The 461373-nt window shown below is 60.8% G+C and carries 358 protein-coding genes, 5 tRNA genes, 1 other RNA gene and 10 pseudogenes (1 of these 374 only partly in view); 180 read left to right on the top strand and 194 right to left on the bottom strand.

The annotated features are described in order from the left end of the window. A protein-coding gene (locus JN524_RS15180) for an MFS transporter (RefSeq protein ID WP_097090285.1) crosses the window boundary here: on the top strand, positions 1-762 show its end. Its footprint begins 861 nt before the window's first position; the window shows 762 of its 1623 coding nt (coding positions 862-1623); the start codon falls outside the window, past its left edge; it ends in the stop codon at positions 760-762. Positions 763-919: 157 nt separating this feature from the next. Here the strand turns inward: JN524_RS15180 and JN524_RS15175 are convergent, their stop codons facing one another. Next, positions 920-1288: a DUF427 domain-containing protein gene (locus tag JN524_RS15175; protein WP_202369852.1), complete on the bottom strand. Its 369-nt coding sequence runs from the start codon at positions 1286-1288 to the stop codon at positions 920-922. 222 nt (positions 1289-1510) lie between these two features. On the opposite strand from JN524_RS15175, the gene JN524_RS15170 reads away from it, so the two are divergent. Together JN524_RS15170 and JN524_RS15165 are read left to right on the top strand one after the other, a co-directional pair. Next, positions 1511-2536 (top strand): hypothetical protein, encoded by a 1026-nt coding sequence (locus JN524_RS15170; RefSeq protein ID WP_202369851.1) that lies wholly within the window; start codon positions 1511-1513, stop codon positions 2534-2536. Beyond that, positions 2529-2867 carry a hypothetical protein gene (locus JN524_RS15165; protein ID WP_202369850.1) on the top strand — a complete coding sequence of 113 codons (339 nt, stop codon included), beginning with the start codon at positions 2529-2531 and terminating at the stop codon, positions 2865-2867. The genes JN524_RS15170 and JN524_RS15165 overlap by 8 nt, the downstream gene beginning before the upstream one ends. Positions 2868-2978: 111 nt before the next feature. Here the strand turns inward: JN524_RS15165 and JN524_RS15160 are convergent, their stop codons facing one another. Further along, positions 2979-4385: a serralysin family metalloprotease gene (locus tag JN524_RS15160; RefSeq protein ID WP_202369849.1), complete on the bottom strand. Its 1407-nt coding sequence runs from the start codon at positions 4383-4385 to the stop codon at positions 2979-2981. Between the two features lie 279 nt (positions 4386-4664). Between JN524_RS15160 and JN524_RS15155 the strand changes: the two genes are divergently transcribed. From JN524_RS15155 to JN524_RS15145, 3 genes are all read left to right on the top strand, one after another. Beyond that, positions 4665-6629, top strand: coding sequence for a DNA topoisomerase III (locus tag JN524_RS15155; protein ID WP_202369848.1), 1965 nt, complete (start codon positions 4665-4667; stop codon positions 6627-6629). A gap of 99 nt (positions 6630-6728) precedes the next feature. Continuing rightward, the gene (locus tag JN524_RS15150) at positions 6729-7232 is read left to right on the top strand and encodes a GNAT family N-acetyltransferase (RefSeq protein WP_202369847.1); all 504 of its coding nucleotides are present in this window, start codon (positions 6729-6731) and stop codon (positions 7230-7232) included. A 511-nt stretch (positions 7233-7743) separates the two neighbouring features. Next, positions 7744-8073, top strand: coding sequence for a hypothetical protein (locus tag JN524_RS15145; RefSeq protein ID WP_003226040.1), 330 nt, complete (start codon positions 7744-7746; stop codon positions 8071-8073). A gap of 167 nt (positions 8074-8240) precedes the next feature. On the opposite strand, the gene cynR is transcribed toward JN524_RS15145, so the two are convergent. Next, positions 8241-9116 carry a transcriptional regulator CynR gene (gene cynR / locus JN524_RS15140; RefSeq protein ID WP_202369846.1) on the bottom strand — a complete coding sequence of 292 codons (876 nt, stop codon included), beginning with the start codon at positions 9114-9116 and terminating at the stop codon, positions 8241-8243. 119 nt (positions 9117-9235) lie between these two features. Between cynR and cynS the strand changes: the two genes are divergently transcribed. Both cynS and JN524_RS15130 read left to right on the top strand, forming a co-directional pair. Continuing rightward, entirely contained in the window at positions 9236-9703 is a 468-nt protein-coding gene (cynS, locus tag JN524_RS15135; protein WP_097090280.1) for a cyanase, read from the top strand. A 62-nt stretch (positions 9704-9765) separates the two neighbouring features. Continuing rightward, positions 9766-10425, top strand: a complete 660-nt coding sequence (locus tag JN524_RS15130; protein ID WP_202369845.1) for a carbonic anhydrase — start codon at positions 9766-9768, stop codon at positions 10423-10425. A gap of 181 nt (positions 10426-10606) precedes the next feature. On the opposite strand, the gene JN524_RS15125 is transcribed toward JN524_RS15130, so the two are convergent. From JN524_RS15125 to JN524_RS15115, 3 genes are all read right to left on the bottom strand, one after another. Further along, positions 10607-12109 carry an aldehyde dehydrogenase family protein gene (locus JN524_RS15125; protein ID WP_202369844.1) on the bottom strand — a complete coding sequence of 501 codons (1503 nt, stop codon included), beginning with the start codon at positions 12107-12109 and terminating at the stop codon, positions 10607-10609. Between the two features lie 200 nt (positions 12110-12309). Next, entirely contained in the window at positions 12310-13218 is a 909-nt protein-coding gene (gene glsB, locus JN524_RS15120; RefSeq protein ID WP_003226050.1) for a glutaminase B, read from the bottom strand. A gap of 181 nt (positions 13219-13399) precedes the next feature. Continuing rightward, on the bottom strand, positions 13400-15016 hold the full coding sequence (locus tag JN524_RS15115) for a L,D-transpeptidase family protein (protein WP_202369843.1): 1617 nt from the start codon (positions 15014-15016) through the stop codon (positions 13400-13402). Positions 15017-15166: 150 nt separating this feature from the next. Between JN524_RS15115 and JN524_RS15110 the strand changes: the two genes are divergently transcribed. Beyond that, complete coding sequence (locus tag JN524_RS15110) at positions 15167-15880, top strand: murein L,D-transpeptidase catalytic domain family protein (protein ID WP_027611721.1); 714 nt, start codon at positions 15167-15169, stop codon at positions 15878-15880. Between the two features lie 73 nt (positions 15881-15953). Here JN524_RS15110 and JN524_RS15105 read toward each other — a convergent pair whose 3' ends face one another. Next, positions 15954-17363, bottom strand: coding sequence for an MFS transporter (locus JN524_RS15105; protein ID WP_202369842.1), 1410 nt, complete (start codon positions 17361-17363; stop codon positions 15954-15956). A 103-nt stretch (positions 17364-17466) separates the two neighbouring features. Between JN524_RS15105 and JN524_RS15100 the strand changes: the two genes are divergently transcribed. Beyond that, a complete protein-coding gene (locus JN524_RS15100; RefSeq protein ID WP_202369841.1) occupies positions 17467-18354 on the top strand; it encodes a LysR family transcriptional regulator in 888 nt (295 codons plus the stop codon). Here JN524_RS15100 and JN524_RS15095 read toward each other — a convergent pair. After that, positions 18351-18971, bottom strand: coding sequence for a cell wall hydrolase (locus JN524_RS15095; protein ID WP_202369840.1), 621 nt, complete (start codon positions 18969-18971; stop codon positions 18351-18353). The genes JN524_RS15100 and JN524_RS15095 overlap by 4 nt on opposite strands. A 199-nt stretch (positions 18972-19170) precedes the next feature. Here JN524_RS15095 and JN524_RS15090 point away from each other — a divergent pair, with 199 nt between their 5' ends. Beyond that, positions 19171-20022, top strand: a complete 852-nt coding sequence (locus tag JN524_RS15090) for a CAP domain-containing protein (RefSeq protein ID WP_202369839.1) — start codon at positions 19171-19173, stop codon at positions 20020-20022. Positions 20023-20076: 54 nt separating this feature from the next. On the opposite strand, the gene JN524_RS15085 is transcribed toward JN524_RS15090, so the two are convergent. The 5 genes from JN524_RS15085 to JN524_RS15065 all read right to left on the bottom strand — a co-directional run bounded on the left by JN524_RS15085 (position 20077) and on the right by JN524_RS15065 (position 26636). Next, a complete protein-coding gene (locus JN524_RS15085) occupies positions 20077-20409 on the bottom strand; it encodes a DUF2790 domain-containing protein (RefSeq protein WP_202369838.1) in 333 nt (110 codons plus the stop codon). An 80-nt stretch (positions 20410-20489) separates the two neighbouring features. Then, on the bottom strand, positions 20490-20693 hold the full coding sequence (locus JN524_RS15080; RefSeq protein ID WP_047597593.1) for a co-regulatory protein PtrA N-terminal domain-containing protein: 204 nt from the start codon (positions 20691-20693) through the stop codon (positions 20490-20492). A 287-nt stretch (positions 20694-20980) separates the two neighbouring features. After that, positions 20981-24130 (bottom strand): CusA/CzcA family heavy metal efflux RND transporter, encoded by a 3150-nt coding sequence (locus JN524_RS15075; protein ID WP_202369837.1) that lies wholly within the window; start codon positions 24128-24130, stop codon positions 20981-20983. Positions 24131-24145: 15 nt separating this feature from the next. Further along, the gene (locus JN524_RS15070; protein WP_202369836.1) at positions 24146-25339 is read right to left on the bottom strand and encodes an efflux RND transporter periplasmic adaptor subunit; all 1194 of its coding nucleotides are present in this window, start codon (positions 25337-25339) and stop codon (positions 24146-24148) included. Positions 25340-25388: 49 nt separating this feature from the next. Further along, positions 25389-26636, bottom strand: a complete 1248-nt coding sequence (locus JN524_RS15065) for a TolC family protein (RefSeq protein ID WP_202369835.1) — start codon at positions 26634-26636, stop codon at positions 25389-25391. Positions 26637-27174: 538 nt separating this feature from the next. Here JN524_RS15065 and JN524_RS15060 point away from each other — a divergent pair. Together JN524_RS15060 and JN524_RS15055 are read left to right on the top strand one after the other, a co-directional pair. Then, the gene (locus JN524_RS15060; protein ID WP_202369834.1) at positions 27175-27849 is read left to right on the top strand and encodes a heavy metal response regulator transcription factor; all 675 of its coding nucleotides are present in this window, start codon (positions 27175-27177) and stop codon (positions 27847-27849) included. Beyond that, on the top strand, positions 27846-29261 hold the full coding sequence (locus JN524_RS15055) for a heavy metal sensor histidine kinase (RefSeq protein ID WP_202369833.1): 1416 nt from the start codon (positions 27846-27848) through the stop codon (positions 29259-29261). The genes JN524_RS15060 and JN524_RS15055 overlap by 4 nt, the downstream gene beginning before the upstream one ends. A gap of 253 nt (positions 29262-29514) precedes the next feature. On the opposite strand, the gene JN524_RS15050 is transcribed toward JN524_RS15055, so the two are convergent. The 6 genes from JN524_RS15050 to JN524_RS15025 are packed head-to-tail and all read right to left on the bottom strand — an operon-like array spanning position 29515 to position 35465. Further along, positions 29515-31257: an ABC transporter substrate-binding protein gene (locus JN524_RS15050; RefSeq protein WP_202369832.1), complete on the bottom strand. Its 1743-nt coding sequence runs from the start codon at positions 31255-31257 to the stop codon at positions 29515-29517. 47 nt (positions 31258-31304) lie between these two features. Further along, on the bottom strand, positions 31305-31577 hold the full coding sequence (locus JN524_RS15045) for a DUF2160 domain-containing protein (protein WP_027614647.1): 273 nt from the start codon (positions 31575-31577) through the stop codon (positions 31305-31307). 10 nt (positions 31578-31587) lie between these two features. Beyond that, complete coding sequence (locus tag JN524_RS15040; protein ID WP_096795652.1) at positions 31588-32388, bottom strand: carbohydrate ABC transporter permease; 801 nt, start codon at positions 32386-32388, stop codon at positions 31588-31590. Positions 32389-32398: 10 nt separating this feature from the next. Next, a complete protein-coding gene (locus tag JN524_RS15035) occupies positions 32399-33265 on the bottom strand; it encodes a carbohydrate ABC transporter permease (RefSeq protein WP_007961995.1) in 867 nt (288 codons plus the stop codon). After that, positions 33262-34371, bottom strand: coding sequence for an ABC transporter ATP-binding protein (locus JN524_RS15030; protein WP_202369831.1), 1110 nt, complete (start codon positions 34369-34371; stop codon positions 33262-33264). Before JN524_RS15030 ends, JN524_RS15035 begins: the two co-directional genes overlap by 4 nt. After that, complete coding sequence (locus tag JN524_RS15025; protein ID WP_202369830.1) at positions 34371-35465, bottom strand: ABC transporter ATP-binding protein; 1095 nt, start codon at positions 35463-35465, stop codon at positions 34371-34373. Before JN524_RS15025 ends, JN524_RS15030 begins: the two co-directional genes overlap by 1 nt. Before the next feature lie 340 nt (positions 35466-35805). Between JN524_RS15025 and JN524_RS15020 the strand changes: the two genes are divergently transcribed. After that, positions 35806-37650: a sigma-54-dependent Fis family transcriptional regulator gene (locus tag JN524_RS15020; protein WP_202369829.1), complete on the top strand. Its 1845-nt coding sequence runs from the start codon at positions 35806-35808 to the stop codon at positions 37648-37650. Positions 37651-37904: 254 nt separating this feature from the next. Beyond that, positions 37905-38777, top strand: coding sequence for an undecaprenyl-diphosphate phosphatase (locus tag JN524_RS15015; protein WP_202369828.1), 873 nt, complete (start codon positions 37905-37907; stop codon positions 38775-38777). A gap of 63 nt (positions 38778-38840) precedes the next feature. Here JN524_RS15015 and cysS read toward each other — a convergent pair whose 3' ends face one another. Beyond that, a complete protein-coding gene (gene cysS, locus JN524_RS15010) occupies positions 38841-40223 on the bottom strand; it encodes a cysteine--tRNA ligase (RefSeq protein WP_202369827.1) in 1383 nt (460 codons plus the stop codon). Between the two features lie 22 nt (positions 40224-40245). Further along, the gene (locus JN524_RS15005) at positions 40246-41946 is read right to left on the bottom strand and encodes a glutamine--tRNA ligase/YqeY domain fusion protein (protein ID WP_202369826.1); all 1701 of its coding nucleotides are present in this window, start codon (positions 41944-41946) and stop codon (positions 40246-40248) included. Positions 41947-42211: 265 nt separating this feature from the next. Here JN524_RS15005 and JN524_RS15000 point away from each other — a divergent pair, with 265 nt between their 5' ends. Together JN524_RS15000 and lpxH are read left to right on the top strand one after the other, a co-directional pair. After that, a complete protein-coding gene (locus JN524_RS15000; RefSeq protein WP_134785991.1) occupies positions 42212-42718 on the top strand; it encodes a peptidylprolyl isomerase in 507 nt (168 codons plus the stop codon). Next, the gene (lpxH, locus tag JN524_RS14995) at positions 42715-43467 is read left to right on the top strand and encodes a UDP-2,3-diacylglucosamine diphosphatase (RefSeq protein ID WP_202369825.1); all 753 of its coding nucleotides are present in this window, start codon (positions 42715-42717) and stop codon (positions 43465-43467) included. Before JN524_RS15000 ends, lpxH begins: the two co-directional genes overlap by 4 nt. A gap of 103 nt (positions 43468-43570) precedes the next feature. Here lpxH and JN524_RS14990 read toward each other — a convergent pair whose 3' ends face one another. From JN524_RS14990 to JN524_RS14955, 8 genes are all read right to left on the bottom strand, one after another. Then, positions 43571-45100: a DHA2 family efflux MFS transporter permease subunit gene (locus JN524_RS14990; protein ID WP_027614637.1), complete on the bottom strand. Its 1530-nt coding sequence runs from the start codon at positions 45098-45100 to the stop codon at positions 43571-43573. 237 nt (positions 45101-45337) lie between these two features. Continuing rightward, positions 45338-46540, bottom strand: a complete 1203-nt coding sequence (locus tag JN524_RS14985) for an HlyD family secretion protein (protein WP_202369824.1) — start codon at positions 46538-46540, stop codon at positions 45338-45340. A 14-nt stretch (positions 46541-46554) separates the two neighbouring features. Continuing rightward, complete coding sequence (locus tag JN524_RS14980; RefSeq protein WP_097088148.1) at positions 46555-48024, bottom strand: efflux transporter outer membrane subunit; 1470 nt, start codon at positions 48022-48024, stop codon at positions 46555-46557. Then, complete coding sequence (locus JN524_RS14975; protein WP_202369823.1) at positions 48014-48496, bottom strand: MarR family winged helix-turn-helix transcriptional regulator; 483 nt, start codon at positions 48494-48496, stop codon at positions 48014-48016. Before JN524_RS14975 ends, JN524_RS14980 begins: the two co-directional genes overlap by 11 nt. A gap of 183 nt (positions 48497-48679) precedes the next feature. Then, positions 48680-50002, bottom strand: coding sequence for a DUF308 domain-containing protein (locus JN524_RS14970; protein ID WP_202369822.1), 1323 nt, complete (start codon positions 50000-50002; stop codon positions 48680-48682). A gap of 94 nt (positions 50003-50096) precedes the next feature. Then, the gene (locus tag JN524_RS14965; RefSeq protein ID WP_202369821.1) at positions 50097-53771 is read right to left on the bottom strand and encodes a translocation/assembly module TamB domain-containing protein; all 3675 of its coding nucleotides are present in this window, start codon (positions 53769-53771) and stop codon (positions 50097-50099) included. Beyond that, positions 53768-55495, bottom strand: coding sequence for an autotransporter assembly complex protein TamA (locus JN524_RS14960; RefSeq protein ID WP_202369820.1), 1728 nt, complete (start codon positions 55493-55495; stop codon positions 53768-53770). The genes JN524_RS14965 and JN524_RS14960 overlap by 4 nt, the downstream gene beginning before the upstream one ends. Before the next feature lie 66 nt (positions 55496-55561). After that, positions 55562-56212, bottom strand: coding sequence for a GNAT family N-acetyltransferase (locus JN524_RS14955; protein ID WP_007961094.1), 651 nt, complete (start codon positions 56210-56212; stop codon positions 55562-55564). A gap of 327 nt (positions 56213-56539) precedes the next feature. Here JN524_RS14955 and xthA point away from each other — a divergent pair, with 327 nt between their 5' ends. Then, positions 56540-57352: an exodeoxyribonuclease III gene (gene xthA / locus JN524_RS14950; protein ID WP_202369819.1), complete on the top strand. Its 813-nt coding sequence runs from the start codon at positions 56540-56542 to the stop codon at positions 57350-57352. A gap of 162 nt (positions 57353-57514) precedes the next feature. After that, positions 57515-58849, top strand: a complete 1335-nt coding sequence (locus JN524_RS14945; RefSeq protein ID WP_202369818.1) for a substrate-binding domain-containing protein — start codon at positions 57515-57517, stop codon at positions 58847-58849. 144 nt (positions 58850-58993) lie between these two features. On the opposite strand, the gene JN524_RS14940 is transcribed toward JN524_RS14945, so the two are convergent. After that, complete coding sequence (locus JN524_RS14940) at positions 58994-60223, bottom strand: acyl-CoA dehydrogenase (RefSeq protein WP_041075051.1); 1230 nt, start codon at positions 60221-60223, stop codon at positions 58994-58996. Between the two features lie 157 nt (positions 60224-60380). Between JN524_RS14940 and JN524_RS14935 the strand changes: the two genes are divergently transcribed. From JN524_RS14935 to JN524_RS14925, 3 genes are all read left to right on the top strand, one after another. Further along, complete coding sequence (locus tag JN524_RS14935) at positions 60381-61310, top strand: LysR family transcriptional regulator (RefSeq protein WP_027614626.1); 930 nt, start codon at positions 60381-60383, stop codon at positions 61308-61310. Between the two features lie 178 nt (positions 61311-61488). Next, complete coding sequence (locus tag JN524_RS14930) at positions 61489-61887, top strand: MerR family transcriptional regulator (protein ID WP_202369817.1); 399 nt, start codon at positions 61489-61491, stop codon at positions 61885-61887. Between the two features lie 144 nt (positions 61888-62031). Beyond that, the gene (locus tag JN524_RS14925; protein ID WP_202369816.1) at positions 62032-62931 is read left to right on the top strand and encodes a hydroxymethylglutaryl-CoA lyase; all 900 of its coding nucleotides are present in this window, start codon (positions 62032-62034) and stop codon (positions 62929-62931) included. A gap of 629 nt (positions 62932-63560) precedes the next feature. On the opposite strand, the gene JN524_RS14920 is transcribed toward JN524_RS14925, so the two are convergent. After that, positions 63561-65255, bottom strand: coding sequence for an AMP-binding protein (locus tag JN524_RS14920; protein ID WP_202369815.1), 1695 nt, complete (start codon positions 65253-65255; stop codon positions 63561-63563). A 358-nt stretch (positions 65256-65613) separates the two neighbouring features. On the opposite strand from JN524_RS14920, the gene JN524_RS14915 reads away from it, so the two are divergent. From JN524_RS14915 to JN524_RS14900, 4 genes are all read left to right on the top strand, one after another. Continuing rightward, entirely contained in the window at positions 65614-66777 is a 1164-nt protein-coding gene (locus tag JN524_RS14915) for an isovaleryl-CoA dehydrogenase (RefSeq protein ID WP_041068789.1), read from the top strand. 13 nt (positions 66778-66790) lie between these two features. Next, positions 66791-68398, top strand: coding sequence for a carboxyl transferase domain-containing protein (locus tag JN524_RS14910; protein WP_134785980.1), 1608 nt, complete (start codon positions 66791-66793; stop codon positions 68396-68398). Between the two features lie 120 nt (positions 68399-68518). Further along, a complete protein-coding gene (locus JN524_RS14905; protein ID WP_202369814.1) occupies positions 68519-69334 on the top strand; it encodes a gamma-carboxygeranoyl-CoA hydratase in 816 nt (271 codons plus the stop codon). Beyond that, complete coding sequence (locus JN524_RS14900; protein WP_202369813.1) at positions 69334-71283, top strand: acetyl/propionyl/methylcrotonyl-CoA carboxylase subunit alpha; 1950 nt, start codon at positions 69334-69336, stop codon at positions 71281-71283. Before JN524_RS14905 ends, JN524_RS14900 begins: the two co-directional genes overlap by 1 nt. 39 nt (positions 71284-71322) lie before the next feature. Here the strand turns inward: JN524_RS14900 and JN524_RS14895 are convergent. Beyond that, positions 71323-71982: pseudogene (locus JN524_RS14895) on the bottom strand (LexA family protein). 131 nt (positions 71983-72113) lie between these two features. Here JN524_RS14895 and JN524_RS14890 point away from each other — a divergent pair. The 3 genes from JN524_RS14890 (at position 72114) to JN524_RS14880 (ending at position 75432) form a co-directional block, all read left to right on the top strand. Further along, positions 72114-72452, top strand: coding sequence for a DUF6124 family protein (locus JN524_RS14890; protein ID WP_202369812.1), 339 nt, complete (start codon positions 72114-72116; stop codon positions 72450-72452). Positions 72453-72930: 478 nt separating this feature from the next. Then, a complete protein-coding gene (locus JN524_RS14885) occupies positions 72931-74082 on the top strand; it encodes a M14 family metallopeptidase (RefSeq protein WP_202369811.1) in 1152 nt (383 codons plus the stop codon). A gap of 150 nt (positions 74083-74232) precedes the next feature. After that, positions 74233-75432 (top strand): MFS transporter, encoded by a 1200-nt coding sequence (locus JN524_RS14880; protein WP_202369810.1) that lies wholly within the window; start codon positions 74233-74235, stop codon positions 75430-75432. Here JN524_RS14880 and JN524_RS14875 read toward each other — a convergent pair. Together JN524_RS14875 and JN524_RS14870 are read right to left on the bottom strand one after the other, a co-directional pair. After that, positions 75429-75974, bottom strand: a complete 546-nt coding sequence (locus JN524_RS14875) for a cytochrome b (protein WP_202369809.1) — start codon at positions 75972-75974, stop codon at positions 75429-75431. The two genes, JN524_RS14880 and JN524_RS14875, sit on opposite strands and share 4 nt — an antisense overlap. Then, positions 75971-77065, bottom strand: a complete 1095-nt coding sequence (locus tag JN524_RS14870) for a catalase family peroxidase (RefSeq protein WP_202369808.1) — start codon at positions 77063-77065, stop codon at positions 75971-75973. Before JN524_RS14870 ends, JN524_RS14875 begins: the two co-directional genes overlap by 4 nt. A gap of 157 nt (positions 77066-77222) precedes the next feature. On the opposite strand from JN524_RS14870, the gene JN524_RS14865 reads away from it, so the two are divergent. Further along, positions 77223-77729, top strand: a complete 507-nt coding sequence (locus tag JN524_RS14865) for an RNA polymerase sigma factor (RefSeq protein WP_202369807.1) — start codon at positions 77223-77225, stop codon at positions 77727-77729. Further along, positions 77726-78481, top strand: coding sequence for an anti-sigma factor family protein (locus JN524_RS14860; protein WP_202369806.1), 756 nt, complete (start codon positions 77726-77728; stop codon positions 78479-78481). The genes JN524_RS14865 and JN524_RS14860 overlap by 4 nt, the downstream gene beginning before the upstream one ends. A 103-nt stretch (positions 78482-78584) precedes the next feature. On the opposite strand, the gene JN524_RS14855 is transcribed toward JN524_RS14860, so the two are convergent. The 7 genes from JN524_RS14855 to JN524_RS14825 form a co-directional block, all read right to left on the bottom strand. Further along, entirely contained in the window at positions 78585-79556 is a 972-nt protein-coding gene (locus tag JN524_RS14855) for a Csu type fimbrial protein (protein WP_202369805.1), read from the bottom strand. Next, positions 79553-81910: a fimbria/pilus outer membrane usher protein gene (locus JN524_RS14850; protein ID WP_202369804.1), complete on the bottom strand. Its 2358-nt coding sequence runs from the start codon at positions 81908-81910 to the stop codon at positions 79553-79555. The genes JN524_RS14855 and JN524_RS14850 overlap by 4 nt, the downstream gene beginning before the upstream one ends. 245 nt (positions 81911-82155) lie before the next feature. Then, complete coding sequence (locus tag JN524_RS14845) at positions 82156-82944, bottom strand: fimbrial biogenesis chaperone (RefSeq protein ID WP_202369803.1); 789 nt, start codon at positions 82942-82944, stop codon at positions 82156-82158. A 34-nt stretch (positions 82945-82978) separates the two neighbouring features. Beyond that, a complete protein-coding gene (locus tag JN524_RS14840; RefSeq protein ID WP_095138831.1) occupies positions 82979-83479 on the bottom strand; it encodes a Csu type fimbrial protein in 501 nt (166 codons plus the stop codon). 4 nt (positions 83480-83483) lie between these two features. Continuing rightward, a complete protein-coding gene (locus JN524_RS14835) occupies positions 83484-84020 on the bottom strand; it encodes a Csu type fimbrial protein (protein WP_027614606.1) in 537 nt (178 codons plus the stop codon). A 20-nt stretch (positions 84021-84040) separates the two neighbouring features. After that, positions 84041-84574, bottom strand: coding sequence for a Csu type fimbrial protein (locus tag JN524_RS14830; protein WP_096795681.1), 534 nt, complete (start codon positions 84572-84574; stop codon positions 84041-84043). Between the two features lie 104 nt (positions 84575-84678). Next, a complete protein-coding gene (locus JN524_RS14825; RefSeq protein WP_337248654.1) occupies positions 84679-85200 on the bottom strand; it encodes a Csu type fimbrial protein in 522 nt (173 codons plus the stop codon). Between the two features lie 287 nt (positions 85201-85487). Between JN524_RS14825 and zapE the strand changes: the two genes are divergently transcribed. Continuing rightward, positions 85488-86609 (top strand): cell division protein ZapE, encoded by a 1122-nt coding sequence (zapE, locus tag JN524_RS14820; protein WP_202369802.1) that lies wholly within the window; start codon positions 85488-85490, stop codon positions 86607-86609. Between the two features lie 223 nt (positions 86610-86832). Further along, the gene (locus JN524_RS14815) at positions 86833-88143 is read left to right on the top strand and encodes a protein kinase (RefSeq protein WP_202369801.1); all 1311 of its coding nucleotides are present in this window, start codon (positions 86833-86835) and stop codon (positions 88141-88143) included. A gap of 85 nt (positions 88144-88228) precedes the next feature. On the opposite strand, the gene JN524_RS14810 is transcribed toward JN524_RS14815, so the two are convergent. Beyond that, positions 88229-88933, bottom strand: coding sequence for a YebC/PmpR family DNA-binding transcriptional regulator (locus JN524_RS14810; protein WP_007961154.1), 705 nt, complete (start codon positions 88931-88933; stop codon positions 88229-88231). Positions 88934-89154: 221 nt separating this feature from the next. On the opposite strand from JN524_RS14810, the gene JN524_RS14805 reads away from it, so the two are divergent. Continuing rightward, positions 89155-90546, top strand: coding sequence for a type VI secretion system Vgr family protein (locus JN524_RS14805; protein WP_202369800.1), 1392 nt, complete (start codon positions 89155-89157; stop codon positions 90544-90546). Positions 90547-91139: 593 nt separating this feature from the next. On the opposite strand, the gene JN524_RS14800 is transcribed toward JN524_RS14805, so the two are convergent. Together JN524_RS14800 and JN524_RS14795 are read right to left on the bottom strand one after the other, a co-directional pair. After that, a complete protein-coding gene (locus tag JN524_RS14800) occupies positions 91140-92531 on the bottom strand; it encodes an FAD-dependent oxidoreductase (RefSeq protein WP_202369799.1) in 1392 nt (463 codons plus the stop codon). A 71-nt stretch (positions 92532-92602) separates the two neighbouring features. Further along, entirely contained in the window at positions 92603-93928 is a 1326-nt protein-coding gene (locus tag JN524_RS14795) for an MFS transporter (protein WP_202369798.1), read from the bottom strand. Between the two features lie 269 nt (positions 93929-94197). Here JN524_RS14795 and JN524_RS14790 point away from each other — a divergent pair, with 269 nt between their 5' ends. Next, complete coding sequence (locus JN524_RS14790; RefSeq protein WP_202369797.1) at positions 94198-95070, top strand: LysR family transcriptional regulator; 873 nt, start codon at positions 94198-94200, stop codon at positions 95068-95070. Between the two features lie 159 nt (positions 95071-95229). Here JN524_RS14790 and JN524_RS14785 read toward each other — a convergent pair whose 3' ends face one another. Then, the gene (locus tag JN524_RS14785; protein ID WP_202369796.1) at positions 95230-96090 is read right to left on the bottom strand and encodes a LysR substrate-binding domain-containing protein; all 861 of its coding nucleotides are present in this window, start codon (positions 96088-96090) and stop codon (positions 95230-95232) included. 113 nt (positions 96091-96203) lie between these two features. Here JN524_RS14785 and JN524_RS14780 point away from each other — a divergent pair, with 113 nt between their 5' ends. From JN524_RS14780 to JN524_RS14770, 3 genes are all read left to right on the top strand, one after another. Beyond that, positions 96204-97313: a 2-aminoethylphosphonate--pyruvate transaminase gene (locus JN524_RS14780; protein ID WP_202369795.1), complete on the top strand. Its 1110-nt coding sequence runs from the start codon at positions 96204-96206 to the stop codon at positions 97311-97313. Positions 97314-97458: 145 nt separating this feature from the next. After that, positions 97459-98286, top strand: coding sequence for a phosphonoacetaldehyde hydrolase (gene phnX, locus JN524_RS14775; RefSeq protein ID WP_202369794.1), 828 nt, complete (start codon positions 97459-97461; stop codon positions 98284-98286). Positions 98287-98480: 194 nt separating this feature from the next. Beyond that, a complete protein-coding gene (locus JN524_RS14770; RefSeq protein WP_134785965.1) occupies positions 98481-99035 on the top strand; it encodes a cytochrome b in 555 nt (184 codons plus the stop codon). Positions 99036-99160: 125 nt separating this feature from the next. Here JN524_RS14770 and JN524_RS14765 read toward each other — a convergent pair whose 3' ends face one another. Together JN524_RS14765 and JN524_RS14760 are read right to left on the bottom strand one after the other, a co-directional pair. After that, positions 99161-100081, bottom strand: coding sequence for a 1-aminocyclopropane-1-carboxylate deaminase/D-cysteine desulfhydrase (locus tag JN524_RS14765; protein ID WP_442964273.1), 921 nt, complete (start codon positions 100079-100081; stop codon positions 99161-99163). Positions 100082-100227: 146 nt separating this feature from the next. Then, positions 100228-102267 (bottom strand): oxidoreductase, encoded by a 2040-nt coding sequence (locus JN524_RS14760; RefSeq protein ID WP_202369793.1) that lies wholly within the window; start codon positions 102265-102267, stop codon positions 100228-100230. A 206-nt stretch (positions 102268-102473) separates the two neighbouring features. Here JN524_RS14760 and JN524_RS14755 point away from each other — a divergent pair, with 206 nt between their 5' ends. Further along, complete coding sequence (locus JN524_RS14755) at positions 102474-103604, top strand: carbon-nitrogen hydrolase family protein (RefSeq protein WP_202369792.1); 1131 nt, start codon at positions 102474-102476, stop codon at positions 103602-103604. Between the two features lie 3 nt (positions 103605-103607). Further along, complete coding sequence (locus JN524_RS14750) at positions 103608-104648, top strand: AraC family transcriptional regulator (protein WP_202369791.1); 1041 nt, start codon at positions 103608-103610, stop codon at positions 104646-104648. Between the two features lie 4 nt (positions 104649-104652). Here JN524_RS14750 and JN524_RS27340 read toward each other — a convergent pair whose 3' ends face one another. The 3 genes from JN524_RS27340 to JN524_RS14740 all read right to left on the bottom strand — a co-directional run bounded on the left by JN524_RS27340 (position 104653) and on the right by JN524_RS14740 (position 106908). Beyond that, complete coding sequence (locus JN524_RS27340) at positions 104653-104781, bottom strand: hypothetical protein (protein ID WP_272929682.1); 129 nt, start codon at positions 104779-104781, stop codon at positions 104653-104655. Between the two features lie 248 nt (positions 104782-105029). Then, positions 105030-105917, bottom strand: coding sequence for a DUF2242 domain-containing protein (locus JN524_RS14745; RefSeq protein ID WP_202369790.1), 888 nt, complete (start codon positions 105915-105917; stop codon positions 105030-105032). Positions 105918-106008: 91 nt separating this feature from the next. Further along, positions 106009-106908, bottom strand: a complete 900-nt coding sequence (locus tag JN524_RS14740) for a LysR family transcriptional regulator (RefSeq protein ID WP_202369789.1) — start codon at positions 106906-106908, stop codon at positions 106009-106011. Positions 106909-107028: 120 nt separating this feature from the next. Here JN524_RS14740 and JN524_RS14735 point away from each other — a divergent pair, with 120 nt between their 5' ends. Then, positions 107029-108231: an MFS transporter gene (locus JN524_RS14735; protein WP_202369788.1), complete on the top strand. Its 1203-nt coding sequence runs from the start codon at positions 107029-107031 to the stop codon at positions 108229-108231. A gap of 564 nt (positions 108232-108795) precedes the next feature. On the opposite strand, the gene JN524_RS14730 is transcribed toward JN524_RS14735, so the two are convergent. From JN524_RS14730 to JN524_RS14685, 10 genes are all read right to left on the bottom strand, one after another. Further along, positions 108796-110667 (bottom strand): SurA N-terminal domain-containing protein, encoded by a 1872-nt coding sequence (locus JN524_RS14730; protein WP_202369787.1) that lies wholly within the window; start codon positions 110665-110667, stop codon positions 108796-108798. Positions 110668-110903: 236 nt separating this feature from the next. Then, positions 110904-111176 (bottom strand): HU family DNA-binding protein, encoded by a 273-nt coding sequence (locus JN524_RS14725; RefSeq protein WP_002552737.1) that lies wholly within the window; start codon positions 111174-111176, stop codon positions 110904-110906. A gap of 147 nt (positions 111177-111323) precedes the next feature. After that, positions 111324-113720 (bottom strand): endopeptidase La, encoded by a 2397-nt coding sequence (gene lon, locus JN524_RS14720; RefSeq protein WP_027614583.1) that lies wholly within the window; start codon positions 113718-113720, stop codon positions 111324-111326. Between the two features lie 163 nt (positions 113721-113883). Then, complete coding sequence (gene clpX / locus JN524_RS14715; RefSeq protein WP_003223632.1) at positions 113884-115167, bottom strand: ATP-dependent Clp protease ATP-binding subunit ClpX; 1284 nt, start codon at positions 115165-115167, stop codon at positions 113884-113886. A gap of 112 nt (positions 115168-115279) precedes the next feature. Continuing rightward, the gene (clpP, locus tag JN524_RS14710) at positions 115280-115915 is read right to left on the bottom strand and encodes an ATP-dependent Clp endopeptidase proteolytic subunit ClpP (protein WP_007951559.1); all 636 of its coding nucleotides are present in this window, start codon (positions 115913-115915) and stop codon (positions 115280-115282) included. A gap of 92 nt (positions 115916-116007) precedes the next feature. Further along, positions 116008-117318: a trigger factor gene (tig, locus tag JN524_RS14705; protein ID WP_027614582.1), complete on the bottom strand. Its 1311-nt coding sequence runs from the start codon at positions 117316-117318 to the stop codon at positions 116008-116010. Between the two features lie 396 nt (positions 117319-117714). Beyond that, positions 117715-117790, bottom strand: a tRNA-His gene (locus JN524_RS14700). A 76-nt stretch (positions 117791-117866) separates the two neighbouring features. Then, positions 117867-117951: transfer RNA gene (locus JN524_RS14695), tRNA-Leu, on the bottom strand. Between the two features lie 57 nt (positions 117952-118008). Continuing rightward, positions 118009-118084 (bottom strand) — tRNA-His (locus JN524_RS14690). Positions 118085-118116: 32 nt separating this feature from the next. Next, positions 118117-118193: transfer RNA gene (locus JN524_RS14685), tRNA-Arg, on the bottom strand. 275 nt (positions 118194-118468) lie between these two features. Here JN524_RS14685 and folD point away from each other — a divergent pair. Further along, positions 118469-119323: a bifunctional methylenetetrahydrofolate dehydrogenase/methenyltetrahydrofolate cyclohydrolase FolD gene (gene folD, locus JN524_RS14680; RefSeq protein ID WP_003223627.1), complete on the top strand. Its 855-nt coding sequence runs from the start codon at positions 118469-118471 to the stop codon at positions 119321-119323. 229 nt (positions 119324-119552) lie between these two features. Further along, positions 119553-120491 carry a D-alanyl-D-alanine endopeptidase gene (pbpG, locus tag JN524_RS14675; protein WP_202369786.1) on the top strand — a complete coding sequence of 313 codons (939 nt, stop codon included), beginning with the start codon at positions 119553-119555 and terminating at the stop codon, positions 120489-120491. Positions 120492-120642: 151 nt separating this feature from the next. Here pbpG and JN524_RS14670 read toward each other — a convergent pair whose 3' ends face one another. The 3 genes from JN524_RS14670 to JN524_RS14660 form a co-directional block, all read right to left on the bottom strand. Then, positions 120643-120837, bottom strand: coding sequence for a hypothetical protein (locus JN524_RS14670; RefSeq protein WP_007965369.1), 195 nt, complete (start codon positions 120835-120837; stop codon positions 120643-120645). A 12-nt stretch (positions 120838-120849) separates the two neighbouring features. After that, a complete protein-coding gene (locus JN524_RS14665) occupies positions 120850-121056 on the bottom strand; it encodes a DUF6021 family protein (RefSeq protein WP_007965370.1) in 207 nt (68 codons plus the stop codon). Positions 121057-121146: 90 nt separating this feature from the next. Beyond that, positions 121147-121818, bottom strand: a complete 672-nt coding sequence (locus JN524_RS14660; RefSeq protein ID WP_202369785.1) for a peptidase C39 family protein — start codon at positions 121816-121818, stop codon at positions 121147-121149. Positions 121819-122064: 246 nt separating this feature from the next. Between JN524_RS14660 and JN524_RS14655 the strand changes: the two genes are divergently transcribed. Continuing rightward, positions 122065-122214, top strand: a complete 150-nt coding sequence (locus tag JN524_RS14655; protein ID WP_202369883.1) for a hypothetical protein — start codon at positions 122065-122067, stop codon at positions 122212-122214. A gap of 193 nt (positions 122215-122407) precedes the next feature. Here the strand turns inward: JN524_RS14655 and JN524_RS14650 are convergent, their stop codons facing one another. Together JN524_RS14650 and JN524_RS14645 are read right to left on the bottom strand one after the other, a co-directional pair. After that, on the bottom strand, positions 122408-123157 hold the full coding sequence (locus JN524_RS14650) for a TerC family protein (protein WP_202369784.1): 750 nt from the start codon (positions 123155-123157) through the stop codon (positions 122408-122410). Positions 123158-123186: 29 nt separating this feature from the next. Further along, the gene (locus tag JN524_RS14645; protein WP_007965379.1) at positions 123187-123429 is read right to left on the bottom strand and encodes a hypothetical protein; all 243 of its coding nucleotides are present in this window, start codon (positions 123427-123429) and stop codon (positions 123187-123189) included. A gap of 229 nt (positions 123430-123658) precedes the next feature. On the opposite strand from JN524_RS14645, the gene nhaR reads away from it, so the two are divergent. Then, a complete protein-coding gene (gene nhaR, locus JN524_RS14640; protein WP_086794737.1) occupies positions 123659-124558 on the top strand; it encodes a transcriptional activator NhaR in 900 nt (299 codons plus the stop codon). On the opposite strand, the gene JN524_RS14635 is transcribed toward nhaR, so the two are convergent. Continuing rightward, positions 124553-125716, bottom strand: coding sequence for an MFS transporter (locus JN524_RS14635; RefSeq protein ID WP_202369783.1), 1164 nt, complete (start codon positions 125714-125716; stop codon positions 124553-124555). The two genes, nhaR and JN524_RS14635, sit on opposite strands and share 6 nt — an antisense overlap. A 334-nt stretch (positions 125717-126050) precedes the next feature. On the opposite strand from JN524_RS14635, the gene sstT reads away from it, so the two are divergent. Beyond that, positions 126051-127283, top strand: a complete 1233-nt coding sequence (gene sstT / locus JN524_RS14630) for a serine/threonine transporter SstT (protein ID WP_139055773.1) — start codon at positions 126051-126053, stop codon at positions 127281-127283. Between the two features lie 240 nt (positions 127284-127523). On the opposite strand, the gene JN524_RS14625 is transcribed toward sstT, so the two are convergent. After that, the gene (locus JN524_RS14625) at positions 127524-128033 is read right to left on the bottom strand and encodes a DUF1993 domain-containing protein (RefSeq protein WP_134785954.1); all 510 of its coding nucleotides are present in this window, start codon (positions 128031-128033) and stop codon (positions 127524-127526) included. A gap of 125 nt (positions 128034-128158) precedes the next feature. Between JN524_RS14625 and JN524_RS14620 the strand changes: the two genes are divergently transcribed. After that, positions 128159-128803, top strand: a complete 645-nt coding sequence (locus JN524_RS14620) for a YceH family protein (protein ID WP_202369782.1) — start codon at positions 128159-128161, stop codon at positions 128801-128803. A 116-nt stretch (positions 128804-128919) separates the two neighbouring features. Here the strand turns inward: JN524_RS14620 and JN524_RS14615 are convergent, their stop codons facing one another. After that, on the bottom strand, positions 128920-129438 hold the full coding sequence (locus tag JN524_RS14615; protein WP_202369781.1) for a cupin domain-containing protein: 519 nt from the start codon (positions 129436-129438) through the stop codon (positions 128920-128922). 212 nt (positions 129439-129650) lie between these two features. Then, positions 129651-130469, bottom strand: coding sequence for a shikimate 5-dehydrogenase (locus JN524_RS14610; protein ID WP_202369780.1), 819 nt, complete (start codon positions 130467-130469; stop codon positions 129651-129653). Between the two features lie 257 nt (positions 130470-130726). On the opposite strand from JN524_RS14610, the gene JN524_RS14605 reads away from it, so the two are divergent. The 3 genes from JN524_RS14605 (at position 130727) to JN524_RS14595 (ending at position 131786) form a co-directional block, all read left to right on the top strand. Continuing rightward, positions 130727-131077, top strand: coding sequence for a hypothetical protein (locus JN524_RS14605; protein WP_007965394.1), 351 nt, complete (start codon positions 130727-130729; stop codon positions 131075-131077). A gap of 229 nt (positions 131078-131306) precedes the next feature. Next, positions 131307-131501, top strand: coding sequence for a hypothetical protein (locus JN524_RS14600; protein ID WP_025108897.1), 195 nt, complete (start codon positions 131307-131309; stop codon positions 131499-131501). A gap of 102 nt (positions 131502-131603) precedes the next feature. After that, entirely contained in the window at positions 131604-131786 is a 183-nt protein-coding gene (locus JN524_RS14595; RefSeq protein WP_135295393.1) for a hypothetical protein, read from the top strand. Here the strand turns inward: JN524_RS14595 and JN524_RS14590 are convergent. Further along, entirely contained in the window at positions 131783-132844 is a 1062-nt protein-coding gene (locus JN524_RS14590) for an AI-2E family transporter (RefSeq protein WP_202369779.1), read from the bottom strand. The two genes, JN524_RS14595 and JN524_RS14590, sit on opposite strands and share 4 nt — an antisense overlap. A 117-nt stretch (positions 132845-132961) precedes the next feature. After that, positions 132962-133648, bottom strand: a complete 687-nt coding sequence (locus JN524_RS14585; RefSeq protein WP_202369778.1) for a cysteine hydrolase family protein — start codon at positions 133646-133648, stop codon at positions 132962-132964. Between the two features lie 192 nt (positions 133649-133840). Between JN524_RS14585 and trhP the strand changes: the two genes are divergently transcribed. Further along, positions 133841-135175 carry a prephenate-dependent tRNA uridine(34) hydroxylase TrhP gene (gene trhP, locus JN524_RS14580; RefSeq protein ID WP_202369777.1) on the top strand — a complete coding sequence of 445 codons (1335 nt, stop codon included), beginning with the start codon at positions 133841-133843 and terminating at the stop codon, positions 135173-135175. Positions 135176-135293: 118 nt separating this feature from the next. Here trhP and JN524_RS14575 read toward each other — a convergent pair. Continuing rightward, positions 135294-136158, bottom strand: a pseudogene (locus JN524_RS14575) (LysR family transcriptional regulator). Positions 136159-136259: 101 nt separating this feature from the next. Here JN524_RS14575 and JN524_RS14570 point away from each other — a divergent pair. After that, positions 136260-137153: a DMT family transporter gene (locus JN524_RS14570; RefSeq protein ID WP_202369776.1), complete on the top strand. Its 894-nt coding sequence runs from the start codon at positions 136260-136262 to the stop codon at positions 137151-137153. Between the two features lie 135 nt (positions 137154-137288). On the opposite strand, the gene JN524_RS14565 is transcribed toward JN524_RS14570, so the two are convergent. Both JN524_RS14565 and JN524_RS14560 read right to left on the bottom strand, forming a co-directional pair. Then, the gene (locus JN524_RS14565) at positions 137289-137519 is read right to left on the bottom strand and encodes a hypothetical protein (protein ID WP_007965409.1); all 231 of its coding nucleotides are present in this window, start codon (positions 137517-137519) and stop codon (positions 137289-137291) included. Between the two features lie 92 nt (positions 137520-137611). Further along, entirely contained in the window at positions 137612-138325 is a 714-nt protein-coding gene (locus JN524_RS14560; RefSeq protein WP_202369775.1) for a FadR/GntR family transcriptional regulator, read from the bottom strand. Between the two features lie 366 nt (positions 138326-138691). Here JN524_RS14560 and JN524_RS14555 point away from each other — a divergent pair, with 366 nt between their 5' ends. Both JN524_RS14555 and gudD read left to right on the top strand, forming a co-directional pair. Next, positions 138692-140038, top strand: a complete 1347-nt coding sequence (locus JN524_RS14555) for an MFS transporter (protein ID WP_202369774.1) — start codon at positions 138692-138694, stop codon at positions 140036-140038. A gap of 35 nt (positions 140039-140073) precedes the next feature. After that, positions 140074-141417, top strand: a complete 1344-nt coding sequence (gene gudD / locus JN524_RS14550) for a glucarate dehydratase (protein ID WP_202369773.1) — start codon at positions 140074-140076, stop codon at positions 141415-141417. A gap of 108 nt (positions 141418-141525) precedes the next feature. Here the strand turns inward: gudD and JN524_RS14545 are convergent, their stop codons facing one another. Then, the gene (locus tag JN524_RS14545) at positions 141526-142398 is read right to left on the bottom strand and encodes a LysR family transcriptional regulator (protein ID WP_202369772.1); all 873 of its coding nucleotides are present in this window, start codon (positions 142396-142398) and stop codon (positions 141526-141528) included. A gap of 160 nt (positions 142399-142558) precedes the next feature. Here JN524_RS14545 and ampC point away from each other — a divergent pair, with 160 nt between their 5' ends. Beyond that, entirely contained in the window at positions 142559-143725 is a 1167-nt protein-coding gene (ampC, locus tag JN524_RS14540; protein WP_202369771.1) for a class C beta-lactamase, read from the top strand. A gap of 138 nt (positions 143726-143863) precedes the next feature. On the opposite strand, the gene JN524_RS14535 is transcribed toward ampC, so the two are convergent. Next, complete coding sequence (locus JN524_RS14535; protein ID WP_202369770.1) at positions 143864-144436, bottom strand: DUF4174 domain-containing protein; 573 nt, start codon at positions 144434-144436, stop codon at positions 143864-143866. 209 nt (positions 144437-144645) lie between these two features. Here JN524_RS14535 and JN524_RS14530 point away from each other — a divergent pair, with 209 nt between their 5' ends. After that, a complete protein-coding gene (locus tag JN524_RS14530) occupies positions 144646-145119 on the top strand; it encodes a GNAT family N-acetyltransferase (RefSeq protein ID WP_202369769.1) in 474 nt (157 codons plus the stop codon). A gap of 68 nt (positions 145120-145187) precedes the next feature. Here JN524_RS14530 and JN524_RS14525 read toward each other — a convergent pair whose 3' ends face one another. The 3 genes from JN524_RS14525 to JN524_RS14515 form a co-directional block, all read right to left on the bottom strand. After that, positions 145188-145973: a sulfite exporter TauE/SafE family protein gene (locus JN524_RS14525; protein WP_064586898.1), complete on the bottom strand. Its 786-nt coding sequence runs from the start codon at positions 145971-145973 to the stop codon at positions 145188-145190. Positions 145974-146184: 211 nt separating this feature from the next. Next, positions 146185-147402: an MFS transporter gene (locus JN524_RS14520; RefSeq protein ID WP_202369768.1), complete on the bottom strand. Its 1218-nt coding sequence runs from the start codon at positions 147400-147402 to the stop codon at positions 146185-146187. 177 nt (positions 147403-147579) lie between these two features. Next, positions 147580-148329 (bottom strand): hypothetical protein, encoded by a 750-nt coding sequence (locus JN524_RS14515; protein ID WP_202369767.1) that lies wholly within the window; start codon positions 148327-148329, stop codon positions 147580-147582. 234 nt (positions 148330-148563) lie between these two features. Here JN524_RS14515 and JN524_RS14510 point away from each other — a divergent pair, with 234 nt between their 5' ends. The 3 genes from JN524_RS14510 (at position 148564) to JN524_RS14500 (ending at position 151197) form a co-directional block, all read left to right on the top strand. Then, a complete protein-coding gene (locus tag JN524_RS14510) occupies positions 148564-149712 on the top strand; it encodes an aldose epimerase family protein (RefSeq protein ID WP_202369766.1) in 1149 nt (382 codons plus the stop codon). 164 nt (positions 149713-149876) lie between these two features. Then, entirely contained in the window at positions 149877-150698 is an 822-nt protein-coding gene (locus tag JN524_RS14505) for an aldo/keto reductase (protein ID WP_202369765.1), read from the top strand. 28 nt (positions 150699-150726) lie between these two features. Next, positions 150727-151197 (top strand): DUF1810 domain-containing protein, encoded by a 471-nt coding sequence (locus JN524_RS14500; protein ID WP_202369764.1) that lies wholly within the window; start codon positions 150727-150729, stop codon positions 151195-151197. On the opposite strand, the gene JN524_RS14495 is transcribed toward JN524_RS14500, so the two are convergent. Beyond that, positions 151162-153522, bottom strand: a complete 2361-nt coding sequence (locus JN524_RS14495) for a DNA polymerase II (RefSeq protein ID WP_202369763.1) — start codon at positions 153520-153522, stop codon at positions 151162-151164. The two genes, JN524_RS14500 and JN524_RS14495, sit on opposite strands and share 36 nt — an antisense overlap. A gap of 329 nt (positions 153523-153851) precedes the next feature. On the opposite strand from JN524_RS14495, the gene JN524_RS14490 reads away from it, so the two are divergent. After that, positions 153852-154292, top strand: a complete 441-nt coding sequence (locus JN524_RS14490; protein ID WP_027613875.1) for a CBS domain-containing protein — start codon at positions 153852-153854, stop codon at positions 154290-154292. Between the two features lie 92 nt (positions 154293-154384). Here JN524_RS14490 and JN524_RS14485 read toward each other — a convergent pair whose 3' ends face one another. Then, on the bottom strand, positions 154385-155008 hold the full coding sequence (locus JN524_RS14485; protein WP_202369762.1) for a glutathione S-transferase N-terminal domain-containing protein: 624 nt from the start codon (positions 155006-155008) through the stop codon (positions 154385-154387). 1154 nt (positions 155009-156162) lie between these two features. Here JN524_RS14485 and JN524_RS14480 point away from each other — a divergent pair. The 11 genes from JN524_RS14480 to JN524_RS14430 all read left to right on the top strand — a co-directional run bounded on the left by JN524_RS14480 (position 156163) and on the right by JN524_RS14430 (position 169047). Continuing rightward, a complete protein-coding gene (locus tag JN524_RS14480) occupies positions 156163-156987 on the top strand; it encodes an energy transducer TonB (RefSeq protein WP_202369761.1) in 825 nt (274 codons plus the stop codon). Between the two features lie 51 nt (positions 156988-157038). Continuing rightward, positions 157039-157746, top strand: coding sequence for a MotA/TolQ/ExbB proton channel family protein (locus JN524_RS14475; RefSeq protein WP_007966644.1), 708 nt, complete (start codon positions 157039-157041; stop codon positions 157744-157746). After that, entirely contained in the window at positions 157746-158147 is a 402-nt protein-coding gene (locus JN524_RS14470) for an ExbD/TolR family protein (RefSeq protein ID WP_003223575.1), read from the top strand. Before JN524_RS14475 ends, JN524_RS14470 begins: the two co-directional genes overlap by 1 nt. 205 nt (positions 158148-158352) lie before the next feature. Further along, the gene (locus JN524_RS14465; protein ID WP_202369760.1) at positions 158353-161064 is read left to right on the top strand and encodes a TonB-dependent receptor; all 2712 of its coding nucleotides are present in this window, start codon (positions 158353-158355) and stop codon (positions 161062-161064) included. A gap of 229 nt (positions 161065-161293) precedes the next feature. Then, positions 161294-163159 (top strand): extracellular solute-binding protein, encoded by a 1866-nt coding sequence (locus JN524_RS14460; RefSeq protein WP_202369759.1) that lies wholly within the window; start codon positions 161294-161296, stop codon positions 163157-163159. Position 163160: 1 nt separating this feature from the next. Continuing rightward, positions 163161-164225: a microcin C ABC transporter permease YejB gene (locus JN524_RS14455; protein WP_202369758.1), complete on the top strand. Its 1065-nt coding sequence runs from the start codon at positions 163161-163163 to the stop codon at positions 164223-164225. Continuing rightward, positions 164225-165247, top strand: a complete 1023-nt coding sequence (locus JN524_RS14450) for an ABC transporter permease (RefSeq protein ID WP_202369757.1) — start codon at positions 164225-164227, stop codon at positions 165245-165247. The genes JN524_RS14455 and JN524_RS14450 overlap by 1 nt, the downstream gene beginning before the upstream one ends. A 14-nt stretch (positions 165248-165261) precedes the next feature. Beyond that, positions 165262-166866 carry an ABC transporter ATP-binding protein gene (locus JN524_RS14445; protein WP_202369756.1) on the top strand — a complete coding sequence of 535 codons (1605 nt, stop codon included), beginning with the start codon at positions 165262-165264 and terminating at the stop codon, positions 166864-166866. Positions 166867-167062: 196 nt separating this feature from the next. Next, positions 167063-167584, top strand: a complete 522-nt coding sequence (locus tag JN524_RS14440; protein WP_027613866.1) for a DUF3455 domain-containing protein — start codon at positions 167063-167065, stop codon at positions 167582-167584. Between the two features lie 228 nt (positions 167585-167812). Next, positions 167813-168349 (top strand): sigma-70 family RNA polymerase sigma factor, encoded by a 537-nt coding sequence (locus JN524_RS14435; RefSeq protein WP_202369755.1) that lies wholly within the window; start codon positions 167813-167815, stop codon positions 168347-168349. Continuing rightward, positions 168346-169047, top strand: coding sequence for an anti-sigma factor (locus JN524_RS14430; protein ID WP_202369754.1), 702 nt, complete (start codon positions 168346-168348; stop codon positions 169045-169047). The genes JN524_RS14435 and JN524_RS14430 overlap by 4 nt, the downstream gene beginning before the upstream one ends. A 7-nt stretch (positions 169048-169054) precedes the next feature. Here JN524_RS14430 and JN524_RS14425 read toward each other — a convergent pair whose 3' ends face one another. Then, positions 169055-170137 (bottom strand): DUF1615 domain-containing protein, encoded by a 1083-nt coding sequence (locus JN524_RS14425; RefSeq protein WP_202369753.1) that lies wholly within the window; start codon positions 170135-170137, stop codon positions 169055-169057. Between the two features lie 276 nt (positions 170138-170413). On the opposite strand from JN524_RS14425, the gene JN524_RS14420 reads away from it, so the two are divergent. Together JN524_RS14420 and JN524_RS14415 are read left to right on the top strand one after the other, a co-directional pair. Next, complete coding sequence (locus tag JN524_RS14420) at positions 170414-172618, top strand: TonB-dependent receptor (RefSeq protein ID WP_202369752.1); 2205 nt, start codon at positions 170414-170416, stop codon at positions 172616-172618. Between the two features lie 339 nt (positions 172619-172957). Then, on the top strand, positions 172958-174493 hold the full coding sequence (locus tag JN524_RS14415) for an FAD-dependent oxidoreductase (protein ID WP_202369751.1): 1536 nt from the start codon (positions 172958-172960) through the stop codon (positions 174491-174493). A 131-nt stretch (positions 174494-174624) separates the two neighbouring features. Here JN524_RS14415 and hemB read toward each other — a convergent pair whose 3' ends face one another. After that, positions 174625-175599 (bottom strand): porphobilinogen synthase, encoded by a 975-nt coding sequence (hemB, locus tag JN524_RS14410; protein ID WP_027613860.1) that lies wholly within the window; start codon positions 175597-175599, stop codon positions 174625-174627. Between the two features lie 240 nt (positions 175600-175839). Then, positions 175840-176538 (bottom strand): glutathione binding-like protein, encoded by a 699-nt coding sequence (locus JN524_RS14405; RefSeq protein WP_202369750.1) that lies wholly within the window; start codon positions 176536-176538, stop codon positions 175840-175842. A 296-nt stretch (positions 176539-176834) separates the two neighbouring features. Between JN524_RS14405 and JN524_RS14400 the strand changes: the two genes are divergently transcribed. After that, a complete protein-coding gene (locus tag JN524_RS14400) occupies positions 176835-177509 on the top strand; it encodes a histidine phosphatase family protein (RefSeq protein WP_202369749.1) in 675 nt (224 codons plus the stop codon). Between the two features lie 133 nt (positions 177510-177642). On the opposite strand, the gene mnmH is transcribed toward JN524_RS14400, so the two are convergent. From mnmH to JN524_RS14380, 4 genes are all read right to left on the bottom strand, one after another. After that, positions 177643-178746: a tRNA 2-selenouridine(34) synthase MnmH gene (mnmH, locus tag JN524_RS14395; RefSeq protein WP_202369748.1), complete on the bottom strand. Its 1104-nt coding sequence runs from the start codon at positions 178744-178746 to the stop codon at positions 177643-177645. Continuing rightward, a complete protein-coding gene (selD, locus tag JN524_RS14390) occupies positions 178746-179780 on the bottom strand; it encodes a selenide, water dikinase SelD (RefSeq protein WP_202369747.1) in 1035 nt (344 codons plus the stop codon). Before selD ends, mnmH begins: the two co-directional genes overlap by 1 nt. A 196-nt stretch (positions 179781-179976) precedes the next feature. Continuing rightward, positions 179977-180342 carry a nuclear transport factor 2 family protein gene (locus JN524_RS14385; RefSeq protein ID WP_202369746.1) on the bottom strand — a complete coding sequence of 122 codons (366 nt, stop codon included), beginning with the start codon at positions 180340-180342 and terminating at the stop codon, positions 179977-179979. A 98-nt stretch (positions 180343-180440) separates the two neighbouring features. Beyond that, entirely contained in the window at positions 180441-190961 is a 10521-nt protein-coding gene (locus tag JN524_RS14380) for an autotransporter-associated beta strand repeat-containing protein (RefSeq protein WP_202369745.1), read from the bottom strand. 441 nt (positions 190962-191402) lie between these two features. Here JN524_RS14380 and JN524_RS14375 point away from each other — a divergent pair, with 441 nt between their 5' ends. After that, positions 191403-192362, top strand: coding sequence for a nucleoside-specific channel-forming protein Tsx (locus JN524_RS14375; protein ID WP_027613853.1), 960 nt, complete (start codon positions 191403-191405; stop codon positions 192360-192362). Positions 192363-192377: 15 nt separating this feature from the next. Next, a complete protein-coding gene (locus JN524_RS14370) occupies positions 192378-193400 on the top strand; it encodes a purine-nucleoside phosphorylase (RefSeq protein ID WP_202369744.1) in 1023 nt (340 codons plus the stop codon). 127 nt (positions 193401-193527) lie between these two features. Here JN524_RS14370 and JN524_RS14365 read toward each other — a convergent pair whose 3' ends face one another. The 3 genes from JN524_RS14365 to JN524_RS14355 form a co-directional block, all read right to left on the bottom strand. Then, on the bottom strand, positions 193528-194484 hold the full coding sequence (locus JN524_RS14365) for a quinone oxidoreductase family protein (protein ID WP_202369743.1): 957 nt from the start codon (positions 194482-194484) through the stop codon (positions 193528-193530). A 29-nt stretch (positions 194485-194513) separates the two neighbouring features. Then, a complete protein-coding gene (locus JN524_RS14360) occupies positions 194514-194687 on the bottom strand; it encodes a DUF1427 family protein (RefSeq protein ID WP_007969534.1) in 174 nt (57 codons plus the stop codon). A gap of 197 nt (positions 194688-194884) precedes the next feature. Beyond that, positions 194885-195652 carry an AraC family transcriptional regulator gene (locus tag JN524_RS14355; protein WP_237403056.1) on the bottom strand — a complete coding sequence of 256 codons (768 nt, stop codon included), beginning with the start codon at positions 195650-195652 and terminating at the stop codon, positions 194885-194887. 145 nt (positions 195653-195797) lie between these two features. On the opposite strand from JN524_RS14355, the gene JN524_RS14350 reads away from it, so the two are divergent. Both JN524_RS14350 and JN524_RS14345 read left to right on the top strand, forming a co-directional pair. Then, a complete protein-coding gene (locus JN524_RS14350; protein WP_027613849.1) occupies positions 195798-196025 on the top strand; it encodes a DUF6555 family protein in 228 nt (75 codons plus the stop codon). Positions 196026-196065: 40 nt separating this feature from the next. Further along, positions 196066-196338 carry a hypothetical protein gene (locus JN524_RS14345; protein ID WP_202369741.1) on the top strand — a complete coding sequence of 91 codons (273 nt, stop codon included), beginning with the start codon at positions 196066-196068 and terminating at the stop codon, positions 196336-196338. A gap of 22 nt (positions 196339-196360) precedes the next feature. Here the strand turns inward: JN524_RS14345 and JN524_RS14340 are convergent, their stop codons facing one another. The 3 genes from JN524_RS14340 to JN524_RS14330 all read right to left on the bottom strand — a co-directional run bounded on the left by JN524_RS14340 (position 196361) and on the right by JN524_RS14330 (position 198443). Next, positions 196361-196528 (bottom strand): metallothionein, encoded by a 168-nt coding sequence (locus JN524_RS14340; protein WP_003223525.1) that lies wholly within the window; start codon positions 196526-196528, stop codon positions 196361-196363. Between the two features lie 969 nt (positions 196529-197497). Then, positions 197498-197953, bottom strand: a complete 456-nt coding sequence (locus tag JN524_RS14335) for a DMT family transporter (RefSeq protein ID WP_202369740.1) — start codon at positions 197951-197953, stop codon at positions 197498-197500. A 4-nt stretch (positions 197954-197957) separates the two neighbouring features. Next, complete coding sequence (locus JN524_RS14330; RefSeq protein ID WP_202369878.1) at positions 197958-198443, bottom strand: DMT family transporter; 486 nt, start codon at positions 198441-198443, stop codon at positions 197958-197960. Positions 198444-198556: 113 nt separating this feature from the next. Between JN524_RS14330 and JN524_RS14325 the strand changes: the two genes are divergently transcribed. Further along, positions 198557-199492 carry a LysR family transcriptional regulator gene (locus tag JN524_RS14325; RefSeq protein WP_202369739.1) on the top strand — a complete coding sequence of 312 codons (936 nt, stop codon included), beginning with the start codon at positions 198557-198559 and terminating at the stop codon, positions 199490-199492. A 114-nt stretch (positions 199493-199606) separates the two neighbouring features. Here JN524_RS14325 and JN524_RS27510 read toward each other — a convergent pair whose 3' ends face one another. The 3 genes and pseudogenes from JN524_RS27510 to JN524_RS14315 form a co-directional block, all read right to left on the bottom strand. After that, positions 199607-200362, bottom strand: a complete 756-nt coding sequence (locus JN524_RS27510; protein ID WP_371917818.1) for a methyl-accepting chemotaxis protein — start codon at positions 200360-200362, stop codon at positions 199607-199609. 102 nt (positions 200363-200464) lie between these two features. Continuing rightward, positions 200465-201289: pseudogene (locus JN524_RS27505) on the bottom strand (cache domain-containing protein); the annotation flags it as partial. Positions 201290-201449: 160 nt separating this feature from the next. Next, complete coding sequence (locus JN524_RS14315) at positions 201450-202769, bottom strand: Na+/H+ antiporter family protein (protein ID WP_202369737.1); 1320 nt, start codon at positions 202767-202769, stop codon at positions 201450-201452. A 266-nt stretch (positions 202770-203035) separates the two neighbouring features. Between JN524_RS14315 and JN524_RS27500 the strand changes: the two are divergent. Then, positions 203036-204424 (top strand): annotated as a pseudogene (locus JN524_RS27500) (HAMP domain-containing protein); the annotation flags it as partial. Between the two features lie 102 nt (positions 204425-204526). After that, positions 204527-205282, top strand: a complete 756-nt coding sequence (locus tag JN524_RS27495; RefSeq protein WP_442964274.1) for a methyl-accepting chemotaxis protein — start codon at positions 204527-204529, stop codon at positions 205280-205282. Between the two features lie 124 nt (positions 205283-205406). On the opposite strand, the gene JN524_RS14305 is transcribed toward JN524_RS27495, so the two are convergent. From JN524_RS14305 to JN524_RS14290, 4 genes are read right to left on the bottom strand one after another with little or no spacing between them, the layout of a single operon-like run. Beyond that, a complete protein-coding gene (locus tag JN524_RS14305; protein ID WP_098968034.1) occupies positions 205407-206720 on the bottom strand; it encodes a sensor histidine kinase in 1314 nt (437 codons plus the stop codon). After that, positions 206717-207385 carry a response regulator transcription factor gene (locus tag JN524_RS14300; RefSeq protein WP_202369735.1) on the bottom strand — a complete coding sequence of 223 codons (669 nt, stop codon included), beginning with the start codon at positions 207383-207385 and terminating at the stop codon, positions 206717-206719. The genes JN524_RS14305 and JN524_RS14300 overlap by 4 nt, the downstream gene beginning before the upstream one ends. 3 nt (positions 207386-207388) lie before the next feature. After that, positions 207389-207700: a PepSY domain-containing protein gene (locus tag JN524_RS14295; RefSeq protein ID WP_202369734.1), complete on the bottom strand. Its 312-nt coding sequence runs from the start codon at positions 207698-207700 to the stop codon at positions 207389-207391. Then, the gene (locus tag JN524_RS14290) at positions 207700-208008 is read right to left on the bottom strand and encodes a PepSY domain-containing protein (protein WP_027614000.1); all 309 of its coding nucleotides are present in this window, start codon (positions 208006-208008) and stop codon (positions 207700-207702) included. The genes JN524_RS14295 and JN524_RS14290 overlap by 1 nt, the downstream gene beginning before the upstream one ends. A 216-nt stretch (positions 208009-208224) precedes the next feature. On the opposite strand from JN524_RS14290, the gene JN524_RS14285 reads away from it, so the two are divergent. The 5 genes from JN524_RS14285 to codA all read left to right on the top strand — a co-directional run bounded on the left by JN524_RS14285 (position 208225) and on the right by codA (position 213516). After that, entirely contained in the window at positions 208225-209304 is a 1080-nt protein-coding gene (locus JN524_RS14285) for a patatin-like phospholipase family protein (protein WP_202369733.1), read from the top strand. Positions 209305-209399: 95 nt separating this feature from the next. Further along, complete coding sequence (gene queD / locus JN524_RS14280; RefSeq protein ID WP_007915588.1) at positions 209400-209756, top strand: 6-carboxytetrahydropterin synthase QueD; 357 nt, start codon at positions 209400-209402, stop codon at positions 209754-209756. A 175-nt stretch (positions 209757-209931) separates the two neighbouring features. Further along, positions 209932-210744: an alpha/beta fold hydrolase gene (locus tag JN524_RS14275; RefSeq protein ID WP_202369732.1), complete on the top strand. Its 813-nt coding sequence runs from the start codon at positions 209932-209934 to the stop codon at positions 210742-210744. A 238-nt stretch (positions 210745-210982) separates the two neighbouring features. Next, positions 210983-212254, top strand: coding sequence for a cytosine permease (codB, locus tag JN524_RS14270; RefSeq protein WP_202369731.1), 1272 nt, complete (start codon positions 210983-210985; stop codon positions 212252-212254). A gap of 14 nt (positions 212255-212268) precedes the next feature. Further along, a complete protein-coding gene (gene codA, locus JN524_RS14265; RefSeq protein ID WP_202369730.1) occupies positions 212269-213516 on the top strand; it encodes a cytosine deaminase in 1248 nt (415 codons plus the stop codon). Between the two features lie 154 nt (positions 213517-213670). Here codA and JN524_RS14260 read toward each other — a convergent pair whose 3' ends face one another. Then, a complete protein-coding gene (locus JN524_RS14260; RefSeq protein ID WP_202369729.1) occupies positions 213671-214651 on the bottom strand; it encodes a diaminopimelate epimerase in 981 nt (326 codons plus the stop codon). Positions 214652-215020: 369 nt separating this feature from the next. On the opposite strand from JN524_RS14260, the gene JN524_RS14255 reads away from it, so the two are divergent. After that, complete coding sequence (locus tag JN524_RS14255; protein WP_202369728.1) at positions 215021-216172, top strand: MFS transporter; 1152 nt, start codon at positions 215021-215023, stop codon at positions 216170-216172. A 90-nt stretch (positions 216173-216262) separates the two neighbouring features. Here the strand turns inward: JN524_RS14255 and JN524_RS14250 are convergent, their stop codons facing one another. The 3 genes from JN524_RS14250 to JN524_RS14240 form a co-directional block, all read right to left on the bottom strand. Further along, entirely contained in the window at positions 216263-218686 is a 2424-nt protein-coding gene (locus tag JN524_RS14250) for a TonB-dependent siderophore receptor (protein ID WP_202369727.1), read from the bottom strand. Between the two features lie 98 nt (positions 218687-218784). Continuing rightward, the gene (locus JN524_RS14245) at positions 218785-219768 is read right to left on the bottom strand and encodes a FecR family protein (protein WP_202369726.1); all 984 of its coding nucleotides are present in this window, start codon (positions 219766-219768) and stop codon (positions 218785-218787) included. Positions 219769-219808: 40 nt separating this feature from the next. Next, positions 219809-220309: a sigma-70 family RNA polymerase sigma factor gene (locus JN524_RS14240; RefSeq protein ID WP_003223490.1), complete on the bottom strand. Its 501-nt coding sequence runs from the start codon at positions 220307-220309 to the stop codon at positions 219809-219811. Between the two features lie 214 nt (positions 220310-220523). Between JN524_RS14240 and nhaA the strand changes: the two genes are divergently transcribed. Continuing rightward, positions 220524-221726, top strand: a complete 1203-nt coding sequence (nhaA, locus tag JN524_RS14235) for a Na+/H+ antiporter NhaA (protein ID WP_202369725.1) — start codon at positions 220524-220526, stop codon at positions 221724-221726. 138 nt (positions 221727-221864) lie between these two features. On the opposite strand, the gene JN524_RS14230 is transcribed toward nhaA, so the two are convergent. Continuing rightward, a complete protein-coding gene (locus JN524_RS14230) occupies positions 221865-226334 on the bottom strand; it encodes a hemagglutinin repeat-containing protein (protein WP_202369724.1) in 4470 nt (1489 codons plus the stop codon). 113 nt (positions 226335-226447) lie between these two features. After that, positions 226448-228175 (bottom strand): ShlB/FhaC/HecB family hemolysin secretion/activation protein, encoded by a 1728-nt coding sequence (locus tag JN524_RS14225; protein WP_202369723.1) that lies wholly within the window; start codon positions 228173-228175, stop codon positions 226448-226450. A gap of 343 nt (positions 228176-228518) precedes the next feature. Between JN524_RS14225 and JN524_RS14220 the strand changes: the two genes are divergently transcribed. Both JN524_RS14220 and JN524_RS14215 read left to right on the top strand, forming a co-directional pair. After that, complete coding sequence (locus tag JN524_RS14220) at positions 228519-229640, top strand: HlyD family secretion protein (protein ID WP_202369722.1); 1122 nt, start codon at positions 228519-228521, stop codon at positions 229638-229640. Next, entirely contained in the window at positions 229637-231229 is a 1593-nt protein-coding gene (locus tag JN524_RS14215) for a DHA2 family efflux MFS transporter permease subunit (RefSeq protein WP_202369721.1), read from the top strand. The genes JN524_RS14220 and JN524_RS14215 overlap by 4 nt, the downstream gene beginning before the upstream one ends. 137 nt (positions 231230-231366) lie before the next feature. On the opposite strand, the gene JN524_RS14210 is transcribed toward JN524_RS14215, so the two are convergent. From JN524_RS14210 to JN524_RS14200, 3 genes are all read right to left on the bottom strand, one after another. Continuing rightward, positions 231367-231807, bottom strand: coding sequence for a carboxymuconolactone decarboxylase family protein (locus JN524_RS14210; RefSeq protein ID WP_027614017.1), 441 nt, complete (start codon positions 231805-231807; stop codon positions 231367-231369). 97 nt (positions 231808-231904) lie between these two features. Continuing rightward, positions 231905-233347 (bottom strand): mechanosensitive ion channel domain-containing protein, encoded by a 1443-nt coding sequence (locus JN524_RS14205; protein ID WP_202369720.1) that lies wholly within the window; start codon positions 233345-233347, stop codon positions 231905-231907. 208 nt (positions 233348-233555) lie between these two features. Then, complete coding sequence (locus JN524_RS14200) at positions 233556-234422, bottom strand: pirin family protein (protein WP_202369719.1); 867 nt, start codon at positions 234420-234422, stop codon at positions 233556-233558. 291 nt (positions 234423-234713) lie between these two features. On the opposite strand from JN524_RS14200, the gene dkgB reads away from it, so the two are divergent. Continuing rightward, positions 234714-235517 (top strand): 2,5-didehydrogluconate reductase DkgB, encoded by an 804-nt coding sequence (dkgB, locus tag JN524_RS14195; protein ID WP_202369718.1) that lies wholly within the window; start codon positions 234714-234716, stop codon positions 235515-235517. A gap of 4 nt (positions 235518-235521) precedes the next feature. On the opposite strand, the gene JN524_RS14190 is transcribed toward dkgB, so the two are convergent. From JN524_RS14190 to JN524_RS14160, 7 genes are all read right to left on the bottom strand, one after another. Beyond that, positions 235522-238740 (bottom strand): transporter substrate-binding domain-containing protein, encoded by a 3219-nt coding sequence (locus JN524_RS14190; protein WP_202369717.1) that lies wholly within the window; start codon positions 238738-238740, stop codon positions 235522-235524. Positions 238741-238748: 8 nt separating this feature from the next. Then, positions 238749-239381 (bottom strand): response regulator transcription factor, encoded by a 633-nt coding sequence (locus tag JN524_RS14185; protein ID WP_202369716.1) that lies wholly within the window; start codon positions 239379-239381, stop codon positions 238749-238751. A gap of 144 nt (positions 239382-239525) precedes the next feature. Further along, a complete protein-coding gene (locus tag JN524_RS14180; RefSeq protein WP_202369715.1) occupies positions 239526-239960 on the bottom strand; it encodes a chemotaxis protein CheY in 435 nt (144 codons plus the stop codon). 136 nt (positions 239961-240096) lie between these two features. Then, the gene (locus JN524_RS14175) at positions 240097-240813 is read right to left on the bottom strand and encodes an MgtC/SapB family protein (RefSeq protein ID WP_202369714.1); all 717 of its coding nucleotides are present in this window, start codon (positions 240811-240813) and stop codon (positions 240097-240099) included. Positions 240814-240993: 180 nt separating this feature from the next. Then, positions 240994-243693, bottom strand: coding sequence for a magnesium-translocating P-type ATPase (gene mgtA / locus JN524_RS14170; RefSeq protein ID WP_202369713.1), 2700 nt, complete (start codon positions 243691-243693; stop codon positions 240994-240996). Between the two features lie 587 nt (positions 243694-244280). Continuing rightward, the gene (locus JN524_RS14165; protein ID WP_202369712.1) at positions 244281-245618 is read right to left on the bottom strand and encodes a lysine N(6)-hydroxylase/L-ornithine N(5)-oxygenase family protein; all 1338 of its coding nucleotides are present in this window, start codon (positions 245616-245618) and stop codon (positions 244281-244283) included. Between the two features lie 134 nt (positions 245619-245752). Next, positions 245753-246235, bottom strand: coding sequence for a sigma-70 family RNA polymerase sigma factor (locus JN524_RS14160; protein WP_027614027.1), 483 nt, complete (start codon positions 246233-246235; stop codon positions 245753-245755). A 322-nt stretch (positions 246236-246557) separates the two neighbouring features. Here JN524_RS14160 and JN524_RS14155 point away from each other — a divergent pair, with 322 nt between their 5' ends. From JN524_RS14155 to JN524_RS14145, 3 genes are read left to right on the top strand one after another with little or no spacing between them, the layout of a single operon-like run. After that, on the top strand, positions 246558-247730 hold the full coding sequence (locus JN524_RS14155) for an efflux RND transporter periplasmic adaptor subunit (protein ID WP_202369710.1): 1173 nt from the start codon (positions 246558-246560) through the stop codon (positions 247728-247730). Next, positions 247731-249704, top strand: a complete 1974-nt coding sequence (locus tag JN524_RS14150) for a MacB family efflux pump subunit (protein ID WP_202369709.1) — start codon at positions 247731-247733, stop codon at positions 249702-249704. A 7-nt stretch (positions 249705-249711) separates the two neighbouring features. After that, positions 249712-251103: an efflux transporter outer membrane subunit gene (locus JN524_RS14145; RefSeq protein WP_202369708.1), complete on the top strand. Its 1392-nt coding sequence runs from the start codon at positions 249712-249714 to the stop codon at positions 251101-251103. A gap of 195 nt (positions 251104-251298) precedes the next feature. On the opposite strand, the gene pvdP is transcribed toward JN524_RS14145, so the two are convergent. Beyond that, the gene (gene pvdP, locus JN524_RS14140; protein ID WP_202369707.1) at positions 251299-252918 is read right to left on the bottom strand and encodes a pyoverdine maturation tyrosinase PvdP; all 1620 of its coding nucleotides are present in this window, start codon (positions 252916-252918) and stop codon (positions 251299-251301) included. Positions 252919-253172: 254 nt separating this feature from the next. On the opposite strand from pvdP, the gene pvdM reads away from it, so the two are divergent. The 5 genes from pvdM to JN524_RS14115 all read left to right on the top strand — a co-directional run bounded on the left by pvdM (position 253173) and on the right by JN524_RS14115 (position 261142). Next, on the top strand, positions 253173-254543 hold the full coding sequence (gene pvdM / locus JN524_RS14135) for a pyoverdine-tailoring dipeptidase-like protein PvdM (protein ID WP_202369706.1): 1371 nt from the start codon (positions 253173-253175) through the stop codon (positions 254541-254543). Beyond that, positions 254540-255820, top strand: coding sequence for a pyoverdine-tailoring periplasmic protein PvdN (pvdN, locus tag JN524_RS14130; protein ID WP_202369705.1), 1281 nt, complete (start codon positions 254540-254542; stop codon positions 255818-255820). The genes pvdM and pvdN overlap by 4 nt, the downstream gene beginning before the upstream one ends. A gap of 38 nt (positions 255821-255858) precedes the next feature. Beyond that, positions 255859-256767: a dihydropyoverdine dehydrogenase gene (gene pvdO / locus JN524_RS14125; protein ID WP_202369704.1), complete on the top strand. Its 909-nt coding sequence runs from the start codon at positions 255859-255861 to the stop codon at positions 256765-256767. Between the two features lie 146 nt (positions 256768-256913). Beyond that, positions 256914-258563, top strand: coding sequence for a cyclic peptide export ABC transporter (locus tag JN524_RS14120; RefSeq protein ID WP_007968743.1), 1650 nt, complete (start codon positions 256914-256916; stop codon positions 258561-258563). Between the two features lie 116 nt (positions 258564-258679). Continuing rightward, complete coding sequence (locus JN524_RS14115) at positions 258680-261142, top strand: TonB-dependent siderophore receptor (protein WP_202369703.1); 2463 nt, start codon at positions 258680-258682, stop codon at positions 261140-261142. A gap of 901 nt (positions 261143-262043) precedes the next feature. Here JN524_RS14115 and JN524_RS14110 read toward each other — a convergent pair. The 4 genes from JN524_RS14110 to JN524_RS14095 form a co-directional block, all read right to left on the bottom strand. Further along, positions 262044-263003, bottom strand: coding sequence for an alpha/beta hydrolase (locus tag JN524_RS14110; RefSeq protein ID WP_202369702.1), 960 nt, complete (start codon positions 263001-263003; stop codon positions 262044-262046). Positions 263004-263070: 67 nt separating this feature from the next. Further along, positions 263071-278067 (bottom strand): non-ribosomal peptide synthase/polyketide synthase, encoded by a 14997-nt coding sequence (locus JN524_RS14105; protein WP_202369701.1) that lies wholly within the window; start codon positions 278065-278067, stop codon positions 263071-263073. Beyond that, the gene (locus JN524_RS14100) at positions 278067-290387 is read right to left on the bottom strand and encodes a non-ribosomal peptide synthetase (protein ID WP_202369700.1); all 12321 of its coding nucleotides are present in this window, start codon (positions 290385-290387) and stop codon (positions 278067-278069) included. Before JN524_RS14100 ends, JN524_RS14105 begins: the two co-directional genes overlap by 1 nt. A 243-nt stretch (positions 290388-290630) precedes the next feature. Further along, complete coding sequence (locus JN524_RS14095; protein ID WP_134785888.1) at positions 290631-291365, bottom strand: thioesterase II family protein; 735 nt, start codon at positions 291363-291365, stop codon at positions 290631-290633. Between the two features lie 132 nt (positions 291366-291497). Between JN524_RS14095 and JN524_RS14090 the strand changes: the two genes are divergently transcribed. Beyond that, a complete protein-coding gene (locus JN524_RS14090) occupies positions 291498-292631 on the top strand; it encodes a cupin-like domain-containing protein (RefSeq protein WP_202369699.1) in 1134 nt (377 codons plus the stop codon). A gap of 177 nt (positions 292632-292808) precedes the next feature. Here JN524_RS14090 and JN524_RS14085 read toward each other — a convergent pair whose 3' ends face one another. Then, positions 292809-293981: an MFS transporter gene (locus JN524_RS14085; protein ID WP_097087672.1), complete on the bottom strand. Its 1173-nt coding sequence runs from the start codon at positions 293979-293981 to the stop codon at positions 292809-292811. Between the two features lie 241 nt (positions 293982-294222). On the opposite strand from JN524_RS14085, the gene JN524_RS14080 reads away from it, so the two are divergent. The 4 genes from JN524_RS14080 (at position 294223) to JN524_RS14065 (ending at position 298219) form a co-directional block, all read left to right on the top strand. After that, positions 294223-295023 (top strand): SDR family oxidoreductase, encoded by an 801-nt coding sequence (locus JN524_RS14080; RefSeq protein ID WP_202369698.1) that lies wholly within the window; start codon positions 294223-294225, stop codon positions 295021-295023. Next, positions 295016-296842, top strand: coding sequence for a glycoside hydrolase family 15 protein (locus tag JN524_RS14075; protein ID WP_202369697.1), 1827 nt, complete (start codon positions 295016-295018; stop codon positions 296840-296842). Before JN524_RS14080 ends, JN524_RS14075 begins: the two co-directional genes overlap by 8 nt. A gap of 390 nt (positions 296843-297232) precedes the next feature. Further along, entirely contained in the window at positions 297233-297622 is a 390-nt protein-coding gene (locus tag JN524_RS14070; protein WP_202369696.1) for a hypothetical protein, read from the top strand. Between the two features lie 93 nt (positions 297623-297715). Further along, a complete protein-coding gene (locus JN524_RS14065; RefSeq protein ID WP_202369695.1) occupies positions 297716-298219 on the top strand; it encodes a hypothetical protein in 504 nt (167 codons plus the stop codon). On the opposite strand, the gene JN524_RS14060 is transcribed toward JN524_RS14065, so the two are convergent. After that, positions 298214-299197: a GlxA family transcriptional regulator gene (locus tag JN524_RS14060; RefSeq protein WP_202369694.1), complete on the bottom strand. Its 984-nt coding sequence runs from the start codon at positions 299195-299197 to the stop codon at positions 298214-298216. The genes JN524_RS14065 and JN524_RS14060 overlap by 6 nt on opposite strands. Positions 299198-299286: 89 nt before the next feature. Here JN524_RS14060 and inhA point away from each other — a divergent pair, with 89 nt between their 5' ends. The 3 genes from inhA (at position 299287) to JN524_RS14045 (ending at position 302639) form a co-directional block, all read left to right on the top strand. Then, complete coding sequence (gene inhA, locus JN524_RS14055) at positions 299287-299973, top strand: isonitrile hydratase (RefSeq protein WP_202369693.1); 687 nt, start codon at positions 299287-299289, stop codon at positions 299971-299973. A gap of 206 nt (positions 299974-300179) precedes the next feature. Beyond that, on the top strand, positions 300180-300971 hold the full coding sequence (locus JN524_RS14050) for a CPBP family intramembrane glutamic endopeptidase (protein ID WP_202369692.1): 792 nt from the start codon (positions 300180-300182) through the stop codon (positions 300969-300971). A 102-nt stretch (positions 300972-301073) separates the two neighbouring features. Further along, complete coding sequence (locus JN524_RS14045) at positions 301074-302639, top strand: methyl-accepting chemotaxis protein (protein WP_003223402.1); 1566 nt, start codon at positions 301074-301076, stop codon at positions 302637-302639. A gap of 316 nt (positions 302640-302955) precedes the next feature. Here JN524_RS14045 and JN524_RS14040 read toward each other — a convergent pair whose 3' ends face one another. Continuing rightward, on the bottom strand, positions 302956-303333 hold the full coding sequence (locus JN524_RS14040) for a c-type cytochrome (protein ID WP_202369877.1): 378 nt from the start codon (positions 303331-303333) through the stop codon (positions 302956-302958). A gap of 249 nt (positions 303334-303582) precedes the next feature. Here JN524_RS14040 and JN524_RS14035 point away from each other — a divergent pair, with 249 nt between their 5' ends. Continuing rightward, positions 303583-304281, top strand: coding sequence for a hypothetical protein (locus JN524_RS14035; RefSeq protein ID WP_064389790.1), 699 nt, complete (start codon positions 303583-303585; stop codon positions 304279-304281). 79 nt (positions 304282-304360) lie between these two features. Next, positions 304361-305752, top strand: a complete 1392-nt coding sequence (locus tag JN524_RS14030; protein WP_202369691.1) for a surface-adhesin E family protein — start codon at positions 304361-304363, stop codon at positions 305750-305752. Positions 305753-305799: 47 nt separating this feature from the next. Here the strand turns inward: JN524_RS14030 and JN524_RS14025 are convergent, their stop codons facing one another. Continuing rightward, entirely contained in the window at positions 305800-305985 is a 186-nt protein-coding gene (locus JN524_RS14025) for a hypothetical protein (protein WP_202369882.1), read from the bottom strand. A gap of 1070 nt (positions 305986-307055) precedes the next feature. Beyond that, positions 307056-307736 (bottom strand): alpha/beta family hydrolase, encoded by a 681-nt coding sequence (locus JN524_RS14020; protein WP_202369690.1) that lies wholly within the window; start codon positions 307734-307736, stop codon positions 307056-307058. A 95-nt stretch (positions 307737-307831) separates the two neighbouring features. On the opposite strand from JN524_RS14020, the gene ccoN (JN524_RS14015) reads away from it, so the two are divergent. From ccoN (JN524_RS14015) to JN524_RS13935, 17 genes and pseudogenes are all read left to right on the top strand, one after another. Beyond that, complete coding sequence (ccoN, locus tag JN524_RS14015; RefSeq protein WP_202369689.1) at positions 307832-309256, top strand: cytochrome-c oxidase, cbb3-type subunit I; 1425 nt, start codon at positions 307832-307834, stop codon at positions 309254-309256. 10 nt (positions 309257-309266) lie between these two features. Further along, positions 309267-309875 (top strand): cytochrome-c oxidase, cbb3-type subunit II, encoded by a 609-nt coding sequence (gene ccoO / locus JN524_RS14010; protein ID WP_003223389.1) that lies wholly within the window; start codon positions 309267-309269, stop codon positions 309873-309875. Between the two features lie 3 nt (positions 309876-309878). Beyond that, the gene (locus tag JN524_RS14005; RefSeq protein ID WP_202369688.1) at positions 309879-310076 is read left to right on the top strand and encodes a cbb3-type cytochrome oxidase subunit 3; all 198 of its coding nucleotides are present in this window, start codon (positions 309879-309881) and stop codon (positions 310074-310076) included. Beyond that, a complete protein-coding gene (ccoP, locus tag JN524_RS14000; RefSeq protein WP_098967986.1) occupies positions 310073-311026 on the top strand; it encodes a cytochrome-c oxidase, cbb3-type subunit III in 954 nt (317 codons plus the stop codon). Before JN524_RS14005 ends, ccoP (JN524_RS14000) begins: the two co-directional genes overlap by 4 nt. A 482-nt stretch (positions 311027-311508) precedes the next feature. Continuing rightward, the gene (ccoN, locus tag JN524_RS13995; protein WP_007969186.1) at positions 311509-312951 is read left to right on the top strand and encodes a cytochrome-c oxidase, cbb3-type subunit I; all 1443 of its coding nucleotides are present in this window, start codon (positions 311509-311511) and stop codon (positions 312949-312951) included. Next, positions 312951-313559: a cytochrome-c oxidase, cbb3-type subunit II gene (ccoO, locus tag JN524_RS13990; protein WP_024164411.1), complete on the top strand. Its 609-nt coding sequence runs from the start codon at positions 312951-312953 to the stop codon at positions 313557-313559. The genes ccoN (JN524_RS13995) and ccoO (JN524_RS13990) overlap by 1 nt, the downstream gene beginning before the upstream one ends. A gap of 6 nt (positions 313560-313565) precedes the next feature. Then, complete coding sequence (locus tag JN524_RS13985; protein WP_003175465.1) at positions 313566-313751, top strand: CcoQ/FixQ family Cbb3-type cytochrome c oxidase assembly chaperone; 186 nt, start codon at positions 313566-313568, stop codon at positions 313749-313751. After that, a complete protein-coding gene (gene ccoP, locus JN524_RS13980) occupies positions 313748-314731 on the top strand; it encodes a cytochrome-c oxidase, cbb3-type subunit III (RefSeq protein ID WP_202369687.1) in 984 nt (327 codons plus the stop codon). The genes JN524_RS13985 and ccoP (JN524_RS13980) overlap by 4 nt, the downstream gene beginning before the upstream one ends. 90 nt (positions 314732-314821) lie before the next feature. Beyond that, positions 314822-314967: pseudogene (locus JN524_RS13975) on the top strand (VapC toxin family PIN domain ribonuclease); the annotation flags it as partial. Positions 314968-315189: 222 nt separating this feature from the next. Next, positions 315190-316605 carry a cytochrome c oxidase accessory protein CcoG gene (gene ccoG, locus JN524_RS13970; protein ID WP_202369686.1) on the top strand — a complete coding sequence of 472 codons (1416 nt, stop codon included), beginning with the start codon at positions 315190-315192 and terminating at the stop codon, positions 316603-316605. A gap of 11 nt (positions 316606-316616) precedes the next feature. Continuing rightward, complete coding sequence (locus tag JN524_RS13965) at positions 316617-317156, top strand: FixH family protein (protein ID WP_202369685.1); 540 nt, start codon at positions 316617-316619, stop codon at positions 317154-317156. 131 nt (positions 317157-317287) lie between these two features. Beyond that, positions 317288-319738 carry a heavy metal translocating P-type ATPase gene (locus JN524_RS13960; protein ID WP_139055685.1) on the top strand — a complete coding sequence of 817 codons (2451 nt, stop codon included), beginning with the start codon at positions 317288-317290 and terminating at the stop codon, positions 319736-319738. Between the two features lie 22 nt (positions 319739-319760). Beyond that, on the top strand, positions 319761-319973 hold the full coding sequence (gene ccoS / locus JN524_RS13955) for a cbb3-type cytochrome oxidase assembly protein CcoS (protein ID WP_202369684.1): 213 nt from the start codon (positions 319761-319763) through the stop codon (positions 319971-319973). Beyond that, complete coding sequence (locus JN524_RS13950; protein WP_123587760.1) at positions 319966-320649, top strand: sulfite exporter TauE/SafE family protein; 684 nt, start codon at positions 319966-319968, stop codon at positions 320647-320649. Before ccoS ends, JN524_RS13950 begins: the two co-directional genes overlap by 8 nt. 170 nt (positions 320650-320819) lie before the next feature. Then, positions 320820-322202 (top strand): oxygen-independent coproporphyrinogen III oxidase, encoded by a 1383-nt coding sequence (gene hemN, locus JN524_RS13945; RefSeq protein WP_202369683.1) that lies wholly within the window; start codon positions 320820-320822, stop codon positions 322200-322202. Positions 322203-322361: 159 nt separating this feature from the next. After that, a complete protein-coding gene (gene fnr, locus JN524_RS13940; protein WP_003223347.1) occupies positions 322362-323096 on the top strand; it encodes a fumarate/nitrate reduction transcriptional regulator Fnr in 735 nt (244 codons plus the stop codon). A gap of 78 nt (positions 323097-323174) precedes the next feature. Next, positions 323175-323723 carry an adenine phosphoribosyltransferase gene (locus tag JN524_RS13935; RefSeq protein WP_003223345.1) on the top strand — a complete coding sequence of 183 codons (549 nt, stop codon included), beginning with the start codon at positions 323175-323177 and terminating at the stop codon, positions 323721-323723. Between the two features lie 90 nt (positions 323724-323813). Here the strand turns inward: JN524_RS13935 and JN524_RS13930 are convergent, their stop codons facing one another. From JN524_RS13930 to JN524_RS13875, 12 genes are all read right to left on the bottom strand, one after another. Continuing rightward, on the bottom strand, positions 323814-324962 hold the full coding sequence (locus tag JN524_RS13930) for an acyl-CoA dehydrogenase family protein (RefSeq protein WP_202369682.1): 1149 nt from the start codon (positions 324960-324962) through the stop codon (positions 323814-323816). Positions 324963-325122: 160 nt separating this feature from the next. Next, complete coding sequence (gene recR, locus JN524_RS13925; protein WP_007965550.1) at positions 325123-325725, bottom strand: recombination mediator RecR; 603 nt, start codon at positions 325723-325725, stop codon at positions 325123-325125. Positions 325726-325791: 66 nt separating this feature from the next. Beyond that, entirely contained in the window at positions 325792-326826 is a 1035-nt protein-coding gene (locus JN524_RS13920) for an NADP-dependent oxidoreductase (protein ID WP_095138663.1), read from the bottom strand. Between the two features lie 272 nt (positions 326827-327098). Then, positions 327099-327437: a YbaB/EbfC family nucleoid-associated protein gene (locus tag JN524_RS13915; RefSeq protein WP_003223337.1), complete on the bottom strand. Its 339-nt coding sequence runs from the start codon at positions 327435-327437 to the stop codon at positions 327099-327101. A 67-nt stretch (positions 327438-327504) separates the two neighbouring features. Then, entirely contained in the window at positions 327505-329592 is a 2088-nt protein-coding gene (gene dnaX / locus JN524_RS13910) for a DNA polymerase III subunit gamma/tau (protein ID WP_202369681.1), read from the bottom strand. A 249-nt stretch (positions 329593-329841) separates the two neighbouring features. Then, positions 329842-331791 (bottom strand): hypothetical protein, encoded by a 1950-nt coding sequence (locus JN524_RS13905; protein WP_202369680.1) that lies wholly within the window; start codon positions 331789-331791, stop codon positions 329842-329844. A 228-nt stretch (positions 331792-332019) separates the two neighbouring features. Beyond that, an RNA gene (gene ffs / locus JN524_RS13900) (signal recognition particle sRNA small type) lies at positions 332020-332116 on the bottom strand. Between the two features lie 147 nt (positions 332117-332263). Beyond that, positions 332264-333427: a zinc-binding metallopeptidase family protein gene (locus tag JN524_RS13895; RefSeq protein WP_202369679.1), complete on the bottom strand. Its 1164-nt coding sequence runs from the start codon at positions 333425-333427 to the stop codon at positions 332264-332266. Between the two features lie 171 nt (positions 333428-333598). Continuing rightward, on the bottom strand, positions 333599-335956 hold the full coding sequence (ligA, locus tag JN524_RS13890; RefSeq protein ID WP_202369678.1) for an NAD-dependent DNA ligase LigA: 2358 nt from the start codon (positions 335954-335956) through the stop codon (positions 333599-333601). Positions 335957-336103: 147 nt separating this feature from the next. Then, entirely contained in the window at positions 336104-336967 is an 864-nt protein-coding gene (gene zipA / locus JN524_RS13885) for a cell division protein ZipA (protein ID WP_027613270.1), read from the bottom strand. Between the two features lie 259 nt (positions 336968-337226). Beyond that, positions 337227-340715, bottom strand: coding sequence for a chromosome segregation protein SMC (gene smc / locus JN524_RS13880; RefSeq protein ID WP_202369677.1), 3489 nt, complete (start codon positions 340713-340715; stop codon positions 337227-337229). A gap of 2 nt (positions 340716-340717) precedes the next feature. Further along, positions 340718-341377 carry a GntR family transcriptional regulator gene (locus tag JN524_RS13875; protein WP_007961062.1) on the bottom strand — a complete coding sequence of 220 codons (660 nt, stop codon included), beginning with the start codon at positions 341375-341377 and terminating at the stop codon, positions 340718-340720. Between the two features lie 267 nt (positions 341378-341644). On the opposite strand from JN524_RS13875, the gene xdhA reads away from it, so the two are divergent. The 4 genes from xdhA (at position 341645) to guaD (ending at position 347784) form a co-directional block, all read left to right on the top strand. Then, positions 341645-343099 carry a xanthine dehydrogenase small subunit gene (gene xdhA / locus JN524_RS13870; protein WP_202369676.1) on the top strand — a complete coding sequence of 485 codons (1455 nt, stop codon included), beginning with the start codon at positions 341645-341647 and terminating at the stop codon, positions 343097-343099. Then, positions 343092-345491, top strand: coding sequence for a xanthine dehydrogenase molybdopterin binding subunit (xdhB, locus tag JN524_RS13865; RefSeq protein ID WP_096797080.1), 2400 nt, complete (start codon positions 343092-343094; stop codon positions 345489-345491). Before xdhA ends, xdhB begins: the two co-directional genes overlap by 8 nt. A 117-nt stretch (positions 345492-345608) precedes the next feature. Beyond that, positions 345609-346466 (top strand): xanthine dehydrogenase accessory protein XdhC, encoded by an 858-nt coding sequence (gene xdhC, locus JN524_RS13860; protein ID WP_202369675.1) that lies wholly within the window; start codon positions 345609-345611, stop codon positions 346464-346466. Positions 346467-346479: 13 nt separating this feature from the next. Further along, complete coding sequence (gene guaD, locus JN524_RS13855; protein ID WP_202369674.1) at positions 346480-347784, top strand: guanine deaminase; 1305 nt, start codon at positions 346480-346482, stop codon at positions 347782-347784. A 146-nt stretch (positions 347785-347930) separates the two neighbouring features. On the opposite strand, the gene JN524_RS13850 is transcribed toward guaD, so the two are convergent. Further along, positions 347931-348695: a GntR family transcriptional regulator gene (locus tag JN524_RS13850; RefSeq protein ID WP_007961054.1), complete on the bottom strand. Its 765-nt coding sequence runs from the start codon at positions 348693-348695 to the stop codon at positions 347931-347933. Between the two features lie 357 nt (positions 348696-349052). On the opposite strand from JN524_RS13850, the gene JN524_RS13845 reads away from it, so the two are divergent. Next, the gene (locus JN524_RS13845; RefSeq protein WP_202369673.1) at positions 349053-350243 is read left to right on the top strand and encodes a benzoate/H(+) symporter BenE family transporter; all 1191 of its coding nucleotides are present in this window, start codon (positions 349053-349055) and stop codon (positions 350241-350243) included. A gap of 120 nt (positions 350244-350363) precedes the next feature. On the opposite strand, the gene JN524_RS13840 is transcribed toward JN524_RS13845, so the two are convergent. Beyond that, complete coding sequence (locus JN524_RS13840) at positions 350364-350708, bottom strand: YggL family protein (protein WP_003223308.1); 345 nt, start codon at positions 350706-350708, stop codon at positions 350364-350366. A gap of 234 nt (positions 350709-350942) precedes the next feature. On the opposite strand from JN524_RS13840, the gene dacB reads away from it, so the two are divergent. Next, entirely contained in the window at positions 350943-352403 is a 1461-nt protein-coding gene (gene dacB, locus JN524_RS13835; RefSeq protein WP_202369672.1) for a D-alanyl-D-alanine carboxypeptidase/D-alanyl-D-alanine endopeptidase, read from the top strand. Positions 352404-352514: 111 nt separating this feature from the next. Here the strand turns inward: dacB and JN524_RS13830 are convergent, their stop codons facing one another. Both JN524_RS13830 and rlmKL read right to left on the bottom strand, forming a co-directional pair. Further along, complete coding sequence (locus JN524_RS13830; protein WP_202369671.1) at positions 352515-354902, bottom strand: sensor domain-containing diguanylate cyclase; 2388 nt, start codon at positions 354900-354902, stop codon at positions 352515-352517. Positions 354903-355052: 150 nt separating this feature from the next. Next, on the bottom strand, positions 355053-357323 hold the full coding sequence (rlmKL, locus tag JN524_RS13825; RefSeq protein WP_095138649.1) for a bifunctional 23S rRNA (guanine(2069)-N(7))-methyltransferase RlmK/23S rRNA (guanine(2445)-N(2))-methyltransferase RlmL: 2271 nt from the start codon (positions 357321-357323) through the stop codon (positions 355053-355055). 532 nt (positions 357324-357855) lie between these two features. On the opposite strand from rlmKL, the gene rmf reads away from it, so the two are divergent. Beyond that, on the top strand, positions 357856-358071 hold the full coding sequence (gene rmf / locus JN524_RS13820) for a ribosome modulation factor (protein ID WP_003223300.1): 216 nt from the start codon (positions 357856-357858) through the stop codon (positions 358069-358071). Positions 358072-358357: 286 nt separating this feature from the next. On the opposite strand, the gene JN524_RS13815 is transcribed toward rmf, so the two are convergent. Beyond that, positions 358358-359377, bottom strand: coding sequence for a quinone-dependent dihydroorotate dehydrogenase (locus JN524_RS13815; protein WP_134785856.1), 1020 nt, complete (start codon positions 359375-359377; stop codon positions 358358-358360). Between the two features lie 223 nt (positions 359378-359600). On the opposite strand from JN524_RS13815, the gene JN524_RS13810 reads away from it, so the two are divergent. The 8 genes from JN524_RS13810 to cobA all read left to right on the top strand — a co-directional run bounded on the left by JN524_RS13810 (position 359601) and on the right by cobA (position 371515). Continuing rightward, positions 359601-360812: a CmpA/NrtA family ABC transporter substrate-binding protein gene (locus JN524_RS13810; protein ID WP_202369670.1), complete on the top strand. Its 1212-nt coding sequence runs from the start codon at positions 359601-359603 to the stop codon at positions 360810-360812. 15 nt (positions 360813-360827) lie between these two features. Then, entirely contained in the window at positions 360828-361403 is a 576-nt protein-coding gene (locus tag JN524_RS13805) for an ANTAR domain-containing response regulator (protein ID WP_202369669.1), read from the top strand. A gap of 559 nt (positions 361404-361962) precedes the next feature. Next, on the top strand, positions 361963-363174 hold the full coding sequence (locus tag JN524_RS13800; RefSeq protein ID WP_202369668.1) for a nitrate/nitrite transporter: 1212 nt from the start codon (positions 361963-361965) through the stop codon (positions 363172-363174). Positions 363175-363181: 7 nt separating this feature from the next. After that, the gene (locus JN524_RS13795) at positions 363182-364855 is read left to right on the top strand and encodes a bifunctional protein-serine/threonine kinase/phosphatase (protein ID WP_202369667.1); all 1674 of its coding nucleotides are present in this window, start codon (positions 363182-363184) and stop codon (positions 364853-364855) included. Between the two features lie 375 nt (positions 364856-365230). Then, positions 365231-367684 carry a nitrite reductase large subunit NirB gene (nirB, locus tag JN524_RS13790; RefSeq protein WP_103369346.1) on the top strand — a complete coding sequence of 818 codons (2454 nt, stop codon included), beginning with the start codon at positions 365231-365233 and terminating at the stop codon, positions 367682-367684. Continuing rightward, positions 367681-367998 (top strand): nitrite reductase small subunit NirD, encoded by a 318-nt coding sequence (gene nirD, locus JN524_RS13785; protein ID WP_027613287.1) that lies wholly within the window; start codon positions 367681-367683, stop codon positions 367996-367998. Before nirB ends, nirD begins: the two co-directional genes overlap by 4 nt. Beyond that, positions 367998-370712, top strand: coding sequence for a nitrate reductase (locus tag JN524_RS13780; RefSeq protein ID WP_202369666.1), 2715 nt, complete (start codon positions 367998-368000; stop codon positions 370710-370712). Before nirD ends, JN524_RS13780 begins: the two co-directional genes overlap by 1 nt. A 14-nt stretch (positions 370713-370726) precedes the next feature. After that, entirely contained in the window at positions 370727-371515 is a 789-nt protein-coding gene (cobA, locus tag JN524_RS13775; protein ID WP_202369665.1) for a uroporphyrinogen-III C-methyltransferase, read from the top strand. A gap of 70 nt (positions 371516-371585) precedes the next feature. Here the strand turns inward: cobA and JN524_RS13770 are convergent, their stop codons facing one another. The 8 genes from JN524_RS13770 to ppsA all read right to left on the bottom strand — a co-directional run bounded on the left by JN524_RS13770 (position 371586) and on the right by ppsA (position 379761). Then, on the bottom strand, positions 371586-372635 hold the full coding sequence (locus tag JN524_RS13770; protein WP_202369664.1) for an OmpA family protein: 1050 nt from the start codon (positions 372633-372635) through the stop codon (positions 371586-371588). A gap of 107 nt (positions 372636-372742) precedes the next feature. Beyond that, positions 372743-373333, bottom strand: a complete 591-nt coding sequence (sigX, locus tag JN524_RS13765; protein ID WP_011333251.1) for an RNA polymerase sigma factor SigX — start codon at positions 373331-373333, stop codon at positions 372743-372745. Between the two features lie 87 nt (positions 373334-373420). Next, a complete protein-coding gene (locus tag JN524_RS13760) occupies positions 373421-374245 on the bottom strand; it encodes a mechanosensitive ion channel family protein (RefSeq protein ID WP_007916401.1) in 825 nt (274 codons plus the stop codon). Positions 374246-374247: 2 nt separating this feature from the next. Next, the gene (locus JN524_RS13755) at positions 374248-374496 is read right to left on the bottom strand and encodes a hypothetical protein (RefSeq protein WP_003223293.1); all 249 of its coding nucleotides are present in this window, start codon (positions 374494-374496) and stop codon (positions 374248-374250) included. Positions 374497-374559: 63 nt separating this feature from the next. Continuing rightward, positions 374560-375555: a zinc transporter ZntB gene (locus JN524_RS13750; RefSeq protein ID WP_027613291.1), complete on the bottom strand. Its 996-nt coding sequence runs from the start codon at positions 375553-375555 to the stop codon at positions 374560-374562. A 24-nt stretch (positions 375556-375579) separates the two neighbouring features. Continuing rightward, on the bottom strand, positions 375580-376071 hold the full coding sequence (gene rraA, locus JN524_RS13745) for a ribonuclease E activity regulator RraA (protein ID WP_202369663.1): 492 nt from the start codon (positions 376069-376071) through the stop codon (positions 375580-375582). A 226-nt stretch (positions 376072-376297) separates the two neighbouring features. After that, positions 376298-377287 (bottom strand): alpha/beta fold hydrolase, encoded by a 990-nt coding sequence (locus JN524_RS13740; protein ID WP_027613293.1) that lies wholly within the window; start codon positions 377285-377287, stop codon positions 376298-376300. Positions 377288-377385: 98 nt separating this feature from the next. Beyond that, positions 377386-379761: a phosphoenolpyruvate synthase gene (gene ppsA / locus JN524_RS13735; RefSeq protein ID WP_096797095.1), complete on the bottom strand. Its 2376-nt coding sequence runs from the start codon at positions 379759-379761 to the stop codon at positions 377386-377388. Positions 379762-379935: 174 nt separating this feature from the next. Here ppsA and ppsR point away from each other — a divergent pair, with 174 nt between their 5' ends. Beyond that, a complete protein-coding gene (ppsR, locus tag JN524_RS13730) occupies positions 379936-380754 on the top strand; it encodes a posphoenolpyruvate synthetase regulatory kinase/phosphorylase PpsR (RefSeq protein WP_007960912.1) in 819 nt (272 codons plus the stop codon). Positions 380755-380848: 94 nt separating this feature from the next. Here the strand turns inward: ppsR and JN524_RS13725 are convergent, their stop codons facing one another. Beyond that, a complete protein-coding gene (locus JN524_RS13725) occupies positions 380849-382264 on the bottom strand; it encodes an aminotransferase-like domain-containing protein (protein WP_202369662.1) in 1416 nt (471 codons plus the stop codon). A gap of 91 nt (positions 382265-382355) precedes the next feature. Here JN524_RS13725 and JN524_RS13720 point away from each other — a divergent pair, with 91 nt between their 5' ends. The 4 genes from JN524_RS13720 (at position 382356) to JN524_RS13705 (ending at position 387406) form a co-directional block, all read left to right on the top strand. Then, on the top strand, positions 382356-383276 hold the full coding sequence (locus JN524_RS13720) for a DMT family transporter (protein WP_202369661.1): 921 nt from the start codon (positions 382356-382358) through the stop codon (positions 383274-383276). Between the two features lie 40 nt (positions 383277-383316). After that, entirely contained in the window at positions 383317-384045 is a 729-nt protein-coding gene (locus JN524_RS13715) for an alanyl-tRNA editing protein (RefSeq protein WP_202369660.1), read from the top strand. A 278-nt stretch (positions 384046-384323) separates the two neighbouring features. Further along, entirely contained in the window at positions 384324-386069 is a 1746-nt protein-coding gene (locus tag JN524_RS13710) for an ABC transporter permease (protein ID WP_202369659.1), read from the top strand. Positions 386070-386083: 14 nt separating this feature from the next. Further along, on the top strand, positions 386084-387406 hold the full coding sequence (locus JN524_RS13705; RefSeq protein ID WP_134785845.1) for an ABC transporter ATP-binding protein: 1323 nt from the start codon (positions 386084-386086) through the stop codon (positions 387404-387406). A 23-nt stretch (positions 387407-387429) separates the two neighbouring features. Here JN524_RS13705 and prpD read toward each other — a convergent pair whose 3' ends face one another. The 6 genes from prpD to JN524_RS13675 form a co-directional block, all read right to left on the bottom strand. Then, the gene (gene prpD, locus JN524_RS13700; protein WP_202369658.1) at positions 387430-388914 is read right to left on the bottom strand and encodes a 2-methylcitrate dehydratase; all 1485 of its coding nucleotides are present in this window, start codon (positions 388912-388914) and stop codon (positions 387430-387432) included. A gap of 179 nt (positions 388915-389093) precedes the next feature. Beyond that, the gene (prpF, locus tag JN524_RS13695) at positions 389094-390296 is read right to left on the bottom strand and encodes a 2-methylaconitate cis-trans isomerase PrpF (protein ID WP_202369657.1); all 1203 of its coding nucleotides are present in this window, start codon (positions 390294-390296) and stop codon (positions 389094-389096) included. A gap of 54 nt (positions 390297-390350) precedes the next feature. After that, the gene (gene acnD / locus JN524_RS13690) at positions 390351-392945 is read right to left on the bottom strand and encodes a Fe/S-dependent 2-methylisocitrate dehydratase AcnD (RefSeq protein WP_202369656.1); all 2595 of its coding nucleotides are present in this window, start codon (positions 392943-392945) and stop codon (positions 390351-390353) included. A gap of 192 nt (positions 392946-393137) precedes the next feature. After that, positions 393138-394265, bottom strand: coding sequence for a bifunctional 2-methylcitrate synthase/citrate synthase (gene prpC, locus JN524_RS13685; protein WP_123586194.1), 1128 nt, complete (start codon positions 394263-394265; stop codon positions 393138-393140). A gap of 146 nt (positions 394266-394411) precedes the next feature. Then, the gene (prpB, locus tag JN524_RS13680) at positions 394412-395302 is read right to left on the bottom strand and encodes a methylisocitrate lyase (protein WP_083366502.1); all 891 of its coding nucleotides are present in this window, start codon (positions 395300-395302) and stop codon (positions 394412-394414) included. Next, complete coding sequence (locus JN524_RS13675; RefSeq protein ID WP_202369876.1) at positions 395299-396021, bottom strand: GntR family transcriptional regulator; 723 nt, start codon at positions 396019-396021, stop codon at positions 395299-395301. Before JN524_RS13675 ends, prpB begins: the two co-directional genes overlap by 4 nt. Positions 396022-396377: 356 nt before the next feature. Between JN524_RS13675 and rloA the strand changes: the two genes are divergently transcribed. The 4 genes from rloA to pabB all read left to right on the top strand — a co-directional run bounded on the left by rloA (position 396378) and on the right by pabB (position 401040). Next, positions 396378-396914 carry a retropepsin-like aspartic peptidase RloA gene (rloA, locus tag JN524_RS13670; protein ID WP_025110318.1) on the top strand — a complete coding sequence of 179 codons (537 nt, stop codon included), beginning with the start codon at positions 396378-396380 and terminating at the stop codon, positions 396912-396914. A gap of 5 nt (positions 396915-396919) precedes the next feature. Next, positions 396920-398455, top strand: coding sequence for an osmotic stress tolerance membrane protein RloB (gene rloB / locus JN524_RS13665; RefSeq protein WP_007960894.1), 1536 nt, complete (start codon positions 396920-396922; stop codon positions 398453-398455). Then, positions 398455-399441, top strand: a complete 987-nt coding sequence (locus tag JN524_RS13660) for an alpha-L-glutamate ligase-like protein (protein WP_115990341.1) — start codon at positions 398455-398457, stop codon at positions 399439-399441. The genes rloB and JN524_RS13660 overlap by 1 nt, the downstream gene beginning before the upstream one ends. Positions 399442-399696: 255 nt before the next feature. Continuing rightward, the gene (gene pabB / locus JN524_RS13655) at positions 399697-401040 is read left to right on the top strand and encodes an aminodeoxychorismate synthase component I (protein WP_202369655.1); all 1344 of its coding nucleotides are present in this window, start codon (positions 399697-399699) and stop codon (positions 401038-401040) included. Between the two features lie 108 nt (positions 401041-401148). Here the strand turns inward: pabB and thrH are convergent, their stop codons facing one another. Beyond that, entirely contained in the window at positions 401149-401766 is a 618-nt protein-coding gene (gene thrH / locus JN524_RS13650; RefSeq protein ID WP_202369654.1) for a bifunctional phosphoserine phosphatase/homoserine phosphotransferase ThrH, read from the bottom strand. Positions 401767-401929: 163 nt separating this feature from the next. On the opposite strand from thrH, the gene JN524_RS13645 reads away from it, so the two are divergent. From JN524_RS13645 to JN524_RS13635, 3 genes are all read left to right on the top strand, one after another. Next, on the top strand, positions 401930-402670 hold the full coding sequence (locus JN524_RS13645; RefSeq protein ID WP_202369653.1) for a phosphoadenylyl-sulfate reductase: 741 nt from the start codon (positions 401930-401932) through the stop codon (positions 402668-402670). 527 nt (positions 402671-403197) lie between these two features. Beyond that, positions 403198-404736: an NCS1 family nucleobase:cation symporter-1 gene (locus JN524_RS13640; RefSeq protein WP_202369652.1), complete on the top strand. Its 1539-nt coding sequence runs from the start codon at positions 403198-403200 to the stop codon at positions 404734-404736. A 53-nt stretch (positions 404737-404789) separates the two neighbouring features. After that, positions 404790-405518: an aspartate/glutamate racemase family protein gene (locus JN524_RS13635; RefSeq protein WP_027613303.1), complete on the top strand. Its 729-nt coding sequence runs from the start codon at positions 404790-404792 to the stop codon at positions 405516-405518. Between the two features lie 132 nt (positions 405519-405650). On the opposite strand, the gene JN524_RS13630 is transcribed toward JN524_RS13635, so the two are convergent. Beyond that, entirely contained in the window at positions 405651-406577 is a 927-nt protein-coding gene (locus JN524_RS13630) for a LysR family transcriptional regulator (RefSeq protein ID WP_202369651.1), read from the bottom strand. A gap of 126 nt (positions 406578-406703) precedes the next feature. Between JN524_RS13630 and JN524_RS13625 the strand changes: the two genes are divergently transcribed. Continuing rightward, entirely contained in the window at positions 406704-407450 is a 747-nt protein-coding gene (locus JN524_RS13625; RefSeq protein ID WP_095138624.1) for a 3-oxoacyl-ACP reductase family protein, read from the top strand. Between the two features lie 78 nt (positions 407451-407528). Here the strand turns inward: JN524_RS13625 and JN524_RS13620 are convergent, their stop codons facing one another. Further along, positions 407529-408224: an HAD-IA family hydrolase gene (locus JN524_RS13620; protein WP_027613306.1), complete on the bottom strand. Its 696-nt coding sequence runs from the start codon at positions 408222-408224 to the stop codon at positions 407529-407531. Between the two features lie 246 nt (positions 408225-408470). Here JN524_RS13620 and JN524_RS27490 point away from each other — a divergent pair, with 246 nt between their 5' ends. Continuing rightward, positions 408471-413249 (top strand): RHS repeat-associated core domain-containing protein, encoded by a 4779-nt coding sequence (locus tag JN524_RS27490; RefSeq protein WP_202369650.1) that lies wholly within the window; start codon positions 408471-408473, stop codon positions 413247-413249. Next, complete coding sequence (locus JN524_RS13610) at positions 413246-413677, top strand: DUF6896 domain-containing protein (RefSeq protein WP_202369649.1); 432 nt, start codon at positions 413246-413248, stop codon at positions 413675-413677. The genes JN524_RS27490 and JN524_RS13610 overlap by 4 nt, the downstream gene beginning before the upstream one ends. 150 nt (positions 413678-413827) lie before the next feature. On the opposite strand, the gene JN524_RS13605 is transcribed toward JN524_RS13610, so the two are convergent. The 4 genes from JN524_RS13605 to JN524_RS13590 all read right to left on the bottom strand — a co-directional run bounded on the left by JN524_RS13605 (position 413828) and on the right by JN524_RS13590 (position 415567). Then, positions 413828-413998 (bottom strand): hypothetical protein, encoded by a 171-nt coding sequence (locus JN524_RS13605; protein WP_169844085.1) that lies wholly within the window; start codon positions 413996-413998, stop codon positions 413828-413830. A gap of 124 nt (positions 413999-414122) precedes the next feature. After that, positions 414123-414548, bottom strand: coding sequence for a YMGG-like glycine zipper-containing protein (locus tag JN524_RS13600; RefSeq protein WP_202369648.1), 426 nt, complete (start codon positions 414546-414548; stop codon positions 414123-414125). A gap of 135 nt (positions 414549-414683) precedes the next feature. After that, positions 414684-415052, bottom strand: coding sequence for a glycine zipper domain-containing protein (locus JN524_RS13595; protein ID WP_202369647.1), 369 nt, complete (start codon positions 415050-415052; stop codon positions 414684-414686). A 326-nt stretch (positions 415053-415378) separates the two neighbouring features. Further along, a complete protein-coding gene (locus JN524_RS13590; RefSeq protein ID WP_007960727.1) occupies positions 415379-415567 on the bottom strand; it encodes a hypothetical protein in 189 nt (62 codons plus the stop codon). 239 nt (positions 415568-415806) lie between these two features. On the opposite strand from JN524_RS13590, the gene JN524_RS13585 reads away from it, so the two are divergent. Continuing rightward, positions 415807-416085, top strand: a complete 279-nt coding sequence (locus JN524_RS13585) for a hypothetical protein (protein WP_202369646.1) — start codon at positions 415807-415809, stop codon at positions 416083-416085. 64 nt (positions 416086-416149) lie between these two features. Here JN524_RS13585 and JN524_RS13580 read toward each other — a convergent pair whose 3' ends face one another. After that, a complete protein-coding gene (locus tag JN524_RS13580; RefSeq protein ID WP_202369645.1) occupies positions 416150-416470 on the bottom strand; it encodes a YbjQ family protein in 321 nt (106 codons plus the stop codon). 1018 nt (positions 416471-417488) lie between these two features. On the opposite strand from JN524_RS13580, the gene JN524_RS13575 reads away from it, so the two are divergent. The 3 genes from JN524_RS13575 to JN524_RS13565 all read left to right on the top strand — a co-directional run bounded on the left by JN524_RS13575 (position 417489) and on the right by JN524_RS13565 (position 419759). Then, positions 417489-418250: a hypothetical protein gene (locus JN524_RS13575; protein WP_202369644.1), complete on the top strand. Its 762-nt coding sequence runs from the start codon at positions 417489-417491 to the stop codon at positions 418248-418250. 88 nt (positions 418251-418338) lie between these two features. After that, complete coding sequence (locus JN524_RS13570; protein WP_202369643.1) at positions 418339-418779, top strand: hypothetical protein; 441 nt, start codon at positions 418339-418341, stop codon at positions 418777-418779. Between the two features lie 104 nt (positions 418780-418883). After that, a complete protein-coding gene (locus tag JN524_RS13565) occupies positions 418884-419759 on the top strand; it encodes a hypothetical protein (protein ID WP_202369642.1) in 876 nt (291 codons plus the stop codon). A gap of 31 nt (positions 419760-419790) precedes the next feature. Here the strand turns inward: JN524_RS13565 and JN524_RS13560 are convergent. Next, positions 419791-420516, bottom strand: a pseudogene (locus JN524_RS13560) (phage portal protein); the annotation flags it as partial. Positions 420517-420563: 47 nt separating this feature from the next. On the opposite strand from JN524_RS13560, the gene JN524_RS13555 reads away from it, so the two are divergent. After that, the gene (locus JN524_RS13555) at positions 420564-420920 is read left to right on the top strand and encodes a GPO family capsid scaffolding protein (RefSeq protein ID WP_202369641.1); all 357 of its coding nucleotides are present in this window, start codon (positions 420564-420566) and stop codon (positions 420918-420920) included. A 42-nt stretch (positions 420921-420962) separates the two neighbouring features. On the opposite strand, the pseudogene JN524_RS27485 reads toward JN524_RS13555, so the two are convergent. Together JN524_RS27485 and JN524_RS13545 are read right to left on the bottom strand one after the other, a co-directional pair. Next, positions 420963-421061: pseudogene (locus JN524_RS27485) on the bottom strand (tail fiber assembly protein); the annotation flags it as partial. A gap of 456 nt (positions 421062-421517) precedes the next feature. Further along, positions 421518-421796 (bottom strand): annotated as a pseudogene (locus JN524_RS13545) (phage baseplate assembly protein V); the annotation flags it as partial. A 269-nt stretch (positions 421797-422065) separates the two neighbouring features. Between JN524_RS13545 and JN524_RS13540 the strand changes: the two are divergent. After that, positions 422066-422620: a hypothetical protein gene (locus tag JN524_RS13540; protein ID WP_202369639.1), complete on the top strand. Its 555-nt coding sequence runs from the start codon at positions 422066-422068 to the stop codon at positions 422618-422620. After that, positions 422617-423156 (top strand): hypothetical protein, encoded by a 540-nt coding sequence (locus tag JN524_RS13535; protein WP_202369638.1) that lies wholly within the window; start codon positions 422617-422619, stop codon positions 423154-423156. The genes JN524_RS13540 and JN524_RS13535 overlap by 4 nt, the downstream gene beginning before the upstream one ends. Before the next feature lie 143 nt (positions 423157-423299). On the opposite strand, the gene JN524_RS13530 is transcribed toward JN524_RS13535, so the two are convergent. Both JN524_RS13530 and JN524_RS13525 read right to left on the bottom strand, forming a co-directional pair. Beyond that, complete coding sequence (locus JN524_RS13530) at positions 423300-423878, bottom strand: hypothetical protein (protein WP_202369637.1); 579 nt, start codon at positions 423876-423878, stop codon at positions 423300-423302. A gap of 68 nt (positions 423879-423946) precedes the next feature. Next, positions 423947-424305 (bottom strand): annotated as a pseudogene (locus tag JN524_RS13525) (phage virion morphogenesis protein); the annotation flags it as partial. A gap of 62 nt (positions 424306-424367) precedes the next feature. Here JN524_RS13525 and JN524_RS13520 point away from each other — a divergent pair. Together JN524_RS13520 and JN524_RS13515 are read left to right on the top strand one after the other, a co-directional pair. Continuing rightward, positions 424368-424949 (top strand): annotated as a pseudogene (locus JN524_RS13520) (site-specific integrase); the annotation flags it as partial. 144 nt (positions 424950-425093) lie between these two features. After that, on the top strand, positions 425094-427367 hold the full coding sequence (locus JN524_RS13515; RefSeq protein ID WP_202369636.1) for a KAP family P-loop NTPase fold protein: 2274 nt from the start codon (positions 425094-425096) through the stop codon (positions 427365-427367). Between the two features lie 222 nt (positions 427368-427589). Here JN524_RS13515 and JN524_RS13510 read toward each other — a convergent pair whose 3' ends face one another. Next, the gene (locus JN524_RS13510) at positions 427590-427793 is read right to left on the bottom strand and encodes a hypothetical protein (protein WP_202369635.1); all 204 of its coding nucleotides are present in this window, start codon (positions 427791-427793) and stop codon (positions 427590-427592) included. Between the two features lie 190 nt (positions 427794-427983). Further along, a tRNA-Ser gene (locus JN524_RS13505) sits at positions 427984-428073 on the bottom strand. Positions 428074-428368: 295 nt separating this feature from the next. Between JN524_RS13505 and JN524_RS13500 the strand changes: the two genes are divergently transcribed. The 3 genes from JN524_RS13500 to JN524_RS13490 all read left to right on the top strand — a co-directional run bounded on the left by JN524_RS13500 (position 428369) and on the right by JN524_RS13490 (position 431102). Further along, the gene (locus tag JN524_RS13500) at positions 428369-429058 is read left to right on the top strand and encodes a crotonase/enoyl-CoA hydratase family protein (protein WP_064586733.1); all 690 of its coding nucleotides are present in this window, start codon (positions 428369-428371) and stop codon (positions 429056-429058) included. Between the two features lie 217 nt (positions 429059-429275). Then, positions 429276-429998: a 1-acylglycerol-3-phosphate O-acyltransferase gene (locus JN524_RS13495; RefSeq protein WP_202369634.1), complete on the top strand. Its 723-nt coding sequence runs from the start codon at positions 429276-429278 to the stop codon at positions 429996-429998. A gap of 132 nt (positions 429999-430130) precedes the next feature. Next, the gene (locus JN524_RS13490; RefSeq protein ID WP_027613314.1) at positions 430131-431102 is read left to right on the top strand and encodes a magnesium and cobalt transport protein CorA; all 972 of its coding nucleotides are present in this window, start codon (positions 430131-430133) and stop codon (positions 431100-431102) included. Positions 431103-431201: 99 nt separating this feature from the next. On the opposite strand, the gene JN524_RS13485 is transcribed toward JN524_RS13490, so the two are convergent. From JN524_RS13485 to JN524_RS13475, 3 genes are all read right to left on the bottom strand, one after another. Beyond that, positions 431202-431924, bottom strand: coding sequence for an amidotransferase (locus JN524_RS13485; RefSeq protein WP_202369633.1), 723 nt, complete (start codon positions 431922-431924; stop codon positions 431202-431204). 95 nt (positions 431925-432019) lie between these two features. Further along, entirely contained in the window at positions 432020-434164 is a 2145-nt protein-coding gene (locus JN524_RS13480; RefSeq protein ID WP_202369632.1) for a 3-hydroxyacyl-CoA dehydrogenase NAD-binding domain-containing protein, read from the bottom strand. 24 nt (positions 434165-434188) lie between these two features. After that, positions 434189-435394: an acetyl-CoA C-acetyltransferase gene (locus JN524_RS13475; RefSeq protein ID WP_150369867.1), complete on the bottom strand. Its 1206-nt coding sequence runs from the start codon at positions 435392-435394 to the stop codon at positions 434189-434191. A gap of 638 nt (positions 435395-436032) precedes the next feature. Here JN524_RS13475 and JN524_RS13470 point away from each other — a divergent pair. Next, positions 436033-436800, top strand: coding sequence for a c-type cytochrome (locus JN524_RS13470; protein WP_202369874.1), 768 nt, complete (start codon positions 436033-436035; stop codon positions 436798-436800). A gap of 130 nt (positions 436801-436930) precedes the next feature. On the opposite strand, the gene JN524_RS13465 is transcribed toward JN524_RS13470, so the two are convergent. From JN524_RS13465 to JN524_RS13420, 10 genes are all read right to left on the bottom strand, one after another. Further along, a complete protein-coding gene (locus tag JN524_RS13465; protein WP_202369631.1) occupies positions 436931-437734 on the bottom strand; it encodes a transglutaminase family protein in 804 nt (267 codons plus the stop codon). Further along, the gene (locus tag JN524_RS13460; protein ID WP_027613321.1) at positions 437731-438681 is read right to left on the bottom strand and encodes an alpha-E domain-containing protein; all 951 of its coding nucleotides are present in this window, start codon (positions 438679-438681) and stop codon (positions 437731-437733) included. The genes JN524_RS13465 and JN524_RS13460 overlap by 4 nt, the downstream gene beginning before the upstream one ends. Positions 438682-438693: 12 nt before the next feature. Next, a complete protein-coding gene (locus JN524_RS13455) occupies positions 438694-440103 on the bottom strand; it encodes a circularly permuted type 2 ATP-grasp protein (RefSeq protein ID WP_027613322.1) in 1410 nt (469 codons plus the stop codon). 495 nt (positions 440104-440598) lie between these two features. Further along, a complete protein-coding gene (locus tag JN524_RS13450) occupies positions 440599-440946 on the bottom strand; it encodes a ribonuclease E inhibitor RraB (protein WP_007960698.1) in 348 nt (115 codons plus the stop codon). Between the two features lie 213 nt (positions 440947-441159). Further along, positions 441160-441393 (bottom strand): hypothetical protein, encoded by a 234-nt coding sequence (locus tag JN524_RS13445; RefSeq protein ID WP_007960696.1) that lies wholly within the window; start codon positions 441391-441393, stop codon positions 441160-441162. 214 nt (positions 441394-441607) lie between these two features. Next, positions 441608-442483, bottom strand: coding sequence for a polyamine aminopropyltransferase (gene speE, locus JN524_RS13440; RefSeq protein WP_041068886.1), 876 nt, complete (start codon positions 442481-442483; stop codon positions 441608-441610). 228 nt (positions 442484-442711) lie between these two features. Beyond that, the gene (locus tag JN524_RS13435; RefSeq protein WP_003223221.1) at positions 442712-442903 is read right to left on the bottom strand and encodes a PLDc N-terminal domain-containing protein; all 192 of its coding nucleotides are present in this window, start codon (positions 442901-442903) and stop codon (positions 442712-442714) included. Between the two features lie 71 nt (positions 442904-442974). Continuing rightward, the gene (locus tag JN524_RS13430) at positions 442975-443505 is read right to left on the bottom strand and encodes a hypothetical protein (protein ID WP_134785829.1); all 531 of its coding nucleotides are present in this window, start codon (positions 443503-443505) and stop codon (positions 442975-442977) included. 158 nt (positions 443506-443663) lie between these two features. Further along, complete coding sequence (locus JN524_RS13425; RefSeq protein ID WP_027613325.1) at positions 443664-444182, bottom strand: ankyrin repeat domain-containing protein; 519 nt, start codon at positions 444180-444182, stop codon at positions 443664-443666. Between the two features lie 97 nt (positions 444183-444279). Then, positions 444280-446118, bottom strand: a complete 1839-nt coding sequence (locus JN524_RS13420) for a long-chain-acyl-CoA synthetase (RefSeq protein WP_202369630.1) — start codon at positions 446116-446118, stop codon at positions 444280-444282. A 377-nt stretch (positions 446119-446495) separates the two neighbouring features. Between JN524_RS13420 and JN524_RS13415 the strand changes: the two genes are divergently transcribed. Continuing rightward, positions 446496-446774, top strand: a complete 279-nt coding sequence (locus JN524_RS13415; protein WP_027613327.1) for a DUF3509 domain-containing protein — start codon at positions 446496-446498, stop codon at positions 446772-446774. A 171-nt stretch (positions 446775-446945) separates the two neighbouring features. On the opposite strand, the gene mtnC is transcribed toward JN524_RS13415, so the two are convergent. From mtnC to aroC, 5 genes are all read right to left on the bottom strand, one after another. Further along, positions 446946-447629 (bottom strand): acireductone synthase, encoded by a 684-nt coding sequence (mtnC, locus tag JN524_RS13410; RefSeq protein ID WP_202369629.1) that lies wholly within the window; start codon positions 447627-447629, stop codon positions 446946-446948. A gap of 4 nt (positions 447630-447633) precedes the next feature. After that, entirely contained in the window at positions 447634-448179 is a 546-nt protein-coding gene (locus tag JN524_RS13405) for a 1,2-dihydroxy-3-keto-5-methylthiopentene dioxygenase (protein WP_027613329.1), read from the bottom strand. A gap of 92 nt (positions 448180-448271) precedes the next feature. Further along, positions 448272-448898, bottom strand: coding sequence for a methylthioribulose 1-phosphate dehydratase (locus JN524_RS13400; RefSeq protein ID WP_123586173.1), 627 nt, complete (start codon positions 448896-448898; stop codon positions 448272-448274). Next, positions 448895-450040, bottom strand: a complete 1146-nt coding sequence (locus JN524_RS13395; protein WP_202369628.1) for an MFS transporter — start codon at positions 450038-450040, stop codon at positions 448895-448897. Before JN524_RS13395 ends, JN524_RS13400 begins: the two co-directional genes overlap by 4 nt. A 31-nt stretch (positions 450041-450071) precedes the next feature. Next, positions 450072-451163 (bottom strand): chorismate synthase, encoded by a 1092-nt coding sequence (gene aroC / locus JN524_RS13390; RefSeq protein ID WP_202369627.1) that lies wholly within the window; start codon positions 451161-451163, stop codon positions 450072-450074. Positions 451164-451293: 130 nt separating this feature from the next. On the opposite strand from aroC, the gene JN524_RS13385 reads away from it, so the two are divergent. Both JN524_RS13385 and JN524_RS13380 read left to right on the top strand, forming a co-directional pair. After that, complete coding sequence (locus JN524_RS13385; RefSeq protein WP_202369626.1) at positions 451294-452247, top strand: alpha/beta hydrolase; 954 nt, start codon at positions 451294-451296, stop codon at positions 452245-452247. A 99-nt stretch (positions 452248-452346) separates the two neighbouring features. Continuing rightward, positions 452347-453138 carry a hypothetical protein gene (locus tag JN524_RS13380; protein WP_202369625.1) on the top strand — a complete coding sequence of 264 codons (792 nt, stop codon included), beginning with the start codon at positions 452347-452349 and terminating at the stop codon, positions 453136-453138. An 83-nt stretch (positions 453139-453221) separates the two neighbouring features. Here JN524_RS13380 and prmB read toward each other — a convergent pair whose 3' ends face one another. Next, positions 453222-454130 carry a 50S ribosomal protein L3 N(5)-glutamine methyltransferase gene (gene prmB, locus JN524_RS13375; RefSeq protein ID WP_047292951.1) on the bottom strand — a complete coding sequence of 303 codons (909 nt, stop codon included), beginning with the start codon at positions 454128-454130 and terminating at the stop codon, positions 453222-453224. Between the two features lie 238 nt (positions 454131-454368). Between prmB and JN524_RS13370 the strand changes: the two genes are divergently transcribed. The 5 genes from JN524_RS13370 to JN524_RS13350 all read left to right on the top strand — a co-directional run bounded on the left by JN524_RS13370 (position 454369) and on the right by JN524_RS13350 (position 457140). Next, positions 454369-454959 (top strand): cysteine hydrolase family protein, encoded by a 591-nt coding sequence (locus tag JN524_RS13370; RefSeq protein ID WP_003223193.1) that lies wholly within the window; start codon positions 454369-454371, stop codon positions 454957-454959. A 130-nt stretch (positions 454960-455089) separates the two neighbouring features. Next, the gene (locus JN524_RS13365) at positions 455090-455410 is read left to right on the top strand and encodes a hypothetical protein (protein WP_007914024.1); all 321 of its coding nucleotides are present in this window, start codon (positions 455090-455092) and stop codon (positions 455408-455410) included. A gap of 74 nt (positions 455411-455484) precedes the next feature. Further along, positions 455485-456042: a Smr/MutS family protein gene (locus tag JN524_RS13360; RefSeq protein WP_096797013.1), complete on the top strand. Its 558-nt coding sequence runs from the start codon at positions 455485-455487 to the stop codon at positions 456040-456042. A 77-nt stretch (positions 456043-456119) separates the two neighbouring features. Further along, a complete protein-coding gene (gene folE, locus JN524_RS13355; protein WP_003442011.1) occupies positions 456120-456665 on the top strand; it encodes a GTP cyclohydrolase I FolE in 546 nt (181 codons plus the stop codon). 103 nt (positions 456666-456768) lie between these two features. Next, positions 456769-457140 carry a glutathione S-transferase N-terminal domain-containing protein gene (locus tag JN524_RS13350; protein ID WP_007960660.1) on the top strand — a complete coding sequence of 124 codons (372 nt, stop codon included), beginning with the start codon at positions 456769-456771 and terminating at the stop codon, positions 457138-457140. A 115-nt stretch (positions 457141-457255) separates the two neighbouring features. Here the strand turns inward: JN524_RS13350 and JN524_RS13345 are convergent, their stop codons facing one another. After that, a complete protein-coding gene (locus JN524_RS13345; protein WP_202369624.1) occupies positions 457256-458422 on the bottom strand; it encodes an aminotransferase-like domain-containing protein in 1167 nt (388 codons plus the stop codon). A gap of 82 nt (positions 458423-458504) precedes the next feature. Here JN524_RS13345 and JN524_RS13340 point away from each other — a divergent pair, with 82 nt between their 5' ends. From JN524_RS13340 to JN524_RS13330, 3 genes are all read left to right on the top strand, one after another. Further along, complete coding sequence (locus tag JN524_RS13340) at positions 458505-458951, top strand: MarR family winged helix-turn-helix transcriptional regulator (protein ID WP_202369623.1); 447 nt, start codon at positions 458505-458507, stop codon at positions 458949-458951. Between the two features lie 291 nt (positions 458952-459242). Next, the gene (locus JN524_RS13335) at positions 459243-460592 is read left to right on the top strand and encodes an NCS2 family permease (RefSeq protein ID WP_027613339.1); all 1350 of its coding nucleotides are present in this window, start codon (positions 459243-459245) and stop codon (positions 460590-460592) included. Between the two features lie 88 nt (positions 460593-460680). Then, positions 460681-461307: a LysE family translocator gene (locus JN524_RS13330; protein ID WP_003223174.1), complete on the top strand. Its 627-nt coding sequence runs from the start codon at positions 460681-460683 to the stop codon at positions 461305-461307. Positions 461308-461373 lie beyond the last annotated feature (66 nt).

Genomic DNA, 461373 nt, shown 5'->3' with positions numbered 1-461373 from the left:
AACAGCCTGCTGATCATCAGTGTGGTGATCGGTGCGCCGTTCTTCATCATTTTCGGCTGGCTCTCGGACAAGGTCGGACGCAAACCGGTGCTGATGCTCGGCCTGCTGCTGGCGACCGCCCTGTACTTCCCGATCTTCAAATCCTTGGCGCACTACGCCAACCCGGCAATCGATCAGGCCAGCCGTCAGGCGCCGATCACCGTTCTGGCCGATCCGGCCACCTGCACCTTCCAGTTCGACCCGGTGGGCAAGGCCAAATTCGACAGCCCGTGCGACAAGGTCAAGACCTTCCTGGTCAAGCAGGGCCTGCCCTACTCCAGCGTCGCCGCCCCGGCCGGCAGCGGCGTGCAGGTGAGCATCGGCGACGTGAAAATCGACGGCTATGACGAATCCGCCCTGCGCGGCGCGGTGACCCTCGCCGGCTACCCGCAACAGGCCGATCTGCAGCAGATCAACAAGCCGATGATCGTCGCCCTGATCGTCGCGCTGATCATCATCTCGGCCATGTGCTACGGCCCGCTGGCGGCGCTGATGGTCGAACTGTTCCCGACGCGCATCCGCTACACCTCGATGTCCCTGCCGTATCACATCGGCAACGGCTGGTTCGGCGGTTTCCTGCCAACGGTGTCGTTCGCGCTGGTGGTGTACACCGGGGATATTTTCTATGGGCTGTGGTACCCGGTGCTGATTACCGGGGTGAGTCTGGTGGTGGGAATGATTTGTCTGCGGGAGACGAAGAATATCGATCTGGACAAGAACTGAATCTGAACCTGCACACATGATCCTTTGGTGAAAAAAACCTGTGGCGAGGGGATTTATCCCCGATGGGGTGCGCAGCGCTCCCCGTGAAAAATGGGACTACTGCGTAGTCCATCGGGGATAAATCCCCTCGCCACAATCAAATCTCTTCACCCAGGAACTAAGCGTCAGCCTTGATCACCTCAAACTTCACCTGATCCGGATAAAACGCCACATAGTCCTTGATCTGCTCCACTGAGATCTTCGGTTTCTCATACGTCCACACCGCATTCGCCCCCTCATGCCCCGGCACCTGCAGGCTGAAGTAATTAGCATCGCCCTTGTACGGGCAATAACTGGTGTGGTCGGTGCGGGCGAAGTATTTCTCGTCGATGTCCTCGCGGGGCACGTAGTACACCGGCGGGTAGTTGGCTTCATGGAGAACCAGCACGTGAGAGGACGCCGCGACCTGGATGCCGTGGAATTTCACCAGCAGGCAACCGGAGAGTTCTTGAAGTTTAATGACCGGGTTCAGATCTGTGCTTTTCATCTTGACCTAATGCCTATTCGGGGAGCCGACGCACGCTTCGTGAAAACGATCCTTCAGGTATAACTCAAGTTTCGCCCTAAAGACGAATTCACAGCCCAATGGTACCGCCATGGTGTCACACGACATTAACCTGCTTGGTCAAACGGCGTTCCTGTAGTAGCTTTGCGCCACATATCCGAGTCGCCAAGCCGGCATGCCTCACTACACAAGGAAGTTCGACTTTTGACTACTCGTCACGCCACCGCCGCGGACTATCTGGAATACATTCGGTTTGTCCACGAAGACCCGATTTCCGCCATCCAATCCGAACCGAACCAAGCTTTTCAGGCAATTTTCGATCAGAAGCTCGCGAACCTAGCCAAAGAGGGCGCCATTTTTGACCTGAAAGGGCAAACGCCACATGCCCGTATCGTGTCGGACTTATGGGAAGATCTGCGCAGCGGGTTGAGCGACTTTTTTGGAGACAGCCTGGAACTGGCCATCGGCGAACTGGACAACATGAGCGTCAATGCATTTTGCTCCAGAAGTGAAGAAGGTCATTTCGCAATTGTCATCAACAGCGGCCTGATGACATTGTTCAACAAGCTTTCAAAAATCTCCATCGCAGTCACTGATCCCGAGTCTATCGAATACTGCAGCCGAGAACTGGATACCCAAAACGCCCGAGCCATGCTTATTGGGTTTCAGAAAGAAGTTTGCCAACACTATCGTGAAACACGAAAGCCGCTCGGACCTCAAATTCTGCTCAAAGGTGACGCCGATGAACGTCACGGCATGCAACTACACATATGGGAAATGTTCGTTCTGTGCCACGAGGTCGGCCATGTCCTGTGCGGCCATTTGACGGACAAAGAGTTGATGATCAGCGACGTGATTACCGAAACGCCGCCCAATGCTGCCGATCACAGTGCTCGTGAAATGGAGGTCGAAGCCGATTGCATCGGTTTGCTATTACTCAAGGAGTATGTAGCCAAAGTAATGCCGAATGCCTTTCCACTCGGTGACGACCGTCTTTTATTGAGTCATTTGATAACGCTGTTCAATCACCTGTCTGAACTCGGTATCCGCGAGTCTGCAAGTCATCCGCCTTCATTAACCAGGCTGTGCAACATGGTTGAATTTGTTTACGGTGAGGCACTTGCTCAAACCCTTCAAGACTCCTATCGCGACAACAGTCTGATACGCAAAATATTTGGAACTCCACTAATCCCGGGCCGGACCTTAAAGGGACTCTTTTCTTATGCCTGAAAAAAACGAAGTACAAATTTTATTCGAAGAACACGCACCGGGTGTGAGCGCCGACTTTGTCCGACAACGCGGCTTGATAGACCCTCTGTCCTCACCCGTGGTGATCGCCGCTGAAGTCGCTGTCGCGGCATTCCCTTTTTTGTGGAAGGTATTCATGGCTTGGCTGGAGCGCCACACTAACGGCAAAGTCACCATCAAATACAAGGCAGATGAGAACGTCGAGATCACCGTCGAGCATACGAAACTGAGCCAAAAACAAGTTCAAGCAATCGTCGAGCAAGCGAAAGAGAAGGCCAAACCCGCGCTTATAAAGTTCGACTTTCACCAATAAAGCTGATGGCGGCGAGCAAGTCTGCGGATCTCGCGCCTGACGGAGTGTAAGTCAGGCATCGCTGCGGCAAAAAAACCGCAGCGGATGATCGCTGCGGTTTTTTGTTTCAGATCAAGCAACAATATCAGTCGCCAGCGCCTGCCCCACCACACCCACGGCAAAGTCAACCTGCCCCTGCCCGGTCAGATCGACCAGCAGCCCGGTCTGACCGTTCTGCGCGTAGTAAGTCAGGATCGCATCGCCCGCGTGGCCGGTGAAACTGCTGACGAAGTTCAGTGACGCCGCCCCCGTGGCAAACGCGGCGATGCCCGAGAGGTCGATCTTGTCCACGCCGCTTTTGAAATCCATGATCCAGTCCGGCTGGTTGTCGGTCGAGTCGCTGGCGGCGCCGAAGACGAAGGTGTCTGCGCCCTCACCGCCCCACAACGTATCACCGCCGCCGCCACCGTAGAGAATGTCGTTGCCGGCACCGCCATGCAGAACGTTGACCGCCGAGTTGCCGATCAGCAGGTCATTGCCCGAACCGCCAACGGCGTTTTCCACTGTCACGCCGTAAGCAATCGACACGTTGCCGACCAGCCCGCCAACGTCAGAGAACGAACCTTCATTGAGGTTGATCTTCTGGTTCTGGGTGAAGCCGGAGAAGTTCAGCGTATCGTTACCGCCACCGTCCCACACTGAGAACACAACTTTCGACGCCGCCGATGTAGCGCTGTAGAAATCGCGGCCGGCGTTGGAGCCGAAACCGTAGGTGGTGTCATCGGCGCGGGTTGCATAGTTGGCGCCGTAGAGTTTCTGCACCGCCACGATATCGTCGAGCAACGGTGCCGAGGCGTAGGCGCCACTGCCATCCTTGCTGAAGTTCTGGTCGGTGTTGGCTTCGCTCCAGTAGCTCATCAGGCTGTAGCCACGGGTGTCTTCGGCGTACTTGGCGTCGTTGTAGGTCGGGCTGCCGTTGCCGGCGTTGTAGGCGCCCGGGTGCGACAGGCCGAGGGTGTGGCCGATTTCGTGGGTCAGAGTCTGACGCCCGTAGTTGTTGGTGTCCGGGGTCTTGTTGACCTGATATTGATTGTTGATCAGGTACCACGACTGACCGTCATAGCTGCCACCGCTCGGCAGGTAGGCGAACGCCGCGCCGCCAGTGCTGACGTCGTAGTTGCCGAAGGTCATGTGGCCGTCGCCACCCTTGCCCTCGGTGAAGGTCACCTTGGCCACGTCAGCCCAGGATTGCATGGCCAGCACGGCTTGAGCTTTCTGCTGCGCGCTGAACTGGCTGAAGTTGCCGAGGTTCGGGTTGTAGTTCGCCGGTTTCTCGGTGAGGAAGGTGTAGGTCAGGGAGATTTTGCCGTCGCCGTTCTTGTCGTGCCACGACAGGTTTTTGCGCAGGATTTCGTCGGCTGCCTGATCGGCGGTGAACGACGGTTTGCCGTTCACCAGGCCGACGCCACGGTCATACAAGTGGCTGAAGGCGTTCACTTCGTCATAGGCGCTGCTGGTTTTCGCTGTGGCTTGAGCCATGGTGGGACTTCCTTGTTTCAGAGTTGGCAGTACGCGTCGAGCACGGCGATCCACTAGCTAGATCGTCCGCTCACTCGCGTTTCTGAGAAGCCCGGTGAACCTGACACGGGCGTCAACTGCCCTGCCAATCGATTTCTCGATAGCCGCGCGCGACGTCCCGGTAATACCGGTCATCCCCGGCAACGTTTTGATCTGTATATCCATACAGATAAAAGTTGCTCCGGGCGCCAACTGCGGCCATTCTGTGCACCTCCAGTGAATTGATCAACGACGGTGGTTATGCGGCTGTACCTCTGTGAAAAACCTTCCCAGGCCAAAGACATTGCGGCCGTGCTCGGTGCAAAGCGCCGGGGCGACGGCTGCTGGCTGGGAACGGACGTCACGGTGACCTGGTGCATCGGCCACCTGCTGGAAACTGCCCCGCCGGATGCCTACGACGCGCGCTACAAGCGCTGGGTGCTGGCGGATCTGCCGATCATTCCCGACAAGTGGAAAATGACCGTCAAGCCGCGCACCGCCAGCCAGTACAAGGCGGTCAAGCGCCTGCTCGGCGAGGCCAGCGAACTGATCATCGCCACCGACGCCGACCGTGAGGGCGAGATGATTGCCCGGGAACTGGTCGAGCACTGCCGCTATCGCGGGCCGATCCGCCGCTTGTGGCTGTCGGCGCTGGATGAAGCGTCGATCCGCAAGGCCCTGGCCGCGCTGAAGCCGGGGGCGGAAACCTTCAGTCTGTATCACTCGGCGCTGGGGCGCTCGCGGGCGGACTGGCTGATCGGCATGAACATGAGTCGCCTGTTTACGCTATTGGGCCGTCAGTCCGGCTATCAGGGCGTGCTGCCCGTCGGCCGGGTGCAGACGCCGACACTGCGGCTGGTGGTGGATCGCGACCGCAGCATCGCCGACTTTGTGCCGGTGCCGTATTGGGCGATCGATGTGCAACTGCTGCACGATGGCACGCCGTTCACCGCGCAATGGCGTGCGCCCTCCGACGCTTGCGACGATCAGGATCGCTGCCTGAATCAGGCACTGGCCCAGCAGGCAGCCGCCGCTCTGAACAGCGCCGCCAGTGCGCGGGTGGTCAAACTGCGCACCGAACGCATGCGTGAAGTGGCGCCGTTGCCATTCGATCTGGGCACCCTGCAGGAGGTCTGCTCGAAGAAACTCGGTCTCGGCGCCCAGGAAACTCTCGACATCGCCCAGGCCCTTTACGAAACCTACAAAGTCATCACCTACCCGCGCAGCGATTGCGGTTTCCTGCCGCTGAGCCAGCACAGCGACGCACCGGGGATACTCGCAGCACTGCGTCAGGCCGACCCGAGCCTTGACGCGCTGAACGGTCACCTCGACCCGCAGCGCCGTTCCCGGGCGTGGAACGACGCCAAGGTCAGCGCCCACCACGGCATCATCCCCACCGCCGCGGCAAAAAATCTCGAACGCCTGAGCGGCAAACACCGAGCGGTCTATACCCTTATTCGCGCGCGTTATCTGGCGCAATTTCTGCCCAACCACGAATACGATCGCACCCAGGCCGATTTCGATTGCGCCGGGGAAGCGTTGCGTGCCGTCGGCAAGCAGATCATCGAACCGGGCTGGAAGCGCGCCTTGCCCGAAGCTCTCGCCCCGGCCAAGGGTCGTGAAGCACCAGCTCCGCAAACCCTGCCGGCGCTGAGCCAGGGTATCGATTGCGCCGTGGCCGGCGTGAACTTCAAGGATCTGTGGACGCAACCGCCCAAACCCTACACCGAGGGCGATCTGATCAAGGCGATGAAAAACGTCGCCAGACTGGTGGAAGATCCGCTGCTCAAACAGAAACTCAAGGACACCACCGGCATCGGCACCGAAGCCACTCGCGCCTCGATCATTCAGGGTCTGCTGGATCGCGGCTATCTGGTGAAGAACGGCAAGGCGCTGGCCGCGACGCCGGCAGCCTTCAGCCTGATCGACGCCGTGCCCCGGGCGATTGCCGATCCCGGCACCACCGCCATCTGGGAACAGGCGCTGGACATGGTGCAGAGTGGCGAGATGAGCCTGGAAGAGTTCGTCACCAAACAGGCGGCGTGGATGAGCAAGCAGGTCACCCGCTGTTCGGCGCTGAGCCTGACCATCAGCGGCCCGCCACCTGCCGGCAAGGCTGCTGCGCCGTGGAAGAAGAAACGCAAATCGACGCGCGTTAAAACCGCCGGGGCAGCTGTGGCGAGGGGATTTATCCCCGATGGGCTGCGCAGCAGTCCCCTGGTTTAAGGAAAAGCTGGGGCTGCTTCGCAGCCATCGGGGATAAATCCCCTCGCCACAAGGTGTGAGTTCACATTATCGGGTTCATCACCGCAGGGAGTTAACCCAATGCCCACCATCGAACTGCACCCCGCCCACCGCGACGAACTGCAAACCATCGAAAACCTCATGCAGTTCTACATGTACGACTTCAGCCAATGGCTACCACTGAAACTCGGCGAACACGGTTTCTTCAGCATTCAGCAGAAAGACGATTACTGGCGCAATCCCGCTACCCAACCGTTCCTGATCCGCGTCGACGGTGAACTGGCCGGCTTCGTGACCGTGGATGACGACACCCATATCGACGGCGCCGAACACAACATCGGCTACTTTTTCCTCACCCGACGCTTTCGTGGCCAAGGCGTCGCGCAGTTTGTCGTCTCTGCCCTCTTGAGCCGTCTGCCCGGTCAATGGCAGATTTTCCACATCGACGCCAACCTGCCTGCGCAGCGCTTCTGGGCCAGGTTGATCCCCGAATTGACTGGCGGCGCAGTCACCCGCCAGCAGCGCACCGTAGACGGTTACCCCTGCACCTTCTACGTCCTGCGCGCCCCTGCATCCGTTGCCTGAACGGATCTTTTCTCATTCCAAAACAGCTTTGTCCGACAATATGTAGTGAATAAAAATAATCACTACAAAACCGTTGACGGCACCGTTTTGCTTTTGCATGATGAAGACGTTCCCCGATCGGGAACATCGGTAACACGCTTGAGCAAACTCGTCTGACCGCCGAGTTGTTTTTTCCGGATACACGCTGCCCACAAGGCAGATTGAAGAAGCTGACCTGGCCTGAACGTCCAGTACAAGGACGAGAAGCGCTGGCGAAAATTCTCAAGACGCTTGTGGTCGACCCTGAAAACGTCGTCAAGGAGCCTCCCGGTTTTCGCTGCTTCTCCTCGTTGTGACGCTATTGCGTAGCAGTTATTCAACACGACTACATGCAACAGACGCATGACCCCGTACTTCACACGGGCGACCGCTGACGTCCTGGTTTCGGTGCCAGGGATCAACTAACCGATGGGCTACCTGTATTAGCGAATCAACTTTGAAAGATCACCAGACTGGTCAAGGGGCAAACATCATGAATCTGAACAATCAACCTACTATCGAAGAACTGGCTCGTATGTTCGCTGCGCAAAAAGACAGCCACGACAGCCACATTCTCTGGATCAGCAAGTCGGGTCAGGTACATATCGACTGCCTGTCGCCCCATGCTGGTGAAGAAGAATTCGACCGCAGCCACCAGAACCTGCTGGCCCGCCTGAAGATGTACCGTCGCGGCCACGGTTATGTCGGCAAGAAAGCCGCGGCCGACAAGGACTTCATCGGCAATGTGCTGCAGACGCTGAAACAGGCGTGGGATTCGATGCAGAACAAGAATGAAGTTCGGGTGATTGATCGGTTCTACTGATTTACAACTTCAATAAATAAAAGGGCCTGCTTCCAACAGAAGCAGGCCCTTTTTATTGTTCCCCTAGAAACTCACCGTAGGAGCTGCCGAAGGCTGCGATCTGTTGATCTTGATCTTAAAAACAAGATCAAAAGATCGCAGCCTTCGGCAGCTCCTACAGAGAGATATCATTGGCGTTGCAGGACGAGATTCATAAATGCCACTGCCGCCGCACTGTGATAATTATTCCTGCGCCGCAACAACGCCGCCCCACGCTGCGGCGCTTCGTTCTCGATCCGCAGCCTGCGTAGTGCCCGGTCCTCGGTCGCAATGGCCTCGGGCAACATCGTCGCCATCGGCGAATGCCGCACCACCTCCAGCAACGTACTTACCGAGTTCACCTCGATCCGCACCTGCGGCGTGATCCCCTGCTGACGGAAATACTCATCGATCGATAACCGGGTGATGAAATCTGGCGCCAGCAAGGCGAAATCCAGTTGCGCAAGATCACGCGATGTCAGCACCGCACTGCTGTCGTACAGCGGATGCTCGCGCCCGACCATGATCCCCAGGGTTTCAGTAAACGCCGGAATGCACTCGATGTCCGGGTGGCGCACCGGGGTAAAGGCAATCGCGATGTCCAGCGAGTCATCCGCCAGCCCCGCTTCGATGTCGTCCATCGACAACTCGAAAATCTGCAGATGGATACCCGGATAGCGTGCGGCGAAATCACGTACCAACGGCCCGACCAGATAGGCCATGAACGTCGGGGTCATGGCCAGCCGCAAGCGCCCACGCGACAGATCCTTAACGTCGTGCAACGCCCGCTTGCCCGCTTCCAACTCCACCAGCACGCGCCGCGCACACTCAATGTAAGCCTCACCGGCATCGGTGGGTTTAACGGTGCGCGAGGTGCGGTCGAACAGGTTCACTCCAAGGGATTCTTCCAGTTGGCGGATCTGTTGCGACAGGGTCGGCTGCGACACATGCAACGCCTCCGCCGCTCGGGTGAAACCGCCATGGTCGGCCACGGCCAGCAGATATCGCAAATGTCGCAACAGCATGGGATCACCATCTATAGGCAGGACTTATGCGAAGCATTGTATATCGGTCTTGGACGCTATGAATCAATCGGCAGAAGATTGCTCCCACACAGCAAGCCAACCTTGAAAGGAGTGACACCATGCAACAGTCCCACGCCTACAACGATGCCAGCCTGGCCCTGACCACCCGTATTCTCGACATCAAGGCCCGCAAGAATCTGTCATGGCAGGATCTGGCCGACGGCACTGGCCTGAGCCTGGCCTACGTCACCGCGGCCCTGCTCGGCCAGCACCCGTTGCCGCAAGACGCCGCGCAAGTGGTCGGCGACAAACTCGAGCTGGACGCCGACGCCGTTGCCGCCCTGCAGATCATCCCGCTACGCGGCAGCCTCAGCGGCGTGCCGACTGACCCGACCATCTACCGTTTCCACGAGATGATCCAGATCTACGGCACCACCCTCAAAGCCCTGGTGCACGAGCAGTTCGGCGACGGCATCATCAGCGCCATCAACTTCAAGCTCGACATCAAGAAAGTCGAAGACCCGGAAGGCGGCTCCCGCGCCGTGGTCACCCTCGACGGCAAGTTCCTGCCGCTGCGTCCGTTCTGATCCGCCGCGGCCCGCACCCCGTGTGCGGGCCGACCGCTCTCTTGTTCAACGAGGACACGCCCATGAAAGCCCTGATCGACGGTTTCCTGAAGTTCCAGAACGAAGCCTTCCCACAACGCACCGAACTGTTCAAACACCTGGCGACCACCCAGCAACCCGGGACCTTGTTCATCACCTGTTCCGACAGCCGTGTGGTGCCGGAACTGCTGACCCAGCAAGAACCTGGCGAGCTGTTCGTGATCCGCAACGCGGGCAATATCGTGCCGTCCTACAGCCCGCATCCGGGCGGGGTTTCGGCGACGGTGGAATATGCGGTGGCGGTGCTTGGGGTGACGGACATCGTGATCTGCGGCCATTCGGATTGCGGCGCGATGACCGCGATAGCCAAGTGCAAATGCATGGATCACCTGCCCGCCGTCAGCGGCTGGTTGCAACATGCCGAGTCGGCGAAAGTGGTGAACGAGGCGCGGCCGCATGCCGATGACGCGGCGAAATTGAGTTCGATGGTGCGGGAAAATGTGATCGCGCAACTGGCGAATATTCAGACCCACCCGAGCGTGCGCCTGGCGCAGGAGAAAGGCCTGCTGAACCTGCATGGCTGGGTGTATGACATCGAGACCGGCTCGATCGATGCGCTGGCGGCGGACCGCCGCACGTTTGTGCCGCTGGCTGAGCAGCCAGCGACTTGCGCCATTCAGGCAAACACCAGCGCAGCCGCCTGATACTCATACTGTGTAGGAGCTGCCGAAGGCTGCGATCTTTTGATCTTGTTTTAAAGGCAAAATCAAAAGATCGCAGCCTTCGGCAGCTCCTACAAGGACAGGGTCAAGTTAAGGATCAGCGTCAGCGTCAGCGTCAGCGTCAGCGTCAGCGTCAGCGTCAGCGTCAGCGTCAGCGTCAGCGTCAGCGTTTTAGGGTGAGATCAACCTGCGTCATACGGCTACGAACCGTAAACACCCCATCCCCCGAAAGAATCGCACTGCGTGCAAACAGGCGCCCGCTCTCCCAGTTCGAAAGCCCCAGTTCCGGCTTGTTCAGCGCGTACTGACCATCGACCCAACGGGTAATCCCGTTGCCCACAAACGGCGCGTTCACCGCGTTGTAGAAGCGTTCCTGGACAGCAGCATCCTCGCTGATCAACGACACCGTGAACTGCGGGCTGTAACGGTTGAACAGCGCGATCGCCTGATCCAGATCGTCGACAATCATCAGGCTGACTTCCGGGGTTTCTTCCCATTCCCACTCGCGGCCCAGTTCGGATTCCGCCAGCGCTTCGGCCAAAGCTTCGGTCTGATAACCCTCGGCGCGATAGACCTCGACCGTCGCGTTCTGCCAGTCGGCCGGCAGGTAACTTTCGCTGCCTGTGACGATGTGCAATTTGCAGCCCTGCCCGCGTGCGCTGCCCGCCTGCTGCAGCGCATCGAGGAACAGCGGGATCAGCTCGACGGCACGATCACGTTGAATCAGGCAGACGTTCAGCGTGTTGCAGACTTTGCGATCCAGCGAGTTGCGCACCACGGCGGCAAAACGTGTGGCATCGGCGTGACGATCGGCTATCAGCCACGCGCCACCAGTGCCGTGCAGGCTGACCGCCGTGCCCGCCTGCTGGGCGATGCTGCCCAACTGGCTGACCGCGCGCCCCGAACCCCGGGCCACCGCCAGCGACAGACGCCGGTCAGCGAACATCGCCCAACCGGCGGCGTGATTGACGCTTTCCACCAGCGACACCGCCCCCGCCGGCAGACCGGCTTCGGCCAGCGCCGGGTTCAGCGCGTGAGTGACGATTGCTTGCGCGGTGCCCAATGCATCGCTGCCGATGCGCAGTACTGCGGTGTTGCCGGTGCGCAGTACGCCGGCGGCATCGGCGAACACGTTCGGCCGCCCTTCGAACACGAACGCCACGATGCCCAGCGGCGACACCACTTGCTCGACCTTCCAGCCGTCGTGTTCGACGCTGCTGATGACCTTGCCGCGCGTGGCCGGCGCATCCCGCCAGGCGCGCAGACCGGCGATCATGTCGCGGCGCATGCGCTCGTCGGCGAGCAGCCGGGTGGTGGAGCGGCCACGGGCCTTGGCGCGTTCGATGTCGGCCAGGTTGGCGGCTTCGATCAGGTTCCAGCACTCTGCGGTTTCCAGGCGTTGTGCGAACAGATCGAAGAAGTGACTGATGGCTTCGTCGGACACTGCCGACAATGCAGTGAATGCCGCTTCAGCACGCTCGATTGCCACCGCAGCCGCTTGTTGATCGACCACCGGAATCAGCAACAGCTCGCCACTCACCTGCTCGACCAGCAGATGGTCACCGGGCTGAAACCGCGCCGCCAGTTCGGGGCTGACCACGGTCACGCGGTTACCAGCGAAAGGGATCGGCGTGCCAGCGACTAGACGTTCGAGCGCAAGAGACATGAAGCGGATTCACCATATGAGGGGCGGCCGGAAAATGTAGCGGATTCTGCGCTGAAACACACCTTCTACAAACACCACCGAACCTGTGGGAGCTGGCTTGCCAGCGATGAGGCCGGCAAGCCCCGCATTGATGTTGCTGAACCACCGCTATCGCTGGCAAGCCAGCTCCCACAGGGTTTTGCAGTGTTTGGAAGATTGGGTCAGAACACCGACCAGCCAATCCGCGAACTGAGCATCTCCAACGCCGCCATCCCCGCCAGCGAGTTACCGGCAGCGTTGAGTTCCGGCGACCACACGCACACCGTGAACTGCCCCGGCACCACCGCGACGATCCCGCCGCCGACCCCGCTCTTGCCCGGCAGGCCTACGCGATAAGCGAAGTTGCCGGCCTCGTCGTACAGGCCGCTGGTGGCCATGATCGAGTTGACCTGCTGAGTCTGGCGCCGGGTCAGGATCTGTTCGCCGCTGTGCTTGCAGAAACCGTCGTTGGCGAGGAAGCAGAATGCGCGGGCCAGATCGATGCAGTTCATGCGCAGCGCGCAGTGGCTGAAGTAGCTGCGCAGCACCGCTTCGACGTCGTTGTGGAAGTTGCCGAACGATTGCATCAGGTACGCCATGGCCGCGTTGCGGGCGCGATGCTGGTATTCGGATTCGGCGACCTTGCCGTCGACGATCACCTGCGGATTGCCCGACAGGCGCCGCACGAAGTCACGCATCGACAGGGCTGGCGCGGCGAAACGCGACTGGTTGATGTCGCAGATCACCAGCGCCCCGGCGTTGATGAACGGATTGCGCGGGCGCCCGCGTTCGAACTCCAGTTGCACCAGCGAGTTGAACGGCTGGCCGGACGGCTCGTGCCCCAGGCGCTCCCAGATCGCCTCGCCGGAATGCTCGATCGCCTGCACCAGACTGAACACCTTGGAAATACTCTGCACCGAGAACGGCGTCTCGGCATCGCCGGCGCAATACATTTCGCCGTCGTTGCCATACACGGCGATGCCCAGCTGATTGGCCGGCACGGTGCCGAGGGCAGGAATGTAGTCAGCCACTTTGCCCTGCCCGATCAGGGGCCGGACAGCGTCAAGAATCTCGTTCAACAGCGCTTGCATGCCGGGTTCCGAAGTCTCGCCCCATGGGATTGCGGGGACACTGGGGCTAGACGCCGCGCAGCCTTCAGAAATCACACAAACCCTGTAGGAGCTGCCGAAGGCGGCGATCTTTTGATCTTGATCCTGCCACTCAAAATCAAAGTCAAAAGATCGCAGCCTGCGGCAGCTCCTACAGGGGGCGTCAATGTGCCCGATCCAACCCTGCGAGCAATGCGTCGTCACGGCTGTAGATATCCGGCGCATAACGCACCTGTCCATCCTTGCCGACCTGCGCCGTCCAGTAGGTCATCAGGATTGGCACCGGTGCCGACAGGCGGAATTCGTGGGTGCTGCCGGTAGCGAGCAAGGTGTCGGTGCGGGTGCGTTCCGCCGGGGTCAGCAACAGATCGCGCAGTTGCATCGGGTGCTCGACCCGCACACAGCCGGAGCTGAAGGCGCGCGGGCCTTTGTCGAACAGGGCCTTGCTCGGCGTGTCGTGCAGGTACACCGCGAACGGGTTGGGGAAGCGGATCACCAGTTGCCCCAGCGGATTACGCGGCCCGGCCTCCTGGCGTAGCATGATGTTGCCGGGGTTGTCCCAGTCGATATCCGCTGCGGCCAACGGCTGGCCATGGGCGTCGAGCACCTGCAGATTCTGCCGGCTGAGGAAGGTCTGATCCTTGCGGATCGCCGGCAGCTTGTCTTCTTTCCAGATGGTCGGCGGCACGGTCCAGGTCGGGTTCAGGGTCAGACGGGTGACCCGGGATTTCAGCAGCGGGGTCTGCCGTTCGGCGCGTCCGACCTGGGTACGGGTCTGCCAGACCGGCACGCCGCCCTGATACAGGGTCAGCTCGGCGGCGGCGACGTTGACCAGCAAACCGTCGGGCTCCATGTCCTGGGCCAGCCAGCGGAAACGTTCAAGGTTGACGCGCAATTGTTCGCGGCGCGTCAGCGGGCTGATGTTGAGCTCGGCAATCGTCCCCGGCCCGACTACCCCGTCGGCCTGCAACGAATGGTTGGCCTGAAAGCTCTTCACCGCTTCCACCAGCACGCCCTCATAGGCATTGCCGGGCGTGCCGATGGCGTGGGTCAGATAGCCCTCGTTGTACAGGCGCTGGGCCAAGTCCGGCACGCGTTTGTCCTCCATCGCCGGGCGCAGCAGCGGGCCGTTGCCCACCGACTGCCAGTGCGGCAAGGCTTGCAGCCGCTGGCTGGCGTAGAGGTGGCGCAGGCTCTGGTATTGCGCCAGACGCGGGCGCGCCAGATCGAACGCGGTCTTGATGTCGTGCAGACCGGGAACGGCGATCGCCAGCAATTCCGCCTGACGATCACGCGGGGTGTCATCGGAATGCCACAGCGGTTCGAAATGCGATTGCAGCAGACGACCGTAATGCAGATCCTGCAGGGCTTGCAGATAAGAGCGGCTGATGTCGATATCGGCGCACAACTCGCCGTCCTGCGGCGGATTGGCCGCCACCGGGTAGCGCTTGGGATTGAGGCCATCATCGGCCAACAGCTGCAACTGCGCGCGCAAGGCCGGCAAACGCCCGGACTCGCTGGCCCACACCGGCAGCCAGTCCTGCTGCTGATAAAACGCCTGCAATTGCGTCAGCGCCGAGCCGCTCAGGTGCGCGGCAATCGCCGGGCACGCCTGGGGCAAACCGATCAGCACCGCTTGCAGCGGACTTTGCGGCTCGAGCGGCATTTCCGCCGGCGGCGTCGGCAGGGTCTGCAACGGTGGCAGCGGCTCATCGGCGCAAGCGACAAACGGCGCAGCGAGCAAACAAATGCTCAAGTAGCATGCGTACTTTTTGAACAACTGCTTTACTCCAATCCGTGGCCGTCTGAATGACGGTCAACCTTACATCAGGTGCGCTGAACAGTCAGGCTCGAAACAGGGGTCTGTCGGGTATGACTGGGAGTCAGGAGCCAAAGTGCCAAATAAGTAGCAAGTGAGGACACTTTATAAATGTTGACGTATTTGCGCCGACTTCTGCTGACCACCGCGACCCTCGTCGTCGTGAGCAGCCCCGCTTTCGCCGCCGGCAAACCATCGCCGGTTCTCTTCACCAGCCTCGCCCACGCCGCGCCGGAACTCAATCCCCAAGCGCTGAAAGGTGCCTTGAGCGCCATGCAATGCGCAGTGAACAATGGCGCGAGACCCTCACGCCACCTGGCGATCATCGATTATTCGCAGCCCTCCACCGCCCGCCGGCTGTGGATCTTCGATCTGAACAGAAAGAAACTGGTGCTGCGCGATCTGGTCGCCCACGGTTCAAATTCCGGGGAAAACTTCGCCACCCAGTTCTCCAACCGTGAAGGCAGTTACCAGTCCAGCCTCGGGCTGTTCCGCACCCAGGAAAGTTACGAGGGGACTCACGGTTATTCGCTGCGCATGGACGGTCTGGAACCGGGCTTCAATGATCTGGCCCGCGACCGCGCCATCGTGATCCACGCCGCCGACTACGTGAATCCGTTGTGGAGCAAGCGTCAGGGCCGTATCGGGCGCAGCCAGGGTTGCCCGGCGGTGCGCCCGCAAGTGGCGAAGCAGGTGATCGATAAACTCAAGGACGGCCAGTTCATGTTCTCCTGGTACCCGGACCAGCGCTGGCTGAAGTCCTCGCCGTACCTCAACTGCCAGCCGCAGCAAGTGGCGAGCATCTTGAGTACCCACGCCAGCTGAGAATCCTGTAGGAGCTGCGGCACGCTGCGATCTTTTAAAGGCAAGATCAAAAGATCGCAGCGTGCCGCAGCTCCTACAGGGATTTGTTTCCGTCAGCAGCGCTATGGCCGGGCTGACCGCTTCCACGGGTGATCCGGGTTCGGCTGATGATCAGGGCCATGACCATCAGCGCCGCCGCAACCCCGAACGTGCTGTGCAAGCCACTACCGATGACTTCGGCCGAGGCTTGCGTCGGGTCGCCCGTAGCGAAGGCAAACACCGCGCCCATCACCGCCGCGCCGGTGATCAGACCGAGATTGCGTGACAGCCCGAGCAAGGCCGATACCACGCCGCGCTGAGCCTGACTGACCGTCGCCATCAACCCGGTATTGTTCGCCGCCTGGAACAACGCGTAGCTGCTGGCAATGACCGCCATCGGCAGCAGATATGCCGCCAGACCGAGACTCATCGGCAACAACGCCAATAAACTGCATCCACCGGCCAACCCGAGCAACGCCCCCGGCACCACCCGCTGCGCGCCGAAGCGGTCCACCAGACGCCCGGCCGGCACCCCGCCGCATGCCGCCAGCAGCGGGCCGACCGACAATGTCAGGCCGACCACGGTGCTGCCCAGTCCCAACCCGCGGCTCAGGTAAAACGGCCCGACCACCAGCGTGGTCATCATCACCGTCGTCACCAGCAACGTCAGCGCCAGGCTGCTGCTCAGACGCGCGTCGGCGAACAATGACAGACGAATCAGCGGCGCCCTGGCGTTCATCTCGACCGCGATAAACACGCCTGCGCCGCACAGGCTGACCAGCAGCAACATCAGGGTGAATCCATCAACCGTCATCGCCAGCGCGTAGGCCGCCAGCGTCATCACCAACACTGCGCTGCCGAGATAATCAAACGCCACTCGCGACCGCGCCGGGCGATCCGCCGGCAGAAAGCGATAAACCAGCCACGCATTGAGCAGGCCCAGCGGCACGTTGAGGACAAAGATCGACGGCCAGCCGACATGCGCGATCAGCAGACCACCCAGCGATGGCCCGAGGCTGGTGCCGGTGGCCGACATCGTCGCCAGCAAACCCATCGCACTGCCCGCCCGCGCCTTGGGCACCGCATCCGCCACCAGCGCCACCGTCAAGGCGAACATGATCGCCGCGCCAAGGCCTTGCACTGCGCGTGCGCCGATCAACCAGCCCAACCCCGGCGCCAGCGCACAGCACAACGAAGCACTGGTAAAAATGCCGATGCCGATCAGCAGCAGGCGTCGCCGCCCGAACACATCGCCCAGACGCCCGACGCTGACAATCAACGTGGTGACCGCCAGCAGGTAGGCCAGCACGATCCACTGCACCTGTTGAAACGTCGCATCGAACGCTGCCGCCAGCGTCGGTAATCCGGCATTGGCGATGCTGGTGTCCAGCGACGGCATCAGCATCGACAGCGCCAGACTGGTCAGCGCCCAGCGGGCTTGAGGGGGCAAGGGGGATCCGGGCATCGGGCGCTCCTGGTGCAAAGGTCAGACGGCATAGCCTGAGTCTCGACACGGCAAGGCGCAAGACGCATGCTTTGCACTTGATACCTGCATGGAACGCCATATCATGAGCACACCGGATCTGAACCTGTTGATCACCCTCGACGTGTTGTTGCGCGAAGGCAGCGTCGCCCGCGCCGCGCACATTCTGCGGCTGAGCCCGTCAGCGATGAGCCGCGCCCTGGCCCGGCTGCGCGAAACCACCGGCGATCCGTTGCTGGTGCGCGCCGGCCGAGGTCTGGTGCCGACCCCGCGAGCGCTGGAATTGCGCGAACGGGTCAGCGCTCTGGTGCAGGAAGCCGAGGCGGTGTTGCGCCCCGCCGAAGTGCTCGATCCCGGCCAGTTGCAGCGCACCTTCACCCTGCGCAACACCGACGGATTTGTCGAAACATTCGCCGCCGCGCTGCTCGCGCGCATCGCTGAAGAAGCACCCGGCGTGCGCCTGCGCTTTGTGCAGAAAGCCGACAAGGACAGCACGCCGCTGCGCGAAGGCCGGGTCGATCTGGAGACCGGCGTGGTCGACGACAGCACCGACCCGACGCTGCACAGCCGCATTCTGTTTGAGGATCACTGGATCGGTGTGGTTCGTGAGGGCCATCCGTTGAGCTCGGGCAAGATCAGCAGCAAACGCTTTGCCGGCGGCCAGCACATTCTGATCTCACGGCGCGGGCGCAGCAGCGGCCCGGTCGACGAAGCGTTGCTCACCGCAGATCTGACGCGGGATATCGTTACTTCATTCGGGGGCTTTTCGGCGGCGCTGACGCTGGTCCGCGAATCGGACCTGATCGCCTCGGTTCCTGAGCGTCACACCAGCAAACTGCGCATGGGCCTGCACAGCTTCGCCCTGCCCTTCAGGATGCCGCCGATCAGCGTGTCGATGCTCTGGCACCCGCGCATGGACGCCGACCCGGCGCACCGCTGGCTGCGCAACTGTGTACGGGAAGTCTGCGTTTAACGCGCGTCGCCGCCGGCCGGTTTATAGAACAGGAATTTGCCGACTTCGGCGGTCTTTTTGTATTCCTTGGCCCAGCCGGGATGCACTTTGCGATCATGAAAGTACAGCGCACCATGGGTGCGATCCGGCAGTTGGCGGTTGAGCGCCTTGCCGGCGATGTCCTTGGCCAGGGTGTATTCGGCGTCTTCCTTGACCTGATCGGCCTTGCCATCGCACCACCAGGAAAACTGGCAGCTCTTGGTTTCCGAACCTTGCTTGACCACTTCGCACACGGTGCCTGGAAAGCCGTCGTGCCCCAGGCGATTCATCACCACATTGGCCACCGCCTCCATTTCCGGGGTGTCGCGGCCCTTGGCTTCCCAATAGATACTGCGCGCCAGGCAGGTGATCGGATCGTCCAGCGGCGCGGTGCCGGCGGGGTCAACCGCCTGCACTTCGGTGGGGGTGATCGCTTCGGATTTGGGTGCTGGCGCCGCACTGACTTTGTCGGCGGCCTTCTCTTCCAGCACCTGGGCTTTCTCTTCGGCCTTGGCCTTGATCGGCGCCTGTTCAGTGGCGCTTACAACACCGACCATCAGGGTTAATGCGAAACAGCCAGCCAACCATTTCAATCCCATGTCAGTTCTTCCGGCAACGCCCGTTCCGGGCAAGGTGTTTCGTGGGGGAGACGCCCGGTTCCCGGGGCCTTCGGAGAGTGTAGACGGCAAATACCGACGTAACGTTCCGCAGAAAAAACCGCTCGATGAAGAAAAAGACATTGCACTGACCGGGGGCCTTTCGCGCATCATGAGCGCACTCAGCTCAAGGGAGATTTCCATGCGCTTCATGCCATCCGTCTTGCGTTTTGCCGCGCTGTCCGTGGGCCTGGCCGTGGCCGCCTCGGCCATGGCTGCCGACGAGTCGCAACTGATCGAGTCGATCAATGCCTACCGCAGCCAACCGCAGCGTTGCGGCAGCCAGGCGTCCAACGAGCTGCCACCGCTGTCGGCCGACCCACGGCTGAGACTGCCGGCCGCCGGTGCGGTCGATCTGCAACAGGCCATGGCCAGCGCCAGCTACCCGATGGTCAACGTGCAGGCGATCACCCTCAACGGCCCACGGGATGCAGCGTCGGCGATGAAGGCGATTGAGGAAAGTTTCTGCCAGGTGGTGCTGGATCCGCAGTTCGTCGATGTCGGGGTCAGCCGTGCTGATCGTGACTGGCGTATTGTGCTGGCGCGACCTCTACTGTCGGCGAAGCTCGGCGATGCGCAAAGCGAAGGCCAGAAGTTGCTCGAACAACTCAACGCCGCTCGCGCCCAACCGCGTCAATGCGGCGGCCAGGCCTTTGCCGCTGCCGGGCCACTGGCGTGGAACGCGAGCCTGAGCACGATCTCCCAGGATCACAGCCGCGACATGGCCAACAACAACTATTTCGACCACAAGGACCGCGACGGCCGCACACCCGGTGACCGCGCCGAACTGGCCGGCTACAGCGGCCAACTGGTCGGCGAAAACATCGCCGCCGGGCAAGACACCGTGCGCAAGGTCGTCGACGGCTGGCTCGCCAGCCCCGGCCACTGCGCCAACCTGATGAACCCGCAATACAAAGAACTCGGCGCCGCCTACGCGACCGATCCGAAGAGCAGCGCAGGGATCTACTGGACGGCGATGTTTGGTGCGCAGTAATCCGCTAGCTGATGCACCACTCCTGCGACAGCGCCTGCAGGCATCAGGCGCTGGTCAGCCGCCGCTATTGCGGCACACGCCCGCCACGCTGTACTTGAGCGTATTGAGCTGCCCACGCGAATCTTCGTAAGTCATGGCCGTAGGCACCACCGAGCACGCTGGCTGCGGTTTCACCACACTGACGATTTTCACCACATCCAGCTTCATTCCGTATTCGTATTCGGTGACCACTGGCGCCGCTTTGCCGCGTTCAGCCGCGTATTGCTCCATGGCTTTGGCGTTGGCGCTGAAAGCGCGCTCGAAGGTGCGATCACCGCCGCCCTCGGCCAGTGCATTCACGGACAGCGCCATGACGCCAGCGAACACTATCGACTTAAGCATTTTCATCTCCATCTCCTTCCCATCCAGACTCAAAAAAAGCCCGGCACCGATGCGCGATGACGGGCTTGTTTCAGGTTCACGCTGCGTTAAAGATCCTGAGTTTTCTGCTCTTTCTTTTCATTGACTACCACCGGGTTGGCAGCGGCTTTTTCCTTGGCCACGAACAGCTCCACGGCGCGATCATTGGCGCTCATCATCCGGTCGAACGTGCGGTCACCACCGCCTTCGGCCATGGCCAGGGACGACAGCATCAGAGCAGTTGCAAAGGCACTCAGTCGGGCGAATTTCATGGTTGATTCCTCATTAAGTAACTGACGGGATCAAGGTAACAAGGCGCACCTTTCGTGACGGTGGCGAGGGGATTACAGATTCGTAATGTGCCAAGTTCGGCAGACACACAGGAAATCTCAGGCCTGAGAAATACCTTGTGGCGAGGGGATTTAGCGAAACGTCGCACCGCCCCGATGGGCCGCGCAGCGGCCCCGCTCTTCATCCAAAAAAAGCGGGCCTGCTGCGCAGCCCCATCGGGGGGGTGCGACGTTTCGCTAAATCCCCTCGCCACAAAGCTAGTGTTGTTCTACCGGATGGGCACTACGCCCTCATCCCGGCGATGGGCGATCTGGTACAGCGCGGGCAAGATCAGCAACGTGAGGATCGTCGAGGACAGAATCCCGCCGATCACCACCGTCGCCAGCGGCCGCTGCACTTCGGCGCCGGTGCCGGTCGCCAGCGCCATCGGAATAAACCCCAGCGACGCCACCAGCGCGGTCATCAACACCGGTCGCAAGCGTGTCAGCGCGCCGACGTTGATCGCCTCCGCCAGCGACCGCCCCTCCTCGCGCAAATTGCGAATAAACGCAATCATCACCAACCCGTTGAGCACCGCTACCCCGGACAACGCGATAAATCCCACGCCCGCCGAAATCGACAACGGAATATCCCGCAGCCACAGCGCCATCACCCCACCGGTCAACGCAAACGGAATCCCGGTAAACACCAGCAACCCGTCCTTCAGATTGTTGAACATCATGAACAGCAAGCCGAACACCAGCAGCAGCGCCACCGGCACCACGATTTGCAAGCGCTTGGCCGCCGATTGCAGTTGCTCGAACTGCCCGCCCCAACTGGTCCAGTAACCGGCAGGCACCTGCACCTCGCGCTCGATCAGCGCACCGGCCTCGCTGACGAACGAGCCGATATCGCGCCCGCGCACGTTGGCGCTGACGATCACCAGACGCTTGCCGTTTTCGCGGCTGACCTGGTTCGGCCCGAGCACCAGATCGAGGCTGGCGACGTCCTTCAGCGCGATAAACCCGATCTGATTCGCCGTACCGCTCAGCGCCGGCACCGGAATCAGCAACGCCGACAAGCCGTCGATGTCCTTGCGCATCGCGTCGGACAAACGCACCACCATGTCGAAGCGCCGATCACCCTCGTACAAAGTGCCCGCCTGCCGTCCCCCCACTGCGACGGCGATGGTGTCCTGCACATCGCCAACGTTGAGGCCATAACGCGCCGCCTTGTCGCGATCGATGTTGATGGTCAGCACCGGCAGCCCGGTGGTCTGCTCGACCTTCACTTCAGAGGCGCCATTGACCTTCTGCATCGCCGCCGCGATCTTCGCCGCCGTGGCGTTGAGCACGTCCATGTCATCGCCAAACACCTTCACCGCAACATCGCTGCGCACACCGGAGATCAGTTCGTTGAAGCGCAACTGGATCGGCTGCGACAGCTCATAGTTGCTGCCCGGCAATGTCGCGGCGGCTTGTTGCAACTCGGCCATCAGGGTTTCGCGGGACTTGTTCGGGTCTGGCCACTGGTCCTTGGGTTTGAGCATCACGTAGCTGTCGGAGATGTTCGGCGGCATTGGGTCGGAAGCGATTTCCGCCGTACCGGTGCGGGCGAACACCCGTTCAACCTCCGGCACTTTGGCCAGGATCAGCGTTTCCAGGCGCTGCTGCATATCCACCGATTGCGTCAGGCTGGTGCCCGGCACGCGCAGCGCTTGCAGGGCAAAATCCCCCTCACTGAGGCTCGGCACAAACTCGCTGCCCATGCGGCTGGTGAGCACGCCGCTGAGCACGATCACGCCCAACGCCGCGCCCACGGCCGCCGTGCGATGGGCCATGACCCAGGCCAGCGCCGGCGCATACACCCGACGCGCACCGCGCATCACCGCGCCCTCTTCTTCCTTGACCTTGCCGGTGACGAACAGCGCAATCGCCGCCGGCACGAAGGTCACCGACAGCAACATCGCACCGAGCAGCGCGATGACCACGGTGAACGCCATCGGGTGGAACATTTTCCCTTCGACGCCGCTCAGGGCGAAGATCGGCAGGTACACGACCATGATGATCAACTGGCCGAAAATCAGCGGGCGCCGCGCCTCTTTCGCCGCCGCAAACACTTCCTTGAAACGCTCGGCACGAGTCAGCAAACGGCCGTGATGCTGCTGTGCGTGAGCCAACCGGCGCAGGGTGTTTTCGACGATCACCACCGCACCGTCGACGATGATCCCGAAGTCCAGCGCGCCGAGGCTCATCAGGTTGGCGCTGACCTTGTTGCTGAACATGCCGGTGAAGGTGAACAGCATCGACAGCGGAATCACCATTGCCGTGATCAACGCGGCGCGGATGTTGCCGAGGAACAGAAACAGAATCGCGATCACCAGAATCGCGCCTTCGATCAGGTTCTTTTTCACTGTGGCGATGGCTTTGTCGACCAGGTGCGTGCGGTCGTACACCGGCACCGCGATCACGCCTTGCGGCAGGGATTTGTTGATCTGTTCAAGTTTGCTCGCGACCGCTTGCGAAACGGTGCGACTGTTCTCGCCGATCAGCATGAACACCGTGCCGAGCACCACTTCACGGCCATTTTCGGTGGCGGCACCGCTGCGCAACTCACGGCCGATTTCCACGCTGGCGACGTTCTTCACCCGGATCGGCGTGCCGTCGACATTGGCCATGACGATGTTGGCGATGTCCTCGGTGCTCGCCACTTGCCCCGGCGCGCGGATCAGCAACTGTTCGCCGCTGCGCTCGATGTACCCGGCGCCGACGTTGGCGTTGTTGCGCTCCAGCGCGGTGATCAGATCGGTGAGGGTGAGCCTGTACGCGGCGAGGCGTTTCGGGTCGGGCGCGATCTGATATTCCTTGGCAAACCCACCGATGGTGTTGATCTCGGCGACGCCCGGTACGTTGCGCAATTGCGGCTTGATGATCCAGTCCTGAATCACCCGCAGATCGGTTGGTGTGTAGGCTGTGCCGTCATCCTTCAACGCGCCGTCCTGCGCCTCGACCGTCCACAGAAAGATTTCACCGAGGCCGGTGGAGATCGGCCCCATCACTGCTTCCGCGCCTTCGGGCAATTGCTCCCTGGCGATCTGCAGACGCTCGTTGACCAGTTGGCGGGCGAAGAACAGGTCGGTGCCGGCCTTGAAGATGACCGTGACCTGCGACAGCCCGGAGCGCGACAGCGAACGGGTCTGCTCCAGCGCCGGCAAACCGGCCATCGCGGTTTCAATCGGGAAAGTGATGCGCTGCTCGGTTTCCAGCGGCGAGAACCCGGCGGCGCCGGTGTTGATCTGCACCTGGACGTTGGTGATGTCGGGCACGGCGTCGATCGGCAGTTTCTGATAACTGGCGATGCCGAGGCCGGCCATGAGCAGAACGGCGAGCAGCACGATGATGCGCTGCTCGATGGCAAACTGGATCAGGCGTTCGAACATGGGGACCTTCCAGAATTAATGACTGTGCTCGGCTGAGGCTTTGCCCAGCTCCGACTTGAGGACGAAGCTGCCGGCGCTGGCGACTTGCACGCCCGGTTCCAGCCCTTGAGTGACTTCCACGTGGCCGGCGGCACGGCTGCCCAGTTCCACCGCCTGCGCCTTGAAGCCGTCGTCGGTACGCACGAACACCGTGGGTTTGTCCTCGACGGTCTGGATCGCGGTTTCCGGCACGGCGACTTTGGCCTGGCGGCTGTCGGTGGCGACCCGCGCGGTGACGAACAGCCCCGGACGCCATGAGCCCTGCGGGTTTTCCAGGGTCACGCGTACGGTCGCGGTGCGGGTTTGTTCGCCGAGCAGGCTGCCAACGTAAGCCACGCTGCCGCTCACTTCGGCTTTCAATTCCGGCGCGCTGACGGTGACCGGTTTGCCCACCTGCACCTGGGTCAGATCCTTGGGTGAAACGCCGAAGGTCACCCACACCCGCGACAGATCCGAGAGGGTGAATGCGGCAGTGGTTTCATCAACCACCTCGCCCGGCGTCAGGTGTTTTTCCACCACCACGCCGTCGAATGGCGCGCGCAGTTCGTAGCGATTGCCGCCGGTGGCTACCATGCTGCCGCTGAGCACGCTGATTTTTTGCCGGGCGTTGTTCATGGCGATTTCCGCCTCTTCCAACGCCTGCTTGGCCTGGAGGAAATCCTGTTCGGCGGAGATCTTGTCCTGCCACAGCTTCTTCTCGCGCTCGTAAGTGGTGCGTGCCAAGGCCAGACGCCGTTGTGCGGCGGCCTGTTCACTGCGCTGATCGGAGATCTGCTGACTGGCGATCACCGCCAGCAACTGGCCCTTCTTCACCGGTTGCCCGAGGTTGACCGCCACCGACTCGACCACCCCCGGCACGCGCGGCACGACGTGCGCAGTGCGGTCCTCGTCGAAGCGCACTTCGCCGGGGAACGACAGGCCGAGACTGATGCTCTGCGCCCGCGCCTCGGCCAGTTGAATGCCTGCGGCGGCGATCTGCTCGGTGCTCAATCCGATGTGGCCTTCTTCGGCATGTTCGCCTTCGGCGGCAGCGCCCTCCTCGGCGTGATCGGCGTGTTCGGAGGCCTCATCGGCATGCGCGTCGATATTTGAATTGGCCGGCCACATCGAACCGAGGCCAATGCCCAGCGCCAAGGTCGCCACCGCGACCACCATCAGTTTTTTATCCATGGAAACTCCTCTGCGCCGTGCCATCGCGCAGTTGTCTGAAAAGTGAAATTCAAGGGCTGACGCTGAGGTCGCCGAAGATCCGTTCGAGGCGCACGCGGGCCTCGGTCGCCTCGCTGACGGCCTGGATGTATTGGCTGCGCGCAGCGATCAGGGTGCGTTGGGCATCGAGTACATCGAGGAAAGCGAACTTGCCCATTTCGAAACCGCGTGTGGCGCTGTCCACTGCGCTTTGTGCGGCGGGCAGGATGCTCTGGTTGAACGCGTTGACTTCGCCGTTGGCGGTCTGCCATTGCTCAAGGCTGGTCTGGACTTCGGTGCGCAAACGCAACTCGGTGGCGTTGCGCAGATCCCGCGCCTGATCGGTGCGGCGTGCGGCGGCGAGCACGTTGCCCTGATTGCGGTTGAACAGCGGAATCGGCATCGACAGCCCGACCACGTTGACCCGTTCGCGCTCGGTTTCGCTGTACTGACTGCCGATGCTCACGGTCAGGTCGGGAATGCGCTGCGACTTTTCCAGGCCCAACGAGGCTTCGCGCTGATCGATCTGCAGTTTCGCCAGACGCAGCTCGGCGGTCTGGTTCAGACGCTCGAGCAAACGGCCGGGCGGCGGCAGCGTGGCGAGGTTTTGCGTCGCGGCTTGGACGTTGGTCGAGGTCGGCAACGGTGCGCCCATGACCTGCGCCAGTTGCTGATAGGCATTGGCCTGATCACGTTCGGCGCGGCTCACCTCCAGGCGCACTTCCGAGAGCTGCACCTGTGCTCGCGTGCCTTCGACCGGCGACGATTTACCGGCCTCGATCCGCCCCTGAGCAACGCGCACACCGTGCTCGGCCAGTTGCAGCGACTGGCGCGCCAGCTGCAAGCGTTGCTGCGCGGTTTGCGCGCTGTTGAACGCCTGGAACACATCGGCGCGCAAGGCATTGCGCTTGCGCTCCAGCTCGATGCCGGCGGCGTCCTGCGCACGGCTGGCGACATCGATGCGCGCACCGCGTTTACCGCCCAGCTCAATCGGCTGGCTGAGCATCACCGTGGTGGTGCGCGAGTTGCGCCGGGTGTCTTCGGCCTCCCACGACACCTCAGGATTGGGGATCAGCCCGGCCTGCTGGCGATCGCCCTCGGCAATACCGATTTCCCATTGCGCGGCAGCGAGATCGGGGTTACCGGCGAAGGCACTTTGCAGCGCCTGATCCAGTGTCAGGGTCGATGCGCTGGCCAGGCTGCTGCACGCCAGCAACAAGAGGCCGCTGGCGGTTTTGTTCAGGCGTGATCGCGCCGTCAGTTTGATTAAACCGGGCAATGGAGGACTTCCTTTAATTCAGGATTTTTCGATGCCGCCACGTTAGGGTTTTGAACTTATCGACAAGGTGACTGGAACATTACAAATCCGTTATCCACGGTTCAGCAAAGTTGTTTTGTTCTAGGATGCGAAGTGCAAAAGGCTTTGCTGCAATACATGGAAACAAATACTCGGTAGTTATCTGCTGAACAGTACTTGTCGGAATCAAACTTACGAGAATCACGTGGTCCGCGCTGCGGCGGACTGTCGCACAGCCCCGGTTTAAAGCATTGGGTTGTTGACCCTGTAGCCGCTACAACCTTTATCGTTGCGGACATCCCCTTACCCCAGCCCTCTCCCGGGGGGAGAGGGGGCCGACCGAAGTGTCTCGCGTTTTTTATCGACCTGTTACATCAAGTCGATTATGGATTCAGTAAAGTTTTTTCACGTTGGCGTAGTTCTGAAATATCCCGCATTCAGTCCCCTCTCCCTCGGGGAGAGGGTTAGGGTGAGGGGTTGCCTTAATTAGATATCCATTAAATAAAAGTGGTGATAGATCATGCGAATCCTTGTCGTCGAGGACGAGCTTAAAGCTGCCGAATACTTGCATCAGGGTTTGACCGAAAGTGGTTATATCGTTGACCACGCCGCCACCGGTGCCGATGGATTGCATCTGGCGCAACAGCAGGCGTATGACCTGATCATTCTCGACGTGAACTTGCCGGAACTGGACGGTTGGGGCGTGCTGGAACAACTGCGCCGCACCCACTCGACGCGGGTGATGATGCTCACCGCGCGCGGGCGGCTGGCGGACAAGATTCGCGGTCTGGACCTGGGCGCCGACGACTACCTGGTCAAGCCGTTCGAGTTTCCCGAACTGCTGGCGCGGGTCCGCACCCTGATGCGCCGCAGCGAAAACATCCCAGTGCCGCAGGTGTTGAAAGTCGCCGATCTGGAACTCGATCCAGGCCGGCATCGGGCGTTTCGTGGCGAGCAGCGCATCGACCTGACCACCAAGGAATTTGCCCTGCTGCACTTGCTGATGCGCCAGTCCGGCGAGGTGCTGACCCGTACGCAGATCATCTCGCTGGTGTGGGACATGAATTTCGACTGCGACACCAACGTGGTCGAAGTGTCGATCCGGCGCTTGCGGGCGAAAATCGATGACCCGTTCAACAACAAGCTGATCCACACCCTGCGCGGTGTCGGCTACGTGCTGGAGGCGCGGGAATGAAGCCGGCCAGCCTGTCGATGCGCCTCGGTCTGACGGTGAGTATTCTCGGCGCGCTGTTGGTGGTGTTTCTGGCGATCCTTGCCTATTTCGCCCTGACTCATGAGCTGAATGCGCTGTCGCGCGACAGCCTGCAAAAGAAGATGGCGCAGGTGGAACACAGCCTGTCGCTGTACGTCGACGCCAACGAAGTCAGTGGCAAGCCGCACATTCTGCTCGATCAGGTCATGGGCCACGACAACCTGACGCTGACGATTTATGACCGTTCGAACCTGCGTACGCCGCTGCTCAAATCCGGCTCGGGACTGAAGGATCCACGCGCCGAATTGCGCGCAGTACGAGGCACTACCGAGCAGTTGGCCTATAGCGACAGCATCGATGACGAGGGTGCGAAGTTCCTTACCGCGTCGAAGCTGATTCGGCTCAAGGACGGCAGCAGCGTGCCGGTGCTGCTATCGATGGACAACGCGCACGATCAGGCGCTGCTCAGCGCCTATCTGCGCTCGACGCTGATTGCCTTGCCGCTGTTGCTGGTGTTCATCGGCCTAACGGCGTGGGGCGCGGTGCAGCGTGGACTGGCGCCGCTGCGCGAGTTTCGCAAAGTGGCGGCGAGGGTCTCGACGCAGGATCTGGAGCATCGGCTGTCGGTGGTGAACATGCCGCAGGAGTTGAGCGAACTGGCGCAGGGCATCAACTTCATGCTGCATCGCCTCGATGCCGGGGTGCAGCAGTTGTCACAGTTCTCCGATGACCTGGCGCACGAGCTGCGCACACCGATCAACAACCTGATGGGCAAGGCCCAGGTGACGCTGTCGCGCGAGCGCACGAGTGAGGAATACCAGGACGTGCTGGTGTCGTGTACCGAGGAGCTGGAGCGCGTGGCGCGGATTGTTTCCGACATGCTGTTTCTCGCGCAGGTCAGTCACCCGTCGGCGCTGGCGCCGTTTGAAGCGGTGGCGCTGGAGGCGGAAGCGGCGAAGGTTGCGGAGATGTTTTCGCTGGCGGCGCAGGACAAGCAGATTCATTTGAATGTTGTTGGTTGCGCATCAGTGTTGGGCGATCGGCTGATGATCCAGCGGGCGATTTCCAATCTGCTGTCGAATGCGCTGCGTCATTGCCCGAACGGCAAAACCATCACCTTGCTGATCGAGCAAGGCGCGACGCAGGCTTCACTGCTGGTGAGCAATCCCGGCGCCGGCATCGAGGCGCAACACCTGCCGCACCTGTTCGACCGCTTCTACCGCGTCGACAGCGCCCGCTCGCGCTCACAGGGCAGCACCGGGCTGGGGCTGGCGATCGTGCGCTCGATCATGAGCCTGCATCAGGGGGTAGCGGAGGTGAAGAGCTTGCCAGGTGTCATGACCGTGTTCCGCCTCGGTTTTCCTGCGGCGACACCCATGGCCCCATCGCTTTGAAGAAACTCAAGCATGAAGCTGGCATTGACCGATGTCCTGTAGGAGCTGCCGCAGGCTGCGATCTTTTGCCTTGGCCTTTGAAGATCAGGAGCAAAAGATCGCAGCCTGCGGCAGCTCCTACAGAGTGTCGGGGTGTTTTTGGGTTTTGTGGACACCACTGAATCCTGTGGGAGCTTGCCTGCAAGCGATTACGGTAGATCAGGCAAAAAAAAACGGCACCTTACGGTGCCGTTCGCCTTTCACAGTTCTCCTGTCACTTACGCGCATCCGCCCAGGATTTCAGCAGTTCGTTGTAGCTCACGGTCTCGCCCTTCGGCTTCTCGTTGGCCAATTTCGGTTTTGGTGCGCCCGGTTGGTCGAACCAGTATTGCGCATCGCGTTCCGGGTTCATTTTCGGGGCGCACACCGCTTGGGCCTTGGAGCGTTCGAGACGGGTCATGATTGCGTCCTGATCCTTGGCCAGGCCGTCCAGCGCCTGTTGCGGAGTCTTCTCGCCGCTGGCCGCTTCGGCGATGTGGCTCCACCACAGTTGCGCTAGGCGCGGATAGTCCGGCACGTTGGTGCCGGTCGGAGTCCATTGCACGCGGGCCGGGCTGCGGTAGAACTCGACCAGGCCACCGAGTTTCGGCGCCAGATCGGTCATCGCCTGCGAGTTGATGTCCGACTCGCGAATCGGCGTCAGGCCGACGATGGTTTTCTTCAGCGACACGGTTTTCGAGGTGACGAACTGCGCGTACAGCCACGCCGCGAGTTTCTGTTTCTCAGGCGTGGATTTCATGAACGTCCACGAACCTACGTCCTGATAACCGAGCTTCATGCCCTCCTCCCAATACGGCCCGCGCGGCGACGGCGCCATGCGCCATTTCGGCGTGCCGTCGGCGTTGACCACCGGCAGGCCCGGTTTGGTCATGTCGGCGGTGAACGCGGTGTACCAGAAGATCTGCTGAGCGATATTGCCTTGGGACGGCACCGGGCCGGACTCGGAGAAGGTCATGCCCGCCGCTTCCGGTGGCGCGTAGGCCTTGAGCCAGTCGACGTATTTCTGCGTGGCGAACACCGCCGCCGGGCCGTTGGTGTCGCCACCACGGGTCACGCTGGAACCGACCGGGTGACAGTCCTCGACGCGAATCCCCCACTCGTCCACCGGCAAGCCGTTGGGCAAACCCTTGTCGCCGCCACCGGCCATGGAGAACCAGGCATCGGTGAAGCGCCAGCCCAGCGACGGGTCTTTCTTGCCGTAATCCATGTGGCCGTAGACGCGTTTACCGTCGATTTCCTTGACGTCTTCGCTGAAGAATTTGGCGATGTCTTCATAGGCCGACCAGTTCACCGGCACGCCCAATTCGTAGCCGTACTTTTCCTTGAACTTGGCTTTCAGATCGGCGCGTTCGAACCAGTCGGCGCGGAACCAGTACAGGTTGGCGAACTGCTGGTCGGGCAGTTGATAGATCTTGCCATCCGGCGCGGTGGTGAACGAGATGCCGATGAAGTCCTTGATGTCGAGGGTCGGCGAGGTGAAGTTCTTGCCTTCGTTGGCCATCAGGTCGGTGATCGATTCGGTCTTGCCGTAGCGAAAGTGCGTACCGATCAGGTCCGAGTCGTTGACCCAGCCGTCGTAGATGTTCTTGTCCGACTGCATCACCGTCTGCATTTTTTCCACCACGTCGCCTTCTTGCAGCAGGTCGTGGGTGAGCTTGATCCCGGTGATTTCAGTGAAGGCCTTGGCCAGCACCTTGGACTCGTATTCGTGGGTGGTCAGGGTCTCGGAAACCACTTTGATTTCCATGCCGCGAAACGGCTCGGCGGCCTTGATGAACCACTTCAATTCTTCGAGCTGCTGATCGGCCGTCAGGGTCGACGGTTTGAACTCGCTGCCGATCCATTTTTTCGCAGCGTCTTCGTAGGCATCGGCCCAGGCAGATGCGCTCAAACCGCTGAGTGCCAGCACGGCTGCCAATGAAATGCTATGTCGCAGCTTATTGTTTTTGTCGAACATAGAGACCTCCAGTTTGAGTTACGGAGCACGATTGCCGAGCGACTCGACTAGCCCCAGCGCATCACAACCAACAGCCACACCAGAGACAGCGCGGACGCTACCCAGATGCTCCAGTCGGTGACGCCGATTACCAGCAGATGCAGGTAGGCGCTGCCGAGAAGACCGATGAACAAGCGATCGCCACGGGTGGTGGCAATCGGCAGAAAACCGCGTCGCAGGATGCTCGGCGAGCGCAGTTCCCAGGTGGTCATGCCCACCAGCAATAGGCCGATGGCAATAAAGAACCCCGCCGTGGGGGTGGTCCAGCTCATCCATTCCATCATGCGTTCCTCAGACCCGACCGAGGGCAAAGCCCTTGGCCACGTGGTTGCGAACAAACCAGATCACCAGCATGCCCGGGAGGATGGTCAACACCCCCGCCGCTGCCAGCACGCCCCAGTCGATGCCCGAGGCCGACACCGTGCGCGTCATCACCGCCGCAATCGGCTTGGCATTCACCGAAGTCAGCGTGCGCGCCAGCAGCAGTTCGACCCAGGAAAACATGAAGCAGAAAAACGCCGTGACGCCGATGCCGGAGCCGATCAGCGGGATGAAAATCTTCACGAAGAACTTGGGAAAGCTGTAGCCGTCGATGTACGCGGTTTCGTCGATTTCCTTGGGCACCCCGGACATGAAGCCTTCAAGAATCCACACCGCCAGCGGCACGTTGAACAGGCAGTGCGCTAGCGCCACGGCGATGTGCGTGTCGAACAGCCCGATCGACGAATACAACTGAAAGAACGGCAACAGAAACACCGCCGGTGGCGCCATGCGGTTGGTCAGCAGCCAGAAGAACAAGTGCTTGTCGCCGAGGAAGCGATAGCGCGAAAACGCATAGGCCGCCGGCAGCGCCACACTCAGCGAGATCACCGTGTTCAGGCTGACGTAATACAGCGAATTGAGATAACCGGTGTACCAGCTCGGGTCGGTGAAAATCACCTTGTAGTTGTGCCAGGTGAAATCCTGGGGGAACAGGGTCAAGCCGCCGAGAATTTCGGTGTTGCTCTTGAACGACATGTTCAGCAACCAGTAGATCGGCACCAGCAGAAACAGGATGTACACCAGCAACGGAACAAGCTTTCTTTTGCTCATGGCCGGGCCCTCAGCGGTTGGCGTCGGAATGGGTCATGGCGGTGTAGAACAGCCACGAGACCAGCAGGATGATCAGGAAGTACACCAGCGAAAACGCCGCCGCCGGCCCCAGATCGAATTGGCCGACGGCCATCTGGGTCAAAGTCTGACTGAGGAAAGTCGTGGCATTGCCCGGCCCGCCGCCAGTGAGCACGAACGGCTCGGTGTAGATCATGAAACTGTCCATGAAGCGCAGCATCACCGCGATCAGCAGCACGCTTTTCAACTTCGGTAATTGAATGTGGCGGAACACCGCCCAGGCCGAGGCGCGGTCGATCCGCGCCGCCTGGTAATACACGTCGGGAATCGCCCGCAGCCCGGAAAAACACAGCAACGCCACCAGCGAAGTCCAGTGCCAGACGTCCATCACCAGCACCGTGACCCAAGCGTCCATGGTGTTGGCCGCGTAGTTGTAGCTGATGCCCAGTGCATTCAGGCTCGAACCGAGCAGACCTATGTCGGCGCGACCGAAGATCTGCCAGATGGTGCCGACCACGTTCCACGGGATCAGCAACGGAATCGCCAGAATGATCAGCACCACCGACGACCAGCGGCCCTTGGTTGGCATGGTCAGGGCGACGGCGATACCCAACGGGATTTCGATCAGCAGCACGCAGGCCGAGTAGATGAACTGGCGTAGCAGCGAGTCATGCAGACGCGGATCGAGCAGCACCTGTTTGTACCAGTCGGCGCCGACGAAGTAGCGGCTGGACTGGTCGAAAATGTCCTGCACCGAATAGTTGACCACGGTCATCATCGGGATTACCGCACTGAACGCCACCAGCAGAAATACCGGCAACACCAGCCACCAGGCCTTGTTGTTCTGCACCTTGTTCATGGTTGCACCTCGTCGTCGGCTTCAAGCAGAAACTCATCGGCATAGACCATCAGCCACTGTGCCGGAAAACTGATGTACGCCGTGCCCTGCGGCACCGGTTTGTCTTCGGCCAGACGCACCTTGAGCGGCGCGCCGTCGAGGTCGAGAGTGAGGATCTTGTAGGTGCCGAGGTCTTCGACGTGAACCACCCGCGCCTGCATCGCCTCGTCAAATGGCTCGTCCCAGACATGGATGAACTCCGGGCGGATGCCGACCTTCAGATTTTTCCACTGACCATGTTCGATATGCCGTTGCAAAGCGTCGGACAGTGGCAAGTGCGTCGAAGCGAAACCGACCCCGCCCGGCTGCGGCTGCACCTCGATCAGGTTCATCCCCGGGCTGCCGATGAAGTAGCCGACAAAGGTGTGGCTCGGCCGCTCGAACAATTCCCGGGGCGTGCCGAACTGCACGATCTGTCCGCCGTACATCACCGCGATCTTGTCGGCGAAGGTCGAGGCCTCCAGTTGATCGTGGGTGACGTAGACCATGGTGATGTTGAACTGCTCGTGGATCTGCTTGAGCTTGCGTCGCAGTTTCCACTTCAGGTGAGGGTCGATCACCGTCAGCGGCTCGTCGAAGAGGATCGCCGAGACGTCGTCACGCACCAGACCACGGCCCATGGAGACTTTCTGTTTTTCGTCAGCGGTGAGGTTACGCGCCTTCTTGCTCAGCAGGTTTTGCAGGTCGAGGACTTCGGCGATTTCCTGCACCTTGCTGTGCACTTTCGCCTCGGCCATGCCCTGATTGCGCAGGGGGAAGGCCAGGTTGTCGAACACGGTCATGGTGTCGTAGACCACCGGGAACTGGAACACCTGAGCGACGTTGCGCTTCTCCGGGGTCAGGTCATTGACCGCTTTGCCGTCGAACAGCACGTGCCCTTGCGAGGGGCTGAGCAGGCCGGAAATGATGTTGAGCAAGGTCGATTTGCCGCAACCCGAAGGGCCGAGCAAGGCATAGGCGCCGCCCTGCTCCCAAATGTGGTCCATTTCGCGGATCGCGTAATCGTCAGGCCCGCTCGGCTGCTTGCTGTAGCTGTGGGCGAGGTGCTGCAAACGGATTTCGGCCATCAGGCAACCCTCGCGACACGCCGGCCCGGTGCCTGCACCAGACGGCCCTGCGCATCGAACACGAACAGTTTGTGAGTCGGGATGTAGATGCGGATCGGCGCATCGACGTCGTATTCGTGAACCCCCGGCAGGTGCAGCACCAGCAGGAAATGCTCGTTGCGCACGTGCAGGAAGGTTTCCGAGCCGCTGATCTCCGCCACTTCGACGGTGACCGCCAGCTCCAGATCGTCATCGTTGCTCGGCACCAGTGAGATATGGCTGGGGCGTACGCCAAAGCGAAACTCGCCCTCGCCCACCGGGCGCAGGTCGACGTTCAACGGGAAATGCACGAAGTTGGCGAAGCTGACTTCGTTGCCGGCGATGCGCCCGGGCATCAGGTTGATCGGCGGCTCGGAGAACAGCTCGGCGGCCAACACGGTTTGCGGCTGGTGGTAGACCGAGGTCGACGGGCCGCTCTGGATCACCCGGCCTTCGTGAAGAATGGTCGTGGTGCCGCCCAGGGCCAACGCTTCGTTGGGCTCGGTGGTGGCGTAGATCGCGATGGTGTGGCGGGCCTTGAACAGCTCGCGCATCTCTTGGCGCAGCTCTTCGCGCAGCTTGTAATCGAGGTTGACCAGCGGCTCGTCGAACAGGATCAGCTCGGCATCCTTGACCAGCGCCCGGGCCATCGCCGTGCGCTGCTGCTGACCGCCGGACAGTTCCAGCGGATAGCGCTGCAGAAACTTCTCGATGCGCAGCATCTTCGCGGTTTCCAGCACTTTGCTATGAATGATTTCTTTGGAAACACCGGCCTGACGCAGCGGCGAGGCGATGTTCTCGAACACGGTCATGGTCGGGTAATTGATGAACTGCTGATAGACCATCGACACGTTGCGCAGGCGCACCGGGCACTGGGTGACGTCGACGCCGTTCATCAGGATCCGGCCGCTGTCGGGCTTGTCCAGGCCTGCCATCAGGCGCATCAGGCTGGTCTTGCCGGACAGCGTGCGGCCGAGCAGAACGTTGAAGGATCCGGGTTCGAATTTCAGGCAGGCATCGTCGATCCAGGTCTGGCCCTCGACGGTACGGCTGACGTGCTCCAGGGTGAGTGACATGGCTCGGCCTTTTTTATTATTGGAGTCAAGCGATCTGTGCAGCAGAGCGACATTCGTGCCAGAAATGGCAAGTGGTTGATTTGTCGTGAAAAGGGCTGAAAACGCGGGGAATGGGCGTTCATTGCTGAACACATTTGAACAGTCGGGCGATTGACAATGAACAATAGTGAACAACACTCTATGAACTGTTCACACCCCCTGTAGGAGCTGCCGCAGGCTGCGATCTTTTGACTTTTGTTTTTAAGAACAAGATCAAGAGATCGCAGCCTGCGGCAGCTCCTACAGGGAAAATGTGTGGGTCATAACAATAATAAAAGCGCTGCATCAGAGGCTGACCACCATGGCCGCACCTGCCCCGCCGCTGTCCCACGACGCGATTGTCCAGAACTCCTGGCAACGTTGCCGCGCCTTCGGTCTTGACCACCAGAGCGCCCCGGCCTTCGATCAATTGCCCGCCGCGGGCATCGCGCAGCTGCTCGACCGTCACCACGCGCTGGTGCAGACCACCCATCAGGAAGTGCTGCCGTATTACGAGAACATCCTCAGCAACTCCAATTGCCTGATCATGCTCGCCGACCATCAGGGTCAGGTGCTGACCTCCTGGGGCACTCAGCGCTTTATCGAGCCGAACCTGGCCCGAGGGTTTAGCGCCGGGGCGAGCTGGATGGAACGCTGCAGCGGCACCAATGCAATCGGCACCGCACTGGCCTGCGAACAAGCGGTGCACATCGAGCACGATGAACACTTTCTGAAAGCCAACCGTTTCATGACCGGTTCCGCCGCGCCGATTTTCGATGCCGAGCGCAAGGTTATCGCGGTGCTCGACGTGTCCAGCGACAGTTACCTGCCGCCCTCGCACACGCTGGGCATGGTCAAGATGATGAGCCAGACCGTGGAGAACCGGCTGATCCTCAACCTGTTCCATGGCCAGCACTTTCAACTGACCTTCAACACCGGGTTGAACAATCTCGACAGTCAGTGGGCGGGTTTGCTGATTTTCGATGAGAGCGGGCAAGTGTTGTCGGCCAATCGCCGGGCGGACAATCTGCTCGGCGTGCGCCTGTCGCGGGTCAGTGTCGAGAGCCTGTTCAACGTGTCGCTGCTGGAGCTGTTGAATCAGCCCGACGGCTTGCCGTTCGCCCTGCAGACCTCCGGGCGCAACCGTTTTCAGTGTTTGTTGAAGCGACCGCAACAGGCAGCGGTTCAGCCTCGGGTATTTGCTGAACCGAAAAGCGCCGAAACGTCGCTCAAACCCTCGGGCGCCATCAGCCTCAGCACCCTGCACTTCGGTGACAGCCGGGTGGAAAAAGCCGTGCGTCAGGCCGAACGCCTGCTGGAGAAAGACATTCCGCTGCTGATCCACGGCGAAACCGGAGTCGGCAAGGAATTCTTCGTCAAAGCCCTGCATCAGGCCAGCTCGCGCAGCAAACAGGCATTTATCGCCGTCAACTGCGCGGCGATCCCCGCCGAACTGGTGGAGTCAGAACTGTTCGGCTATGAAAAAGGCGCGTTCACCGGCGCCAACCAGAAAGGCAGCATCGGCCTGATCCGCAAAGCCGACAAAGGCACGCTGTTCCTCGACGAAATCGGCGACATGCCGTTGCCGACTCAGGCGCGGTTGTTGCGAGTGTTGCAGGAGCGTTGCGTGCAACCGGTGGGCAGCAGCGAATTGTTCGCGGTGGATCTGCGGATCATCTCGGCGACCAACCGCTCTTTGCGCGAACAAGTGCAACTGGGGCGGTTTCGTGAGGACTTGTATTACCGCATCGGCGGTCTGACCCTCGAATTGCCGCCACTTCGCGAGCGCAGCGACAAGCAGGCGCTGTTCAAACGCCTGTGGGAACAACATCGCGAACCGACGCAATGGGCCGGACTCAGCCGCGAAGTGCTGGAGCTGTTCGGCCGGCATCCGTGGCCGGGCAATCTGCGTCAGGTCAGCAGCGTGATGCAAGTGGCGCTGGCGATGGCCGAGGAGCAACCGGTACGGCCAGAGCATCTGCCGGATGATTTTTTTGTCGATCTGGAGATGGAGCCGGTGGAGAGCGTGCAGCCGCTGGGGCTGGATCTGAATGATGTGGAAGCGTTGAACCGGGAGTTGAAAGCAGCCGGGGGCAATATTTCGCATCTGGCGCGGCGGTTGGGGGTTAGTCGCAATACCCTTTACAAGCGGTTGCGTCAGGCGTAATGACGCGTAGTCTGAGCGAACCTCATCGCTGGCAAGCCAGCCCCCACAGGGTTTCGGGTTGTACGCAACAACGGTGAACCACAATTAAACCTGTGGGAGCGGGCTTGCCCGCGATGGCGTCAGACCATTCACCACACCACCACTAAACCGCCCCCATTGACCGAACCGACTAGACTGTGACGAAATGTTTCAGTTTTTTGCCCCGCCTTTGATCCACACACCTCCCTCCTCCTGATCCTTACAGGACACGTGCTTTGACCAACATCTGTTCCACCGGCCTCGATATCGGCTTCGCTTCGCTGGACTACCTGCAGATCGGCTTCCTCGGCATCATTCAAGGCATCACCGAGTTGCTGCCCGTTTCCTCCACCGCGCATATGCGCATCGTCCCGGCCCTGCTCGGCTGGCCGGATCCCGGCTCGGCGTTTTCCGCAGCGATGCAACTGGCCGCACTGGCGGCGGTGGTCAGTTATTTCTGGCGCGATGTCCGCCAAGTGGTCGGCGGCAGCGTCGATGCGGTGCGCCAACGGGATTTCAACAACCGCTGGTTCATCCTCGCAGTGGCGATTGTGCTGGCGACCATCCCCATCGGCATCGCCGGTATAGCGTTGTCATCGACACTCAATGCCTGCAACTCACCCTTGCGCGGCCTGATGGTGATCGGGATTTCCTGCGTGGTCATGGCGGTGCTGCTGGCGGCTGCCGAACTGACCTGCCGCCATCGGCGCAGCGTTGACGAAATGCGTCTGCGCGATGCGCTGATCGTCGGTATCGCACAGATTGGCGCGCTAATTCCCGGGGTGTCGCGCTCCGGCTCGACACTGACGGCAGCGCTGTTTCTCAACTTCCAGCGTGAAGAAGCGGCGCGGTTTTCATTCCTGCTCGGGCTGCCGGCGATCGCCCTCGCCGGTCTGAAGGAGTTGTGGGTGTTATTCCATGCCGACCTTCCCGCTGCCGTTTGGGGGCACCTGATTTTCGGTCTGGTGATTGCCAGCATCTCGGCGTTCTTCGCGATCTGGGGCCTGATGCGTTTTCTGGAGAAGTTCTCCACCTGGCCATTCGTCATCTACCGTGCGGTGCTGGGGATTTTCCTGATCGTCGCGGTCAGCACCGGCGCCTTGAGCTAAGGCCCCGCCAGAAAAAACAAAACCCGCACTCGGCGGGTTTTGTTTTAAACGCGGATCAGGCAATCAGTCAGCCAGACGCCAGGTCGTGCCGCCCTTGCCGTCTTCCAGCACCACGCCCATGGCGGTGAGCTGGTCACGGATACGGTCGGATTCGGCCCAGTCTTTGCCGGCGCGTGCCGCCAGACGTGCAGCAATTAGCGCATCGACTTCAGCCGCATCGACACGCCCTTCGGCGCCCGCCTGCAGGAAGTCATCCGCTTCCAACTGCAACACGCCCAACACGCTCGCCAGTTCTTTCAGACGTGCCGCCAGACCTGCCGCTGCATCGAGATCGCTCTCGCGCAGACGATTGATCTCACGCACCATCTCGAACAGCACCGCGCAGGCTTCCGGCGTGCCGAAGTCGTCGTTCATCACCGTGGTGAAACGCTCGACAAAGGCTTCGCCGCCGGCCGGAGCGACGCTCGGCAGTCCTTTCAACGCGTGGTAGAAACGCTCGAGTGCGCCCTTGGCGTCCTTGAGGTTGTCTTCCGAGTAGTTGATCGCGCTGCGGTAGTGGCTCGACACCAGCAGGTAACGCACGACTTCCGGGTGGTACTTGTCGAGCACGTCGCGAATGGTGAAGAAGTTGTTCAAGGACTTGGACATCTTCTCGCCATTGATACGGATCATGCCGCAATGCATCCACGCGTTGGCGTAGGTCTTGCCGGTGGCCGCTTCGCTTTGGGCGATTTCGTTTTCATGGTGCGGGAACTCAAGGTCGCTGCCGCCGCCATGAATGTCGAAGGTCTCACCGAGGCAGCAGGTGGACATCACCGAGCACTCGATGTGCCAGCCCGGACGCCCGGCGCCCCACGGCGATTCCCAGCTCGGCTCGCCCGGCTTGGCGGCTTTCCACAGGACGAAATCCAGCGGATCTTCTTTCGACTCGTCGACTTCGATGCGTGCACCGATGCGCAGGTCTTCGATCTTCTTGCGCGACAGCTTGCCGTAGCCCATGAACTTGGCGACGCGGTAGTACACGTCGCCATTGCCCGGGGCGTAGGCGAAGCCCTTGTCGATCAGGGTCTGGATCATCGCGTGCATGCCCGGAATGTGATCCGTGGCGCGCGGCTCCATGTCCGGCTTCTTGATGTTCAGGCGCGCTTCGTCTTCGTGCATCGCCGCGATCATGCGCTCGGTCAGCGCTTCGAACGACTCATCGTTCTCGCGGGCACGATTGATGATCTTGTCGTCGATGTCGGTGATGTTGCGCACGTAGGTCAGGTCGTAACCGCTGAAGCGCAACCAGCGGGTCACCAGGTCGAACGCGACCATGCTGCGGCCGTGGCCGAGGTGGCAGTAGTCGTACACGGTCATGCCGCACACGTACATGCGCACCTTGTTGCCATCCAGCGGCTTGAAGACTTCTTTGCTCTTGGTGAGCGTGTTGTAGATCGTCAGCACTTTATATTTCCTTGACGCTAAATCACTGGCCCCACGAATCACGCAGGGTCACGGTACGGTTGAATACCGGCTGACCTGGTTTCGAGTCCTTGATGTCGGCGACGAAGTAGCCTTCGCGCTCGAACTGGAAACGGTCTTCCGGCTGTGCATTGCCAAGCGATGGCTCAGCACGACAACCGGTCAGCACTTGCAGTGAGTCAGGGTTGATGTTGTCGAGGAAACTCGCGCTGTCTTCGGCCTTCTCCGGGTTCGGAGAACGGAACAGGCGATCGTACAGACGCACTTCGCACTCGATGCTGGCAGCGGCCGGCACCCAGTGGATCACGCCCTTGACCTTGCGGCCTTCAGGGTTCTTGCCGAGGGTGTCCGGGTCGTACGAGCAACGCAGCTCGACGATGTTGCCGTCGGCGTCCTTGATCGCTTCGTCGGCACGGATCACGTAGCTGCCACGCAGACGCACTTCGCCGTTCGGCTCCAGGCGCTTGTAGCCCTTTGGTGGTTCTTCCATGAAGTCATCGCGGTCGATGTAGATTTCACGGGCGAACGGCAGCTGGCGCACGCCGAGTTCTTCTTTCTGCGGATGACGCGGCAGTTCGAGGTTTTCGACCTGACCTTCCGGGTAGTTGGTGATCACCACTTTCAACGGACGCAGCACGCACATGGCACGCGGCGCGTTGGCGTCCAGGTCCTGACGGATGCTGAACTCGAGCATGCCGAAGTCGACCACGCCATCGGAACGGTTGGTGCCGACCATGTCGCAGAAGTTACGGATCGATGCCGGGGTGTAGCCGCGACGGCGGAAACCCGACAGGGTCGACATGCGTGGGTCGTCCCAGCCGTGCACGTGCTTTTCATCGACCAGTTGCTTGAGCTTGCGCTTGCTGGTGATGGTGTAGTTCAGGTTCAGGCGGCTGAACTCGTACTGGCGCGGGTTGGCCGGCACCGGCAGGTTGTCCAGGAACCACTCGTACAGCGGACGATGGCTTTCGAACTCCAGGGTGCAGATCGAGTGGGTGATGCCTTCGATGGCGTCCGACTGACCGTGGGTGAAGTCATAGTTCGGGTAGATGCACCACTTGTCACCGGTCTGGTGGTGATGGGCGTGGCGGATGCGGTACATGATCGGGTCGCGCAGGTTCATGTTCGGCGAGGCCATGTCGATCTTCGCACGCAGCACGCGGGCACCGTCCGGGAACTCACCGGCACGCATGCGCGCGAACCAGTCGAGGTTCTCTTCTACCGAACGGTCGCGGAACGGGCTGTTCTTGCCAGGCTCGGTCAGGCTGCCACGGTATTCCTTGGCCTGCTCAGGGGTCAGGTCGTCGACGTAAGCCTTGCCGGCCTTGATCAGCTCGACCGCCCAGTCGTGCAACTGGTCGAAATACTGCGAGGCGTAGCGCACTTCGCCGGACCACTCGAAGCCCAGCCATTTGACGTCGCTTTCGATCGCGTCGATGTATTCCTGGTCTTCCTTGGCCGGGTTGGTGTCGTCGAAACGCAGGTGCGTGACGCCGCCGAACTCCTGGGCCAGGCCGAAGTTCACGCAGATCGACTTGGCGTGGCCGATGTGCAGGTAGCCGTTGGGCTCAGGCGGAAAACGGGTGACGATCTGGGTGTGCTTGCCCGAGTCCAGGTCTGCCTGGATGATCGGCCGCAGGAAATTGACCGGCACGGCAGGGCCGGACTTGGCATTCGAGGTAGGGTCGACAGTGGGCTTGCTCATAGGATCCTTGACTTACATGTGCGCGGCCGCAAAGGGGGCCAGACAAAACAAAGCCGCTATCATAGCCGATGCTGTCAAGGGCCTGACAGAGCGCGGCCTATAAAGGAGCGCATTTAATCGCCGGGATTTGAAAAACAGCCTCGAAATTCGCGCCTGTCACGCTAAACTGCGCACCTTGGCCGATGGGCTGAACCGGTATAGGGCGCAAATGTCCCAATACCCACGAATTCCTTATAAAACGCTTCATTGAAAAAGAGCACCGATCATGACTCAAGTCAAACTGACCACCAACTACGGCGACATCGTCATCGAACTGGACGCTGAAAAAGCGCCGATCACCGTTGCCAACTTCCTTGAATACGTTAAGGCCGGTCACTACGAAAACGTAGTCTTTCACCGTGTGATCAAGGGTTTCATGATCCAGGGCGGCGGTTTCCAGCCTGGCATGCAGGAAAAGAAAGACAAGCGCGCCAGCATCCAGAACGAAGCCGACAACGGCCTGAAGAACGAGAAGTACACCCTGGCCATGGCCCGCACCATGGACCCGCATTCGGCCTCGGCGCAGTTCTTCATCAACGCCACCAACAACAGCTTCCTCAACCACACTGCCAAGACCGCTCAGGGCTGGGGTTATGCCGTGTTCGGTAAAGTCGTTGCCGGTACCGACGTAGTCGACAAGATCGAAGGCGTGGCCACCACTTCCAAGGCCGGTCACCAGGACGTGCCGAAAGACGACGTGATCATCGAGAAAGCCGAGATCATCGAAGCGTGATATTGCTGATTTCAGACTTGCATCTGGAAGAGGAGCGCCCGGACATTACCCGGGCGTTTCTGGATTTGCTCGCCGGACGCGCCCGCTCGGCGAGTGCGTTGTACATCCTCGGCGACTTTTTCGAGGCGTGGATTGGCGACGATGCCATGACGCCCTTCCAGCGTTCCATCTGCCAGGCCCTGCGCGAACTGAGCGACAGCGGCACGGCGATCTTTCTGATGCACGGCAATCGCGACTTCCTGCTCGGCAAGGCCTTCTGCAAAGAAGCCGGCTGCACCCTGTTGAAGGACCCGAGTGTCGTGCAGTTTTACGGCGAGCCGGTGCTGCTGCTGCACGGCGACAGCCTGTGCACCCGCGACGAAGCCTACATGAAGCTGCGGCGCTACCTGCGTAACCCGATCACCCTGTTCATCCTGCGCCACCTGCCGCTGAGCACCCGCCACAAACTGGCGCGCAAGCTGCGCAGCGAAAGCCGCGCGCAGACGCGGATGAAGGCCAATGACATTGTTGATGTCACGCCTGAGGAAATTCCGCGGATCATGCAGCAATACGCGGTGAAAACCCTGATTCACGGGCATACCCATCGTCCGGCGATCCACAAGCTGCAGCTCGGCGAGCAAGCGGCGAAGCGGATTGTGCTGGGGGACTGGGATCGTCAGGGTTGGGCGTTGCAGGTGGATGAGAACGGGTTTGCCCTCGCGCCGTTCGACTTCGCCCCGCCGCCAGCCCTGCCCGCTCCCGCAATCTAAAAGCCAAGATCAAAAGATCGCAGCCTGCGGCAGCTCCTACAAGAAAACGCATTCCAATGTAGGAGCTGCCGCAGGCTGCGATTTTTTAGCGATCACCGCACAATCAATGACCGGACGCAGCCGGCCCGGCCTTCGCCGCAAACGGTGGCTTCGCCAGCCACACAATCAGAATCAGCCCCATGAACCCCCAGCCCAGCAACGTGAAGTAATCCACGGTGGAAAGCATGTACGCCTGGCTGGTGAGGATCTGATCCATCTGCGCGTACGCCGATTGGCTCGCGCCGCCTAAATGGTTCAAGGTCTCGCGGGTCGCCGGTTCGAAGGTACTGATGCTTTCGCTCATGTACGCATGATGCTGATCGGCGCGGCGAATCCAGATCCACGTGGTCAACGATGCCGCAAAGCTGCCGCCCAGGGTGCGCAGGAAGGTTGCCAGGCCTGCGCCGTCGGCGATCTGGCTTGGCGGCAGGTCGGACATCAGGATGCTCAGGGTCGGCATGAAGAACAGCGCCACGCCGATACCCATGAACAGCTGCACCAGAGCGATGTGCTGGAAGTCCACCTCGTTGGTGAACTCGGCGCGCATGAAGCAGCTCAGGCCAATCGCGAGGAACGCCAGACCGGCCAGCAGGCGCAGGTCGAACTTGTTCGCGTACTTGCCGACAAACGGCGACAGCAACACCGGCAGAATCCCGATCGGCGCCACGGCCAGACCGGCCCAGGTCGCGGTGTAACCCATCTGGGTTTGAAGCCACTGCGGCAGGATCAGGTTGATGCCGAAGAAACCGGCGTATCCAAGGACCAGCACCAGCGTGCCGATGCGGAAGTTGCGATGCGCGAACAGGCGCAGGTTGACCACCGGATGCTGGTCGGTCATTTCCCAGATCACAAACACCGCCAGCGCGATCACCGAAATCGCCGCGCCGATGATGATGAAATTCGACTCGAACCAGTCCAGGTCATTGCCCTTGTCGAGGATCACCTGCAACGCGCCGACGCCGATGATCAACGTGATCAGGCCGACGTAATCCATCGGTTGGCGACTGGTTTCCACCGGGCGCTTGGCCAGTTGTGAGCGCACCACCATCACCGCAAAGATGCCGATCGGTACGTTGATGAAGAAGATCCACGGCCAGCTGTAGCTATCGGTGATCCAGCCACCAAGAATCGGACCTGCAATCGGTGCGACCACTGTGACCATCGCCAGCAACGCCAGGGCCATGCCGCGCCTCGCGGGGGGATAGACCGCAATCAACAGGGTTTGCGTCATCGGGTACAGCGGCCCGGCCACCAGGCCTTGCAGCACGCGGAAACCGATCAGTTCCGGCATCGAGGTGGAGATACCGCAGAGGAACGAGGCCAGCACGAACAGGATAGTGGCCCAGAGAAACAGCTTCACCTCGCCGAAGCGCCGACTGAGCCAACCGGTCAGCGGCAGTGCGATCGCGTTGCTCACGGCAAACGAGGTAATGACCCAGGTGCCCTGCTCCGAACTCACCCCGAGGTTGCCGGAAATTGTCGGCAACGCCACGTTGGCGATGGTGGTGTCGAGCACTTGCATGAACGTCGCCAGCGACAGGCCGATGGTGCTGAGCAACAGGCTGGGCGGCGTGAAAGAGGCGTTATTGCTCATTGTGAATCCTTTGGAACCGGGTTGGCGCCCTGTCTGTTACAGACACAGCAGCCCTTGTGGGAAAAAATCAATGTTGCAAGGAAACACTGTGGCGAGGGGATTTATCCCCGATAGGCCGCGAAGCGGCCCCTCCTTTGATTCAGAAAAGCCGGGCCTGCTGCGCAGTCCATCGGGGATAAATCCCCTCACCACAGTAAATCTCATCACCTTGAGAACCTGTTCCCACAGGGGAAAGATTCAGCGTTGCGCGGTCTTGCTCACCGCAGCGCTGTTGTCGTGGATCAGCTGCGCAATCATCGCGTCGGCTTCGGCCAGTTGGCGGTCGTAGACGTTGGTGCTGAACGAGGCCTTTTGCGGTGGTTGCTGGGCCAGCACCGGACCGCTCTGGTCATGCAGGTTCACTTCAACGTTGGTCGACAGACCGACCCGCAGCGGATGCTTGGCCAGCTCTTCGGCGTTGATGTGAATCCGCACTGGCACACGCTGGACGATCTTGATCCAGTTACCGGTGGCGTTCTGCGCCGGCAACAGAGCAAACGCGCTGCCGGTACCGGCGCCGAGGCTGTCGACGGTGCCGCTGTATTTCACGCTGCTGCCATAGATGTCGGACTCGATGTCCACCGGTTGACCGATGCGCATGTCACGCAGTTGGGTTTCCTTGAAGTTGGCGTCGATCCACAGTTGATCCAGCGGAATCACCGCCATCAGCGCAGTGCCCGGCTGCACACGCTGACCGAGTTGCACGGTGCGTTTGGCGACGTAACCGGTGACTGGCGCGATCAGCGTGCTGCGGGCGTTGGTCAGGTACGCCTGACGCAGATCCGCTGCGGCGGACATCACGTCCGGGTGCGACGAAACCACGGTGTCATCGACCAGCGCGCTGGTAGTTTTCAGTTGTTGCCTGGCGTTGGCCAAGGCGTTTTGCGCCGAGGTCAGGTCGTCGCGGGCGTGGGACAGTTCTTCCTGGGAAATCGCCCCGCCAGCGGCGAGGTTTTTCCGGCGGTTGTAGTTGTCCTGCGCTTTCTGTACTTCTGCCTGTTGCGCGTTGACCTGGGCTTTCATGCCATCGACGTTGCTGTACAGGCCGCGCACCTGGCGCACGGTACGCGCCAGTTTTGCCTGAGCACTTTGCAGGCCGACTTCGGCGTCGTTCGGGTCAAAGTTGATCAGCACCTGACCTTCCTGAACCAGATCACCATCGTCAGCGCCAATGCTGACCACGGTGCCAGTGACCAGCGGGGTGATCTCCACGACGTTGCCGTTGACGTAGGCGTCGTCGGTGCTTTCGTTGAAGCGCCCGATGAATTCGTGATACGCCCAGACGCCAGCACCGGCGAGCAGGACCACGACGGCCAGCACCAGCAGCATCACTTTGCGCTTGCGCGGATTGCCGGTGTCGGGGGTGTTGGTTTGAGTTTGGGTGTTTTCGGCAGTGGCCATGACAAATACCTGAATTAGTTGTGCGACGTGGCTGGGGTGGCGTTGGCTGCGGTCAGGGTTTCACCCTGAAAGCCGCCGCCCAGCGCTTGCATCAGTTGAATCGACAGGTCGATCTGCTCGGCATTGAGGTTGGCCAGCTGACGCTGGGCCTGCAGCAATTGCTGCTCGATGCTGAGCACGTCCAGGTAGTTGCCGATGCCGGAACCGTAACGCTGGACGACGGTGTTGTAAGAATCCTGAGCAATCTCGGTGGCGTGTTGCTGCGCGCCGATCTGCCGGCCGATGTCACGCAACTGGTTGATCGTGTCGCTGACATCACCGAGGGCTTTCACCAGACTTTTGTTGTACTGCGCCACCGCCAGATCGTAATCGGCGTCGCGCGCATCGAGGTTGGCGCGCAGGCGCCCGCCGTCGAAGATCGGCACCGAAATGGTCGGGGCGATGCTGAAGAAGCGACTGGCCGACCCGAACATTGCGTCACCCAACAAGGATTCGGCACCGGCCGAAGCCGTGAGGTTCAAGTTGGGATAGAAGCGGGTTTTCGCCGAGTCGATGTCCTTGCTCGCGGCCTCAACGCGCCAGCGCGCAGCGACCAGATCCGGACGCCGACCGAGCAGTTCCGCCGGCAATACCGACGGCACCGCCACAGCACTGGCTTGCAGAACTTTCGGTCGAGCAATTTCGTTGCCGCGATCCGGGCCTTTGCCGAGCAGTACGGCCAGGGCGATTTTCGCGCTGTTCAGACGTTTTTCAGCGTCGATCAGGCTGGCTTCGGAACTGGCCTCAAGGCTTTGGGTTTGCTGGAACTGGTACTGGCTGTCGATCCCGGCACTCAAGCGGCGCTGGCTCAGATCGAGCATCTGTTTGGTGCGTTTCAGATCGTCGTTGGCCAGGTCGTAAACGATATGCGCCTGACCCAGATCGCTGTAGGCCCGGGCCACGTCGGCGGCGAGGGTCAATTGCGCGGCCTGACGGTCGACTTCGGCAGCGCGAGCCTGACCGAGTGCAGCTTCCCAGGCATCACGCTGGCCGCCCCACAGGTCGAAGTTGTAATTGAAACCGGCGCTGACGTTACGCACGGTCGCATAGGCATCGCCCTGCCCGCGCGGGTCCTGATCCTTGGCCAGACGCGAACGGCTGATGCCGGCGCTGGCGTCGAGGGTCGGATAGCGTTCGGCATCAGCGGCATACGCGGCGGCGCTGGCCTGATGCGCGCGGGCTTCGGCGATCTGCATGTCCGGGCTGTCGTGCAGCGCTTCGCGGATCAGACCGTCGAGTTGCGGATCGCCAAGGCTGGTCCACCAGTCGCTTTTCGGCCAGGCGGCCGGCGACAGGGTCACGCCGTTGAGCGACTGGCCGACTTTCAGGCTTTTCGCGTCGAGGTTTTTGCCCTGAGTATCGAGGCCGCTGTAATTGGCGCAGCCGGCGAGGATCATCGCCGACAGCACCAGGGTCAGGCTGGTGCGCAAGGTTTTACCGCTCATTGTGTTCACCTAACCGCTGGATAGTGATCGGGTCACCGGCTGCCAGCAGGATTTTCTTGAGGATGTATTCCAGGGTCTTCAACTCGTCCGTGGTGACGGCGCCGGCCAGTTCATTCATTGCATCGGCGCCGATGTGCGGCAGGCGATCGGCCAATTGCTGGCCCTGCTCGGTGAGCTTGAGCTGCACCTGACGGCGATCGCCTTCGCTGCGTTGGCGAGCCAGGAAACCTTTCTGCTCCAGACGATCAAGCATGCGTGTCATCGAACCGCTGTCCAGCGACAAATGCCGGCACAGCTCGGCCGGGGTGTCGACGCCGAACTGGGCCATGATGATCAACACCTTGAACTGCGCGGCGGTGATGCCGTGGGGTTCCATGTGGGTGTCGATGATCTTGTCCTTGAGCAGCGCAGCACGGCCAAGCAACAGGCCGAGATGGCAATGTTTGAATTCGTCCGGGGTGAAATGCTTCATGTGCTTACCTAATAACTGCCTAGGCAGTGAATGTATGTCGAGATGTTACTGCCTAGGCAGCGAATGTCAACGTAATAGTTAGGTTGCTTTGTAATTAGTTGACCAGTGGACTGGGTTTTGTGTTTGGCGGGCGGACGCTATCGCTGGCAAGCCAGCGATTGGAACAACCCGGTTTAAAGCCGATCAGACTTCGTCGGAAGGACGGGCAGCCGCCGGAGGCTGGAGGGGATGCACTTCGCGCCCGCGCAAAGCAGTCACTGCATAACCGCAGGCACGCTTGGTCACCGCATACATGCTGTGCCAGCCCGGCGGTGCCGGCTCGATCGCGGCATGCAGCGCCCGGGCGTAATCAAGCACCAGACCGGGCGTCCAGGCCATCACTTCGGCGCGTTTACGCACCTGCGCCGCCACCCAGAACTCGGGGCTGAGTATCACTCGGGCGAAATCGAGCATGCTCGAACGCCCGCGATTCATCGCCCCTTCAAGGGCTGCTTCGAGGCTGTGGGCGACGGCACTGGAGCAGTTGCGGCTGGTGAGGTTGTACGTGCTGTTCTGTCGATACTCAGCCCAGAACGCCTGCAACCGCCGGGCGTCATAGTGAGCAAAACTGACCTGAACCGAAGACAGGCACCAGTCGGCCACCTCCCCTGCATAGTCCGGCAGAAACCGCCCGGCGACATCGTTGTTCGGCGTCGCCCGCAGCAAGCGCACGAAATCCCCCGCCGAACGATCGATGTCGTCCAGCGGGTAATGGCTGATGTAAATGTCCGGGCCACATTCCAGTGCCGCGTGGCCGGCGGAGATCACGCCGTTGATGTCGACCGCGGCGATATAACGATTGAGCAGACGGTTGCGCACCAGAGTGTCATCGACGGTGCCGCTGGGGGTCCAGACATGGATCACCAGCGCGGTGCTGGGGGCCGGCCCACCGACCGAGGCCGGACTCGCCAACGGTGGCTGGTGTTTGAAGCGCAGTGATTGGCGCAACAACGCGCAGCCCGAAAGAAAGATGCTCATGCCAATGCAGAACGGCACCGTGCCCTTATACAGCGTCGGATACGGTTCGAGGATGAACAGGCCAAAGGTGATTTCGAACAATCCGGTGAGCAGCGACAGTCGCCAACCGACAAAGCGCACCACCACCGCCGCCGCCAGCCGAAAGCCGCCATCGAGCAGAAACGCCACACCGAACAGCACTGCCAGAATCAGGCTGGCGACATGTTGCCGGTCGACGATCAGCAGCCCAAGCAGCAGGAACGCCAGACCGCGCGCCTTGCGCAAAGCGGCGGCGGTTCCGGTCTGCGGTGCCGGCACCAACAGAATGATCAGGGCCTCGAGTAACAGCAGATAGCCAAAGACATGCAGCGGGAAATACAGCACGCCGTCCAGTGCATCGATGAAGATCGCCACCCCGGCCGCGCCCCAGACAATGCCGGTCAGCGCCAGCGTCGACCAACGGTTACGGACAAAGTCATTACCGAGCAAGACCATACTCAAGCGGACCATAGGCGCAACCGGCAAGGTTTTGAGGGTTCGGTGAGTCTAATACATCCTGGAAAAACCGGATCGCAGCGTCACGACCCGGCTATTGGCCACGTTCTCAGAAATCGCGCTTGTAGAAGATATCCAGCGAACTGGCGACACCGCTGGCGGCTTCGACATAAACCTTCTTGCTCAGCTTGTAACGCAGCGCGATGGTGTTGGCCGGCTCGAACACGCCGACGCCATAACGCAGGCTGAGTTTCTCGGAGATGTTGCCGCTGGCGACCACGCTGGTGGTGTTGCCACTGCCCTGGGTGTCGAGCTGGAAGTCCTGAATCCCCAGGTCTTTGGCCAGGCCGCTGGTGACCCCGGAACTGCCCATCAAGCCCAGGCCCAATGCTGCTTGCGCGAGCATGTTGTTGTCTTCGCCGTTGGTGCTCAGCGGACGCCCCAGTACCAAGTAGGACAAGGCCTGCTCCTGACTCATGGCCGGTTCGGAGAAGATCTGCGTGGTCGGTTGCTCGGCGCTGCCGCTCAGGCGGATACCGGCGATCACGTCGTCGGTCTGGCGGATCGCCTCGATATCCAGATACGGCTGATCGATCGGACCGGCAAACAACAGACGCGCCCGGCGCACGTTCAGGCGCTGGCCGTAGGCGCGGTATCGGCCGTCGTTGAGCCACAGCTCGCCACGGGTGTCCATATTGTCGCCGATGTGCACGTGACCTTGCAGGTTGGCGGTCAGGCCGAACCCGGCGAAGCTCAGTTTGTCTTCGCCGACCACCACGTCGATGTCCATTTTCATCGCCATCGGTGGTTTACCCTCTTCGGTCTGCGCCCCGACGATGATCGTGTCGTCGGACACTTTCACCGTCGACGGCGGCAGTTCACGCACGGTGATTTCGCCTCGCGGCACCTGTACCTTGCCGGCAATTTTCAGCTCATCGCCGGCCATGGAAATCTTCAGGTCCGGCGCCACTTCCAGTTTGGCGTAAGGCTCGACGGTGACCGGCAATTGCGTGCCCTTGAGCGCCAGATCGACTATCAGCGCCTGGCCCCAGGCGACGTTGCCATTGAGGCTGCCCTGGCCGGTCTTGCCGCTGTTCCAGCCGCCGTCTAGACGCACGGACTCACCGGCAATCACTGCTTGCAGTTGCAGGTTCTTGAGTTCCATCGGCAGCTCGGCGCCGGAAACTTCGCCGTCGCTGAGTTTCACCGTGCCGTTGACCAGCGGCGCCAGCAGCCCGCCGGAAATCGTGCCGCTGCCGTTGAGGCGCCCGGTGAGTTTCTCGACCATCGGCACAAACGGCCGCGCCACCGACAAGTCCAGCCCGGAGAGACGGAACGAGCCGCTCAGCGGTTTGTTTTTCGGCAGCGGATTGAGCTGTGCCTGCACCATCAATTCGCCGAGCTTGCCGCCGACGAAGTTGAGTTCGGTGTCCACGCGCTTCGGTGTGAGTTTGCTGGTGAGCTTCAGGGTCTGGTACGGGAAGTCCAGCCACTGATCCTTTTCCTTCATGCGCAAGGTGCCGCCGCTGGCGTCGACGCTGACCACGCCGTTGGGGCCGCTGGCTGGCAGGTCCAGTTGCAGGTCGGCGTTGAGCTTGCCCTGCCAGGCAAAGTCTTTCGGCAACCATTGTGCGAGGCTTTCGATCGGAAACTGCTTGAGGTGATAGCGCAGTTTCGGCTCCGGCAGCAGGCGCTGATCTTCACCGCACAGACTGGCATTACCGGACATCCAGCAATGCGCGCCGAAGTTGATCTTGCCGTCGGCGAGGCGTTCGAGTTTGGCCGGGCTCTGCAGTTTCCAATCCTGGCCGCCGGCCTGAATATCGCCGCTGGCCAAACGACCGCGCCAGTTACCCTTGTCCAGATTGCCATCAAGGCCGAGGGCCAGTTTCAACTTCGGCCCGAGCAGGTCGAGGTTGAGTTTCTGGCTCTTGATGTCGCCCTGCGCGCTGGCGGTCAACACGCCGAGGTTCGTGTCGCCGGCCTGAATGCCGCTGCCCTTGAGATCGATCTTCGCCCGTTGCGCACTGTCGAGCGTGGCGTCGAGGTTGAGGCTTTGCAGGCGATTGTCCTGGAACGCCAGTTGCGAACCTTGCAGGCCGAGCTTGCCTTGCGGCGCCTTCAGCGTACCGGCAACGTTGACCTGACCCGTGACCTGCCCGCGCAACTGCGGCCAGAGCTGGGCCAGACGCGTCAGTTTGATGTCGATCTGCCCGGTGAGCTTCCGTTGCAGACTGCCCTTGCCGCTGATGCTGTTGTCGCCGAGGCGGATTTGCAGGGCGTTGAGGTTCCATTGCTCACCGGCACCGTCGGCCTTGGCCTGGAGGATTGCCGGTTGCCCGCGCAATTTGCCTTTGAGGTCGAGGTCGGCGCTGAGGCTCAGGCGATCGTTCTTCATTTCGCCTTTGCTGCGCAGCGGCCCGGCCAGGGTGCCCGGCAACTCCGCAACCCAGTACGCCGGGTTCAGCGCAGAGAGATCCAGAGCGGTGTCCCAAGCGATGCCATCGGCGAACTGCACGTTGACATGCCCTTCGGCCTTGCCCTGCCCGGCCTGCATTTTCAATTGCGGTAAGGCGATCTGTTTCAGATTGCCGCTGAACGGACTGCTCAGGCTGAACGCCCCCGCCGGGCCATCGAGGTCGGCGCCGAAGTTACCGAGGTACTGACCGTCGGTGTAGGAGACTTCGCCGGTGAAGGTGCGCAAGGCGACTTGCGGTTCGTCGATTTCGTTATACAGCCGATGCCACGGAAAATCCTGCCAGTTGATGCTGGCCTGAGCCGTGAGGCCCTTGCTCCAGTCAACGCTGCCGGTGAGCTTCAGGCTTTGCTTGTCATTGGCACTCAGGTCGAGGCCGGCGATCTGCGCGCCGCTGGCATCGACCTTGCCTTTGAGCAGCAACGCCACCGGGCCTTTATCGGCGGGCAGCGTGGCATTGCCGTTTAACTGGTAACCGTTTTTCAAGTCACCTTCGCCGGTCAAAACCAGTTGATTGAGTTGCAGAGTGTCCGGCAGATCGGCGCTCGGTTTGAATGCCTCGGAGGTGATACGCACCTTGGCCGGCAGGTTTTCCGCCAGCGGTTGCAGTTCGCCGCTCAACTGGCCGTCGAGGTAACCGTGGCTGTCGGCGTGCAGGTTGAGGGTTTTCAGCAGATCGCCGTCGACTTTCAACGCCAGCGTCCATGGGCCAGTGCCTGGGGACGGCAGGCTCAGGTCACCGGCGATGTTCAGCGGCCAGTTGCCGGTCGGTTGCAGCAGGCCGGAGAGGTTCAGGCTGAGGTCGTCGCGCTGCAATTTCACGCTGTCGATCTGCAGGCCCTGGGCCGTCCAGTGCGCCGCCAGTTGCAGGCCCTTGAGCTGCTCGCTGCCGTTGAACAGCAGGCTGCCGACTTGTACGTCACCGAGTTCGATGGCCACCGGTAGTTGCAGATCCGGCAGTTTGATCGGGCCACTTTCAGTGGTTTCCTCACTCGGCGGGAATTGCAGGATCACCTGATCGGCCTTGAGCTGTTCGATGCACAAAGTCATGCGGGTCAGGCACAGCGGCGACCAGGCGAAGATCGCCTGGTTCAGTTCGACCCGGCTGCTGCCCTGCTGCCACAGCAGATGATCGGCGCTCCATTGGCCGCCGAGGCGACCCTGGAAATTCTCCACGCTCAGACCCGGCACCAGGCTCAGCGCCCAACGGCTGCCGGCCTGCGTCCCGAGTACGGCTGCGATGTTCAATACAACCAACAGCACCAGCGCCAACAGCGCCAGTGCCGATATTTTCAAACCACGCTTCACAGCTCAGGCCCCATGGAAAAGTGCAGCCGGATGCCGCCGTCGTCGTCCAGCGCGTGGGCCAGGTCGAGGCGGATCGGCCCCACCGGCGAGACCCAGCGCACACCGATACCGACCCCGGTCTTGAGGTTCGGCAGTTCGAGTTTGTTGAAGGAGTTGCCCTGGTCGACGAAGGTCGCGATTCGCCATTTCTCGGCAATCGAATACTGGTACTCGACGCTGCCAGCGACCATGTAGCGTCCGCCAATACGGTCGCCCTTGGAGTTTTCCGGGGACAGACTCTGGTAGTCGTAACCGCGCACGCTCTGATCGCCACCGGCGAAGAAACGCAGGGACGGCGGCACCGAGTTGTAACCGTTGGTGGCGCTGCCGCCGACCTGCACCCGACCGAGGAAGCGGTGGTTGTCGAACACCGTGGTCAGGCCTTTGATCAACGCTGTGCCATATAAAAGGTTGTTGTCCGAACCGAGGCCTTCCTTCGCCACCTTGCTTTCAAAGGTCAGGCGATAGCCGTTGTGCGGGTCGATGCGGTTGTCGCTTTTCAGGTACGAATAACTGATGCCGGGCATCAGCAGCGTACTGAGGCCAGAGTCATCGCCGAGTTCATATTCTTCGCGCTGCCATTTCAGCGAGATCACTCGCTGCCAGCCGCTGGGCAACTTGCTGTGCCATTCCGGGCCAAACGTCAGCAGCTTGCTCAGGGTGTCCGAGCCGTCGATATCTTCGTATTGATAACCACCGGCCCAGCGCAGTTTGTCGGTCAGCGGCGGGTCGAGCGGGATGTCATAGAACAACCCGACGTTCTGCCGTGGCGCCGACAATTCGGCTTCCCAGCCGTAACTGTCGCCCTGCGGGTTGACCCAGTGGCGTGTCCAGTTGGCCTTGATCCGCGGGCCGACGTCAGTCGAATAACCGAGGCCCAGGCCCATGGTCCGTGGTTTGCGCGTGTCGAGTTTGACGTCGACCGGAATCACATCGTTTTTCGCCGCCGTCGGCGCAGCATCGACGCGCACACCTTCGAAGTAGCCGCTCGATTGCAGGTCGCGGTTGAGTTCGGCGATCAGCTCGGAGTCGTAGGGCTCGCCTTCCTTGAACGGCACCATGCGTTGCAGCAGGTCTTCGTCGAACGGCGTATCGCCCTCGAAACTGACTTTGCCCAGCGCATAACGCGGGCCGCTGTCGTAGATCAATTCAACGTCGGCCACCCCGGCACGCGGGTCGACCAAAAGTTTCTGGCTGGTGAAATGGCCACTGAAGAAGCCGAAGCGCGAGGCCTGGTTCTGGATCAGGCGTTTGGCGTCTTCATAACGCCCATGGTTAAGCACCGCGCCGGACTTGAGCGTGTCACTGCTCGGCACACGAAAGGATTTGAGGGAGGCGGCAGGCCCGTCGACGCGGATGGTCACATTGCGCAGACGAATCGGCTCGCCGGGATCGATGTTCAGCACCAGGCGCGGTTTTTCGCCGCCCTTCACGTCACTGTCGATCTGCGGCTGGTAATAACCCAAGGCCTGCGCGGCTTTGCGCGCCTGCTCCTCGGCCCCGCGACTGAAGCGCAGCAAGGCTTCTTCATCACGATCGCCGAGGCTGCCGATATAGCCTTCTATATTGGCCTTGAGTTCGTCGTTGGACGGTTTGATCCGCACGTCCAATTCACTTTGCGCCAGCGCCGCGCAGCTGGTTAACAGCATGAGCACGCCACTGGTAAATCTTCCTGGAAACTTCATAGGCGCGGATGCTATCACGGGCTTGGGAGCGTGATAGAACAGGAAATTTCCTGAAAAGTTCTATGGCTAAGCCGTTGCAGTTTGTAACACCTGCGGATTGGCGTGGAAAAACACGTGCTCGCGCACCGGGCCGACGGCCACTTCGCCGATCTCTTCGTAGCCCTGGCGTTTATAGAATTCCAGGTAACGCGGGTTGCCGGTGTCGAGCACCACGCCTTGCGAGGTTTCGTCCACCGCGCACCAGTTGTGCACGGCGGTCAGCAACTGCTCGCCGAAGTGTTTGCCCTGAAACTGCGGATGAATCCCCAGCAGCGGCAGCATGTGCACCGAATCGCTGGGCACGCAGGCGGCCACTGCATCGTGGTATTCCAGATAGCGCCGGGTGCAGCGGAATCCGGTGCTGAGCACCATGCGCAGGCGCCACGCCCAACTCTCGGTGATGCCCAGGCGACGCTGCGGCGGCGCGATCAGGGCGATGCCGATCAGCCGGTCGTTGACTAACAGGCCGATGGCCGGCTGATCCTGCAGAAAGTGCTGTTTGACCAGTTCACGCACCGTGGCCCGCACGCGCTGCTCGTAACCTGGCCGCTCGGCCTCGAACAGGTAACCGAAGGTCGGCTCGTGGCGATAGGCCTGATACAGCAGCGATCGGGCTTCGCGCGAGTAACCGCGGTCGAGCATGTGGATGTCGGCGATGGCGGTCTGGGTTTCAGGCATGACGGTGATTCTCCCCCGGGGCGCGGCTCAAATGACTGCGCTCTTGATGGTACGAACCTTTTGCGGGTGGCGCAGTTCCCCACAGGTATAGACCAACTCGGGATCTTCATCGACCGGGCGGGCCTCATCGCTGGCAAGCCAGCTCCCACAGTGCCTGCGTCGCACACAAAATATGTGAACACCATTGAGCCTGTGCGAGCTGGCTTGCCAGCGATGGGGCCCCTACAGACAGCACACATCTGACAGAACACAGCGAATCTGCTTACCCCACACTGGCCCCCATCCCACATGTCAGCTAGCATCGCCCTTTTGCCAGGACTGCCGACCATGAAGATTGTTTCCTTCAACATCAACGGACTGCGCGCCCGTCCGCATCAGCTGGCAGCGCTGATCGAAAAGCATCAGCCGGACGTGATCGGCCTGCAGGAAACCAAGGTTCACGACGACCAGTTCCCGCTGGAAGAAGTGCGCGCGCTGGGCTACCACGTTTATTTCCACGGGCAGAAAGGCCATTACGGCGTCGCGCTGCTGTCGCGCAAAGAACCGATTGCGATCCACAAAGGTTTCGCCAGCGATGAAGAAGACGCGCAGCGCCGCTTTATCTGGGGCACCTTCGCCGACGCCAATGGCGTGCCGGTGACCATCATGAACGGCTACTTCCCGCAGGGCGAAAGCCGCGATCACCCGACCAAATTCCCGGCCAAGCAACGCTTTTACAGCGACCTGCAAACCCTGCTGGAAAGCCAGTTCCACAACGAACAACCGTTGGTGGTGATGGGCGATGTGAACATTTCCCCGGAAGACTGCGACATCGGCATCGGCCCGGACAACATGAAGCGCTGGCTGAAAACCGGCAAATGCAGCTTCCTGCCGGAAGAGCGCGAGTGGATGGCCCGCCTGAAAAGCTGGGGCCTGACCGACAGCTATCGTCACCTGAACCCGGACGTGACCGATATGTTCAGCTGGTTCGACTATCGCAGCCGTGGTTTTGAAGACGAACCGAAGCGCGGGCTGCGTATCGACGTGATCCTCGCCTCCCATGGTTTGCTGCCAAGGGTCAAGGATGCGGGCGTGGACTATGAACTGCGCGGGATGGAAAAACCGTCGGATCATGCGCCGATCTGGCTTGAGTTGAGCTGATATTGGTCAAGATCAAAAGATCGCAGCCTCCGGCAGCTCCTACATTGGAACGCGTTTTCCTGTAGGAGCTGCCGAAGGCTGCGATCTTTTGATCTGTCATGTTTTGGTCATGCGCCTGACTTAATCTCCCCGGCAATCCCCTTGGCTTGATTCGGTGCCGGCATGACCCTGCGTGTTCTGTTCGCTTTTGTGTCGAGTGCATGGCTGACGGTCAGCGCCGCCACCCTGCCCATCCCTGAAAACGGCCCGGCATTGCGCATTCAGGGTTCCAACACCATTGGCGCCGATCTCGGCCCGGCGTTGGTTGAAGGTTTTCTGCAGGACCAGGGCCTGCTGAAAATTCACCGCGAGAACCCCGACGCCGCCAACGAACAACACATCGTCGGCCAGACCGCCCAAGGCAAACGGGTGGTGATTGAAGTCGCCGCCCACGGTTCCAGCACCGGATTCACCGCGCTGAAAAGCGCCAGTGCCGACCTCGCCGCCTCCTCCCGACCGATCAAGGACAGCGAACTGCTCAGCCTGCAAGCGCTCGGCGATCTGAAAAGCGCCGCCGCCGAGCAGGTGATTGCCATCGACGGCCTGGCGATCATCCTTAACCCCGGCAACCCACTGCAGCAACTGGACACCGAGCAACTGGCGCGGATCTTCGCCGGTGAGGTGAAAACCTGGGAAGACCTCGGCGGTCGCGGCGGCGCGATTCATTTATATGCGCGGGATGATCAATCCGGCACTTACGACACGTTCAAGGAACTGGTGCTGGGTCGGCGTGGGAAAAGTCTGAGTTCCAGTGCGAAACGCTTCGAATCCAGCGAGCAATTGTCCGACGCGGTGAGCAGCGATCCGCAGGGTATCGGTTTCATCGGTCTGCCTTATGTGCGCCAGGCCAAAGCCGTGGCGATTGCCGACGGCGCATCGCAATCGATGTTGCCGCTTAACAGTCTGATTGCCACTGAGGACTATCCGCTGTCGCGACGCCTGTTCTTTTATCTGCCGCCCGGCAACCAGAATCCGTGGGCATCGGCACTGGTGGCGTTTGCGCAAAGCCCACAGGGCCAGAAGATTGTCGCGGCCAACGGCTTCATCAGCCAGACCGTGCACGCGATGACCGTGACACCGAATGCGCTGATGCCCGAGGGTTATCAATCCCTCAGCCGCCATGCCCAGCGTCTGACGGTGAATTTCCGTTTCGAGGAAGGCAGCGCCAGCCTCGACAACAAGGCGCGGCAGGATCTGGCGCGGGTGCTCGACTATATACAGCGCCACGACAAGACCGAGCGCGCGGTGACGCTGGTGGGGTTTGGCGACGAGAAAGACGATCCGGCCCGCGCCGACCTGTTATCGAAACTGCGGGCGATGGCGGTGCGCCGCGAACTGGTGAAGAACGGCGTGGTGATGCGCGAAGTGCGCGGGTTTGGCGCGTTGATGCCGGTGGCGGCGAACAGTGCGGATGAAGGCAGGATCAAGAATCGGCGGGTTGAGGTTTGGGTGTATTAGACCTGATGTTGATGCACTGAATCGGCTTAAGTCATCGCTGGCAAGCCAGCTCCCACAGTGTCCGAGTCGTACACAAAATTCATGTACGTTCAAAAAAACTGTGGGAGCTGGCTTGCCAGCGATGAACGATAACTTGGTCTAGGATCAGCGCTCGCTGCGCAGCATTTCCTTCGGCACGTACTTGCCGATCTCGAACTTGCCGATCGCCGCGCGGTGCACTTCGTCCGGGCCGTCGGCCAGGCGCAGGGTGCGCTGCATGGCGTACATATAGGCCAGCGGGAAATCGTTGGAAACCCCGGCCCCGCCGTGGATCTGGATCGCCCGGTCGATCACCCGCAGCGCCACGTTCGGTGCGACGACCTTGATCTGCGCGATCTCGCTCTTCGCTACTTTGTTGCCGACGGTGTCCATCATGTACGCCGCTTTCAGGGTCAGCAGGCGCGCCATGTCGATTTCCATCCGCGAGTCGGCGATTTTGTCGACGTTACCGCCCAGACGCGCCAGCGGTTTGCCGAACGCGGTGCGGCTCACCGAGCGTTTGCACATCAATTCCAGCGCACGTTCAGCCATGCCGATCGAGCGCATGCAGTGGTGAATCCGCCCTGGACCGAGGCGACCCTGAGCTATTTCGAAGCCGCGACCTTCGCCGAGCAGGACGTTTTCGTAAGGCACGCGCACGTTGTCGAACAACACTTCGGCATGCCCGTGCGGGGCATCGTCGTAGCCAAACACCGGCAGCGGACGGACGATTTTCACCCCGGGGGTGTCGACCGGCACGAGGATCATCGAGTGCTGCGCATGACGCGGCGCGTCGGGATTGCTCAGGCCCATGAAGATCAGGATCTTGCAGCGCGGATCGCAGGCGCCGGAAGTCCACCACTTCTTGCCGTTGATCACCCACTCATCGCCATCACGCACGGCGCGGGCGGCCATGTTGGTGGCATCTGACGAGGCCACGTCCGGCTCGGTCATGGCGAACGCCGAGCGGATCTCGCCGCGCAGCAGCGGTTCGAGCCAGCGCTGCTTCTGCTCTTCGTTGGCGTAGCGCACCAGCACTTCCATGTTGCCGGTGTCCGGCGCCGAGCAGTTGAACGGCTCCGGCCCCAGCAGCGAGCGGCCCATGATTTCTGCCAGCGGGGCGTATTCCAGGTTGGTCAGGCCGGCGCCGAGTTCCGATTCCGGCAGGAACAGATTCCACAGCCCTTCAGCCTTGGCCTTGGCCTTGAGCTCTTCCATGATCGCGGTCGGCTGCCAGCGATCACCCTCGGCAACCTGGCGTTCAAACACGGCTTCGGCCGGGTAAACGTAAGTGTCCATGAACGCGGTCACGCGCTCACGCAGTTCTTGCACCTTGGGCGAATAAGCGAAATCCATGAGCAATTACCTTCTTTAGGCAGAGGTTGTTCAGATCATGCAATCGATGCTAGAACAGCGCTGATAATTTACCTAGCCTATTCTCGGCGTGTATAAACATTCATCACCGATATATGATCCGCTGATCGTCAGCCCCTAGAACAAGAGAAGCCGCGTTATGAATCTGAGTAAGGTCGACCTCAACCTTTTCATCGTCTTCGACGCGATCTACACCGAAGCCAACCTGACCCGCGCCGGGCAGATTGTCGGGATTACCCAGCCGGCGGTGTCCAACGCGCTGGCGCGGTTGCGCGAGACCTTCAACGATCCGCTGTTCGTGCGCACCGCCCAGGGCATGGTGCCGACACCGATGGCGCAGAACATCATCGGCCCGGTACGCAACGCGCTGTCACTGCTGCGGGTGTCGGTGCAGGAGAGCCGGATCTTCAACCCGGCGCAGGCAGTGAAGACTTACCGCATCAGCATGACCGACCTGACGGAGGCGGTGATCCTGCCGCCGCTGTTCCAGCGTTTGCGGCGTCTGGCGCCGACGGTGATCATTGAAAGTTTCCTGTCCAAACGCCGCGAGACCACCAAGGAACTGGCCGCCGGACGTCTGGATTTCGCCGTGGATGCACCGCTCAACACCGACCCGCAGGTGCGCCACGTCAAGCTGATGGAAGACCGTTACGTCTGTGCGATGCGCAAGGGCCATCCGCTGGCGGGCAAGGAAAAACTCAGTCTCGATGATTACCTGTCGCTGACTCACATTCACATCTCCAGCCGCCGCAGCGGGTTGGGTTATGTCGATTTGGCGCTAGGCAAAATGGGCATTCAGCGCAAGATCGCCCTGCGCTCGCAGCATTATCTGATGGCGTCGCAGGTCATGCAGCAGACCGACATGGTGATGACGGTGCCCGAACGCTTTGCCCGGCGTAATGACTTGCATGCGTTCAACCTGCCGGTCAACGACGTGCCGCCGCTGGAGACTCACCTGTACTGGCATGAAAGCACCGACCAGGATCCAGCAAATCGCTGGATGCGCGAGCAGATCATCGAGTTGTGCCAGCAGGTGGCAGCGCAGGAGAAGAAGCTCGACAAGGTGTAAGTCTTTGCACCGAGTCGCTGGCATCGCGAGCAGGCTCACTCCTACATACGACCGCGTTTCAATTGTAGGAGTGAGCCTGCTCGCGATGAGGCCCACAAGAACACCGCAGATCATCCTTCTTGACGTAAACGTCAACTCGCCATTAGCTTAGCGCCAAGACCTTTTTCCGAGCGCTTTCATGAGCAGCCAGACCTACAGCATTTCCGACCTCGCCCGCGAGCTGGACATCACCACCCGGGCGATCCGCTTTTATGAAGAACAAGGCCTGCTCAGCCCTGAGCGCCGTGGCCAGGAACGCATCTACTCGCCGCGCGACAAGGTCAGCCTGAAGCTGATCCTGCGTGGCAAGCGCATCGGTTTCTCCCTGGCCGAATGCCGTGAGCTGATCGAGCTCTATGACCCGTCCAGCGGTAACACTAAACAGCTCAACAGCATGCTGGCAAAAATCGGCGAGCGCCGCGAACAGCTCGAGCAGCAGTTGCTCGACATCGAACAGATGAAGCTGGAACTCGACACCGCTGAAGAACGCTGCGTGCAGGCGTTGGAGCAGACGCTCAAGGGCCAGCAGGCGAGCTAGTAAACAACACAAATCCCTTGTAGGAGTGAGCCTGCTCGCGATAGCGGTGTGTCAGTCGAGCAAATATTAACTGACTCACCGCTATCGCGAGCAGGCTCACTCCTACAAGGGTTCACCTCGAATTCAGAAGAGCAGGTCAACCCCATGTCCCTCCCCTCTCAAGTACGCCTGATCGAAGTCGGCCCGCGCGATGGCCTGCAGAACGAAGCCCAACCGATCAGCGTGGCTGACAAGGTGCAACTGGTCGACGCCCTGAGCGCCGCCGGCCTTGGTTATATCGAAGTCGGCAGTTTCGTCTCACCGAAATGGGTGCCGCAAATGGCCGGATCCGCCGAGGTGTTTGCGCAGATCCAGCGCAAACCCGGCGTGACCTACGGCGCACTGGCGCCGAACCTGCGCGGTTTTGAAGATGCACTGGCGGCCGGTGTGAAAGAAGTCGCGGTGTTCGCTGCGGCGTCCGAGGCGTTCTCGCAGCGCAACATCAATTGCTCGATCAGCGAAAGCCTGGCGCGCTTCGCACCGATCATGGAAGCGGCGAAACAGCACGGCGTTACCGTGCGCGGTTACGTGTCCTGCGTGCTCGACTGCCCTTATGAAGGCGAGGTCGCACCGGAACAAGTGGCGATGGTCGCCCGCGAGTTGTATGCGATGGGCTGCTACGAAGTGTCCCTCGGCGACACCATCGGCACCGGCACCGCCGGCGCGACCCGGCGGCTGTTCGAAGTGGTGTCGGCGCAAGTGCCACGGGAAAAACTCGCCGGGCACTTCCACGACACCTACGGCCAGGCGATGGCCAACATCTATGCCAGCCTGCTGGAAGGCATCGCGGTGTTCGACAGCTCTATCGCCGGCCTCGGCGGCTGCCCGTACGCCAAAGGCGCGAGCGGTAACGTCGCCACCGAAGACGTGGTGTACCTGCTCAACGGCCTGGGCATCGAGACCGGTATCAACCTGGACGCCTTGATTGCGGCGGGTCAGCAGATCAGCGCGGTGCTCGGTCGCCCGAGCGGTTCGCGTGTGGCCAAGGCCCGTAACGCCCAGTGAGGGCGAAGGTGTTACCGCTGTGTCCGAAACGTGGGCGAAGTCGAGTAACACGGAAACAAATTGTCTGGTTTGCCCTGAAGGAAAAATCCTTCAAAAATACCAACGCCTTGATTTAAAAGGGTTTTAAAAAGTTGGCACGGCTTCTGCTATCTCTATGGCATAACAAGAATAAAAAGCAGCAAACCAATAAAAATAAGACGTACCGACTCTGACATAACAAAAACAACACTGCAGAGACGCAGCTAACAGATTTTTTTGGAGAAGGTGTGCTTTTCAGGGTATTCCTCGGAATGACCCGCAACCGGGCAGAGAACAATAAAACTACCTTCAGGTAGCTCCCGAATCGGTTGGATCGTTTAACGAGAAAGCAGATCAGCGCTCAAAAAAATACGTTTGCTCTTGACCCCGGATGGGGGTCGCCAAAAACAGCGGTAAAGGGCCACGGTTGCCAAAAACAACAACAGACCGCCCCTCAATAATAAAAAAGAGCACGCGACGACAAAATTAAAGGGGAGCTTCGGCTCCCCTTTGTGCTTTCTGTGATTTCTGTTTTTTAAAAGATCGCAGCCTGCGGCAGCTCCTACACCGATCCCCTGTAGGAGCTGCCGCAGGCTGCGATCTTTTGATCTTCAATGCAGCGCCTTCAGCTCCTCGATACTGATCTCACGCATCCGAAACTTCTGGATCTTGCCCGTCACCGTCATCGGAAACTCCTCCACAAACTTGAAGTAACGCGGCGTCTTGAAGTGGGCGATGCGCTCCTTGCACCACGCTTGCAGCTCTTGTTCGGTGGCATTGTGGCCGGGATGGAATTTGATCCAGGCGACAATCTCCTCGCCGTAACGCGAGCACGGAATGCCGATCACTTGTACGTCCGCCACCGCCGGGTGGGTGAAGAAAAATTCTTCCAGCTCACGCGGGTAAATATTCTCGCCACCGCGAATGATCATGTCCTTGTTACGCCCGGCGATGTTCACGTAACCCTCATCGTTCATGCTCGCCAGGTCGCCGGTGTGCATCCAGCCGGCCTCGTCGATGGCTTCGGCCGTGGCTTGCGGGTTGCTCCAGTAACCGAGCATCACACTGTAACCGCGGGTGCACAGCTCACCGATCGTGCCGCGCGGCACCAGGTTGCCCGCCTCGTCAATGATCTTGCTTTCCAGTTGCGGCTGGGTGCGGCCGACGGTGGTCACGCGCAGTTCCAGCTCATCGTTCGGCCCGGTCTGCAGCGACACCGGACTGGTCTCGGTCATGCCGTAGGCAATCTGCACTTCGCTCATGTGCATCTCGCTGATGACCCGGCGCATCACCTCGATCGGGCACGTGGCGCCGGCCATGATCCCGGTACGCAGGCTCGACAGATCGAATTCGCCACGCAGCGGTTGATCGAGCATGGCGATGAACATGGTTGGCACGCCATAGAGACCGGTGGCTTGTTCTTCGGCGACGGTTTGCAGGGTCAATAACGGGTCGAACGCGTCGTTGGGATAAATCATGGTGCTGGCGTGGGTGATGCAGCCGAGGTTGCCCATGACCATGCCAAAGCAGTGGTACAGCGGCACGGGAATCACCAAACGGTCACCCGGGGTCAGGCCGATGCTTTCGCCGACCATGTAACCGTTGTTGAGGATGTTGTAGTGACTGAGGGTCGCGCCCTTGGGGAAACCGGTGGTGCCGGAGGTGTACTGGATGTTCACCGGTTGATCGAAGTGCAGGCTGTCGCTGCGCTCACGCAACTGTTCGGGCGAAACACTGCTCGCCAGATCGGCCAGTTGCGACCACGGCAGGAAGCCCGACGGTGGCTGTGCGTCGAGGCTGATCACCCCACGTAAATCCGCCAGACGTTCGCTACGCAATCGGCCGATGGACTGCTCCGCAAGTTCCGGTACCAGCCCTTGCAGCATGGCGTGGTAGTTGGAGGACTTGAACGCGCCGGCGCACACCAGCCACTGGCAACCGGACTGCTTGAGCACGTATTCCAGTTCGGAGCTGCGGTAGGCCGGGTTGATGTTGACCAGGATCACGCCGATCTTCGCCGTGGCGATTTGCGTGATGCACCACTGCGCGCAGTTCGGCGCCCAGATGCCGAGCCGGTCGCCGGCCTGCAAACCCAGCGCCAGCAAGGCTCTGGCGTGAACATCCACCGCGTCGGCCAGTTGCCGCCAGGTGTAACGCAACTGCTGATGCCTTACGACCAGCGCCTCGCCGTGCGGGTGTTGCGCAACCGTCTGGTCGAACTTCTGCCCGATGGTCATCGCCAGCAAGGCCTTGTCCTGTGAGCCACGGTTGTAGCTGCGCTGCGAGTTTGCACTGGGTTGATCCATGACGACCCCTATTGTCTTTATTAGTGGGTTTACCGGAGCTCACTTTTTTGCGGGTGGCTTTGTGGTGAGGGGATTCATCCCCGATGGTGTGCGAAGCGCACCCTCAGTTTTTCCTGCTGAACCGCATTCACAGGTTTTGGGTCGGCTTCGCCAACCTTCGGGGATGAATCCCCTCGCCACACAAGCTCGCGCTCACAAAAAAGCACTCCGCTTTCAATCCTGAACTGCCCCTACTCTCGCTCAAGTTGACGTTAACGTAAAGGGTGATTGACAGTCATTCGTCACAGGCTTACGTTAACGTAAAGGTGAGAGCCGTTCGACCGCCCTTCCAACCTACAAAAAAGCCAAAAGGTGACCCATGAGCTATCCATCCCTGAACTTCGCCCTCGGTGAAACCATCGACATGCTGCGCGATCAAGTTCAGTCCTTCGTCGCCGATCAGATCGCGCCACGCGCCGCGCAGATCGACCACGACAACCTGTTCCCGGCCGACATGTGGCGCAAATTCGGTGACATGGGCCTGCTCGGCATCACCGTGCCGGAAGAGTACGGCGGCGCGGGCCTGGGTTACCTGGCGCACGTGGTGGCGATGGAAGAAATCAGCCGCGGCTCGGCTTCCGTGGCGCTGTCCTACGGCGCGCACTCCAATCTCTGCGTCAACCAGATCAACCGCAACGGCAACCACGAACAGAAATCCAAATACCTGCCGAAGCTGATCAGCGGCGAACACGTTGGTGCACTCGCCATGAGCGAGCCGAACGCCGGTTCCGACGTGGTCTCGATGAAACTGCGCGCCGACAAACGCGGCGACCGCTTCGTGCTCAATGGCAGCAAGACCTGGATCACCAACGGCCCCGACGCCAACACCTACGTGATCTACGCCAAGACCGACCTGGAAAAAGGCCCGCACGGCATCACCGCGTTCATCGTCGAGCGCGACTGGAAAGGCTTCAGCCGCAGCAACAAGTTCGACAAGCTCGGCATGCGCGGTTCCAACACCTGCGAGCTGTTCTTCGATGACGTCGAAGTGCCGGAAGAAAACATCCTCGGTGTGCTCAACGGTGGCGTGAAAGTGCTGATGAGCGGCCTCGATTACGAGCGCGTCGTACTGTCCGGCGGTCCGACCGGGATCATGCAGTCGTGCATGGACCTGATCGTGCCGTACATCCACGATCGCAAGCAGTTCGGCCAGAGCATCGGCGAATTCCAGCTGATCCAGGGCAAAGTCGCCGACATGTACACCCAGCTCAACGCCAGCCGCGCCTACCTGTATGCAGTCGCTCAGGCCTGCGAGCGTGGCGAAACCACGCGCAAGGACGCCGCCGGGGTGATCCTCTACACCGCCGAGCGCGCCACACAAATGGCCCTCGACGCGATCCAGATTCTCGGCGGTAACGGCTACATCAACGAATTCCCGGCCGGGCGTCTGCTGCGTGATGCCAAGCTGTACGAAATCGGCGCGGGCACCAGTGAGATCCGGCGCATGCTGATCGGCCGCGAACTGTTCAACGAAACCCGCTAAAACGGAGCTGCACATGGCTATCCTGCATACCCAGCTCAATCCCCGTTCAGCGGAGTTCGCCGCCAACAGCGCGGCGATGCTTGAACAGGTCGACGCGCTGCACACCCTGCTCGCCCAAGTGGCGCAGGGCGGCGGCGCGAAAGCCCAGGAACGTCACACCTCGCGAGGCAAGTTGCTCCCGCGCGAACGCATCAACCGCCTGCTTGATCCGGGCTCGCCGTTTCTCGAGATCAGCCAGCTCGCCGCGCACGCGGTGTACGGCGAAGACGTGCCAGCCGCCGGGGTGATTGCCGGGATCGGCCGGGTCGAAGGCGTCGAGTGCATGATCGTCGCCAACGACGCGACGGTGAAAGGTGGCTCGTACTACCCGCTGACCGTGAAAAAACACCTGCGCGCGCAGACCATCGCCCAGCAGAACCGCCTGCCGTGCATCTATCTGGTGGACTCGGGCGGCGCCAACCTGCCGCGTCAGGACGAGGTGTTCCCGGATCGCGAGCACTTTGGCCGGATCTTCTTCAACCAGGCCAACATGAGCGCGATGGGCATTCCGCAGATCGCCGTGGTCATGGGCTCGTGCACCGCGGGCGGTGCCTATGTGCCGGCGATGGCGGACGAAGCGATCATGGTGCGCAATCAGGCAACGATCTTCCTCGCCGGCCCACCTTTAGTGAAAGCCGCGACCGGAGAAGTGGTCAGCGCTGAAGACCTCGGCGGTGCCGATGTGCACTGCAAGATTTCCGGCGTGGCCGACCATTACGCCGAGAGCGACGAACACGCCCTCGCCCTCGCCCGCCGCAGCGTCGCCAACCTCAACTGGCGCAAGCTCGGCGAAGTGCAGCAGCGCACGCCGATTGCGCCGCTGTACGCCAGCGACGAGTTATATGGCGTGGTTTCGGCCGACGCCAAACAGCCATTCGACGTGCGCGAAGTGATTGCGCGGCTGGTCGACGGTTCGGTGTTCGATGAATTCAAGGCGCTGTTCGGCACCACGCTGGTCTGCGGTTTTGCGCACCTGCATGGCTACCCGATCGCGATCCTCGCCAACAACGGCATCCTCTTCGCCGAAGCCGCGCAAAAAGGTGCGCACTTCATCGAACTGGCCTGCCAGCGCGGCATTCCGCTGCTGTTCCTGCAGAACATCACCGGGTTCATGGTCGGCCAGAAATACGAGGCCGGAGGCATCGCCAAGCACGGCGCGAAACTGGTGACCGCCGTGGCCTGCGCCAAAGTGCCGAAATTCACCGTGATCATCGGCGGCAGTTTCGGCGCCGGTAACTACGGCATGTGCGGGCGCGCTTACGATCCGCGCTTCCTGTGGATGTGGCCGAATGCGCGCATCGGCGTGATGGGTGCCGAACAGGCTGCGGGCGTGCTGGTGCAGGTCAAACGCGAGCAGGCCGAACGCAGCGGCCAGACCTTCAGCGCCGCGCAGGAAGCCGAGATCAAGCAACCGATCCTCGACCAGTACGAAGAGCAGGGTCACCCCTACTACTCCAGCGCACGCCTGTGGGACGACGGCGTCATCGACCCGGCGCAGACCCGCGATGTGCTGGCCCTGGCCTTGTCCGCGTCGTTGAACGCGCCTATCGAACCGAGCCGCTTCGGCGTGTTCCGGATGTGATGCTTTTTTTGTGGGAGCGAGCCTGCTCGCGAAGACGGTCTGTCAGCTCCGGATACTTCGACTGATACACCGCTTTCGCGAGCAGGCTCGCTCCCACAAGAACCGTGGAGACGGAAGAATATGAGCGATTTCAACACCCTCGAATTGCACAACGACCCAAGGGGTTTCGCCACCCTGTGGCTCAACCGTGCGGAAAAGAACAACGCGTTCAACGCTGAGATGATCCGCGAACTGATTCTGGCGCTGGACAAGGTCGCCAGCGATGCCAGCCTGCGTTTCCTGGTGGTGCGCGGGCGTGGCAAGCATTTCAGCGCCGGCGCCGATCTGGCGTGGATGCAGCAATCGGCCGAACTCGATTACCACACCAACCTGGACGATGCCCGCGAACTGGCGGAGCTGATGTACAACCTCGCCAAGCTGAAAATCCCGACCGTGGCCGTGGTGCAAGGCGCGGCGTTCGGCGGCGCGCTGGGGCTGATCAGTTGCTGCGACATGGCGATTGGCGCCGATGATGCGCAGTTCTGTCTGTCGGAAGTGCGCATCGGCCTGGCGCCGGCGGTGATCAGTCCGTTCGTGGTGCAGGCCATCGGCGAACGTGCGGCACGTCGCTATGCGCTGACCGCCGAGCGCTTCGGCGGGCAGCGTGCGCGAGAAATCGGCTTGTTGTCCGAGAGCTACCCGGCCGCCGAGCTTGATCAAGCCGTCGAGCAATGGATCGATAACCTGCTGCTCAACAGTCCTGCCGCGATGCGCGCCAGCAAGGATCTGTTGCGCGAAGTCGGTAACGGCGCGCTGACCCCGGCGCTGCGCCGCTACACCGAAAACGCCATCGCGCGCATCCGCGTCAGCCCTGAAGGCCAGGAAGGCTTGCGCGCCTTCCTGCAAAAACGTGCACCGAGCTGGCAAGCCGCAACCACCACCAAGGAGCCGCGTTGATGAGCGCACCTGTTCTCACCACCCTGCTGGTGGCCAACCGCGGCGAGATCGCTTGCCGGGTCATGCGTACCGCCAAGGCGCTTGGCCTGACCACCGTCGCCGTGCACAGCGCCACCGACCGCGAAGCGCGCCACAGCCGGGAAGCGGATATCCGCGTTGATCTCGGTGGCAGCAAAGCCGCTGACAGTTATCTGCAAATCGAAAAACTGATCGCAGCGGCCAAGGCCAGCGGCGCGCAGGCGATTCACCCGGGTTACGGCTTTCTGTCGGAGAACGCCGGCTTCGCCCGTGCCATTGAACAGGCCGGGCTGATTTTCCTCGGTCCCCCCGCCTCGGCCATCGACGCGATGGGTAGCAAATCCGCAGCCAAGGCCTTGATGGAAACCGCCGGCGTGCCGCTGGTGCCGGGCTATCACGGCGAGGCGCAGGATCTCGAAACCTTCCGCGATGCCTGCGCACGCATTGGCTATCCGGTGCTGCTCAAGGCCACGGCCGGTGGCGGCGGCAAAGGTATGAAAGTGGTTGAGGACGTCAGCCAACTGGCCGAAGCGCTGGCCTCGGCGCAGCGTGAGGCGCAGTCGTCGTTCGGCGATTCGCGGATGCTGGTGGAGAAATACCTGCTCAAACCACGCCATGTGGAAATTCAGGTGTTCGCCGATCAGCATGGCAACTGCCTGTACCTCAACGAGCGTGATTGCTCGATCCAGCGCCGGCACCAGAAGGTCGTCGAAGAAGCCCCGGCCCCGGGCCTGACCCCGGAACTGCGCCGCGCCATGGGCGAAGCGGCTGTGCGTTCGGCGCAGGCGATCGGTTACGTCGGTGCCGGCACCGTGGAGTTTCTGCTCGATGCGCGCGGCGAATTCTTCTTCATGGAGATGAACACGCGCTTGCAGGTCGAACACCCGGTCACCGAAGCGATCACCGGTCTTGATCTGGTGGCGTGGCAGATTCGTGTGGCACGCGGTGAAGCGTTGCCGATCACACAGGAACAAGTGCCGCTCAATGGCCATGCGATTGAAGTGCGCCTGTATGCCGAAGATCCGTCGAATGATTTCCTGCCCGCCACCGGACGTCTGGAGCTTTACCGTGAATCGGCCGCCGGACCGGGGCGTCGGGTGGATAGCGGGGTTGCAGAAGACGATGAAATTTCGCCGTTCTATGACCCGATGCTCGGCAAGCTGATTGCCTGGGGCGAAGATCGCGAGCAGGCTCGCCTGCGGCTGTTAAGCATGCTCGATGAGTTCGCGATTGGCGGCTTGAAGACCAACATCAACTTCCTGCGGCGGATCATCGCGCATCCCGCGTTTGCTGCGGCGGAGCTGGATACCGGGTTTATTCCGCGTTATCAGGAAACGCTTCTGCCGGCTCCGGGTGAACTGAGTGATGGGTTCTGGAATACGGCAGCACAGGCTTTCGCGCAGAGTTTGCCGGGTACTGTTCGGGCGGATGATCCGGGGTCGCCGTGGGCCTTGAACAGTGGTTTGCGCGCCGGCCTGCCGGCAGAAGTCACTTTGCATTTGAGCTGCGAGGGCCAGGATCGGGCGCTGACGCTGAATAGCTCAGGCAACGCCACACTGTCCGGTGAAGCACTGGTGGTCGAGCACGATGGCGTACGCCGTACCTTGCGCGCCATTCGTCAGGGCGATTCGCTGTACCTGCAATGGGACGGCGAGTTGCGGCGCATTCAGACGTACGACCCGATCAGCGCCGTCGACGCCAGCCACAGCCATCAGGGTGGTCTGACTGCACCCATGAACGGCAGCATCGTGCGGGTGTTGGTGGAGGCCGGGCAGTCGGTCGAGGCCGGCGCGCAACTGGTGGTGCTCGAAGCAATGAAGATGGAGCACAGCATTCGCGCGCCCCATGCGGGAGTGATCAAAGCGCTGTATTGCCAGGAAGGTGAAATGGTCGGCGAAGGCAGCGCTTTGGTTGAATTGGAAGCCGTGTAAATGGGAGATCAATCCTACGCCGAGCGAGGATCGATCTGACTAGAAACGCGCCGTGGCCTGAACCACCACGCCGATGATTCGGCACTCATCGGTGAACAGGGCTTTGGGCCAGGTCGGATTGAGCGGTACCAGATAACGCTAGCCGCCCTCTTCGTCGAGCTTGCGAAAGATCGCTTCATCGCAGCCCTGCCACTGGGCGATCACCAGTTTGCCGGGCAGCGCTTCCACTTCCGGATCCACCAGGATCAGCATGCCTTCGGCGATGCTCTGGCCGGAAGGTGCGGTCATCGAGTTTCCCGTCACGGTCAGCCAGAACGCTGCGCCACGGGCGTGATAGTCCGTCAGTTCGAAGCGCTGCTTGTCATGCGTCGGGGCGTAAGCGGCGGTTGCACTCTCGCGCGATTCGCACGGCGTGTGCCAGTCGCTGACCGGATAGCGGAAGTACGGGTTGTACTTCTGCGCCAGGGGCATGTCGTCATCGTCGGTCTCCTGCGGCTCGCGAATCACCAGCACAACTTCCAGGAAGTCCATCCCGAGTGCCTGCAATACGCGGTTCATTTCCGTGATACCCGGCTCGCGACGTTTGTTCAGCCAATGGCCGATCCCGCCCTGGGACATGCCGACGCGCTCTCCGAGCTCTGTTTGAGTGATTTTGAGTTCACTCATTTTGGCCTTGACCAACTCAATCCATTTATCCATGTGCGGCACCTTACTTGCCCCGCCTTCGGCCGGCAAAACACATATTGTAGTATTTAAATTCTGGTCACAACTACGCATCGTACTATGCTGGAAGCACGGACTTTCAATCGAACAAGGAGTGACCCTTCACCATGAATATCAGCAGCAAAGACTTGCCCGATCTGCAAATGGACACCACGTTCACCTCCCCTCAGGGCAACGCAGCAGCGCAGCGAGCACTGGACTATTACTTGAAACCAGCTGTGTCAGAACCCGAGGTGGACGAACGCTTTTTCGATGTAAAACGCCATCTCAGCGGCGAAGAGGCCCTGGTGCACGCGTCGGATCTGCTGCGTTGTGCAGCCGCCACCGCCTTCAAGGCAGCAGAAAACCTGCAAGGCGCGAGTCGTGACCTGGCATTTTCGGTGGTGCATATGGTGGATATGGCGCGAGCGATGGTCGACCATTCAATTGATGGCGGGCAGCTCTGACGGACACTGGAAGCAGACGGACAGGAAAGAATTTTCCAATCGCGCAGATAAAAACATTTGACTTGCAAATGATAATGATTATTATTGCAAGCAGCTGGTCGCGAGATCAGTCGATGGACCAGAGACCTCAGGTCGGTCTTCTGGACTATCTCCTCATCAGGCTAATCACGGTTTTTGACCCGGCTTTTTGCCGGGTCTTTTTTTGCCCGTTTTTCGGGCTTATGGCTTCAGGCTAATGAAGTCTTTGGTGCTGCAAATTCGATGGCGCGGATAATATCAAAAGAATATCGCTTGGCAAGCAAAGCCCGGCCCGATTGGAGCAAACTAATGACAATTAGCACTTGAGAATCAATCGCACACTCTCTAAGCTGCTTGCGCGTCACGGAAGACGCCCCCACCGCAAGCCGCAATTTCCCTCGGTTTCACCCCAGTCTTGCGTGTAAAGTAGCTGCCATAAAAATCATATTCAGGAACCGATATGACCGTGGCCAAATCTTCGTTCGACATCAGCGCCAACTTCGACAGCGGCAACATCCAAGTCATCGACATCTCCAATCCGCTCAACCCGGTTCTGGCCATTCGCCCGGATACCCGTAGCGCTCACTTCCAGTGGTTCCACTTCAAGGCCAGCGGCCTGCATGTTAATCAGGAACACTGGTTTCGCCTGGTCAACGCCAGCCAATCCTCCTACAACAAAGCCTGGACCGGCTATCAGGCCGTCGCTTCCTACGACCACGTCAACTGGTTCCGCATTCCTACCAGTTTTGAAGGCGACAGCCTGCGCTTCTGCCTCGAAGCCGAGCAGACCCACGCCTGGTTCGCCTACTTCGAACCCTACAGCCGCGGTCGTCACGACTGGCTGATCGAGCAAGCGCTGACCAAGGCCGGCACCGAACTGCTGGCCACCGGCAAAAGCGTCGAGAGTCGTGACATTCAACTGCTGCGCAAGGGCAGCGGCGCCGAAGGCCAGCGCAAAATCTGGATCATCGCGCAACAGCACCCGGGCGAGCACATGGCCGAATGGTTCATGGAAGGCGTGATCGAACGCCTGGAACGCCACGACGACCCGGTGCTGAACAAGCTGCTGGCCAGCGCCGATCTGTATCTGGTGCCGAACATGAATCCGGACGGCGCCTTCCACGGGCATCTGCGAACCAATGCCATGGGCCAGGACCTGAACCGCGCCTGGCAGAGCGCCAGCCAGGACATCAGCCCTGAAGTCCTTTTCGTACAACAGCAGATGGAAAAGTACGGCGTCGATCTGTTCCTCGACGTACATGGTGATGAGGAAATCCCCCACGTGTTCACCGCCGGTTGTGAAGGCAACCCGGGTTACACGCCGCGCATCGAAAAGCTCGAAGAGCATTTCCGCACGCACCTCAAGCACACCACCAAAGACTTCCAGACCCAGTACGGCTACACCCGCGACGAACCGGGCCAGGCCAACATGACTCTGGCATGCAACGCGGTCGGCCAGAAATACGACTGCCTGTCGCTGACCCTGGAAATGCCGTTCAAGGATCACGATGACCATCCGAACAAAGAAACAGGCTGGTCGGGCAAGCGCTCGAAACAGCTGGGCAAGGACGTGCTGACCACCATCGCAGACATGGTCGACACTCTGCGCTGATCCCTCCCCCCGCTCTACCCAAAGATCGCAGCTATGCCTGCGATCTTTTTTTTGCGCAATCAAACGCCACGACCAACAAGGTTGCAAATTAAAACCAGAATGCTTAACGTGATTCTGGTTTTAATTTGAAACCCAAAAAGGAATCAGGGCATGCAATCTCAACCTCTCAAAAGCAGCGTGGTACTGCTGTTCGCCATTGCCTGCGGGCTGGCGGTGGGCAACGTGTATTACGCGCAGCCGCTGCTGGATGCCATGGCCGAGGCCTTCGCCATGTCGCCGGCAACCATCGGCATCGTCATCACCCTGACGCAGATCGGCTATGGCATCGGTCTGGTGTTGCTGGTGCCACTAGGCGACCTGCTCAACCGTCGGCGGCTGATCGTTACCCAGACCCTGCTCTCGGCCGCCGCGCTGCTGATGATCGCGCTGGCGCCCAACAGTGTGTGGTTGCTGCTCGGCATGACCCTGACCGGTTTGCTTGCGGTGGTGACGCAAGTGCTGGTGGCGTACGCCGCGACCCTGGCGATCCCGGCGCAACGCGGCCGGGTGGTCGGCGTGGTCACCAGCGGCATCGTCGTTGGCATTCTGCTCGCCCGCACCATTGCCGGGGCCATGGCTGATCTGGCCGGTTGGCGGGCGATCTATCTGCTGTCGGCGGGGCTGACGCTGCTGATGGCACTGCTGCTGTTGCGCGTATTGCCCAAGGATGAAGCCGCGCAGCCGGCGAGCCGTTACGGCGCGCTGATCGCTTCGGTGTTCCGCCTGTTCAGGCAAGAGCCGGTGCTGCGACAACGGGCGATTCTCGCGTTGCTGACCTTTGCCAGCGCCATGGTCCTGTGGACGCCGATGGTGCTGCCGCTGGCCGCCCCGCCACTGTCGCTGTCGCACAGTGAAATCGGCCTGTTCGGGTTGGCAGGTGCCGCCGGTGCACTTGCCGCCGCGCGCGCCGGACATCTGGCTGATCGCGGCCTCGGCCAATGGGTCAGTGGCCTGTCGCTGCTGCTGATGCTCGCCTCGTGGCTGCCGATCGCCCTCACGCAGTCCTCGTTGTGGGCGCTGTTGCTCGGCGTGATCACCCTCGATCTGGGCTTGCAGGCCGTGCACGTCACCAGCCAGAGCATGATCTACAGCGTGCGCCCCGAAGCGCAAAGCCGCCTCACCGCCGGCTACATGCTGTTCTATTCGATCGGCAGTGCATTGGGTTCGATTACCTCGACGGCGATGTACGCCTGGGCCGGCTGGACCGGCGTGTGTCTGCTTGGCGCCGCTATCAACGCAGTGGCGCTGAGTTATTGGTGGCTGACTCTGAAAAGTGGCGCACCGCAGCGGTGCGCCACACAGACGGGTTAATCGCGACCGCGACCGCGCAACATGCTGTCGAGCACCTCGTCGCGACGCACCCAACCATGGAACAGCGCCGCCGCCAGGTGCAACAGCACAGTCAGGAACAACAGGTACGCCAGATAGCCATGTGCCTTGCGCAGCAGGGCAAACACTTGCGCATCGGCTGGCAAAATCGATGGCAACTGCAAGGTATTGCTGAGCATCACCGGCTCCCCGGACGCACTGATCATCGCCCAACCGAGCAGCGGCAGCACCAGCATCAAGGCGTACAACAACACATGCGAAGCCTTGGCCGCCATCACCTGCCAGCCCGGCAGATCCGCCGGCAGCGGCGGCTGTCGAGTGGAAAACCGCACCAACAGACGCACGACCACCAGCAGCAGAATCGCAATCCCCAGCGGTTTGTGCAGATGAATCAGCCATTCATGCCGCTGTGAAACCGAAGTGACCATGCCGGCGCCAATGAACAACATGGCGATGATCATCAGCGCCATCAGCCAGTGCAGCAGCCGCGCCAACAGCGGGAAATGAGTCGGTTGCGTGCTCATGGGCGAGCCTCCTGACGGGCGGCGGGCAATTGGCTGACTTCACTGGTGCGCCGTAGATAGGAATCGGCGTAACCGGCGGAACGCGCGGCGAGCAGCGGGTCGTCGGAACCTTCGATACCGGCCGGCAGCACCAGCGGATCGTAGTTGATGTCGCGGCATTCGCCGCTGAGCTGCGGCTGGGTCTTCTCCAGCACCAGCGTGCCGGCGTTGATCACCTTGCGGCCCTCGGCCCAGGTTTTACTGGCATCGTTCACCGGATCACCGGGGTTGGCCAGGGTGATATTCAGCTGCCAGCGCAACGGCCCTTCGGCCAGACGCTGCACCAGATCCTTCTCGAGAAAATCCGCCCCCTCCGGCGCCGAGGCTCCGGCGGCATCGCGCGCCAGTGGCGTGACACTCCAGCGCACCGCCTGCTTCTGCCCACTGGCGTTGACCAGATAGAACGCATTCACGCTGTTGTAGGTTTCAGTGGCATAGCTGGCCGACGGTTTGGCGGTCTTCACCCACGTCAGAAACGGCACGGCTTCCGGGTGGGCGGCGAAGAATGCCGGCACTTTCGACGGATCCGGTTTGCCCGTGGCCGGGTCCGGCGACTGCGCCTGCTGCAATTGATAGAACGCCTCGGGAGTGCCAACCGGGAACACCGGCATGCTGTTCATCCCGGTGCGCCATTGCTGACCGTTGGCCTGGGTAAAACGCAGCGCCAGACTGCGGATCGGCACACTGCTGTCCGGGGCGTAGGGATTGCCCGCCGGCAATGCGAAACGCCCGACAACCGGCGTCTGCGCCTCGTTGAACACCTGCGCGGAAGAGAACGCTCGCGCCTCGCCACTGCTCTCGAAATGCCCGATCACGCACACGCCCTTGGCGTGGTTGCGCCGGAACCCGGGGTGCACGCCGTTGTTTTTCTCCAGCACATCGACCAGCGCCTTGGGCGTCAGACGTTGTGGGTCAAGGTTACCGTGCACGTAGGCAAACGCCCCGGCCACTGCGGCAACCACCACGGCAATCGCCGTCAGGCGCAACACTGTGCTCGCGGCACTCAAGGGCGGGCGCGACGGCCTGCCCGGCGGTGAAGTGCGATCAACCATGAATAACTCCAGGGCCATCGGCCACAAGTAGGAAGAATCAGCAAGACGCGCCCCAGCGGGATTTATTCCATGGCCCGGTATTTATTTTTCCGAACGTGGAATAACCTCGAACGGCAGACGTCTCCCTAGTCCACAGCGTAGTGACTAGCAGAAATTCATGAGCGAATTCGACGAACAGTTGAGAGAAATCATTCCCAGATTGCGCCGCTTTGCTGTGTCGTTGACCCGCAACAGCAGCAGCGCCGACGATCTGGTGCAGGCCAGCCTCGAGCGGGCCCTGTCCGGCTGGGGTGCGAAACGCGCCGAGGGTGACGTGCGCGCGTGGCTGTTCGCGATCCTCTATCGGCAGTTTCTCGACGCCCACAGACGCTCTCGTCGTTATGCGCGGATGCTCGAATTCTTCACCGGTCGCGACAACGCCGAACCCTCGGTCGAGCGCACCGTGATCGCCCAATCGACCCTGCAAGCCTTCGATTGCCTGCCCACCGAGCAACGTGCGCTGTTGCTGATGGTCTCGGTCGAAGGCCTGAGCTACAAGGAAGTCGCCGAAATTCTGGACGTCCCCACCGGCACCGTGATGTCGCGCCTGTCCCGCGCCCGCCAGGCCTTGCGCCAACTCAGCGACGGCGAAATCAGCAGCCCTTCTTTGCGGATACTCAAATGATCAGCATGCCCCCCAGCGAGCGCGACCTGCACGCGTACGTCGATCACCAACTCAACGAAGCCGACCGGCGTCTGGTCGACACCTGGCTGACCACTCACCCGGAAGCCGCCGCGCAGGTGCGCGCCTGGCAGCACGACGCCCAGTTGTTGCGCGCAGCCCTGGGTGGTGCGTTGCAGCAACCGGCCAATCCGGAACTCGATCCGGCGCTGATTCGCCAGCGCCTCAAGCGTCAGTCGCGTCGTCACCTGGCCAGCGCGGCGGTGTTGCTGATCGCGGTCGGCATCGGCGGGTTCAGTGGCTGGCAGGCGCGGGAAATGACCCTCGTGAGGTCTTCGATGTTGCCGATGACCGACGCCTTGCAGGCCTATCGTTTGATCGCCCAGCAAGGGATATTGCCGGCGGACTACAAGGTCGACACTGACGGCGACATGCAGCGTTGGCTCGACCACTATTTCACCCAGGCCAGTCGCTTGCCGGATCTGAAATCCGCCGGTTTCGAACCGGTCAGTGGCCGCCTGCTCAGCACCGACGAAGGCCCGGCGGCGATGGTCATGTATGAGGATCGCAGCGGCCACAAGGTCAGTTTCTATGTGCGACCACCGGGGCCGAAGAACACCTTCCTGCCTCGCGGTAGCCGCAGCGACGGCGATCTGCAGGCCGATTACTGGTCCGGTGACGGGTACAACTATGCAATGGTCAGCCCGACGCATTCGCCGGCGGCAAAACAACTGAAGCAATCAATGCAATTCTGAAAGCCCCACTGTAGGAGCTGCGGCACGCTGCGATCTTTTGACCTTGATGTTAAAAATCAAAAGATCGCAGCGTGCCGCAGCTCCTACAGGGGACTTTGTTGAGTCAGAACCCTACGTCGAGCACCACATTGTCCAGGTAAGTGCCCGCCGGCGGCGTGGTCTGATCGGTGTAGATCTTCGCGTTGTAATTGAAAATCTGGCTCCCCGTACCCAAGCCATTCCCCGGATTGACCTCCGCGTCGGTGCTCGACCGGCGCGCGCTGCCGACGCTGCCCCACCGGGTGGTGCCGGCACTTTTGAAGATGTCGTAGGCCAGATAGTTGCTCCCGGAAATCATCCGCCGCCGGCCGCCGACACTGGCCGGGTTCTGCCCGTCGCTCAAACCGACGGTGTAGGCGCTGCCCTTGGTACAGGCCAGGTTGATGGTCTGCCCGGTCACCGGGGTAAAAGCGCTGATCACCGGTGCACTGCCAAAGGCAATGTTCGGCGCAGTAATCGTGCAGTCGTTGGACACGGTCAGGTTCACCGTCAGCGTCGCCGTACCGCTATTGATGTCACGCCCCAGACAAACACTGCCGATACCGATCCCGGAGCAGTAATTCCAGTTCCAGAAAATACTCAGGGTTTCCGTATAAACCCCGGCGGCGACGTTGCTGCCAATGGTCGTGCCCAGATACAGCGGCACGGTTTTCGGGGTGGTACCGTTGAGCAGTCCCAGGGCGTCGATGATGCCGTTACGCGCGAAGTCATAGGCGGTGCCGCGAGTCACCGGGTAGCTGGTGCTGTTGTTGGCGTAGATTGTGTAGCCAATGACGTCGCCCGTCGGCCCGAGCAAGCCGCTCTGGGTCGAGGTGATGGTGGCGTAGAAATGATCGTTGCTGGTCAGCAATGACAGCAGCGAACCAGTACAACTCAAGCCTGCATTGAGTGTGGAACTGGGCTGCGTCGTGGTGCGCACGGCAATCGAGCTGATCGAGCCGAACGCCGCCGGCGTGGTGCTGACCACCGAACACAAGGCCTGCGCCATCCCCGGCAACAGTAACGCCAGACACAGGCAAATCCGCGCCGCGTTCATTGGCACACCAACGGGCCGATCAGCGGCACCTGGCTTTGCTGCATATCCACTTCGAATTGCGTCTTGCAGGTTTTGCCGTCGGCCAGCGTCACCTGCAACGAGTTCTGCGCCTGCAGGTTTTCCAGATAGACCAGCCCGTCCCAGCCGACCACAGTGCGCGCCCCGCTCTGCTCGTGCAGCACGCCGGCGCCCAATGGCAGTTCGCGTTGCTGCGCATCTACCAGCACGATGCTCGCGGCGATCACCCGGGTCAGAGGAAACTCCAGCAAATAGCCGCTGCCACGGCGCACGGCGATGCGTTGTTCGACGTTGGGGCTGCGCACGTTGGCCGGCAGATTCAGCGGATCGATTTCGTATTTGCCGCGGTAGTACGCGCTGCTCCACGGCACCAGCAAGTGCCCGTTTTTATCGGTCTGACCGACCTGCTGGTTTTCGTAGCGCACCGGAATATCGGCGAAACCCTCGGTGCTGACCACCACAAACGCGTCGTCGATGCGATTAGCGGCGAACACCTGGCGGTCCATCCATACCAGCGAGCCACTGGCATCGGCCCAACGGGTCTCGGCGTCGGACGTACCGTAGACCCCGGCCTGCAACTGCACAGATTGCAGACGCCAGGTCACATCAGCCTGACGATAATCGGGGCCATCACCCTTGGCGTAACCCAGATTGAAACCGACCCCGCCCTCGGTCGGCACCGAACGACTGTAATTGACCCGCTGCTGACTCTGCCCGGTTTTGCTCCGCTCGCTACTGATCGCCAGGCTGCCGCGCAGATCGAACGGGATCACCAGTTGCGCCTGCACCGCCCAGTTGCTGTCGCCGATCTCGCGGTTGGCCGACAAATAGAAGCTGCTGTTGCGCCACAGCGGTTTGCTCCAACTCAGATTGAGCAGACGCGTACGCGAATCGTCCGCCGCGCGCACATCGAAATAACCGGCACCGAGGCTGCCCCAGCGCTCGAGGTTGACGCTCAGAGTCGCCTGCTCGCTGCGCCGGCTGAGGCTGATGTAAGGGCTGTCGATCACGCTCAGGTCGGCGTACTGATCGCGGCGTTGCAAGCGCTGCCAGGAAAAACTGTAGCGCTGGCTGCTGTACTGATAACCAAGACTCAACTGCTCGCCGCCGTCGCCGTCGAATCGGCTCTGACTGATGGCGCTGTTGAGCACGCCGAAATTGCCCAGACGCCAATTGCCGCCGATGCCGCCGAGGGTCAGCGAGTCAGCCGCTTCGGCGTGGCTTTCCACGGTGAAGCTGTCGCTGACACCGTAGCGCAGGCTGCCGGAAGTCACGCCAGGGCCATAGCTGAAGTCCTTCAATCCGTAATCGCGGCGCAACGTACCGGCCGCCACCGAAAAATCACTCAGGCCTTTTTGCAGCAGACTGCTGGTGACATAGAACGGCACCGTGGTCGACACCTGCCGCCCCAGCGCATCGGTGGTCACCACTACCGCCTCCCCGGCGCCGTTGATGAAGGGAATATTGGTCAGGGTGTACGGCCCCGGTTGCAGGTCGGTGCTGCTCGACTTGTAGCCGTTGATGAACAGATCCACCGACGACGGCACTGCGGCCTCACCGGCAAACTGCGGCAACGGATAGGTCACCAGATCCGGGCGCACGGCAAAATCCCGTGAGAACTGCACACCGCCCAGACGCACCGAATTGCTCCACGGCAAGGCGCCGCTGATCACGTCCCCGCCCTCGTAGGTGAGCATTCGCTCGTCATCGGAGTAACGCCAGGTGGTGTCGTAGCGCAGGTAACCGTTGTCCAGCGTGCTGAGCGAATCCCCAGACAAAGTGCGCCGGTACTGCCCGGTGTTGGACAACGTGCCCCAGCTATCGAACAGCCGCAGCTCGTTCCAGGCCGCCAGATAAGTGCCGGCATCATCGGTGTCATTGAGGTACAAATCGTAGTTGAACAACGCGCCGAAACTGCTCAGCGCCGGGGTGCGCGGATAGTTCTCGCGATTGCCGATGAACTGGTCCGGCAACCACTGCGGTGGCACCACCAGCAGCAGGCGCTGACCGACACTGTCGTATTCGCTGTGCAGTCCCGGCAGGCCGTCGAGATCGATTTCGTCAGCGCTGCCCTCGGGCAATTTCATCCCGTTTTCGCGCAATACGCTGGCCGGCAGAAACAGATGCCCGTCGCGCTGCTGCACTGCCACCACCCGCCCGGTGTTCATCTGATTGACTACCAGTTCCAGAAACAACTGTGCATCACTCACGGCCTCCATGCCGCTGGGCGGTGGCGGCAGTTCGCCGGCCTCGGATGGTTGCACGAACATCAGGCAACACGCGCCAGTCATGAGCCACAACGGACGCTGAATACGACGAGCCCATCCCGGGCTCATACACGCTTTACGTCCGTCAATGGACTCGATCCTCCTGATGCCACTCTTGCCAAAGCCAGTTATCTTTCTCTGGAATTTTGACGACACGATGCATTCATTGTGGCGAGGGAGCTTGCTCCCGCTCGGCGGCACAGCCGTCGTCAGAACTGTTTAAGCGGACTGCCTGACATGGCTTGGGGCTGCATCGCAACCCAGCGGGAGAAAGCTCCCTCGCTACAAAAGTCCACTCGGCATTGGCTCCTTTTTCAGCGTCCCGGCGCAATGCTCTGCACCTGGGCCCCGCCATTGACTCGCACCTGCAACGCCGACTCACTCGCCAACGCCCCAGGTGCCGGCCAGCGCATCACCGCGCCCGGCAGCACATAACCCAGCAACCCCTCGGCTAATGGCTTGCTCTGTCCACCCTGTTTGATCGCCACGTCGGTCAGCCGCGCATGCACAGCGCCCTGATTGCGCACTTCGATATACGGTCGACCGTCCACCGCCACCGTGCGCCAGCTCAGCTGCGGCACACCGATACCTTTGGGGTCACGCGGGCGGGTGCTGTCTTCCTTGCTCCACAGCCCCGCGCCGTAGGCAAACAAGGGCACCGAATAGCGCATCTGAAAGCGGATCGCGGCCGCGGTCTTGCCGCCCTCGGCAGCCGGCGGCTGGGCAGAAGGGATTTCGTCGATGATGATCCGGTAGGCCAGTTCCTGCCCCGGCGGCACATCCTTGGTCCGGGTCAGGCGCACCAGTTGTTTTTGCCCCGGCTCGATCTTCGCCACCGGCGGGCTGCCGATCACGTCGCGCTGGTTCTGGTATTGCTCTTCAAAGCCGCTCTGGCTCCAGCCGAACACGCGGATCTGCAGGTTGGCGGTTTCCGTGCCACGGTTTTCCAGCCATAGCGCACTGGCCTGTTGATCGGCCTCCAGCACCGGATCGATCGGCCAGATCAGCACCGAGCTGGCGGCCTGCGCATGGCCGGCCCCGAACATGACCAGCGCCAGCAACGCGCCCTGCAACAACGAATGCCCAGACGTAACTGCCCCCATGAACCTGCTCCTTGTCGGCCATTCAAATGTCGCTTTACCACGACAGCTGCACCTGCAACACGTCGCTGTACGTCCCCCCGGGCTGATTGCCCGGCAATTGCACCTGACCGTAAATCGGCAGGCTGATGTTGTTCGCATCGCTATAGGCCACCGCCACGCTCTGGCCGATGCCCAGGCTCTGGCTGTAAGCCGCATCGCGAAACAGCGCATACGCCACCCGCGCACTGCCGCTGTTGATCTGCATGTGGCGACCGCTGCTGTTGTACTGGCCGCCATCGACCGTCATGTTCAGTGCCACCCCCGGTGTGCATTGCAACTGCACGCCGCCGGTCAATGCCACTTGCACCGTGCCGGTCGCGAGGGCCGAACTCGAACCGAAATTCAGTCCGCCGTAATTCGACACCCCGCCCACCACCAGGCATCCCGGCGTGATGGTCGCGCTGACCTGAAAGCTCTGGCTGGTCGCCGCCCCCAGCGGCAGCGGCACACTGCCCGCACAGAGCAGGAGCAGCGCGGCACAGCCCTGGCGGCGCATGGCATCAGAACGTCAGTTCAACAGCGACGGTGTCGGTGTACGTCCCCGCCGGCAACCCGGCCTTGCCCACCGCCTGACCGTAGATATTCACCGTCTGCGCCACGCCAGTGCTGGTCGCCAGGTTGATCGTGCCGTCGATCGGCAGCAGTTGCGAATGCCCGGCATCGGTGTAGAAATCGTACGGCACGTAATTGGCGACACCGTCGTACAACGCGCGGGCGCCACCCGGGGATTGCCCGTCGTGAGCACCGGCACGCACCTTGACCACCGGCGTCGTGCCGCTGGAGCAGAGAATCGACAGTGCCCCGCCACCGCCGCCCAGTACCTGCCCGCTCGCGGTGGTGAACAGACTGTTGGCGGTGCCGAAGTTCAGCGCACCGAAGTTCAGCCCGGTGGAACCGCCGGCACCGTTGACCTGACAGCTGCTGATCAGGGTCAGGCTGGCGGTGATCTGTCCGGTGACCGTGGTGGCGGCGTGGGCACTGGAAACCAGCGTCAGGCCGAGCAACGACAAACCTATCCTTGATGCAAACTTGCGCATGGTGTCCGTCCTCTACGGGGTTACCAGTCGAGCGTCACCGTCAGCGTGTCGGTGTAGACACCTGCCGGAACCGCGCGGGTATTCGCCACCACCGTGCCAAACACCGGAATCGGTATCTGCGCACCGCTGGTGACAGCGAAATTGTGTTGTTGGCCAATGCTGTAGCGTTGGCTGCCGGAGGCATCCAGAAAGAGTTGATAAGGCAGGGTCTGGCGCCCGTTGCTCAGGCGGCGGGTGGTGCCGTCGCCGTGGCTGCCGCCGTCGATGGTGACGGTGAAACCGGTGACCGAGGGATTGCAGGCGACGTTCAGCTTGCCGCTGCTGTCGCCGTCGAGACTGGCCTTGATCGGCGCGTTCCAGGTCGGCCCTTGCTGACCGAAATCGAGGGTGCCCAGATTGCTCACCGGGATCGCCGGGGTGGCGCTGTTGGTGACTTCGCACCCGGCGATCAGGATCAGCCGCGCATTGATCTGCCCACTGATCGCCGCCTGTGCGTCGTCAGCGAGCAACAGCAACGTACCCGTGGCGATAACCATCCAGTGCTTGCCTGTCATTGCGTCCGTCCTACTCCTTCAGGATGCCTGCGTACCTTGCGTTCAGCATTGAACGCCCCTTCCCTGCGCAACCCGCTTCCAGCGAATTGCCTGAAATCCTGCACTCACCAGGTCACGGTGACTTTCACCAGATCCGAATAGCGGCTGACCTGCGGCACCTGCGCCAGACGCTCGATCCGCGCGTACAGCGGCAGCTCCACCGTGCCGGTGTCCGGCACCCGGCCGCTGACTGGCACGTTCACCACCAGCGGCACCCGGCGCGCCGCGTCCTGATACAGCCGATATGGAATCGGCTGGCTCCCCGCCGCCCCCGCCATGTAGCGAACCTCGCCAGCGCCGCCATGCAGGCCACCGTCGACCTGCAGTTGATACGGCGTGTCGGGGTTGCACTCCAGGCGCGGCAACCGTTGGTTGGTCAGCGCCGCACCCAGTGGCCCGGCCGGGTCGTCGAGACGCGCAGTACTGCCGAAATCCAGCACGCCCAATTGTTCGATACCCGCCTCGCGCTGCTGGCCGATCAACTGGCAGCCACGCTGCACGTCAACGCGGACTTCGACCTGAAGATCCGCCGCATGCACCGAGGCCCCAAGCACCCCGAGCAGGCCCATCACCACACGTACAATCACTGTCCCATTCCTTGTGAGGGAACATCCTGGATGACGTTACTGTGTTTCAGGGTAGCAACGGACGACGAATCCGCCAGTCGATTGGATCCATGGATCTGCCGGGATATGTTTCGAAAGTTTGGCAACACGGCGAATTACATCGCTGAAAATAGCTGTACGTCCCGCACAAATCTGTTCAGTGATCGCCCACTGTCGACGAGCCGCGATGGAAGCCGGGCGCAGCCTCTGGTTACACTACGTCGCCGCGCTCCCGGGCGCCGGTCTGATGAACACGGAGTGACTGCACTGTGCCCTCTCGAGCGCCCAAACGATCGCCACTGACCCTGCGCTGGTCGGCGCTGCGCCGCTGGTTCGCCAAGGGCCGGCCCGCGCATGCCGGGCATGACGCGAATGCCCAGTCGATCCGCGATTATTTCCGGCACAAGGCCCATGGTCAGGGTTACACCCTCAGCCACAGCCAGCAGCGGGTGATCGATTGCATGGCGCAGCAGGCCAGCCTGTTGTTCGGCGCCAGGCCGCAAACGCCGCCGAGCCTGTACCTGCATGGTGCGGTAGGACGTGGCAAGAGCTGGCTGCTCGACGGTTTTTTCCAGGCTCTGCCCACCGCGCAGAAGCAGCGCGTGCACTTCCATGCATTTTTCGCCCGCCTGCATCAGGGCATGTTCGAGCATCGCAAACAGGACGATGCCCTCGATGTCACCCTTGATGAGCTGTTACACGACTGCCGGGTACTGTGTTTCGACGAATTCCATGTGCATGACATCGGCGATGCGATGCTCATCACCCGCCTGTTCAAGGCCTTGTTCCAGCGCGGCATCCTGCTGCTGGTGACCTCCAACTATCCACCGGAAGGCTTGCTGCCCAACCCGCTCTATCACGCGCGCTTCAAACCGGTGATCGACTTGATCAACGCCCGCATGCAGATCATGGAAGTCGGCGGCCCGCATGATTACCGCAGTCAGGCGAGCAATCATGCGCATCAGTTGTTCACCCAGGGCCACTATGTATGGCCAGCCACCGCGACCCAGCGCCAGGCGCTGAACCTGCCGCCCGAAGGTGCCCCGGCCATTGCGCTGCCGGTGGGCAGCCGACACGTTCAGGCGCGCCTGTGCGATGGCAGCCGGGTCGCTTTCACCTTCAGCGACCTGTGCGAGCAACCGACAGCGGTGATGGATTACCTGGAGCTGTGCCGGCGTTTCGACCAGTGGATCATCGACGACCTGCCGGAACTCGGTGAGTGCTCGATCGCCGCACAACAGCGCTTCATCAACCTGATTGACGTGCTCTACGACCAGGACAAGCACCTGACCCTGCTCAGCCGCTTGCCACTGCGCGAGGCCCTTGGCGGCAATGCCATCGATCTGGCGCGCACCCGCAGTCGCCTGGGGCAGTTGCAGGAAATCCACTGATCCCATTGATCACCACCGATTACCACCGATTACCACTGTGGGAGCGAGCTTGCTCGCGAAAGCGGAGTGTCAATGACAAATCACTGACTGACAGGACGCCTTCGCGAGCAAGCTCGCTCCCACAGAGGATCAGAGTGTTCTTCAGTGCAAACCCAGGCTTTGCCGTTATCATGTCGCCCATTCCGAGCGCCCGGCGCTTCTTTCCTTAGATAGTGAACATCCCATGCACACCCTTGCTCAATTGCGCGCCGGCGAGTTGTCGGGCATTACCCGGCTGGATCTGTCTTGCGGCCTGACCGAGTTCCCCCGGGAGATTTTCGAGCTGGCCGATACGCTGGAGGTGCTCAACCTCAGCGGCAACGCCTTGAGCAGTCTGCCCGACGACCTGCACCGCCTGACCAGGATGCGCATTCTGTTCTGCTCGGACAACCGCTTCACCGAAGTGCCGGAATGCGTCGGAAAATGCGCTGCGCTGACGATGATCGGCTTCAAGGCCAACCGCATCAGCCACGTGCCGGGCGCAGCACTGCCGCCGCTGCTGCGCTGGTTGATCCTGACCGACAACTGCATCGAAAGCCTGCCCACCGAACTGGGTGAGCGCCCGTATCTGCAAAAACTGTTGCTGGCCGGTAATCGCCTGCAAGCGCTGCCAGACTCCATGAGCAAGTGCCATCGCCTGGAGCTGATCCGCATCGCCGCCAATCGCCTGCGTGAACTGCCGCAGTGGCTGCTGACCCTGCCGAGCCTGACCTGGCTGGCGTATGCCGGCAATCCGCTGGAAACCGAAGCCGATGCCGCCGCGCTGGAAGCCACGCCGCTGATCGACTGGTCGGCGCTGCGTCTGGAACAACGGCTGGGCGAAGGCGCCTCGGGGGTGATTTCCCGGGCGCAGTGGCAGCGCGCCGACGGCTCGCAGGTGCCGGTCGCGGTCAAGCTCTATAAAGGTGAAATGACCAGCGACGGTTCGCCGCTGCACGAGATGAACGCCTGCATCACCGCGGGCTTGCACCCGAACCTGATCCGCGTGGAAGGCCGTATTCACGGGCATCCCGATGGCCAACAGGGGCTGGTGATGCAACTGATCGACCCAAGCTTTCGTAACCTGGCGGCATTGCCGAGCCTGGCGAGCTGCTCGCGGGATGTGTATGCCGAGGACTGCCGCTTCAGTGCCGAAGTGGCGCTGAACATTGCCAAGGGCATCGCTTCGGCGGCCGAGCACTTGCATCAACAGGGCATCACCCACGGCGACCTCTACGGCCACAACATTCTGCTGAACGATCAGGGCGATTGCTTGCTCGGGGATTTCGGCGCGGCGTCGTTCCATGCCACCACCGACAACCTGGAAACCCGGGCACTGCAACGCATCGAAGTGCGGGCGTTCGGGGTTCTGCTCGGGGAATTGCTGGCGCGCATCGACTCAGGGCTGAGCGATGAACGACGCGAGCGGCTGCAAGCGCTGGAACAGCGTTGCTGTCAGGCAGATGTGCTGGCGCGGCCGGGGTTCAGCGAAGTGATTCAGGTATTGCACACATAATCACAAAAAGATCGCAGCCTGCGGCAGCTCCTACAGGGTTATGTGTACACCTGTAGGAGCTGCCGCAGGCTGCGATCTTTTGATCTTAGCCCGCCAGACCGACAAACATGTCCTGCACGTCGTCGTGGTTGTCGAGGCCTTCGAGGAACGCTTCGACTTCGGCCATCTGCTCGTCGCTCAGGCCGCTGACCGGGTTCTTCGGCTGGTAGCCGAGTTTGGCCGACAGCACCGTGAAGCCTTGCTCAGGCAGGGCTTTCTGCACGGCGTCGAGGTCGGTCGGATCGGTCAGGAACAGGGTCGCGCCCTCTTCGCCCGGCTCGAAGTCCTGGGCACCGGCCTCGATCGCGGCCATTTCCGGATCGGCGTCCGGGGTGTCCGGTGACGCTTCGATCATGCCGACGTGGTTGAAGTCCCAGGCCACCGAACCGGAAGCGCCAAGTTGACCCTTGCGGAACGCCACGCGGATTTCCGCGACGGTGCGGTTGATGTTGTCGGTGACGCACTCGACGATCAACGGAACCTGATGCGGTGCGAAACCTTCGTACGTCACGCGGTGGTACTGCACGGTTTCGCCCAGCAGGCCGGCGCCTTTCTTGATGGCGCGGTCCAGGGTTTCCTTGGGCATCGAGGCTTTCTTGGCCTGTTCGACCACCAGACGCAGGTGTGCGTTGGTGGCGGTATCGGCACCGTTGCGGGCAGCGATGGTGATTTCTTTCACCAGTTTGCCGAAGATCTTGCCCTTGGCGTTGGCTGCCGCTTCTTTGTGTTTAACCTTCCACTGTGCGCCCATTACTCACTCTCTTGATCTGTGGCGCCGAGACATCTATTGGCCGACGCGTGGCGCCAAGTTTATACGGCCTAAAGTCGGCAATCGACCAAAAAAATTCATTGTTGAATCGACATCTTCACCACACCTTGTAGGGCGTTTCTGAAAAACCCAATGGCCATGACCATTCGTGCTCGCGTTTTCGTACCCTCTGCCGTCCGTATTACCCCACAGAGCCCGTATGAATGCTCAATGACCAGGAAAGCCCGTACACCCTGACCCTGATCCTGACCGATGGTCAGCTGTGCCTGCCGGTGCTGCGTTTCAACGGCAAGGAAGCACTCAATCAGTCTTTTCGTTTCGAGATTGACGTGATCGGTCTGGCCCCGGCCCTGGCACCGGGCAGCCTGCTGCGCCAACCGGCGTTCATGCGCCTGGGTGTCGATCACGGAATTCACGGCCTGATCCACAGCGTCAATTGCGAGCATCGCGCCAGCCACCGCATCGGCTACAGCTTGACGCTAGTCCCGCACCTGTTGAATCTGGAGCAGTCGCCGCGGCGCCGGGTCTTCGTGCAAGCGAGCGTGCCGGCGATCATTGCGCAACTGCTCGAAGAACATCACCTGCCGACGGACAGTTACCGGATCGAGATGAGCGTCGGCCAGTACCCGCCACGGGAATTTTGCCTGCAGTACGAGGAAAGCGACCTGACCTTCCTGCAACGGCTGTGTGAGGAGGAAGGCATTCACTATCACTTCGAACATCGCCCGGACGGGCATGTGGTGGTATTTGCCGATGACAACCTGAGCCTGCCGCAGGAACCGCTGCCAGTGCCGTTTGCCGCTTCCGACGATACGCCATCACCACGCATCAGCACGCTGCTGCAGCGTCATGACGCGACACCGGTCATGGCCGCGCCGGGCATTCGCAACCGGGGTCAGGCGGTCATCACCGCAGACGCGGCCAACCACGCCGTGCCAGCGCTCACACCGCAGAACCTTTCCAGCGACCAACGCCACACCGAACAGCGCAGCCGGCGCCATCTGCAGCGCCAGCGCTGCCAGTCGCGCACGATTCGGGGATCCGGCGATTGCAGCGCGTTGCGCAGCGGTCATCTGGTGCACATCAGCGAACACCCGATCAATGCCTTCAACGAGCAATGGCTGATCACTGAGCTGCACCATCAAGGCCAGCACCCCTCGATCCTCGATCCGACAACCGACGTGCATCATTATCGAAATGACTTCTGCGCCCTGCCCTGGTCGAGCGATTTTCGCCCGCCCCTGGCGCAACCGCGCCCGAACATCGGCGGCTATCACCTGGCAAGAGTGCTGGGATCGCCCGGCCAGCCAGCCGCACTGGATGATCGCGGGCGCATCGGCGTCAGTCTCTGGCCGGCGCAGACAGCTGAAGCTGCATGCCTGTGGCTGCCGATCGCGCTGACCGGCACCGGCCGGCTCGCCGCCCACCAGCTGCCCCGCGCCGGCAGTGAGGTGTGGGTCAGCTTCCTCGACAGCGACCCGGATCGACCGATCCTCTGCCTCGCCAACCCGCGTCCCGCACCACCGAACGAAACGCCACCACCGCGCGACAGCAGCCTGTTGCTCGATTGGCTGCTGCACGGAGCTGATCCGTAAGCGCCGCAGATATTGGAATTGAGGACAGCTGCCGAATACTGGTTGACTCGGAGGTCGCTATCGGGAGCAGGCTCACTCCTACAGTTGGATTGGGTGCGGGCAGTTGGAGATTGGTCGGCTCGTAGGCCGCCATCGCTGGCAAGCCAGCTCCCACAAGATCAAGATCAAGATCAAGATCAAGATCAAGATCAAGATCAAGATCAAGATCAAGATCAAAAGATCGCAGCCTTCGGCAGCTCCTACACAGGTCGAGTGTCAGCTCGCCGAAAGCTCTTGATCTTGCCGTGCCGGCCCCTTCGGCAGGCTGAGTGGAGGGGTTTATCCGGGGGGTGGGAGCGCAGCGACGTTTGGCGCAGCCAAACACATCGAGAGGAGGTGCAGCGAAGCAAACCGGAGGCGATGCCCCCGGATGAACCCCGGAGCGAAGGAACCCGAGCCTAAGCGAGGGCCGTACGCCGGGGCCAAGCCTTTTGCTTACTTTTCGGCGTCTGGAAAAGTGAGTCGCTGTAAGAGCGAAACCATAAGAAGCCGTTACCGCAGAAACGGATATGTACTCGGTAACCCAAAAGAACGCAGCGCTCGCCAGCCCCCAATCACCCCTTGTCAGCCTTCCCCGCCGCCGCCGCAAACCTCGCCAACCGCACATCCAGATGCCGCGGCCGCCGCCCATGATCCTCAGCCCGCTCCTTGCGCCGGATCGCATTACGCACCATCAACGACCCCAGATACCGAATCGGCTCCGGCGGAAAATACCCCAGCGGCCCGTTCACCAGTGGCGAACGGGTCCAAGGGTTATCAAGCCCCTGCACCAACGAAGCAAGAATCTGCCCGCCCATGTGACACGGCCCGACACCACTGCCGGAATACCCAAAGCCATAAAACACATTGCCACTGGCACTCATTTGCCCAAAAAACGGCAACCCGGTGACCGATCGATCCGACGGCCCATTCCAGGTCGCATCCACCTTGACCTCGGCAAACGCCGGAAAAAACTCCCCAAGGCTGCGCTTGAGCAAATCCGCATAGGGCGATGGCTGATCGAACACCGGCAACATCCGCCCACCAAACGCGAACGTATTGCCACCCTTGCCAAGCATAATCCGGCCGTCCGGCGTGTTGTGGTAGTAGTGCACGAAAATCCGCGAATCGAGCACCGTAACGCCGCTGGTCAAACCGATGTCCTGCAGCAGATCGGGGCGTGGCTCGGTGATCAGCATGTCGCTGGAAACAATCGCCACGCTGCGTTCGAACTGCGGAAAAGCGCGGGCCATCCACGCGTTCATCGCCAGTACCACGCGGTCGGCTATTACGCAGCCGCCAGCAGTGTGAATACGCGCCGGACGGCCCTCCTCCAGGCCGGTCATCGCCGTGTTCTCGTGGATCTTCACGCCCAGTTGCAACGCCACCCGACGCAAGCCGCGCACCAGTTTGCCCGGTTGCACACTGGCCGCCGCTGGCGAGAACCAGCCTTCCAGATGCTTGCTGGAACCGGCCATGCGCTGCACATCGGCCAGCGGACGCTGGGTGAACGAGTTGATGCCGTTGCGCTCAAGCGCCGCGATCACGGCGTCGGTCGAACCGACCTGCGCCTGGTTGGTGGCGGTGTACAGCGTGCCGTCGAGGCGGTAATCGGCATCGACGCCGAACCGTTCGCAGAACGCGCCGATGGCGTGGATGCTGCGCTCGGACTCCTTGACCAGGCGCACCGCCTCCTCGACGCCGAACAGCCGCTCGAGGGTGAAATACTTGGCCGACCACGACAACGCGCAACCACCGTTGCGCCCACTGGCACCGGCGCCGCAGATATCGGCTTCGATCAGCAGCACATCGAGTTCCGGGTTCTGCTGCTTGAGCATGATCGCCGTCCACAACCCGGTGTAGCCGCCGCCGACGATGCACACGTCAGTGCGCACTTCGCCTTGCAGCGACGGGCACGTCGCGGATGGCTCGGCCTGCAAGGCTTGCTCTAGCCAAAACGGTCGCATGGGATTCTCCAGTCAGATGGCCACGACACAGCCTGCCGCGAACGCCGCAGCAGGCCGCGAGGCAAGGGTTTTCAGTTACGCAGGGGTTTGATGGTCAGCGGGCAATTGGGAATGGACGCGCGCGGTTCCATCACCCCGACCGGGCGGCTGTTCCAGTGCGGAATCAGCACCAGCGCCGAGAACAATGCGCAGCCGGCGAAGACGATGAACACCGTCACCGAATCGAAGTAACCCGGCAGCAATCCGCCGAGTACCGCGCCGACCGAGCCGCAACCGTTGACGAAACCGGCTGCCGTGGCACCGGCCTTGGCCTTGCCGAAGTCGATGGCGGCCGCGCCGCTGATCATCGAATCCGGCCCGTACAGGGTCAGGCCCATGACAAACAGCAACGCCACCACCAGCATCACGCTGCCGGTGTGCAACGAGCCCATGAACAGCGCCAGGGTCACGGTCAGCGCCAGCAGGCTGAGGACGCAGGCCGGCATTCGCCGGGCGCCGAACAGTTTGTCCGAGGCCAGACCGATCATGATCGGCCCGAGCAGACCGGCCAGTTCAAACGAGGTGGGAATGATCGCTGCGCCGACCTTGCCGACACTTGGCATCTGCTCGAAGACGATCACCGGCCCCCACAACAGAATCGCGTAACGCGCCGGTTTCAACATGAAATACGCCAGGCCCAGCACCAGCACCGTGCGGTTGCGCAGGATTTCCTTCAACGGCTCCCAGACGCTGAGCTTGCTGTTGGCTTCGGTTTCCGCGGCACTGAGTTCCGGCTCCGGTTCCACCGCCGGCAGGCCGACGTCTTCCGGTTTGTTGCGCTGAAAAATGAAGAACAACAGCGCCACCACCGCGACCACCACCGCGCTGGAAATGAACGCCGCGTGCCAGGTGCCCATCAGCGTATACGCCCACCAGCCGGCGAACGGCGAGGCCACCAGACCGCCAAACGCATAGCAGGAACTCCACAATCCGAGCACCCGCCCGCGCTGCTGCGCCGGGAAGAAACTGCCGAGGTTTTTGCACAATCCCGACCAGCCAGTGGACTGCGCCAGCCCCTGGATCAGCATGCAGGTGGCGAAGATCGGCAAGGTGGCAAAACTGCCCATCACCAATGCCGCGCCAGCGGAAATCAGCAGCCCGCCAAGCACCACGACCCTTGGGCCGAAACGGTCGGCAAGCATGCCCCAGGTGAATTGGCCGATGGCGTAGGCCGCCAGATAGATCGCATCGAGGTTGGCCATGGCCATCTTGTCGAGCATGAAGGTCGGGTCTTCGGCGATGCCCAGTTTGGCCACCGAGAACGCTTTGCGGGTGAAATAGAAAGCGGCGTACGCGAGCCAGGTGACAGCGAAAATCTGCATGCGCCAACGCGCAATGGTGCCGATGTGCTTGTTCATTGTGGTTCTGACCTCAGGGTGTGAGTGTGCCGGCAGAATCGTTAAGTAAACGCCTGTGTTTTTATTGTTGAGCACTGCGCCAGCGCCCCATCCCTGATGGCGATAGCGGTCAGATGAGTCCTGTTGTTGCACGCACAGGCTCATCGCCAACGCTGCTGTCCGAGCGGACAGTCAGCGCTGGCGTGAGCGGATCAAAGCAATTACTGTTTAATAAATAAAATCGATTTATCGTATTTCACACATAAGCTCAGCTTGTTACTGGAGGCTGCATGTCGGTGTCCCACGCCCAGCTCAAAGCCTTCCACGCCGTGGCCGTCCATGGAAGCTTCACCAAAGCCGCCGAACGGCTTTTTCTCACACAACCGGCAATTTCCGACCAGGTGCGCAAACTCGAAGAGCGCTTTGGTGTGTTGCTGTTCCATCGCAACAAGCGTTCGGTGCGCCTGACCGATCTCGGTGAGCGGCTGCTGGCGATTACTCAGCGGCTGTTTGTGATCGAGGCTGAAGCCCAGGAACTGCTGCAGGAATCCCAGGCGTTGCAGACCGGCAGCCTGATTCTCGCAGTGGACGCACCGATACACGTGCTGCCGCAGATCGCGCGGTTCTGCGAGCGGTATCCGGGGATCAGCGTGAAGATCGAAACCGGCAACACCGATGAATCGCTGTTTCGCCTGTTCAACTACCAGGCCGATCTGGCGCTGCTCGGGCGTGATGTCACTGATGAACGTCTGCTGTGCGTGCCGCTGCGTAACGACCCGATGGTGGCGTTCGTTTCGCGCCATCACCCGTGGGCCGAGCGCGAGTCGATCTGTCTGGCCGATCTCGATGACACGCCGCTGGTGCTGCGCGAGCACGGCTCGGTAACCCGCCAGACCCTGGAAGAGGAAATGGCCCGCGCCGGTTTTCGCATTCGTCCGGCAATCCAGGTCGAGGGCCGGGAGGCGGCGCGCGAGGCGGTGGTGGTGGGGATCGGTGTGGGGGTGGTATCAGCGGCGGAGTTTGGCGCGGATTCGCGAGTCTGCGCGTTGCCGATTACCGATTGCACCCGACGATTGACCGAGACGCTGGTGTGCTTGCGCGAGCAGAGTTCGCGGCGGGTGGTGGCGACGTTTCTCGATATGGTGCGCGAGAGCCTGACCTGACCCACCTCCTGTAGGAGCTGCCGCAGGCTGCGATCTTTTGATTTTGCTTTTAAAAACAAGATCAAAAGATCGCAGCCTGCGGCAGCTCCTACAGGGGATATGGGCATAGCGCAATTCCTGTGGGAGCGAGCTTGCTCGCGAATGAGGCGCCGCGAATTGTCAGGCCGGCGCCAGACCGAAGAACGCCTGGATCAGGCGCAACTCCCGCCGCCGCTCCATACAGCCAATCATGTGCCGATTGACCAGCCCGTCGCCGACAATCGGAATTGCCACCACCCGCGGGTCATGGCTGACCTCCACCGACGACACCACGCCCACCCCCAGCTCCGCCGCCACCGCTTCGGTCACCGCCTCACGGCTGTCCAGTTCCAGCAGAACCCGTGGATTGACCGCCGCCTGCGCACACGCCTGATCAAAGGTACGGCGGGTGATCGAACTCGGCTCGCGCAACACCATGATCACCTGATCCAGCTCCTTGAGCTTCACTTCGCCGGCACGCTGCGCCCACGCATGCGCCGCCGGCACCAGCGCACAGATCCGCGATTCGCTCAACGCTTGCAGATGCAGGCCCTTGCGCGGTTCGACCTCGGTCAGCACCGCCACGTCCGCATGCTCGGACAACAGCGCGGCGAGGGTTTCCTGCGCATTGCCCAGACGCAGGTTCACCGTTATTCCGGGATAGCGCGCACGCAGGCTGGCGAGCATCGGCATGACCATGTGCGGACCGTCCGCCGCCACTTCGAGGCGCCCGGTAAGCAACTGACGATTGGCTTCGAGCAGGGTCTGGGCTTCTTCGGCCAAACCGAACATCGCGCGGGTGATCGCCGCCAGTTTGGTGCCCTCCTCGGTCAGTTCGACCCGACGCGCGGTGCGCCGTAACAGGGTGATCTGGTAGTGCTCCTCCAGCGCCTTGATGTGTCCGGTGACCGCCGGCTGACTGATGAACAGGCGCGCCGCGGCGCGGGTGAAGCTGCCTTCCCGGGCCACGGCGTCGAAGGCGCGCAGCTGGAACAAATTCATGAATAACCCTCACTGATGGCTGGCATAACAACAAACAATTTGATTGATAGACCGCCGAATTGCAACGTATGCCCCGTAGCTTCATCCCACAGCGCTAACGCGAGGACACACGAATGAGTACTGCCGCACCCATCCTGCTCACTCCCGGCCCGTTGACCACGTCGGCCCGCACCCGCCAGGCAATGATGATCGACTGGGGGTCATGGGATGACCGCTTCAACCAACTGACCGCCAGCCTCTGCGAGCAATTGCTGGCAATCCTCAACGGCGCCGCCACTCACTACTGCGTGCCATTGCAGGGCAGCGGCACCTTCGCTGTCGAAGCGGCCATCGGCACGCTGGTGCCGCGTGACGGCAAGGTGCTGGTGCTGATCAACGGTGCCTACGGCAAGCGTCTGGCGAAGATCTGCGAAGTGCTCGGCCGCTCGTTCAGCACCTTCGAAACCGCCGAAGACGAACCGACCACCGCTGCCGACGTCGACCGCCTGCTGCGCGCCGATGGCGACATCACCCATGTCGCGCTGATCCACTGCGAAACCAGCACCGGCATCCTCAACCCGCTGCCGGAAATCGCGGACGTCGTGCAACAACACGGCAAGCGCCTGATCATCGATGCCATGAGCTCGTTCGGCGCACTGCCTGTGGATGCGCAAAAAGTCCCGTTCGATGCGCTGATCGCCGCCTCGGGCAAGTGCCTGGAAGGCGTGCCGGGGATGGGTTTTGTTTTCGCCCGCAAGGAATCGCTGGCAGCAGCGGCCGGCAACTCGCATTCGCTGGCGATGGACCTGTATGACCAGCACACGTATATGCAGAAGACCGGCCAGTGGCGTTTCACCCCGCCGACCCACGTGGTCGCGGCGCTGCACGAAGCGTTGCTGCAATACAACGAAGAAGGTGGACTGCCTGCTCGCCATGCGCGCTACGCCGCCAACTGTCAGGCGCTGATGGAAGAGATGGGCAAGCTCGGCCTGCGCAGCTTCCTGCCGGCAGCGATCCAGGCACCGATCATCGCCACCTTCCATGCCCCGCAAGATCCACGCTACCAGTTCAAGGACTTCTACGAACGGGTCAAGGCCAAGGGTTACATCCTCTACCCCGGCAAACTGACTCAGGTCGAAACCTTCCGCGTCGGCTGCATCGGCCACGTCAGCCCGGACCAAATGCGCGAGGCCGTGGCGGCAGTGGGTGAAGTGCTGCGCGAGATGGAAGTGCTAGAGATCTAACCCGCACCAAAAATCCCTTTGTAGGAGTGAGCCTGCTCGCGATTGCGTTTCAGCATTCACCGACGATGGCGACTGACACACTGCTATCGCGAGCAGGCTCACTCCTACAGTTTGAATCGCATTCCAATACAGGATTCTGACCAAAATGAACTACACCAACCCAAGCAAACTGCAAGCCGCGATCCTCGACTGGGCCGGCACCGTGGTCGATTTCGGCTCGTTCGCACCGACGCAGATCTTCGTCGAAGCCTTCGCCGAGTTCGACGTTCAGGTGTCCATCGAAGAAGCCCGTGGCCCGATGGGCATGGGCAAGTGGGACCATATCCGTACCCTGTGCGATCAGCCGCAGGTGGCCGAGCGTTATCGCAAAGCGTTCGGCCGCACCCCGACCGACGATGACGTGACCGCGATCTACAACCGCTTCATGCCGCTGCAGATCGAGAAGATCGCCGAGCACTCGGCGCTGATTCCCGGCGCACTGGAAACCATCGCCAACCTGCGTCAGCAAGGGATCAGGATCGGTTCCTGCTCCGGCTACCCGAAACAGGTGATGGACAAGGTCGTGGCCCTCGCTGCCACTAATGGCTACGTCGCCGACCACGTGGTCGCCACCGACGAAGTGCCGAACGGTCGCCCATGGCCGGCTCAGGCCCTGGCCAACGTGATTGCGTTGGGCATCGATGATGTTGCGGCCTGCGTGAAGATCGACGACACCGTGCCGGGCATCCTCGAAGGCCGTCGCGCCGGGATGTGGACCGTGGCGCTGATCTGCTCGGGCAACGCGCTGGGCCTGGATTACGCCGGCTACCGGGCGCTGGGCAGCGACGAACTGGCCAGCGAACGCAAACGCATCCATGCATTGTTCGCCGATTCCCGTCCGCACTACATGATCGACACCATCAGCGACCTGCCGGAAGTGATTGCCGACATCAACAAGCGTCTGGCCAACGGTGAAATGCCGCAATCGAGCTGATTGCTTCTTTTGTCAAAACAACAAAAAACGCCAGGGTCTTCGCGACGCTGGCGTTTTTTTTATGGCTGAAGCCTTGAGTCAGCGCATTGAAACTCCGATCAGCCTCAGGCAAATCCGCCAAAGCGGATTACAGTTAAAGCATGCCGTCGCACAAGAACGGCACGTGGCGACCCTGATCTGTGAGGAAACACCGTATGCCGTGGACAAGTTCCGAATCCCGCTACAGCACCGTGTCCGTGCTGCTGCACTGGCTGATGCTGGTCCTGTTGATCCTGGTGTATGCCAGCATGGAGTTGCGCGGGATTTTTCCCAAAGGCAGTGGCGGCCGCTCACTAATTCGCGAAGTGCATTACATGCTCGGCCTGACCGTGTTCGTGCTGGTGTGGTTTCGTCTGGTGGCCCGCAGCATCGGCCCGGCACCGAAAATCTTCCCGGCGTCCCCCCAATGGCAGACCTTGCTGGCGCGGGTGATGCACTGGCTGTTGTACCTGTTCATGATCAGCATGCCGATCCTCGGCTGGCTGATCACCAGCGCCGAGGGGCATCAGGTGATGTTCTACGGCTTCGATCTGCCGCTGCTGGTTCATGAAGACAAGGCATTCGCCAAGCAGGTGGAGCACTGGCACGTATTGATCGGCAATATCGGCTACTGGCTGATCGGCCTGCATGCGCTGGCCGGGCTTTATCACCATTATGTGGTGGGTGATAACACCTTGTTGCGGATGATGCCCAAGCGCGCGGAACGCTGAAGCCCAGGTTTGAAAAGTCATTGTGGTGAGGGGATTCATCCCCGATGGGGCGCGTAGCGACCCTGAAAGAAAGGGCTGCTGCGCCGCCCATCGGGGATGAATCCCCTCACCACAGGGTTACTCATTCATCTTGTAATGAATCCGCGGCGCCCCTGCAAACCGCCCGTGTGCACAAAGATCAGCCGGGTGCCTGACTCAAATCTGCCGGACTCGATCTGCTCCTTGAGCGCCAACAACGCCTTGCCGGTATACAGCGGCTCTAGCGGTAGGCCGCTACTGCGCTCAGTGCTCTCGATGAACTCAAGCAACACCGGATCAACCTTGGCGAAACCACCGCGGCTCGCGTCGAACAACGCGTAGTCCGCCACGGCAAGACCCGCCTCCCGAACAATCGCCTCCACCTGCGGTGCCACGCCATGATCATCGGGCACCGCCAGCGCGCCGTAAACCGGACGCTCTCCCGCCTCCGCGAGTACCAGCCCTGCCAGGGTCGTCCCGGTGCCGCACGCCAGCCACCAGCCGTGGAAATCGTTCCAGCCCAGCGTGCTCAGTTGGTAACTCACCTGTTGCTTGAGGGCTTTACAGCCCAGCGCACCGGCCAATCCGCCACCGCCCTCCGGCACTGCGTGCAGATTCGGGTACTGCGCCTGCCAAGGCTCCCAGAAGCCGGGCTCATGTCGCGCCCGATAGCCGCCGTAACCGAGCCAGTGCAGTTGCATGCCGAATGCCTGCAGATCGGTAACCGTGGGCGTTTGCTGTGGATGGCCACGCAACAGGCCGACCGTTTCGAAACCCAGACGCTTGCCAGCCGCCGCGAGTGCGTGCAGATGATTGGAATGCGCGCCACCGAGGCTGATCACGCCCTGCGCACCGGTGCGGTCGGCGGCCTTGAGATGCTCGGTGAGTTTGAACCATTTGTTGCCGCTGATCAGCCGGTCGATCTGGTCCAGACGCAGGATCGCGACCTCGATTCCGGAGGTGGTGAGCCAGTCGAGTTGAAGCAATTCGAGGGGGGCTTGGGGTAGCCAGTCAGAGGGAAAAAGCATCAGCGTCGCAGCATCAGAAAAAACCAATACTAACAGCACCCAAAAAACCTGTAGGAGCTGCCGCAGGCTGCGATCTGTTGATCTTGGTCTTTAAAAGCAAAATCAAAAGATCGCAGCCTGCGGCAGCTCCTACAAGAGGTGGGGGGTTAAAGCTCAGCTGCCAGACGCGAACCCTGGTTGATCGCGCGCTTGGCATCCAGCTCCGCCGCCACATCGGCGCCGCCGATCAGGTGCACGTTCTGTCCCGCTGCCACCAGCCCCTCCTGCAGATCACGCAGCGGATCCTGGCCGGCACAGATCACGATGTTGTCCACCGCCAGCACTTGCGGCTCGCCGGTTTCGCCGATGCGGATGTGCAGGCCTTGATCGTCGATTTTCAGGTATTCGACGCTGTTGAGCATCTGCACCTGCTTGTTCTTCAGACCGGTGCGGTGAATCCAACCGGTGGTCTTGCCCAGACCATCGCCGACCTTGGTTTTCTTGCGCTGCAACAGGAACACTTCGCGAGCCGGCGCGTGCGGCGCTGCTTTGATCCCGGCCACGCCACCACGGGCTTCCAGGTTCGTGTCGATGCCCCACTCTTTCCAGAACGCCGTGCGATCCAGACTGGTGGCCACGCCTTGGTGCACAAGGAACTCGGAGACGTCGAAACCGATCCCGCCGGCGCCGATCACGGCAACGCGTTTGCCCACCGGTTTGCGCTCTAGGATCACGTCCAGATAGCTCAGCACCTTGGCGTTGTCCACGCCCGGAATCGCCGGCACACGCGGCGCGATGCCGGTGGCGAGGATGATTTCGTCGTAACCGCCCTCGACCAGCTTCGCCACGTCGACGCGGGTATTCAGGCACACCTCGACATTCGTGGTCTGCAGCTTGCGCTTGAAGTAGCGCAGGGTTTCGAAGAATTCTTCCTTGCCCGGCACACGCTTGGCGATGTTGAACTGGCCGCCGATTTCGCTGGCGGAATCGAACAGGGTTACCTGATGACCGCGCTCGGCGGCCACGGTCGCGGCGGACAGACCGGCAGGGCCGGCACCGACCACGGCGATCTTCTTGATCTGCTGCACCGGCAAATAGTTGAGCTCGGTTTCATGGCAGGCACGCGGGTTGACCAGGCAACTGGTGAGCTTGCCGCCAAAGGTGTGATCGAGGCACGCCTGGTTGCAACCGATACAGGTGTTGATTTCGTCGGCGCGGCCTTCGGCGGCCTTGTTGACGAAGTCCGGGTCGGCGAGGAACGGCCGTGCCATCGAGACCATGTCGGCATCGCCTTCGGCCAGAATCTGCTCGGCGATTTCCGGGGTGTTGATGCGGTTGGTGGTGATCAGCGGAATGTTCACCGAACCACGCAGTTTGGCGGTGACCTTGCTGAATGCCGCGCGCGGCACTTTGGTGGCGATGGTCGGGATCCGCGCTTCGTGCCAGCCGATGCCGGTGTTGATGAGGGTCGCGCCGGCCTGCTCGATGGCTTTGGCTAGGGTCACGATCTCTTCCCAACTGCTGCCGCCCTCGACCAGATCGAGCATCGACAGACGGAAGATGATGATGAAGTTCGGCCCGACCGCTTCACGTACACGACGGACGATTTCCACCGGCAGGCGCATGCGGTTTTCGTAACTGCCGCCCCAGCGGTCGGTACGGTGGTTGGTGTGCGCGGCGAGGAACTGGTTAATGAAATAACCTTCCGAGCCCATGATCTCCACTCCGTCGTACTCGGCGCTCTGCGCCAGTACCGAGCAGGTGACGAAATCGCTGATCTGTTTCTCGATGCCTTCCTCGTCCAGCTCTTTTGGCTTGAACGGGTTAATCGGCGCCTGAATCGCACTCGGCGCGACCTGTTTCGGGCTGTAGGCATACCGCCCGGCGTGGAGGATCTGCATGCAGATCTTGCCGCCCGCCTCGTGCACTGCGCGAGTGACGATGCGGTGCTTGAGCGCTTCTTCCTCGGTGGTCAGCTTGGCTGCGCCGGAGTACACGCCGCCCTCGTCGTTCGGGCCGATACCGCCGGTGACCATCAGGCCGACGCCGCCACGGGCACGCTCGGCGAAGTACGCTGCCATGCGCTCGAAGCCGCCCGGTTTTTCTTCAAGGCCCGTGTGCATCGAGCCCATCAGGGTGCGGTTGCGCAACGTGGTGAATCCCAGGTCCAGCGGGGCCAACAGGTGCGGGTAATGAGCGGCGGTCATCGGTAACTCCACAACGAGCGATCACGGAAATTGCGGGAGCTCTGCGTCCCCCGTCAGTCATGTTCGACAGACTAAGAGTCGCACTGCTGTCACTCAATGACCGAAACTGACAACTTATTGATCCAAATGCGCAGCGCCCCTTGGCAAGCGCAGGCATGCGCCCTACCCTAGTCGCCACACCCTGTACCCGGCTGTTGTTGGTTTTCATGCGCAAACTTCTGTATCTGTTTTTCTCCATGGCCATCGTTGCCGCCCTGACCACCTACGCCATGTGGGCGGCGGACCGGCCGGCGGGGCATTACCTGTCGGACCTGCGCATCAAACTGGCGGTCGATCAGGGCACGCCTGCCGACCGTGGCAATCTGCTGGGCATCCAGCCGGAACTGTTTCCCACCGACTACCAAAGCCCGGAACGCCTGCACCGCAAACTCGCGGCCTACCTGCAGCAGGCACAGGATCAGGGGCTGCTGAACGAAAAAACCGTGGTGGTACTGCCCGAGCATGTCGGCACCTGGCTGATGATCAGCGGCGAGAAAGACGAGCTCTACCAGGCGCCGACTCTGGTCGAAGCGATGAACTGGCTGGCGGCGAGTAATCCGTTGCTGTTTGCCCGCGCCTGGCTCACTGCCAAGGGCGAAAATCGCCTCGACGACGCGCATCTGCGCATGAAGTCCAAAGCCATGGCCAAGGATTACCAGACGTTATTCGGTGGTCTGGCCAAGGAATTCCACGTCACACTGGTGGCCGGCTCCATTGTCCTGCCCGAACCGAGCATTCGTGATGGCCAGCTCAAGCCCGGTAGCGGCGCGCTGTTCAACAGCAGCGTGGTATTCGGCCGTGATGGCGTGCCGCTGGGCCAGCCCCAGCGGCAGATGCACCCGATCTTCGAGCAACGTGACGTGATCGGAAGCGAAGACGAGCACGCGATCAACGTGGTCGATACCCCGGCCGGGCGTCTGGGTGTGCTGATCGGCAGCGACAGCTGGTACCCGGACAACTATCGCCGACTCGACGAGCAAGGCGCGCAACTGGTGGCGGTGCCGGCCTTCGTCGTCGGTCACGGTGCGTGGGATCAGCCGTGGGCCGGTTACAAGGGTTCGAGTACACCGGGGTCGGTCAGCCTCAAGCCCGGGGAAATCAGTGAAGGTCAGGCCTGGCATCGCCTGACACTGACCGCGCAACCGCCGAGCAGTCGTGCGATCGCCGGCATGAGCGTGTTCCTGCGCGGCCAGTTCTGGGACAAGCCCGGTTCGGGGCAAAGCTTCCTCAGCAGCAACGGCCAGCAATTCGCCGATGGCGAAGCCCGTGGCGCGCGTCTGCTGAACATCTGGTTGTAGGCCATGAAGCCGCTGCCGATGCGCCTGGGGGATCTGTCGGTAGGTTTCGTGCATAGCCTCGCTGATGCCGTGCGCAGCCATGGTGCCGATCCGCAACCGCTGCTCGAACAATATGGACTGGATGCCGCGCGATTGGCCGAGGCCGGCGCGCGGTTGTCGATTCCGCGCTACATGCGTCTGGGGCACAGCGCGATTCAGTTGACCGGCGATCCGGCGCTAGGCCTGCGCATGGGCCAGCTCAGCCGCTTGAGTCAGGCCGGGCTCGCCGGGGTCACCGCCGCACAAGCGCCGACCGTACGTGAGGCCGCCCGTTGTCTTATCCGCTTCGAGCCGCTGTACGGCTCCAATTATCGCGGGCAGTCGAGTTTTCACGAAGACGCCCATGGCGCCTGGCTGCGCTTCTATTCGATCAGTCCGTACAACGCCTATAACCGTTTTGTAGTGGATTCGATCATCGCCGGCTGGTTGCATCAGCTGTCCAGCGTCGGTCGCGAGCCACTGCGCGCCGAACGCATCGAGATCGAATTTGACGCGCCGGACTATCGCGACGCCTACAACGTCTTGGGCGACTGCCCAATCCAGTTCGGCGCCGAACGCAATCAATTGCGCCTGAACCTGAACAGCCTCGCACAGCGTAATCCCGAGCACTGCCCGAGTACCTGGCGGCATCTGCTGCAATTGTGTGAACGAGAACTGGAGCAATTGACCCGCACCCGCAGCCTGCGTGAACGCATCACTCAACTGCTGGGGCCGTTGCTCAATGGTGGCCGGGAACCCGACCTGGAAGAAGTGGCGGCGCGCCTGAAACTGCCGACCTGGACCTTGCGCCGCAAACTGGCCGAGGAAGGCACGCAGTTTCGCGCCATCCTCAATGACACCCGCCGTGATCTGGCGATGACCTACATCCGCGACACCGAACTGGCGTTCGGCGAGATCGCCTACCTGCTGGGCTTTGCTTCAGCCGAGGCGTTTCAACGCGCCTTCAAGCGCTGGAGCGGCCAGACCCCCGGCGAGTTTCGCCGCAGTCACCGCAAAACCGCCTGACACCTTACAACTCGGTGGCGTCTTCGGCCGGCTCTGGCTGATCCAGTTCATACGCCTGGTATTCGAGCAGTTCTTCTTGATAGTCGTCCATCGTGTGATCCCCCTGCTGCCCGTTTGAAAATAGCCCGGTCAACTGACCAGTGCCTCGAGCCTATCGTGCCCGTATGAAGGAAAAGTGACATCCCGCCTTCATGAATAAAACGTAGCAGGTGGTCAGGAATTTATCGCGGGATTTTTGTCGGGGGAATGTAACGAGATTTGAGTACACCACAAAACAAATGTGGGAGCGGGCTTGCTCGCGAAGGCGTCAGTACATTCAGCATTGATGTGACTGAACAACCGCTTTCGCGAGCAAGCCCGCTCCCACATGGGATGTGTGTGTTACTGCATCGCCGGAATCGGCTCCGATGGCGGCGGGATATTGGTCGGGTTGGCCGGCGGCGTGATCGTTTCGCTGGCCGGTGCTGGTTCAGCACTCGGTGCCGGGGTGATCGGCGCTGACTCGGCCGGCGGCACCACTGGCTCAGAACCCGTTGGCGTCGGCGCAACCGGAGCGGGGGCCGGGGTCGCTGCCGGGGCTGCCGGCGTCATGTTTTGGGCAGGCTCGACAATCCCGGCTGGCGGCGGTGCAGGCGTTGCCTCTACCGCCGGTGCGGGTGTAACCGGCGCTACAGCGGCAGGCTTGGGCTCAGGCACACCGAGATCGGTCTTGGGTTTTTCTTCGATGTGCGCGGCTTTTTTCGCATCGGCTGGCAGGAACAGCTCAACCAGCGTGAAGAAACGCTCGTAGAACTTCTGCGAGGTCACGGTCTCACTGGCCACCTTGACCATCGAATCGTCGGATGAGCCGATCGGCATCGACACCGAACCCAACACACCAACCCCGAGGCTGGCGGAGTTGTTGGTCTTCTTCAGCGCATAGCGATCCTGCAAGGCGTTGGCGAACACCGTGGCATGGTGCTTGGAGCTGCCGTCTTCGGTACACACCACATTGAAGCTGATCTCCATGTGGGTTTCACCGGTTTGCTGGAAGCTTTTGTGGCCACTGATCAGTTTCGGGTCACTGCTGGTGATGATGTAGCCCTGGCTGAGCAACGCACGACGGGCCGCCTCGCAACTCGCGGTGTCAGCCACCGGATAATTGCGCGAGAACGTGCCGGAATCATCGAAGTTCTCATGCTCATAGATCGGCTTGTCCTTCGAACAGCCAGCAACAGCGGTCAACAACAGCGCCAACCCAACGACACGCATGGGAGTTGAAATCAACATTGAACATCCTGAGGGAAAACAGTCCGGGGCGTATTGTGCAACAGAACTTGGCCCTGCGGCGCATGGATTGTGTCTTAAAGCCGTTACAACCCTATTGACCCTTGTTTGCCGGAAAAAGTCGCAGCGACAAGTGATCGATGAAGACGCGCAATTTGGCGGTGGCATGGCGACTGGAGGGCCACAACACCCAGAACTGACCGGTGTGTTTCATATGCGCATCCAGCACTCGCTGCAAACGCCCCTGCGCCACATCCTCATGGGTCATGAAATCCGGCAGGCAGGCGATACCCATCCCTGCCAGGGCTGCATGATTGACGGCTTCGATGGAAGTGGTGACCAGCCGCGTCGGCAAGCTCGGCTCCGGCGCGCCCTCCTCGCCAATCAATGGCCACGGCTCCAGCTTGCCAGTGGCATGAAAGGTGTGCCGCAAGCAGGCGTGCTCCGCCAGATCGGCGGGGATTTGCGGCACGCCGCGCTGCTGCAGATACAACGGGCTCGCCACCAGCACCATGTGAAACTCGCCCAAGGGCCGCGCCATCAGGCGTGAATCACGTGGCTGACCGGTACGAATCACTGCATCAAAGCCCTCCTCGACCACGTCAACCATGCGATCAGTCAGATCCAGATCCAGCTCGATCTGCGGGTACAGCGCCATGAACTCATTCATCACCGGCATTACCAGCCCGTGCACCTGCGGCAGGCTGATGCGCAGTTTGCCATGGGGTTGTGATGCGGAATCGCAAAGTTCGAACTCGGCGGCTTCCACCTCGGCGAGAATTTTGCGACAGCGTGCGAGAAATAGCGTGCCCTCGCTGGTCAGGGTGATGCTGCGGGTAGTGCGATGAAACAGCCGCACGCCCAATCGCGCCTCCAGCCGGGCGATACTTTTGCCCACCGCTGAAGCCGACACGCCCTGCAGCCGCCCAGCCTCGGTAAAACTGCGGGTCTCGGCGACCTGAACAAACACCGAAATACTGCCCAGACTGTCCATTCCACCCCTCCGATTCACGACATCCATGTCCGATATGTTCGGAACCGTAACCCATTTTTCTCCAATGCGCAGCGCCCTAGCCTATGGCCTTCACCCACTTCGGCACATGGACGCTGACTCATGAACGACGCACAACTGACCTCGGCCCTCACCCAGCCACTCGACACCCGCGAACGATTGCCCCTCGGCGCCCTGCTGGCCCTGGCCACCGCCGGCTTCATCACGGTGCTGACCGAAGCCATGCCCGCCGGCCTGCTGCCACAAATGAGCGCGGGGCTGAATGTCTCCCAGGCACTGATCGGGCAACTGGTCACGCTGTACGCGATTGGCTCGATGCTCGCCGCCATTCCGCTGACCATCGTCACCCGCAGCTGGCGTCGTCGGCCATTGCTGCTGTCAGCCATCGGCGGCTTCGCCATCGCCAATAGCATCACCGCCGTGTCGGAGTGGTACTGGCTGACCCTGATAGCACGTTTGCTCGCCGGGATATTTGCCGGGCTGCTGTGGGCGTTGCTGGCAGGCTACGCCAGCCGCATGGTTGCCCCACACCTGCAAGGCCGGGCAATCACCGTCGCCATGCTTGGCGCGCCACTGGCACTCTCGCTGGGCATCCCGGCCGGCACGCTACTCGGCACTCTGGTCGGCTGGCGCCTGAGCTTCGCCATCATGACTGCGCTGACGCTGTTGCTGGTGATCTGGGTGCGCTGGCAAGTGCCGGACTTTGCCGGAGAACACGCAGGAAAACGCCTGCCTCTGCGTCAGGTCTTCGCCCTGCCCGGCGTACGCTCGGTGTTGTTCGTGACCTTGACCTACGTGATCGCCCACAACCTGCTGTACACCTACATCGCGCCATTCCTGCAACCGTCGGGACTGGCCAGCGATATCGACCGGGTGCTGCTGGTGTTCGGCCTCGCCTCAGTGCTGAGCCTATGGATCGTCGGCAGCCTGATCGATCACTGGCTACGCGAACTGGTGCTGATCAGCACGCTACTGTTCATGCTATCGGCCACCGCTCTTGGCCTGTGGCGAGAATCGGCGACCGTGATCTACATCGCCGTCGCCGTGTGGGGTCTGGCGTTTGGTGCGATGCCTTCGCTGCTGCAGACTGCCTCGGCGAAAACCGCTGGAGAGGCTGCCGATACGGCGCAGTCGATGCTGGTGACCCTGTGGAATGTCGGAATTGCCGGGGGTGGCCTGGCGGGTGGTTTGCTGCTGGGGAATCTGGGGGTTGGGGGTTTTCCGTGGGTTGTTGTGGGGTTGCTGGTTTTGACCTTGTATGCGGCGCTCATTGCGCGAGGTCATGGGTTCGCGGGGGTGAGGTGATGGGTTTGCCTGTCGCGGATTGGTTGACCGATCGACCGCCTTCGCGAGCAGGCTCGCTCCTACAGTGGGGTTGAGTGTGGGCAGTCAGAGATTGGTCGGCTGACAGGCCGCCATCGCTGGCAGGCCAGCTCCCACAAGATCAAGATCAAAAGATCAAAAGATCGCAGCCTTCGGCAGCTCCTACACAGGCCGAGTGTCAGCTCGCCGAAAGCTCTTGATCTTGCCGTGCCGGCCCCATCGGCAGGCTGAGTGGAGGGGTTTATCCGGGGGAAGGAGCGCAGCGACGTTTGGCGAAGCCAAACACATCGAGAGGAGGTGCAGCGAAGCAAACCGGAGGCGATGCCCCCGGATGAATCCCGCAGCGAAGGAACCCGAGCCTAAGCGAGGGCCGAACGCCGGGGCCCAGACTTTTGGTTACTTTGGGGCGTTTGCCAAAGTGACTCGCCGCAAGGGCGAAACCGCCAGGCGCAGCGCCCGAAGCAACGGATATACACCCAAATCCCGACCATAAAAAAAAGCCCCGACCATAAGGCCGGGGCTTTCCTGTTACCACTCAGTCAACCATCAATACCGCTTGATGTCCGCCTGACTCTCCAACTGCTTGCGGAACGCCGCAAAATCCTGCTGACCCTCACGCGAAGCAAGGAAGCGACGGTACTGCGCCTTCTCTTCATCAGTCGGCGCTACTGCTTCATTCACACCGTCCAGACGCACAATCATCAAACTACCGTCCTGCAAGGTCACGCTGCTGAACGTCGGCTTGCCCTTGGCTGCCGGTTTAGGCATGCGGAACAACGCCTGCAGCACAGTCGGGTCAACCCCTTCCTGAGCACGGGTCGCCGCCTTCACAACCTTCCAGTTCTGGCCATCAACCGCCTTGTCCTGCGCAGTCTTGCCATCGCGCAGACCAGCAATCAACTGGTCAGCCTTGGTCTTGGCCGCAGCGCTGGCGTGCTCTTTGGTCAGTTGGGCACGGATCGCCGTGTTCACCGCTTCGAGTGGCAACTGCTCAGGCTTCAGATGTTCCTTGGCACGCAGCACGACCACGGTTTCCGGATCCAGCTCGATGCCGGTGCTGTTGGCGTTTTCTTCCAGCACTTCCTGACTGAACGCAGCCGTCACCACCGCGCGGTTGGCGGCGATGCCTTCACCACCTTCACGGCCGAATGGCTTGGAGGTGTGCACAGTCAGTTTCAGATCTGCCGCAGGCTGGGCCAGGTCAGACGCTTCGAACGCCGAGTCCTCCAGCTGCTTGGTCGCCTCGACAAAACGCTGCTCGACCTGTTGAGTCTTCAGCTCGCGGGTCAGCTTGTCTTTCAGGCTGGCCAGGGTCGGCACTTCAGGCGCTTCAACACCCAGCAGCTTGATCAGGTGGTAACCGAAGTCGGTACGCACCGGCTCGGAAACCTGGTCCTTGTTCAACGAGTACAGGACTTTTTCGAAAGCTGGGTCATAGACGCCAGGACCGGCGAAACCGAGGTCACCGCCATTGTTGGCCGAACCCGGATCCTGCGAGAACTCCTTGGCCAGCGCTTCGAATTTCTCGCCCTTGGCCAGACGCGCCTGGACTTCTTCGATCTTCGCCTTGGCCTGAGCGTCGGTGGTCTTGTCGTTGACTTCGATCAGGATGTGCGCGGCACGGCGCTGTTCCGACAGGTTGGCGATCTCTTTCTGATACGCCGCCTGCAGGTCTTCATCCTTGACCGCCACCAGGTCGAAGAACGAGGACTTCTTCAGCTCGACGTAATCGACAACCACCTGCTCAGGGGTCATGAACTCCTTGGCGTGCTCGTCGTAGTAAGCCTTGACCTCATCGTCGGTCAGCTTGACCGCGGCCGGGTCGGCCTTGACGTTCAGCGAAGCGAAGTCGCGGGTCTGTTTTTCCAGACGGGCGAATGCCAGCACTTCGGCGTCGGTGACGAAGCCGCTACCGGCAACACCGGCGCGCAACTGACCGATCAGCATTTCCTGAGCCAGCATCTGGCGGAATTGCATACGGGTGTAGCCCAGTTGACGGATCACCTGGTCGAAGCGCTCGGAACTGAACTTGCCGTCCACCTGGAATTCAGGGGTCTGCAGGATCACCTGATCCAGTGCACCTTCGGAGAAAGCGAATTTCGATTGTTCTGCGCCTTGCAGCAGCAGCTTGCGATCGATCAGGCCCTTGAGGGCCGATTCGCGGAGCATTTTTTCGTCAAGCAAGGAAGCATCGAAGTCCTTGCCCAGCTGTTGCATCAGCTGACGGCGTTGCATGTCAACGGCCTGGCTCAGCTCGTTCTGGCTGATTTCTTCACCATTGACCTTGGCCGCATCGTTGGTGTGCGTCGTGGCCTTGAAAATGGCATCGAAACCGGTCAGAGCCATCAGTGCAACGATGACCCCGATAATGGTCTTGGCAATCCAGCCTTGTGAATTGTCCCTGATATTCTGCAGCATGCGTCCCCCAGAAACGGTTGAACTTCAAAAATTAGGCAACCGTGGAGCGTGGGTAGAATCCGGATAGAAGAAAGGCGCATCCGAGGATGCGCCTTCTCGTAACTGGCGGAGCGGACAGGGCTCGAACCCTCGATCCCGGCGTTACAGGCGGCTGTTCCAGCGACCTGCTCTACCGCTCCGCTGCCAAGTCAGGCATGACCCCGACCCGGATGGGTAAAAACCTGAAACAAACTTGCTTAGTTGACAGCTTCTTTCAGTGCTTTACCGGCTTTGAAACCTGGCTTTTTAGCAGCAGCGATTTCCAGCGTCTTGCCAGTCTGTGGGTTACGACCGATACGAGCTGGACGATCAGTCACGGAGAACGTGCCGAAACCTACCAGAACAACGGAGTCGCCAGCCTTGAGAGCGCCAGTGACGGATTCGATTACAGCGTCCAGCGCACGGCCAGCAGCAGCTTTCGGGATATCAGCGGATGCAGCGATAGCATCAATCAGTTCCGACTTGTTCACTCTAAGTCCCCTTATATCTATTTTGAGATGATTCTAAGTTTTTTGGTGAAAGCAAAAACAGTGCTGAATGGCCTACAGACACTTAAGAGCCGCTTTATAACAAGGGCTCTAAAAAGCTGTCAAGGAAGCCCCCCAGGCAAAAACGTATTAATGCGTGCTAATTCTTTCCTTTGAATCAGACTCACGTTTTTCGTCCTTGGAAACTATCTCCGGAGCCACATCCGGCAAGGGCTCCGGCGCGTATTGCAGCGCAATTTGCAGGACCTCGTCAATCCATTTAACCGGTTTAATCTGCAGATCCTGCTTGATATTGTCAGGAATCTCCTTCAGATCGCGCACGTTTTCTTCCGGAATAATCACAATCTTGATTCCGCCGCGATGAGCCGCGAGCAGTTTTTCCTTCAGACCACCAATCGCCAGCACTTGGCCACGCAGGGTGATTTCGCCGGTCATGGCGACATCGGCGCGCACCGGGATCCCGGTCAAAGCCGACACCAGTGCCGTGCACATGCCCACACCAGCGCTAGGACCGTCCTTCGGGGTCGCCCCTTCCGGCATGTGAATGTGGGTATCGCGCTTCTCGTGGAAGTCCAGAGGAATGCCCAGGCTCTTGGCACGGCTGCGTACAACGGTCAGCGCGGCAGTGATCGATTCCACCATTACATCGCCCAGCGAACCGGTCTTGATCAGTTGACCTTTACCCGGCACCACAGCCGCTTCGATGGTCAGCAATTCCCCGCCCACCTGCGTCCAGGCCAGGCCAGTCACCTGACCGATCTGATCCTGTTGCTCTGCCAGACCGTAGCGGAATTTGCGCACGCCGAGGAAGTGCTCCAGCAGATCAGCTGTCACTTTCACCGAGAAACGTTTTTCCAGCGCGTGCTCTTTTACGGCTTTGCGGCAGACTTTGGCGATCTGACGTTCGAGGCCACGCACACCGGCTTCGCGGGTGTAGTAACGGATGATGTCGCGGATCGCTTCTTCATCGAATTCCAGCTCGCCTTTCTTCAGACCGTTGGCGGCGATCTGCTTGGGCGACAGGTACTTGACGGCGATATTGATCTTTTCGTCTTCGGTGTAGCCCGGCAGACGAATGACTTCCATCCGGTCCAGCAGTGCCGGCGGGATGTTCATCGAGTTCGAGGTGCACAGGAACATCACATCGGACAGGTCGTAATCGACTTCCAGATAGTGATCGTTGAAGTTGTGGTTCTGCTCTGGATCAAGCACTTCCAGCAACGCCGACGCCGGGTCGCCACGCATGTCGCTGCCCATTTTGTCGATTTCATCGAGCAGGAACAGCGGGTTGCGCACGCCCACTTTTGTCATCTTTTGAATCAATCTTCCCGGCATCGAACCAATGTAAGTCCGACGGTGACCACGAATTTCCGCCTCGTCACGCACGCCACCCAGTGCCATACGCACGAATTTGCGGTTGGTCGCATGGGCAATCGACTCCGCCAGCGAGGTTTTACCCACGCCAGGCGGACCGACCAGGCACAACACCGGGCCGCGAATCTTTTTCACGCGCTTCTGCACGGCGAGGTATTCAAGGATACGCTCCTTGACCTCTTCAAGGCCGTAGTGATCGGCATCGAGAATGTCTTCAGCACGCGCCAGATCGAGGCGCACCTTGCTTTGCGCCTTCCACGGCACCTGCACCAGCCAGTCGATGTAGGAGCGCACCACGGTGGCTTCAGCGGACATCGGCGACATTTGCTTGAGCTTGTTCAGCTCGGCGGTGGCTTTGGCCAAGGCATCTTTCGGCAGGCCGGCAGCATCGATGCGCTTTTTCAGCTCTTCGATTTCATTGTGACCTTCGTCACCGTCGCCCAGCTCTTTCTGAATGGCCTTCATCTGCTCATTCAGGTAGTACTCGCGCTGGCTGCGCTCCATTTGCTTTTTGACGCGGCCGCGAATGCGTTTTTCGACTTGCAGCAGATCGATTTCGGCATCCAGCAAGGCAAGCACGTGCTCGACCCGGGCCGACAGATCGATGATTTCGAGGATTTCCTGCTTCTGTTCGATCTTCAGCGCCATGTGCGCGGCCATGGTATCGACCAGACGACCCGGCTCATCGATGCTGTTGAGCGACGACAGGACTTCAGCCGGGACTTTCTTGCCCAACTGCACATATTGTTCGAACTGCGACAGCAGGCTGCGTACGAACACTTCAGATTCGCGCTCGGCGGCGTCGACTTCGTCGATCAGCGAAACCTCGGCGCGGCAATGCCCGTCAACTTCGCTGAAGCGCTCTACAGCGCCGCGCTGCTCACCTTCGACCAGAACCTTGACGGTGCCGTCCGGCAGCTTCAGCAGCTGCAGCACAGTCGCGATCGTACCTACGCGATAGAGAGCTTCTTCACCGGGATCGTCGTCAGCCGGATTTCTCTGGGCCAGCAGCAGGATCTGCTTGTCGCCCGTCATCGCTGCCTCGAGGGCTTCGATGGATTTCTCGCGCCCCACGAACAGCGGGATAACCATGTGCGGATAAACCACAACATCACGCAATGGCAGGAGAGGCAATTCGATGGTTGTCTTCATGATTTCGCCTCTACGGCGGCCATATGGCCGTAATCAGATGGAATTAAGCTTGAAGCCAAGATGGGGGCTGCCTTGAAAAAAAACAAGCGCAAAGCGGATGTAAAAAACGACATAAAAAAAAAGAGGCCCGAAGGCCCCTTCTTTGTTCCGGCAGTGTGGACGCTTACGCGTCCGGCGCTGCCTTGGCCGTCGGCTCACTGTTTTCGTAGATATACAGTGGCTTGGACTTGCCTTCGATCACGCTTTCATCGATGACGACTTTGCTCACTTCGGACTGCGAAGGGATTTCGTACATCGTGTCGAGCAGCACACCTTCGAGAATCGAACGCAGGCCACGGGCACCGGTTTTACGTTCCAGGGCACGCTTGGCGACCGATTTCAGTGCGTCGGTCCGGAACTCCAGATCCACGCCCTCCATCTCGAACAGCTTGGCATACTGTTTGGTCAGAGCATTTTTCGGCTCGGTGAGGATCTGCATCAGCGCAGCCTCGTCGAGCTCGTCCAGCGTCGCAAGAACCGGCAGACGACCGACGAATTCCGGGATCAGACCGAACTTGACCAGATCGTCAGGCTCGACTTCACGCAGGGATTCACCAACTTTCTTGCCTTCTTCCTTGCTGCGCACTTCTGCGTTGAAACCGATGCCGCCCTTGGTGGAACGGTTTTGAATAACCTTTTCCAGACCGGAGAACGCACCACCGCAGATGAACAGGATGTTACGGGTGTCGACCTGCAGGAATTCCTGCTGCGGGTGCTTGCGACCACCTTGCGGCGGAACGGAAGCGACCGTGCCTTCGATCAACTTGAGCAAGGCCTGCTGCACGCCTTCACCGGAAACATCGCGGGTGATCGACGGGTTGTCGGACTTGCGGGAAATCTTGTCGATTTCGTCGATATAGACAATGCCCATCTGGGCCTTTTCCACGTCGTAATCGCACTTTTGCAGCAATTTCTGAATGATGTTCTCGACATCTTCACCTACGTAACCGGCCTCGGTGAGGGTGGTTGCGTCAGCGATGGTGAACGGAACGTTCAGCAGGCGGGCCAGTGTTTCGGCCAGCAGGGTTTTACCGGAGCCTGTCGGGCCGATCAGCAGGATGTTGCTCTTGCCGAGTTCGACGTCGTCAGCCTTCTTGTCACGCTGATTCAGGCGCTTGTAGTGGTTATACACCGCTACGGCCAGAACCTTTTTCGCACGCTCCTGACCGATTACATACTGGTCAAGGATGCCGCTGATTTCTTTAGGCGAAGGCAATTTATGCGCGCTGCTTTCGGCCTGTGCTTCCTGCACCTCCTCGCGGATGATGTCATTGCACAGGTCGACGCACTCGTCGCAGATAAAGACCGAGGGGCCGGCAATCAATTTGCGCACTTCATGCTGGCTTTTGCCACAGAAGGAGCAATAGAGCAGCTTGCCGTTGTCCTCGCCGTTGCGGGTGTCAGTCATTCGTTCGATCCAAATCCGATAGGCTTGCAACACAAGATGAAGGCTATTGCGGGCTTTTTCAAGCCCGCTGGTGGTCGGACCTGCCGACCCACCTTATTTTGAGCTGCTTATTTTACGCAGGACGCTGGTTGATGACTTCGTCGATCAGACCGTATTCCTTCGCAGCTTCTGCACTCATGAAGTTATCGCGGTTGGTGTCGCGCTCGATTTCTTCAAGCGTACGACCGCTGTGCTTGGCCATCAGCGTGTTCAGACGCTCGCGGATGAAGAGGATTTCCTTGGCATGGATTTCGATATCCGACGCCTGGCCCTGGAAACCGCCCAGTGGCTGGTGAATCATCACACGCGAGTTCGGCAGACAGAAACGCTTGCCTGGAGCACCGGCCGTCAGCAGGAATGCACCCATGCTGCACGCCTGACCAATGCAGGTCGTCGATACGTTTGGCTTGATGAACTGCATGGTGTCGTAGATCGACATGCCCGCTGTCACCGAACCGCCCGGGGAGTTGATATAGAGATGGATGTCCTTGTCCGGGTTTTCCGCTTCAAGGAACAGCAATTGCGCACAGATCAGGTTGGCCATGTAGTCCTCTACAGGACCCACCAGAAAGATTACGCGCTCCTTCAGAAGGCGCGAGTAGATGTCATAGGCGCGCTCGCCACGAGCAGATTGCTCGACAACCATCGGGACCAGGCCGCCGGCGGCCTGGATATCAGAGTTCTGCTGAATATACGAATTACGGAACATGCTCTGCAGTCACTCCCAAATAGTTATGTCTTGAATACACATAAGCCAGCTCGAAGGCTGGCTTATGTGTGTACTTCTTAACGCAAAAACAATCAGTCGGCTTTTGGAGCTTCTACCGGCTTGACCGCTTCTTCGTAAGAGACCGATTTGTCGGTCACGCTAGCTTTCTGCAGAACAGTATCCACAACTTGTTCTTCCAGCACAACCGAACGAACTTCGTTCAGTTGCTGCTCGTTCTTGTAGTACCAGGACACGACCTGCTCAGGTTCCTGGTAAGCCGAAGCCATTTCCTGAATCATTTCACGAACGCGGGCTTCGTCAGGCTTCAGGTCGAATTGCTTGACCACTTCAGCCACGATCAGACCCAGCACTACACGGCGCTTGGCTTGCTCTTCGAACAGCTCGGCCGGCAGTTGGTCAGGCTTGATGTTGCCACCGAACTGCTGAACAGCCTGCACGCGCAGACGGTCAACTTCGTTGGACAGCAGAGCCTTCGGCACTTCGATCGGGTTGGTGGCCAGCAGACCGTCCATCACCTGATTTTTTACCTTGGACTTGATGGCCTGACGCAGCTCACGCTCCATGTTCTTGCGAACTTCGGTGCGGAAACCGTCGATACCGCTTTCCTTGATGCCGAACTGAGCGAAGAACTCTTCGTTCAACTCTGGCAGCTTAGGCTCGGACACGGTGTTTACAGTCACGGTGAACTCGGCGGTTTTGCCAGCCAGGTCCAGGTTCTGATAGTCCTCTGGGAAGGTCAGGTTCAGAACGCGCTCTTCGCCCGCTTTAGCACCCACCAGGCCTTCTTCGAAGCCCGGGATCATGCGACCGGAACCCAGCACCAGCTGAGTGCCTTTGGCCGAGCCGCCAGCGAAGGCTTCGCCGTCAACCTTGCCAACGAAATCGATGTTCAGCTGGTCTTCGTTCTGAGCGGCACGATCGGCCACTTCAAAACGGGTGTTCTGCTTGCGCAGGATGTCCAGCATCTTGTCCAGATCGGCGTCAGCCACTTCAGCGCTCAGGCGCTCGACAGTGATGCCGTCGAAACCGGCAACGGTGAACTCAGGGAACACTTCGAATACGGCAACGTATTCCAGGTCCTTGCCAGCTTCCAGCGACTTCGGCTCGATCGAAGGCGAACCGGCAGGGTTCAGCTTCTGCTCAACCACAGCTTCGTAGAAGGAGGACTGGATGACATCACCAACAGCTTCCTGGCGAGCGTCAGCACCGAAACGGCGCTTGATTTCGCTCATTGGCACTTTGCCTGGACGGAAGCCAGCAATCTTGGCCTTTTGGGCAGTCTGCTGCAGACGCTTGTTGACCTGGCTCTCAATGCGCTCAGCCGGCACGGTGACGCTCATGCGGCGCTCAAGAGCAGTAGTATTTTCAACAGAAACTTGCATGGATATTCCTCGTTGCACAGACGTTAGCCGGCCGTTTCCGACCCCAGAATCAAGGGCATGCATTCTAGTGGGTCAAACTCAAGAAGTCACCCTACTGAAAACGGGTAAAAAAACAGCAGGCCATTTATAGGTGTGAATGCAGCAATGCACTCCACCCCGAAGACGAATAAAGACCATCACGCCAGGGCTCTGCTCAACCGCTTCTATATATAGAAGAGACCGCGAACCATCTCCCTGACGGCCGATCCTGCGAACATGGCCGGTGGTCGACACGCAGGCCGCAAGCCCATGAACACGACGAATGCCCTGCCCTTCGACCTGAAACCCGACGCAACAAACCACCAGCCGTAAAACAAAAAAGGCGCCAGACTGTTAAATCTGGCGCCTTTCGGAATATGGGGTGGACGATGGGGATCGAACCCACGACAACGGGAGTCACAATCCCGTGCTCTACCAACTGAGCTACGCCCACCATATTGCGTCACAAAAAAGCCATTCGACTTCTTTGCTGAACTTCACCAGGCCTGCGGCATGAATGAAGCTTTAATTGGTGCGGATGAAGAGACTCGAACTCTTACGCCTCGCGGCGCTGGAACCTAAATCCAGTGTGTCTACCAATTCCACCACATCCGCAGATGAAGCTTTTAAAGCAAAGGCGCCAGACTGTTACATCTGGCGCCTTTCGAAATATGGGGTGGACGATGGGGATCGAACCCACGACAACGGGAGTCACAATCCCGTGCTCTACCAACTGAGCTACGCCCACCATATCGCGTTACTTGTGCCAAAGCTGCCTAATGGCGCACCCGGCAGGACTCGAACCTGCGACCATCCGCTTAGAAGGCGGATGCTCTATCCAGCTGAGCTACGGGCGCCTTGTTAATCTGTACCCTTGGAGGACTACAAACTAAATGCTTTCCAGCCTCGCAGAACCGTAATCCCGCTCAACCTTCTTAACCAGTGCTAGGCTGTGCCCGACAAGTGCGACGAATAGTATAGAGCGACCTTAAAGTCGTCAAATCTTTTTTGAAAAAAATTCATTTAATTAAAGGAGTTAGGGGAATTTGCTGACCAAGCGCCTTTGCCCTCACCGCCTGACATGCGAGAATGCGTTCTCTTTTTTTCCCCTCTCGATGGTTAATCACGCGCAATGACTGCACAACTAATCGACGGCAAATCGATCGCCGCCAGCCTGCGCCAGCAGATCGCCCAACGAGTTGCCGAGCGTCGCCAGCAAGGCCTGCGCACTCCCGGCCTCGCGGTGATCCTGGTCGGCAGCGATCCTGCCTCTCAGGTTTATGTCTCGCACAAGCGTAAAGACTGTGAAGAGGTCGGCTTCCTCTCTCAAGCCTACGACCTGCCTTCCGAAACCACTCAAGAAGCGCTGACCGATCTGATCGATCGCCTCAACGACGACCCGGCCATCGACGGCGTGCTGCTGCAACTGCCGCTGCCCGAGCACCTGGATGCCTCCAAGCTGCTGGAGCGCATTCGCCCGGACAAAGACGTTGATGGCTTCCATCCTTATAACGTCGGCCGCCTGGCCCAGCGCATTCCGCTGCTGCGTCCGTGCACACCAAAAGGCATCATGACCTTGCTGGAAAGCACCGGCGTGGACCTTTATGGTCTGGATGCGGTGGTGGTGGGTGCGTCGAACATCGTCGGTCGTCCGATGGCGATGGAGCTGCTGCTGGCCGGTTGCACCGTGACCGTCACCCACCGCTTCACCAAGGATCTGGCCGGCCACGTCGGCCGCGCCGATCTGGTAGTGGTCGCCGCCGGCAAGCCGGGCCTGGTCAAGGGTGAGTGGATCAAGGAGGGCGCGATCGTGATCGACGTCGGCATCAACCGTCAGGACGACGGCAAACTGGTCGGTGACGTGGTGTACGAAACCGCCCTGCCCCGCGCCGGCTGGATCACTCCGGTTCCCGGCGGCGTTGGCCCCATGACCCGTGCATGCCTGCTGGAAAACACCCTCTACGCGGCAGAAACCCTGCACGCCTGAGACGTTTTTCCGCCATAAAAGAACCCCGCCTTGTGCGGGGTTTTTCGTATCTGAGAAAAAACACTAACCGTTCGCCGGAAACCCCTATTTTTACAGGCCTTTTCACGAGATTTTCAGGTCATTCAAACAACCATCGACAGATCTTCAGCCATACTCCTAGAATGCGACGCTTTGAAGAAATAACCCGTTACAAACTAACGGAATATCCAACCTTTATGAGTTCGCCCGCGTGAAAATTCGTCTTTCGATCCTGAGCCTGGTTTTTGTTTTTTCAGGCACATTCGTCACGCCAACCGTCAACGCCGCTGAAACTACCGCCGCGCCACGCGATGCTTCGCAATTGAAGATCGCCTCTGGCAGCGCCCTGCTTATGGATTTGCAGACCAATAAAGTCATCTATTCGAGCAACCCGGATGTGATCGTACCGATCGCTTCGGTGAGCAAGTTGATGACCGGACTGGTGGTGGTTGAAGCGCACCAGAACATGGACGAATGGATCGACGTCGACATCAGCCACACGCCGGAAATGAAAGGCGTATTCTCCCGAGTCAAACTGAAAAGTGAACTGCCGCGTCGCGAGATGCTGCTGATTGCCCTGATGTCCTCGGAGAACCGTGCGGCCGCCAGCCTCGCGCATCACTATCCAGGCGGTTACGCCGCGTTCATCGCCGCAATGAACGCCAAGGCCAAGGCGCTGGGCATGACCAATACGCACTATGTCGAGCCGACCGGGCTGTCTGAACGCAACGTGTCCACCGCCCGCGACTTGAGCAAATTGCTGGTCGCCGCGAGCAAGCATCCGATCCTCAGCGAGCTGACCACCACCAAGGAAAAAACCGTAGCGTTCCGCAAACCCAATTACACCCTGGGTTTCCGCAACACCGATCATCTGGTGAACAAGGCTGACTGGGACATCAAGATCACCAAAACCGGCTTTACCAACCCCGCGGGTCATTGCCTGGTGCTGGTAACGCGGATGAGCAATCGTCCGGTCGCCCTGGTGATTCTCGATGCGTTCGGCAAGTACACGCATTTTGCCGATGCCAGTCGTATCCGCAGCTGGATGGAAACCGGCCGGAGCGCCAACGTTCCGGCAGTGGCTCAACAATACAAGGCCGAGAAAAACCTCAAGAATCGCCAGAGCGGCGTGGTTGAGGCCTCGAAGTAAGCCGACCTACCCACCTGTGGCGAGGGAGCTTGCTCCCGCTGGGGCGCGTAGCGGGCCTTCTTTTTTAACAAGAAAAGGCCTGCTGCGCAGTCCAGCGGGAGCAAGCTCCCTCGCCACAGAGGTATTCAGCCAGTGGTTAAATACCCGTTATTCAATCATTGGGTAACGGCATTTTGTCGTCGTCCGGAATGCCGTCACCAGCGCCCGGATCTGGCGTCAGCACATTAGGTCGCGCCAGCGGATCGCGCAGCGGGCTGTCCGGATCCAGCACAGGATCCACGTCGTCCTCAGGCGTGGTCGGCACACTGTCCGGTTTTTTATCGTCGAAGCTGGAATCGGTACTCATACGCACCTCACTTCAGGGTTTCAGGTCAGCCAAAGGATCGTAAGGCTTGGCCGGGCGCTTGCTGTCTTCGCCAGGCTCCACGTCTTTTGGCGCCTTGGCGGGGCCGACCGGATCAACCTGCGGATCGTCGAGATCCGGTGAATCCGGATCGAAACCCAGATCATGACCGGACGAATGCTCGCTCGAGTGCGGGCCTTTCGGGGATGGGGAATCTGCCATGCTTGCCTCCTGACTCACCCGCGAATTCGGGTTCTATCGTTAAGAGGCGTGCCGGGCGTGAGGGGTGCCCGGCAGATGACGAACGGAAGGTTAATGTGTGGCCAAGGCCTTTCTGGCTTGCGCCGCTTCACGTTCCTGGCCGGCTTGCGCCAGCTCGTCCGCAGCCTTGAGCCAGCGCTGGCGGTCGACTTCGGCAGGAATCTGCGACGGTTTCTGGATCAGTACCGCCCAGCCGCCGGATTTTTCGAAGGCCGATTCAAAGGAACTGAAGCTCATCAGTTCTCGGCGATTCATCCCGGCGCGCAACAGCACCTTCTGTTTCAGCCGGTCATAACCGGAAAGGATCGCGTAACGCGGTTCAGCCCAGAACGCCGAGCCTTCACTGAAACGCACCATCACCGGATAACCGGCCGCCACCTGGGTCAACAAGGCTGGCAGGTTCTTGTCCAGCGGATAGACCACCATGCCGTAATCGCGGGCCAGGTTCTGCAGATTCTGTTGCAACTGGTCCTGTGCTCCCGGCAGATGCAACGGTTTTTCCAGCAGGCCCGGCGTGATCATGATGCCCTGCTGCGACAACAGGCTGGCCAGCACTTGCGGACCACTCTGATTGGCTTCGCCGCGATAGAACGTGCCGCTGAGCTCAACCCGCTCCGGCAGGCGCTTGACCTGCGGCGCCACACTGCCCGCACACCCTGCCAACACGGCCGCACAACCGGCCAACAGCAATGCCCCTCGCAATCGAGAAAATACCTGCACCATCGTCACTCTCTGATCAGACGCCGGTCATCGTGTTCCGGCAACGCCTGCGATCATAGGGCGGCGCACGCCTGCGGTATAGCCTTAAACCGCAGACCGATCGTTTGCATAGAGCGAACTGATTGGTCATCACCGACCTTTGGTCAATAGTCTGAAACACCCCATTGTCTAGACTGTCACTGAAACAGAGCGAATTGAAAAAGTGAGTGCCCGACGCAGGGCAAAGAGGAGGCACTGATGAGCCTGACCATGACTATCGTAATGCTGATCGCCGGCTGGCTGGCAGTGGCCGGCGCCATGCTATGGGGCGTGCTGCGTATTGCGCGGCGCCATCACCATCCGGTCGATTCGACCCCGAACCACAAGCCAGAAAAGCACCGCCACGCGACTGCGCACTGAAACTTTGCCACCTCGCCAGATATGCCCCCCCCTGTAGGAGCTGCCGAAGGCTGCGATCTTTTGATCTTCAAAGTCAAAAGATCGCAGCCTTCGGCAGCTCCTACATAAGGCACCAGCCATGAGCCATAAGCCATAAAGCAAAAAAGGCCGGCTGGACTCCTGAAGTCCGGCCGGCCTTTTCATTTGTTGCAGATTACGCCTGCTGAGCCAGCTTCTTTTGCTTCGCCCGGCGCGACATCATGTTCAGCACTTCAATCGCTGCCGAGAATGCCATGGCCGCGTACACATAACCTTTCGGTACGTGGGCGCCGAAGCCTTCGGCGATCAGCGTCATGCCGATCATGATCAGGAAGCCCAGCGCCAGCATCACCACCGTCGGGTTGTCGTTGATGAACTTGGCCAGCGGTTCAGCCGCAAACAGCATCACCATTACCGAGACCACCACCGCGATCACCATGATCGGCAAGTGCTCAGTCATGCCCACCGCAGTAATGATGCTGTCGATCGAGAACACCATGTCCAGCATCAGGATCTGACCGATCGCGGCAGCGAAGCCCAGGGTCACGGTCGATGTCGCGCTTTTCGGGTCTTCCGGCGCCGGGTCCATGCTGTGATGGATCTCGGTTGTGGCTTTCCACACCAGGAACAGACCACCGGCAATCAGGATCATGTCCTTCCAGGAGAACGCCTGGCCCATGATTTCTATCACAGGGGCAGTCAACTGCACGATGAAGGCGATGGTGCTCAACAGGGCCAGACGCAGGATCAGCGCCATGCCGATACCGATGCGCCGCGCCTTCTGCCGATGCTGCGCGGGCAGCTTGTTGGTCAGGATCGAAATAAAGATCAGGTTATCGATGCCGAGCACGATTTCCATCACCACCAGTGTGGCCAAAGCAACCCAGGCGGCGGGGCTGGCGGCGAGTTCTAACAGATATTCCATGGGTCAGTCCTGACTCTGTGTAAGACGGTTTAGATGGTCTTGGAGGAAGATTCGGATTTTTCCGCGTCTTTTTCCGGTGTTTCTTTTTTCTCGATCAGGCCGCCGGTGGCGTCGCTGAGCGCTTGTTCAGCGGCTTTATGCGTATCGTCGATTGCCTGTTTGGCGCTCTCGGCGGCCTTGCCCATCAACTGCTGGGCGCTTTTCTCGGCCTGATCGCAACCGGCCATAAGCAGTAAAGACGTAAACATCAACGCTGGAATTGTGTATTTCATGGGACTTCCTCCGAATGAACAGACAGGGTCACAGACCGCCCGTCGATGGCTGGGCATTCTAGGGAGACAAACACTTCAGGAAAATTCGTATTTTTAGCGGCTATACTTCGGCCCTAACGAACTATGAAAATCAGTGTAGGAGCTGCCGAAGGCTGCGATCTTTTGATTTTTTAAAGCAAGATCAAAAGATCGCAGCCTGCGGCAGCTCCTACAAAAGGGGACGCGGCGGATGCTGAATTACCGACAACTGCATTACTTCTGGGTGGTCGCCAAGACCGGCAGCATCGTGCGTGCCTGCGAGCAACTTAACCTCACGCCACAAACCATCAGCGGGCAGATTTCGCTGCTCGAACAAACCTACGGCATCGAACTGTTTCAAAGGGTCGGCCGTCAGCTGGAGCTGACCGAAGCCGGGCGTCAGGCCCTGCCCTACGCCGAGCAGATGTTCCAGTTAGGCGGCGAATTGGAGTTGATGCTACGTGCCCAGCCCAACGAACAGCAGATCCTGTTTCGCGTCGGCGTGGCGGACGTGGTGCCCAAGTCCATCGTCTATCGCCTGATTGCGCCGACCATGGAGCTGCACGAGCCGCTGCGCATCACCTGTCGCGAAGACAAACTCGAACGCCTGCTGGCGGATCTGGCGATCCAGCGCCTGGATCTGGTGATTTCCGACAGCCCGATGCCATCGCATCTCGACATCAAGGGCTACAGCCAGAAGCTCGGCGAGTGTGGGATCAGTTTCTTCGCCACCGCGCAGTTGGCGGCGCAATACGGGCAGGATTTCCCGCGCAGCCTCAACGGCGCACCGCTGTTGATCCCCGGCGCGGAAACCGTGGTGCGCAGCCGTTTGCAGCGCTGGTTTGCCGAGCAGCAGATCCAGCCGCGAATCGTCGGGGAGTTCGATGACAGCGCCCTGATGCAGGCCTTCGGCCAATCGGGCAGCGGGATCTTCATCGGTCCGAGCGTGATTGCCGATGAAGTCAAACGCCAGTACGGCGTCGAAGTGATTGGCCAGACCGACGCGGTGACCGAGTCGTTCTATGCCATTTCGGTGGAGCGAAAGGTCAAGCACCCCGGCATCGTTGCGATTACCGAAGGTGCCCGACGCGAGCTGTTTACCGCGTTATGACGCCTGGGCGCACGCTTCGCGCGGTTTGAGCGTCATCAGCACCATGGCGAGGAACACCGACAACAGAATGAACCCGGCAGCGGCGAACCCCAGAAAACCGAGGCCGGCACTGTCGATCACTCGACCGCCGATCATCGCTCCGAGGCCGATCCCGAGGTTGGCCCCGGCGATGTTCAGCGAGGCGGCAAAGGCTGGCGCTTCTGGTGCAGCTTTCATCAGGCGCACGTGGCTGACCAGAAACAGCGCAGCCTGGGTGATACCCCAGATGCCCATGGCCACCGCCAGCCCCACCGTCGAGTGAATGTTCGGCACCAGCGAGACCATGCCGGCAATCATGAACGCGCAGAACAGCACCGAGGCGCCCAACGGATGACGATCCACCGCGCGACCGCCCAGCGAGTTGCCGATCAGCCCGACCGCACCGAAGCCCATCAGGCACCAGCCAACCACCGTGCCGTTGAACCCGGCCAGACGCTCAAGAATGTCGGCCAGATAGGTATAAGCGGTGAACATGCCGCTGAATACCAGAATCGACAACAGCACATGGCCGATCATCAGCGGGTTGCGCAGGATCTTGAACTGCGAGGCGAAGCTGACCTGATGTTGATGCAGACTGGTTTTCGGCAGGTAAACCAACAGCAGCAAGGCCTTGGCGAAAGCGATCACCGCGAGAATCGCAAACGCACTGCGCCAGCCGAACGCATCGGAAATCAACGTGCCCACCGGAATGCCGAACACCGTCGCGCAAACAATGCCGAAGCCGATCTTGGCAATCGCGCGGCCAGCGTGATCCGGGCCGACGATGTCCACTGCGGTCTCACTGGCCAAGGCCCAGAACACCGGCAAGCCGAGCGCCGGGATCAGCCGGGCGATGGCCATGACCCAGATGTTCGGCGCCAGCGCCGCAACGGTGTTGGCCAGGCCGAACATGATCAGAATGCTGATGAACAGCTTGCGCCGCTCGAAGCGGGCGAAATACGCGGTCAAAAATGGACCGAACATCGCCACCGTGAAAGCGAATAGAGTCACCAGCAGACCGGCCTGCGGAATGGTTACCGACAGGTCGCGGGCAATGGCCGGCAACAGGCCGACGATGACGAATTCCGTGGTCAGCACCGTGAATCCGGCTGCGGACAACAGAAGAATGGGCAACAGCATGAGCAACTCCAGCAAAACGACGACACCAGCGATGACCGAAAGGCCCGCTGGCAGACTATGAAAATGAGGATGGTGAATCTTAACAGAGTGTTTCCGGGCTGACTTGCACAAACCTGCCGACTTGGCGATCAATCCGGTGGCAGATCGTCACAGGCCTGAAGGATAACGCCTACGCTGTGATAAAGTCCGCGCCCCGAAAAACGTACACCCTGATCAACGACCGGTTCCATGCCGTTGATGTCGCGTCAGCCCTTTCGTTTCGTGCCGGTGACCTGCCCCCGATGTATCACCGGTTTCACGCAACCCTGAACCGTATAAAAACAGAGATGCCGTTATGACTGCTTCATCCCCTTCTCTCTTGCAACGCCTGAAAAACCTCAGCCTGGTCACGCAGATCCTGATCGGCCTGATTGCCGGTATCGCTCTGGCGCTGTTCGCCCCGGAAGCGGCGAAAGGCTCGGCGTTCATCGGCAAAGTGTTCGTCTCGGCACTGAAAGCCGTGGCCCCGATTCTGGTATTCGTGCTGGTGATGGCGTCGATTGCCAACCACAAGCACGGCCAGGAAACCCACATCCGGCCGATCCTGTTTCTGTATCTGCTTGGCACCTTCGCCGCAGCCGTAGTTGCGGTTGTCGCCAGCATGGCATTCCCCTCGCATCTGGTGTTATCCACCGACAACGTGTCAGTCACCGCGCCAGGCGGCATCGCCGAGGTGCTGCAAAGTCTGCTTTTGAGCGTGGTCGATAACCCGGTCAGCGCGCTGATGAATGCCAACTTCATCGGCATTCTGGCCTGGGCGATCGGCATGGGCGTCGCGATTCGCCACGCCGGTGACACCACCCGCGAAGTGCTCGGCGACCTGTCCAACGGCGTGACGCTGATCGTGCGCGTGGTGATTCGTTTCGCACCTCTGGGCATTTTCGGTCTGGTGGCCTCGACCCTCGCGACCTCAGGCTTCGGCGCACTGATCGGTTACGCGCATCTACTGGGCGTGCTTCTGGGCTGCATGCTGTTCGTCGCGCTGGTGATGAACCCGCTGATCGTGTTCTGGAAACTGCGCCGCAACCCGTACCCGCTGACCCTCAAGTGCCTGCGCGAAAGCGGGATCACCGCGTTCTTCACCCGAAGCTCGGCGGCAAACATTCCGGTCAACCTGGAACTGAGTAAACGCCTGGGCCTGCACGAAGATACCTACTCGGTATCGATCCCGCTGGGGGCAACCATCAACATGGCTGGCGCGGCGATCACCATCACCGTATTGTCCCTGGCCGCGGTGCACACGCTGGGGATTGCCGTGGACATTCCAACCGCGATTCTGCTCAGCGTCGTCGCGGCAATCTGCGCCTGTGGCGCCTCGGGCGTGGCCGGCGGTTCGCTGCTGCTGATTCCGCTGGCGTGCAGCCTGTTCGGTATCCCGAGCGAGATTGCCATGCAGGTGGTGGCGGTCGGTTTCATCATTGGGGTGTTGCAGGACTCGGCGGAGACGGCGTTGAATTCGTCCACCGATGTGCTGTTTACCGCCGCGGCGTGCCTGGGTGAAGAGGCGAAAGCCCAGCGCACTGCGTAACAATTGCTGCAATGAAAAGCCCGCCAAGGTGTGAACCCTGGCGGGCTTTTTTGTGGCCGAGATCTTTCCCCCCTCACCCCAACCCTCTCCCCCCAAGGGGCGAGGGGGAAAGGGAGCCGATCTTTGTCGCATTCAAGTCTTGAGTTCGACTCGATAGATCAAGTCGGCGTATCTCGAACAAACAACGCGATCAGTCCCCTCTCCCCCTGGGAGAGGGCTAGGGTGAGGGCTTCTAACGATTTAGTACGCGCCCATGTAATCGCGTTTACCCACTTCAACACCGTTGTGACGCAGCAGCGCGTAGGTGGTGGTGACGTGGAAGAAGAACTGCGGCAGACCGTAGCTCAGCAGGTAAGCCTGGCCGCTGAAGCGCTTCTCCTTCGGCGTGCCCGGACGGGTCACGATCTCGATGCCTTCCTTGCCGTTGATCTGCTCCGGCTTGATCTCGCCGATGTAGGCCAGGACCTTGGCGATCAGCGCCTGCAGCTCGGCGAAAGTGGTTTCGGTGTCGTCATATTTCGGGATTTCGACTTCAGCCAGACGCGAAGTAACGCCCTTGGCGAAGTCGACGGCGATCTGCACCTGACGTACCAACGGGAACATGTCCGGGTACAGGCGCGCTTGCAGGAAGGCGTTCGGGTCGATGTTTTTCTCGGTGGCGTGGGCTTCAGCCTTTTTCAGGACATCGCTCAGGGCGTTGAGCATTTGTTGAAAAACCGGGACGGATGCGGCGTACAGGGAAATGGTCATGGCAGTCTCGTGTAGTGGCTGGGTGGAACGTGGAGGCGATTATAGCCATGCTTGATGACCACACGGCTTGCCTTTTGTTAACCAAGGATTAGGCTAGGCGCCTTCGACTGCAGAGGGAACGCGCGATGACCACCGAACTTGAAAGCATCACCGACGAACCACGGCTCAACGCCACGGAAATCCGCATTCTGGGTTCTTTGATCGAGAAACAGGCCACTAGCCCGGAAACCTACCCGCTGACGCTCAACGCACTGGTGCTGGCCTGCAACCAGAAAACCAGCCGCGAGCCGGTGATGAACCTGACTCAAGGCCAGGTTGGCCAGAGCCTGCGGGCGCTGGAAAGCCACGGTTACGCCAAACTGGTCATGGGCAGTCGCGCCGATCGCTGGGAGCACAAGCTCGACAAGGCGCTGGAGCTGGTGCCGGCCCAGGTGATTCTCAGCGGATTGATGTTCCTGCGTGGCCCGCAGACGGTGAATGAGCTGCTGACCCGCAGCGGCCGGATGCATGACTTCGAAGATGCCGAGCAAGTGGTGCATCAGCTTGAGCGCCTGATCGCGCGCGGGCTGGCGGTGTTGATTCCGCGTCAGGCCGGGCAGCGCGAAGACCGCTACACCCATGCGCTGGGCGATCCGGCGGACATCGAGGCGATCCTGGCGGCGCGGCAAAATCCTGGGGAACGTGCGACCAGCGGCGTGTCAGTTGAACGCATCGAAGAACTGGAAGCACGGATTGCCGCACTGGAAGAGCGTCTGGCGCGCCTCGAATAATCACCACAATACCTTGTAGGAGTGAGCCTGCTCGCGATTGCGCTGGTTCATTCAGAATTTCATTGCCTGACAGACCGCCATCGCGAGCAGGCTCACTCCTACATGATATCTACGGGTTATTCCCCATCCCAGTAATCCACCCCATCCGCCAGCCGCGCCACGGCAACAAAACCTGACGCATTACCCTGGTCATCGACTTTGAAGTTGTCCATCACCGCGTATTTGTTGGAGTCCGGGTACTCACAGATATCCGGTTGCTGCTGGGTGCTGACCGCCAGGTAACGCAGCTCCCCGTCGCTGGTGTTGATGATCTGATGCGCCGTTTCCGGGCCGCCCGGCGGGCAGGCGATCACGTCGCCCGCGCGGATCGGAAAGCGTTCGGCCCCCAGCCGCACTTCGCCCTCCCCGGCCACCACATAGAACATCTCTTCATTGACCCGATGGCTGTGAAACGGACTGCCGCGCATGCCTGGCGGCAAGGCGTACAACCGATAGCCGAGTTTCTGCGCACCAAGCTGCTGGCCGATGCGCGCCATGCGTTGCTGATAGCGACCAGCGGTTTCGCCCTCCGGAGCAAGGGCTTCGGGCAGGGATTCGAGTTCGACCTGGTGCAGGTTGAGGATGGGCGGATGCATGGGGAGCCTCGATCAGGTTTTTTATGAGGGGCAAGTCTGGGCTTGCTGAGGCCGCAGTATAGGCAACCGACTAACAACCGAGTCGCGGCCTTCGCGAGCAAGCCCGCTCCCACAGGATTTGTGGTTGCTCACCTGGTTGTGTTGCAACCTGATACCTGTGGGAGCGGGCTTGCTCGCGAAGAGGCCCGATGGATCAGCGCAAAACTCAATGATCAGCTGCGAGCAAATGCCACCGCCGCCGCAAACTGCTCTTCATTTGGCCGCACCCCGGTGTACAGCACAAACTGCTCCAGCGCCTGGATCGCAATCACTTCCAGCCCGGTAATCACCTTCTTGCCCTCAGCCCGCCCACGCACGATCAGCGGCGTCTCGGACGGAATCGCTACCACATCGAATACCGTGTCGGCTGCCTGGATCACTTCAGGCTCGAACGCCAGTTGCCCGGCCTCCGGCCCGCCGTCCATGCCCACCGGGGTGACGTTGATCAGCATCTGCGGCCGCTCTTCGCCGAGCTCCGCCTGCCAGCGATAGCTCAGCGAGTCCGCCAGTGCCCGTCCGGCGCGCTCGTTACGCGCAACGATCAAGCCATTCTTGTAGCCACCATCGCGCAAGGCACTCGCCACTGCTTTGGCCATGCCGCCGCTGCCGCGCAGGGCGAACGTCGTGTCTTGCAGTACCGCGTGGGTTTCCAGCAATTGCGCGATGGCGATGTAATCGGTGTTGTAAGCCTTGAGATGGCCGTGGGTGTTGACGATGGTATTGATCGACTGGATCGCCGCTGCCGACGCATCCAGCTCATCGACCAGCGCGATGCAGGCTTCCTTGAACGGCATCGACACCCCGCAACCACGAATCCCCAGCGCACGAATGCCGCCGACGGCCCCCGGCAAATCCTGACTGCTGAACGCCTTGTAATAGAAATTCAGGCCCAACTGCTCGTACAAATGGTTATGAAAGCGCAGACCGAAATTCCCCGGGCGCCCCGACAGGGACATGCACAGCTGGGTGTCTTTGTTGGGATTCATCTGCATGAAACTTCTCCTTCAAAACGGACTTTCGGATGGACGGAGTTAGCCATTCCATCGGGTTCTGGACGATCATAAGCGCCTGTCTGCAACGGGCTGCGAGCCCCTTTGACCAACCGGTAAAGAAGCCGGTACAGACCTTACACAAAATTTACCCAGCGGCTGTGCTGATTTTCAGAATTTCGCTGTCATAGAAGTATCCCCGCGACAACTTTGGGCCTGGTGCAGGCCCGGACGCCGGGTCGAAGAACCGAGGAATTATCATGATTCGTAAACTCCCCATCGTGGCCTTGTTGATTGGTGCATTCGCTATCACAGGTCAGGCAGAAGCCCACGGCGGTGGCTGGCAGGGTCCGGCAGTGTTTGGTGCGATCGTCGGCTCGGCCATCATCGGCTCCGCTTTGATCAACCAGGACCGGCCGGTCTATGTGCAACAGCCTGTTTACGCTCAACCGGCACCGGTTTATGTGCAACAACCGCCGCCACCGGTCTATTACCAGCCGGCCCCGGTCTACGTGCAACAACCTGTTTACGTGCCTGGCCCGGTCTACTACGGCCCACCACGCGGCTACTACGGCCGACCACACGGCTACTACGGTGGCCCGCGCTGGTAATCGCAACCAACAAGCCCCGCTTTATAGCGGGGCTTTTTTATGACCGTCGGTCGGGCAGAGTCTGAAAAAATCTCGCCAAGGTCGCTGTGAGGACAGTCCCGGCAGCTAAAGTCGGCATGATGGACTTGACCGTCGGGGGCAAAACACAAAACGGTCATCCATTTGTCATGACGGAACCGCAATCTGAATCCGTCCGTAAACAACAGGTTGATAAAAACAAGGACGACCCATGCCTACACAAAATCCGCACCGCATCGTCGGCCTGTGCACTTCGAGCAAGGTGTACAGCGCGCTGACTGAACTGAAACACCTGGAAGGCCACCGCTGCGCCAAGTTTCTTTCGCTGCTGGCGGAGAATCTCGTGCACAAGGGCCTGCTCAATGAGCGCGAAGTGGTGCACATGCTCGACCAGGTTGTCGACTGATGCAGTCCTCACTGTGATCAATGACCACTATCGAAAGCGTTGATTGTCCCTGAGCGCAGCGAATCCCTAAGGTAGCTCCAAAGATTGATGGAGGTACTTGTCATGGCTCAGGTTCAAATCATGTCGGTAATCGGCAGCGCTGTTCCGGCATCGCTCAGAGCGTCGGGATTGCTCGCCTGCTGGTATCTGGTGCGCGATGGCGAGCCGATCAGCGGCCCGCTCACTTCACTGCCCGCGGCGCAGGCCCTGTCACAGAAAATCGTCAGCGGCCCATTCCACGCTTAAGGCAACTGGACTTTCGGTTTGGTCTCGATGAACAGCGCCCAACTGGACATGAACAGCGCTGCGATCAGCGGCCCGATCACGAAACCGTTGAGGCCGAACACCGCGAGACCGCCGAGGGTCGAGATCAGGATCATGTAATCCGGCATGCGCGTGTCCTTGCCGACCAGGATCGGGCGCAGCACGTTGTCCACCAGACCGATCACAAACACCCCGAACAACCCCAGCACCACGCCTTGCCAGATCATCCCGCTGAGCAGGAAGTACAGCGCCACCGGCGCCCAGACGATCCCCGCACCCACCGCCGGCAACAGCGACAGAAAGCCCATCAGCACCGCCCAGAGCAACGCACTGGGAATGTCGAGAAACCAGAAAATCGCCCCACCCAATGCGCCCTGAGTCACCGCGACCACCAGGTTGCCTTTCACCGTCGCCCGCACCACCCGGTTGAACTTCAACTGCAAACGGCGTTTGTGGCTCTCTTCCAACGGCACCGCTGTGCGTACCTTGCGCACCAGCTCGGCGCCATCGCGCAGAAAGAAAAACAGCAGGTACAGCATGATGCCGAAGCTGACCACGAACTCGAATGTGCCTTGACCGAAACTGAAGGCCTGACTCGCCAGCACCTGGCTGCCCTGCATCGACGCCTTGACGATTTTCTCGCGCAAGCCGTTCAACTCACCCATGCCGAAGCGATCGAGCAAATGCTGAAAGTACGGCGGCAAACTGTGTTTGAACTGTGCCAGGTAGGCACCGATGTCGAGTTGGCCGCTTTCGATGTTGTTGTACACCGTTGCGCCTTCCTGGACCAACAGGATGCTGAGGATGATCACCGGCAGAATCGCTATCACCAGGCAGATGCCCAGAGTGCAGAGCGCTGTCAGGTTGCGCCGCCAGCCAAATTTGAGCTGTAACTTGCGCTGCATCGGCGCAAACAGAATGCCGAGAATCACCGCCCAGAACACCGCGCCGTAGAACGGCAGCAGAATCCAGATGAAGGCGACCGTCACCAGCAACAACAGCACGGTGAGGGATTTGAATTGCAGGGTTTTTTCGTTCATGTCCGATCCATGTCAGTCAGGCGTCTCGCACGCCCCGAACCTTAGTCAGCCGGGGCGCGCGCGAGTGCCATCTTTGTTCATGGAGCATAGATTGCCTGGACGATGCAGCCCGGCTAATCAGCGCACCGGCAGTTTGACGATCTGCGCAGTGCTCAACACGTCGCCGAAGGTGTCTTCGACTTCCGCCAGCGCGGCCTTGTGCAGCGAATCCTTGTCGATTGACACGCCGTTGGCGCGGGTGATGGCGCGGGTCGCCGAGGCATCGGACGCGACAATCACGTTGTAGCCCAAAGGCGCGGCGTCCCGTGCGGCACCCGCCACGCAGGCGTGGGTCATCAGGCCGGAAATGATCAGGGTCTGGATGCCGGCCTTTTTCAATTGCTGGTCAAGGTCGGTGCTGGCGAACACGCTGACGGTGCTCTTTTGCAGCACCACGTCTTGTGGGCGCGGCTGCATGTCCGGGTGAAATTTGACGGTCTGGCCATTGATGGCAAATACCGGCGAACCGGCCGGGGCAACGTGCTGCACGTGATACACCGGGATCTTGTGACTGTCGGCAAAGGTGATCAGCTCACGGGTTTTCGCCAGGGCAGCGGCACCGTCCGGGATCGGCATCCGGCCGCTGAAATATTCATTCTGGAAGTCGATCACCACCAGCGCAGACTTGCCCGCTGGCAGATGATCGACCGGTGTCGCGCCGGACATTGCCCGAATGGTCGGGTGGTTGTCGGCCATCGCTGCGCTGCTGGCCAATACACCGGAAAATGCACAAGCGCTGAGAAAGCGGCGAGTAAAGTTCTGCATGGGAAAGTCCTGCTTCGGTTGATTTGACAAGCGAATCTTAAGCAGCCACCGCCGCACCGAACACAGTGAAACCGGCACATGATCTGTGCCCTTTCTGCACAGATAAAGTCCACGCACTCAAACGTAGATCCAGATCAATAAACCGCACTTGCCACTGCACTACCCTGCCGCGCTTTTGCGACCGATGCCGCCATGAAGCCAGACCTCCCACTCGCCGCCCCGGAACTGCTCGCCCCCGCCGGTACCCTGAAGAACATGCGCTACGCCTTCGCCTACGGTGCCGACGCGGTCTATGCCGGCCAGCCGCGCTACAGCCTGCGGGTGCGCAACAACGAGTTCGACCACGCCAACCTCGCCCTCGGTATTCGCGAAGCGCAGGCCCAGAGCAAGCGCTTCTACGTGGTGGTCAACATCGCCCCGCACAACGCCAAACTGAAGACCTTCCTCAAGGATCTGGCGCCAGTGATCGAGATGGCGCCGGACGCGCTGATCATGTCCGACCCGGGCCTGATCATGCTGGTGCGCCGGCATTTTCCGCAGATGCCGATCCACCTTTCGGTGCAGGCCAACACGGTGAACTGGGCGAGCGTCGAGTTCTGGCAGCAACAAGGCCTGAGCCGGATCATCCTGTCGCGGGAATTGTCGCTGGAAGAAATCGGCGAAATCCGTGAACAGGTACCAAGCATGGAACTGGAGGTGTTCGTCCATGGCGCACTGTGCATGGCTTACTCCGGGCGCTGCCTGCTGTCGGGCTACATGAACAAGCGCGATGCCAATCAGGGCACCTGCACCAACGCCTGCCGCTGGAAGTATTCGGCGCAGCAAGCCACGGAAAACCAGCTCGGCGAGATCGTGCAGACCTTCCAGCCGGAGCCGACCCTGGGCATCGGCGCGCCGACCGATCAGGTGTTTCTGCTGCAGGAAGCCAATCGCCCCGATGAGTTGATGCCCGCTTTTGAAGACGAGCACGGCACCTACATCATGAACGCCAAGGATCTGCGCGCGGTGCAACACGTCGAACGCCTGACGCGCATGGGCGTGCATTCGCTGAAGATCGAGGGCCGGACCAAATCGCACTTCTATAGCGCGCGCACCACCCAGGTCTATCGCCGGGCGATCGACGATGCAGTGGCCGGACGTGAGTTCGATCGCAGCCTTATGACCGATCTGGAATCACTGGCCCAGCGCGGCTACACCGAAGGTTTCCTGCGTCGCCATGTGCATGACGAATACCAGAACTATCAGAACGGCAGCTCGGTGTCCGAGCGCCAGCAGTTCGTCGGCGAACTGACCGGCGAGCGCCGCGACCGGTTGGCCGAGGTCAAAGTGAAGAACCGTTTTGCCTTGGGCGATCATCTGGAACTGATGACGCCCAAGGGCAATTTCCACTTCGATCTGCACCAGTTGCAGAGTGCCAAGGGTGAAACCATTGAAGTCGCCCCCGGCGACGGGCACACAGTTTACCTGCCAATTCCGGATGCGGTGGATTTGCGCTTTGGCCTGCTGATGCGCGACTTGACTCCCTGAACCCCTCCCCTGTAGGAGCTGCCGCAGGCTGCGATCTTTTGATCTTGTTCTTCAATAACAAAGTCAAAAGATCGCAGCCTTCGGCAGCTCCTACACAGGGAATGCGGGTGTAGCGGAGTCAGAGGAATTCTTCACGCAACATCGCCACAAACGCCTCACGCGCCGGGTGTACCCCGGCGTTTTCGTGCCAGTAAAACAGGTTGTCGATCGCCGTCAGTTCGGGAAACTCATACCCCACGCATCCAGCGCCCTTGGCGTATTGCTCGAACACGCCTTTAGGCACCAAGGCCACTCCGGCGCCAGCACTCACGCAACCGACAATCGCCCCGTAACTCGCCAGGCTGACAATCGGCAGCGCCTGCCCCTGACGCAACAGCCAGTGCTCCAGCGCCGCCCGATACGGGCAACCCTGCGGCCACATGAAACACGGTTTTATCCTGCAGATCGTGGATGTCGCGCACCGGGCCGAATGATGTCGAGGCAATCAGTAGCAATTCTTCGCGGTACATCGGCGTGCGTTTCAGTTGCGCGCGCTCGACGTCCACCGCGACGATCGCACCGTCGAGGCGATGGCTGACGGTGTCGTCGAGTAATTGGCCCCAGGTGCCAGTGGTCAATTCCAGCGCCACCTGCGGATAGCGCTGGTGAAACTTGGCCAACAGCCGCGGCAAACGCCCGGTGGCCGAGGACTCGATCGCGCCGATACGCAGCGGCCCGGAGGGTTCGGCGGCGGGATCCACCGCGCGCTTGGCTTCGGCGGTCAGCGCCAGAATCCGCTCGACATACGCAAGAAACGTCTGCCCCGCCGGGCTGATCCGCAGCCCGCGTCCCTCGCGCAGAAACAGTGCGACGCCAAGTTCCGCCTCAAGCGCCTTGATCCGTGCGGTGATGTTCGACGGCACACAAAACAGCTTTTCAGCGGCGCGGGCAATGCTGCCCTCGTCGGCCACGGTCTTGAACATGCGGATCTGCGCCAGCTCCATACTCATCACTCAAAGTGAATATTCGGCGCAGTATAAGTCAGTTGTGGAGACTTGTTCGTCGCCCGGATACTCGGCGCATCAACCCTTGCAGTGCGCCGATCATGCTGACTCCTTCTCCCTTGAAAATCATTCTGACCATGGCCTTCGTGGTCGGCTGCTGGGCCTATTCGCCCACCGGCATCCACATCGGCCTGCAAGCCTACGACCCGGGGCATCTGGCGTTACTGCGGTTTCTCCTGGCGTCGTTGTTCATGGCCGTGATCGCGGCGTTCAAGGGCATTCGCCTGCCGCAACGGCGCGACGTACCGCTGTTGTTCGCCCTGGGATTTTTTGCCGTCAGCCTGCATCACGTGGCGCTGAACATCGGCCAGCAAAGCGTCAGTGCCGGCGCCTCCAGCGTACTGGCGCAGTCGAGCCCGCTGTTCAGTACGCTGCTGGCGCGCTACGTGTTCAAGGATCAGGTCAGTGTCTGGCGATGGGGCTGCGTGTTGCTGGGACTGGTCGGGGTGGTGATCGTGGTCAGCGCCGATCGGGGCCTGGGGCAGATCGACGCGCATGGCTTGCTGATCCTGCTGGCAGCGCTCTCATGGAGCATTTACTTCGCCCTGCAAAAACATCACGCACGGCGTTATGACGGTTTCAGTCTGGCCTGTTATGCGGTGTGGTCGGGGACGCTGCTGTTGCTGATTTATCTGCCGGGGCTGAGTGCGGCGGTGGTGAAAGCGCCGCTGCAAGTGCAGTGGGCAGTGCTGGCACTGGGGGTATTTCCCAGTGCACTGGCCTATCTGGCCTGGGGCTTTGTGCTCAAACATGTGGACTTGAGTCGGGCGACGATGACACTTTATTTGATACCGCCGACAGCGATGGGGATTGCTTCAGTGGGCCTCGGCGAGCAGCCGGCGCTGATGGTTCTGATTGGCGCGGCGGTGGTGTTGATCAGTGTGCTGGCGTTGAATCTGGAGCGGCGGGTGGAGGGTCGACCGGTTGAGGTCTGATCGAGTTTTTTTACTGAGGCTGACGAACCCATCGCGAGCAGGCTCACTCCTACAGGGGATGCGTTCTGCCTGTGGGAGCGAGCTTGCTCGCGAAAGGGCCGGCGCAGACTATAAATATCTCATGCCGGGTCAGCCTCAGCGCCTGTCATCCGACAACGGCGTCGGCTCATCCGCCGGCGGCACATCATCGTCCGCCGCCGGGTCCTTCCAGTCTTCCGGCCGATCGGCATCACTCAACGGATCACGTCCCGGACTCATGCCCGGCGGCGCATCGTGATCGGCCAGTGTCGGCTCATCCGTGCCGGGTACCGGACGGGTCGGATCGGTCGGCAGCACACCACCCTGAAACAGCAAATCATTAGCCATGACACACCTCACCAAGGAGGTCCGGAGAACCCGGGCCATACAGCTTGGAAGCGTGCCTGCGCAGGCGGTGCTATCGAGCAGACCAACGGCAATCAGCCCTGCGCACTGAAACGGTCGCGGCTGTTGGTCAAGTGCAGCCACATGGCCGCGCGCGCGGCATCCGGATCCTGGCGCTTGATGGCATTCAAAATCGCTTCGTGTTCGAGATTGGCCAACTGCCCCAGCTTGCTCAGATCCGCCGCGCCACGCTCGGCGGCATTGAGCCGCTGACGCGGAATCATCGCGCTGCCGAGATGCTGCATGATTTCACTGAAGCAGACATTGCCGGTGGCCTCAGCGATCAGCAGATGAAAACGTCGATCAGCCTCGACACAACTGTCATTGCTGTCCAGCAGACGCTGATAGTCATCCAGCGCCTGACGCATTTGCAGCAATTGCTGCTCGCTGCGCCGTAACGCGGCCAACGCCGCGGCCTGTGTCTCCAGGCCCATGCGCAATTCCAGAATGCTGCGCACGCCGAGCGCGGTGTCGACATTCAGGCGCAAGCCCTGCTCGGCAGCGCGCTCGATGACAAAACTGCCGATGCCGTGCCGCGTCTCGACCAGGCCCGAGGCCTGCAACTTGGAAATCGCTTCGCGCACCACCGTGCGACTGACGCCGTGCTCCTGAACGATGGCGTTCTCCGACGGCAGCTTGTCGCCGGGCGACAGCCGGCCGAGCAGGATGCTCTGGGTGAGTTTTTCCACCAGATCGTGTGCGAGGTTGTGCGCACGTTTGGGCGCGGGGGCGTCGAGGTCTTCTTGCATGTTCGGTTCCGGTGATCGGGGCTTGCCGATCGTAGCACTGCGTGATGGCTGACGAGTCGATTTTAGTGCTGAAACAGCCACCAACTTGTATGACAACACTCAATAAAAAGAAAAAAAACGCAACAACCAAGCGCTACGCCCTGTTTGAACATTTGGATCGTGAACCCAAGAGGCGCGTCTGACGGCCGCGATCAAAGCCAATACAAACGGGGCCAAACACCAAAAAGAAATAAAAAATTTGTTCACCAGACAAATTTAATCGCTTCATCCCACTTGTAGGACAAAAAATCTCAGTTGTATGATGTCTATCAACAACGCAGCACCGAGCCCTACCCCGCATAAAAATAATCAGTGGGAGAAAACCAAGTGAAAACCTCCGTCTCCGGGATGAACGAGGGCGTCGATTCGACACTCGCGTCCGCCATCTCGAAAGTGAAACGCCACGTCCTGCCGCTCTTCGTGATCATGTTCATCGTCAATTACATTGACCGGGTGAACATCGGTTTCGTCCGCACTCACATGGAACATGATCTGGGTATCGGGGCTGCCGCCTACGGCTTCGGCGCCGGTCTGTTCTTCATCGGTTACGCGCTGTTCGAAGTGCCGTCCAACATGCTTTTGCAGAAAGTCGGCGCGCGCATCTGGCTCACCCGCATCATGCTTACCTGGGGCCTGGTCGCCGCCGGCATGGCGTTCATCCAGAACGAAACGCACTTTTACATCCTGCGCTTTCTGCTCGGCGTGGCCGAAGCCGGGTTCTTTCCCGGGGTGATTTACTACTTCACCCGCTGGCTGCCGGGTGCCGAACGCGGCAAGGCGATCGCGATTTTCCTCAGCGGGTCGGCAGTCGCCTCGCTGATCTCCGGCCCGTTGTCCGGCCTGCTCTTGCAGATCAACGGCCTCGGCATGCACGGCTGGCAATGGATGTACTTCATCGAGGGCATGTTTTCCGTGGGGCTGTGCGTGTTCGTGTGGTTCTGGCTCGACGCCAAACCGCATGACGCGAAATGGCTGACCCGCGCCGAACAGGACGCACTGGTCAACGCCATCGACGATGAACAGAAGGCCCGCGAAGCCGCGACGCCGATCCGCCCATCGATGGGCAAACTGCTCAAGGACCGGCAGATCATCCTGTTCTGCCTGATCTACTTTTTCATTCAGCTGACGATCTACGCCGCGACGTTCTGGCTGCCGAGCATCATCAAGAAAATGGGCGAGATGAGTGACTTCCAGGTCGGGCTGTTCAACTCGATCCCGTGGTTGCTGTCGATCGTCGGCATGTACGCCTTCGCCGCTTTCTCGGCCAAGTGGAAGCACCAGCAAGCCTGGGTCGCCACCGCGTTGTTGATCGCCGCAGCGGGGATGTTCATGTCCACCACCGGCGGGCCGATTTTTGCCTTTGTCGCGATCTGTTTTGCCGCGCTGGGTTTCAAGTCCGCCTCATCGTTGTTCTGGCCGATTCCGCAGGCGTATCTGGATGCGCGGATCGCTGCGGCAGTGATTGCTTTGATCAACTCGGTGGGCAACCTCGGCGGCTTCGTCGCGCCCACCACTTTCGGCCTGCTCGAAGAACACACCGGTTCGATTCAGGGCGGCCTCTATGGCCTGGCCGCGACTTCGATCATCGCTGCGATCATCGTCTTCGCCGCACGCACCACACCGAAACCCGCTGCTGACATCGCCGTGGCCGAAGCCGCGCCGAAGCACGCCTGACTTTCGTTCTGAAGAATGCTGACAAGGATAAAAACATGACCGCACACGACACTGCCAAAGCGCCAATCATCACTGAAATGCAGGTGATTCCCGTGGCCGGCCACGACGGCATGCTGCTCAACCTGAGCGGCGCCCACGGGCCGTTTTTCACCCGCAATATCGTCATTCTCAAGGACAACGCCGGCCACACTGGCGTCGGTGAAGTGCCCGGTGGCGAGCGCATCCGCCAGACGCTGGAGGATGCCCGCAGCCTGGTGCTCGGCAGCACAATCGGTAACTATCAGAAGATCCTCAATCAGGTGCGCCAGACCTTCGCCGAGCGTGATGCCGGCGGCCGTGGCCTGCAGACGTTCGACCTGCGCATCACCATCCACGCGGTCACCGGACTCGAAGCTGCCCTCCTCGACCTGCTCGGGCAACACCTCGACGTACCGGTCGCGGCGCTGCTCGGCGAAGGCCAGCAACGCGATCAAGTGAAGATGCTCGGTTATCTGTTTTATGTCGGCGATCAACGCGAGACCGACCTCGCCTACCGCAGCGAACCGGACGCCGATAACGACTGGTTCCGCGTGCGTCACGAGAAGGCCATGAGCGCCGAGGCGGTGGTGCGTCTGGCCGAAGCGGCCAAGGCAAAATACGGTTTCCAGGATTTCAAACTCAAAGGCGGTGTGCTCAGTGGCGACGCGGAAATCGAAGCCGTGACGGCTCTGGCCGAACGCTTTCCCGAGGCACGCATCACCCTCGATCCGAACGGCGCCTGGTCACTGAAAGAAGCGATCCGCCTGTGCCGCGATCAACATAAGGTGCTGGCTTACGCCGAAGACCCGTGCGGTGCGGAAAACGGTTACTCGGGGCGCGAAGTCATGGCCGAGTTCCGCCGCGCTACCGGGCTGAAGACGGCGACCAACATGATCGCCACCGACTGGCGCGAGATGGGTCACGCCATTCAACTGCAGTCGGTGGACATTCCTCTGGCCGACCCGCACTTCTGGACCATGCAAGGCTCGGTACGTGTCGCGCAGTTATGCCATGAGTGGGGCCTGACCTGGGGCTCACACTCCAACAACCACTTCGATATCTCACTGGCGATGTTTACCCATGTCGCGGCAGCGGCACCGGGCGACATCACCGCCATCGACACACACTGGATCTGGCAGGACGGTCAGCGCCTGACCAAGGCACCGCTGCAAATTGTCGACGGTTGCGTGCAAGTGCCGCAGAAACCGGGGCTGGGGGTGGAGCTGGACATGGATCAATTGGCCAAGGCTCACGAGCTGTACAAAGGCATGGGGCTCGGCGCGCGGGATGACAGCGTGGCGATGCAGTTTTTGCTTCCGGGGTGGACGTTCGATAACAAGCGGCCGTGTCTGGTGCGCTGATGCCTTCCCCCTGTAGGAGCTGCCGCAGGCTGCGATCTTTTGATCTTGATCTTCAAAAATCAAAGTCAAAAGATCGCAGCCTGCGGCAGCTCCTGCAAGGGTTTTGTGTCAGGCAGTGATTTGTAGCAGCCAGTTTTTGAACGCCGTCATCGCCGCTGTTTCCGGGCGTGACTGCAAGCGCGTCAGCCAATAACTGCCGGTGGTGATTTCAATCGCAAACGGCTGGCGAATCACGTCCGCCGCCAGTTGTCGGGCGAACATCAGCGGCGGTGCCAACGCTACCCCGCTGCCCTGCAGCGCGGCTTCCATCATCGCCAGCGACGAATCGAAGACAATGCTTTGCGGCGGCGCCGCGTGGGTCGCCAGGCCGGCGGCATGAAACCATTCCGGCCATTCATCGGTGCGATAGGAACGCAGCAAGCGCTGTTGCAGCAGATCGCCCGGGGTATGCAACTGCCGGGCAATTTCCGGCACGCACAACACCGACAGTGGCGCATCCAGCAGACGCGTTGCCTCGATGCCGTGCCACGCCCCGGCACCAAAACGAATCGCGTAATCCAGCCCCTCGGCCGCGACGTCCACCCGGTTGTTGTGAGTCGACAGCCGCAAATCTATGAGCGGATGTTTCGCCTGGAAGTCTGCCAATCGTGGCAGCAGCCAACCGACCGCGAAGGTTCCGACGGCACCCACGGTCAACATTTCCCGATACTGACCGCCGACCAGCCGCTCGAGCATCTGCGCGATATGATCGAACGACGTGGTCAAAACCGGCAACAGGGTCTCGCCTTCACTGGTCAGCATCAGCCCGCGGGGCAGGCGTTTGAACAGGGTGACGTTGAGTTGCGCTTCGAGGCTTTTCACCTGATGGCTCACCGCCGCCTGAGTCACGCAAAGCTCGACCGCGGCGCGGGTAAAGCTCAAATGCCGCGCCGAGGCTTCGAACGCGCGCAGTGCATTGAGCGGCAATTGAGGTCGAATCATGCCCAGTCCCAAATTTTTCTAATGGCTCATCCGAAATATCATCGTTTGTCGACGAGCGCCAGCCTGCCTAAATTGTCGGCGCTGATCAGCTGCCCAACAACAAAATCGCCCGCAGTGTAGCGGGATATCACCCTCAACACTCATGGAGAGTGGTTCACTCATGTCCTTCATCACCCCGAGCAAATTCATTTCCTGCAGCGCTTTCGGCCTGTTTTTCGGCGCCACCGCGTGCATGGCCGCCACACCCGGCGACGAGCAACTGCAAGCGCTGGTGAACAAAGCCGTCACCCCGGTGATGCAGCAGCAGAACATCCCCGGCCTCGCCGTCGCCATCACCATCAACGGCCAACCGCATTACTTTAATTACGGCGTCGCCGCCAAGGACACGGGGCAGAAAGTCAGCGAAAACACCCTGTTCGAAATCGGCTCGGTGAGCAAAACCTTCGCCGCGACCCTGGCCGGCTATGCGCAGGCGACGGGCAAACTGGACCTGTCGACCAAGGCCAGCCAGATCTGGCCAGAACTCAAGGGCAGCGCCTTCGATGGCATCAGCGTGCTGCAACTGGGCACCTACAGCGCTGGCGGCCTGCCGCTGCAATTCCCTGACCAGTGGGACTCGGCGGAGAAGATGCTCGGCTACTACCAACAGTGGAAACCGGGCTTCCCAGCTGGCAACCAGCGTCTGTATTCCAACCCGAGCCTGGGCCTGTTCGGTTATCTGGCCGCCAAGACCCTCGGTCAGTCATATGATCAGGTGATGAGCGAGACCCTGCTGCCGAAACTCGGCCTGCAACACACTTACCTGCAGGTGCCGAAAGCGCAAATGAGCCTGTACGCGCAGGGCTACGACAAGAACAATCAACCGGTGCGCGTCACCCCGGGCGCCATGGATTCAGAAGCCTACGGCGTGAAAACCAGCGCCGCCGACATGCTGCGTTACGTGCAGGCCAACCTGAAACCGGCAAGCCTTGAAACTCCGCTGCAACAAGCCATTGCCAACACCCACACCGGTTATTACAGCGTCGGCGACATGACCCAGGGCCTGGGTTGGGAAATGTACCGTTACCCGATCAGCCTCGACCGCTTGCTGGCCGGCAACAGCACGGAAATGGCCCTGCAGCCGCATAAGGTGCAGTGGCTCAACCCGCCACAGCCGCAGGTGGATAATGTGCTGCTGAACAAAACCGGATCTACGGGTGGTTTTGGCAGTTACGTGGCGTTTGTGCCGTCGAAGGATGTCGGCGTAGTGATTCTGGCGAACAAGAACTTTCCGATTCCGGAGCGGGTGAAGATTGCTCACACGATCCTCAGCGTTTTGACCGACTGAAAATCAAAAGATCGCAGCCTTCGGCAGCTCCTACACCGATCCCATGTAGGAGCTGCCGCAGGCTGCGATCTTTTTGGGCGGACAATAAAAATGGGCGACCTGCAGAGGTCGCCCATTTTTTTGATTCAGGCCATGCCATCAATCATCCGGCATTTCCGGTGGCTTGCTCGGTTTCGCCGGTTTGCTCGCCTTGGCGCCCTTTTCGGCTTTCTTGGCTGCCGGTTCGGCGGCGGTGGCCTTGGTTTCAGCGACTGTCGGTGCGCTGATTTCTTTCTCGCTCGCCGGCAACGCATCAACGGTGTCGAAGATTTTCTTCAGGTCCACCGACTTCGCTTCATCGCCCGAGGCCGAGAGTTTGGTTTCGCCGTCCTTGCCCAGCAGGAACACTTTCGGGTACGCGCCGGCACCGAGCTTCAACGAACGCAACAGGGCCATGGTGTCCTGCTGACCAAGGTCCTTGCCATCGAGTTGTCCGGCCATATTGAGGATGGTGTAGACCTTGATGTTGCGGTCGGCGACGCCCTTCTTGTTCGCCGGATCTTCCAGCGACTTTTTCAGCCCCACCCACACCGGGTCGACGGTACTTTGTGCGATTACGATCAACGGTCGGGCCCGCCCCATATCCCCGGCTATGGGCGAATCGTTGTCAGCGGCGAACAAGGGGCCGGCAATCGCCAGCAAGAGTGTCAGGGTCAGTGACCTGATGAGCATGCGCATCTCCTTTTGATATCCACGCTCTAATGATTGCGCATCGCGGCGATTGTTCCGGGGTCGTGCCCGGCAAATATGTTTCGCCTTGTCAGAAGCTTAGGTCAGCCGCGTCATTGCGCAACCGCATCGGCATAATCGTGACGCGGATTTGATTACCTTTTATGAGCGCATTAGGGTGGTCGTTCTGCCCACGAAATGGAGTTCAACCCATGCACATCGATTACCTGTGTGATCACCCGCATTTGATTGAGGAACTGGCCGAACTCAATTTTAAGGAATGGGGCGAATTCCGTGACGGCGATACCCTTGAGGCCCGCACCGAACGGATGCGCGCCGCCTGCGGCAAGGGTGCGGTTCCCAGCGCGGTGGTGGCCATTGAAGACGGCAGATTGCTCGGTGGCGCGCTGCTGATCGACAGCGACATGAAGATCCGTCCGCAACTGACGCCGTGGCTGGCGGGCGTCTACGTGAAAGCCGAAGAACGCGGACGCGGAATTGCTTCGCAACTGGTCAATCGGATTGTCGAAGAAGCCAGGGCGTTGGGCGTACAGACGTTGTATCTGTACACCGATGCGGCGCAAGCGCTGTATGCGCGGCTGGGTTGGGAGGTGGTCGAGGATCTGGTCTACGAGGATTTGCCGGTGACCGTCATGAAACTCAACATCCTTCATACCCCAGTGTAGGAGCTGCCGCAGGCTGCGATCTTTTGATTTTGAAGGTCAAAAGATCGCAGCCTTCGGCAGCTCCTACATCAGAAAGCCAGTTTATAGCCGATCAACAGCAGCATGGTCGCCAGGCACGGGCGCAGCAATTCATCGGAAATGCGCCCGGTCAGGTGGCTGCCCAGCCAGATGCCCGGCAACGAACCCATCAGCAGAAAGCCCAGCACGCCCCAGTCCATGTTGCCCATGCTCGCGTGGCCCAGACCGGCAACCAGCGTCAGCGGCACGGCGTGGGCGATTTCGGTGCCGACCAGCCGCCGGGTTGGCAGCAGCGGATAAAGGATGAACAACGCGACTGTGCCAAGGGCGCCGGCGCCGATCGAGGTCAGGGCGACCATGGTGCCGAGGATCAGCCCGGTGATCACCGTCATCACATTCAGGCGCGCGCCGCTCGGGTTGTAGTTGCCGCCCGCGCGTTTGTGGGCGAATTCGAGCAGGCGCTTCTTGAACAGAATCGCCAGCGCCGTGGCGAACAGCACGAAGCCCAAGGCCTGTTTGATGATCGCGTTCATCGCCTCGGGCGCGGTGTGCAGCGTGCTGAGAAACCACAAAGTCATGGCGACTGCCGGCACGCTGCCGAGGGTCAGCCATCCGGTGATGGCCCAGTCGATGTTGTTGTTCTTTTTGTGCACCAGCACGCCACTGGATTTGGTAATGGCCGCGTACAACAGGTCGGTGCCCACCGCTGTTGCCGGGTTGATGCCGAACCACAGCAGGATCGGCGTCATCAACGAGCCGCCGCCGACACCGGTCATGCCGACAATAAAACCCACCACCAGCCCGGCGATCACCAGGCCGAAATTTGCCAATTCCATTAAGACGTCCAGAAAAACGACAGGAAAAATCTGGCCCGCAGCATAGCGATTTTTCATATAACTACATATATCGATGCGGTCTATCGTTATGCCTTTGTTCAAATCCACATCATCTCTACTGTAGGAGTGAGCCTGCTCGCGATAGCGTCTCCGCAGACAATTCATTCGTGTCTGATAAAATGCTATCGCGAGCAGGCTCACTCCTACAAAGTCATGCGGTGACGCGCCGGCCTGGTTTGAAGCTGTGATGACGGTTGATCCACACCGTCGCCAGCGCGATCAGCGACAGGATCAACAACGCCCACGGAAACGACATTGCTCCCGCCCGATCCAGCAGCAATCCGCCGAACAGACCGCCGCCGGCAATCGCCACGTTCCAGGAGGTGGTGAGCATCGCTTGCACCACGTCCACGTGCTCGCCAGCCGAATCCGCCGCGGCTGTCAGCAGCAGCGTCGCCGAACCGCCGAACGACAGGCCCCACACGGCCATGCAGGTGTAGATCAGCCACGGCGACGGGGATATCAGCGCCAGCACCAGTGCGGTCACGGCAAACACCGCGAGGCTGATCAGCGTCAGCCAGCGCAACCAGCGGTCCACCAGCAGGCCGATGATCCAGATCCCCACCAGCGAACACAGGCCGAACACCAGCAGCACCAGATCGACGCGCTCGGCCAATCCGGCTTGCATCAGGAACGGCGCAATGTAGGTGTAGAGAATGTTGTGCCCGAGCATCCAGGTCAGCACCACGAACAGCACCGGCCGTACACCCGGGAGACGCAGCGATTGCAGCAACGGCAGACGTTCGGTGCTGACCTGGCCGGGACGATCCGGCACCGCCAGCACAATCCACCCCGCCAGCACCAACGCCAGCGCCGACATGATCCCGAACGAGGCGCGCCAGCCGATCAGGTTGCCCAGCCAGGTGCCCGCCGGGGTGCCCAGCGACAGCGCCACCGGCGTGCCGAGCATGGCGATTGCCAGCGCCCGTCCCTGCTGATGCACCGGCACGATGCCACGGGCGTAACCGGCCATGATTCCCCACGACAGCCCTGCCGCCATCCCGGCGAGAAACCGCGACGCCAGGGTCAAGCCGTAATGGCTGGAGAACGTGGTCACGGTGTTGAACACCAGGAAGCCACCGACCGTCATCAACAGCACCCGCCGCCGTGGCCAGCCCCGGGTGGCCACGGTCAGTGGAATCGCCGCGACAATCGAGCCCAGTGCATACAGCGTCACCAGTTGCCCGGCGAGCACTTCACTGACCCCAAGCCCGGCGCCGATCTGCGGCAGCAGCCCGGCCGGCAAGGTCTCGGTGAGGATGGCGATGAAGCCGGTCATGGCGAACGCCAGTAACGCGGCATAGGGCAGTTTTTCTGTGCGGGTAGCGCGGTCGATACGGTTGAAGTCGGTGCTTGCGGAGTCGGTCATGACAGGTGCAGCTCCCTTTGAGTCAAATGTGATGGAGGATTGTATACAACCTATCCCTCATGACTGACAACACTTCCCTGTAGGAGCTGCCGCAGGCTGCGATCTTTTGATCTTGATCTTAAAAAACAAAATCAAAAGATCGCAGCCTTCGGCAGCTCCTACAGGTTGCGGGGCGTTTTATTGCACCGGCAGGAAATTCAGGAACAGCAGACTCTGCGCGTAATTCAACCCTATGCGCCGGTAGCGCTCATCAAGCATCTGCGCCAGCAGGTCGAGCCGCGCGACGATCTTGCCGAACTCGGTGGCGAAACTCAGGTTGCTGCCCTCCTCCGAAATTTCGTTGGAGAACAGCAGCGGCTGTCCCTCCTTGTTCTGCCGCTGGGCCAGAATCCATGTGGCTTTTTCGATGTTGCGCGCGGCGTTGTGGACGAAGGTCGGGTTGATTGCATCGGTCATGTAGAACTCGATGCGATTGCCGTGGGCGGTGACCAGCATGCTGCCGATGGCATAGATGAAGGCGCCGACCCGATCCCCGAGAAACTCCGGACTCATCGCATAGCTGAGCGCCGCCAGATCCTTGCGCCCGCCCAGCACCGGCAACGGTTGTTGCTGCTCGACTGCCAGGCGCACCTGTTTCACCGCCGTGTTGATGTCGAGGAAGCCCGACTTGCGCAGTTCTTCCGGGTTGCGCAAATACAGCTTGCCCATCAACCGATAAAGACTGTTGAGGTTGTCGCGCATCGCCAACGTGGCCATACGGTCGACGCTGGTCTGCAGAAATTCCTGCGGTTGACCGTCACGCATCTGAGCGATGAAACCGTTGCCGGTCTGGTGCGTGCAACCGCTGACAAACAGCGATGACAGACAGGCCAGCAACAGGAACGGGCGGCGAACAAATCGGGCGATCAGGTGAAAAGCTCTCGGCATGAATTCTCGAACGGGGACATTCCTGTGCGGCGGGCGTCGCCGCATCCTGGCCATGGATAGAGCCGCCGAATCCGGAAAAGTGCAGCGCTGGCACCATTTCCCGACCTTCGGCAACTATTTAGTATGACTTTATATTTGCACTAAACCTTTAACCGGCTATAAATTCTCACTCAATCCACAATTAGCATGACTATTACCCTGTTTTGAAAACAACAACAAAAAGGAAGGTCAACCATGCTTCAATCACGTCACCTGCTCTCCGGCCTCGGACTGTCCCTGATGATCGCCACCCTCTCCGCCAACGCGGCCGGCCTCAGCGCCGAACACAAAGCCTTTGGCAAAACCAATGACGGCACGCCCGTCGAGCAATACATCCTGCGCAACAGCCACGGCATGCAGGCGACCGTCATCACCTACGGCGCCACCCTGCAATCACTGTTGGTACCGGATAAACACGGCAAAGCCGCTGACGTGGTGCTGGGTTTCGACGATGTCCAGGGCTACCAGAAAGGCACGGCGTATTTCGGTGCGACCATCGGCCGTTTCGGCAATCGCCTCGCGGACGGCGCGTTCGAACTCGACGGCAAGCGCTATCAGGTGCCGCAGAACGACAAGTCCAACGCTTTGCACGGCGGCACTCAGGGCTTCGACAAGAAGGTCTGGAAAGCGCAGGAAACCAAGGACAAGGATTCAGTCGGCGTGACCCTCACCTATCTGTCGGCAGACGGTGAAATGGGTTTCCCCGGCAATCTCACCACGCAAGTGACCTATCGCCTGACCGACAGCAACGAGTTGCGCATCGACTATAAGGCCAGCACCGATAAACCGACGGTGCTCAACCTGACCAACCACAGCTACTTCAACCTCGCCGGCGCCGGCAATGGCGACATTCTCAAGCAGGTGGCCACCTTGCACGCCAGCCGTTACACCCCGGTCACCGACAAGTTGATCCCGACCGGCGAACTGGCGCCAGTGGCCGGCACACCAATGGACTTCACCAAACCCACCGCGATCGGCACGCACATCAAGGCCGATCACCCGCAGCTGAAGTTCGCCGAACCGAAACAGGGTGGCTTCGATTTCAACTGGGTGCTGGATACAAAAGGTGATGTGAACAAAGTCGCCGCCGAGGTCAGCGATCCGCAGTCAGGGCGGCATCTGCAGCTGTTCACCAGCGAGCCGGGGGTGCAGTTCTACACCAGCAACTTCCTCGACGGCACGGTCAAGGGCAAGGGTGGCAAGGTCTATCCGCACTGGGGTGCGTTTACCCTGGAAACGCAGCACTATCCGGATGCGCCGAATCAGCCGGACTTCCCGAGCACGCGTCTCGATCCGGGGCAGACTTACAGCCACAGCGTGGTGTTGAAGTTTTCTGCCAGGTAAAAGCTGAAGATCAAGAGATCGCAGCCTGCGGCAGCTCCTACAGTGGGACCCCATCCCTCCTGTAGGAGCTGCCGAAGGCTGCGATCTTTTGCTTTTGAGCCCCATGGAACCCCTGCGCTATCCTGCTGCCCACTAAGGTATGACCATCAGCACAGGAGGTTTGAATGCGTACCCTTGAACTGGCAGGCGTGCAGGTTCCAGTGATTGGCCAGGGCACCTGGCGCATGGGCGAGGATCGCTCGGCGCACAAGCGTGAAGTGTCCGCGCTGCGCCAAGGCATCGAACTCGGCATGACCCTCATCGACACGGCGGAAATGTACGCTGAGGGCGGTGCCGAAAGCGTGGTCGGCGAAGCCATCGCCGGTCTGCGCGACCAAGTGTTTCTGGTGAGCAAGGTCTACCCGCACAACGCCAGCCGCACAGGCATTCCGCAAGCCTGCGAGCGCAGTCTGCGCCGGCTCGACACCGATTACATCGACCTCTATCTGCTGCATTGGCGCGGCCAGTATCCGCTGGAAGAAACCGTCGAAGCCTTCGAACGCCTGCGCGAGGACGGCAAGATCGGCCGTTGGGGCGTGTCGAATTTCGACGTCGATGACCTCGAAGAGCTGGCCAATCCGGCCTGCGCCACCAATCAGGTGCTGTACAACCTGGAAGAACGCGGCGTCGAATTCGACTTGCTGCCCTGGTGCCAACAACAGCGTATGCCGTTGATGGCGTACTGCCCGATCGGTCAGGGCGGCGCGATGCTCGTCGAACCGGTACTGAACAAGATTGCCGCCCGTCACAACGTGACCCCGGCACAGGTTTCACTGGCGTGGATTCTGCGTCAGGATGGTGTGATTGCGATTCCCAAGGCTGTGCGACCGGAACACGTGCAACTCAATGCACAAGCGGCGCAGTTGCAACTGGATGCCGGGGATCTGGCGGCGCTGGACCAGGTATTCAAAGCGCCACAACGCAAGCAGCGGCTGGCGATGGTCTGAGTCGCTGGCCGTTGGCGAGGGCTTCGTCATGAGAAGCACTGATCAGTACGACCTGTTCAATCTGCAGCGTTTCGTCCAGGCGCAGGACCCGGTGTTCGAACGGGTCCTGCGTGAACTCGACGAGGGGCGCAAGCGTAGCCACTGGATGTGGTTTGTGTTCCCGCAGTTCGCCGGGCTGGGCGGCAGCGAAATGTCCCGACGCTTCGCCATTCAGTCCGCCGAAGAGGCGCAGGCCTATCTGGCCCACGATTTGCTCGGTGCGCGGCTGCGTATCTGCACGCAGTTGGTGCTGAACATCCGCCAGCGTTCGATTGCCGAGATTTTCGGCCACCCCGATGACCTGAAATTCCATTCCTCGATGACCCTGTTTGCGCAGTTCAGCGCCGAAGATTGCCCGTTCGCTCAGGCACTGGAGCGCTACTTCCACGGCATCCTTGATGAATGGACCCTGCAACTGCTGGACTCAAAACAGGTCCAGTTGCCCCCCGATCAGGGTTGAGAAGTCATCGTCGACGAACGGCAGAATCGCGTCCGCCACCGGCTGCAGCTGGCGAGTGATGTAATGGTCGTAGTCAATCGCGGCGCGGCGCACTTCCAGCGGCTCCGGGCCGGCCAGGGTGATCACGTAACTGATCCAGCCGCCGTTCTGGTATTGCCGCGGGCGCCCGTGCTGCGCGTTGTAATCGTCGGCCAGGCGCGCCGCACGCACATGCGGCGGCACGTTGCGTTCGTAGTCATCAAGGGTGCGGCGCAGGCGTTTGCGGTAGACCAGTCGCTCATCGAACTCGCCGGCCAGGGTCTTGCGCACGTAATCGCGCACGTAATCCTGATACGGCTTGCGCTGGAAGATCCGCTCGTAGAGTTCCTGCTGGAACTGCCGGGCCAGCAGCGACCAGTCGGTGCGCACGGTTTCCAGGCCCTTGTAGACCATTTCGTCACTGCCGTCGGCGCGGGTAACGAGGCCGGCGTAGCGCTTTTTGCTGCCCTCCTCGGCACCGCGAATGGTCGGCATCAGAAAACGTTTGTAGTGGGTTTCGTACTGCAATTCGAGAGCACTTTGCAGGCCGTATTCCTCACGCACGTGCTCGCGCCACCAGTCGTTGACATGCTTGACCAGCGCCTGACCGATCTGCGCGGCTTCCTCCTGCCCGTGCGCGCGACGCAGCCAGACGAAGGTCGAGTCGGTGTCGCCATAGATCACCGCGTGGCCCTGCGCTTCGATCAGCTGACGGGTGCGCAACATGATCTCGTGGCCGCGCAGGGTGATCGACGATGCCAGCCGCGTATCGAAAAACCGGCAGCCGCTGGAGCCGAGCACGCCGTAGAAGGCGTTCATGATGATCTTCAGCGCTTGCGACAACGGTGCGTTGTGCTCGCGCTTGGCGGTCTCGCGACCTTCGGCGACCCGCGCGACAATCGACGGCAGGCAATGCCGGGTGCGCGAGAAACGTGCACCGCGAAACCCCGGCACCGAGTCGGCATCGTCCGGGTGCTGCAAGCCTTCGATCAGCCCCACCGGGTCGATCAGAAAGGTGCGGATGATCGACGGGTACAGGCTCTTGTAATCGAGCACCAGCACCGACTCGTACAGCCCCGGTTGTGAATCCATGACGAAGCCGCCGGGGCTGGCCTGTGGCGGATTGGTCCCCAGGTTCGGCGCAACGAAACCCTGACGGTGCATCAGCGGCATGTACAAATGGGTGAACGCCGCCACCGAGCCGCCGCTGCGATCTGCCGGCAGGCCGGTGACGCTGGCGCGTTCGAGGAGAAACGTCAGCAGTTCGGTCTTGGCGAAGATCCGCGTCACCAGCTCACAGTCCTTGAGGTTGTACTTGGCCAGCGCCGGTTTGTCCTCGGCGAACATGCGGTTGATCTCGTCCATGCGCTGGTACGGGTTGTCGATCGCCTTGCCCTCGCCGAGCAGGGTCTGCGCGACGTTTTCCAGGCTGAACGAGGGAAAACTCCAGGTCGCCGAGCGCAGCGATTCAATGCCGTCGATGATCAGCCGCCCCGCCGCCGAGGCAAAGTAGTGCGTGCGGCTACCGTGTTCGCGCCACTGCATCTCTTCGCCGCCACGACCGATTTTCAGCGGCACGCCGAGGCGCCGCGCATGTTCGTGGAGGATGCGCAGGTCGAACTGCACGACGTTCCAGCCGATGATTGCGTCGGGATCGTGGCGGGCGAACCAGTCATTGAGTTTCTTCAGGATCACGGTGCGCGAGTCGCAGTATTCGAGATCGAAGTCGACGATGCTCGCGTCACCGTTCGGCGCGCCGAGCATGTACACCTGACGCTGGCCGCAACCTTCCAAAGCAATGGAATACAGTTCGCCGGTTTCGGTGGTTTCGATGTCCAGCGAGACCAGGCGCAGTTTGGGCCGGTATTTGGGATCGGGCTTCAGTTGGGCGTTGAGCAAGACGCCGTCGGCATCGGCAGTGCCGCTGAACAGCACCGGCGCGGTGATGAAGCGCTCCATCAGGTAGCGTTCCGGCGGGCGCACGTCGGCTTCATAAACGTCGACGCCGGCGCGGTTGAGCGCGGTTTCCAGGCGCATCAACTGGCCGTGTTGCTGACAATACAGGCCCAGCACCGGGCGATGCTCGAAATCCTGCAGGGCCAGCGGGCGCAGTTCGACGTTCTTTTCGTCGTGCAGCAGGCGTTCGGCCGCTTCGCGTTGTACGGCGGGGATAAACGCCACCGAAGTCTGCGGCGCCAGGCGCACACGGCGCGGCCCGGCGTCGGTCGCCAGCCAGAACTCGACTTCGGTGCCGGCCGGGGTATCGCGCCAATGCCGGGTCAGGACGAAGCCCTGCTGTAAATCCACCGCTGCAACCTCAGGAATTGAATCAGAGGGGCATTCTACGCTGCCCTTCAAGGGATAACCCCATTCCCTGTGGTGAGGGAGCTTGCTCCCGCTCGGCTGCGCAGCAGTCGCAAAACCAGGCAATGCCGTGCATCAGGCAAACCGAATTCTCAGGGTTTGGGCCTGCTACGCAGTCCAGCGGGAGCAAGCTCCCTCGCCACAGGGTTAGAGGTGAGCCGGAAAAACCGGCAAATGACGTTTTTTGCGTGCTATCTGCCGCTTTGCCACCTTGCCCTGCGCGCAAGGGTCTACGATGCTTGAATAACAACGACAACACCTGAGTAACCGCCATGAAGACCGTCGCCCAACTGCTCAAGCTCAAAGATCAGAAAAATCAGGAAGTGCACCATATCGATCCCGGTCACATGGTGCTCGAAGCGCTGATGAAAATGGCCGAGAAAAACGTCGGGGCCTTGGTGGTGATGGAAGATGACAAAGTGGTCGGCATCATCAGTGAGCGTGATTACGCACGCAAACTGGTACTGCACGGGCGCTCGTCAGTGGGAACACCGGTGCGCGACATCATGGTCAAGGACGTCATCACCGTGGACACCCACCAGACCGTCGACACTTGCCTGGGCATCATGTCCGATAAACGCCTGCGCCACTTGCCGGTGGTGGAGAACGGCAAGCTGATCGGCCTGCTGTCGATCGGCGACCTGGTGAAAGAGGCGATTGCCGAGCAGGCGGAACTGATCAAGCAGCTGGAGCAGTACATTCGCGGGGAATAATCCCCAAGATCAAAAGATCGCAGCCTCCGGCAGCTCCTACAGAGAACAGTGTAGGAGCTGCCGGAGGCTGCGATCTTTTGATCTTTACACTCTTAAACCGGCCAATGCCGGGCAAACACCGGCGCCAGCACCGGGTGCCGGTCGATACGCTGCAACCACGCATAGAATCCCGGACGGCTCTGGCGCAGGTGTTCGCGGCTCCCCGCCCAACGCGTCACCACGGCCGCCAGCACGTCCAGCGCGCCGGGCGTTTCGTCGTCCAGGTACAACTCGGCGGAAAACTGGTCCGCAAACACTTCCCAGCTCCAGTGCAAACGCTCCCGCGCGCCGGCCATCAGGTTCTGCCGTGAGGCTTCGTCCGGCATCACCAGCCAGCGCTCGGGATAATCGATGACACCGATGGCCGCGTAGCAATTGCTGGCGATGTAGACCATGCCGCGAATCGCCTGATCGCGATCAGCCGCCTTGGCCGGCAACAGACCGGACTCGGGAAAACTCAGGCCCAGATGAATCAGAATCGCCACACTCTCGGTGATCGCACTGCCATCGGGCAATTGCAGGGTCGGCACCTGCTTCAGTGGATTGAGGCGCGCCAGTGCCTCGGTGGCTTCGCTTGAGGCTTCGATATCGATAAAGCGATAGGCGATCTGGCATAACTCCAGCGCCGCCTCGATGGCTGCGGCACCTGAATTGCGATGTCCGTACAGTTGATACATGCCCCCTCCTCGATCTCGACAGATCTGTGTAGCCCTATTTATAGCGGGTGTATCCGCTTTGGCACGTTTTTCCCATGCAATCGCGACTTGCGAATCCAAACCTCGCAAAACAGCGCTGGCGGTGCCCATCCCGCACCAAGAGCAATCATCGAACGCTATCCGCGTTCTTGTAAGGTGCGATACCGAACCAAAAGTTCGCGTATCCGAGCTGGCAACAAGGAGTTCACCGCGTGAATCTTCAAACGCTCTGCAAAGCCTGTTGGTATCCATCGGCGCAAAGCCGAGTTCGCCGTAACAGTCCCGGCAATCAATACCCTTACCTTATTACCTGAACCCGACACTCATGCCCTGCGTTTGGCGCCATTGGTTGCGCCAGCGGCAGCACACTATTTATTTTTTAAATACAACCCATCAAGTTATTGCGCAAACAACAGTTCGAAGACCAAAAGCAGGATTGTCGAACAATAACTTTCAGGTTTTTCGTTATTGCACCAAAAGCGCTCCACCGATCACAACTAACCAATATCCAGACATTGATTTCAATTGAACAAAAACAAGGAATACAGCCTGTGACCCGCTAATCCATTGACCCGCACCAATTCTGTCCGTCGCGCACCAGCAAGTGCCCCGGCAGACCCGAGCTCAGCCGCTCTATCTGGCGAATCCGCCTGATACGGCGCCAGGCCTGACTCGCTTGTAAAAAAGCCCCGAAGAACGGGGCCGTGGACAGTCACGCACTAAAGAAAACTCGGCGCGCCAATAAAACTTATATAAATGCGACATGGGTAACAGCCGTGAAATAACCACTCTACATTTCGGCAACAATTGGCACAGCGGTTGCAAAACAAAATTCGAACACAAGATCTGTAGGAGCTGCCGCAGGCTGCGATCTTTTGATGTTGCCTTTAAAGATAAAGATCAAAAGATCGCAGCCTGCGTCAGCTCCTACATAAAGCACCAGAACAACCAGGGAATGGCCAATGAACACTCGAAATCGATGGCTCTAAGCCAGTAACTGTAAGCAAGCCCTGTTCTATAGATAGTTCAACTATCGGCCTGCGTACACCTTGAAGAAAGTTACACCCACCCACTCGAACATCACCCCAATGTTCGGACGGCACCTTATTGCCCTTCATCAACCCGAGGGAGCTTTAATGAACGATGCGGTAAAGCACAGAACCCTGCCGGGGTCGTTACGGGAAGCGCCAATCCCGCCGTCACCGGACAGGCCGGCCTTCACAGCCAACACTTCGCAGCCCGGCGGTTTGAACAAGCAGCAGATGCTGTTGCTGGTGGCGGTGTCGGCGCTGATCCACGGCGGCGCCTGGTGGTTTTTCCAGCAGACCCGGCCCGAGGCACTGCCGACTCCGCCGCAGATTCCGGAAATGACTGTCGAGTTGACCAGCCCGACGCCGCCGGCACCGCCCACGCCGGAACCGCCACCTCCGCCCCCACCTCCCCCACCTCCGGAACCGGAACAACCGGTGGAAGACGAAGACGCGGTCAAGCCACCGCCAAAACAGGTGGAAAAAACCAAGCCGATCGAAAAACCGAAACCGGTCGAGAAGCCCAAACCGGTGAAGAAAGTCGAGCCGCCGAAAGCTCCGCCCGCCCCGGCACAACCGGCCGCTCCCGCTGCGCCGGCGACACCGAGCGCGCCACCAGCCCCGGCCGCCGCGCCTGGCCCGGTCAAGGAATCGGCAGCGATTTCCGGCCTTGCCAGCCTTGGCAACCCGCCGCCGGAATACCCGTCGCTGGCGCTGCGGCGCAATTGGGAAGGCAGCGTGGTGCTGCGCATTCAGGTGCTGGCCAACGGTCGCGCCGGCTCGGTGACAGTGACCAAGTCCAGCGGCAAGCCGCAACTGGATGAAGCCGCCGTCGCGGCGGTAAAGAACTGGAAGTTCATTCCGGCCAAACGCGGTGACACGCCGATTGACGGCTTCGCCACCCAGACCATCGATTTCAAATTGCCGCAATAACGGCACAACCCGACGAACTCACAACCGACTTAATGCAAGCGAGGTGTAGCGATGAACAATTCACTGTCTTCGATGATTGTCCCCGGTGTGCTCTGGGGCCTGGTGCTGTTTTCCGTGGTCAGCTGGGCGATCCTGCTGGTCAAGTCGGCGCAATACCTGCGCCAGAAAGCCCAGAACAAACAGTTCAGCAAAGCCTTCTGGGGCGCACCGGATCTGCTCACCGCGGCCGAACACGCCAGTCAGTACCCGGGCTCGCTGGCGCGCATCGCCAGCAGCGGCTTCGAAGCTTTGCTGGTGGAAGAATCGCCGCGCACCACGCAACAACTGGCGCACACCATCAACCGTTCCGATCGCCTGGAGCGCAACCTGCGCCAGCAGATTCAGAAGGAACGCCGCTCGCTGGAAAACGGTCAGGCGATTCTCGCCAGTATCGGCAGCACCGCGCCGTTCATTGGCCTGTTCGGTACCGTGTGGGGAATCATGGAAGCCCTGCAAAGCATCGGCGAAACCGGCTCGGCCAGCCTTGAAGCGGTCGCCGGCCCCATCGGTCATGCACTGATCGCCACTGGCGTGGGGATCGCCGTCGCGGTCCCGGCAGTGCTGATTTACAACTTCTTCCTGCGCCGCCTGAAACTCGCCTCGGCGGACATGGATGACTTCGCCCACGACTTCGACGCCCTCGCCTCACGCAGCGCGTTCTCCATCAGCCGCCAGGCCATCGCCAGCAAAACCACAGCCGCCGTGCGGGAGGCCAGCTGATGTCCTTTTCTACCCAAGACAGCGATGAAGTGCTCAGCGAAATGAACGTCACGCCGCTGGTGGACGTAATGCTCGTGCTGCTGGTGGTGTTCATCGTCACCGCGCCGCTGATGACCAACGCGATCAAGGTCAACCTGCCGAAAACCGACGCCGTCGCCCCCGCCGAAAAGAAAGACCCGGTGGTGGTCAGCGTCGATCAGGACGGCAAGTTCTACCTGGCAAAAACCGAACTGGCGCCGGAGTCTTTGGAAGCCAGCCTCAAGGAGGTCAAGGCCAAGGACGCCGAAGTACGCGTGCAGTTGCAGGCCGACGCCAACGTCAATTATGGCCAGGTGGCCAAGGCCATGGCATCCATCGAACGTTCGGGCATCAGCAAGATTTCGGTGATGACCACCCACTGAGTGCGGTGCGGGCGCGCGTTGAGAAGCGCGCCCGGCACCGCTGAAGAATCCCGTCGCAATCAGCCGACCGAAAAAACGCCAGGCGTCTTCGGAGGGGATCGGCTTGCTTGAAGAAAGTGGTTTTCCGCACGCGGTATCACCGAAAGCGGAGCAATGAGGGGCTCACAAGGCCATTTCGATAACGTCTGACAAGTCGGAAACAACCATGCTGATGAACACTCCACGCTTCACGCTCAAACCTTTGGTGGCAACGATCTCTCGTCACCGTTTTGTCCCGTTGTATCTGGTGGCCATGGGGATGGGCGCCGGGACTGTGCAAGCCGCCGAGGATGACAACGCGGCCGTGCCCGCTGCGGCAGCGGTGGTGGCGCCGACCACGCAACTGCAACGGGTGGAAGTGACCGGTTCGGCGATTCGCCGGGTCGATGCGGAAACGGCGGTGCCGATCACCATTCTGAAAGCCGATGAGTTGCGCAAACAGGGCGTGACCACCACCGCCGAACTGGTGCAGCGGATCACCGGCAGCCAGTCGATCAACAACAGCGCCGGCTCGGTCGGCGCCGCCACCGGTGGCGCTTCGTTTGCCGACATGCGCGGCATCGGCGCGAACAAGACGCTGGTGCTGCTCAACGGTCGACGCCTGGCGAACAACGCCTTGTCCGGCACCAACTCGGCCGGCGGCGCGGTGGATCTGAACATGATCCCGTTTGCCGCCATCGAGCGCGTTGAGGTCCTGCGCGACGGCGCGTCGGCCCTCTACGGCACCGACGCCATCGGCGGCGTGATCAACTTCATCACCAAGAAATCCATGACCGACGGCCAGCTCACCCTCGGTGGCGAAACCCCAACCCACAGCGGCGGCGGTGCCACCAAAGACATGAGCGCCAGTTGGGGCTACGGTGATCTTGAACAAGACCGCTTCAACGTGCTCGGCGTGTTCAACTACAACAAGCAGCAGAACCTCGACGCCAACGACCGCTCCTTCGCCCGCGACTACGACCCTGGTCGTGGCTTGGACCAGACCTCCGGCACCGCATTCCCCGGCAACTACAGCCAGAACGGCAACGCCACCAACCCGTTGGCCAACAGCAATTGCAACGGGCCGAACCTGGTGGCGCGCGATGGCCTGTGCCGCTTCAGCACCCGCGAATACATCGACCTGATTCCGCAAACCGAAAAGACGTCGTTCTTCGGCAAGACCACCGGCAAGCTGGCGGATGACCACAACGTCAACCTCGAATACTTCTGGTCGCGCAACAACAACGCCACCGCTGTCGGCCCGGCCCCGCTCACCGGTTTGAGCCTGGACTCGTCGTCGCCCTACTACCCCGGCAACGGCATCACCCCCGGCCCGACCGGCTTCGCCCTCGACCCGACGCAACCGGTCGATGTGAACTGGCGCGAGACTGCTGCCGGCCCGCGTGAATCGAAAGACCAGAACACCAGTCAGCGCTTTCTGCTGAGCTTCGATGGTCTGGTCGGCGGCTGGGATTACAACGTCGGCGCCTCGTACAACCAGAACAAAATCGTCTCCAGCGTCACCAGTGGATATGTCAGCGATCAGGCGATGATCAACGGCCTGGCCAGCGGTCTGCTCAACCCGTTCGGTCCGCAATCGGCCGCTGGTCAGCAGTACATCGACCAGGCCATGTACCACGGCGCCTACTCCACCGCCGTCGGCCGCGTGGCCGGGTTTGACGGGCGGATCAGCCGCGAAATCGGCGACTGGTTCGGTGCCGGTCCCTCCGGTCTGGCGCTGGGTGGCGAGTACCGCAAAGAGAAATTCCACCAGGACTTCGAACAGTTTGCCGGTGACATCCAGAGCCTCGGCATCGACCCGGCCGGCAGCGTCGAGGGCGACCGCAGCGTGAAAGCCGCGTACGCCGAAATCAACGTGCCGGTGCTCGACAGCCTCGAACTGTCCGCCGCCGTGCGTCACGATAAATACAGCGACTTCGGCAGCACCACCAACCCGAAATACTCGTTCCGTTATCAGCCGCTCAAAGAGCTGGTGGTGCGCGGCGCGTACAGTGAAGGCTTCCGTGCGCCGTCACTCTACGAGCTGTATTCGCCGCGCAGCATCACTTACACCCAGGGCTACTACAACGACCCGGTGCTGTGTACCGGTGGCGTGGTACAACCGGGTGGCAACGGCGGGCGCGATTGCGGCCAGCAGTTCCTCAATCAGATCGGCGGCAACGAAGATCTGGCCCCGGAGAAGGCGCGCAACGTGACGCTGGGCTTCGTCTATCAGCCGGTCAGCAACCTGTCGGTGGGTCTGGATTTCTGGTGGATTCACATTTCCAATCAGATCCAGCCGTTCCCTGAATCCACCGTGTTCGATCAGGCCGGCAGCTACCCGGATCGCTTCGTGCGCAACGCCGATGGCACGCTGAACTACATCGTCACCGGCAACGCCAACCTCGGCATCGTCGAGACCAACGGTGTCGATGTGTCGCTGGATTACCGCTTCCCGAACACCCCTTACGGCCAGTTCGGCCTGGGGCTGCAAGGCACCTACGTCGACAGTTATGACTTCCAGAGCACCATCAAAGGCCCGTTCACCGACAAGGTCGGCGACTTCGAAGGGGACGGGGTGATCGCGCGCTGGAAACACAACCTCACCGGCAGCTGGACCTTCGGCGCGGCTCGTGCGTCGCTGACCAACCGCTTCACCACCGGTTACAACGACTACGACCGCGATACCCATGCGCGCGTGGCGTCGTATTCGGTGTGGGACCTGTCGGCCGGCTACACCTTCAATAAGGTGCTGGACGTGGATGCGGGGATGAAGAACATGTTCGACCGCAACCCGCCTTTCACCAACCAGGCCTACAACTTCCAAAGCGGTTATGACCCGCGCTACACCGACCCGCTGGGCCGCACGCTGTTTGCGCGCATGACGTATCACTTCTGACCCCAGGGCTGGACACATCCTTTGTGTGACTGAGCTTTTGTGGTGAGGGGATTCATCCCCGATGGGGTGCGAAGCGCCCCCAAAACCTGAACTGCGGATGACCAGAATCACCGCATGCAATGGGTTTGCGACTGCTTCGCAGCCGGTCGGGGATAAATCCCCTCACCACAGGGCACTCCCACAGTTTTCAGCGTTGCCAGTGAGTTTTCGGTCTTAGAGGAAAAACTTCATGAGATTCATGCGCAACATGGCAGGCCTGCTGCTCGGCGGCGCTTTGCTCTGCGCCGCCGTGCCGGCACTGGCCGCCGGCAGCTACGCACTGACGGTGTACGGCGAGGCGCCGAAGTATCCGGCGGGTTTCCAGCATTTCGATTTCGTCGATCCCGACGCGCCCAAGGGCGGTTCGCTCAGTCGCGCGTCGATGGAGATCGGCCAGTACAACTACATCACTCCGTATGCCGATCAGGGCATTTCCGTGGTGCAGGTCAACGACTGGGTGTATGCGCCGCTGGCGTTCCGTTCGCTCGACGAGCCGTACACTGTTTACGGGCTGGTCGCGCAACAGATGGAGCGCGATCCCGAAGGCCTCTGGGTGCGCTTCACCCTGAACCCCAAGGCGCGCTTCGCCGATGGCACGCCGATCACCGCCGAAGACGTGCGCTACACCTTCAACCTGCTGATGACCAAGGGCAGCCTGAGCTATCGCCAGCAATACGCCGACGTGCAGGACGTGCTGATCGAGAATCCGCAGCAGATTCGTTTCACCTTCAAGAACAACCTCAACCGCACACTGGCGCTGGATCTGGCGACACTGCGCGTGGTGCCCGAACACTGGTGGAAGACTCGCGATTTCGCCAACGGCGGTGGCTTCGAACCCCCGCTGGGCAGCGGCCCGTACCGCGTGAGCAAAGTCGATGCCGGGCGCAGCATCAGTTTCCAGCGCGACCCGGACTGGTGGGGCAAGGACCTGCCGGTCAGTCGCGGGATGTACAACTTCGACACGCTGACGGTGAATTTCTACGGTGACACCGACGTGGCGCGCCAGCTGTTGCAGGCCGGCGCTTTCGACTACAACCGCGAGTTTTCCTCGTCCGGTTATGTGGTGGGTTACGACAGTCCGGCACTGCGTGATGGGCGTTTGCAACAGGCGATCCTCGCTCCGGAAAAACCCACCGCCGCCCAAGGCTTCGTGTTCAACCTGCAAAACCCGATCTTTCAGGATCGCCGCGTGCGTCAGGCGATCAGCCTGCTGTGGGATTTCGAATGGACCAACAAGCAGATGATGCGTGGTTTCTACGTGCGCCAGAACAGCTTCTGGCCCAAGAGTGAAATGGCCGCCACCGCCCTGCCCGACGCCGAGGAACTGAAGATCCTCGAACCGTTGCGCGGGCAGATTCCCGACGAGGTGTTCACCACGGTGTATCAGGCGCCGAAAACCGATGGCAGCGGCTACATCCGCGACAAGCAGCTGCAAGCTCTGAAGCTGCTCGCCGAGGCCGGCTGGACGCCGCAACACAGCCGACTGGTCAACGCCGCCGGTGAGCCTCTGGAGTTCACCTTCCTCGACGGTCAGGGCGGTTTTGATCGCATGCTGCTGCCGTTCAAACGCACCCTCGCGCAGATCGGCATCACCCTCAATCTGCGCCGGATCGACTCGGCGCAATACGTCAATCGGCTCAACGCCCGCGACTACGACATGATCGTCACCAGTTTCCCGCGCAGTGGCGATCCAATCGTCTCCCCCGGCCGCGAGTTGTACAGCCTGTATGCCTCACAAAGTGCCACGCAAGTCGGCAGTTCGAACTCGATGGTGCTGGCCAACCCGGCGGTCGATCAACTGATCGACGGTCTCGTCCAGGCCAACAGCCGCGACGCCATGGTGCATTACGCCCGCGCCCTCGACCGGGTGCTGCAATGGGGTTACTACATGATTCCCAACTACTACTCCAAAGGCACGCCGACGGTGTATCAGAACCGCTTCGGCATGCCGGCGGTGCAACCGGCGTACGACGAAGGCCTCAACACCTGGTGGGAGGTCTCGGCCAAGCCGTTGACCACGCAGCAGATGCACGCCCAGTTCGCGGGGGGGCAGTGACATGCTGCGTTATCTGAGTCGACGTCTGTTGCTGATCATTCCCACGCTGCTGTGCATTCTGGTGGTCAATTTCGTGATTGTGCAGGCCGCACCGGGTGGCCCGGTCGAGCAAGCCATTGCCCGTCTGCAAGGTTTCGGCGGGCACGGCATGGGCGGTGGTGGCGAAGTCGCCGCGACGGGTGGTGCCGGGCGCAGCAGTCGCGGGCTGGACCCGGCGCTGATCGAGGAAATCAAGCATCACTACGGTTTCGACAAACCGATGCACGAACGCCTGTGGCTGATGCTGAAAAACTACGCACAGCTGGATCTGGGCAGCAGTTTCTTTCGTGGCGCCAAGGTCACCGATCTGATCCTGCAGAAACTGCCGGTGTCGTTGTCGCTCGGCCTGTGGGCAACGCTGATCACTTACCTGATTTCGATCCCGCTGGGCATCCGCAAAGCGATCAGCAACGGCAGCGCATTCGATGTCTGGAGCAGCACCGCAATCATTATCGGCTATGCGATGCCAGCGTTTCTGTTTGCGATGCTGCTGATCGTGGTGTTCGCCGGCGGCAGCTACGTCAACTGGTTTCCGGTGCAGGGCCTGGTGTCGGATAACTTCGACAGCTTCAGCACCTTGGGCAAGGTCGGCGACTACCTCTGGCACCTGGTGTTGCCGGTTACAGCACTGGTGATCGGCGGGTTCGCCACCCTGACCATCCTCACCAAAAACAGCTTCCTCAACGAGATCAGCCGCCAGTACGTGATCACCGCGCGGGCCAAGGGTCTGACCGAGCGCCGCGTGCTCTACGGCCACGTGTTTCGCAACGCGATGCTGCTGGTGGTGGCCGGGGTGCCCTCGGCGCTGATCGAGGTGTTTTTCGCCGGTTCCTTGCTGATCGAAACCATCTTCAACCTCGACGGCCTCGGGCGCATGAGTTACGAAGCGGCGGTGTCGCGTGACTACCCGGTGGTGTTCGGCGCGCTGTTTCTGTTCACCCTGTTTGGCCTGCTGATCAAGCTGATCGGTGACCTCTGCTACACCCTGCTCGACCCGCGCATCGACTTCTCGGCGAGGACTGCCTGATGTTCACACTCTCTCCTCTGGGTCAGCGCCGGGTCGCGCAGTTCAAGGCCAACCGCCGTGGACGCTGGTCGCTGTGGCTGTTCATTGGCCTGTGCCTGATCTGCCTCGGCGGCGAACTGATTGCCAACGACAAGCCGTTGGTGATCCGCTACCACGGCGCCTGGTACTTCCCGATCCTCAGCGAATACCTGGAAACCGATTTCGGCGGCGAACTGCCGTTCCAGCCGGATTACGCCAGCGCTTACGTGCACGGGCTGATTGAGGATCAGGGCGGCTGGATGCTGTTTCCGCCGATCCCGTTCAGCTACGACACGGTCAATTACGACCTGACTGAACCGGCACCCAGCCCACCCTCTTCCAGCAATTGGCTGGGCACCGACGATCAGGCGCGGGACGTATTGGCGCGGGTGATTTTCGGCACACGGATTTCAATTCTGTTTGCGCTGATCCTCACCGGCATCAGTGCGTTGGTCGGCATCGTTGCCGGGGCGTTGCAGGGTTATTACGGCGGTTGGGTGGATTTGCTCGGGCAACGGGTGCTGGAGATCTGGTCGGGACTGCCGGTGCTGTATCTACTGATCATCTTGTCCGGGTTTGTCTCGCCAAGTTTCTGGTGGCTGCTGGGGATCATGGCGCTGTTTTCCTGGCTCGCTTTGGTGGATGTGGTGCGCGCCGAGTTTCTGCGTGGACGCAATCTGGAATACGTCAAAGCCGCGCGGGCGCTGGGGCTGACCGACAGCGAACTGATGTTGCGGCACATCCTGCCCAACGCGATGACCTCCACCCTGACCTACTTGCCGTTCATTCTGACCGGCGCCATCGCCACCCTCACCGCGCTGGATTTCCTCGGTTTCGGCATGCCCGCCGGGACCGCCTCGCCGGGTGAACTGATCGGCCAGGCCAAGCGCAACCTGCAAGCGCCATGGCTGGGGCTGACGGCATTTTTTGCCTTGGCGCTGATTCTGTCGTTGTTGGTATTCATCGGCGAGGCTTGCCGTGATGCGTTTGATCCACGATCTTGATCCGAGGGGCTGACATGAGCGACAACCTGATGGAAATCCGCGACCTGCGTGTCGCCTTCGCCGGGCAGGAAGTGGTGCACGGTCTGAACCTCGACATTCGTCGTGGCGAATGCCTGGCGCTGGTCGGCGAGTCCGGCTCGGGCAAGTCGGTCACGGCGCATTCGATTTTGCGTCTGTTGCCGGGCAAAACCGTCAGCAGCAGCGGTTCGATCGCTTATGACGGGGTGAACTTGCTGCACGCCAGCGAGCAGCAGATGCGTGGTTTGCGCGGCAACCGGATTGCGATGATTTTCCAGGAGCCGATGACCTCGCTCAATCCTCTGCACACCGTGGAACGACAGGTCAGCGAAGTGCTGGAGATTCACAAGGGCCTCAAGGGTCGCGCCGCCCGTGAGCGCACGTTGGAGCTGCTGGAACTGGTGGGCATTCGCCAACCGCTACAGCGTTTGAAAGCCTATCCGCATCAGCTCTCCGGCGGTCAGCGGCAACGGGTGATGATTGCGATGGCACTGGCCAATGAGCCGGAACTGCTGATCGCCGATGAGCCGACCACGGCGCTGGACGTGACCGTGCAGCAGAAAATTCTCGAGCTGCTGATCGAGCTGCAACAGCGGCTCGGCATGTCGATGCTGCTGATCAGTCACGATCTGAATCTGGTGCGGCGCATCGCGCAAAGGGTGTGCGTGATGCGCCACGGCGAAATCGTCGAACAGGCTGACTGCGAGACGCTGTTTCGCGCCCCGCAGCACCCTTACAGTCGCTTGCTGATCGAGGCGGAACCCAGCGGAGCGCCGGTGCCCAGTCCGTACGAACACAACCTGCTGGAAGTCGATGATCTCAAGGTCTGGTTTCCCCTGCCCAAGGGCTTGTTCAGTCGTTCACAGGCGTACGTCAAAGCGGTGGACGGGGTCAGTTTCCGCCTGCAACGCGGCAAGACCCTGGGGATTGTCGGCGAGTCCGGTTCGGGCAAATCGACGCTGGGCCAGGCGATCCTGCGGCTGGTGGAATCCGAGGGCGATATCCGCTTCGGCAACAAGCAACTGAGCCTGCTCAATCAGCGTTTGATGCGGCCCTTGCGCCGGCAGATACAGGTGGTGTTCCAGGATCCGTTCGGCAGCCTGAGTCCAAGGATGTCGGTGCAGCAGATCATTGCCGAAGGCTTGCTGACCCACGGCATCGGCACCGAGGCCGAGCGCGAAGCAGCAGTGATTCGCGTACTCGAAGAAGTCGGCCTTGACCCGAACAGTCGTCATCGCTACCCCCACGAATTTTCCGGCGGCCAGCGCCAGCGCATTTCCATCGCCCGCGCGCTGGTGCTGGAGCCGGCGCTGATCCTGCTCGACGAACCAACCTCGGCGCTGGATCGCACGGTGCAGAAACAAGTGGTGGAGCTGTTGCGGCAACTGCAGATCAGGCATGGGCTGACCTATCTGTTCATCAGCCATGACCTGGCGGTGGTGCATGCGCTGGCGCATGACTTGCTGGTGATCAAGGATGGCAAGGTGGTGGAACAGGGTTCGTCGCGGGAGATTTTTGCCGCGCCAACCCACCCCTACACCCAGGAACTGCTGAAAGCCTCCGGCCTGAGCGTCCCCCGTAAAACCGCCGAACTTGTGTAGGAGCTGCCGCAGGCTGCGATCTGTTGATGGTGTTTTTCAGGAGCAAAAGATCGCAGCCTGCGGCAGCTCCTACAGGGGATTGGCGGGGTTTGAAAAATATTTTTCAGGCACTGCATCCAAACGCCTCCGCCACGGGTAGTCCCTGTAACAGCCCTCTTCGGCTGTCAGCGGTCTACCCCTTTCGGAGATAACACTGATGAACATCACTCAACTGATTGGCCTCACCGGTTTGCTCGCCCTGTCCTCGACAACCTTCGCCCAAAGCAGCTACCCCGATGCGATCAAAGTCCCGGAAGGCCACAAGATCGCGATGGAAACCACCGGGGTCGGCGAGATCACTTACGAATGCCGCGACAAGCCCAATGCCGCCGGGCAGACCGAATGGACCTTCGTCGGCCCTAAAGCGGTGCTCAATGATCGCAGCGGCAAGCAGGTCGGCACCTACTTCGGCCCGCCCGCCACCTGGCAGGCCAAGGACGGTTCGAAAGTCACCGGCACGCAATTGGCCGTCGCTCCGTCGAGCCCGGGCAACCTGCCCTATCAACTGGTCAAGGCCAACCCGGCTGAAGGCAAAGGCGCGATGAGTGGCGTGAGCTACATCCAGCGTGTCGCGCTCAAGGGCGGCGTGGCGCCGGGCAGTGAATGCACAGCAGCGAACAAGGGCAAGCAGGAAGTGGTGAAGTATCAGGCCGACTACATTTTCTGGGCGGCGAACTAGTTCCTTGATGTCCCTATGGGAGCGAACTTGTGGCGAGGGGATTCATCCCCGATGGGGCGCGAAGCGCCCCAAAATCCGGCAACTGCGGAGTCAAGAATTCACCGCAACCAACGGTTACGGCTGCTGTGCAGCCGGTCGGGGATGAATCCCCTCACCACAAAGGCTCGCTCCCACAGTAGAAGACTGTGTTGTCTGGATGTTTGCGGAATGTGAGCTAGATTGCACCCCATGTCTTTGCCTGAACCGTTGTTTGATTACGAAGCCCGCCTCGCTGCCTGTGCCCGCGGCGAGCAGTCGGCCCTGCGCGATTTGTACGTGCAGGAAGGCCCGCGCCTGCTCGGCGTTGCAAAACGACTGGTACGTGACGCGGCGCTGGCCGAAGACATCGTGCATGAGGCGTTTATCAAGATCTGGAACGGTGCGGCGCAGTTCGATCCGGCACGCGGTTCAGCGCGGGGCTGGATGTTCAGCGTGACCCGGCATCTGGCGCTGAATCTGCTGCGCAATCAGGCTCGGGAGACGCCGTTCAGCGAAGATCATGAAATGCCTGCCGAAGAAAATGACGGCTTCGATGCCCAGGCGCATTCGGCGCGGATCCATCGTTGTCTGGAACAACTCGACCCGCAGCGGCGAAGCTGCATTCTCCACGCCTATGTCGACGGCTACAGTCATGCACAGATTTCCGCGCGCCTGGACACGCCGCTGGGCACGGTCAAAGCCTGGATCAAACGCAGCCTCAACGCTTTGCGGGAGTGCATGGGATGACCACTGAATCGGCGCAGGAACGTGATGAACTGGCCAGTGAGTACGTGCTCGGCACCCTGTCGGCGCCGGAGCGTGAAGCGCTGCAACAGCGCTTGCCCCACGACCCCGAACTGCAAGCGGCGGTGGATGCCTGGGAGCGACGCTTGCTCGACCTGACCGAATTTGCCGGGACGCAGCAGCCTTCGCCGCACTTGTGGCCGCGCATCGAGCGCAGTGTCGAGCGGTTCGCGCAAAAAGCGCCGGCTGCGCCGTCAACCTCGTGGTGGAATCTGCTGCCGCTGTGGCGCGGCTTGAGTGCGGCCGGCTTGGTCGCCACATTGGTTTTGGGCTCGATCCTGCTGACCCAGACCCCGCCGAAACCGAATTATCTGGTGGTGCTGGTCGCCCCGCAGGACAAGGCGCCAGGCTGGGTGATTCAGGCCAGCAATCCGCGTGAAATCCAGTTAATCCCGCTGGGCGTGGTCGAAGTGCCGGCGGACAAGGCGCTGGAGTTCTGGACCAAGGCTGACGGCTGGCAAGGGCCGGTGTCGCTGGGGCTGGTCAAACCGGGGCAGACGCTCTCGGTGCCGCTGGACAAATTGCCGCCGCTGCAACCGAATCAGCTGTTCGAACTGACGCTGGAAGGCGCCAATGGCTCGCCGATCGGTAAACCGACCGGGCCGATTCAGGCCATTGGCCGAGCCGTCAAAGTGCTTTGAACCGGCGTCAACCGGCCTTGGCCATGCAGCGCTTGTAGCGCTCATCCACGCGTTTGGCGAACCACGCCGTGGTCAGCTTGCGGGTAATTTTCGGACTCTGCAGCACGATCCCCGGCAACACCGCACGTGGCAAGGTCTTGCCTTCAGCCTGCTCGGCGAGTTCGAACACGCGCTGGTAGAGTTTGGTTTCTTCGAATTCCAGGGTCTTGCCCTTCTCCAGTTGATCGCGAATGGTCGGGTTGCGCATGCCCAGCGACTTGCCGAGGGTGCGCACCGCCAGTTCGGTGCTGCCAGGCATGATCGAGTCGTAGCGAATCAAGTCGCCATCCAGCGCCAGCGGGATGCCCGAAGCTCGGCTGACGGCGTTCTGGAACGCGGCATTGCGGCTGGCGTACCAGCCTGCGTTGAAATCGGCGAAGCGGTACAGCGGCTCGCGATAACTCACCGGGTAGCCAAGTAAATGCGCGATACCGAAGTAAATGCCGCCACGGCGGGTGAACACTTCGTGGCGGATCGTGCCGTCTACCGGGTACGGATACTCCTTGGCGTGCTGCTCGGCGAATTCGATGCTGACCTGCATCGGTCCGGCGGTGTGTACCGGGTTGAAGCCGCCGAACAAGGTGCGGCCCATCGGCACTCTGCCGATGAAGTCGTCAAAAATGGCGCTGAGTTCTTTTTCACTGCGTGCCGCGTTCAGGCGTTCGCTGTAGGTCTTGCCGTTGGTGGAGCGCACTTGCAGAGCGCCACTGACCAACAGACTGGGAATATGCACTTTGGCGGCACGACGGTCGATTTCGTCGCGGGCGATCTTGCCCAGGCCCGGCACCGTGGGGTCTACCTGGAAGGTGGATTCCTGCTCGGCCACGGCCAGCACCGAACACAGATTCTGCGTGGTCGGGCTGATGTTCTGTGCGGCGAACGCGGCATAGATGTCGGTGGCCCAGCCTTGCCGATCAGCCGTCTTGGCCGGCATCAACCGGACGATTTCGGCCTTCACTTCGGCCGGCGCACGCGGTGCCGGCTCCTGGCTGCGCTGGCCGGCGCAACCGGCGAGCACCAGCAGCGCGGCGAGGGTAATAAGTAATCGCATGTTGCTTCATCCAATCCAGTAAGCCAGAACCACCATACACAATCCCTGTAGGAGCTGCCGCAGGCTGCGATCTTTTGACGTTGTTTTTGAAAGACAAGATCAAAAGATCGCAGCCTGCGGCAGCTCCTACAGGTGAAGGTGCTTTCCGGTGTGATGACAAACTGATTGCAAAACGTTACTGCGAACTCCTATCATTTGCACCTGGAGTCGTATTTGCGCAAGGAGTTCCCGCGCCGTCCTTTTTTTCTCACCGGCCGTACGCCTCCAGGTATCGACATGCCCGCTTCAGCTCGACTCGCCGTCCCGTTTCGCCCCACGCTTCTCGCCCTGCTGTGCTCCCTGACTGTCACCGCTCACGCTGCCGATGAAAACGGCAAGGAGCTGGTGCTCGACAACGTCAACATCAACGCCCAAGCGCCAACGTCCAACGCCCTGCCCCCGGTCTACGCCGGTGGTCAGGTCGCCCGTGGTGGTCAGCTCGGCGTGCTCGGCAATCAGGACATGATGGACGTGCCGTTCAGCGCCGCGTCGTACACCGAACAGCTGATTCAGGACCAGCAAGCGGAAAACGTTGCCGACGTCCTGCTCAACGATGCCTCGGTGCGTCAGGCCTCGGGCTTCTCCAACCAGGCGCAGGTGTTCATGATCCGCGGCTTGCCGCTAAACGGCGACGACATTTCCTATAACGGCCTGTACGGCGTGCTGCCCCGGCAGATCATTTCCACCGACGCTCTGGAGCGCGTGGAAGTGTTCAAAGGCCCCAACGCCTTCATCAACGGCGTGACCCCGACCGGCTCCGGCATCGGTGGCGGCGTCAACCTGCAGCCCAAGCGTGCCGGCGACGAGCCGCTGCGCCGCTACACCACCGACATCAACAGCGAAGGCCGCATCGGTCAGCACTTCGACATCGGCCAGCGTTTCGGCGAAGACAACCGCTTCGGCGCGCGGATCAACCTGTCCCAGCGCGAAGGTGACACCGGCATCGACCACGAAAACCAGCGTTCGAAACTGTTCAGCATCGGCCTTGATTATCGCGGTGACGCGCTGCGTATTTCCGGCGACTTCGCCTATCAGAAGGAACGCGTCAACGGTGGCCGCAACTCGGTCAACCTCGGCACTGCCACGCACATTCCGGACGCGCCGTCGGCAGACACGAATTACGCGCCGAAGTGGGGTTACACCGACATCGAAGACACCTTCGGCATGCTCCGCGCCGAATACGACCTCAACGACAACTGGACCGCGTACGTCGCTGGCGGCGCCAAGCACACCCGCGAAGTCGGGCGCTACAACTCGACCACCCTGGTGGGCAACAATGGCGCCTCGTACACCACCGGCTCGTTCATCCCCCACGACGAGGACAACACCAGCCTGATGGCCGGCCTGAACGGCAAGTTCAACACCGGCGCGGTCAGCCACAAACTCAACTTCGGCCTCAGCGGTCTGTGGGCGGAACAGCGCAGCGCCTACGATTTCGACCTGACCAAGTACGCCAACAACATCTACCACCCGGTGGAAACGCCGTCGCCGGTCGGCAATTTTTCCGGCGGCGATCTCAATGACCCGGGCATCGTCGGCAAGACCTTCAACCGCAGCCTCGCGCTCTCCGACACCCTCGGTTTCTTCGATGATCGCCTGCTGATCACCGCTGGCCTGCGTCGCCAGCAACTGGTGGTGCAAGGCTACAACTACGCCAGTTACGGCAGCGGCAGCCGCAAGTCGAGCTACGACGAATCGATCACCACGCCGGTCTACGGCATCGTGTTCAAGCCGTGGGAACACGTGTCGTTCTACGCCAACCACATCGAAGGCTTGGCCCAGGGGCCGACCTCACCAGCCAGCACCGGCGGCTTGCGCGTGACCAACGGCAACGAAGTCTACGCACCGGCCCGCTCCAAGCAGACCGAGGCCGGGGTCAAGGTCGACATGGGCACCTACGGCGCGAGCCTGGGCGTGTATCGCATCGAGCAGCCGAGCGACGGTTACTGCGAAATCAACAGCGCCACCACCTGCACCTACGTGCGTGAAGGCGAGCAGATCAACAAAGGCGTGGAAATGAACGTGTTCGGCGAGCCGATCAATGGCCTGCGCCTGATCAGCGGCCTGACGCTGATGGACACCGAACTGCGCAACACCCAGAACGGCGCCAACGACGGCAACCGCGCCATTGGCGTGCCGAGCTTCCAGTTCAACGCCGGCGCCGATTGGGATGTACCGGGCCTGCAAGGCGTGGCGCTGAATGCGCGGATGCTGCGTACCGGCGGCCAGTACGCCGACGCGGCCAACAACCTCAGCCTGCCGACCTGGAACCGCTTCGACGCGGGTGCGCGTTATGCGTTCAAGGTCTCGCAGAAAGACGTGACCCTGCGCCTGGGCGTCGAAAACCTGGCGAACAAGAAGTATTGGGAATCGGCGCAAGGCGGCTATCTGACCCAGGGTGAGCCACGGGTGGCGAAGTTGTCGGGCACTATCGATTTTTAAAGCTGAGAAGCCCTCACCCTCAAAAGCCCCTCACCCTAGCCCTCTCCCGTAGGGAGAGGGGACTGACCGCGGTGTTCTTTCGAGTCACGCCGACGTGTGCCACCGAGTCGAACTAAGGTTTTGAAAGGCACCCAAATCGGCTCCCTTTCCCCCTCGCCCCCTTTGGGGGAGAGGGCTGGGGTGAGGGGGCAAATTTCACTGTCACCAAATCTCCTGCCAAACACCCGAAAAAAGGCCCCACAACCCCACCGCTGCGGGGCCTTTTTCCGTCTGACCGATCAACTGGCTACCCTTTCCATCTGATCCATACTTGCTGCACAGCCAACGGAGGACAGGCCCATGAACCGCAGCGACGTACTGATCATCGGTGCCGGCCCGACCGGTCTGGTGCTGGCCCTGTGGCTGAGCAAACTGGGCGTGCGCGTGCGTATCATCGACAAGACCTCCGCGCCCGGCACCACCTCACGAGCACTGGCGGTGCAGGCGCGCACCCTGGAGTTGTATCGCCAGCTGGACCTGGCCGACACCGTGGTGCGCAACGGCCACAAGGTCGCGGCGGCGAATTTCTGGGTCAAGGGCAAACCGGTCGCGCAGTTGCCGCTACAGCGCATCGGCGAAGGCCTGACGCCCTACTCGTTCATCGAAATCTTTCCCCAGGATCAGCACGAACGACTGCTGCTCGAACGCCTCGAAGACTATGACGTGACGGTTGAGCGCAACACCGAGCTTGAGAGTTTCGAAGAAACCGGCGATGGCCTAATCGCGCATTTGCGCTTGCCGGACGGGCTGCAGGAAATCTGTCAGGCGTGCTATCTGGCGGGTGCCGACGGCGCACGTTCGGTGGTGCGCAAAACCCTCGACACCGGTTTCCCGGGCGGCACCTATCAGCAGATTTTCTACGTCGCGGATGTGCAGGCCAGCGGCCCGGCACTGAATGGCGAGCTGCATCTGGATCTGGACGAAGCGGATTTTCTCGCGGTGTTCCCGCTGGCCGGCGAAGGCCGCGCCCGGCTGATCGGCACGGTGCGTGACGAACGTGCCGAGCGCGCCGAAACCCTGCAATTTGCCGACGTCAGCAGCCGCGCCATCGAGCACCTGAAAGTGCACATCGACGAGGTCAACTGGTTCTCCACCTACCGCGTGCATCACCGCGTGGCCGAGCACTTTCGCAGCGGTCGGGCGTTTCTCCTTGGCGACGCCGCGCACGTGCACAGCCCCGCCGGCGGCCAGGGCATGAACACCGGCATCGGCGATGCGATCAACCTGGCGTGGAAACTCGCCGCCGTGCTCAACGGCAGCGCCACGACGAAGCTGCTCGACACTTACGAAACCGAGCGCATCGCCTTCGCCCGGCGGCTGGTGTCGACCACCGACAAGGTGTTCAGTTTCGTCACCGCCGAGGGGCGCATCGCCGATTTGCTGCGCACGCGTCTGGCACCGTTTCTGATCCCGAAAATGGCAACCTTCGAGGCCAGCCGCGAATTCCTTTTTCGCACCGTTTCGCAAGTCACCCTCAACTATCGCGGCATGCCGCTGAGCCAGGGCACGGCCGGTCACGTCCACGGCGGCGACCGCTTGCCGTGGACGCATGATGGTGAGGGGGATAACTACGAACCGCTACGGCAGCCCTGCTGGCAGGTGCACGTGTACGGCGACACCAGTGACGAAATGATCGCCTGGTGCAACGAACACCATCTGCCGCTGCACGTGTTCGACTGGCGGCCGGCGTTTGAAACGGCGGGATTGGGGCGTAACGGTTTTTACCTGTTGCGCCCGGATACCTATGTGGCGATAGCCGATAACAGCGCGGATCCGAAGGTGATCGAGCGGTACTTTCGGGATCACGGGATCCGACCCTACTTCAACTGCCCCTGACCCAAAAACACCCTGAATTCCTGTGGGAGCTGGCTTGCCAGCGATAGCGGTGGATCAGCCACCATTGGATTTTGACTGTACCGACGCAATCGCTGGCAAGCCAGCTCCCACAAGGGTTCTGCGGTGATGAATCAGATCCCGGCCAGCGCCAGATCCATCGCAAAGTAGGTGAAGATCAGATCCGCCCCCGCACGCTTGATCGCGCCCAGGCTTTCGCGCACCACGCGATCCTCGTCGATTGCACCGGCCTGCGCGCCGAACTTGATCATCGCGTATTCGCCGCTGACCTGATACGCCGACAGCGGCAGGTTCGAGGCTTCACGAATGTCGCGGATGATGTCGAGATACGCACCGGCCGGTTTGACCATCAGCGCATCGGCGCCTTCCTGCTCGTCGAGCAGCGATTCGCGCAGGGCTTCACGGCGGTTCATCGGGTTCATCTGATAACTTTTGCGATCACCCTTCAGCGCGCTGCCGCCGGCCTCGCGGAACGGGCCGTACAGCGCCGAGGCGAATTTGGTCGAGTAGGCCATGATCGGAATCTGGGTGAAACCGGCGGCGTCCAGCGCCTGGCGAATCGCCCGCACCTGGCCGTCCATCGCCGCCGACGGGGCAATCACGTCCGCACCGGCACGCGCCGCCGCCACGGCTTGCTTGCCGAGGTTGATCAGGGTCTGGTCGTTGTCGACTTCGTGGTTGTGCATCACGCCGCAGTGGCCGTGATCGGTGTATTCGCAGAAGCAGGTGTCGGACATCACGATCATTTCCGGCACCGCGTCCTTGGCAATCCGCGACATGCGCGAAACCAGTCCCTCTTCGCGCCAGGTGTCGCTGCCGTTGGCGTCCAGGTGATGGGACACGCCAAAGGTCATCACCGACTTGATCCCGGCACGGGCATAACGCTCGATTTCACTGGCCAGCTTGCGCTCGGGAATGCGCATCACCCCCGGCATGCTCTTGATCGGCACGAAGTCGTCGATCTCTTCTTCGACGAAAATCGGCAGCACCAGATCATTCAGGCTGAACTCGGTTTCCTGGAACAGGCTGCGCAGGCTCGCATTGCGGCGCAGACGGCGGGGACGTGCTTCGGGGAACTGGCTGGACATGGGGCTTTCCTGAAATCGGAAGATGAGACGAAAGTCGTAGGGGGCGAAGCTTATGCCTTCGTTGGGCGCAGGTACAAACCTGGATCAATCAAGACAGCATTACCGTCAACGCAATAATCCGTCAGACAACCCACATTCCCCTGTAGGAGCTGCCGCAGGCTGCGATCTTTTGACGTTGTTTTTAGAAAACCAGATCAACAGATCGCAGCCTGCGGCAGCTCCTACAGGGATTGGTGTTGATTACGAGGGAATGGTCAGGCCTCGAATGACCGCCGGGCGCGCCAGAAAGCGCTCCAGCACCCGGGTCACGTTCGGGAAGTTGCTGATGCCCACCAGATCCCCGGCCTCGTAGAAGCCGATCAGGTTGCGCACCCACGGGAACGTGGCGATGTCGGCGATGGTGTAGCGTTCGCCCATGATCCAGTCGCGACCTTCCAGGCGTTTGTCGAGCACGTTGAGCAGGCGTCTGCTCTCCTCGACATAGCGGTCACGCGGACGCTTGTCCTCGTAGTCCTTGCCGGCGAATTTGTTGAAGAAACCGAGCTGGCCAAACATCGGGCCAATACCGCCCATCTGGAACATCAGCCACTGAATCGTCTCGTAACGCAGCGCGCCTTCCTGCGCCAGCAACTGGCCGCTCTTGTCGGCGAGGTAGATCAGGATCGCGCCGGACTCGAACAGCGGCAGCGGCTGGTCTTGCGGGCCGTGGGGATCGAGGATCGCCGGGATCTTGTTGTTGGGGTTCAGCGACAGAAACTCGGGAGACAGCTGATCCTGGGTGTCGAAGCCCACACGGTGCGGCTCGTAGGGCAGGCCGATCTCTTCGAGCATGATCGAGACCTTGACGCCGTTGGGGGTCGGCAGGGAATAGAGCTGAATCCAGTCGGGGTACTGCGCGGGCCATTTCTGGGTGATGGGGAACGCGGACAGATCAGTCATGGGAAACATCCAGTCACAAGGAAAGCACTGATCATAATGTAGGAGCTGCCGCAGGCTGCGATCTTTTGATTTGGTTTTTTAAAGCTGAATCAAAAGATCGCAGCCTGCGGCAGCTCCTACACGAACCGTAACATCCTGCGGGTAATGTGCCTGAACCAAACCGGCCTCAGAGGACTCTGAGCTATGCCTTTCGTAAAGGAAGCGCGACACACGACATGGACAACACCCGGCGCTGGGAGCCCGCGGTGTAAGGGTTGGTCAGCCCCAACCGAATTTGCTGAAGAATCCTATATTCAATGACGAACCTCATGAGTTTCGCCAAACGCTTCAAACATCGCGCCTATGTGGCCCTGCCCTCCCTGCTGGCAGTCAGTGCGCTGACCTTGTCGCTCGAATCGAGCCAGATTCGCGCGCAACCGGTGGACGGTACGCAGACGCTGATCTTCCTGCGCCACGCGGAAAAACCCGAGGGCGGTCTCGGCCAGCTCAACTGTCAGGGTCTGAACCGGGCGATCGAGCTGTCGACCCTGCTGCCGGAAAAATTCGGCAAGGCCGATTACGTGTTCGCCGCCAACCCGACGCGCAATGTCGAGGAAGGCGAACTGGACAATTCCTACAGCTACATCCGTCCGTTGATGACCATCAGCCCCGCCGCGATCAAGCTCGGCCTGCCGGTGAACATCGAGTTCTCCGCCAACGACACCAGTGATCTGGCGCGCGAGCTGACCGAGGACAAGTACCACAACGCGACGATCTACACCGCATGGTCGCACGGCTATTTGCCGGAACTGATCAACAAGGTTGCCGCCAAGGCCGTCGGCGAAAAGCAGACCATCACCGATGACTGGGCGTCAGGCGATTTCGATTCGCTGTACGTGCTGACCCTGACCTGGCACAACGGCAAGGCCAGTTTGCAGAGTCACAGCTACAAGCAGGGGCTGGATAACGGCAAGGTGACTTGCCCGACTTGAGTGATTGGCTGTCTGTTGGTTCCTCATCGCTGGCAAGCCAGCTCCCACAGGGTTTGTGTGAAGCCCATATTTACGGTTTTCACAAAACACTGTGGGAGCTGGCTTGCCAGCGATTGGGCCAGCAAGGCCACCCTCAAACCCGCTGATTCAGCCGCTCGCGCAAATACTCCAGCACCGCCCCGCGTTCCCCGGCAAACTCGATCCGACCGCCCTTCTTCTCACGCTGAAACGCATACATCGGGTCGTAATATTCCCGTAGCAACCCTTCGATCCAGCCGCGATGCAAATCCACCGCCCCGCTACGTCCCTGCTCGGCCAGCGCATCCTCCATCAACAGCAACATCCGCCGATGCCGCTCGCCACCAAGGCGCTTCTGCACGTTGTTCAAACTTTCCAGCAAGCGCTCCGCGAACAGCATGAAACCGTGTTCGCCATGCACCACGGAAAACTCGGCGGACAGGTCCACCACGTAATCGCGCAGTATCCGCTCGACCCGGTCTTCGAAACTGTCTTCCAGCCAGACCATCGGGTACTGCTGCATACCCTGATACAGCGACAACGGCAGCGCACAACTGCCAACCACCCGACTCTCGTCTTCCAGCACAAACTGCTCGAAACCGGCACCACGCTTTTTAAGGATGTCGATGGCCAGACGATTTTCGAAATCAATATTCGACGGTTGGCCAGTGGCGCGTTTGCCGAAACTGGAACCGCGATGATTGGCGTGACCTTCCAGATCCAGACCGTTGCGCAACTGCACCAGTACCTCGGTTTTGCCCGTACCGGTCATGCCACCCAGCAACACGAAATCACACTGTCCGATTGCTTGCTCAAGGGTGTCGATCAGAAAGTTACGCATTGCCTTGTAACCACCGCCGACGCGCGGATAGTCGATACCGGCCTCGTCACGCAGCCACTGTTGAGTGATCTGCGAACGCAAGCCGCCACGAAAACAATAGAGATAGCCATCAGGGTGGGCCCGGGCGAAATCGGCCCAGGCCTGAATGCGCTCGGCCTTGACCACGCCGGACACCAAATGCTGGCCTAATTCGATGGCAGCCTGCTGACCGTGCTGTTTGTAACAGGTACCGACCTTCTGCCGCTCGATGTCGTTCATCAGCGGCAGGTTAACCACACCGGGAAACGCACCTTTTTGAAACTCGATCGGCGCACGGGCATCCATCATCGGCCGGTCGTTGAGGAAAATATCGCGGTAATCGGTGCAGTCACGTGACATCAGTTCACCTCGACTGCGTGGGTCTGTCGCTCGACCAGCTCGCCGATCGGCGCCAGGTCCAGACCCAGTTCGGCGGCGACGGCGAGGAACTCGTCGTTACCTTCGGGAGTGACCGCAATCAGCAGGCCGCCGCTGGTCTGCGGGTCGCACAGCACGCGCTTGTGCAACTCCTGCAGACGGCCGAGCTTGCTCGAATAACTGTCAAAGTTGCGCAGGGTGCCGCCGGGCACACAGCCCTGTTCGAGGTAGTACTCGACGCTGTCCAGACGCGGCACATGGTTGTAGCCGATGCGTGCGGTCAGGTGGCTGCCGTCGGCCATTTCCACCAGATGCCCGAGCAGGCCGAAACCGGTAACGTCGGTCATCGCTGTGACGCCGGCCAGTTTGCCGAAGCGGCTGCCGGGTTTGTTCAGGGTGCACATCCAGTCGCGGGCCACACCGACATCGCCGGGGCGCAATTTGCCTTTTTTCTCGGCGGTGGTGAGGATGCCGATGCCCAGCGGCTTGGTCAGGTACAGCAGGCAACCGGCGGTGGCGGTGTCGTTGCGCTTCATGTGGCGCTTTTCTACCAGACCGGTCACGGCCAGGCCGAAGATCGGCTCCGGCGCATCAATCGAATGCCCGCCGGCCAGCGGAATGCCGGCGGCATCACACACCGCCCGTCCGCCGCGAATCACTTCCCGCGCCACTTCCGGCGCCAGCACATTCACCGGCCAGCCGAGGATCGCGATCGCCATCAACGGATCGCCGCCCATCGCATAGATGTCGCTGATCGCATTGGTCGCAGCGATCCGGCCGAAGTCGAACGGATCGTCGACAATCGGCATGAAGAAGTCGGTGGTCGACACCACACCGCGCTCGGCGTCGATCTCGTACACCGCCGCGTCATCACGCGAGGCATTGCCGACCCACAGTTTCGGGTCAAGGTTCTGCGCACCGCTGCCGGCCAGAATCACTTCCAGCACCTGCGGGGAAATCTTGCAGCCACAACCGGCACCGTGGCTGTATTGGGTCAGGCGAATCGGCTCGCTCATGGGAGAGTCTCTGGCAGTTGATGGGGCGGATTCTAGCAGAGCGCGGGCCGGCAGATTTTGCGCGGAATGTCCGGCCCCCTTCGCGAGCAAGCTCGCTTCCACAGGGGATCGCTGTCATCCACAAATCCTGTGTTCACTGAAGATCCCGTGTGGGAGCGAGCTTGCTCGCGAAAGCTATCGACGGGTCACCACGGTTTCACGGCCGGGCACAAAAGGTGCCCTGATGAAAAACCATCTGCCACTGTTCACCCTGCCGCCGCCATACCGAACTGCGCAGACTGCCCGCCGGCACCCGCTGGCCGACAGCGACGGTATGGCAGTGATAAGTCACCAGAGCCGAATCTTCCGACAATTGCTTGAGCGTGAACTGACTGACGGTACGTTGTGCGAATGCTTGCTGCGGCAGCGCTTCCAGCACAGCGGACTTGTTCCAGATACCGCCGCTGGCGCCGAATTCGACAAAGTCGTCCGCGATCAATCGCGCCAGTTCAGCGACGTCCTCGCGCACGGCGCGCGACAGCAGGCGGTTTTCCAGATGCAACAAATGCTTCGACAGATCCATCTCGTTCCTACCTCATTGCATAAATCACTTGCCACCAAGGCTTTTGATTGTGCAAAAAAAACCGCCCTTTCGGGCGGCTAAAGTACTTCGACCATGATTCAGAAGCTTTGACTGAAGCTGATGTTGAACGCGCTGTCGTTGTTGTCGCTCGACACCTGGCCCGAGTAGCCGATGCCCAGCTTGCCGGTCGGGGTGACCTGGAAGTCGATGCCGGCTTCGAGCAATGCGCTGTCCTTGGCAATCGGTACGCCCTGGGTGCTGAACGAGGCGCCGCCGTCGATGAAGGTCAGGTCGGCGTCAGGTTTGGTGTCGCCGTAGGCATGCCGCCAGCCGATGGCCGCGCGTGGCGTCAGTTGGCTGCCATTGGCCAGGGTCACCAATTTGCCGACACGCACACCGAGGGTCGAGTAGGTGATGTCCTGATCGGCGTCGGCCTTCAGGCGCCCCACTCCACCTTTTTCCTTGCCGGTGTCGCTGTTGTAATTGACGTAGGCCAGCCCGGCGAACGGTTCGATGGCAACACCGCCGGCGTTGATCGCGTAACCCACTTCACCGAACACCTGCGCACTGCGCGCGTCGTAATCGGCCTTCAGGCGATCGTTGTAAGTACCGACGCTGACATCGCGTTTGGTCTCGATGCTGTGCCAGCTGTAAGCCGCGCCGAGGCGCACCGCCAATGCATCGAATTGCGAGTTCAGATAACCGGCCAGGTGGTAGCTGTCGACCTTGGCATCCGAGTTGCGATCATGCGCGTTGAGGTTGCTGCGGGTGTAGCCGGCCGCCATCCCGGCACGCCAGGTGTCATCCAGCGCCTTGTCGGTGCCGAGCATGAAACCGCCGAGGTTGCGATCGACTTTCGCCGTGTTGCTGTCGCCGCCCATGTCGCCCCAGGCACCAATGGCCCGGATCCAGCCGACCATTTCCCCGTGGCAACCGTTGCTGCTCAGTTGCGTGTCGCTCGGGGCCAGGGTTCTGCGTGGATCATCCGCCGCGCTGCACGATGGCTGGCGCATGCGGTCATTGACCGCCTCGCGGATGAAGCGCGAGTCCTCCAGCATGGCGCTGGCGGTGCTGGCGTGGATTTCACCCGACAGGCTGTCGAACGCATTGCGCGCACCGGCGACGCTGAGGTTGACGATCTGGTTCTGCAACGCCGCGCCAGCCGCTCCGTTATTGGACAGTGCCGTGGCGGTGCCGCGCTGGTTGCCCGTGGCAGCGACGTCGGCGAACGAGTTGCCGTTGCGGCTCACAGCCAGGGTGACCGAGTCGGCACCGTAGACCAGCGAGCTGTCGAGGAACGCGTACTGCGGCAGATCGGCGGCACTGAAGGTCCCGGTCACACCACCGCCCGCAGTGATCAGTGAGTAAGTGGTGTTGCCAGTGAACGGCGCCAGGCTGTTGACCACCAGACCGCCACCCAGAGCTGCCGTGCCACCTACCGCCAGCGGTGTAGCGGTTGGCGAACTGACCGTCAGCGCCAGCACACCATCACTGCTGTTGGTCAGGTTGCCGGCCACGCTCAAGGTGCCGTCAGCGCCACCGGAAGCCACCACACCGTGGTTGACCACCGAACCGACGCTGCCGTTACCGCTCAGGCCTGCGCCGTTGGCGACCGTGACTTGTGCGCCCAACGAAGCCCGGGCCGCGCGGCTGCCGACTTGCAGCACGCCTTGATCGACCGAGACCGTGCCACTGAACGGCTGATTGCCGGTCAGCAACAACGTGCCGGCGCCGCGTTTGGCCATCGCCCCGAGCCCGCTGAGGATGCCGTTGAACTGGCCATTGGCATTCTGCTGGAACACCAGTGTGGCGTTGTCGGTGATGTTGCCTTGCAGGCTCGTGGTGTTACCGATCAGCGTACCGCCACTGACGGTGGTGCCACCGCTGTAGGTGTTGGCGCCAGTCAGCACAAGGGTGCCGGAATCGAGTTTCTCGATACCGCCGGTGCCGATCAGCGGCACGTCGATTTCAGCACTGGCCCCGGCATTGACTCGCACCGGCGCCAGGCTGCCGTCGGCACCATTGACTGGTGTCAGCGTACCGCCAGCCCCTGGAATCAGGCTGTAACCCCCGGTGAGGAACTGCAGACCGGTGAAGTTCTGATTGCCCTGCACAGTGACGGTACCCGCCTGGCCACCAAACACTGCGAATTGACCATTGGACGCCAGCGCCTGAGTGCCGCTCGGATCGGTCCAGTTGGTGCCCGGGCCCCACACGCCACTGCCGCCACCGATACTGCCGTCAGGATTGGTGGTGCCGCCGTTCCAGAACTGCACTTCACCCGGACTGCCCTGCACCAGCAGGTTGACCTGATTGGCAATCGCGGTTTGCAGGGTCAGGTTGGCCGCCGATACCGGCAGACTGCCGTAGACCAGACCGTTGTCGGTCAGGCTGCCGCCGTAACGGAACAGTTGATAGACCCCGGTGCCGAAGCCGCCGGCGTTGCTGACATTCAGCGTACCGTCGAGGGTCAGATTGCCGGCGACGTTGACCACTGTGGTGGAGCTGGCGGCCGAGCCGAGGCTGAAGTCCAGGTTGGTGCCCGAGGACAATGTCAGCGCACCGACCGACAACGGCGTAGCCGAGCCGCCACCGGTCAGCGTCGCACCGCTGGCCAGTTGCACGTTGCCGCCCAGTTGCCCGCTGCCACCGACTTTCGCACCGCTGGCGACGTTGACGTTGGCACTGTTGAGCACGCCGTTGACGATCAGGTTGCCGGCCTGCACCGAGGTGTTGCCGGTGAAGGTGTTGTTGCCGGTGAGGAGCAACTGGCCGGTGCCGGTTTTGGTCAGCGTGCCGGCGCCGGTGAGGTTGCCGGTGTAGCTGCCGTCGGCGTTCTGCGCGAAGGTCAGCGCTGCGTTGTTGACGATGGCGCCTTGCAGGCTGCTGGTGTCGCCAGTGGTAGTGCCAGCGTTCAGAGTGGTGCCGCCGCTGTAGGTATTGGCACCACTCAGCACGAGGTCAGCGCTGCCGTTTTTCACCAGACTGCCGGTGCCGGTGATGGCGCCGAGCAGCGTGGTGTTCTGGTTGCCGGCCAGGGTCAGTTGCGACCCCAGATTGATCGCGTTGGCCAGCTGCAGCGCCGAGGTGCTGTCGAGGCTGCCGTTGCCGGTCACGCTCAGTGCACCGCTGCTGATTGCGCTGTTGTTGCCCAGCACCAGCGTACCGCCAGCGAGCTGAGTACCACCGCTGTAGGTGTTGCTGCCGTTGAGGGTCAGGCTAGAAGCGCCAGACTTGATCAGGCTGCCCGCCCCGCTGACCGCACCATCGAGGGTCAAGGCGTTGGAGCCAGCGACGGTCAAGCCACCATTGAGCACCACAGCGTTGGCGAGACTGACCGCCGCGTTGCTGTCCAGCGCGGTGCCGTCCGCAGCGGTCAACACACCGCTTCCGAGCGCGGCGTTGTTGCCGACCACGATCTTGCCGCCGTTGAGCGCGGTGCCGCCGGTGTAACCGTTGACAGCGTTGAGCACCAGCGTGCCGGTGTCGTATTTGCCGAGGGTGCCGCTGCCGTTGAGTGCCACGCCAACGGTCGCGGTGGCGTTCGGATCGACTCGCACCGTGGCGTTACCCAACGAACCGTTGACCAGGTTCAGCGAACCCACGGTGCCGTTCACCAGGCTGTAGCCATCGGTGACGAACTGCATGCCGGTGATGGTTTGTGCGCCGTTCACGGTGACCGTGCCCGCCGTGCCCTGGAACACTGCGAAGTTGTTGGTCCAGGCCTGATTGGTGGTGCCGTTGACGTCGGTCCAGTTGGTGGTACCGGTGCCCCAGGTGCCGCTGCCGCCATCGACCGAGCCGTTGGCGATCAGTTGATTGCCGTCCCAGAACTGCACGGTGACGCCCGGTGCACTCACCAGCAGATTGATCTGGTTGGCCAGCGCGGTTTGCAGGGTCAGGTCGCCCGGGGTGACGCTGCCCGGCACGGTGCCGATCAGCATGCCGTTGTCGGTCAGACCGCCGGTGTAGTTGATCAACCGGTACACACCACTGCCGAAACCGCCGATGTCGCTGACGTTGAGGGTGCCGTCGAGGGTCAGGTTGCCACCGACGTTGACCAGCGCATTGCCGCCACCGGAGACCGGAGCGCCGAGGCCGACGTCGAAGTTGGAGTTGGCGTTGAACACCAGCGAGTTGACCGACAGGGTGCTGCCGGTGGCGCCGGCCAGATGACCGCCATCCGCCACGGTTACCGCCCCGCCGAGCGAGCCGCCGCCGGTCAGGGTGCCGCCGCTGTTGACCAGTACGCTGGCGCTGTCCAGCGAGCCACTGACGTTCAAGGTGCCGGCGTTGACCGTGGTGTTGCCGGTCAGGCTGTTGAGGCCGGTCAGGGTCAGCGTTCCGGTGCCGAGCTTGTTCAATTCGCCGGTTCCGGTGAGTACACCGGCGAAAAGGCTGCTGGCGTTGTTGCCGCCGATGCTCAGGGTGTTGCCGCCGCCGATCAGTGCGGTGCCGCTGCCGGTCAGGCTGGCGAGACTGCCGGAGCCGCCGAGGTTCAGCGTCGCCGCAGCGCCGAGATTGACTCCAGCATTGCTGCCCAGTGCCGAGTTGCCCAGTGTCGTGAGGCTGCCCGACTGCACATCAAAGGTGCCGCTGAAGGTGTTGTTACCGGACAGCGTCAGGTCGGCCAGACCATTCTTGGTCAGGGTGCCCGCCCCGGCGATCACGCCACCGAGCGTCAGGTTGTTGTTGCCAGCCACGCTCAGGTTGGCATTGACGTTGACGTTGTTGGCCAGTACCAGCGGCGCGGTGGTGTCGAGGGTCGACGCACCCGCCACGGTTACCGCGCCGGAGCCCAGGCCCGCCGAGGTGCCGAGGGTCACGGTGCCGGCGTTCAGTGTGGTGCCGCCGCTGTAGGTGTTGATGCCGTTGAGCGTCAGGTTGGACGCGCCGTTCTTGATCAGAGCGCCGGTGCCGCTGACCACGCCACTGAGCGCTACGTCGCTGCTGCCGGTGTTGCTCAGATTGGCGTTGAGCACCACGTTGTTGCCCAGCGACACAGAGGTGTTGCTGTCCAGCGCCGAGGCACCGGCCACGGTCAGGTTGCCCAGACCGAGTGCGCCGTTGCTGCCGGCGGTCAGTGTGCCGGCGTTGAGGGTGAAGCCGCCGAGGAAGTTGTTGGCCCCGCTCAGGATCAGGTTGGCCGCGCCATTCTTGGTCAGGCTGCCGGCGCCATTGATCGCACCGCTCAGTGTCAGATCGTTGCTACCGACGACACCAAGGTTGCCCGCCAGATTGATCGCATTACCCGCCGTGAAGGCGCCGCTGGCATCCAGTGTGGTGCCGTTCGCCGCGTTCAGGGTGGCCGAGCCCAGCGCGCTGTTCGACGCCAGAATCAAGCCGCCCGCATTCAGCGCCACCGGCCCGAGGAAGGCGTTGTTGCCACCGAGGGTCAGGCTGGCCGCGCCATTTTTGATCAGGCCACCAGTCCCGCCGATCACGCCGTTGAGGGTCAGCGCATTACTGCCGACCACCGTCAGATTGCCATTGAGCGTTGCCGCGTTCGCCAAAGTGACCGCTGTGTTGCTATCGAGTTGTGTGCCAGCGTTGGCGGTCAGCGTGCCGCTGCCCAGCGCGGTGTTGCTGCCGACGATGATCTTGCCGCCGTCCAGTTGGGTACCGCCGCTGTAGCTGTTGGCGCCGTTGAGCACCAGGGTGCCGGCATCGAGTTTGTTGAGGATGCCGCTGCCGTTGATGTCCACGCCGACCGTGGCGGTCACGCCCGGATCGACCCGCATCGCGGTGGTGCCACCGGTGCCGTTGACGGCGGTCAGCAGACCCGACGTGCCGTTGACCACGTTGTAGCCATCGGTGAGAAATTGCATCCCGGTGAAAAGTTGGGTGCCGTTGACCGACACTGTACCGGCCGTGCCCTGGAACACCGCAAAATCGCCGGCCCAGGTCTGGTTCAGCGTGCCGTTGGAATTGGTCCAGTTGGTGCCGCCAGCAGTCCATGTACCGGTGCCGCCGTCCACATTACCGTTCGGGATGGTCTGGCTGCCGTCCCAGAAACGCAGGTTTGTGTTCGGTGCCGACACCACCAGGTTCACCTGATTGCCAAGGCTCTGCACGAGGATGTCGCCGAGGCCATAACCCACCGGTACACCGGCCACGGTCAGGCCGTTGTCGGTCAGTGCGCCGGTGTAGTTGAACAGGCGATAGACACCCACGCCGAAGCCGCCGGCATCGGTGACATTGAGGTTGCCGTCGAGGGTCAGGTTGCCGCCGATGTTCATCAGCGAGGTGGTCGATGGCGTGGCGAGGCTCGCATCGACATTGCTGTTGGCGGCCAGCACCAGTGACCCGGCAGACAAGGTGTTGCCCGAGGACAACGCCAGATGGCCGCCACTGTTGATGTTCACCGTGCCGAGCGCCGAGCCGGTTCCGGTCAGGATCCCGCCGGTGTTGACGTTGACCTGCGCGCTGGCCAGCGAACCGCTGAGGTTCAGGGTGCCGCCGTTGATCGCCGTGTTGCCGGTGATGCCGTTGATCCCGGTGAGATTCAACGTCCCGGTGCCGACCTTGGTCAAGCCGCCGTTACCACCGAGGTCGCCGTCGAAGGTGCTGGTGCTGCTGACCCCGCCCACGGTCAATGTGTTGCCGCCGCCGATCTGCACGCTGCCGCTGCCGCTCAGGCCGTTGAGGCTGGCGTTGCTGCCGAGGTTGAGGCTGGCGCCGGCGCTGACATTGGCCCCGGAGGTGTTGCCCAAGGCTCCGCTGCTCAGGGTAGTGACGCTGCCGGAGACGATGTTCAGCGCACCGGTGAAGGTGTTGTTGCCGACCAGGGTCAGGTCCGACAGACCGTTTTTGGTCAGGCTGCCGGCGCCGTCGATGATGCCGTTGAGGCTCAGGTCGTTATTGCCCGCGACGGTCAGCCCGGCGTTGAGGGTGATCGTATTGCCGATGCCGAACGAGGCACTGTTATCGAGAGTCGCCGCGCCGCCGACGGTCAAGCCACCACTACCCAGACCGTTGGCATTGCCCAGGGTCAGGGTACCGGCGTTGAGGGTGGTGCCGCCGCTGAAGGTGTTGTTGCCGTTGAGCGTCAGGTTGGCCGCGCCGTCCTTGATCAACTGGCCGGTGCCGCTGGTGACACCGCCGAGGGTCAGGTTCTGCGTACCACCAACACTCAGCGCCGCGTTCAGCACGACCGCGTTGGCCAGGCTGACCAGCGGCGAACTGCTGTCGAGCGTTGCCGCACCACCGACCGTCAACGCACCGGTGCCGAGCGCCGAACTGTTGCCGGCGGTCACCGTACCGGCGTTTAGCGTGGTGCCGCCGGCGTAGGTGTTGGTGCCGTTGAGGTTGAGATTGGCCGCGCCGTTTTTCACCAGGCTGCCGGCACCGGCGACGGTTCCGGTGAGGGTCAGGTCTGCGCTGCCACCGATGTTCATCGCACCGGCCAGGTTGACCTGATTGCCCAGCGTGACGGCAGTGTTGGTGTCCAGCGTGGTGCCGGCTGCCGCGTTCAGCGCACCGCTGCCCAGCGCGGTATTGCTGCCGACGATCAGCTTGCCGACGTTGAGTGCGGTGTTGCCGAAGTAGGTGTTGGCGCCGTTGAGAATCAAATCAGCGGGGCCACTTTTGGTCAGGCCGCCAACTCCGGAAACCACCCCTGCAAGCGTCAGCGCATTGCTGCCGCCGATTGTCACGTTGCCGCCGAGGTTGACGTTGTTCGCCAGGCTGGTCGCGGTGCTGGCGTCCAGCGTGGTGTTGTTGCCAGCGTTGAGCACGCCGGTGCCGAGCGCGGTGTTGGAGCCGACGATCAGTGTCCCGGCGTTCAGCGACGTAGAGCCGGTGTAGGTATTGGCGCCGGTGAGGGTCAGGGTCGAAGCGCCAGTCTTGATCAGGTTGCTGCCGCCGCTGATCACGCCGCCGAGTGTCAGCGGGTTGGCACCGCCGGCAGTCAGGTTGGCGTCCAGGGCAATCGCGTTGTTCAGCGTCACGTTGGCGCTGCTGTTAAGCGTTGCGCCCGCACCGCCCACGGTCAACGTGCCGGTGCCGAGTGCCGCGCCGTTGCCGACGGTCAGGCTGCCGGTGTTGAGCGCGGTGCCACCGGTGAAGGTGTTGGCGCCGTTGAGGGTCAGGTTGGCCGTGCCGTTCTTGATCAACTGGCTGGCGCCGCTTAGCACGCCGCCGAGGATCATGCCGTTGCTGCCGCCGATGGCCAGGTTGCCGTTGAGGGCGACGTTGTTGTTGAGGATGACCGAGGTGTTGCTGTCGAGGGTCGCGGCATTCGCGACGGTCAGGTCGCCGCTGCCCAATGCGGCGGCGTTGCCAACGGTCAGGGTGCCGGCATTCAGCGTGGTTCCGCCACTGAAGGTGTTGGCGCCGTTGAGAATCAGGTTGGCCGCGCCGTTCTTGGTCAGCCCGCCGCTGCCACTGACCACACCACCGAGGGTCAGGTTGGCGTTGCCGGCGATGTTCAGGTTACCGCCAAGGGCGACCGCGTTGCTCAGCGCGACGGTGGTGCTGGCGTCGAGGGTAGTGCCCGCCGCCGTTGTCAGTGCGCCGGTACCGAGCGCGGTGTTGGAGCCGACGATCAGCGTACCGCTGTTCAGCGCCGTACCGCCGGAGAAGGTGTTGTTGCCGCTGAGGGTCAGGTTCGCAGTGCCGCCTTTGATCAGGTTGCCAGCGCCGCTGATGACACCACTCAAGCCAAGCGCCTGAGTGCCACCGATGGTCAGCCCGCCCGCCAGCGCCACAGCGTTGGCCAGCGTCACCGCCGTGGTCGCATCCAGTGTAGTGCCGGCCGCAGCGTTCAATGCGCCTGTGCCGAGGGCAGTGTTGCTGCCGACGAGCAAACTGCCGCCGTTGAGCGCGGTGGTGCCGCTGTTGGTGTTGTTGCCGGTCAGGGTCAGGCTGGCGCTGCCGCTTTTGGTGATCGCGCCGGTGCCGGAGACGATGCCGCCCAGGGTCAGCGCATTGCTGCCGAGCACGTTCAACGTACCGGTGATGCCGAGGTTGTTGCCCAGTGTCACGTTGCCGGTGCTGTCGAGGCTGGTGCCGTTGCTGGTGTTGAGGACACCGGTACCCAGGGCGTTGTTGTTGCCGACGCGCAAGGTCCCGGAACTGAGGCTGGTGATCCCGGTGTAGGTGTTGATGCCGTTGAGGGTCAGGCTGCCGCTGCCGGTTTTGGTCAGGTTGGCGGCACCGCTGATCACCCCGCCCAAGGTCAACGCACCGGTGCCGGTCGCGGTCAGGGTGCTGTTGAGCGTGATCGCGTTCGCCAGCGAAATCGGCGCCGTCGCCGAGATGCTCGAAGAGCCGCCAACGGTGATGCCCCCAGTGCTGAACGCCTGGTTGTTGCCCACCAGCACCACACCGCCGTTGAGCACGGTGTTGCCGGTGTAAGTGTTGATGCCGTTGAGGTTGAGCTGACCGCTGCCGATCTTGGTCAGGCCGCCCGTGCCGGAAATCACACCGTTGAGGGTCGTGCCGTTGATGCCCTGCAGGGTCAGGCCGCCGGCACCCAGATTGATCTGGTTGGCCAGCGTCAAACCGGCATTGCTGGCCTGGAGGATCCCGCCGTTGGACGTCAGCACGCCACTGCCGAACGCCGCGTTGTCGTTGAACTGCGCGACACCGCCATTGAGGGTGGTGGCGCCGCTGACCAACGGGCCCTGCAAGGTCCAGGTGCCACTGTTGAGGGTCAGGTTGTTGAAGTTGACGTAGGTGGCGCTGGACGCCGTGCCCGTCCCGGTGGTGCCGCCGCCAAGGCCGATCGGGTTTTGCAGAATCAGCGTGTTGGTACCCGCCGCGCCGCCATCGATCGTTCCGGTCGGGGCGAAGGTCAGGTTGATGCCGATCAGGCCTCCGAGGCCGACGGAGACTTGCACACCGTCGCCGACGTTAACGCTGGAACCGGTGATCGCGTAGAAGGTGTTGGTGCTGCCCGCCCCCATCGACACACCGCCGGTGATGTTGCCGGCGTTGGTGAAGGTATTGCCCGCCACTGACGTTTCGAACGCAATCCGGCCATTGATGGTGCCGCTGGCACTGTTGGTCATGTTGACTTGCGAACCGCCATACACCCCGACCACCGGGGTATCTGCCAAGGTGATGCCGCCGACCGACAGCCCGGTGGAGGTGATGGTGCCGTCGTTGGTGATGGTCGTGGTGCCCGACACCGAGTTGTTCACGGCAATCCCCAGCCCGTCGATGCTGGTCAGGTTGAGCCCGAGCAACATGCCGGTGCCGCGAATCAGCCCGGTGGCGTTGTTGACGATGCTCACCGTGCTGGTCGCGCCGGTACCGATGAACGCACCGCCACTGAGGATCGACACCAGGCCCAGCAAGGCCGGGTCGAGGGTGCCGGAGTTGTTCAGGCTGATGTTGACCCCGGTCAGATCCATCACATGGCCGCCGAGCGTCGCGTTCATCTGCGCCCCGGAATTGACGTTGACCGTCAGGCCGTTGGTGGCACTGGCAAAATTGTTGAGAAACAGCGGCAGACTCGGCACGCCGCTACAGGTCACGGTGGAACCCGCCGTGGAGCATGTGGCCAGTGCCGGTGCGCTGACGCCGCCGAACAACAGTCCGGCAACGCTCAGGTGCACAGCAAGGGAAAGTGGGGAAAAACGCGAAACGAGGGCGACACCAAACCTTGCTTCCACGGGCTACTCCTTGTCGTGGCCAAATTCTTCCTTGAAGGCGTGGGAAACGTGCTTATTCCACACGCGAATCAAGACTGCGACGGTCATCACAAAACCGCGTCTTGGCTGACAAGCTAGTAGACGCCCCGCGATGGGGCACTGATTAAATGGTGTTAATACTTTAATACTAGGGCCTTCTAAACCGCGGGTTTCGGCCAGCAAACACGGGGCTCTGCCTAAGCGACATCCCTCTGTAGGAGCTGCGGCACGCTGCGATCTTTTGATTTTTATTTAAGGATCAAGATCAAAAGATCGCAGCGTGCCGCAGCTCCTACAGGGGCGAACGGAGCAACTTGGTACGTGTTGTGCAAACGTTTGCGACCTGCCGATAACGGCTTTTTCGTAACAAAACCGTACAGGCCCGCAGAACCCGGGCCTCGATCCGCAAAAAAAGGACTTTGAATGCACGCTGCTTCCCTTCTTCGCGCCCCATTTGCGCGCACGTTTGCTGTTTCCCTGCTACTGACCGGCGTTACCGGAGTTCTCAGCCACAGCGCGTTGGCGCAACCGGCGCTGCCCGACGAGTCCGCCCAGGGTGAAGCCCTCAGCCCGGAAGCTGCCCCGCCGAAAAAAGGCGCGTATCTGTCGGACTGGTACAACCAGGACCTGACACTGATCGGCAGCAAGGACATCAGTTTCGGCCCGCAACCGGCCGACGATATCTATCTGGAATACGAGTACTTCGGGCGCAAGGGGCCGTTCGAGCTGTACGGCTATGTCGACATTCCGAAGATCTTCAACATCGGCAACAGCCACGACAAAGGCGTGTGGGATCACGGCTCACCGGTGTTCATGGAACACGAGCCGCGCATCTCCATCGACTACCTCGCCGGCCGCAGCCTGGCCATCGGCCCGTTCAAGGAATGGTACGTGGCGTTCGACTGGATCTACGATCACGGCAGCCGTAAAGAGAACCGCGCCAACACCCTGTACAGCGGCTTCGGCACTGACATCGACACCCATTCGCGGGTCAACCTGTCGGCCAACCTGTACGGTCGCTACCAGTGGGAAAACTACGGTGCGAGCAATGAGTATTCATGGGACGGCTACCGCGCGCAGCTCAAGTACATCGTGCCCATCGACAAATTCAGCAACGGCGCGTCGCTGACCTACATCGGTTTCACCAACTTCGATTTCGGCTCGGACATTCACAAGGACAACCCGGCGCGCACCGCCAATGCCACGGTGGCGACCAACGTGCTGTTGTACTCGTTCACCCACCTGCGCTTCACCCTGGTCGGCCGTTACTTCCATAACGGCGGCAACTGGGAGGACGGCAGTGAGTTGAACTTCGGCGACGGCAATTTCCGCGCGCGCTCCAACGGTTGGGGTTACTACGCCGGCATCGGCTACCAGTTCTGAAATCAGGAGATTCTCATGCAAGCAATGACGCGTCTGACCCTGGCCGCTGCGGCCCTGCTCTCTTCCACTACTTGGGCGGCTGAAGCGCCGATCCAGCCGAAAGTCGTGCTGATCACCATGTTCGCCCCCGAGGCGCAGAACTGGATCGAGCGCCTCGACCTGAAACAGGAAATCCGCGTACCGGGGCTGTCCGCCGAGTACCCGAGCATTCGCTGCAACAGCCAGCAGGTGTGCCTGCTGACCACCGGCATGGGCCAGACCAACGCCGCGGCTTCGACCCTGGCCCTGGCGCTGTCGCCGAAATTCGATCTACGCAAAAGCTACTTCCTGATCGCGGGTATCGCCGGGATTAGCCCGAAACACGGGACCATCGGCACTGCGGCGTGGGCGCATTACCTGGTGGAATTCGGTACCCAATGGGAGCTGGATTCGCGCGATGCGCCGGCGAGCTGGCCGACCGGTTACCTCGGCATCAACACCAAAGGCCCGAACGAAAAACCGCCGTTGGACTACAAGACCGAAGTCTTCGAACTCAACCCGAAACTGCAGGCCAAAGCCTTCGCCCTGAGCCACAAGGTCGAGCTGAGCGAGAGCAAGGAATCGGCAGCGTGGCGCCGCAAATACCCGTCGGCCCCGGCCAATCAGCCGCCGGTCGTCACCCGCTGCGACACATTGGCTGGCAACACCTGGTTCTCCGGTACACGCCTGAGCGAACGCGCCGAGGTCTGGACCAAATTGTTGACCGATAACAAGGGTGAATACTGCACCACACAACAGGAAGACAACTCCACTTACGAGGCCTTGTTACGCGCCAGTCGCGAAGGTCTGGTGGATGTGCAGCGTCTGGCCGTGGTGCGTGCCGGCTCTGACTTTGATCGTCCGGAGCCGGGCGGCAGCGAAGTGGACAATCTGTTGAAGTACGCCGATCAGGACGGGTTCGTGCCGGCGCTGGAAAACCTCTACCGCTCGGGCAATCCGCTGGTGCAGGACATTCTGAAACACTGGTCAGCGTGGGAAAACGGCGTCCCGCAATCCTGAGCCCAACAAAGAACCCTGTGGGAGCTGGCTTGCCAGCGATGGCATCAGTTCAGTCAACATCTCCATCGACTGTTCTATTGCTATCGCTGGCAAGCCAGCTCCCACAGGCTATGCGGTGTCTGGAAGATCAGGGAATCAGGATGACCTTGTCGCCACTGCCCTGATTCACCTGCGCGTAGCTGTCTACCCCCTCCGCCAATGGCACCTCCACCAACCCCTGCGGCAACGGCAACAGATCCTCATCGAAGAACCGCCCAAACTGCTCAAGCATCACCGCACAGGCTTGCACGCCGTACAGCAGCGAGTTGATCCCGACCACCGAACCGCCCTTGCGGTACAACGCCAGCGCCGGCAATTGCACATGGCCATCGACCGGTGCGGCGATGATCGCGATGCGGCCGAACGCGGCCAATGCCGCCACCGAGGCGGGCAGCCAGAAGCCGGTGGTGTCGAAGATCACGTCAGCGCCACCGCTATACACCGCGTTGACCTGCGCGCCGAGGTCTTCGGGTTTATCCAGCTGAATCGTCTGGAAGCCCTGCGCCTGCAACTCCTTAACCTGCTCCGGCCGCCGCGCAGCCGCGAGGATTTGCGCACCACGCACCTTGGCCAGCGCCAACGCCGCCGTGGCCACCGCGCCGCCGCCGATCACCAACAAACGGGTTTCAGCGCTCACCAGACTGCGCTCCAGCGCATCCCACGCCGTGGTGTAAGGCACACCGAGGCTGGCCGCCTGGGCGAAACTCAAGTGCGACGGTTTGTGCGCCACACCATTGGCCGGCAGTTTGACGAACTGCGCGTGCGAGCCATCGGCGAAAAAGCCCAGCTCACGCCCGGTGCCCCAGACTTCCTGACCGAGCAACGCCTGCGGGCCTTCGACCACGACACCGGCAAAATCACGCCCGGGAATCCGCGGCAACGTGGTGTACGGAAACCGCCCGAGCACGCTCTTCACATCGCTGGGGTTCAGACCGGCGGCCTTGATCTCGACCAGCACTTCACCAGCACTCGGTACGGGTTTGGCGACATCGACGAAGCGCAGGGAGGACAGTTCGCCGGTTTTATCGAATTGCAGTGCTTTCATGAGGACATCCATCAAAGGGAAAAAGGAATTCAGGACAGCCAACCGGCGACCAGTTGCCGGCCCATCGGCCACAACTGCTCACCCGCAAGCATGCCCAGCAGCCCCACCAGCGCGATGGCCGGTGGTGCCGGGGAACGGAAGTCCAGTGCGCCATAGAGCAGGCCGACACCCAGACCGATGGCCAGCGAAATCAGGTAGTTCATGGGGAAACTCCGCCTCGTGAAAGGAATGGGCAGAGTCTAGGGAAGGATGGGCAGAGGTGTCGGCCAAGGACTTCTGAATTTCGGCCAAAAGCCCGACCCCCCCTGTAGGAGCTGCCGCAGGCTGCGATCTTTTGACTTTGATTTTGAAAACAAGATCAAAAGATCGCAGCCTGCGGCAGCTCCTACAGGGATCGGGTTCAGGCCGTGGGGAATTGCGAAGGTGCCACACCCAGCTCGCGCCGGAACATGTCACTGAAACTGCTCGGCGAATACCCCAGCTCGCGAGCGATCGCGCTCACCGGCACGCCCTGAATCAACTCGGCCACCGCCGTCGCCAGTTGCACCTGCCGCCGCCATTCGGCGAAGCCCATGCCGAGGCTGTCCTTGAACAGCCGCGCCAGCGTGCGCACGCTGGCCCCGGCGTTTTCCGCGTGCTGTTCGAACGGAATGTCCAGCGACGGTGCCGCCATCACCGCCTGGCACAGATTCATCAGACGCCGGTCGGAATCGTCCGGCAGCGGGATCTTCAATTGCGAGCGCCGGGCACGCTTGAGCTCCAGCAACGCCAGCCCGACCAAGGCGTCGTAATAAGCCGACTCACCGCTGTCGCCCTGCTCCACCAGCCCGACGATCAACTCACGCAACAGCCCACCGACCTCGATCACCTGCACCGTCGGATCCAGCGTTGCCGCCAGCACCGGGCGCAGGTAGATATTGCGCATTTGCAAGTCCGAGACCACGCGAATTCCATGCGGCACCCCGGGTGGCAACCACACCGCGCGCTGCGGCGGCACCACCAGTGCCTCATGCGGGGTCTCGACCCACATCACTCCGCTCATCGCATACAGCAACTGCCCCCAGACATGCTCGTGCGGCTCGATGAACAACCCGCGCGGATAAGTGCGCGCCAGCGGTTGCACCGGCACATCGGTATCCGTGAGATCGGGGGGTGCGGCGAGGGCCATGGCGAGCATTCATTGGGGTTGGCGGAAGGCGCATGGTAACCAGTCGGTCACAGCGTCGACAACGATAGATACCGTCGGACAATCCGAGTGAATTTTCCCGACGCGCCGCGATCCTTCTAATACCACAGGGAGGATTACGGGCTTTATGAACAACGCAAAACTGTTTGTCATCGATTACACCCTTCACGGCACGCCCAAGTCGTTCATTATCCGCTCGGACAGAATGGACAACGCCGAGGCGTGGCACTGGGCAAGCTGCGACGCCGGTGTGGGTCGCATCCCGCGTTTCGGCCGGGAAAAAGTGCAAAAGACCAGCAAACCGATGGCGGAGAAATTCGGCGTGGAAAATGTCACATGGCGACCGGCGAGCTAGACTCTCGTCAGGCGATGGGGACTCTTTGGGGGCTTACACAATGACCAGCATCTTCAGCCCGGCGCATCTGGATTACGGACTGGACAGCCTGTTCGGACGTATCACCAAAAGCGTGGACTGTCAGGTGGGTCTTGAGGCTGTCGAAGACGACCCGTATAGCTTCGCCCTGCGCGTACCGGCGCCGTTACCAGAAGACCTGGACCAGGCGAAAACCGTGGTGGTCAGGGTCGACGGGCGACGACTGCAAGGCACGGTGCGCCGTACCGAACGGCTGGATGATGAAAGCCTGAAACTGCAAGTGGAGCCTGATTAGGCTCCACTTTTTTTGCGCGCGGTTATTTGGGGTGGGCGCAATGGCAGCCTTTGCTTGAACACTCTTCACCGCCCTTGTGGTGGTGAGCGCAGGCTTCACAGCAATAGTGCTTGCCGTGTACGGCGTAAGAGTGGTCGCCTTCTTTGATGGTGCATTTGCAGTTGGGGCAGTCGCATTTTCTATCGGGCATGGGGGCAGACTCCTTTTTTTGGTGGTTGTCTGGGCTTTTGGGATAAGCCGTAAATACCAGTGTAGGAGCTGCCGCAGGCTGCGATCTTTTGATCTGGTTTTTTTCGGGAATTGGGTGAATATCCGTTTCTTCGGGTACTGCCGCTGGCGGTTTCGCTCTTACAGCGAGTCACCTTTTCCAGACGCCGAAAAGGTAACCCAAAAGGCTTTGCCCCCGGCGTACGGCACTTCGCTGGGGCTCAGTGTTCCCTCGCTACGGTGTCCATCCGGGGGCATCGCCTCCGGTTTGCTTCGCTGCACCTCCTCTCGATGTATGCGGCTCCGCCGCATGGCGCTGCGCGCCTAACTCCCGGATGGACACCTTCGCTCGGCCTGCCGAAGGGGCTGAAGATCAAAAGCCACATGAAAAGCCAAAGCCAAAGCCAAAGCCAAAGCGGATCAAAAGATCACAGCCTTCGGCAGTTCCTACATGGGATTGGGTGTATTCAGTTGGAGATTGGTCGGCTGACAGGCCGCCTTCGCGAGCAAGCCCGGTCCCACAGTTGGGCCGGGTGCATCCGCAAGAGATTGGTCGGCTGTCAGGCCGCCATCGCCAGCAGGCTGACTCCTACAATTTAGAGTGCGTGCCCCCCATGCGGCGAAGCCGCCCCACTCAACACAATGAGCGTTAGCTCGAGTAAAGCTTTTGATCTCAGGGCCCGTCGGCAGGCTGAGTGGAGGGATTTATCCGGGGGTGGGAGCGCAGCGACCGTTTGGCGAAGCCAAACACAGCGAGAGGAGGTGCAGCGAAGCAAACCGTAGGCGCTGCCCCCCGGATGAATCCCGCAGCGAAGGAACCCGAGCCTAGGCGAGGGCCGAACGTCAGGGTAAAGCCTTTTTGGTTACTTTTTCGGCGTCTGGAAAAAGTGACCCGCCGTAAGGGCGGAACCCTAAGCCGCCGTTACCGCAGCAACGGATATACACCCAAAACTCAATCAGAACCCCGAACACTACTCCGATACATAAAAACCAAAGCCAACCCCAGACACACCATCGCCAACACCCGCGAAGACGAAAGCTCGATCGCCGGATTCCCCAACCAGCCAAAATTATCAATCAACATCCCCATCCCCAGCTGACCAACAATCACCGCAACAGTCGCCACCGCAGTCCCCACAACAGGCACCGCACCGACCATGACCATCATGTAAACCACCCCAAACAGCGCCCCGCAGACCTGCCACTTCGGCACATCAAACAAACTCACCGCATGCGCCGGTTCAAAAAACACAATCAACAACCCGGTGACCACCGCCCCGACGAAAAACGTCAGCAAACTGCTGCGCAATACCCCGACGCTTTCACCGAGGCGTCCATTGATTGCCGCCTGGACGCTCAACACCGCGCCAGCCAACACCACCACTGCCAACAAAATAACCAGACTCATATTCTCAACCCCGCGCAATCAGAACCAATGCCACCACAATCAAGCCCAACGCCAGCCACCGCTCGGCATTGACCTTCTTGCGCGTCGCGCCGAACCAGCCGAAATGGTCGATCAGCACACTCTTGCCGACCTGCCCGGAGAGAATCGCGATCATCGTCATCGCAATCCCGATATGTGGGGTCGCCAGGGTCAGCACCACCACATAGATCGGCCCGAGAAAGCCGCCGATCAATTGCCAGCGCGGCAGTTCGGTCAGCGCCGGGCCTTTCTGCGGGCCGGCGAACAACAGCAGCAAAAACAGAATCGCCGAACCCACGCCGAAGATGCTCAAAGTCGCCCACAGATGCCCGACCTGCTCCCCCAACGGCCCCAGCAATCCGGCCTCCACCGACAGGCCCATGCCGGCCAGAATCACCAGCGGCAGCAACAACAGGCGCAACCACGACCGGGTCGCCGGCGCCGCCACACTCACTTCATCCAATGTCTGCATCATCCAAAACCCACGCAAGTAAACGATGGCGCGGATTATCGGCTGGCGCAGCTGTGCGATAAATGGGAGCATCCTGACAACACTTTTGCGCAACTCGCACAGCAGGACGATCCATGCATGGGCTGAACGAACTGGGATTCAAGGCGCTGAGGCTGTTTGTGGCGGTGCTCGACCACGGCAGTTTTTCCGAAGTCGCCCGACGCGAGGGCGTGGCGCCCTCTTCGATCTCGCGGCAGATTCAGTTGATGGAGCAGGCGCTGAACCAGCAATTGCTCTACCGCCACACCCGCGCTGTGACGCCGACCGAGGCCGGGCGCATGCTCGGCCACCATGCGCGGCTGGTGCTGGTGCAACTGGAGGAAGCCGAGCAAGCGTTGCAGGAGCAGCAAAGCGAACCCACCGGGCTGGTGCGGATCAACGCGCCGGTGGTGTTCGGCCAACGGCATCTGACGCCGTGGCTCGGTCAGTTGTGCGCGCGCTATCCAAAGCTGCAACTGGACATCCAGCAGACTGACCATTACGTCGACCCATTGCAGGAAGGCGCCGACCTGCTGTTTCGCATAGGCCCGATGCACGACTCAAGCATGCAGGCGCGGATTCTGGCGCCGCACCGCTTTCAGGTTGCGGCCAGCCCGGCTTACCTGAAGCGTCACGGCACGCCGCAACATCCCGACGAACTCGCGCAACACCAGTGCCTGGCCTACAAAGGTGCGACCGGTCAGCAACGCTGGTTCTTCCGTCAGGGCCAGGGCGACTGGACACCCTGGTCGGTCAAAGGCCCGATCACCGGCAACCACGCCGACACCCTCACCCAGGCCGCCGAGCAAGGCCTGGGGCTGGTGATGTTTCCGTCATGGCTGATTGGTGAGGCGGTGCGCGAAGGCACGCTGGTGCCGGTGTTGCGCGAGTATCAGGTATCGAACAGCCTGGAGCCGCAGCAGATCGCGGTGCTGTGGCCGGGGAGCCGAAGGTTGTCGGTGAAGGTGCGGACGGTAATTGATTTCTTTGTCGAGTGCTTTGGTGAAGTGCCGTACTGGGACAGACCTTAATCCTTACACCGTCCCCGTGTAGGAGCTGCCGAAGGCTGCGATCTTTTGATCTTGCTGTTTAAAAAATCAAAAGATCGCAGCCTTCGGCAGCTCCTACACGGTTTGTGTAAAACGTTAAATACGGAACTGGCCCACCAGTTTGCCCAATCGCTGGCCAAGTTCCGCCAGACTGCGCGAAGTCTGCGCGCCCAACTGGGTCTCATCCGCCACGCTGTCCACCGCCACCGCGATCTGATGCACGCTGCGGTTGATCTCTTCGGCCACTGCCGTTTGTTCCTCGGCAGCACTGGCGATCTGCGCGTTCATCGAGTTGATGGTCGCGATCAAGTCAGCCATGGCGTCCAGCGACGCCCCGGCCTGATTGGCCTGTGCCGAGGTACCATCGCCCGCTTCACTGGAACGGCGCATCGCCTCGACCGCCGACTGCGTACCCGCTTGCAGGCGATCAATCATCCCTTGAATCTCCTGGGTGCTGATCTGCGTGCGGCTGGCCAGTGCCCGCACTTCGTCCGCCACCACCGCAAAACCGCGCCCGGCCTCCCCGGCGCGCGCCGCTTCAATCGCGGCGTTGAGTGCCAGCAGATTGGTCTGCTCGGCAATCGAGCGGATCACCCCGAGCACGCCGACAATCGACGACACGTCCTGCTGCAGGCTGTCGAGCGACACGCCGCTGCTGCGAATATCATCCACCAGCGCATGAATCTGCTTGATGCTGCCGGCCACCACGCGTTTGGCGCTCTGCCCTTCTTCATCAGTCTGCTGCGCGGCGACCGCGGCGTTCTGCGCGCTCTTGGCGACTTCCTGGGCAGCGGCGGACATCTCGTTGATCGCCGTGGCGACCTGATCGGTCTCGTGGCGCTGACGCTCCATGGCCTGATCGGAACGCTGGGCCTGATCCGATACCTGGGTGACCAGGCCGGTCAGTTGCGTGGTCATCTCGGTGATCTGCCGCACCAGACCGTGGATTTTGTCGACGAAGCGGTTGAACGAGCCGGCCAGTTCGCCGAGTTCGTCCTGGCTGGTGATGTTCAACCGGCGGGTCAGATCGCCCTCGCCCGCCGCGATGTCGTCGAGGTTGGCTTTCATCAGGTTCAACGGCCGCAGAATGGTGTTGGCCAACAGCATCCCGGCGATGGCAATCACCAACAGCACCAGCACCGCCACGCCGACGATACTGAGGATCACGCCTTGCATGCGCTCCTGCACTTGTGCCTCGACCACTGCCACTTGCGCTTCAATGCCGTCGAGGTTGACCGAGGTACCGACCGCCATGTCCCACTTCGCCAGGTATTCGGTGTAGCCGAGTTTCGGCACCAGCACACTGGCATTGCCCGGCAGTGGCGAGCTGTATTGCAGATAGTGGGTGCCGTCCTTCGCCACTTTCACCAGGCCGAGGTTGACGTAGACGCCGTTGGGGTCGCGGTTGTCCTTGAAGCTTTTGCCCACGCCTTCAGGATCGTTGGCCTTGAACAGGCGCACGGTCTCGGAGTCGTAGCCGAAGAAGTAGCCGTCCTTGCCGTAGCGGATGCCCGACAGCAGCTTGATCGCCTGCGCCCGCGCCGCGTTGTCACCGGGGGCGGCAGCGTCGTACAGCGGTTTGATCGTGGTCATGGCCACGGCGACGTAACTTTGCAGGGTGGCCTTGGCGTCGGCGAGCAGGCGCTCGCGGGTCTGCTCGACCTCGGTGTGCGCCTGTTGCTGGAGGATGAACAGCGTGGTCAGGCTGATGACCAGCGCAAAGAGCAGCACCGGCAGGACGGCAAGGGACAGGACTTTGGCCTTGAGACTCAAGCGCATTGGGGGGCTCACTCTTTTGGTTTTATTGGCGTGGTTAAAGGCGTTAACGGCACGCGCGAGCAAAAGTTGAACCCAAAAAAGATCGCAGCCTTCGGCAGCTCCTACACCAATCTCTGTAGGAGCTGCCGAAGGCTGCGATCTTTTGATCTTCAGCTTTTAATCAGAGGACCATCGCGGCCACCCAGCCAAACGCCAGCAGCGGCAGGTTGTAATGCAGGAAGGTCGGGACCACGGTGTCCCAGATGTGGTGATGCTGGCCATCGACGTTCAGACCGGAGGTCGGGCCCAGCGTCGAGTCGGAGGCCGGCGAGCCGGTATCGCCCAGCGCCCCGGCGGTGCCGACGATGCACACGATGGCCATCGGGCTGAAGCCCAGTTGCACGCACAGCGGCACGAAAATCGCCGCCAGAATCGGCACCGTGGAGAACGACGAGCCGATACCGATGGTCACCATCAGGCCCACCAGCAGCATCAGCAACGCGCCGATCGCCTGGCTGTGATCGATCCACGCCGCCGCGCTTTCCACCAGCGAGCGCACTTCGCCGGTGGCCTTGAGCACTTCGGCAAAACCCGAGGCGGAGATCATGATGAAGCCGATCATCGCCATCATCTTCATGCCTTCGGTGAACAGGTCGTCGGTCTCGCGCCACTTGACGATGCCCGAGGCCGAGAAGATCAGGAACCCGGCCAGTGCGCCGATAATCATCGAGTCCAGCAGCAACTGAATGATGAACGCGGCGGCAATCGCCAGACCGGCAATGGCGATGGTCTTCGGGTTGTACGCCACGCTGACTTGCTCGACTTGTTCGATCTTCTGCAGATCGTAAACGCGCTTCTTGCGATAGCTGAAAAACACCGCCAGCAACAGGCCGAAGACCATGCCCAGCGCCGGAATCGCCATGGCGTGCATGACGTTGATCTGGCTGATATCGACCCCGGCCTTGCTGACGTTGGCCAGCAGGATCTGGTTGAGGAAAATGTTGCCGAACCCCACCGGGAACACCATGTACGGGGTGATCAGGCCGAAGGTTATGACGCAGGCGATCAACCGGCGATCCAGCTGCAACTTGGTCAGTACATAAAGCAGCGGCGGCACCAGCAGCGGAATGAACGCAATGTGGATCGGCAGGATGTTCTGCGAGGCAATCGCCACCACCCACAGCAGACCGATCAGCAGCCATTTGACGCTGCCGCCGCCGGTCGAATGCTGACGATCGACCATCGCCAGGGCCTTGTCGGCCAGCGCGTGGGCCAGGCCGGACTTGGCAATCGCCACGGCGAAAGCGCCGAGCAACGCGTAGGACAACGCCACCGTCGCCCCGCCACCCAGGCCGCTGTTGAACGCCTTGAGCGTGGCGTCGATGCCCAGACCACCGGTCAGGCCACCGACCAGCGCACCGACGATCAGGGCAATCACCACGTGCACGCGGGACAGGCTGAGGATCAGCATGACGCCGACCGCAGCAATCACTGCATTCATTTCACTACCTCAAAAACACTGCGATGAACGATCACCGCCAGACAGGATGAGTCCGCCAACGGTTAACCGGCGGATTTGCAAAGAGGGTCTTATTAGAAGGGCGCGCACTGTGCCGCAGAGTGGCGATGGTGTCAAAGCAACCGAATGTAACAACCGATGAACAACCCTGTAGGAGCTGCCGCAAGCTGCGATCTTTTGATTTTGATTTTTAAAAAACAAGATCAAAAGATCGCAGCCTGCGGCAGCTCCTACAGGGGATTGGTTGCATGCGGCAATTGGTCATATTGCGCTTGAGCAATAAAGAAAGGCGAAACGCGGCCGTTACAGTGCAAAGTCTCAGATATTTATCGAATAAGGACGTCTCCATGTCGCTCAGACAACTTTCCATTCAATGGAAAATCACCCTGCTCGCCGGCCTGTGCCTGGCGGGCATCGTGACCCTGCTGGTGGGTCTTTCGCTGTATCGCATGGAGCACAGCTCCGAGCTGGTGAAGGCTTCGAGCATGGAGATGCTGACCGAGTCGGCCCAGGCGCGCATTGAGTCGCAGGGTGAGGTGCAGGCTGCCGGGATTCGCCAGCAGTTCATGGACGCCTATCAATATGGCCACGGCTTCTCGCGGCAGGTGCTGTTCCTGCGCGAACAGGCCGAGAAGCGCTTCCTCGATGCCTTCGACCTGCGCGAAGACATGACCCGTCAGGTCAAGTCCGCGCTGCAGGCCAACCCGGACCTGCTCGGTCTGTCGCTGGTGTTCGAAGCCAACGCCTTGGATGGCAAGGATGAACTGTTCGCCGGTCAGGCTGAACTGGGCAGCAACGACAAGGGCCGCTTCGCCCTGTACTGGTCGCAGCCGACTCCCGGCAAAGTCACCTCGATGGCGCTGCCGGAAAGCGACATGGCCGACACCAGCACCGGCCCCAGCGGTCAGGCCGCCAACGCCTGGTTCACCTGCCCGCGCACCACGCTCAAACCGTGCGTGATCGAACCGTACTTCTATGTGATCGACGGCCAGAACGTGCTGATGACCAGCATCGTCTTCCCGCTGATGGTCAACGGTAAAGTCATCGCCTCGCTGTCGGTGGACATCAACCTCAACAGCCTGCAGGCGATCAGCCAGGGCGCGAGCAAAAAACTCTACGACGGCCAGACCGCCGTGAGCATCATCAGCCCCACCGGCCTGCTCGCCGGTTACAGCCCGGATGCGAGCAAACTGAGCAAGCGTCTGGATGCCGTGGACACCGTCAGCGGCGCTGAACTGTTGCGTCAGCTCGCGGCCAGCAGCAGCGTCAGCAGCCTGCACAGCAACGGCCAGTTGAAAGTGCTGTCGCCGTTCCAGCCGATCCCCGGCGGGCCGTCGTGGGGCGTGTTGCTCGACGTGCCGGAAAAGGTTCTGGTCAGCCGCGCCGAAGCGCTCAAGCAGCAACTGGATGCGAGCAACAACTCCGGCACCCTGATCGAACTGAGCCTCGGCGTGCTGGCGGCATTGGTCGGTCTGCTGCTGGTGTGGCTGATGGCGCGCAGCGTGACCAAACCGATCCTCGGCGTCGCGCATATGCTCGAAGACATCGCCAGTGGTGAAGGTGATCTGACCCGCCGTCTGGCCTATGACAAGCAGGATGAACTCGGTCAACTGGCCGGCTGGTTCAACAAGTTCCTCGACAAGTTGCAGCCGATCATCGCCGAGGTGAAACGCTCGGTGCAGGACGCGCGCAACACCGCCGACCAGTCCTCGGCCATCGCCACTCAGACCAGCGCCGGCATGGAACAGCAATACCGTCAGGTCGATCAGGTCGCCACCGCCTCTCACGAAATGAGCGCCACCGCGCAGGACGTCGCACGCAGTGCTGCGCAAGCCGCTGAAGCCGCCAAGGACGCCGACCGCGCCACCCGCCAGGGCCTGACCGTGATCGACCGCACTACCGCAAGCATCGACACGCTCGCCGCCGACATGAGTGCGGCGATGTTTCAGGTCGAAGGGTTGGCCGCCAACAGCGAGAAGATCGGCACCGTGCTGGAAACCATCCGCGCCATCGCCGAACAGACCAACCTGCTGGCGCTCAACGCGGCGATCGAAGCCGCTCGCGCCGGTGAAGCCGGGCGTGGTTTTGCAGTGGTCGCCGACGAAGTGCGCAACCTCGCCCGCCGCACCCAAGAGTCGGTGGAAGAAACCCGTCAGGTCATCGAGCAACTGCAGACCGGCACCCAGGATGTGGTCGGGTCGATGGGCAACAGCCATCGTCAGGCGCAGGGCAGTGTCGAACAGGTCGGGCAAGCGGTGACCGCACTGCGCCAGATCGGCGACGCAGTGACAGTGATCAGCGACATGAACCTGCAGATCGCCAGCGCGGCGGAAGAACAGAGCGCGGTGGCCGAGGAGATCAACAACAACGTCGCGACCATTCGCGACGTAACCGAATCGCTGTCCGGACAGGCCAATGAGTCGGCGCGGGTGAGCCAGTCGCTGAACAGCCTGGCGAATCAGCAGCAGAGTCTGATGGATCAGTTCCGGGTCTGACGGCATCACCCTCCCCTGTAGGAGCTGCCGCAGGCTGCGATCTTTTGATCCTGTTTTTTAAGATCAAGATCAAAAGATCGCAGCCTGCGGCAGCTCCTACAGGGGGTTTGTGGTGTTTGGGGGATCAGCGTTTAGGCAGCTCGATCACCACCTTCAACCCGCCCCACTCGCTCTCGCCCAGCACCAGCAACCCGCCCCACGTCTCGACGATATCGCGCACGATCCCCAGTCCCAGACCATGCCCGTCAGTCTGCTCGTCGAGCCGCGTGCCACGGCTGAACACCTGCGTGCGTTGCTCTTCAGGAATCCCCGGCCCGTCATCCTCAACGCTCAGGGCGTAGCCATCTGTTCTTTCGATCACACTCAGACGCACTTCGGCATCCGCCCATTTGCAGGCGTTGTCCAGCAAGTTGCCGAGCAGTTCCAGCAAGTCCTCGCGGTCCCACGGCAGTTGCAGCCCCGGCGGCGCGACATAACTCAACGCCAGATGCTCGCCGTGGATCATGTTCAGCGTTGCCAGCAATCCCGGCAGTTCCGCATCGCAATCAAACAGCGCACCCGGCAGCGCATCACCTGACAACCGCGCGCGATTAAGCTCGCGATTGAGCCGCTGTTGCACCTGCTCCAACTGTTCCTTGAGTATCTTGCGCAGCTCCGGGTGGGCATCGAGTTTTTCGCTCGACGCCAGACTCAGCAGCACCGCCAGCGGCGTCTTCAGCGCATGTCCCAGGTTGCCCAGCGCATTGCGCGAGCGCTTGAGGCTGTCTTCGGTGTGCGCGAGCAAATGGTTGATCTGTGCCACCAGCGGCTCCAGTTCGACCGGCACCTGATCGTCCAGTTGCGAACGCTGGCCCTGCTGCAACTGGGCAATCTGCTCGCGCGCCCGTTCAAGTGGCTTCAACGCGCGCCGCACCGTCAGCCGTTGCAGCAGCAGAATCAGCAGCAAACCGGCCAGGCCCAACCCGAGGCCGATCTGGCGCATGCGCTGGAAGCTCTCGCGCACCGGGGTGTAATCCTGCGCAACGCTGATCGAAATCGACTGCCCCAGACGTCGATAGTCCGAACGCAATACCAGCAACTGCTGACCGTCCGGCCCCAGTTGCAGGTTGCTGTGCAAACCCGGGTGCTCCAGCAGTGGCAGATCCTGATCCCACAGCGAACGCGAGCGCCAGTGGCTGTCGGCAAAATCGATGCGGAAGTAATGCCCGGAAAACGGTCGCTGATAGGCCGGCGACAGGTGCCGCTCATCCAGTTGCAAACCTTGCGGGCCACGCACCAGCGCCACCAGCAGGCTTTCGCTGTCGTTGCGCAGACCGGCTTCGAGGTAACGCTGCAATCCCACTTCGAACAACCACAGGCTGGTTTGCGCCAGCACCAGACCGACGATCACCATCACGCTGATCAAGCCCAGGCTCAAACGGCGCTGGATCGACCTCACGAAGCTTGCCCGCCGAACAGGTAACCCTGGCCGCGACGGGTTTCGATCACGGCTTTACCGAGCTTGCGCCGCAGGTGGTTGACATGGACTTCGAGGACGTTGGAATCACGCTCGGTCTCGCCGTCGTAGAGGTGCTCGGCGAGGTGGGATTTCGACAGGATCTGTTCCGGGTGCAGCATGAAATAGCGCAGCAGGCGGAATTCGGCGGCGGTCAGCTGAATCTCGCTGCCGTCGCGAATCACGCACTGGCGACCTTCGTCCAGATGCAGGCCGGCGGCCTTGAGCGTCGGCTGGTTGGCCTGGCCCTTGGAGCGGCGCAGCAACGACTGCACCCGCAGGTGCAGCTCTTCGGGATGGAACGGTTTGGTCAGGTAATCGTCGGCGCCGGCCTTCAGGCCTTCGATGCGCTCGGCCCAGGAATCGCGGGCGGTGAGGATCAGCACCGGGGTCGACAGGCCACCGGCGCGCCATTGCGCCAGCACCTCCAGCCCGGGAACGCCGGGCAGGCCGAGGTCGAGAATGATCAGGTCATACGGCTCGCTGCTGCCCTGATAGACCGCATCACGCCCGTCCGCCAGCCAGTCCACCGCGTAGCCTTGGCGCTGCAGGCCGGCGATCAGTTCTTCGGCCAGCGGCACGTGGTCTTCCACCAGAAGCAAACGCATCGGTCAATCTTCCTTGTCTTTCACGAGTTCGCCGGTATCGGCCTTCAGGTGCAGCTCGCGCGCTACACCCTCGGCCGTCAGCAACTCGACTTCATAAACATAGACGTCGTGCTTTTCCTCCAGCTCGACCTCCAGCAGTTTGGCCCCCGGATAGCGATCCAGCGCCTGTTGCAAAACCTGCTCCAGCGGCAGGATCACCCCCTGCTGACGCAGCTTCAGCGCCTCGTCCTGATCGAGGTCGCGGGCCATCGCCGCCGAGCAAACAATCACAAGCGCCAACGCCGTGCGGCTGGTGGCGCGAACATTAGCCTTCATTACGTATCCTGATGATCCTTGAGAACCTGCCCAGTGACCGCGTCTAATTCCAGATCCCACTCCAGCCCTTGCGGATCACGCATTTCGACCTGGTAGACGTACTTGCCGTACTCCTCTTCCAGCTCGGTTTCGGTGATGGTCGAGCCCGGGTGTCTGGCCAGCGCCGTGGCGTTGAGCTTCTCGAAGGAGACGATAGTACCAGCGTCGCGCAGACGCAGGGCTTCATCGGGGCCAAGATCGCGGGCGTGGGCGAGGCTGGCGGTCAGGCCGATGATCGAGGCAATGGACAGGGCAGTCAGGGTTTTCATGGGTGTCTCCGTATTTTTATGTGCAGCTACGGTCGGCACCATAGCGGTGCGAACTTAACTGAAACTGAATTGCCATCATTGCCCTGTAGGAGCTGCCGCAGGCTGCGATCTTTTGATTTTGCCTTTATAAAGTCAAAAGATCGCAGCCTTCGGCAGCTCCTACAAAAGCAGTAACATGTGCTTATAATTGTTCGCTTGCTAACGATCGAGACCGGTATGACTGCCATCCACATCAAGTTCCCCTCCCTCACCCTCAAGGCCGGCCCACGGGCCATGGCGCGCATTCGTGCCCAGGGCCTGAACGCCGCTGACGTCGGCACCCTGCCCGGTGCGGCCGGCGGGCCGAAGGCATTGGGGATTCAGGGGCTGGATCTGGCGTTGTTCGGTGAATGGCTACCAAGCGCGCCACGCGAGCGCTCGCTTATCGGTGCTTCAGTCGGCTCCTGGCGCTTCGCCAGCGCCTGCCTGCCGGACGCCGCCGAAGGCATCCGCCGCCTCGGTCAGTTGTACGCCGAGCAGAATTTCAACAAAGGCGTGACCATGGCCGAGATCAGCCAGAGCTCGCAGCGCATGCTCAATGACCTGCTCGACGGCCGCGACGCCAGCATCCTCAACAATGCCGACTACCGCCTGAACATCATGGTGGTGAAAAGCCACAGACGCCTGGCCGAGGACCATCGCGGCCGCCTCGGCCTGGCACTGGGTTCGGTGATCGCCGATAACCTGCGCGGTCGCGCGCGGCTGTCGCGGCACTTTGAGCGCCTGATCATCCACGACCCGCGCCTCGCGCCGCCGGTGAATGCGTTGAATGACTTCCCGTCGCGCTTCGTCGCCCTCAATGCCGGCAACCTGCGCCAGGCGCTGCTGGCCTCGGGGTCGATCCCGATGGTCATGGAAGGCGTGCGCGACCTGCCGGGCGCCGGTGCCGGCACGTTCCGCGACGGCGGCCTGCTCGACTATCACCTCGACCTGCCCTACAGCGGCGACGGCATCGTGCTCTATCCACACTTCACCGACCGGGTGATTCCCGGCTGGTTCGACAAGACCCTGCCGTGGCGCCGTGCCTCGGTGGAGCGCTTGCAGGACGTGCTGTTGCTCGCACCATCGAAGGAATATCTGGCGCGCCTGCCCTACGGCAAACTGCCCGACCGTAACGACTTCAAGCGCTTCATGGGGGATGCGCCGAGCCGCCAAAAGTATTGGCACGCGGCGATGGACGAAAGCCGCCGACTGGGCGACGAGTTTCTCGAACTGGCGGCCAACGGTCGCCTCGCCGAACGCTTGCTGACCCTTTAGTCAGTGTTTTCCCGCATCGCCAAACACAAGCTGGTAAACTCGCCGCCTGCCCGAATCGCTGCGGCGAACGCCACCTGAACAGAGCCGAAAATACTGTGGAAATCTTCAAGGAATTTACTTTCGAATCCGCCCACCGCCTGCCGCACGTACCGGACGGCCACAAGTGCGGACGCCTGCACGGTCACTCGTTCAAGGTGGCGCTGCACCTGAGCGGCGACCTCGATCCGCACACCGGCTGGATCCGTGATTTTTCCGAGATCAAGGCGATCTTCAAGCCGCTGTACGAGCGTCTGGATCACAACTACCTGAACGACATTCCCGGCCTGGAAAACCCGACCAGCGAAGTGCTGGCCAAATTCATCTGGAATGAAATGAAGCCCCTGCTGCCGGAACTCAGCGCGATCCGCATTCACGAGACCTGCACCAGCGGTTGCATTTATCGCGGTGAGTAACCCAACACAAATCCCCCTGTAGGAGCTGCCGCAGGCTGCGATCTTTTGATTTTTTTTCAAGATCAAAAGATCGCAGCCTGCGGCAGCTCCTACAGGGGGATCTGCGTTAACAGCCTTCACGGCTGTTTTTTTATGCCTATGCTTTTTGGCTCAACCCCGCCAAGAGGACAGGTCGATGACGGACTGGTTGCTGGATCAGGTCTTCGATTTCAACGGGCATCCGGTGCGCCACGCCGTGCGCGGTGACGGCCCGCCGCTGCTGTTCGTGCATGGCACGCCGTTTTCATCGTATGTGTGGCACCGCATCGCGCCGCATTTTTTCGCCAGTCACCGGGTGCATTATTTTGACCTGCTGGGTTACGGGCGCTCCGCACAACCGGATGCCGATGTTTCCCTCGGGGTGCAAAATCAACTGCTCGCGCAGTTGCTCGATCACTGGAACATCCAGCACCCGGACGTGGTCGCCCACGACTTCGGCGGCGCCACCGCGTTGCGCACGCATTTGCTCGATGGCAAGGACTACCGCAGCCTGACGCTGATCGATCCGGTGGCGCTGACGCCATGGGGTTCGCCGTTCGTGCAGCATGTGCGCCAGCATGAAACGGCGTTCAGCGGCCTGCCGGACTACATCCAGCGCGCTATCGTCCCGACCTACATTCGCGGGGCGATTCACCGCGACATCCCCGACGAGGAGCTCGCGCCCTACGTGCAACCGTGGCTCGGCGATCCCGGGCAAGCGGCGTTCTATCGGCAGATCGCGCAAATGGACGAGCGCTACACCCGCGAGGCCGAACCGCTGTACCCGAGCATCCGCTGCCCGGTGCAGATTCTCTGGGGCGAAGAGGATCAATGGATTCCCATCGAACGTGGTCAAGCGTTACACAAGATGATTCCCGGTTCGCAATTTCACCCAATCGCCAACGCCGGCCACCTCGTCCAGGAAGACGCCCCGGAAGCAATCGTTGCTGCCCTGCTCAGATTTCTCTGACCCACATAAATCCCCCTGTAGGAGCTGCCGCAGTCTGCGATCTTTTGATGTTGTTTTTAAAGATCAAAATCAAAAGATCGCAGCCTTCGGCAGCTCCTACATTGGGCTTTGGTGCTTTCAGATGCACTGTTTTCGCGCCTGACGGCGTGCCTCGTCTATACATAACCCGCGCCAATCAGCATTTGGCACGACCACTGCAACCCACCCCGCGTCCCCCCTCTTCAGCAAGGAACGCCCCATGACGCAGAACGATCCCGGCAACGATTACCCCCTCAGCGAAGTCCCGATGCACGCGCGAAAAGGCCTGGCCTCGACCGCCATGGTGTTACTGGGATTCACATTTTTCACCGCAACCATGTTCGCCGGCGGCAAGCTCGGTGTGGCGTTCAGTTTTGGCGAGATGATGGCGGTGATCATCGTCGGTAACCTGCTGCTCGGGCTATATGCGGCGGGGCTGGGTTATATCGCCTTCAAGAGCGGGCTTAATTCGGTGCTGATGGGGCGTTTCTGTTTTGGTGAAGTCGGCAGCAAGCTCAGTGACCTGATCCTCGGTTTCACCCAGATCGGCTGGTACGCCTGGGGCACTGCGACCGCCGCCGTGGTGCTCGGCAAATACTTCGATCTGGAGCAAGGCGCGGTGCTCGGTTTGATGGTGCTGTTCGGCCTGGTGTTCTGCGCCACGGCGTATATCGGTTATCGCGGCCTGGAGATCCTGTCGTACATCGCGGTGCCGGCGATGATGTTGCTGCTGATGCTGTCGATGTGGGTCGCGACGGTAAAAGTCGGTGGCCTCGATGGTTTGCTCAGCGTGGTGCCGACGGGTTCGCTGGACTGGTCGACCGCGATCACGCTGGTGTTCGGCACCTTCGTCAGCGGCGCGACCCAGGCGACCAACTGGACACGCTTCTCGCGCTCGGCACGGGTTGCCGTGCTGGCGAGCCTGATCGGATTTTTCATCGGCAATGGCTTGATGGTGCTGATCGGTGCCTACGGCGCGATCGTCTATCAGCAGCCCGACGTGGTTGAAGTGTTGCTGCTGCAAGGTTTCGCCATGGCCGCAATGGCCATGCTGCTACTGAATATCTGGAGCACCCAGGACAACACCATCTACAACTTCGCCGTCGCCGGCTGCAACCTGCTGCGCACCGGGCGGCGCAAAACCGTGACCCTGGCCGGCGCGGTGATCGGCACCCTGCTCGCCCTGCTGGGCATGTACGACATGCTGGTGCCGTACCTGATTCTGCTGGGCACGGTGATTCCGCCGATTGGCGGGGTGATCATGGCCGACTTTTTCTTCCGCTGGCGCGGGCGCTATCCGCGACTGGCCGACGCACGGCTGCCGGCGTTCAACTGGCCGGGGCTGGGGGCTTACGCGGTCGGCACGCTCGCCGCGTTCCACTCGCCGTGGGTCGCGCCGCTGGTAGGGATTGCCGCCGCCGCGCTAACGTATGTCATCGTCACCGGCCTGCTCGGCGCCCGCCGCGCCAGTGCGCCACTACCAGACCTATAAGAAGGATTCGCCTGATGCACATCATCAACGCCCGACTGCGCAACCAGGACGGTTTGCACGAATTGCACCTGGAAGACGGCCTGATCCGCAGCATCGGCCGCCAGACCGAAGCCCCGACCCTGAACCCCGGCGACCTCGACGCCGGCGGCAATCTGGTGGTACCGCCCTTCGTCGAGCCGCACATCCACCTCGACGCCACGCTGACCGCTGGCGAGCCGCGCTGGAACATGAGCGGCACGCTGTTCGAGGGCATCGAGTGCTGGGGCGAGCGCAAGGTCACCATCACCGAAGAAGACACCAAGACCCGCGCCAAAAAGACCATCCAGGCCCTGGCCGCACACGGCATCCAGCACGTGCGCACCCACGTCGACGTCACCGATCCGCAGCTCACCGCGCTCAAGGCGATGCTCGAAGTCCGCGAAGAGTCCCGGCAGTTGATCGACCTGCAAATCGTCGCGTTCCCGCAGGAAGGCATCGAGTCGTTCCGCAACGGTCGCGAGCTGATGGAAGAAGCGATTCGCATGGGCGCCGATGTGGTCGGCGGCATTCCGCATTTCGAGTACACCCGTGATCAGGGCGTCAGTTCGGTGAAGTTTCTGATGGACCTGGCCGAGCGCACCGGCTGCCTGGTCGATGTACATTGCGACGAGACTGACGACCCGCACTCGCGCTTTCTTGAGGTGCTCGCCGAAGAAGCGCGCAGCCGCGACATGGGCGCGCGGGTCACCGCCAGCCACACCACGGCGATGGGCTCTTACGACAACGCCTACTGCGCCAAACTGTTCCGTCTGCTCGGGCATTCCGGGATCAGTTTCGTCTCGTGCCCGACCGAAAGCATTCACCTGCAGGGACGTTTCGACAACTTCCCGAAACGCCGTGGCGTGACCCGCGTGAATGAATTGCTTGAAGCCGGGATGAACGTGTGTTTCGGCCAGGACTCGATCGTCGATCCTTGGTATCCGCTGGGCAACGGCAACATCCTGCGCGTGCTGGAAGCCGGGTTGCACATTTGCCATATGCTCGGCTATCGCAACCTGCAGAACGCATTGGATCTGGTCACCGATAACAGCGCCAAGGCCATGCACTTGGGCGAGCGTTATGGCCTGGAACAGGGGCGTCCGGCGAACTTGCTGATTCTGTCGGCGGACAGCGATTACGAGGTTATTCGCAGCCAAGGCTTGCCGTTGTATTCGATTCGCGGCGGCAAGGTGTTGATGCAGCGGAAGATGCCGGTGGTGGAGTTCAGCAGCCCGCTGAACTGAGCGCCATTTCCTGTAGGAGCTGCCGGAGGCTGCGATCTTTTGATCTTGTTTTTAAAGCTCAAGGTCAAAAGATCGCAGCCTGCGGCGGCTCCTACAGGATGTTCGCGATCCTGCATGGGTGGGAGCTGGCTTGCCAGCGAAGGCGATTGCCGCTTCAGTCGATCAATCGAGCCGTACCAAACAGCCTGACCCGCACCAATTCGCCCTGCTCTTCTTCGAGCAACACCGGCGCCGTCCCGCCCGGCATGACGACGTGCACTTCGCCGCTCGCCACCCAACCCACCGCCCATGCTGCGCAGGCCACCGCACTGGCGCTGGTGCCGGAAGACGCCGTCGGCCCTTCGCCACGCTCGAACACCCGGGCGACGATGCGCTGCGCTGACTCAAGCGCGGCCCATTGCAGATTGACGCCCGCCGGGCATGGCTGGCCGGCGCCTGTCGGCATCGCGTAGGCGATTCGGGTCAGGCCTTCGGCCCATGGCGATTCGCGCATTTGTGAGTTGCTCGGCAGCTCGGCGATGTCGCTCAACAACGTCACACAATGCGGGTTGCCGATGCGCACGAACTGGCTGTGCTGCCACGCGGGATCGAGCTGCGCCAAGGGTTTTACATGGCTCACTTCATGACCATTGAATTCGCGGTTTTCAACATTCCGGGCGGTCACCGCTGAAGGCCCGAAGCCCGGTTGACCGAGGTTCAGCCAGAAGCCGTTCATGCCTTCAACTGTGGCCGTTTTCACCGAAGTTTCCACGGCGTCGCCCTTGTCGTGATGCACTCGCAGCGACGCCCCTTCCGCCGGCATCAGCCCCTGCTCCAGCAACGACTGGGAAAAAATCGTCAGGCCATTGCCGCTGCGCTCGGCCAAGGTGCCGTCGGTATTGACGATCAGCACGTCGAACGGCGGCACTGCCTGGAACGGGCCGATCAGCAGACCGTCGCTGCGGTGCGATTTACTCCCCGCCGGACGCTGGCCCTCGGGCCAGTCGCAGCACAGCGCTATGGCTGCGCCACTCCATGCCGGTCGCGACACAGCACACTGCGCGGCATCGTTCGGCAGATCGATCCCCGCCTCGCGAAGCGCCTCAGGCGAAACCACCCCGTAAATATTGCCCCGCGCATCGTAGAACTGCGTCATCACCGGCCTCACTCACCTTGTCGAAGCCATCACTGTAAACCGCGATCAACTGTAGGAGTGAGCCCACTCGCGGAAGCGGTTTGTCAGCCGCCATATTCATTGCCTGAACCACCGCAATCGCGGGCAAGCCCGCTCCCACAGGGTTCTGCACAGAACGGGCATTTGTGAACACCGGTCATCCAATGTGGGAGCGCTTGCTCGCGAAAGCGGCGTGTCAGTCGCCATATTCATCGCCTGAACCACCGCAATCGCGGGCAAGCCCGCTGCCACAGGTTAGGATGTCGGTTGCACCGCCCCGAGACTTGCGATCGAACCTCGACGCGCTATCACTGTCATTCGGGGACGCGACGTTTTTTGCCAAGGATCGATATGACCAGCCTCAACCCCCAAGACACCTTCGTCCCCGGACACCTGCAACAGATGTCGACGCGCATCGCTTTTTTCATCGCCGGCCTCGGCATTGCCGCGTGGGCGCCGCTGGTGCCGTACGCCAAGGCTCGGGCGGGACTCGATGAGGGTACGTTGGGCCTTCTGCTGCTGTGCCTGGGGGTCGGCTCGATTCTGGCGATGCCGCTGGCGGGGATTCTCGCCACGCGCTTTGGCTGTCGCAAAGTCGCCACCGGCGGCACCCTGCTGATTTGCGCGGCGCTGCCATTGCTGGCAACGGTGTCGTCGATACCGGCGCTGATCGCCACGTTGTTCATGTTCGGCGCCGGTTTGGGCACGGTGGATTCGACCGTCAACCTGCAAGCGGTGATCGTCGAACGGGCCAGCGGCAAAAATATGATGTCGGGGTTTCATGGCCTGTTCAGCCTCGGCGGGATTGTCGGCGCGGCCGGTGTCAGCGCCTTGCTCGGCCTCGGGCTGACGCCACTGGCGGCGATGCTGGTGGTGGTGGCGGTGTTGATCGGCGCGCTGTTCAAAGCGGTGCCGCACATGCTGCCGTACGGCAGCGAAAGTTCCGGCCCGGCATTCGCCATTCCCCACGGCATCGTGCTGTTCATCGGCGGGATGTGTTTCATCGTGTTCCTCACCGAAGGTGCAGCGCTGGACTGGAGCGCGGTGTTCCTCGCCCAGGAACGCGGGATCGACACGGCGTATGCGGGCTTGGGGTATGCGGCATTTGCCATGACCATGACGGCGGGACGCCTGCTGGGTGACCGGATCGTGCGCAGTGTCGGGGCCACGCGGATCATTCTGTTTGGCGGGCTGTTGGCAGCGGCAGGCCTGTTTCTGGCGACCTTCGCCCCGAGCTGGGAAGCGGCGCTGCTGGGTTATGCGCTGGTCGGCGCGGGCTGTTCGAACATCGTGCCGGTGCTGTACACGGCGGTGGGCAAGCAGACGGTGATGCCGGAAAGCATCGCGGTGCCCGCAATCACCACGCTGGGTTACGCAGGGATTCTGGCGGGGCCGGCGGTGATCGGTTTTGTCGCGCATGCCAGCAGTTTGAGTTTTGCTTTCGGGTTGATGGCGCTGCTGTTGGTAGCCGTGGCGATCGGCGGAAAGGTGCTGAAAGTCTGAAGCAAAAAGATCGCAGCCTGCGGCAGCTCCTACAGGAAACGCATTCCAATGTAGGAGCTGCCGCAGGCTGCGATCTTTTGATCTTAAGCTTTAAAAACCGACGCTGGCCTGCACAAAGAACGTCCGTGGCGCGCCCACATACATCCCCGAATTGTTGTCGCTGGAACGAGTGAAATACTGCTTGTCGAAGACGTTTTTCACCCCGGCGCCGAGCTTCAGGTTCGACACCTGCGGCCCGAAGTCATACCCGCCGCGCACGTTCCAGGTCACGTAACCCGGGATGTCGCCGTACTGCCCGTCGGCCGTGCCTTCGGTGATGTAATTGCCGTTGAAGCTGCCATCGGCGTTGACCCCGGTGCCCGGCGAGCGCTGTTTCGATTGGGCGAAACCGTCGATGTTGTAGGTCCAGCGATTGACGTCGTAACGCAAGCCTACGGTCGCCACCTGCCGCGAATAGAACGGCAGATCACGGCCCTTGAAGCCCGGAATCTCGCCTTCGTAAGTCGCACGGGTGTAGGTGAAACCGGCGTTGGCGGTCAGACCGTCGAGACGCGGATCGAGCGCCGCCAGGTCGTAGTGCACCGACGCTTCGATGCCCTGGTGCTTGGTCGCACCGAGGTTGGTCCAGCCGACATCGTTGCTGATGTATTGCAACTCGTCATCGAAGTCGATGTAGAACAGCGTCACTTCCCCGCCCCACACGTCATCGTTGTAGCGCGTGCCGATCTCGTAAGTCTTGGCCTTTTCCGGCTCCAGGCCGTTGGCGGTCTGGTCACCCGAACCGCCCTGGCCGAGCTGGAAATACTGCAGGCTGCCGAACGAGGTTTCGTAGTTGGCGAACAGTTTCCACGCGTCCGACAGGTGATACATCACGCTCAGCGCGGGCAGCGGTTCGTTGCTTTCGATGCTGCGGTTTTTCTCCGGCACGCGTTTGCCCGAAGTATCGAGCACGGCGCGGTCATGCCAGTCGGTGCTGATGTGTTCGAAGCGAATGCCCGGGGTGATGGTCCAGTTGCCGACGTCGATCTTGTTGTCGACATACACCGAGTTAGCCTCGGTGCCGCCGGTGCGATCCTGGAACACATGGCCGTCGGACGTCGGCGTGACCACCGGCTGATTATTGACCAGCGCCAGACGGCTCGACTGTTCGTGCATCGCCTCTTTCAGGTAGCGATAACCGACGCTGACTTCCTGCGTGGTCGGGCCGACGTCAAACACCCGCGACACACGCGGCTCGACACCGAGGGTGTAGTAGGAACGCGGGTACGAGCTGAGGGTTTTCTGGTCGCGGGCGGCGATGGTGCTGCCGCGAAAGCTGTCGGTGTAGTAGGTAAGGATTTCTGCCTGAGTACGCTCGTCGATCTGGCGAATCCACTTGAACGACACGTCTTTGCGCCGACCGCTGAAGTTGTCGTAATCGCGCACCGAGTCGTACGGCTTGTCGTCGTACTGCTTCTGCGTCAGGCCGCCGGGCATGTCGGCGCTGGCGTCGTAGTAATGGAAGTTGAGGCTGAAATCGTCCTGATCGGTCGGCGCCCAATGGGTCTTGAGCAGCACGTCGTCAATGTCGTTATCGTTGTTGCGCTCGCGGTAACCGTTGCCGTTGACCCCGGAGTACAGCAGCGCCACGCCCATGCCGTTGTCGGCGGTGCCGCCGAGGAACGCCGTGTCGATGTGCTTCCAGCCGCCGTAACGGGTGGTTTCCAGCGTGGTGCCGATTTCCCCGGTGGCTTTTTCCGGAATGGCGCGGGTGACGAAGTTGATCACCCCGCCGACGTTTTGCGGGCCATAACGCACGGAACCGGCGCCGCGTACCACGTCGATGCTGTCGAGGTTGCCCGAGGAGATCGGCGCCATCGACAGTTGTGGCTGACCGTACGGCGCGAACGCGGCCGGCACGCCATCGATCAGCACCGTGGAGCGTGGCGACAGGCGCGAAGTCAGGCCACGCACGCCGACGTTCAGCGCGATGTCGCTGCCGCCGGTGCCGTTGGAGTCCTGCACCTGCACGCCCGGCACGCGCTTGAGCACGTCACTGACGTTCATCGCGCCCTGCTCGACCATGGCTTCGCGGCGGATCACCGTGCGCGCGCCCGGATGGTTCTGCACCACCGCGGCGTCGGCATCGCCGAGCCAGTCGCCGACCACTTTGATGTCGGTCACACCCAGTTCCAGCGGGCCATTGCTGGCGGCAGTTGCGGCCGGCGACAGGGTCACCGAGCCTTCGTTGATCTGATAATCCAGACCGCTGCCCTGCAACAATTGGCGCAACGCCTGCTCGGGAGGAATGTCGCCATCGACTGCCGGAGCCTGTTTGCCGGCGACCAGATCCGGGCTGAAAAACACCTGCAGCGAGGTTTGCTGGCCCAGTTCGCTCAGGGCCTGACCCAGCGGCTGGGCGCGGATGTGAATGGCCTCGGCGGCATACGCCAGCGGCATCGCAGCGTTGACTGCCAGCGCGAGGGCCAGCGGTAACCAGGGGGATTTTTTGTTGTTGGCTGAGGTGTTTTTCACGTCGAACGTAGTCCTGTGGAGCGCAAGAGTGTGCGTCTGTTAATGCAAACCAGTTGCAGTTGAACAGGGAGACGATGAACTCGAAAAAAACCTGAATGTTATTTTGAAATTATTTCCTGACTGCCATCGGCCAGGGTGCGGACGGCCACCGGCAGGATGTTTGGCAGGGCTTTGAGCAAAGCGTCGGTGTTGTCGGATTTGAACACGCTGGTCAGACGCAGACTGGCCACGGCCGAGTTGCTGACCGTCAGCGGCTTGTCGCGATAACGCGAAACTTCCGCTGCCACTTCGCCGAGGCTGGCGTTGTTGAACACAAGCTTGCCGCTGCGCCACGCCGTCAGTTCCGCAGGCTTGACCGCGTAGGCGGCAGCGACTTTGCCTTCGGCATCGACATGGGTGCCGAGGCCGGCGGTCAGGTTGATGAATTGGTCGTCCGGCGCATTGCGCCCCTGCACCTTGACCGTGCCCTGCTCTACCGCGACCCGGGTTTGCGTGACATCGCGGCGCACATCGAAACGGGTACCGGTGACCGTGACCTTGCCACTACCGGCCTCGACCACGAACGGGCGCGCGGTGTCGTGCTGAACGCTGAACAGCGCCTCGCCTTCACTCAATTCGATCAGCCGCCGATCCTTCTCAAAACGCACCTGCAGACGGCTGCGGCTGTTCAGGTCGATCACCGATCCGTCCGGCAGCGCCACATGCTTGCGCTCACCCAGCGCCGTCGCGAACTCGGCGCTGTAGCCGTCGAGGTGATTCAGACCGCTGAACAGACCGAGGCCGAGCGCCACCGCCAGCACACTGGCGGCCACAGCATAGCGCAGCAGCGGGCGACGTTCGCGACGGGCCGGCGGGGTTTCGACGAGGGACTTGAGACGTGGCGCCGGCAGCAGATCGGCCGCCGTCCACAAGCCTTGCAGCAACTGGAATTCGTCACGGTGCTGCGGATGCAGGTTCAGCCAGGCATCGAAGCGCTGCTGTTCGTCGGCGCTGATCAGCGGTTCCTGCAAACGCACAAACCAGCGTGCCGCTTCATCGCGCACCGTTGTTTGCCCGCACGCGCAATCACGGGTATCCATCATGGAATGTCCTGTCGGGCTGGGGATGAAAAGCGGTAGCCGCTCATGACTGCATGCCGTCGAGACGATCGCGCAAGTGGCGCAGGGTGCGGATCATATACTTTTCGACCATGTTCCTCGACAGCCCCAGGCGTTCGGCGATTTCCGCCTGGGTCAGCCCTTCGATCTTCTGCCAGACGAAAATCTTCCGGCAGTTGAGCGGCAGCTCCTGCAGCGCCCGTTCGATGGAGTCGGCCAACTGGATCGCCTGCATGTAATGCTCCGGGTCGCCGGTTGATGACACACTGTGATCGATCGCCTGCGACTCCATGGCTTCCCGTCGATCCTCACGCCGATAACCGTCGACCGCGATGTTGCGTGCGGTCTGGTGCAGATACGCCCGTGGCTGCTGCACCGCTGCCGAATCGGATTCGAGCACCCGCACAAAGGTGTCGTGCGCCAGATCCTCGGCCTGCGCACGATTGCGCAGACGCCGGGTCCAGGTGCCGATCAACTCTTCGTAATGCTCGAAAAAGCCGGGTCTGCGGGGCAGCATGGGGTTCATGACAGCGTGCTGGGGAAAGAGGCGTGAATAGTAATGCTTCCTATTAAGCCCGGCAATTCATTCCTTGGAAACGCTCGATTCAAGGGTAATCGTCAGTAAAACCGCGCCTTCTCCCGCCTATTGTGTAAAATGCCGCCCGGGTGCCACCGCAACAACGCGGCAGGGCAGGTTTAATTCAGCGCAGGTCGGGCCGCCGCGCGGAGTTGCTGTGCCTATGAGCCACGATCCGTCACGCCTGCAGGCTGCCCGTCAGGAGTCGCCTTCTGCCCTGGCCTTTCTCTCGCGATTTTTCGCCGCCGAGTCCGCCGGTGGCCTGATTCTGATGGCCGCTGCCCTGGCCGCGCTGCTGGTCGCCAACTCGCCTTGGGCGGCCACGTACTTCTCGACCTTGCACATCAAGATCACCGGTCTGTCGATCGAGCATTGGGTGAATGATGGCCTGATGGCGATCTTCTTCATGCTGGTGGGCCTGGAGATCAAGCGCGAAATGCTCGCCGGTCAGTTGTCGACCTGGGGTCAGCGCGCCCTGCCGGGCTTCGCCGCGCTGGGCGGGATGCTGGTCCCGGCGCTGATCTACGTCGCGATCAACTGGGGCAATTCGCAAACCCTGAGCGGTTGGGCGATCCCCGCTGCCACCGACATTGCTTTCGCTTTGGGCGTGCTGTCGCTGCTGGGCAAACGGGTGCCCGTGTCGCTGAAAATCTTCCTCTCGGCGCTGGCCATCCTCGATGATCTGGGCGCAGTGGTGATCATCGCGATTTTCTACACCAGCGGGCTGTCGGTGAGCATGCTGCTGGCCTCGTTGGCGGTGATCGCACTGCTGGTGATCCTCAACCGCTGCGGCGTCAGAAAGCTTTGGCCGTACCTGTTCGCCGGCGCCTTCCTGTGGTTCTTCATGCTGCAATCGGGGATTCACGCGACCCTCGCCGGGGTGATTCTGGCCCTGTGCATTCCGCTGGGTAACCCGGAAGACGAGCACAACTCGCCGCTGCTGTACCTCGAAGAAAAAATGCACCCGTGGGTGGCGTTCGCCGTGGTGCCGATTTTCGGCTTCGCCAACGCGGGTGTGTCGCTGACCGGCATTTCTCCGAGCAACCTGCTTGAGCCGGTACCGCTGGGCGTGGCGCTCGGGCTGTTGTTCGGCAAGCAGATCGGCATCCTCGGCCTCGGCGCCCTGGCGATTCGCAGTGGTCTGGCACAACTGCCGCAAGGCGCGAGCTGGCTGCAGCTGTACGGCGTCGCCCTGCTCTGCGGGATCGGCTTCACCATGAGCCTGTTCATCGGCGCGCTGGCGTTCCCGGGCGCGCCGCATCTGGTCGATTCGGTGAAAGTTGGGGTGTTGCTGGGTTCGATCCTGTCCGCGCTGCTGGCGGTGGTCGTGCTGATGAGTGCGGGTAAGGCGAAGGCTTCGAGCTGACCTCAAGGTCTCATCGAAATAAAAAACCATGTGGGAGCGAGCCTGCTCGCGAAAGCGTTGGTTCAATCAACAGCTTCGTTGACTGAACTGACGCTATCGCGAGCAGGCTCACTCCCACAGTTTTTACAGCGGTGCTGCTCAGCCTTTTTCGTCGATCCCGGCTTGCAGGGTCTGGCTGTCCAGATTGCCGCTCAGGGTCACCGGACCGACTTTCAGATTGCCGTTATCGAACGACACCTTTGGTGCGTTCTCCTCGGTTTTCTGCGGCAGGTCCAGCCCGGCTTTCACCCCGTAGTCACGGTTGACCAGATCGCTGCTACCGACCTTCGAACCACCCAGATCGACCTTGCCCTCAGGCGATGAAAGCCGCGCGCCAGTCAGCTGCGTTGCGCCGCCCACCGCAAGATTCACGCCCTGATTGCCACTGATGCCGGACGCCTGCACCACGCTGTCCTTGTGCGCGTATTCGCCCTGCGCTTCCAGCGTTGGTTTGTAGTCAGTGCCGGCGAGCTTTTCCTTGTCGCTCGGTGGGTTCTTCTTCGCCGTCAGGCCCAGATCGACATCGACCTTGGCTTGGGTCGTCGAGTCCTGGCGGCTTTCGACGATCAGATCACCGGCGACCTTGCCACTGACATTTTTCGCATCGATCCGCGCGCCTGATAGCTGCGCATCCCCCGCGCTGTTGAGCACCACGCTGTCAGCCTTGATCTGGCTGTTCTGCTGGGTGGTGCCTTGCAGGTAATCGACGCCGACCTTGGTCCCGGCGTTGAAGCCGTGGTCACTGCTGGCCTTTTCATCGGCTGCGGTCGGGGTCTTGCTGCTCAGGTTGCCGCCGGCATTCAGCGCAACGTTCCAGTTATTGCGACTCTCGGTGGACTGCGCCGACTCTTGAACGTAACCGCCCTTCTGCGCATCGATGCTGACGTTCGGCGCGCTGACTTGCGTGCCTTGCAGGTGCACCGCGTCACCGCTCAAGGCGACGTTGCTCTGGCTGCTGAGCTGGCCACCGGTCAGGGTTTGCGAGTTTTCGTTGACCCGACCAATGTTGAAGTTACCGCTCAGGTTGCCGCCCTGATCGCGACTTTTCTCGCTGCTGGATTTGCTGCCGCCGCCCTTCAAGCCGCCGCCGAGATTGCTGCCAGTCGCGGTGTGGGTATCAACGGCCGCTTGCAGATCGAGTTTGCCGTCAGCGTGCAGCTCAATGCCGCCGGCGCTGTCGATCTGCGTGCCTTGCTGAACCTGATTGCCACCGCTGCTCAGCTGCACCGGGCCGTTGCCGCTGATGCTCGCCACATGAGCCTGAGTGTCAGTGGTCTGCTTGCCGGTGTGGTCGAGCTGGAAGCCAGCGCCGAGGTCGACGTTGGTGCCGTCGGTGCCCGGCAAGGTGCCAACGGTCAGCGAGCCGTTGCCGCGCAGGCTGGAGTCGCTGCTGCTTTGGCGGTCGTTGGCCTGATTCAGCGCCAGATCGCCGCCGGTCTTGATGTTCACACCGCCCTGCCCGCCGTCGAAACGGCTGCCGGCGAACTGCGCATCACCGCCCACCTTGATGTTCACGCCTTGGCTGCCGGCAAAACCGCCGACCACTGCGGTGCTGCTGTCCTTGCTGCTGTAGCTATTGCCACCCGCGCCGCTGGCGGCAACGTTCACGTCCTCGCCGGTCTTGGTGTAGACGCGCACGTCGACCTTGGCGTCCACCGAGTTATCGGTGCTGCTGTGAGTGTTGCTCGCGGCATCGGCAACCAGTTTGTCAGCGCTGATGTTGACCTTGCCGTTGCTGGCGCTGTACTGGGTGCCCTGGTCGTGCAGGGTGCCGGCGGTTTTCACCTCGACGCTGCCACCGTCGAAACGGCTGACCACGGCGTTGCTGCTCTGCTCGGTCTTGTCGGCGCTGCCGTGACCGATCGCCACGTCGAGGCCGACGTTCGGCTGGCCGAGATTGCTCAGTGCTTCCTTGTCCGGCACCTTGCCGTTGAGCACATCCTTGACCGCACCGGCAATCGGGCGGGCGATGTCCTTGTACTCGACGTTGGCGCCGATGTCCGCCGACCAGTTGCTCTGGTTGTGCGTAGTGCTTTCGGTGTTGCTGGCCGCGCGGTTGTCGATCGCGTTGGCCGCAACGTTCAAACCGTTGCCGGCCTTGACCTGCGCACCTTCGGTCAGCAGCTTGTCGGCGTTGATGTTCAGGCTGCCGCTGCTCTGCACGTGGGTGGTTTGCGCGGTGGTTTTGCTGCTGCTGTCTTGCGTGGTGCTGTGGGCAAAATCGACGCCACTGCCAGCACGGTCGAGGCCGCCGGTGTAGTAGAAACCGCCGCCGGTGCTGGAGGTGTCGGTCGAAGTTTTGTGGCTGTCCTGTTCGGCCAGCAACGACACATTCTTACCGCCCAGCGTGGTATCGCCGGCCGTGGATTTGACTTCGCCGCCCTTGATCGTCAGATCGCCGCCGGCCTTCACCTGCACGCTGCCGCCGCTGAGGCTCGAGCCCTGCTGGTTGACGTCGTTGCGGGTGACGGTCTGCTGCTTGTCTTCGTAGTGCACCCCGGCGCGGTATTGCTCCGGCGTTTGCTCTTTGGCGTAGGCATCGAAGCCACGGGTCTCGGTGGTCGAGCTGCTGTCCTGGCTGTTCTGCGTGGAATGCACGTTCACATCACCCGCTGCGTCCGCCGTCAGCGCGCCGCCAGCCTTGACCGTGGAGCCGGCCACTTCGATGTCCTTGGCGCTTTTGAGCTTGAGGTTGCTGTCGGAGACCAGCTCGCTGCGCACTGTGGTGCTGTCCCTGGAGTTCTGCCGCGACTCGTCCTTGGTGATGCCGAAGAACTTGCTGTCCTTGTCGTGATTGTTGCTGTGCGAGGTGTCCTGCACGCCGTCGATCACCAGCGAACCGTGATCGCTGATCACGCTGGCCTCGGTGCCGCCACGGACCTGGCTGCCGCTGATGCGCACGTCGTCAGCCTTGACGATCAGTTTGCCGGCCGCGTTGATTTTGCTGCCCTGATGCCGGGTCTGGCCCTTGTCGGCATCACCGGTCTTGCCGAAGAATCCGCCGCCAACCAGGTCGCCGGAGTAACTGTTGTTATTACTGCGACTGGTGCGGGTGGCCGTGGTGACCTCCACCTGTTTGCCCGCCAGTTTCACATCACCGGCGCTGTTCAATTCAGCGCCTTCGGAACGCAACAACGCGGCGGTTTGCAGAGCGATATTGCCGCCCTTCAACTGGCTGCTGATGCTGCGCTGTTCTTCGCTGCTGTTGTTCCAGTCAGCCTTCCACAGATGCTTGCGATGGTTGCCCTGATCGGTCTGGGTGTGACTTTCGGTGGCCGCGGTCAGGCGCAGATCGCCGCCGCTTTGCACATCGAGATTTTTCGCCGCTTCAACCTTCGCGGCTTTGAATTCGGTGTCTTTGCCGGAGGTCAGCCTGGCGTCGCGGCTGGCGACGATCTGGCTGCCGTGCTGGCGAGTTTCACTGTCGGTCTGGGTCCGGTCGTAGGTTTCCCAGGTGATGCCGATGGTGCTGTTGCTCCAGTTTTCGCGTTTTTCCTGAAGCTTGCGGCTTTCAACAGTGCTCAGGGTCAGGTTGCGCTTGGCATTGACGTTGACGTCGCGACCACTGACATCGGTGGCGGCCAGCGTCAGGTCGTTGCCGCTGTGCAGGCCGACATCACCCTGACTGCTGCGAATGCCGGCACGGGTCACTTCGAGGCTGTTGGGGACGGTTTCACCGCTGACACTCAGGTCGCCAGCCGAACGAATCTGCACGCCGTCACGCCCGGCCACTTGCACCGCCCCCACACGCACGCCCGCGCCTTCGGCGGTGCTGACGATGTTGATGCGCCCGGCCTGCATCGCGCCGAACAGGCTGGCGTCGATGCGTTGATCCTGGGTGTTGCCCGCCGGATCCACGGCTTTGACCTGACCGCTGGCGTAATCGATCTGATTGCGTCCGACCGTGAGGTTCAGTTGATCGCGGGCATCGATGCGGCCCTGGCTGTCGATACGCGGGGCGATCAGATTGACCGAACCCTCGGCGTTACGCAGGCCGCCACTCTGGATCTGCAACTGACCGCTGGCGTCGCGGGTGTTCAAGGCTTGCAGTTTGCCGTCGTTCAACTCCGGACGACCGACCAGCAGACTGGCGTTCGGCGTGTTGATGAAGCTGCCGCCGTTCACCGAGATGCCGTTGGGGTTGGCCAGCACATAATCGGCCGCGCGGCCGAAGATTTCCTGGGCGCCGTTGATGGCCGAAGGGTTGCGGCTGATCACCTCGTTGAGGATCACGCTCGCCGCCTGGCCCTGCAGTTGCGGGTTGGCTGCCAGTTGCCCGGCGAGCTGCGATTGCCCGGCCTGCAAGGCGTTGTTCAGCACCAGACCCTGACGGTCGACGTTGTAGTCGAGGAACTGGTTGTGCGACAGGCCCGCACCGTTGGGCGCGACGATGTTGACGATGGGCACGCCGCCCTGGGTCTGCAATTGCGCGGTGCCGCCGGGGCCGGGAGCGACCACCACACCGCCGGCGATGGCGCTGGGCAGGTGCACGGCGAAGAACAGGCTGGCGATCGCCCAGCGCAATTTGCCCCGAGGAGAAAGATGGAATGCAAAGGTGTGTGCTGGCATAAAAACGTCTCCATGTAAGTACGGCATCACGGCGCGCGATTTAGTCTTGGCCGTGGCTGTCGCGCTCAGATCCGACGGCTGTTTGTTCACTGCTTGATGAGTCTCGCTGGTGCTCATATCTGCAACCCCACGCGCATCAGCCAGGTCTCCGGCTCGTGCTGCAAACCGCTGGGGGTGTTGAGGGCGCGTTGGTAATCGACGTCCACTTGCAGATTCTTCCAGCCCAGATTCAGCCCGACGCTGGCGCCGCTCAGGCGCTGGCCCTGGGCGCCGTGGTCGGCCTTGAGCCAGCCGTTGTCCAGGCCCACGCGCGGGGTGATCTGCACCGGCCAATCGCTACGCAGCGGCAGACGCAAGGTGTTGCGCCAGATCGCGCCGCTGGCGCCGGATACGCTGCTGACCCGATAGCCGCGCACCGCCGAATCATCGGTGCCGAGCAACTGTTCGATGGCCGGTAACGGGTCGGGGCTGTATTGCAGATTGAGCTGGCTCTGCCACTGCCACGCTTGCGCGCCGAACTGGCCGTTGCGCCATTGGCTGAGGCCGGCGCGGTACTTGCGAAACTGCGCTTTGGGCAAATTGTTGACTGCATGATTGGCGTCGTCATCAGCGCCCAGCCAGCGCAGGCCTTGCGAATAGGTGAAGTCGAGGTTCCACACCGCACGGTCGAGCCAGAACAGATTGAGTCCGGCTTCGGCCACGGTCAGGGTCGGGCTTTGAATGCCCAGACGGACATTTTCCAGATAGCTGTCGACGTCCTTGTGTGCCAGTTGCAGGTTGGCGCTGAGCTGACGGCTCTGGTCGCGCCACAAAACGCGGTCGGCGCGCAGACTCAGTTGATCGGTGATGCCGGTGCTGTACAAGGTCGCGCTGGGCAGCTTGAACGGCGCGCGATATTCCGCATGGCTGGCGAACGCGCTGTAGGTCCAATAGCCGTAGGGAATCGCGTAATACAGGCTGGCGTTGCGACTGTAGCGATCGCCCTGATTCAACGTGTCGCTGGCGCTGAGGCTCAACAGATCGTTGAGTTGCAGCGGGCTGTCGAAGCTCAGGCTGACGGTATTGCGATCCCGCCCGGTGCTGGCGCTGCCGAGGTTGTCCATGCCCAGGCCCAATGCCCAGCGCGACTGCCCGGCCGTGCGCGAACGCAGGATGATGCGCGAGGCACCGGGCTGGCTACCGGGGGCGATGTCGGCGGTCAGGTCGATCGAACGCAAGCGGTTCAGTTGATCCAGGCCTTGCTCCAGATCACGCAGGTTCAGCGGCTGGCCGAGCATATGCGGGAACGCGCCGCCCAACGAAACGGGCAGGCTCTGATCGGCCAGTTCGATGGACTCGATGTAGCCCTCGTCGATCATGATGTCCAGCGACTGCCCCGCCGCCGGCGCGCTCAACAGGTACGGGCGGCTGGCGATGTAGCCCTGCTCGACGTAGACCGCAGTGATGGTCGCCAGCAAATGGTTGATCTGGCCGACGCCCATGCACGGCGCCAGCAGCGGTTTGATCCGGGCGTTGAGCTTGTCGCTGTCGATCAGCGTGACACCGCCGATGCGCGTGCCACTTAGCGGCCAGCAACGTTCATCGGGGGCGACTGTCTGCGGGAGCGCTGGTGTGGCCGGCGTCGGACCGAACGCACCGCGCTCCAGTTGGCGCTTGCGTTGTTCCATCTGCAGTTGTTGCAGATCGCGTTGTTGCTGTTGCTGCTGGCGCAGCACTTCCTGGCCCGGCGCAACAGGGTCAGCCGCTTGAATCGAGGAGGCACACACACTCAACACAAAGGCCGACAACAGCGGGCAAAGCGTGGAACGACGACGGAAAACAACGCAAAGCGAATACGGCACGCAACATCCTTGCAATCATAAAATGGCGTAATGCCACTTCATCAATGCGAGTGATAGTCAGAGCCTTCCTACGCAAATGCAAGACGCTTCCTACAACGCTTACATTTCTTAAACATTTGATTTTACTGCGTTCAACATCACCGCCTCTGGGGTTCCCCGAGGGCTTTCATCGAGTTCTCAAAGATTTGCCCCCGTATTACTGGCGCTGTCGTTTGTCGAAACCGCTCCAAACCCCGAGGCCGGGTAAGCAACTGACAATCGGCACAAAAACATAATTGCCACAAAATATTACTTGCGTCATATTACAGACGTAATAACAGCCCGTTTTCGCAGGTATTACGCCATGACCAGCATGTCCACCCTTGAGCCAGACCTGTCTGCCCCGGTCACCCCCGCCAAGCCGCCATTGCGCAAACGCCTGCTGCTGACCGGCGCCGGCCTGATCGCGCTGGTCGCGGTCGGCATGTATGCCGCGCACTGGTGGGGCACCGGGCGTTTTCTCGAAGAGACCGACGATGCCTACATCGGTGGCGACGTCACGGTGATCGGGCCGAAGGTCGCCGGGTACATCGAAGAAGTGCTGGTCAGCGACAACCAATCGGTCAGGGCCGGTGAGGTGCTGATTCGCCTCGACGCGCGCGACTATCGTGCCAACCTCGCCAAAGCCGAAGGCGCAGTCGCCGCCGAAGAAGCGCTGTTGGCCAACCTCGACGCTACTGAGCAACTGCAGCAAGCGGTGATCGGCCAGGCCCGTGCCGGCATCGATGCCGCCGGTGCCGAAACCGCCCGCTCGCGGGATGACAATACGCGCTACAAACGTCTGGTGAGCACCAATGCCGTGTCGGTGGAAAGTGCCCAGCGTGCCGACGCGACTTTCAAGACCGCGCAAGCCCTGAGCGCTCGCGCCCAGGCTGAATTGCTCGCCGCCCAGCGCCAACTGGCGGTGATCGACACCCAGAAACAACAGGCCCGCGCCGCCCTGCAACAAGCCCGCGCCGAGCGTGATCTGGCGCAACTGAATCTCGGCTACACCGAACTGCGCGCGCCGGTCGATGGCGTGATCGGCAACCGCCGCGCACGGGTCGGCGCCTATGCCCAGGCCGGTTCGCAACAGTTGTCGGTGGTGCCGGCCAGCGGTCTGTGGGTGGATGCCAATTTCAAGGAAGACCAACTGGCGCGGATGCAACCCGGACAACGGGTGAGCATCCGCGCCGACGTGCTCTCCGGCCAGGAATTCCATGGCCGCCTCGACAGCCTCGCCCCGGCTACCGGCTCGCAATTCAGCGTGCTTCCGCCGGAGAACGCCACCGGTAACTTCACCAAAATCGTCCAGCGGGTGCCGGTGCGAATCCTCCTCGATCCGGCTGACGGCGTACTCGGTCACCTGCGGCCGGGACTGTCGGTGACCGCTGAAGTCGACACCCGCGCACAAGCCGAAACCAGCGCCGTGGCCGTCGCGCCATGAGCACCGCCCTCACCGCCCCGGCGCAACCGTTCAACGCCGCCGACATGGCCACCGCGACCAAAGTGTTCGCCTTCGCCACGATGTGCATCGGCATGTTCATCGCGCTGCTGGACATCCAGATCGTCTCAGCCTCGCTGCGCGACATCGGCGGTGGGCTCTCGGCCGGCACCGATGAAACCGCGTGGGTGCAGACCAGTTACCTGATCGCCGAAATCATTGTGATCCCGCTGTCGGGCTGGCTGTCGCGGGTGTTCTCCACACGCTGGCTGTTCTGCGCCTCGGCGGTCGGCTTCACCCTGGCCAGTCTGCTTTGCGGCGTGGCCTGGAACATCCAGAGCATGATCGCCTTTCGTGCACTGCAAGGCTTTCTCGGCGGCTCGATGATTCCGCTGGTGTTCACCACCGCGTTCTTTTTCTTCAGCGGCAAACAACGGGTGATTGCCGCCGCAACCATCGGTGCGGTGGCGTCTCTGGCGCCGACGTTGGGGCCGGTGATCGGCGGCTGGATCACCGACATTTCCTCATGGCACTGGCTGTTCTACATCAACCTGGTGCCGGGGATTTTTGTCGCGGTGGCCGTGCCGATGCTGGTGAAAATTGACCAGCCGGAACTGGCGCTGCTCAAGGGCGCGGACTACCTGAGCATGGTGTTTCTCGCGCTGTTTCTCGGCTGCCTGGAATACACCCTCGAAGAAGGCCCGCGCTGGAACTGGTTCAGCGATCAAACGATTCTGATCACGGCATGGATCAGCGGTCTGGCAGGTCTGGCCTTCATCGGGCGCACCTTGCACGTGGCCAATCCGATCGTCGATCTGCGCGCACTCAAGGATCGCAATTTCGCCCTGGGCTGCTTCTTTTCCTTCGTCACCGGAATTGGTCTGTTCGCGACGATTTACCTGACGCCGCTGTTTCTCGGCCGGGTGCGTGGATACAGCGCGCTGGACATTGGTCTGGCGGTTTTTTCCACCGGGGTGTTCCAGATCATGGCGATTCCGCTGTATGCCTTTCTCGCCAATCGCATGGATTTGCGCTGGATCATGATGATCGGCCTGGGCTTGTTTGCGGTGTCGATGTGGGAATTCAGTCCGATCACCCACGACTGGGGTTCCGGCCAGTTGATGCTACCGCAAGCGCTGCGCGGGATCGCCCAGCAACTGGCGGTGCCGCCGGCGGTGACGCTGACCTTGGGCGGCTTGGCACCGGCACGCTTGAAGCACGCTTCGGGGCTGTTCAACCTGATGCGCAATCTGGGTGGGGCGATCGGGATTGCCGCGTGCGCGACCATTCTCAATGACCGCACCAACCTGCACTTCACTCGCCTGGCCGAGCATTTGAACAGCAGCAACGAGGCGATGAATCAGTGGCTGGCGCAGGTCGGTGGCAATCTGGCGACACTGGGTCAGAGTGGTGACGTCGGCGTCACCGCCGGTCTGCATCAGCTGTGGCTGCTGACCTACCGCGAGGCGCAGACCCAGACCTACGGCGATACCTTTTTGATGATCATGCTGTGCTTCATCATCGCCACGGCGATGGTGCCCTTGATGCGCAAGGTACAACCACCGGCCGCGCCGAGTGCGGATGCGCATTGATCACGGTTTCCGAAACGCCCCTCCCCCTGTAGGAGCTGCCGCAGGCTGCGATCTTTTGACTTTGATTTTTAAAAAAAAGATCAAAAGATCGCAGCCTGCGGCAGCTCCTACAGGGGTTAGGGATTAGGGGTTGCGGCTTAGAGCTGTGGAGTTTTGCGGAAGCCCACCGCCAGACGGTTCCAGCTGTTGATGGTGCTGATCGCCACGCTCAGATCGACCATTTCCTTGGGCGTGAATTGCGCCGCGACGATGTCGTAGTCTTCGTCCGGGGCGTGGGTCAGGCTCAGTTGGGTCAGCGATTCGGTCCACAGCAGCGCAGCACGTTCGCGCTCGGTGAAGAATGGCGCTTCACGCCACGCGGTGACGGCGAACAGTCGACGCGGGGTTTCGCCGCCCTTGATCGCGTCAGCGGTGTGCATGTCGATGCAGAACGCACAGCCGTTGATCTGCGAAGCGCGCAGCTTGACCAGTTCGATCAGGGTCTTTTCCAGCGGCAGTTTCGAGACCGCAGTTTCCAGGGCGATCATCGCTTTCAGGGCGTCTGGAGAAGCGGTGTAGAAATCGGTACGAGCTTTCATGATTGAGTTTCCGGGGCCAGTGAATGTGTGACTAAGGTAGTCCCGCACTTGCCCCGAACAAATAGCCAATCTCCCGGAAGACGAGTAGACCACCCTGTCACACGCGATTGCGCAACCAGTGCAGGAACCCGGTTTTCGCCACCACGGTCGGCACGTCCTGGGTCAGGGTCTGGGCCTTGTGCAGGCGATAGTCGAGCAAGGCTTTCATCGCCTCGTTGATGTCGTGGCGGGCATCCAGACACGGCTTCAGGTAGGTCTTCTCGATGCGATACAACGCACAGAAGGTTTTCGCCGCAAAGGTCGCCGGCACAGACGAATCGGAGAGGATGCCGGCCTCGCCGATCACCTCCCCCGGCCCCATGCGCCCGGATTCGAACGGGCTGCCATGGCGAGTCAAGGTCACGCTGACCACGCCCGATTCGATGATGAACAAATGATCGCTGACCTCCCCGGCGTCGAGGATCGTCTCGCCGGCACGGAAGGTTTGCAGGGTCATGTTCTGGCTGAAGGTGTCTTTCTCTTCCTGGCGCAGCGTGGAGAAAATCGGCGAACTGTCGAGCAGCGCCCGTGGCCGCGAGAGGTTGCCGGCGACGATCGGTTCGACACTCGACAACAGATTGACCCCGGACGCCTGCAGATGCCGGTAAGCCAGATCGAACAGCTGATTGCGCACCGAGCGCTTCTGATCCATCGACGAGACAAAACCGCTGATTTCATATTCCGCGCCGGCACTGCTGGAGCTTTTCAGCGCGACGCTTGGCGAGGGATTGTCCAGCAGCGGACGGCAGCCCTGCATCGCCCGCTCCAGCGCATCGATCACCGTATTGGGCCGGGCATGCGGGCTGACCTGGACACTGACGGCGACTCCGAACATGTTGCTCGGTCGACTGAAGTTGATGATCTTGGCCTTGGCCGCCAGCGAGTTGGGAATCACCGCCATGCTGCCCTGGCTGGTCTGCAGACGCGTGGCGCGCCAGTCGATATCGACGACCCGGCCTTCGGTGCCGTCGATCGAGATCCAGTCATCGATCTGATAGGGCTTGGTGGTGTTGAGCACGATCCCGGAGAACACGTCGCTGAGGGTGCTCTGCAACGCCAGACCGACGATGATCGCCAAGGCCCCGGACGTCGCCAGCACACCTTTGACCGGCAGATCCAGCACATAGGCCAGCGCCGCGATAATGGCGATCAGGAAAATCACCGCACCGAGCAGATCCTGCAACAGCCGCCCGGTGTGCCCGACCCGCTGCATCATCACTGCGCCGATCAGCACGGTCAGAGTGCGCGCGCCGAACAGCCACCAGCCGATCTGCAACCCGGTCGCCGCCAGGTGCAGCGGCACGTTGTCGGCCCATGGCGCCGGCTCCATCGGGTTGAGGCCTTCGTTGAACAACAGCACGCTGAACAGGCTGAAAATCAGCACCCGCACCAGCAGCTTCCACTCGCTGCCTCGGGAACTGATCAGGCGCCACAGGCCCAGATCGAGGAGGATCAGGATCAACGCGCAAAACAACGGATGTTCGGTCAAAAAAGACAACATCAAAGCACTCCGACAGGGCCCAATCGCGAGAAGATCGCACAGATTGGGCAAGTGTAGGAGTAATTGATTTCAGAGGCAGAACACCAGCGCAAAAACACCGGAAAACCCCTGTGGGAGCGAGCCTGCTCGCGAAGGCGGTGGATCAGTCAGACATGCATTGACTGGCACTGCGCTTTCGCGAGCAAGCCCGCTCCCACAGGGGTGAAATTTACCCGTGCATCCGGCCAAAACGTCCCGACTGGAAGTCGGCGAATGCCTGATGAATTTCCTGCTCGGTGTTCATCACGAACGGGCCATGGCCGACAATCGGTTCGTCGATCGGCTCGCCGCTGAGCAGCAGCACCACTGCGTCTTCACTGGCCTCAAGGGTCAACTGACGACCGTCGCGCTCGAACAGCACCAACTGCCCGACACCCGCCGTTTGCGCACCGTTGATCTGCACCGAACCTTTCAACAGCACCAGCGCGGTGTTGCGCCCTTCGTGCAGATCGAGCGTCAGCAATTTGCCGGCGTTCAACCGCAGGTCCCAGACGTCGATCGGCGTGAAAGTGCGCGACGGGCCTTTATGCCCATCGAACTCACCAGCGATCAGCCGCAGCCGGCCGGCATCGTCCTTCAGCGCGATATTGGGAATATCGCCGTCGAGAATGTTCTGGTAGCCGGGCGCAGCCATTTTGTCCTTGGCCGGCAGGTTGACCCACAGCTGCACCATTTCCAGCTTGCCGCCGGTTCTGGCGAAATCATCCGAGTGGAACTCCTCGTGGAGGATCCCGGACGCGGCGGTCATCCACTGCACATCGCCGGGGCCGATGGTGCCGCCGCTGCCGGTGGAGTCGCGGTGCTGCACTTCGCCGTCGTAGACGATGGTCACCGTTTCAAAACCACGGTGCGGGTGCTGGCCGACGCCACGGCGCTCGGTGGTCGGGGTGAATTCGGCCGGGCCTGCGTGATCGAGCAGCAGGAACGGGCTGATGTGTTTGCCCAGGTTGTCGTAGGAAAACAGGGTGCGCACCGGGAAACCATCGCCGACCCAATGGCCGCGAGGGCTGGTGTAGATACCGATGATGTTTTTCATGGTTGCCTCCAGAAAAGGTGGGTGACGCAATGGATTAAGCTTAAATCCATAGCGTTTTGAGGACTAGACGGCAAAAACCGGCTTTAGTGTTCCATTTATAGAACAGTCCCACCGTTGAATCTCGATCCTTGCGGGAGCGGGCTTGCTCGCGAAGGTGCCAGTCCGGACAACACAACTATCGGGAAAGATTCATGACTTCTGCTCAACAGTGCTTTGCCCCACCAGCGGTTTTTCTCAAGGACACAGACGCGGATACTCCTGCCCATTCCCACTGCAACCCTGGAGTCATCAATGTCTGTTCCCGCTTTTGGTCTGGGTACGTTTCGCCTGCAAGGTCAGGTGGTCATCGATTCGGTGCGCACCGGCCTTGAACTCGGTTACCGCGCCATCGACACCGCGCAGATCTACGAGAACGAAGCCGAGGTCGGCCAGGCCATCGCCGCCAGCGGCATTGCTCGTGAAGAGCTGTTCATCACCAGCAAGATCTGGATCGCCAACTTCGGCAAGGATCGTCTGATCGAGAGCCTCAAGGAAAGCCTGCAGAAATTGCAGACCGACTACCTCGACCTGACGCTGATCCACTGGCCGTCGCCGGAAGATCAGGTGCCGGTCGCCGAATTCATGGGCGCGCTGCTCGAAGCCAGGCGTCTGGGCCTGACCCGGCAAATCGGGGTGTCCAACTTCACCATCGAGCTGATGCAACAGGCCATCGCCGCGGTTGGCGCGGAAAACATCGCCACCAACCAGATCGAACTGCACCCGTACCTGCAAAACCGCAAAGTGGTCGAGTTTGCCCGCAGCCAGGGCATCCAGATCACCTCCTACATGACCCTCGCCTATGGCGAAGTGCTGAAGGATCCGGTGATTCAGCAGATCGCTGAACGTCTGCAAGCGACCCCGGCGCAGGTCACTCTGGCCTGGGCTATGCAGTCGGGTTACGCGGTGATTCCATCGTCGACCAAACGTGCCAACCTGCAAAGCAACCTCGGCGCCACCGCGCTGACCCTGAGCGAATCCGACATGGCGCTGATCGCCGGTCTGGAGCGCGGCCATCGTCTGACCAGCCCGAAAGGCATCGCCCCGCAGTGGGATTGACCGCTCAGTTCTGAAGCCGCTGCGCAAGGCCAAGCATGGCCGTGCGCAGCGCATCCACCGAGCGGTGGACAGACAGCGTTTCGGCGTCGCGGCACGCCTGTTCGAGATCGCTGCACGCCGCCGCCACTCGCGCGGCACCGACCATTTGCGCACCGCCCTTGATGTGATGCGCCAGGGTGCTTAATTCGCTCAGATCCTGTGGCTGGCGCGCAGCGTCCAGCCGTTGCAGATCGTCGTGCAGACTGCGCAACACTTGTTCGCGCAGGCGCTGCATCACTGCAGGATTGTCCCCGGCCATCTGTTCAAGCGCGCTCAGGTCGATCTCGGGCAACGGCGGTGCCGGGTCCGACAGCTGGTCACTGTCACCGCGACTGGCCGCCTTCAATGCCTGTTGCAGATCGTGCAAGCGAATCGGCTTGAACAGGCAATCGTCCATGCCGGCCTCCAGGCAACGAGCCCGTTCTTCGACTTGTGCGTTGGCGGTAAACCCGAGGATCAGGCAACGCGCCCGGCCGCTCGCCGCCTCTTCGTCACGGATCGTCCGGGCGAGTTCGTAACCGTTGCGCCGCGGCATGTTGCAATCTGTGATCAGCACATCGAAGGCCTGGGCCCGCCAGCGCTGCAACCCCTGTTCACCATCTTCGATGTCGACCGTGCGGTGGCCGAGTTCACTCAGTTGCCAGCACAACAGCAAGCGGTTGACCGGATGATCGTCCACCACCAGCACGCTCAATGAGCGCGCCGGCGTGTCCGCCACGGCGTGGCTTGCCGCCTCGGGGGCGAGCGCGGCCAACGGCTGCAATTGCAGATTGATCTCGACCCGCGTGCCATGTCCCGGCTCACTGTCAAGGCGCAGCGTTCCGCCCATCATTTCGCTGAGGCTGCGGCTGATCACCAGCCCCAGCCCCGAGCCGCTACGCGCTGACTGGCCATGATTGCCGGCTTGAACAAACGGGCTGAACAGACGTTTGCGGTCATCCTCACTGATGCCGATGCCGCTGTCTTCAATCACCACCCTCACCGCCAACTGGCCGAGCGCTGTCCTGGTCACCGCCAGTTGCAGACTGACCTGACCGTGCTCGGTGAACTTGATCGCGTTGCTCAACAGGTTCGACAGCACTTGCTTGAAGCGTGTCGGGTCGAGCATCACCTCGACGTCACTCTGTGCATCCAGTTCAACACACCACAGCAAGCGCTTGTGCCGCGCCAGCCCCTCGAATACCCGACACACCGAGATCACCAGTTCACGCAGGTTGACCCGTTGCGGCGCGAGGGACAAGTGCCCGGACTCGATACGCGCAATGTCGAGAATATCGCCGATCAACCCCAGTAATTGCTGGCCGGCACCGGACGCGACCTCGATCGCCAGCTTGTCGGTGACGCCCTCCTCGGCACGCTTCAGGGCCAGTTCGAGCATGCCGATCAGGGCGTTCATCGGCGTGCGGATTTCGTGGCTCATGGTTGCCAGAAACGTGGTCTTGGCCCGATTGGCGTCGTCGGCGGCATCCTTGGCCTGCTGCAACTGCTGCAGCCACTGCTGACGCTGGCGCAACTGCCAACGCTGAAAACCGATCCAGGCCAAGGCCAGCAACAGCAGGCCTGCCGCACCAACAAACGCCAGCAGGATTTCGCGGCGATGACGCTGCCAATAGCTCTCTTCCACGACCACGTCATGGCTCCAGCGCTCGACCAGTTCGTCCATCTGCTGCGGCGCGATGCTCAGCAGCGCCTTGTTCAGAATCGTGTGCAGCGCCGTATCCTGCGCTGCGGTCGCCAGGGCAATGCGTGCCGGCTGATCGCCGATCGTGTTGGTGATGCGCAGGCGCTCGCGGTAATGACGGGCAATCAGAAACCGCGCCACCAGCAGTGAGCTGACCGTCACGTCGGCCTGGCCTTTGGCGATCTGCTCCATGCCCTCGGCCGGGCTGCGCACCTCCACCAGGCGAATCCCGGGCACCTGCTGCAGAATAAAGTCGTGCAATGGATGACCGCGATAAATCGCCAGCCGCTTGCCCGGCAGATCGGCGAGGCTACGTGGGCTGCCGGCCGTCGTCGCGCTGACCAGCACAAACGGATTGTTCAGGTAGGCACGGGTAAATTGCAGCTCGGTTTCCCGTTCGCTGCTCGGGGTCACCACCGGCAACACGTCGAGCTCACCGGCCTTGAGCTGCTCAATCTGACGATCCAGCGAACGCCCCCGAACCAACTCGAATTGCAGCCCGGTACGCTGACTGATCAGGTTGAGCAACTGCGCCGCCAACCCGTTGAATCGCCCATCGGCGTCAAAAAACGTCAGCGGTGCGAAGTCTTCGATCACGCCGACCCGCACCCGCGGATGTTGCTCCAGCCACTGCTGCTCGCTGGCACTGAGGCGCACCTGCGACTGCGCGGCCATTTGCGCGCGCCCTGCGCTCCAGCGCTGCTCGATCAGTTGACGACGCTCCATGGGAATCGCCGCCAGCGCCTTGTCGATAATGCGCTTGAGGCGCACGTCACTGCGTTGCAGGGCAAACCCAAAGGGGTTGGCATCCAGTCCGGACGGCCCGGCCAACTGCAGGTCATTGCGGTAATTGGTGTTGATCAGGTAATTGGCACTGATCAGATCGCCGAGATAGCCGTCATCGACACCAAACGCTACCGCACCCAGCGCATCCATTGCCGAGGAGTAACGCTGCACCTTCGCCTCGGGGTAGAACGCCTGCACGCTGGTCAGCGGCAGATAGTCCTCGACCATGGCGATGCGTTTGCCTGCCAGATCCGCGGGTAACGTTTCGTCGAGCCGGGTCACCAGCATTGGCTGATCTTCGGCGTAGGGTCGCGACAAGATGAAATCCGGATCGGCCAGCTCGAAATTGTTCGAGGTGCCCAGCAGATCGAGTTCGCCGCGCTTGAGCGCACTCATCACCGCGTCGCGATTGGTAAAGCGTTGCACCTCGATCCGCACACCGAGCAGTTGCGCCAGCAGCTCCGCGTAATCGGCGGTGAGACCTTCCAGCTCCAGCCGATTGCGGGTGATTTCAAACGGTGGGTAATCGGCGCCGGAAATGCCCATGCGCAACCGTGGGTGCTGGTGCAGCCATTGGCGATCCTGCTCGTCGAGCGGAACCCGGATATTTTCCAGTGCTGCCTGGCTCAACAACTCCAGTGGCTGCGGCAGTTCACTGGCCCAGCAGCTGGCCGTGATGCTCAACCACAGCCCGCACCACCAGCGTCGCAGATTCAATTTTCTACTCAGATCAAATCGTTGCGCTTGGCGAATTCGCGCAAGTACACCGCTGACTTTGAGTGCAGACCCAGCTTTTTTATCAAGCGGGTTTTGTAGGTGCTGACGGTCTTGTGGCTGAGGAACATTTCAGCGGCGATTTTCTTGTTGGGCTTGCCCAGAGCCAACTGCACGAGAATGTTCAGTTCTCGGTTGGAGAGCTCGTCGATCAGCTGTTTTTCGCTGCGGTGCGACGGGGTCGACGCAAGGCCGTTATCAGGCAGTGCAGCAAAATAGGAGTAGCCCGACATCAGCGCCTGGACAGCCTTGTGCAATTGCAACAACTGGTTGGTTTTGGCCACGTAACCCATGGCGCCGCTACGCAGACAGCGATCCTGATAGTGCAGCGGATCCTGAGAAGTAAAGATCAGCACCCTGCAGTCAGGGTCGGTGGCCTTGAGCCGCTCCAGCACCTCCAGCCCGCCGACTCCCGGCAACTTGAGATCAAGTACCACGAGTTTCGGCTTGTGCTCACGGCTCAGAGCCATGGCTTCGCTGGCGCTGGATGCTTCGTGAATCGCCTTGAATCTTTCGGCTTCGAGTACGAGTTTCACGGCAGCCCTTACCACCGGATGATCGTCGACGATCAGCGCTGACTTCATGACCGCTCCCAGTGCAAAAACAGGACGATGGCGCCACCGGCATCAGCTGTTACTCACCGGGTTGGCTGCGCGAAGACTGTTACACGGGAAGCAAAGCGTATCTACCTGTCAGATCTGACAGTTGCGCGAAAGGATAATCCGTGCTCAGGCCCGGCGTTGCGCGGCTGGCGCCGGGTTCCAGGCATTTACTGCGCCCAACGGGGCAACGTCGACCCGCGCCATCAGGTGTTCGATCGCGGCCGCATTGGGCAAGGCGACATGGCTGATCTGCAGGTTTTCCTGAGCGAAACCGGCGGGTGTCAGCGCCGGTGCCGTGGGTTCGTTATAGATCAGAACGTGGCGCACCTGCGGGTTGTTGAGGAAAAACCCCGACAAGTCCAGCGATCCGGCCGCCAGTTCGGCGTTGATGACCACGGCGTCGAAGGGTTCACAGCCGTATTCCACCAGGGTCAGCAGCTCAAGCAGACTCTGTACCGGAGCGATGCGGAAGTATTCAAGGCCATTGAACAGGCGCTCGATTTTCATCCGGTGAAAATGCTGCGGATCGGCAATCAGGATGCGCAGGGTTTTATTGATCATGCTCGATCTCGTAGAGGTGGACGGGTGCGCCAAGACTACGCAAGCCTCAGGAGCAGTTCTGTAGGACTTTTCCTAAAAAACCGGTCATTCATCCGCCCCCTTGAGCCATGTCGAATGGCTGCCCGATGTGGTTGCGTTATTCCGTCGTACTCGGACTCCAGAACGCCTGCACCACCAGCGCTGAAGTCGAAATCCGCGCTACCAGCGCATCGAGTTCATCGCCGTCGACCGAAGTCGTCGCCAGCGTCGCTTCGATCTCGATTTCGTCGGCACCGAAGGCGTGTACATCGACGTCGCTGGCCGGGTAGTTGCTGCGTTCCAACTCGGCTTCGAGCAGGGCGAACACGGCTTTCTGCTGTGAGCGCCGGGCGATGACATAGACAATGTTGGTGACTTCGGCCGAGACCACGTCCAGTGGCTGGCGGTTGATGTTGTTGACGATCGGCCGCAGCAAGGTGTTGGCGGCCAGAATGAACAGCGTGCCGAGCACCGCTTCGGCCAGCAGGTCGGCACCGGCGCAGGCGCCAACGGCGGCTGACGTCCACAAGGTCGCGGCGGTGTTGAGGCCGCGCACGTTGCCTTCTTCGCGCATGATCACCCCGGCGCCGAGAAAGCCGATGCCGGAAACCACGTAGGCGACCACCCGCACCGCGCCTTCAGCACCGCCGAGACGGTTGGCCATGTCGACGAAAATCGCCGCACCGACCGCCACCAGCACGTTGGTGCGCAGGCCGGCGGTGCGTTGCCGGTACTGGCGCTCGAACCCGATCAGGCCACCGAGGATGAACGCTGCGCTGAGGCTGACCAGGGTGTCGAGCAGTGAGTTGAGGTTGAGATTGTTTATGGCTTGCATGATGAAGCTCCTTGAAAAAACACAGTCCCTTTGTCGGGGCTTGCTGCCAATTCACCTGAAACACCCAATCCCTGTAGGAGCTGCCGCAGGCTGCGATCTGTTGATCTTTGAAAGCAAGATCAACAGATCGCAGCCTGCGGCAGCTCCTACAGCGTTGCAGGTGAAGGTTGCAGCCTGCTGTTATTGCCAGCCGAACCGGCGGATGTAGAAGCCTTTCACCGCCTGGGTCAGCGCCATGTACGCCAGCAGGATCATCGGCAGGAACACGAAATACAGCGACGGCAGCGCCTGCAGTTTGAAGTAGTTGGCCAGCGGCCCCATCGGCAGGAAGATCCCGACCGCCATGATGATCCCGGTCATCACCAGCAGCGGCATGGCTGCACGGCTTTGCAGGAACGGAATCTTCGGCGTGCGGATCATGTGCACGATCAGCGTCTGGGTCAGCAGCCCCACTACGAACCAGCCGGACTGGAACAGCGTCTGGTGATCCGGGGTGTTGGCATCGAACACGTACCACATCAAGGCGAACGTGGTGATGTCAAAGATCGAACTGATCGGCCCGAAGAACAGCATGAAGCGCCCGACATCCGCCGGCTGCCAGCGTTGCGGCTTTTTCAGCATCTCGTCATCGACGTTGTCGAACGGAATCGCGATCTGCGAAATGTCGTAGAGCAGGTTCTGTACCAGCAGGTGCATCGGCAGCATCGGCAGGAACGGAATGAACGCACTGGCGACCAGCACCGAGAACACGTTGCCGAAGTTCGAGCTGGCGGTCATCTTGATGTACTTGAGCATGTTGGCGAAGGTGCGGCGCCCTTCGAGCACGCCCTCCTCCAGCACCATCAGGCTCTTTTCCAAGAGGATGATGTCAGCGGCTTCCTTGGCGATGTCCACCGCGCTGTCCACCGAGATTCCGATGTCGGCGGTGCGCAGCGCCGGGGCGTCGTTGATGCCGTCGCCCATGAAGCCGACCACATGCCCGTTGCCCTTGAGGATGCGCACGATGCGCTCCTTGTGCGACGGCGTCAGCTTGGCGAACACGTTGGTTTTTTCTACCGCCACGGCCAGCTCGGCGTCGCTCATGCGCTCGACATCGTTACCCATCAGCAAGCCCTGTTGGGCCAGACCGACTTCGCGGCAAATCTTCGCGGTCACCAGTTCGTTGTCACCGGTCAGCACTTTGACCGCCACACCGTGCTCGGCCAAAGCCTTGAGCGCCGGCGCGGTGCTTTCCTTCGGTGGATCGAGGAATGCCACGTAACCGATCAGCGTCAGTTCCTGCTCATCCGCCAGGCTGTAAGTGTCGCGACCTTCCGGCATCGAGCGGGCAGCCACCGCCACCACGCGCAAGCCTTCAGCGTTGAATGCTGCGGTGACCTGACGAATCCGGGTCAGCAATTCATCGCTCAAGGCTTCTTCGACTTCACCGTGCTGCACGCGGGTGCACACCGCCAGCACTTCTTCCACCGCGCCTTTGCAGATCAGCAAATGCGGCTCGCCACGCCCCTCGACCACCACCGACATGCGCCGGCGATTGAAGTCGAACGGGATCTCATCGACCTTGCGAAACGCCGTGCCGACCTTCAGCTCACGGTTGATTTCCACGTGCTCCAGCACCGCTACATCGAGCAGGTTTTTCAGCCCGGTCTGGTAGTAGCTGTTCAGGTAGGCCATTTCCAGCACGTCATCCGAGTCTTCACCCCAGACGTCGACATTACGCGCGAGGAAGATCTTGTCCTGGGTCAGGGTGCCGGTCTTGTCGGTGCACAGCACGTCCATGGCACCGAAGTTCTGGATCGCGTCGAGTCGCTTGACGATGACCTTCTTGCGCGACAGGAACACCGCACCTTTGGCCAGGGTCGAGGTGACGATCATCGGCAGCATTTCCGGGGTCAGGCCCACGGCAATCGACAGCGCGAACAGCAGCGCTTCGGTCCAGTCGCCCTTGGTGAAACCGTTGATGAACAGCACCAGCGGCGCCATGACGAACATGAAGCGGATCAGCAGCCAGCTGACTTTGTTCACGCCCAGCTGGAACGAGGTCACCGCGCGGTCAGTCGCGCCGACCCGCTGCGCCAGCGCGCCGAAATAGGTGCTGTTGCCCGTGGTGAGAATCACCGCCACCGCCGTACCGGACACCACGTTGGTGCCCATGAACAGAATGTTCTCCAGCTCCAGCGGATTACGCGTGTCGCGGTCGGCCTGACGGGCGAATTTCTCCACCGGCATCGATTCACCGGTCATCGCCGCCTGGCTGACGAACAGATCCTTGGCGCTGAGCACCCGGCAGTCGGCGGGAATCATGTCGCCGGCGGACAGCACGATCAGGTCGCCCGGCACCAGTTGCTTGATCGGCAGTTCGATGCGCGGCTCATCCCGGCGCATCACCGTAGCGGTGTTGCTGACCATCGCCTTGAGCGCATCGGCGGCCCGGTTGGATTTGCTTTCCTGCCAGAAGCGCAGCAGCGTCGACAGCACCACCATGGAGAAAATCACCGTGGCGGCTTTCAGGTCTTCGGTCAGCCACGAGATCACCGCCAACAGAGTCAGCAGCAGGTTGAACGGGTTTTTGTAGCAGTGCCACAGGTGGGTCCACCATGGCAGCGGCTGCTCGTGCTCGACTTCGTTGAGGCCGTACTGCGCACGCAGGGCGTCGACTTCAAAATCGGTCAAACCGTCGGTGTGGGTGCCCAGCGAAGACAGCAGTTCGCTGCTGTCGCGATGGGCCGCATCGACCAGGGTGTTGGCCAGGGTGGGCGGCACTTCACGGCTGACCGTGGTGTCGTTGATCGATTCCAGCAACGCCAGACGGCGGAAGTGCCGGGCGATGTGGCGTGTGCGCAGGAAGCCTGCGAAAAATTCCTTGAGCGTAAGTTTCATGGCTGTTGCCCCTATGGTCAGCCGGGAAACCGTCGAGCAGGTACGACCATGCCTCGTGCGCCGGAAAATCCGGCACGGCAAGGCTTGGCGCGCCAGTCACAAAGGACAGGCGTGTCGATAGGTTTGCGATCACGACCACACGGTCGAAATCACACACTTTCAGTGTCGATGAGAAGGACGTCGGGACATGGTCTCAACTGACCATGATCGGGATGCCGCTGCTCGCTTTACGGCGAGACAACGGCAGAGAAAGGCTGCGCGTTATCTTGCCGAAAATCTGCCGGTTACCGAGACCGGCCGACAACTGTCACTCGAACAAGTACCCACTGTGGGTCTCCGCTATTGATGAAAACGCGCGAAGCTTACGCCTCGATGATTTGAGAGTAAACCCGTGGAAGGAGGTGTGTCGGGGAATGTGGCGGGTGTTCAGGAAGAGTTCAGGATTCAGAGTTTTCGCTGGCCTCTAGGGCCCTATCGCGGGCAAGCCCGCTCCCACAAGAATCTCCAGTGAATACAGGTTTTGCATCCGACACAGATCCTGTGGGAGCTGGCTTGCCAGCAATTACGGTGGATCAGGCAAAGCAGATTCAGCTGGCAGTCGCCAACAGCAGATCCGCCATCGAACGGTTGTGCCCACGGTTCTTGCCATGCTCATACAAGGACCCGGCAATCTCGTCGGCACGCACCGGCAACACCGACAGCAACGTATCACTCAGGCCATGGCTGGCCTGGCAGAAGCCCTGCATGTACAGGCCGGCCTTGCAGCGCTCGTCGGTGATCAGTTTGTAGTTGCGATCGACCTCGAAATCACCGAGGTATTCTTCCAGCGGTGCCAGCAATTTGCGGTGCATCTGCCGCTCGTAACCGGTGGCCAGGACCACGGCGTCATAGATACGCACGGTGACTTCGCCGGTGGCGTTGTTGCGCACCGCCAGTTCGATGCCACGCTCGGTGGCGGTGGCGCTCTCGACGGTGGTCAGGGTACGGAACGCATGACGGGCGATGCCCGAGACTTTCTGGCGATAGAAGATGCCGTAGATGCGTTCGATCAGATCAATGTCGACCACCGAGTAGTTGGTGTTGTGGTACTCGTTGACCAGCCGCTCACGCTCGGCGCTGTTTTGCTGGAACACCAGATCGGTGAACTCCGGCGAGAACACTTCGTTGACGAACGGGCTGTCGTCCGCAGGCTTGAGCGCCGAGCCGCGCAGGATCATGTCGACCTGCACCGACGGGAACGAATCGTTCAGATCGATGAAGGCTTCCGCCGCGCTCTGCCCGCCGCCGATGATCGCGATGCTCATCGGTTGGTTGTTCACACACGGCTGTTTGGCCATCTGCGACAGATACTGCGAGTGGTGGAACACGCGGCTGTCGCCCTTCAGCGCCTTGAACGCCTCCGGAATACGCGGTGTGCCGCCGGCGCTGACCACCACCGAACGCGCAGTGCGCACCAACTGCTGGCCTTCGCTGTCGCGGGAGATCACGCGCAGCGCCTCAACCTGATGGTTGTGCAGCACCGGTTCGATGGTCAGCACTTCTTCGCCGTAGCGACTCTGCTCGGTGAACTGCCCGGCAACCCAGCGCAGGTAGTCGTTGTACTCCATGCGGCACGGGTAGAAGGTGCCAAGGTTGATGAAGTCGACCAGACGGCCGTGGGCCTTCAGGTAATTGACGAACGAGTACGGGCTGGTCGGGTTGCGCAGGGTCACCAGATCCTTGAGGAAGGAAATCTGCAATTCGCTTTGGGTCGACAGGGTGTTGCCGTGCCAGCTGTAGTTGGCCTGCTTGTCGAGGAACAGCACATCCAGCTCGCCGTGGGTCGGGCCGCGCTCTTGCAGAGCGATGGCCAGCGCCAGGTTCGAAGGGCCGAAACCGACGCCGATCAGGTCGTGAACGATGGGCGATGCAATTGCCTGAGTCATTTCCAGTGTCCTCTGGATGAACCCCTCAACAAGGGGAAAGGAGAGCCTAAGTGACCCGACTGGCCTTGAGCAGGACAGCAGGTCGTCTGTTGAGTAGGAACGAGGACAGTGAAATAAAATTTAGCGATGGCGGCTCAATGGGCATCCCATTGCTTGATGCGCAGGCGGCAATGCTTCATCGCATTGACGATGTGTTTTTCCACCAGCGCCTTGGAAATCCCCAGCTGTTCGGCGATCTGCGGGTGCGACAGGCCTTCGATCTTGCGCAGCAGAAAACTGTCGCGGCACAGCGGCGACAATTCCGCCAGGGCGCGCTGGAGCATCTCCAGACGCTGGCCGTGATCGAGGGTGCCGTGGGGCGACGGGGTGAAATAGCGCTCTTCGCTGTCGAGCACTTCCAGTGGCTCGACCTGGCGCAAGGCGTTGCGCCGATGATCATCGATCACCAGATTCAACGCGGTGCGATAGAGAAAGGCCCGCGGCTGCTCGATGGGCGTGTCGCTGGAACGCTCCAGAACCCGCACATAAGCGTCATGCACCACATCTTCGGCGACCTGACGGTTGCCGAGCTTGGCGTTCAGGAAACACACCAGCTCGCGATAGTAGTTTTCCAACATGACTCCCGGCCGCTTCGATGCGGATTCGATCCTTGAGCACACTGATCGAAGGCCCCGCAAACACGGGTAGCAAGATAGTGGCAACTTGAGGTGCGTAATTTATAGTAATTCTCATATAGATTTAAAGTGGCGTTTGTCGTTGCCCGCTAAATAGTGCCGTTCCATACCTGTAACATCCTGTGTCTTCGCTTAAATTCCCCTGCGCATTCATCGTTTACAGGACAGCTCCCCGTGTCTGTCGCGCCCCGCGACAGCGTTCAGCGGCTGCGCGCTGTGGCGTGCAGCCGGACGACGGGCCGAATACCACTGGCCGGAACCCTGCATGAAACGTCCCCGCCCCGCTCGACGCGCCCTGCTCGCAGTCCTTTGTCTGATTCCCGTTGTTGCCTACGCCGCATGGCAAATCATGCCTCCGGGACGCGACCGTTTTGCCACCGTGCAAGTCAGTCGTGGCGACATCGAAAGCAGCGTCACCGCACTGGGCACCCTGCAACCGCGCCGATATGTCGATGTCGGTGCGCAGGCCTCCGGGCAGATCCAGAAAATCCACGTCGAAGTCGGTGACGTGGTCAAGGAAGGTCAACTGCTGGTGGAAATCGATCCGTCCACGCAGAAGGCCAAACTCGACGCCGGACGCTTCTCCATCGAAAACCTTAAGGCGCAATTGCAGGAGCAACGCGCCCAGCATGAACTGGCGCGGCAGAAGTATCAGCGCCAGCAGCATCTCGTGGCCGGCGGCGCCACCCGTGAAGAAGACGTGCAGACCGCCCGCGCCGAACTGAAAGCCACTCAGGCCCGCGTCGACATGTTCCAGGCACAGATCCGCCAGGCTGAAGCGAGCCTGCGCAGCGATCAGGCTGAACTCGGCTACACGCGGATCTACGCGCCGATGGCCGGCACCGTGGTTGCCCTCGACGCCCGCGAAGGCCAGACCCTCAACGCGCAACAGCAGACGCCGCTGATCCTGCGCATCGCCAAGCTGTCACCGATGACCGTGTGGGCCGAGGTTTCCGAGGCCGACATCGGCCACGTCAAACCGGGCATGACCGCCTACTTCACCACCCTCAGCGGCGGTCAGCGGCGCTGGAGCAGCACCGTGCGGCAGATCCTGCCGGTGCCGCCCAAGCCTCTGGATCAGACCAGCCAGGGCGGCGGCAGCCCGGCCAGCAGCAGTAAAAGCGGCAGCGCCCGCGTTGTGCTGTACACGGTTTTGCTCGACGTCGATAACGCCGACAACGCCTTGATGGCCGAGATGACCACCCAGGTGTTTTTCGTCGCCAATCAGGCCAGAGGCGTGCTCACCGCGCCGGTCGCCGCGTTGCAGGGCAGCACCACGGCCAACCTGCAAACCGCTCAGGTGGTCGCGGCCAACGGCGAGATTCAGCAGCGCGAGGTACGCACCGGCATCAGCGACCGGCTCAAGGTGCAGATTGTCGACGGCCTCAACGAAGGCGATCATCTGCTGATCGGCCCGGTCGACGGCAGCGGAGGCTGAATGCAAACGCCTCTGATCGATCTGCAGGACATTCGCAAATCCTACGGCGGCGGTGACGCTCCTGAAGTTCACGTGCTGCGCGGCATCGACCTGTCGATTCACGCCGGTGAATTCGTCGCGATTGTCGGCGCTTCCGGCTCCGGCAAATCGACCCTGATGAATATCCTTGGTTGCCTCGACCGGCCGACCTCCGGCGAGTACCGCTTTGCCGGGGAAAACGTCGCCGGCCTCGACAGCGACGAGCTGGCCTGGCTGCGCCGCGAAGCCTTTGGATTTGTGTTCCAGGGCTATCACCTGATTCCGTCCGGCTCGGCCCAGGAAAACGTCGAGATGCCGGCGATCTATGCCGGTACCCCGGCCGCCGAGCGTCACGCCCGCGCCGCCGCCCTGCTCGACCGCCTCGGTCTGGCCTCGCGCACCGGCAATCGCCCGCATCAATTGTCCGGCGGTCAGCAGCAACGGGTGTCAATTGCCCGGGCGCTGATGAACGGCGGGCATATCATCCTCGCCGACGAACCCACCGGCGCCCTCGACAGCCACAGCGGCAAAGAGGTGATGACGCTGCTCGACGAACTGGCGAGCCAGGGCCACGTGGTGATCCTCATCACCCACGACCGCGAAGTTGCGGCCCGGGCCAAACGCATCATCGAAATACGCGACGGCCTGATCATCAGCGACAGCGCCCGCGACAACCCAGAAGCCCAGACCAGGGCCAACCCCGGCGCCCTGCAAGCGGTGGATCTGCGCCAGCGTCTGGCCGACGGCGCCGAAGCCACCGGCGCCTGGAAAGGCGAACTGGTCGATGCCCTGCACGCCGCATGGCGAGTGATGTGGATCAACCGCTTTCGCACCGCACTGACCCTGCTCGGGATCATCATCGGCGTGGCGTCGGTGGTGGTGATGCTGGCGGTCGGTGAAGGCAGCAAACGCCAGGTGATGGCGCAGATGGGCGCCTTCGGTTCAAACATTATTTACCTCAGCGGCTCGGCGCCCAACCCGCGCACGCCGCCGGGGATCATCACCCTCGACGATGTGCACGCGCTGGCCAGCCTGCCGCAAGTGCAGCGGATCATGCCGGTCAACGGCGCCGAGGCCGGTGTACGTTACGGCAATGCCGACCACCTGAGTTACGTCGGCGGCAACGACACCAACTTCCCGGCGATCTTCAACTGGCCGGTGGTGCAAGGCAGTTACTTCACCGAGGCCGATGAGCAGAATGCTGCAGCCGTCGCGGTGATCGGCCACAAAGTCCGCAGCAAACTGCTCAAGGATGTGCCGAACCCGATCGGCCAATTCATCCTGATCGAGAATGTGCCGTTCCAGGTGGTCGGCGTGCTCGCCGAAAAGGGCGCCAGCTCCGGCGACTCCGACAGCGACAATCGCATCGCCATCCCTTATTCGGCGGCCGGCGTCCGGCTGTTCGGTACACGCAACCCGGAATACGTCGCCATCGCCGCCGCCGACGCGCGCAAGGTCAAGGACACCGAGCAGGCCATCGAGCAACTGATGCTGCGCCTGCACAACGGCAAGAAGGATTTCGAACTGACCAACAACGCCGCGATGATCCAGGCCGAGGCCCGCACTCAGAACACCCTGTCGCTGATGCTCGGCTCGATCGCCGCGATCTCGCTGCTGGTTGGCGGTATCGGCGTGATGAACATCATGCTCATGACCGTGCGCGAGCGGACTCGCGAGATTGGCATTCGCATGGCCACCGGCGCCCGCCAGCGCGACATCCTCCGGCAGTTCCTCACCGAAGCGGTGATGCTCTCGGTGGTCGGCGGCATTGCCGGGATCGCCCTGGCGCTGATCGTCGGTGGCGTGCTGATCCTCAGCGAAGTGGCCGTGGCTTTTTCCTTGATGGCGGTACTCGGCGCCTTCGGCTGCGCCCTGGTCACCGGTGTTGTCTTCGGCTTCATGCCTGCCCGCAAAGCTGCCCGGCTCGACCCGGTCACAGCCCTTACCAGTGAATGATCGATTTATGAAACCGCGCCTCAGCCTGTTGACCGTGTGCCTAATCCTCAGTGCCTGCGGCAGTCCCGTTCAACGCCCGGACAGCGGTGTGCAGGCGCCTGCTGCCTGGCAGTCGACCCATGGCGCCAGCGTTGCCCGCAATAGCCCGCAGTGGTGGACGCAATTTGGCAGCCCGGAACTGGATCGTCTGATCGAACAGGCTCGCGTCGGCAGTTTCGACCTCGCGGCCGCCGTCGCTCGAGTGCGTCAAGCGCAGGCAGGCACCGTCATCGCTGGCGGCTCACAGTTGCCGGAGGTCAAGGCCGGTCTGAATGCCAATCGGCAGAAACTGCTGCGCGGCAATGGCTACAGCCAACTCGATGCCAACAGCAGCAACAAGGCGGTGGACTATTTCGATACCAACCTGAGCGCCACTTACGAAATCGATTTCTGGGGCGGCAAGCGCGCGTCGCGCGACAGTGCCCGGTTCGCCCTGCAGGCCAGCGAATTCGACCGGGCGACAGTCGAGCTGACATTGCTCAGCGGCGTTGCCAGCACGTATGCGCAGACCTTGTCGCTACGCGAGCAGAGCCGTATCGCCAAACTCAATCTGGCCAACGCGCAAAGCGTGCTGAAACTGGTGCAGACGCGGTTTGATTCAGGCTCAGCCACCGCGCTGGAACTGGCGCAACAGAAGAGCCTGGTCGCGGCCCAGCAATGGCAACTGCCGCGCGTGCAACAGCAAGCCCAGGACGCGCTGATCAGTCTCGCCGCCCTGCTCGGCCGACCGGTGCAGCAACTGTCGGCGACAGAGTCCTTCGATCACCTGCAATGGCCAGACATCGCCGCCGGCGTGCCCAGCGAGTTGCTCACGCAACGTCCGGACATCGCACGCGCCGAAGCCCAACTGGCCGCCGCTGAAGCTGACGTCAAAGTCGCTCGCGCGGCCATGTTGCCGGCACTGACCCTGACCGCCCAACTCGGCTCGGGCGCCAATCAGTTCGACGATTTGATTCGCAGCCCTTTCTACAACCTGACCGCCGGACTGGTCGCACCGATTTTCAATAACGGTCGCCTCGGCGCTGAACGCGACAAGGCCTCGGCGCGCCAGCAAGAGCTGCTGGAAACTTACCGTGGCGCAATCATCAACGGTTTCGCCGATGTGGAAAAAGCGCTCAATAGCATTCGTCGCCTGGATGAGCAGCGGTTGTGGCAGAACGAAGAACTGAATCAGGCGCAGACCGCGTTCGACATCGCCCAGAGCCGTTACCAGGCCGGCGCCGAAGACTTGCTGACCGTGCTGGAAACCCAGCGCACGCTGTACGCGGCCCAGGATCAGCATGCACAACTACGGCTGTCACGAGTGCAGGCGAGCATTGCGTTGTACAAGGCACTTGGCGGCGGGTGGCAGACGCTGTAATCGAATCAACACAACAAGCCTGTGGGAGCTGGCTTGCCAGCGATGAGGCCAGCACTCCCGACATCAACGTTGCCTGACCCAATGCTATCGCTGGCAAGCCAGCTCCCACATTGATTGACGATGTTGCCGCTATCTCGGGCTGACACCTGAACCTGTGGGAGCGAGCCTGCTCGCGAATGATCGATGACGCAGCCCTCAAGTCGGGCTGGTTTTAGGCTTCAGATTGCGCGCATACCATGGCCGTTGCGGCACGCGGCGGAACAGGCCGGCGAGTTTTTCCTCGTCGGTGATGAAGGTGATGCGCAGCGCCAGCTTCATGGTTTCCGGATCCATCTCCACCGACTTGCCCACCTGCAATCCCGGCGTGGTGCTGCAGCCATGGGTGATCGGCCCGAGCCACGGGTCGTCGACTTCCACCCAACGCCCCGGGGCAAACCATGGCACGCCATTGACCTGCAGCCGCGTGACTTCGCCCGGATGGAACCGCTCGTGGGCGCGGAACCAGTCCTCGATGCGATCGTCGATCCAGCCATGGAAATGCCAGAACGTCGGGTTGACGTGGGAAGAAAACGGATCGCCGAGGAAATCGTTTTCGGCGTTGTACCAGCGGGCCGCGAAGTCCGCCGGATCGCGGGCGAATGGCACCGGCTGACCGTTGGACGGATCGCGTGGCACGGAGGCCCAGCGCATGTGCAGCCAGTCATGCAGGCCCAACTCGACTTCGGAGCCGAACTGGCCGAGGGTGAGCCGGGCCAGATACGCCGGATCGCGATACTGCGACTCCCAGACCTGAAAGTTGCTTTCGTAAGTCTCGGCAGTCTTGATGTCGCTGACCCACTGACTGAATTCGTCATCACCCGCAGCCGTCCAGGTCGGCGGCAAGGCCGTGCCGTCGTGGTTGTCGAAATAGCGGGCGAAACCTACGCGGTCGCGGATCAGCTCCGGCTGCGGCAGCGGGAAAAACGCCCAGGATGGCAGATCCTGCATCGAACGCGCCGTCCCGAGCATGTGCCGGTGCATGAAGAAAAAGTCCACGCCCGAGCCATTGCGATCCTTGCGCGGGCCACGGGCATCGCGCTCCTTGTCGCGCGGGCCGGGCTGCCAGCCAATGCCGCGCAAGGCTTCGCGTTTGTCCTCGGGCAGTTTGTGCCACTTGTCCCGGGTCGCATGCCACAACTGGTGAAACAGGCGGTGCTCGGGAGAGATCAACCACGCCAGCAACGTCGGGTTGAGCGGCGTGCGCTCGCGCGCTTCGGGAAACAGCCGCTTGACGGCGACAAAGCGGTTGTCCTGCGCCGGCAAAGCCAGCGATCGATCCAGGCGCAAGGCCTTGCCGCTGAGGGTGGCACTGCCAGCATTGCCGAAGTCGGCCCAGACCTCATCGAGGATCATCTCCAGCTCATAGCTGATCTGGCCCTCGGCGCCGATCAGGCGCCAGCTCAGTTTCGCCGCATCGGCTTTCGCGAGGTCGCCCAGAATTCGATAACGCGGGGTTTCAGCGGAGCGCAGGCGCTCGGGCGTGTCGAGAAAACCGCACACGCCACGGCCCTTCTGGCCGATGTCGAGAAACACTTGCAGGCCCTTGAGCGGCAAGCCCTCGAGGCCGGCATCGGCACCTTCGAAACGGATATCCCACACCCCGCGCAACGCATTCGCCAGGCGCTGCCCGGCCATGTCCGCGACATCGAAAGACGCTTCGCCCGGGGTGATCGTCGGGTCCGGCTTCGTCCATTCACGATGCCCGAAATACGCCGCAGGCACGGCAGCGCCGGTCAGCGCCAGACCCGCCATGAACCATCGTCGAGAAATCTTCATTGCCCTACCTGTGTCAGCCATGAAGCAGGCTTCATCCAAGCTAGAACGTTTGCTCCATGCACAAATTTATGGGGGTACCTGAAAAGATCGCAGCCTGCGGCAGCTCCTACAGTGATCGCGTTCCAATGTAGGAGCTGCCGCAGGCTGCGATCTTTTAAGCAGACGAGCTAAATTCCACGACCAACCACTCGTTCTTCCCAGATAGCGAAGGCCCCCGCGCCTGCACCTCGATGGCGAACCTGACTGAGATGGCAATGACAAAACCACGTTCGAAAAAGGCTCTATTCATCGGCCTGCCGTTGGCCCTGGCGATCAGCGCCGGCGCAGGCTTTGCCGTGTGGCATCACTGGTTCAAGGACGACCTCGGCTACCCGGCCAAAGTCATGAAGCAGGCCGATGAGCTGCACGAACGCATGCTGTCTTTCGACAGCCATGTCAGCCTGACGCAAAATTTCGGCACTGACGGCCACGAAGCCGACAAGGACGGCGACGGCCAGTTCGACCTCGCCAAGGCCAACCGTGGGCGCCTGTCCGGCGCGGCCCTGACCATCTTCGGCTGGCCGGAAATGTGGAACGGCCCGAACGCCCCGCACAAGCCAACACCCGGCTTCGTCGACGAGGCGCGCAACCAGCAGGAAATCCGCTTCAAGATCATCTCCGGGATGGTTCGCGACTACCCCAATCAGGTGGCCATCGCCTACACCCCCGACGACTTCCGGCGCCTGCACGGCGAAGGCAAATTCGCGATTTTCATCAGCATGCTCAACGCCTACCCGCTGGGCCACGACCTCAACCTGCTGGACCTGTGGACCGCGCGCGGCATGCGCATGTTCGGTTTCAGCTACATCGGCAACAACGACTGGGCGGATTCGTCGCGGCCGCTGCCATTCCTCAATGATTCGCCGGACGCCCTCGACGGTCTCTCGGATCTGGGCAAACAAGCGGTCAAGCGCCTCAACGATCTGGGCGTGATCATCGACGTCTCGCAGATGTCGACCAAGGCCCTCGAGCAAGTCGCGCAACTGAGCCGCACACCGTTGGTGGCCTCGCATTCGGCGCCGCGTGCGATGGTCGATATCCCGCGCAACCTCAGCGACAAGGAAATGCAGCTGATCAAAAACAGCGGCGGCGTGGTGCAGATCGTCGCGTTCTCGCAGTACCTGCGTCCGCTCACCCAGCACACCCAGGACAAGCTCAACGAGATGCGCAAGGACTTCGACCTGCCGCCGCTGCCGAACCTGGCGATGGCGTTGATGCCGGGCGACCCGATCATTGCGGCGTGGTCCGAGCAGAAGTTTGGCCAGTACGCCAGCCGCCTGTACGGCATCCTCGAAGAAGAGCCGAAAGCCAGCCTCAAGGATCTGGGCGATGCCATCGATTACGCGGTGCGCAAGATCGGCATCGACCATGTCGGCATCAGCTCCGACTTCAACGAAGGTGGCGGCGTCAAAGGTTTCGAGAACGTCGGCGAAATCCGTAACGTCACCGCCGAGCTGATCTCGCGCGGTTATTCCGAAGCGGACATCGCCAAGCTCTGGGGCGGCAACTTCCTGCGGGTCTGGGATCAGGTCGAGAAAGCCGCGAAACCGGCCCTGGCCGCTGCGCCGGGAACTGCCAAGCCATGAGCAATCGTCGTGAGTTCTTGAAGCAAGCGGGGATTCTCGCCGCGGCCCTGCCACTGGGCGCGAGCCTGCCGAATGTCGCCGGTGCCGCGAACGCCGCGCCCGCGACCGGCAACAAGTGGGCGCGGTTGCAGCAGCTGTTCGATCAGGATCCGGCGTATCTGCACTTCTCCAATTTCCTGATTACCTCGCACCCGAAACCGGTGCGCGAGGCGATTGAGCGGCACCGCGCTGCCCTCGACAAAAATCCCGGCCTGGCCATGGATTGGGACCTCGGCGTGATCGAACAGCGCGAGGAGAACGTGCGGGTCTGGGCCGGACGCTACCTGCAAGCCGACGCCAAACAGATCGCTCTGACCGGCAGCACCACCGAAGGTCTGGCGATGATTTACGGCGGCGTGCACGTGCGCCCCGATCAGGAAATCCTCACCACTGAACACGAGCACTACGCGACCCACACCATCCTCGCCCTGCGTAGCGAACGCGACAAAACCCGGGTGCGCAAGATTCGTCTGTTCAAGGATTCGTACAGCGCGACCAAAGCCGAAATCCTTGCTGCCATCGACGGCGCCATCCGCCCCGAAACCCGGGTGCTGGGCATGTGCTGGGTGCATTCGGGCAGCGGCATGAAACTGCCCATCGGTGAGATCGGCGCCATCGTCGACCAGCACAACCGCGGTCGCAGCGACGCTGACCGCATCGTTTACGTGGTCGACGGGGTGCATGGCTTCGGCGTGGACAACCTGAACTTCGCGCAAATGAACTGCGACTTCTTCATCGCCGGCACCCACAAGTGGATGTTCGGCCCACGTGGCACCGGCATCGTCTGCAGCCGCTTCGCCGAAGTCAGATACGTCACCCCGATCATTCCGACGTTCTCCGAAGCCACGGCGTTTTCCACCACCATGACGCCCGGTGGCTACCACTCGTTCGAGCACCGCTGGGCGCTGGACGAAGCGTTCAAATTGCATCTTGAGCTGGGCAAGGCCGAGGTCGAAGCGCGCATTCACGCGCTCAACAGCTATCTGAAACAACGCCTGCAGCAACGGCCGCAGATCGAACTGGTGACGCCACTGAGCCCTGAGCTGTCCGCCGGTTTCACCTTCTTCCGGGTCAAGGGCAAGGACAGCGACAAGATCGCCGCGCACCTGATGGCCAACCGCGTGGTGGCCGATGCCGTGCACCGTGACGTCGGCCCGGTGATCCGCACCGCACCGGGGCTGCTCAACGACGAAGAGCAAATCGACCGCTTGCTGGCCGTGCTCGACCAGGCCCTGTGAATCCGGGCGATCCCTTTTTCCTTTTAGCGAGACTCGCAATGAACAGTGAACTGCGTCGATTTTCCTTGAAGGCGCTGCCGGCGCTGATGCTCACCGCCCTCGCCGCCGGCCTGCTGCCGGGCGCCGCGCAGGCCGCCACCCCGCCTGCGCCGGGCAAGGTGTTCAAGGACTGCAAGGACTGCCCGGAAATGGTCGTGCTGCCCACCGGCACGTTCACCATGGGCACCCCGGAGGATGAGGTCGGCCGCGAGCCGGATGAAGGGCCGATGCACCCGGTGACGTTTGCCAAACCGCTGGCGATCAGCCGTTTCCAGATTCTGCGCGGCGAGTGGGACGCCTACCTCAAGGACAGCGGCTACAAAATGCCCGACGGCGACACGCGTCCCGGTCGCGCCTGCAAGGCCGGGATCCCGGATTATCAGGGCAGCGACCCGCGCAAGCAGTACACCGACAAGCACCCGGCGGTGTGCATGGATTTCCCGGAGGTCGAGGCTTACGTGGCCTGGCTGTCGAAGAAGACCGGCCAGCAATACCGGCTGGTCAGCGAGTCGCTGCGTGAATACGCCGCCCGCGCCGGCAGCACCGGGCCGTTCCCCTTCCCGTTCGACGAGGGCAAGGAATACAGCATCGCCAAACACGCCAACACCTATGGCGCCGCCGATGGCTACAACTTCACCGCGCCGGCCGGCAGCTTCCCGGCCAACGCGTTCGGCGTCTACGACATGCACGGCAATATTTATGAGTGGACCGCCGATTGCTACAACGAGAACTACGTCGGCGCGCCAGGCGATGGCAGTGCCTGGCTGAGCGGCAAGTGCGAAGTGCGGCGCATCCGTGGCAACGACTGGGGCGAGGCACCGGTGTTCTCGCGTTCGGGCAACCGCAACGCCACCTACACCGACACCCGTGGCGACTGGATCGGCTTCCGGGTCGCCCGTGATCTGTAACGCCATAGCCCGGCTAAATTAGCCGTCCTGCCAGTCGTTCTAAAAGTGGGCGCGATTCTCCATGGCGCGCCCACCGCCCTCTACGTCATCCAGGCGAACCCACGCGCAGTGCCGGTGTTCGCCGCTCCTTCAAGCAGGGAACCTCCATGAGCAAACCAACACGCGGGGTGATCAATGAATTGTTCGCCCTGCTCAAACCCTTTCGACTGATCGTCAGCGTGTCGATCCTGCTCGGCATGGTCGGCGGTCTGAGCGTCACCGCACTGCTGGCGACCATCAACAACGTGCTGCACGCCGAGGGCGCACTGACCAGCACGATGGTCGCGGTGTTTGCCGGCCTGTGCCTGCTGGCGCTGACCAGCTCGATCTTTTCCGACATCGGCACCAATTTCGTCGGCCAGCACATCATCGCCAAATTGCGCAAAGAGCTGGGCGAGAAAGTCCTTTCGGCGCCGATCGAGCAGATCGAGCGCTATCGCAGCCATCGGCTGATTCCGGTGCTGACCCACGACGTCGACACCATCAGCGACTTCGCTTTCGCCTTTGCGCCGCTGGCGATTTCCCTGACTGTGACCCTCGGTTGCATGGGCTACCTGGCGATGTTGTCGTGGCCGATGTTCCTGATGATGGCCGTGGCGATCCTGATCGGCACGGTCATTCAGTACATTGCGCGCGGGCGTGGCATGCAGGGTTTCCTCAAGGCCCGCGACTACGAAGACGAGTTGCAGAAGCACTACCACGCTGTCGCCGAGGGCGCCAAGGAACTGCGCATCCACCGCCCGCGCCGGCATCGCATGTTCGTCTCGGGCATCGAAGGCACGGCCGACAAGATCTGCGACACGCAGGTGCGTTCGGTGAACATTTTCGTGGTCGCCAAGACTTTGGGGTCGATGCTGTTCTTCGTGGTGATCGGCCTGGCGCTGGGCCTGCAATCGCTGTGGCCGAGCGCCGACAAAGCGGTGATGAGCGGCTTCGTACTGGTGCTGCTGTACATGAAAGGGCCGCTGGAACACATCATCGGCACCCTGCCGATCGTCAGTCGTGCGCAAATCGCGTTCCGCCGGATCGCCGACCTGTCCGAGCAATTCTCCTCGCCCGAGCCGCACCTGCTGCTCAGTGATCAGGGCCATCAAAAGACCCCGGTGCACAGCCTGGAGCTGACCGATGTCTCGTACAGCTTCCCGACGGTAGAAGGCGCCAAGCCGTTCCGGTTGGGGCCGGTGAACCTGAAAATCGAACAAGGCGATATCATTTTCATCGTCGGCGAAAACGGCTGCGGCAAGACCACGCTAATCAAGTTGCTGCTGGGCCTGTACGCGCCGCAGCAAGGCGAAATCCGCCTCAACCAGCAGCTCGTCGATGCCGCCAACCGCGACGATTACCGCCAGTTGTTCACCACGATCTTCGCCGACTATTACCTGTTCGACGACGTGGTTCAGGGCGACACGCATATCCCGGAAGACGCCAACCAATACCTGGAGCGCCTGGAAATTGCGCACAAGGTCAGCGTGCGTGACGGCTCATTCACCACCACCGACCTGTCCACCGGCCAGCGCAAGCGTCTGGCCCTGATCAACGCCTGGCTGGAAGAGCGTCCGGTGCTGGTGTTCGATGAGTGGGCCGCCGATCAGGACCCGACCTTCCGGCGGATTTTCTATACCGAGCTGCTGCCGGATCTGAAGCGTCTGGGCAAGACCATCATCGTCATTTCCCACGACGATCGTTACTTCGATGTCGCCGACCAACTGGTGCGCATGAGCGCCGGCAAAGTGGTCACTGAGCTGCAACCCGCCTGACTGTGAAAAATTTGTAAAAAAAATGCGTTGAGCTTTCCGGTTTTCGGAGGGCTCAACGTCTTACTAACAGTTAATAGAAATAGTTCTCAGTCAACACTTTGAAGAGTAGAAGAACAATGCCCGCACCGCACGGACTCCACCCGCTCGCCAAGGCTCTGCTGATCCGCCGCTCCTTCCGTTGCACCTTGCCCGCGTTCTGCGCCATGGCCCTGACTGTGCCGATGATCGGCCAGGCCCAGGCCGCCGCCGTGGCGATCAATATTCCTGCACAGTCGCTGGGGAGCGCGTTGCAGGAATTCGGTCGCCAGACCAACCTCCAAGTGCTTTACAGCCCGGATGAAGTCAGCGGCCTGCGCAGCAGCGCGGTCAGTGGCAACCTGGAACCGACCGCCGCCATCGCGCAACTGCTGCAAGGCACCAACATCGCCTACAGCGTCGAGGGCAACAACGTCGCCTTGCGTTCACGCAGCACCGGCGGCGCCAGCCTCGATCTGGCCCCGACCAGCATTTCCGCCACCGCCGAATCGGCCTGGGGCCCGGTAGACGGGATCGTCGCCAAGCGCAGCGCCACCGGTTCGAAGACCGATTCGTCGCTCAAGGAAATCCCGCAGACCATCAACGTCGTCACTCAAGACGAAATCAAGATGCGCGGCTCGAAGACCGTCACCGAAGCCCTGCAGTACACGCCGGGCATGACCGGCGGCGGTTTCTCGGACCGGGTGAAGATCTTCGACGAACCGACCTCCCGTGGCTTCTCCCCTACTCCGCTGTACCTCGACGGCCTGCACATGCCTTACGGCGGCGGCAGCACCGGTGGTTCGCTGCAGATCGACCCGTACACCCTGGAGCGCGTCGAAGTGCTCAAGGGTCCGGCCTCGGTGCTGTACGGCCAGAACCAGCCGGGCGGTATCGTCAACATGGTCAGCAAGCGTCCGACCGCGACCCCGCTGCACGAAGTGAAGCTCGGTGGCGGCAGCTATGACCGCAAGTACGGTGCCTTCGACCTCGGCGGCCCGATCGACGATCAGGGCGAATTCCTCTATCGCCTGACCGGTGTGGTCAACGACAGCGGCTCGGCCATCGACTACGCCAGCCAGAACCGCATGCTGCTGGCGCCAAGCCTGACCTGGCTGCCCAACGATCAGACCACCATCACCGTGTTCGGTCAGTACCAGAAAGACCACGATGTACCGGAAGCCCAGGGCCTGCCGGCCAACGGCACAGTGCATCGCAGCCAGGCCGGGCGCATCAGCCGCAGCCTGTTCCTCGGCGAGCCGGACGTGAACAAGTACCACCGCGAGCAGTTCGTGGTCGGTTACGAGATCGCTCACGAGCTCAACGACGTCTGGACCCTGAAGCAGAACGCGCGTTACGCCGACATCAACGACCAGTACGTGGCGCCGCTGCACGGTTATGCGTTCCCGACCAACCCGGTCACCGGCCTCAACGACGGCAGCTACCAGAGCCGTTATGCGGTGGACTGGTCGCAGCACAACAAGGTCTACGGCATCGATAACATCGCCCAGGCCAAGTTCCACACCGCCGACGTCGAGCACACCGTGCTGCTGGGTGTGGACTACTACCACTACAATTCGAAATTCCTCGGCCTGTACGACCGCACCGCTCCAGGTCTGGACCTGTACAACCCGGTGTATGGCAGCCAGATCAATTTCCGTCAGCCGTACAAATGGGACAATACCATCACCCAGACCGGCCTGTACGCTCAGGATCAACTGCGCTGGAACCAGTGGTTCCTGACCCTCGGCGGTCGGTATGACTTCGCCGAAACCGACAACAAGCAACCGCTGAGCGGCGGCCACAGCAACCAGAAAGACGAGAAGTTCACCGGTCGTGCCGGCCTGGGCTACGAGTTCGACAACGGCATCACGCCGTACGTCAGCTACGCCGAATCGTTCCTGCCGCAAACCGGTACCGACATGAGCGGCAGCGCCTTCGAACCGACCACCGGCAAGCAGTACGAAGTCGGCGTCAAGTACGAGCCGAAGGCCATCGACGGCTTCATTCAGCTGTCGGCGTACCAGATCGACCAGGACAATATGCTCACCACCGACCTCAACAACCCGGGCTTCAGCACCCAGAGCGGCTCCGTGCGTTCGCGGGGTATCGAGCTGGAAGGCAAGGTCAACGTCACCCGCAACCTGCGCGTGCTGGCGGCGGTGTCGCGTAACCAGACCAAGTGGGAGAAGGACAACGACGGTCGCGAAGGTCGCACTCTGGCCATGCGTCCACCGCTGACCGCCTCCGCGTGGGTCAACTACGACTTCGACATCTCCACCGCCCTCGCCGGTTTCGGCATGGGCCTGGGCGCCCGTTACGTGCGCAGCAGCTACGGTTCGGATTACGAGTCGGACTCTTTCCAGATTCCGTCCTACACCGTGTATGACGCCATGGTCTCTTACGACCTGGAGAAATCGCCGCTGCATGTCAAAGGCGTGAAGCTGCAAGCCAACCTGCAAAACCTCACCGACGAGAAATATGTGGCCGCGTGCAACGGTACCCTCGATTGCTACTACGGCGAAGGTCGGACCATGACTGCTGACGTGACCTATAACTGGTAATACGTTTAGCGCTCACTGAAACGCCGGCATTTGCTGGCGTTTTTTTTGGAGGCTGATTGGGGCTTGGCGGCCTTTGGGCCGACCAGGCTCTTGGGGATTTGGGTGAATATCCGTTGCTTCGGTAACGGCCTCCTATGGTTCCGCCCTTACGGCGGGTCACTTTTTCCAAACGCCGAAAAAGTAACCCAAAAGGCTTTGCCCCGGCGTACGGCACTTCGCTTAGGCTCAGTGTTCCCTCGCTACGGTGTCCATCCGGGGGCATCGCCTCCGGTTTGCTTCGCTGCACCTCCTCTCGATGTATGCGGCTTCGCCGCATGGCGCTGCGCGCCTATCCCCCGGATGGACACCTACGCTCGGCCTGCCGAAGGGGCTGAAGATCAAAAGCCACATCAAGAGCCAAAGCCAAAGCCAAAGCCAAAGCCAAAGCCAAAGCAGATCAAAAGATCACAGCCTTCGGCAGTTCCTACAGGGGATTGGGTGTATTCAGTTGGAGTTTGGTCGGCTGTCAGGCCGCCATCGCCAGCAGGCTGGCTCCTACAGAAAAGCAAAAGCCGAGCGCTCGCTTTTCCACCACTCAACACAATGAGCGTTAGCTCGAGTACCGCTTTTGATCTGAGGGCCCGTCGGAAGGCTGAGTGGAGGGATTTATCCGGGGGTGGGAGCGCAGCGACCGTTTGGCGCAGCCAAACACAGCGAGAGGAGGTGCAGCGAAGCAAACCGTAGGCGCTGCCCCCGGATGAATCCCGGAGCGAAGGAACCCGAGCCTAAGCGAGGGCCGAACGTCAGGGTAAAGCCCTTTGGTTACTTTGGGGCTTTTGCCAAAGTGACCCGCCGTCAGGGCGGAACCCTAGGCGGCCGTTACCGCAGCAACGGATATTCACCCACTCACCCACCCACCCCGTCAAGCCAAAGCAAACACCTCTACCAAGCGCCCAGCAATCAACCCCAGTGCCTCTTCAGCCTCATCAACAATCGCCCCCATCCGCATGAAGTCATGGGTCATGCCCGAGTACACCTGCAAATCCACAACAACCCCAGCCGCCTGCAAATGCCGGGCATACGCCACCCCCTCATCGTGCAACGGATCACACTCGGCCAACACCATCAGCACCGGCGCGACATTGGCCGGAACTTCGCCGAGCAACGGCGAGAAACGCGGATCGAGACGATCGCTGGCATCACGCTGATAGTGCTCGTAGAACCACTGCAGCGAAGCCTTCTCCAGCAGATAACCTTCGGCAAAACGCTCGATCGAAGGCGTAGTGCGACTGGCATCGGTGACCGGATAAATCAGCACCTGCAAACGCGGCTGCACAGCAGCATCCGTCAGTTGCGCAGCCAGCACCGTGGCCAGGCTGCCACCAACGCTGTCACCGGCAATCGCCAGCCGCGCCGTGTCGATGCCCAGATCAGCAGCACTCGCCACCAGCCACTCCCAGGCATCACGGGCGTCGTCGGCCGCTGTCGGGAAACGATGTTCCGGTGCCAGTCGATACGCCACCGACAGCACCACACAATCCGCCAGCAAGGCCAGCGCGCGGCACAGTGAATCATGCGAATCAAGGCTGCCGACCACATAGCCGCCGCCATGGAAATACAACAATGCCGGACGACCGGCACCCGCCTGCAACGGATGATTGCTGTAGATCCGCGCATTCAACAGTGCATCATCACGCACCGGCAATTGCAGCTCATCGACCACGGCCAGTTCTTCACCGCCGGCGTCCATCAGCAACGATGACTGATCGAATTGTTCACGGGCCTCGCTCGGGCTCAACTCGTGCATGCCGACGCGTTTGCCACTGGCCCGGCCGTTGCCGACCAATTGCAGAAATGCGGCGATATCAGGATTCAATGACATTCAAATCTCCAAAGCGATCGGGCGCCATCAGCGCCCGATCGGTTTTACTTGGGTTTCACAGCAGGTTTCAGGACATGACTACTGATTCAACGATCTGGCCGAGCATTTCTTCAGCCTCGGACAGGAAAGTTTCATCACGCGGGATCTGGAAGTGCCCGCAATCCAGCCATTCACCGCCCATGCCCGGCTGGCCGAGTTGCGCCGCCAGCTCCAGTGCCTCGGCTTCGCGCCCCAGGGTCCACCAGCACGTCGGGTTGACGGTCAGCGGCGCACAGCGCTCAAGCTTGAGCGACAACTGCTTGAGCCGGCGCGCCACGCTGAACACCTGCGCCAGTTCTTCGGCACCCAGCGCCACATAAGTCGACGCCCCGCGCTCGGTGCTCATGGCACGCTGGAACAGCGCACGCAGGTTGTGCGGCGTTTCTTCACCATCGATGGGCAGGCCCGGTGCGGCGTCCGGCAGCGTCACCTGCAGGAAGTCGCGCAGGTCGGCTTGCCAGTCATCGACAGCCCCGGCATCGACCGCCGCCGACGGCACGAAGCTGTCGACCAGCCCGACAAACTTGACCTGTTGCCCGGCCTGCTCCAGTTGCGCGGCGATCAACATCGCCAGCGTACCGCCCAGTGACCAGCCCAGCAGGTGGTAAGGCCCCTGCGGCTGTTTCTGACGAATCTGCGCCAGGTAATCACTGGCCATTTCCTGCAGCGAGGTGTCGTTGAATGCCGGGTCCAGCAACATCCGCGACTGAATCGCCAACAGCTGGCGTTGACCGCTCAAGCGCCGCGCCAGCGGCTCGTAGTCGAACACCGTGCCGAAACCGGCATGCAGGCAGAACAGCGGCGCCACGCCCTTGACCTCGGCGTTCATCGCCAGCAACCCGGAGGCTTTTTCCGCCGTGCCCTGAACACTCGCTACCAGTTCGCCGATGCTCGGTTTCTGCATCAGATCGCGCAGTTTCAGGCTCAGGCCCTGAGCCTTGAGCACACGGCTGCGGGCCACCACTTGCAGGCTGAGGATCGAGTCGCCACCCAGTTCGAAGAAGTTGTCGGTGAGCCCGACCCGTTCGATTTTCAGCACCTCCTGCCAGATCTTCGCCAGGGCTTTTTCCAGCTCGGTGCGCGGCTCGACGTAGGCCAGGCGCTGTTCGGCGTCCGGATTCGGCAGGGCCTTGCGGTCGAGTTTGCCGTTCGGCGTCAGCGGCATGCGCTCAAGCACCATCAGGTGTGCCGGCACCATGTAATCCGGCAGGCTGACCTTGAGTTGCTCGCGCAGACGTTCGCCCAAGCCGTCGGCTGGAGTCTCGGCAGCGGCCAGTACATAGCCGAGCAGTTGCTTGCCGCTGACGCCCTCGCGGGCCACTACGGCAGCGTCACGCACGCCCGACTGCTGCTTGAGGCGCGCTTCGATTTCACCCAGCTCGATGCGGAAACCACGGATCTTCACCTGATGGTCGATCCGCCCGAGGTAATCGACGGTGCCGTCGGCACGCTGGCGCACCAGGTCGCCAGTGCGGTACAGGCGACTGCCGTCGGCACTGAACGGGTTGGCAACGAAACGTTCGGCGGTGCCACCGGCACGCCCCAGATAACCGCGCGCCAACGCACCACCCAGGTACAACTCACCGGCAATGCCGGCCGGCAGCGGGTTGAGGTCGCTGTCGAGCACATAACCGCTGCGCTCGCCGACCACGCTGCCGATCGGCGCATAGGCCGCGCCGCACTGATCATCGACCGCGGCCTTCCAGATCAGCGGCGTGACCACCGTTTCGGTCGGGCCATAGCCGTTGATGATGTACTGCGGTTGCAGTGCGCGTTTGGCCAGTTCGAAACTCGCCACCGGCACCGCATCCCCGCCGAAGCAGTAGATTCGTACCGGCGGCGGATTGCCGTGCTGCTCAGCGTGTTCAGCCAGTTGTTGCAGATACACCGGCGGGAACGCGGCCACGGTCACCCCATACTGATGCAGGGCGTCGTAGGTTTGTTCGGCCGTCCACAGGCTGTCGTCGCGAATCAGCAAACGCGCGCCGTGCGTCAGGGTGGTCAGCCAGCGCTCATGCGCGCCGTCGAAGGCGAACGACATGAAGTGCAACTCGCAATCGGCTGCGCTCATTTCGTAACGCTGACCGATCGCCTGGCAGTGCATCGCCAGCGGCCCGTGCGCCACGCCGACACCTTTCGGCTGACCTGTGGAGCCGGAGGTGTAGATCACGTAGGCCAGGTTGCCCGGCTGCACCGCCACCTGCGGTGCCGACGGCGGCTGAGTGCGCAGGTCCAGTTGATCGAGCTCCAGCACATGCAGGTTGGCCTGGGTCGGCAGCACCTGACGCAGACTCGAATCGCTGAGCAGCAAGGCGATGCCCGAATCGTGCATCAGATAACTCAAGCGCTCGCGCGGATAAGTCGCGTCCAGCGGCACGTAGGCACCCCCGGCCTTGAGCACCGCCAACAGCGCGACGATCATGTTTTCGCTGCGTGGCAGGGCCACACCGACCCGCACTTCCGGACCGACACCTTCGGCAATCAGCGCATGCGCCAGACGATTGGCCCGCGCTTCGATCTGGCCATAACTGAAGGCTTGCTCATTGAAGATCACTGCGGTTTGTTCGGCACGCTGCGCGGCCCACCCGGCAATGCGCTGGTGCACCAGCGTAGTCTGCGCTTGCGCGACAACGTCCGGCGTGGGCGCGACTTGACCGGTCGGCAGACCGATGCGTCCCAGCGCCTGCCCGGCGTCCTGAACCAGGGCCGTGAGCAGGCCCTCCATGTTACTGCGGATGCCTTCCACGGTCGCCAGATCAAAATGTTCGCGCAGGAACATGTACTCGATCACCAACCCGTCTTCGAGGGTGACCATCAGGTCCATCGGGAAGTTGGTCAGGCCCGAGTTATTGATCTCGCCAAACTTCAGCGAATCATCGCGCCACTCGCGCAGCGCCTGATCGATCGGGTGGTTCTCGAACACGATGATGCTGTCGAACAGCGACTGCCCGGCACGCCCGCCCCAACGCTGGACGTCAGTCAGCGGGGTGTATTCGCGCTCGCGCATCTCCAGGTTGAAGTCCTGCAACTCGCGCAACCAGGCGCCCACGGCCTGCTCGGCCGGCACGTCCTTGATCACCGGCAAGGTGTTGATGAACAGACCGAGGATCGATTCCGAGGCCGGCAGGCTCGCCGGACGCCCTGCCACCGTCGCGCCGAACGCTACGCAACGCTGGCCGCTGTACCGGCTGAGCAGCACCAGCCAGGCGCCCTGCACCAAGGTGTTGAGGGTGATCTGCTGCGACTGGGCAAAGGCTTTCAACTGCTCGGTGCGGGTTGCGCCCAAACGGCTGTACAGCGCCTGGTGACCGCGACCGCTGCCGGTGCGCGTCACCGCGTCCGCCAGATAGGTCGGCTCGTCGAGCAGGCTCAGGTGCTGACGCCAGAAACCTTCGCTGGCATTCGCGTCCTGCTGCTGCAGCCAGTTGATGTAACCACGGTACGGCACCGCTTCGGCCAGTGGTCGTCCGGAATACTGGCTCAGCACTTCACCGATCAACTGCGAACTGCTCCAGCCGTCGATCAGAATGTGATGGTAAGTCCAGATCAGTTGATAGCTGTGCTCGCTGACTTGCACCAGCGTCAGCCGTTGCAGCGGTGGCTGGTCAAGGTCGAAGCCCTTGGCCCGCTCGGCATCCGCCAGGCCTTGCAAGGCTTCGGCCGAATGATCCTGCTCACGCCAGTCGAGCAGACTGAACGGCAGCTGCGGATCGGCGAGCACGAATTGCAGCGGCTCGGCCATGTCCTGCCAGAGGAAACCGGTGCGCAGAATGTCGTGGCGACGGCTGACGGTTTCCCACGCGGCTTGCAGACGCAGCGGCTCAAGACCCTGCACCGGAACGCTCAACTGGTTGACGTACAGATCCGATTCCGGCGAATTCAGGCCGAGGAACAGCATGCCCTGCTGCATCGGCGACAAGCGATAGAGCCCGTCGAGCTGCCCGGCCGGCAATGGCAGTTGCGCCACTTGCGCCTCGCTCAAGCCGTGCAGCGGCAGGTCGATCAGCGCCGGCTCCGGCGCCACATGCCCTTCGGCAGCCTGCACGCACAGGGCCAATTGTTGAATGGTCGGTTTTTGGAACAGGTCTTTCGGGCTCAACTCCAGCCCTTGCTGACGGGCGCGACTGACCACCTGAATCGAGATGATCGAATCGCCGCCCAAGGCAAAGAAACTGTCATGGGTGCTGACCTGCTCAAGGCCCAGCACTTCTTTCCAGATCTCCACCAACATTTGCTCGGTGGCATTCGCCGGTTCGACATGCAACTGCGCGGCACTCAGCTCCAGTGCTGGCAGGCGCTTGCGATCGACCTTGCCGTTGGGGGTCAGCGGCAGCTGCGCCAGCCACAGGCGGTGGCTCGGCACCATGTAATCCGGCAAGGTCGCGCCCAGCCAGTTGCCGAGGGTTTGCTGCAGTGCGGCCTGTTGCTCGGCGCTGGCGTCGATGATCGCCGGATCGCTCGGCACCAGATAGGCAATCAGTTGCTGACTGCCCGACACTTCGCTGGCCACGACCACCGCTTCACGCACGGCGGCATGCGCCAGCAGACGCGCTTCGATTTCGCCCAGCTCGATACGCAAGCCGCGAATTTTCACCTGATGGTCGATCCGGCCCATGTACTCCAGCTCGCCCTCCTCGCGCTGACGAATCAGGTCGCCGGTGCGGTACATGCGCTCGCCGTTGCCGACGAAAGGATTCGGCACGAAGCGCTCGGCGGTCATCGCCGCACGCCCCAGATAACCGCGCGTGATGCCGGCGCCGGACAGGTACAGCTCGGCCGAAACACCTTGTGGCACCGCGTGCAGATCGGCATCCAGCAGATGGCTGGCGCTGTAATCAAGCGCACGACCAATCCGTGCCTGACCGCCAGCACTGCGGCGGGTCCAGGTCGAGTAGGTGGTGTCTTCCGACGGGCCGTACAGGTCGTAGACGTGCTCGACCGTAGACTGCTGATACAACGCCTCCACCAGCGCTTGTTTCAGCGGTTCACCCGCCAGATTGATGATGCGCACGCTTGGCGGAATCTGCCCCGAGCGGTGCAGTGCGGCAATCGCCGACGGCACGGTGTTAATCAGACGCACCTGATCGCGGGCCGGCAGTTGCGGCAGTTCCAGCGCATTACGCGCGATGATCAGCGAACCACCGTTGGCCAACGTGACAAACAGCTCCCACACCGACAGGTCGAAGCACACCGACGTCGAGGCCAGCACGCCTTGGATGTCGTCGCGGCTGTAGACCTTGGCCGACCAGTCGATCAGCGCCATGACGTTGCGATGGGCAATCGCCACGCCTTTTGGTTTGCCGGTGGAACCGGAGGTGTAGATCACGTAGGCGAGGTTGTCCGGAGCGACCGATGTTTGCGGCGCGCTGCTCGGATAACCGCTCAGCGACAGCTGATCCAACAGCAGAACTTGGGTATCGCTCGGCACGCTCAGGGTCTTCGCAACGGCCTGCTCAGTCAGCAACACCCGCGCGCGGCTGTCTTCGAGCATGTAGGCCACGCGATCGGCCGGGTAATCCGGGTCCAGCGGCACATACGCACCACCAGCCTTGAGCACCGCCAGCAAGGCAATCAGCAATTGCTCGGAACGCGGCATCGCCACGCCCACGCGCACTTCCGGGCCGACGCCCAGCTCAAGCAGCTTGTGCGCCAGACGATTGGCCTGCGCGTCCAGCTCGGCGTAAGTCAGTTGCGTATGGGCGAAGGTCACCGCCAAGGCATCCGGGGTCGCCGCCACTCGATGGGCGATGGCTTGATGGATGCACAGATCGGTGGAGAAGTCGGTACTCACCTGCGGGCTGTGCTCGATCAGGTTCAGTTCACTGAGCGAACGCTCCCCCGACTCGCTCATCTGCCCGAGCAAACGCTGCAGATATCCGGCCAGTTGCACCACGCTGTGTGCGGCAAAGCTTTCGCACTGGTAGCTGAAGTGCATCGACAACTCGTCGCTCAAGTGCACCAGCAGCGTCAGCGGGTAGTTGGTCTGCTCATGATTGTGGATTTCACCGAAGCGCAGTTCTTGCGGTGCGCCCTGCGCCAGCGCCTCGGACACCGGGTAGTTCTCGAACACCAGAATGTTGTCGAACAGCGCCTCACCGTTGCGCTCGGCCCAACGCTGAATGTCGAACAGCGGAGTGTGCTCATGTTCGCGCAAGGCCAGGTTCTGCGCCTGCACGCTCTGCAACCATTCGCCAACGCTCGATGGCGACTGCGGGCTGGCGATGACCGGCAAGGTGTTGATGAACAGGCCGATCTGCTGCTCGACCCCTTTGAGCTCGGCCGGACGCCCCGCCACCGTGGCGCCGAACGCCACGCACGGCTGGCCGGTCAGGCGCTGCAACAGCAGCAGCCATGCCGCCTGAATCAGCGTGTTGAGGGTGACTTTCTGCTGGCGCGCAAACTCGCCCAGACGCCGCGTCTGCTCAGCGTCGAGCACGCAGAAATGTTCACCATGACCGTCGCGCGGTGCATCGCCGCGCTGCGCCTGCAACGCTTGCGCGAGCAAGGTCGGCGCTTGCAGGTCAGCCAGTTGCGCGGTCCAGTAACGTTCGCTGGCCTGCACGTCTTGGCGCTGCAGCCATTCGATGTAATCGCGATAACGCCCGGCCAGTGGCGGCTGGGCAACCCCGCTGTAGCGCTGCAGGACTTCGCCGAGCAACTGCGAGTTGCTCCAGCCGTCCATCAGGATGTGATGGTTGGTGTAGATCAAGTGGCAGTGCTGCTCGTCCAGACGCACCACGACCATGCGCAACAGCGGCCCCTGGCTCAGGTCGAAACCTTGCGCCTGTTCGGCGGCCGCCAGTGCATTCAGATCACCCTGGCAATCGTCACGATCACGCCAGTCGAGGACGCGGAACGGCATGTCCAGTTGCTTGTGCACCACTTGCACTGGACGCGCCAGTTCACCCTGCCAGACAAAGCTGCTGCGCAGGATGTCGTGGTTGTCCACCGCCGCTTGCCAGGCCTGCTGAAAGCGTTGCGGATCGAGGCCTTCGACATCGAGCCGGACCTGGTTGATGTAATCGCCGGTGGCCTGCTCGTAGAGGCTGTGGAACAACATGCCCTGCTGCATCGCCGACAGCGGATACACATCGGCGACCTGCCGTGGCGCCAGCGGGAACTGATCGAGCTGCGCCTGCGTCAGGCCGGCCAGCGGGAAGTCCGACGGGGTCAGGCCTTCGACGCCCGGGGTCAGGCAATGGCCGATCAACGCTGCGAGTTCTGCGGCGTAATCTGCGGCCAGAGCTTCGATCACCGCGCTGTCGAAGCGCTCACTACTGAACGTCCAGCCCACCCGCAGCTCGCCGCCATACACCTGACCGTTGAGGGTCAACCAGTTGCCCAGCGGCGCCTCCGGGCTCTGATCGAGGCCGGCGTTGTCCGGCGACGGCACGAACAGCGCAGCCTCGTCGCCAGCGAAACTGCCGTCGAACTGCCCAAGGTAGTTGAAGGTGATGCGCGGGCTCGGCAAGGCCTGCAAGCTCTGCTGCGCGCGGGCATCACCGAGGTAACGCAAGGCGCCGAAGCCGATGCCCTTGTTGGGGATCGAGCGCAGTTGTTCCTTGATCTGCTTGATCGACTCGCCAAGCGTGTCTGCCGGCGTCAGGCGCACCGGGAACAGGCTGGTGAACCAGCCCACCGTGCGGGTCAGATCGACACCGTCGAACAGTTCTTCGCGACCATGGCCTTCGAGCTGGATCAGCGTCGACGCCTGCCCGCTCCAGCGTCCAATGACCCGCGCCAGTGCCGTCAGCAACAGATCGTTGACCTGGGTGCGGTACGCCGCCGGGGCCTCTTGCAGCAATTGCCGCGTCAGTTCGGCGCCGAGCCGGGTCTGCACGGTCTGGGCCAGACGATTGTCCTCGCTGGCGTCAACGCGTTTGCACGGCAGATCGGTACTCACATCGCTCAGGCAGGCCTGCCACCAAGCCAGCTCTGCCTGCAACGCCGGGCTGTTGGCGTAGCGCTGCAAGTGCTCGCCCCAGTCCTTGAAGGCACTGGTCCGGGACGGCAGGCTCAACGGCTGATCGTTGAGCAATTGCTGATAAGCGTTTTGCAGATCCTCCAGCAGAATCCGCCACGACACGCCGTCCACCGCCAGGTGATGAATCACCAACTGCAAACGCTGAGTGCCATCGGCCAGATTTGCCAGCACCGCACGCAGCAACGGCCCGTGTTGCAGATCGAGGCTGCGCTGGGCGCGATTACCCAAGGCTTCAAGGGTGGCGGCATCCGCGACGTGTTCCTGCCAGAGCAGGTTCTGCGGCAGCGCTTCGACCGCGCGGTGCTCGGCCTGCCACACGCCATCGCGCTGGGTGAAGCTCAGGCGCAAGGCATCGTGATGAGCCACCAGTGCACGCAACACTTGCTCGACTTTTTCCGCGTCCAGCGTCTGCCGCGGTTGCAGCAGCACCGACTGGTTCCAGTGATGACGATGCGGAATTTCGTCGGCGAAGAACTGCTGCTGGATCGGCAGCAGCAACGCTGCACCGCTAGCGGCTTGCTGATCAATCGTCGACTCGTCGCCACCCCACTGCGCGACCAGTGCCAGACGCTGCACGGTCTGGTGCTGGAACAGGTCTTTGGGATTGAGGCGAATGCCGGCCTGACGTGCGCGGCTGACCACCTGAATCGAGATGATCGAGTCGCCGCCCAATTCGAAGAAGTTATCGTGGATGCCGACTTGCGGCAGCTTCAGCACGTCCTGCCAGATCGCGGCCAGACCCTGCTCCATCGCGCTTTGCGGCGCCTGATAGGCCTGCTGTGACTGGCTGGCGTCGGGTGACGGCAAAGCGCTGCGGTTGAGTTTGCCGTTGGCGGTCAACGGCAATTGCGCCAGCAGCAACAGGTGCGCCGGAACCATGTGATCCGGCAGATTGGCCTTGAGTTCGGCACGCACGCTGTCGCGCCACAACGCCTGTTCGGCCGGGCTCGCGTCGAGCAGCGCGGCGTCGCCTGGCACCAGATACGCCACCAGTTGCTGACCACTGAGGCCCGGCTGCGCCAGCACCACGGCCTGGCGCACGGCAGCCTGTTCCAGCAGTTGCGCTTCGATCTCGCCAAGTTCGATACGGAAACCGCGAATCTTCACCTGATAGTCGATCCGGCCGATGTATTCGATCACGCCGTCGGCGCGATAGCGCGCCAGATCACCGGTACGGTATAGACGCCCGCCATCGGTGGCGAACGGGTCGGGAATAAAGCGCAGGCTGGTCAGATCCGCGCGGTTCAGGTAACCACGAGCCAGGCCGGCACGACCGACGTACAGCTCACCGATGCAACCTTTGGCGACCGGATTCAGATCTCCGTCGAGCAGATACCAGGACAGGTCCGGGATCGGTTCGCCGATCGGACTGCTGGCATCACGCTGCAAGTCGGCCAGCGAAATCGGTCGGTAGGTCACGTGCACGGTGGTTTCGGTGATGCCGTACATGTTGATCAGTTGCGGTGTCTGATCGCCGAAACGCTCGAACCACGGACGCAGGCTCTTGACCTCCAGCGCCTCGCCGCCGAACACCACATAACGCAGCGCCAGTGCTTGCGCCGCGTGTTCGGGGGCACAGGCCACTTGCATCAATTGCTTGAACGCCGACGGCGTCTGGTTGAGCACGGTGACGCCTTCGCGGCAGAGCAAGGCGAAGAAATCTTCCGGCGAGCGGCTGACCTCGTAAGGCACCACCAGCAGTTTGCCGCCGTACAGCAGCGCCCCGAAAATCTCCCACACCGAGAAATCGAACGCGTAGGAATGGAACAGGCTCCAGACATCCGTGGCGCCGAAATCGAACCACGCATCAGTGGCCTCAAACAGGCGCAGCACGTTGCGATGGGCCAGCAACGTGCCCTTCGGCTGCCCGGTGGAGCCGGAGGTGTAGATCACGTAAGCCAGGTTGTCCGGGCTCATGCGCACCTGCGGATTGCTGTCGCTGTAGCCTTCCAGACCGTCACGCTCCTGATCGAGCATCAGGCTGCGCAGCGAATCGGGTACTGGCAGACGCCCCAGCAGATGACTCTGGGTCAGCAGCAAGGCGATGCCGCTGTCGCCGATCATGTAGCTCAGGCGTTCCTCCGGATACGTCGGGTCCAGCGGCACATAGGCACCGCCGGCCTTGAGAATCGCCAGCAGGCCGACCAGCATGTCGAGGCTGCGCTCCACCGCCAGACCGACGCGCACGTCCGGGCCGACACCGCTGGCAATCAGCTTGTGGGCCAACTGGTTGGCGCGACTATTGAGCTCGCCGTAGCTCAGGGACTGCCCGGCACAGCTCACGGCAATCGCTTGCGGGGCGCGGGCGGCTTGATGTTCGATCCTTTGATGCAGGCACTGTTCGCTCGGGAAATCGCGGATGGCCGGGTTCCACTGCTGCAAGGTCGCCGCGCGTTCGGCGGCGTCATGCAGGGGCAGTTCGGCGATGCGCTGAGCGCTGTCGGCAACGATGCCTTGCAGCAGATGGGTCCAGTGTTGCGCCAGGCGTTCGATGGTCTCGACGTCGAACAGGTCGGTGGCGTACGTCAGTTCGGCCCAGACGTTGTCGCTCGATTCAAAGGTGTTCAGGGTCAAGTCGAACTGCGCAGTACTGGACGCCCAAGGCAAGCCTTCAATCGCCAGTTTCGGCAAACGCGTGGCGCCCTGCGCCTGGCGCACCTGGCTCTGGTGGTTGTGCATCACTTGGAACAATGGGCTGTGGCTGAGGCTGCGCTCCGGTTGCAGCGCGTCGACCAGTTGCTCGAACGGCAGATCCTGATGCGCCTGGGCGCCGAGCACCGTATTTTTCACTTGCTGCAGCAGGCTGCGGAACGTCTGCTGACTGTCGAACTCGGCCTTGAGTACCTGGGTGTTGACGAAGAAACCGATCAGGCCTTCGGTCTCGACCCGGTTGCGGTTGGCCACCGGCACCCCGACGCGGATATCGGCCTGACCGCTGTAGCGATGCAGCAAGGTCTGGAACGACGCCAGCAACAGCGCAAACAGCGTGACGTTCTCGCGCTGCGCCAGGTGCTTGAGCGCGGTGGCCAGTTCGAGGCTCAGCGGGATCTCGCGACGGGCGCCACGATAGCTCTGCTCGGCTGGACGCGGCCGGTCGGTCGGCAACTCCAGCAGCGGTTGATCGCCATCGCCGAGTTGTGCGGTCCAGTAGCTCAACTGACGTTCGCGTTCACCGGCGTCCATCCACTGTTTCTGCCACACGGCGTAGTCGGCGTATTGCACCGGCAGCGCTGGCAATTGCACGCTTTGGCCCTGGCTGTAGGCGGCATACAACGCCACCAGCTCATCGACCATGACATTCATCGACCAGCCATCGGAGACGATGTGATGCAGAGTGATGACCAGTGCGTGGTCATCGGCGGCCAGACGCAGCAGTTTGACCCGCAGCAACGGGCCTTGCTGCAGATTGAACAGGTGCAGGGTTTCGGCGGCGACCAGCGCTTGCAGCGCCACCTCGTCGAGATCCGCTGCCACGTCCTGCACCTGCAGATCGAGCGTGCCATGAGCCTGGATCACTTGCAGGGTCTGACCCTGTTGTTCGACGAAGCAGGTGCGCAGCGATTCGTGGCGCTCGATCAGCGCGTCGAAGCTGCGCTGCAACGCTGGGAGATCCAGCTCACCGCTCAGACGCAATGCCGCCGGCACGTGATAAGCGGTGCTGGTCGGTTCCAGTTGCCAGAGGAACCACTGACGCTCCTGGGCATAGGACAGCGCCAGCGGTTGCTGGCGTGGCAAGGCAACAATCGGCGGCTCCCGATGCGCCTGATCGACACCCAGCGCGGCGACGAAGTCTTCCAGCGTGCTGTGTTCGAACAACGTGCGCAGCGGCACTTGAACGTTCAGCGCCTGACGTACGCGCGAGACCACTTGCGTGACCAGCAACGAGTGGCCGCCCAGTTCAAAGAAATTGTCACTCAGGCCTACGCGATCGAGCTTGAGCACCGCCTGCCAGATCTCGGCGACGCTGTGCTGAGTGGCAGTCTGCGGGGCGATGTAAGTCGATTGCAGCTGGCTGGCGTCAGGTGCCGGCAAGGCTTTGCGGTCGACTTTGCCGTTCGGCGTCAGCGGCAGCTGCGCGAGGAACAACAGGTGCGCCGGCACCATGTATTCCGGCAGCTCGGCCTTGAGGCTGGCTTTCAATGCGGCGCGCAGTTCGACTTCATCAAAAGCCTCGGCGGTCGGCACCACATAGCCGACCAGTTGCGGTCCGGTCGGGCCGTCCTGAGCGACTACCACGGTTTCGCGCACGCTATCGAGGGCGAGCAAACGCGCTTCGATCTCACCGAGTTCAATCCGGAAACCACGGATTTTCACCTGATGGTCGATCCGCCCGATGTACTCGATCACGCCTTCGGCGCGGTAACGGGTCAGGTCGCCGGTGCGGTACAGACGCGCGCCGGTTTTCGAAAAGGGATCAGGGACAAAGCGTTCGGCAGTCAGGCTCGGGCGCTGGAAGTAACCACGGGCCAAGCCGTCGCCGCCGATCAGCAATTCCCCCGGGGCGCCGAGCGGATTGAGCTCCAGGTCGCTGCCGAGGATATACAACGCGGTGTTGTCGATCGGCGTGCCGAGGAATGGACGGCTGCTATCCGCACTCAAGGCGTGCTGCGCCGACCAGATAGTGGTTTCGGTCGGGCCGTAGAGGTTCCACACGCTCGGCGTCAGTGCGAGCATGCGTTGCGCCAGTTCCTGCGACAGCGCTTCACCACCACAGAGGAACGTGCGGCCCGCCAGGATTGGCGCCTGTTCATTGTCCAGCAGCATGCGCCAGGTCGAAGGCGTGGCTTGCAGCGCCGTCACGGCGTGACGCTCGATCAGTTCGAGCACCGCTTGCGGGTCTTGATGCACGTCCTTGCCGGTCAGCACCACACAGGCGCCGGCCAGCAATGGGCCGTAGATTTCCAGGCCGAAAATATCGAACGAGAACGTGGTCAGCGACAGCATGCGATCGGCGGCACAGATGCCCGGCTGCTCGATCATGCTCGCGACAAAATTGCTCAGCGCCGCGTGGCGCACCATCACGCCTTTCGGTTTGCCAGTGGAACCGGAGGTGTAGATCGTGTAGGCCAGATGCTCGCCATTGACTGCCACTTCCGGCGCGTTCTGTGGATAAGCCGCCAGCCACTCGCGAGGTTGATCCAGCAGCAGCGTTTGCACGCCCGGCGGGATCGGCAGCTGCGCCTGCAAATGGCTTTGGGTCAGCAGCAATGGCAGGCCGCTGTCCTCGATCATGTAGGCCAGGCGATCCTGTGGATACGCCGGGTCCAGCGGCACATAAGCACCGCCGGCCTTGAGGATCGCCAGCAGGCCGACGATCATTTCCACACTGCGTTCGACGGCGATGCCGACCAATTGATCCGGGCCGACACCGGCCTCGATCAGCTTGTGCGCCAGTTGACTGGAGCGGGCATCCAGCTCGCCGTAGCTCAGCACGTCTTCGCCGATGATCAGTGCAGTGGCCTGCGGCGTTTGCTGGGCACGCCGGGAGAAATCCTGCTGCACGCATTCGGCTTGCGCAGTGCGGTCGGCGCTGCGCAACCAGTCCTGCAACAGCACGCCGTGCTCGGCGCTTTCCAGCAACGGCAATTCGCCGACGCGCTGGCTCGGTGCGGCGACAATGCCGCGCAGCAGATTCTGCCAATGACGTGCCAGACGCTCGACGGTTTCAGCTTTGAACAGATCAGTGGCGTAGGTCAGCTCGGCAGCAAAGCCGTCGCTGGACTCGTAGGTATTCAGCGTCAGATCGAACTGCGCGGTGCGCCCTTCCCACTGCACATCCTCGACACTCAGCTGCGGCAACTGCGCCGCGTTGCGGCCCTGATCACGGCTGGTCTGGTGGTTGAACATCACCTGGAACACCGGGCTGTGGCTCAGGCTGCGCTCCGGTTGCAAAGCTTCGATCAGTTGCTCGAACGGCAGATCCTGATGCGCCTGCGCGGCCATCGCCGCCTGCTTGACCTGAGCCAGCAACTGGTTGAACGGCAACTGCCCGCTGACCTCGGCACTCAGCACCTGCGTGTTGACGAAGAAGCCGATCAGGCCTTCGGTCTCAACCCGGTTGCGGTTGGCGGTCGGCACCCCGACGCGAATCTGCGCCTGACCGCTGTAGCGATGCAGCAGCGCCTGGAACGACGCCAGCAGCAGCATGAACAGGCTCGCACCTTCGCGCTGCGCCAGCTGTTTGAGGGCGTCACCGAGGTCTGCCGACAGGTTCAGCTCCAGCCGCGCACCGCGCAGGCTTTGCACGGCCGGACGCGGGAAATCGATCGGCAGCTCCAGCACCGGCTGCTCGCCGCCCAGGGTCTTGACCCAGTAGGCCAACTGGCGCTCGCGCTCGCCCGCTTCCAGCCAGTGGCGCTGCCAGATCGCGTAGTCGGCGTATTGCACTTCCAGTTCCGGCAGGCTCAGCGGCTGCCCGGCGGTGTCGGCGGCGTAATGCTGGATCAGCTCGTTGACCAGGACTTTGATCGACCAGCCATCGGCGATGATGTGGTGCTGGATCAGCACCAGCACATGGTCGTCTTCCGCCACTTTCAGCAGCGCCACCCGCAGCAGCGGGCCCTGCTGCAAATTGAACGGGCGTGCGGTTTCGCTCTCGACGAAGGCCTTGATCGCCGCGTCTTCCCCGGCGGCGTCGAGGCCCTCCGGCAATGCCGTCAGGCTGATGCTCAGCGGCAGCTGCGGGTGAATCACCTGGCAAAAGCTTTCACCCTGTTCGGCGAAAGTGGTACGCAAGCTTTCGTGACGCGCCGCCACCGCGTTGAAGCTGCGTTCCAGCGCTGCCACATCCAGCCGCCCCTTGAGGCGCAGGGCGCTGGGGATGTGATACGCGGTGCTGTGCGGGTCCATTTGCCAGAGGAACAGTTGACGCTCCTGAGCGTACGACAGAGGAATCGCCGCAAACCCGGAACGTGTTTCCGGGATCGGCAGGTTGGCCGGAGAGACGCCCTCTTCGAGCATCTTTTCCAGGTACAGCTTACGTTTGTCCAGCGGCAGAGTGATAAAGCGCTTGGCTACCCTCAAAGCAACACTCTTGTCCATCAGACTTCCTCCATATCGTCAAGCAGGGCTTCCAGCTTGCTCAGTTTCTGTTCGTTGATTGCCCCGCCTCCTGTATCGAGTCGAGCGACAAAATCGCTCAGGACGGGGTGCTGGAATAACAGTTGCGGGGTCAGCGTCAGGCCCAGTTCAAGGGCCATGCGCGACACCACGTTGACCGCCAGCAGCGAGTGCCCGCCGAGTTCGAAGAAGTGATCGTTCAAGCCGATGCGTTTCACTTCGAGCACTTGCTGCCAGATCGCCGCGACCTGCTGCTCAAGCTCACTGTGCGGCGCGACATACGCGGCCTGCATCTGGCTGGCATCGACCGCCGGCAGGGCCTTGCGGTCGAGTTTGCCGTTGGGGGTCAGTGGCAACTGCTCAAGGAACAGCAGGTGCGCGGGAATCATGTAGTCAGGTAACGAAGACTTGAGGCCAGTCTTTAGTCCCTCGCGCAGTTGGCGCTGCGCGTCCCCGTCGTGCATCTCCAGTGACGGGGCGACCACATACGCCACCAGTTGCGCCCCGGTGTCGCTTTCGACGGCCAATACCGCCGCTTCGCTGACTGCAGGTTGCGCGAGCAATCGTGCCTCGACCTCCCCCAGTTCGATGCGGAATCCACGAATTTTCACCTGATGGTCAATCCGGCCCATGTACTCCAGCTCGCCCTCCTCGCGCTGACGAATCAGGTCGCCGGTGCGGTACATGCGCTCGCCGTTGCCGACGAAAGGATTCGGCACGAAGCGCTCGGCGGTCATCGCCGCACGCCCCAGATAACCGCGCGTGATGCCGGCGCCGGACAGGTACAGCTCGGCCGAAACACCTTGTGGCACCGCGTGCAGGTCGGCATCCAGCAGATGACTGGCGCTGTGCTCGAGCGCACGCCCAATCCGCGCCTGACCACCGGCACTGCGGCGGGTCCAGGTCGAATAGGTGGTGTCTTCCGACGGGCCGTACAGGTCGTAGACGTGCTCGACCGTAGACTGCTGATACAACGCCTCCACCAGCGCTTGTTTCAGCGGTTCACCCGCCAGATTGATGATGCGCACGCTTGGCGGAATCTGCCCGGCACGCTGTAGCGCAGCAATCGCCGACGGCACGGTGTTAATCAGACGCACCTGATCGCGGGCCGGCAGTTGCGCCAGCTCCAAGGCATTACGGGCGATGATCAGCGAGCCGCCGTTGGCGAGGGTGACAAACAGCTCCCACACCGACAGGTCGAAGCACACCGACGTCGAGGCCAGCACGCCTTGGATGTCGTCGCGGCTGTAGACCTTGGCCGACCAGTCGATCAGCGCCATGACGTTGCGATGGGCAATGGCTACGCCTTTCGGTTTGCCGGTGGAACCGGAGGTGTAGATCACGTAGGCGAGGTTGGCGGGCTGCACTGTGGTCTGTGGGACAACGGCCGAATAACCGATCAGAGACAGCTGATCCAACAGCAGCACTTGCGTATCGCCCGGCACGCTCAGGGTCGCCGCAACGGCCTGCTCGGTGAGCAACACCCGCGCGCGGCTGTCTTCGAGCATGTAGGCCACGCGATCGGCCGGGTAATCCGGGTCCAGCGGCACATACGCACCACCGGCCTTGAGCACCGCAAGCAAGGCAATCAGCAACTGCTCCGAACGCGGCATCGCCACGCCCACGCGCACTTCCGGGCCGACACCCAGCTCAAGCAGTTTGTGCGCCAGCCGATTGGCCTGAGCGTCCAGTTCGGCGTAGGTCAGTTGCGTATGGGCGAAGGTCACCGCCAAGGCATCCGGGGTCGCCGCCACTTGATGGGCGATGGCTTGATGGATGCACTGCTCGGTAACGAAATCGCTGTTCACTTGCGGGCCGTGTTCAATCAGGTTCAGTTCACCGAGCGAACGTTCCCCGCCATCCGCCATCTGGCTCAGCAGACGCTGCAGATGCGCGCCCAACTGCGCCACGCTGGCCGCCGCGAAGCTGTCGCGCTGATAACTGAAATGCACCGACAGTTGCGCGCCCATGTTCACCAGCAGGGTCAGCGGATAGTTGGTTTGCTCCTGATTGGCCACCGCGCCGAAGCGCAGACCCTGCGGCGCACCGCGTTCCAGCGCTTCGCCGATCGGGTAGTTCTCGAACACCATCAAACTGTCGAACAAGGCGTCACCGCCCTGCCCGGCCCAGCGCTGAATATCCGCCAGCGGCGTGTGTTCGAACTCGCGCGAGGCGAGGTTCTGCGCCTGCACCGCTTGCAGCCAGGCGATCACGCTCTGCTGCGCGGGCGGCGCGGCGATCACCGGCAGCGTGTTGATGAACAGGCCGATCTGCGCTTCGGCCCCCGGCAGATCCGCCGGACGCCCGGCGACGGTGGCGCCGAACGCCACGCAATCCTTGCCGGTGTAGCGCTGCAACAGCAGCAGCCACGCCGCTTGCACCACGGTGTTGACGGTGACTTTCGCGGCCCGGGCAAACTCGCCCAGGCGCTGGCTCAGCTCAGCGTCCAGCACCTGGTAATGATCGCCGTAACCCACGCTCGGCAAACCGGCCTGCGGCCGCGCGATGGCATTGGCCAGGCGCGTCGGTTCCTGCAGATTGCCCAGCGTCGCCCGCCAGTAGGCTTGCGCCGCCGCGCCATCCTGACGTTGCAGCCAGGCGATGTAATCGCGGTAGCGACCCGCGCCACGGGCGACCGCTTCGCCGCTGTAGTGCTGCAACACTTCGCCGAGCAACTGCGCGCTGCTCCAGCCGTCCATCAGGATGTGATGGTTGGTGTAGATCAGGTGATAACGCTCGGCTGCGGTGCGCACCAGCACCAGGCGCATCAGCGGTGCACAGCTCAGGTCCAGACCCAGTGCGCGCTCCTCATCGGCGAGGGTTTGCAGCGCTGCCTCCAGATCAGTCCTGCCGTGCCAGTCGAGCACGCTGAACGGCACCTCGACCTGACGTTGCACCACTTGCACCGGTTGCGGCAGATCGCCTTGCCAGAAGAAGCCGCTGCGCAGGATGTCATGCGCATCCACCGCTGCCTGCCACGCCGCGCGGAAGCGTTGCGGATCGACACCGTCGACGTCCAGGCGCATCTGGTTGATGTAGTCGCCATTGCCGTGTTCGAGCAAGGTGTGGAACAGCATGCCCTGCTGCATCGGCGATAACGGGTAGATGTCGTCGATGCCTTGCGGCTCCAGCACCAGTGCGTCGAGTTGCGCTTGCGACAGTTGCGCCAGCGGGAAGTCCGACGGCGTCACGCCACGGTTGCCAGTGTCGCAGCAGTGGCCGATCAGCGCGGTCAGCTCCTGCACATAGTCGTCGGCCAGACGCTGGATGGTGGCGGTGTCGAACATCGCGCCGCTGTAGGTCCAGCTCAGGTCCAGCTCACCGCCGAACACCTTGCTGTTGAGCGCCAGCGGATTGCCCAGCGGCCCTTGCAGATTGACCTCTGCGCCGCCGGACTCGCTGGTCGGCACGAACAAGGAATCGCTGGCAGCATCGAAGCTGCCGTCGAACTGGCCGAGGTAGTTGAAGGTCAGGCGCGGCGCCGGCAAGGCTTGCAGGGTGGCACGCGCCGGCTCGTCACCGAGGTGCGCGAGTGCGCCGAAGCCGATGCCTTTGTGGGGGATCGCCCGCAGCTGTTCCTTGATCTGCTTGAGCGACGCGCCGAGTTCGGCGGCCGGTGCCAAGCGTGCCGGGAATACGCTGGTGAACCAACCCACGGTGCGGGTCAGATCGATGTGTTCGAACAGGTCTTCGCGACCATGGCCCTCAAGCAATACCAAGGCATTGTCGTCCCCGGTCCAGCGCACCAGCACCCGCGCCAGCGCGGTCAGCAACAGGTCGTTGACCTGGGTGCGATAGGCCGCCGGAGCTTCCTGCAACAGCTGACGGGTCAGGGTCTGATCGAGTTTTCTGCGCAGGGTCAGTGCCTGCTCGTGTTGCTGGCCACCCTGCGGGCGGTCGTAAGGCAAAGCCGCCGAAGCGCCCTGCAACTGCTGCTGCCAGAAGCCCAGTTCGGCCTGTAACGCAGGGGTTTTGGCGTAGTCCTGCAACGCCGCCGCCCAGGCCTTGAGCGCACTGGTCTTGGCCGGCAACTGCACGGCGTGACCGGCGAGAATCTGCCGGTAAGCACGTTGCAGGTCTTCAAACAGAATCCGCCACGACACGCCATCGACTACCAGGTGATGGACGATCAGCAGCAGGCGCTGACTGCCATCAGCCAGGTTCGCCAGCACCGCGCGGATCAGCGAACCGCTGCTCAGTTGCAGGCTGCGCTGGGCCTTGTTGCCCAGTGCCTCAAGGGCGGCGAGATCAGCGACCTCGACTTGCCAGAGAATGGTTTCCCCCGCTTGCGTGGCGACGTCGCGGTAGTGCGCCGACCAACCCGCAGCCTGCTCGACAAAGTCCAGACGCAAACTGTCGTGCTGAACGACCAACGCATCCAGCGCCTGCTCCAGTACCTGAGCGTCCAGTGCCTGCGTCGGCTTGAGCATCACCGACTGGTTCCAGTGGTGACGGTCGGGAATCGCCTCGGCAAAAAATGCCTGGTGAATCGGCAGCAGCGCGGTTTCGCCGGTTTGCGCGCGCTGATCGATTGGCTGCACGACTTCGCCGGTCTGCGCCACCGTGGCCAGGGCCTGAATGGTCTGGTGCTGGAACAGGTCTTTGGGGCTGAAGCGAATCCCGGCCTGCCGCGCCCGGCTGACCACCTGAATCGAGATGATCGAATCGCCGCCCAGTTCGAAGAAGTTGTCGCTGACACCCACTTGCTCAAGCTTGAGCACGTCTTGCCAGATCGCCGCCAGTTGCTGTTCCAGCGCCGTCTGTGGCGCGAGGTAGGCCTGTTGCAGTTGGCTGACGTCCGGTTTTGGCAGGTTCTTGCGATCGAGCTTGCCGTTCGGCGTCAGCGGCATGCGCTCAAGACGCAGGACATACGCCGGCACCATGTGCGCCGGCAGGCTGGCCTTGAGCTGCGCCCGCAGGTGGTCGGTGAACTCGGCACGGGCCGAATCGCCAACCACGTAGGCCACCAGACGCTTGCCACTGCCGGCGCTGCCTTCCTGCGCCACGACCACTGCTTCGCGCACGCCGTCGAGGGCTTGCAGCGCCGCTTCGACTTCGCCCAGTTCGATACGGAAACCGCGAATCTTCACCTGATTGTCGATGCGATCCAGATAGTCGAACGTGCCGTCGACGCGCTGGCGCACCAGGTCACCGGTGCGATAGAGCAAGCCGCCATGGGCGCTGAACGGGTCGGCGACAAAACGCTCGGCGGTCAGCCCCGGACGGTTCAGATAACCCCGCGCCAACCCGGTGCCACCGAGGTACAACTCACCAGCCATGCCTTGCGGCAACAGGTTCAAATCGGCGTCGAGCACATAGGCGCTGCGGTCGCCGATCCGGCTGCCGATTGGTGCGTAAGCGGCGCCGCACGGCTCTTCACGGCCAGCCTTCCAGATCAACGGCGTGACCACGGTTTCGGTCGGGCCGTAGCCGTTGATGATGTAGTCCGGATCGAGGGCGCGCTTGACCCGCTCGAAACTGGCGTTTGGCACCGCATCGCCGCCGAAGCAATAGATCCGCACTTTCGGCGGGTTGCCGACACGCTCGGCGTGTTCGGCCAGTTGTTGCAGGTACACCGGCGGGAACGCAACCACGCTCACGCCGTGTTCGATCATCGCGTTGTAGGTCTGCTCCGGCGTCCACAGCGTGTCGTCGCGAATCAGCAGCGAAGCACCGTGGGTCAGGCTGGTGAGCCAGCGCTCGTGGGCGCCGTCGAAGGCGAACGACATGAAGTGGAATTCGCAGTCGCTGTCGCGCATTTCGTAGCGCTGACCGATGGCCTGGCAATGCATCGCCAGTGGGCCGTGGGCAACGCTGACGCCTTTCGGATTACCGGTGGAACCGGAGGTGTAGATCACGTACGCGAGGTTGTGCGGATCGACTGCCACCTGTGGCGCCGTGCTCGGCAATTCGCGCAGGTCGAGACGGTCCAGTTCCAGCAACGGCACTGACTCGTCGACCGGCAATTGCGCCGACACCGATGAATCGCTGATCAGCAGCGCCAGCCCAGAATCTTCAATCAGATAGGCCAGGCGTTCACGCGGGTAACTGGTGTCCAGCGGCACATAGGCACCGCCGGCCTTGAGCACCGCCAGCAGCGCGACGATTACCGCCTCGCTGCGTGGCAGGGCCACGCCGACCCGGGTCTCGGCGCCGACACCACGGGCGATCAGCGCGTGAGCCAGTTGATTGGCACGCTGCTCGATCTCGCCATAACTGAAATGCTGACCGTTGAAGATCACGGCAGTGCGCTGCGGACGCTCGGCCGCCAGCACAGCAATGCGCTGATGCACCGCGATGTCCAGCGGGTACGGCTGCGGCTGGTTTTCGGCTTGCTGGCGGGCATTCTCTTGCGCGCTGGCCAGAGCGATTTCGCCAAGGTTGCGTTCGGCCGACAGCGCAAACTGTTCAAGCAATTGCAGCAGATGGGCACTGATGCCTTCGATCACCTCACCGGCAAACTGGCTGCGGTCGAAGCTGTAGTGCAGCGCCAGTTGCTGACCGAGGGTGACCGCCACGCTCAGGGCGTAGTGAGTCTGCTCAAGGTTGCCGACATCACCGAATGTCAGGCCTTGCCCGGCCTGGCTCAGCGCCTGGGCGACCGGGTAGTTTTCGAACACCAGAATGTTGTCGAACAGCGCTTCCCCGCCCTGCCCGGCCCAGCGCTGGATGTCCGCCAGCGGCGTGTGTTCGAAGTCGCGCAGGCTGAGGTTTTGCGCCTGCACCGCTTGCAGCCATTGGCCAACGCTTTGGTCCGGGCGCGGCGCGCCGATCACCGGCAGGGTGTTGATGAACAGGCCGACCTGCTGCTCGATGCCCGGCAAATCCGCCGGACGCCCGGCCACAGTCGCACCGAACGCCACCGCTTCGTGACCGGTGTAGCGTTGCAGCAACAGCAGCCACGCAGCTTGCACCAGGGTGTTGACGGTGACTTTCTGCTGGCGGGCAAACGCTTCCAGCGCCTGGGTGCGCGGCACGTCCAAGGTCAGGTAATGGTCGCCGTGGCCACTGTCGCGCTCGCCGCTGGTAGCGGCGCGGGCCAGTCGGGTCGGCTCTTGCAGCGTGGCCAACTGAGCGCTCCAGAAGTCCTGACTCAGTTGCGCGTCCTGACGCTGCAGCCAGGCGATGTAATCGCGATACCGTCCGCCGCCATGGGCCGGGGTGCGACCGCTGTAGCGCTGCAACACTTCGCCGAGCAACTGCGAGTTGCTCCAGCCGTCCATCAGGATGTGGTGATGGGTATAGATCAGGTGCCATTGCTCGGCAGCGGTCTGCACCAGCACCAGACGCAGCAACGGTGCATGGCTCAGATCGAATCCTTGCTGACGTTCGGCATCAGCCAGCGCCACGAGGGCTGCCGGCTGATCGTCGCGCTCGCGCCAGTCGAGAATGCTGAACGGCAACTGCACCTGTTTGTGGACGATCTGCAGCGGTTGCGCCAGTTCGCCCTGCCAGACGAAACCGCTGCGCAGAATGTCCTGCGCATCGACGGTGGCCTGCCATGCAGCGCGGAAGCGCTCAGGCTCAAGACCTTGCACATCCACGCGCAACTGATTGATGTACTCACCCGCAGCCTGCTCGTAGAGGGTGTGGAACAGCAAACCCTGCTGCATCGGCGACAGCGGATAGACATCATCGAGCTGACCGGCCGGTACCGGCAGCGCATCCAGTTGCGCCTGGGTCACCCGAGCCAGCGGGAAGTCCGATGGCGTCGCTTGCGCAATGGGCAGCGTGCAGCAGTGTTCGATCAGCGCCTGCAATTCGCTGGCGTATTGATCGACCAGGTGCTGCACCGTGGCGCTGTCGAACATCTCGCGGCTGAAGCCCCAGCTCATCGACAGTTCGCCGCCATACACCTGACCTTCCACGGTCAGCCAGTTGCCCAAAGGCGCCGACGAGTCCTGCGCCACGCCGCTGGTTTCAACCGACGGCACGAACAGCGCCGTCTCGTCGAATTGGCGGTCGAACTGGCCGAGGTAGTTGAAAGTGATGCGCGGTTGCGGCAGCGCGGCCAGTTCGGCGCGCACCGACGGCGCGGCCAAATGCCGTAGCACGCCGTAACCCAGACCTTTATCCGGCACCGCGCGCAGTTGCTCCTTGATCGCCTTGATCGAACCGTCGAGATCAGCGCTGGCGGTCAGGTTGACCGCGAACAGACTGGTGAACCAGCCCACGGTGCGGGTCAGGTCGACGTCATCAAACAGGTCTTCGCGGCCGTGGCCTTCCAGTTCGATCAGCGTGCCCGGCTGCTGGCTCCAGCGGCTGATGGTGCGCGCCAGGGCGGTGAGCAACAGATCGTTGACCTGGGTGCGATACGCAGCGGGCGCCTGTTGCAACAACTGACGGGTGCGTTCGGCGTCGAGGCGCCATTCGATTTTCTCGCCATGCAAATTTTGCAGGCTGCCATCCGGGCGGTCGCACGGCAGATCCTTGGCGCCCTGATGCTGGGCTTTCCAATAGCTCAATTGCTCATCGAAGCGCGACGCTTCCTGCGCCAGACGCGCCGTCCAGCTCTGGAACGCGCTGGTCTTGGCCGGCAACTGAATGCCGCCGCCCGCCGCCAGTTGCTCGTAAGCCTGCTGCAGATCTTCCAGCAGCACCCGCCAGGAAACGCCATCGACCGCCAGGTGATGAATGATCAGCGCCAGTCGTTGCGAGCCGTCGGCCATGGTCACCAGCAACGCGCGCAGCAACGGGCCGTTTTGCAGGTCGAGGCTGCGCTGCGCTTCGTTGCACAACACCTGCAACTGTTCGGCAGATTCGGCATCGCGTTGCCACAGCTCAGCGCCCGTCAGCAACGGGCCATGGCTTTGCTGCCAGCCTTCGGTGCCTTCGACAAAACGCAGGCGCAAGGCGTCGTGGTGATTGATCAGGTGGGTCAGCGCCGCATCGAGCCATTGTGCGTTCAATGCCTCACGCGGGGTCAGCAGCAACGATTGGTTCCAGTGCTCGCGCACCGGCATCGCGCGGCTGAAGAAATCCTGCTGGATCGGCCCGAGCACGGCGTCGCCGGTCACCGGCCCCTGATCCACCGAAGACAGATGATCGTGGCTCGCGACCAGCGCCAGACTGCGCACCGTCTGGTACTGGAACAGGTCACGCGGGCTGATGCGGATCCCGGCCTGTCGCGCACGGCTGACCACTTGAATCGAGATGATCGAATCGCCGCCCAGCTCGAAGAAGTTGTCTTCGAGGCCGACGCGGTCGAGGCCGAGCACAGCTTCCCAGATCGCCGCGAGGGCTTTCTGCATGGCGTCCTGTGGCGCCACGAATGCCTGTTGTGGCGCGGCATCCGGTTGCGGCAAGGCCTTGCGGTCGAGCTTGCCGTTGGCGGTGACCGGCAATTTGTCGAGGGTGATCAGGTAGGTCGGCACCATGAACTCCGGCAGACTGCCGAGCAGCCACGCCTTGACCTCTTGCTGCCACTGCTCGTCTGCCTGCGGGTTTTCCAGCACCAGATAAGCCACCAGATGCTTGCCGCCCTGCACCAGCACCACCGCCTCACGCACCAGCGAGTGCTGCATCAGGCGGGTCTCGATTTCACCCAACTCAATGCGCAAACCGCGCAACTTAACCTGATGGTCGAGACGCCCGAGGTATTCGATCACCCCGTCGGCACGCTGCCGCACACGGTCACCGGTGCGGTACAGGCGCGCGCCGTCATGGAACGGGCACGGCACAAAACGTTCGGCCGTCAGCGCCGGACGCTGGTGATAACTGCGCGCCAGCCCGGCGCCGCCCAGATACAGTTCACCGGCGACACCGCTCGGCACCGGCAGCAATTCGGCATCGAGGACATGGGTGCGCAGGTTGGCGATCGGCCGGCCGATCGGCACGCTGTCCGCGCCTTCATCGACACAGGTCCAGTGGGTGACGTCGATGGCCGCTTCGGTCGGGCCGTACAAGTTGTAGAGGCTCGCGTTCGGCAGTTTGGCGAAGACTTGCAGTTGCGCATCCAGCGGCAACGCTTCACCGCTGCAGACAATCCGCTTGAGACCGCTGCAGCTTTCCACGCCGGCCTCATGGATGAACGCCTGCAACATCGACGGCACAAAGTGCAGCGTGCTGATGCCGTGACGGTTGATGCTATCGATCAATTGCAGCGGATCACGGTGCGCACCTGGCGCGGCCACCACCAGCCGCGCGCCGGTCAGCAGCGGCCAGAAGAACTCCCACACCGATACGTCGAAACTGAACGGGGTTTTCTGCAGCACCGAATCACTGGCATCCAGCGCATAGGCTTCCTGCATCCAGCACAAACGGTTGACCAGCGCCGCGTGGCTGTTGCCAGCGCCCTTCGGCTTACCGGTGGAACCCGAGGTGTAAATCACGTACGCCAGGTTCAGCGGATCTACGCTGATCTCCGGACGGCTGTCGCTGTAGCGGTCGAGCAGCCCCGGCTGATCCAGGGTGATGAGTTTCACGCCATCAGTCGGCAGCGCTGCCAGCAGCGCCTGTTGCGTCAACAGCAAGGTGATGCCGCTGTCCTCGATCATGTAGGCCAGACGCTCCTGCGGATACTCCGGATCCAGCGGCACGTAGGCGCCGCCGGCCTTGAGAATCGCCAGCAGCGCGACGACCATTTCCACCGAACGCAGAGCGCAAACGCCAACCAGACTGTCCGCCTGCACGCCCTGTTCGCGCAGCAGATGCGCCAGACGATTGGCCCGCGCATCCAGCTCGGCGTAGCTCAGCGTCTGTTCGCCGAACACCAGTGCCGGGGCCTGCGGCGTACGCGCGACCTGTGCTTCGATCAACTGGTGAATCGGCGTGTCGCTCGGGTACTGCGCGTGGACGTTGTTCCAGTCGTGCACCAGGGTGCGCTGCTCGTCAGCCTCCAGCAGCGGCAACTCACCGATGCGCTGCGACGGATCAGCGACCATCGCCGTCAGCAGGCGCAGCCAGTGCCGCGCCATGCGTTCGATGGTCGGTGCATCGAACAGGTCGCTGGCGTAGGTCAGTGCGGCGTGAAGCTTGCCGCCCTTCTCCCAGGTGTCCAGCGTCAGGTCGAACTGGGTGGTGCGGCTCTGCCAGTCGAGGCTGTCGAGTTGCAGGCCGGATGCGGTGCTGATGGTGGCGATATCGGCGACGTGCGGCTGGTGGTTGTACATCACCTGGAACAGCGGCGTGTGGCTGAGGCTGCGTTCCAGCTTCAGCGCTTCGACCAGTTGCTCGAACGGCAGATCCTGATGCGCCTGGGCACCGAGCGCGGTTTCCTTGACCGCCCGCAACAGTTCGTCGACCCGGGTCTGACCGTGCAGTTGCGTGCGCAGCACCTGGGTATTGACGAAGAAGCCGATCAGGCCTTCGATCTCGCCGCGATTGCGGTTGGCGATCGGCACGCCGACACGCAGGTCGGTCTGCCCGGTGTAACGGTGCAGCAGCGCATTGAAAGCGCCGAGCAGGAACATGAACACGGTGACCTGATGCTGTTGCGCGGTGCTGCGCAGTTGCTCGGCCAATTGGCCGTCGACCGCGAATTCGTAACGGGTACCGCGATAACTCGGCATCGCCGGTCGCGAATGATCCAGTGGCAACTCCAGCACCGGGTGTTCGTCGCCCAGTTGTGCCTGCCAATAATCGAGTTGGCGCGTCTGCTCACCGGCCTCCAGCCAGCGGCGTTGCCACAGCGCATAGTCGCTGTACTGAATCGGCAATGGCGGCAATTGCGGCGTCTGACCGGCGTCGAATGCGTCGTAGCAACGGATGAATTCGTCGATCAACACGTTCATCGACCAGCCATCGGAGACGATGTGGTGCAGGGTCAGCAGCAGCACGTGTTCCTGCTCGGCAAGCTTGAGCAAGGTCACCCGCAGCAACGGGCCGACCGCCAGATCAAATGGCAACACCGACTGCTGTTCGGCGGCACGGATCACCGCCTGCTCGCGCTCACTGGCCGGCAGTGCGCTGAAGTCTTCCCGGTTAATCAGCAGCGGCGCAGTGGCTGGCACTTGCAGCAGGCTGTCATCGGCCTGGCGCTGGAACACAGTACGCAGGGTTTCGTGGCGCTCCACCAGACTGGCGAAAGCTTGCTCCAGCGCCGACTGGTTCAGTCGACCGTTGAGCCGCACCGCAGCGGGCAGGTTGTACGCGCCGCTCTGCGGGTCGAGTTGCCACAGGAACCACATGCGTCGCTGCGCGTAAGACAGCGCCTGACGATCCTCGGCTGCGATGCCGGCGGGTATCGGGAACCGCGCGAAATCCACGCCCTCCTTGTGCAGGGCCGCGAGGAACATCTGGCGCTTTTCCAGGGGCAACCCGATAAACCGGCGAGCAAGTTTCAAGGAGTCTTCAGCATTCATTTCTCAGCATCCGGATCAGTAGGCAGGAAGCACAAAGGCACGTCGTCCCTATAAAACGAATGCAGACCGGAAAAATTAGCGAATGAGAACAACTGTCAGGCGGGAGGTACAGCGGGGAATTTCAGATCTGCAAAATACCCTGTGGGAGCCAGCTTGCTCGCGAAGGCGGTATGTCTGCCAATACAGATGTTGACTGACATTGCGTCTTCGCGAGCAAGCTCGCTCCCACAGGTTCTGGGGCGTTCAGGCGATTGCGGCCATGATATGCCGACGATGATGCCCTTCCAGTTGATCCTTGATCACCTTGAGCACTTTGGCCTCATGCTCATGAATGAAAAAGTGCCCGCCGGCGAGCATGTCCACTGAAAAGCTGCCACGGGTTTCCTTGCTCCAGCCGATCAGTTGTTCGGTGGTCGCGCGATCCGCCTTGCCGCCCAGTACATGCACCGGGCAGTTGAGCAAGGGTCGCGACAACGGCTCGAATTTGCCGCAGAGCAGAAAATCGGCGCGCAGGATCGGCAGGGTCAGGCTCATCAGTTCGGCATTGGCCAGCACTTCTTCGCTGGTGCCGTTGAGCGTGCGCAATTGATCGATGAGCTCGGCGTCGGTTTTCGGCTCGGCAAAACCGCGATCGTAATCGGCGCGCATCGTCGGCGCCGCCGTGCCCGAGGCAAACAGCGCCACCGGTTCCGGACAGCCCAATGCGCGCAGCGCGTGAGCGATTTCGCAGGCCAGCAGCGCGCCCAGGCTATGGCCGAACAACGCATACGGCGCTTTGAGATTCGGCCGCAATTCCTTGGCCAGTTGCATCGCCAGCGCACGCATATCCGTGTGCAGCGGCTCGTCGAAACGTGCACCGCGCCCCGGCAGTTCCACCGGTTGCAGTTGCAGCCATTGCGGCAGTTTTGGCCGCCAGCGGCTATAGACCATGGCGCTGGCGCCGGAGTACGGCAGGCACAGCAGGGTCAGCTTGTTCACCCGGCTTTCCTCGAAAAATTTGTCTGTAGAGATAAACGGATTACGCCCCCGGCAAATTAGTCGCGCGCCGGTAAATTGCGCCAACAGGCGCTCGTTAACTGTTCAGGCCAAAACCAATAACGAGGATTCACCGTGGACCTGCAGAGCATCCTGGGCAAGTTGTTCGCCAACGCCGGTGCCGTCGGCATCGAAGGCGTGTTCCAATTCGTGTTTGGCCCGCAGCAGGCCTACTGGTCCGAGGTCAAGGCCAGCAGTCGCACCGCGCCCGGACGCCATCCCAGCCCCGACGTGACCATTGAAGTCGCCGAGAGTGATTTTCTCGGGATCATGGGCGGCCGAGTCAATGTCGAAGAACTGTTCGCCAGCGGACGCCTGAAAATCGGCGGTAACATGGGCCTGGCGACGCTGCTGCCGCAGATCATCGAGCATGCGATGCACGGTGGCGCCGTGGCGCAAAAGGTCGACATGAACAAGCGCTACCCGACCCCGCCACGCTTCAGTGAAAAACTCACCGCCGGCCTGCCGGTGCAGACCCGCATCGAGCGCCATGCGCGCAATGATTTGTCGGTCAGCGAATTCAAAAGCAAGTATTTGCCCAACGGCATCCCGGTGGTGATCAGCAATGCCCTGCACGACTGGCCTCTGTTCAAGCTCAGTCGCGAAGAATCGCTGGTGCATTTCGCTGAACTGCAGGGAATCACCCGCCACGGCGATTACGTGAAGAAGACCTTTTCCACCGAACGTGATTTCCGCTCGACGTCGATGGCCGAGTTCATTGCCTCGCTGGATCAACCGGCAGTCAAACGGGCTGACGGCGAACCACCGGCCTACATGGGCAACAACATCCTGCCGGCGCAATTGCTGCAGCAGATCAAGTACCCGCCCTACTTCGATGCTTCGCTGTTCATCCCGCCACGCATCTGGATCGGCCCCAAAGGCACGCTGACACCGCTGCACCGCGACGACACCGACAACTTGTTTGCGCAGGTCTGGGGCCAGAAGCAGTTCACCCTCGCCGCCCCGCATCACCGTGAGGCGCTGGGCACCTGGTCGACAGCGCCAAAGGGTGGCCTGGATGGCTGCGACTTCAACCCCGACGCGCCGGACTACGAGCGCTTTCCTGCGGCACGCGATGTGACATTCCTGCGCGTGACGCTGGAGGCCGGGGATCTGCTGTTTCTGCCGGAGGGCTGGTTCCATCAGGTGGAATCGGTGTCGACGTCACTGTCGGTGAATTTCTGGGTGAATTCGGGCCGGGGTTGGTAACCCATTCGCTGCCTGTATGGATAACTCTGTGGCGAGGGGATTTATCCCCGATCGACTGCGCAGCAGTCGCAAACTCCCGGCAAGGTACTTCTGAAGGAAAGCGCTGGCTGGATTTGGGGCTGCTTCGCGGCCCATCGGGGATAAATCCCCTCACCACAACAGCTCATCAATGCCGGGTTATTTCAGGTGCCGATAACTCTGAAACGCCGACGCCAACACCACCGCCCCCGCCATAATCGCCAGCCAGAATCCGCTGCGGGCGCCAAACGCATCCACCAGAGCGCCCGAGCCGGCCGCGCCGATCGCCACGCCGATGCTCAACCCCGTCACCAGCCAGGTCAGGCCTTCGGTCAGTTTGGCCGGCGGCACGATGCGCTCGATCAACGCCATGGCAACAATCAGCGTCGGCGAGAAGAACAATCCCGCGACAAACACCGCCAGCGACAAACCGAAAATATTGCTCGCCAACAACAGCGGCAGCGTGGTCACCGCCGTCGCCACCCCACCGTAGAGAAACAGACGCGGCAACGGCAGTTTCGAACGCATCGCGCCAAACGCAATCCCGGCCAGGCACGAGCCGATGGCGTACACCGACAACACGATGCTCGCCGCCGCCGGTTGGCCCTGCTGCTGGGCGAAGGCGACGCTGACCACATCGACGACGCCAACGATAACGCCCATGGCGAGCATCAATGCCAGCAGCCATTGCACGTCGGTCGAGCGAATGATCGAACCCTGATGCTGTGATTCCTGCGGGTGCACCGCCGGTTCGGTGCTGCGCTGGGCGACAAACGCCGTCACCCCGATCGCCAGCGCCAACAGCGCGGCCAACGGCCCGGCCTCGGGAAACGCCACCACGCACAAGCCCACCGACAGCGGCGGGCCGACGATGAAACAGACTTCATCGAGCACCGATTCCAGCGCATAGGCAGTCTGCAATTGCGGCTGGCCGCGATAGATCTCGGTCCAGCGCGCGCGCACCATCGCCGACATGCTCGGCATGCAACCGGCCAGCGCGGCGAAGATGAACAGTGTCCAGGTCGGCGCCTGCAAACGCGTGCACAGCAGCAACATCAGCAGCGCCCCGCCACCGATCAATGCCGACAGCGGCAGCACTTTGCCCTGGCCGAAACGATCCACCAGACGCGAGACCTGCGGCGCACAAAACGCCGTGGCCAGGGCAAACGTCGCCGCCACCGCACCGGCCAGCGCGTAACCGCCCTTGAGTTGCGAGAGCATGGTGATCACGCCGATGCCGGTCATGGAAATCGGCATGCGCGCGATCATCCCGGCCAGAACAAAGGCACGGGCGCCGGGGGCGGTGAATAATTCGCGGTAGGGGTTTGCCATGGGTACAGCCTCATCAGGGGCCGCCAAGTTGCCATAGGGCCGAGTGACGTGGAAGCGAGGAATTGTTGGTGGAATGTGAAGGCCTTGAAGAGCAAAAGATCGCAGCCTTCGGCAGCTCCTACAGGTGAACGCATTCCATGTAGGAGCTGCCGAAGGCTGCGATCTTTTGATCTTTGCTCTTGAACTCTCCCGGCCTGCGACCAGTCAGCTAAATAGGCCCTCACTCAAGGCACGACTTCGCATGCAAATATCCCTCGCCCGCCAAGTAGCACTGGTCACCGGTGCCAGCTCCGGCATCGGCCACGCCGCCGCCAAAGCGCTGGCCGCTGCCGGCGCAGCTGTCGTGATCAATTACAACCGTCAGGCAGAACCCGCCGAAGCGCTGGCCCGGCAGATCATCGCCGACGGCGGTCAGGCACTGGCCATCGGCGCCGATATTTCAAAGGAAGACGAGGTCGAACGGTTATTCGCCGAGACCCTCGAGACCTTTGGCGCGCTGGACATTCTGGTGGCCAATTCCGGCCTGCAAAAGGACGCCGCGGCGGTGGACATGACCCTGGAAGACTGGAACACGGTGATCGGCGTCAACCTCACCGGCCAGTTCCTCTGCGCTCGCGCCGCGCTGCGGATTTTCAATCGCCAGGGTGTGCGTGAAGGCGTGTCCCGCGCGGCCGGCAAGATCATTCACATGAGTTCGGTACATCAACGCATTCCGTGGGCCGGGCACGTCAACTATGCGGCGTCCAAGGGCGGCGTCGATCAGTTGATGCAGACCCTCGCCCAGGAAGTCAGCCAGCAGCGCATCCGTATCAACGGCATCGCGCCGGGGGCGATTCGCACGGCAATCAATCAGCAAGCCACCGAAGGCGCTGCCGGTGAGAAGCTGCTGGAGCTTATCCCCTACGGTCGCATCGGCGATGTCGAGGACATCGCCAACGCCGTGGTGTTTCTCGCTTCCGACGCCGCCGACTACATCGTCGGCACCACCCTGTTCATCGACGGCGGCATGAGTCTTTATCCGGAGTTTCGTGGCAATGGCTGAGCATCATCCTGAACGACAAAGCCCGATCGACGCCCACGGCATCATCGGCGACCTGCGCAGTGCCGCACTGGTCAACGACAAGGGCAGCGTGGATTTTTTCTGCTGGCCGGAATTCGACAGCCCGTCGATCTTCTGTTCACTGCTCGACACGCCCGAGGCAGGGATTTTCCAGCTCGCCCCGGACTTGCCCGATGCCCGGCGCGAGCAAATCTATCTGCCGGACACCAACGTTCTGCAAACGCGCTGGCTCAGCGAACAGGCCGTGGTGGAAATCACCGATCTGCTGCCGATCGGCGACAGTGTCGATGACCTGCCGTTGCTGATGCGCCGGGTGCGGGTGGTCAGCGGTGAAGCGACGTTTCACATGCGCTGCGCGGTGCGGCATGACTACGCGCGTGCCAACACCCGCGCGCAGATGGACGAACAATCGGTGGTTTTCAGCGCCGAAGGTCAGCCATCGCTGCGGCTGGTGGCGGATCAGGCGCTGCAGATCGATGGCGAATCGGCCGTTGCCTCCTTCAGTATGAAGCAGGATCAGCACGCCGAATTCGTCCTCGGTGGCGCCGACGATCCGCGCTTCAAGGATGACGGCGCGAAAATGTGCCTGGAGCGCACGCTGAAGTTCTGGCGCGACTGGATCGGTCAGTCCAACTACCGCGGGCGCTGGCGGGAGATGGTCAATCGCTCGGCCCTCGCGCTGAAGCTGCTGACCTCGCGCAAGCACGGCGCGATCCTCGCCGCCGCCACCTTCGGCCTGCCGGAAACCCCCGGCGGCGAGCGCAACTGGGACTATCGCTACACCTGGATCCGCGACGCTTCGTTCACGGTCTACGCGTTCATGCGCCTGGGTTTTGTCGATGAGGCCAACGCTTACATGGGCTGGCTGCGTGGGCGGGTCAGCGATTGTCAGGGTCATTCGACCAAACTCAACATCCTCTATGCGATCGACGGTCGCCAGGAGCTGCCGGAAACCGAACTCACGCACCTTTCCGGTCATGGTGGCGCGCAACCGGTGCGCATCGGCAATGGCGCGTACGATCAGATTCAGCTCGATATCTTTGGCGAACTGATGGACGCGGTGTACCTGGTCAACAAGTACGGCGACGCGATTTCCCACCAAGGCTGGAAACACGTGCGCGAAGTGGTCGATCAGGTGTGTGAGACCTGGCAGACAGCCGATGTTGGCATTTGGGAAATGCGCGGTGAGCAGCATCACTTCCTGCACTCGCGACTGATGTGCTGGGTGGCGCTTGACCGGGCCATCCGCCTGGCCTCGAAACGCTCGCTGCCGGCGCCGTTCGTCCAGTGGGATCAGACCCGGCAGGCGATCTACGCCGACATCTGGGACAACTTCTGGGATGAGGAGCGCGGGCATTTCGTCCAGTACAAGGGCGGCACCGCGCTCGACGGTTCGATGCTGCTGATGCCGCTGGTGCGCTTCGTCAGCGCCAAGGACCCGCGCTGGCTGTCGACCCTTGAAGCGATCGAAAAGACTCTGGTGCGCGACGGCATGGTTTATCGCTATCGCAACGATGACGCCAACATCGACGGTTTGACCGGCACCGAAGGCGCGTTTGCCGCGTGCTCGTTCTGGTACGTCGAATGCCTGGCTCGCGCCGGTCAGGTGGAAAAAGCCCATCTGGAGTTCGAACAACTGCTGCGCTACGCGAACCCGCTGGGCCTGTATGCCGAAGAGTTCGACAGCAAGGGCCGCCATCTGGGCAACACCCCGCAAGCGCTGACGCATCTGGCGCTGATCAGTGCGGCGAGTTTTCTGGATCGGCGTTTGAGTGGGGAGAAGAGTGTTTGGCAGCCGTAATTTCGCCAGTGTTTGTAGGAAATATGCCGCATCAGCGCGCTTCGCCGGACTAACCCCTACACTGAAATAAACAGAATCAGATCCCCTGTGGTGAGGGGATTTATCCCCGACGGGCTGCGCAGCATTCCTGATTTTTCCGGTGCATTTCGTCAACAGCACCGCGTTGCTTGGCTTTGCGCCTGCTGCGCAGCCGATCGGGGATGAATCCCCTCACCACAGTTTGGGTAGTTTGTTCCTGCTTCTTCTAAACAACACCCTGGCAAATCCCTCCCCCGCAACCTGCACTTACACCCTGAAATACCCTGTTGCCAGCTGTTACATCCCCCCCTACCATCCACCGCAACGGGCACAGCGGAGCTGTCCAATAAAACCCGAATTCAAGGAACCAGAATGACCCAGCACGTCCACCGCCCCATCGCCACGCCCCTGCGCACTGGCCTGACCCGCACCCAACTGTGGGAAGCCGCCGACAAAGGCCTGATCAAGTGCTGGGAAATCGGCCGCCAGCGCGCCACCCGCTTCCCCGACCTTGCCCACCAATGCCTCGCCGGCGAACTGCCGGTGCTCGGCTGGAAAGGTGGCGTGAGCCGCAGCCTGAAGAAAAACGAGAAATACGGCTCGCTGAAATACCTCGCCCAGTGGCAGGGCTTGCGGGGCGAGGATCTGGATATTGATCTGGGTGAAGAGCGTTCGCTGACCTGCTCGCGGACGAAGATGCGGGTAACGTTTACCCCGGATCGGACGAAGTATTTCAATCAGGTGGCGGAAGCTGAGTCATAGAAAGCGCACATTTTGTAGGCAGGTCTGATTCATACGAGTGTTTTTGTACCTTTCAATTTATCGGCTACGGATTACTGTGTGACAAAAACATACATGGACAAGCTCGCCCTTACGGTTGCTGCACTAGCACTAGGGGCAACCATCTGGCAGGGACAAGCCCAAATCAAACATAACCACGTCTCGGTAGAGCCGCGAATCACTTCGTACTTTTCCAACAACGGGAACAAAGACCAGTGGGGCATCTACGCCTTTAACAACGGTATGGGTAACGCTTTTGTTGAAAGCCTTGAAGTGTACGTGGACGGAAAAGCAGTCGCGGATCATCCGTACGGAAAGTTCTTCTCTGCCGTCAACGCCCTTGGGCTGGATCCACTGTGTTTTTTAATCGGTGGCCCGCGCCCGAACGACGCTTTCCAAGTAGGCAGCGAGGAACGCCTTATTGAAGCCAATCCGAAAGCCCCCAAAACATGCGCATTAAGTAACCTGATGCTGCAAAAATATGCCAACGAGCGGGTGGACTATGAATTGGTTTTCAAATCGATTTATGGTGATCGGTTCAAGTATCGATACTCTAAAAACTCTCAGGTGGCTCTATAACCGCGCTGGATCTGCTCCAGCACTGACCGAAAACCGTTCCCTGTACGCCTGCGGCGTCACCCCGATCGCCCGCAGGAAACTGCGGCGCAACGTCTCCTCACTGCCAAACCCGCAATTGGCCGCAATCCGTTTCACCGGTAGCCCGGTGTCACTGAGCAGGCGCCGGGCGGTTTCGACGCGGATCAATTCGATGGCGCGGGCCGGGGTCTGGCCGGTGTCGGCGCGGTAGTGGCGGACGAAACTGCGTTCGCTCATGCCGGCCTGTTCGGCCAGGGTCGGGACGCCGAGGTCGCAGGTGAGGTTTTCGGCGATCCAGGCGTGCAGCTCATCAAAGCGATTGCCCTGATTCTGCAGGGCCAGGGTCACGCTGAATTGCGATTGCCCGCCGGGCCGTTTGAGGAACACCACCAGATGCCGGGCGACGTCGAGGGCGATGTCGCGGCCCAGATCTTCCTCGACCATCGCCAGCGCCAGATCGATGCCGGCGGTGACGCCGGCCGAGGTCCAGACCGGGCCGTCGTTGATGAAAATCGGGTTGGCTTCGACCTGCAGCTTCGGGTGCTGCTGGGCCAGTTGTTCGCAACGGGTCCAGTGGGTTACCACGCGACGTCCGTCGAGCCAGCCACTGGCCGCCAACAGGAAAGCGCCGGTGCAGACCGAGGCCACGCGTCGGCATTTCGCCGCATGCTCGCGCACCCAATCCACCAGCGGCACGTCTTCCGCTGCCGGGTAAATGCCCCAGCCACCGGCGATGATCAAGGTATCGCTGGCCTGCTGCGGCAACGGTTCGGCCAGCACCGCCAGCCCTGCCGACGACATCACCGCCCCGCCCTCACTGGCAATCACCGACGGCGCATACGGTACCGGCAAGCCGCGCTGACGGGCGATGTCATTGGCCGAGGCGAACACTTGCAGCGGGCCGGTGACGTCGAGGATCTGCATGTTGGCGAACGCGAGTACGTGAATGACTTTGGGCATTTGGCGTAATTCGTGGGGTTATTGGCGTATACGCCAGAACCTACGCGCCTACAGTGAAGCCGTCCACCCCTCAACTGGAGAAACACCCCATGACGTTGCAGATCGGTTTTCTGTTGTTTCCGCAGGTGCAGCAACTCGACCTGACCGGTCCCTATGACGTACTGGCTTCGCTGCCGGACGTGCAGGTGCATCTGATCTGGAAGGATCTGGTGCCGGTCACCGCCAGCACCGGCCTGCTGTTGAAACCGACCACCACCTTCGAGGACTGCCCGGATCTCGATGTGATCTGCGTTCCCGGCGGCGCCGGGGTCGGGCCGCTGATGGAAGATGAGCAGACGCTGGGGTTCATCAAGCGTCAGGCGGCGCAGGCCAGGTATGTAACGTCGGTGTGCACCGGGTCGCTGGTGCTGGGCGCGGCGGGACTGCTGAAGGGCAAACGTGCGACCACCCACTGGGCCTATCACGAACTGCTGCCGAAACTCGGCGCGATTGCAGTGCAGGACCGGGTGGTACGCGACGGCAATCTGTTTACCGGTGGCGGCATTACCGCCGGCATCGACTTTGCGCTGGTGCTGGCTGCCGAACTGGTGGGAGCCGAGGCGGCGCAGTTGATTCAACTGCAGCTGGAATATGCGCCGGCACCGCCGTTTGAATCGGGCAGTCCGCAGACGGCACCGAGTGCTGTCGTCAAAGAGGCCCGGCACCGTGCAGCGCCTTCGTTGAAACTGCGCACGGAAATCACCGAGCGCGCGGCGGCGAAGCTCGATCTGCGCTGATTCCTCAGCCACACACAAAACCCTGTAGGAGCTGCCGCAGGCTGCGATCTTTTGACTTTGGCTTTTCAAGATCAAAAGATCGCAGCCTGCGGCAGCTCCTACCGGAGGATTGCGGCGTGTCACCGTTTCCCGCCACAGCTTTACTTGTCCCGACGTCCTCACCCGTGTAGAAAGCCCTTCCCCCCCATTCAGCACAAGGACTTTCGATGAAGGCGTTGCCATGGCTCCATCTGGCACTTCTCAGCCTCGGTTATGGATTGGCGTTGAGTTACGGTCAACTCGGCTGGCTCGCACTGATCTCCTTCGGATTATTGCTGGTGACCGGTTTCGCCGTGCGCCAACAGCAGGTGCCGGTGGCGCGCCTGTTGGGGCATGCCGTGTTCATCTTCCTCGCGCTGTCGCTGGCACTGCACTGGTTGCCGGGATTCGCCAACGGCCGGGCCATCGCCCCGCTGCGTTTCACCGACGACGCCGTGCCGTTTGCTATGTACCTGAATCTGGACAAACCCTTGATCGGCTTCTGGCTGTTGCTCGCCTGCCCGTGGATTGTCGCGGCACGCTCGCTGCGTCCGACGGTGTACGCCAGCGTCCTCGCCCTGACGTTGAGCGCCGTCCTGGCGCTGGGCGGCGCACTGTTGTTCGGCATGATCGCCTGGGCGCCGAAGTGGCCTGATCAGGCGTGGCTGTGGCTGCTGAACAATCTGCTGCTGGTGACGCTGGTCGAGGAGGCGCTGTTTCGCGGCTATATACAGGGCGGTTTGAGCCGCCTGTTCAAGCACCTGCCGCACGGCGACAACCTCGCCCTGCTGCTGGCGTCGCTGATCTTTGCCCTGGCGCATCTGGGCGCCGGCTGGCACTGGGTGTTGCTGGCGGGTCTGGCGGGTGTCGGCTATGGTCTGGCCTACCGTTTCGGTGGCCTTGCTGCGGCGATCGCCACGCATTTCGGGCTGAACCTGCTGCATTTTGCGCTGTTCACTTATCCGATGCTGGCCGGTTGAAGCAAGAGCGGTTTTGCGACGCCGTACTTATATCTGAAAAAAAACTTCAATAATTTCCTGACAGCGCCGACAACCTTTCAAAGCCTTGCGGATTGAAAAACCATGCGTAATAACCAGCCCATTACACAACGCGAACGGACTTTCCCGGCTCAGCAGCGGTTGATTTCCACAACCGACGCTAAAGGCGTGATCACCTACTGCAACGACGCTTTCGTCGAAATCAGCGGGTTTTCGCGTGAAGAGCTGATCCGTGCGCCGCACAACCTGGTTCGTCACCCCGACGTCCCGGCTGCGGTGTTTTCGCACATGTGGGGCACACTGAAACAAGGCTTGCCATGGATGGGCATTGTCAAGAATCGCTGCAAATCCGGTGACCATTACTGGGTTAACGCCTACGTGACACCGGTGTTCGACGGCAATCAGGTGGTCGGTTACGAGTCGGTGCGGATCAAACCCACCGCCGAACAGATACGCCGTGCCGAAGCGCTCTACCAACGCATCAACCAAGGCAAGTCGGCGATCCCTTCCAGCGACAAATGGCTGCCGGTGTTGCAAGACTGGCTGCCATTCATTCTGGTCAGCCAGTTGAGCTTCGTGATCGGCGCGACCCTGAACTCGCACTGGGGCTTCGCCCTCGCTGCCGGCCTGTCGGTGCCGCTGGGCCTGATGGGCCTGCAATGGCAGCAACGCGGGCTCAAGCGCCTGCTGCGCCTGGCCGAGCAGACCACTTCCGACCCGTTGATCGCGCAGATGTACACCGACAGCCGTGGCGCGCAGGCGCGTCTGGAAATGTCGATCCTCAGCCAGGAAGCGCGCCTGAAAACCTGCCTGACCCGTCTGCAGGACACCGCCGAGCACCTGACCGATCAGGCCAAACAGTCCGACGCTCTGGCGCACAACAGCTCCAGCGGTCTGGAACGCCAACGCGTGGAAACCGAACAGGTTGCCACCGCCGTCAACCAGATGGCCGCCACCACACAGGAAGTGGCCAGCCACGTCCAGCGCACCGCCGACGCCACCCAGGAAGCCAACCGCCTGACCGGTCGCGGCCGCGACATCGCCGGGGAAACCCGCGAAGCCATCCAGCGCCTGTCGGTGGTGGTCGGTGAAACCGGCCTGACCGTCACGCAACTGGCCAAGGACAGCGACGAAATCGGCGGCGTGGTCGACGTGATCAAAGGCATCGCCGACCAGACCAACCTGCTCGCCCTCAACGCCGCCATCGAAGCAGCACGTGCCGGCGAAATGGGCCGTGGCTTTGCCGTAGTCGCTGACGAAGTCCGCCAACTGGCGCAACGCACCAGCGAATCTACCGGGCAGATCCACGCCCTGATCGCCAAGCTGCAGCAGACCGCGTCCAGCGCTGTGCAAACCATGGAAGCCGGCCATCGCCAGGCGGAAGAAGGTGTGGCGCGGGTATTGGAAGCGGATCAGGCACTGGTCGGCATCAGCGAAGCAGTGGCCAACATCACCGACATGACCACGCAGATCGCTGCGGCCACCGAAGAGCAAAGTGCGGTGGCTGAAGAAATCAGCCGCAACATCAGCAACATCTCGGAACTGGCGGATCAGACCTCGGAACAGGCACATAACTCGGCGTTGCTGAGTGAAGAGCTGACGAAGACGGCGAATACACAGTATTCGTTGGTGGAGCGGTTTAACCGCTAAAAGCAAAAGATCGCAGCCTGTGGCAACTCCTACATCGATCACCTGTAGGAGCTGCCGAAGGCTGCGATCTCTTGATCTTGAATGCCCGGACAGCGAAAGCGTCCGGGCTTTTTATTGCCAGTCTGAAAGTGATGGTGCCTGGCAGACCGCTTTCGCGAGCAGGCTCGCTCCCACATTGGAACTGCGTCGGATCACAGTTTTCCATGCGGCGACAACCCCCTGTAGGAGTGAGCCTGCTCGCGATAAGGCCTTTTATGCCTCACAGGATCATCACTCCATGTCCAGTCGCTTCCGAGCATTCTTGAGCAGCATCCGTTCATGGTTTTTTCGCAATCACACCAACCATGTATTCATGCAAATCACGAAAATCCTTGACGCTCCAGACATGCGCCGGGATCTTCACGCCATTCTCCTGCAAGGTTTTCGGTATCAGATTGCCGTTCGGGCGCAGGATCACCGAAGACACAATCACCCCCGGGTAATCATTTAGCCGTTGCTTGAACGCGGGGGTGGTCAGGTCAGGTGTGGACGGATTGCTCCTTTTCGCCAACGGCCCCGTGCCTTTGATATCCGGCCCGTGGCACACCGCGCATCGCTGGGAATAGAGAGCTTTCCCGTTGACGTTTTCCGCCAGGGCCAGCGACGGCTGACTGGCCAACAGCGCCGCGAACGACGTGCACACCAGATATTTCATGCGCCCGGATAATGTAGTCAACAGGTCATCCATGACAGGTCTCTCGCAATGGAGCGCGAGACGCTAGCGTGTGGGGCTGTGTGTGTCCAGCGAGTTTTCCGATGCGCGCTTCCACGTCCTGGCAGCAGCGGAATTCAGGCGCCGGACCTCGATTGCCGCAATAGTGGCACATTAATATCCACTACCCCTTCAGAATTCCTGCATGCGGACGACAACCTCCGCAAATCCGTTCCTTGTTGTGAGTCCTTCATGAAGAAGATCGCTGTCCTGATGTTCGCCGTTCTGTTCCTGGCCGGATGCGCCAACCAGAAATTCAAGCCCGAATACCGTACCCAAATCCACACCGTGAAAATCCTCGCGGTGTCATGGAAACCCCGGGAAATGAGCTATATGGGCCGCGAACAAGCATGGGGCGCCGCCATTGGCGCGGGTGTCGGCACTGGCGTAGGTCTGGCGGCGGGCGCTGGCAAAATCGGTACGGCGGCACTCGGCGGTGCCGGTTTTGCCGCTGGTTTGAAGGCCGGCGACTTGGCCTCTATGTCGACCGTCGATGCGATCCTGTACAACATGGAAACCGCCAACATCAACCTCGGCGACTTGGTGAAAACGAGCTTCGAAGAAAAACTCGCCGCCAGCGGACGCTTCAAAATCGTCGGCGACAACGAACCGGCGGACGCGCAGATTGAACTGACCGTATTCAACTGGGGCTTCGCCCTGACCCAGGGCTTCAGTAGCGTGGTTTACCCGACCATCGCGGTCAACGGCGTGATGAAGCGCGGCGACGAGTTGATCTGGCAGCGCAACGAGCCGATCACCGCGTTTAACGGCGCCAACACCTACGGTTATGAGCCGCTGCGCTATCGCACTGAACCGGAACTGGTACGCACCGCGTTGACCGGTGTTTCGCAGATTGTCGGCGACTATCTGGTCAAGGACTTGAACGAGTAAGGGTGGTGGCGCTGCGCTGAGCCCAAGCAGAGTTATATGAGTCGTAATGCCTCTTTCAATCGATCCCCCGGAGAGTTCCGTGCAGCGCATCATTCTTTGCATCAGCACATTGCTGCTGGCCGCTTGCGTCACCCAGCCCAAAAATACCGACCGCCAGGCAGTGTTGCTGGCCCAGCCGTTGACGCCCAACAGCCTGATGCGTGAAGGCGACGTCATCAACTTTCAGGTGATCGAGCCGCGCGATCCGCAATCCATGGTGGTGCAGCGCTTCCAGTACTCGGCGGCCTGCAGCACGGCGCAGATCAACGAAGTGTATTCATTCCTGTTGATGCGCCACATATATCCGGGCAATCCGGGTCACTATGCGCCGGCGAGGGCGTTGCCCGAGCGTTACCACGCCACACTGCTGAACAACCGCGACTTCCTCCAAGCATGCAAAAACCTGCCCGTCGCCGATTGGCGCAAAGTGGCGGAAGACGACACGGGGCGCTGGTTGCTGGTCGATAAAAACAACCTGCAAAACAAGGCCGGGCAAGTCGTTGTATGGATGGCCTACGACGAGCCGAAAACCCGTCTCAACCTGGTCAATAGCGCACCGTTCACCCAAACTCGCGAGCACTACACGCTCGATTGCGCCACACGCAATTCCACGCTGCTGGCCCGCTATTTCCTCAACTCCGACAACCAGGTCACCGACGGCAAAGTCGACATGTTCCCCGAGACAAAAGTAATCACGGCGTCCGAGGCGGACAAGTCAAAGATGGTTGAACTGGTGTGCAACGCACCAACGTCCATCGCCAGCCTGCCGGCGCTGACCCGACGCAGCAAAGCGGCGGTAGATGCCAACGCTATCCCCGACATCAGCCCGAACGTGCTGAAAAACATCGAACAGCTGCACCTGCCAAAACCACTCAATACCCTGACTTACCTAGACCTCGCCGGAACCTCCAGCAATAGCAAAAAGAGCTGGCCGGAACGCACCGAGTACTTCATTTCCACCGATGCGGGCACCCAACAACTGAGCATTGACCATAAGAGCGAAAACCTCGTCGGCCATCGAATCAGCTGGCGCGGCCTGCTCACCCTGTCCGGTCGGGAACAGACCAAAGTGTCTCGCAACACCCTTGTGATCGACAATTTGAGTTTCCGAGGTGATTGGCAGCAAATGCGAGTCGGCAGTCAACTGGGCTACACCCGCCAAGGCAGCATCAACAGCAACCTGATCGGCTCGCTGGGGGAAGAACCGGTTACCGTGGATTGCACCGTCGACAGCGAGTCACCCGCCAAACTGCTGAACCCGGCGTTGAGTGGTAACGCCAAAGCGATCAGTTGCCGTGATCAGCGCAAGAGTTTGAAGCCCGTGCCGATGGATCATTATTACTATCTCGTGGATTACGGTTTTTTCTATCACGCTAGTACGGATAGAGGCGACGGGATTGCGGTGGATATGCAGGTGCAAAGCGTGAAGTAGGCAGCGACGGGACGCTGAAATAACGCAGCCATCCCACGTCGCCCTTCTTACACTTGAAAACCCGGCAAGCGAGCGCTTCCGTGCTTTTTACCGGCCTGAAATACAGTTGGCCTGGCCGTGACGAGGTAAAAGTCGAGTGCGCGGTCGGCGGCTTCTTTTGTCTTTTGAGACTCAAGCTCGGGGTCGTGAGGAATTGGAACGGTTTCTGGTGGGTTTGGTGTGGCTTTGAACATAGATGTAACTCCTATCGCAGACTTCAAGGAGCCATCACCCACGCTACCAAACGATGGGTGGCGGCCATACGCGGGTTGGTAGACCGGCTGCAATGGGAATCCGGCGCTCGCGAACGAGCCCCACGCCTGACCACCATAAAACCGAGCCTCAAAAAAGAGACTGAATAGGTGTTGCCATACAGCTATTACAGACGGGCTACCAAACCCGATCACTGATTTTCAGTGACAGGGGGAACGATATCGCCCGGCCCATAGCCGCGTAAGCCGGCGGATTCTGGCGTACGCGTAGGTAACGGCGCAAGGTGTTGTAGGTCCGGTGGCGTAACGGTTTGTGTACTTTAAACGTGGTCACGCGATCGTGTTTATGTGCTGGAAATGCTGGGCTGGGGGAGCTTTCAGTTTTGGGGCGTGTCAGTGAAACCTTCCCCCTCACCCTAGCCCTCTCCCCGAGGGAGATGGGACTGACCGAGGTGTTTGGGCGAGGTACGCCGACGTGGGATTCCGAGTTGAATTCAAGCTTGAAAGCACCCCATTCGGCTCCCTCTCCTTGGGGAGATGGCTGGGGTGAGGGGTAGGCTCGACGCTGAAATCAAACCGTTCGCCAAACCACTCAACACGATGAGCGTTAGCTCGAGTACCGCTTTTGATCTTGATTCACGGGCGACGTCGGAACGCTGAGTGGAGGGATTGATCCGGAGGTGGGAGCGCAGCGACCGTTTGGCGCAGCCAAACACAGCGAGAGGAGGTGCAGCGAAGCAAACCGGAGGCGCTGCGCCCGGATGGATCCCGGAGCGAAGAGACCCCGAGCCCCAGCGAGCGGGCCGAACGTTGGAGCAAGCGTTTTTTTGCTTACTTTTTTACTGGGCCGGCACTCCGGGCGTTTGTAAAAAAAGTGAGTCGCCGTCAGGGCGAAACCCTAAGTGGCCCTTACCGCAGCAATGGATATTCACCCGAAACAAAAACTGTATTGCCCTTGAGATGGTCCCCCTCACCCCAGCCCTCTCCCCCAAGGGGGCGAGGGGGAAAAGGGAGCCGATCTTCATGAGTTTCAAAATTTCAGCTCGGCTCGGTCAACACTGAAGAAACGCAGCCACCTTCTGCGCGGCACTCGCCAAATGATCCGAATGCGTAAACCCGGAAACCTTGAGCGGCTTCAAATCATGATCCCCAGAGGCCAACCAAAACACCTCAATACTCGGCGATAGATCGTAAGCCTCGACAGCGTCCCGATTGCCAAGAGCATCCCGCTCGCCCTGAACAATCAACGTCCGAGTCCGCAAAGAAGCCAAATGCTCAACCCGCGGTTTCTCAGGTTTCCCAACCGCATAAAACGGATATCCAAGACAGACAAGCGCATCGGCGCCCAACTCGTCAGCTAAAAGACTGGCCATCCGCCCGCCCATGGACTTGCCGCCGATGGCCAAAATCCCAGCGACATGACGTCGCACTTCAGCGAACACTTCGCGCCAGCACTGAAGCAGTTTCGGCGCCGGATTCGGTGGGCGTTTGCCACCATCCACCCGCCGCTGCGCCATATAAGGAAACTCAAACCGCAACACGTTCACGCCCAATCCAGCAAGGCGCCCAGCCATATCCGACATCCACTCACTGTCCATCGGCGCACCAGCTCCATGGGCGAGGATGAGCGTCGCCGAAGCCTCGCCAACAGCGGCGTCCCACAACCACCCATGATCCCGCACGCACTGCGCCCATTGATCCCCGTCAATACTGGCCTTGTGCTGTTTGTCCATGCTTGCCTCGCTTTTAGTCTGCCTATAACTCCAGGCGAAGGATTCGCGGCGTTTTCTGCGCGCGCTCACTTCGGCTGAACCGTGGATGGGAAACCATGAACACTTCTATCAGTACCGCCTACAACTACAAGGTGGTCCGCCAATTCGCCATTATGACGGTGGTGTGGGGCATCGTCGGCATGGGGCTCGGGGTTTTTCTCGCGGCCCAATTGGTCTGGCCGGAACTCAACTTCAATTTGCCCTGGACCAGTTTCGGCCGTCTGCGCCCGCTGCACACCAACGCGGTGATCTTCGCCTTCGGTGGCTGCGCGCTGTTCGCCAGTTCGTTCTACTCGGTGCAGCGCACCTGCCAGACGCAACTGTTTGCGCCAAAAATCGCCGCGTTCTGCTTCTGGGGCTGGCAGCTTGTGATTCTATTGGCAGCGATCAGCCTGCCACTGGGTTACACCAGTTCCAAGGAATACGCCGAGCTGGAATGGCCGATCGACATTCTGATCACCATCGTCTGGGTCGCCTACGCCATCGTGTTCTTCGGCACGATCATGCGGCGCAAGACCAAGCACATCTACGTCGGCAACTGGTTCTTCGGCGCGTTCATCATCACCGTGGCGATTCTGCACATCGTCAACAACCTTGAGTTGCCGGTGAGTTTCACCAAGTCCTACTCGGTGTATGCCGGTGCAACCGACGCGATGGTGCAATGGTGGTACGGCCACAACGCCGTAGGCTTTTTCCTCACCGCCGGTTTCCTCGGGATGATGTACTACTTCGTGCCGAAACAGGCCGAACGTCCGGTGTATTCGTATCGCCTGTCGATCGTGCACTTCTGGGCGCTGATCACCCTGTACATCTGGGCCGGCCCGCACCACCTGCACTACACCGCGCTGCCGGACTGGGCGCAGTCGCTGGGCATGGTGATGTCGCTGATTCTGCTGGCACCGAGCTGGGGCGGCATGATCAACGGCATGATGACCCTCTCAGGCGCCTGGCATAAGTTGCGCAGCGACCCGATCCTGCGCTTCCTCGTGGTCTCGCTGGCGTTCTACGGCATGTCGACCTTCGAAGGTCCGATGATGGCGATCAAGACCGTCAACGCCCTCTCCCACTACACCGACTGGACCATCGGCCACGTTCACGCCGGCGCGCTCGGCTGGGTGGCGATGATTTCCATCGGCGCGCTGTACCACATGATCCCGAAAGTCTTCGGCAAAGAGCAGATGCACAGCATCGGCCTGATCAACGCGCACTTCTGGCTCGCCACCATCGGCACCGTGCTCTACATCGCCTCGATGTGGGTCAACGGCATCGCCCAGGGCCTGATGTGGCGCGCAGTCAACGAGGACGGCACGCTGACCTACTCCTTCGTCGAAACCCTGGTGGCCAGCCACCCAGGCTTCATCGTGCGTCTGGTGGGTGGGGCGATCTTCCTCAGCGGCATGTTCCTGATGGCTTACAACACCTGGCGCACCGTACGGGCCTCGCAGCCTGCTGACGTCGTTGCTGCCGCGCAGATGGCCTGAGGAGTCCGCCATGAAACACGAAACGATTGAAAAGAACGTCGGCCTGCTGATGCTGCTGATGGTGTTCGCCGTGAGCATCGGCGGCCTGACCCAGATCGTCCCGCTGTTCTTCCAGGACGTGACCAACAAACCGGTGGAAGGCATGAAGCCCTACACCGCGCTGCAACTGGAAGGCCGCGACATCTACATCCGCGAAGGCTGCGTCGGTTGCCACTCTCAGATGATCCGCCCGTTCCGCGCCGAAACCGAACGCTACGGGCACTACTCGGTGGCCGGTGAGAGCGTGTGGGATCACCCGTTCCTGTGGGGCTCCAAGCGTACCGGGCCGGACCTGGCGCGGGTCGGCGCGCGTTACTCGGATGACTGGCACCGCGCGCACTTGTACAACCCGCGCAACGTGGTGCCCGAGTCGAAAATGCCGGCCTACCCGTGGCTGGTGACGCAAGCGGTCGACAGCAGCCACACCGAAACCAAGCTCAAGACCATGCGCACCCTCGGCGTGCCGTACACCGACGACGACATCAGCGGCGCGGTCGCCAGCCTCAAGGGCAAGACCGAGATGGACGCCCTCGTCTCCTACCTGCAAGTGCTTGGCACTGCGATCAAGAGCAAGAGGTGAGCCATGATCATTGAAATGAGCACAGGCCTCATACGTGGCCTCGGCACCGTCGTGGTGTTCGTCGCCTTCGTCGGCCTGACGATCTGGGTGTTCAACCGCAAGCGCACGCCGGAGTTCGCCGAAGCGCGCCTGCTGCCGTTCGCCGACGAGCCGCAACCCGACACCCAACCAGTATCTGAACCAAGGAGTACCCGGCCATGACCACCTTCTGGAGTACGTGGATCTGCGTACTGACCATCGGCAGCCTGATCGGCCTGACCTGGCTGCTGATCGGCACCCGCCGGGGCGAGACCAAGGGCAGCGTCGACCAGACCATGGGCCACAGCTTCGACGGCATCGAGGAGTACGACAACCCGCTGCCGCAATGGTGGTTCATGCTGTTCGCCGGCACGCTGGTGTTTTCCGTGGGCTATCTGATCCTGTATCCGGGCCTGGGCAACTGGAAAGGCATTCTGCCCGGCTACGAAGACGGCTGGACCGGCGTCCACGAGTGGGAAAAGGAAATGAACAAGGCTGACGCCAAGTTCGGGCCGATCTTCGCCAAATTCGCCGCCATGCCGGTGGAGGAAGTGGCGAAGGATCCGCAGGCGCTGAAAATGGGTGGCCGGTTGTTCGCCTCCAACTGCTCGGTGTGCCACGGCTCCGACGCCAAAGGCGCTTTCGGCTTCCCTAACCTGGCCGACAAGGACTGGCGCTGGGGCGGTGACGCCGAGACCATCAAGACCACCATCATGGGTGGGCGGATGGCGGCGATGCCGGCCTGGGGCGAAGTGCTCGGCGAGACGGGTGTGAAGAACGTCGCCGCATATGTGCGTCACGAACTGGCCGGCCTCCCACTGCCAGCCGACAGCAAGGCTGACCTGCAGGCCGGACAGCAAGCGTTCAGCACCACCTGCGTAGCCTGTCATGGGGCAACCGGCCACGGCACTGAAGCCATGGGTGCGCCGAATCTGACGCACCCGGCCGGGTTTATCTATGGCACCAGCCTGACGCAGCTTGAGCAGACCATTCGCCACGGTCGCCAGGGCCACATGCCGGCGCAGAACGAACTGTTAGGCAATGATAAAGTGCAATTGCTCGCCGCTTATGTGTACAGCCTGAGCCATGGATTGAATACAGAAAAACTGATTACTGAAGACAATAAACAGTAATCATTGCACACACCTCTGCCGCACCATTCTCGGTGCGGCAGCATCCCGCCCCTTTGCGACGCATTGTCGCACCCCGTCACACCCTCTCCTTTCGGTTCCCCGGATTCGGGTCTACGCTTGCTCGATGCGGACTGGCTTGTGCTGGTTCCAGGTCAACGCTGACTGCTGTGTTCTGCGAACCGGCTGACTGATGTGGCCGCAAACGCCGGTAGATACCGGCTGTCGTGCCATTTACCGTCCGTCACCCGAATTGAGCGTTTGAACACACCCCGTTACAAGCGACCTGATCCCCTCGCTTTTTTCGTCCGCTGCGACATTTTGTCCGAGGCCGATTTTGACCTTACGCGGCGTATGGAAAGGCCGCAGAATCAGCGTTGGAAAGCATTGACCCAGGTCATGGCGCGTTGCAATGACCCCCTGCTCTCTGCATACTTGCGGCCGATTTTAATCCTAATAAAACACCCAAACCGTGGAACCTTAGAATGAGCACAGCAATCAGTCCGACTGCTTATAACTATAAGGTAGTCCGCCAGTTCGCCATCATGACGGTGGTCTGGGGGATCCTTGGCATGGGGCTCGGTGTCTTCATCGCCTCGCAACTGGTCTGGCCGGAGTTGAACTTCGGTCTGCCGTGGACGAGCTTTGGACGCCTGCGCCCGTTGCACACAAACCTGGTGATTTTCGCCTTCGGTGGTTGTGCACTGTTTGCCACTTCCTACTATGTCGTGCAGCGAACCTGCCAGACGCGACTGATCTCCGACAGTCTTGCCGCCTTCACCTTCTGGGGCTGGCAGGCGGTCATCGTCGGCGCAATCATTACCTTGCCGCTGGGTTACACCACCACCAAGGAATACGCCGAACTGGAATGGCCGCTCGCCATTCTGCTGGCCATTGTCTGGGTCTCCTACGGGCTGGTGTTCTTCGGCACCATCACCAAGCGCAAGACCAAACACATCTATGTCGGTAACTGGTTCTACGGCGCGTTCATCGTCGTGACCGCAATGCTGCACATCGTCAACCACGCCTCCCTGCCGGTGAGTTTCTTCAAGTCCTACTCCGCCTATTCGGGCGCGACCGACGCGATGATCCAGTGGTGGTACGGCCACAACGCCGTGGGCTTCTTCCTGACCACCGGCTTCCTCGGGATGATGTACTACTTCGTGCCGAAGCAGGCCGAGCGTCCGATCTACTCGTATCGTCTGTCGATCGTGCACTTCTGGGCGCTGATCACCCTGTACATCTGGGCCGGCCCGCACCACTTGCACTACACCGCACTGCCGGACTGGGCACAGTCGCTGGGCATGGCGATGTCGATCATCCTGCTGGCGCCAAGCTGGGGCGGCATGATCAACGGCATGATGACCCTCTCGGGCGCCTGGCATAAGCTGCGTACCGACCCGATCCTGCGCTTCCTCGTGGTGTCGCTGGCGTTCTACGGCATGTCGACCTTCGAAGGGCCGATGATGGCGATCAAGACCGTCAACTCGCTCTCGCACTACACCGACTGGACCATCGGCCACGTTCACGCCGGCGCGCTGGGCTGGGTGGCGATGATCTCGATCGGCGCGATCTACCACATGATCCCGAAACTGTTCGGTCGTGCGCAGATGCACAGCGTCGGCCTGATCAACGCGCACTTCTGGCTCGCGACCATCGGCACCGTGCTGTACATCGCCTCGATGTGGGTCAACGGCATCACTCAGGGTCTGATGTGGCGTGCAATCAACGATGACGGCACCCTCACCTACTCGTTCGTCGAAGCGCTGCAGGCCAGCCACCCGGGCTACATCGTCCGTGCCCTGGGCGGTGCTTTCTTCGCCAGCGGCATGTTCCTGATGGCTTACAACGTCTGGCGCACCGTGCGCGCCTCGAACGCGGCTGAAGCCGAAGCCGCCGCCCAGATCGCTGTTGTTGGAGCTCACTGATGAAGCATGAAGCTGTCGAGAAGAATATTGGCCTGCTGGCCTTCTTCATGGTCATTGCCGTCAGCATTGGCGGCCTGACCCAGATCGTTCCGCTGTTCTTCCAGGACGTCACCAACAAGCCGGTCGAGGGCATGAAGCCGCGTTCGGCACTGGAACTGGAAGGCCGCGACGTCTACATCGCCAACGGTTGTGTCGGCTGCCACTCGCAGATGATCCGTCCGTTCCGCGCTGAAACCGAACGCTACGGCCACTACTCGGTCGCCGGTGAAAGCGTCTGGGACCACCCGTTCCTGTGGGGTTCCAAACGTACCGGTCCGGACCTGGCTCGCGTGGGCGGTCGTTACTCCGATGACTGGCAACGTGCGCACCTGTACAACCCGCGCAACGTGGTACCTGAGTCGAAAATGCCGGCTTACCCGTTCCTCGTGGAAAACAAGCTCGACGGCAAAGACACGGCCAAGAAGATGGAAGTGTTGCGCACGCTCGGCGTCCCTTACACCGACGAAGACATCGCCGGTGCAAAAGATGCCGTGAAGGGCAAAACCGAAATGGACGCGCTGGTGGCCTACCTTCAGGGCCTGGGCACCATCATCAAAAGCAAACGGTGATTCTTCATGGATATCGGGATGATTCGCGGCCTGGGCACCGTCGTCGTGATGGTGGCCTTCATCGGTTTGGCGTTGTGGGTATTCAGCCCCAAGCGCAAGTCGGAGTTTGAAGACGCAACCTTGCTGCCTTTTGCGGATGATCCCGAAGCCATCAAGCACGTCGAGCAAGCTTCTAGGAGTAACAAAGAATGACTACATTCTGGAGTCTGTACGTCACAGTCCTCAGTCTCGGTACGATCTTTTCCCTGACCTGGCTGCTGCTGTCGACCCGCAAGGGCCAGCGCAGCGAGCAGACGGAAGAGACCGTGGGCCACTCCTTCGACGGGATCGAGGAGTACGACAACCCTCTGCCGAAATGGTGGTTCATGTTGTTCGTGGGCACCATCGTGTTCGCCCTCGGTTATCTGGTGCTGTACCCGGGCCTTGGCAACTGGAAAGGCCTGCTGCCGGGCTACAACTACCTCGATAACGACAAGCAGACCGCGTTCGCCAACGGCCAGACCGGCTGGACCGGCGTACACGAGTGGGAAAAGGAAATGGCCCGCTCGGACGCCAAATTCGGTCCGATCTTCGCCAAGTTCGCGGCGATGCCGATCGAAGAAGTCGCCAAGGACCCGCAAGCGCTGAAGATGGGTGGCCGTCTGTTCGCCTCCAACTGTTCGGTATGCCACGGTTCCGACGCCAAGGGCGCCTATGGCTTCCCGAACCTGACCGACGCCGATTGGCGCTGGGGCGGCGAGCCGGAAACCATCAAGACCACCATCATGGGCGGTCGACACGCGGTGATGCCGGCCTGGGCCGAAGTCATTGGTGAACAAGGCGTAGCCGACGTCGCAGCTTTCGTCGTGACTCAACTTGATGGCCGCAAACTGCCGGAAGGCACCAAGGCTGACCCGGCCAACGGCCAGAAACTGTTCGCCGCCAACTGCGTGGCCTGCCACGGTCCGGAAGGCAAAGGCACGCCAGCCATGGGCGCGCCGAACCTGACCCACCCGGCCGCGTTCATCTACGGTTCGAGCTTCGCCCAACTGCAGCAGACCATCCGTTACGGCCGTCAGGGCCAGATGCCTGCGCAGGAACAACTGCAAGGCAACGACAAGGTTCACCTGCTGGCGGCGTATGTTTACAGCCTGTCCCACGGTGAAAAAGCGCCGGAAGCCGAGGCGCAGTAAGGCCAACGCCTGAAGCAAAATAAAGCCCCCGCCAGTGCTCTGGCGGGGGCTTTTTTATGGGCGACACCCTTGCGTTTCACACCTTGAGAGGCCAGCCTGCATGTACCCGCCAGGCCAATGAAAGCGATGCGTTGATCGCTGCCACGGCCCTGGTGCATGGACTCACGGTGGTCACCCGCAATGTCGGTGATTTCCAGTCGAGCGGCGTCGCCCTGATCAACCCGTGGGAACAATGAATTAGCCGCCACCCCAAAACCGTCCATACTCAACAAGTCAATTGATCTGCATCAGGCTTTGCCGCATTCGCTACACCAATAATGCTTTTTCCCCAACGCGACCAAAGGTCGCACCCTTGAGTTAGAGCGACAGGCGTATCATTGCGCCACTGCAACACCCCTTTCTGACCGCGGTCGGCACGTATCGACCGAGGCATTTGTCCACTGCCGTGGGATGCAATGATGAGCAACCAGATTCCGGTACACGACGTCACACCACCAAGCAAAAACGCGAACAACAGCGTCGATCTTTACGCCTCTCGAGAAAAAATCTACACCCGTGCTTTCACCGGCCTGTTCCGCAATCTGCGGATGATCGGCGGCGCCGCGCTGTTCCTGTTGTATTTCGGTACGGTGTGGCTGAACTGGGGCGGGCATCAGGCGGTGTGGTGGAACCTGCCGGAACGCAAGTTCTTCATCTTCGGCGCCACGTTCTGGCCGCAGGACTTCATCCTGCTGTCCGGACTGCTGATCATCGCGGCGTTCGGCCTGTTTTTCATCACCGTTTACGCCGGCCGCGTCTGGTGCGGCTACACCTGCCCGCAAAGCGTGTGGACATGGATTTTCATGTGGTGCGAGAAAGTCACCGAAGGCGACCGCAACCAACGTATCAAGCTCGATAAAGCGCCAATGAGCGGCAACAAGTTTCTGCGCAAGCTCGCCAAACATTCGCTGTGGCTACTGATCGGTTTCGTCACTGGCATGACCTTCGTCGGCTACTTCTCGCCGATCCGCGAACTGGTGTTCGATTTCTTCACTGGCCAGGCCGATGGCTGGTCGTATTTCTGGGTCGGTTTCTTCACCCTCGCCACGTACGGCAACGCCGGCTGGCTGCGCGAGCAGGTGTGCATCTACATGTGTCCGTACGCACGTTTCCAGAGCGTGATGTTCGACAAGGACACCCTGATTGTTTCCTACGACCCGCGTCGCGGCGAAAGCCGTGGCCCGCGCAAGAAAGGTGTCGATTACAAGGCCATGGGGCTGGGCGACTGCATCGATTGCACCATGTGCGTTCAGGTGTGCCCGACCGGTATTGATATCCGAGACGGTCTGCAGATCGAGTGCATCGGTTGTGCGGCGTGCATCGACGCCTGCGACGCGATCATGGACAAGATGGACTACCCGCGCGGCCTCATCAGTTACACCACCGAACACAACCTGTCCGGCCAGAAAACCCATAAACTGCGGCCACGCCTGATTGGCTACGCGGTGGTACTGCTGGCGATGATCAGTCTGCTGGTGACGGCGTTCTTCATGCGCTCGCTGGTCGGCTTCGACGTCAGCAAGGACCGCGTGTTGTACCGCGAGAACGCCGAAGGCCGGATCGAAAACGTCTACAGCCTGAAGATCATGAACAAAGATCAGCGCGACCACACCTACGTGCTGGAAGCCGCCGGTCTGCCGGATCTGCGCCTGCAAGGCAAACGCGAGATCAAGGTACCGGCCGGCGAAATTTTCAGCATGCCGGTGGAGTTGTCGAGTGCACCGGAACAATTGCCGTCGAGCACCAACGAGGTGAAATTCATCCTCAAAGACGCCGACGACGACAGCGTTCACGTTGAAGCCAAGAGCCGATTCATCGGCCCACAAACCCGTTGAGAGAACTGAACATGCCCGCAGCAAACGCCGCCAGTCCTTGGTACAAGCACCTTTGGCCATGGATCATCATCGGGATTCTGGCCTGTTCGGTGACCTTGACCCTGTCGATGGTAACCATCGCGGTGAACAACCCGGACAACCTGGTCAACGACAACTACTACGAGGCCGGCAAAGGCATCAACCGCTCGCTGGACCGTGAACTGCTGGCGCAGGATCTGAAGATGCGCGCCAACGTCCATCTGGATGAACTCACCGGCGAGGTCGACCTGCGCCTGAGCGGTAACAGCCAGCCGAAAACCCTGGAACTGAACCTGATCTCGCCGACACAGCCGGAGAAGGATCGCAAGATTGTCCTGAGCCGCAGCGAAACCGAAGCCGGCCGTTACATCGGCCAGTTGGGCGACAAGGTCGAAGGCCGGCGCTTTGTCGAATTGCTGGGCACTCAGGACGACCACGTGTGGCGCATGTTCGAAGAAGAACAGGTCAGCCACGACAAGGATCTGCTGCTTGGTGACGAGCCGCTGCAGGGCGCCGAAGACCTGAAGAAGTAAACCGAACCCTGTAGGAGCTGCCGCAGGCTGCGATCTTTTGACTTTGTTTTTTAGAAGCAAGATCAAAAGATCGCAGCCTGCGACAGCTCCTACAGGGATGGTGTTGATTCAGCAGTATTAGCGAATATTCGATGACCACCCCACTCCCCTGCTACCACTGCGCCCTGCCCGTCCCGTCAGGCAGTCGCTTCACCGCCGTCGTGCTCGGGGAGTCCCGCGAGTTCTGCTGCCCCGGCTGTCAGGCCGTGGCTGAAGCCATCGTCGCCGGTGGTCTGGAAAGCTATTACCAGCATCGCAGCGAAGCCTCGGCCAACCCCGAAGCCTTGCCGGTGCAATTGACCGATGAACTGGCGCTGTACGACCGCGCCGACGTGCAAAAACCCTTCGTCCGTCACGAGGGCGAACTCGCCGAAACTACCCTGCTGATGGAAGGCATCAGTTGCGCCGCCTGCGGCTGGCTGATCGAGAAACACCTGCGCACCCTGCCGGCAGTGGCCGAAGCGCGGCTCAATCTGTCCAACCATCGCTTGCATGTGCAATGGGCCGACGCGCAATTGCCGCTGAGCCAGATCCTCGCCGAGCTGCGCCACATCGGTTACGCCGCCCATCCGTATCAGGCCGACCGCGCCAGCGAACAACTGGCCAGCGAGAATCGACTCGCGTTGCGTCAGCTCGGTGTCGCCGGGCTGCTGTGGTTTCAGGCGATGATGGCGACCATGGCGACCTGGCCGGAATTCAACATCGACCTCAGCCCCGAACTGCACACGATCCTGCGCTGGGTCGCGCTGTTCCTGACCACACCGATCGTGTTCTACAGCTGCGCGCCCTTTTTCAAAGGCGCGATGCGCGATCTGCGCACCCGCCACCTGACCATGGACGTCTCGGTGTCGCTGGCGATCGGCAGCGCCTACATTGCCGGGATCTGGACCTCGATCACCGGGGTCGGCGAACTGTATTTCGATGCGGTCGGGATGTTCGCGCTGTTCCTGCTCGCCGGCCGCTATCTGGAACGCCGCGCCCGCGAGCGCACCGCCGCTGCCACCGCGCAGCTTGTGAACCTGCTGCCGGCCTCGTGCCTGCGCCTCGACGCCGACGGCCAGAGCGAACGCATCTTGCTCAGCGAATTGCGCCTGGGTGACCGGGTGCTGGTGCAACCGGGTTCGATCCTGCCGGCGGACGGCAAGATCCTCGATGGCCAGTCGAGCATCGACGAATCGCTGCTGACCGGCGAATACCTGCCGCAACCGCGCACGCTCGGCGATGCGGTCACCGCTGGCACGCTGAATGTCGAGGGCGCGCTCACCGTCGAGGTACTGGCGCTGGGTCAGGACACGCGTCTGTCGGCCATCGTCCGCCTGCTTGATCGCGCCCAGGCCGAGAAACCGCGATTGGCGGAGATCGCCGACCGTGCAGCGCAGTGGTTCTTGCTGTTGTCGCTGATTGCCGCGGCGGCCATCGGCCTGTTGTGGTGGCAGCTGGATGCGTCGCGGGCGTTCTGGATCGTGCTGGCGATGCTGGTGGCGACCTGCCCTTGCGCGCTGTCGCTGGCAACCCCGACGGCGTTGACCGCCGCCACTGGCACCCTGCACAAACTCGGCCTGTTGCTGACGCGCGGCCATGTACTGGAAGGCCTGAACCAGATTGACACGGTGATCTTCGACAAGACCGGCACCCTCACCGAGGGGCGGCTGGTTTTGCGTTCGATCCGTCCACTGGGCACGCTGAACAGCGACCAGTGCCTGAGCCTTGCCGCCGCGTTGGAAAATCGTTCGGAACACCCGATTGCCCGCGCCTTCGGTCGTGCGCCACTGGCGGCTGAAGAAGTGCACAGCACGCCGGGACTCGGCCTCGAAGGGCTGGTTGGCACACAGCGTTTGCGCATTGGTCAGGCAGAATTTGTCTGCGCCCTCAGCGGCTCGCCGTTGCCGGCGATGCCGGATGAACCGGGTCAGTGGCTGCTGCTCGGCGATGACTCGGCGGCGTTGGCCTGGTTCGTCCTCGACGACCGCCTGCGCGACGATGCGCCCGCCCTGCTCGCCGCCTGCAAGGCCCGTGGCTGGCGCACCCTGCTGCTGTCCGGCGACAGCTCGCCGATGGTCGCCAGTGTCGCCGCCGAACTGGGCATCGACGAGGCCCGCGGCGGTCTGCGCCCGGACGACAAACTGCAAGTGTTGCAACAGCTGCACGCTCAAGGTCGTAAAGTGCTGATGCTCGGCGATGGGGTGAACGACGTGCCGGTGCTGGCCGCTGCCGACATCAGCGTGGCAATGGGATCAGCCACCGATCTGGCGAAAACCAGTGCCGACGCGGTCCTGCTGTCCAACCGCCTCGACGCGCTGGTGCAAGCCTTTACGTTGGCGCGCAGAACCCGTCGGGTAATCATCGAGAACCTGCTGTGGGCGGCGCTGTACAATGGCCTCATGTTGCCGTTCGCCGCCCTCGGCTGGATCACTCCGGTGTGGGCTGCCGTCGGCATGTCGATCAGTTCGTTGACCGTGGTGCTCAACGCCCTGCGCCTGACTCGCCTGCCGAGCGCGCCAGTTGCCGGCACCCGTTCAGAAACCCGTCCGTTGCCGGCCTGAGCCGCGCGGGCCTGGAGTACCGATGCCAGCTCTTTACGTGATGATTCCGGCCGCCCTGCTGATCGTGGCCATCGCCGTGTACATCTTCTTCTGGGCGGTGGACAGCGGGCAGTACGACGACCTCGATGGTCCGGCCCACAGCATCCTGTTCGACGAACAGGACCCGAACCACACCGCCGCCGTGGACGAAGCCAAAGCCGACAAACCGCAGGACAAGGCGCCACCCCATGCTTGAGCTGGCGCCGCTGCTGGTTTCCGCGCTGATCCTCGGCCTGCTCGGTGGCGGGCATTGCCTGGGCATGTGCGGCGGCCTGATGGGCGCGCTGACCCTGGCGATTCCCAAGGAGCAGCGCAGCCGACGCTTTCGTCTGCTGCTGGCGTACAACCTCGGACGGATCCTCAGTTACGCGACCGCCGGTTTGCTGATCGGCCTCGCCGGTTGGGCGGTGGCAAACAGTCCGGCGGCGATGGTCATGCGCATCCTCGCCGGACTGCTGCTGATCGCCATGGGCCTGTATCTGGCCGGCTGGTGGAGCGGCCTGACCCGCATCGAAAGCCTGGGTCGCGGTTTGTGGCGTTACATTCAGCCAGTGGCCAATCGGCTGCTGCCGGTGTCGAGTTTGCCCCGTGCGTTGCTGCTCGGCGCACTGTGGGGCTGGCTGCCGTGCGGACTGGTTTACAGCACGCTGCTGTGGTCGGCGAGCCAGGGCAATGCGCTGGACAGTGCGCTGTTGATGCTGGCGTTCGGGCTGGGCACATGGCCGGTGCTGCTGGCCACAGGGCTGGCGGCCGAGCGGGTGACGGCGTTGCTGCGTAAACGCAGCGTGCGCATGGCGGGTGGCTTGCTGGTGATTGTGTTCGGGATCTGGACATTGCCGGGGCCGCATCAGCATTGGCTGATGGGCCATTAACAGCAAAAGATCGCAGCCTTCGGCAGCTCCTACAGGGGAACAGATTCCAAATGTAGGAGCTGCCGCAGGCTGCGATCTTTTGCTCTTATGCTCTTGATGCAAATCAACAGCCTCGTCGTCGCACCCCGATAGACTCGCCACACTGCCAGCCTATCCGGGGGAATGCCCGCATGCTCGACGCCATTCGTTGGGACACTGATCTGATCCGCCGCTACGACCTGGCGGGGCCGCGCTACACCTCGTACCCGACGGCCATGCAATTCAACAGTCAGGTCGGCACCTTCGACCTGTTCCACGCCCTGCGCGACAGCCGCAAGGCGTTGCGCCCGTTATCGCTGTACGTGCACGTGCCGTTCTGCGCGAACATTTGTTACTACTGCGCCTGCAACAAGGTCATCACCAAGGATCGCGGCCGTGCACAGCCATATCTGCAACGGCTGGAGCAAGAAATCCAGTTGATCGCCTGCCATCTCGAGCCGACGCAGAAAGTCGAGCAACTGCACTTTGGCGGCGGCACTCCGACCTTTCTCAGCCACGACGAACTGCGGCAGTTGATGGCGCACCTGCGCAAACACTTCAATCTGCTGGATGACGATTCCGGCGACTACGGCATCGAGATCGACCCCCGCGAGGCCGACTGGTCGACCATGGGCCTGTTGCGCGAACTCGGCTTCAATCGGGTCAGCATCGGCTTGCAAGATCTGGATCCGGCGGTGCAACGCGCGGTCAATCGCCTGCAGAGCCTGGAAGAAACCCGCGCGGTGATCGATGCGGCGCGCACCCTGCAATTTCGCTCGATCAACATTGACCTGATCTATGGCCTGCCCAAGCAGACCCCGGAGAACTTTGCGCGCACCGTCGAGGAAGTCATCAGCCTGCAACCGGACCGGCTCTCGGTGTTCAACTATGCACACCTGCCGGAACGTTTCATGCCGCAACGGCGGATCAACAGCCACGAGCTGCCGAGCCCGGCGCAGAAACTGGAAATGCTCCAGCGCACCATCGAGCAACTGACCGCCGCCGGTTACCGCTACATCGGCATGGATCACTTCGCCCTGCCCGACGATGAGCTGGCGATCGCCCAGGAAGAACAGACCCTGCAGCGCAACTTTCAGGGCTACACCACCCACGGCCATTGCGATCTGATCGGTCTGGGGGTGTCGGCGATCAGCCAGATCGGCGATCTCTACTGTCAGAACAACAGCGATCTGAACCAGTACCAGAACACCCTCGCCGCCGCGCAACTGGCAACCAGCCGTGGCCTGGTGTGCAATGCCGATGATCGTCTGCGGCGTGCAGTGATCCAGCAACTGATCTGCAATTTCAGCCTGGAATTTGCCGAAATCGAGCAAGCGTTCAACATCGATTTTCAGGGCTATTTCGGCGCGCTGTGGCCGCAATTGCAAGGCATGGCCAACGATGGGCTGATCACGCTGGAGCGCGAACGCATCGAAGTGTCGCCTGCCGGACGCCTGCTGGTGCGCTCGGTGTGCATGGTGTTCGACGCGTATCTGGAACAGCAGAACCGCCAGCGCTTCTCGCGGGTGATTTGAAACGCCCTGCTTATGAAACCGATGGATCGCGAACGCCCCGTATCTTTGTTTGCCCTGCGGCCTTATGCCCGCGGGGCAATCTCGCCACAGACTGGCCTGAATGTCCTCCCGTGGGTTACCCTTACGGCTTATGTGTGTTTTCCCACAAGGATTTAAGAAATGTCCGAGCCAGTCAAACTGCGCGCTCACAACCAGGCCCATTGCAAGGATTGCAGCCTGGCTCCTCTCTGCCTGCCACTTTCTCTGAATCTGGAAGACATGGATGCGCTGGACGAAATCGTTAAACGTGGCCGCCCGTTGAAAAAGGGTGAGTTCCTGTTCCGCCAGGGCGACACCTTCGATTCCGTCTATGCAGTACGCTCCGGCGCCCTGAAGACCTTCAGCCTGAGCGACAGTGGCGAAGAACAACTGACCGGTTTCCACCTGCCGAGCGAGCTGGTCGGCCTGTCCGGCATGGACACCGAGAAACATCCGGTGTCGGCCCAGGCCCTGGAGACCACCTCGGTCTGCGAAATCCCGTTCGAACGCCTTGATGAACTGGCCCTGCAACTGCCGCAGCTGCGCCGTCAGTTGATGCGGGTGATGAGCCGCGAGATCCGTGACGACCAGCAGATGATGCTGCTGTTGTCGAAAAAAACCGCCGACGAGCGCATCGCCACGTTCCTGGTCAACCTGTCGGCCCGCTTCCGCGCTCGCGGGTTCTCGGCCAACCAGTTCCGCCTGAGCATGTCGCGCAATGAAATCGGCAATTATCTGGGCCTGGCGGTGGAAACCGTGTCACGGGTATTCACCCGCTTCCAGCAGAACGAACTGATCGCCGCCGAGGGCAAAGAGATCCACATCCTCGACCCGATCCAGCTGTGCGCCCTGGCCGGCGGCTCGCTCGAAGGCTGATCTCGATCCGCGGTTGAGCGAAGCGTTTCAGCCGCGGGTATACTGCGCCGTTTGCAGCCCTGCCAGGACACCTCGACGATGGTCTTCGACTCCTTCGACATCAAATCCCTGATCCGCCCCGTGATCGACTTCCCGAAACCGGGCGTGATCTTTCGCGACATCACCCCGCTGTTCCAGTCGCCCAAGGCCCTGCGCCTGGTGATGGACAGCTTCGCCCACCGTTATGTGGAAGCCGATTTCACCCACATCGGCGCGATGGATGCGCGCGGTTTCCTGATCGGTTCAGTGCTGGCCTACCAGCTGAACAAGCCGCTGGTGCTGTTCCGCAAGCAAGGCAAACTGCCGGCGGATGTGCTGGCCGAAGGTTACGCGACCGAGTACGGCGAAGCGTTCCTCGAAGTGCACGCCGACAGCCTGTGCGAAGGCGACTCGGTGGTGATGTTCGATGACCTGATTGCCACCGGTGGCACGCTGATCGCAGCCGCCAACCTGATCCGCCGCATGGGTGCGCGGGTGCATGAAGCGGCGGCGATCATTGATCTGCCGGAGTTGGGGGGTTCGCAGCGTCTTGAGGACATGGGGATTCCTACTTTCTGTCTGACGCAGTTTGCCTTGACTGATAAATAGTAAAGATCAAAAGATCGCAGCCTTCGGCAGCTCCTACAGGGAAACGCATATCCCCATGCAGGAGCTGCCGAAGGCTGCGATCTTTTGCTTTTAAAGCCCCATCTGCTTGCTGATGATCTCGTTCATCACCTCCCGCGTCCCGCCGCCAATCGACAGAATGCGGTTATCCCGATACAGCCGCTCCACCAGACTTTCGCGGATGTAACCCAGGCCACCAAGAATCTGCACCGCCTCGGTGGTAATCCGGTCCGAGGTGTCCGTGGCAACGTTCTTGGCCATGGAAATCTCCTTGATCACGCTCTGCCCCGCCGCCATTTTCGCTGCCTGGCGGTAGGTGAACTCGCGCGATACTTCCAGCGCCGTGGCCATCTCGGCCAGCCGATGTTTGATCACCTGAAACTTGCCGATCGGTTTGCCAAACGCCTCACGCTCACGCGCCCATTTCAGCGCTTCTTCGAGGGCGAGCTGCGAGGTCATGTTGGCCATCAGCGCCAGCGCCAGCCGTTCGCTCTGGAAATTGCCCATGATGCAGGCAAAGCCCATGTTCTCGGCGCCGATCAGATTGCCCACAGGCACCCTGCAATCGTCGAAGAACAGTTCAGCGGTGTCCGAGGCCCACCAGCCCATTTTCTTTAGCTGGCGGCCTACCGTGAAGCCTGGAGTGCTCTTCTCGATCAACAGCAGGCTGATGCCACCGAAACCCGGCGCTCCGGTGCGCACCGCGACAGTGTAGAAATCGGCACGCACGCCGCTGGTGATGAAGGTTTTGCTACCGCTGACCCGGTAGAACTCGCCGTCACGCACGGCGCGAGTCTGCAGGTTGGCGACGTCGGAACCGCCGCTGGGTTCGGTAATCGCCAACGCGCTGATCTTCTCGCCGCTGAGCACTTGCGGCACGACGCGCTCGCGCACCTCGGGCCGGGCCCATTTGACGATCGGTGGCAGACCGATATCCAGCGAACCGAGTCCCGCGACCAGGCCACCGGAGCCACAGCGCATCAGCTCTTCGCTGGCGGCGACCTTGGCGAACACATCACCTTCGTGGCTGCCACCCAGCGCTTCCGGATAACCGATACCGAGAATCCCGGCTGCCCCGGCCTTCAGGTAAAGCTCACGGGGAAAGCTTTCAGCTTCTTCCCACGCATCGATGTCCGGCAGGATCTCGCGCTCGACGAAACGTCTGACGCTGTCGCGGACCATTTGGTGGCTGGGGTCGAAGTATTCCTGGAAGGCAGGCATCGGCGAACTCCATCGAAGGGTTGGCCGACGTTAACCGAGCGCTTGCTTGGTTTTCAAGATGCACAAGTTCAAAAGAGCAAAAGATCGCAGCCTTGGGCAGCTCCTACAGGGACGCATTCCAAATGTAGGAGCTGCCGCAGGCTGCGATCTTTTGCTTTGATCAGAGGGAAATCGGTTTACGCCCGGCAAACGAATGCGCCAGTGTCCCGCCATCCACCAGCTCCAGCTCGCCACCCAGCGGTACACCGTGGGCAATCCGCGATGCGATCAGGCCTTTGTTGGCCAGAAGCTGAGCGATGTAATGCGCAGTCGCCTCACCTTCCACCGTGGGGTTGGTGGCGAGGATGACTTCGGTAAACGTGCCCGCCTCTTCAATGCGCGCCATCAACTGCGGAATACCGATGGCTTCCGGCCCCAGACCGTCGAGCGGCGACAGGTGGCCCTTGAGCACGAAGTAGCGCCCGCGGAAACCGGTCTGTTCCACCGCATACACGTCCATCGGCCCCTCCACCACGCACAGCAGCGTGTCGTCGCGGCGCGTGTCGGCGCATTGCGGGCACAGATCGTCTTCGGTCAGCGTGCGGCACTGACGGCAGTGACCCACCCCTTCCATGGCCTGGCTCAAGGCCTGGGCCAGGCGCGTGCCGCCGCTGCGATCACGCTCGAGCAACTGCAACGCCATGCGCTGGGCGGTTTTCTGACCCACGCCCGGCAAAGTGCGCAGGGCGTCGATCAGTTGGCGAATCAAAGGGCTGAAGCTCATGGGTAAAAAGTCCGACAAAACAACGAGACGCGGTTTATACCCGCGCCTCTGGCCAGCGTCAAATGCTCAGTCCTGGGCGACCTTCACCACCAGTTTTCCGAAGTTGCGCCCCTCCAGCAGACCAATAAACGCCTCGGGCGCCTGCTCCAGGCCTTCCACCACGTCCTCGCGGAATTTCACCTTGCCGTCGCGCACCCACGGCACCATATGGCTGATGAACTCCGGCTGGCGGTCGCCGTAGTCATCAAACACGATAAAGCCCTGAATCCGCACACGCTTGGTCAGCAACGTACGCTGCAGCATCGGCAGACGATCCGGGCCTTGCGGCGCTTCAGTGGCGTTGTAACCGGCAATCAGCCCGCACAGCGGAATGCGTGCTTTGGGATTGAGCAGCGGCACCACGGCATCGAACACATGCCCACCGACGTTTTCATAATAGATATCGATGCCGTTCGGGCAGGCTTTGGCCAGTTGCTCGGCAAAGTCCGGGGCCTTGTGATCGATGCAGGCATCAAACCCCAGTTCCTCGACCACGTATTTGCATTTGTCGGCTCCACCGGCCACACCCACGGCGCGCAGGCCCTTGATCTTCGCCACCTGACCGACCACTGAACCGACCGCACCGGACGCTGCAGCCACCACCAGAGTTTCGCCTTCTTTCGGCTGACCGATGTCGATCAGCCCCATGTACGCGGTCATCCCCGGCATGCCCAGCACACCGAGGGCCATCGACGGGCTCGGCAGGCCGGACGGGATCGGCATGATGTTGCGCCCGTCGCTGATGCTGTGGCTCTGCCAGCCGGTGAGGCCGACCACCAGATCGCCCTGATGGAATTTCGGATGACGGGAATTCTCGACACGGCTGACAGCGCCACCGGTCATCACTTCGCCGATTTGTACCGGCGCGGCGTAGGACGGTGCGTCGCTCATGCGCCCGCGCATGTACGGGTCCAGCGACAGGTACAGGGTTTTCAGCAACACCTGGCCGTCTTCGAGATCCGGCAAGGCTTCGCGCTCCAGACGGAAGTTTTCCGGGGTCGGCGCGCCGACCGGGCGCGAGGCGAGGACGAAGCGTTGATTGAGGGTCAGAGGGTCGGACATGTCAGCGTCTCCTGTGAATGATGAATTCGGGGGTATAGGGAGCAGACCTTGGTGAAACCACAGCGTTCGATGTTTCGACACTGCACGAGATTTATGTAGGAGCTGCGGCACGCTGCGATCTTTTGATCTTGCTGTTGAAGATCAAGATCAAAAGATCGCAGCCTCGTTTCACTCGACAGCTCCTACAGGTGGTTGTGCCTGAGGAACGGAAACAAAAATGCCAGGCGTGATGCCTGGCATTTTGTGTAGCTCATTCAACCCGCAAAGGCGAATCAGAATGGCAGTTTCATGCCCGCAGGCAGGTTCATGCCGGCGGTCATGCTGCCCATTTTTTCCTGGCTGTTGGCTTCGATCTTGCGCACGGCGTCGTTGACGGCGGCAGCGACCACGGCTTCGAGCATTTCCTTGTCGTCTTCGCTCAGGCCTTCAACCAGGCTTGGGTCGATGCTGACGCTTTTCACGTCGTGACGACCGGTCATCACCACGGTGACCATATCGCCACCGGCCTTGCCGGTGACTTCGGCGTTGGCCAGTTCTTCCTGCATCTTGGCCATTTTTTCCTGCATCTGCTGCGCCTGCTTCATCAGGCCGGCCATGCCACCTTTCATCATGGGAATCACCTCAAAAGTACTTGGATCAAAACAGCGCCCGGCACTTAACGCCGAACGCCCTCAGTTATTAGCCTTGGGCGACCAAGGCGTCGACAGGTTCAATAGTATCGTGTCGCACGACTGCACCGAACTGCTGGACCATCTGCTGGATGAACGGATCACCGTGGATCGATTCTTCCGCCTCGCGCTGACGGTTGGCCCGGCGACGGGACGCGGCCTGCGCCGGGGTTTCCTGCTCGGGTTTGATCAGCTCGATGGTCAGGGTCAGCGTGCGACCGTGGAACTGGTTCAACGCATCGTTCAGGCGCCGCTGCTGCGTGGCGTTGAACAGCGCGCTGTGCGCCGGGTCCAGGTGCATCAGCCAATGGTCGCCATCGACCGCGATCAGCGTGCAGTTGGCGGCGATGCTGCCGGTCATGCCGGAGATCGGCAGTTGCGGGAACAGCTCCAGCCATTGCAACGCCAGACCGGTGGCCGGCGCGGCGGCAGGCTCCGGCTCGGGTTCCGGGGCCGGCTCGGCGGTGTGTTCGCTGGCCAGATCGTCGAGGTAGCTGTAGGCCGAATCCATGTCCGGCTCAATGTAGTCTTCGTCCAGCGGCGGCTCATCGTCGAGATCCATGCCCGGTGTGGCGGCATCGACGTCGGCGACCGACGGCTCGGGAATCGGCGCGGCGGCCCATTCCGGCGCATCCGGCACCACGCTGTCCGGGGTCGGCAGCGGCATCGGCGGCAACTCGGGCTGCTCGCTGGCGGTTTCCAGTACCGGCTCGACGGCTGGTTGCTGCACCGGCTCAGGTTCCGGCTCGGGTTCGACCGAATCGTTCCACGGCAGGTCGACCACCTCTTCGGCGGCGACTGGCTCTGGCTCTGGCGCAGGGGCCGGCGCAGCGGCCACCACAGGCGCTGGCTCTGGAGCCGGCGTTGGTGCTGGAGCAACAACCGGTGCAGGCGCAACAGCCGCAGCGACTACCGGCGCAGGCTTGGGCGCGGCAGCCACTGAGTTTGCGGAATCAACTGTGGCCTGGCTGATCCCCACTGGCTTTAGCGGTTGCCTCGGGGCGTCCGCCGTATCCGCCGGCCGGAAGGCCAGCATCCGCAGCAGGACCATCTCGAAACCACCACGGGGATCTGGCGCCAGCGGCAAATCGCGGCGACCGATCAGGCCCATCTGGTAATAGAACTGCACGTCTTCGGCCGGCAGCGCCTGCGCCAGCGCCAACACCCGATCACGGTCGCCATGGCCGTTATCGACACCTTCCGGCAACGCCTGGGCGATAGCAACACGATGCAGCACATTGAGAATTTCCGAGAGCACGCCATTCCAGTCCGGGCCTTGCTCGGCCAAGTGGCGCACGGCTTCGAGCAATGCCTTGGCATCACCTTCGATCAGCGCGTGCAGCACGTCGAAGACCTGGCCGTGATCCAGCGTGCCGAGCATCGCCCGCACATCGGCGGCAAGCACCTTGCCTTCACCGAAGGCGATGGCCTGGTCGGTCAGGCTCATGGCGTCACGCATCGAACCATCGGCGGCGCGGCCCAGCAACCACAGCGCGTCGTCCTCGAACGGCACATTTTCGGCGCCGAGCACGTGGGTCAAATGCTCGACTACGCGCTCGGGCGTCATGTTCTTCAGCGAGAACTGCAGGCAGCGCGACAAAATCGTTGCCGGAAGTTTCTGCGGGTCGGTGGTCGCCAGGATGAATTTGACGTACGGCGGCGGCTCTTCAAGGGTTTTCAGCAGCGCATTGAAGGAATGGCTGGACAGCATGTGCACTTCGTCGATCAGGTAGACCTTGAAGCGCCCACGGCTCGGCGCGTACTGCACGTTGTCGAGCAGCTCGCGGGTGTCTTCGACCTTGGTCCGGCTCGCGGCGTCGATCTCGATCAGGTCGACAAAGCGGCCCTCGTCAATCTCGCGGCAAACCGAACACTCGCCGCAGGGGCTGGAAGTGATACCTGTCTCACAGTTCAGGCATTTGGCAATGATCCGCGCAATGGTGGTCTTACCGACCCCACGCGTACCGGTGAACAGGTACGCATGGTGCAGCCGCTGGCTGTCCAAGGCATTGATCAGAGCCTTGAGCACATGGGTCTGGCCGACCATTTCGCGGAACGAGCGCGGACGCCATTTACGTGCAAGAACCTGATAACTCATCGAAAACCGTCGCAACGAAGGAAGCTGAAGCGGCTAATGCTAGCGGAGCAAGGGCAAAATTGCATCCGGTGTGCTCGTCTAATCTGGCCAAGCGACTGTTGGCGGGGAAATTTCGGCTCGGGATCGGGACTGCGACACCCCATAACGCACTGTAGGAGTGAGCCTGCTCGCGATAGTGTCATGTCAGTCGGCATCGATGTTGACTGAAACGAAGCAATCGCGAGCAGGCTCACTCCTACAGGGGGGAAATCAGTAGCCGTGTGACTCGCGGAACTTCTGGTAGTCGTGAAATTCGATCCATTCGACCACATCGTACGGCAGGTAAAGCTGCTGCCGGGCGCGGGAGATGGCGATGTACACGGCGCAAATCCGCTGATCGAACGCGTAGGCGTCCTTGAACTGCACGTTGGTCAGCAGCTCGGGCGTCAGCAGAACCCGGTCGAACTCCATGCCGCCGGCCTCATGCGCCTGCATCAGCAGACAGCTCTTGCCGAGGCCGCCGATCATCCGGTTGAGCCGGGTCAGATCAGCGACCTTGAAGCCTTTCTCCAGCTCGGCCTCGACCCACAGAAACGCCTCGTCGAACTGGTTGGCATCGCGCACCTGCTGCCACTTGGGCAAGTCGCTGAAATAGCGATGCGGCCCCTTCTCACTGTGCGCGGAGCTGTAGTAATCGACCTTGAACAACTCGATGGCGCTGGTCATGAAGTGCTCGAGGTCGCGCTGGGCTTTCATGTCGGCAAAGCTGAACAGGCAATTGGCATCGTGCAGTTGCATGGCCCACTTCATCGTGTCCCAGGGGGACGCCGTCAGCACCACGCAACCTTCGGGCGGGACAAAGCCCTGCGGATAAAACTCGATGCCGACGTCCGCTTCACGCGCGCCTTCAAAGGGCACCTTGCTCTTTTCCGAGTGCCGGGAAATCAGCGGATTGACCAGACGCTCGACGTTTCGTCCCGAACGCACCGAGTAGGTGATATCGCTCTGGCGCACTTCACGCTTTCTTTTCACCAGATCGCGCTCGGCGTGCTGGTACTCATCGCCCAGCGTGATCAGCACCTGTCGGCCGCGCTCGATAATCTGCAGCAGCGAAGCGGGAATGTCCTGGCTCTCATCGATCAGCACGTGGGTGTAACGCGGCGGCACCACGCAGCCCGCAAGGCTTGCCCGCTTGATCAGCAACAAGGCTTCGAAGCCGCTCTGCCGGTCCCACGCCGGGTTGGCCTCAAGGTAAGTCCAGACGCGGCTCGAATACTCCAGCAACACTTTGGACTCAAGGCCGGACAAGGACAGTTTGAAATACGGCAGATGATGCGCCGACAGGCTGTAGTCCCGGGATTGGCAATAGCGCTCGAGGGTTTCCAGGCAGACGTTCAGGGTGCGTTGCGCGTCATGCTCGCGAAAGCCGAGGATGTTCAGCTCCTGCGCCAGACTCTGTTTGCTCGCGACTCGGCCGGCGGCGCTTGCCGGCTGTGGCTTGCGCCCATAAATCAGCCCGCGGGCGAACGCCTCAAAGGTGATGCCGGGCTTGCGTTCACTGGCAACGCCCATGCGCTGGCACAGGGTCGCAAGTTTTTCCGGGGTGCGTGCCAGCAACAGGGTTTTCCCGGGGTCCAGGCACTCGGTCAAGGCACCGACCAGGTGGCTCTTGCCGATCCCGGCATAGCCTTGCACGTGCAGGTCTTCATCGAGGTTGGCGCGGAAGGTTCTGACCAGTTTGTCTTGCGCGGCGCTGAGCCAGCGCTCGCGGTTCGCGGGGCTGATCATCTGCTGGCTGAACGGATTGTTGATCGCGTGGTGGCGCGTCTTGAACTCGTCATCCCACTTGCCATCGGGCAGCAGGTAATCCTGCGCCGACACCTCTTCGGCCAACAGCAATCGCAGGTTCAATCCCCTGATGGCGTTCAGACCGAAGTACAACTGGCGCGGGTCGAATAGCCGTTGCGCCTCGGACAGCAGCCCTGCCCCGCCATCGACCGCCCAGGCGATCAGGCGCGCCAGCACCTTCTCCGCCGCTGCGGCGGTGAGATCCTTTTCGGTGGCCTGAGCCAGATTCTGGATGACCAGCACGGCGGCCAGCTGCGCATCCGTCAGCTCGCCGAGGGTTTTCGCGCCATCGGGCTGCAACAGGCTGGCGCAGGTCTCATCCGTCACGGGCAAGTACACGGCGGTGGATAAATCGTGATGTTCCGGGTGCATACAACCTCGTAGCCAGGGCGCGAACTTGTCAACGACGCGCGCAGCAAGACGGTGGAGTATGCCACTGTTCAACCTTGGTGGCTGAACAGGCATCGGGGGGCAGCCTTCGCGAGCAGGCTCGCGCCCACAGGGGCTGGCGTGAAAGCCCAAATCGCAGGCATAAAAAAACCGCAGTGGGCGAAACCCATGCAGTTCTTTTGTAGCGTTCTTCGTTCGTTAAGGTGGTAACCCCACCAGCCACACCCCGGCACACAATGTTCCCGCTGTGGCTGCTGCCTTCCGGCTCTGACCAGGTTCACGGGTAATCGTTGCGGGGGGACCGATGGGGTCACCATAACGACACTCACCTGTCGGCGAGCCGCGCCATTGTACCTGTCTGAGATGAAGTTACAACCGTTGGTTGCAGATAAAAAATATGAACGGGTTCAAGGACATGCGCTGAGCCTGAAAAGATCGCAGCCTGCGGCAGCTCCTACAGGGTCAGCACCTCATCCGCCTTGCCGCCCGCCTGCTGGATCACCAGATGGATGAAGTGCAGCTTGGCAATCGCCGCCGCCGGCAACACGAACGGGTAGAAATCCGGCTGGCCCATGCTGCGTGACAGTTCGTTGAGCATGCCGGCCAGTTCGATCCAGGCGTTGACGAACGACAGGAACGCCGCGCCGCCGGGGTGCTCCGGGTCGTACAGGGTGCTGGGCGGAAATGGCTGATAGTCGAAATCCATTTCCCGCGCACTCATGCCAAAACCCAACGCGGTATCCACCGCGTCCATCATGTGCAGGTAATGCGCCCAGGTTTCCGCCCAGTCTTCCCACGGGTGCATGGTCGCGTAGGCGCTGACGTAGTGTTGCGGCCAGTCCAGCGGTGCGCCCTGTTGATAATGATGGTCGAGCGCTTCGGCGTAACTGGCGCGCTCGTCGCCGAACAGGTTGCGAAAAGCTTCGAGCCACGGGCCGTTGGCAATCAAACGATCCCAATAATAATGCCCGACCTCATGCCGAAAATGCCCGAGCAGCGTGCGATAGGGTTCATGCATTGCCGCCCGGACCTGCTCGCGATGGGCGTCGTCGGCTTCTTTGATGTCGAGGGTGATCAGACCATTGGCGTGGCCGGTCATCGGCGCGTTGCCTTCGAGGTCGACGCCGATGAAGTCGAAGGCCAGACCGGTGGCCTCATCCACGGTTTTCGGGATGACTGGCAGGCCAAGGGTGATCAGTTGCGCCACCAGTCGGCGCTTGGCGATTTCGACTTTGCGCCAGCGTTCGGGGTTTTCCGGCACTGAGAGGTCGGGGATGGTGCGGTTGAGGCTGCAGGCGATGCACAGGCTGTCGTGGCCGTTATCCGGCAGTAGCCAGTTGCACGCGGCGGGAGTGTCGAGGTTGGCGCAGCGACGAAACAATCCGGCGTCGGGATCGGCATCGAGTGTCCAGCTGCCGTCCTGTGGCCCGGATTGCAACGAGGTCAGGCGACTTTCTTCAGGCTGATAGCCCAACATGGCGCTGCAAGCCAGACACTGACTGTTGCGAAAGAACAGCGACTGGCCGCAGCGGCACGGCCAGATTTTGCTGTTGCGTGAAGATTCGCCCATGAACGGCGCGACGATGCGGGAACTGAGCTGCTCGAAAAAGCGGTACATGGCGATCTCTCCCTGGGGCTTGCCAAGACTAGATCATCCTCGTGCGCAGATCGTTCCCACGCTTTGTGTAGGGAAAAGCAAAAGATCGCAGCCTGCGGCAGCTCCTACAGGGGATCAATGTGGCAAGACACTAATCCTGTAGGAGCTGCCGCAGGCTGCGATCTTTTGTTCTTAAACGGACAAGCCGTGCCCCTTCAGGAAAGCGATAAACGCCTCTTCATCCATCACCTTCACCCCCAGCTCATTGGCCTTGGTCAGTTTCGAACCAGCACCCGGCCCTGCGACCACGCAATGAGTTTTCGCCGATACCGAGCCGGCGACCTTGGCGCCGAGACTTTCCAGGTGCTCTTTAGCCACATCACGACTCATCAACTCGACCTTGCCGGTCAGCACCCAGGTTTCGCCGGACAGCGGCAGGCCCTCAACGACTTTCTTCTCGCTCAGCCAGTGCATGCCGAAATCCCGCAGCTGTTTCTCGGCGGCCTCGGCGATCTGCCGGTGCTCGGGCACAGCAAAAAACTCGCGCACCGAATTGGCCTGCTTCTCCGGTAGCGCCTGACGCATGTCCAGCCAGTCGGCATTCATTACCGCGTCCAGCGAACCGAACTTGTCCGCCAGTTTCTGCGCACCGCCCGGGCCGACAAAGGGAATGTGCAGCTTGTCGAGCAGACCGCCGAGCGTGGTGCTGGCGGCGAACTCAGCGCCCAGATCACCCTGATCCTGAATCTGCAGACCATGCCCCAACAACTCGGCGATCACTTGCTGGTTGTGCGCATCTTCAAAGAAGCTGTGAATCTCGTGCGCCACTTCCAGGCCGATGTCCGGCAGGTAGGTCAGCACTTGCGGCAACGCCTGCTGCACGCGCTCCAGCGAACCCAGCGAGCGCGCCAACACCTTGGCCGTCTCCTCGCCGACGTCGGGAATGCCCAGCGCATAAATGAACCGCGCCAGTCCCGGTTGCTTGCTGTCTTCAATCGCCGCCAGCAGCTTGTTGCTGGAGACCTCAGCAAAGCCCTCCAGATCGACAATGTCGTCGAACTTCAGCGCATACAGATCCGCTGGTGAACTGACCAGACCTTCATCGACCAGTTGCTCGACGCTCTTGTCACCAAGGCCTTCGATGTCCATCGCCCGACGCGAGACGAAGTGAATGATCGCCTGCTTCAGTTGCGCGCCACAGGCCAGACGGCCAACGCAGCGGTACACCGCGCCTTCGCTGATGGTTTCCTTGCCTTTGCTGCGCTTGACCAGTTGCGTGCGCTCGACATGGGAGCCGCAGACCGGGCAATTCTCTGGAATCGCTACAGGACGGGCATTCTCCGGGCGACGTTCGGTGACCACTTGCACCACCTGCGGGATCACGTCACCGGCGCGACGGATGATCACCGTGTCGCCGATCATCAGGCCCAGGCGCGCCACTTCATCCATGTTGTGCAGGGTCGCGTTGGCGACGGTGACGCCGGCGACCTTGACCGGTTTCAGCCGCGCCACCGGAGTGACCGCGCCGGTACGACCGACCTGGAACTCCACGTCGAGCAGTTCGGTGAGCTCTTCCATCGCCGGGAATTTGTGCGCGATCGCCCAGCGCGGTTCGCGGGCACGGAAGCCCAGCTCGCGCTGATCGGCGATGCTGTTGACCTTGAACACCACACCGTCGATTTCGTAGGCCAGCGCGTTACGTCGCTCACCAATGTCGCGGTAGTAATCCAGGCACTCGCCGATACCTTTGGCCAGTTTCAGTTCATGACTGATCGGCATGCCCCACTTCTGCAATTGCTTGAGGTTGCCGATGTGGGTGTCGGAGATATCGTGGGACACCTGGCCGATACCGTAGCAGCAGAATTCCAGCGGGCGATTGGCGGTGATCTTCGAATCCAGCTGACGCAGGCTGCCGGCAGCGGCGTTGCGCGGGTTGGCGAAGGTCTTGCCGCCGACTTCCAGTTGCGAGGCGTTGAGGCGCTCGAAGCCGGCCTTGGACATGAACACTTCACCGCGAACTTCGAGGATCGCCGGCCAGCCTGTGCCGTGCAGCTTCAACGGGATGTTGCGTACGGTGCGCACGTTGACGCTGATGTCTTCACCGGTGGTGCCGTCGCCACGGGTGGCGCCGCGTACCAGCACGCCATCCTGATACAGCAGGCTGACCGCCAGGCCATCGAGTTTCGGTTCGCAGCTGTACTCCACCGCCGCACCGCCACCGAACAGGTCACCGGCCGGCAGATCCAGACCTTCGGTCACCCGGCGGTCGAACTCGCGCATGTCGGTTTCTTCGAAGGCGTTGCCGAGGCTGAGCATCGGCACTTCGTGACGCACCTGGGTGAACGCGGTCAGCGCCACACTGCCGACACGCTGGGTCGGCGAGTCGCTGGTGATCAGTTCCGGGTTGGCCGCTTCCAGCGCCTTGAGCTCGTGGAACAACCGGTCGTACTCGGCATCCGGAATGCTCGGCTCGTCGAGGACGTGATAACGGTAGTTGTGCTGATCGAGTTCAGCGCGCAGCTCTAGAATGCGGTTTTTGGCGGCGGTCATGGGTGTTCTCTCATAAAGCAAAAGAGCAGCCGAGGCTGCTCCAGTTTCATCATTCAAAGATCGCAGCCTCGTTGCACTCGAAAGCTCCTACAGGGATCGCGCTCCTCTGTAGGCGCTGCCGAAGGCTGCGATCTTTTGATCTTGGCCTTAGCGCTTCTGGGTCAGGGCGCGGCGTTCGAATTCGACGATGCGCTGACGGTAGTGCTCGATAGTCTGCGCGGTCAGCACACTGCGCTGGTCGTCTTTCAGCTCGCCGTTCAGTTCCTGCGACAGCTTGCGCGCCGCCGCCACCATCACGTCGAAGGCCTGCTTCGGATGACGCGGGCCTGGCAGGCCGAGGAAGAAGCTCACCGCCGGGGTGCTGAAATGGTCGATGTCGTCCAGATCGAAGATGCCCGGCTTGACCGCATTGGCCATGGAGAACAGCACTTCACCGTTGCCGGCCATGCTTTCGTGGCGGTGGAAAATATCCATCTCGCCAAACCGCAGACCGCTTTCGAGAATGTTCTGCAGCAGGGCCGGGCCTTTGAAGCCGGCGGCGTCGCGGCAGATCACGCTGATCACCAGGACTTCTTCGGCTTGCGGCTGATCCTTGTCGGCCACGGCTGGCGCAGGCTTGCTGTCGTCGACGAAGTCATCATCACGGCTGCTGAAGCTCGGACCGCCGTCAAGATCCAGGTCCAGATTCAGGTCGCCCTGGGCCGGACCGTTGCTGCCACGCTTGCCACGTTTCGAACCGGATTCGCGAGGCTCGCGTGCTTCGCGGGCCGGCATGCTCACCGACGGCAGATCGTGTTCGTCCAGTTGCGGCTCTTTGTGCGTATCCAGCACGCGGGCCGGGCCCAACAGCTCGGCGCTGGTGTCCTCGTCCGGCAGGTTGGACAGACTTCGGTCAAGACGGAATTTCAGTTTTCCCTTGCCGCCGCGCATACGGCGCCAGCCATCGAAAAGAATACCGGCTATCACAATGATGCCGATGACGATCAGCCACTCGCGCAGACCGATTTCCATGTAATCCCGTGCCTCTATAAAAAATGCTGAAAAATAAGGGGTTTACATTGTGCAAACCGCTTTAAAACGTGGCGCCAACTCTATGTTCTGACAGGCGTTTTGCCCACGTATACGAAAAATTGACATTAAACTAGCACGACCAAAGACAACTTTACACCGTCTGTCACATTGGCTTGCGCGAATATGTCGATTGGCCAGCAAGTCGAAGTCGGTAAAAAAGTCCTACAGACTACTCATACCCTTCCGACACCACGCTGACTCAGGCGTCCACCATCGCCATCGCCTCCTCGACATCCACTGCAACCAGTCGCGAACAACCCGGCTCGTGCATCGTCACGCCCATCAGTTGATCGGCCATTTCCATGGCGATCTTGTTGTGGGTGATATAGATGAACTGCACGGTCTGCGACATCTCTTTAACCAATCGTGCGTAGCGTCCAACGTTAGCGTCATCCAGTGGCGCGTCAACTTCATCGAGCATGCAGAACGGCGCCGGATTCAATTTGAAGATCGCAAAAACCAGTGCCAGTGCGGTCAGGGCTTTTTCCCCGCCGGAGAGCAAATGGATGGTGCTGTTCTTCTTTCCTGGCGGCCGCGCCATGATCGTCACCCCTGTATCGAGTAGATCTTCGCCCGTCAGTTCCAAATACGCGCTGCCGCCACCGAAAACTTTCGGGAAAAGCGCCTGTAATCCGCCATTGATCTGATCAAAGGTATCTTTGAAGCGGTTACGGGTTTCCTTGTCGATCTTGCGAATGACGTTTTCTAGGGTCTCCAGTGCTTCGACCAGATCGGCGTCCTGTGCATCAAGATAACGTTTACGCTCGGATTGTTGCGTGTATTCGTCGATGGCCGCGAGGTTGATCGCGCCCAGGCGCTGAATCCGCGCATTGATCCGTTCGAGTTCTTCTTCGGCGGCGCGTTCACTGGCCTCCGGGGTCAATGTCGCGAGCACGCCATTGAGATCGTAGCCGTCTTCGAGCAATTGATCCTGCAACGCCTTGCGCCGCACGGTCAGCGCTTGCCATTCCATGCGCTGCTGTTCGAGCTGGCCACGGATCAATTGCGATTGCTGCTCGGCCTGGGTCCGGCGCTTTTCCGCCTCGCGCAGTTCGCGGTCGGCGTCTTCCAGCGCGATCTGCGCGGTCTTCAGTTCTTCGTCGACGGTCATGCGTTTGTCGAGCAGCTCTTCGAGTTTCAGGCGCAGCTCTTCCAGTGGGGCCTCGCCCTCCTCCAGATTCAGACTCAACTGTTCGCGTTTTTCGGTCAGGCGCTCGGCCTGCATCTCCAGACGTTCCAACGCCTGGCGCGTGGAATCGTGCTGCGCGCGCAACGAGCCGAGACGCACCGCCAGTTGATGGGCGTGATCCTTATGCTGACGGGCTTCCTGGCGCACGCGATCGAGGCGTTCGCGCAGGCTGTCACGCTGGGCCAGCAGCAACTCGCGCTGTTCGGTGTCCAGCGCCATGGCATCGAGCGCTTCCTGCAATTGCATGCGCGCTTCGCCGACCTGCTCGTGCTCCAGCTCGCGCTGCTCGCCGAGTTCGATCAGTTCCTCATCGAGGCGGGTGCGGCGCAGCGTCAGCTGTTCAGCCTTGGCTTTACCGGCGGACAGCTGAGCTTTCAATTCACCTTGGGAGCGGGCTTCGTCCTGCAGCAAACGGCGCAAATGTTCGCGGCCGTTTTCCTGCTGCCGCTGTTGCGCCCGCAGGGTTTGCAGCCGGGTTTCCATGGCTTCGACCGTGGCTTCGCGCTCTTCGCGCTCGACCTGCAGCGTCTCGATTTCCTGGCCCCGGGCGAGCATGCCGCTCTCGGCTTCACTGGCGCGACGCACCCGCAGGAAGTGCCGACCGACCCAGTAACCGTCGCGACTGATCAGGCTCTGCCCGGCACTCAACTGGCCGCGCAGGGCCAAGGCCTGCTCAAGGCTATCGACCGTTTTGACCTGGCCGAGCCATGGCGACAGATCGATCTGCGCCTCGACTTTATCCAGCAGGCTGCCCGCTACCCGCACACCATCGCTGGCGGGGCTGAGCAGGCGCAGATCACCTTGGGTGAACCCGGACAGATCGAAACCGCTGAAATCATCCACCAGCACCGCTTGCAGGTCGGCGCCGAGCACGGTTTCCACCGCCAGCTCCCAACCGGCCTCGACCTTCAGCTCTTCGGCGAGACGCGGCCGTTCGGCGAGGTTGTGTTCCTTCAGCCATTCGGCGGTGCCGGTGCCCGGGTCGAGCGCGGCTTGCTGCAAGGCTTCCAGCGACGCCAGTCGCCCGTTGAGGCGCTGCAAATCGCCCTGCGCCTGCTGCTGCGCGGTCAGTGCCTGCTGCAATTCCTGACGCAGTTGTTCAAGTTTTTCGACCTGCGCTTCTTCGCTGGTCTGCAAATCTTCGAGGGTCGCTTCGGATTCAGCGAGCTGCTCGTTGAGCGCCATGATCGCCGCGTCTTCCGGGTCGGCGGAAAGCAGATCGCGCTCCTCGGCCAGACGCTTTTGCCGATCGGCCAGACGCTCCATGTTGGTTTCCAGCTGCTGGATCCGCGACTGCTGCACTTCGGCCTGGCGCCGTGGTTCGGCGGCGGTGAGGTTGAAGGTATCCCACTGCTCCTGCCAGCCGTGCATGACGCTTTCGGAATCTTCCAGCGCAGCGGCGGCTTCTTCGGCGGCGGCGCTGGTGACTTCCTGCTCGGGGGTGAGCATGTCCAGCTCTTCGCCGAGGGTCAGCAGCAGCGTGCGGTCGTGGCCCAGGTGCGATTCGGTTTCGAGGCGCGCACGCTCGGCTTCTTTCAGATCGTCCTGCAACTGGCGCAAGCGCTGCTGGCCGTGCTGGATGCTCTGCTCGACCCGGGCGATGTCGCCGCCGACCGAATAGAAGCGTCCCTGCACCAGATTGAAGCGCTCGGACAGTTCGTGGTGCCCGTCGCGCAGGCGCTCGATGGCGGCATCGGCATTGCGCTGCTCGGCAACCAGCGCTTCGAAACTGACTTCCTGCGTGCCGATGATCGACTCGCGCTGGCCGACCTGATCGTTCAGATCCTGCCAGCGCAGGGCCGACAGCTGCGCCTTGAGCTGGCGCTCTTCGGATTTGTATTCCTGATACTTCTTCGCGGACTCGGCCTGCCGGTGCAGGCGTTCGAGCTGACGCTCAAGCTCTTCACGCAGGTCGGTCAGACGCGCCAGGTTTTCGTGGGTGCGGCGGATGCGGTTTTCGGTCTCGCGCCGACGCTCCTTGTACTTGGAGATGCCCGCCGCTTCTTCGATGAAGTTGCGCAGGTCTTCGGGTTTGGCTTCGATCAGCTTGGAAATCATCCCCTGTTCGATGATCGAGTAGCTGCGCGGGCCGAGGCCGGTGCCGAGGAAGATGTCGGTAATGTCGCGACGACGGCACTTGGCGCCGTTGAGGAAATAGCTGTTCTGGCTGTCGCGGGTGACTTTGCGGCGAATGGAGATCTCGGCGTAAGCCGCGTACTCGCCGACCAGCGTGCCGTCGGAGTTGTCGAACACCAGTTCGATGCTCGCCTGGCTCACCGGTTTGCGGCTGGTCGAGCCGTTGAAGATGACGTCGGTCATCGACTCGCCACGCAGGTTCTTCGCCGAACTTTCGCCCATCACCCAGCGCACGGCGTCGATGATGTTCGACTTGCCGCAACCGTTCGGCCCGACGACCGCCGCCATGTTACTGGGGAAGTTCACCGTGGTCGGGTCGACGAAGGACTTGAACCCCGCCAGTTTGATGCACTTCAGCCGCACGCTCAGGCAACCGTCAGGGCGGAGACCACCAGATCGCAGCTGCGCTGGGCATAAGCCGTCAGCACGATGCGGATCTGCGGCAAATCACGGGCGAGCACAGCGGCCAGCAGGCGTTCGAACAGTTCGAGGAACTCGCTCATTTCGGCCTTGCGCTGTTCGAGGGCGAGGAAATAGGCACGGCTCATGGCCGGCTGCAGGTTCTCGACGGTCTCTTGCAGGTACGGGTTGTTGGCAAACGGGTACGCAGCGCGCATCACGGCGAAGCTGTCGTCGACGAAGGTGCGGATGTCCTGACGCTCGTAGCTGGCGGTCAGACGCTGCTGAATTTGCACGAACGGCGCCATGTCGGCCTGGGTCTGCCAACCGTTGGCGACCGCATTGCCGAGCAGGATGTACAGCTCGCTCATCAGCGTGCACAGGCTCTGCACCTTGTGCGCGGTGAGTTCGGTGACATGGGCGCCACGTCGCGGCAGGATCGCGATCAGGTGTCGGCGCTCGAGGATCAGCAGGGCTTCGCGGACCGATCCGCGGCTGACATTGAGGGCCAGCGTGACCTTCTGTTCCTGAATGCGCTCTCCCGGCTTCATTTCGCCGCGAATGATGCGTTCGGCGAGGTGGTGAGCGATTTGCTCGGCGAGGCTGTCCGGCGCCTTGAACGTCATGGTTGTCCTTCAAACTCTTCGATCTGCACAAGCGGCGCAGTGTAGCGCAAATGCAGGTGCATGGCGGAGTGCCCGCACGGCGCTTTTTGGCACGATTCAAGCAAAAAAGCAGTGGATCCGCTCAGGGTCAATACTCAATAGAGCACGCGTTAATCGACAAAACCGTTTTTCCTGACCTTTAAGTCAGAAAACCATTGACCGAAAAGTCAGACCTGCTAAATTCGGTTGAAGTCGGTTAACAACAATAATGAGTCTGCGAGGCCTTCCGTGATCCAGTTTTTACTTAACCAGGAACTCCGTAGCGAGCACGCCCTGGACCCGAATCTGACCGTGCTCAATTACCTGCGCGAACACGTGGGCAAATCCGGCACCAAAGAAGGCTGCGCCAGCGGCGACTGTGGCGCCTGCACCGTAGTGGTCGGCGAGTTGCAAACGGATGACGCCGGCCGCGAACACATTCGCTATCGCAGCCTCAACTCGTGCCTGACCTTTGTGTCGTCGCTGCACGGCAAACAACTGATCAGCGTCGAAGACCTCAAGCACCAGGGCGAACTGCACAGCGTGCAGAAAGCCATGGTCGAGTGCCACGGCTCGCAATGCGGCTTCTGCACCCCCGGCTTCGTCATGTCGTTGTTCGCCCTGCAAAAGAACAGCGATGCACCGGATCAGGCCAAGGCGCACGAAGCGCTGGCCGGCAACCTCTGCCGCTGCACCGGCTACCGGCCGATCCTCGCCGCCGCCGAACAATCCTGCTGTGGCAAGCAACCGGACCAGTTCGATGCCCGCGAAGCCGAGACCATCGCCCGCCTCAAAGCCATTGCCCCGACCGATATCGGTGAACTCAACAGTGGCGACAAGCGCTGCCTGGTGCCGCTGACCGTCGCCGATCTGGCCGATCTGTATGACGCTTACCCACAAGCGCGGCTGCTGGCCGGCGGCACCGATCTGGCGCTGGAAGTCACCCAGTTCCATCGCACCCTGCCGGTGATGATCTACGTCGGCAACGTCGCCGAAATGAAGCGCATCGAAACCTTCGACGACCGCATCGAAATCGGCGCCGCCACCGCCCTCTCCGACTGCTACGAAGCGCTGACCGCCGAGTACCCGGACTTCGGCGAACTGCTGCACCGCTTCGCCTCGCTGCAGATCCGCAACCAGGGCACCCTCGGCGGCAACATCGGCAACGCCTCGCCGATCGGTGACTCGCCACCGCTGCTGATCGCCCTCGGCGCGCAAGTGGTGCTGTGCAAAGGTGAAACCCGGCGCACGCTGAACCTGGAAGATTACTTCATCGACTACAAGGTTACCGCCCGTCAGGAAAGCGAGTTCATCGAGAAGATCATCGTCCCGCGCGCCACCGCCGAGCAGCGCTTCCGCGCCTACAAGGTCTCCAAGCGTCTGGACGATGACATCTCCGCCGTCTGCGCCGCATTCAATCTGCGCGTGGAAAACGGCGTGATCACCGACGCGCGCATGGCGTTCGGCGGCATGGCCGCGATCCCGAAACGCGCCGCTCATTGCGAAGCCGTGCTGCTCGGCCAGCCATTCAACAACGCCGTTATCGAACGCGCCTGCGCTGCGCTGGCCGAAGACTTCACGCCGCTCTCGGACTTCCGCGCCAGCAAGGAATATCGCCTGCTCAGCGCGCAGAACCTGCTGCGTAAATACTTCATCGAACTGCAAACACCGCACATCGAGACTCGGGTGACCGCTTATGTCTAACCATCACGCCGTAGAGAAGACTCAAGCCGAATTGGCGGAACTGTTCGCCAAGGACCTGACCACCGGTGTCGGCCGCAGCGTCAAGCACGACAGCGCCGCCAAGCATGTGTCCGGTGAAGCGCAGTACATCGATGACCGCCTGGAATTCCCTAACCAGTTGCACGTTTACGCACGGCTGTCGGATCGCGCCCACGCGAAGATCATCAGCATCGACACCAAGCCCTGCTACGCCTTCGAAGGCGTGCGCATTGCGATCACCCACGAAGACGTGCCGGGCCTGAAAGACATTGGCCCGCTGCTGCCGGGCGACCCGCTGCTGGCGATTGATGACGTGCAATTCGTCGGGCAACCGGTGCTGGCCGTGGCCGCGAAAGACCTGGAAACCGCACGCAAAGCGGCCATGGCGGCGATCATCGAATACGAAGATCTCGAGCCGGTGCTGGATGTGGTCGAAGCCTTGCGCAAACGCCACTTCGTGCTCGACAGCCATACCCATCAGCGTGGCGATTCGGCTTCGGCATTGGCCACCGCCGAACACCGCATCCAGGGCACGCTGCACATCGGCGGCCAGGAACACTTTTATCTGGAAACCCAGATCTCCTCGGTAATGCCCACCGAAGACGGCGGCATGATCGTCTACTGCTCGACGCAGAACCCCACCGAAGTGCAGAAACTGGTGGCCGAAGTGCTCGACGTGTCGATGAACAAGATCGTCGTCGACATGCGCCGCATGGGCGGTGGTTTCGGCGGCAAGGAAACCCAGGCCGCCAGTCCGGCGTGCCTGTGCGCGGTGATCGCGCACCTCACCGGGCAGCCGACCAAGATGCGTCTGCCACGGGTCGAAGACATGCTGATGACCGGCAAGCGCCACCCGTTCTATGTCGAGTACGACGTCGGCTTCGACAGCACCGGGCGCCTGCACGGGATCAATATGGACCTGGCTGGCAACTGCGGCTGCTCGCCGGACCTGTCAGCGTCGATTGTCGACCGGGCGATGTTTCACTCGGACAACTCGTACTACCTTGGGGACGCGACCATCAATGGTCACCGCTGCAAGACCAACACCGCGTCGAACACTGCCTACCGTGGTTTCGGCGGCCCGCAAGGGATGGTCGCCATCGAAGAAGTGATGGACGCGATTGCCCGTCACCTCAACCTCGATCCGCTGGCGGTGCGCAAGGCCAACTACTACGGCAAGACCGAGCGCAACGTCACCCACTACTACCAGACCGTCGAGCACAACATGCTCGAGGAAATGACCGCCGAACTGGAAGAAAGCAGCCAGTATGCCGAGCGCCGCGAAGCGATCCGCCGCTACAACGCCAACAGCCCGATCCTGAAAAAAGGCCTGGCGCTGACCCCGGTGAAGTTCGGCATTTCCTTCACCGCCAGCTTCCTCAATCAGGCCGGCGCGCTGATCCACGTCTACACCGACGGCAGCATCCACCTGAACCACGGCGGCACGGAAATGGGCCAGGGCCTGAATACCAAAGTCGCGCAGGTGGTGGCCGAAGTGTTCCAGGTGGAAATGGATCGGGTGCAAATCACCGCGACCAACACCGACAAAGTGCCGAACACCTCGCCGACTGCGGCTTCCAGCGGCGCCGACCTCAACGGAAAGGCCGCGCAGAACGCTGCCGAGATCATCAAGCAGCGTCTGGTGGAATTCGCCGCGCGGCACTACAAGGTCAGCGAAGAAGACGTGGAATTCCACAACGGCCATGTGCGCGTGCGTGACCACATCATGACCTTCGAAGCGCTGATTCAACTGGCGTATTTCAATCAGGTCTCACTGTCGAGCACCGGCTTCTACAAGACCCCGAAAATCTACTACGACCGCAGCCAGGCCCGTGGTCGGCCGTTCTACTACTTCGCCTTCGGTGCGGCGTGCTGCGAAGTGATCGTCGACACCCTGACCGGCGAGTACAAGATGCTCCGTACCGACATCCTCCACGACGTCGGTGCCTCGTTGAACCCGGCGATCGACATCGGTCAGGTCGAGGGTGGTTTCGTCCAGGGCATGGGCTGGCTGACCATGGAGGAGCTGGTCTGGAACAACAAGGGCAAGCTGATGACCAACGGCCCGGCCAGCTACAAGATCCCGGCCGTGGCGGACATGCCGCTGGACCTGCGGGTGAAGCTGGTCGAGAACCGCAAGAACCCGGAAGACACGGTGTTCCATTCCAAGGCTGTGGGTGAGCCGCCGTTCATGCTCGGGATTGCCGCGTGGTGCGCGATCAAGGACGCGGTGGCGAGCCTCGGTGACTATAAGCATCAGCCGCAGATCGATGCGCCGGCGACCCCGGAGCGGGTGCTGTGGGGGTGTGAGCAGATGCGCCAGCTCAAGACTGTGAAAGCGGTCGAAGCTGAAACCGAGTTGGCTCCGCTCTAGGACCGAGGTGCGGCTATCGCGAGCAGGCTCACTCCTACAGGGGAACGCATTCCAAATGTAGGAGCGAGCTTGCTCGCGAATAGGCCCGAACAGACAACGATGTTGTAGGGGTGAACTATGTACAACTGGATCGACGCCCTCGCCGACCTGCAGAACCGGGGCGACCCCTGTGTTCTGGTGACGATCATTGAAGAACTCGGCTCGACCCCGCGCAACGCCGGCTCGAAGATGGTCGTCAGCGCGAAACAGACCTTCGACACCATCGGTGGCGGGCATCTGGAATACAAAGCCATGCAGATCGCCCGCGAGATGCTCGCCAGCGGCAAGCAGGACACCCATCTGGAGCGCTTCAGCCTCGGCGCCAGCCTCGGCCAGTGCTGCGGTGGCGCCACCGTGTTGCTGTTCGAACCGATGGGCCAGGTGCAGGCGCAGATCGCGGTGTTCGGCGCCGGGCATGTCGGCCGCGCGCTGGTGCCGCTGCTCGCCAGTCTGCCGTGCCGGGTGCGCTGGATCGATTCGCGGAAAGAGGAATTCCCCGAACAGGTCCCCCACGGCGTGCGTAAAATCGTCGCCGAAGAGCCTGTGGATGAAATCGACGACCTGCCCGTCGGCAGCTACTGCATCGTCATGACCCACAACCATCAGCTCGACCTGGAACTCACCGCCGCGATCCTCAAGCGCAACGACTTCGCTTACTTCGGCCTGATCGGTTCGAAGACCAAACGGGCCAAGTTCGAACATCGCCTGCGTGATCGCGGTTTCGACAGCGGCGTCGTGCAACGCATGCGCTGCCCGATGGGCATTGGCGAAGTCAAAGGCAAACTGCCTGTGGAAATCGCCATCTCCATCGCCGGCGAAATCATCGCCACCTATAACGCCAATTTCGGCCAGCACAGCGCCAGCGCCGAACCGATTGCCAAACTGCTGCCGGTTTCCCGGCGCAGTCAGGCCGCCAAACTCAAAGCCTCAAACTGATTAGAGAACCCTCATGCCTCTGACTCGCAAAGCCTACCGCGCCGCCATCCTGCACAGCATCGCCGACCCCGCCGAAGTCGGGATCGAAGCCTCCTACGAATATTTCGAGGACGGCCTGCTGGTGGTCGATGGCGGCAAGATCAGCGCCCTCGGCCACGCCAGCGAACTGCTGCCGACCCTGCCGGCGGACATCGAGATCAGCCACTATCAGGACGCGCTGATCACCCCGGGCTTCATCGACACCCACATCCACCTGCCGCAAACCGGCATGGTCGGGGCCTACGGCGAGCAACTGCTGGACTGGCTCAACACCTACACCTTCCCGTGCGAAAGCCAGTTCGGTGACAAGGCCCACGCCGACGACGTGGCCGATATCTTCATCAAGGAACTGCTGCGTAACGGCACCACCACCGCACTGGTGTTCGGCAGCGTGCACCCGCAATCGGTGAACTCGTTCTTCGAGGCGGCCGAGAAGCTCGACCTGCGGATGATCGCCGGCAAGGTGATGATGGACCGCAACGCGCCGGACTACCTGACCGACACCGCCGAATCCAGCTACGTCGAGAGCAAGGCGCTGATCGAACGCTGGCACGGCAAGAGCCGCCTGCACTACGCGGTCACCCCGCGCTTTGCGCCGACCAGCACCCCGGAGCAACTGACCCTCGCCGGCCAACTGCTGACCGAATATCCGGATCTGTACATGCAGACCCACATCAGCGAGAACCTCAAGGAAATCGAGTGGGTCAAGGAACTGTTCCCGGAGCGCAAGGGCTATCTGGACGTCTACGATCACTACCAACTGCTCGGCGAGCGCTCGGTGTTCGCCCACGGCGTGCACCTGTGCGACGACGAATGTGCACGTCTGGCGGAAACCGGCTCGGCGATCTCGTTCTGCCCGACCTCGAACTTCTTCCTCGGCAGCGGTCTGTTCAACTTGCCGATGGCCGAGAAGCACAAACTGAACGTCGGCCTCGGTACTGACGTCGGCGGCGGCACCAGTTTCTCGCTGCTGCAAACCCTGAACGAAGCCTACAAAGTCATGCAGTTGCAAGGCGCGCGGCTGAGTCCGTTCAAGTCGCTGTATCTGGCGACGCTGGGCGGTGCGCGGGCACTGCGTCTGGAAGACAAGATCGGCAACCTGCAACCGGGTTCAGACGCCGACTTCCTGGTGCTGGATTACAACGCCACGCCACTGCTCAGCTTTCGCCTGAAACAGGCCAACAACATTGCCGAAACGTTGTTTGTGCTGATGACGCTGGGCGATGACCGCACGGTGCAGCAGACTTATGCGGCGGGGGCTTTGGTGCATCAGCGCTGAGTTTTCTCCAGGCATAAAAAATCCCCCGGTGGTATTCACCCCGGGGGATTTTTTGTTGCCTGTAGGAAGATCAAAAGATCGCAGCCTGCGGCAGCTCCTACATTGGATCGCACGCTCCTGTAGGAGCTGCCGAAGGCTGCGATCTTTTAAAGCTTGGCCGCAGGACGCCCAGGCTTCTTGGTCTGCAACAGATGCGAGAACACTGCATGCAGATCATCCGACGCACTTTCCTCATCGAGGTTGAGCTTGCTGTCGATGTGATCCATGTGATGCATCATCAGGTCCACCGCCAGCTCACCGTTGCGCGCTTCGATGGCGTCGATCAACTGAGTGTGCTCGTCGTAGGAGCAATGCGAGCGGTTGCCGCTCTCGTACTGGGCGATGATCAGCGAGGTCTGCGAGACCAGGCTGCGCTGGAAGCTGATCAGAGGTGCATTCTTCGCCGCTTCGGCGAGTTTCAGGTGGAATTCGCCCGACAGACGGATACCGGCCCCGCGATCGCCACGGGAGAAGCTGTCGCGTTCATCGTTGACCATCTGACGCAATTCGGCGATCTGCTCGGCGGTGGCGTGCTGCACGGCCAGTTCGGTGATCGCGCGCTCCACCAGACGCCGGGCCATGAACACCTGACGCGCTTCTTCAACGCTCGGGCTGGCGACGACCGCGCCACGGTTCGGCCGCAACAGCACCACGCCTTCATGGGCCAGACGCGACAGCGCGCGGCGAATGATGGTGCGGCTGACCCCGAAGATTTCCCCCAGCGCTTCTTCGCTCAATTTTGTACCGGGCGCCAGACGCTGTTCGAGGATGGCCTCGAAGATATGCGCGTAGACAATATCGTCCTGGGTTCCGCTGCGGCCGGCTTTGCCTGCTCGCGGTTGTTTCTTGAGGGGTTGCAACTGTTCGTTCATGGGCACTCGAGTCGGGAGAACTGCGGCGAATAGACCGTGACTGTAATACGGCACAGTAGGTCGCTGGCAAGTATCGCGTAAAAAACAGCGCGATTGTACACAATGAATAGTGGCAACACGACTGTACGGCTGTTTGTGACCACGGCTGTATTGCAACGATCCGTTACGATTGAGTTTAGGCTTGATCGCCGAATCCGCCTTTGCGTACAACGGCTCTTATTTAGGAGCTGCCGAAGGCTGCGATCTTTTGACTTTGATTTCTAGCAGCAAGATCAAGAGATCGCAGCCTTCGACAGCTCCTACACAGGGTTCAGCGTAATTGCGGGGATCTTCATCTGTATAAGGAACACCGCCGTCATGAACGACGCCACCTACACCCGCCTGCGCCCCCTCGCCGACACTTCGCCCTCGGCCATCGTCGCCGGTTTCATCGCGATGATGACCGGCTACACCAGTTCGCTGGTGCTGATGTTCCAGGCCGGGCAAGCGGCGGGCCTGAGCAGCGGGCAGATTTCTTCGTGGATCTGGGCGATCTCGATTGGCATGGCGGTGTGCTCGATCGGCCTGTCGCTACGCTATCGCACGCCAATCACCATCGCCTGGTCGACACCGGGTGCAGCCTTGTTGATCACCAGCCTGGGCGGCGTCACCTATGGTGAGGCCATCGGCGCCTACATCACCTGCGCGGTGCTGGTAACGATTTGTGGCCTGACCGGCAGCTTCGAACGATTGGTGAAAAAGATTCCGGCGTCGCTGGCGGCAGCGTTGCTGGCGGGGATTCTGTTCAAGATCGGCAGCGAAATCTTCGTCGCCGCGCAACACCGCACCGGGCTGGTGCTGGGGATGTTCTTCACTTATCTGCTGGTCAAACGCCTGTCACCGCGTTACGCGGTGCTCGCCGCATTACTGATCGGCACCGCGCTGTCGGGCTTCATGGGTCTGCTGAATTTCAGCGGTTTCCATCTGGAACTGGCGACGCCAGTCTGGACCACGCCGCACTTCTCGCTGGCCGCAACCATCAGCATCGGCATTCCGCTGTTCGTGGTGGCGATGACCTCGCAGAACATGCCCGGCATCGCCGTGCTGCGCGCCGACGGCTACAACGTCCCGGCTTCACCGCTGATCACCAGCACCGGCATCGCCTCGCTGATGCTGGCGCCGTTCGGCTCTCATGGCATCAACCTCGCGGCGATCAGCGCAGCCATCTGCACCGGGCCGCACGCCCATGAGGACCGCAACAAGCGCTACACCGCCGCAGTCTGGTGCGGGATTTTTTACGGGATTGCCGGCGTATTCGGCGCTACGTTGGCGGCGCTGTTTGCCGCGTTGCCAAAAGAACTGGTGCTGTCGATTGCCGCACTGGCGCTGTTCGGTTCGATCATCAACGGCCTGAGCATTGCCATGACCGAAGTGAAGGAACGTGAGGCGGCGCTGATTACCTTCATGGTCACGGCGTCGGGGTTGACGCTGTTTTCCATCGGGTCGGCGTTCTGGGGGATTGTCGCGGGGGTTTTGACGTTATTGATTTTGAATTGGCGTAAAGCCTGAAAGCAAAAGATCGCAGCCTGCGGCAGCTCCTACAGCGATCAGTGTAGGAGCTGCCGAAGGCTGCGATCTTTTGATCTTGCAAAAAAAACGGCGACCCTCAGGTCGCCGTTTTTTTCAGTATCACTTGGCCGCGTTGATCGGCTTTTCCGGATACCAGACGTCCAGCAGCGGGCTGACGGTCATGCCGGTCAGTTCGCTACGGTTTTTCAGCCAGGCTTCAACGGCAGCGCGCTGCTCTTCGTTGACCGAGCCACGCTTCTGCAGGCAAACCAGACCGAAGTCATCGCCGCCAACATAACCCAGACCGTTGGCTTCCATGGCTTCTTTGATGAATGCTTCGAGGAAAGCGTCAATGGCTTCTTCGGACAAGTCTTCTTTGAAGTCCAGGTTCAGTTCGAAACCCAGCTCTTGGAATTCATCAACGCACAGTTTTTTGCGCAGACGCTGGGAACGGTTAGTCGCCATTGGAACAATCCTCTTAAGTAATAACGGCCGGCACTTTACCAGTTTAAGCGGTCAATTGCCCGACTCTATGGGCGCGATGGCGACCGCCCGTAAAAAAAATAACCAAATGGCCGCCCCGGGCAAGGCACAAGCTGTTACACCTTGGGGCATAATGCCGACACTTTCATGACCACTGAGGGCTTTTTCATCCATGCCCTCGTTATTTTTCCCCTCTTCTGCAGGGTTTTATTTCATATGATCAAATCGTTGCGTCCTCTGTTTCTTGCCGGCCTTCTTCTGCCTCTGGCCCTGCCGGTTTCTGCGGCCACTATCAATACCGCCCTCACCCCTAACGTTGAAAAAGCCCTCAAGGCCAGCAAGCTGCAGCCGACCGCGCTGTCGCTGGTAATGATCCCGCTCGACGGCCCGGGCAATCCGACCGTTTACAACGCCGACGTCTCGGTCAACCCGGCTTCGACCATGAAACTGGTCACCACCTACGCCTCGCTGGAAATGCTCGGCCCCAACCATCAGTGGAAAACCGAGTTCTACACCGACGGCGACCTCAGTGGCGGCATTCTCAACGGCAACCTGTACCTCAAGGGTGGCGGCGATCCGAAGCTGAACATGGAAAAACTCTGGCTGTTGATGCGCGACCTGCGCGCCAACGGCGTGACCCAGGTCACCGGCGATCTGATCCTCGACCGCAGCTTCTTCATCCAGCCGCAACTGCCCGAGTTCAACGACGACGGCAATGACGAGAACAAGCCGTTCCTGGTCAAACCCGACTCGCTGCTGGTCAACCTCAAGGCCCTGCGCTTCGTCGCGCGCAATGACGGGGGCCGGGTGCTGATCTCGGTGGAGCCGCCGATTGCCAGCGTGCGCATCGAAAACACGGTCAAGGCGCTCAACTCCAAGCAGTGCACCGGTGGCGTGCGCTACAACCCGGTGACCCAGCCTGATGGCAGCGTGACCGTGACTGTCGCCGGTCAGCTGGGCGAAGGCTGCAGCTCGCAGACTTATCTGTCGCTGCTCGACCACGCGACCTACACCGCTGGCGCCGTGCGTGCGATCTGGAAAGAACTGGGCGGCAGCATCCAGGGCAAGGATCGCCTCGCCGCGACCCCGAGCAGCGCCAAGCTGCTGGCCCGCGCCTACTCGCCGGATCTGGCGGAAATCATCCGCGACATCAACAAATACAGTAACAACACCATGGCCCAGCAGCTGTTCCTGAGCCTTGGCCAGAAGTACCGCAACGAAGCCGACGGTGACGACGCCAAGGCCGCACAACGCGTAGTCCGCCAGTGGCTAGCGAAGAAAGGCATCACCGCGCCGCACCTGGTGATGGAGAACGGCTCCGGGTTGTCCCGCGCCGAACGCGTCAGCGCCCGCGAGATGGCCAACATGCTGCAAGCCGCCTGGCACAGCCCGTACGCCGCCGAGTACATCAGCTCGCTGCCGATTGCCGGCACCGACGGCACCATGCGCAAACGCCTGAAGACCACAGCGATGCGCGGCGAGGCCCACGTCAAGACCGGCACCCTGAACACCGTGCGCGCGATTGCCGGCTTCAGCCGCGACGTCAACGGCAACACCTGGGCGGTGGTGGCGATCCTCAACGACAAGGCCCCGTTCGGCGCATCGTCGGTGCTGGATCAGGTGCTGCTGGATCTGTACAAGCAGCCGCGCCTGCCGCAGACGGCTTCAGCCCTGTAATAAAAAGCAAAAGATCGCAGCTTGCGGCAGCTCCTACAGGGTGTACATCATTCCATGTAGGAGCTGCCGCAGGCTTCGATCTTTTGATCCTCTGCGGGATTGGCGTCAGGCCTAACTCATCTGCTCCACCCGATCACGCCCGCCCTGCTTCGCCGCATACACCCCCGAATCCGCCCGCAGCAGCAGGGCATCCGCGCCTTCCCCCGGACGCCAGCTGGCGATGCCGAAACTGGCCGTCACCACCCCGACCACATCCACCGGTGCACTGCGCAGGCCTTGCCACAACTCCACCGCCAGCATGTACGCATGCTCGCCGTCGATGTCCGGGCACAGCACCATGAATTCCTCGCCGCCGAGACGACAGAACACATCGGTACGCCGTAAACGATGGCCGATGCGCTCGCACACCGCCTGCAGCACCCGGTCGCCCACGGCATGGCCGTACTGGTCGTTGATGCGTTTGAAGTGGTCGATGTCGAGCATGATTACCGACAGCTCACCGCCGCCGCGCTCGACCCGGGCCATTTCGGTGGTCAGGCGTTCCTGGAAGTAGCGGCGGTTGTGGATACCGGTCAGCGAGTCGGTGACCGACAGCGCCCGCAATTCCTCTTCCACCCGTTTCAAGTCGGAAATGTCCGAGATGTAGCCGTGCCACAGCACGCCGCCGCCCGGCAGCTCTTCCGGCGTTGCCTCGCCGCGCACCCAGCGCAGGCCGCGCTCGGGCAACTGCACACGGTATTCCTCGCGCCATGGGCTGAGGCTGTCCGCCGAAGCACGGATCGAGCTGCGCACTCGCGAGACGTCTTGTGGATGGATGCGGGTGAAAATCGCCTCGGCATTGAGCAGCAGCACGTCCGGCTCCAGCTCGTAGATCTCGCGGATGCCGTCGCTGGCATAGATCACGCTGAAGCGCCCGTCGAATTCCATCTTGAACTGGTAGATGCCGCCGGGCACGTGGGCGCTGAGCTTTTTCAGCAATACATCCCGCGCCGCCAGCGCCTCGTGCACGCGCTTGCGCTCGGTGATGTCGATGCAAATCGCCAGATGCCCGACCCACAAACCCTGCTCATCGAGCACCGGGGTGGCGAGCATGTTCACCGGCAGATGACTGCCGTCGCTGCGCACCAGCGTCCACTCGCGCGCCTCATGACCGCCGACCTCGCCGCCCTCGACCAACATCGCGTGGCAGGTCGGAATGCTCTTGCCGTAACGCGCACTCAACTCCGCCGAACGCGCGGCCAGTTCTCGCGGCAGATGCAGGTTTTCCAGCGTCATGTGCCCGACCACATCGGCGCTGCTGTAGCCAAGCATCTGTTCCGCACCAGGGTTGAAGGTGTTGATCACCCCGCGCAGGTCGGTGGCGATGATTGCCACCTGGGTCGCGGCATTCAGCACGCCACGCAACTGACCGTGGGTGCCGCGCAATTCCTGCTCGCGGGCGTGCAGTTCCTGGGTGCGCAGTTCGACCATGCGCAAGGCGCGCTGGCGTTGACTGACCAGCACGTAAAGCAGTGCGCTGAGCAACAGACTCAGCAGCGCCCCCAGCACCACCAGGCTGCTGATTGACGAATGGTTGGCCTGCAGAAACGCTTCGCTGGGCTGCATGTCCACTTGATAGTCATGGTCGGCCATGCGCAACAGACGTGTGGCGGACAGATCACTGGCCCCGGCCTGGTTGGCGGACTCGTAGAGCACTTCATGCTGTTCATCGGTGGACAGGTCGAGAATGCGGACATTGAGGAAATCCTGGTGCTCCTCCGGCAGTCCGTCGGCCAGCAACTGCTGCATGCTGATCACCGCCATCACATAGCCTTGCGGCGGCCCTTTCGGCGCCCCTTCACGAGTGACCGGCGCCAGCAGCAAGACGCCCCGGGCATACGCCGGATCAATCCCCACCAGATGCAATGGCTGCGACACCACCATGTGCCCGGTGCGGTCGGCGCGTTCCAGCGTCACCCGGCGCAGCGGTTGCGCCAGCAAGTCGTAACCCAGCGGCGTGGGCAAGCGACTGAGGCTCTGGGTGTAGATCACCGGTACGTATTCGGGGCGATCAGCGGCGGTCTGCAACTGATCGTCAGCGTTCAGTTCACGAAAAGTGAACGTACTGAAGCCTTCGTTACGCACGGCTTGTTCGACCGCCGGGCGTTCGGCACGGCTGACCCGCGGCGCATAGGAATAGGCCTGGGTGCGTAATAGAAGCGGTTTGGCATAGCCGTCGAATTCGTTGCGTGAGACCGAATCGGAGTTGGCGAAGAAACGGCGCAGGCCGTCGAGACGCTGTTCCTGATCCTGGAAACGTTCTTCGATGCGGCTGTAACGCTCATTGGCCAGCAGCTGGAAGCGTTGGCGCAGTTGATGGTGAAACTGATTGAGGGTGGCCCAGGCGAGCAGCCCCGTGAGAATCCCGCCGGCGAGCAATACCAGCAGCGCGACCAGCCAGGCCGAGACGTCTTCGCTGATAAAACCCAGAATCTTTGGGCGCACGGGGTGCAACGACATAGGGGCAACTCACGACGCCATTGTTTCGGGGGGGGAAAACCCCATTGGCCATGAGTTGAGTTATAGCTATTAGCCATTAATTTGGCTAGCGCTGATCGGATCCAAGAGCCTTTAAAAATCAAGGCTCTGTGGATCCAACCCGCCCAAGCGTCAACGAGCCGTGATTTTCCAGGCGCGGTGGATCTTGGTGTTACGCGCAAAATCCGGATCGATGGTCTGCGCGCTGATTTCCTCGACCGCGTAACGCTCGGCCAGGTTCTCCTCCAGCTGGAACTTGCGGAAGTTGTTGGAGAAATACAGCACGCCCCCCGGAGCCAGACGTGCCATGGCCAGGTCGATCAACTGCACCTGATCACGCTGCACGTCGAAGATGCCTTCCATGCGCTTGGAGTTGGAGAAGGTCGGCGGGTCGATGAAGATCAGGTCGTACTCGTCGCGGCTGCTTTCCAGCCACGCCATCACGTCGCCCTGCTCCAGACGGTTCTTGTCGGAGAAACCGTTCAGCGACAGGTTGCGCCGCGCCCAGTCGAGATAAGTCTTCGACAGGTCGACGCTGGTGGTGCTGCGCGCACCGCCCTTGGCCGCATGCACACTGGCGGTCGCGGTGTAGCAGAACAGATTGAGGAAGCGCTTGCCGGCCGCCTCTTTCTGAATGCGCATGCGCATTGGCCGGTGATCGAGGAACAGCCCGGTGTCGAGATAGTCAGTGAGGTTCACCAGCAGCTTGACGCCGCCTTCGCTGACCTCATTGAACTTGCCCTGCGCCGCCTGACGCTCGTATTGCTTGGTGCCGCTCTGACGCTCGCGGCGTTTGACCACCACGCGGCTCTTGTCGACGTTCAGCGCCTGCGGGATCGCCGCCAGGGCATCGAACATGCGCGCCGAGGCCTTTTCCGGATCGATCGACTTCGGCGCGGCGTATTCCTGCACGTGCACCCAGTCGTGGTACAGGTCGATGGCCATGGCGTATTCCGGCATGTCGGCATCGTAGACGCGGTAGCAGTCGATGCCTTCGCGTTTGACCCACTTGCTCATCGCCTTGAGGTTTTTCTGCAGGCGGTTGGCAAACATCTGCCCGCCTTCGCTCAGGCGCGGCTGCTCGACCACTGGCGCCGGGGCTGGCGTCGGTTTGATCGGGTTGCCGTTCTTGTTGAACTTGCGCTCTTGCGGCTCGTTCGGGGTCTGATCGTAGGCTGCTTGCTCGCGCTCGGCCTGACGCTGTTCCGGGGTCCGTCGTTCGCCCGTGACGAACTGGTCCGGCAGCACCTTGATCAGCAACAGTTTGCACGGCAGCGCGCCGTTCCAGAACGAATACTGTTTGTGGCTGCGAATGCCCATGCGCTTGCCCAGATCCGGGGCGCCGGTGAATACCGCCGCTTCCCAGTTCAGGCAGGCCTGACGCAGGCGCTCGCCAAGGTTCTGATAGAGGTAAAGCAGGCTGGCTTCGTCGCCCAGACGCTCGCCGTACGGCGGGTTGCAGATCACCAGACCTTTCTGGTTCTGGTCCGGACGCGGCTCGAAGGTCGCGACTTCGCCCTGATAGATCTTGATCCACTCGCTCAGACCGGCACGCTCGACGTTATTGCGGCCCGGTTGAATCAGGCGCGGGTCGGCTTCGTATCCGCGAATCCACAGCGGCGGCTTGGCCAGACCGGCGGCGGCACGCTCAACAGCTTCTTCATGGAGTTTTTTCCACAGCGCCGGAACGTGGCCGAGCCATGCGGTGAAGCCCCACTGCTCACGGCGCAGGTTCGGCGCCATGTCGGCGGCGATCATCCCCGCTTCGACGAGGAACGTACCGACACCGCACATCGGGTCAGCCAGCGCGCCGCCTTCGGCCGCAATGCGCGGCCAGCCGGAACGGATCAGAATCGCTGCCGCGAGGTTTTCCTTCAGCGGTGCCGCGCCCTGCTGCAGGCGGTAGCCGCGCTGGTGCAGGCTGTGGCCGGAAAGGTCGAGGGACAGGATCGCTTCGCCGCGATCCAGGCGCAGATGAATGCGCAGGTCCGGGTTGAGCTTGTCGATGCTTGGGCGGTCGCCCTGCGGGGTGCGCAGTTTGTCGACGATGGCGTCTTTGACTTTCAGCGCGCCGAAGTGGGTGTTGTCGATGCCCGAGCCGTGGCCGCTGAATTCGACGGCCAAGGTGCCGTCGGCGAGCATGTGATCCTGCCACTCGACATCAAGCACGCCGTGGTACAGGTCTTCGGCGTCTTTCATCGGGAAACGCTTGAGCACCAGCAACACCCGGTTGGCCAGACGCGACCACAGGCACAGGCGATAAGCGGTTTCCATGGTCGCCATGCCACGCACGGCGGAGGTGTGCTCGCGGGCTTCTTCAAGGCCAAGCCCGACGGCTTCCTCGATGAGCAGGCCTTCAAGGCCTTTGGGGCAAGTGAGGAAGAGTTCGAAACGGTCGGACATGGTATTTCCAGAGCCTTTGGCTAGTGAACCGGCAACGCATTGCCGATCCGGTTTTCAATCAGGCGCTTTTCTAAAAGAGCGCCCGCGTGGCACGAAGGTGTGCCGTTCCATCCCCGCTGCTCGGGTTAAAAGAGCTTAGATGCAAGGACAGTTATTAAAGTTGATGAAACAAAATGACTCAAAGCAACCCTTCGTCGAATATTACCCCAGCGTAAACGTGGGTCATTCTCACTAAAGGATTAACCCCATCATCCAGTGCGGGGCCGATCATACCGGGGTTTGCTGAAAAAACGTTCATGAAACCGGTCGTTACTTATGGCTGTAGCACTATTTTCGTTACGTCCTTATGACAAAACGATCATTCCCTCGGTGTGACTCATTGGTTAGAACTGACCACAGGTTGACGTCGCAACGGCGTCAACACCTTGGCTCGCCACGCCGGCAGCGAGCCGCCCAACGGCAGAGTTTTTTCTGCCAGACCTCGGTTGAGGTCAACGCGACGAAAACAGTCAACAAGTGAGGGAAACACCCTATGAGAAGACTTAAGCGTGATCCGTTGGAAAGAGCATTTTTGCGCGGATATCAATATGGCGTTGGTGGCAAATCCCGCGAGCTTTGCCCATTTACTCTACCGTCGGTACGCCAAGCCTGGATCAACGGCTGGCGAGAAGGACGCGGCGACAACTGGGACGGTATGACCGGCACTGCGGGGATCCACAGACTCAACGAACTTCACGCCGTCGGCTGACACAGGGCACTTATTGCAACACGACAATCTGAATTTCTAGCGACTTACCATGCACGTCCTTCCCGGACGGCGGGCTACGGCCCAGGGGCTCCTTCGAGGAGCCCTTTTTTATGCCCGCCCCGGACGATACAGATCCCTGTGGCGAGGGGATTCATCCCCGATGGGCTGCGAAGCGGCCCCGAATCCATCCACCCAAGTGTGCCAGGCGAACGACGGAAGCAAATTTTACGACTGCTGCGCAGCCGATCGGGGATAAATCCCCTCGCCACAGAGCCCTCAGAAAACCTCAGCGCAGCGCGGCGATCGCGTCCACCGATTCACGAATCAGCGCCGGGCCCTTATAGATGAAGCCCGAGTAAATCTGCACCAGGCTCGCACCCGCGGTGATCTTCTCCGCCGCATGCTTGCCTTCGGTGATGCCACCTGCCGCGATGATCGGCAACCGACCACCCAGCTCACCAGCCAATACCTTCACGGTATGCGTGCTCTTCTCACGCACGGGAGCGCCGGACAGACCGCCCGCCTCGTCACCGTGCTCCATGCCTTCGACGCCGACGCGACTCAGGGTGGTGTTGGTGGCGATCACTGCGTCCATTCCGGTTTCGATCAGTGCCTGAGCCACCTGCGCCGTTTCTTCGTCGGTCATGTCCGGAGCGATCTTGATCGCCAGCGGTACGTGCTTGCCGTGGCGCAGGGCCAGTTCGGCGCGGCGCGTGGCCAGATCCGCCAGCAACTGCTTGAGCGAATCACCGAACTGCAGGCTGCGCAGGCCCGGGGTGTTCGGCGAGCTGACGTTGACCGTGACATAGCTGGCGTGGGCATACACCTTGTCCAGGCAAATCAGATAGTCGTCCACCGCGCGCTCGACCGGAGTGTCGAAGTTCTTGCCGATGTTGATCCCCAGCACGCCCTTGTATTTGGCCGCCGCGACCCGCGCCAGCAGGTTATCCACACCGAGGTTGTTGAAGCCCATGCGATTGATGATCGCCTCGGCTTCCGGCAGACGGAAGATCCGTGGTTTCGGGTTGCCCGGCTGCGGACGCGGGGTCACGGTGCCGATTTCGACAAAACCGAAACCCAGTTGCGAGAAACCGTCGATGGCCGCGCCGTTCTTGTCCAGACCGGCCGCCAGCCCCACCGGGTTCGGGAAGTCCAGGCCCATGACCGTCACCGGCACGTTCGCCGGCTTCTTGCACAGCATGCCGTTGAGGCCCAAACGCCCACCCGCGCCGATCAAATCCAGCGACAGATCGTGGGAGGTTTCCGGGGAAAGTTTGAACAACAGCTGACGGGCCAGGGTGTACATGGGCGGCGATGACTCGGGCGGCGAAAAGAGGCGGCGATTATAGCCGGGCAACGTCCCCCGGCGCGAGGCACACAGGTAAATCAGCCTGACTGGCATATGCCTTGCACTTTCAGGGGTATCAGCCCACAGGCCAATGGCGGCGTGCGGGCACGGACAATGGCGCCGTTCGGAGGTTTTGCCTTAGCAAAGCCTGGGACGGCGTTTTTTTTGAGGGTGGCTTTATATGAGTGATTCGTCCGTCGGGCCGCTAGCCTGGGTCAACGGCAGTGATGCCCCGGAAAAGAGTGTGATCAACCTCGGCTTCATGGCCCTGAGCGATTGCGCCTCGGTGGTCGTGGCCGCAACACAGGGCTTTGCCCAGCCCTACGGCCTGACGATCAACCTCAAGCGCCAGGCGTCCTGGGCGACCTTGCGCGACAAACTGGTCAGCGGCGAACTGGATGTGGCCCACAGCCTGTATGGGCTGATTTACGCGGTGCACCTGGGCATCGGTGGCGTGGCGCCGAGCGACATGGCGGTGCTGATGGGGCTGAACCAGAACGGCCAGAGCCTCAACCTGTCCCACGGTTTGCAGCAACTGGGCGTGACCAGTCCTGAAGCGCTGGATTGGCAGGCGCACCAAACCCGCGCAAAACTGACCTTCGCCCAGACCTTTCCCACCGGCACCCATGCCATGTGGCTGTATTACTGGCTGGCGAGTCAGGGCATTCATCCGTTGCAGGACGTCGACAGCGTGGTGGTACCGCCGCCGCAAATGGTCGCTCACCTGCAAGCCGGGCGCATCGATGGCTTCTGCGTCGGTGAGCCGTGGGCGGCCAGCGCCGTGCAACAGGATCTGGGATTCACTCTCGCCACCAGCCAGAGCATCTGGCCCGACCACCCGGAAAAGGTCCTTGGCTGCACCCGCGCGTTCATCGAGCAATACCCCAACACCGCCCGGGCGCTGGTGATGGCGATCCTCGAGGCCAGCCGCTTCATCGAGCAAAACCCGGAAAACCGCCGCAGCACCGCGCAGTTGCTGAGCGCCCCGGAGTATCTCGACGCTCCACTGTCCTGCATCGAGCCGCGTTTTCTCGGTGATTACGCCGATGGCCTCGGCAATCGCTGGCAGGACCCGCACGCCTTGCGCTTTCACGGCAACGGCGAGGTGAATCTGCCGTACCTGTCCGACGGCATGTGGTTCATGACCCAATTCCGCCGTTGGGGCCTGTTGCGCGAGGATCCCGACTACCTCGCGGTGGCCCGCCAGGTCCAACAATTGGACATCTATCGCGAAGCGGCCACCGCCGTCGGTGTCGCCGCGTGGGGCAAGGAAATGCGCAGTAGCCAGTTGCTCGATGGCAAAGTCTGGGACGGCAGCGATCCGGCTGGTTACGCCCGCAGTTTCAAGCTGCACGCCCTGAGCGACGCCGCTCCTCTGCTCGCTCGCCGCTGACAGGAGGCCGCCAACATGCTGCGCATTCTGCTGATCAACGACACCGCGAAGAAAGTCGGGCGCCTGAAGGCCGCGCTGACCGAGGCCGGTTTCGAGGTCATCGATGAGTCCGGTCTGACCATCGACCTGCCGGCCCGCGTCGAAACGGTGCGCCCGGACGTGATTCTGATCGATACCGAGTCACCGAGCCGCGATGTCATGGAGCAAGTGGTGCTGGTCAGCCGCGACCAGCCCCGGCCGATCGTGATGTTCACCGACGAACACGACCCGGGGGTGATGCGCCAGGCGATCAAGTCCGGGGTCAGTGCCTACATCGTCGAGGGCATTCACGCCCAGCGCCTGCAGCCGATTCTCGATGTGGCCATGGCGCGCTTCGAAAGCGATCAGGCCTTGCGCGCGCAACTGCTGGCCCGCGACCAGCAACTGGCGGAGCGCAAACGCATCGAACAGGCCAAAGGGCTGCTGATGAAAATGAAGGACTGCAACGAGGAAGAGGCCTACACCCTGATGCGCCGCCAAGCCATGAGTCGCCAGCAGAAACTGATTCAGGTGGCGGAGCAGATCATTGCCATGAGTGAGTTGCTTGGCTGAAAACCGCTGAGCGCTTGAAAAGCCCCTCACCCTAACCCTCTCCCAGAGGGAGAGGGAACTGATTGGGGGATGGCGCAGTGATATGCCGACCTGAACGATGTTGGGTGAATTCATAATCGACTCGGTCGTTCACGTCGCTGAATTCGTTGGAACAACTCGATCAGTCCCCTCTCCCTATGGGAGAGGGGACTGATTGGGCGATAGCGCAGTGATATGCCGACCTGAACGATGTTGGGTGAATTCATAATCGACTCGGTCGTTCACGTCGCTGAATTCGTTGGAACAACTCGATCAGTCCCCTCTCCCTATGGGAGAGGGTTAGGGTGAGGGGCTTTTGATCTTTCACGTGTTGGCACAAATCTGGCTAAGCATTCAGCACAGGTAACCAACGGCGGTTGCCCACCCACGACAAAGACGTCGCTCACCCGTTCGCCCCACCGGCGTAGCAGGTAGCGGCGTTTTTGCGTTTTGGCCCCACAGCCCGGGGCCGGTGGTGCGGCCGTGGCGGCGCGCCACCTGCTGTGACTCCTTTCGAGACTCTTTTCAGCTGAGGTGCGCGATGAATTCAAGCTTCTGGAAATCCGGCCACATCCCGACCCTGTTCGCAGCGTTCCTGTATTTCGACCTGAGTTTCATGGTCTGGTACCTGCTCGGTCCGCTGGCGGTGCAGATCGCCGCCGACCTGCACTTGACCACGCAACAACGTGGTCTGGTGGTGGCGACACCGATTCTCGCCGGCGCGGTGTTGCGCTTTGTGATGGGCATGCTGGCGGATCGTCTGTCGCCGAAAACCGCTGGTCTGATCGGTCAGGTGATCGTGATCTGCGCGCTGTTTGGCGCCTGGAAACTCGGCATCCACAGTTATGAACAGGCGCTGATTCTGGGACTGTTCCTCGGCATGGCCGGTGCTTCGTTTGCCGTCGCCCTGCCGCTGGCTTCGCAGTGGTATCCACCGCAGCATCAGGGTAAGGCGATGGGCATCGCCGGCGCCGGTAACTCCGGCACCGTGTTCGCCGCGCTGATCGCCCCGGTGCTGGCTGCGGCGTTCGGCTGGAGCAACGTATTCGGTTTCGCCCTGATTCCGTTGATCTTGACGCTGGTGCTGTTCGCCTGGCTGGCAAAAAACGCCCCGCAGCGGCCCAAGGCCAAAGCCATGGCCGACTACTTCAAGGCCCTCGGCGACCGCGACAGTTGGTGGTTCATGTTTTTCTACAGCGTCACCTTCGGCGGCTTTATCGGTCTGGCCAGCGCCCTGCCCGGCTACTTCAACGACCAATACGGCCTGAGCCCGGTGACCGCCGGTTACTACACCGCTGCCTGCGTGTTCGGTGGCAGCCTGATGCGTCCACTGGGCGGCGCGTTGGCGGATCGCTTCGGTGGCATCCGCACCTTGTTGGCGATGTACACCGTAGCGGCAATCTGCATCGCCGCTGTCGGTTTCAACCTGCCCAGTTCCTACGCCGCACTGGCGTTGTTCGTCTGCACCATGCTCGGTCTCGGCGCCGGCAACGGCGCGGTGTTCCAGTTGGTGCCGCAACGTTTTCGCCTGGAGATCGGCGTGATGACCGGGCTGATCGGCATGGCCGGCGGCATTGGCGGTTTTGCCCTGGCGGCCGGCATGGGCGCGATCAAGCAAAGCACCGGCAGCTATCAACTGGCGCTGTGGTTGTTCGCCAGCCTCGGCGTGTTGGCGTGGTTCGGTCTGCACGGGGTCAAGCGTCGCTGGAGAACCACCTGGGGTTCGGCCGCAGTGACCGCTGCGCGAGTCTGAGGCGTCAATGCCCCTGCAACTGAGCTTTGCCCAGGCCAGCGCCACCGGCCCGCGCGCGGAAAATCAGGACGCCCTGCGCCTGGTGACGCCCGCCCCGGCGCTGGCCGCCAGCAAAGGCTATCTGGTCGCCATCGCCGACGGTGTCAGCCAATGCGCCGACGGCGGCCTGGCCGCACGCTCGACCCTGCAAGCATTGGCACTGGACTACTACGCCACACCGCAAACCTGGAGCGTGGCCCAAGCGCTGGATCGCCTGCTGCTCGCGCAAAATCGCTGGTTACAGGCCAATGGCGGCGGGCAACCGTTGCTGACCACGGTCAGCGCGCTGGTCCTGCGCGGTCGGCGTTTCACCCTGGCCCACGTCGGCGATTGCCGGGTCTATCGCTGGCAGGCCGACGCTTTGCAGCGGATTTCGCAGGATCATGTCTGGGAGCAGCCGGGCATGCAGCACGTGCTCAAACGCGCGCTGGGGCTGGATCAGCATCTGGTACTGGATTTTCTCGACGGTGAATTACGCGAGGGCGAATGTTTCGTGCTGCTCAGCGATGGCGTGTGGTCGTCGCTGGGCGATACCGCAATCGCGGCGATTCTGCGCGATCAGCCGGATCTCGATAGCGCCGCATACACGTTGGTCAACGCTGCGCATCTGGCCGGCAGTCAGGACAATGCCAGTGCGCTGCTGGTGCGGGTCGATGCGCTCGGCGAAGCGAGTATCGGCGATGCACTGATCCATTTGCAGCAATGGCCACTGCCGCCGCCGCTGAAGACCGGGCAGATTTTTGAAGGCTGGCAGGTGCAGGGCGTTGTCGCTCAAAGTCAGCAATCGCTGCTTTACCGGGTCATCGATGAGCAAGGTCGGGGCTGGTTGTTGAAAACCCTGCCGGCGCGGCTGGCCGATGATCCCCAGGCCGGGCAAGCCTTGCTGTCGGAAGAATGGTTCCTCAAGCGTGTCGCCGGGCGGCATTTTCCTGAAGTCCACAGCGGCACTCAGCGTCAGCATTTGTACTACGTGATGCGCGAATATTCCGGGATGACGTTGGCGCAGCTGTTTCAAAACCACCCTGCATTGCCGCTGGCGCAGTGGCAGGAGATTGCCGAGCGTTTGCTGCGGGCGGTAGGCCTGCTGCATCGGCGGCAGATTCTGCACCGCGACATCAAGCCGGAAAACCTGCATCTGGGTGACGATGGAGAGTTACGCCTGCTGGATTTCGGTCTGGCGTACTGCTCCGGTCTGTCCGAAGACGCACCGTCAACGCTGCCGGGAACACCCAGCTATATCGCCCCGGAAGCCTTTCGCGGCGAGCCACCGAGTGCGCAACAGGATCTGTACGCGGTGGGCGTGACCCTGTTTTTCCTGCTGACCGGGCACTTTCCCTATGGCGAGATCGAAGCCTTTCAACGGCCACGATTCAGCGTGCCGGGGAGTGCTGGCCGCTACCGCCCGGACGTGCCGGAATGGATTGCGCAAAGTCTGGAGCGCGGCGTGGCGGCGGATCCGCAACAGCGCTTTGAAACGGCTGAGGAATGGTTGCTGGTGCTGGAACAAGGTGAGCGGCGCAGTTTGAGTGTGCGACCCAGGCCTTTGCTGGAACGTGAGCCGTTGAAGGTCTGGCGAACGCTGGCGTTGCTGGCCCTGCTGGGGAATCTGGTGCTGCTGGTGGTGTTGTTTCATCACCCTTGAAAGATCGCAGCCTTCGGCAGCTACTGCAGGTGTACGCAATTCTCTGTAGGAGCTGCCGAAGGCCGCGATCTTTTGATCCGGCGCTCCAAAAAAGCGCAACACGCCTCCAGAAAGTGCAGCGAGACATCCCCGATCAAGCCAATGGCCCAGCAATTACAGCCTTCCGGGCAATTGGCACAACCACTGCATTACCCCTCTCACCATACATAAAACCCAGCCTTCAACGACGAAGGCCGGGCTTCCCGAGAGAACGGGACCAGGACAAAGGCGTCCTCGCTAGGCAACTAGCGGGACGCCTTTTTTTGTTTGCGCAACATTTGTCGAGCACGGCCTGACTGCCCACAAGAGGCCAGCCACCGCTCCCCGGAGAACCTGATGAAAAAACTCAAACTGGTGATGATCGGCAATGGCATGGCCGGGGTTCGCACCCTGGAAGAACTGCTCAAGCTGAGCAACGAGCTGTACGACATCACGGTCTTCGGCGCCGAACCGCACACCAACTACAACCGCATCCTGCTGTCGCCGGTGCTGGCCGGTGAACAGACCTTCGAAGAAATCGTGCTCAACGACCTCGACTGGTACCTGGAAAACCACATCAAGTTGCTGCTCAACCGCAAGGTGGTGCAGATCGACCGAGTCAAACGCCGGGTGATCGCCGAGGACGGCACCGAGGCTGAATATGATCGCCTGCTGATCGCCACCGGCTCGACGCCGTTCATCCTGCCGATTCCGGGCAATGACTTGCAGGGTGTGATCGGCTACCGCGACATCGCCGACACCCAGGCGATGATCGACACCGCCAAAACCCACAAACACGCGGTAGTCATCGGCGGCGGCCTGCTCGGCCTCGAAGCCGCCAACGGCCTGATGCTGCGCGGCATGCACGTCACCGTGGTGCACATCGGCGAATGGCTGCTGGAGCGACAGCTGGACAAGACCAGCGGCCAACTGCTGCAAACGGCGCTCGAAGCCCGTGGCCTGCATTTTCGCCTGTGCGAACAGACGCAGGCCCTGCACGACGCGGGCAATGGCCGGGTCGGCTCGGTGCAGTTCAAGAACGGCGAGATCATCCCTGCTGATCTGGTGGTGATGGCCGCCGGCATCCGCCCCAACACCGAACTGGCAGAACGCGCCGGCATCCCCTGCAACCGCGGGATTCTGGTCAACGACACCCTGCAAACCTACGATCCGCGCATCTATGCCATCGGCGAGTGCGCCAGTCATCGCGGCATCGCCTATGGCCTGGTGGCACCGCTGTTCGAGCAGGCCAAAGTCTGCGCGAACCACCTCGCGCAACTGGGTTTCGCCCGCTATCAGGGCTCGGTGACCTCGACCAAATTGAAAGTCACCGGCATCGACCTGTTTTCCGCCGGTGATTTCATGGGCGGCGAAGGCACCGAAACCATCACCCTCTCCGACCCGATCGGCGGCGTGTACAAAAAACTGGTGATCAAGGATGACGTGCTGGTCGGCGCCTGTCTGTACGGCGATACGGCAGATGGCGGTTGGTATTTCCGGCAGATTCGTGAGAATCACGCCATCGGCGAGATCCGCGATCACCTGATGTTTGGTGAAAATTCTATCGGCGACGTAGGACATCAGGGCCAGGACAAAGCCATGAGCATGGCCGACACTGCCGAAGTCTGCGGCTGCAACGGCGTGTGCAAAGGCACCATCGTCAAGGCGATTCAGGAACACGGCCTGTTCAGCGTCGATGACGTGAAGAAGCACACCAAGGCTGCCAGTTCCTGCGGCTCCTGCGCCGGGCTGGTCGAGCAGATCCTGATCAACACCGTCGGCGGCGCGGCGGACGTCAAACCGAAAAGCGAAAAAGCCATCTGCGGTTGCAGCGACCTCAACCACGGGCAGATCCGCCAGGCGATCCGCGAACAGCATCTGCTGACCATCGCCGACACCATGAGCTACCTCAACTGGCGCACCCCGAACGGCTGTGCCACCTGCCGGCCGGCGCTGAACTACTACCTGATTTCCACCTGGCCCGGCGAAGCCAGGGACGATCCGCAATCGCGCCTGATCAACGAACGCGCCCACGCCAACATTCAGAAGGACGGCACCTATTCGGTGGTGCCACGGATGTGGGGCGGCGTGACCAACCCCTCGGAATTGCGCCGGATTGCCGACGTGGCCGACAAGTACAACGTACCGATGGTCAAGGTCACCGGCGGTCAGCGCATCGACCTGCTGGGGATCAAGAAGCAGGACTTGCCTGGCGTCTGGAAAGACCTGGACATGCCGTCCGGCCACGCCTACGGCAAATCCATCCGCACCGTGAAAACCTGCGTCGGCAGCGAGTTCTGCCGCTTCGGCACGCAGAACTCGACACAACTGGGCATTGAGCTTGAGCACGACCTGTTCAACATGTGGTCGCCGCACAAAGTCAAACTCGCTGTCTCCGGATGCCCACGCAACTGCTCGGAAGCGGGGATCAAGGACGTAGGAATCATCGGTGTCGACTCCGGCTGGGAGATGTACATCGGCGGCAACGGCGGGATCAAGACCGAAGTCGCCGAGTTCTTCGTCAAGCTGAAGACCGCCGAGGAAGTCCGCGAATACAACGGCGCGTTCCTGCAGCTGTATCGCGAAGAAGCCTTTTACCTCGAACGCACCGTGCACTACCTGCAACGGGTCGGCATGGAGCACATCAAGCAGGCCGTGCTTGAAGATCCGGAGCGGCGCAAAGCCCTGAACGAGCGCCTGCAATTCTCCCTGTCGTTCGAACAAGACCCGTGGAAAGAGCGTCTGGCGCAGCCGCAACTGAAGAAAGAATTCGAGGTGATCCCTGTGAAAAACCTGGAGGTGCCGGCATGAATTGGCTCGATATCTGTGCCCTGGAAGAGATCAATGCCCTCGGTTCGCGGATCATTGCCGGGCCGAAAGGCGACATCGCGATTTTTCGTACAAGCGACGACGAAGTTTTCGCCCTCGACGATCGCTGCCCGCACAAGGGCGGGCCGTTGTCACAGGGTTTGATCTACGGCAAACGTGTGGCGTGCCCGCTGCACAACTGGCAGATCGACCTGCAAACCGGTGAAGCCCAGGCCCCGGACATCGGCTGCGCGCACCATCATCCGGCCCGGGTCGAAAACGGCCGCGTGCAGTTGGCACTGCGGGATGCGGTCTGATGAACCGCCAGACGACCGCCTCGACCTGCTGCTACTGCGGCGTCGGTTGCGGCGTGCTGATCGAGCATGACGGCGCGCGCATTCTCGGCGTCAGCGGCGATCCGGCGCACCCGGCCAACTTCGGCAAATTGTGCAGCAAAGGCTCGACCCTGCACCTGACCGGCGATCCGGCCGCCCGGGCGCTGTACCCGGAGCTGCGTCTGGGCAAAAGCCTGGCCCGCAGCCGTTGCGACTGGGATACGGCGCTGGATCACGCGACCCAGGTCTTTGCCGAGACCATCGCCGAACACGGCCCGGACAGCGTGGCGTTTTACATCTCCGGACAGTTGCTGACCGAGGACTATTACGCCTTCAACAAATTGGCGCGAGCGCTGGTCGGGACCAACAACATCGACAGCAATTCCCGACTGTGCATGTCGTCAGCGGTGGTCGGTTACAAGCGCAGCCTCGGCGCCGATGCGCCGCCGTGCAGCTATGAAGATCTGGAGCTCAGCGATTGCGTGATGATCGCCGGCAGTAACATGGCCTACGCCCACCCGGTTCTTTTCCGACGCCTTGAAGAGGCAAAATCGCGCCGACCGCAGATGAAGGTCATCGTCATCGATCCCCGACGCACCGACACCTGTGAGTTGGCGGACCTGCATCTGGCGATTTTGCCCGGCACCGATGTCGCTCTGTTCCATGGGATTTTGCATCTGCTGCTGTGGGAAGACTGGATCGACCGCGACTTCATCAAGGCGCACACCGACGGTTTGCCTGAACTGAAAAATCGGGTGCGCGATTACACCCCGCAAATGGTCGCGCAACTGTGCGGGATCAGTGTCGAGCAATTGCAGCAGTGCGCGGAATGGGTGGGGACGGCGCCGAGTTTCCTGTCGCTGTGGTGCATGGGCCTGAATCAGTCCACCGCTGGCAGCGCAAAAAACAGCGCGCTGATCAATCTGCACCTGGCCACCGGGCAAATCGGCCGCCCGGGTGCGGGACCTTTCTCGCTGACCGGTCAGCCGAATGCCATGGGCGGGCGGGAAACCGGCAGCCTGTCCAATTTGCTGCCCGGTCACCGGGAAGCGGCCAACCCCGAGCACCGCGCCGAAGTGGCAGCCTATTGGGGCGTCGATCAACTGCCTGAAAACATTGGACTGAGCGCCATCGAGCTGTTCGAGCGGATGCGCAGCGGCCAGATCAAGGCGCTGTGGATTGCCTGCACCAACCCCGCACAGTCCATGCCCGATCAACACGCGGTTCGCGAGGCCCTGCAGGCCTGCCCGTTCGTGGTGTTGCAAGAAGCCTTCCGTACCACCGAAACCGCCGCCTTCGCCGACCTGTTGTTACCCGCTGCCAGTTGGGGCGAGAAAGAAGGTTCGGTGACCAACTCCGAACGGCGCATTTCCCACGTGCGCCAGGCCATTCTCCCACCCGGTGAAGCGCGGCCGGACTGGGCGATCACCGTGGATTTCGCACGACGGCTGGAGCAACGTCTGCGTCCGCAACAACCGAGCCTGTTTGCTTTCGAGCATCCGGCGCAGTTGTTCGACGAATACAAGCAACTGACCCGTGGACGCGATCTGGACCTGTCAGGCCTCAGCCATCAATTGATCGATGAACTGGGACCGCAGCAGTGGCCCTTCCCCACCGGCGCCCGACAAGGCACCGCGCGTTTGTATGGCGACGGGATTTTTCCCACGGCCAACGGTCGTGCGCAATTCGTTGCCGATCCTTATCGCGCGGCCAAAGAACAACGCGATGCACGGTTTCCGCTGACGCTGATCACCGGCCGTCTGCGCGATCAATGGCACGGCATGAGCCGCACCGGCACCGCAGCGCAATTGTTCGGGCATGTCAGCGAAGCGCTGTTGAGCCTGCATCCGGACGAAATGCGCCGTCATCGTTTGCAGCCGGGAGATCTGGTCAACCTGAAGAGTCGACGCGGTGCGGTGATTGTGGCTGTCGGCAGCGACGACGGCGTGCGTCCGGGCCAGGCTTTTTTGCCGATGCACTGGGGCGAGCGCTTTCTCAAGGGCGGAGTAAACAGCCTGACCCTGGCGGCCTTCGACCCGCTGTCGAAGCAGCCCGAACTCAAGCACAGCGGCGTGCGTCTGGAACCGGTGAAGCTGCCATGGCAGCTCTTCGCACTCATCGAAGGCGATGTACAACGGCATTTCGAGACGCTACGACCGCTATGTGAGGCGTTTTCCTACGTCAGCCTCAGCCTTGCCGGACGTGAGCGGCCCGCACTGCTGATACGCGCTGCCAGCGCCACGGCGCCGGCGCCGCAACTGCTGCGCGATATCGATCAGTGTCTGGCGCTGCTCGACGGGCCGGTACTGGCCTACGACGACCCGCGTCGCGCCATCGGCAAACGGGTACGCATCGAAAACGGCCGCATCACCGCGATTCGCCTGGCCGGCGAAACCCTGGCCCGGCATTGGCTGCAGGGGCTGTGGCTGGAGGGCCGCGCCGATGAACAACTGCGGCGCTGGCTTTTGGCGCCGATGAGTGCGCCACCGGGCAGCGCCGGAATCCAGGTCGCAGCCGACAAAACCTTGTGCAACTGCCAAAACGTCAGCCACAGCGCGGTGTGTGCCGGGATTCGCCAGGGTCTCGATCTGCAAGGCCTCAAACAACAACTGGGATGCGGGACGCAATGCGGTTCGTGTGTCCCGGAAATCAAGCGCTTGCTGGCGGCCGGTGTGCAGCCGGCAAATGTCATCTGAAAAGGAAAAACACCATGAATGCGAAAGTCTGGCTGGTGGGTGCAGGCCCCGGTGATCCCGAGTTGCTGACACTCAAGGCGGTACGTGCGTTGCGCGAAGCGCACGTGGTATTGATCGACGATCTGGTCAATGTCGCAGTGCTGGACCATTGCCCCACCGCGCGAGTCATTGCCGTGGGCAAACGCGGCGGCTGTCGCTCGACACCGCAGGCGTTCATCCATCGGCTGATGTTGCGTTATGCACGCCAAGGCAACTGCGTGGTGCGGCTCAAGGGCGGTGATCCGTGCATTTTCGGCCGTGGTGGTGAGGAAGCGCAGTGGTTGCGCGAACGTGGGGTTGAGGTCGAGTTGGTCAACGGCATTACCGCCGGACTCGCCGGCGCGACGCAATGCGATATTCCGCTGACGTTGCGCGGGGTGGCGCGCGGGGTGACGCTGGTGACCGCGCACACTCAGGACGACAGCCAGTTGAACTGGCAGGCGCTGGCGCAGGGCGGGACGACGCTGGTGATTTATATGGGAGTGGCGAAACTGGGCGAAATTCGCGAACAGCTATTGGCGGGCGGGATGGCGGCGGATATGCCGGTGGCGATGATCGAGAATGCCTCTCTGCCAGAACAGCGCGAGTGCCGCAGTGATCTGATGGCCATGGAAGAGGATGCAGTAGGATTTGGCTTGAAGAGTCCGGCGATTCTGGTGGTTGGGGTTGTTGCGGCTGTCGCAGAAAATCTAAAGATCGCAGCCTTCGGCAACTCCTACAGGAGCAGACCGCGTGTAGGAGCTGCCGCAGGCTGCGATCTTTAGAGCTTCACAGCCAAATCGCAGGCAAAGAAAAGCCCGGCCTGAGCCGGGCTTTTCTCGTAGCGGCAGCTAATTACTTAGCTTGAGCTTCAACCTGCGCTTCTACGCGACGGTTAACAGCACGGCCAGCTTCAGTTTTGTTGTCAGCAACTGGGCGGGATTCGCCGTAGCCGATCGACTGAACGCGGGACGACTCAACACCGTACTGCTGGGTCAGAACCTGCTTAACGGCGTTTGCACGACGCTCGGACAGTTTCTGGTTGTAAGCGTCAGGACCGACGGAGTCAGTGTGACCTTCAACAGTGGTGTGAGTGGCTGGGTACTGCTTCATGAAGTCAGCCAGGTTCTTGATGTCAGCGTAGCTGTTTGGCTTGACGACCGACTTGTCGAAGTCGAACTTGACGTCCAGCTCAACACGAACAACTTCAGCAACTGCTGGGCAGCCATCAGCGTCAACAGTTACGTTGGCTGGGGTGTCCGGGCACTTGTCAACGTTGTCGCAAACGCCATCGTTGTCGCTGTCGGAGCAGACTTCAGCCGGAGCTGGAACTGGAGCAGCAGCAGGCTTGTTGCCGCCACCGAAGTTCACACCCAGACCAACCGATGGAGCGTAGTCCCAACGGCCGTTGTCCAGTTTGTAGTCAGCTTCTACGCCAGCACGGGCGAAGAAGTTTTCAGCGAAGTAGTACTTAACGCCAGCGCCAGCAGTCAGGAAAGTCGACTGGTCGCGACCGGTGTGGCCGTCAGCAGCTACGTTGGTCAGGTTGCCGTGCTTAACACCACCTTCAACGTAAGGACGCAGAGCGTCGCCAGCGTTGTTGAAGTGGTACTGAGCGGTCAGACCGAAGTTGTCACCGCGCAGTTTCTGGCTACCGGTACCGTCGTTCGAACGGGTGTGGTTGTTACGATCCCAGCCGAAGTTGATCGAGACGTCGTCGGTCAGGAAGTAACCGATTTTGGCGCCTGGGTTGAAGCCGTCTTCGACATGATCAATGCTGTCGTTGTACTGCTTCTTGTAGTTGATCTCGCCTTCAACTGCGCCTTGGCCTTGTGCCAGTGCGCCGAACGAAGTAGCGGCAATAAGAGAACCAATGGCCAAGCCCAAGGTGTTTTTCAGTTTCATCCGTTAAATCCCCATCTGGTGATTGTGAAGCAGTCCCGCAAACCGGGGGACAACTCGGCGGCAAGTCTATCAGAACTTGCCTACACGTAAGAGATATTTGCGCTGAACTAAGTTTCAGCAATGCCTGCAAATTTCTCACGCAATTTGTCTAGAGCACGTTTGTACCGCATTTTTGTCGCACTCAAACCCATGTGCATGATGTCTGCGATCTCCTGAAACTCCAGCTCTGCGACAAATCGTAGCACCAGAATTTCACGGTCAATCGGGTTCACATACACCAGCCAGCGATCGAGTCCGCCCTTCTCCTCGGGTTTCGGCGCCTTTTCTTCCGACGCTTCTTCCAGCGGGTCCAGACTCAAGGCGTCCATCAAGCGACGCTTTCGCCGTTCCTTCCGATACTGCGTGATGCATTCGTTATACGTGATGCTGTAGAGCCAGGTTTTGAACTTCGATTTCCCCTCGAAGTTCTTCAGGCCGTACAGCACCTTAAGCATCACTTCCTGACAGACATCGTCTGCGTCGCGATCGTTCCCAAGATATCTCGCACAAACGTTAAATAATGTTCGCTGGTAACGCCGCATCAGCTCTTCATAGGCGCGCGTCACGTGAAACAGCTCGGTATGCGAGCGCGCGACCAACTCCTCATCAGAGAGCTCACGGGGGTCATAGCGCGTGGATAGCGTTTGGGCTTTATTCAAAACAAGTCGTGCCGACAGTCAGGTCAATGTCCGCCGCACCCCTCTCAGGGCATTTTGCGGCGGCATACATTAGCAGGGTTTGCCGGGTTAGCGGCTACTCACATGCTGTTCCAGCAGGATCCGATTGGAGAGTGAGACTAGCTCACCCTCATCGGTCAGCAATGTGGTTTTAACCGTGCCGATCTCTTCGATCTGGCCTTCGACCTCGCCAACACGCACTTGTTGCCCAACCTGATACAACTCACGCACATAGATTCCCGCAAGAATCTGACCGGCAATTTCCCGGCTTCCCAAACCCATGGCCAGCGCAACAGCCAGACCAACGGTAATCAATACGATGACAATCACATGGTTCAGCAGGTCAGTCTTGACCTCAAGCTGGCTGATTGCGACCGAGATACTGATGATGATCACCAGCCCCTGGGCGATTCGGCCCAAACCCGAAGCGTAGTCCAGCCCTACGCCTTCTGCCGCTCCGCGCACCAGGCCGTTGGCCAATTGCGCGAGCAAAACACCGACCAGCAACACCAGCGCGGCGCCGAAAACTTTCGGCAAATACAACGCCAGCATGTCCAGCGTAGCTGAAACTCGCTCAAGTCCAAGGGACTCTGCTGCGGAAACCAGAAAAATCAGCAGAACGAACCAGTAAACAATCTTGCCGATCAAGGTCGAGATCGGCACTTGCAGGCCGGCCCGCGACATCAACTTGGTCAGACCGGTGCCGCCCATCAGGCGATCAAGGCCCAGTTTGGCGAGCAATTTGGACAGCAAGGTATCGAGCAGCTTGGCCACCACGAAACCCAACAGCAGCACCACCAGTGCGCCGAACAGGTTCGGGATGAAGTTGGCGACTTTGGTCCACAACGCAGTCATTGCAGTGACGAGGCTCTGAGTCCAGAGATCAAGTTCCATATTCAATCAGCCTTATCAGCAGTGCGTGCAGTAGTTTTACGAAGACGGGAAACCGGCGAGACGTGGGCCGATCCGTTATTCAGGGCGATCATCAGCGCGGGCAGCCAGCGGCCCAGCAGGCTGAACAGATCACCGGCGCCCACCTGGCGGTTGGCGGTTTTGAGTACGCGGCCCAGGCATGCGTCGTCGTCACGGCTGGACGGCGAGGCGTTGAGCATGTCGCGCAAAGACTGTTCAAACGGATCGTGCATACGCACCTCTCGTGATGTCTGTGAAAGACGCGGGCAAATTTGGTCGGGTCACATGTTGCATATTCACACCCAGCGCAAACGGCGGAATAACCACCATTGACCGAAGGCCATCGCCAGCACCGTCAGACAGGCAATCAGGAAACCATAGGGGCTGCTCGAGAACGGAATGCCGCCCACGTTGATGCCCAACAGGCCGGTGAGAAAACTCATCGGCAAAAAGATGCAGGTGATGATGCCGAAGCGGTACATCGTGCGATTCATGCGCACGTTCAAACGCCGGTCTTCAGCCTCCAGCACAAGCCCCATGCGCTCTCGGGTCAATTCCAGCTCTTCGAGATAGCGCGTCAGGCTGTTGTTCAATTCGTTCCAGTAGTCGGCGTCATCGTCGACAAACCACGGCAGTTTGATCCGTGTCAGTTGTCCGAAAATATCCCGCTGCGGTGCCAGAAAACGCTTCAGTCCGGCCGCCCGGCGGCGGATGTGCAAAATCGAGCCATGCTCGGGGGTATACCGTTCGTCGGCATCCAGTTTTTCTTCCTCTTCATCGACCAGTTCCGACAGGCAGGTGACCAGATCCTGCACCTTGTTGGTGAGGAATTGCGCCAGATAAAGGATCAGTTCAGAAGAGGTTTTCGGGCCTTTGCCCTCGCTTAGCAGCGCCAGCAACTCATCGGTGGCGCGCAGCGGACGCAAGCGCAGAGAGATGACCCGTTGCGCCGAAGCGAAAATCCGCACCGAGACCATGTCTTCCGGCTCGGCGCCGGGGTTGAGGTTGACCCCGCGCAGAAACAGCAGAAGTTCGGCATCCGGCAACGGCAACAGGCGTGGCCGGGTGTTCTCTTCCAGCAGCAGGTCGCAGGCAAATTCATTCAGGCCGCTGGATTTGCGCAGCCAGGTCTGGGTTTGCGGATGGCTGCGATCCCAATGCAGCCACAGGCTCTCATGGGCCTGCAGTTGCAGATCGTCGAGCTCAGTCCGGGCAATCGAACGCGCACCGCCTTTACCGTCCAGCACCAGGGCATGCACCAGCCCCCACTGCGCGTTTTCTTCCTCGAACATCCTCACCCCTGTCGGTACCGCAATTTATTCAGGCATCTGCAGCGGACTTGGCGAAACGATCACGCCGTTGTTGTCCGCATAGATGTAGTGGCCCGGGTGGAACGTCACGCCGGCGAAAGTCACCGGTACGTTGAGATCGCCGATGCCGCGTTTTTCGGTCTTCATCGGATGGCTGGCCAGGGCCTGGACTCCGAGATCGGTCTGGGCGATGACGTCAACGTCACGAATGCAGCCGTAGATCACCAGCCCTTCCCAACCGTTTTTCGTGGCTTTCTCGGCGATCATGTCGCCCAGCAGCGCGCGACGCAGCGAACCGCCGCCATCGACCACCAGCACCTTGCCGTTACCCTTGAGTTCGGCTTGCTCTTTGACCAGCGAGTTATCTTCGAAACATTTGATGGTTACGATTTCGCCGCCGAAGGAATCACGGCCGCCGAAATTGCTGAACATCGGTTCCAGCACCTGCACCAGCTCCGGATAGGCGTCGCACAGGTCAGGCGTGAGGTAATGGTTCATCGAAAAACTCCTGTAAAAAGGAAGACGATCAAGGATGTCGCACTCTTTTGAAACGAGTTCCGGCGGTCGCTGTTTACCTTAGTTCATGCAATGGTCGCTGAACGAACCTGAACAAACGCTGAAACGTAATAGCTAAACAGCCACCAAATATGACCAGAACCGCACAATGCGTCATATCTTAGCCGCAAGCCGACCTGAACGAAATGCCCTTTTCAGAGCCTTGAACTCAGACCGCAGCGGCAAGATCCGGCTTGTCGCCGAGCAACGGCGTCTGCTGATCGTTCAACCAGCGTGCCACCAGCGGCCAGACCTCGGCCTGCGCCGCCTTGCTCACCAGCATCTCGACATGCCCGAAGTTGTCGCTGAAGCCCTGCTCGCGCCCCAGATTGACGAACTGTTTGTGCTCGGAGCCGATCTGCTCGAACAGCTTGCGACAGGCCCATGCCGGATCCTGATGATCGCCCGCCGCGGTCACTGCCAACACCGGCACCTGAACCTCGGCCAGGCCGGCCCACCAGTCCTTGTCCTTGTCGCCAAAACGCCCGAACAAGCCGTACCAGCGCATGCTTTCCAGCGCCAGCCCGATCGGCTCGTCTTCCGGGCCGCGCTTGAGGCGTGAGCCGGACAACTGCGCGAAACGCTTGAGAATGAAGCGCCCGCTCCACTCCACCGGTGGAATTTTCAGCGGCCAGTACGTGCGGCTGACCTGCGTGCCGAAAAACGCCGCCGAGGCCACGGCCGGCTCGCCGAGGTATTCGCCACCCAGCGCCGCCGCCAGCGTGATGCCGCCCAGCGAATGGCCGATCCAGTGCGGCACCTGCCCGCTCTGCTCGCGGACGAACGCGGCAATCGCCGGCAGATCGTAACGGGCGTAGTCGGCCACGCGGTTGCGCCGGTAGTCCTCGTTGCGCTGCGACAGGCCGTGACCGCGCATCTCCGGAATCCACACGTCGAAACCCAGGCGCGTCAGATATGCGCCCAAGCCCAGGCCTTTGGGTGAGAACCAGAAGCGCCGATTGGAAAAACTGCCGTGCAGCAGAATCACCGGCACGCCGCGTGGTGTCGTGTCGTCGGCCATACCCAAGCGGGTCACGGCGATTTCCACGGACCAGTCGGGACTGTTGCCGGGTTTGAGTCGATACACATCTTCGCTCAGATCACCGCGACGTTCGGCGCTGATCAGGGCGACAGGAAACAGGTTGCTGCTGCTTTGCATAATGCTCTTGCACAAAAAAGGGCGGCATCTACAGGAGCCCGCCCTACTTGAATCTCAAGGCCCGCCCCCTGAGAGGGAGCGGGCCGTTCACATATTGATCAAGCCTGCGCCTGACCTTCGGCGAGGAAGAACCAGGTTTCCAGTACGGAGTCCGGGTTCAGCGACACGCTTTCGATGCCCTGCTCCATCAGCCATTTGGCCAGGTCCGGGTGGTCCGAAGGGCCCTGGCCGCAGATGCCGATGTATTTGCCGGCCTTGTTGCACGCGGCAATCGCGTTGGCCAGCAGCTTCTTGACCGCTGGATTACGCTCGTCGAACAGGTGCGCGATGATCCCGGAGTCACGGTCCAGGCCCAGTGTCAGTTGAGTCAGGTCGTTGGAACCGATCGAGAAGCCGTCGAAGAATTCGAGGAATTCTTCAGCGAGAATCGCGTTGGATGGCAGTTCGCACATCATGATCACGCGCAGACCGTTGTCGCCACGGGCCAGGCCGTTTTCGGCGAGCAGATCGACCACCTGACTGGCTTCGCCGAGGGTACGGACGAACGGCACCATGATTTCGACGTTGGTCAGACCCATTTCATTGCGCACGCGTTTCAGCGCGCGGCATTCGAGCTCGAAGCAGTCACGGAACGATTCGCTGATGTAACGCGAAGCGCCACGGAAGCCCAGCATCGGGTTTTCTTCTTCCGGCTCGTACAGCTTGCCGCCGATCAGGTTCGCGTATTCGTTGGACTTGAAGTCCGACAAACGCACGATGACCTTTTTCGGCCAGAACGCTGCCGCGAGGGTGCTGATGCCCTCCACCAGTTTTTCGACGTAGAAGCCGACCGGATCGTTGTAACCGGCGATGCGCTTGTCGACGCTGTCCTTGATTTCCTGCGGCAGGCCGTCGTAGTTCAACAGCGCTTTCGGGTGTACGCCGATCATGCGGTTGATGATGAATTCCAGACGGGCCAGGCCAACACCGGCGTTCGGCAGCTGCGCGAAGTCGAAGGCGCGGTCCGGGTTGCCGACGTTCATCATGATCTTGAACGGCAGCTCCGGCATGGCGTCGACGGAGTTCTTCTTGACGTCGAAGCCCAGCTCGCCTTCGAAGATGTAACCGGTGTCGCCTTCGGCGCAGGACACGGTCACGCCCTGGCCATCTTTCAGCAGTTGGGTGGCGTTGCCGCAGCCCACGACCGCTGGAATCCCCAGTTCACGGGCGATGATCGCCGCGTGGCAGGTACGGCCGCCACGGTTGGTGACGATGGCGCTGGCGCGCTTCATCACCGGCTCCCAGTCCGGGTCGGTCATGTCGGAGACCAGCACGTCACCGGCCTGGACTTTGTCCATTTCCGAGACGTCCTTGATGATCCGCACTTTACCGGCGCCGATGCGCTGGCCAATGGCACGACCTTCAACCAGCACGGTGCCGGTTTCTTTCAACAGGTAACGTTCCATGACGTTGGCCTGGGTGCGGCTTTTCACGGTTTCCGGACGGGCCTGCACGATGTACAGCTTGCCGTCGTCACCGTCCTTGGCCCACTCGATGTCCATCGGGCAGCCGTAGTGCTTCTCGATGATCATCGCCTGCTTGGCCAGCTCGCTGACTTCGGCGTCGGTCAGGCAGAAACGCGCGCGCTCAGCCTTGTCGACATCGACAGTCTTCACAGAACGACCGGCCTTGGCCTCGTCGCCGTAGATCATCTTGATCGCTTTGCTGCCCAGGTTGCGGCGCAGGATCGCCGGGCGACCGGCTTCCAGGGTGCCTTTGTGCACGTAGAACTCATCCGGGTTCACCGCGCCTTGAACAACGGTTTCGCCCAGGCCGTAGGCGCCGGTGATGAACACCACGTCACGGAAACCGGATTCGGTATCGAGGGTGAACATCACGCCGGCGGTGCCGGTTTCCGAACGCACCATGCGCTGCACACCAGCCGACAGGGCGACCAGTTTGTGGTCGAAGCCCTGGTGCACGCGGTAGGAAATCGCACGGTCGTTGAACAGCGAAGCGAACACCTCTTTGGCGGCGCGGATAACGTTTTCCACACCACGGATGTTCAGGAAGGTTTCCTGCTGGCCGGCGAACGAAGCATCCGGCAAGTCTTCGGCGGTGGCGGAAGAACGCACGGCCACGGCCACGTCAGGGTTACCGGCCGACAGCGCGGCGAACGCGGTGCGGATCTCGGTATTGAGTTTTTCAGGGAATTCGGCGTCCATGATCCATTGACGGATCTGCGCACCGGTCTTGGCCAGTGCATTGACGTCATCGACGTCCAGGGCGTCGAGAGCCTTGTGGATCTGATCGTTGAGGCCGCTCAGTTCGAGAAAGTCGCGATAGGCCTGCGCGGTGGTGGCAAAGCCGCCGGGGACCGACACACCGGCACCCGCCAGGTTGCTGATCATCTCGCCCAGGGATGCGTTCTTGCCCCCCACATGCTCAACATCGTGTTTGCCGAGCTTATCGAGGGAAACTACGTACTCTACCAAGGTGATCTCTCCACTAACTGTGTTGGAAAAGCTCAGAAACCGGCGGCTCGGGGGAGCGTTGGCCGGCTGTATGGCCTGGACCTGGAAAATAAGTGAGAATGCGGGCCAATGGCGGCCGGCAAATCGCGCCTATCATATCCAGAAATACTCTTTAGCTTAAGGCCCAAGGTGCAAATGAAACGATCTGCTTTCTTTATCTCCGATGGCACCGGCATTACCGCCGAAACCCTGGGTCAAAGCCTTCTGGCGCAGTTCGAAAACATTACCTTCACCAAGCTCACGCGGCCGTATATCGACAACGCGGACAAAGCGCGGGCCATGGTACAACAAATCAACAAAGCCGCTGAAACCGACGGCTTCCGTCCGATCATCTTCGACACTATCGTCAATCAGGACATCCGTGAGATTCTCGCAACCTCCAATGGTTTCATGATCGACATTTTCTCGACGTTCCTCGCCCCGCTCGAACAGGAACTGACCGAGCATTCTTCCTACACCGTCGGCAAGTCGCACTCGATCGGCCACAACTCCAATTACATGGAGCGCATCGAGGCGGTGAACTTCGCCCTCGACAACGACGACGGTGCGCGCACCCACTATTACGACAAGGCCGACCTGATACTAGTGGGCGTGTCGCGTTGTGGTAAGACGCCGACGTGTCTGTACATGGCGATGCAGTTCGGCATCCGCGCGGCCAACTACCCGCTGACCGAAGACGACATGGAACGCCTGACCCTGCCGACCGCCCTGCGCGCCCATCAGCACAAGCTGTTCGGCCTGACCATCGACCCCGACCGCCTCACCGCGATCCGTAACGAGCGCAAGCCCAACAGCCGTTATTCGAGCTACGCGCAGTGCGAATTCGAAGTGCGCGAAGTGGAAAACCTGTTCCGCCGCGAGAACATCCCGCACATCAACTCCACGCATTTTTCGGTGGAAGAGATTTCGGCGAAGATTCTGGTGGAAAAAGGTGTGGAGCGGCGTTTCAAATAACAAAACTCATCCACTGTAGGAGCTGCCGCAGGCTGCGATCTTTTGCTCTTGCTGTTAACGATCAACATCAAAAGATCGCAGCCTGCGGCAGCTCCTACAGGGGATGATGTTGTATCAGGGCGTTTGCCAGCGCCCCAAACCCCGCCAGCAACAACTGATCATCCCCCACGGCATTACACACACTCGCGCGGATGAACTGCGGCACCGCCGCATGCCCGACCGCAAAGGCCTCGGCGGTGGCCACCAGGTAGTTGTTTTCCTTCAGCTCCGCAGCAATCTGCGAGGCGCGCCACAGCTCCGGCACCTCAATCCAGAAGTGCGGGCTATGCGCATCCGCCTTGTAATTGAACCCCGCCAACACCGGTGCGACCAGCGCCTTGCGCCGGCCGATCTCGCTGATCTGCTCATCCAGCAAACGCTCGGCCATGCCGTTGTCGATCCAGCGGCTCGCCAACTCCATCGCCAGCGGATTAGCCATCCAGCAGGTGCCGCGAATAGCCGCACTCAGGCGCCCGATCAGCGCTTGCGGTGCATGCAGATAACCGACCCGCAGACCGGCTGAAACGGCCTTGCTCAGACTGCCGATCAACACCGCACGCTCGGCGGCGAAATGGCTCAACGGCAACGGTCGCTGGCGGGCCAGCACCGCATGCGCGTCGTCTTCGAAAACCAGCAGATTGTGTTGGCGACAGATGTCGGCAATCGCCTCGCGCCGTGGCACCGACATGACTGCCGCCGTCGGGTTCTGAATCGTCGGCGTGCAGTACAGCGCCGAGACGCGATGCTGCCGGCAGACGTCGTCCAGCGCTGCCGGCAGCAGCCCTTCGTCATCCATTGCGACACCGATGAGTTTGATCCCCAACTGGCGCGCGACGCTGATCAGCCCCGGGTAAGTCAGATGCTCGGTAACCAGCGTATCGCCGGCCTTGAGCAGGCCCATCAAGGCGCACAGCAAGCCATGCTGGCCGCCATTGACGCACAACACCTGATCGGCGTGCGGCTGGAACGCGCCATGACTCAACCAACGCGCCCCCGCCTGCCGATGCCGCAGCAAACCGCTTTCGACGGTGTAACCGGTCAACTGCTGCAAGCCGCGCGGATCACTGGCGAGGCTGTGCAGGGTCTGGCTCATGAATGCCGCTTCCTGCCCAGGGATCGGCTGATTGCGGCTCATGTCGAAACAGGCGCGCGGCTCATCACTGACATTGCGAAAGCCCTTGTCCTGCGGCCGCTCCATCCCGCGCTCACGCACATAAGTGCCATCGCCGACCCGGGCCACCACCAGACCGACCCGCTCCAGTTCGCCATAGGCGCGACTGATGGTGCCGATGGTCACGCCCAGGCTATCGGCCAACAGCCGGTGCGGCGGCAATTTCGCTCCCGCCGCAATCACGCCTTCAGCGATGGCCTGCTGCACCGCATCCGCCAGGCGCTTGTACTTCACGCCGACCCCGTTGGCGAGGCCGTCGCGCAGGATTGACACCATGGCAATACTTACTTTGACAGTCATTGTCGCCCCGAATAGCGTGCTGAAAACAGGTTCAATCAGGGATAGCCCTTTTCAACAACCGGGTCAATTCCTTTGCTGCGGAGCACCCAGCATGTCGACTGCCATCAGCGCACCGCTGAACATCAGCAAACCCTGGCTCGCCGGATTGCTCACCAGCACGTTGTTTCTGATCGTCTGCCTGAGCTGGGGTACTACGTGGCTGGGGATCAGGATTGCCGTGGAAAGCGTGCCGCCACTGACCGCCGCGGGCCTGCGCTTTCTGATCGCCTTTCCGCTGTTTCTGAGCTTCGCCATGTTGCGCAAGGAGCCACTGTTGTTCCCACGGCAGAGTCGCTGGTTTTTCGTGTTCGTCACCCTATCGTATTTCAGTCTGCCGTACTACCTGCTCAACTACGGTGAACTGCACGTTTCTTCAGGCCTGACCGCACTGCTGTTCAGCTGCATGCCGGTGTTTATCCTGATGTTTTCCGCGCTGTTTCTGCGCGAGAAAATCCTCCCTGCGCAGATGCTCGGTATCGCCATCGGTTTTGCCAGTCTGTTCATGATCATTCGCAGCCAGGGTCTGCATCTGGATCAGGCGGAATGGCTCGGCGTGCTGGCGATTCTGTGCGCGGCGATCCTGCATGCGCTGTGTTACGTGGTGACTAAAAAGCACGGCAGCGCGATCAGCGTGATCACCTACAACACCCTGCCGATCGGCATCGCTGGGCTGATGTTATTTATTGTCGGCTTGAACGTGGAAGCACCGGTATTCAAGGACGTGACCGCGCGCTCATGGGGCGCTCTGCTGTACCTCGGACTCGTGGCGTCAGTGGGCGGCTTCATCGTGTATTTCATCCTGCTCAAACGCCTCAGCCCGGTGCTGCTGTCGTTCGTCTTCATCATCTTCCCGGTATTCGCCCTGCTCATCGGCGCCTGGTACGAAGGCACGCCGATCTCGCGGGACCTGATGCTGTACTCGGCAATCCTGCTCGCCGGTTTCGCCATCACCAAGCTACCGCTCAAACGTTGAAATCACCCACCACACGTAACTTTGAACATCGGAGGTTCAAATGTCGGTACACACCATGGAAACCCTCAGCCTGTACAACAGCGAACCCTACCGGCGCGCCTTTGGTGCCCGGGTCATCGCGGTGGTCGATCAGGCCGTCGTGCTGGAACACACCCTTTTCTACCCAACCGGTGGCGGGCAGCCGGGTGACACCGGGCATTTCAGTCTGGTGGATGGTACGCGGATCGAAGTCACCGGGACGGTGCGCGATCCCCTGCTGCCGTCGATCATCTGGCATCAGGTGCAGGAGTGTCCGCCGCAGTTGTGTACCGGCGCATTGGTCAACGCCAGCCTCGACTGGGAGCGGCGCTATCAGCACATGAAGATGCATACCTGCCTGCATCTGCTCGGTGCGCTGATCAATGCGCCAGTCACCGGGTGCAGCATCAGCGCCGACAAGGGCCGACTGGATTTCGATCTGCCGGAAATGACCCTCGACAAGGACGGCATCACCCGCGACCTCAACGCGCTGATCGAACAGGCCTGCACGGTCAATACCCTGTCGATGCCGGCCGCCGAGTACCCCGCCTTGCTGGAGAGGACCGGCAGCAAGACGGTCAAGCCGCCCGTCATTCAGGGTGACTTGCGCATGGTCGAGGTCAGCGGCGTCGACATCCAGCCCTGCGGCGGCACCCATGTGCACAACACCCGGGAAATCGGCCGGGTGTATTGCGAAAAAATCGAGAAGAAAAGCCGCAACAATCGCCGGGTAATCCTGCGTTTCGCCTAGGCGGACGGGCATTTACCGGATGAAAATTTCTTCACTTAAAACAGACACGGTCTTTACGTCTTTGTAACATCTGGAAATATACAATCCGCGCAAGCAGCGCATCCGGTTCCCAAACCGGATGCGCCAGCCCTCCTGGCCTGATGAATTCAGCGGGCCCGCAACATTCACCTCCCACTTGAACCTGAAGAACGAGCATCCGCTCATTCTCGGTGGGTCGTGCAGACAGAAGCTACGCTCAGACTGCCGCGCCCCCTTGGACACCGCTGGAATCACTGCGTATGAAGAAAGTGTTCCGTCACTACATCCCGGCCACGACCCGGCGCTTGCTGCCCAATCGCTGGGACCTGATCGCCATGCCGCTGGTGATCGGCTTCTTGCTGTTTTTCTCGATCACCGCCCGGGAAACCTGGGCGCCAATCGCCACCTTGCAGAGCGAGGTGATTTCCCTCGACCCGGGCAACCTGCCGGAATACGCCATGCGCACCACCCTGCGCATGCTCGCGGCGATGGTCGCGGCGCTGGTGTTCACCCTGCTTTACGGCACCCTGGCCGCGAAAAGCCGTAGCGCAGAAAAACTGCTGGTACCGGTGCTGGACATCCTGCAATCGGTGCCGGTGCTGGGCTACATCTCGTTCACCGTGACCTTCTTTCTGCTGTTGTTTCCCGGCCGGGTACTCGGGGCGGAATTCGCTGCGATCTTTGCGATTTTCACCAGTCAGGCGTGGAACATGACCTTCAGCTTCTATCAGTCGCTGCGCATGCTGCCGCGGGATCTGGTGGAGGTGTCGACCAACCTGCAACTGTCCGGCTGGCAGAGTTTCTGGAAACTCGACGTGCCTTTCGCCATGCCCGGGCTGGTGTGGAACATGATGATGAGCATGTCCGGCGGCTGGTTCTTCGTGGTGGCGTCGGAAGCAATCACGGTGGGGGACCAGACCATCACCCTGCCGGGTATCGGCTCGTATCTGGCCATGGCCATCGCGCAGAAAGACCTGCACGCGGTGGGTTACGTGATTCTGACGATGATCGTGGTAATCCTGATCTACGACCAGTTCCTGTTCCGCCCGCTGGTGGCCTGGGCCGACAAGTTCCGCATGGAAAACACCGCCTCGCAGACCGCCGCGCCCGAATCCTGGGTACTGAACCTGATCCAGCGCACCCGATTGATCCAGCGCCTGCTGCGCCCGTTCAGCCGCGCCATCAGCCGGCTGGGCAACATGCGCTTGAACCTGCCGCGCGCAGCGCGCCACACCCTCAGCGCGGACAACCCGAGCAGATCGAAAATGATCGACTGGATCTGGGGCACATTGATCGCGCTGCTGACGGCTTATGCGCTTTATCACATCGTCCTGTATGTCGGCACAGAAGTGACGCTCGCCGAGGTCGGCCATGTATTGCTGCTGGGGTTCTTTACCTTGCTGCGAGTGGCCGGTCTGATTCTCATTGCTTCGCTGATCTGGGTGCCGCTGGGAGTGATGATCGGCCTGCGTCCGGCGCTGGCGGAAAAGATCCAGCCGCTGGCGCAGTTCCTCGCGGCGTTTCCGGCGAACCTGCTGTTCCCGGTATTCGTCATCGTGATCCTGCGCTACCAGTTGAACCCGGACATCTGGCTCAGCCCGCTGATCGTGCTCGGCACGCAGTGGTACATCCTGTTCAACGTGATCGCCGGGGCCAGCGCCTTCCCCAATGACTACAAAGAGGCCGCCGCCAACTTCCGCATTCGCGGCTGGTTGTGGTGGCGCAAGGTCATGCTGCCGGGCATTTTCCCGTACTACGTGACCGGCGCCATTACCGCCTCGGGCGGTGCGTGGAACGCCAGCATCGTTTCCGAATTCGTCTCCTGGGGGCAGGACAAAGTCGTTGCCCACGGTCTCGGGGCCTATATCGCCCAGACCACCGCCGCCGGAGATTTTCCGAAAATCACCCTCGGCGTGGTGGTCATGGCGATCTTTGTCGTGGCCTTCAATCGTCTGGTCTGGCGACCGATGTACGCCGTGGCCGAAAACAAACTGCGCCTGAACTGATGGGACTCGCTGCGATGAATACCTATACCGGACAAACCGCCGCCAGCCCCGAAATCTACTCGCTCAGCGATGTGAACCGGGTGTTTGGCAAGGGCAAGGAAGAACTGCAAGTGCTCAGCGGGGTGGATCTGACCCTGCGCGAAGGCGAGATCGTCGGCATGCTCGGCCGCTCCGGCTCCGGCAAATCCACCTTGCTGCGGATCATTGCCGGCCTGATCGAACCGTCATCGGGCGACGTCCTGTACAACGGCCAGCCGCTGCACGGCCCGGCCGAAGGTGTGGCGATGGTGTTCCAGACCTTCGCCCTGTTCCCTTGGCTGACGGTGCTGGAAAACGTCGAGGCCGGCCTGCAAGCCTTGCAGGTCGAACGCAAGGCTGCGCGTAAACGGGCGCTGGCGGCGATCGACCTGATCGGCCTCGACGGTTTCGAAAACGCCTACCCGCGCGAGTTGTCCGGCGGCATGCGCCAGCGCGTGGGCTTCGCGCGTGCGCTGGTGGTCAACCCGACCCTGTTGCTGATGGACGAACCCTTTTCGGCACTGGACGTACTGACCGCCGAAACCCTGCGCACGGATCTGCTGGACCTGTGGAGCGGCAAGCAACTGCCGATCAAATCGATCCTGATCGTCACTCACAACATCGAAGAAGCGGTGCTGATGTGCGACCGCATTCTGGTGTTGTCGTCCAACCCGGGACGGGTGGTGGCGGAAATCAAAGTGCCGTTCGCCCATCCACGCAACCGCCTGGATCCGGCTTTCCGGCAGATGGTCGACGACATTTACGCGCAGATGACTGACCGGCGCAGCGCCGATGCCAGCGCCGGCAAACCCGAGCTGAAAATGAGCAGTCCGCTGCCTGAGGTCTCGACCAACCTGATGGCCGGTCTGATCGAAACCATCGCCGCCGAACCCTACAACGGCCACGCCGGCCTGCCCACAGTGGCTGAACGGCGTCTGCTGGAAGTCGATGACCTGTTCCCCGTGGCCGAGATGATCGAGCACCTCGGTTTCGCTGAACTCAAAGGCGCCGACATCACCCTGACCGACGCCGGCAAACTGTTCGCCGACTACGGCACCCAGGAACGCAAAACCCTGTTTGCCGAGCACCTGATTCGCCACGTGCCGCTGGCCGCGCGCATCCGTCAGGTACTGCTGGAGCGCAATGGTCACCGCGCGCCACGGGTGCGTTTCGAGCAGGAACTGCAGGACTCGCTGACCGAAGCGTTCGTCGAGAGAACCCTGGAAGTGGTGATCGCCTGGGGTCGTTATGCGGAGATTTTCTCCTACGACGACCACACCGAAACCTTCAGCCTGGAGGATGTCGAGGGCAGCCTGTAGCCCGCGACACCTCTGGCGTTGGCCTAGATCACGAACAGGTCGACGAAGCGATTGACCGGCGTGGCTTCGAGCGCTTGCTGATCCTTGCACAGGGTGAAGATCTCGTTGCTGCGCTGGCCGGTGAAACGCGTCGCCAGGTTGGCCTTGAACTTGTCCTCCAGCAACGGGATGCCCTCGGCGCGGCGGCGACGGTGGCCGATCGGGTATTCCACCACCACGTTCTCGGTGCTCGATCCGTCCTTGAAAAACACCTGCACCGCGTTGGCAATCGAGCGCTTATCGGCCTCCAGATACTCGCGGGTGAAACGCGGGTCTTCGACGATGACCATCTTCTCGCGCAACACATCGATGATCGGGTGCGCGGCGTGGAAATCGTCCTCGTATTGCTCGGCCAGCAGATTGCCGAATGCCAGCGGCACGGCGGTCATGTACTGGAGGCAGTGGTCGCGGTCGGCGGCGTTGGCCAGCGGTCCGACTTTGGAAATGATGCGAATCGCCGACTCATGGGTGGTGATGACGATGCGGTCGATTTCATGCAAGCGGTTGCGCACCAACGGATGCAAGGTCACCGCCGCTTCGCAGGCCGTCTGCGCGTGGAACTCGGCGGGGAAGCTGATCTTGAACAGCACGTTTTCCATCACGTAACTGCCGTAGGGCCGCGAGAAACTGAAGGTGCGTTTGCCTTCCGGCTTGAGCGCCAGATCGTTATTGGTGTGGCTGAACGATACGTCGTAGAAGCCCCACTGTCTGGCCGTCAACACCCCGGGAATCCCCATCTCGCCACGCAGGGCAATGTCGGCCAGACGCACGCCGCGACTGGTGGCATCCCCCGCCGCCCAGGATTTACGTGAGCCGGCGTTCGGCGCATGGCGATAGGTGCGCAGCGCCTGACCATCGGCGAAGGCATGGGACAACGCCGACAGCAGTTGCTCGCGATTGGCGCCCATCAGTTTGGCGGTGACGGCGGTCGAAGCGACTTTCACCAGTAGAACGTGGTCGAGGCCGACGCGGTTGAACGAGTTTTCCAGAGCGATCACGCCTTGGATCTCGTGGGCCATGATCATCGCTTCAAGCACGTCGCGCACTGTCAGCGGCGCCTCACCGCTGGCGACACGCTTCTGCGAGAGATGATCAGCCACCGCGAGAATCCCGCCGAGGTTGTCCGACGGATGCCCCCATTCGGCGGCAAGCCAAGTGTCGTTGTAATCGAGCCAGCGCACGATGCAGCCGATGTCCCAAGCGGCTTTCACTGGGTCGAGGCGATAGGAAGTGCCCGGCACCCGCGCCCCGAACGGCACGACGGTGCCCTCGACGATGGGTCCGAGGTGTTTGGTGCATTCGGGAAAACGCAGCGCCAGCAGGCCACAGCCGAGCGTATCCATCAGGCAGTTGCGGGCGGTGTTGAGTGCTTCGGCAGATTCGATTTTGTAGGTGAGGACGTAATCGGCGATGTCCTGCAGGACACGGTCGTAGTCAGGGCGATTGTTCAGGTCGACGTTGGCGCTCATGTTCGATTCACTCTGGTAGTGGTTCGTTGAGGGGACCTCGGTTCAGGCTGATTTTCTTATATTGAAATGCACTCCCCTGTAGGAGCTGCCGCAGGCTGCGATCTTTTGATCTTGATCTTAAAAAACAAGATCAAAAGATCGCAGCCTGCGGCAGCTCCTACAGGGGGTTATGTGCAGGGTCAGAAAGAGTCGCCAGGGATGCGTACGTAGCCTTCCATGAGGACGCGGGCACTGCGGCTCATGATGGCTTTCTTCACCACCCACTCACCATTTTCCAGGCTGGCTTCGGCGCCCACGCGCAAGGTTCCGGAAGGATGGCCGAAGCGCACCGCGTTGCGTTCGACACCGCCCGCAGCGAGATTCACCAGAGTCCCGGAAATCGCCGCCGCCGTGCCGATTGCCACCGCCGCCGTGCCCATCATCGCGTGGTGCAATTTGCCCATCGACAACGCACGCACCAGCAAATCCACATCAGCGGCAGCGATCGCCTTGCCGCTGGACGCGATGTAATCCGCAGGCTTGGCGACGAACGCGACTTTCGGCGTGTGCTGTCGCTTGGCCGCTTCATCCAGACTGGAAATCAGGCCCATGCGCAACGCACCGTAGGCGCGGATGGTTTCGAACATCTGCAAGGCTTGCGGGTCGCTGTTGATCGCGCTTTGCAGTTCGGTGCCGGTGTAGCCGATGTCTGCGGCGTTGACGAAAATCGTCGGGATCCCGGCGTTGATCATGGTCGCCTGGAACGTGCCGACACCCGGCACCTCCAACTGATCGATCAGGTTGCCGGTGGGGAACATCGAACCGCCGCCGCCCTCTTCTTCCGCCGCCGGGTCCATGAATTCGACCTGCACTTCGGCCGCCGGAAAGGTCACGCCGTCGAGTTCGAAATCACCGGTTTCCTGTACTTCGCCGTTGGTGATCGGCACGTGGGCGATGATGGTCTTGCCGATGTTGGCCTGCCACACGCGCACCACCGCCACGCCGTTGTGCGGAATGCGGCTGGCCTCCACCAGACCATTGCTGATGGCGAACGAACCGACCGCTGCCGAGAGATTGCCGCAGTTGCCGCTCCAGTCCACGAACGGCTTATCGATGGACACCTGACCGAACAGGTAATCGACGTCGTGATCAGCCTTGATGCTTTTCGACAGGATCACGGTTTTGCTGGTGCTCGAGGTGGCACCGCCCATGCCGTCGATCTGTTTGTCGTAGGGGTCGGGGCTGCCGATCACCCGCAGCAGCAAAGCATCGCGGGCGGGGCCGGGAACCTGCGCGGCTTCGGGCAGATCCTTGAGGCTGAAGAACACGCCTTTGCTGGTACCGCCGCGCATGTAGGTGGCGGGGATTTTGATCTGCGGTGCGAAATTAGCTGCGTGAGCCATGATGCTCCTTAACCACAGGCGTGAGATGGCGATCTCACGCCTGTATCAGTAGATTTAAACGGCAACCGCCGACTCTTCGAGGAAGTCCTGGGCGAAGCGCTGCAACACGCCGCCGGCCTCGTAGATCGACACTTCTTCAGCGGTGTCCAGACGGCAGGTCACCGGCACTTCAACGCGCTCGCCGGACTTGCGATGGATCACCAGCGTCAGGTCCGCGCGCGGAGTGCGGGCGCCGATCACGTCGTAGGTTTCGCTGCCGTCGATGGCCAGCGTGTGACGGTCGGTGCCCGGTTTGAACTCCAGCGGCAACACGCCCATGCCCACCAGGTTGGTGCGGTGGATGCGCTCGAAACCTTCGGCGACGATCGCTTCGACACCCGCCAGACGCACGCCCTTCGCCGCCCAGTCGCGGGACGAACCCTGACCGTAGTCGGCGCCGGCAATGATGATCAGTGGCTGCTTGCGCTCCATGTAGGTTTCGATGGCTTCCCACATGCGCATGACCTTGCCTTCCGGCTCGACGCGGGCCAGCGAACCCTGTTTGACCTTGCCGTTTTCCTGGACCATTTCGTTGAACAGTTTCGGGTTGGCGAAGGTCGCGCGTTGCGCGGTCAAGTGGTCGCCACGGTGCGTGGCGTACGAGTTGAAGTCTTCTTCCGGCAGACCCATTTTCGCCAGGTATTCGCCGGCGGCGCTGTCGAGCATGATCGCGTTCGAGGGCGACAGGTGATCAGTGGTGATGTTGTCCGGCAGCACCGCCAGCGGGCGCATGCCCTTCAGCGGCCGCGCGCCGGCCAGCGCACCTTCCCAGTACGGCGGACGGCGGATGTAGGTGCTCATCTCGCGCCAGTCGTACAGCGGCGTGACTTTCGGGCCGGTGTCTTCGTGGATGGCGAACATCGGAATGTAGACCTGCCGGAACTGCTCGGGCTTGACCGACGACTTCACCACCGCGTCGATTTCTTCGTCGCTCGGCCAGATGTCTTTCAGGCGAATTTCCTTGCCGTCGACCACGCCCAGCACATCTTTCTCGATGTCGAAACGGATGGTCCCGGCGATGGCGTAAGCGACCACCAGCGGCGGCGACGCGAGGAACGCCTGTTTGGCGTACGGGTGAATGCGGCCGTCGAAGTTGCGGTTGCCGGAAAGCACGGCAGTCGCATACAGATCGCGGTCGATGATCTCTTGCTGGATCACCGGATCGAGGGCGCCGGACATGCCGTTGCAAGTGGTGCAGGCAAACGCGACGACGCCGAAACCGAGTTGCTCCAGCTCCGTGGTCAGCCCCGCCTCATCGAGATACAGCGCCACGGTTTTCGACCCCGGTGCCAGCGAGGATTTGACCCACGGCTTGCGGGTCAGGCCGAGCTTGTTGGCGTTGCGCGCCAGCAGACCGGCGGCGATCACGTTGCGCGGGTTGCTGGTGTTGGTGCAGCTGGTGATGGCAGCGATGATCACCGCGCCGTCGGGCATTTGCCCCGGCACGTCATCCCACTGCCCGGAGATGCCTTTGGCCGCCAGATCCGCTACCGCCACACGGGCGTGCGGATTGCTCGGGCCGGCCATGTTGCGCACCACCGACGACAGATCGAAAGTCAGGCCACGCTCGTATTGCGCGCCTTTCAGGCTGTCGGCCCACAGGCCGTTGAGCCTGGCGTACTGCTCGACGAGCTGCACTTGCTGGTCTTCGCGACCGGTGAGTTTCAGGTAGTCGATGGTCTGCTGGTCGATGTAGAACATCGCTGCGGTGGCACCGTATTCCGGGGCCATGTTGGAGATGGTCGCGCGGTCGCCGAGGGTCAGCGCCGAGGCGCCTTCGCCGAAGAACTCCAGCCAGGCTCCGACGACTTTCTGTTTGCGCAGGTATTCGGTCAGCGCCAGCACCATGTCGGTGGCGGTGATGCCCGGTTGCAGCTTGCCCGTCAGTTCGACGCCGACGCTTTCCGGCAGGCGCATCCACGAGGCGCGACCGAGCATCACGCTCTCGGCTTCGAGGCCACCAACGCCGATGGCGATCACGCCCAGCGCATCGACGTGCGGGGTGTGGCTGTCGGTGCCGACGCAAGTGTCGGGGAACGCCACGCCGTCGCGCACCTGGATCACCGGAGACATTTTCTCCAGGTTGATCTGATGCATGATGCCGTTGCCCGGCGGGATCACGTCGACGTTTTTGAAGGCCTTTTTGGTCCAGTTGATGAAGTGGAAACGGTCTTCGTTGCGCCGGTCTTCGATGGCGCGGTTCTTCTCGAACGCCTGCTTGTCGAAACCACCTGCTTCCACCGCCAGCGAGTGGTCGACGATCAGTTGCGTCGGCACCACCGGGTTGACCTGCGCCGGGTCACCGCCCTGCTGGGCAATCGCGTCACGCAGGCCGGCGAGGTCGACCAGTGCGGTCTGGCCGAGAATGTCGTGGCACACCACACGCGCCGGGAACCACGGGAAGTCGAGGTCGCGTTTGCGTTCGATCAGTTGTTTCAGCGAATCGGTGAGCGTGGTCGGGTCGCAGCGACGCACGAGGTTCTCCGCCAGCACGCGGGAGGTGTACGGCAGGGTGTCGTAGCTGCCGGGCTGAATCGCCTCGACCGCCGCACGGACGTCGAAATAATCCAGGGAACTGCCGGGCAGGTTTTTGCGGAATGCTGTGTTCATCGGGTCAGGACTCTGGTCACGGTAGTTTCAAAGGGAAGAGGCCTCCACACCGCCCCCCTGTAGGAGCTGCCGAAGGCTGCGATCTTTTGATTTTGTTTTTTAAGATCAAGATCAAGATCAAGATCAAGATCAAAAGATCGCAGCCTTCGGCAGCTCCTACAGGGGTTACGCTTTGTGGCTGGCCCTCACCATTCAGCGACGTTCGATTGGCACGAACTTGCGCTGTTCGACGCCGACGTACTCGGCGCTTGGACGGATGATGCGGTTGTTGGCGCGCTGTTCGAACACGTGCGCGGCCCAGCCGGTCAGGCGCGAGCAGACGAAGATCGGCGTGAACAGCTTGGTCGGGATGCCCATGAAGTGATACGCCGAGGCATGGTAGAAGTCGGCGTTGGGGAACAGTTTTTTCTGCTCCCACATGGTCTTGTCGATGGCTTCGGAAACCGCAAACAGCACTTTGTCACCGACTTCGTCGGCGAGTTTTTTCGACCAGCCCTTGATCACCTCGTTACGCGGATCGCTGTCCTTATAGATCGCGTGGCCGAAGCCCATGATCTTGTCCTTGCGCTCGAGCATGCCGAGGGTGCCTTTGATCGCCTCTTCCGGCGACGAGAAGCGCTCGATCATTTCCATCGCCGCTTCGTTGGCGCCGCCATGCAGCGGGCCGCGCAGCGAGCCGATGGCCGCCGTGACGCAGGAATACAGATCAGACAGGGTCGATGCACAAACCCGCGCGGTGAAGGTCGAGGCGTTGAATTCGTGTTCGGCGTAAAGGATCAACGACACGTTCATCACTTTGACGTGCAGTTCGCTCGGCTTCTTGTCGTGCAGCAGGTGCAGGAAGTGGCCGCCAATCGTAGGCTCGTCGCTGACGCAGTTGATGCGCTTGCCGTCGTGGCTGAAGCGATACCAGTAGCACATGATCGCCGGGAATGCGGCCAGCAGACGGTCAGTCTTGTCGCGCTGTTCGGAGAAATCTTTCTCCGGCTCGAGGTTGCCGAGGAACGAGCAACCGGTGCGCATCACGTCCATCGGATGGGCGTCGGCGGGGATGCGTTCGAGCACTTCTTTCAGTGCTTGCGGCAGGTCGCGCAGCTTGCTCAGCTTTTGCTGGTAGGCGTCGAGTTGTGCCTGGGTCGGCAGCTCGCCGTACAGCAGCAGGTATGCCACTTCTTCGAACTGCGCGTCTGCTGCCAGTTCACGCACGTCGTAGCCGCGATAGGTCAGCCCGGCACCGGCCTGGCCCACGGTGGACAGTGCGGTTTGCCCGGCAACCTGGCCCCGGAGCCCGGCGCCACTGAGTACTTTTGCTTCGGCCATTGCTGTCTCCAATCTTGAATTTGTTAGGGAATCTGCAATTACGGTGTTGTTGGCAAAAGATCGCAGCCTTCGGCAGCTCCTACCTCGACCGCGTTCCTGTAGGAGCTGTCGAGTGAAACGAGGCTGCGATCTTTTGATCTTCGCCTTTATTTTTTAGCGGCAAACAACGCATCGAGCTTCTGCTCGAACGTGTGGTAATCGATACGATCGTAAAGCTCCATACGCGTCTGCATGGTGTCGATGACATTCTGCTGGGTGCCGTCGCGGCGGATCGCGGTGTAGACGTTTTCCGCTGCCTTGTTCATCGCGCGGAACGCCGACAGCGGGTACAGCACCAGCGACACATCGGCGCCAGCCAGTTGCTCGGTGGTGTACAGCGGCGTCGAGCCGAACTCGGTGATGTTGGCGAGGATCGGCGCCTTCACCCGGTTGGCGAACAGCTTGTACATCTCAAGCTCGGTGATGGCTTCCGGGAAAATCATGTCGGCGCCGGCCTCGATGCACGCGGCGGCGCGATCAAGCGCTGATTCCAGACCTTCCACCGCCAGCGCGTCAGTACGCGCCATGATCACGAAGCTGTCGTCGGTACGGGCATCGACGGCGGCTTTGATGCGGTCGACCATTTCCTGCTGGCTGACGATTTCCTTGTTCGGTCGGTGGCCGCAGCGCTTGGCGCCGACCTGGTCCTCGATGTGAATCGCCGCCGCGCCGAACTTGATCATCGACTTCACGGTGCGCGCCACGTTGAACGCCGACGAGCCGAAACCGGTGTCGACGTCCACCAGCAGCGGCAGGTCGCAGACGTCGGTGATGCGCCGCACGTCGGTGAGCACGTCATCCAGGCCGGTGATGCCCAGGTCCGGCACGCCGAGCGAGCCTGCGGCCACCCCGCCACCGGACAGGTAGATCGCCTTGAAACCGGCACGCTTGGCCAGCAGCGCGTGGTTGGCGTTGATCGCGCCGACCACCTGCAATGGATGCTCGCTGGCGACCGCATCGCGGAAACGCTGGCCTGGAGTGTTCTGCTTGGAACTCATGACTCACCTCGTTCAGTGGCTGTCTTATTGTCGGCGCCGTCCTGGTAATGACGGGCGATGTTGCGTTTCGAGGCGCCGATGTGACGGCGCATCAACAATTCCGCGAGTTCGCCGTCACGGTCGGCGATGGCATCGAGAATCCGGTGGTGTTCGGCGAAGGCCTGACGCGGGCGGTTGGGCGTTGTGGAAAACTGGATGCGGTACATGCGCACCAGTTGATAGAGCTCGCCGCAAAGCATTTGCGTCAGCGTGCGATTGCCGCTGCCCTGGATGATCCGGTAGTGAAAGTCGAAATCGCCTTCCTGCTGGTAATAGCCGACCCCGGCCTGGAACGCCGCGTCGCGCTCGTGGGTTTCCAGCACCCGGCGCAGTTCGTCGATTTCTTCGACGCTCATGCGTTCGGCCGCCAGCCGACAGGCCATGCCTTCAAGGGATTCGCGGATTTCGTAGAGTTCGAGCAATTCGGCGTGGCTGAGCGACACCACCCGCGCGCCGACATGCGGTACGCGCACCAACAGTCGCTGACCTTCAAGCCGATGAATGGCCTCGCGCAGCGGCCCGCGACTGATGCCATAAGTGCGCGCCAGCTCGGGTTCGGAGATCTTGCTGCCTGGGGCGATCTCGCCTTTGACGATGGCCGCCTGGATGCGCCGGAAGACGTTTTCCGAGAGCGTCTCGGAATCCTCGCCGCTGATGACCGGGGGATCGAATTGATCCAGCATGATTGTCGACACCTTCAAATCCAATGCAGCAAAAACTAGCCAATTAGCCAGCACCAGTCAAAGGATAAATGGATATTGTCGACAATCGTCTAATAAACCGAAAAGATCGCAGCCTTCGGCAGCTCCTACAGGATGTACGCGAATCCTTTGTAGGAGCTGCCGCAGGCTGCGATCTTTTGATCTTTTATAGACCGGCCCCAGCGCTGGCGCCATAAAACCACCGTGCTAGAATGCCGCCCGCATTTGCTGGCCATTTGTACGGCTTGTCATAAAAAGCTGATAGGCACACGAAGGAGCTTGCGCAGTATTGCCAGGAACCTGAACCGAAAACGGAACGCTGCGCACCAGGATTTATGAGACTCAAGCCCTTCCCCACATTTTTTGCGCTGTTTTGCCTGCCCGGCCTCGCCGCGGCGGGGGAAAAAACCGTGTACGGCCTCAACGAATACGCATCGCTTGACGGCATCAATCTGCAAGTCGCGGCCAAACTCGACACCGGCGCCAAAACCGCCTCGCTGAGTGCCCGTGACATCAAACGCTTCAAACGCAACGGCGAGTCCTGGGTGCGTTTCTACCTGGCGATCGACGCTGCGCATTCGCACCCGATCGAGCGGCCGCTGGCCCGGGTCAGCAAGATCAAACGCCGCGCCGGCGACTACGACCCGGAAGAAGGTAAAAAGTACACCGCGCGCCCGGTGATCGAGCTGGATATATGCATGGGCACGGCGTTGCGTAGCATCGAAGTGAACCTGACCGACCGAAGTGCGTTCCAATACCCGCTTTTGATCGGCTCCGAAGCCTTGAAACGCTTCGACGCGCTGGTCGACCCCAGTCTTAAATACGCTGCCGGCAAACCTGCCTGCACCATCGCCGCTCATACCGCCGAGTAATTTCCATGCGTTCTCTAACCTTCCACCTGAAAATCCTGATCACCATTCTGGTGCTCCTGGGCGTTTCGGTTACGGCCTATCAGATTTTCGTACTCGGCATCCCGGTGACCGAAGACGCCACCGACGACTTGTGGAACATCGACGCCAAAGTCGAGTTCGTCGCCAGCACCAAGGACCCGGTGAAGGTCCAGATGTTCGTGCCACCGCTGAGCCGCGATTACGTCAGCCTCAACGAAAGCTTTATCTCCAATAACTACGGCGTGGCAGTCAACCGCGTCGACGGCAACCGCAAGGTCACCTGGTCGGCGCGCCGGGCCAAGGGCAACCAGACCCTTTATTACCGTCTGGTGCTGACCAAGCGCTACACCGCGGAAAAATCCAAGATCAAAGGCCCGACCTTCCGCGACAGCATCGCCATCGAAGGCCCGGAAAAAATCGCCGCCGAAGCTCTGCTCGCGCCGATCCGCCAGCACTCGGCCGACGTCGAGACCTTCATCGGCGAAGCGATCAAACGCGTCAACAACGCCAACGACGACAACGTCAAACTGCTGCTGGCAGGCGACCCGTCGACACCGCACAAGGCGAAGATCGTCGAACTGCTGCTGTCCATCGCTCACGTGCCGGTAGAAAAAGTCCACACCATCCGCCTCGTCGCCGATCAGCCGCAAACCCCGGAACTGTGGCTGCGCAGTTTCAACGGCAACGACTGGCTGTACTTCAACCCGGAAACCGGCGAGCAAGGCCTGCCGACCGACCGCCTGCTGTGGTGGACCGGTGATGAAAACCTGATCACCATCGAGGGCGCGAAGAAAGCCAACGTGACCTTCAGCCTGAACAACAGCGAGATGAACGCGATTCGTCTGGCCAAGCTGACCGACGAAAACACCGACGCCAACTTCCTCGAATACTCGCTGTACGGCCTGCCGCTGCAGACCCAGCAGACGTTCATGATCATGGTGATGATCCCGATCGGCGTGCTGGTGATCCTGATCCTGCGCAACCTGATCGGCCTGCAGACCCTCGGCACCTTTACCCCGGTGCTGATCGCCCTGGCCTTCCGCGAAACGCAACTGGGCTTCGGCATCCTGCTGTTTACCGTGATCACCGCGCTGGGCCTGTCGTTACGTTCGTATCTGGAACATTTGAAGTTGCAGATGCTGCCGCGCCTGTCGGTGGTGTTGACCTTCGTGGTGGTGCTAATTGCCGCCATCAGCCTGTTCAGCCACAAGCTTGGTCTGGAGCGCGGTCTGTCGGTGGCGCTGTTCCCGATGGTGATTCTGACCATGACCATCGAACGCCTGTCGATCACCTGGGAAGAACGCGGCGCCAGCCATGCCATGAAAGTGGCGATCGGCACCCTGTTCGCCGCCTCGCTGGCACACCTGATCATGACCGTGCCGGAGCTGGTGTACTTCGTGTTCACCTTCCCGGCGATCCTGCTGATTCTGGTCGGCTTCATGCTGGCGATGGGGCGTTATCGCGGCTACCGCCTGACTGAACTGGTGCGCTTCAAGGCTTTCCTGAAAAAGGCTGACGCCTGATGTTCGGTTTCTGGAAGACCTGGAAGGCTCTGGAGGCCCGGGGCATCATGGGCATCAATCGGCGTAACGCCGACTACGTGCTCAAGTACAACAAGCGCAGCCTGTACCCGATCGTCGATGACAAGATCATCACCAAGGAGCGCGCGATCGAGGCCGGCATTCATGTGCCGGAGCTGTACGGCGTGATCTCCACGGAGAAGGAAATCGACAAGCTCGACGCGATCATCGGCGGGCGCAACGACTTCGTGATCAAACCGGCCCAGGGTGCTGGCGGTGACGGCATCATTGTCATCGCTGACCGCTTCGAGGGCCGCTATCGCACGGTCTCGGGCAAGATCCTCGCCCACGAAGAACTCGAGCATCACATCTCGAGCATCCTCACCGGCCTGTACTCGCTGGGCGGTCACCGCGACCGCGCACTGATCGAATACCGGGTGACCCCGGATCAGATCTTCAAGAGCATCAGCTACGAAGGCGTGCCGGACATCCGCATCATCGTGCTGATGGGCTATCCGGTGATGGCCATGCTGCGCCTGCCGACCCGTCAGTCCGGCGGCAAGGCCAACCTGCACCAGGGCGCCATCGGCGTCGGCGTCGACCTCGCCACCGGCCTGACCCTGCGCGGTACCTGGCTGAACAACATCATCAACAAACACCCCGACACCACCAACGCGGTGGACGGCGTGCAACTGCCCTACTGGGATGGTTTCATGAAACTCGCCGCCGGCTGTTATGAGCTGTGCGGCCTGGGTTACATCGGCGTGGACATGGTGCTGGACCAGGAGAAAGGCCCGCTGATTCTCGAGCTGAATGCGCGACCGGGGCTGAATATCCAGATTGCCAACGATTGCGGGCTGACTCAGCGTACGCATGCGGTCGAGGCGCATCTGGAAGACCTGAAGGCGCGTGGAGTGACGGAGTCAGTTGAAGAACGGGTGGCGTTTACTCAGGAGATGTTTGGGCATATTCCGGCGGTCGAGGGCTGAAGCTGAAAAGCTGAAGAGCCCCTCACCCTAGCCCTCTCCCGGAGGGAGAGGGGACTGACCGTGTTGGATGCTCGAAGTACATCGACCTGCAAGTTCGAGTCGAACTCAGAACTTGAAAAGCATGAAGATCCGCCCCCTTTCCCCCTCGCCCCCTTGGGGGAGAGGGCTGGGGTGAGGGGGTAGCTTTTGATTTTGATCTGGCAGCCGAGAGGACTACAATCCCCACCCCGCCTCGATGGCCGATCTGCCCCGCCCATGTTGACCTGTTCCGTACACCCGCTGCCCTACCGCGCCAACCCCGCCGACTACTTCGCGGCCATCCGCCATGCGCCCGGCGCCGTGCTGCTCGACAGCGGCCGGCCGAGCGCCGACCGTGGCCGTTATGACCTGCTCAGCGCCTGGCCGCTGGAACAACTGGCGGTGTTGCCCGACGAAAGCGGCAGCCTGTTCCTGCAACGCCTGCGGGATAATCTGAGCCGTCTGGGCGAAGCGCAATTGCCTGCGGAATATGAACTGCCGTTCGCCGGCGGCCTGATCGGCTATCTGAGCTACGACTTCGGTCGGCATCTGGAACACCTGCCGAGCCAGGCTCGGGATGATCTGCAATTGCCCGACGCGCGATTCGGTCTGTACGACTGGGCGCTGATCAGCGATCACCAGACCGCCACCAGCCAACTGGTGTTTCACCCGTCACTGGCCGACAGCGAGCGGCAACGACTGATCGCGTTGTTCAGCCAACCGACTTCAGCACCGCTGACGCCGTTCAAGCTGGACACGCCGATGACCGCCGATCTGTCGGCCGATGACTATCGCCAGGCGCTGGCACGCATTCATCAATACATCCAGGCCGGCGACTGCTATCAGGTCAACTTCGCCCAGCGTTTCCGCGCACCGTGTCAGGGCGATCCGTGGCTGGCCTATTGCGCGTTGCGCGAGGCCTGCCCGACGCCGTTTTCCGGTTTTCAGAGCTTGCCCGACGGCGACGCGGTGTTGAGCCTGTCGCCCGAGCGCTTCGTCAAAGTCAGCCAGCGCCAGGTGGAAACCCGCCCGATCAAGGGCACCCGCCCGCGTGGCCTGACGCCGGCCGAAGACGCCGCCAACGCCGCCGAACTGCTGGCCAGCCCCAAGGATCGCGCGGAAAACCTGATGATCGTCGACCTGCTGCGCAACGACCTCGGCCGTACCTGCCGCATCGGCTCGGTGCGGGTGCCGGAGCTGTTCAGCCTGGAAAGCTATCCCAACGTGCATCACCTGGTCAGCAGCGTGACCGGCGAACTGGCCGAGGATCGCGACGCACTGGACCTGATTGCTGGCAGCTTCCCCGGTGGCTCGATCACCGGCGCGCCGAAGATTCGTGCGATGCAGATCATTGACGAACTGGAGCCGACCCGGCGCGGTTTGTATTGCGGTTCGTTGCTGTACCTGGACGTGCGCGGCGAGATGGACAGCTCCATCGCGATTCGCAGTCTGTTGGTCAAGGATGGGCAGGTGTGCTGCTGGGGTGGCGGCGGGATCGTGGCCGATTCGGACTGGCAGGCGGAATATCAGGAGTCGATTACCAAGGTCAGAATCCTCCTCGAAACCCTGCAAAACCTCTGATTGAAACGGCCCCTGTAGGAGCTGCCGAAGGCTGCGATCTTTTGATCTTGATCTAAAAAAACAGGATCAAAAGATCGCAGCCTTCGGCAGCTCCTACAGTGATGGGGTTTACAGGGACAGGTTGCGGTTCGAGGCCTTGAGGAACTCCTGCTTCAACTCGGCAAACGTATGCACCGCCGGGAACTGCGGGAACTCGCGAATCACGTTGTCCGGTGCGTGGAACAGAATCCCCGCGTCCGCCTCGCCGAGCATGCTCGTGTCGTTATACGAATCCCCCGCCGCAATCACCCGGTAGTACAGGCTCTTGAACGCCAGTACCGACTGACGCTTGGGATCTTTCTGGCGCAATTGATAGCTGGTCACCCTGCCACTGTCGTCAGTGATCAGACGATGGCAGAGCAAGGTCGGAAAGCCCAGCTGACGCATCAGCGGCTGGGAGAACTCGTAAAAGGTGTCCGAGAGAATCACCACCTGGAAGCGCTCGCGCAGCCAGTCGACGAACTCCACTGCGCCGTCCAGCGGCTTGAGGGTGGCGATCACTTCCTGGATGTCCGAGAGCTTCAGGCCGTGCTCGTCGAGGATGCGCAGGCGTTGCTGCATCAACACGTCGTAATCGGGAATGTCCCGGGTGGTGGCCTTGAGGGATTCGATTCCGGTTTTTTCAGCGAAGGCGATCCAGATTTCCGGTACCAGTACCCCTTCAAGATCCAGGCAAGCAATTTCCACAAGACACTCCCGTTTGTAGTGATTATTGAGTCGAGCGAGCCCGAACTCTAGCGACTCCCCCGCGACCGCGCAACGCAGCGAGCACCCCCTACTCCGCCGCTTTTTGTTACCATCGCCGCCATATAGAGCGCCCAGCGCCACCGACCTGTAGGAAGCCGCCCTGATGAGCCCAACGTTCGATGTCGTGGAACTCGCCACGACCTATGCCAACAAATCCGCCCAAGACATCCTGAAACTCGCGTTCGCCGAGTTCGGTGACGAGCTGTGGATATCTTTCAGTGGTGCCGAGGATGTGGTGCTGGTGGACATGGCCTGGAAGCTGAACAAGAACGTCAAGGTGTTCAGCCTCGACACCGGCCGCCTGCATCCGGAAACCTATCGCTTCATTGATCAGGTGCGCGAGCACTACAAGATCGATATCGAACTGGTGTCGCCGGACTACACGAAGCTGGAACCGTTCGTGAAGGAAAAAGGCCTGTTCAGCTTCTATAAGGACGGCCATGGCGAATGCTGCGGCATCCGCAAGATCGAACCGCTGCGGCGCAAACTGTCCGGCGTCAAAGCCTGGGCCACCGGCCAGCGCCGCGACCAGAGCCCGGGCACCCGCAGCGCCGTGGCGGTGCTGGAGATCGACACCGCGTTCTCCACACCCGAACGCACCCTGTACAAGTTCAACCCGCTGGCGCAGATGACCAGCGAAGAGATCTGGGGTTACATCCGCATGCTCGAACTGCCGTACAACAGCCTGCATGAACGCGGCTTTATCAGCATCGGCTGCGAACCATGCACCCGCCCGGTGCTGCCGAACCAGCACGAGCGCGAAGGCCGCTGGTGGTGGGAAGAAGCGACGCAGAAAGAGTGCGGGCTGCATGCGGGGAATATCATCAGCAAGTCCAACAGCTAAAAGATCGCAGCCTGCGGCAGCTCCTGCATGGAAATGCGGTCACCTGTAGGAGCTGCCGCAGGCTGCGATCTTTTGACCCTGAAAAATGTGTACACAAGAATGTCACCATCGGTGCCATTTATGTGTGCACTTTTTTGTTTTCGCGCCCTGAAAAGTTACATCCTTGCTGTACACCTCTGCGCGTCGCCCTCCCCGCAAATCCCCCGCAAAAAATAAATACCTGTTCAACCGGTCAATTTATAACCGCTTATTTTCAAATACTTAGCACTCATCGATAACTTTTCGAAATGAGCGCAGCGCTTCATAGATCGCTGACTGGCACAGTTCTGGCTTTTGTGCATACATGTTTTGTATACAAAACTGCAAAACATCAAACCACACTTTCGATCCGCAAGCCTGAAGCGCCCTATCCCGTACAGGCTGCAGATGCCCCGTAACCAGTGATGTCTGCTGGCCGCGCCGAAGATTTGTCGAGCCTGACCGCTCATGCACAGTCATCGCGGCCCGCCCATCAGGAGCCTGCCGGAATGCGTACAAGTCTCTCCAACAACATCGCGCTGAATCTGCCCGCCTCTGCCCTCGACCAGCCAATACCCGACGCGGGTCTGGCCGAACCGTTACAGCTGAGCCCGCGCCTGCACAACCGCGACCTGGCACCGACCCGGGCCGAAGGTCGGCGCTGGGGCAAGTACAGCATCTTTGCGTTGTGGACCAACGATGTGCACAACATCGCCAACTACTCGTTCGCCATCGGGCTGTACGCCCTGGGCCTGGGCGGCTGGCAGATTCTGCTGTCGCTGGGGATCGGCGCCGCTCTGGTGTACTTTTTCATGAACCTGTCCGGCTACATGGGGCAGAAAACCGGGGTGCCGTTTCCGGTGATCAGCCGGATCAGTTTCGGCATCCACGGCGCGCAGATTCCGGCGCTGATTCGCGCGGTGATCGCCATCGCCTGGTTCGGGATTCAGACGTATCTGGCGTCGGTGGTGTTTCGCGTGCTGCTGACAGCGATTCACCCCGGTTTCGCCGATTACGACCACAACTCGATCCTCGGCCTGTCGTCGCTGGGCTGGGTGTGTTTCGTGGCGATCTGGTTCGTGCAGTTGGCGATTCTCGCCTACGGCATGGAAATGGTTCGCCGTTACGAGGCTTTTGCCGGCCCGGTGATTCTGCTGACCGTCGCCGCCCTCGCCGCGTGGATGTACACCCAGGCCAACGCCACGATTGCCTGGTCGATCCGCGAACCGCTGAGCGGTGGCGAGATGTGGCGCAACATCTTTGCCGGCGGCGCCTTGTGGCTGGCGATCTATGGCACGCTGATCCTCAATTTCTGCGACTTCGCCCGCTCCTCGCCGTGCCGCAAGACCATCAAGATCGGCAACTTCTGGGGCCTGCCGGTGAACATTCTGGTGTTCGCCACCATCACCGTCCTGCTCTGCGGTGCGCAATTTCAGATCAATGGGCGAATCATCGAAAGCCCGACCGAAATCATCGCTTCGATCCCCAACACGTTTTTCCTGGTACTGGGTTGCCTGGCGTTCTTGATCGTCACCGTGGCGGTGAACATCATGGCCAACTTCGTCGCCCCGGCGTTCGTCCTCAGCAACCTGGCGCCGAAGTACCTGACCTTCCGCCGCGCCGGGCTGATCAGCGCGACCATCGCCGTGCTGATCCTGCCGTGGAACCTCTACAACAGCCCGCTGGTGATCGTGTATTTCCTCTCCGGCCTCGGCGCACTGCTCGGCCCGTTGTACGGGGTGATCATGGTCGACTACTGGTTGATCCGCAAAGGCCGGATCAACGTCCCGCAGTTGTACAGCGAAGATCCCAACGGCGCTTATTACTACAGCCACGGAGTGAATTTCCGTGCCGTGGCGGCGTTCATTCCGGCAGCGTTGATCGCCATCGTCCTGGCACTGGTGCCGGGCTTCCACAGCATCTCGCCGTTCTCCTGGCTGGTGGGCGCCGGCATCGCCGCCATGCTCTACCTGATCATCGCCAAACGTCAGCCGCACTACGCCGACGTCAGTGGCGAATCGATCGCCGTCGACAACGTCAGCCATTAACTTCCTTGCGGCCCGGTTTTGGGCCGCTGAACTGCCCGCAATAAGGACTTCCCATGCGTATTCTTGTGGTCAACGTCAACACCACCGAATCCATCACCCAGGCCATCGCCCGCTCGGCGCAGGCCGTCGCGTCTCCCGGTACGGAGATCGTCGGCCTGACACCGTTCTTCGGCGCCGACTCGGTGGAAGGCAATTTCGAAAGTTACCTGGCGGCCATCGCCGTGATGGACCGGGTGATGTCCTACGATCAACCGTTCGACGCGGTGATTCAGGCAGGTTACGGCGAACACGGTCGCGAAGGTTTGCAGGAACTGCTCAACGTGCCGGTAGTGGACATCACCGACGCCGCCGCCAGTACCGCGATGTTTCTCGGCCACGCCTATTCGGTGGTGACCACGCTGGATCGCACCGTGCCGCTGATCGAGGATCGACTGAAACTCTCGGGCCTGTGGGATCGCTGTGCCTCGGTGCGGGCCAGTGGTCTTGCGGTGCTGGAGTTGGAGCACGAACCACAGCGCGCACTGGAAGCCATCGTGCAGCAGGCGGAGCTGGCGGTGACCCAGGACAAGGCCGAAGTGATCTGTCTGGGCTGCGGCGGCATGGCCGGGCTCGATGAACAGATTCGTCGCCGCACCGGGGTGCCGGTGGTGGACGGCGTGACAGCGGCGGTGACCATTGCTGAATCGCTGGTGCGGCTGGGGTTGTCGACGTCCAAAGTGCGGACTTACGCGACGCCACGGCCGAAGCAGATCATTGGCTGGGCGGAGCGGTTTGCCCGGTAGACCGCGTATCGTTTATCGCGGGCAAGCCTCGCTCCCACAGGTTTCGCGTTGTATTACCATCATGTGAACGACGAAGAACCTGTGGGAGCGTGGCTTGCCCGCGATGGCCGCACCTCGGTCCCAAAGTCCTGCTCAGACAGCACTGAACCGCCGAGCCAACCCTCGCTCTGCAAACTGCTCAATCACAAAATCGACAAACGCCCGAGTCTTGCCCGGCAACAATTTATGCTCGGCGTAGTAGATCGAAATGTTGCCGTCATCGATGTACCAGTCCGGCAGCACCCGCTGCAACGTGCCCGCCTCGAGGTAACCCACGGCAAACGGCATGCTGACCAGCGCGATGCCCAGCCCTTGTGCTGCCGTAGCGCAGGCGGCTTCGGAGTCGCTCATGGTCATTCGCGTCTTGAGGGTCAAGGGCTGACAGAGCTGACTGCGGCCACTGATCAACTGCCAGGAGCGCACTCGACCGGTCTGCGGCGAACGAATCAGGATGCCATCGTGACGTTGCAGGTCATCCGGTTCGGCGATCGCTTCGTGCCTTTGCAGATAGTCAGCAGACGCCACCAACACGCGATGTGCGGGTGTCAACTTGCGTGCGACCACGCCTTGGGGCAATTCAAAGCCCCCGCCAATCGCCGCATCGAAACCCTGCCCTATCAAATCGACCTGACGGTTATCAAAATGCCAGTCAGGGTTGATCGCCGGAAACCGACGTAAAAACTCCTGCAGCAACGGCACGATGTACAAACGCCCGAATACCGTGCCCATGCTGACTTTCAACGTGCCCGCCGGCAGTCCTTCCACACTTGACAGATTGGCCACCGCATTCTGAATCGTCGTCAGACTGCCACTGACCTGGCTCAAAAACAGCTGACCGGCCTCGGTCAGGGTCAGGCTGCGTGTACTACGCTGGAACAGCCGTACACCGAGCCGCACCTCAAGCTTCGCCACACTCTTGCCGACGGCGGCCGGGGTCAGACTCAAGCGCCGGGCGGCCTCGGCAAAGCTGCCGACTTCGGCGCTGCGCACGAAGCATTCGATACTGCTGAAAGTTTCCATGATTGCCACTATAAACTTCTGGTTTACACAGACTATAGCAATCATGGTCTACACGGTTGTCGATGCGAGGCCGATACTCGGCTCCAACAACAAGGCACCCCGCCTTGAATTCTCTGGAGATCGAACATGACCACTCAACACCTCAGCGGCAAAGTCGCTCTGATTCAAGGCGGTTCCCGTGGTATCGGTGCCGCCATCGTCAAACGCCTGGCCGCCGAAGGCGCCGCTGTCGCATTCACTTACGTCAGCTCCACCGCCAAGGCCGAAGAGTTGCAGAACAGCATCACCGCGAATGGTGGAAAAGCCTTGGCGATCAAGGCCGACAGCGCCGATGAAACAGCCATCCGCAACGCCGTCAGCGCCACCGTCGAAGCCTTTGGCCGCCTGGATATTCTGGTGAACAACGCCGGCGTCCTGGCCATCGCGCCGCTGGAAGATTTCAAACTGGAAGACTTCGACCAGACCCTGGCGATCAACGTGCGCAGCGTGTTCATCGCGTCTCAGGAAGCCGCCAGACATATGGGCGAAGGCTCACGCATCGTCAACATCGGCAGCACCAACGCCGACCGCATGCCCTTCGGCGGTGGCGGGGTGTACGCGATGAGCAAATCGGCACTGGTCGGTCTGACCAAAGGTCTGGCCCGTGATCTTGGCCCACGCGGCATCACCATCAACAACGTGCAGCCCGGCCCGGTCGACACTGACATGAACCCGGCCCATGGCGATTTTGCCGAGAGCCTGATCCCGCTGATGGCGGTGGGCCGTTACGGCACTGCCGATGAAATCGCCGGTTTCGTCGCTTATCTGGTCGGCCCGGAAGCCGGTTACATCACCGGTGCCAGCCTGACTATCGACGGTGGTTTTGGCGCCTGATTGCGCTGAATCCCGGGTACAAAAAACGCCGCGCCTCTTTGCAGAGGGCGGCGTTTTTTATGGGCGCTTATTGGCTGGTCAAGCCCATTCCAGCGCCGGCAAACCGCAGGCACTCGGGGTGAACGCCTTGAGCGTGCGCAGAATCCCGTCGGCATGCGCGTATTTTTCATCGGCCATGGCTGCATCGGGAATCGCGATGGCAGTCATCCCCGCCGCTTTCGCGGCGGTTACACCAAACGGCGAATCCTCGAACACCAGACAATCCTCAGGCGCGACGCCCAGACGCCGGGCGGCGGTGAGGAAGATGTCCGGCGCCGGTTTCGCTGCGCCGACTTCCGGGTCATCGGCGGTGACGATGAAATCGAACAGGGCAAACCAGTCACGATGCAAGGTGGTTTTCTGGCCGAACGACTGCCGCGACGAACTGGTGCCCACGGCGATCGGAATGTTGTGTGCCTTAAGGTGACGAATCAGCTCCTCCGCGCCGGGCATCGCCTGGGCCTTGGGGAAGCGTTCACGCATCAACGGTTCGCGGATCAGCAGAAACTCTTCGGCACTGATCGGCAGATCCAGCGCCTGCACCACGTAGTTCGCCAGGTCATTGGCGCCACGCCCGATGATGTTCTGTTTAACGCTCCAGTCGAAGGTCCGCCCGTAACGCTCGGCAATGAGCGAGGTGACCTCGGTGTAGATGCCTTCGGTGTCCAGCAGCAAACCGTCCATGTCGAAAATCACGGCCTTGATCGGGCCAAACGTCTTCATCGGTGCATTCATCATCGGATCCGTTATCAAAAACATCCCGGGCGGCACAGCCGGCGCCGCTACGCGGATCTGATTAATGGGTTCAGCAGCATAGCGAGGCCAGCGGACATTGAGCAACGGGCAATGTTTATGGGCGGTGGAATGACTCGCTGATATTTAGCGAAATGCCCTACAGATAACGCCTACTTTCCCGACTTCTTTCCATTCTGATCCCCCGCAAAGTCCGCGCACCTCTTTCACGTGCGTGAGTGCTTGCGAATGTTCCAAACCGATCGGCTCCTGGCCCTGAACAACAGCATCGGCCTGCTGGTGGTTGCCGCCCTGAACCCGCAACACCCGGACTTTGAAAGGCTGATCCGCGAGTTTCGCCTGTGCCTGAACAACTACGAGGCCTGGGCCGAGCAGTTCTGGACGGGAACGGCGCTGGATATCGAGCAGGTGTTCAAGGTCGGCGGCGACCTGCACCTCAGCGCGCCCGTCAAATCCCGCCAGCCGATCCAGACCTCCGTGGTCATGTGTCCCGCGAGCGGCCCGTTGACCTTGGTGCACCTGTTCGAGGCGGCGCGGTTCGTACCGATCGGCGATACCCCGGTGCTGCTCGAACCGGTGATCGGCGAAATCGACGGGGTATTGAGTTTCGGTGAACCGCTGCGCCATACCATCGGCCCGAGCGGCATTCTGGAAGTGCGCGAGTGCGACCGGGGCCAGCGTTATCGCATCACCTTCTTTCCTGATGTGTCCAGCGCCCATATCCAAGCGCTGTATGCCTCCTATGAAGAGATTCTGGACGGGCTGGAGGTCTGGCTTCGCCAGGAGTGGGACGGGTTTCAGCCGCTGTGGGCGGAGTTTTCCGGCGCCGGTTTGGCTGATCGTTACCAACAGTTGCAACAGGCCGACTGGCGCGGTTTCGAGAAAGCCCTGCACGACATCTGGGATGACGTTAAACAGCTGTTTGGCCTGCTCGCCGACCTGCAGGCCAACAGCGAAAAACTCCTGCAGTACCTGAGCGATGTCGAGCTGCAAGCGCTACTCGACGCCTCCAGTGAGGCCATCGCCAATGGCTTGCTGATCCTCAGTGACGAACCGTTGCTGTTTATCCATCTGGCCGCGTTTAACAGTTGGTTGAAGATGCTGCCGCCGCAGTACCTGGCGGAAGTGGTGGCGGAAGTTCGGGTCGAGCTGTTGATCAGCTTTTTACTGATGCGCGTTTCCGGCGTCGTTGGCGTGCCTGTGCGACTGAGCAGCAAGGTGCTGAGCAAGATCAAGTCGCCCCGGGCGCGGGAATGGCTGGCAGCGTCGGCGTTGCGTCTGGGCGAGCTGCCCTCCACCGCCGATCTGAGCAAGCACGCGGGCGCGTTGAAGCCGTTGCTGGTCAACGCGCGCGATGTGCCGTTGAAGCCAACGCCAGCGATCCCGCTGAACATTCGTCAGACGGACGCAGTGGTGTTGACCGTGCCGAATCCGGCACCGATGGCACGGGACAAGTCCCGCGGCACGACGCGGATGGAGCGTCACGAACCTCACGACGACGCTTCAAACCAGGCGAAAAACCCCAACGGCGATAGCGCCGATTGCGCACCGCTGACCTGCACCAACGGCTGTCCGGTGTCGATGGTCACCGGCGAAGAATTGCTGACCCTGACCGATGGCACGCTCGATGGGGTGTTGCCGTTCGAATTCACCCGGCTGTACCGCACCAGCGCGGTGGAGATCGATGTCGGGCTGGGGTTTGGCTGGAGTCATTCGCTGGCGCATTGGCTGGAGTTCGATGGCGAGGCGGTGGTCTGGGTCGATCACGAGAACCGCCGTACGCGATTTCCGTTGCCCAGTGTGGAGCGGCCGGAGATTCACAACAGTCTGTCGCGGGCGGCGATTTTTCTCGGCGATGAGCCGGAGGAACTGATTCTCGCGCTGGCGGGGGATGCGGCGCGGTTTTATCACTTTCGTGCCGGGCGGTTGGTGGCGGTCAGTGATGCGTATGGCAATCGGCTGACCGTTTCTCGCGATCAGCAGCAGCGGATTTTCCGCTTGGACAATGGCGCCGGGCGCTCGCTGTTGTTGCGCTATGACCGGGCGCATCTGGTCGCGGTTGATTACCAGGTGTTGGAGGCTGATGGCTGGCGCACCGAGCAGACGCTGGTCAGTTATTGCTACGACGCGCGTCAGCGGTTGTTGGCTGCGACCAACGCGGTCGGTGACAGTGAGCGTTACGACTACGACGACCAGCACGTCATCCTGCAGCGACAACTGACCGGGGGCGCGAGCTTTTTCTGGGAGTGGCAGCGCGCGGGCAAGACGGCGCGTTGCGTGCGCCATTGGGCGTCGTTCGCGCAGATGAACACGCGGTATGTCTGGGCGGACGACGGCCGCGTCACGGTGCATTACGTCGATGGCACCGAAGAAATCTACGTCCACGATGACAGCGCACGGCTGGTGCGCAAGGTCGAGGCCAATGGCGGTGAGCACCTCAAGGCCTATGACGACGCGGGCCGGCTGATCGCCGAGCAGGATCCGCTGGGCGCGGTCACCGAATACCGCTACGACGACGTCGGACGGCTGATTGCGCTGCTTCCGCCGGACGATGAGCCAACGTCCTACGAGTATCGCAACGGTTTCCTGCACAGCCGTTCTCGCGGTGACGCGGTCTGGACGTATCGGCGCAACGCCGAGGGTGATGTCACCGAGGCGGTCGATCCTGACGGTCAGGTCACCCATTACTACTACGACATGCGCGGGCAGTTGCTGTCGATCCGCTACCCGGACACCAGCCGGCACAAGTTGTCGTGGAACGACCTCGGGCAACTGATCGAGGAAACCCTGCCTGACGGTGGAGTGCGGCGCTTTTCCTACGATGCGCTGGGGCGGCGGGCTACGACGCAGGACGAACATGGTGCGATCACCCGCCAGCAGTGGGACGCCGTTGGCCGACTGGTTCAAACGACTTTGCCTACAGGCGCCACTCGTGCCTACAGCTACGGCGCCTACGGCCAAGTCACTGCCGAGCGCGACGAACTCGGGCGCATCACCCGCTACGAGTATGACGACGACCTGCATCGGGTCTCGCGCAAGATCAACCCCGACGGCACGCGGGTGCAGTACCGCTACGACCATGCGCAATTGCTGCTCACGGAAATCGAGAACGAGTCCGGGGAAAAGTACCGCCTGGACTACACGCCCACCGGATTGATCCGACAGGAAACTGGCTTCGATGGTCGGCGCACCGCTTACGCCTACGACCGCAACGGGCACCTGCTGGAGAAGACCGAGTTCGGTGATGACGGCTCGACGCTGGTCACCACTTACGTGCGTGATACAGCCGGGCGTCTGCTGCTGAAAACCCTGCCCGACGGGGTTGAGGTGGCTTACACCTACGACCGTCTGGGCCGATTAACCGGTGTTGATGACGGCCAGCAACATCCACTGGCCTTTGAATACGACCGGCAGGACCGGCTGATCACCGAGCATCAGGGCTGGGGCACCTTGCGTTACACCTACGACGCCTGCGGCCAGCTCAAGCGCCAGCGTCTGCCGGACAACAGCAAGCTCGACTATCACTACGCCAAGGGCGGTGCGCTGACCGCCATCGACCTCAATGGCACGCGGCTGACCAGCCATCAGTTTGAATGTGGTCGCGAGCAACAACGCCAGCAAGGCCTGCTACGCAGCGATTATGCCTACGACGATCAGGGACGTTTACTCGCCCACGCTGTAGGTCATCAGCACGACTCCCTGTATCGCCGGGATTATGCCTACAGCGCCAACGGCAACCTCGAGCACATTGCCGACAGCCGCCACGGCCAGCGCACCTATGGCTACGACGCCCTCGACCGCTTGATCCGCGTCCGTCACTCGCGCGACGAACTACCGGAATCCTTCGCCCACGACCCGGCCGGCAACCTGCTGATGCAGGATCGTCCCGGGCCGACCCGGATCAAGGGCAACCGCCTGCTGATGCAGGGCGATCGCCATTACGACTACGACGCCTTCGGCAACCTGATCCGCGAACGCCGTGGCCGCGACCAGCAACTCGTCACCGAGTACCGCTACGACTGCCAACACCGCCTGATCGGCCTGACCCGCCCCGATGGCCAGACCGCGACCTACCAGTACGACGCCTTCGGCCGACGCATCCGCAAAACCGTCGACGGCCAGACCACCGAGTTCTTCTGGCAAGGCGACCACCTCGTCGCCGAAAGCAGCCCGAGCCACCATCGCAGCTACGTCTACGAACCCGGCACCTTCCGCCCACTGGCGCTGCTCGACGGCAAAGGCCCGAAAAAGGCCTGCCCGTTCTACTACCAACTCGACCACCTCGGCACGCCGCAGGAACTGACCGACTACAGCGGCGAAATCGTCTGGTCGGCGCAATACGACGCCTACGGCAAGGTCGCCGCGATCACCCTGGCCGGCGAAGACTACCTCGACCAGTCGCTGCGCTTTCAGGGGCAGTATTTCGACGCGGAAAGTGGGCTGCATTACAACCGGCACCGGTATTACGACCCGAGGTTGGGACGGTATTTGACGCCGGATCCCATCAAGTTGGCGGGTGGGTTGAATCAGTATCGGTATGTGCCGAATCCGACGGGATGGGTGGATCCGTTGGGGTTGACGTCGAACTGTCCGCCGCCGAACAGGCCAGGCTGTGAGGTGCCGGGTGGGATTGGTGGCGCTAAGGTAGATGTGGGTGAACCACAATTACCGGACTTGATTCATGGCGTTGACCCACATTCAGTGAAGCGAACGCATGCGATCATGGGAAAAAAATCAACTAAACACGTCGAAAAAATAAGGGATCAAATGCGAGCAGGTGGATACGATGTCAGCTATCCCATAGACGTAGCAGAACATCAGGGCAACTTCTATATTCTAGATGGACATCACCGTGCAGCAGCTGCAAAACAAACAGCAACACCTATAACTATAAAACTGATCACGAACATCAGAGAGCACAAAGGAGAGCTCAATACTATCGAAGAAGTCATTGAATCGGCTAACAATGTCGGACACGACCGATTGGAGCATCACAGAAGAAGATGAAAAAAGACGATAAAAATCTTGAGGACCTAATAACTGACTTCCTTTCAAAAGTTGAAAGTGGAACAGAATTACTACAAAAAAAATTTGGCACTCGGAATATTTTAAGACTTTGGCGAAGCAAGCAAATCGAACGCTGCGGTGAAATAACTGATGAAATTCAATATGAACTGCACGGCGTAGGGTGCGCCATTCACTTCCCATCAGAATCAGTGGACTTTGATTATGGTTCGGATAACAGAATCGACGGTTTTGATGTATGGCGTCTTTACATTTACGCTAGCGATAGGCCATCTAAATATAAAAAATACTGCGACAAAAAAACAATTGAAAAGGAGTTTCAAGAATACATCGCATCAGGTCGAATAGAAAAAATGTCGACATCAGATAACCTTTACGTACTAGTCAGACCTGAATTAACAGGCAAATAACAGAATATTTTGTCGGTTTGCTTTCGTCCGCCTTGACGACTGTTTAACAAGCTTGACCTAGAGAACAAACCGATCCGAATCAAAGGGCCTGAAGTACAGGCCCCGGATATTTAAATTCAGTGCGCCGCCACGCTCGACTTTCAAGACAACTTATTGCTCATCCTCATCCTCTTCATACTCCTCATCCAAAGCCTCATCCGCATCATTCAACGGCACCGTCGCATCATCCATCAGCGACCCCGGATCCTCGTTCCCCGGATCATTGATAAACGGCAAACCGCTCGGGCCTTTTTCTTCCTTGCCTTCGGTTTCGGGCGTCATGGCAAACCTCTACGTCTGGTGGGTTGTATAATGTTCGAAAAGCCCCACAGCCAATCGTTCCAGAGTCCGACCGCCAGAAACGAAAAACCCGGCGCCAGGCCGGGTTTGTTTTTCGAACATCCAATCAATGATGACGATTTTTATGTTTGTACTTGTTGTGCCTGTGACCGCCACCGGAATGAGCTTTGCCGCCATCGCCACCCAGGTTGTTGCCCACTGCACCACCCGCCGCACCACCCAAACCAGCACCGATGGCCGAACCGGTGGAGCCGCCCAGGCTGTTGCCGACCACCGAGCCGCCGGCAGCGCCGAGGCCACCACCAATGGCGGCTTCGGTGCGATTGTGTTTATTCGCCCCAACCGCGCTGCCCGCCGCGCCACCGACGCCTGCGCCAACCGCGGCACCAGTGCTACCGCCGAGCTGGCCACCGACCACGTTACCGAGCACACCGCCCAAACCGCCACCTACGGCGGCGCTGCCATCTCCGGCGGCCATCGCACCTTGAGCGATGAATAATCCGAAAAACAGTGCAGACAATGACAAGCGCATTTGAACCTCACAGTTCCCGAATCGGGAGGGTATGCCCACAGGGGCCTATGTCAGATTGGAGACATTTTTCGGGAAAACGTTCAGCCATGAAAAAGCCCGACATCGAGCCGGGCTATTTCTGACAAACGTTCGCTATCAGTGACGCTTGTGCCCCTTGGACAGGTTGGCGCCGACGGCACCACCGGCAGCGCCACCCAGACCGGCGCCAATGGTCGCGCCATTTCGGCCACCCAGGCTGTTGCCGATCACCGAACCACCGGCCGCGCCAACACCACCGCCGATAGCCGCTTTGGTGCGGCTGCCCTTGCCGGCTGCCATCGCACTGCCGGCCGCGCCTGCAACACCGGCACCAATCGCTGCGCCCGTGCTGCCGCCCATCTTCTGGCCGACCACGTTACCCAGCGCGCCACCCAGACCGCCGCCGAGTGCAGCAGTGCCTTCACCGGCGACCGCACCTTGAGCAATGAGAAGCCCCAGAACCAGAGCAGGCAATGTTAGACGCATGACGAAAACCTCGAAAATAGGGGGGATCAAAAGGGGCCGAGATTGAAAGCTGCCGACGCGCTGAAGTCCAGATAAATCAGCTGTCGCCGCGCACTTGGCGCCGATTGGACAGCGATTTGGCAAAAGGTTTAATCGCAGGCAAAAAAAAGCCCGCTGGGGAGACGGGCTGGAGACTTGCTTTCTAACGGATGGCTTCACCCTACGTCCGTGGACGTGAAAAGTTTGTGAAAAAAAACAGAATCCGTCCTATCACTTGTAGGAGATTTCCTTTCATAAACATCAGGCATAAAAAACCCCGTTCATAGACGGGGTCGTTCGGTCTCACTTTACTTTCTTGAGCGGGCCGACACCTTTGGAAGGAATTTGGCCTTTGGCCCCTTGGGCGCTGTGGACTTGATCTTGCCGGTCTGCACCGGATCCTCGCCAAAGCCCGATTGGTACTCCGTCTGGCCGCAACGGACACAGTTGTTGAATGAAAATTCGGCTCCATCGTCTTCGATATACGGATCAGTCATAGCCTCTCCCCTTCGTAATGGATCGACACCGGCAAAGCGCTTTTGCCTGAAAAAATATCGACCTCCAAGGCTTTTGAGACTAGCCGGTCATTACTGGACTTGTAGTTCAGTTCGACCGATGCCCGACGAATGGCCTAAGCAAATTCAACATCCGCACGAACCGTTGATCTCACAACACTAAAGATTCCCGCCCACAGGCCGTTGCCCTTTTTCATACAAATGAATCTCAAGGAGAGAACATGAAAATCAACGGATTCCCGGAAATGCCTGTCGTAAAACTCACGGACGAACAGATCGCTGCCGGCAAAGCCGCCGGTGAGAAATTCAAGGAAAAGCTCGCTTCAGGCGACATCACCATCACCTACCCGGACAAACCGGTTCTGACCCCCGGCGTCATCTATCACCCGAGTCAGCCGGCCGATCCATCGCCCTCCACCGGCACCCCGCCGATGGTCGCAATCGATACGCCCCTGACCTATGACGCCCACGGGCTTGTCATCCTCAAGCCCCAGGGCTGATCGAAAGCAAAACGCAAAAAGCCCATTCATCTTCTGAATGGGCTCGCTTGAACAAGCGACTACATCAATGCAACTTGACCGCCGTGCCGGTTGCGAACACCACAACCATGCCGCCCTTGCCCGCCGGCATGCTGATTTCGAAATCCAGTCCGACCACCGCATCCGCCTGCAACGCCCGCGCCCGCTCCTTGATCTCGTCCGTCGCCTGAACCCGCGCCTCTTTCAACGCACGCTCCAGCGTCTGCGAGCGCCCACCAAAAAAATCGCGCATGCCGGCAAACATGTCACGGATCACGTTGACGCCCTGCACCGACTCCGCGCTGACAATGTCCAGGTACGCGGTGATCTGTCGGCCTTCGATGGCGTGGGTGGTGGAAATGATCATGGGAACAGTCCTTTTTTCTACGGATAAAGCGGCGATTGTAATGCGCTATGGCAAATCAGGCTGAGCACTTGCACGCATGACAGGCGTAGCGGATTAAAATCCAGACGCCAGAAACCACAAAACCCCTGATCTCTTTCGAAATCAGGGGTTTTGCGTATTGAATTTGGCGGTGAAGGAGAGATTCGAAACCGCCCGATTGTGATTTTCGCGAAGTCGGCCCCGGTTTACAAGGGTTTCAGGGCGATAGTTAGCGCGCAAGCGTTCCCATGGCAGTCCCATGAGTTTGCGGGCAGTCGAAGACCCAAAGGGCCATAGAGGGATACCCGTTTTTTCAGGAACGGCATCGGAAAAAGGTAATTTCGGTAACTCAATCAATAGATTGGCCTGAGAGCCTTGATTTAACTGGTCTGCAAGGGGTCTGCACAAGGTAATTTTTAAGTAATGTAGAGGTTAGGTAGTTACCTTTTAAGGGAGTAATTTCTCCATTTATTAACCCCTTATAAATCAGCCAGTTACGCCCATATTACCTTTTTCATTACTCAAAATTACTTTCTGAAGTATTCCAGTAAAGCCAATGAATACGGGCTTTCAGCGGTCTGCCGATATCCTTGGTTACCACATTACTTTTTTCCGACTGCGATCCTGAAAATCAGCTCCTGACGGTGCCTCATGTCTGACGAACAAACGAGCCAGGGGAAATGCATCGGGTGCCCTACCCTTTGCAGGGATTCGCAGGCTTTTTGTGTCATTCATTGACCATCACAAAGCCCAGCCGTGGCTGCACTCAGCGGGTCGCAGGAGTGCGGAAAAAAAGACCCATTTAGCTCGCAGGCGAGGTGGGGGGACGACGGCGCGCGCCAGTCGCCTACCTATTCCTCCGCACCTTCTGGGAGTAGCATCCACGTCGGAGACTCAAGCAGCGAGCTTTGCCCTCAAGCGAACTTCCTAACAGGACTGGACGATGCTAGTTGTGTAGGGTGAAGATGGGATCTTCGAAAAATCAATGGCCCGGACGCTTATGACTGTCCCCCCCAAAAAACCCGAGCAGACAGGTGCAATCCCGAAGCATCTACCAGATAAACTAACAGCACTCTATACAGGGGAGGAGTTTCTCAGAGCTAAAGCCGTTGAGCTAATTATGCTTGATCACCAGCTTTCAGATGATGTGGAGTTGATTCATCGTACGATGGATTTGATTCAGCACTTCGTGATTGAACATGTCGCCGATGACCCTGAGCAAGAAACAATTCAGCTGTTAGGCATTCGACTATTCAACGGCCTTGCTTCATCGTTCCGTTTGTTAACAAGTGGTTACTTCCAAAATGCCGCGCTTATTTTGCGGGATCTACTGGAAACATCGTTTCTTCTTTCTTACCTACACCTCCATCCTGAAAAAATTTCCACGTTCCGTACTGGAGATGAGAAAATCAACCGAAAAATATTCAACCCTTCAGATATCCGAAAGGCCTTGGATAAACACGATGGTTTCAAGGAGAGAAAGCGCGATGCTGCTTACAAACTGCTGTGTGAACTGGCTGCCCACCCGACATACAAAGGGTTTCAGATGCTAGCCCCAAAAGGAAAAGGGGCTCATTGCGGACCGTTCATTGATCAACCAACACTAAAGGCGCTCATCGAAGAACAAGTAAAAATTGCAGTCCAAGTTGGCCAAGCATTCGCTGTCTTTTTCCCTGCAACGAAATTGGAAGCTATAGAAAAAAAGCTGTTGTTCATGACTCGTGCGGCAAATTGGTTAAAGAGATACGCCGACCTCCCCTAAATTGTAAAAACACACGATAGATCCCAATAGGATCTGCAAATGATAGCATTCAGCCTACCGCTGACCATTATCAAAGAGAGAGACCGAAATGGAAATGTATGATGACGTGCGCACAGCGATCCAAGATTTTTCCGGTTTTCAACGTCGATGGTCAAAAGTTAAAAATGGATTTGAGGAGTTTTTTGGAAACTTTAATCCTGATGCGCTGCAAATTCCTGGAATTTCAATCGTTTTGGACGTTGCAATAGGTACGTGCACAATTGAAGCTTTCAGCAGAAAATTTGAAGCATCGCTTTCGCCACTGCTGGCAAATGATAAATCGCTGGTAGGAAATGTAGAGTTCGTTGAGTTGGTTAAAGAAAAAAGAATTCTAATCGAAAGATTTTTTATAACTCACCAGCAAAGCGTAATGACGTTGGCAGGTGAAACGCTAATGCCGGTAGCAGACTTCAGTGAGCAGCAGACCCGACATATATTAAATCTTCTCCTCCAAGGACTCAGTCGCCCCATTAATTCAACCGACGACTGAGGCTACGTTGTCAGCATCTCACTTTCAAAACAAAGAACATACACTCACTAAAAGTTTTCGTACAACACTGCGCATCAATCATAAAAAACATTCACAGGAAAAACATGGAACACCAAAACAAAAGCAATCTGATCTTTTCAAATTACTGCGCTTGCTTCATAGATCTACTTGGTCAAAAAAACTCGTTAGCAGATCAAAATCTAGTTCCAACCGATGAAGACACCCAGGCACAATTAGATTTCGAAAGGATTGCAAAGGAATCTATCGGTGCAATATTAAGACTGCAAAGATACGCAGAAATCTTCAGAAACAAACCCAATAGCAGCTTGTTCGATATCAGCAAGCTTGAGCCCGAACAGCTTGAACTATATAGAAAAATGTCCTCCGCAAAGCCAAAGCAACAACGTTGGTCCGATGGACTTGTATATTATCATACTTTACAAGGTGAGCAGAATAACTGCCCGATCAGCGCAGTGTATGAAATTTTTGCGCTAGCTGGCGCGCTCTGCTTATTTAGCCTGTCCACAGGCTACCCTATAAGAGGCGCTATCGAGATCTCGTGGGGAGTTGAATTGCATGACAATGAACTTTATGGCGCCATCGTAGCGAATAGCTACATATTGGAAAGCGAAGTAGCAAAATACCCAAGAATTGTTATAGGTGAACACACGGTACGTTACTTAACAGGTCATTTAACTGCCGTACCAGAAAGCAAAATTGATATATACAACCAAAGTATGACTAGACTATGCCTAGATCTGATAGCCAGCGATACAGACGGAAATTACATCCTTGACTATCTTGGCAAAAACTTTAGACACCAAATCACACAAGACGAAGCACCCAATTTATTCAGAGAGGCGTTCAGCTATGCCACTTCGCAACTAGCACTACACCAGAAAAATAAAAATGAAAAACTCGTTCTGCGATATGAATGGCTTTTAGAGTATTTTGAATTCAATAGAGAGCACAACTTATAACCAGCAAGGGGCGCTCAGCCCCTTAGTTGCATTATTTACCTTCATTTAACTCGTAACTATTAAAACTAATGACCTCTTCATTTAGCCAATCATTTAGCTGAAGCATTCTTGCCTGAATAGGTTCCAGCTCATTAGCAGCATATATCTGCGCTGCCTCCCGAATCGATCCAAAACCGCCCGCATTTTGCGGTACGATGCCCATCAACTGCGGTGGAATCCGCAGACTCGCCAACACATCGTCCCTCGTCTGATTCTTGATCGAGTTGAACTCATCCTTCGCCGCCACCTCGCTAACGGGGATCAGCTGAATCCCGTCCTTCTTCCCAGTCGGTGAATACACGAACAAATTCCGGAAATTCCCTGGCCCCTTCGATTCCTTCAATGCCTTGCGCAACGCATCAATGTCCGCCTCGGTCTGCGCCGCATCCGTCATGTACAAGATGAACCCAGCATGACTCCCGTTCTCGTAATACTTACGCCGAAACAACGTCGCCGACTCATTCAACAACGCCGACTGCAACGCACTGATCCACTCCGGCAGTCCATAAATCTCCTGATGCAGATCCGCCTCCCGCAGGTGAAAAATACTGTCCGGTTCAAAGGCGTGTTCGTCCTTCCACCCACGCACCTGGTAGAACTGCCCCTCTGGCCCAGCGCGCATGTACTTGGCCAACGGCGTTTCCAATTTGCGCACCCCACCCAACCGCGAGCGGCGGCCCTCAAGGTACCCATTGCCCAGGCACAGGAAGTCCAACGCAACCCGACGTCAGCCCCTTCAAGGATCGCCACTACTCCGCAACCTCGATGTTCACCGAAGCCGTCGAAGCTGAATTGACGTTTGAAGAGTTTGAAGAAAAACCTAGCCTCGGCGCCCAGCTCTTCAGCAAGGTGCAAACGCTGCTTAAAGGCAAACAGGCCAAGGACGACAGCGAGTTCGCACAGATCGGGCAAGCCGTCGAGACCATCGCCGAGCACGTCAAAGACCTGCCCGACCAACTGACCGCGGAGAAACAATTTTCCGCAGAACTGAAAACGCAGCTCAACCAGTTGGCCAAGGACTTCACCGAACTGAAAACCAAGCTCTCGACCCCCCAGGACCACAACCAAAAGACACGCCCTCCCGTCACTGGTGGCGGAAACCAGGTCATGACCGACTGCTGACACCAAGGACGACTTCCATGCGCAACGACACCCGCAACCTCTTCAACGCCTAAGCTCCACGCTGTAGCGCATCCAGTCCAGAAGGGATGCCTGTTCCTCTGGCGTGACAGTGCCCAGTTTCTCCGCGTACTGAAGGGGGCGATACGCAGTTGTGCGTCTCGCAACAAGTTATCTCGATGGTCGAGGGCTTGAGCGCTTTGAGTAGCGCGTTGGGCTGATTCGTCGAGTGTCCATTGCCCGTCGATCCATTTGAAATGTTCGCCCGGCCATGGCTGAGTGGTGAGCCCGTCGGACAATTCGCCCAACTGTTGCCATGATTGTTCTGTGCCGTCAGCGGTGCGGAATACAGCACCTCTTGGGTCAGGTAGTTGTTGGGCCGCTCCATCGATCAATGCCCACGTTTTGCCTGGTTCTGGCACGGCAAGAACCTTCGGGACTGGCACGGCATTACTAGGCAGTTGTGGACCGAACCCAGGGATGGCCGGGAACGTGACCGGGCCAGAAAGGGCACCGGCTTCGTCAATCAAATAGGTAATCATCGAGACCTCAAATCATTTTGATACGGCCGGGGTAGGCGATGTTGCGTGGGCGAGTTTCGCGGTCGCCGTTGGCGGGAATGTGGTCACTGAACAGGCCGGTGAGGACGATGCCATTGCTAAGCTGTCCGGAGGGGCTTAACAGGATGATCTGTTCGTCCACAGTCGGCGGGCTCCACTCGCGGTCGGCCCCTGCTCGTGGCGAGACCCACGGCAGCCAGCCGGTAGTCAATGCGCCGGTTTTGACTCGCACGCGAGGGGGAGTCATCTGCACGGCAGCAATGATGCCGAGGCGAATGAGGTTTTCAATGAGGCGGGCAAAGGAGGCTAAGTCGTTCATGGGCCTGATGGTGGCGCCACCAGGCATTACAATGCAGCTTTGCTACCTTGTAAGGACGGAAGGGACAAGGTGTCTAGCGTAGTTTTTACGTTTTATACAAGGCGATTTTGCGGTACATGAGAACGAGAAACGCTGAAATTTGGACTCGTTCTAATATGACATAATGATTTTTTTGGTGTATCCCTTTCGAGATGGTAGGTTTTTAGCGAATAGTCACTCGGATAGAGACTAAAGATTCTTGATGTTAGATTAATTGGTGGACGGTTCTCATGAAAAAAAACAAATCGTTTTCGGAGTTTGTAAGCAAACATTCCGACGTCGTTGAAAGTGCGAAATTCGATCCTGAGAAGGAGATTGACGAATGGATAAACTATCTGGATCAACTCTATAGGACAATTGAGGGGTTTGTTTCTCCGTATGGAGATGAGGGAGCCGTTCAACTCGTTTTTGCTCCTATATCAATAATGGAAGAGTCTCTAGGAACGTATGTAGTCAATAGTGCTAGGCTTCTTGTGGGTAATGCTAAGTTTATATTTAACCCGATTGGGACTATGCTGATTGGTTCAAAAGGTAGAGTTGATCTGATTGGCCCTACGGGAAGAGCCATGCTCGCTTTAGTTCGAGGGAATGGTCCTCGCATCAGCGTGAAAGTGACCATAGATGACGGTTCTAAACAAGTTGTTACCGACTCGAAGTCAAGAGAGGAGGCGCTTGAAAAATTGGAGCCGTGGGAATGGAAAATAGTTTCAAATAGGCCTCCATATAAATACACCGAATTAAATGCCGATAAGTTCTTGAATTTATTGATGAGTCTAGCGCAATGAAACGGATTGGATTCACTCCCTCTGGACTGAATCTCGAACTTTCTGAGATTGCCGACCATTATGATGTGGTTAGTTCCTCTATGACGATATTTTACGCGGAAGACAGTCCGTCGTTTCTAAGTCGTCATGCTTTTTCAATGCCAGCTCAAATTTTAAGCGATTATCGAAAAGCGCAGCGGGAGTTGGAAATATCGATATGTTTAACAATATTAGCCTCATTGGAAGCAAAATTTCGATTGGATTATTTGCAGCGAGTGGATTCTAAGCTGAAAGATCCACTAAGTCGGGCTTACATGAAGCTGTATGGTCGTCATAAAAACAAAATAGGCTTTGACGATCTTTTGGATGCATGGAAACGATATGCTCCATCATCCATCGTGTATGTTAGGGAGCTAAAAGGAGCTTTAGCATTTAGGCATTGGTTAGCTCATGGACGATACTGGGAACCTAAGCTTGCTCGGGTTCATGGATACACTGATATATATCGTCTAGCTGATGATGTAATTACCAATTTTCCGTTTGTATCTGCTCAATAAGGAGCCTGATTCTAGCCAAATAAATAATATCTGCTAATTGTCATCTGGATAAAGTTTTTTCATCCGAACTCTAAATATTCGGTTCTGAGTCGGATGTGAGCTCAAATGGCGCCATTGCTGGGGCCATTTGAGAGTCTTGGGGTTTATCGCATTAGCGAGACTATAAACGTTGCTGTCGTTGCGGTAATAGTTATGACTGATGTAGCTATCATGATATTGATTTTTTTACTCAAGATTGCTGTGTTTTTTATTAGTTGTTCGATGTGTTTTGTGTTGTCGATTACTGTTTTTTCTATAACGGGTTTCTTTGTTGCTGCTGGGCTATTAGGTAAAACCACTTCGTTGTCGCTGGAGGTTTTGTCTGCGTAGACAGCGATAATGCTACCGCCGGCTCCAGCGCACGCTAATGAAATGACCTGACCAAAAATTTCGAAGTGGTCAATGGCATCAGCTGGCATGAGTGATTTTGTTACGAAAATATAGAAGAATTTCGGATAGACGATTTGATAAAGCACTCCAGCTGCTATCAAAAAAAATCCCTTCAGTACGCGATCTTGCCTCATATCTAGAAATGTTAAGAATAATACAAAGCAACTCCCAAATGCCGCATAGGTCGCAGTTCGCGGGAAATTGTAAATACCAGCTATAGCTACTCCAAAAAACAGTACACAAAATGCAGCGATCATCAAAATGCAAATTCGAACGTTGAAGCTTCGTTTCATTTTTTAAACAATCCATGGCAGGGTAAATAGGGGTGGCTCAATGATATCATGGATTCCTGCAACGCATTTCATTGAGTCAGTTGCAATAACAAGCTATCGCGGGTTTGGTCTAATTCGGCATTAGTGAAACCTAGCACCTCTCGACGTTCATAGCGCACGTCTGGGGCGCCGCGCTCCGCTTTATCTTTCAAACCGTACTGATGAACCCTTGCAATACGCGCAATTCGGCCTTTGAAACCAATGCTGATAGCGCTGCCGTCACCTTGAACCTTTAAAAAGCGCGCTGTGTGCAGCTTCTGGAACATCTGAACCTTTCGCTTCACCCGCCCTTGTTGCCGCGCAGATTGCTCTGTCTGCGCGGCGCGTACTTGCTGCCATCCGGATTGCGCTGGGCAACGATTCGTTGCTGTTGACTATGGCGCAACGTCTGGCCGAGGCTGCGGGCGAGCCGGTTGCGCGATGCTGGCTCAAGTTGCCGGAGTAGGCCAAGAGCTGTTGATGATTCAGTTCATGATTTGGGCTGGGCCTCGGATTTCGGAGACTATCGCGCTGGCTTGGGAAGATGTCGATCTGCAGAAAGGAACGGTGACATTTCGTCGATCCAAGGTACGCGGGGCTTACCGCGTTACTAAAACCCGGCGCTCAACTCGGAAGGTACGCCTCCTAGAGCCTGCGTGGGATGCGCTGCGCAAGATTGATGCGATGAACCCGACCAAAAAAGCGCAAATGGTCGATATCGTTGAGCGAGACAACAAGACGGTCCGGCAGCACAAGCTGCACTTCGTCTTTTTGAACACCAAAAGCGGTCTGCCGCATGTGAGCGATTTCGTAGTGCGTGATCGGTTTTTTAAGGCTCATTTGAACGCAGCCGGGGTTCGTTATCGGGGGCCTGGTCAGTGTCGGCATTCTTATGCCAGCCAGTTGCTGACAACGGGAGTGGCTTCGATTGACTGGATTGCTGAGCAGATGGGGCATACCAACGGGAACATGATTCGTCAGCATTATGGGACTTGGATTAATAAGGATGGACCCGATGTTGTAGGATTGCTGCAGATAGCACTGAAGCTTTAAAGTTCGTGGCAATGCAGTGCATCTAGCTAGCGGCCTAAAGCGCCGGAATGGGAGGTGGTGTGAAGCTGAGATTACGCCAACTATTTCATCCCAGCGGAAGAGTATTATCCTAGAATCACATGACCCTAACGATGGAGAATATAAATGGACTTAACTGACTCATATGGATTTGCAGCCGATAGACCGATTTCAAAAGCAGAAAATGATTTATTGGGACGGGCAGATTTTTCGAACAGCCTAGCAAATGCACTATCTAGTTGGCACGGAAGAGATAGTTTGGTAGTAGCATTACATGGAGACTGGGGGTCGGGTAAAACATCCATTAAAAATATGGCCATTTCTCGACTAGAACACATTGAAAAAAACTCTCCTAGCGTCATTGAGTTTTCACCATGGGAATGGGCTGCACAGGAAAAAATCACCGCATCTTTTTTTCAAGAAATATCAAAATCAATAGGACGAAAAGACCCAACAGCTGAAGGAAAAAAGCTAGCTAAAACCCTAAAAAAATATGGTAATCATCTTAACACTGGGGAAGCGGTGATTACAGGCTTCTCTGCTGCATTACCAACTTTATTCATAGTCGCAACCTTGGCAGGTCTAGGTGGAAGCTTCTCGGACGTCATGTGGGTAAAAACAACAACCGCATCTATCATTGCAGTGATGGCAGTGTGCGCGGGAGCGTTGAAATGGGGAAAAGGTCTTCTTGAAAAGATAAGCGGCAACGTAGATGCATCAGCGAACGAGAAAAAGCAAAGCCTTGACGATATCAGGAAAGAGCTCACCAAGTTGCTATCAGCGAGAAAATCCTCATTAATTATCGTAATGGATGATTTGGACCGCCTGACTTCCGAACAATTACAAATGGTTTTTCAACTAATCAAGGCAAACCTTGAATTTCCAAATGTAGTATTCCTTCTACTTTTTCAGCGCGACTTAGTTGAAGAAAAACTGACAAACGGAAAGCATCTCGGCAGGGAATATTTGGAAAAAATTATCCAAGTGCCTTTCGATATACCAAAAATAGAAACAACGCGCCTTCAGAATGTCTTATTCAGCAAGCTTGACATCATCCTAAACAGTGATAAATCCGCATTGAAAATGTTCGACGCCGGACGATGGGGCAATATTTTTCACTCCGGTCTAAATTTATACTTCGACAACCTTCGAAATATCTACCGATACACATCGACACTCTCCTTCCACTTCTCACTATTAAAGGGAAGAACTACATTTGAAGTAAACCCTATTGACCTATTCGTTATTGAGTGTTTAAGAATTTTTGAACCTGACGTATATGATGAGCTAGCCCGCTCCAAAGACATCCTTACAAAAAATGGATTGGGAAAATATGACAAAAAAGAACCAACTACAAATTTAATCACTGGAATATTGGAGAAGTCACATAAATCCACGAGAGACAATGTTGAGAAACTGATCAAGCATCTGTTCCCTACAATTGAGTGGGCTTTAGGTGGCGCTGAATATTCTGGAGAGCATCTAAGCACCTGGCATCGTGAAATGAGAATATGCCACAGCACAAACTTTAATAAATATTTCCAGTTCGCAATGCCTGATGGAGAGCTATCAAACTCAGATTTACAAGAAATGCTCTCTCTGACTTCATCGCCCGAATCATTCACCACTTATATTCTAACATTAAAAGAGCAAGGAATTTTAAAGAACGCCTTGGCACAATTCGAAACCTTCTCCGAGCAGATCCCTATAAATGACGGATATGCGTATATCAAAGCCATTCTTGACATCGGCGACGACGTCGATCACGAAGCAGCCGGATACACCGCATTTAGCTCCAATACTCACTTGGTTCGATTGGTTGTTTCATTTCTTCGCCGAATTGATAGCGTCGGAGATAGAGGAGCGCTTTTACTCAGCTGCTTTAAGGGAACGGAGGGGCTCTCCATTACTGAGCACATACTGCAATCGGAGGAGAACCGCCGAACAAAATCAGATGCTGACGTGATACTTCTTGATAATGATTTTATCGAGTTAAAGAAAGAATTCGTAAAGAAACTAGATCACATGGCGAAAAACAGCCCAAACAAACTGTTTCACAATGAACATCTGGTATCTTTCCTGTATAGATGGGCCCGCTGGGGAGATAAAAATAAAGTCGTAGAATGGTTGAAAACTCAAACACAAAGCGAAGAAGGGAGCGTACTCCTATTAAAAGGTTTTTCAACCAAAGTTTCTTCGTATGTTTTTGGCGACTACTCAAGCACAATCAAGCACCACATAAAACTTGAGAACATTGAAGCATTCATTGAAATCCCATACTTAGAAGAAAAAATAAAAAATATCGACTTAGAAAAATACGACCAGCGAAGCAGCGACGCTGTAACTGCGTTCAGAGAGGCGATCACGCGAAGAGAACTCGGCATTGCCGACGACTGGTGAAAAAGCGCTTAAAAATTCATCTGAAGATGCATTCTGGTGAGCTGCAATTTATGCTTAAAAGCTCTCCAGGATGAAAAATACGAAGATGGTCGCATTACAGCTCCCTATCCAGTTCCTAAGAGCTGAAAGCATCTGTCCACAATTGCCAGAATATTGGCCAAGGCTAGCCCCCCAACCAGATTAATTATGACCGTCGATTAATCGTGGCCCCGCACGTAAGTCCTAGCTCAGAAAGGTCATCTTGATGTTCTTTGCCATTTGAGGCTCGGGGGCTGGTTTGCCCAGCACATAGCAAGCCACTGCTTGAGTGTTTACATGATCGTACCAGGGTGCGATCGCTAAAAGCTTCCACCGCTCAGCCAGACGTCGATTGGCATGCTCCGCACCCAGCTCCTCCACCACCTCTGTCGCATCACTGATTCGCATCGCTCTAACTCCTTTCAAAGGTAAAGAAATTGTAGATGAGGATCGGTGGTACCCAGAATTCATTGCAGCTTTATTGAAACAGCATCAATGTCCAGTCCCATATCAGTCCCATATCGCCCTTTTTCAGACGCCAAAAACCACAAAACCCCGACTTTCTCTAGGAAAATCAGGGGTTTGCGTTTACTGAATGTGGCGGTGAAGGAGAGATTCGAACTCTCGATACAGTTTCCTGTATACACACTTTCCAGGCGTGCTCCTTAAGCCACTCGGACACTTCACCGTATCTCTTCAAACATGTTCTGTCTGTCGAGGCGCGCTAATGTAGTCGAAAGCTTTTCTGATGGCAAACTTTTTTTCAGAATTTTCATGCGGTTAAGACAAAAAGGCATTTCGCCCCACCTTGGGCGATGGCAAACCGGCCAATCTCTGGTGACGGCCGCCCTTCTATATAGAAGCAGAACGGTGTGCTACGCCGGGCGCAGCCGGAAACGGTGACCGACGAGTCAGTCACAGTGCTTTACCTGGCCTACGGCGGTGGGTAACGTCTGCCCATCTTTCTTACAAGGAATAGCGTCATGAGTGAGTTGATTGCCTACCACCTCGAAGACGGTATCGCGACCCTGACCTTGAACAACGGCAAGGTCAATGCCATTTCCCCGGACGTGATTGCGGCGTTCAACGCGGCGCTGGATCAGGCGAAGACTGATCGTGCCATCGTGATCATTACCGGTCAGCCGGGGATTCTGTCTGGCGGCTATGACTTGAAGGTGATGACCGCCGGGCCTAAAGAAGCCGTGGCGCTGGTGACTGCGGGTTCGACACTCGCCCGTCGCCTGCTCTCCCACCCGTTCCCGGTGATCGTTGCCTGCCCTGGCCACGCCGTGGCCAAAGGTGCGTTCCTGCTGCTGTCCGCCGACTACCGCATCGGCGTGGACGGCCCGTTCAGCATTGGCCTGAACGAAGTGCAGATCGGCATGACCATGCACCACGCCGGCATCGAGCTGGCGCGTGATCGCCTGCGTCGTTCGGCGTTCCACCGTTCGGTGATCAACGGCGAGATGTTTGATCCGAAAAGCGCGGTGGATGCCGGTTTCCTCGACAAGGTGGTGGCTGCCGAGGAGCTGCAAGGCGCAGCCCTGGCAGCAGCGCGTCAGCTGAAGAAGATCAACATGAACGCGCACAAGAACACCAAGCTCAAAGTGCGCAAGGCGCTGCTCGAAGCCCTCGACAACGCGATCATCCAGGACCAGGAACATCTGGGCTAAGCCCGCGCTTCCCGAGCCAAAGAAAAGCCCGACCGTCGTGTCGGGCTTTTTCTTGCGCGTTCGATTGATCGAGCGTCGACTGCTCTAGCTCGGGTCTGACAATCAACTCGGAAACATGCGCTTAAACATCGCCTATCTCCGGACTCTATAGCAGCAATTGCCGAAAACAGTGCACATCCGTACACTGCGCCACCTTTTGTCCCGGTGGGGCCTGAAAATGCTGTTTGTGTTTCGTATGTTATTGATGGGCCTGCACTTTATTCTGGCCGGCGTGTTGGGGGTGATCGTCGGGCTGTGCCGTCCGTTCAATCCGGACAACAGCCGACTGTGCGCCCGCCTCTACGCCCTTCCGGCCATGTGCATCCTACGTTTGCGGGTGAAGGCCGACGTCGGTCCGTTGATGAATAAGCCCGATAGCTGCGTGATCGTTGCCAACCATCAGTCCAACTATGACCTGTTCGTGTTCGGCAACGTGGTGCCTCGGCGTACCGTATGCATCGGCAAGAAGAGCCTGAAATGGGTGCCGCTGTTCGGGCAACTGTTCTGGCTCGCGGGCAACGTGTTGATCGATCGCGGGAACGCGCACAAGGCGCGCAAGTCGATGCTCACCACCACCCACACCTTGCAGCACGAAGACACGTCGATCTGGGTATTCCCGGAGGGCACGCGCAACCTCGGTGAAGAACTGCTGCCGTTCAAGAAAGGCGCGTTCCAGATGGCGATCGCCGCCGGTGTGCCGATCGTGCCGGTGTGCGTCAGCAGCTACATCAAGCACATGCGCCTGAACCGCTGGCGCAGCGGGAAAATTCTCATACGCTCGCTGCCGGCGATTCCTACAGCCGGGCTGACCATGGATGACATGCCCATGCTCATGTCCCAGTGCCGCGAGCAGATGCGCGAATGCATCGCCGCGATGGATCAGCAGCTGCAGGCTGCGTGAAAAAAACCCGCCTTGTGCGGGTTTTCTTTTGCCGGGTGAACTGTACAGATTTCACTGACTCTCAAGCAGCGACACAGCTAAGCTGAAGCCTTGTATTCCCTGCCATCTGCCAAGAAGAAGTGAACCACTACCATGGGTCGAGTTGTTGCTGCTGCGGTTTACAGCGCCGGTAAGAAAGTCACCAATATCACGCTTGACGAAGGTGCCGCCTGGGCCGCAAAAACCGGACATTTTGTCTGGATCGGCCTGGAAGAGCCGGACGCTCAGGAGCTGGCCAATCTGCAGCGCCAGTTCAACCTGCACGAACTGGCCATTGAAGACGCCCTGGAAAAACACAGCCGGCCGAAGCTGGAAACCTTTGGTGACGCCTTGTTTATCGTCACCTACTCGCCAATCCGCGAACATGGGATCTTGCAGTTCATCGAAACACACATCTTCGCCGGCAAGGGCTACATCATCACCGCCCGCAACGGCCACTCGGCGTCCTACGCGCATGTCCGCCAACGCTGTGAGGCGCGGCCGCTGTTGCTGGAGCACGGCGAAGATTTCGTCCTGTATGCGCTGCTGGATTTCGTCATAGAAAACTACCAACCGGTGGGCGAAGCGATTCATGCCGAGATCGATGAACTGGAGCGCAACGTGCTGTGCAGTGCGTTGAACGAGCATGACATTCAGAAACTCCACGGTCTGCGCCGCGACGTGTTGCGCCTGCGCCGCTATGCAGCGCCGATGGTGGAGATTGGCGAGGAGCTGCAGAAGCTGAGCTTCCCGTTCATCGACAAGAACATGCGCCCGTACTTCCGCGATGTGCAAATCCATGTCACGCGGCAGATGGAGGACCTGACCACCCTGGCCGACATCGCCAGCCAGACCATCGAAATCGGCGTGCTGCTCGAGGCGTCACGGCAGAGCGTGGTGCAACGCAAGTTTGCCGCGTGGGCGGCGATTCTGGCGTTCCCGACCGCGGTGGCGGGGATTTACGGGATGAACTTCCAGAACATGCCGGAGCTGAGCTGGCACTACGGCTATTTCGCTGTGTTGGGGTTTATTACGGTGGGGTGTGTGAGTTTGTGGGCGAGTTTCAAGAGGTCGGGGTGGTTGTAGGGAAGCAAAAGCAAAAGATCGCAGCCTGCGGCAGCTCCTACAGGGTGTACACCACCCCGATGTAGGAGCTGCCGCAGGCTGCGATCTTTTGATCTGCTATTAAGCAGCCTCAGGCTTGTGCGCCACAAACCGCATCATCCATTCCGCCACGGTGGTGCCATGGTGCTCCTGCTCCAGGCTGGCCACGCCTTTCGAGTAGATCTGCGAACCCAGCGCGTCCTGGCGCAGATCCAGCAGCGCTCGCGAATAGTCGTGAATGAATTCCGGGTGGCCCTGGAAGCACAGCACCTGATCGTTGATGTGGTACGCGGCAAACGGACAGAAATCGCTGGAGGCAATAACCGTGGCGTTTTCCGGCAGTGCGGTGACCTGATCCTGGTGGCTGATCAGCAGCGTCAGCTCTTCACGCACCGGGCTCATCCACGGCGCCTTGGCCGCGAGTTTGTAGCTGTGGGTGCCGACGCCCCAGCCCTGGCTGGCGCGCTCGCTCTTGCCACCGAGCAACAGCGCCAGCAATTGATGGCCGAAGCACACGCCGAGCAGCTTGTCGCCGCGCTCGTAGCGGGTCAGCAGGTATTGCTTGAGGGTCTGGATCCACGGGTCGGTGCCGAACGAATCGGCCTTGCTGCCGGTGATCAGGTACGCATCGAAGGTCAGGTCGTCGCTGGGGTATTCGCCCTGCATCACGTTGTACACGGTGAACTCGGCGGCAATCGGTTGCTGCGAGAACAGGCGCTGAAACATCTGCCCGTAACCCTGATATTGATCGACCAGTTCCGGACGCAGGATGTCGGTTTCCAGAATGCAGATGCGTAGCGACATAAAAAATACCTGACACGTGATGGGAATAATGAACACCCCAGAGCCTGCCTTGAAACACCCCGGCAAGGCAAGCCCCGCAGCGTTCAGCCGATCACTTAAAACAGCTCGCCTTTCGCGGCTTTTTCCAGCAGCAGGGCCGGTGGCGCAAAGCGCTCGCCGTACTGCTCGGCCAGATACTGCGCGCGTGCGACGAAGTCCTGCACCCCGTACTGATTAATGAACTGCAAGGCGCCGCCGGTCCACGGCGCAAATCCGATGCCGAAGATCGAGCCGACGTTGGCATCCGCCGTCGAGGTGAGCACGCCCTCCTCCACGCAGCGCACGGTTTCCAGGGCCTGCACGAACAGCAGACGATCACGCACATCCTTCGGCGAAATCTGCCCGTCGGCCTTCTCGAAGCGCGTCTTCAACTCCGGCCACAGATGCTTCTGACCACCCGCCGGGTAATCGTAGAAGCCACCGCCAGCGGCTTTGCCCGGGCGCTTGTATTCGTTGAGCAGCAAGTCAATCACAGCGAACGCCGGATGATCTGTCAGCGGCTTCCCTTCCGCTTGCAGGTCTTTGGCCGTTTGCTGACGGATATGGCTCATCAGGCTGAGGGAAACTTCGTCGGAGATCGCCAGCGGCCCGACCGGCATTCCGGCCTTGCGCGCTTCAGTCTCGATCATCGGTGCGCTCACGCCTTCGCCGAGCATGGCGATGCCTTCATTGGTGAAGGTGCCGAACACCCGCGAGGTAAAGAAGCCGCGACTGTCGTTGACCACGATCGGGGTTTTCTTGATTTGCAGAACAAAGTCGAAACCGCGCGCCAGGGTTTCCGCGCTGGTCTGCGCACCTTTGATGATTTCCACCAGCGGCATTTTGTCCACCGGGCTGAAGAAGTGCAGACCGATGAACTTGCTCTGATCGGGTACTGCGGTCGCCAGTCCGGTGATCGGCAACGTTGAAGTGTTGGAGGCAATCACCGCGTCAGAACCGACAATTTTTTGCGCTGCCGACGAGACCTTGGCCTTGAGTTCGCGATCCTCGAACACCGCCTCGATGATCAGATCACAACCCGCCAGATCCGCATCATTTTCAGTGATGTGAATCCGCGCCAGCACCGCTTCGCGCTTTTCGACCGTCATCTGGCCACGGGCGACTTTCTTGTCCAGCAGCGCCGCCGAATGGGCCTTGCCCTTCTCGGCCGCCGCCAGGTTGATGTCCTTGAGCACCACATCGATACCAGCCGAGGCACTGACGAAGGCGATCCCGGCGCCCATCATGCCCGCACCGAGCACACCGACCTTGCGCGTGACATACGGCGCAAACCCTTGCGGACGCGAGCCACCGGCATTGATCTCATTGAGCTGGAACCAGAAGGTGCCGATCAGGTTTTTCGAGATCTGCCCGGTGGTCAGTTCGGTGAAGTAACGGGTTTCGATCAGGTGCGCGGTGTCAAAATCGACCTGCGCGCCTTCCACCGCCGCACACAGAATCTTCTCTGGCGCCGGCAGCGTGCCCTGAGTCTTGCTGCGCAGGATCGACGGCGCTATCGCCAGCATCTGCGCGACTTTCGGATTCGACGGTGTGCCGCCGGGGATCTGATAGCCCTTCACGTCCCAACGCTGCACCGCGCTCGGGTTGGCGACAATCCAGGCGCGCGCCTTGGCCAGCAACTCGTCACGATCCACCGCCAGTTCATCGATCAGACCGGCCTGCAATGCCTGTTGCGGGCGCACCTTTTTGCCTTCGAGCAAGTACGGCAAGGCTTTTTCGATGCCGAGCATACGCACCATGCGCACCACCCCGCCACCGCCCGGCAGCAGGCCCAGCGTCACTTCAGGCAGACCGAGTTGCACCATCGCATCGTCCAGCGCTACCCGGTGATGGCAGGCCAGACAGATTTCCCAGCCACCGCCGAGCGCGGCGCCGTTGATCGCCGCGACCACCGGTTTGCCGAGGGTTTCCAGGGTGCGCAACTGCCCCTTGAGGCTCAGCACCATGTCATAGAACGCTTTGGCCTCGGGTTTGCCGACCTTGATCAGCTCATTGAGGTCGCCGCCGGCAAAGAAGGCTTTCTTCGCCGAGGTGATGATCACCCCGGCGATGCTGTCTTTTTCCGCCACTAGCCGCGCAACGCAGGCGCCCATGGCCTGGCGGTACACGGCGTTCATGGTGTTGGCGCTCTGGCCCGGCATGTCGATGGTCAACACGACGATGGCGTCCTGGCCTTTTTCGTAACGAATGGCTTCGCTCATAACAAGGTTCCTTGAATTCAGGGCTCAGAGGCGTTCGATGATGGTGGCAATGCCCATGCCGCCGCCGACGCACAGCGTCGCCAGGCCGTAGCGCAGGCGCCGGGCTTCCAGTTCATCGAGCAAGGTGCCGAGGATCGCGCAACCGGTCGCGCCCAGCGGATGCCCCATGGCGATCGAGCCGCCGTTGACGTTGACTTTGTCCGGGTCCACCGCCATGTCCTTGATGAACTTCAACACCACCGAGGCAAACGCCTCGTTGACCTCGAACAGGTCGATGTCTTCCACGCGCAAACCCGCCTTGGCCAAGGCCTTGCGGGTGGCCGGTGCCGGGCCGGTGAGCATGATGGTCGGGTCAGTGCTGGTGACCGCCGTGGCGACAATCCGGGCCCGTGGTTGCAGGCCGAGCGCACGACCCTTGGCTTCGGAGCCGATCAACATCAGCGCCGCACCGTCAACGATCCCGGAGCTGTTGCCCGGCGTGTGCACGTGGTTGATCCGCTCGACGTGGCTGTATACCCGCAGCGCCGTGGCGTCGAAGCCCATCTGGCCGATCATCTCGAAACTCGGCTTGAGTTTGCCCAGGCCTTCCATCGTCGATTCGGCGCGAATGAATTCGTCGTGATCGAGCAGGATGATGCCGTTCTGATCCTGCACCGGCACCAGCGACTTGTTGAACGAACCGTCGGCCCGCGCCCGTGCAGCTTTTTGCTGCGAGTGCAACGCGTAGGCATCGACATCCTCACGGCTGAAGCCCTCAAGGGTGGCGATCAGGTCCGCACCAACGCCCTGCGGGGTGAAGTGGCTGTGCAGATTGGTTTGCGGATCCAGTGCCCAGGCGCCGCCGTCGCTGCCCATCGGCACCCGCGACATCGACTCGACGCCACCGACCACCACCAGATCCTCGAAGCCCGAGCGCACCTTCATCGCACCGAGGTTGACCGCTTCCAGACCCGAGGCGCAGAAGCGGTTTATCTGCACGCCCGCCACGCTGACGTCCCAATCCGCCACCTGCACCGCGGTCTTGGCAATGTCCGAGCCCTGATCGCCAATCGGCGTGACACAGCCGAGCACCACGTCATCGACCTGACTGGTGTCCAGCGCCGTGCGGCTTTGCAGTGCCGTCAGCAATCCGGCGACCAGATTCACCGGTTTGACGCTGTGCAGCGCGCCATCGGCCTTGCCTTTGCCGCGGGGCGTGCGTAACGCATCGAAAATCAAAGCTTGGGTCATGACGTCCTCGAACCTGTGCGGTGAGTGAATTTCGTGGTGTCACTGTTGTCCCGAGCGCCCATGGATTCAATGACCACAGCGCTCAATGACGTTGACGCGCACGCTCAGACGGACGGTCATCCACCCTCAGGTGAACCGGTTCAGGTCAGCGAGTTGTCTAGCCAGCGGGCGGCGAAGAAGCTGGCAATAAGCCTCATGCCGTTTTTATCGCAAACGGCAGCAAATACATATGAAATGGATCTAAGCCAAGCGTGACGCGGGCTCTAAGGTAGTAAATGTACGTCAGGGTCGTCGGGTTTTGCCGGGGCCGACGTTCTTCAACAGGAAGTGCAGCGTTTGCCGTCATGGATATGCAGGCAGACATCAGGAAATAACAATAAAGGCGGTCAAGCCATGTTCAAACAACCGAAAGTTCGTCAAGCAGGACTCATTCTTTTCGCCACCACGCTGCTGTTGATCTTGCCCAATCTGACCAAGGTGATTGGCTGACTCAAGCGGCAGGCGTCCGCTATCGCCAGACAAAATGTGACTGGCCCGCTACCCGGGCCAGCGTGGCTGTGCGAACCTTTGCGCACTTCCACGACAGGGACGGCGATCATTTGAAAACGCTCATTGTGTTCTGGGCCTTACTGCTGAGCATGCCCTTGTCTGCCGCGCAGCTCACGCTGGAGCTGGGCGCGAACAGTCGCACCTGGCAGACCGAAGAGTTGCTCAAGCATCCGCAAGCACAAACTCTGACCATCAAGAACGATGTGTCCTACAAGAAAGACATGACTTATCGCGCCGTGCCCGTGGCGGCGCTGCTCACCGGGATCAAACCGGCCGATCACCTGCAAGCGGTGGCACTGGACGGGTTTGCTGCCGAACTGGCCGCTGCGCCGTTGCTCAACAGCAAAGGCGCGCAGGCCTGGCTGGCGATCGAGGACCCGACGCAGCCGTGGCCGCCGCTGTCCGAAGGCAAGCACAGTGCCGGGCCGTTCTATCTGGTATGGACTGACCCGCAGGCCGGCAACATCAGCCCGGAGCAATGGCCGTTTCAGGTGGCAAGCATCAAGCGCATGGCGCCGGTGGCCGAGCGCTTCCCGGCGCTGTTGCCGGATCCCAAGCTGAAAGCGGATGACCCGGTGAATCAGGGTTTTGCGCTGTTCCAGAAGAACTGCCTGGCCTGCCACCGGTTGAACGGTGCGGGAGATGCGCAGTTCGGGCCGGACTTGAATATTCCGTACAACCCGACCGAGTATTTCGGCGCGGACTTCCTCAAGCGCTACATTCGCGATCCGCAGAGTTTGCGCCAGTGGCCGCAGGCGAAGATGCCGGGATTTTCGGCGGATGTGTTGCCGGAGGGGGACTTGCAGTTGCTGATCGGTTATCTGCAGCACATGGCTGGGCGCAAGATTAAGCCCTGATCTGTTCACAAACTATTTGTTCAACACAACCTCCTGTAGGAGCTGCGGCACGCTGCGATCTTTTGACCTTGATTTTAAAAAACAGAATCAAAAGATCGCAGCGTGCCGCAGCTCCTACAGGGGACGGTGTTTACTGTTGTTGCACGGAGATGACTGGTGTCGGCGACACGAACACCTTCGCATGCATCTGCTCACAACCACCGCCCCGACGCATGCCGCGCACCGGGCAGGCATCCAGATAATCCAGGCCTACCGCCAGTTTCAGGTGCCGCTCCGGGCGGGCCAATTGGTTGGTCACGTCAAAGCTGTACCAGGCGTCATCCAGCCACGCTTCGGCCCAGGCATGACTGGCCAGGTGCTCGGCGTCCTCGCTGTACAGATAACCCGACACATAACGCGACGGAATCCCCAGGCTACGCGCGCAGGCGAGAAACGCATGGGTGTGATCCTGACAAACCCCGGCGCGCCCGGCAAAGGCTTCGGCGGCGCTGGTGTCGACTTCAGTCGAACCCGGCGTGTAGCTGATGTGCTGGTTCAAACCATGCATCAGGTCGATCAGCGCAGTGCGATCGCGCCGCTGTTTGCAGGATTTGTCGGCAAACGCCCGTAGCGCTTCGTCGGCCTCGGTCAGGCGGGTGAAACGCAGGAACGGCAACGCCGACTGGCTCTCATGCTCGGCCTCGCGCGATTCGTCGATATCGACCTGGCCGCGGGCGCCGATAATGATCGCTTCGTGCGGTTCGTCCATGGTCAGCACATGCAGGATGTTGCCGAACGGATCGAGCTGGGCGCGCACCGGACGCGGCAGGTCGAGCTGCCAGCTCAACACGTGCTGACGCTCGCTGTCGTGCGGGGTCAGGCGCAGATACTGGATGCTCGCCCGCACCTGATCTTCATAGTGATAGGTGGTCTCGTGGCTAATGGAAAGTCTCATGCAGCCTCCAGGTATGAACTGTGAATCGCGTTGCCCAGCTGGCGCACCAGCGGGATGAATTCGGTGAGCCAGGCGTGCAGGCCTTCGGCGAGGATTTCATTGATGCCGGTGTAACGCAGCCGCGCGTCCATCTCAGCGGCGAGGCGTTGTGCCGGACGGCCATTGGCGCCGGGCAACTGGGCGAGGATCTGGTCGATTTCCTCGGTGCAGGCACGCAACGAACGCGGTACATCGGCGCGCAACAGCAGCAGCTCGGCGACATGCCGGGCGCCGGGTGCGTCGCGGTAGATCTCGGTGTAGGCCTCGAACGATGACAGCGCTCGCAGCAGCGCACTCCACTGGTAATAGGCGTGGGCGGTGCCATCGCTGACAGCTTCGGCCTGATCGCCAGCCATTTCATAGCGCGCATCGAGCAGGCGCAGCGTGTTGTCAGCACGCTCGATGAACGTCCCCAGACGAATGAAGCGGAACGCATCGTTGCGCATGATCGTGCCGTAGGACGCGCCACGGAACAGATGCGAGCGCTCCTTGATCCACTCGCAGAAACGGCTCATGCCGTAACGACTGAGGCCCTGCTCGGCAATGCCGCGAATTTCCAGCCAGGTAGCGTTGATGTTCTCCCACATGTCCGCGGTGATGCGCCCGCGCACCGCATGCGCACTGGCCCGCGCCGCGCCGAGGCAACTGTAGATGCTCGCCGGGTTGGCCGCATCGAGGGCGAAGAAGTGCAGCAGGCGTTCGGCATGCAGTTCGCCGTGACGCTCCAGGTAATCGTCGAGGGTGCCGGTGATCAACAGCGGCATCGCCAGTTCGTGCAAACCGTCGCCGCGACCGTCCTGCGGCATCAGCGACAGCGAATAGCTGATATCGAGCATCCGTGCGAGGTTTTCCGCCCGCTCCAGGTAACGCGACATCCAGTACAGATCCGAGGCAGTTCTACTTAACATGGCAAGCTTCCTTCAATCCTCGACCACCCAGGTGTCCTTGGTGCCGCCGCCCTGGGAGGAGTTCACCACCAGGGAGCCTTCACGCAGGGCGACACGGGTCAAACCACCGGGCACGACCCGGGTTTCGCGGCCAGACAGTACAAACGGACGCAGATCGATATGGCGCGGCGCAATGCCGTTTTCGACAAAGGTCGGACAGGTCGACAGCGACAACGTCGGCTGCGCGATGTATGCGTGGGGCTTGGCCTTGATCCGCTCACGGAACGCATCGATCTGCGCCGTGGTTGACGCCGGCCCCACCAGCATTCCGTAACCGCCGGAGCCCTGGGTCTCCTTGACCACCAGATCCGGAAGATTGGCCAGTACATGGGAAAGTTCCGAGGGGTTGCGGCACTGCCAGGTCGGCACGTTCTTCAGGATCGGTTCTTCATCGAGGTAGAAACGGATCATCTCGGTGACAAACGGATACACCGATTTGTCATCCGCCACCCCAGTGCCGATGGCATTGGCCAGCACCACGTTGCCCGAACGATAGGACGACAGCAGCCCCGGCACACCGAGCATCGAGTCGGGGTTGAATGCCAGCGGATCGAGGAACGCGTCGTCGAGACGGCGGTAGATCACATCCACCGCTTTCGGCCCGTCAGTGGTGCGCATATACACCTTGTCGTCACGCACGAACAGGTCCGCGCCCTCCACCAGTTCAACGCCCATTTCTCGTGCGAGGAAGGCATGTTCGAAGAACGCACTGTTGAAGCGCCCCGGCGTCAGCACTACCACGCTCGGGTCGTCGATCGGGCTGGAGCTTTTCAGGGTGTCGAGCAACAGATTCGGGTAGTGATCGATGGGCGCGATGCGCTGGGCGGCGAACAGCTCCGGGAACAGGCGCATCATCATTTTGCGGTCTTCGAGCATGTAGCTGACGCCGCTCGGAGTACGAAGGTTGTCTTCGAGCACGTAGTAAGTGCCGTCGCCATCACGCACCAGATCGACGCCGGAGATGTGCGAATAGATGTCGCGGTGCAGATCCAGGCCCTGCATCGCCAACTGGTACTGCTCGTTGGCCAGCACCTGTTCGGCGGGGATGATCCCGGCCTTGATGATGCGCTGCTCGTGATAAAGGTCGGCGAGGAACATGTTCAACGCCTTGACCCGCTGGATGCAGCCACGCTCGACGATCCGCCACTCACTGGCGGGAATGCTGCGCGGAATGGTGTCGAACGGAATCAGGCGCTCGGTACCCTGCTCGTCGCCATAGAGCGTGAAGGTGATGCCGGCCCGGTGGAACAGCAGATCGGCCTCGCGTCGCCGTTGTGCCAGCAACTCGTCAGGCGTGTCAGCCAGCCAGCGAGCGAACTCCCGGTAATGCGGGCGGACCTGGCCGCCGGCATCGTACATTTCATCAAAATAGGTGCGGATCATGCCGTACTCCTTGTCACCCGGACCTACAGGCCTTCGCAAGGCCCGTGCCATCGGCATAAACGCTTTGATTTCAATCGCTTGGATAATCACGTCGGCAGCACCGCACCATTCCTGTGCGGCAAATGCCCCAAGCTGATTGCCCCCGCCTCATTGCGACGCAGTGCTGTCGCCTATTACCAGCATAGTCAGAGTTGATTTCACTGCTTGGGGCGAGCTGCGGATAATCGGCGCATCCACTGAAAACTTCCTCCGGTGAAGGCTTCAGTTGCACTGATCCGGACTGCCCGCGCAGTCCCCGCAGGCCGTAACCCTGACCGGTTTCCTCTCCTTATCGGTCTTCCCTTTTAGCCACCCTCTCCGGTGGCTTTTTTTTGCCTTTCTGAAATGTTTTGAAAGCAAAAGCCAAAGATCGCAGCCTCCGTCAGCGCCTACACCAATCACCTGTAGGAGCTGCCGAAGGCTGCGATCTTTTGTCTTAAAAAAGCCAACCAGAGATCAGTTCAGACGATGGCGGTTACGCACCTCCTGCTTGACGCCCCAGCCCTCGATGATGCCGCCCAGCGGCTCGACCACGGCAGAGAAGCCCTGCTCGAAATCGCCAATGTCGTCATAGGTCGCGTACATCACTTTGCTCAGTTCCAGCGACCAGGCGCCATCGTCGCGCGCACTGACCTGGGCATTGATGGATTCACCACGAAATTTGCCTGCCGCCCTGCGCGCCCGCTCCTCGTCCGGGAAAATGGCGTAGAACTCGATGGGATGGAACCGGGAAAAGTCGAAACCGCCTTCTTTCATGCGGCGCAGAACATTGCTACTGATGTCTTCTTGATAGGCTGTGCTCATGAATCGTCCCCCTCGGATAGATGGATAGACTTTCCGTATTCCCGCCCCGGGCCTTACAGGCCAAAGTACTTCGGCAACGTGGTTGCACGCGGGAAACAAGCATGTAGCTGACAAGACCAGACCTTAGCGATTGTTTCGCTGATCTCGCTTGCAGAGTAGCCCCAAGATAGAGCTGCTGCCAAGGCCTGGTTGCTTCGGATGAAAGGAAGATTTTCAGATTGGAGTGATGCTGCGGATTTCGATGCTGTTCTGGGTTTTCAGGCTTTTCGCCCCGGCGTCAGGGGTGCGCCCTTCCAGATCGTTCAGATCCAGTTCGGCGGCCACGGGCAGGAGCCGTTCCTTGATCAGGCGTGCAGCCTCGTCGTCGCTGGGGCATTCCGCGCGCTCGAACACCTCATCGACAATTTCACCATGATCGTCCACGAAAGTGACTTTCCACTTTTGCATCGGTGCCTCCTCGATCAAACCCGCAAATGGGCTTACTACTATCTCGACTTTTGGCGAGATTGATCGTTCAAAAGGATTGCACCGGACGAACATGAAAAAAAATATATCCACTGTAGGAGCTGCCGCAGGCTGCGATCTTTTGACTTTGATTGTTTAAAAAGCAAGATCAAAAGATCGCAGCCTGCGGCAGCTCCTACAGGGTTTTGCAGGGCTTTTAGTCGTTGCTCGGCTTATTGATTGCCTGCAGCACGTACTGCGGCAGCGCGAACGCGCCGATGTGGATTTCCGGGTTGTAGTAGCGGGTGACGATGCCGCTGCCGATGAAGCGCTGTTGCAGGGTTTCACGGCTCAGTTTGCGGTAGGCCGGGTTGGTCGAGCCCCAGGCGAAGGTCATCGAACCGCCGATGTAGGTCGGCACCGCTGCCTGATAGAAGTGCCAGTCCGGGAACAGGCTGCGCAGTCGGCCGGCGGTGGTTTTGACTTCATCGATCTGCATGAACGGCGTGCCGTTCTGGGTCACGAGGATCCCGCCTTCGTTCAGGCAACGGTGGCAGGCCTGATAGAAGTTTTCCGAGAACAGCACTTCGCCCGGGCCGATGGGGTCGGTGGAGTCGGAGATGATCACGTCGAATTTTTCGGTGGTGGTGGCGACGAAACGCATGCCGTCGTCGATCACCAGGTTCAGCCGTGGATCGTCGTAGGCGCCCTTGGAGTGGTTCGGCAGGAATTCCTTGCACATGTCGACCACGGTGCCGTCGATCTCGACCATGGTGATGTGCTCGACACTGGCGTGTTTGGTCACTTCGCGCAGCATGCCTCCGTCGCCACCGCCGATGATCAGCACGCGCTTGGCGGTGCCGTGAGCGAGGATCGGCACGTGAGTGAGCATTTCGTGGTAGATGAATTCATCGGCTTCGGTGGTCTGGATCACGCCGTCCAGCGCCATCACCCGGCCCATGCGCGGGTTCTGGAAAATCACCAGGTGCTGGTGTTCGGTGCGCACTTCGTGCAGCAGTTTTTCCATGCGAAAACGCTGGCCGTAGCCTTCGTAGAGGGTTTCCAGGTACTCGCTGGTTTTGGTGACGGTCATGGTCAAGTGCTCCGATGAATGCGCGGGCGCCAATCGTGGGGGACGATTGCCCGGGAAAGGCGCGCATTCTACGTTGCCGAAGATGACAGGTCGAACCTCTGTTCATCGACAATCCACAATCCATGTAGGAGCTGCCGAAGGCTGCGATCTTTTGATCTCTGTTTTAAAAAAAACAAAGTCAAAAGATCGCAGCCTTCGGCAGCTCCTACAGGGGTATTACAGTGTTCTTCAGATCCGGACGTTGCCCCGTGGCCCGGCGATCGCCCAGATGATCAGGCCCAGTACCGGCAGGAGGATGATCAGCAGGACCCAGAGGATTTTCATCCCGGTCTCGGCGCCGCTTTTCAGTACGTTGATGATCGCCCAGATGTCGAGGGCAAGAATGATCAGGCCAATCAGACCGTTGAACGTGGAACCCATGGTGTCACTCCAGAATAGTGGCATGCACTTTTAGGATAGACGGTCGCGCGCAGGGTTCCCTTTTATTGCATTCAGACGTGAACGGCGACTTTCAGCGCTTCCAGCGAAGGCGCGGCAGCGATGCCGACTTCCGCGCACAGCTCCAGCACCCGTGGCACGTCGTTGCCGTAGACCAGCACCACTTGCAGCTCGTCGTCGAGCAACTGGCTGAAGTTCATCAGCGTGTAACCGCCGTTTTCCTTATTCAGGCTGCTCATCTGCACCTGAATGCGGTTGAGTGCGGTCAGCGCTTCGGTCTTGGCCAGTTGCTTGGGCTTGAGGTTGAAATCCACGCCCGGGCCAAACGAGGCGACGATCTGCGCGAACAGGTCAACGTAGGTATCAGCCTGGAACAGCACGGTTTCCGGCAGGCTGCCGACCACCACCCACTCGCCCAGCGGGATCGGGAAGGTGTCGTCGTAGTTGATGTCCGGGTTGGCTGCCAGAAAGGCGTCGGCATCAGCGTAGGCCTGCGCCGCTTCGTCCGCCACATTCAGGATCTCGTCCTCGCCCATGCAGCCGGAGCTGATTTTGCTGATGAGTTCGACGAGTGCGGCTTTCATGAGGGCGGATCCTGTGGAAGGTTGAATTTGAGGGCGCGGAGGATAGCGCACAAAGCAAAAGATCGCAGCCTGCGGCAGCTCCTACAAGTTCCGCGCCCATTTGGCGAACGAATGTGAGACCTGTAGGAGCTGCCGCAGGCTGCGATCTTTTGACCTTATCAGGCCAGCAGTTTTTCCAGCTGCGCCGTGGTATCGACCGCGCCCATGGTGCGGGCCGCGTCCAGCGCGGTGACGCCATTGGCATCCTTGGCTTGCGGGTCGGCGCCCTTGCTGATCAGGTAATCAACGATCTCAACGCGGTTGAACATCGCCGCCATCATCAGCGCGGTGCGGCCATCGAACGACGAGCCTTCGATCTCGGCGCCCGCTTCCACCAGTGCCTTGACCACCGCCAGATCGCCCTTGAACGCGGCGCCGGCAATCGGGCTCTGGCCGTTGCCGTTACGCATTTCCGGGTCGGCCTTGTGCTTGAGCAGCACCTGCACGGCGTCGACGTGGCCATAGTAACTGGCGAGCATCAGCAGCGTGTCGCCCTTGCTGTTTTTCAGGTTCACCGGCAAACCGGCGCTGATCAGCCGATCGAGCATCAGCGCATCACCTTCGCGCGCCTTGTTGAAAACCTGCTCGGTGAATTCGGCAGCTTCTTCAGGGGTCATCTGGCGGCTCTGGTCAGACATAGGGCAACTCCACTTTCGGTTATTCGCAAAGCCGACAGTTTCCCGAGCGCGACAATAGCTGTCACCCCCTTTTTCTCAAGTCGTGCCATAGCCAATCTCAATAACGGTACTTGCCCTGATGAATATCGGCCAGCACCTGATCCGTCACTTGCACGTAAGTCTGGCTGCCTGGCAGCCACGCGTAGATCGGGTCATCGCCCGTCAGGCCGGGGTCGAAGCCTTCGTTTTTCAGTCGGGTCTTCTGGTATTTGAAGGTCCCGGTAGTTTCCATTTTCACCTTCACCCGCAGGAACAACGGCACCGCATAGGCCGGCATGCGCTGGCGGGCGAATGCGAGCAATTCGGCGAAATCCAGGGTCGCCAGTGACTCGGCGGGCGTGATTGCCGCCATGCCGGCGCGACCGTTGGTGTTGCGCACTTCGACACCGTAGGCGACTGCCTCGGAGATATGCGGATGCTGCAGCAACAGGTTTTCCACTTCAGTGGTCGAGACGTTTTCGCCCTTCCAGCGATAGGTGTCGCCGAGTCGATCGACGAACTGCGCGTGGCCGAAGCCAATATTGCGCAGCAAGTCGCCGGTGTTGAAGAAGCGGTCGCCCTTGCTGAACACATCGTGCAACACCACCTTGGCGGTTTTCTGCGGATCGGTGTAACCGTCCAGCGGGGCCTTTTCGTCAATCCGTGCCAGCAGCAAACCCTGTTCGCCCTTGCCGACCTTGCGCATGAAGCCGTCGGCGCTGCGCAGCGGCTGCCCGCTGTCGTGGTCGTACGCCACCAGCTCCCAGGCCATCAGCGAGAAACCGATGGTGTTGTCGAAGTTGAGAATGTTGCTGAAGCCGATGTTGCCGTCGCTCGCCGCGTACAGCTCGCAGATGTGCTCGACGGCAAACCGGGTCTTGAACTCGGCCCAGGCGCCGGGACGCAAGCCGTTGCCGATCATCTTGCGCACCGCGTGACGGCTGTCATCGGCGCTGGCCGGTTGATCGACCAGATAACGGCACAATTCGCCGACATAACCGAGGGTGGTCGCGTTGTAGCGACGCACATCCGGCCAGAACTGGCTGGCGCTGAATTTGCGGCGGATCGCGAACCCGGAAGCGCCATTGATCGCCGAGCCCCAGCACACACAGAGACCAGTGGCGTGATACAGCGGCAAGGTGCAATAGACGACATCGTCGGGCGTCATGTTCAGGGCGATCATGCCGAAGCTGGCCGAGCTGCGCATCCAGCGGCCATGCTTGAACACCCCGGCCTTGGGCAGGCCGGTGGTGCCGGAGGTGTAGATGTAAAAGCACGGATCGTTGAAGAACACTTCACCGCTGCTGGGCGGGTTTTCAGCGCAGGCGTCAGTACTGGCGCTGATCAGATTGACGTAGCCCTCAGGCGCAATGCCCGGGTGGCTATAGGTATCACGGTCGGCGATAAACCAGGTGCGCTGCGCCGGGATCGACACCTGCTCGCGGATCGCGGCAAACGCCGGCTGCAATTCCTCGCCGAGGACAATCGCCACCGGTGCCACCAGATTTACGCTGTGAATCAGCGTATCGCGGGTCTGCGAAGTATTGAGCAGCGCACTGACTGCGCCGAGTTTGGCCAGCGCCAGAATAGTCACCAGCAGTTCCGGACGGTTTTCAACGAACACCGCCACCACATCGCCCTTGCCAATCCCTTGCGCGCTCAGATAGTGGGCGATGCGATTGGCCCACTGGTTGACCTGCGCATAGGTGAGCAAGACGTTGTCCTGCAAGATCGCCAGCCCCTCTGGATTGCGCAGCGTTGCTTGCTCGAAGGTCCAGCCGAGGCCACACGTTTGGGTCGGATCCGTGACGTTGGCGACTTTCATGCCCTTGACCACCCGCGGGATGGCTTTGGCAATCGTCGGCAGTTTGCGGAGCATCATGCTCCAGGTAATCGTGTCGCTCGACGCGTGACGCATGGCAGCTCCCCGGTCGGCCTGGTCGGCCGGTTTTTTATTGTTCGGGCTGTGGCATGACCTGCGTTGTGGGCAAGGTCGAGATCGAAAATACGTCAGCGCTTCGCGGGCTGTACACGCGGTTTTTGCAATGTTTTGTATCCGCCCTGTCACGCCTGGCGGCGGAGATTGCGCCTTTGCCGTTTGGTTCCGTTCAACTTGTGAGAATCCCGCAAAATGCAGGATGCACGATGGCCATTCATGCAGATTGCACGAACCCTGCAAATTTCACGATTTTCAAGCTATTGATTTATATAGGTTTTTATTTTTCGGCGTGCTGGCACAAACGCTGCAACCTCCTTTGCATGCTTGCCATTCAAGTGCATACGGAGCTGAAAGACATGAGCCTGATCCAAGAAAAATTTACCTCGCTGTTCTCCAACTTCAACGTCACCACTGCGCCACGTCCCGATGGCGGGATCCTGCTGACTCTGCGCAGCAGCGAAGGCAAAGTGTTCAAGCGCGCCCTGACGTATCAGCAAATGCACAACGCCGACCAACTGTCGTGGGCGATCAGCGCGATCCGTCGTGACCTGGCGGAAGAAGCCAGTGAACTGCCGCAGATTGCGATGCTGCAAAGCCAGCAGCGCTTTGCTCTGCCGACGTATCACTCGCTGTAAAAATGTAAACGCATTAAACAAAAAGGCCGTGGAGCATCTGCTCCACGGCCTTTTTGTTTGTACGCGATTCTTATGTAGGTGCTGCGGAAGGCTGCGATCTTTTGATCTTGATCTTTTAAATCAAAGTCAAAAGATCGCAGCCTTCGGCAGCTCCTACAGTGACTTGTGTGGTTAGAAGGCTTCGGGTTCGATGCCGGTGAAGCTGTCGACGGTGATATGGCTTCCCAGTTCTCCACCCTCGCGGGCCAGGCCACAGGTCTGCAAACCGGCAGCCTGCGCGGCATCCAGTTCCTCGACGATGTCCGACAGAAACAGAATCTCCCCCGGCTCGACGCCAATTGCCTGTTGGATGTTGCGATAGGACTGTTCTTCGCGTTTAGGCCCCGACGTGGTGTCGAAGTAACCGCTGAACAGCGGTGTCAGATCCCCCGCCTCGGAGCAGCCGAAGATCAGCTTCTGCGCCTGGATCGAACCCGACGAATACACAAACAGTTGATAACCGGCCTGATGCCAGCGCTTGAGCGCTTCAACGGCATCCGGGTAAACGTGGCCCTTCAACTGCCCGGCGTGATAACCCTGCGCCCAGACCATGCCTTGCAAGGCTTTGAGCGGCGTGGCTTTGCGATCTTCCTCGATCCAGCTCAAGAGAATTTCAACAACCCGTTCAACATCGGCCTGCGGTGCATTGCTGTCGCGGCGCACGGCGTCGAGTTGTTCAGCCACATCGGCACGTCCGGCGTTCTCGCGAACAAAATCCGGCAGGTGTTTGGCCGCGTAGGGAAACAACACATCAAAAACGAAACTCACCGCGCTGGTGGTGCCTTCAATGTCAGTGACAATGGCTTTGATCGGCATCGGCTCAGTCCTCCAGCCGCGGGAAGCGCCCGGCGATGTCTTCGCCGGTGAAGTTGGCGACCCAGCCTTCCGGGTTGTTGAACAGGCGAATCGCCACGAAGTGCGGGTGCTCGCCCATGTCGAACCAGTGCTTGGTACCGGCCGGCACCGAGATCAGGTCGTTCTTCTCGCACAACACCGCGTAGACGTAATCGTCGATGTGCAGGGTGAAAAGGCCACGACCGGCGACGAAAAAGCGCACTTCGTCTTCGCCATGGCGGTGTTCTTCGAGGAACTTGGCGCGCAGTTCGGCTTTTTGCGGGTGGTCACTGTTGAGGCTGATCACATCGACGGTGATGTAACCGCGCTCGGTCATCAGCTTGTCGATCTGCTCCTGATAGGCGCTGATCACCTCTTCCTGGCTGGCGCCGGGCTGGATCTTCGCGGCGGCTTGCCAGCGATCGAAGCGCACGCCCTGCTCGGCGAGCGTCGAGGCGATGTCTTCGAAATGGGTCAGCACCTTGTTCGGGATCTCGGGGCTGGATACGTGATAGACGGACAGGCTGCTCATGGGCAATTCCTCGGTATCGGCCTTGCCGTCCGGTTCTTGCAGACCGGTCGGGCAGTGCATTTCATCAGGCGAATGGGCGGCTTCTGGTGAAGTCAGCCTTGGCGGTTCATGACGCTGCGGGTTTTCAACTCGCATTCAAACAGGAATTCAAAAGCCTCGATCTGCCGCAGGGCATCGCTCATCTGCGCACCCCAGGTGTAGAGGCCGTGGCCGCGAATCAGGTAACCGACGCAATCGGGATGGGCGTCGAGCCAAGGCTGCACCTTGGCGGCGAGGCGCGCAATGTCCTGATCGTTGTCGAAGATCGGCACGCGCACCCGCGATTCGTGGGTCGAGATGCCGCTGAAGGCTTTTTGCAGTTCGTAGTCTTCGAACTCGATAAAGTCTTGCGGCGTCAGGCGCGACAGCACCGTGGCGTTCACCGAGTGGGTGTGCAGCACCGCACCGATCTCCGGGCGCCAGCGATACAGCTGGGTGTGCAGCAGGGTTTCGGCGGAGGGCTTTTTGCCCGGTTCCAGGCTGTTGCCGGACAAATCCGTGGCGAGCACGTCGTCCAGGCCCAACTGGCCCTTGTGCTTGCCGGACACGGTCAGCAGCGCTTCGCTCGGCGACAGACGCGTCGAGTAATTGCTGCTGGTGGCCGGCGACCAGCCACGACCATAAAGGAAACGCCCGGCGTCGACGATCTGCTGGGCGAGCTGTTCACGCGTAAGGCTCATGGCCTGTCCTCTTGCATACGTGTGGCAATGATAACGGCAGCAGCGAGCGCCGCGAGACTGGCAATACTAAAGGTCAATGTTGCGCCGAGGGCATTCCAGCTGTAACCGGAATACAACGCGCCCAGCGCGCCACCGGTGCCGGCCAGCGCCGCGTACAGCGCCTGACCCTGACCTTGCTGACGCGCACCGAAGCTACGTTGCACGAACGCGATGGCAGCCGCATGAAAGCTGCCGAAGGTCGCCGCGTGCAGCACCTGGGCAAACAACAGCACCCAGAGGAATTCGGCGAACGAACCTAGCAGCAACCAGCGCAGCGCCGCCAGCAGAAAACTCGCCATCAGCACCCGACGCAAGGAAAAGCGCACGAGAATCCGGCTCATCGCCATGAACATCAGCACCTCGGCGACCACGCCCACGGCCCAGAGCATGCCGATCGTGCCACGGCTGTAACCGAGTCGTTCAAGGTGCAAGGTCAGAAAGGTGTAATACGGGCCGTGGCTCATCTGCATCAGCGCGACGCAAGCGTAAAACGCCAGTACACCGGGGCTGCGCAACTGCTTGAGAAAGCCCTCCCCGCTCGGCCGATTACCTTGCGGTGGCTGCGCGTTCGGCACCCACAGGCTGCTGAGGACGATGCCGGCCATGATCAGCACCAGCGCCGCCGGGTAGATGTCGAGGCTCAGCCATTCGAACAAACGGCCCAGCGCGACCACGGTGATGATGAAACCGATCGAGCCCCACAGGCGAATCTGGCTGTAGCGCGAGGTTTGCCCCTGCAAGTGCGCGAGGGTGATGACTTCGAACTGCGGCAACACCGCATGCCAGAAGAACGCGTGCAACGCCATGACCATCGCCAGCCAGGCGTAGGTCTTGCTGACGAAAATCAGCGAGAACGTCAGCAACGTGCACACCGCGCCGAAGCGCACGATGGCCAGGCGTTTGCCGGTGTAGTCGCCGAGCCAGCCCCAGATGTTCGGCGCCACGCAGCGCATCAGCATCGGGATGGCCACCAGCTCGCCGATGCGCGCGGGGCTGAAGCCGAGGTGATCGAAGTACAGCGCCAGAAACGGCGCTGTCGAACCGAGCAAGGCGAAATAGAACAGATAGAAACTGGACAGCCGCCAGTACGGGAGCGCCGCCACGGTCAGACCGCGACGGCTTGGCGATCAACCATCAAAGCTGACCCAGCACCGGGGTGCTGACGCGCACGTCGGCGTTCTGCCCACGATGACGCAGCAGGTGATCCATCAGCACGATGGCCATCATCGCTTCGGCAATCGGCGTGGCGCGAATGCCGACGCACGGGTCGTGACGGCCTTTGGTGATGACGTCTACCGGATTGCCGTGGATGTCGATCGAACGGCCCGGGGTGGTGATGCTCGACGTCGGCTTCAACGCCAGATGCGCGACGATCGGCTGACCGGACGAGATGCCACCGAGAATGCCGCCGGCGTTGTTGCTGAGGAAACCTTGCGGGGTCAGTTCATCGCGATGCTCGGTGCCGCGCTGGGCGACGCAGGCGAAACCGGCGCCAATTTCCACGCCTTTCACGGCGTTGATGCTCATCAGCGCATGCGCCAGTTCAGCGTCGAGGCGGTCGAAAATCGGCTCGCCGAGGCCCGGCATCACGCCTTCGGCGACTACGGTGATCTTCGCCCCGACCGAGTCCTGATCGCGGCGCAACTGGTCCATGTAGACTTCCAGTTCCGGGACCTTGTCCGGATCCGGGCTGAAGAACGCGTTCTGTTCCACCGAATCCCAGGTCTTGAACGGGATTTCGATCGGGCCGAGCTGGCTCATGTAGCCACGGATGACGATGCCCTGGCTGGCCAGATACTTTTTGGCAATCGCACCTGCCGCCACACGCATCGCGGTTTCCCGCGCCGAGCTGCGACCGCCACCACGGTAGTCGCGCTCGCCGTATTTGTGGTGGTAGGTGTAGTCGGCGTGCGCCGGGCGGAACAGATCCTTGATCGCCGAGTAGTCCTTGGACTTCTGGTCGGTGTTGCGGATCAGCAGGCCGATCGAGCAACCGGTGGTGCGCCCTTCGAACACGCCGGAAAGGATTTCGACTTCATCGGCTTCCTGACGCTGGGTGGTGTGGCGGCTGGTGCCCGGCTTGCGCCGATCGAGGTCGCGCTGCAGGTCTTCGAGGGAGATCTCCAGGCCCGGCGGGCAGCCGTCGACAATGGCGACCAACGCCGGACCATGGCTTTCGCCAGCGGTGGTGACAGTGAACAACTTGCCGTAGGTATTGCCGGACATGCAGGACGCTCCGTGAAATCAAACCCGAATTCGTGATGCGCGCCAGTATACGCAGGCTAACCGAGTAGTTCATCCTCGAACCTTAGTGGTGTTGGTGAGTCCAACCGGCACCTTGGCGAATGATGGCGTGATGATGCTGCGAGTTCTGATCTTGAGTCTTACCCTGTTTACCGGTTTTGCCCACGCGACTGTCCTGCAGCGCCCGATCTCTCTGGACACCGGCAACGGTGAGCTTTTCGGCTCGCTGTTGCTGCCGAAATCCGACAGCCCGGTGCCGGTTGTCCTGATCCTTGCCGGCTCCGGTCCTACAGATCGTGACGGTAACAATCCCGATGGCGGGCGCAATGACAGCCTCAAGCGGCTGGCCTGGGTGCTGGCCAAGCACAACATCGCCAGCGTGCGCTACGACAAGCGTGGTGTGGCCGCGAGCCTCGCGGCCACACCCGATGAGCGCAATCTGTCGGTGGAAGCCTACGTCAACGATGCGGTGGCTTGGAGCCAGAAGCTGAAAAGCGACCCGCGCTTCGGCCCGCTGATTCTGCTCGGTCACAGCGAAGGTGCACTGATTGCCACCCTCGCCGCTCCGCGTGCCGACGCCGCTGCGCTGATTTCGCTGTCCGGCAGCGCGCGCCCGGTGGATCAGGTGATCCGCGAGCAACTGGCGCGCAGCCTGCCTCCGCCGTTGGTCCTGCGCAGCAACGAAATTCTCGACAGCCTCAAGGCCGGCCACACCGATGCCAATGTACCGGCACCGCTGCAGGCGATTTTCCGGCCGAGCGTGCAGCCGTACCTGATTTCGCTGTTTCGCCAAGACCCGGCCAAGGCCTTTGCACAATTGAAGATGCCGACGCTGATCGTTCAGGGCAGCAACGACATGCAGGTCGGGGTGGGCGATGCGCAGGCGCTCAAAGCCGCCAAACCCGACGCCGAACTGGTGGTGATCGACGGCATGAACCACGTCATGCGGATCGTTGCCGCGGATGTGAAGCGGCAATTGGCCTCCTACAAGGATCCGAATTTGCCCCTGGCGGCGGAATTGGGTGGCAAACTCATCGAGTTTATTGACGGACTTCACACCCGTTAAACGGCGTTTACCCTCTAGTCCTGCAAAAAGCGGCCGATAAGCCTTTGTCGCCAGCGTACCGGCTGGCGACAAGCAGAGCTTGGACAGGATCTCGCCGTTATGACTGATACCCCGACTTCACCCGACACCACCGCTGAAAAAGACGCACCGCCAGCGGTCGAGCTGCCATGGGCGGACGTCAGCGTCGAGCACCACAAGATGCTCCGCCTGGCCCCGCTGCAGACTGACCGTCACACCGGGGGCCGGCCGTTGCGCTTTGTCGAATTCGGCTATGCCGAGCGCAACAGCAAAGAACACAGCCTGATGCGCATGGCGATCAAACTGCCCGGTCAGCGCGTGCGCAAAGAGCAGAACCAGCTCGACGTGTGGGTCGATCACACCAGCAAACGTGTGCATTTCGGCCCCGACAGCGGCTTGCAGATCGAACCGCTGAACCGTGGGATCGGTCGTTTCATGGCTGCACAAGGCATCAATTGGGCGAAAAAACGCTGGCCCGCCTACACCGTCGAAGGCAAGGACTTGAACAACAAGGACGCGCTGAACGAAGACACCCGCCTGCGTCGCGATCACTTCTTGCGCGTGCATGGTTTTGACGTGGTCTACGCCGACGCCCAGCATTTGAAGGGCAGCGTCAAAGAGGTGCAGGTCGGTGACCTGCTGGGCGACTGGAACAGCGAGAAGCTGCAGATCGTCGAAATTCTCGAAGCGGCGCAGATGCTGCAACAGGCCGAGCAGAACCTGGCCGAGCAGGAAGTGAAGCTGAAGAAGCAGGAAGAGAAGGTCAGCAAGTTCAAGCGTGAAGACGCTGGGTTGCGCTTTACCATTACCTGCCTGGTGGCGTTTGCGGTGTTTCAGGCGGGATTGTTGATCTGGATTGCTACGCACCGGTAGATCAAAAGATCGCAGGCTTCGCCAGCTCCTGCATGGGATCGATGTAGGAGCTGGCGAAGCCTGCGATCTTTTGCTTTTCGCCCTTAAACGCGGGAAGCGAACAGCGCCTGATGAGCGCGGCACTGTTCCGCCGTCAGCATGAACACACCATGCCCGCCGCGCTCGAAATCGAGCCAGGCGAAATCGACTTCCGGGTACAACGCTTCGACGTGCACCTGGCTGTTGCCCACTTCAACGATCAGCAACCCCTTCTCGGTCAGGTGATCCGCCGCTTCAGCGAGCATTCGCCGTACCAGGTTCAGACCGTCATCACCGCAGGCCAGGCCCAGCTCCGGTTCGTGCTGGTATTCGTCCGGCATGTCGGCAAAATCTTCTGCGTCAACGTACGGCGGGTTCGACACGATCAGGTCGAAACGCTGCCCCGGCAAGCCATCGAAACCATCGCCCTGCACGGTGTACACGCGCTCATCGACGCCATGGCGCTCGATGTTCTGATTGGCGACTTCCAGCGCTTCGAACGACAGATCGGCCAGCACCACTTCGGCGTTCTGGAACTCGTAGGCGCAGGCGATGCCGATGCAGCCGGAGCCGGTGCACAGGTCGAGGATGCGTGCCGGCTCGTCACCGATCCACGGTGCGAAGCGGTTTTCGATCAGCTCGCCAATCGGTGAGCGCGGGATCAGCACGCGCTCATCGACGATGAACGACATGCCGCAGAACCACGCCTCGCCCAACAGGTACGCAGTCGGGATGCGCTCTTCGATGCGGCGCTTGAGCAGGCGTTGCAGGTTGACCAGTTCGTCGTCTTCCAGCGCACAGTCGAGGTAGCTGTCGGCGATCTCCCACGGCAGGTGCAAGGCACCGAGCACCAACTGCCGGGCTTCATCCCAGGCGTTGTCGGTGCCATGGCCGAAAAACAGATCCTCCCCATGGAAGCGGCTGACGGCCCAACGGATGTGGTCGCGCAGGGTACGAAGTCGGGAAGTGATCACGGGGCAGAACTCCAGAAAAAACGACTGGCGATTCTACCAGCCAAAACGCCCGCCGACGACGCAGGAAAATCAGTGGCGCGACAGTAGGACTTTTCTGATTTTTGCATCAGCCATTGAACAGAACGTGTAACTTGACAAGGCTGCAGGCCAATAACGACGCTGCCTACGATGGTAGCGGTTCACAGAACCGCTCAGCCAGAGGACAATGCCGCAAAAGCCCCACCCCAAGGAGCCCCGAATGTCCGTTCCAAAAACGATGTTTCAACTCAGCGGCCGCGGTTACGCAGCGGCCACACTGAGCCATGCCACCGTGGTCATCATCGATGCCCAGAAAGAGTACCTCAGTGGCCCGCTGGCCCTGAGCGGCATGGACGCGGCCGTCGCGAACATCAAACAACTGGTCGCCGCGGCCCGTGCAGCCGGTCGGCCGATCGTGCACGTGCGTCATCTCGGCACCGTCGGTGGCCTGTTCGACCCGCAGGGCGAACGCGGCGAATTCATCCCCGGCCTTGAGCCACAAGGTGACGAAACCATCATCGGCAAACTGCTGCCGAGCGCGTTCCACGGCACCGAACTGCTCGACCGTTTGCAGAATCTTGGCTCGCTGGACCTGATCGTCTGCGGCTTCATGAGCCACTCCAGCGTCAGCACCACCGTGCGCGCGGCGAAGAACCTGGGCTTCCGTTGCACCCTGGTCGAAGACGCCTGCGCCACCCGTGACCTGCCGTTCAAGGGCCGCGTGCTCAGCGCCGCCGTGGTGCAGGAAGCGGAAATGGCGATCATGGCCGACAACTTCGCCACCCTCGCCCTGACGCAAGATCTGATCTGATCTGCTCTGATGAGCGGCTCACCGCGCCGCTCATCCGCAAAAGCCTCGCATTTGCTTCAATTGCCTTAGCCTCAGGAACAACCCGGTCAACTCCCGGTCGAAGGGCCGATACCCATTGAGGAAGGTCGGAATGAAGTTATCCGATGGATTTGACGCACGCCGCTTGCGGCCCAAAGGCCAAAGCAACTGGCGTTTTCGATTCGGCGCAGCGATCGCCGCCATTCTGGCGACGTTCGGTGTGCTGCTGGCGATGGCCGGTGCCGCCAGCCTGCTGGGGCGCCCGCCGGCGCTCGGCGATTTGAATGCCACGCCGATGGGTTCGGCGATCATTCTCGCGGTCGGCTTGTTGTTCCTGTATTTCGGTGTGGCGCTGTGGCGTCGATGCCGACGTCGCGCCAGGCAATCGCGGGAGCTGAACATGTCCCCGCACCTGATGAAAAAACACGACTGACTCCACGGCCTGGCTTTTTGCCGGGCCGTTTTGTTTCGACTTGGGTAAACTGGCCGCCCTTCGCGGAGGCTGACATGCAAGACGACGATTTTTCCCTGTTCAAAAGTGCGATCCAAGGCGTCAAGCCGATCAAGCACGACCGCGCCGACACCGGCAAACCCAAGGCTGACCGCGCGCAAATCGCCAAACTGCGCCAGTCCGCCACCGTGCGCACCGACACCACCACCGTGGATGGCCTGTCCGATCAGTTCGTGATCGACGTCGGCCCCGAAGACGAGTTGATGTGGGCCCGCGACGGGGTGCAGGAAAGTCAGATGCGCAAGCTCAAGATCGGCCAGATCCCGTTCGAAGGCAGCCTCGACCTGCACGGCATGAACGTGGAAAAAGCCCGCGAGACCCTCTGGGCGTTTCTCGCCGAAGCGACCAAATTCGAAATCCGTTGCGTCCGCGTCACCCACGGCAAGGCCGTGCGCCTGGACGGCAAGCGGCCGATGATCAAAAGCCACGTCAACACCTGGCTACGTCAGCATCCGCAAGTGCTCGGTTTCACCTCGTGCCAGGCGAAACACGGCGGTGCCGGTGCGGTGTACGTGATGCTCAAACGCACCATGATGGAAGGCCGCGACGAATAATCGCGTTACACCGAACTTGCAGGGTTGTGTCCGCCACCGTACCCTTGCCCTTTGCGAAAATCCCCACAGGTAGTTTCATGTCCCTGGAACAGAATTACACCGCGATTCTCGGCCAACTGGGCGAGGACGTCTCCCGCGAGGGCCTGCTCGACACGCCAAAGCGTGCCGCCAAAGCCATGCAGTACCTCTGCCGCGGTTATGAACAGACGCTCGAAGAGGTCACCAACGGTGCCCTGTTCAGCTCCGACAACAGCGAAATGGTGCTGGTCAAGGACATCGAGCTGTACTCGTTGTGCGAACACCACCTGCTGCCGTTCATCGGCAAGGCGCACGTTGCGTACATCCCGAGCGGCAAAGTGCTGGGCCTGTCGAAGGTCGCGCGGATCGTCGACATGTACGCCCGCCGCCTGCAGATCCAGGAAAACCTCAGCCGCCAGATCGCCGATGCGGTGATGCAAGTCACCGGTGCGCTGGGCGTGGCCGTGGTGATCGAGGCCAAGCACATGTGCATGATGATGCGCGGTGTCGAGAAACAGAATTCGTCGATGATCACTTCGGTGATGCTCGGTGAGTTCCGCGAAAACGCGGCGACTCGCAGCGAGTTCCTCAGCCTGATCAAGTAATCGGCTGCAGAAAAAAACCGGCGTTGATCGCCGGTTTTTTTTCGTCCGTGAAAAATCGGGTAAGCTGCGCGCCCTTCTCTCTTTGCACCGTGAGGCTTTCAACGTGTTCGTAAAAGCGCTTCGTGTCGGCCTTGGCCAACTGATCATCTTCATCGACTTCATCACCCGTCCGGGCAAGAAACAGCGCCCGGCCGAGGTACAGGCGCAAGTCAACGCCGCCGCCAAAGGCCTGACCCTGTATCAGTTCCACGCCTGCCCGTTCTGCGTGAAAACCCGCCGTACTCTGCGTCGCCTGAATGTGCCGGTCGCACTGAAGGACGCGAAGAACAACGAACAGGATCGCCAGACGCTGCTGGACCAGGGCGGCAAGATCAAGGTGCCGTGCCTGCGCATTGAAGAGAATGGGCAGACCACGTGGATGTATGAGTCCAAGGTGATTATTGATTATCTGGATAAGCGGTTTGCTGCAGTCTGATATTGATGTTGTGTTGCTTATGGCCCCATCGCTGGCAAGCCAGCGATGAGGCCCGCAAGAACAACACATTACTCAGACAAAAATAAACCGGCCCTCGAGCCGGTTTATTTGTTTTTCACGCCGCTTTATTTATCTGCGCCTTTCTCACCACCGAGGCCAGTCGCTTCAACCCTTCATCCAGTCGCGCCGGGTCGATGTGGCTGAAATTCAAACGCAGGTGCCCGAGGTTTTTATCCGGTTCGGGAAAAAACGGCTCGCCCGGCATGAACGCCACGTCATTGGCCAGCGCTTCGTTGAGCAACGTCCGCGTATCCAGCGGTTGCTTGAGCGTCAGCCAGAAAAACAGCCCGCCCTGCGGCATGTTCCAGTCCGCCAGATCGGAAAAGTGCGTTTCCAGCGCTGACTGGAAAGCATCGCGCCGCTCGCGGTAGAACCCACGCAAATCACTCAAATGCTGCTGATACTTTTCCGTGCCGATCCATTGCAGCGCCTGCCACTGGCCGATGCGGTTGGTGTGCAGATCTGCCGATTGCTTGAGTTTGAGCAAATGCGGGAACAGGTCCGGGCTGGCGATCAGGTAGCCGACGCGCAAACCCGGCAGCAAGGTTTTCGACACGGTGCCGGTGTAGATCCAGCTGGCTTTCTGCAAACGCCCGGCAATCGGTTTGGCGCTGCCGCCATCGAACGTCAGTTCGCGGTACGGCTCGTCTTCGATCAGGGTCACGCCGAATTCATCGAGCAATGCGGCGACCGCGGCGCGCTTGGCTTCGCTGTAGCGCACGGCGGACGGATTCTGAAACGTCGGGATCAGGTAGATGAACGCCGGACGATGCTCTTCCAACCGACTGCGCAGTTGCGCGAGATTGGGGCCGTCGGATTCTTGCGGCACGGTCAGGCAATCGGCGCCGAACAGCTGGAAGATCTGCAACGCGGCAAGGTAGGTTGGCGCCTCCAGCAGGATTTCGGTGCCTTTGTCGATGTACAACTTGGCCGCCAGATCGAGGGTCTGCTGGGAACCGCTGACCACCAGCACCTGACTCGCCGTGCACTCCAGCCCCAACGCTCGCGCCTGCGCCGCCAGCGCTTCACGCAGCGCCGGCTCGCCCTCGCTCATGCCGTACTGACCAAGCGCCAGCGGCATCTCGGACCATTCGACTTTCGGCAGCATGGCTTCGGCGGGAAGGCCACCGGCGAACGACATCACCTCCGGACGCTGGGCGGCGGCGAGGATTTCACGGATCAGAGAACTTTTAAGGCGCGAAACACGTTCGGAAAAAGCCATGGGAGTCACCGGTAGCGGGGTCTGGGAAAAATGAGTCAAACTGGTTGACTGAAACTACGACAGCTTGAGCGAGTACGTCAACATGCTTGACCTTAAAAACCCCGCCAGCCAGCAGCAGGCGATGGAAGCGTTTTTCTTCGGCTATCAGGCGTTCACCGCCAAGGCGGATGAAATGCTCGAGCGCCGTGGCCTGTCCCGGGTGCATCAGCGGATTGTGTTTTTCATCGCGCGCTATCCGAATTTGAGCGTGAAGGAATTGCTGGGATTGCTCGGCGTGAGTAAACAGGCGCTGAACATGCCGTTGCGCCAGTTGCAGGAAATGCATCTGGTGGAGAGCGCGGCGTCGGAGGCGGACAAGCGTAAGCGTCTGCTGGGATTGACCGTTGAAGGTGCGAAGTTTGAGCAGGCGTTACGGCGTGAACAGGTGAAGTTGCTCGAGCGGGTGTTTGCCGAGGCTGGGGAGGCGGCGGTGAATGGGTGGTTGGCGGTGAATATGGCGCTGGGAAAAACTCAGGCAGCTCTCGATTGAATAGGACGGCCTCTTCGCGAGCAAGCTCGCTCCCACAGTGGAACGCATTTCAAATGTGGGAGCGAACTTGCTCGCGAAGGGGCACGCAAGGGCGATATATCCCTATCGCCTGACCTTTCGTAAACAAAACCAAAAACAATATTTGCTTTATTTGTACACAAAAGCATAATCCACTGCGTGCGAGTTCCTGACCGCATGGTCAACAAATTCGCGTATGCCTCAAAGGGCTGCTGCCACCCCTCATGGGTCCGGCCCTGGAAATAACAATAAAACTCTTGAGGAGTACTCGCTGTGGAAAGCCGCAAATCCGAAGCATCGACGCTGGAACTCTCGCCGCCCTTACGCACAGGCGTGCTGGAGCGCATCTTCAAACTCAGCTTGCATGGCACCACGGTGAAGACCGAGCTGATTGCCGGTCTGACAACCTTCATCACCATGGCTTACATCATCTTCGTCAACCCGAACATCATGGCCGATGCCGGGATCGATCACGGTGCAGCCTTCGTCGCCACCTGCATCGCCGCCGCGCTCGGCTGCCTGCTGATGGGCCTGTACGCCAACTGGCCGGTGGGCCTGGCACCGGGCATGGGCCTCAACGCCTTCTTCACTTACACCGTGGTCGGCACCATGGGCTACAACTGGGAAACCGCGCTCGGTGCGGTGTTCGTTTCCGGTGTGCTGTTCATGATCCTGACCTTCTCGCGGATTCGCGAATGGCTGCTCAACAGCATCCCGGTCAGCCTGCGCTTTGCCATGGGCGCTGGCGTCGGCCTGTTCCTCGGGCTGATTGGTCTGAAAACCGCCGGTATCGTCGTCGACAGCCCGGCCACCCTGATCAAACTCGGCTCCCTGCGTGAACCCGGCCCGCTGCTGGCGGCGATCTGCTTCCTGATGATCGCGATCCTCAGCTACCACAAAGTCTTCGGTGCGATCCTCATCAGCATCATCACCGTGACCCTCGCCGGTTGGGGCCTGGGCATCGTGCACTACGAAGGGATCATGTCGACCCCGCCAAGCCTGGCACCGACCTTCATGGCGATGAACGTCGCGGGTGTGTTCAACGTCAGCATGATCAGCGTGGTGCTGGCTTTCCTCTTTGTGCACATGTTCGACACCGCCGGCACCCTTATGGGCGTGGCCCAGCGCGCCAATCTGGTCAACGCTGACGGGCGTATCGAAAACCTTTCCCGAGCGATGAAAGCCGACAGCGCCTCCAGCGTCTTCGGCGCGGTGGTCGGTGTCCCTCCGGTAACAAGCTATGTGGAAAGTGCCGCAGGTGTAGCGGCTGGTGGTCGGACTGGTCTTACCGCAGTCACCGTGGGTGTGCTATTTATAGCGGCGATGTTTTTCGCACCGCTGGCCGGGATGATTCCGGCTTACGCCACTGCTGGTGCGCTGATTTATGTCGCGATGCTGATGATGGGCGGCATGGCGCACATCGAATGGGATGAAGCCACTGACGCCATCCCGGCGATCGTCACCGCAATCATGATGCCGCTGACCTTCTCGGTCGCCGACGGCATTGCGCTGGGCTTCATCACCTATGTGGCGTTGAAGGCCGGTACCGGCAAGTACAAGGAAATTTCCGTCAGCCTGTGGGTGCTCTGCGCGATCTTCATCGCCAAGTTCATCTTCCTGTAAGCGCTACGCGGTTCAGGCTTCAAAACAGCCTCACCCTCACGGGTGGGGCTTTTGTGCATTTTTCAATACAACAAAAAGGAGCAAAGTGATGAGTCTGGAAACCTGGCTACTGTTCAGCGGCGCGGCATTGGTGGTGATCCTGATTCCGGGGCCGCTGTCCTTGCTGATGATCAGCAACAGTCTGAATTACGGCTTGCGCCGCTCTTATCCGGCGTTTCTCGGCGGCGTGATCGCCTCGATCTGCCTGCTCAGTGCCTCGGCGCTGGGGCTTGGCGCCCTGCTGCTGGCGTCAGAACAGTTGTTCAGCGCCTTGAAAATCGTCGGCGCGCTGTACCTGTTCTATCTCGCTTGGCAGAGCTGGCAGCAATCGCGTCAGCCAGCGGTCGGTGCCGAAGTGCCGCAGGCCGCTCCGGTGCCACGTTTCCGCACGCTGTTCGGCCGCGCGTTTGTCTTGGGCGCGAGCAATCCGAAAGACATTCTGTTCTTCGCCGCGTTTCTGCCGCAGTTCCTTAGCGCGCAACAACCGTTCCTGCCGCAGTTGCTGATCATGATCGCGACCTGGGTGGTACTCGACCTGTGCTGCAAACTGGCTTACGGGCTGGGTGCGCATGGCGCGGCGCGCTATCTGCGCAGCGGCAAGGGGCAGAGCTGGTTCAACCGGGTGAGTGCCGGGTTGTTCAGTGGTGCCGGGGCTGCTTCCCTGTTGAGCCGTTAAAGAGCAAAAGATCGCAGCCTGCGGCAGCTCCTACAGGGGATTGCATTTCAAACTGTAGGAGCTGCC

The sequence above is a fragment of the Pseudomonas sp. MWU318 genome (assembly GCF_016756945.1).
Lineage (GTDB): Bacteria > Pseudomonadota > Gammaproteobacteria > Pseudomonadales > Pseudomonadaceae > Aquipseudomonas > Aquipseudomonas putida_A.
This window is presented reverse-complemented; position numbering and strand designations above follow the sequence as displayed.

What these genes read in the sequence shown, in the direction of transcription:
- JN524_RS13950 (WP_123587760.1), top strand. Translation starts at nt 319,966, where the DNA reads ATGCTTGAGCTGGCGCCGCTGCTGGTTTCCGCGCTGATCCTCGGCCTG.
- trhP (WP_202369777.1), top strand. Translation starts at nt 133,841, where the DNA reads ATGAAGCCAGACCTCCCACTCGCCGCCCCGGAACTGCTCGCCCCCGCC.
- JN524_RS14880 (WP_202369810.1), top strand. Translation starts at nt 74,233, where the DNA reads ATGCAATCTCAACCTCTCAAAAGCAGCGTGGTACTGCTGTTCGCCATT.
- pvdO (WP_202369704.1), top strand. Translation starts at nt 255,859, where the DNA reads ATGAACAGTGAACTGCGTCGATTTTCCTTGAAGGCGCTGCCGGCGCTG.
- JN524_RS14430 (WP_202369754.1), top strand. Translation starts at nt 168,346, where the DNA reads ATGACCACTGAATCGGCGCAGGAACGTGATGAACTGGCCAGTGAGTAC.
- JN524_RS14070 (WP_202369696.1), top strand. Translation starts at nt 297,233, where the DNA reads ATGACCCAGCACGTCCACCGCCCCATCGCCACGCCCCTGCGCACTGGC.
- JN524_RS14505 (WP_202369765.1), top strand. Translation starts at nt 149,877, where the DNA reads ATGCGTACCCTTGAACTGGCAGGCGTGCAGGTTCCAGTGATTGGCCAG.
- JN524_RS14300 (WP_202369735.1), bottom strand. Translation starts at nt 207,385, where the DNA reads ATGCGTTTGCTTCTGGTGGAAGACCACGTGCCGCTGGCCGAAGAACTG.
- cobA (WP_202369665.1), top strand. Translation starts at nt 370,727, where the DNA reads ATGAATGCGAAAGTCTGGCTGGTGGGTGCAGGCCCCGGTGATCCCGAG.
- JN524_RS14650 (WP_202369784.1), bottom strand. Translation starts at nt 123,157, where the DNA reads ATGGAATATCTGTTAGAACTCGCCGCCAGCCCCGCCGCCTGGGTTGCT.
- JN524_RS14355 (WP_237403056.1), bottom strand. Translation starts at nt 195,652, where the DNA reads ATGGCCCTCGCCGCACCCCCCGATCTCACGGATACCGATGTGCCGGTG.
- JN524_RS13415 (WP_027613327.1), top strand. Translation starts at nt 446,496, where the DNA reads ATGAGCCTGATCCAAGAAAAATTTACCTCGCTGTTCTCCAACTTCAAC.
- JN524_RS13470 (WP_202369874.1), top strand. Translation starts at nt 436,033, where the DNA reads ATGCCCTTGTCTGCCGCGCAGCTCACGCTGGAGCTGGGCGCGAACAGT.
- JN524_RS13535 (WP_202369638.1), top strand. Translation starts at nt 422,617, where the DNA reads ATGAAACGGATTGGATTCACTCCCTCTGGACTGAATCTCGAACTTTCT.
- JN524_RS13620 (WP_027613306.1), bottom strand. Translation starts at nt 408,224, where the DNA reads ATGAATGCACCGATGAAGACGTTTGGCCCGATCAAGGCCGTGATTTTC.
- JN524_RS14345 (WP_202369741.1), top strand. Translation starts at nt 196,066, where the DNA reads ATGACCAGCATCTTCAGCCCGGCGCATCTGGATTACGGACTGGACAGC.
- JN524_RS14200 (WP_202369719.1), bottom strand. Translation starts at nt 234,422, where the DNA reads ATGAAAAACATCATCGGTATCTACACCAGCCCTCGCGGCCATTGGGTC.
- prpD (WP_202369658.1), bottom strand. Translation starts at nt 388,914, where the DNA reads ATGAGCGCCAACGTCGACCTGAACAATCGCCCTGACTACGACCGTGTC.
- JN524_RS14080 (WP_202369698.1), top strand. Translation starts at nt 294,223, where the DNA reads ATGCAAATATCCCTCGCCCGCCAAGTAGCACTGGTCACCGGTGCCAGC.
- JN524_RS14755 (WP_202369792.1), top strand. Translation starts at nt 102,474, where the DNA reads ATGCGCAAACTTCTGTATCTGTTTTTCTCCATGGCCATCGTTGCCGCC.
- JN524_RS14945 (WP_202369818.1), top strand. Translation starts at nt 57,515, where the DNA reads ATGACCCTGCGTGTTCTGTTCGCTTTTGTGTCGAGTGCATGGCTGACG.
- hemN (WP_202369683.1), top strand. Translation starts at nt 320,820, where the DNA reads ATGCTCGACGCCATTCGTTGGGACACTGATCTGATCCGCCGCTACGAC.
- JN524_RS15110 (WP_027611721.1), top strand. Translation starts at nt 15,167, where the DNA reads ATGTTGACGTATTTGCGCCGACTTCTGCTGACCACCGCGACCCTCGTC.
- rlmKL (WP_095138649.1), bottom strand. Translation starts at nt 357,323, where the DNA reads ATGTCCGACCGTTTCGAACTCTTCCTCACTTGCCCCAAAGGCCTTGAA.
- JN524_RS14595 (WP_135295393.1), top strand. Translation starts at nt 131,604, where the DNA reads ATGGCTCAGGTTCAAATCATGTCGGTAATCGGCAGCGCTGTTCCGGCA.
- JN524_RS13430 (WP_134785829.1), bottom strand. Translation starts at nt 443,505, where the DNA reads ATGAAAGCCGCACTCGTCGAACTCATCAGCAAAATCAGCTCCGGCTGC.
- JN524_RS14340 (WP_003223525.1), bottom strand. Translation starts at nt 196,528, where the DNA reads ATGCCCGATAGAAAATGCGACTGCCCCAACTGCAAATGCACCATCAAA.
- JN524_RS13895 (WP_202369679.1), bottom strand. Translation starts at nt 333,427, where the DNA reads ATGTACCGCTTTTTCGAGCAGCTCAGTTCCCGCATCGTCGCGCCGTTC.
- JN524_RS13485 (WP_202369633.1), bottom strand. Translation starts at nt 431,924, where the DNA reads ATGTCGCTACGCATCTGCATTCTGGAAACCGACATCCTGCGTCCGGAA.
- JN524_RS14645 (WP_007965379.1), bottom strand. Translation starts at nt 123,429, where the DNA reads ATGAAATACACAATTCCAGCGTTGATGTTTACGTCTTTACTGCTTATG.
- JN524_RS14955 (WP_007961094.1), bottom strand. Translation starts at nt 56,212, where the DNA reads ATGCCTGAAACCCAGACCGCCATCGCCGACATCCACATGCTCGACCGC.
- JN524_RS14935 (WP_027614626.1), top strand. Translation starts at nt 60,381, where the DNA reads ATGAATCTGAGTAAGGTCGACCTCAACCTTTTCATCGTCTTCGACGCG.
- pvdP (WP_202369707.1), bottom strand. Translation starts at nt 252,918, where the DNA reads ATGAAGATTTCTCGACGATGGTTCATGGCGGGTCTGGCGCTGACCGGC.
- JN524_RS13905 (WP_202369680.1), bottom strand. Translation starts at nt 331,791, where the DNA reads ATGCACCCGGAACATCACGATTTATCCACCGCCGTGTACTTGCCCGTG.
- JN524_RS13455 (WP_027613322.1), bottom strand. Translation starts at nt 440,103, where the DNA reads ATGATCCGCACCTATTTTGATGAAATGTACGATGCCGGCGGCCAGGTC.
- JN524_RS14900 (WP_202369813.1), top strand. Translation starts at nt 69,334, where the DNA reads ATGAGCGCACCTGTTCTCACCACCCTGCTGGTGGCCAACCGCGGCGAG.
- JN524_RS14560 (WP_202369775.1), bottom strand. Translation starts at nt 138,325, where the DNA reads ATGCAAGAAGACCTCGACGCCCCCGCGCCCAAACGTGCGCACAACCTC.
- ligA (WP_202369678.1), bottom strand. Translation starts at nt 335,956, where the DNA reads ATGACCGCCGCCAAAAACCGCATTCTAGAGCTGCGCGCTGAACTCGAT.
- JN524_RS13770 (WP_202369664.1), bottom strand. Translation starts at nt 372,635, where the DNA reads ATGAAACTGAAAAACACCTTGGGCTTGGCCATTGGTTCTCTTATTGCC.
- JN524_RS13930 (WP_202369682.1), bottom strand. Translation starts at nt 324,962, where the DNA reads ATGCCTGCCTTCCAGGAATACTTCGACCCCAGCCACCAAATGGTCCGC.
- cynS (WP_097090280.1), top strand. Translation starts at nt 9,236, where the DNA reads ATGCAACAGTCCCACGCCTACAACGATGCCAGCCTGGCCCTGACCACC.
- prpC (WP_123586194.1), bottom strand. Translation starts at nt 394,265, where the DNA reads ATGGCCGAAGCAAAAGTACTCAGTGGCGCCGGGCTCCGGGGCCAGGTT.
- JN524_RS14795 (WP_202369798.1), bottom strand. Translation starts at nt 93,928, where the DNA reads ATGAACAAGCACATCGGCACCATTGCGCGTTGGCGCATGCAGATTTTC.
- JN524_RS13445 (WP_007960696.1), bottom strand. Translation starts at nt 441,393, where the DNA reads ATGCAAAAGTGGAAAGTCACTTTCGTGGACGATCATGGTGAAATTGTC.
- JN524_RS15150 (WP_202369847.1), top strand. Translation starts at nt 6,729, where the DNA reads ATGCCCACCATCGAACTGCACCCCGCCCACCGCGACGAACTGCAAACC.
- JN524_RS14350 (WP_027613849.1), top strand. Translation starts at nt 195,798, where the DNA reads ATGAACAACGCAAAACTGTTTGTCATCGATTACACCCTTCACGGCACG.
- JN524_RS14230 (WP_202369724.1), bottom strand. Translation starts at nt 226,334, where the DNA reads ATGCCAGCACACACCTTTGCATTCCATCTTTCTCCTCGGGGCAAATTG.
- JN524_RS14405 (WP_202369750.1), bottom strand. Translation starts at nt 176,538, where the DNA reads ATGACTGATCTGTCCGCGTTCCCCATCACCCAGAAATGGCCCGCGCAG.
- JN524_RS13575 (WP_202369644.1), top strand. Translation starts at nt 417,489, where the DNA reads ATGACTGTCCCCCCCAAAAAACCCGAGCAGACAGGTGCAATCCCGAAG.
- JN524_RS14620 (WP_202369782.1), top strand. Translation starts at nt 128,159, where the DNA reads ATGACCACCGAACTTGAAAGCATCACCGACGAACCACGGCTCAACGCC.
- rmf (WP_003223300.1), top strand. Translation starts at nt 357,856, where the DNA reads ATGAGAAGACTTAAGCGTGATCCGTTGGAAAGAGCATTTTTGCGCGGA.
- JN524_RS14025 (WP_202369882.1), bottom strand. Translation starts at nt 305,985, where the DNA reads ATGTTCAAAGCCACACCAAACCCACCAGAAACCGTTCCAATTCCTCAC.
- JN524_RS14570 (WP_202369776.1), top strand. Translation starts at nt 136,260, where the DNA reads ATGCTGACTCCTTCTCCCTTGAAAATCATTCTGACCATGGCCTTCGTG.
- JN524_RS15020 (WP_202369829.1), top strand. Translation starts at nt 35,806, where the DNA reads ATGGCCGCACCTGCCCCGCCGCTGTCCCACGACGCGATTGTCCAGAAC.
- JN524_RS14205 (WP_202369720.1), bottom strand. Translation starts at nt 233,347, where the DNA reads ATGTTGTCTTTTTTGACCGAACATCCGTTGTTTTGCGCGTTGATCCTG.
- folE (WP_003442011.1), top strand. Translation starts at nt 456,120, where the DNA reads ATGTCCCTGGAACAGAATTACACCGCGATTCTCGGCCAACTGGGCGAG.
- mgtA (WP_202369713.1), bottom strand. Translation starts at nt 243,693, where the DNA reads ATGAAACTTACGCTCAAGGAATTTTTCGCAGGCTTCCTGCGCACACGC.
- JN524_RS14615 (WP_202369781.1), bottom strand. Translation starts at nt 129,438, where the DNA reads ATGCATCCGCCCATCCTCAACCTGCACCAGGTCGAACTCGAATCCCTG.
- JN524_RS14845 (WP_202369803.1), bottom strand. Translation starts at nt 82,944, where the DNA reads ATGGGGGCAGTTACGTCTGGGCATTCGTTGTTGCAGGGCGCGTTGCTG.
- JN524_RS13915 (WP_003223337.1), bottom strand. Translation starts at nt 327,437, where the DNA reads ATGATGAAAGGTGGCATGGCCGGCCTGATGAAGCAGGCGCAGCAGATG.
- JN524_RS14175 (WP_202369714.1), bottom strand. Translation starts at nt 240,813, where the DNA reads ATGCAAGCCATAAACAATCTCAACCTCAACTCACTGCTCGACACCCTG.
- JN524_RS13475 (WP_150369867.1), bottom strand. Translation starts at nt 435,394, where the DNA reads ATGACCCAAGCTTTGATTTTCGATGCGTTACGCACGCCCCGCGGCAAA.
- cynR (WP_202369846.1), bottom strand. Translation starts at nt 9,116, where the DNA reads ATGCTGTTGCGACATTTGCGATATCTGCTGGCCGTGGCCGACCATGGC.
- JN524_RS13805 (WP_202369669.1), top strand. Translation starts at nt 360,828, where the DNA reads ATGCTGCGCATTCTGCTGATCAACGACACCGCGAAGAAAGTCGGGCGC.
- JN524_RS13490 (WP_027613314.1), top strand. Translation starts at nt 430,131, where the DNA reads ATGGGTCGAGTTGTTGCTGCTGCGGTTTACAGCGCCGGTAAGAAAGTC.
- JN524_RS14600 (WP_025108897.1), top strand. Translation starts at nt 131,307, where the DNA reads ATGCCTACACAAAATCCGCACCGCATCGTCGGCCTGTGCACTTCGAGC.
- JN524_RS15000 (WP_134785991.1), top strand. Translation starts at nt 42,212, where the DNA reads ATGACTCAAGTCAAACTGACCACCAACTACGGCGACATCGTCATCGAA.
- JN524_RS14180 (WP_202369715.1), bottom strand. Translation starts at nt 239,960, where the DNA reads ATGATCAATAAAACCCTGCGCATCCTGATTGCCGATCCGCAGCATTTT.
- JN524_RS14240 (WP_003223490.1), bottom strand. Translation starts at nt 220,309, where the DNA reads ATGAACCCCATGCTGCCCCGCAGACCCGGCTTTTTCGAGCATTACGAA.
- clpP (WP_007951559.1), bottom strand. Translation starts at nt 115,915, where the DNA reads ATGTTCCGTAATTCGTATATTCAGCAGAACTCTGATATCCAGGCCGCC.
- JN524_RS13845 (WP_202369673.1), top strand. Translation starts at nt 349,053, where the DNA reads ATGAACGACGCCACCTACACCCGCCTGCGCCCCCTCGCCGACACTTCG.
- rloA (WP_025110318.1), top strand. Translation starts at nt 396,378, where the DNA reads ATGAGACTCAAGCCCTTCCCCACATTTTTTGCGCTGTTTTGCCTGCCC.
- JN524_RS14835 (WP_027614606.1), bottom strand. Translation starts at nt 84,020, where the DNA reads ATGCGCAAGTTTGCATCAAGGATAGGTTTGTCGTTGCTCGGCCTGACG.
- ccoO (WP_003223389.1), top strand. Translation starts at nt 309,267, where the DNA reads ATGAAACACGAAACGATTGAAAAGAACGTCGGCCTGCTGATGCTGCTG.
- JN524_RS14325 (WP_202369739.1), top strand. Translation starts at nt 198,557, where the DNA reads ATGCATGGGCTGAACGAACTGGGATTCAAGGCGCTGAGGCTGTTTGTG.
- JN524_RS13800 (WP_202369668.1), top strand. Translation starts at nt 361,963, where the DNA reads ATGAATTCAAGCTTCTGGAAATCCGGCCACATCCCGACCCTGTTCGCA.
- JN524_RS13625 (WP_095138624.1), top strand. Translation starts at nt 406,704, where the DNA reads ATGACCACTCAACACCTCAGCGGCAAAGTCGCTCTGATTCAAGGCGGT.
- JN524_RS13720 (WP_202369661.1), top strand. Translation starts at nt 382,356, where the DNA reads ATGTCGACTGCCATCAGCGCACCGCTGAACATCAGCAAACCCTGGCTC.
- inhA (WP_202369693.1), top strand. Translation starts at nt 299,287, where the DNA reads ATGACGTTGCAGATCGGTTTTCTGTTGTTTCCGCAGGTGCAGCAACTC.
- ccoP (WP_202369687.1), top strand. Translation starts at nt 313,748, where the DNA reads ATGACTACATTCTGGAGTCTGTACGTCACAGTCCTCAGTCTCGGTACG.
- JN524_RS14415 (WP_202369751.1), top strand. Translation starts at nt 172,958, where the DNA reads ATGAACCGCAGCGACGTACTGATCATCGGTGCCGGCCCGACCGGTCTG.
- codA (WP_202369730.1), top strand. Translation starts at nt 212,269, where the DNA reads ATGCACATCATCAACGCCCGACTGCGCAACCAGGACGGTTTGCACGAA.
- JN524_RS14185 (WP_202369716.1), bottom strand. Translation starts at nt 239,381, where the DNA reads ATGAAGTCAGCGCTGATCGTCGACGATCATCCGGTGGTAAGGGCTGCC.
- JN524_RS14420 (WP_202369752.1), top strand. Translation starts at nt 170,414, where the DNA reads ATGCCCGCTTCAGCTCGACTCGCCGTCCCGTTTCGCCCCACGCTTCTC.
- JN524_RS15005 (WP_202369826.1), bottom strand. Translation starts at nt 41,946, where the DNA reads ATGAGCAAGCCCACTGTCGACCCTACCTCGAATGCCAAGTCCGGCCCT.
- nirD (WP_027613287.1), top strand. Translation starts at nt 367,681, where the DNA reads ATGAATTGGCTCGATATCTGTGCCCTGGAAGAGATCAATGCCCTCGGT.
- nhaA (WP_202369725.1), top strand. Translation starts at nt 220,524, where the DNA reads ATGAGCCACGATCCGTCACGCCTGCAGGCTGCCCGTCAGGAGTCGCCT.
- JN524_RS14585 (WP_202369778.1), bottom strand. Translation starts at nt 133,648, where the DNA reads ATGCAGAACTTTACTCGCCGCTTTCTCAGCGCTTGTGCATTTTCCGGT.
- JN524_RS13590 (WP_007960727.1), bottom strand. Translation starts at nt 415,567, where the DNA reads ATGACTGATCCGTATATCGAAGACGATGGAGCCGAATTTTCATTCAAC.
- JN524_RS14875 (WP_202369809.1), bottom strand. Translation starts at nt 75,974, where the DNA reads ATGAGCACGCAACCGACTCATTTCCCGCTGTTGGCGCGGCTGCTGCAC.
- mtnC (WP_202369629.1), bottom strand. Translation starts at nt 447,629, where the DNA reads ATGCCGATCAAAGCCATTGTCACTGACATTGAAGGCACCACCAGCGCG.
- JN524_RS14765 (WP_442964273.1), bottom strand. Translation starts at nt 100,081, where the DNA reads ATGCTTTTTCCCTCTGACTGGCTACCCCAAGCCCCCCTCGAATTGCTT.
- JN524_RS14060 (WP_202369694.1), bottom strand. Translation starts at nt 299,197, where the DNA reads ATGCCCAAAGTCATTCACGTACTCGCGTTCGCCAACATGCAGATCCTC.
- JN524_RS14500 (WP_202369764.1), top strand. Translation starts at nt 150,727, where the DNA reads ATGAGAAGCACTGATCAGTACGACCTGTTCAATCTGCAGCGTTTCGTC.
- JN524_RS14485 (WP_202369762.1), bottom strand. Translation starts at nt 155,008, where the DNA reads ATGTATCAACTGTACGGACATCGCAATTCAGGTGCCGCAGCCATCGAG.
- JN524_RS13500 (WP_064586733.1), top strand. Translation starts at nt 428,369, where the DNA reads ATGAGTGAGTTGATTGCCTACCACCTCGAAGACGGTATCGCGACCCTG.
- JN524_RS14565 (WP_007965409.1), bottom strand. Translation starts at nt 137,519, where the DNA reads ATGGCTAATGATTTGCTGTTTCAGGGTGGTGTGCTGCCGACCGATCCG.
- JN524_RS13725 (WP_202369662.1), bottom strand. Translation starts at nt 382,264, where the DNA reads ATGACTGTCAAAGTAAGTATTGCCATGGTGTCAATCCTGCGCGACGGC.
- JN524_RS13435 (WP_003223221.1), bottom strand. Translation starts at nt 442,903, where the DNA reads ATGGGTTCCACGTTCAACGGTCTGATTGGCCTGATCATTCTTGCCCTC.
- JN524_RS14360 (WP_007969534.1), bottom strand. Translation starts at nt 194,687, where the DNA reads ATGAACTACCTGATTTCGCTGGCCATCGGTCTGGGTGTCGGCCTGCTC.
- JN524_RS14110 (WP_202369702.1), bottom strand. Translation starts at nt 263,003, where the DNA reads ATGTCATTGAATCCTGATATCGCCGCATTTCTGCAATTGGTCGGCAAC.
- JN524_RS13595 (WP_202369647.1), bottom strand. Translation starts at nt 415,052, where the DNA reads ATGCGTCTAACATTGCCTGCTCTGGTTCTGGGGCTTCTCATTGCTCAA.
- JN524_RS14985 (WP_202369824.1), bottom strand. Translation starts at nt 46,540, where the DNA reads ATGGCCACTGCCGAAAACACCCAAACTCAAACCAACACCCCCGACACC.
- JN524_RS15040 (WP_096795652.1), bottom strand. Translation starts at nt 32,388, where the DNA reads ATGAGCAAAAGAAAGCTTGTTCCGTTGCTGGTGTACATCCTGTTTCTG.
- JN524_RS15035 (WP_007961995.1), bottom strand. Translation starts at nt 33,265, where the DNA reads ATGAACAAGGTGCAGAACAACAAGGCCTGGTGGCTGGTGTTGCCGGTA.
- JN524_RS15105 (WP_202369842.1), bottom strand. Translation starts at nt 17,363, where the DNA reads ATGCCCGGATCCCCCTTGCCCCCTCAAGCCCGCTGGGCGCTGACCAGT.
- phnX (WP_202369794.1), top strand. Translation starts at nt 97,459, where the DNA reads ATGAACTACACCAACCCAAGCAAACTGCAAGCCGCGATCCTCGACTGG.
- JN524_RS13960 (WP_139055685.1), top strand. Translation starts at nt 317,288, where the DNA reads ATGACCACCCCACTCCCCTGCTACCACTGCGCCCTGCCCGTCCCGTCA.
- JN524_RS14670 (WP_007965369.1), bottom strand. Translation starts at nt 120,837, where the DNA reads ATGAGTACCGATTCCAGCTTCGACGATAAAAAACCGGACAGTGTGCCG.
- JN524_RS13920 (WP_095138663.1), bottom strand. Translation starts at nt 326,826, where the DNA reads ATGTCCGACCCTCTGACCCTCAATCAACGCTTCGTCCTCGCCTCGCGC.
- fnr (WP_003223347.1), top strand. Translation starts at nt 322,362, where the DNA reads ATGTCCGAGCCAGTCAAACTGCGCGCTCACAACCAGGCCCATTGCAAG.
- JN524_RS14970 (WP_202369822.1), bottom strand. Translation starts at nt 50,002, where the DNA reads ATGGTCCGCTTGAGTATGGTCTTGCTCGGTAATGACTTTGTCCGTAAC.
- JN524_RS14870 (WP_202369808.1), bottom strand. Translation starts at nt 77,065, where the DNA reads ATGGTTGATCGCACTTCACCGCCGGGCAGGCCGTCGCGCCCGCCCTTG.
- JN524_RS15100 (WP_202369841.1), top strand. Translation starts at nt 17,467, where the DNA reads ATGAGCACACCGGATCTGAACCTGTTGATCACCCTCGACGTGTTGTTG.
- JN524_RS13360 (WP_096797013.1), top strand. Translation starts at nt 455,485, where the DNA reads ATGCAAGACGACGATTTTTCCCTGTTCAAAAGTGCGATCCAAGGCGTC.
- JN524_RS14450 (WP_202369757.1), top strand. Translation starts at nt 164,225, where the DNA reads ATGTTCACACTCTCTCCTCTGGGTCAGCGCCGGGTCGCGCAGTTCAAG.
- JN524_RS14275 (WP_202369732.1), top strand. Translation starts at nt 209,932, where the DNA reads ATGACGGACTGGTTGCTGGATCAGGTCTTCGATTTCAACGGGCATCCG.
- JN524_RS14375 (WP_027613853.1), top strand. Translation starts at nt 191,403, where the DNA reads ATGCACGCTGCTTCCCTTCTTCGCGCCCCATTTGCGCGCACGTTTGCT.
- clpX (WP_003223632.1), bottom strand. Translation starts at nt 115,167, where the DNA reads ATGACTGACACCCGCAACGGCGAGGACAACGGCAAGCTGCTCTATTGC.
- JN524_RS14440 (WP_027613866.1), top strand. Translation starts at nt 167,063, where the DNA reads ATGAACATCACTCAACTGATTGGCCTCACCGGTTTGCTCGCCCTGTCC.
- JN524_RS14730 (WP_202369787.1), bottom strand. Translation starts at nt 110,667, where the DNA reads ATGCTGCAGAATATCAGGGACAATTCACAAGGCTGGATTGCCAAGACC.
- JN524_RS13540 (WP_202369639.1), top strand. Translation starts at nt 422,066, where the DNA reads ATGAAAAAAAACAAATCGTTTTCGGAGTTTGTAAGCAAACATTCCGAC.
- aroC (WP_202369627.1), bottom strand. Translation starts at nt 451,163, where the DNA reads ATGTCCGGCAATACCTACGGCAAGTTGTTCACTGTCACCACCGCTGGC.
- JN524_RS14780 (WP_202369795.1), top strand. Translation starts at nt 96,204, where the DNA reads ATGAGTACTGCCGCACCCATCCTGCTCACTCCCGGCCCGTTGACCACG.
- pabB (WP_202369655.1), top strand. Translation starts at nt 399,697, where the DNA reads ATGTTGACCTGTTCCGTACACCCGCTGCCCTACCGCGCCAACCCCGCC.
- xdhB (WP_096797080.1), top strand. Translation starts at nt 343,092, where the DNA reads ATGTCTAACCATCACGCCGTAGAGAAGACTCAAGCCGAATTGGCGGAA.
- JN524_RS15095 (WP_202369840.1), bottom strand. Translation starts at nt 18,971, where the DNA reads ATGGGATTGAAATGGTTGGCTGGCTGTTTCGCATTAACCCTGATGGTC.
- JN524_RS14145 (WP_202369708.1), top strand. Translation starts at nt 249,712, where the DNA reads ATGAAACCGCGCCTCAGCCTGTTGACCGTGTGCCTAATCCTCAGTGCC.
- JN524_RS14085 (WP_097087672.1), bottom strand. Translation starts at nt 293,981, where the DNA reads ATGGCAAACCCCTACCGCGAATTATTCACCGCCCCCGGCGCCCGTGCC.
- JN524_RS14215 (WP_202369721.1), top strand. Translation starts at nt 229,637, where the DNA reads ATGAGCACCGCCCTCACCGCCCCGGCGCAACCGTTCAACGCCGCCGAC.
- JN524_RS14460 (WP_202369759.1), top strand. Translation starts at nt 161,294, where the DNA reads ATGAGATTCATGCGCAACATGGCAGGCCTGCTGCTCGGCGGCGCTTTG.
- JN524_RS14815 (WP_202369801.1), top strand. Translation starts at nt 86,833, where the DNA reads ATGCACACCCTTGCTCAATTGCGCGCCGGCGAGTTGTCGGGCATTACC.
- ccoG (WP_202369686.1), top strand. Translation starts at nt 315,190, where the DNA reads ATGAGCAACCAGATTCCGGTACACGACGTCACACCACCAAGCAAAAAC.
- JN524_RS14760 (WP_202369793.1), bottom strand. Translation starts at nt 102,267, where the DNA reads ATGACCGCCGCTCATTACCCGCACCTGTTGGCCCCGCTGGACCTGGGA.
- JN524_RS14590 (WP_202369779.1), bottom strand. Translation starts at nt 132,844, where the DNA reads ATGAACGAAAAAACCCTGCAATTCAAATCCCTCACCGTGCTGTTGTTG.
- JN524_RS14445 (WP_202369756.1), top strand. Translation starts at nt 165,262, where the DNA reads ATGAGCGACAACCTGATGGAAATCCGCGACCTGCGTGTCGCCTTCGCC.
- JN524_RS14335 (WP_202369740.1), bottom strand. Translation starts at nt 197,953, where the DNA reads ATGAGTCTGGTTATTTTGTTGGCAGTGGTGGTGTTGGCTGGCGCGGTG.
- JN524_RS13385 (WP_202369626.1), top strand. Translation starts at nt 451,294, where the DNA reads ATGATGCTGCGAGTTCTGATCTTGAGTCTTACCCTGTTTACCGGTTTT.
- JN524_RS14155 (WP_202369710.1), top strand. Translation starts at nt 246,558, where the DNA reads ATGAAACGTCCCCGCCCCGCTCGACGCGCCCTGCTCGCAGTCCTTTGT.
- JN524_RS14040 (WP_202369877.1), bottom strand. Translation starts at nt 303,333, where the DNA reads ATGAAATATCTGGTGTGCACGTCGTTCGCGGCGCTGTTGGCCAGTCAG.
- JN524_RS14850 (WP_202369804.1), bottom strand. Translation starts at nt 81,910, where the DNA reads ATGAGCCCGGGATGGGCTCGTCGTATTCAGCGTCCGTTGTGGCTCATG.
- JN524_RS15085 (WP_202369838.1), bottom strand. Translation starts at nt 20,409, where the DNA reads ATGAAAATGCTTAAGTCGATAGTGTTCGCTGGCGTCATGGCGCTGTCC.
- JN524_RS13460 (WP_027613321.1), bottom strand. Translation starts at nt 438,681, where the DNA reads ATGTTAAGTAGAACTGCCTCGGATCTGTACTGGATGTCGCGTTACCTG.
- hemB (WP_027613860.1), bottom strand. Translation starts at nt 175,599, where the DNA reads ATGTCCAGCCAGTTCCCCGAAGCACGTCCCCGCCGTCTGCGCCGCAAT.
- JN524_RS14005 (WP_202369688.1), top strand. Translation starts at nt 309,879, where the DNA reads ATGATCATTGAAATGAGCACAGGCCTCATACGTGGCCTCGGCACCGTC.
- JN524_RS14740 (WP_202369789.1), bottom strand. Translation starts at nt 106,908, where the DNA reads ATGGACAGTCTGGGCAGTATTTCGGTGTTTGTTCAGGTCGCCGAGACC.
- JN524_RS13365 (WP_007914024.1), top strand. Translation starts at nt 455,090, where the DNA reads ATGAAGTTATCCGATGGATTTGACGCACGCCGCTTGCGGCCCAAAGGC.
- JN524_RS13515 (WP_202369636.1), top strand. Translation starts at nt 425,094, where the DNA reads ATGGACTTAACTGACTCATATGGATTTGCAGCCGATAGACCGATTTCA.
- JN524_RS14530 (WP_202369769.1), top strand. Translation starts at nt 144,646, where the DNA reads ATGCACATCGATTACCTGTGTGATCACCCGCATTTGATTGAGGAACTG.
- selD (WP_202369747.1), bottom strand. Translation starts at nt 179,780, where the DNA reads ATGAGCGAGCCGATTCGCCTGACCCAATACAGCCACGGTGCCGGTTGT.
- JN524_RS13380 (WP_202369625.1), top strand. Translation starts at nt 452,347, where the DNA reads ATGACTGATACCCCGACTTCACCCGACACCACCGCTGAAAAAGACGCA.
- JN524_RS13405 (WP_027613329.1), bottom strand. Translation starts at nt 448,179, where the DNA reads ATGAGCAGCCTGTCCGTCTATCACGTATCCAGCCCCGAGATCCCGAAC.
- prpF (WP_202369657.1), bottom strand. Translation starts at nt 390,296, where the DNA reads ATGGCTCACGCAGCTAATTTCGCACCGCAGATCAAAATCCCCGCCACC.
- JN524_RS14020 (WP_202369690.1), bottom strand. Translation starts at nt 307,736, where the DNA reads ATGGACAAACAGCACAAGGCCAGTATTGACGGGGATCAATGGGCGCAG.
- acnD (WP_202369656.1), bottom strand. Translation starts at nt 392,945, where the DNA reads ATGAACACAGCATTCCGCAAAAACCTGCCCGGCAGTTCCCTGGATTAT.
- JN524_RS15045 (WP_027614647.1), bottom strand. Translation starts at nt 31,577, where the DNA reads ATGGAATGGATGAGCTGGACCACCCCCACGGCGGGGTTCTTTATTGCC.
- JN524_RS14655 (WP_202369883.1), top strand. Translation starts at nt 122,065, where the DNA reads ATGACTATCGTAATGCTGATCGCCGGCTGGCTGGCAGTGGCCGGCGCC.
- JN524_RS14975 (WP_202369823.1), bottom strand. Translation starts at nt 48,496, where the DNA reads ATGAAGCATTTCACCCCGGACGAATTCAAACATTGCCATCTCGGCCTG.
- JN524_RS14100 (WP_202369700.1), bottom strand. Translation starts at nt 290,387, where the DNA reads ATGAATGCTGAAGACTCCTTGAAACTTGCTCGCCGGTTTATCGGGTTG.
- ppsR (WP_007960912.1), top strand. Translation starts at nt 379,936, where the DNA reads ATGAAACGATCTGCTTTCTTTATCTCCGATGGCACCGGCATTACCGCC.
- JN524_RS15055 (WP_202369833.1), top strand. Translation starts at nt 27,846, where the DNA reads ATGAAGCCGGCCAGCCTGTCGATGCGCCTCGGTCTGACGGTGAGTATT.
- JN524_RS15175 (WP_202369852.1), bottom strand. Translation starts at nt 1,288, where the DNA reads ATGAAAAGCACAGATCTGAACCCGGTCATTAAACTTCAAGAACTCTCC.
- tig (WP_027614582.1), bottom strand. Translation starts at nt 117,318, where the DNA reads ATGCAAGTTTCTGTTGAAAATACTACTGCTCTTGAGCGCCGCATGAGC.
- JN524_RS14635 (WP_202369783.1), bottom strand. Translation starts at nt 125,716, where the DNA reads ATGCTGTTGCCCATTCTTCTGTTGTCCGCAGCCGGATTCACGGTGCTG.
- JN524_RS14990 (WP_027614637.1), bottom strand. Translation starts at nt 45,100, where the DNA reads ATGAGCAATAACGCCTCTTTCACGCCGCCCAGCCTGTTGCTCAGCACC.
- JN524_RS13510 (WP_202369635.1), bottom strand. Translation starts at nt 427,793, where the DNA reads ATGCGAATCAGTGATGCGACAGAGGTGGTGGAGGAGCTGGGTGCGGAG.
- JN524_RS13810 (WP_202369670.1), top strand. Translation starts at nt 359,601, where the DNA reads ATGAGTGATTCGTCCGTCGGGCCGCTAGCCTGGGTCAACGGCAGTGAT.
- JN524_RS14475 (WP_007966644.1), top strand. Translation starts at nt 157,039, where the DNA reads ATGAACAATTCACTGTCTTCGATGATTGTCCCCGGTGTGCTCTGGGGC.
- JN524_RS13345 (WP_202369624.1), bottom strand. Translation starts at nt 458,422, where the DNA reads ATGGCTTTTTCCGAACGTGTTTCGCGCCTTAAAAGTTCTCTGATCCGT.
- JN524_RS15075 (WP_202369837.1), bottom strand. Translation starts at nt 24,130, where the DNA reads ATGTTCGAACGCCTGATCCAGTTTGCCATCGAGCAGCGCATCATCGTG.
- JN524_RS13565 (WP_202369642.1), top strand. Translation starts at nt 418,884, where the DNA reads ATGGAACACCAAAACAAAAGCAATCTGATCTTTTCAAATTACTGCGCT.
- JN524_RS14940 (WP_041075051.1), bottom strand. Translation starts at nt 60,223, where the DNA reads ATGGATTTCGCTTATTCGCCCAAGGTGCAAGAACTGCGTGAGCGCGTG.
- JN524_RS14115 (WP_202369703.1), top strand. Translation starts at nt 258,680, where the DNA reads ATGCCCGCACCGCACGGACTCCACCCGCTCGCCAAGGCTCTGCTGATC.
- speE (WP_041068886.1), bottom strand. Translation starts at nt 442,483, where the DNA reads ATGACCGTCACCAAAACCAGCGAGTACCTGGAAACCCTCTACGAAGGC.
- JN524_RS14330 (WP_202369878.1), bottom strand. Translation starts at nt 198,443, where the DNA reads ATGCAGACATTGGATGAAGTGAGTGTGGCGGCGCCGGCGACCCGGTCG.
- JN524_RS14515 (WP_202369767.1), bottom strand. Translation starts at nt 148,329, where the DNA reads ATGCCGAGAGCTTTTCACCTGATCGCCCGATTTGTTCGCCGCCCGTTC.
- JN524_RS13425 (WP_027613325.1), bottom strand. Translation starts at nt 444,182, where the DNA reads ATGTCTGACCAGAGCCGCCAGATGACCCCTGAAGAAGCTGCCGAATTC.
- ampC (WP_202369771.1), top strand. Translation starts at nt 142,559, where the DNA reads ATGTCCTTCATCACCCCGAGCAAATTCATTTCCTGCAGCGCTTTCGGC.
- JN524_RS14535 (WP_202369770.1), bottom strand. Translation starts at nt 144,436, where the DNA reads ATGCTCATCAGGTCACTGACCCTGACACTCTTGCTGGCGATTGCCGGC.
- JN524_RS15025 (WP_202369830.1), bottom strand. Translation starts at nt 35,465, where the DNA reads ATGTCACTCACCCTGGAGCACGTCAGCCGTACCGTCGAGGGCCAGACC.
- JN524_RS14750 (WP_202369791.1), top strand. Translation starts at nt 103,608, where the DNA reads ATGAAGCCGCTGCCGATGCGCCTGGGGGATCTGTCGGTAGGTTTCGTG.
- JN524_RS13600 (WP_202369648.1), bottom strand. Translation starts at nt 414,548, where the DNA reads ATGCGCTTGTCATTGTCTGCACTGTTTTTCGGATTATTCATCGCTCAA.
- JN524_RS15125 (WP_202369844.1), bottom strand. Translation starts at nt 12,109, where the DNA reads ATGTCTCTTGCGCTCGAACGTCTAGTCGCTGGCACGCCGATCCCTTTC.
- JN524_RS13660 (WP_115990341.1), top strand. Translation starts at nt 398,455, where the DNA reads ATGTTCGGTTTCTGGAAGACCTGGAAGGCTCTGGAGGCCCGGGGCATC.
- JN524_RS13610 (WP_202369649.1), top strand. Translation starts at nt 413,246, where the DNA reads ATGAAAAAAGACGATAAAAATCTTGAGGACCTAATAACTGACTTCCTT.
- JN524_RS13815 (WP_134785856.1), bottom strand. Translation starts at nt 359,377, where the DNA reads ATGTACACCCTGGCCCGTCAGCTGTTGTTCAAACTTTCCCCGGAAACC.
- JN524_RS14425 (WP_202369753.1), bottom strand. Translation starts at nt 170,137, where the DNA reads ATGCGATTACTTATTACCCTCGCCGCGCTGCTGGTGCTCGCCGGTTGC.
- JN524_RS13985 (WP_003175465.1), top strand. Translation starts at nt 313,566, where the DNA reads ATGGATATCGGGATGATTCGCGGCCTGGGCACCGTCGTCGTGATGGTG.
- xthA (WP_202369819.1), top strand. Translation starts at nt 56,540, where the DNA reads ATGAAGATTGTTTCCTTCAACATCAACGGACTGCGCGCCCGTCCGCAT.
- dacB (WP_202369672.1), top strand. Translation starts at nt 350,943, where the DNA reads ATGATCAAATCGTTGCGTCCTCTGTTTCTTGCCGGCCTTCTTCTGCCT.
- JN524_RS14245 (WP_202369726.1), bottom strand. Translation starts at nt 219,768, where the DNA reads ATGATGGATACCCGTGATTGCGCGTGCGGGCAAACAACGGTGCGCGAT.
- JN524_RS15090 (WP_202369839.1), top strand. Translation starts at nt 19,171, where the DNA reads ATGCGCTTCATGCCATCCGTCTTGCGTTTTGCCGCGCTGTCCGTGGGC.
- JN524_RS14480 (WP_202369761.1), top strand. Translation starts at nt 156,163, where the DNA reads ATGAACGATGCGGTAAAGCACAGAACCCTGCCGGGGTCGTTACGGGAA.
- JN524_RS13330 (WP_003223174.1), top strand. Translation starts at nt 460,681, where the DNA reads ATGAGTCTGGAAACCTGGCTACTGTTCAGCGGCGCGGCATTGGTGGTG.
- JN524_RS14435 (WP_202369755.1), top strand. Translation starts at nt 167,813, where the DNA reads ATGTCTTTGCCTGAACCGTTGTTTGATTACGAAGCCCGCCTCGCTGCC.
- JN524_RS14920 (WP_202369815.1), bottom strand. Translation starts at nt 65,255, where the DNA reads ATGGATCAACCCAGTGCAAACTCGCAGCGCAGCTACAACCGTGGCTCA.
- xdhC (WP_202369675.1), top strand. Translation starts at nt 345,609, where the DNA reads ATGTACAACTGGATCGACGCCCTCGCCGACCTGCAGAACCGGGGCGAC.
- JN524_RS14290 (WP_027614000.1), bottom strand. Translation starts at nt 208,008, where the DNA reads ATGAAAACCCTGACTGCCCTGTCCATTGCCTCGATCATCGGCCTGACC.
- JN524_RS14865 (WP_202369807.1), top strand. Translation starts at nt 77,223, where the DNA reads ATGAGCGAATTCGACGAACAGTTGAGAGAAATCATTCCCAGATTGCGC.
- JN524_RS14220 (WP_202369722.1), top strand. Translation starts at nt 228,519, where the DNA reads ATGACCAGCATGTCCACCCTTGAGCCAGACCTGTCTGCCCCGGTCACC.
- JN524_RS14510 (WP_202369766.1), top strand. Translation starts at nt 148,564, where the DNA reads ATGCTTCAATCACGTCACCTGCTCTCCGGCCTCGGACTGTCCCTGATG.
- ccoO (WP_024164411.1), top strand. Translation starts at nt 312,951, where the DNA reads ATGAAGCATGAAGCTGTCGAGAAGAATATTGGCCTGCTGGCCTTCTTC.
- zipA (WP_027613270.1), bottom strand. Translation starts at nt 336,967, where the DNA reads ATGGAAATCGGTCTGCGCGAGTGGCTGATCGTCATCGGCATCATTGTG.
- JN524_RS15155 (WP_202369848.1), top strand. Translation starts at nt 4,665, where the DNA reads ATGCGGCTGTACCTCTGTGAAAAACCTTCCCAGGCCAAAGACATTGCG.
- JN524_RS14050 (WP_202369692.1), top strand. Translation starts at nt 300,180, where the DNA reads ATGAAGGCGTTGCCATGGCTCCATCTGGCACTTCTCAGCCTCGGTTAT.
- pvdM (WP_202369706.1), top strand. Translation starts at nt 253,173, where the DNA reads ATGACAAAACCACGTTCGAAAAAGGCTCTATTCATCGGCCTGCCGTTG.
- JN524_RS14860 (WP_202369806.1), top strand. Translation starts at nt 77,726, where the DNA reads ATGATCAGCATGCCCCCCAGCGAGCGCGACCTGCACGCGTACGTCGAT.
- JN524_RS13710 (WP_202369659.1), top strand. Translation starts at nt 384,324, where the DNA reads ATGAAGAAAGTGTTCCGTCACTACATCCCGGCCACGACCCGGCGCTTG.
- JN524_RS14790 (WP_202369797.1), top strand. Translation starts at nt 94,198, where the DNA reads ATGTCGGTGTCCCACGCCCAGCTCAAAGCCTTCCACGCCGTGGCCGTC.
- JN524_RS27495 (WP_442964274.1), top strand. Translation starts at nt 204,527, where the DNA reads ATGGAACAGCAATACCGTCAGGTCGATCAGGTCGCCACCGCCTCTCAC.
- JN524_RS15060 (WP_202369834.1), top strand. Translation starts at nt 27,175, where the DNA reads ATGCGAATCCTTGTCGTCGAGGACGAGCTTAAAGCTGCCGAATACTTG.
- JN524_RS13400 (WP_123586173.1), bottom strand. Translation starts at nt 448,898, where the DNA reads ATGAGCCTTACGCGTGAACAGCTCGCCCAGCAGATCGTCGACGCCGGG.
- JN524_RS14470 (WP_003223575.1), top strand. Translation starts at nt 157,746, where the DNA reads ATGTCCTTTTCTACCCAAGACAGCGATGAAGTGCTCAGCGAAATGAAC.
- JN524_RS13780 (WP_202369666.1), top strand. Translation starts at nt 367,998, where the DNA reads ATGAACCGCCAGACGACCGCCTCGACCTGCTGCTACTGCGGCGTCGGT.
- JN524_RS14255 (WP_202369728.1), top strand. Translation starts at nt 215,021, where the DNA reads ATGACCAGCCTCAACCCCCAAGACACCTTCGTCCCCGGACACCTGCAA.
- JN524_RS13530 (WP_202369637.1), bottom strand. Translation starts at nt 423,878, where the DNA reads ATGAAACGAAGCTTCAACGTTCGAATTTGCATTTTGATGATCGCTGCA.
- JN524_RS14045 (WP_003223402.1), top strand. Translation starts at nt 301,074, where the DNA reads ATGCGTAATAACCAGCCCATTACACAACGCGAACGGACTTTCCCGGCT.
- JN524_RS13420 (WP_202369630.1), bottom strand. Translation starts at nt 446,118, where the DNA reads ATGCGTCACGCGTCGAGCGACACGATTACCTGGAGCATGATGCTCCGC.
- prpB (WP_083366502.1), bottom strand. Translation starts at nt 395,302, where the DNA reads ATGAGTTCCAAGCAGAACACTCCAGGCCAGCGTTTCCGCGATGCGGTC.
- JN524_RS14075 (WP_202369697.1), top strand. Translation starts at nt 295,016, where the DNA reads ATGGCTGAGCATCATCCTGAACGACAAAGCCCGATCGACGCCCACGGC.
- JN524_RS13480 (WP_202369632.1), bottom strand. Translation starts at nt 434,164, where the DNA reads ATGAGCGAAGCCATTCGTTACGAAAAAGGCCAGGACGCCATCGTCGTG.
- JN524_RS13715 (WP_202369660.1), top strand. Translation starts at nt 383,317, where the DNA reads ATGTCGGTACACACCATGGAAACCCTCAGCCTGTACAACAGCGAACCC.
- JN524_RS14455 (WP_202369758.1), top strand. Translation starts at nt 163,161, where the DNA reads ATGCTGCGTTATCTGAGTCGACGTCTGTTGCTGATCATTCCCACGCTG.
- JN524_RS13495 (WP_202369634.1), top strand. Translation starts at nt 429,276, where the DNA reads ATGCTGTTTGTGTTTCGTATGTTATTGATGGGCCTGCACTTTATTCTG.
- JN524_RS14400 (WP_202369749.1), top strand. Translation starts at nt 176,835, where the DNA reads ATGACGAACCTCATGAGTTTCGCCAAACGCTTCAAACATCGCGCCTAT.
- JN524_RS13570 (WP_202369643.1), top strand. Translation starts at nt 418,339, where the DNA reads ATGGAAATGTATGATGACGTGCGCACAGCGATCCAAGATTTTTCCGGT.
- JN524_RS14770 (WP_134785965.1), top strand. Translation starts at nt 98,481, where the DNA reads ATGCCGTGGACAAGTTCCGAATCCCGCTACAGCACCGTGTCCGTGCTG.
- JN524_RS14785 (WP_202369796.1), bottom strand. Translation starts at nt 96,090, where the DNA reads ATGAATTTGTTCCAGCTGCGCGCCTTCGACGCCGTGGCCCGGGAAGGC.
- JN524_RS13450 (WP_007960698.1), bottom strand. Translation starts at nt 440,946, where the DNA reads ATGAGCACAGCCTATCAAGAAGACATCAGTAGCAATGTTCTGCGCCGC.
- JN524_RS14150 (WP_202369709.1), top strand. Translation starts at nt 247,731, where the DNA reads ATGCAAACGCCTCTGATCGATCTGCAGGACATTCGCAAATCCTACGGC.
- recR (WP_007965550.1), bottom strand. Translation starts at nt 325,725, where the DNA reads ATGAGCTTCAGCCCTTTGATTCGCCAACTGATCGACGCCCTGCGCACT.
- JN524_RS14910 (WP_134785980.1), top strand. Translation starts at nt 66,791, where the DNA reads ATGGCTATCCTGCATACCCAGCTCAATCCCCGTTCAGCGGAGTTCGCC.
- JN524_RS14660 (WP_202369785.1), bottom strand. Translation starts at nt 121,818, where the DNA reads ATGGTGCAGGTATTTTCTCGATTGCGAGGGGCATTGCTGTTGGCCGGT.
- JN524_RS13795 (WP_202369667.1), top strand. Translation starts at nt 363,182, where the DNA reads ATGCCCCTGCAACTGAGCTTTGCCCAGGCCAGCGCCACCGGCCCGCGC.
- JN524_RS13585 (WP_202369646.1), top strand. Translation starts at nt 415,807, where the DNA reads ATGAAAATCAACGGATTCCCGGAAATGCCTGTCGTAAAACTCACGGAC.
- JN524_RS14610 (WP_202369780.1), bottom strand. Translation starts at nt 130,469, where the DNA reads ATGCAGATGAATCCCAACAAAGACACCCAGCTGTGCATGTCCCTGTCG.
- JN524_RS15080 (WP_047597593.1), bottom strand. Translation starts at nt 20,693, where the DNA reads ATGAAATTCGCCCGACTGAGTGCCTTTGCAACTGCTCTGATGCTGTCG.
- JN524_RS13635 (WP_027613303.1), top strand. Translation starts at nt 404,790, where the DNA reads ATGCGTATTCTTGTGGTCAACGTCAACACCACCGAATCCATCACCCAG.
- nhaR (WP_086794737.1), top strand. Translation starts at nt 123,659, where the DNA reads ATGCTGAATTACCGACAACTGCATTACTTCTGGGTGGTCGCCAAGACC.
- JN524_RS14285 (WP_202369733.1), top strand. Translation starts at nt 208,225, where the DNA reads ATGACTGCCATCCACATCAAGTTCCCCTCCCTCACCCTCAAGGCCGGC.
- gudD (WP_202369773.1), top strand. Translation starts at nt 140,074, where the DNA reads ATGACCGCACACGACACTGCCAAAGCGCCAATCATCACTGAAATGCAG.
- JN524_RS13965 (WP_202369685.1), top strand. Translation starts at nt 316,617, where the DNA reads ATGCCCGCAGCAAACGCCGCCAGTCCTTGGTACAAGCACCTTTGGCCA.
- JN524_RS14160 (WP_027614027.1), bottom strand. Translation starts at nt 246,235, where the DNA reads ATGTTGGAAAACTACTATCGCGAGCTGGTGTGTTTCCTGAACGCCAAG.
- JN524_RS14210 (WP_027614017.1), bottom strand. Translation starts at nt 231,807, where the DNA reads ATGAAAGCTCGTACCGATTTCTACACCGCTTCTCCAGACGCCCTGAAA.
- JN524_RS14365 (WP_202369743.1), bottom strand. Translation starts at nt 194,484, where the DNA reads ATGAAAGCACTGCAATTCGATAAAACCGGCGAACTGTCCTCCCTGCGC.
- JN524_RS13645 (WP_202369653.1), top strand. Translation starts at nt 401,930, where the DNA reads ATGAGCCCAACGTTCGATGTCGTGGAACTCGCCACGACCTATGCCAAC.
- rraA (WP_202369663.1), bottom strand. Translation starts at nt 376,071, where the DNA reads ATGAACCATTACCTCACGCCTGACCTGTGCGACGCCTATCCGGAGCTG.
- JN524_RS14805 (WP_202369800.1), top strand. Translation starts at nt 89,155, where the DNA reads ATGCTCAATGACCAGGAAAGCCCGTACACCCTGACCCTGATCCTGACC.
- JN524_RS15030 (WP_202369831.1), bottom strand. Translation starts at nt 34,371, where the DNA reads ATGGCCGAAATCCGTTTGCAGCACCTCGCCCACAGCTACAGCAAGCAG.
- JN524_RS15145 (WP_003226040.1), top strand. Translation starts at nt 7,744, where the DNA reads ATGAATCTGAACAATCAACCTACTATCGAAGAACTGGCTCGTATGTTC.
- JN524_RS13705 (WP_134785845.1), top strand. Translation starts at nt 386,084, where the DNA reads ATGAATACCTATACCGGACAAACCGCCGCCAGCCCCGAAATCTACTCG.
- JN524_RS14665 (WP_007965370.1), bottom strand. Translation starts at nt 121,056, where the DNA reads ATGGCAGATTCCCCATCCCCGAAAGGCCCGCACTCGAGCGAGCATTCG.
- JN524_RS13605 (WP_169844085.1), bottom strand. Translation starts at nt 413,998, where the DNA reads ATGACGCCCGAAACCGAAGGCAAGGAAGAAAAAGGCCCGAGCGGTTTG.
- JN524_RS14065 (WP_202369695.1), top strand. Translation starts at nt 297,716, where the DNA reads ATGGACAAGCTCGCCCTTACGGTTGCTGCACTAGCACTAGGGGCAACC.
- ccoP (WP_098967986.1), top strand. Translation starts at nt 310,073, where the DNA reads ATGACCACCTTCTGGAGTACGTGGATCTGCGTACTGACCATCGGCAGC.
- JN524_RS13580 (WP_202369645.1), bottom strand. Translation starts at nt 416,470, where the DNA reads ATGATCATTTCCACCACCCACGCCATCGAAGGCCGACAGATCACCGCG.
- JN524_RS14885 (WP_202369811.1), top strand. Translation starts at nt 72,931, where the DNA reads ATGACCGTGGCCAAATCTTCGTTCGACATCAGCGCCAACTTCGACAGC.
- JN524_RS14260 (WP_202369729.1), bottom strand. Translation starts at nt 214,651, where the DNA reads ATGACGCAGTTCTACGATGCGCGGGGCAATATTTACGGGGTGGTTTCG.
- dnaX (WP_202369681.1), bottom strand. Translation starts at nt 329,592, where the DNA reads ATGAGTTATCAGGTTCTTGCACGTAAATGGCGTCCGCGCTCGTTCCGC.
- JN524_RS13830 (WP_202369671.1), bottom strand. Translation starts at nt 354,902, where the DNA reads ATGTCGTTGCACCCCGTGCGCCCAAAGATTCTGGGTTTTATCAGCGAA.
- JN524_RS13750 (WP_027613291.1), bottom strand. Translation starts at nt 375,555, where the DNA reads ATGTTCGAGGAAGAAAACGCGCAGTGGGGGCTGGTGCATGCCCTGGTG.
- JN524_RS14625 (WP_134785954.1), bottom strand. Translation starts at nt 128,033, where the DNA reads ATGACCATTTCCCTGTACGCCGCATCCGTCCCGGTTTTTCAACAAATG.
- JN524_RS14915 (WP_041068789.1), top strand. Translation starts at nt 65,614, where the DNA reads ATGAGCTATCCATCCCTGAACTTCGCCCTCGGTGAAACCATCGACATG.
- nirB (WP_103369346.1), top strand. Translation starts at nt 365,231, where the DNA reads ATGAAAAAACTCAAACTGGTGATGATCGGCAATGGCATGGCCGGGGTT.
- JN524_RS14960 (WP_202369820.1), bottom strand. Translation starts at nt 55,495, where the DNA reads ATGAAGTTTCCAGGAAGATTTACCAGTGGCGTGCTCATGCTGTTAACC.
- JN524_RS14120 (WP_007968743.1), top strand. Translation starts at nt 256,914, where the DNA reads ATGAGCAAACCAACACGCGGGGTGATCAATGAATTGTTCGCCCTGCTC.
- JN524_RS14295 (WP_202369734.1), bottom strand. Translation starts at nt 207,700, where the DNA reads ATGAAGGCTAATGTTCGCGCCACCAGCCGCACGGCGTTGGCGCTTGTG.
- JN524_RS13850 (WP_007961054.1), bottom strand. Translation starts at nt 348,695, where the DNA reads ATGAACGAACAGTTGCAACCCCTCAAGAAACAACCGCGAGCAGGCAAA.
- JN524_RS13465 (WP_202369631.1), bottom strand. Translation starts at nt 437,734, where the DNA reads ATGAGACTTTCCATTAGCCACGAGACCACCTATCACTATGAAGATCAG.
- JN524_RS13935 (WP_003223345.1), top strand. Translation starts at nt 323,175, where the DNA reads ATGGTCTTCGACTCCTTCGACATCAAATCCCTGATCCGCCCCGTGATC.
- JN524_RS14745 (WP_202369790.1), bottom strand. Translation starts at nt 105,917, where the DNA reads ATGTTGATTTCAACTCCCATGCGTGTCGTTGGGTTGGCGCTGTTGTTG.
- JN524_RS14370 (WP_202369744.1), top strand. Translation starts at nt 192,378, where the DNA reads ATGCAAGCAATGACGCGTCTGACCCTGGCCGCTGCGGCCCTGCTCTCT.
- JN524_RS13630 (WP_202369651.1), bottom strand. Translation starts at nt 406,577, where the DNA reads ATGGAAACTTTCAGCAGTATCGAATGCTTCGTGCGCAGCGCCGAAGTC.
- JN524_RS15050 (WP_202369832.1), bottom strand. Translation starts at nt 31,257, where the DNA reads ATGTTCGACAAAAACAATAAGCTGCGACATAGCATTTCATTGGCAGCC.
- JN524_RS14810 (WP_007961154.1), bottom strand. Translation starts at nt 88,933, where the DNA reads ATGGGCGCACAGTGGAAGGTTAAACACAAAGAAGCGGCAGCCAACGCC.
- JN524_RS14385 (WP_202369746.1), bottom strand. Translation starts at nt 180,342, where the DNA reads ATGGATCTGTCGAAGCATTTGTTGCATCTGGAAAACCGCCTGCTGTCG.
- mnmH (WP_202369748.1), bottom strand. Translation starts at nt 178,746, where the DNA reads ATGTCACGTGACTGCACCGATTACCGCGATATTTTCCTCAACGACCGG.
- JN524_RS15070 (WP_202369836.1), bottom strand. Translation starts at nt 25,339, where the DNA reads ATGGATAAAAAACTGATGGTGGTCGCGGTGGCGACCTTGGCGCTGGGC.
- JN524_RS13370 (WP_003223193.1), top strand. Translation starts at nt 454,369, where the DNA reads ATGTCCGTTCCAAAAACGATGTTTCAACTCAGCGGCCGCGGTTACGCA.
- JN524_RS14525 (WP_064586898.1), bottom strand. Translation starts at nt 145,973, where the DNA reads ATGGAATTGGCAAATTTCGGCCTGGTGATCGCCGGGCTGGTGGTGGGT.
- JN524_RS14925 (WP_202369816.1), top strand. Translation starts at nt 62,032, where the DNA reads ATGTCCCTCCCCTCTCAAGTACGCCTGATCGAAGTCGGCCCGCGCGAT.
- JN524_RS14035 (WP_064389790.1), top strand. Translation starts at nt 303,583, where the DNA reads ATGAAGAAGATCGCTGTCCTGATGTTCGCCGTTCTGTTCCTGGCCGGA.
- JN524_RS14890 (WP_202369812.1), top strand. Translation starts at nt 72,114, where the DNA reads ATGAATATCAGCAGCAAAGACTTGCCCGATCTGCAAATGGACACCACG.
- JN524_RS14465 (WP_202369760.1), top strand. Translation starts at nt 158,353, where the DNA reads ATGCTGATGAACACTCCACGCTTCACGCTCAAACCTTTGGTGGCAACG.
- JN524_RS14840 (WP_095138831.1), bottom strand. Translation starts at nt 83,479, where the DNA reads ATGCGCCGCCAGGGCTGTGCCGCGCTGCTCCTGCTCTGTGCGGGCAGT.
- JN524_RS13640 (WP_202369652.1), top strand. Translation starts at nt 403,198, where the DNA reads ATGCGTACAAGTCTCTCCAACAACATCGCGCTGAATCTGCCCGCCTCT.
- JN524_RS13340 (WP_202369623.1), top strand. Translation starts at nt 458,505, where the DNA reads ATGCTTGACCTTAAAAACCCCGCCAGCCAGCAGCAGGCGATGGAAGCG.
- JN524_RS13555 (WP_202369641.1), top strand. Translation starts at nt 420,564, where the DNA reads ATGTTCACCGAAGCCGTCGAAGCTGAATTGACGTTTGAAGAGTTTGAA.
- JN524_RS13755 (WP_003223293.1), bottom strand. Translation starts at nt 374,496, where the DNA reads ATGCACGATCCGTTTGAACAGTCTTTGCGCGACATGCTCAACGCCTCG.
- JN524_RS14830 (WP_096795681.1), bottom strand. Translation starts at nt 84,574, where the DNA reads ATGACAGGCAAGCACTGGATGGTTATCGCCACGGGTACGTTGCTGTTG.
- JN524_RS14520 (WP_202369768.1), bottom strand. Translation starts at nt 147,402, where the DNA reads ATGACCGACTCCGCAAGCACCGACTTCAACCGTATCGACCGCGCTACC.
- JN524_RS13760 (WP_007916401.1), bottom strand. Translation starts at nt 374,245, where the DNA reads ATGGAACTTGATCTCTGGACTCAGAGCCTCGTCACTGCAATGACTGCG.
- JN524_RS14165 (WP_202369712.1), bottom strand. Translation starts at nt 245,618, where the DNA reads ATGACTCAGGCAATTGCATCGCCCATCGTTCACGACCTGATCGGCGTC.
- ccoN (WP_007969186.1), top strand. Translation starts at nt 311,509, where the DNA reads ATGAGCACAGCAATCAGTCCGACTGCTTATAACTATAAGGTAGTCCGC.
- JN524_RS14605 (WP_007965394.1), top strand. Translation starts at nt 130,727, where the DNA reads ATGATTCGTAAACTCCCCATCGTGGCCTTGTTGATTGGTGCATTCGCT.
- lon (WP_027614583.1), bottom strand. Translation starts at nt 113,720, where the DNA reads ATGAAGACAACCATCGAATTGCCTCTCCTGCCATTGCGTGATGTTGTG.
- JN524_RS13840 (WP_003223308.1), bottom strand. Translation starts at nt 350,708, where the DNA reads ATGGCGACTAACCGTTCCCAGCGTCTGCGCAAAAAACTGTGCGTTGAT.
- JN524_RS14905 (WP_202369814.1), top strand. Translation starts at nt 68,519, where the DNA reads ATGAGCGATTTCAACACCCTCGAATTGCACAACGACCCAAGGGGTTTC.
- JN524_RS14855 (WP_202369805.1), bottom strand. Translation starts at nt 79,556, where the DNA reads ATGAACGCGGCGCGGATTTGCCTGTGTCTGGCGTTACTGTTGCCGGGG.
- JN524_RS15165 (WP_202369850.1), top strand. Translation starts at nt 2,529, where the DNA reads ATGCCTGAAAAAAACGAAGTACAAATTTTATTCGAAGAACACGCACCG.
- JN524_RS14490 (WP_027613875.1), top strand. Translation starts at nt 153,852, where the DNA reads ATGAAGACCGTCGCCCAACTGCTCAAGCTCAAAGATCAGAAAAATCAG.
- JN524_RS13740 (WP_027613293.1), bottom strand. Translation starts at nt 377,287, where the DNA reads ATGCAAAGCAGCAGCAACCTGTTTCCTGTCGCCCTGATCAGCGCCGAA.
- JN524_RS15130 (WP_202369845.1), top strand. Translation starts at nt 9,766, where the DNA reads ATGAAAGCCCTGATCGACGGTTTCCTGAAGTTCCAGAACGAAGCCTTC.
- JN524_RS14545 (WP_202369772.1), bottom strand. Translation starts at nt 142,398, where the DNA reads ATGATTCGACCTCAATTGCCGCTCAATGCACTGCGCGCGTTCGAAGCC.
- JN524_RS14735 (WP_202369788.1), top strand. Translation starts at nt 107,029, where the DNA reads ATGAACGACGCACAACTGACCTCGGCCCTCACCCAGCCACTCGACACC.
- JN524_RS14930 (WP_202369817.1), top strand. Translation starts at nt 61,489, where the DNA reads ATGAGCAGCCAGACCTACAGCATTTCCGACCTCGCCCGCGAGCTGGAC.
- glsB (WP_003226050.1), bottom strand. Translation starts at nt 13,218, where the DNA reads ATGCAAGCGCTGTTGAACGAGATTCTTGACGCTGTCCGGCCCCTGATC.
- JN524_RS14105 (WP_202369701.1), bottom strand. Translation starts at nt 278,067, where the DNA reads ATGGACAAGAGTGTTGCTTTGAGGGTAGCCAAGCGCTTTATCACTCTG.
- ccoS (WP_202369684.1), top strand. Translation starts at nt 319,761, where the DNA reads ATGCCAGCTCTTTACGTGATGATTCCGGCCGCCCTGCTGATCGTGGCC.
- JN524_RS13875 (WP_007961062.1), bottom strand. Translation starts at nt 341,377, where the DNA reads ATGACGTTCAAGGCGCCGGACAGCCTCGCCGAGCAAATCGCTCACCAC.
- JN524_RS27510 (WP_371917818.1), bottom strand. Translation starts at nt 200,362, where the DNA reads ATGGAGCGTCAGCGCCACGAGACCGATCAGGTCGCCACGGCGATCAAC.
- guaD (WP_202369674.1), top strand. Translation starts at nt 346,480, where the DNA reads ATGCCTCTGACTCGCAAAGCCTACCGCGCCGCCATCCTGCACAGCATC.
- pvdN (WP_202369705.1), top strand. Translation starts at nt 254,540, where the DNA reads ATGAGCAATCGTCGTGAGTTCTTGAAGCAAGCGGGGATTCTCGCCGCG.
- rloB (WP_007960894.1), top strand. Translation starts at nt 396,920, where the DNA reads ATGCGTTCTCTAACCTTCCACCTGAAAATCCTGATCACCATTCTGGTG.
- JN524_RS14800 (WP_202369799.1), bottom strand. Translation starts at nt 92,531, where the DNA reads ATGCGACCGTTTTGGCTAGAGCAAGCCTTGCAGGCCGAGCCATCCGCG.
- JN524_RS14315 (WP_202369737.1), bottom strand. Translation starts at nt 202,769, where the DNA reads ATGAATGCAGTGATTGCTGCGGTCGGCGTCATGCTGATCCTCAGCCTG.
- folD (WP_003223627.1), top strand. Translation starts at nt 118,469, where the DNA reads ATGACTGCACAACTAATCGACGGCAAATCGATCGCCGCCAGCCTGCGC.
- ccoN (WP_202369689.1), top strand. Translation starts at nt 307,832, where the DNA reads ATGAACACTTCTATCAGTACCGCCTACAACTACAAGGTGGTCCGCCAA.
- dkgB (WP_202369718.1), top strand. Translation starts at nt 234,714, where the DNA reads ATGTCTGTTCCCGCTTTTGGTCTGGGTACGTTTCGCCTGCAAGGTCAG.
- JN524_RS15160 (WP_202369849.1), bottom strand. Translation starts at nt 4,385, where the DNA reads ATGGCTCAAGCCACAGCGAAAACCAGCAGCGCCTATGACGAAGTGAAC.
- sstT (WP_139055773.1), top strand. Translation starts at nt 126,051, where the DNA reads ATGACTGCTTCATCCCCTTCTCTCTTGCAACGCCTGAAAAACCTCAGC.
- codB (WP_202369731.1), top strand. Translation starts at nt 210,983, where the DNA reads ATGACGCAGAACGATCCCGGCAACGATTACCCCCTCAGCGAAGTCCCG.
- JN524_RS27490 (WP_202369650.1), top strand. Translation starts at nt 408,471, where the DNA reads ATGTTCCAAACCGATCGGCTCCTGGCCCTGAACAACAGCATCGGCCTG.
- JN524_RS14980 (WP_097088148.1), bottom strand. Translation starts at nt 48,024, where the DNA reads ATGAGCGGTAAAACCTTGCGCACCAGCCTGACCCTGGTGCTGTCGGCG.